The organism is Streptomyces fungicidicus (assembly GCF_003665435.1).
Taxonomy (GTDB): Bacteria; Actinomycetota; Actinomycetes; order Streptomycetales; family Streptomycetaceae; genus Streptomyces; species Streptomyces fungicidicus.
In genome coordinates, this window is record NZ_CP023407.1 from 5,977,418 (window position 1) to 6,380,000 (window position 402,583).

339 protein-coding genes, 5 tRNA genes, 1 rRNA gene, 3 pseudogenes and 1 riboswitch (2 of these 349 cut by a window edge) are annotated in these 402,583 nt (G+C 72.3%); of the genes and pseudogenes, 241 read left to right on the forward strand and 107 right to left on the reverse strand.

Annotation, left to right across the window (positions count from 1 at the left end; translation table 11 throughout):
- A protein-coding gene (locus CNQ36_RS27030; RefSeq protein WP_228313092.1) for a bacteriocin immunity protein crosses the window boundary here: on the reverse strand, positions 1-552 show its 5' portion. The gene continues 351 nt to the left of window position 1, outside the view; the window shows 552 of its 903 coding nt (coding positions 1-552); it begins with the start codon at positions 550-552; its stop codon lies off the left edge, out of view.
- A 428-nt stretch (positions 553-980) separates the two neighbouring features.
- Between CNQ36_RS27030 and CNQ36_RS35945 the strand changes: the two are divergent.
- The 5 genes and pseudogenes from CNQ36_RS35945 to CNQ36_RS27055 form a co-directional block, all read left to right on the forward strand.
- Positions 981-1,199 (forward strand): annotated as a pseudogene (locus tag CNQ36_RS35945) (IS110 family transposase); the annotation flags it as partial.
- Between the two features lie 13 nt (positions 1,200-1,212).
- Positions 1,213-2,511 (forward strand): bifunctional 3-oxoadipate enol-lactonase/4-carboxymuconolactone decarboxylase PcaDC, encoded by a 1,299-nt coding sequence (gene pcaDC / locus CNQ36_RS27040; protein WP_121547900.1) that lies wholly within the window; start codon positions 1,213-1,215, stop codon positions 2,509-2,511.
- Between the two features lie 70 nt (positions 2,512-2,581).
- Positions 2,582-3,217 (forward strand): MBL fold metallo-hydrolase, encoded by a 636-nt coding sequence (locus CNQ36_RS27045; RefSeq protein WP_121547901.1) that lies wholly within the window; start codon positions 2,582-2,584, stop codon positions 3,215-3,217.
- Positions 3,218-3,268: 51 nt separating this feature from the next.
- The gene (locus tag CNQ36_RS27050) at positions 3,269-4,048 is read left to right on the forward strand and encodes an exodeoxyribonuclease III (RefSeq protein ID WP_121547902.1); all 780 of its coding nucleotides are present in this window, start codon (positions 3,269-3,271) and stop codon (positions 4,046-4,048) included.
- Positions 4,049-4,120: 72 nt separating this feature from the next.
- The gene (locus tag CNQ36_RS27055; RefSeq protein WP_004922950.1) at positions 4,121-4,528 is read left to right on the forward strand and encodes a DUF6278 family protein; all 408 of its coding nucleotides are present in this window, start codon (positions 4,121-4,123) and stop codon (positions 4,526-4,528) included.
- 278 nt (positions 4,529-4,806) lie between these two features.
- Here CNQ36_RS27055 and CNQ36_RS27060 read toward each other — a convergent pair whose 3' ends face one another.
- On the reverse strand, positions 4,807-5,562 hold the full coding sequence (locus tag CNQ36_RS27060; RefSeq protein WP_121547903.1) for a hypothetical protein: 756 nt from the start codon (positions 5,560-5,562) through the stop codon (positions 4,807-4,809).
- A 152-nt stretch (positions 5,563-5,714) separates the two neighbouring features.
- Between CNQ36_RS27060 and ggt the strand changes: the two genes are divergently transcribed.
- Positions 5,715-7,526, forward strand: a complete 1,812-nt coding sequence (gene ggt, locus CNQ36_RS27065; RefSeq protein ID WP_121547904.1) for a gamma-glutamyltransferase — start codon at positions 5,715-5,717, stop codon at positions 7,524-7,526.
- A 46-nt stretch (positions 7,527-7,572) separates the two neighbouring features.
- On the opposite strand, the gene CNQ36_RS27070 is transcribed toward ggt, so the two are convergent.
- Complete coding sequence (locus tag CNQ36_RS27070; RefSeq protein ID WP_121547905.1) at positions 7,573-10,101, reverse strand: ATP-dependent Clp protease ATP-binding subunit; 2,529 nt, start codon at positions 10,099-10,101, stop codon at positions 7,573-7,575.
- Positions 10,102-10,295: 194 nt separating this feature from the next.
- On the reverse strand, positions 10,296-11,066 hold the full coding sequence (gene map, locus CNQ36_RS27075; protein WP_121547906.1) for a type I methionyl aminopeptidase: 771 nt from the start codon (positions 11,064-11,066) through the stop codon (positions 10,296-10,298).
- 32 nt (positions 11,067-11,098) lie between these two features.
- Here map and CNQ36_RS27080 point away from each other — a divergent pair, with 32 nt between their 5' ends.
- From CNQ36_RS27080 to CNQ36_RS27110, 7 genes are all read left to right on the forward strand, one after another.
- Positions 11,099-11,377, forward strand: a complete 279-nt coding sequence (locus CNQ36_RS27080; RefSeq protein WP_121547907.1) for a helix-turn-helix domain-containing protein — start codon at positions 11,099-11,101, stop codon at positions 11,375-11,377.
- An 89-nt stretch (positions 11,378-11,466) separates the two neighbouring features.
- On the forward strand, positions 11,467-12,804 hold the full coding sequence (locus tag CNQ36_RS27085) for a hypothetical protein (RefSeq protein ID WP_121547908.1): 1,338 nt from the start codon (positions 11,467-11,469) through the stop codon (positions 12,802-12,804).
- 167 nt (positions 12,805-12,971) lie between these two features.
- Positions 12,972-13,814 (forward strand): nitrilase-related carbon-nitrogen hydrolase, encoded by an 843-nt coding sequence (locus tag CNQ36_RS27090; RefSeq protein WP_004922934.1) that lies wholly within the window; start codon positions 12,972-12,974, stop codon positions 13,812-13,814.
- Positions 13,811-15,097 carry an aspartate aminotransferase family protein gene (locus CNQ36_RS27095; RefSeq protein WP_121547909.1) on the forward strand — a complete coding sequence of 429 codons (1,287 nt, stop codon included), beginning with the start codon at positions 13,811-13,813 and terminating at the stop codon, positions 15,095-15,097. The genes CNQ36_RS27090 and CNQ36_RS27095 overlap by 4 nt, the downstream gene beginning before the upstream one ends.
- 34 nt (positions 15,098-15,131) lie before the next feature.
- Positions 15,132-16,535: a dihydropyrimidinase gene (gene hydA / locus CNQ36_RS27100; protein WP_121547910.1), complete on the forward strand. Its 1,404-nt coding sequence runs from the start codon at positions 15,132-15,134 to the stop codon at positions 16,533-16,535.
- Between the two features lie 11 nt (positions 16,536-16,546).
- The gene (locus tag CNQ36_RS27105; RefSeq protein ID WP_121547911.1) at positions 16,547-17,548 is read left to right on the forward strand and encodes a TIGR03842 family LLM class F420-dependent oxidoreductase; all 1,002 of its coding nucleotides are present in this window, start codon (positions 16,547-16,549) and stop codon (positions 17,546-17,548) included.
- 30 nt (positions 17,549-17,578) lie between these two features.
- Positions 17,579-19,126: an NCS1 family nucleobase:cation symporter-1 gene (locus tag CNQ36_RS27110; RefSeq protein ID WP_121547912.1), complete on the forward strand. Its 1,548-nt coding sequence runs from the start codon at positions 17,579-17,581 to the stop codon at positions 19,124-19,126.
- Here CNQ36_RS27110 and CNQ36_RS27115 read toward each other — a convergent pair.
- The 7 genes from CNQ36_RS27115 to CNQ36_RS27145 all read right to left on the reverse strand — a co-directional run bounded on the left by CNQ36_RS27115 (position 19,123) and on the right by CNQ36_RS27145 (position 27,885).
- Positions 19,123-19,971 (reverse strand): CAP domain-containing protein, encoded by an 849-nt coding sequence (locus CNQ36_RS27115; protein ID WP_121547913.1) that lies wholly within the window; start codon positions 19,969-19,971, stop codon positions 19,123-19,125. The two genes, CNQ36_RS27110 and CNQ36_RS27115, sit on opposite strands and share 4 nt — an antisense overlap.
- Positions 19,972-20,318: 347 nt before the next feature.
- On the reverse strand, positions 20,319-20,984 hold the full coding sequence (locus CNQ36_RS27120; RefSeq protein ID WP_040905710.1) for a hypothetical protein: 666 nt from the start codon (positions 20,982-20,984) through the stop codon (positions 20,319-20,321).
- Positions 20,985-21,166: 182 nt separating this feature from the next.
- The gene (locus CNQ36_RS27125; protein WP_040905709.1) at positions 21,167-22,231 is read right to left on the reverse strand and encodes a lipoate-protein ligase LplAB; all 1,065 of its coding nucleotides are present in this window, start codon (positions 22,229-22,231) and stop codon (positions 21,167-21,169) included.
- An 81-nt stretch (positions 22,232-22,312) separates the two neighbouring features.
- Positions 22,313-23,338, reverse strand: coding sequence for an oligopeptide/dipeptide ABC transporter ATP-binding protein (locus CNQ36_RS27130; protein WP_121547914.1), 1,026 nt, complete (start codon positions 23,336-23,338; stop codon positions 22,313-22,315).
- Complete coding sequence (locus CNQ36_RS27135; protein WP_121547915.1) at positions 23,335-25,305, reverse strand: dipeptide/oligopeptide/nickel ABC transporter permease/ATP-binding protein; 1,971 nt, start codon at positions 25,303-25,305, stop codon at positions 23,335-23,337. The genes CNQ36_RS27130 and CNQ36_RS27135 overlap by 4 nt, the downstream gene beginning before the upstream one ends.
- Positions 25,305-26,255 carry an ABC transporter permease gene (locus CNQ36_RS27140; RefSeq protein WP_121547916.1) on the reverse strand — a complete coding sequence of 317 codons (951 nt, stop codon included), beginning with the start codon at positions 26,253-26,255 and terminating at the stop codon, positions 25,305-25,307. Before CNQ36_RS27140 ends, CNQ36_RS27135 begins: the two co-directional genes overlap by 1 nt.
- 76 nt (positions 26,256-26,331) lie before the next feature.
- Positions 26,332-27,885 (reverse strand): ABC transporter substrate-binding protein, encoded by a 1,554-nt coding sequence (locus tag CNQ36_RS27145; protein ID WP_121548612.1) that lies wholly within the window; start codon positions 27,883-27,885, stop codon positions 26,332-26,334.
- Between the two features lie 202 nt (positions 27,886-28,087).
- Between CNQ36_RS27145 and CNQ36_RS27150 the strand changes: the two genes are divergently transcribed.
- The 11 genes from CNQ36_RS27150 to CNQ36_RS27200 all read left to right on the forward strand — a co-directional run bounded on the left by CNQ36_RS27150 (position 28,088) and on the right by CNQ36_RS27200 (position 43,600).
- On the forward strand, positions 28,088-28,840 hold the full coding sequence (locus tag CNQ36_RS27150) for a FadR/GntR family transcriptional regulator (protein ID WP_004922913.1): 753 nt from the start codon (positions 28,088-28,090) through the stop codon (positions 28,838-28,840).
- Positions 28,841-29,059: 219 nt separating this feature from the next.
- Positions 29,060-30,082 carry an acetylxylan esterase gene (locus tag CNQ36_RS27155; RefSeq protein WP_121547917.1) on the forward strand — a complete coding sequence of 341 codons (1,023 nt, stop codon included), beginning with the start codon at positions 29,060-29,062 and terminating at the stop codon, positions 30,080-30,082.
- A 25-nt stretch (positions 30,083-30,107) separates the two neighbouring features.
- Positions 30,108-31,592 (forward strand): exo-alpha-sialidase, encoded by a 1,485-nt coding sequence (locus CNQ36_RS27160; RefSeq protein WP_121547918.1) that lies wholly within the window; start codon positions 30,108-30,110, stop codon positions 31,590-31,592.
- A gap of 73 nt (positions 31,593-31,665) precedes the next feature.
- Complete coding sequence (locus tag CNQ36_RS27165; RefSeq protein ID WP_121547919.1) at positions 31,666-32,625, forward strand: dihydrodipicolinate synthase family protein; 960 nt, start codon at positions 31,666-31,668, stop codon at positions 32,623-32,625.
- A complete protein-coding gene (locus CNQ36_RS27170) occupies positions 32,622-33,584 on the forward strand; it encodes an ROK family protein (RefSeq protein WP_121547920.1) in 963 nt (320 codons plus the stop codon). The genes CNQ36_RS27165 and CNQ36_RS27170 overlap by 4 nt, the downstream gene beginning before the upstream one ends.
- Positions 33,581-34,255, forward strand: a complete 675-nt coding sequence (locus CNQ36_RS27175) for an N-acetylmannosamine-6-phosphate 2-epimerase (RefSeq protein WP_121547921.1) — start codon at positions 33,581-33,583, stop codon at positions 34,253-34,255. The genes CNQ36_RS27170 and CNQ36_RS27175 overlap by 4 nt, the downstream gene beginning before the upstream one ends.
- 335 nt (positions 34,256-34,590) lie before the next feature.
- The gene (locus CNQ36_RS27180; RefSeq protein WP_121547922.1) at positions 34,591-36,420 is read left to right on the forward strand and encodes a gamma-glutamyltransferase family protein; all 1,830 of its coding nucleotides are present in this window, start codon (positions 34,591-34,593) and stop codon (positions 36,418-36,420) included.
- 100 nt (positions 36,421-36,520) lie between these two features.
- A complete protein-coding gene (locus CNQ36_RS27185; protein ID WP_004922903.1) occupies positions 36,521-37,366 on the forward strand; it encodes an inositol monophosphatase family protein in 846 nt (281 codons plus the stop codon).
- Positions 37,367-37,464: 98 nt separating this feature from the next.
- Positions 37,465-38,874: a phytoene desaturase family protein gene (locus tag CNQ36_RS27190; protein ID WP_121548613.1), complete on the forward strand. Its 1,410-nt coding sequence runs from the start codon at positions 37,465-37,467 to the stop codon at positions 38,872-38,874.
- On the forward strand, positions 38,871-39,401 hold the full coding sequence (locus tag CNQ36_RS27195; protein WP_121547923.1) for an O-acetyl-ADP-ribose deacetylase: 531 nt from the start codon (positions 38,871-38,873) through the stop codon (positions 39,399-39,401). The genes CNQ36_RS27190 and CNQ36_RS27195 overlap by 4 nt, the downstream gene beginning before the upstream one ends.
- Positions 39,402-39,673: 272 nt before the next feature.
- Positions 39,674-43,600, forward strand: a complete 3,927-nt coding sequence (locus CNQ36_RS27200; RefSeq protein WP_121547924.1) for a glycoside hydrolase family 2 TIM barrel-domain containing protein — start codon at positions 39,674-39,676, stop codon at positions 43,598-43,600.
- A gap of 33 nt (positions 43,601-43,633) precedes the next feature.
- On the opposite strand, the gene CNQ36_RS27205 is transcribed toward CNQ36_RS27200, so the two are convergent.
- The gene (locus CNQ36_RS27205; RefSeq protein WP_004922897.1) at positions 43,634-43,993 is read right to left on the reverse strand and encodes an ArsR/SmtB family transcription factor; all 360 of its coding nucleotides are present in this window, start codon (positions 43,991-43,993) and stop codon (positions 43,634-43,636) included.
- A 35-nt stretch (positions 43,994-44,028) separates the two neighbouring features.
- Between CNQ36_RS27205 and CNQ36_RS27210 the strand changes: the two genes are divergently transcribed.
- From CNQ36_RS27210 to CNQ36_RS27220, 3 genes are read left to right on the forward strand one after another with little or no spacing between them, the layout of a single operon-like run.
- Positions 44,029-45,981, forward strand: coding sequence for a heavy metal translocating P-type ATPase (locus tag CNQ36_RS27210; RefSeq protein ID WP_206278518.1), 1,953 nt, complete (start codon positions 44,029-44,031; stop codon positions 45,979-45,981).
- Positions 45,982-46,037: 56 nt separating this feature from the next.
- Complete coding sequence (locus CNQ36_RS27215) at positions 46,038-47,570, forward strand: AlkA N-terminal domain-containing protein (protein WP_276315079.1); 1,533 nt, start codon at positions 46,038-46,040, stop codon at positions 47,568-47,570.
- A gap of 3 nt (positions 47,571-47,573) precedes the next feature.
- Entirely contained in the window at positions 47,574-48,056 is a 483-nt protein-coding gene (locus CNQ36_RS27220) for a methylated-DNA--[protein]-cysteine S-methyltransferase (RefSeq protein ID WP_004922891.1), read from the forward strand.
- Here CNQ36_RS27220 and CNQ36_RS27225 read toward each other — a convergent pair.
- A complete protein-coding gene (locus CNQ36_RS27225) occupies positions 48,053-48,778 on the reverse strand; it encodes an SIR2 family NAD-dependent protein deacylase (RefSeq protein ID WP_121547926.1) in 726 nt (241 codons plus the stop codon). The two genes, CNQ36_RS27220 and CNQ36_RS27225, sit on opposite strands and share 4 nt — an antisense overlap.
- Before the next feature lie 82 nt (positions 48,779-48,860).
- A complete protein-coding gene (locus CNQ36_RS27230) occupies positions 48,861-49,943 on the reverse strand; it encodes an ADP-ribosylglycohydrolase family protein (protein ID WP_387910041.1) in 1,083 nt (360 codons plus the stop codon).
- A gap of 132 nt (positions 49,944-50,075) precedes the next feature.
- On the opposite strand from CNQ36_RS27230, the gene CNQ36_RS27235 reads away from it, so the two are divergent.
- Both CNQ36_RS27235 and CNQ36_RS27240 read left to right on the forward strand, forming a co-directional pair.
- Positions 50,076-51,251: a glycerate kinase gene (locus tag CNQ36_RS27235; protein WP_163013376.1), complete on the forward strand. Its 1,176-nt coding sequence runs from the start codon at positions 50,076-50,078 to the stop codon at positions 51,249-51,251.
- Positions 51,252-51,414: 163 nt separating this feature from the next.
- Positions 51,415-54,924, forward strand: a complete 3,510-nt coding sequence (locus CNQ36_RS27240) for an ATP-binding protein (RefSeq protein ID WP_121547928.1) — start codon at positions 51,415-51,417, stop codon at positions 54,922-54,924.
- 74 nt (positions 54,925-54,998) lie between these two features.
- Here CNQ36_RS27240 and pssA read toward each other — a convergent pair whose 3' ends face one another.
- The 9 genes from pssA to CNQ36_RS27285 form a co-directional block, all read right to left on the reverse strand.
- Entirely contained in the window at positions 54,999-55,817 is an 819-nt protein-coding gene (gene pssA / locus CNQ36_RS27245; RefSeq protein WP_040908366.1) for a CDP-diacylglycerol--serine O-phosphatidyltransferase, read from the reverse strand.
- A gap of 22 nt (positions 55,818-55,839) precedes the next feature.
- A complete protein-coding gene (locus CNQ36_RS27250) occupies positions 55,840-56,496 on the reverse strand; it encodes a phosphatidylserine decarboxylase (RefSeq protein ID WP_004922881.1) in 657 nt (218 codons plus the stop codon).
- Between the two features lie 170 nt (positions 56,497-56,666).
- Complete coding sequence (locus CNQ36_RS27255) at positions 56,667-57,872, reverse strand: acyl-CoA dehydrogenase family protein (RefSeq protein WP_004922879.1); 1,206 nt, start codon at positions 57,870-57,872, stop codon at positions 56,667-56,669.
- Positions 57,873-57,874: 2 nt separating this feature from the next.
- Complete coding sequence (locus tag CNQ36_RS27260; RefSeq protein ID WP_121547929.1) at positions 57,875-58,381, reverse strand: MaoC family dehydratase; 507 nt, start codon at positions 58,379-58,381, stop codon at positions 57,875-57,877.
- Between the two features lie 15 nt (positions 58,382-58,396).
- A complete protein-coding gene (locus CNQ36_RS27265; RefSeq protein ID WP_004922875.1) occupies positions 58,397-59,359 on the reverse strand; it encodes an HpcH/HpaI aldolase/citrate lyase family protein in 963 nt (320 codons plus the stop codon).
- Entirely contained in the window at positions 59,356-61,383 is a 2,028-nt protein-coding gene (locus CNQ36_RS27270; RefSeq protein ID WP_121547930.1) for a protein meaA, read from the reverse strand. The genes CNQ36_RS27265 and CNQ36_RS27270 overlap by 4 nt, the downstream gene beginning before the upstream one ends.
- Before the next feature lie 10 nt (positions 61,384-61,393).
- Complete coding sequence (ccrA, locus tag CNQ36_RS27275) at positions 61,394-62,737, reverse strand: crotonyl-CoA carboxylase/reductase (protein ID WP_004922869.1); 1,344 nt, start codon at positions 62,735-62,737, stop codon at positions 61,394-61,396.
- 381 nt (positions 62,738-63,118) lie between these two features.
- Positions 63,119-63,931, reverse strand: coding sequence for a TetR family transcriptional regulator (locus CNQ36_RS27280; RefSeq protein ID WP_004922867.1), 813 nt, complete (start codon positions 63,929-63,931; stop codon positions 63,119-63,121).
- Positions 63,932-64,094: 163 nt separating this feature from the next.
- Positions 64,095-65,900, reverse strand: coding sequence for a 3-hydroxyacyl-CoA dehydrogenase family protein (locus tag CNQ36_RS27285; RefSeq protein ID WP_121547931.1), 1,806 nt, complete (start codon positions 65,898-65,900; stop codon positions 64,095-64,097).
- A 354-nt stretch (positions 65,901-66,254) separates the two neighbouring features.
- Here CNQ36_RS27285 and CNQ36_RS27290 point away from each other — a divergent pair, with 354 nt between their 5' ends.
- Positions 66,255-66,863, forward strand: coding sequence for an adenylosuccinate lyase (locus tag CNQ36_RS27290; protein ID WP_121547932.1), 609 nt, complete (start codon positions 66,255-66,257; stop codon positions 66,861-66,863).
- 19 nt (positions 66,864-66,882) lie between these two features.
- Here the strand turns inward: CNQ36_RS27290 and CNQ36_RS27295 are convergent, their stop codons facing one another.
- From CNQ36_RS27295 to CNQ36_RS27305, 3 genes are all read right to left on the reverse strand, one after another.
- Positions 66,883-67,386 (reverse strand): GNAT family N-acetyltransferase, encoded by a 504-nt coding sequence (locus CNQ36_RS27295; protein WP_206278583.1) that lies wholly within the window; start codon positions 67,384-67,386, stop codon positions 66,883-66,885.
- Between the two features lie 146 nt (positions 67,387-67,532).
- Positions 67,533-69,113, reverse strand: coding sequence for an alpha/beta hydrolase (locus CNQ36_RS27300; protein WP_121547933.1), 1,581 nt, complete (start codon positions 69,111-69,113; stop codon positions 67,533-67,535).
- Positions 69,114-69,253: 140 nt separating this feature from the next.
- Positions 69,254-70,309: an Rv2578c family radical SAM protein gene (locus CNQ36_RS27305; protein ID WP_121547934.1), complete on the reverse strand. Its 1,056-nt coding sequence runs from the start codon at positions 70,307-70,309 to the stop codon at positions 69,254-69,256.
- Positions 70,310-70,468: 159 nt separating this feature from the next.
- Here CNQ36_RS27305 and CNQ36_RS27310 point away from each other — a divergent pair, with 159 nt between their 5' ends.
- From CNQ36_RS27310 to CNQ36_RS27355, 10 genes are all read left to right on the forward strand, one after another.
- A complete protein-coding gene (locus CNQ36_RS27310) occupies positions 70,469-70,912 on the forward strand; it encodes an SRPBCC family protein (RefSeq protein ID WP_121547935.1) in 444 nt (147 codons plus the stop codon).
- A gap of 158 nt (positions 70,913-71,070) precedes the next feature.
- Complete coding sequence (locus CNQ36_RS27315; RefSeq protein WP_121547936.1) at positions 71,071-73,470, forward strand: MFS transporter; 2,400 nt, start codon at positions 71,071-71,073, stop codon at positions 73,468-73,470.
- Between the two features lie 144 nt (positions 73,471-73,614).
- The gene (locus CNQ36_RS27320) at positions 73,615-76,083 is read left to right on the forward strand and encodes a SpoIIE family protein phosphatase (RefSeq protein ID WP_121547937.1); all 2,469 of its coding nucleotides are present in this window, start codon (positions 73,615-73,617) and stop codon (positions 76,081-76,083) included.
- A 148-nt stretch (positions 76,084-76,231) separates the two neighbouring features.
- Complete coding sequence (locus tag CNQ36_RS27325) at positions 76,232-76,957, forward strand: class I SAM-dependent methyltransferase (protein ID WP_121547938.1); 726 nt, start codon at positions 76,232-76,234, stop codon at positions 76,955-76,957.
- Between the two features lie 148 nt (positions 76,958-77,105).
- Positions 77,106-77,939 carry a M55 family metallopeptidase gene (locus CNQ36_RS27330; RefSeq protein ID WP_121547939.1) on the forward strand — a complete coding sequence of 278 codons (834 nt, stop codon included), beginning with the start codon at positions 77,106-77,108 and terminating at the stop codon, positions 77,937-77,939.
- Positions 77,932-79,236, forward strand: coding sequence for a M20/M25/M40 family metallo-hydrolase (locus tag CNQ36_RS27335; protein ID WP_004922848.1), 1,305 nt, complete (start codon positions 77,932-77,934; stop codon positions 79,234-79,236). The genes CNQ36_RS27330 and CNQ36_RS27335 overlap by 8 nt, the downstream gene beginning before the upstream one ends.
- A 16-nt stretch (positions 79,237-79,252) precedes the next feature.
- Entirely contained in the window at positions 79,253-81,205 is a 1,953-nt protein-coding gene (locus tag CNQ36_RS27340; RefSeq protein ID WP_163013377.1) for a prolyl oligopeptidase family serine peptidase, read from the forward strand.
- Positions 81,202-82,134, forward strand: a complete 933-nt coding sequence (locus CNQ36_RS27345) for a S66 peptidase family protein (protein WP_121547941.1) — start codon at positions 81,202-81,204, stop codon at positions 82,132-82,134. Before CNQ36_RS27340 ends, CNQ36_RS27345 begins: the two co-directional genes overlap by 4 nt.
- A gap of 44 nt (positions 82,135-82,178) precedes the next feature.
- Positions 82,179-82,739, forward strand: coding sequence for a GNAT family N-acetyltransferase (locus tag CNQ36_RS27350; RefSeq protein WP_121547942.1), 561 nt, complete (start codon positions 82,179-82,181; stop codon positions 82,737-82,739).
- Positions 82,740-82,779: 40 nt separating this feature from the next.
- The gene (locus CNQ36_RS27355; protein WP_121547943.1) at positions 82,780-84,735 is read left to right on the forward strand and encodes a DUF5107 domain-containing protein; all 1,956 of its coding nucleotides are present in this window, start codon (positions 82,780-82,782) and stop codon (positions 84,733-84,735) included.
- 9 nt (positions 84,736-84,744) lie between these two features.
- Here the strand turns inward: CNQ36_RS27355 and CNQ36_RS27360 are convergent, their stop codons facing one another.
- Positions 84,745-85,092 carry a VOC family protein gene (locus CNQ36_RS27360; protein ID WP_004922839.1) on the reverse strand — a complete coding sequence of 116 codons (348 nt, stop codon included), beginning with the start codon at positions 85,090-85,092 and terminating at the stop codon, positions 84,745-84,747.
- Positions 85,093-85,134: 42 nt separating this feature from the next.
- On the opposite strand from CNQ36_RS27360, the gene CNQ36_RS27365 reads away from it, so the two are divergent.
- Complete coding sequence (locus tag CNQ36_RS27365) at positions 85,135-85,548, forward strand: phage holin family protein (protein WP_121547944.1); 414 nt, start codon at positions 85,135-85,137, stop codon at positions 85,546-85,548.
- A 28-nt stretch (positions 85,549-85,576) separates the two neighbouring features.
- Here CNQ36_RS27365 and CNQ36_RS27370 read toward each other — a convergent pair whose 3' ends face one another.
- Positions 85,577-86,539, reverse strand: a complete 963-nt coding sequence (locus tag CNQ36_RS27370; protein WP_121547945.1) for a TIGR03557 family F420-dependent LLM class oxidoreductase — start codon at positions 86,537-86,539, stop codon at positions 85,577-85,579.
- Positions 86,540-86,682: 143 nt separating this feature from the next.
- Here CNQ36_RS27370 and CNQ36_RS27375 point away from each other — a divergent pair, with 143 nt between their 5' ends.
- The 13 genes from CNQ36_RS27375 to CNQ36_RS27435 all read left to right on the forward strand — a co-directional run bounded on the left by CNQ36_RS27375 (position 86,683) and on the right by CNQ36_RS27435 (position 96,402).
- Positions 86,683-88,212 (forward strand): NAD(P)/FAD-dependent oxidoreductase, encoded by a 1,530-nt coding sequence (locus CNQ36_RS27375; protein WP_121547946.1) that lies wholly within the window; start codon positions 86,683-86,685, stop codon positions 88,210-88,212.
- Complete coding sequence (locus CNQ36_RS27380) at positions 88,209-90,056, forward strand: transketolase (RefSeq protein ID WP_121547947.1); 1,848 nt, start codon at positions 88,209-88,211, stop codon at positions 90,054-90,056. The genes CNQ36_RS27375 and CNQ36_RS27380 overlap by 4 nt, the downstream gene beginning before the upstream one ends.
- Entirely contained in the window at positions 90,053-90,979 is a 927-nt protein-coding gene (gene ligD / locus CNQ36_RS27385) for a non-homologous end-joining DNA ligase (RefSeq protein WP_121547948.1), read from the forward strand. The genes CNQ36_RS27380 and ligD overlap by 4 nt, the downstream gene beginning before the upstream one ends.
- 124 nt (positions 90,980-91,103) lie before the next feature.
- Complete coding sequence (locus tag CNQ36_RS27390; protein WP_004922830.1) at positions 91,104-91,478, forward strand: gas vesicle protein GvpO; 375 nt, start codon at positions 91,104-91,106, stop codon at positions 91,476-91,478.
- A 52-nt stretch (positions 91,479-91,530) separates the two neighbouring features.
- A complete protein-coding gene (locus tag CNQ36_RS27395) occupies positions 91,531-91,965 on the forward strand; it encodes a gas vesicle structural protein GvpA (RefSeq protein ID WP_121547949.1) in 435 nt (144 codons plus the stop codon).
- A complete protein-coding gene (locus CNQ36_RS27400; protein ID WP_121547950.1) occupies positions 91,962-92,735 on the forward strand; it encodes a GvpL/GvpF family gas vesicle protein in 774 nt (257 codons plus the stop codon). Before CNQ36_RS27395 ends, CNQ36_RS27400 begins: the two co-directional genes overlap by 4 nt.
- A gap of 4 nt (positions 92,736-92,739) precedes the next feature.
- Complete coding sequence (locus CNQ36_RS27405) at positions 92,740-93,003, forward strand: gas vesicle protein GvpG (RefSeq protein WP_004922822.1); 264 nt, start codon at positions 92,740-92,742, stop codon at positions 93,001-93,003.
- Positions 93,000-93,593: a DNA primase gene (locus CNQ36_RS27410; RefSeq protein ID WP_121547951.1), complete on the forward strand. Its 594-nt coding sequence runs from the start codon at positions 93,000-93,002 to the stop codon at positions 93,591-93,593. The genes CNQ36_RS27405 and CNQ36_RS27410 overlap by 4 nt, the downstream gene beginning before the upstream one ends.
- The gene (locus tag CNQ36_RS27415; RefSeq protein WP_121547952.1) at positions 93,593-94,783 is read left to right on the forward strand and encodes an SRPBCC family protein; all 1,191 of its coding nucleotides are present in this window, start codon (positions 93,593-93,595) and stop codon (positions 94,781-94,783) included. Before CNQ36_RS27410 ends, CNQ36_RS27415 begins: the two co-directional genes overlap by 1 nt.
- Positions 94,783-95,118, forward strand: coding sequence for a gas vesicle protein (locus CNQ36_RS27420; protein ID WP_004922816.1), 336 nt, complete (start codon positions 94,783-94,785; stop codon positions 95,116-95,118). Before CNQ36_RS27415 ends, CNQ36_RS27420 begins: the two co-directional genes overlap by 1 nt.
- The gene (locus tag CNQ36_RS27425; protein ID WP_004922814.1) at positions 95,115-95,894 is read left to right on the forward strand and encodes a GvpL/GvpF family gas vesicle protein; all 780 of its coding nucleotides are present in this window, start codon (positions 95,115-95,117) and stop codon (positions 95,892-95,894) included. The genes CNQ36_RS27420 and CNQ36_RS27425 overlap by 4 nt, the downstream gene beginning before the upstream one ends.
- Entirely contained in the window at positions 95,891-96,079 is a 189-nt protein-coding gene (locus CNQ36_RS27430) for a gas vesicle protein (RefSeq protein WP_004922811.1), read from the forward strand. The genes CNQ36_RS27425 and CNQ36_RS27430 overlap by 4 nt, the downstream gene beginning before the upstream one ends.
- A complete protein-coding gene (locus tag CNQ36_RS27435) occupies positions 96,076-96,402 on the forward strand; it encodes a gas vesicle protein K (RefSeq protein WP_004922809.1) in 327 nt (108 codons plus the stop codon). The genes CNQ36_RS27430 and CNQ36_RS27435 overlap by 4 nt, the downstream gene beginning before the upstream one ends.
- 81 nt (positions 96,403-96,483) lie before the next feature.
- On the opposite strand, the gene CNQ36_RS27440 is transcribed toward CNQ36_RS27435, so the two are convergent.
- Positions 96,484-97,305, reverse strand: coding sequence for a methyltransferase domain-containing protein (locus tag CNQ36_RS27440; RefSeq protein ID WP_121547953.1), 822 nt, complete (start codon positions 97,303-97,305; stop codon positions 96,484-96,486).
- 142 nt (positions 97,306-97,447) lie between these two features.
- Between CNQ36_RS27440 and CNQ36_RS27445 the strand changes: the two genes are divergently transcribed.
- Positions 97,448-99,067 carry an ABC-F family ATP-binding cassette domain-containing protein gene (locus tag CNQ36_RS27445; protein WP_004922804.1) on the forward strand — a complete coding sequence of 540 codons (1,620 nt, stop codon included), beginning with the start codon at positions 97,448-97,450 and terminating at the stop codon, positions 99,065-99,067.
- A 21-nt stretch (positions 99,068-99,088) separates the two neighbouring features.
- On the opposite strand, the gene CNQ36_RS27450 is transcribed toward CNQ36_RS27445, so the two are convergent.
- Complete coding sequence (locus tag CNQ36_RS27450) at positions 99,089-100,201, reverse strand: baeRF2 domain-containing protein (protein ID WP_121547954.1); 1,113 nt, start codon at positions 100,199-100,201, stop codon at positions 99,089-99,091.
- Between the two features lie 62 nt (positions 100,202-100,263).
- Between CNQ36_RS27450 and CNQ36_RS27455 the strand changes: the two genes are divergently transcribed.
- Positions 100,264-100,551, forward strand: a complete 288-nt coding sequence (locus CNQ36_RS27455) for a DUF6158 family protein (protein WP_004922799.1) — start codon at positions 100,264-100,266, stop codon at positions 100,549-100,551.
- Positions 100,552-100,597: 46 nt separating this feature from the next.
- On the opposite strand, the gene CNQ36_RS27460 is transcribed toward CNQ36_RS27455, so the two are convergent.
- From CNQ36_RS27460 to CNQ36_RS27470, 3 genes are read right to left on the reverse strand one after another with little or no spacing between them, the layout of a single operon-like run.
- The gene (locus CNQ36_RS27460; RefSeq protein ID WP_121547955.1) at positions 100,598-101,152 is read right to left on the reverse strand and encodes a type 1 glutamine amidotransferase domain-containing protein; all 555 of its coding nucleotides are present in this window, start codon (positions 101,150-101,152) and stop codon (positions 100,598-100,600) included.
- Between the two features lie 21 nt (positions 101,153-101,173).
- Positions 101,174-101,599: a CBS domain-containing protein gene (locus CNQ36_RS27465; protein ID WP_121547956.1), complete on the reverse strand. Its 426-nt coding sequence runs from the start codon at positions 101,597-101,599 to the stop codon at positions 101,174-101,176.
- 29 nt (positions 101,600-101,628) lie between these two features.
- Entirely contained in the window at positions 101,629-102,021 is a 393-nt protein-coding gene (locus tag CNQ36_RS27470; RefSeq protein ID WP_040905690.1) for a DUF2795 domain-containing protein, read from the reverse strand.
- A gap of 160 nt (positions 102,022-102,181) precedes the next feature.
- Between CNQ36_RS27470 and CNQ36_RS35620 the strand changes: the two genes are divergently transcribed.
- The 5 genes from CNQ36_RS35620 to CNQ36_RS27490 all read left to right on the forward strand — a co-directional run bounded on the left by CNQ36_RS35620 (position 102,182) and on the right by CNQ36_RS27490 (position 106,620).
- Entirely contained in the window at positions 102,182-102,304 is a 123-nt protein-coding gene (locus tag CNQ36_RS35620) for a hypothetical protein (RefSeq protein WP_260868230.1), read from the forward strand.
- Positions 102,305-102,499: 195 nt separating this feature from the next.
- Positions 102,500-103,297, forward strand: a complete 798-nt coding sequence (locus tag CNQ36_RS27475) for an RNA polymerase sigma factor SigF (RefSeq protein WP_121547957.1) — start codon at positions 102,500-102,502, stop codon at positions 103,295-103,297.
- Positions 103,298-103,448: 151 nt separating this feature from the next.
- On the forward strand, positions 103,449-104,213 hold the full coding sequence (locus CNQ36_RS27480; RefSeq protein ID WP_121547958.1) for a hypothetical protein: 765 nt from the start codon (positions 103,449-103,451) through the stop codon (positions 104,211-104,213).
- Positions 104,214-104,329: 116 nt separating this feature from the next.
- Positions 104,330-105,571: an aminotransferase class I/II-fold pyridoxal phosphate-dependent enzyme gene (locus CNQ36_RS27485; RefSeq protein ID WP_121547959.1), complete on the forward strand. Its 1,242-nt coding sequence runs from the start codon at positions 104,330-104,332 to the stop codon at positions 105,569-105,571.
- On the forward strand, positions 105,568-106,620 hold the full coding sequence (locus CNQ36_RS27490) for an MBL fold metallo-hydrolase (protein ID WP_121547960.1): 1,053 nt from the start codon (positions 105,568-105,570) through the stop codon (positions 106,618-106,620). The genes CNQ36_RS27485 and CNQ36_RS27490 overlap by 4 nt, the downstream gene beginning before the upstream one ends.
- Before the next feature lie 9 nt (positions 106,621-106,629).
- Here CNQ36_RS27490 and CNQ36_RS27495 read toward each other — a convergent pair whose 3' ends face one another.
- Both CNQ36_RS27495 and CNQ36_RS27500 read right to left on the reverse strand, forming a co-directional pair.
- Positions 106,630-107,247 carry a DedA family protein gene (locus CNQ36_RS27495; protein ID WP_121548617.1) on the reverse strand — a complete coding sequence of 206 codons (618 nt, stop codon included), beginning with the start codon at positions 107,245-107,247 and terminating at the stop codon, positions 106,630-106,632.
- A 53-nt stretch (positions 107,248-107,300) separates the two neighbouring features.
- On the reverse strand, positions 107,301-108,074 hold the full coding sequence (locus tag CNQ36_RS27500) for an MBL fold metallo-hydrolase (protein WP_121547961.1): 774 nt from the start codon (positions 108,072-108,074) through the stop codon (positions 107,301-107,303).
- Positions 108,075-108,157: 83 nt separating this feature from the next.
- Here CNQ36_RS27500 and CNQ36_RS27505 point away from each other — a divergent pair, with 83 nt between their 5' ends.
- The 7 genes from CNQ36_RS27505 to dnaK all read left to right on the forward strand — a co-directional run bounded on the left by CNQ36_RS27505 (position 108,158) and on the right by dnaK (position 117,064).
- Positions 108,158-108,559 carry a hypothetical protein gene (locus CNQ36_RS27505; protein ID WP_121547962.1) on the forward strand — a complete coding sequence of 134 codons (402 nt, stop codon included), beginning with the start codon at positions 108,158-108,160 and terminating at the stop codon, positions 108,557-108,559.
- 100 nt (positions 108,560-108,659) lie between these two features.
- The gene (locus CNQ36_RS27510) at positions 108,660-110,744 is read left to right on the forward strand and encodes a phage holin family protein (RefSeq protein ID WP_121547963.1); all 2,085 of its coding nucleotides are present in this window, start codon (positions 108,660-108,662) and stop codon (positions 110,742-110,744) included.
- Between the two features lie 150 nt (positions 110,745-110,894).
- The gene (locus CNQ36_RS27515) at positions 110,895-111,956 is read left to right on the forward strand and encodes an ATP-binding protein (RefSeq protein WP_121547964.1); all 1,062 of its coding nucleotides are present in this window, start codon (positions 110,895-110,897) and stop codon (positions 111,954-111,956) included.
- Entirely contained in the window at positions 111,953-113,758 is a 1,806-nt protein-coding gene (locus CNQ36_RS27520) for a vWA domain-containing protein (protein ID WP_121547965.1), read from the forward strand. Before CNQ36_RS27515 ends, CNQ36_RS27520 begins: the two co-directional genes overlap by 4 nt.
- Before the next feature lie 97 nt (positions 113,759-113,855).
- Positions 113,856-114,284 carry an OsmC family protein gene (locus tag CNQ36_RS27525; RefSeq protein ID WP_121547966.1) on the forward strand — a complete coding sequence of 143 codons (429 nt, stop codon included), beginning with the start codon at positions 113,856-113,858 and terminating at the stop codon, positions 114,282-114,284.
- Between the two features lie 84 nt (positions 114,285-114,368).
- Entirely contained in the window at positions 114,369-115,100 is a 732-nt protein-coding gene (locus tag CNQ36_RS27530) for a glycerophosphodiester phosphodiesterase family protein (protein WP_121547967.1), read from the forward strand.
- An 86-nt stretch (positions 115,101-115,186) separates the two neighbouring features.
- Positions 115,187-117,064 (forward strand): molecular chaperone DnaK, encoded by a 1,878-nt coding sequence (dnaK, locus tag CNQ36_RS27535; protein WP_121547968.1) that lies wholly within the window; start codon positions 115,187-115,189, stop codon positions 117,062-117,064.
- A 21-nt stretch (positions 117,065-117,085) separates the two neighbouring features.
- Here the strand turns inward: dnaK and CNQ36_RS27540 are convergent, their stop codons facing one another.
- The gene (locus tag CNQ36_RS27540) at positions 117,086-117,949 is read right to left on the reverse strand and encodes a helix-turn-helix domain-containing protein (RefSeq protein ID WP_121547969.1); all 864 of its coding nucleotides are present in this window, start codon (positions 117,947-117,949) and stop codon (positions 117,086-117,088) included.
- A 228-nt stretch (positions 117,950-118,177) separates the two neighbouring features.
- On the opposite strand from CNQ36_RS27540, the gene CNQ36_RS27545 reads away from it, so the two are divergent.
- On the forward strand, positions 118,178-118,603 hold the full coding sequence (locus CNQ36_RS27545; RefSeq protein WP_121547970.1) for a hypothetical protein: 426 nt from the start codon (positions 118,178-118,180) through the stop codon (positions 118,601-118,603).
- On the opposite strand, the gene CNQ36_RS27550 is transcribed toward CNQ36_RS27545, so the two are convergent.
- Positions 118,585-119,406, reverse strand: a complete 822-nt coding sequence (locus CNQ36_RS27550) for a helix-turn-helix domain-containing protein (RefSeq protein WP_121547971.1) — start codon at positions 119,404-119,406, stop codon at positions 118,585-118,587. The two genes, CNQ36_RS27545 and CNQ36_RS27550, sit on opposite strands and share 19 nt — an antisense overlap.
- A 126-nt stretch (positions 119,407-119,532) precedes the next feature.
- Here CNQ36_RS27550 and CNQ36_RS27555 point away from each other — a divergent pair, with 126 nt between their 5' ends.
- From CNQ36_RS27555 to CNQ36_RS27565, 3 genes are read left to right on the forward strand one after another with little or no spacing between them, the layout of a single operon-like run.
- Positions 119,533-119,838, forward strand: a complete 306-nt coding sequence (locus CNQ36_RS27555; RefSeq protein ID WP_004922774.1) for a 4a-hydroxytetrahydrobiopterin dehydratase — start codon at positions 119,533-119,535, stop codon at positions 119,836-119,838.
- A 5-nt stretch (positions 119,839-119,843) separates the two neighbouring features.
- Positions 119,844-120,599 (forward strand): class I SAM-dependent methyltransferase, encoded by a 756-nt coding sequence (locus CNQ36_RS27560; RefSeq protein ID WP_121547972.1) that lies wholly within the window; start codon positions 119,844-119,846, stop codon positions 120,597-120,599.
- Between the two features lie 56 nt (positions 120,600-120,655).
- Positions 120,656-122,527, forward strand: a complete 1,872-nt coding sequence (locus CNQ36_RS27565) for a rhamnogalacturonan lyase (protein WP_121547973.1) — start codon at positions 120,656-120,658, stop codon at positions 122,525-122,527.
- Between the two features lie 73 nt (positions 122,528-122,600).
- On the opposite strand, the gene CNQ36_RS27570 is transcribed toward CNQ36_RS27565, so the two are convergent.
- The 3 genes from CNQ36_RS27570 to CNQ36_RS27580 form a co-directional block, all read right to left on the reverse strand.
- The gene (locus CNQ36_RS27570; RefSeq protein ID WP_040905668.1) at positions 122,601-123,428 is read right to left on the reverse strand and encodes a hypothetical protein; all 828 of its coding nucleotides are present in this window, start codon (positions 123,426-123,428) and stop codon (positions 122,601-122,603) included.
- A 53-nt stretch (positions 123,429-123,481) separates the two neighbouring features.
- The gene (locus CNQ36_RS27575) at positions 123,482-126,145 is read right to left on the reverse strand and encodes a cellulose binding domain-containing protein (RefSeq protein ID WP_121547974.1); all 2,664 of its coding nucleotides are present in this window, start codon (positions 126,143-126,145) and stop codon (positions 123,482-123,484) included.
- A 250-nt stretch (positions 126,146-126,395) separates the two neighbouring features.
- Positions 126,396-129,311 (reverse strand): glycoside hydrolase family 48 protein, encoded by a 2,916-nt coding sequence (locus CNQ36_RS27580; protein WP_121547975.1) that lies wholly within the window; start codon positions 129,309-129,311, stop codon positions 126,396-126,398.
- Between the two features lie 493 nt (positions 129,312-129,804).
- Between CNQ36_RS27580 and CNQ36_RS27585 the strand changes: the two genes are divergently transcribed.
- From CNQ36_RS27585 to CNQ36_RS27595, 3 genes are all read left to right on the forward strand, one after another.
- A complete protein-coding gene (locus CNQ36_RS27585) occupies positions 129,805-131,523 on the forward strand; it encodes a glycoside hydrolase family 6 protein (protein ID WP_121547976.1) in 1,719 nt (572 codons plus the stop codon).
- 167 nt (positions 131,524-131,690) lie between these two features.
- Positions 131,691-132,596: a class I SAM-dependent methyltransferase gene (locus CNQ36_RS27590; RefSeq protein ID WP_121547977.1), complete on the forward strand. Its 906-nt coding sequence runs from the start codon at positions 131,691-131,693 to the stop codon at positions 132,594-132,596.
- Between the two features lie 68 nt (positions 132,597-132,664).
- The gene (locus tag CNQ36_RS27595; RefSeq protein WP_004922768.1) at positions 132,665-133,366 is read left to right on the forward strand and encodes an SDR family oxidoreductase; all 702 of its coding nucleotides are present in this window, start codon (positions 132,665-132,667) and stop codon (positions 133,364-133,366) included.
- Positions 133,367-133,429: 63 nt separating this feature from the next.
- Here CNQ36_RS27595 and CNQ36_RS27600 read toward each other — a convergent pair whose 3' ends face one another.
- From CNQ36_RS27600 to CNQ36_RS27610, 3 genes are all read right to left on the reverse strand, one after another.
- Positions 133,430-134,218 (reverse strand): aldo/keto reductase, encoded by a 789-nt coding sequence (locus CNQ36_RS27600; RefSeq protein ID WP_121548618.1) that lies wholly within the window; start codon positions 134,216-134,218, stop codon positions 133,430-133,432.
- A gap of 125 nt (positions 134,219-134,343) precedes the next feature.
- The gene (locus CNQ36_RS27605; RefSeq protein ID WP_121547978.1) at positions 134,344-136,170 is read right to left on the reverse strand and encodes an AMP-dependent synthetase/ligase; all 1,827 of its coding nucleotides are present in this window, start codon (positions 136,168-136,170) and stop codon (positions 134,344-134,346) included.
- Positions 136,171-136,470: 300 nt separating this feature from the next.
- On the reverse strand, positions 136,471-137,340 hold the full coding sequence (locus CNQ36_RS27610) for a LysR substrate-binding domain-containing protein (RefSeq protein WP_121547979.1): 870 nt from the start codon (positions 137,338-137,340) through the stop codon (positions 136,471-136,473).
- A gap of 154 nt (positions 137,341-137,494) precedes the next feature.
- Between CNQ36_RS27610 and CNQ36_RS27615 the strand changes: the two genes are divergently transcribed.
- On the forward strand, positions 137,495-138,499 hold the full coding sequence (locus CNQ36_RS27615; RefSeq protein WP_206278585.1) for a bile acid:sodium symporter family protein: 1,005 nt from the start codon (positions 137,495-137,497) through the stop codon (positions 138,497-138,499).
- Positions 138,500-138,632: 133 nt separating this feature from the next.
- On the opposite strand, the gene fdhD is transcribed toward CNQ36_RS27615, so the two are convergent.
- The 5 genes from fdhD to CNQ36_RS27640 are packed head-to-tail and all read right to left on the reverse strand — an operon-like array spanning position 138,633 to position 145,163.
- A complete protein-coding gene (gene fdhD, locus CNQ36_RS27620) occupies positions 138,633-139,481 on the reverse strand; it encodes a formate dehydrogenase accessory sulfurtransferase FdhD (protein ID WP_121547980.1) in 849 nt (282 codons plus the stop codon).
- A gap of 16 nt (positions 139,482-139,497) precedes the next feature.
- Positions 139,498-140,358, reverse strand: a complete 861-nt coding sequence (locus CNQ36_RS27625) for a 2Fe-2S iron-sulfur cluster-binding protein (RefSeq protein ID WP_121547981.1) — start codon at positions 140,356-140,358, stop codon at positions 139,498-139,500.
- On the reverse strand, positions 140,355-142,286 hold the full coding sequence (locus tag CNQ36_RS27630; protein ID WP_121547982.1) for an NADH-ubiquinone oxidoreductase-F iron-sulfur binding region domain-containing protein: 1,932 nt from the start codon (positions 142,284-142,286) through the stop codon (positions 140,355-140,357). Before CNQ36_RS27630 ends, CNQ36_RS27625 begins: the two co-directional genes overlap by 4 nt.
- Entirely contained in the window at positions 142,267-144,195 is a 1,929-nt protein-coding gene (locus tag CNQ36_RS27635) for a molybdopterin oxidoreductase family protein (protein WP_121547983.1), read from the reverse strand. The genes CNQ36_RS27630 and CNQ36_RS27635 overlap by 20 nt, the downstream gene beginning before the upstream one ends.
- Complete coding sequence (locus CNQ36_RS27640) at positions 144,192-145,163, reverse strand: 2-dehydropantoate 2-reductase (RefSeq protein WP_121547984.1); 972 nt, start codon at positions 145,161-145,163, stop codon at positions 144,192-144,194. The genes CNQ36_RS27635 and CNQ36_RS27640 overlap by 4 nt, the downstream gene beginning before the upstream one ends.
- Positions 145,164-145,370: 207 nt before the next feature.
- On the opposite strand from CNQ36_RS27640, the gene CNQ36_RS27645 reads away from it, so the two are divergent.
- The 19 genes from CNQ36_RS27645 (at position 145,371) to CNQ36_RS27730 (ending at position 169,505) form a co-directional block, all read left to right on the forward strand.
- Positions 145,371-146,711, forward strand: a complete 1,341-nt coding sequence (locus tag CNQ36_RS27645) for an OFA family MFS transporter (RefSeq protein ID WP_121547985.1) — start codon at positions 145,371-145,373, stop codon at positions 146,709-146,711.
- Positions 146,680-146,820 carry an MFS transporter small subunit gene (locus CNQ36_RS34840; protein ID WP_163013379.1) on the forward strand — a complete coding sequence of 47 codons (141 nt, stop codon included), beginning with the start codon at positions 146,680-146,682 and terminating at the stop codon, positions 146,818-146,820. The genes CNQ36_RS27645 and CNQ36_RS34840 overlap by 32 nt, the downstream gene beginning before the upstream one ends.
- 169 nt (positions 146,821-146,989) lie before the next feature.
- On the forward strand, positions 146,990-147,955 hold the full coding sequence (locus CNQ36_RS27650) for a beta-ketoacyl-ACP synthase III (RefSeq protein ID WP_004922755.1): 966 nt from the start codon (positions 146,990-146,992) through the stop codon (positions 147,953-147,955).
- Between the two features lie 158 nt (positions 147,956-148,113).
- Positions 148,114-148,791 carry a GntR family transcriptional regulator gene (locus CNQ36_RS27655; protein WP_004922754.1) on the forward strand — a complete coding sequence of 226 codons (678 nt, stop codon included), beginning with the start codon at positions 148,114-148,116 and terminating at the stop codon, positions 148,789-148,791.
- Between the two features lie 219 nt (positions 148,792-149,010).
- Positions 149,011-150,192 carry an ROK family protein gene (locus CNQ36_RS27660; RefSeq protein WP_040905660.1) on the forward strand — a complete coding sequence of 394 codons (1,182 nt, stop codon included), beginning with the start codon at positions 149,011-149,013 and terminating at the stop codon, positions 150,190-150,192.
- Positions 150,193-150,378: 186 nt separating this feature from the next.
- A complete protein-coding gene (locus CNQ36_RS27665; protein ID WP_121547986.1) occupies positions 150,379-151,896 on the forward strand; it encodes a sugar ABC transporter ATP-binding protein in 1,518 nt (505 codons plus the stop codon).
- A complete protein-coding gene (locus CNQ36_RS27670) occupies positions 151,893-152,912 on the forward strand; it encodes an ABC transporter permease (protein WP_004922749.1) in 1,020 nt (339 codons plus the stop codon). The genes CNQ36_RS27665 and CNQ36_RS27670 overlap by 4 nt, the downstream gene beginning before the upstream one ends.
- Positions 152,913-152,929: 17 nt before the next feature.
- Positions 152,930-153,970 carry a substrate-binding domain-containing protein gene (locus CNQ36_RS27675; RefSeq protein WP_121547987.1) on the forward strand — a complete coding sequence of 347 codons (1,041 nt, stop codon included), beginning with the start codon at positions 152,930-152,932 and terminating at the stop codon, positions 153,968-153,970.
- An 80-nt stretch (positions 153,971-154,050) separates the two neighbouring features.
- On the forward strand, positions 154,051-155,259 hold the full coding sequence (locus CNQ36_RS27680) for a Gfo/Idh/MocA family protein (protein ID WP_163013380.1): 1,209 nt from the start codon (positions 154,051-154,053) through the stop codon (positions 155,257-155,259).
- Positions 155,260-155,274: 15 nt separating this feature from the next.
- The gene (locus CNQ36_RS27685) at positions 155,275-156,273 is read left to right on the forward strand and encodes a sugar phosphate isomerase/epimerase family protein (protein WP_004922743.1); all 999 of its coding nucleotides are present in this window, start codon (positions 155,275-155,277) and stop codon (positions 156,271-156,273) included.
- A 271-nt stretch (positions 156,274-156,544) separates the two neighbouring features.
- A complete protein-coding gene (locus tag CNQ36_RS27690) occupies positions 156,545-160,258 on the forward strand; it encodes a ThuA domain-containing protein (protein ID WP_121547989.1) in 3,714 nt (1,237 codons plus the stop codon).
- 134 nt (positions 160,259-160,392) lie between these two features.
- On the forward strand, positions 160,393-161,580 hold the full coding sequence (locus CNQ36_RS27695; RefSeq protein WP_121547990.1) for an inositol-3-phosphate synthase: 1,188 nt from the start codon (positions 160,393-160,395) through the stop codon (positions 161,578-161,580).
- A gap of 212 nt (positions 161,581-161,792) precedes the next feature.
- Positions 161,793-162,989 carry an SCO3242 family prenyltransferase gene (locus CNQ36_RS27700; protein WP_398489964.1) on the forward strand — a complete coding sequence of 399 codons (1,197 nt, stop codon included), beginning with the start codon at positions 161,793-161,795 and terminating at the stop codon, positions 162,987-162,989.
- Positions 162,986-164,065: a sugar phosphate isomerase/epimerase family protein gene (locus CNQ36_RS27705; RefSeq protein ID WP_121547992.1), complete on the forward strand. Its 1,080-nt coding sequence runs from the start codon at positions 162,986-162,988 to the stop codon at positions 164,063-164,065. The genes CNQ36_RS27700 and CNQ36_RS27705 overlap by 4 nt, the downstream gene beginning before the upstream one ends.
- Positions 164,062-164,802 (forward strand): EboA domain-containing protein, encoded by a 741-nt coding sequence (locus CNQ36_RS27710; protein WP_121547993.1) that lies wholly within the window; start codon positions 164,062-164,064, stop codon positions 164,800-164,802. The genes CNQ36_RS27705 and CNQ36_RS27710 overlap by 4 nt, the downstream gene beginning before the upstream one ends.
- Positions 164,802-165,650, forward strand: a complete 849-nt coding sequence (locus CNQ36_RS27715) for a TatD family hydrolase (RefSeq protein ID WP_121547994.1) — start codon at positions 164,802-164,804, stop codon at positions 165,648-165,650. Before CNQ36_RS27710 ends, CNQ36_RS27715 begins: the two co-directional genes overlap by 1 nt.
- Positions 165,651-165,653: 3 nt before the next feature.
- Entirely contained in the window at positions 165,654-166,823 is a 1,170-nt protein-coding gene (eboE, locus tag CNQ36_RS27720; RefSeq protein ID WP_121547995.1) for a metabolite traffic protein EboE, read from the forward strand.
- Positions 166,820-168,199 carry an alkaline phosphatase family protein gene (locus tag CNQ36_RS27725; RefSeq protein WP_121547996.1) on the forward strand — a complete coding sequence of 460 codons (1,380 nt, stop codon included), beginning with the start codon at positions 166,820-166,822 and terminating at the stop codon, positions 168,197-168,199. Before eboE ends, CNQ36_RS27725 begins: the two co-directional genes overlap by 4 nt.
- Positions 168,200-168,314: 115 nt before the next feature.
- Positions 168,315-169,505 carry a sugar phosphate isomerase/epimerase family protein gene (locus CNQ36_RS27730; protein ID WP_121547997.1) on the forward strand — a complete coding sequence of 397 codons (1,191 nt, stop codon included), beginning with the start codon at positions 168,315-168,317 and terminating at the stop codon, positions 169,503-169,505.
- 81 nt (positions 169,506-169,586) lie between these two features.
- Here CNQ36_RS27730 and CNQ36_RS27735 read toward each other — a convergent pair whose 3' ends face one another.
- From CNQ36_RS27735 to CNQ36_RS27750, 4 genes are all read right to left on the reverse strand, one after another.
- Positions 169,587-170,966, reverse strand: coding sequence for an OFA family MFS transporter (locus CNQ36_RS27735; protein ID WP_163013381.1), 1,380 nt, complete (start codon positions 170,964-170,966; stop codon positions 169,587-169,589).
- Positions 170,967-171,088: 122 nt separating this feature from the next.
- Complete coding sequence (locus tag CNQ36_RS27740; protein WP_121548620.1) at positions 171,089-173,233, reverse strand: acetate--CoA ligase family protein; 2,145 nt, start codon at positions 173,231-173,233, stop codon at positions 171,089-171,091.
- 4 nt (positions 173,234-173,237) lie between these two features.
- Positions 173,238-174,470, reverse strand: a complete 1,233-nt coding sequence (gene frc, locus CNQ36_RS27745; protein WP_121548621.1) for a formyl-CoA transferase — start codon at positions 174,468-174,470, stop codon at positions 173,238-173,240.
- A gap of 10 nt (positions 174,471-174,480) precedes the next feature.
- Positions 174,481-176,163, reverse strand: a complete 1,683-nt coding sequence (locus CNQ36_RS27750) for a thiamine pyrophosphate-binding protein (protein ID WP_121547999.1) — start codon at positions 176,161-176,163, stop codon at positions 174,481-174,483.
- 191 nt (positions 176,164-176,354) lie between these two features.
- Between CNQ36_RS27750 and sucC the strand changes: the two genes are divergently transcribed.
- The 12 genes and pseudogenes from sucC (at position 176,355) to gatB (ending at position 190,316) form a co-directional block, all read left to right on the forward strand.
- A complete protein-coding gene (gene sucC / locus CNQ36_RS27755) occupies positions 176,355-177,485 on the forward strand; it encodes an ADP-forming succinate--CoA ligase subunit beta (RefSeq protein WP_121548000.1) in 1,131 nt (376 codons plus the stop codon).
- An 11-nt stretch (positions 177,486-177,496) separates the two neighbouring features.
- The gene (sucD, locus tag CNQ36_RS27760) at positions 177,497-178,381 is read left to right on the forward strand and encodes a succinate--CoA ligase subunit alpha (protein WP_121548001.1); all 885 of its coding nucleotides are present in this window, start codon (positions 177,497-177,499) and stop codon (positions 178,379-178,381) included.
- 64 nt (positions 178,382-178,445) lie between these two features.
- Positions 178,446-179,264 (forward strand): annotated as a pseudogene (locus CNQ36_RS27765) (aldehyde dehydrogenase family protein); the annotation flags it as partial.
- Positions 179,265-179,337: 73 nt separating this feature from the next.
- Positions 179,338-179,877, forward strand: coding sequence for an LOG family protein (locus CNQ36_RS27770; RefSeq protein WP_004925124.1), 540 nt, complete (start codon positions 179,338-179,340; stop codon positions 179,875-179,877).
- An 18-nt stretch (positions 179,878-179,895) separates the two neighbouring features.
- A complete protein-coding gene (locus tag CNQ36_RS27775) occupies positions 179,896-180,594 on the forward strand; it encodes an SDR family oxidoreductase (RefSeq protein WP_004925121.1) in 699 nt (232 codons plus the stop codon).
- A gap of 136 nt (positions 180,595-180,730) precedes the next feature.
- The gene (locus CNQ36_RS27780; protein ID WP_121548002.1) at positions 180,731-181,738 is read left to right on the forward strand and encodes a methionine synthase; all 1,008 of its coding nucleotides are present in this window, start codon (positions 180,731-180,733) and stop codon (positions 181,736-181,738) included.
- A 14-nt stretch (positions 181,739-181,752) separates the two neighbouring features.
- Entirely contained in the window at positions 181,753-183,948 is a 2,196-nt protein-coding gene (ligA, locus tag CNQ36_RS27785) for an NAD-dependent DNA ligase LigA (RefSeq protein ID WP_121548003.1), read from the forward strand.
- Positions 183,949-184,208: 260 nt separating this feature from the next.
- Complete coding sequence (locus CNQ36_RS27790) at positions 184,209-186,461, forward strand: putative bifunctional diguanylate cyclase/phosphodiesterase (protein WP_121548004.1); 2,253 nt, start codon at positions 184,209-184,211, stop codon at positions 186,459-186,461.
- Between the two features lie 293 nt (positions 186,462-186,754).
- A complete protein-coding gene (gene gatC / locus CNQ36_RS27795) occupies positions 186,755-187,051 on the forward strand; it encodes an Asp-tRNA(Asn)/Glu-tRNA(Gln) amidotransferase subunit GatC (protein ID WP_004925108.1) in 297 nt (98 codons plus the stop codon).
- Positions 187,052-187,056: 5 nt separating this feature from the next.
- A complete protein-coding gene (gene gatA, locus CNQ36_RS27800) occupies positions 187,057-188,553 on the forward strand; it encodes an Asp-tRNA(Asn)/Glu-tRNA(Gln) amidotransferase subunit GatA (RefSeq protein WP_121548005.1) in 1,497 nt (498 codons plus the stop codon).
- The gene (locus CNQ36_RS27805; protein WP_019329755.1) at positions 188,550-188,789 is read left to right on the forward strand and encodes a hypothetical protein; all 240 of its coding nucleotides are present in this window, start codon (positions 188,550-188,552) and stop codon (positions 188,787-188,789) included. The genes gatA and CNQ36_RS27805 overlap by 4 nt, the downstream gene beginning before the upstream one ends.
- A 15-nt stretch (positions 188,790-188,804) precedes the next feature.
- Positions 188,805-190,316, forward strand: a complete 1,512-nt coding sequence (gene gatB, locus CNQ36_RS27810; RefSeq protein WP_121548006.1) for an Asp-tRNA(Asn)/Glu-tRNA(Gln) amidotransferase subunit GatB — start codon at positions 188,805-188,807, stop codon at positions 190,314-190,316.
- Between the two features lie 66 nt (positions 190,317-190,382).
- On the opposite strand, the gene CNQ36_RS27815 is transcribed toward gatB, so the two are convergent.
- Positions 190,383-191,186, reverse strand: a complete 804-nt coding sequence (locus CNQ36_RS27815) for an SAM-dependent methyltransferase (protein ID WP_121548007.1) — start codon at positions 191,184-191,186, stop codon at positions 190,383-190,385.
- A gap of 189 nt (positions 191,187-191,375) precedes the next feature.
- Here CNQ36_RS27815 and CNQ36_RS27820 point away from each other — a divergent pair, with 189 nt between their 5' ends.
- The 6 genes from CNQ36_RS27820 to CNQ36_RS27850 all read left to right on the forward strand — a co-directional run bounded on the left by CNQ36_RS27820 (position 191,376) and on the right by CNQ36_RS27850 (position 199,112).
- On the forward strand, positions 191,376-191,699 hold the full coding sequence (locus CNQ36_RS27820) for a hypothetical protein (protein WP_121548008.1): 324 nt from the start codon (positions 191,376-191,378) through the stop codon (positions 191,697-191,699).
- A 170-nt stretch (positions 191,700-191,869) separates the two neighbouring features.
- The gene (locus CNQ36_RS27825; RefSeq protein ID WP_121548009.1) at positions 191,870-194,116 is read left to right on the forward strand and encodes an MMPL family transporter; all 2,247 of its coding nucleotides are present in this window, start codon (positions 191,870-191,872) and stop codon (positions 194,114-194,116) included.
- Complete coding sequence (locus CNQ36_RS27830) at positions 194,094-194,654, forward strand: GNAT family N-acetyltransferase (protein ID WP_121548010.1); 561 nt, start codon at positions 194,094-194,096, stop codon at positions 194,652-194,654. The genes CNQ36_RS27825 and CNQ36_RS27830 overlap by 23 nt, the downstream gene beginning before the upstream one ends.
- 35 nt (positions 194,655-194,689) lie before the next feature.
- Positions 194,690-195,265 (forward strand): hypothetical protein, encoded by a 576-nt coding sequence (locus CNQ36_RS27835; RefSeq protein ID WP_121548011.1) that lies wholly within the window; start codon positions 194,690-194,692, stop codon positions 195,263-195,265.
- 546 nt (positions 195,266-195,811) lie between these two features.
- On the forward strand, positions 195,812-198,874 hold the full coding sequence (locus CNQ36_RS27845) for a helix-turn-helix transcriptional regulator (protein WP_163013382.1): 3,063 nt from the start codon (positions 195,812-195,814) through the stop codon (positions 198,872-198,874).
- 28 nt (positions 198,875-198,902) lie between these two features.
- The gene (locus tag CNQ36_RS27850) at positions 198,903-199,112 is read left to right on the forward strand and encodes a DUF6191 domain-containing protein (protein ID WP_004925078.1); all 210 of its coding nucleotides are present in this window, start codon (positions 198,903-198,905) and stop codon (positions 199,110-199,112) included.
- Here the strand turns inward: CNQ36_RS27850 and CNQ36_RS27855 are convergent.
- Together CNQ36_RS27855 and CNQ36_RS27860 are read right to left on the reverse strand one after the other, a co-directional pair.
- Positions 199,109-200,272 (reverse strand): PQQ-dependent sugar dehydrogenase, encoded by a 1,164-nt coding sequence (locus tag CNQ36_RS27855; RefSeq protein ID WP_228313094.1) that lies wholly within the window; start codon positions 200,270-200,272, stop codon positions 199,109-199,111. The two genes, CNQ36_RS27850 and CNQ36_RS27855, sit on opposite strands and share 4 nt — an antisense overlap.
- A 98-nt stretch (positions 200,273-200,370) precedes the next feature.
- Positions 200,371-201,369, reverse strand: coding sequence for an aldo/keto reductase (locus tag CNQ36_RS27860; protein WP_121548015.1), 999 nt, complete (start codon positions 201,367-201,369; stop codon positions 200,371-200,373).
- 75 nt (positions 201,370-201,444) lie between these two features.
- Between CNQ36_RS27860 and CNQ36_RS27865 the strand changes: the two genes are divergently transcribed.
- From CNQ36_RS27865 to serA, 6 genes are all read left to right on the forward strand, one after another.
- Positions 201,445-202,398, forward strand: coding sequence for a 2-hydroxyacid dehydrogenase (locus CNQ36_RS27865; RefSeq protein WP_004925071.1), 954 nt, complete (start codon positions 201,445-201,447; stop codon positions 202,396-202,398).
- 412 nt (positions 202,399-202,810) lie between these two features.
- Complete coding sequence (locus CNQ36_RS27870) at positions 202,811-205,807, forward strand: putative bifunctional diguanylate cyclase/phosphodiesterase (RefSeq protein ID WP_163013383.1); 2,997 nt, start codon at positions 202,811-202,813, stop codon at positions 205,805-205,807.
- 230 nt (positions 205,808-206,037) lie between these two features.
- Complete coding sequence (locus CNQ36_RS27875; RefSeq protein ID WP_176118367.1) at positions 206,038-207,888, forward strand: acetolactate synthase large subunit; 1,851 nt, start codon at positions 206,038-206,040, stop codon at positions 207,886-207,888.
- Positions 207,889-207,909: 21 nt separating this feature from the next.
- Positions 207,910-208,434: an acetolactate synthase small subunit gene (gene ilvN, locus CNQ36_RS27880; protein ID WP_004925060.1), complete on the forward strand. Its 525-nt coding sequence runs from the start codon at positions 207,910-207,912 to the stop codon at positions 208,432-208,434.
- Between the two features lie 117 nt (positions 208,435-208,551).
- Positions 208,552-209,550, forward strand: a complete 999-nt coding sequence (ilvC, locus tag CNQ36_RS27885; RefSeq protein ID WP_004925056.1) for a ketol-acid reductoisomerase — start codon at positions 208,552-208,554, stop codon at positions 209,548-209,550.
- Positions 209,551-209,824: 274 nt separating this feature from the next.
- Entirely contained in the window at positions 209,825-211,414 is a 1,590-nt protein-coding gene (gene serA, locus CNQ36_RS27890) for a phosphoglycerate dehydrogenase (protein WP_004925052.1), read from the forward strand.
- 33 nt (positions 211,415-211,447) lie between these two features.
- Here serA and CNQ36_RS27895 read toward each other — a convergent pair whose 3' ends face one another.
- Positions 211,448-212,995 (reverse strand): MFS transporter, encoded by a 1,548-nt coding sequence (locus tag CNQ36_RS27895; RefSeq protein WP_206278520.1) that lies wholly within the window; start codon positions 212,993-212,995, stop codon positions 211,448-211,450.
- Between the two features lie 84 nt (positions 212,996-213,079).
- Between CNQ36_RS27895 and CNQ36_RS27900 the strand changes: the two genes are divergently transcribed.
- Positions 213,080-213,670 (forward strand): TetR/AcrR family transcriptional regulator, encoded by a 591-nt coding sequence (locus CNQ36_RS27900; protein ID WP_004925047.1) that lies wholly within the window; start codon positions 213,080-213,082, stop codon positions 213,668-213,670.
- Here CNQ36_RS27900 and CNQ36_RS27905 read toward each other — a convergent pair.
- Positions 213,651-214,886: a PucR family transcriptional regulator gene (locus tag CNQ36_RS27905; RefSeq protein WP_206278521.1), complete on the reverse strand. Its 1,236-nt coding sequence runs from the start codon at positions 214,884-214,886 to the stop codon at positions 213,651-213,653. The genes CNQ36_RS27900 and CNQ36_RS27905 overlap by 20 nt on opposite strands.
- Positions 214,887-215,024: 138 nt before the next feature.
- Here CNQ36_RS27905 and CNQ36_RS27910 point away from each other — a divergent pair, with 138 nt between their 5' ends.
- From CNQ36_RS27910 to CNQ36_RS27940, 7 genes are all read left to right on the forward strand, one after another.
- The gene (locus CNQ36_RS27910; RefSeq protein ID WP_004925043.1) at positions 215,025-215,951 is read left to right on the forward strand and encodes a proline dehydrogenase family protein; all 927 of its coding nucleotides are present in this window, start codon (positions 215,025-215,027) and stop codon (positions 215,949-215,951) included.
- Positions 215,952-215,986: 35 nt separating this feature from the next.
- Complete coding sequence (pruA, locus tag CNQ36_RS27915) at positions 215,987-217,618, forward strand: L-glutamate gamma-semialdehyde dehydrogenase (protein ID WP_004925039.1); 1,632 nt, start codon at positions 215,987-215,989, stop codon at positions 217,616-217,618.
- A gap of 300 nt (positions 217,619-217,918) precedes the next feature.
- Complete coding sequence (locus tag CNQ36_RS35625) at positions 217,919-218,050, forward strand: hypothetical protein (RefSeq protein WP_086014670.1); 132 nt, start codon at positions 217,919-217,921, stop codon at positions 218,048-218,050.
- Between the two features lie 67 nt (positions 218,051-218,117).
- Positions 218,118-219,161 (forward strand): 3-isopropylmalate dehydrogenase, encoded by a 1,044-nt coding sequence (locus tag CNQ36_RS27925; RefSeq protein ID WP_121548020.1) that lies wholly within the window; start codon positions 218,118-218,120, stop codon positions 219,159-219,161.
- Positions 219,162-219,409: 248 nt separating this feature from the next.
- Positions 219,410-220,498: a branched-chain amino acid aminotransferase gene (locus CNQ36_RS27930; RefSeq protein WP_121548021.1), complete on the forward strand. Its 1,089-nt coding sequence runs from the start codon at positions 219,410-219,412 to the stop codon at positions 220,496-220,498.
- Between the two features lie 349 nt (positions 220,499-220,847).
- Complete coding sequence (gene cimA, locus CNQ36_RS27935; protein ID WP_004925020.1) at positions 220,848-222,452, forward strand: citramalate synthase; 1,605 nt, start codon at positions 220,848-220,850, stop codon at positions 222,450-222,452.
- Positions 222,453-222,547: 95 nt separating this feature from the next.
- Positions 222,548-223,897: a hypothetical protein gene (locus CNQ36_RS27940; RefSeq protein ID WP_121548022.1), complete on the forward strand. Its 1,350-nt coding sequence runs from the start codon at positions 222,548-222,550 to the stop codon at positions 223,895-223,897.
- Between the two features lie 120 nt (positions 223,898-224,017).
- Here CNQ36_RS27940 and CNQ36_RS27945 read toward each other — a convergent pair whose 3' ends face one another.
- Positions 224,018-224,623 carry a YceI family protein gene (locus CNQ36_RS27945; RefSeq protein ID WP_121548023.1) on the reverse strand — a complete coding sequence of 202 codons (606 nt, stop codon included), beginning with the start codon at positions 224,621-224,623 and terminating at the stop codon, positions 224,018-224,020.
- 184 nt (positions 224,624-224,807) lie between these two features.
- The gene (gene hpnR, locus CNQ36_RS27950; RefSeq protein WP_121548622.1) at positions 224,808-226,307 is read right to left on the reverse strand and encodes a hopanoid C-3 methylase HpnR; all 1,500 of its coding nucleotides are present in this window, start codon (positions 226,305-226,307) and stop codon (positions 224,808-224,810) included.
- A gap of 296 nt (positions 226,308-226,603) precedes the next feature.
- Here hpnR and CNQ36_RS27955 point away from each other — a divergent pair, with 296 nt between their 5' ends.
- The 3 genes from CNQ36_RS27955 (at position 226,604) to CNQ36_RS27965 (ending at position 229,620) form a co-directional block, all read left to right on the forward strand.
- On the forward strand, positions 226,604-227,458 hold the full coding sequence (locus CNQ36_RS27955) for an SDR family NAD(P)-dependent oxidoreductase (RefSeq protein WP_121548024.1): 855 nt from the start codon (positions 226,604-226,606) through the stop codon (positions 227,456-227,458).
- Between the two features lie 354 nt (positions 227,459-227,812).
- Positions 227,813-229,396 carry an acyl-CoA carboxylase subunit beta gene (locus tag CNQ36_RS27960; RefSeq protein ID WP_121548025.1) on the forward strand — a complete coding sequence of 528 codons (1,584 nt, stop codon included), beginning with the start codon at positions 227,813-227,815 and terminating at the stop codon, positions 229,394-229,396.
- Positions 229,397-229,431: 35 nt separating this feature from the next.
- On the forward strand, positions 229,432-229,620 hold the full coding sequence (locus CNQ36_RS27965; RefSeq protein WP_040906073.1) for an acyl-CoA carboxylase subunit epsilon: 189 nt from the start codon (positions 229,432-229,434) through the stop codon (positions 229,618-229,620).
- Between the two features lie 338 nt (positions 229,621-229,958).
- Here CNQ36_RS27965 and CNQ36_RS27970 read toward each other — a convergent pair whose 3' ends face one another.
- From CNQ36_RS27970 to CNQ36_RS28005, 8 genes are all read right to left on the reverse strand, one after another.
- Positions 229,959-230,540, reverse strand: coding sequence for a GTP-binding protein (locus tag CNQ36_RS27970; protein WP_030216560.1), 582 nt, complete (start codon positions 230,538-230,540; stop codon positions 229,959-229,961).
- A complete protein-coding gene (locus CNQ36_RS27975; protein WP_004925001.1) occupies positions 230,521-231,093 on the reverse strand; it encodes a DUF742 domain-containing protein in 573 nt (190 codons plus the stop codon). Before CNQ36_RS27975 ends, CNQ36_RS27970 begins: the two co-directional genes overlap by 20 nt.
- Positions 231,094-231,187: 94 nt before the next feature.
- Positions 231,188-231,601 (reverse strand): roadblock/LC7 domain-containing protein, encoded by a 414-nt coding sequence (locus tag CNQ36_RS27980; protein ID WP_004983065.1) that lies wholly within the window; start codon positions 231,599-231,601, stop codon positions 231,188-231,190.
- Positions 231,602-231,611: 10 nt separating this feature from the next.
- Positions 231,612-234,875: a nitrate- and nitrite sensing domain-containing protein gene (locus tag CNQ36_RS27985; protein ID WP_121548026.1), complete on the reverse strand. Its 3,264-nt coding sequence runs from the start codon at positions 234,873-234,875 to the stop codon at positions 231,612-231,614.
- 375 nt (positions 234,876-235,250) lie between these two features.
- The gene (locus CNQ36_RS27990; RefSeq protein WP_121548027.1) at positions 235,251-235,841 is read right to left on the reverse strand and encodes a GTP-binding protein; all 591 of its coding nucleotides are present in this window, start codon (positions 235,839-235,841) and stop codon (positions 235,251-235,253) included.
- Positions 235,822-236,217 (reverse strand): DUF742 domain-containing protein, encoded by a 396-nt coding sequence (locus CNQ36_RS27995; RefSeq protein ID WP_004924977.1) that lies wholly within the window; start codon positions 236,215-236,217, stop codon positions 235,822-235,824. Before CNQ36_RS27995 ends, CNQ36_RS27990 begins: the two co-directional genes overlap by 20 nt.
- A 111-nt stretch (positions 236,218-236,328) precedes the next feature.
- Positions 236,329-236,742: a roadblock/LC7 domain-containing protein gene (locus CNQ36_RS28000; protein ID WP_003993189.1), complete on the reverse strand. Its 414-nt coding sequence runs from the start codon at positions 236,740-236,742 to the stop codon at positions 236,329-236,331.
- 9 nt (positions 236,743-236,751) lie between these two features.
- The gene (locus CNQ36_RS28005; RefSeq protein WP_121548028.1) at positions 236,752-240,558 is read right to left on the reverse strand and encodes a sensor histidine kinase; all 3,807 of its coding nucleotides are present in this window, start codon (positions 240,556-240,558) and stop codon (positions 236,752-236,754) included.
- Between the two features lie 605 nt (positions 240,559-241,163).
- On the opposite strand from CNQ36_RS28005, the gene CNQ36_RS28010 reads away from it, so the two are divergent.
- From CNQ36_RS28010 to CNQ36_RS28050, 9 genes are all read left to right on the forward strand, one after another.
- Positions 241,164-241,352 (forward strand): hypothetical protein, encoded by a 189-nt coding sequence (locus CNQ36_RS28010; protein WP_040906070.1) that lies wholly within the window; start codon positions 241,164-241,166, stop codon positions 241,350-241,352.
- 160 nt (positions 241,353-241,512) lie between these two features.
- The gene (locus tag CNQ36_RS28015; protein WP_121548029.1) at positions 241,513-242,298 is read left to right on the forward strand and encodes a fumarylacetoacetate hydrolase family protein; all 786 of its coding nucleotides are present in this window, start codon (positions 241,513-241,515) and stop codon (positions 242,296-242,298) included.
- Positions 242,291-243,775 carry a glutamate--tRNA ligase gene (gene gltX / locus CNQ36_RS28020; protein WP_121548030.1) on the forward strand — a complete coding sequence of 495 codons (1,485 nt, stop codon included), beginning with the start codon at positions 242,291-242,293 and terminating at the stop codon, positions 243,773-243,775. The genes CNQ36_RS28015 and gltX overlap by 8 nt, the downstream gene beginning before the upstream one ends.
- A gap of 73 nt (positions 243,776-243,848) precedes the next feature.
- Complete coding sequence (locus CNQ36_RS28025) at positions 243,849-244,580, forward strand: HAD family hydrolase (protein WP_121548031.1); 732 nt, start codon at positions 243,849-243,851, stop codon at positions 244,578-244,580.
- Positions 244,581-244,671: 91 nt separating this feature from the next.
- Positions 244,672-244,743, forward strand: a tRNA-Gln gene (locus CNQ36_RS28030).
- A 38-nt stretch (positions 244,744-244,781) separates the two neighbouring features.
- A tRNA-Glu gene (locus tag CNQ36_RS28035) sits at positions 244,782-244,854 on the forward strand.
- A gap of 29 nt (positions 244,855-244,883) precedes the next feature.
- A tRNA-Glu gene (locus CNQ36_RS28040) sits at positions 244,884-244,956 on the forward strand.
- 21 nt (positions 244,957-244,977) lie between these two features.
- Positions 244,978-245,049, forward strand: a tRNA-Gln gene (locus CNQ36_RS28045).
- 27 nt (positions 245,050-245,076) lie between these two features.
- Positions 245,077-245,149: transfer RNA gene (locus tag CNQ36_RS28050), tRNA-Glu, on the forward strand.
- Positions 245,150-245,190: 41 nt separating this feature from the next.
- Here CNQ36_RS28050 and CNQ36_RS28055 read toward each other — a convergent pair.
- Positions 245,191-245,835 (reverse strand): MerR family transcriptional regulator, encoded by a 645-nt coding sequence (locus CNQ36_RS28055; RefSeq protein WP_004924949.1) that lies wholly within the window; start codon positions 245,833-245,835, stop codon positions 245,191-245,193.
- A 90-nt stretch (positions 245,836-245,925) separates the two neighbouring features.
- Between CNQ36_RS28055 and CNQ36_RS28060 the strand changes: the two genes are divergently transcribed.
- Positions 245,926-246,459 (forward strand): DUF4188 domain-containing protein, encoded by a 534-nt coding sequence (locus CNQ36_RS28060; protein WP_121548032.1) that lies wholly within the window; start codon positions 245,926-245,928, stop codon positions 246,457-246,459.
- Between the two features lie 67 nt (positions 246,460-246,526).
- On the opposite strand, the gene ndgR is transcribed toward CNQ36_RS28060, so the two are convergent.
- A complete protein-coding gene (ndgR, locus tag CNQ36_RS28065; RefSeq protein ID WP_004924944.1) occupies positions 246,527-247,240 on the reverse strand; it encodes an IclR family transcriptional regulator NdgR in 714 nt (237 codons plus the stop codon).
- Positions 247,241-247,435: 195 nt separating this feature from the next.
- On the opposite strand from ndgR, the gene leuC reads away from it, so the two are divergent.
- From leuC to CNQ36_RS28085, 4 genes are all read left to right on the forward strand, one after another.
- The gene (gene leuC, locus CNQ36_RS28070; RefSeq protein WP_121548033.1) at positions 247,436-248,863 is read left to right on the forward strand and encodes a 3-isopropylmalate dehydratase large subunit; all 1,428 of its coding nucleotides are present in this window, start codon (positions 247,436-247,438) and stop codon (positions 248,861-248,863) included.
- 6 nt (positions 248,864-248,869) lie between these two features.
- Positions 248,870-249,463 (forward strand): 3-isopropylmalate dehydratase small subunit, encoded by a 594-nt coding sequence (leuD, locus tag CNQ36_RS28075; RefSeq protein WP_121548034.1) that lies wholly within the window; start codon positions 248,870-248,872, stop codon positions 249,461-249,463.
- 290 nt (positions 249,464-249,753) lie between these two features.
- Positions 249,754-249,984 (forward strand): SCO5555 family protein, encoded by a 231-nt coding sequence (locus CNQ36_RS28080; RefSeq protein ID WP_004924936.1) that lies wholly within the window; start codon positions 249,754-249,756, stop codon positions 249,982-249,984.
- A gap of 136 nt (positions 249,985-250,120) precedes the next feature.
- The gene (locus tag CNQ36_RS28085; RefSeq protein WP_004924933.1) at positions 250,121-250,762 is read left to right on the forward strand and encodes an HU family DNA-binding protein; all 642 of its coding nucleotides are present in this window, start codon (positions 250,121-250,123) and stop codon (positions 250,760-250,762) included.
- Positions 250,763-250,870: 108 nt separating this feature from the next.
- Here CNQ36_RS28085 and CNQ36_RS28090 read toward each other — a convergent pair whose 3' ends face one another.
- On the reverse strand, positions 250,871-251,074 hold the full coding sequence (locus tag CNQ36_RS28090; RefSeq protein ID WP_040906068.1) for a hypothetical protein: 204 nt from the start codon (positions 251,072-251,074) through the stop codon (positions 250,871-250,873).
- 9 nt (positions 251,075-251,083) lie between these two features.
- On the reverse strand, positions 251,084-251,722 hold the full coding sequence (gene cofC, locus CNQ36_RS28095) for a 2-phospho-L-lactate guanylyltransferase (protein ID WP_121548035.1): 639 nt from the start codon (positions 251,720-251,722) through the stop codon (positions 251,084-251,086).
- Positions 251,723-251,894: 172 nt separating this feature from the next.
- Here cofC and CNQ36_RS28100 point away from each other — a divergent pair, with 172 nt between their 5' ends.
- The 3 genes from CNQ36_RS28100 to CNQ36_RS28110 all read left to right on the forward strand — a co-directional run bounded on the left by CNQ36_RS28100 (position 251,895) and on the right by CNQ36_RS28110 (position 254,939).
- Complete coding sequence (locus CNQ36_RS28100) at positions 251,895-252,692, forward strand: lysophospholipid acyltransferase family protein (RefSeq protein WP_004924928.1); 798 nt, start codon at positions 251,895-251,897, stop codon at positions 252,690-252,692.
- Positions 252,689-253,699, forward strand: coding sequence for an NAD(P)H-dependent glycerol-3-phosphate dehydrogenase (locus CNQ36_RS28105; protein ID WP_004924925.1), 1,011 nt, complete (start codon positions 252,689-252,691; stop codon positions 253,697-253,699). Before CNQ36_RS28100 ends, CNQ36_RS28105 begins: the two co-directional genes overlap by 4 nt.
- 82 nt (positions 253,700-253,781) lie before the next feature.
- Entirely contained in the window at positions 253,782-254,939 is a 1,158-nt protein-coding gene (locus CNQ36_RS28110) for a D-alanine--D-alanine ligase family protein (RefSeq protein WP_121548036.1), read from the forward strand.
- A gap of 25 nt (positions 254,940-254,964) precedes the next feature.
- Here the strand turns inward: CNQ36_RS28110 and CNQ36_RS28115 are convergent, their stop codons facing one another.
- Entirely contained in the window at positions 254,965-255,465 is a 501-nt protein-coding gene (locus CNQ36_RS28115) for a DUF3515 domain-containing protein (RefSeq protein ID WP_004924916.1), read from the reverse strand.
- A 20-nt stretch (positions 255,466-255,485) separates the two neighbouring features.
- Positions 255,486-255,719 carry an Lrp/AsnC family transcriptional regulator gene (locus CNQ36_RS28120; protein WP_004924914.1) on the reverse strand — a complete coding sequence of 78 codons (234 nt, stop codon included), beginning with the start codon at positions 255,717-255,719 and terminating at the stop codon, positions 255,486-255,488.
- A 206-nt stretch (positions 255,720-255,925) separates the two neighbouring features.
- Between CNQ36_RS28120 and CNQ36_RS28125 the strand changes: the two genes are divergently transcribed.
- Both CNQ36_RS28125 and thiD read left to right on the forward strand, forming a co-directional pair.
- A complete protein-coding gene (locus tag CNQ36_RS28125; RefSeq protein WP_004924910.1) occupies positions 255,926-256,891 on the forward strand; it encodes a thiamine-phosphate kinase in 966 nt (321 codons plus the stop codon).
- Complete coding sequence (gene thiD / locus CNQ36_RS28130; RefSeq protein WP_121548037.1) at positions 256,888-257,676, forward strand: bifunctional hydroxymethylpyrimidine kinase/phosphomethylpyrimidine kinase; 789 nt, start codon at positions 256,888-256,890, stop codon at positions 257,674-257,676. Before CNQ36_RS28125 ends, thiD begins: the two co-directional genes overlap by 4 nt.
- Before the next feature lie 112 nt (positions 257,677-257,788).
- On the opposite strand, the gene rpmB is transcribed toward thiD, so the two are convergent.
- Complete coding sequence (gene rpmB, locus CNQ36_RS28135) at positions 257,789-257,974, reverse strand: 50S ribosomal protein L28 (protein WP_004924906.1); 186 nt, start codon at positions 257,972-257,974, stop codon at positions 257,789-257,791.
- Positions 257,975-258,242: 268 nt separating this feature from the next.
- Between rpmB and CNQ36_RS28140 the strand changes: the two genes are divergently transcribed.
- From CNQ36_RS28140 to mutM, 9 genes are all read left to right on the forward strand, one after another.
- Positions 258,243-259,976: a DAK2 domain-containing protein gene (locus tag CNQ36_RS28140; RefSeq protein ID WP_121548038.1), complete on the forward strand. Its 1,734-nt coding sequence runs from the start codon at positions 258,243-258,245 to the stop codon at positions 259,974-259,976.
- Between the two features lie 66 nt (positions 259,977-260,042).
- Positions 260,043-262,250: an ATP-dependent DNA helicase RecG gene (recG, locus tag CNQ36_RS28145; RefSeq protein WP_121548039.1), complete on the forward strand. Its 2,208-nt coding sequence runs from the start codon at positions 260,043-260,045 to the stop codon at positions 262,248-262,250.
- A 47-nt stretch (positions 262,251-262,297) separates the two neighbouring features.
- On the forward strand, positions 262,298-262,885 hold the full coding sequence (gene rsmD, locus CNQ36_RS28150) for a 16S rRNA (guanine(966)-N(2))-methyltransferase RsmD (RefSeq protein ID WP_121548040.1): 588 nt from the start codon (positions 262,298-262,300) through the stop codon (positions 262,883-262,885).
- Positions 262,886-262,911: 26 nt separating this feature from the next.
- Positions 262,912-263,391, forward strand: coding sequence for a pantetheine-phosphate adenylyltransferase (gene coaD, locus CNQ36_RS28155; protein ID WP_121548041.1), 480 nt, complete (start codon positions 262,912-262,914; stop codon positions 263,389-263,391).
- A 118-nt stretch (positions 263,392-263,509) separates the two neighbouring features.
- Positions 263,510-264,610: an ATP synthase F0 subunit B gene (locus tag CNQ36_RS28160; protein WP_121548042.1), complete on the forward strand. Its 1,101-nt coding sequence runs from the start codon at positions 263,510-263,512 to the stop codon at positions 264,608-264,610.
- Positions 264,611-264,737: 127 nt separating this feature from the next.
- Complete coding sequence (locus tag CNQ36_RS28165) at positions 264,738-265,382, forward strand: YceD family protein (RefSeq protein ID WP_004924898.1); 645 nt, start codon at positions 264,738-264,740, stop codon at positions 265,380-265,382.
- Positions 265,383-265,384: 2 nt separating this feature from the next.
- On the forward strand, positions 265,385-265,558 hold the full coding sequence (gene rpmF, locus CNQ36_RS28170; protein WP_003951102.1) for a 50S ribosomal protein L32: 174 nt from the start codon (positions 265,385-265,387) through the stop codon (positions 265,556-265,558).
- Between the two features lie 19 nt (positions 265,559-265,577).
- Positions 265,578-266,396 (forward strand): ribonuclease III, encoded by an 819-nt coding sequence (gene rnc / locus CNQ36_RS28175; protein ID WP_004924877.1) that lies wholly within the window; start codon positions 265,578-265,580, stop codon positions 266,394-266,396.
- 79 nt (positions 266,397-266,475) lie between these two features.
- Positions 266,476-267,336 carry a bifunctional DNA-formamidopyrimidine glycosylase/DNA-(apurinic or apyrimidinic site) lyase gene (mutM, locus tag CNQ36_RS28180; protein ID WP_121548043.1) on the forward strand — a complete coding sequence of 287 codons (861 nt, stop codon included), beginning with the start codon at positions 266,476-266,478 and terminating at the stop codon, positions 267,334-267,336.
- Here the strand turns inward: mutM and CNQ36_RS28185 are convergent.
- Both CNQ36_RS28185 and CNQ36_RS28190 read right to left on the reverse strand, forming a co-directional pair.
- On the reverse strand, positions 267,309-267,707 hold the full coding sequence (locus CNQ36_RS28185) for a winged helix-turn-helix transcriptional regulator (RefSeq protein ID WP_004924875.1): 399 nt from the start codon (positions 267,705-267,707) through the stop codon (positions 267,309-267,311). The two genes, mutM and CNQ36_RS28185, sit on opposite strands and share 28 nt — an antisense overlap.
- Before the next feature lie 53 nt (positions 267,708-267,760).
- Positions 267,761-268,972 carry a CAP domain-containing protein gene (locus CNQ36_RS28190; RefSeq protein WP_121548044.1) on the reverse strand — a complete coding sequence of 404 codons (1,212 nt, stop codon included), beginning with the start codon at positions 268,970-268,972 and terminating at the stop codon, positions 267,761-267,763.
- A gap of 176 nt (positions 268,973-269,148) precedes the next feature.
- On the opposite strand from CNQ36_RS28190, the gene CNQ36_RS28195 reads away from it, so the two are divergent.
- The 5 genes from CNQ36_RS28195 to ftsY all read left to right on the forward strand — a co-directional run bounded on the left by CNQ36_RS28195 (position 269,149) and on the right by ftsY (position 276,871).
- Positions 269,149-269,430, forward strand: a complete 282-nt coding sequence (locus tag CNQ36_RS28195; protein ID WP_004924872.1) for an acylphosphatase — start codon at positions 269,149-269,151, stop codon at positions 269,428-269,430.
- A 377-nt stretch (positions 269,431-269,807) separates the two neighbouring features.
- Positions 269,808-270,011, forward strand: coding sequence for a hypothetical protein (locus CNQ36_RS28205; protein ID WP_004924871.1), 204 nt, complete (start codon positions 269,808-269,810; stop codon positions 270,009-270,011).
- A gap of 276 nt (positions 270,012-270,287) precedes the next feature.
- Positions 270,288-273,860, forward strand: coding sequence for a chromosome segregation protein SMC (gene smc, locus CNQ36_RS28215; protein ID WP_121548045.1), 3,573 nt, complete (start codon positions 270,288-270,290; stop codon positions 273,858-273,860).
- Positions 273,861-274,053: 193 nt separating this feature from the next.
- Positions 274,054-275,472, forward strand: coding sequence for a sugar porter family MFS transporter (locus CNQ36_RS28220; protein WP_004924868.1), 1,419 nt, complete (start codon positions 274,054-274,056; stop codon positions 275,470-275,472).
- A 196-nt stretch (positions 275,473-275,668) separates the two neighbouring features.
- On the forward strand, positions 275,669-276,871 hold the full coding sequence (gene ftsY / locus CNQ36_RS28225) for a signal recognition particle-docking protein FtsY (protein WP_121548046.1): 1,203 nt from the start codon (positions 275,669-275,671) through the stop codon (positions 276,869-276,871).
- 98 nt (positions 276,872-276,969) lie between these two features.
- Here ftsY and CNQ36_RS28230 read toward each other — a convergent pair whose 3' ends face one another.
- Entirely contained in the window at positions 276,970-277,635 is a 666-nt protein-coding gene (locus CNQ36_RS28230; protein ID WP_121548047.1) for a bifunctional DNA primase/polymerase, read from the reverse strand.
- 446 nt (positions 277,636-278,081) lie between these two features.
- Between CNQ36_RS28230 and nsdA the strand changes: the two genes are divergently transcribed.
- The 5 genes from nsdA (at position 278,082) to ffh (ending at position 285,707) form a co-directional block, all read left to right on the forward strand.
- Positions 278,082-279,578, forward strand: coding sequence for a transcriptional repressor NsdA (nsdA, locus tag CNQ36_RS28235; RefSeq protein WP_121548048.1), 1,497 nt, complete (start codon positions 278,082-278,084; stop codon positions 279,576-279,578).
- Positions 279,579-279,926: 348 nt separating this feature from the next.
- Entirely contained in the window at positions 279,927-281,267 is a 1,341-nt protein-coding gene (locus CNQ36_RS28240; RefSeq protein WP_121548049.1) for an ammonium transporter, read from the forward strand.
- Positions 281,264-281,602, forward strand: coding sequence for a P-II family nitrogen regulator (locus tag CNQ36_RS28245; protein WP_004924863.1), 339 nt, complete (start codon positions 281,264-281,266; stop codon positions 281,600-281,602). The genes CNQ36_RS28240 and CNQ36_RS28245 overlap by 4 nt, the downstream gene beginning before the upstream one ends.
- 29 nt (positions 281,603-281,631) lie before the next feature.
- A complete protein-coding gene (locus CNQ36_RS28250; protein WP_121548050.1) occupies positions 281,632-284,073 on the forward strand; it encodes a [protein-PII] uridylyltransferase in 2,442 nt (813 codons plus the stop codon).
- A gap of 83 nt (positions 284,074-284,156) precedes the next feature.
- Complete coding sequence (gene ffh / locus CNQ36_RS28255) at positions 284,157-285,707, forward strand: signal recognition particle protein (RefSeq protein ID WP_040906061.1); 1,551 nt, start codon at positions 284,157-284,159, stop codon at positions 285,705-285,707.
- Between the two features lie 84 nt (positions 285,708-285,791).
- Here ffh and CNQ36_RS28260 read toward each other — a convergent pair whose 3' ends face one another.
- The gene (locus CNQ36_RS28260; protein ID WP_121548051.1) at positions 285,792-286,649 is read right to left on the reverse strand and encodes a methyltransferase domain-containing protein; all 858 of its coding nucleotides are present in this window, start codon (positions 286,647-286,649) and stop codon (positions 285,792-285,794) included.
- 509 nt (positions 286,650-287,158) lie between these two features.
- Here CNQ36_RS28260 and CNQ36_RS28265 point away from each other — a divergent pair.
- From CNQ36_RS28265 to CNQ36_RS28345, 17 genes and pseudogenes are all read left to right on the forward strand, one after another.
- Complete coding sequence (locus tag CNQ36_RS28265; RefSeq protein WP_004924857.1) at positions 287,159-287,758, forward strand: hypothetical protein; 600 nt, start codon at positions 287,159-287,161, stop codon at positions 287,756-287,758.
- Positions 287,759-288,056: 298 nt separating this feature from the next.
- The gene (rpsP, locus tag CNQ36_RS28270) at positions 288,057-288,476 is read left to right on the forward strand and encodes a 30S ribosomal protein S16 (RefSeq protein ID WP_004924855.1); all 420 of its coding nucleotides are present in this window, start codon (positions 288,057-288,059) and stop codon (positions 288,474-288,476) included.
- Positions 288,477-288,478: 2 nt separating this feature from the next.
- Positions 288,479-288,718: an RNA-binding protein gene (locus CNQ36_RS28275; RefSeq protein WP_004924853.1), complete on the forward strand. Its 240-nt coding sequence runs from the start codon at positions 288,479-288,481 to the stop codon at positions 288,716-288,718.
- A gap of 97 nt (positions 288,719-288,815) precedes the next feature.
- A complete protein-coding gene (gene rimM / locus CNQ36_RS28280) occupies positions 288,816-289,391 on the forward strand; it encodes a ribosome maturation factor RimM (protein ID WP_121548052.1) in 576 nt (191 codons plus the stop codon).
- Complete coding sequence (gene trmD, locus CNQ36_RS28285) at positions 289,391-290,224, forward strand: tRNA (guanosine(37)-N1)-methyltransferase TrmD (protein ID WP_121548053.1); 834 nt, start codon at positions 289,391-289,393, stop codon at positions 290,222-290,224. The genes rimM and trmD overlap by 1 nt, the downstream gene beginning before the upstream one ends.
- 135 nt (positions 290,225-290,359) lie before the next feature.
- Positions 290,360-290,710, forward strand: a complete 351-nt coding sequence (gene rplS / locus CNQ36_RS28290) for a 50S ribosomal protein L19 (RefSeq protein ID WP_004924850.1) — start codon at positions 290,360-290,362, stop codon at positions 290,708-290,710.
- 45 nt (positions 290,711-290,755) lie between these two features.
- Positions 290,756-291,487: a signal peptidase I gene (lepB, locus tag CNQ36_RS28295; RefSeq protein WP_121548054.1), complete on the forward strand. Its 732-nt coding sequence runs from the start codon at positions 290,756-290,758 to the stop codon at positions 291,485-291,487.
- Positions 291,480-292,568, forward strand: a pseudogene (gene lepB, locus CNQ36_RS28300) (signal peptidase I); the annotation flags it as partial. The gene lepB (CNQ36_RS28295) and the pseudogene lepB (CNQ36_RS28300), both read left to right, overlap by 8 nt.
- Positions 292,459-293,442, forward strand: a complete 984-nt coding sequence (gene lepB, locus CNQ36_RS28305) for a signal peptidase I (RefSeq protein WP_228313095.1) — start codon at positions 292,459-292,461, stop codon at positions 293,440-293,442. The pseudogene lepB (CNQ36_RS28300) and the gene lepB (CNQ36_RS28305), both read left to right, overlap by 110 nt.
- 74 nt (positions 293,443-293,516) lie before the next feature.
- Complete coding sequence (gene lepB, locus CNQ36_RS28310; protein WP_121548055.1) at positions 293,517-294,293, forward strand: signal peptidase I; 777 nt, start codon at positions 293,517-293,519, stop codon at positions 294,291-294,293.
- Complete coding sequence (locus tag CNQ36_RS28315; RefSeq protein ID WP_121548056.1) at positions 294,283-294,810, forward strand: NUDIX hydrolase; 528 nt, start codon at positions 294,283-294,285, stop codon at positions 294,808-294,810. The genes lepB (CNQ36_RS28310) and CNQ36_RS28315 overlap by 11 nt, the downstream gene beginning before the upstream one ends.
- A 53-nt stretch (positions 294,811-294,863) precedes the next feature.
- On the forward strand, positions 294,864-295,172 hold the full coding sequence (locus tag CNQ36_RS28320) for a DUF2469 domain-containing protein (RefSeq protein WP_004924843.1): 309 nt from the start codon (positions 294,864-294,866) through the stop codon (positions 295,170-295,172).
- Positions 295,173-295,319: 147 nt separating this feature from the next.
- Positions 295,320-295,721, forward strand: coding sequence for a YraN family protein (locus CNQ36_RS28325; RefSeq protein ID WP_121548624.1), 402 nt, complete (start codon positions 295,320-295,322; stop codon positions 295,719-295,721).
- A gap of 1 nt (position 295,722) precedes the next feature.
- A complete protein-coding gene (locus CNQ36_RS28330) occupies positions 295,723-297,339 on the forward strand; it encodes a YifB family Mg chelatase-like AAA ATPase (protein WP_121548057.1) in 1,617 nt (538 codons plus the stop codon).
- Positions 297,336-298,496, forward strand: coding sequence for a DNA-processing protein DprA (dprA, locus tag CNQ36_RS28335; protein WP_121548058.1), 1,161 nt, complete (start codon positions 297,336-297,338; stop codon positions 298,494-298,496). Before CNQ36_RS28330 ends, dprA begins: the two co-directional genes overlap by 4 nt.
- 281 nt (positions 298,497-298,777) lie before the next feature.
- Positions 298,778-299,620: an RNA polymerase sigma factor WhiG gene (gene whiG / locus CNQ36_RS28340; RefSeq protein WP_004924840.1), complete on the forward strand. Its 843-nt coding sequence runs from the start codon at positions 298,778-298,780 to the stop codon at positions 299,618-299,620.
- 112 nt (positions 299,621-299,732) lie between these two features.
- Positions 299,733-300,290: a TetR/AcrR family transcriptional regulator gene (locus tag CNQ36_RS28345; protein ID WP_121548059.1), complete on the forward strand. Its 558-nt coding sequence runs from the start codon at positions 299,733-299,735 to the stop codon at positions 300,288-300,290.
- Positions 300,291-300,389: 99 nt separating this feature from the next.
- Here the strand turns inward: CNQ36_RS28345 and CNQ36_RS28350 are convergent, their stop codons facing one another.
- On the reverse strand, positions 300,390-301,010 hold the full coding sequence (locus CNQ36_RS28350; protein WP_121548060.1) for a M23 family metallopeptidase: 621 nt from the start codon (positions 301,008-301,010) through the stop codon (positions 300,390-300,392).
- Between the two features lie 262 nt (positions 301,011-301,272).
- On the opposite strand from CNQ36_RS28350, the gene rpsB reads away from it, so the two are divergent.
- The 11 genes from rpsB to CNQ36_RS28400 all read left to right on the forward strand — a co-directional run bounded on the left by rpsB (position 301,273) and on the right by CNQ36_RS28400 (position 312,266).
- Positions 301,273-302,211, forward strand: a complete 939-nt coding sequence (gene rpsB / locus CNQ36_RS28355; protein WP_121548061.1) for a 30S ribosomal protein S2 — start codon at positions 301,273-301,275, stop codon at positions 302,209-302,211.
- 156 nt (positions 302,212-302,367) lie between these two features.
- The gene (gene tsf, locus CNQ36_RS28360) at positions 302,368-303,204 is read left to right on the forward strand and encodes a translation elongation factor Ts (protein WP_121548062.1); all 837 of its coding nucleotides are present in this window, start codon (positions 302,368-302,370) and stop codon (positions 303,202-303,204) included.
- 190 nt (positions 303,205-303,394) lie between these two features.
- A complete protein-coding gene (pyrH, locus tag CNQ36_RS28365; protein WP_004924835.1) occupies positions 303,395-304,150 on the forward strand; it encodes a UMP kinase in 756 nt (251 codons plus the stop codon).
- Positions 304,151-304,270: 120 nt separating this feature from the next.
- Entirely contained in the window at positions 304,271-304,828 is a 558-nt protein-coding gene (gene frr, locus CNQ36_RS28370) for a ribosome recycling factor (protein ID WP_004924833.1), read from the forward strand.
- A complete protein-coding gene (locus CNQ36_RS28375; protein WP_004924832.1) occupies positions 304,828-305,955 on the forward strand; it encodes a phosphatidate cytidylyltransferase in 1,128 nt (375 codons plus the stop codon). The genes frr and CNQ36_RS28375 overlap by 1 nt, the downstream gene beginning before the upstream one ends.
- Before the next feature lie 97 nt (positions 305,956-306,052).
- A complete protein-coding gene (locus CNQ36_RS34850; protein WP_158686578.1) occupies positions 306,053-306,229 on the forward strand; it encodes a hypothetical protein in 177 nt (58 codons plus the stop codon).
- A gap of 138 nt (positions 306,230-306,367) precedes the next feature.
- Positions 306,368-307,474, forward strand: a complete 1,107-nt coding sequence (gene rlmN / locus CNQ36_RS28380) for a dual-specificity RNA methyltransferase RlmN (protein WP_121548063.1) — start codon at positions 306,368-306,370, stop codon at positions 307,472-307,474.
- Positions 307,475-307,498: 24 nt separating this feature from the next.
- A riboswitch (TPP riboswitch) is annotated at positions 307,499-307,604 on the forward strand.
- 81 nt (positions 307,605-307,685) lie between these two features.
- Positions 307,686-308,774, forward strand: coding sequence for a thiamine ABC transporter substrate-binding protein (locus tag CNQ36_RS28385; protein WP_121548064.1), 1,089 nt, complete (start codon positions 307,686-307,688; stop codon positions 308,772-308,774).
- The gene (locus CNQ36_RS28390) at positions 308,750-310,423 is read left to right on the forward strand and encodes an ABC transporter permease (protein ID WP_121548065.1); all 1,674 of its coding nucleotides are present in this window, start codon (positions 308,750-308,752) and stop codon (positions 310,421-310,423) included. The genes CNQ36_RS28385 and CNQ36_RS28390 overlap by 25 nt, the downstream gene beginning before the upstream one ends.
- The gene (locus CNQ36_RS28395) at positions 310,424-311,458 is read left to right on the forward strand and encodes an ABC transporter ATP-binding protein (protein WP_121548066.1); all 1,035 of its coding nucleotides are present in this window, start codon (positions 310,424-310,426) and stop codon (positions 311,456-311,458) included. It abuts the gene before it with no gap.
- 10 nt (positions 311,459-311,468) lie between these two features.
- Positions 311,469-312,266 carry a maleylpyruvate isomerase family mycothiol-dependent enzyme gene (locus CNQ36_RS28400; RefSeq protein WP_121548625.1) on the forward strand — a complete coding sequence of 266 codons (798 nt, stop codon included), beginning with the start codon at positions 311,469-311,471 and terminating at the stop codon, positions 312,264-312,266.
- Between the two features lie 65 nt (positions 312,267-312,331).
- Here the strand turns inward: CNQ36_RS28400 and CNQ36_RS28405 are convergent, their stop codons facing one another.
- From CNQ36_RS28405 to CNQ36_RS28435, 7 genes are all read right to left on the reverse strand, one after another.
- Positions 312,332-313,033 carry an LAETG motif-containing sortase-dependent surface protein gene (locus CNQ36_RS28405; RefSeq protein WP_121548067.1) on the reverse strand — a complete coding sequence of 234 codons (702 nt, stop codon included), beginning with the start codon at positions 313,031-313,033 and terminating at the stop codon, positions 312,332-312,334.
- 148 nt (positions 313,034-313,181) lie between these two features.
- Positions 313,182-314,303, reverse strand: coding sequence for an LOG family protein (locus CNQ36_RS28410; RefSeq protein WP_121548068.1), 1,122 nt, complete (start codon positions 314,301-314,303; stop codon positions 313,182-313,184).
- Positions 314,304-314,353: 50 nt separating this feature from the next.
- On the reverse strand, positions 314,354-314,761 hold the full coding sequence (locus tag CNQ36_RS28415) for a VOC family protein (protein WP_004924815.1): 408 nt from the start codon (positions 314,759-314,761) through the stop codon (positions 314,354-314,356).
- A gap of 120 nt (positions 314,762-314,881) precedes the next feature.
- Positions 314,882-316,210, reverse strand: a complete 1,329-nt coding sequence (locus CNQ36_RS28420; RefSeq protein WP_121548069.1) for a hypothetical protein — start codon at positions 316,208-316,210, stop codon at positions 314,882-314,884.
- On the reverse strand, positions 316,192-316,938 hold the full coding sequence (locus tag CNQ36_RS28425) for an ABC transporter ATP-binding protein (RefSeq protein ID WP_040906053.1): 747 nt from the start codon (positions 316,936-316,938) through the stop codon (positions 316,192-316,194). The genes CNQ36_RS28420 and CNQ36_RS28425 overlap by 19 nt, the downstream gene beginning before the upstream one ends.
- 217 nt (positions 316,939-317,155) lie before the next feature.
- Positions 317,156-318,520, reverse strand: coding sequence for an aspartate aminotransferase family protein (locus tag CNQ36_RS28430; RefSeq protein WP_040906052.1), 1,365 nt, complete (start codon positions 318,518-318,520; stop codon positions 317,156-317,158).
- Positions 318,521-318,522: 2 nt separating this feature from the next.
- On the reverse strand, positions 318,523-319,041 hold the full coding sequence (locus CNQ36_RS28435; RefSeq protein WP_004924809.1) for an Lrp/AsnC family transcriptional regulator: 519 nt from the start codon (positions 319,039-319,041) through the stop codon (positions 318,523-318,525).
- Between the two features lie 196 nt (positions 319,042-319,237).
- Here CNQ36_RS28435 and CNQ36_RS28440 point away from each other — a divergent pair, with 196 nt between their 5' ends.
- Positions 319,238-320,677 carry a gamma-aminobutyraldehyde dehydrogenase gene (locus tag CNQ36_RS28440; protein WP_121548070.1) on the forward strand — a complete coding sequence of 480 codons (1,440 nt, stop codon included), beginning with the start codon at positions 319,238-319,240 and terminating at the stop codon, positions 320,675-320,677.
- A gap of 106 nt (positions 320,678-320,783) precedes the next feature.
- Positions 320,784-321,305 carry a hypothetical protein gene (locus CNQ36_RS28445; RefSeq protein ID WP_004924806.1) on the forward strand — a complete coding sequence of 174 codons (522 nt, stop codon included), beginning with the start codon at positions 320,784-320,786 and terminating at the stop codon, positions 321,303-321,305.
- 13 nt (positions 321,306-321,318) lie between these two features.
- Here the strand turns inward: CNQ36_RS28445 and CNQ36_RS28450 are convergent, their stop codons facing one another.
- A complete protein-coding gene (locus tag CNQ36_RS28450) occupies positions 321,319-322,014 on the reverse strand; it encodes a glycerophosphodiester phosphodiesterase (RefSeq protein WP_121548071.1) in 696 nt (231 codons plus the stop codon).
- An 18-nt stretch (positions 322,015-322,032) separates the two neighbouring features.
- Positions 322,033-323,094, reverse strand: coding sequence for an adenosine deaminase (locus CNQ36_RS28455; protein ID WP_121548072.1), 1,062 nt, complete (start codon positions 323,092-323,094; stop codon positions 322,033-322,035).
- Positions 323,095-323,261: 167 nt separating this feature from the next.
- Here CNQ36_RS28455 and CNQ36_RS28460 point away from each other — a divergent pair, with 167 nt between their 5' ends.
- A complete protein-coding gene (locus CNQ36_RS28460) occupies positions 323,262-323,942 on the forward strand; it encodes a DUF4190 domain-containing protein (RefSeq protein WP_121548073.1) in 681 nt (226 codons plus the stop codon).
- Positions 323,943-324,019: 77 nt separating this feature from the next.
- Positions 324,020-324,481, forward strand: coding sequence for a DUF4190 domain-containing protein (locus tag CNQ36_RS28465; RefSeq protein ID WP_004924801.1), 462 nt, complete (start codon positions 324,020-324,022; stop codon positions 324,479-324,481).
- An 80-nt stretch (positions 324,482-324,561) separates the two neighbouring features.
- Here CNQ36_RS28465 and CNQ36_RS28470 read toward each other — a convergent pair whose 3' ends face one another.
- On the reverse strand, positions 324,562-325,158 hold the full coding sequence (locus CNQ36_RS28470; protein ID WP_121548626.1) for an NADAR family protein: 597 nt from the start codon (positions 325,156-325,158) through the stop codon (positions 324,562-324,564).
- Between the two features lie 196 nt (positions 325,159-325,354).
- On the opposite strand from CNQ36_RS28470, the gene CNQ36_RS28475 reads away from it, so the two are divergent.
- From CNQ36_RS28475 to CNQ36_RS28500, 6 genes are read left to right on the forward strand one after another with little or no spacing between them, the layout of a single operon-like run.
- The gene (locus CNQ36_RS28475; protein ID WP_121548074.1) at positions 325,355-326,890 is read left to right on the forward strand and encodes a gamma-aminobutyraldehyde dehydrogenase; all 1,536 of its coding nucleotides are present in this window, start codon (positions 325,355-325,357) and stop codon (positions 326,888-326,890) included.
- A gap of 52 nt (positions 326,891-326,942) precedes the next feature.
- The gene (locus tag CNQ36_RS28480) at positions 326,943-328,190 is read left to right on the forward strand and encodes a polyamine ABC transporter substrate-binding protein (protein WP_004924797.1); all 1,248 of its coding nucleotides are present in this window, start codon (positions 326,943-326,945) and stop codon (positions 328,188-328,190) included.
- A gap of 4 nt (positions 328,191-328,194) precedes the next feature.
- Positions 328,195-329,388 (forward strand): ABC transporter ATP-binding protein, encoded by a 1,194-nt coding sequence (locus CNQ36_RS28485; RefSeq protein ID WP_121548075.1) that lies wholly within the window; start codon positions 328,195-328,197, stop codon positions 329,386-329,388.
- Positions 329,388-330,311 (forward strand): ABC transporter permease, encoded by a 924-nt coding sequence (locus tag CNQ36_RS28490; RefSeq protein WP_121548076.1) that lies wholly within the window; start codon positions 329,388-329,390, stop codon positions 330,309-330,311. The genes CNQ36_RS28485 and CNQ36_RS28490 overlap by 1 nt, the downstream gene beginning before the upstream one ends.
- Complete coding sequence (locus CNQ36_RS28495) at positions 330,312-331,112, forward strand: ABC transporter permease (RefSeq protein ID WP_121548077.1); 801 nt, start codon at positions 330,312-330,314, stop codon at positions 331,110-331,112.
- Between the two features lie 36 nt (positions 331,113-331,148).
- Positions 331,149-332,567 (forward strand): NAD(P)/FAD-dependent oxidoreductase, encoded by a 1,419-nt coding sequence (locus tag CNQ36_RS28500; RefSeq protein ID WP_121548078.1) that lies wholly within the window; start codon positions 331,149-331,151, stop codon positions 332,565-332,567.
- Between the two features lie 26 nt (positions 332,568-332,593).
- Here the strand turns inward: CNQ36_RS28500 and CNQ36_RS28505 are convergent, their stop codons facing one another.
- A complete protein-coding gene (locus CNQ36_RS28505; RefSeq protein ID WP_121548079.1) occupies positions 332,594-333,247 on the reverse strand; it encodes a phosphatase PAP2 family protein in 654 nt (217 codons plus the stop codon).
- Between the two features lie 419 nt (positions 333,248-333,666).
- Positions 333,667-335,001 (reverse strand): 4-aminobutyrate--2-oxoglutarate transaminase, encoded by a 1,335-nt coding sequence (gene gabT / locus CNQ36_RS28510; RefSeq protein ID WP_121548080.1) that lies wholly within the window; start codon positions 334,999-335,001, stop codon positions 333,667-333,669.
- Positions 335,002-335,297: 296 nt separating this feature from the next.
- On the opposite strand from gabT, the gene CNQ36_RS28515 reads away from it, so the two are divergent.
- The 3 genes from CNQ36_RS28515 (at position 335,298) to CNQ36_RS28525 (ending at position 340,982) form a co-directional block, all read left to right on the forward strand.
- Positions 335,298-337,712, forward strand: coding sequence for an ATP/GTP-binding protein (locus CNQ36_RS28515; RefSeq protein ID WP_121548081.1), 2,415 nt, complete (start codon positions 335,298-335,300; stop codon positions 337,710-337,712).
- A gap of 127 nt (positions 337,713-337,839) precedes the next feature.
- A complete protein-coding gene (locus CNQ36_RS28520; RefSeq protein WP_121548082.1) occupies positions 337,840-339,396 on the forward strand; it encodes a PucR family transcriptional regulator in 1,557 nt (518 codons plus the stop codon).
- Between the two features lie 140 nt (positions 339,397-339,536).
- Positions 339,537-340,982 carry an aldehyde dehydrogenase family protein gene (locus CNQ36_RS28525; RefSeq protein WP_121548083.1) on the forward strand — a complete coding sequence of 482 codons (1,446 nt, stop codon included), beginning with the start codon at positions 339,537-339,539 and terminating at the stop codon, positions 340,980-340,982.
- A 72-nt stretch (positions 340,983-341,054) separates the two neighbouring features.
- Here the strand turns inward: CNQ36_RS28525 and CNQ36_RS28530 are convergent, their stop codons facing one another.
- Positions 341,055-343,895, reverse strand: a complete 2,841-nt coding sequence (locus tag CNQ36_RS28530; RefSeq protein ID WP_121548084.1) for a glycoside hydrolase family 3 protein — start codon at positions 343,893-343,895, stop codon at positions 341,055-341,057.
- Positions 343,896-344,253: 358 nt separating this feature from the next.
- On the opposite strand from CNQ36_RS28530, the gene CNQ36_RS28540 reads away from it, so the two are divergent.
- The 6 genes from CNQ36_RS28540 to CNQ36_RS28565 all read left to right on the forward strand — a co-directional run bounded on the left by CNQ36_RS28540 (position 344,254) and on the right by CNQ36_RS28565 (position 352,988).
- Complete coding sequence (locus CNQ36_RS28540; RefSeq protein WP_121548085.1) at positions 344,254-345,948, forward strand: extracellular solute-binding protein; 1,695 nt, start codon at positions 344,254-344,256, stop codon at positions 345,946-345,948.
- 27 nt (positions 345,949-345,975) lie between these two features.
- Positions 345,976-347,013, forward strand: a complete 1,038-nt coding sequence (locus tag CNQ36_RS28545; protein ID WP_121548086.1) for an ABC transporter permease — start codon at positions 345,976-345,978, stop codon at positions 347,011-347,013.
- Complete coding sequence (locus CNQ36_RS28550; protein ID WP_121548087.1) at positions 347,010-347,945, forward strand: carbohydrate ABC transporter permease; 936 nt, start codon at positions 347,010-347,012, stop codon at positions 347,943-347,945. The genes CNQ36_RS28545 and CNQ36_RS28550 overlap by 4 nt, the downstream gene beginning before the upstream one ends.
- Before the next feature lie 116 nt (positions 347,946-348,061).
- On the forward strand, positions 348,062-350,032 hold the full coding sequence (locus tag CNQ36_RS28555) for a beta-galactosidase (protein ID WP_121548088.1): 1,971 nt from the start codon (positions 348,062-348,064) through the stop codon (positions 350,030-350,032).
- Positions 350,029-352,239, forward strand: a complete 2,211-nt coding sequence (locus CNQ36_RS28560; RefSeq protein ID WP_121548089.1) for a glycosyl hydrolase family 95 catalytic domain-containing protein — start codon at positions 350,029-350,031, stop codon at positions 352,237-352,239. Before CNQ36_RS28555 ends, CNQ36_RS28560 begins: the two co-directional genes overlap by 4 nt.
- A 35-nt stretch (positions 352,240-352,274) precedes the next feature.
- On the forward strand, positions 352,275-352,988 hold the full coding sequence (locus tag CNQ36_RS28565) for a glycoside hydrolase family 12 protein (protein WP_004924766.1): 714 nt from the start codon (positions 352,275-352,277) through the stop codon (positions 352,986-352,988).
- 67 nt (positions 352,989-353,055) lie between these two features.
- Here the strand turns inward: CNQ36_RS28565 and CNQ36_RS28570 are convergent, their stop codons facing one another.
- The 3 genes from CNQ36_RS28570 to CNQ36_RS28580 form a co-directional block, all read right to left on the reverse strand.
- Entirely contained in the window at positions 353,056-354,066 is a 1,011-nt protein-coding gene (locus tag CNQ36_RS28570; RefSeq protein WP_121548090.1) for a LacI family DNA-binding transcriptional regulator, read from the reverse strand.
- A gap of 177 nt (positions 354,067-354,243) precedes the next feature.
- Positions 354,244-354,879 (reverse strand): response regulator, encoded by a 636-nt coding sequence (locus CNQ36_RS28575; protein WP_121548091.1) that lies wholly within the window; start codon positions 354,877-354,879, stop codon positions 354,244-354,246.
- Positions 354,876-356,132: a sensor histidine kinase gene (locus tag CNQ36_RS28580; RefSeq protein WP_121548092.1), complete on the reverse strand. Its 1,257-nt coding sequence runs from the start codon at positions 356,130-356,132 to the stop codon at positions 354,876-354,878. The genes CNQ36_RS28575 and CNQ36_RS28580 overlap by 4 nt, the downstream gene beginning before the upstream one ends.
- A gap of 169 nt (positions 356,133-356,301) precedes the next feature.
- Here CNQ36_RS28580 and CNQ36_RS28585 point away from each other — a divergent pair, with 169 nt between their 5' ends.
- From CNQ36_RS28585 to CNQ36_RS28625, 9 genes are all read left to right on the forward strand, one after another.
- Positions 356,302-357,393, forward strand: a complete 1,092-nt coding sequence (locus CNQ36_RS28585; protein WP_121548093.1) for an ABC transporter permease — start codon at positions 356,302-356,304, stop codon at positions 357,391-357,393.
- Positions 357,390-358,073: an ABC transporter ATP-binding protein gene (locus CNQ36_RS28590; protein ID WP_121548094.1), complete on the forward strand. Its 684-nt coding sequence runs from the start codon at positions 357,390-357,392 to the stop codon at positions 358,071-358,073. The genes CNQ36_RS28585 and CNQ36_RS28590 overlap by 4 nt, the downstream gene beginning before the upstream one ends.
- Before the next feature lie 128 nt (positions 358,074-358,201).
- Positions 358,202-360,142: an acyl-CoA dehydrogenase family protein gene (locus tag CNQ36_RS28595; RefSeq protein WP_040906045.1), complete on the forward strand. Its 1,941-nt coding sequence runs from the start codon at positions 358,202-358,204 to the stop codon at positions 360,140-360,142.
- Between the two features lie 125 nt (positions 360,143-360,267).
- Positions 360,268-361,530, forward strand: a complete 1,263-nt coding sequence (dxr, locus tag CNQ36_RS28600) for a 1-deoxy-D-xylulose-5-phosphate reductoisomerase (protein ID WP_004924758.1) — start codon at positions 360,268-360,270, stop codon at positions 361,528-361,530.
- Positions 361,531-361,538: 8 nt separating this feature from the next.
- Positions 361,539-362,831, forward strand: a complete 1,293-nt coding sequence (locus tag CNQ36_RS28605) for a M50 family metallopeptidase (protein WP_004924757.1) — start codon at positions 361,539-361,541, stop codon at positions 362,829-362,831.
- Between the two features lie 208 nt (positions 362,832-363,039).
- Positions 363,040-364,197 carry a flavodoxin-dependent (E)-4-hydroxy-3-methylbut-2-enyl-diphosphate synthase gene (gene ispG / locus CNQ36_RS28610; RefSeq protein WP_121548095.1) on the forward strand — a complete coding sequence of 386 codons (1,158 nt, stop codon included), beginning with the start codon at positions 363,040-363,042 and terminating at the stop codon, positions 364,195-364,197.
- A gap of 134 nt (positions 364,198-364,331) precedes the next feature.
- Positions 364,332-365,180 carry a GNAT family N-acetyltransferase gene (locus tag CNQ36_RS28615; RefSeq protein WP_163013385.1) on the forward strand — a complete coding sequence of 283 codons (849 nt, stop codon included), beginning with the start codon at positions 364,332-364,334 and terminating at the stop codon, positions 365,178-365,180.
- 27 nt (positions 365,181-365,207) lie between these two features.
- Positions 365,208-365,783 carry a GNAT family N-acetyltransferase gene (locus tag CNQ36_RS28620; protein ID WP_121548097.1) on the forward strand — a complete coding sequence of 192 codons (576 nt, stop codon included), beginning with the start codon at positions 365,208-365,210 and terminating at the stop codon, positions 365,781-365,783.
- Positions 365,784-365,855: 72 nt separating this feature from the next.
- Positions 365,856-367,556: a proline--tRNA ligase gene (locus tag CNQ36_RS28625; RefSeq protein WP_004924751.1), complete on the forward strand. Its 1,701-nt coding sequence runs from the start codon at positions 365,856-365,858 to the stop codon at positions 367,554-367,556.
- Positions 367,557-367,768: 212 nt separating this feature from the next.
- Here CNQ36_RS28625 and CNQ36_RS28630 read toward each other — a convergent pair whose 3' ends face one another.
- From CNQ36_RS28630 to CNQ36_RS28640, 3 genes are read right to left on the reverse strand one after another with little or no spacing between them, the layout of a single operon-like run.
- The gene (locus tag CNQ36_RS28630) at positions 367,769-368,695 is read right to left on the reverse strand and encodes an aminoglycoside phosphotransferase family protein (protein WP_121548098.1); all 927 of its coding nucleotides are present in this window, start codon (positions 368,693-368,695) and stop codon (positions 367,769-367,771) included.
- Between the two features lie 45 nt (positions 368,696-368,740).
- Complete coding sequence (locus CNQ36_RS28635) at positions 368,741-369,220, reverse strand: ferritin-like domain-containing protein (RefSeq protein ID WP_121548099.1); 480 nt, start codon at positions 369,218-369,220, stop codon at positions 368,741-368,743.
- Positions 369,217-369,774, reverse strand: coding sequence for a hypothetical protein (locus tag CNQ36_RS28640; protein ID WP_121548100.1), 558 nt, complete (start codon positions 369,772-369,774; stop codon positions 369,217-369,219). Before CNQ36_RS28640 ends, CNQ36_RS28635 begins: the two co-directional genes overlap by 4 nt.
- Before the next feature lie 206 nt (positions 369,775-369,980).
- Between CNQ36_RS28640 and rimP the strand changes: the two genes are divergently transcribed.
- The 9 genes from rimP (at position 369,981) to CNQ36_RS28685 (ending at position 381,988) form a co-directional block, all read left to right on the forward strand.
- Positions 369,981-370,502: a ribosome maturation factor RimP gene (gene rimP / locus CNQ36_RS28645; RefSeq protein WP_121548101.1), complete on the forward strand. Its 522-nt coding sequence runs from the start codon at positions 369,981-369,983 to the stop codon at positions 370,500-370,502.
- 2 nt (positions 370,503-370,504) lie between these two features.
- The gene (gene nusA, locus CNQ36_RS28650; protein WP_004924747.1) at positions 370,505-371,503 is read left to right on the forward strand and encodes a transcription termination factor NusA; all 999 of its coding nucleotides are present in this window, start codon (positions 370,505-370,507) and stop codon (positions 371,501-371,503) included.
- Positions 371,504-371,605: 102 nt separating this feature from the next.
- The gene (locus tag CNQ36_RS28655) at positions 371,606-371,887 is read left to right on the forward strand and encodes a YlxR family protein (protein ID WP_004924746.1); all 282 of its coding nucleotides are present in this window, start codon (positions 371,606-371,608) and stop codon (positions 371,885-371,887) included.
- Positions 371,888-372,071: 184 nt separating this feature from the next.
- Positions 372,072-375,155, forward strand: a complete 3,084-nt coding sequence (gene infB / locus CNQ36_RS28660) for a translation initiation factor IF-2 (protein ID WP_121548102.1) — start codon at positions 372,072-372,074, stop codon at positions 375,153-375,155.
- 192 nt (positions 375,156-375,347) lie between these two features.
- A complete protein-coding gene (locus CNQ36_RS28665; RefSeq protein WP_004924743.1) occupies positions 375,348-375,641 on the forward strand; it encodes a DUF503 domain-containing protein in 294 nt (97 codons plus the stop codon).
- 49 nt (positions 375,642-375,690) lie between these two features.
- Positions 375,691-376,140, forward strand: a complete 450-nt coding sequence (gene rbfA, locus CNQ36_RS28670) for a 30S ribosome-binding factor RbfA (protein ID WP_004924742.1) — start codon at positions 375,691-375,693, stop codon at positions 376,138-376,140.
- Positions 376,137-377,042 (forward strand): tRNA pseudouridine(55) synthase TruB, encoded by a 906-nt coding sequence (gene truB / locus CNQ36_RS28675; RefSeq protein ID WP_121548103.1) that lies wholly within the window; start codon positions 376,137-376,139, stop codon positions 377,040-377,042. Before rbfA ends, truB begins: the two co-directional genes overlap by 4 nt.
- 248 nt (positions 377,043-377,290) lie before the next feature.
- Positions 377,291-380,893: a trypsin-like peptidase domain-containing protein gene (locus tag CNQ36_RS28680; RefSeq protein WP_410177125.1), complete on the forward strand. Its 3,603-nt coding sequence runs from the start codon at positions 377,291-377,293 to the stop codon at positions 380,891-380,893.
- Positions 380,894-381,034: 141 nt separating this feature from the next.
- Positions 381,035-381,988 (forward strand): bifunctional riboflavin kinase/FAD synthetase, encoded by a 954-nt coding sequence (locus CNQ36_RS28685; RefSeq protein WP_121548104.1) that lies wholly within the window; start codon positions 381,035-381,037, stop codon positions 381,986-381,988.
- Positions 381,989-381,996: 8 nt separating this feature from the next.
- Here the strand turns inward: CNQ36_RS28685 and CNQ36_RS28690 are convergent, their stop codons facing one another.
- From CNQ36_RS28690 to CNQ36_RS28720, 7 genes are all read right to left on the reverse strand, one after another.
- A complete protein-coding gene (locus CNQ36_RS28690; protein WP_121548105.1) occupies positions 381,997-382,980 on the reverse strand; it encodes an ABC transporter ATP-binding protein in 984 nt (327 codons plus the stop codon).
- Positions 382,977-384,206, reverse strand: a complete 1,230-nt coding sequence (locus CNQ36_RS28695; protein WP_121548106.1) for an ABC transporter ATP-binding protein — start codon at positions 384,204-384,206, stop codon at positions 382,977-382,979. Before CNQ36_RS28695 ends, CNQ36_RS28690 begins: the two co-directional genes overlap by 4 nt.
- Positions 384,203-385,117: an ABC transporter permease gene (locus CNQ36_RS28700; RefSeq protein WP_121548107.1), complete on the reverse strand. Its 915-nt coding sequence runs from the start codon at positions 385,115-385,117 to the stop codon at positions 384,203-384,205. Before CNQ36_RS28700 ends, CNQ36_RS28695 begins: the two co-directional genes overlap by 4 nt.
- Entirely contained in the window at positions 385,114-386,133 is a 1,020-nt protein-coding gene (locus CNQ36_RS28705) for an ABC transporter permease (protein ID WP_121548108.1), read from the reverse strand. Before CNQ36_RS28705 ends, CNQ36_RS28700 begins: the two co-directional genes overlap by 4 nt.
- A gap of 18 nt (positions 386,134-386,151) precedes the next feature.
- Positions 386,152-388,014 (reverse strand): ABC transporter substrate-binding protein, encoded by a 1,863-nt coding sequence (locus CNQ36_RS28710; RefSeq protein ID WP_121548109.1) that lies wholly within the window; start codon positions 388,012-388,014, stop codon positions 386,152-386,154.
- Positions 388,015-388,290: 276 nt separating this feature from the next.
- Positions 388,291-391,560 (reverse strand): SCO5717 family growth-regulating ATPase, encoded by a 3,270-nt coding sequence (locus CNQ36_RS28715; RefSeq protein WP_121548110.1) that lies wholly within the window; start codon positions 391,558-391,560, stop codon positions 388,291-388,293.
- 371 nt (positions 391,561-391,931) lie between these two features.
- Positions 391,932-392,231, reverse strand: a complete 300-nt coding sequence (locus tag CNQ36_RS28720) for a DUF397 domain-containing protein (RefSeq protein WP_004924728.1) — start codon at positions 392,229-392,231, stop codon at positions 391,932-391,934.
- A 267-nt stretch (positions 392,232-392,498) separates the two neighbouring features.
- On the opposite strand from CNQ36_RS28720, the gene rpsO reads away from it, so the two are divergent.
- From rpsO to CNQ36_RS28745, 5 genes are all read left to right on the forward strand, one after another.
- Positions 392,499-392,786, forward strand: coding sequence for a 30S ribosomal protein S15 (gene rpsO / locus CNQ36_RS28725; protein WP_004924725.1), 288 nt, complete (start codon positions 392,499-392,501; stop codon positions 392,784-392,786).
- Between the two features lie 289 nt (positions 392,787-393,075).
- Positions 393,076-395,319 carry a polyribonucleotide nucleotidyltransferase gene (locus CNQ36_RS28730; protein ID WP_004924723.1) on the forward strand — a complete coding sequence of 748 codons (2,244 nt, stop codon included), beginning with the start codon at positions 393,076-393,078 and terminating at the stop codon, positions 395,317-395,319.
- A complete protein-coding gene (locus tag CNQ36_RS28735) occupies positions 395,316-396,695 on the forward strand; it encodes a M16 family metallopeptidase (protein ID WP_121548111.1) in 1,380 nt (459 codons plus the stop codon). Before CNQ36_RS28730 ends, CNQ36_RS28735 begins: the two co-directional genes overlap by 4 nt.
- Before the next feature lie 26 nt (positions 396,696-396,721).
- Positions 396,722-397,474, forward strand: coding sequence for a 4-hydroxy-tetrahydrodipicolinate reductase (dapB, locus tag CNQ36_RS28740; RefSeq protein WP_004924719.1), 753 nt, complete (start codon positions 396,722-396,724; stop codon positions 397,472-397,474).
- Between the two features lie 14 nt (positions 397,475-397,488).
- Positions 397,489-397,932, forward strand: coding sequence for a tetratricopeptide repeat protein (locus CNQ36_RS28745; protein ID WP_121548112.1), 444 nt, complete (start codon positions 397,489-397,491; stop codon positions 397,930-397,932).
- Between the two features lie 34 nt (positions 397,933-397,966).
- On the opposite strand, the gene CNQ36_RS28750 is transcribed toward CNQ36_RS28745, so the two are convergent.
- Positions 397,967-398,524: a hypothetical protein gene (locus tag CNQ36_RS28750; protein WP_004924716.1), complete on the reverse strand. Its 558-nt coding sequence runs from the start codon at positions 398,522-398,524 to the stop codon at positions 397,967-397,969.
- Positions 398,525-398,633: 109 nt separating this feature from the next.
- Positions 398,634-398,873, reverse strand: a complete 240-nt coding sequence (locus tag CNQ36_RS28755) for a hypothetical protein (RefSeq protein ID WP_040906039.1) — start codon at positions 398,871-398,873, stop codon at positions 398,634-398,636.
- Positions 398,874-399,232: 359 nt separating this feature from the next.
- On the opposite strand from CNQ36_RS28755, the gene dapA reads away from it, so the two are divergent.
- The 3 genes from dapA to CNQ36_RS28775 all read left to right on the forward strand — a co-directional run.
- On the forward strand, positions 399,233-400,135 hold the full coding sequence (gene dapA / locus CNQ36_RS28760; protein WP_121548113.1) for a 4-hydroxy-tetrahydrodipicolinate synthase: 903 nt from the start codon (positions 399,233-399,235) through the stop codon (positions 400,133-400,135).
- A 153-nt stretch (positions 400,136-400,288) separates the two neighbouring features.
- Positions 400,289-401,974: a ribonuclease J gene (locus CNQ36_RS28765; RefSeq protein WP_121548114.1), complete on the forward strand. Its 1,686-nt coding sequence runs from the start codon at positions 400,289-400,291 to the stop codon at positions 401,972-401,974.
- Positions 401,975-402,476: 502 nt separating this feature from the next.
- Positions 402,477-402,583 (forward strand): 16S ribosomal RNA (locus CNQ36_RS28775) (it continues 1,419 nt past the right edge of the window).

The following is a 402,583-nucleotide window of genomic DNA, read 5'->3' on the forward strand; positions in this document are numbered from 1 at the left end:
GGTGGTGCCGCCCGGACTCGATGTCCCGTCGGCGCTGTTGAGGAAGACCCAGGTGTAGTACTCCTTGCCGTCCTCGAGCGTTCCGCCCAGCGCGCTGCCGGCCCACCAGAAACACTGGTCCGTGGGATAGGAGTTGCTCGCCCACCAGTCGTAGCACCAGGCCCCGGTGTCCGGGGTGTCGCCGCTGGGATCGTCCGTGGACTTCTTGATCTCCTGCTGCACGACGGGGGAGCCGCCCGCGTCCAGGACGTACAGCCACATTCCGGTATACGAATCTCCCCGCTTGGGCAACTTCACCTGCCCGCCGATCGACAGCATCCCCGGATACGCGGTGGCCCAGGACGACACCCACGTCGGGTTCTCGGCCGCCGCCGCGAGAGGCTGCAAAGCCACCTTCGACTCGGCGGCGGGCCCACGCTCGACGAGGTTTGTGTCCGGTCGGCTGTGGGCCTTCCCCTTGGACATCCGCCCCGGCGCGTTCATGTAGTCGCGCATCGGCGACCGTTCGTGCCGGTCCTCGTCGACCTGCTTGCGGCGCTCGGCCAGCGTCATGGCCTTGGGGGGCTTGGGCAGGTCGGCGGCTGTCCGGGCCTGCGCGTGTGTGATGGCCGCGGTGACCGCGGAGTGGGGACGGTCCACGGGCGACGCCCAGGAGGGGGCGACCCCCGCTAGTGCCAGCAGAGCCAGGGCCAGAACGACCGTGACAAGTCTTCGCGCTTGTGTGCGCACAGTGCATCACCCGTGGGTCAGGAGTGAAGAGAGGTCGCGGTGATGCATGATCAGAAAGATCTCGAACTAATGTGCCGTGGAAAGCGGGGCCGAAACGCGACGGAGTCCCCACTCGCCCTGGCCATGAGATTGCAGGCTGAGCGGACGAAGGGCTCCGCTTGGCCGCGAGATTTGGCGCGAAGGTGATCCAGAGCGCGAGGTGGCGCGGGTAAACGGATCATTGACGGTGAGCCAAGGAAGGGCAGCGGGCCGGCGGTGACCGCCGGGCCGACGCCGCCCTGCGCCGCATCGTGTTCACTCGCCCACGCGTCGATCCCCGCACCCAGGCGTACCACGAACGCCGCACCCAGGAGGGCCGGACCCGGCGCGAGATCATCCGATGCCTCGAGCGATACGCAGCCCGCGAGGTCTGCGGCCTGGTGGGCCGGATTCCCGCACCCCTGCGTTATAGGGACGACCGTGAGACGTGAGAGGGTCTGGGGCGTGAGTGAGACACCGCCGAACACCCTGCAATACCGCTTTGACGGGCCAGAAGACGCTCCGGTTCTGATCCTGGGGCCCTCACTGGGCACCACATGGCACATGTGGGACCGGCAAGTGCCCGAGCTGACGAAGCAGTGGCGGGTCTTCCGCTTCGACCTCCCCGGGCACGGCGGAGCGCCCGCCCACCCCGCGGGCTCGGTCGCCGATCTCACCACGCGGCTGCTCGTCACCCTCGAGGGCCTCGGCGTGCACCGCTTCGGCTACGCGGGCTGCGCGCTGGGCGGCGCCGTCGGGATCGAGCTGGCCCTGCGCCACCCCGAGCGTCTCGCGTCCCTCGCGCTGATCGCGGCCTCGCCACGCTTCGGTACGGCGGACGAGTTCCGCCAGCGCGGGGTGATCGTCCGGACGAACGGGCTCGACCCGATCGCCCGCTCCGCGCCGGAGCGCTGGTTCACCGGCGGCTTCGCCGCCGCCCAGCCCGCGATCACCGAGTGGGCCGTGCAGATGGTGCGCACCACCGACCCCGGCTGCTACATCGCCGCCTGCGAGGCGCTCGCCTCGTTCGACGCGCGGGCGGGACTCGGCAGCGTCGGCGCGCCCACCCTGGTGCTGGTCGGCTCCGACGACCAGGTCACCGGCCCCGCCGAGGCCCGCACCCTGGTTGCCGGAATCCCCGACGCGCGGCTCGCCGTCGTACCGGGCGCCTCCCACCTCGTGCCGGTGGAGCAGCCGGCCGCCGTCACCGACCTGCTGGTGCGGCACTTCTCCACCGCCTGGCAGCCCGCCTTCGAGACCGCCACCGGCCAGACCGCCCTGCCCGCGGCCGCCCTGAACCCGGTGCCGGCCCCCGCCCCGCCGCAGCCGGTGCCCGTCGCCGAGATCGCCCCGCCCGCCGTACCGCAGGTGACGCACGGCAGACCCGATCGCTACGACACCGGGATCAAGGTCCGCCGGGAGGTGCTGGGCGACGCGCACGTCGACCGGACGCTGGCCGGGGCCGACGAGTTCTCCGGCGACTTCCAGGAGCTCGTCACCCGCTACGCCTGGGGCGAGGTGTGGGACCGGCCCGGCCTCGACCGGCGCACCCGAAGCTGCGTCACCCTCACCGCCCTCGTCGCCGGCGGCCACCTGGAGGAGCTCGCCGTCCACACCCGGGCCGCCCTGCGCAACGGGCTCACCCCGGCCGAGATCAAGGAGGTGCTGCTCCAGGCGGCCGTCTACTGCGGCGTGCCGGCGGCGAACAGCGCGTTCCGGGTGGCCCAGCGGATCGTCCGCGAGGAGACCACACCCCAGGAGTGAGCATCCGGGTCCGCCCCCGCGGACCGGCCGCGGCACGCGGCCGGGAACGGTGCGGGGGCAGGATGGAACCATGAAGCTCACGAAGAAGTCGCACGCCTGCGTCCGCCTGGAGAAGGACGGCCGCGTCCTCGTCGTCGACCCCGGAGGGTTCAGCGAGGAGGACGCCGCCGTCGGGGCGGACGCCGTGCTGGTCACGCACGAGCACCCCGACCACTTCGACGAGGGCCGGCTACGGGCCGCCCTGGAGGCCCGCCCGTCCGCCGAGATCTGGACCCTGAGGTCGGTCGCCGGGCAGCTCTCGGCGGCGTTCCCGGGCCGTGTGCACACCGTCGGCCACGGCGACACCTTCACCGCCGCCGGCTTCGACGTCCAGGTGCACGGCGAACTGCACGCGGTGATCCACCCGGACATCCCGCGCGTCACCAACGTCGGCTACCTCGTCGACGGCGGGAAGCTCTTCCACCCCGGCGACGCGCTCACCGTGCCCGGCGGGCCGGTCGAGACGCTGATGCTGCCCGTCATGGCCCCCTGGAACAAGATCTCCGAAGTGATCGACTACGTCCGTGAGGTGAAGCCCCGGCGCGCCTACGACATCCACGACGCCCTCCTCACCGACCTGGCCCGCCCGCTCTACGACCGCCAGATCGGCGCCCTCGGCGGCGCCGAGCACCTGCGGCTCGCGCCGGGCGGAACCGCCGAGCTGTGAGCGGCAGGCGGCGGACGGGCGTTGTCACAGGCGCCGGGTAGGTTGGGGAACATGCGCATCGCCACCTGGAACGTGAACTCGATCACCGCCCGTCTGCCGCGGCTGCTGGCCTGGCTGGAGAGCAGCGGCACGGACGTGCTGTGCCTCCAGGAGGCCAAGGTCGCCGAGGACCAGTTCCCGGCGGAGCAGCTGCGGGAACTGGGCTACGAGTCGGCGGTGCACGCCACCGGCCGGTGGAACGGGGTGGCGGTGCTCTCCCGCGTCGGCCTGTCCGACGTCGTCAAGGGCCTGCCCGGCGACCCCGGTTACGACGGCTCCGTCGAGCCCCGCGCGATCGCCGCGACCTGCGGCCCGGTCCGCGTCTGGTCGGTCTACGTGCCGAACGGCCGTGAGGTGGAGCACCCGCACTACGCGTACAAGCTCCAGTGGTTCGAGGCGCTGACGGCGGCCGTGTCCGGCGACGCGGCGGGCGGCCGCCCCTTCGCCGTGCTGGGCGACTACAACGTGGCGCCGACCGACGACGACGTCTACGACCGGTCCGCCTTCGAGGGCTCCACCCACGTCACCCCCGCCGAGCGCGCCGCCCTCGCCTCCCTGCGCGAGGCCGGCCTGTCCGACGTCGTGCCGCGCCCCCTCAAGTACGAGCACCCGTACACCTACTGGGACTACCGCCAGCTCTGCTTCCCCAAGAACCGCGGCATGCGCATCGACCTGGTGTACGGCAACGCGCCGTTCGCGAAGGCGGTCACCGACTCCTACGTCGACCGCGAGGAGCGCAAGGGCAAGGGCGCCTCGGACCACGCGCCGGTCGTGGTGGACCTCGACGTGTGACACCTCCCGGGCCGGGAGTCCGACCCCGCGCGCCTGTGGTGCGCGACACGGTGGGAATGACAGGCTGGAGGGATGAACATCCCCTTCCTGGGCAACCGCCGCCCGAAGGCGGGAGTTCCCGGCCCCGAGGGCATCGCGGAACTCCTCGCCGAGTGCGAACTCCTGCGCTCCCAGGCGAACCGGGCGGGTGTCCTGCTCGACGACTCCCCGGCCTCGCTGGAGGCGCTGGACCAACTGGTGCCGGGCTGGCGGGACGACGAGGAGGCCTCCACCTGGCTGGGCAACGACGCCGGGCTCTACCTCGGCACCGTCATCGTGCGCACCGTGCCGGGGGCCGCGTGGGAGATCCGCGCCGACGGCCAGCCGGTCGTACGGCTCACCTCCGGGCGGGAGTTCGACGTCGTGGACGCGGGACAGGAGTGGGCGGCGAGCGGCGTCCCCGAGCTGTCGCAGCTGTACGCGGAGGTCGCCGAGGCGTGACGGCCGCGCGCCGGTGCACGGCAGCCCTGGACCCGCCCGCCCGGACCTCGTCTAGGATGGTCCCTCCGTCCCGGTGGGGGAGGGGCTTCGCGTCAGGGGCGGGGACGCCACCGCCGGGAAGGGACCCACCGCCCCCGGGCGGTGGATCACATTGGCCGGTCCCGTCCGGCGGCAGCCGCAGATCACTGCTCGCGCGGCGGAACGGACCCGCATGCCGGGCCGGTTCCACCGGTGAGGAGGAGGTCAGCTGCGCGCCGGACGGGTGGTGCCTGACACAGTCAGTCCGCCCGGTGACCACCGCGCGGCGCGGCAGCCGGCAGCGCGGTCTGCGCCGCCCTGGTCACGTCCGCCACCAGTTCCGTCACATCGGGGCCGTACGCCTGCGAGTTGATCACCTTCAGCAGCAGGACGAACGAGTGGGAGCCGTGTTTGCGGGCCAGCCGCTCGTGGTTGCGGGCGAGATAGCGGGTGGCGGCCTGGTTGGTGATCGCGCGCTGGCCGCAGAACAGGAACACCGGCCGGGTGTCCCGCCGTTCACCGGCGGTCAGCCGGGCCAGCAGCACGTACTCGGTCACGCCCGGTTCCATGCGGTAGCGCTCGGAGCCTATCTGGAAGGCGCCCCGGTCCGGCCCCGGCTCCGGATCGACGTTGACCCGCACCCCCGGCAGCATGGCCGCCATGTGGGCCACCATCCGCCGGTTCGAGCCCGGCCCGCCCACACAGAACTCCGTCCGCTCGCCGAAGCCCTGGTGGGCCGCGTCCTGGGTGACCACCTGGACATGCGCCCCGCAGTCCTTGACCAGGGCGGAGAGTTCGAGCAACGCGAACACGTCGAAGCGGTGCACCGCCGGTTCCGCCGTCGCCGGGTCGCGGTTGACGACGAGCAGTGACTCGGAGTTCTCGGGCAGTCCGAAGAACGTCTGCTTGCGCCGGAGTTTCCGCTTCCACAAGTAGGTGCGGGCGAGCCAGCCCAGCGCGGCACTGATGCCGGCGGCCACCACGCCCAGAACGAGGTTGCGCACGTCGTCACTCATGGGCGCGCATGCTAGCGGGCCGACGCAAACCCGTGTTCGAACCCCCGGGGTGGGACCGCTCCGTGACGCGGCCACGGCACGCCCGGCGGCGTCCCTGACGCGGGCATGGCGACGAACTAAGCTGCGCGAACGGCTCTTCACCGGAGGTGCGGATGCGTCGCCCTGTCGTACGGAAGCTCGCGGTCCTGGCGGTCGGTGCCGCCGTGCTGTCGGTGGGGGCGGCCGCGCCGCCCGACCGGCACGACCCGCCCGACCGGAACACCCCCAAGGTCCCGGTGGCCGTCGGCCACGGCGGCGCGGTCTCCAGCGTCGACGCCGACGCCTCCGCCGCCGGGATCGAGGTGCTGAGGAACGGCGGCAACGCCGTCGACGCGGCCGTCGCCACGGCCGCCGCGCTCGGCGTCACCGAGCCCTACTCGGCCGGCGTCGGCGGAGGCGGCTACTTCGTCTACTACGACGCCCGTTCCCGGACCGTGCACACCCTCGACGGCCGCGAGACGGCCCCGCTGACCGCCGATTCCGGACTCTTCCTGGAGAACGGCGAGCCGATCCCGTTCGCCGAAGCCGTCAGCAGCGGTCTCGCCGTCGGCACTCCCGGCACACCGGCCACCTGGCAGCGCGCGCTCGACGCCTGGGGCAGGCGCGGTCTGGGAACGGTCCTGAAGCCCGCCGAGCGCCTCGCCCGCGACGGCTTCACCGTGGACGACACCTTCCGGACGCAGACCGCCGCCAACGAGACCCGCTTCCGTCATTTCCCCGACACGGCCGAGCTGTTCCTCCCGGGCGGTGAGCTCCCGGCCGTCGGCTCCACCTTCCGCAACCCCGATCTGGCGCGCACCTACGCGGAGTTGCGCCGCAAGGGCGTGGACGCCCTGTACCGGGGCGACATCGGCCGGGACATCGTGAACACGGTGAACGAGCCGCCCGTCGACCCCGGTTCCGGCTGGAACGCCCGCCCCGGCGAACTGACCGCCCGGGACCTCGCCGCCTACCGCGCCCTGTCCCGGCCGCCCACGAGGACCTCGTACCGCGGCCTTGACGTGTACTCCATCGCGCCGTCCTCCTCCGGCGGCACCACCGTCGGCGAGGCGCTCAACATCCTCGAGAACACCGACCTCTCCGACGCGAGCGACACCCGGTACCTGCACCGCTTCATCGAGGCGAGCCGTATCGCGTTCGCCGACCGGGGGCGCTGGGTCGGCGACCCCGCCTTCGAGGACGTACCGGCGAAGGAACTGCTCTCCCAGCGGTTCGCCGACTCGCGCGCCTGCCTCATCAGGGACGACGCCGTCCTGACCAGCCCCCTCGCCCCCGGCGACCCCCGCGACCCGAAGCCCTGCGCCGCGAGGGGCGGCGAGGCCGCGCCGACGACGTACGAGGGGGAGAACACCACCCACCTCACCACCGCCGACAAGTGGGGCAACGTCGTCGCCTACACCCTGACCATCGAGCAGACCGGCGGCAGCGGCATCACCGTGCCCGGCCGCGGGTTCCTGCTGAACAACGAGCTGACGGACTTCTCCTTCGCCCCCGCGAACCCGGCGGTGCACGACCCGAACCTGCCGGGTCCCGGCAAGCGGCCCCGGTCGTCCATCTCGCCGACGATCGTGCTCGACCGGCAGGACCGGCCGGTGGTGGCGCTCGGCTCGCCCGGCGGCTCCACCATCATCACCACCGTGCTGGGGACCCTCACCGGCTTCCTCGACCGCGGACTGCCGCTGGCCGACGCGATCGCCGCGCCCCGCGCCAGCCAGCGCAACACGGCGCAGACGGACCTCGAACCCGGCCTCTACGACAGCGAGGTGCGGCAGCGTCTCGAAGCCCTCGGCCATGTGTTCCGGGAGAACCCGGAGATCGGCGCGACCACGGGCGTGCAGCGGCTGCCGGACGGCAGGTGGCTCGCCGCGGCCGAGAAGGTCCGCAGGGGCGGCGGCTCGGCGATGGTTGTCCGCCCGGCCCGCTGAGCACACGGCGGGGGCGCCCCGGACCGGGGCGCCCCCGCCGCCCGGCCTACAGCTCGGGAGCCGGCGACTCCTGCGTACGGAAGGTGAGGCGGCCGTCCGCCGCGTCCACCGTCACCCGGCCGCCCTCGCGGACCCGGCCGTCCAGCAGCAGCCTGGAGAGCTGGTTGTCGACCTCCCGCTGGATGGTGCGGCGCAGCGGCCGCGCGCCGTACTCGGGCTGGTGGCCGCGCTCGGCCAGCCAGTCCACGGCCGCGTCGGTGAAGTCGACCCCGATGCCCTGGCCCTTCAGACCGCGCCGGGTGCTCTCGAGCAGCAGGTCGGTGATCCGCCGCAGCTCGTCCGCGGTCAGCTGGCGGAACACCACGATCTCGTCGATCCGGTTGAGGAACTCGGGCCGGAAGTGCTCCCGCAGCGGCCGCAGGATCTGCTCGCGCCGCGCCTCCTCGTCGGCGTCCGCGCCGCCGGACGCGAAGCCCAGGGTCGCGCCGCGCCGGGTGATCGCCTCGGAGCCGAGGTTGCTGGTCATCACGATCACGGTGTTGGTGAAGTCCACCGTGCGGCCCTGCGAGTCGGTCAGCCGGCCGTCGTCGAGGACCTGCAGCAGGATGTTGAAGACGTCCGGATGGGCCTTCTCCACCTCGTCGAGGAGCAGCAGCGAGTACGGGTGCCGGCGCACCACCTCGGTCAGCTGCCCGGCCTCCTCGTGACCCACGTAGCCGGGCGGGGCGCCCACCAGGCGGCTCACCGTGTGCCGCTCCTGGTACTCGCTCATGTCGAGGCGCACCATCCGCTCCTCGCTGCCGAACAGCGCCTCGGCGAGGGCCCGCGCCAGCTCCGTCTTGCCGACGCCGGTGGGGCCGAGGAACAGGAAGCTGCCGATCGGCCGGTCGGGGCTGGACAGACCGGCGCGGGAGCGCATCACGGCGTCCGAGACGACCCGTACGGCCTCGTCCTGGCCGACGACCCGCTGGTGCAGATGCTGCTCCAGGCCGAGCAGCCGGTCCTTCTCCTCCTCGGTGAGGCGGCTGACCGGGATGCCCGTCTGCCGGGCGACCACCTCGGCGATCGCCTCGGCGTCCACCGACAGGCTCTGCCCCTCGTCGACCTCGTCCGCGCCGCCGGCCTCCGCGATCCGGGACTTCAGCTCCACGATGCGGTCCCGCAGCCGGGTGGCCTGCTCGTACTGCTCGTCGGCGACCGCCTGGTCCTTGTCGCAGGTCAGCTGGTCCACCTCGCGCTCCATCGCGCGTACGTCCGTGCCCTTGGTCCGGGACCGCAGCCGCACCCGCGCACCGGCCTGGTCGATCAGGTCGATCGCCTTGTCCGGCAGCCGGCGGTCGCTCAGATAGCGGTCGGACAGCTCCACGGCCGCCACCAGCGCCTCGTCCGTGTAGCGGACCTGGTGGTGCGCCTCGTACCGGTCCCGCAGTCCCCGCAGGATCTCGATCGCGTCGGCGGGCGTCGGCTCGGGCACCATGATCGGCTGGAAGCGGCGGGCCAGCGCGGCGTCCTTCTCGATCCTGCGGTACTCCTCCAGGGTCGTCGCCCCCACGATGTGCAGCTCGCCGCGGGCCAGGGCCGGCTTGAGGATGTTGCCGGCGTCCATCGAGCCGCCCTCGCCCCCGCCCCCGGCGCCGACGACGGTGTGCAGCTCGTCGATGAAGATGACCAGCTGGTCGGAGTGGGTGCGGATCTCCTCGACGATGTGGTTCATGCGCTCCTCGAAGTCGCCCCGGTAGCGGGTTCCGGCGACCACGGCGGTCAGGTCCAGGGCGACCACGCGCCGGCCGAGGAGGATGTCGGGCACGTCCCCCTCGGCGATCCGCTGGGCCAGCCCCTCGACGACGGCGGTCTTGCCGACGCCGGCGTCGCCGATCAGCACGGGGTTGTTCTTGCCGCGCCTGGAGAGCACCTCGACGGTCTGCTCGATCTCGTCGTCGCGGCCGATCACCGGGTCGACACGGCCCTCGCGGGCCAGTTCGGTCAGGTCGCGGCCGTACTTGTCCAGGGTGGGCGTGCCCGTCGGGGGGCGGTGCCGCTCGGTGCGGGGCTGCTGGGCCTCGGCGGCCTCGGGCGGGGGCGTGGGGGCGTACCGGGCCGCGTTGAGGATGTGCCCGGCGGCCGAGTCGGGGTTGGCGGCGAGGGCGCTGAGCACATGCTCGGGGCCGATGTAGCCGGCCCCGGACGCCCGCGCCATCTCGTGCGCGTCCAGCAGGGCGCGCTTGACGGCGGGCGTCAGGGACAGGGAGGTCGGCGGCGGGACGTCGCCCGGGCCGTGCTGGACGGGCCCCGACCGGTCGTCGATCTGCGACGCCAGCGAGTCGGGGTCCGCGCCGGCCCGGCTGAGCAGACCGCGGGTCGGCTCGGCGGAGAGGGCGGCGCGCAGCAGGTGCTGGGTGTCCAGGTCGCGGCTGCCGTGCTCGGCGGCGTACTGAGCCGCGCCGCGCACCAGTTCGCGGGCGGGCTGGCTGAGGAGCCTGCCGATGTCGATCTGGCGGGGGCGTTGTCCGCCGAAGAACCGGGACAGGAATTCCGCGAAGGGGTCACCCTCCGGGCCGACGAAACCACTCGTCATCGTGATCCGTTCCTTCGCTGGGTCGACGTGCCGGGGCCGGGTAACCCGGTCGGGGCTCGCTCATGCCCACGATGACACGATCCGTTGGGGCGGGCATGTCCAGGCCTGGCGCTCGCGGGGTGCCTCCCCGAGAGGGGGTACCCCCAGCGCCCGCCCGTGCCGCCCCAGCGGCACGACTGCCCTCGGGAACGGGGTCAGTGGCGGGAGGTGAGGATTCGGGGGGTGGTTTCCGTGATGGCGACCGTGTGTTCCACGTGGGCCGCCCGGGTGCCGTCGGTGGTGCGCAGGGTCCAGCCGTCCGGCGCGGTGCGGTAGGTGTCCGTGCCGCCGCCGATGAGCATGGGCTCGATCGCGAGGACCATGCCGCGCCTCAGCGGAATGCCCCGCCCCGGCCGGCCCTCGTTCGGCACGGGCGGGTCCTCGTGCATACGGCGGCCGATGCCGTGGCCGCCGTAGTCCTCCATGATCCCGTAACCCGCCGTGCGGCACACCGTGCCGATCGCGTGGGCGATGTCGCCCATCCGGTTGCCGACGACGGCCGCTTCGATGCCCGCCGCGAGCGCCCGCTCGGCCGTCTCGATCAGCCGTACGTCGGCCGGGCGCGGGGTGCCCACCGTGAAGCTGATCGCCGAGTCCCCGGCCCAGCCGCCCAGCTGGGCGCCGCAGTCGATCGAGACGAGGTCGCCGTCGCGCAGCCGGTAGCCGTCCGGGATGCCGTGCACGATCGCGTCGTTGACGGACGCGCAGATCACCGCCGGGAACGGGGTCGGCGCGAAGGTCGGGCGGTAGCCCAGAAAGGGCGAGGTCGCGCCCGCCGCACGCAGCACCTCCCGGGCCACCTCGTCCAGCTCCACCAGGGAAACGCCCACGTCGGCGGCTTTCCGTACGGCCGTCAGCGCGCTCGCGACGACCTGGCCCGCCTCGTACATGGCATCAACGGAGGTGTCGGTCTTCAGCTCCATCATGCCAATTACTATACCGGTATTAGAATGGTGCCATGGTGCGCACCCCCTTGACCCCCGAAGAGCGCGAACGCGGCGAGCGGCTCGGCCGGCTGCTGCGGCAGGCGCGCGGCGGCCGCAGCATGACCGAGGTCGCGGCGGACGCCGGCATCTCCGCGGAGACCCTCCGCAAGATCGAGACCGGGCGGGCCCCGACGCCCGCGTTCTTCACGGTGGCCGCGCTGGCCGGCGTGCTCGGTCTGTCGATGGACGACGTGGCGGGGCGCTGCACCCCGGCCGCGCCCGTTGCCCCCGCCCCCTCGGTCGCCGCCTGAGCCCCGCCGGAAAACTCTCCGTAGCGCCGCCGTAACACGACAGGTGTTACCTACGGAGCTGAGTCCTCCGGAACGGGCGGGAGTTGGCTATGGTGGCGGAGCAACTCCCGGACGAAATCCGGGAGTTCAGGGATTACCTGCGAGGTCTGCTGGCGCGGCTGGACCCCCGTGGCGGCTGGTGCGCGGTGTTCTGGCAGCGGGACGCCGACGGCATGCGGGCCTGCCTCGACGGACGGGAACCGCCGCCCTGGGACGTGCTGGAGGCCCTGCTCCAGGACCTCGCCGCCCTGTACGGTCCCGAAGCCGCCGGGGCCGAGACCGCGCACGCCCGCTCCCTGCACACCGCCGCGCTGGCCGCGTACGACGCCCGGCCCGGCGCCCGGGAGACGCTGACCGGCCGGCTCGGCGTCATGCTCCGCGAGCAGGAGTACGCGGCGGAGTGCCGCGCGCGGCTGAGCCGCCGGCTCGCCTCCGCCACCACCCGTGAGCAGGCGGACGCCCTCCGCCTCGACCTCGCCCGGGTCCACGACGACCACCGGCGCGCCACGGCCCGCTGTGCGGAGATCACCGCCCGCTTGGAAGCCCTCGACCACGCGCCGCGGTGGCACGGCGGACCGTCGCCCGCGTACGACCGGGGCGGCGCGGAGCAGGGTTCTCCCGGAGAGGTCCCCGCGCCCACGGGGCCCGTCCCCGAGCAGCGCAGACGCCGGCGGGGCGGCGCCCGTTTCGCCGGGGCGGCGGACGAGGAGACGGGACCCGTCGCCGTACCCCCCGCGGCCGTACCGGGCCCGCCCGCCCCCGGAACCGCCCCCCGCCGCATCCCGCGCGGGGCACGGTTCGCCGGGGCCGCCGAGCAGGAGGCGCCTGCGCCCGGTACTGAGCCGTCCGCTGACGCGGTGGACCGGCGCGAGGCCGGCCGGTTCGTCGCGGCCCTGGCCAGGCTGCGGCGCGAGGGCCGCGGCGGGGAGGCACACGCGCTGCTGATCGAGACCGCGTACGGGCCGGCCGCCCGGTTTCCGTTGCTCGGGGACGAGATGCGGCGGGCCGGACTGGACGCCGACTGGGCGACCCTGCTCTGGGAGGCCGCCGGCTCACTGCCCGCCGAACGGCTGGCCGCCACCGCCGAAGCGCTCACCGGGGCGGGCCGCGGCGAGGACGGGCGGCGGTTCCTGCGGCAGGGCGTCGTACGGCCCGCCGAGGAGATCGGGCGGGCCGTGCTCGCCCTGGACGCCCAGGCGCGGCACCGCGAACTGCGGGCGCTGCTGGACGCCTGCGTCCGCGTGCGCACGCCCGAGCAGGCGGCCCGCGCCGCCGCTCCGGACCCGCGACGGCTCGTCCCCCTGCTCCTCGCCGCCGCCCGTGACGTCTCCGACGAGCGGCACTGGGATCTCCTGCACGCCCTCCGGGTCGCCGGGTTCGCCGCCTGACCGGCGCCGGCGGGCACGGACGGATCACCCACAGGAGTGTGAAACACGATCGACTCAGCGGGTTCACGACGATGGTCTTGGCAAGGCCGTCCGAGGGGCTTACGTTCGTCCCTCTACCGCCTCTCTACGGGCGTAGAGGCTCTGACGTCGCGTCGAAGGAGCAGCTCATGGCCAACGTCGTACGTGCCGCTCTGGTCCAGGCCACCTGGACCGGTGACACCGAATCCATGCTGGCGAAACACGAGGAGCACGCCCGCGAGGCGGCCCGGCAGGGCGCGAAGGTCATCGGGTTCCAGGAGGTGTTCAACGCCCCCTACTTCTGCCAGGTCCAGGACCCCGAGCACTACCGCTGGGCCGAGCCCGTGCCCGACGGGCCGACCGTCCGCCGGATGCGGGAACTGGCCCGCGAGACCGGCATGGTGATCGTCGTGCCGGTGTTCGAGATCGAGCAGGCGGGCCACTACTACAACACCGCCGCCGTGATCGACGCCGACGGCACCGTCCTCGGCAAGTACCGCAAGCACCACATCCCGCAGGTCAAGGGATTCTGGGAGAAGTTCTACTTCCGCCCCGGCAACGCCGGCTGGCCCGTCTTCGACACCGCCGTCGGCAGAATCGGCGTCTACATCTGCTACGACCGGCACTTCCCCGAAGGCTGGCGGCAACTCGGTCTCAACGGGGCCCAGTTGGTCTACAACCCGTCCGCCACGCACCGCGGGCTCTCGTCCTACCTGTGGCGGCTGGAGCAGCCGGCGGCGGCCGTCGCGAACGAGTACTTCATCGCCGCGATCAACCGCGTGGGCGTGGAGGAGTACGGCGACAACGACTTCTACGGGACCTCGTACTTCGTCGACCCGCGCGGTCAGTTCGTCGGCGACGTCGCCAGCGACAGCAAGGAGGAACTCGTGGTCCGCGACCTGGACTTCGGCCTCATCGACGAGGTGCGGCAGCAGTGGGCGTTCTACCGCGACCGCCGCCCCGACGCCTACGAGGGGCTGGTGCGGCCGTGACCGACGACCTGCTGGGCCGCCACCGCTCCGTGCTTCCCGACTGGCTGGCCCTCTACTACGAGGAGCCCCTGGAGATCACCCACGGCGAGGGCCGCCACGTCTGGGACTCCCACGGCAACCGGTACCTCGACTTCTTCGGCGGCATCCTCACCACCATGACCGCCCACGCCCTGCCCGAGGTCACCAAGGCGGTGAGCGAGCAGGCCGGGCGGATCGTCCACTCCTCCACCCTCTACCTGAACCGGCAGATGGTGGAACTCGCTGAGCGCATCGCCCAGTTGAGCGACATCCCGGACGCCCGGGTGTTCTTCACCACCTCCGGCACCGAGGCCAACGACACCGCCCTGCTGCTCGCCACCGCCTACCGGCGCAGCAACACGGTCCTGGCGATGCGCAACAGCTACCACGGCCGCTCCTTCAGCTCGGTGGGCATCACCGGCAACCGCGGCTGGTCCCCGACCTCGCTCTCCCCGCTCCAGACGCTGTACGTCCACGGCGGGGTGCGCACCCGGGGCCCGTTCGCCGAGCTCGACGACTACGACTTCGTCGCGGCCTGCGTGGACGACCTCAAGGACATCCTCGGCCACACCCGTCCGCCCGCCGCGCTGATCGCCGAGCCGATCCAGGGCGTCGGCGGGTTCACCTCGCCGCCCGACGGGCTGTACGCGGCCTTCCGCGAGGTACTGCACGAGCGGGACATCCTGTGGATCTCCGACGAGGTGCAGACCGGCTGGGGCCGCACCGGCGAGCACTTCTGGGGATGGCAGGCCCACGGCCGCGGCGGACCGCCGGACATGCTGACCTTCGCCAAGGGCATCGGCAACGGCATGTCCATCGGCGGGGTCGTCGCCCGCGCCGAGATCATGAACTGCCTGGACGCCAACAGCATCTCCACGTTCGGCGGCACCCAGATCACCATGGCGGCGGGCCTGGCCAACCTCAACTACCTGCTGGAGCACGACCTCCAGGGCAACGCCCGCCGGGTCGGCGGAATGCTCATCGAGCGGCTGCGGGCCGCCGCGGCCGGGGTTCCCGCGGTACGGGAGGTGCGCGGGCGCGGCCTGATGATCGGCATCGAGCTGACGAAGCCCGGCACCGACGAGGCCGATCCGGCCGCGGCCTCCGCCGTCCTGGAGGCGGCCCGCGAGGGCGGTCTGCTCATCGGCAAGGGCGGCGGCCACGACACCAGCGCCCTGCGCATCGCCCCGCCGCTGTCCCTCAACGTCGCCGAGGCCGAGGAGGGCGCCGCGATCCTCGAACGCGCCCTGAGGAGCACGTCGTAGCACCGGCTCGCACCGCTCGCAGAGAGGGAGCACCATGAGCAGCCGTACCGTCATCCGTGGTGGCCTGGTCATCACCGCCTCCGACGAGATCCACGCGGACGTCCTGATCGAGGACGGCCGCATCGCCGCCCTCGCCGCCTCCGCAAGCCCGGCCGCCGGCGCCTTCACCGCCGACCGGACCATCGACGCCACCGGCAAGTACGTCATCCCGGGCGGGGTCGACGCGCACACCCACATGGAGCTGCCGTTCGGCGGCACCTTCGCCTCCGACACCTTCGAGACCGGCACCCGGGCCGCCGCCTGGGGCGGTACGACCACCATCGTCGACTTCGCGGTGCAGAGCGTCGGACAGTCCCTGCGCCAGGGCCTGGACGCCTGGCACGCCAAGGCCGAGGGCAACTGCGCCATCGACTACGCCTTCCACATGATCGTCTCGGACGTCAACGCCGGGACGCTGAAGGAGATGGACCTCCTGGTGGAGGAGGGGGTCACGTCGTTCAAGCAGTTCATGGCGTACCCCGGGGTCTTCTACTCGGACGACGGCCAGATCCTGCGCGCCATGCAGCGCTCCGCCGAGAACGGCGGGCTGATCATGATGCACGCGGAGAACGGCATCGCCATCGACGTGCTCGTCGAACAGGCGCTGGCCCGCGGCGAGACCGACCCGCGCCACCACGGCGAGGTGCGCAAGGCGCTGCTGGAGGCCGAGGCCACCCACCGCGCCATCCGGCTCGCCCAGGTCGCCGGCGCCCCGCTGTACGTCGTGCACGTCTCCGCGACCGAGGCGGTCGCCGAACTGGCCCGGGCCCGCGACGAGGGGCTGAACGTCTTCGGGGAGACCTGCCCGCAGTACCTGTTCCTGTCCACCGACAACCTCGCCGAGCCGGACTTCGAGGGCGCCAAGTACGTGTGCAGCACCCCGCTCAGGCCGAGGGAGCACCAGGCCGCGCTCTGGCGGGGGCTGCGCACCAACGACCTCCAGGTGGTCTCCACCGACCACTGCCCGTTCTGCTTCACGGGCCAGAAGGAGCTCGGCCGGGGCGACTTCTCCAAGATCCCCAACGGGCTCCCGGGCGTCGAGAACCGCATGGACCTGCTCCACCAGGCCGTCCTCGACGGACACATCTCCCGCCGCCGCTGGATCGAGATCGCCTGCGCCACCCCGGCCCGGATGTTCGGCCTGTACCCCAAGAAGGGCACCCTCGCGCCCGGCGCCGACGCCGACGTGGTGATCTACGACCCGCACGCCGAGCAGGTGCTGTCCGCCGGCACCCACCACATGAACGTCGACTACTCGGCCTACGAGGGCAAGCGGGTCACCGGCCGCGTCGAGACCGTCCTCTCGCGCGGAGTGCCCGTCGTCACCGGGCGGGAGTACACCGGGCACGCCGGGCACGGCGTCTACACCCCGCGGTCCACCTGTCAGTACCTCACCTAGGAGACCCGCGCATGGACTTCGGACTCGTCCTGCAGACCGATCCGCCGGCCTCGCGGGTCGTCGGCCTGATGAAGCGCGCGGAGCGCAACGGCTTCACCCACGGCTGGACCTTCGACTCCGCCGTGCTGTGGCAGGAGCCCTTCGTCGTCTACAGCCAGATCCTGGCCGCCACCACGACCCTGAAGGTCGGCCCGATGGTCACCAACCCGGGCACCCGCACCTGGGAGGTCACCGCCTCCACCTTCGCCACCCTCAACGACATGTTCGGCAACCGCACCGTCTGCGGCATCGGCCGCGGCGACTCCGCGATGCGCGTCGCCGGACGCAGACCCAACACCCTGGCCCGCCTGGGCGAGGCGATCGACGCGATCCGCGACCTGGCCGAGGGACGCGAGGCCGAGGTCGACGGACAGCCGCTGAGGATCCCGTGGGTGAAGGACGGCAGGCTGCCCGTCTGGATGGCGGCGTACGGGCCGAAGGCGCTCGCCCTCACCGGACGGAAGGCCGACGGCTTCATCCTCCAGCTCGCCGACCCCTATCTGACCGAGTGGATGGTGAAGGCCGTCCGCGCCGCCGCGGCGGAGGCGGGACGCGACCCGGCCTCCGTCACCGTCTGCGTCGCCGCCCCCGCCTACGTCGGCGACGACCTGGCGCACGCCCGTGAGCAGTGCCGCTGGTTTGGCGGCATGGTCGGCAACCACGTCGCCGACCTCGTCTCCCGCTACGGCGAGCACTCCGGCCTGGTCCCCGAGGCGCTGACGTCGTACATCAAGGGACGGCACGGCTACGACTACAGCCACCACGGACGGGCCGGCAACCCGTCCACGGACTTCGTCCGGGACGAGATCGTGGACCGGTTCTGCCTGCTCGGCCCGCCCGAGGCGCACATCGAGAAACTGCGGGCGCTGCGGGATCTGGGAGTGGACCAGTTCGCCGTCTACGACATGCACGACGCGCAGGAGACGACGATCGACGCGTACGGCGCGGAGATCATCCCGGCACTCAGCCGCTGACCGGTATCCCTCGCCGAAGGGGGCACGCCCATGACCGCGACCGTCCCGCCCGCACCGTCCGACCGGCCCATACCCGACCCGGCGGGACGCGTCGAGCTCCCGCCGGGCGTCACCCCCGCCGACCCGCGCTTCGTCAACGACGACCTGCTGCCCGTCCCGCTGGCCCGGCGCCGCTGGACGACGTACAACTTCGCCGCCCTGTGGGTGGGGATGGCGCACAACATCCCGTCGTGGATGCTCGCCTCCGGGCTCGTCGCGCTGGGCATGGACTGGAAGCAGGCCGTGATCACCATCGCGCTGGCCAACGTCATCGTGCTGGCGCCGATGCTGCTCACCGGCCACGCCGGCCCCAAGTACGGCATCCCGTTCCCGGTGCTGGCCCGGGCCTCGTTCGGGCTGCGCGGCGCCAACCTGCCGGCGCTGATCCGGGCCGGGGTGGCGTGCGCCTGGTTCGGCATCCAGACCTGGATCGGCGGCCAGGGCATCTTCGTGCTGCTCGGCAAGCTGTTCGGCGGCTGGGCCGAGGCGTCGGAGATCGGCGGCCGGCCGTGGACGCTGTGGGTGTGCTTCGTGCTGTTCTGGGCGCTCGAACTGGCCATCATCTACCGGGGCATGGAGACCCTGCGCCGGTTCGAGAACTGGGCGGCGCCGTTCGTCATCGTCGGCGCGCTGGTGCTGCTGGCCTGGATCGCGAACAAGGCCGGCGGTCTCGGCCCGCTGCTCGACCAGCCCTCGCGGCTGGGCTGGGGCGACGACTTCTGGCCGGTCTTCTTCCCGTCCCTGATGGGCATGATCGCCTTCTGGTCGACCCTGAGCCTGAACATCCCCGACTTCACCCGCTTCGGCGCGGGCCAGCGCGCCCAGGTGTGGGGCCAGACGCTCGGACTGCCCACCACCATGACCCTGTTCGCCCTGCTGTCGGTGTTCGTCACCTCCGGCTCGCAGGCGGTGTACGGGGCCCCGCTCTGGGACCCCGTGGCACTCGCCGCGAAGACCGACAACGTCTTCGGCCTGCTCTTCGCCCTGGTGACGGTGCTCGTCGCCACCATCTCGGTGAACATCGCGGCGAACGTGGTGTCACCGGCGTACGACCTGGCGAACCTGGCGCCGCGCCGCATCGGTTTCCGCACCGGCGCCCTGATCACCGGGGTCGTCGGCGTGGTGATCATGCCGTGGAAGCTCACCGAGACCCCCGAGCTGTACATCTTCACCTGGCTCGGCCTGGTCGGCGGGCTGCTGGGCACGGTCGCCGGCATCCTCATCGCCGACTACTGGCTGGTCCGCCGCACCGCACTGGACCTGCCCGGTCTGTACACCCCGGGCGGGCCCTACTGGTACGCCTCCGGCTGGAACCCGCGCGCCGTCGCCGCCTTCCTGACCGGCGGGGTGCTCGCGGTGGGCGGGTCCCACTCGGCCCCCGGGAAGGGTCCCTTCCCCGAGGACGGGCTGATCCCCTTCCTGAAGCCCCTCGCGGACTACGGCTGGGCGGTCGGGCTGGCGGCGTCGCTGCTGGTGTACCTCGCGCTGATGGCGGGCCACCGGCGCACGACGCCCCAGGGCCTGTCCGACGGGCCCTAGCGGGCCGTGCCGAAGTCCTGGGTCCAGTAGGAGCCGGGCTGGGCGAGGCCCACGCCGATCTCCTTGAACGCGCAGTTGAGGATGTTCTCCTTGTGGCCCGGGCTGGCCATCCAGCCGGCCATCACCTGCCCGGGGGTGGAGTAGCCGTAGGCGACGTTCTCGCCGTAGGTGCTCCAGCTGTAGCCGGCCCGGGTGATGCGGTCCCCGGGGGAGGAGCCGTCGGAGCCGGTGTGCGACATGCTGCCGCTCGCGGCCATGTCCTCGCTGTGGTCCTGCGCGGCCCCGGTCAGCGTGGAGTTCACCTTCACCGGGGAGCAACCGACCTTGGCGCGCTCGGCGTTGACGAGGTCCACCACTTCGGCGACGGCGCCGGACGCCTGGGCGCCGTCCGTCGCGGAGGGGCTCGACGCGGTGGGCGCCGGCTTCGACGCGGTGGCGGAGGGCTTCGGGGCGGCCGTCGGGGACCCGGGAGCCGCCGTGGTGGGCTTCGGGGCGGCCTTGGTGGGCTTCGCAGCCGGGGCGGCGGACCGGGTGGCCGGGGCCGTGGAGGCCGCCTTCTTCGGCTTGTGCGACGGCTTGGCGGGCTTCGAGGGGCTCGCGGAGGCGGCCGGCGTGTCCGACGGCGCCCGTGTGGGCTCGCCGTGCTGCTGACTGCTCCACCGGCTGTACCAGTCGGGCCCGTCCCACCTGTCCCCGGCCGCGACCGGGCTGCCCTGGTCCTGCCGCTGACCCTCGCCCGGCCAGTCCGTACAGGCCATGGCGACCGAGGGTATGCCTATGACTCCTGTGGCGACCGCCGCGACGACCGTCCGCCGGTACTGCTTCTGATGACGATGCTTTCCCATGCGTGACCTCACCCCTGCTGTCCGGAGGCTGGTCATTCTTGGGACGGTCCGGCGCCGGGCGCAAAGGGCCCGAGTACTACTGCGCCTCGTAGGCGCCGAGGGGCCTTGCGGCACGCCGGAGAGCGTGCCGCCCCGCCCGGGGCGGGCTCGCCGGGGCGGCTGCCGCCGCGTCAGAAACCCTCATGTGCCGCGCAGGCGGAGGCCCCCGGCATTCCGCCGGGAGACCCCTCGCCCCGCCCCTTCCTACATTCACGGCAAGACGGACAAGTCCCCCATGTCGCCGGAGCGGTTTCTACTAAGTGACCCGCACAGATCGTCCGGAGCCTGTGACAGATGTCACGGAACCATCAATTCCGGTTCTTCTCCAGGGCCGCCACCGCCTCCTTGGCGGCCTTGATGGCGCCCTTGTTGATCTCGTCCGTACCGGGCGCCTTCTTCGACTCGAAGTCGCTGCCGTTGTACGTCACGACCACCAGCGCGTTGGAGGCGCGGGCCACCACCACGCCCTCCCGGGTCTGCTGCTTGTCCTCGGTGGAGAGGTTCACCACGGAGTACCCCGCGTCACCGAGTCCGGGGACCGCGCCGCCGCCGCTGCGGTCCTCCACCCGCCCCTGGTACGACCGTTCCGCCGCCTCCTCCGACTCCAGGACCTCGAAGGACACGTCGAGCCAGCGGTACTCGTAGCCCTTGAGCGCGTTCCAGGAACAGGTGCGGCGCAGCTCGGAGTCGGTGGACCGGATCTCCTTGCCGTCCGCCTTGGCGCCCGGCACGAGGGACTTGACGGTCTTCGCGGTCACGCTGTCGCACGGCGCGGGCGCGGCGGTGTACGTCTTCGGCGCCTGCGTCTGGGACGGGGCGGAGGCGGACTGCGTCTCCGTCTTCCCGGTCGGCTTCTTCTCGGCGGCCTCCGGCTCGGCCATCGGACCGGACGACAGCGCCCAGCCGGCCGCGGCGAGGACGATCACCGGCGACAGGCGCGCGGTCAGGGCGATCGGGAGAGGAAAGGAACGCACGGCGCACTCTTCGTGGGGGACGGTGCGGAGGGGGGTCCGCACTGCGGACGGGACGCCAGTCTCACACGCATCCCTGTGGTGCGGAAGGGCCAACTCGCTCCGTGCAGGCGCGGTGACGGGGACGTACCGCGGACGCCGCCGTCTTGCCGCAATTTCCCGTGCGAAGAGGTGATTTGTGAGCGTCAGGGGACGCGGGCGGTCCACTCCGGCACGGTGAACTTCGTCCGGGCCCGTTCCTCGGCGAGGGCCAGCTCACCGTCCGTCACCTTGCCGTCCGCCAGTCCGTACCGGGAGCGGAACGAGTCGATCATCCGGTCGATGACGGCCTCGCGCGGCAGTCCGGTCTGCCGCCGCAGCGGGTCCACCCGCTTCTTCGCGCTCCGAGTGCCCTTGTCGGACATCTTCTCCCGTCCGATCCGCAGCACGTCCAGCATCTTGTCGGCGTCGATGTCGTACGCCATGGTCACGTGGTGCAGCACCGCGCCGGGGCCGCCGTCCGGGCCCACGATCCGCTTCTGCGCCGCGCCCGCGATCTTGCCCTGGTCGGTGGCGATGTCGTTCAGCGGCTGGTACCAGGCCCTGATGCCCATCTCACCGAGCGCGCCGAGCACCCAGTCGTCGAGGTAGGCGTAGCTGTCCTGGAACGACAGCCCCTGCACCAGCGCCTCCGGCACCGACAGCGAGTACGTGATGGTGTTGCCCGGTTCCACGAACATGGCGCCGCCGCCGGAGATCCGGCGCACCACCTCGATGCCGTGCCGCCGGGCGCCCTCCGGGTCGACCTCGTTGCGCAGCGACTGGAAGCTCCCGATGATGACCGCCGGGGCGCCCCACTCCCACACGCGCAGCGTCGGCGGACGCCGGCCCGCGGCGACCTCCGCGGTCAGCACCTCGTCCAGCGCCATGTGCAGCGCGGGCGGCTGCGGGCCCTCGTGGATCAGCTGCCAGTCGTAGTCGGTCCAGTCGGTGGCGTGCGCGAGCGCGCGGCGCACCGCGATGCCGACGCCCTCCGGGGTGAGCCCGTACATCACCGTGCCCGCGGGCAGCGCCGCGTCGATCCGGGCGGCCAGACCCGCGGCGTCGGTGTCGGCGGGGGCGCCGTCCAGGGCGCCGTTCACGGCGTCGAGCGCCTCGTCCGGTTCGAGGAAGAAGTCGCCCGCCACGCGCGCGCGGCGCAGCACGCCGTCCTCCACGTCCACGTCCACGACGACCAGCTTGCCGCCGGGAACCTTGTACTCACCGTGCACGGCTCCGCCTTTCCTCATGCCCTCGGCACCAACGCCGGCGGGGGCGGGGATGTTCCCCGCCCCCGCCGGCGCGGCACGGGATCAGACGGCGCCGGCGGCCGACACCACGGCGGCCTCGCCGCCCGGCTGCGGATGCACACAGTGCCAGCGGTGGCCGTCCGCGCCGCCGTCGGCGGCCGGGAAGGCGACGGCGCACGCGTCGTCCGCCTTCCAGCAGCGGGTGCGGAACGGGCAGCCCGAGGGCGGGTTCGTCGCCGACGGCACCGGGCCGTGCAGCACGATGCGCTCGGGCCGCTCCAGCAGGCTCGGCGTCGCCGAGAGCAGCGCCTCGGTGTAGGGGTGCCGGGAGTCGCCGGTGACCTGCGCCGCCCGGCCCTCCTCGACGACACGGCCGAGGTACAGCACGGCGATGCGGTCGGAGAGATGGCGCACCGTCTGCACGTCGTGCGAGATGAACACCATGGCGAGGCCGAGACGGTCGCGCAGATCCACCAGGAGGTTGAGGATCTGCGCGCGCACCGAGACGTCCAGGGCGCTGGTGGGCTCGTCGGCGACGATCAGCTCCGGCTCCAGGGCCAGCGCGCGGGCGATGGCCACGCGCTGCCGCTGGCCGCCGGAGAGCTGGCCGGGGAGCGCCTCCAGCGTGTGGCCGGGCAGCCCGACCAGGTCCAGGAGTTCCTCGACGCGCCGCTCGCGCCCCTCCCGGGTGCCCCGGCCGTGCACGTCGAGCGGGTCGCGCAGGATCCGGCGCACCGGCAGCCGGGGGTTGAGCGCGGTGGACGGGTCCTGGAAGATCACGCCGACGGAGGCGCCGAACCCGGTACGGCGCTGCGCCGCGGGCATCTCCCACAGCTCCTGGCCCTTGAAGTACACCTGGCCCTCCGTCGGGCGCTGCAGTCCGGTGACCACCCGGGCCAGCGTCGACTTGCCGCAGCCGGACTCGCCGACCAGGCCGAGGATCTCGCCGGGCCGGACCTCCAGGGAGGCGTCGGTCAGGGCGTGCACGGCGTCCCGGCGCAGGATGCCGCCGCTGCGCGCCCTGTGCCGTACGTGGACGCGGTCGAGCCGGACGAGCGGTTCCATCGTGGTGTCCTCCGGGGCGGTCATCGGGCGGCCTCCAGCGACTTGGCCGACGGGTGCGCGGGCGCCGGGTGGTGGCAGGCGAACAGGTGGTCCTCCGCGGCGCCGCGGTCGGTGGCGGGCGGCGGGGTGGTGGCGCACACCCCGGTGGCGGCGGCGCAGCGCGAGACGAAGCGGCAGCCCGGGCCGAACGCTCTGGGCGCGGGCACGACGCCCCGGATCTGGTGCAGCCGCTCCGCGCCCGCCTCCAGCGAGACGACGGAGCCGAGCAGGCCCCGGCTGTAGTGGTGCGCCGGGTCCGTCAGCAGGGCGCGGGTGGCGCCCGCCTCGGCGACCTGACCCGCGTACATCACCGCGACCCGGTGGGCGAGATCGCCGACCAGGGCCAGGTCGTGCGAGACGAGGACCATCGCGAAGCCGAGCTCGTCGCGCAGCTGGACGAGGAGTTCGACGACCTGTGCCTGCACGGTCACGTCGAGCGCGGTCGTCGGCTCGTCGGCGATCAGCAGCCGGGGGCTGCGGGAGAGCGCCATGGCGATCAGCACGCGCTGGCGCTGGCCGCCGGAGAGCTCGTGCGGGTAGCTGCGCAGGGTGCGCTCGGGGGAGAGGCCGACCAGTTCGAGCAGTTCGGCGGGGGTGCGGGTGCCGCCGCGCGAGGTGAGCCGCTTGAGCTGGGTGCCGATCAGCACGGACGGGTTCAGCGACGACATGGCGTCCTGGTAGACCATGGCGATCTCCGGGCCCATGAGCGCACGGCGCTCCTTCGGCGACAGCTTCAGCAGGTCGCGGCCCCGGTAGAGGATCTCGCCCTCGGCCTCGGCGTTGCGGGCCAGCAGACCCATGATCGCGAGGCTGGTGATGGACTTGCCGCAGCCCGACTCGCCGACCAGGCCGAGGGTCTCGCCCTCGCGGACGGTGAAGGAGATGCCGTCGACGACGCGGGTGTCGCCGTAGCGGTCGGGGAAGCGGATCGCCAGGTCGCGCACGACCAGCAGGTCGGCGGCGTCGTCGGGCAGGGGCTTCACGGAGGGCTCGGTGGTCTCCAGCCGGGCGGCGAGTCCGGCCAGCGCGGCGTCCACCTCGGCCCGGTCCGCGGCCGGCGCGGCGGCGGTCTTCTCGTCGGAGTCGTCGCCACCCGTGCGGCTCCTGTCCGGGGAGGCGGCGGCGTCCGTCATGCCCTCCGACAGGACGTTCAGCGCGAGCACCGTGATCAGCAGGCACAGACCCGGGAAGAGGGTCGCCCACCAGCCGCCCGAGAGCAGGATCTGCCGGCCGTACGCCAGCACGCTGCCCCAGCTGGGGTCGGGGTCCTGCACACCGGCGCCGATGAACGACAGGCTCGCCTCGAAGATGATCGAGTCGGCCACCATGACGGTCGCGAACACCAGAACCGGCGCCGCGCAGTTGACGGCGACGTGGCGGGCCACGATGTAGTGGCGACGGGCGCCGATGACCTGTTCCGCGGCGACGTAGTCCTCGCCGTACTGCTCCAGCACGTTGGCCCGTACGACGCGGGCCAGCGACGGGGAGTAGACGAAGGCGATGGTGAAGATGATGACCGGGACGCTGGGCCCGAACACGGCGACCAGGACCGCGGCCAGGGCGATCGGCGGGAACGACATGACGACGTCGAGCGTGCGCATCACCGACTCGTCGGCGAGCTTGCGCGAGGTGGCCGCGAGGGCGCCCAGGACGGAGCCGATGGCGAGCGCGAGGAGCGTCGCGCCGAAGCCGATGACGAGGGAGTAGCGGGCGCCGTGCACGACCCGCGCGAACACGTCGCGGCCCGCCCGGTCGGTGCCGAACCAGTGGTCGGCGCCCGGCGGCTGGGCCGGAAGGCCGGTGGCGAGCGGGTCCTGGGTGAGCAGCGGCGCGAGGACCGCGCCCAGGACGACGACGAGAAGGATCCCGAACGCGATCCGGGAGGGCACGGGCAGGCGACGCAGGCGGGTGCCGGGCCGGAGCCGCTCGGCGAGGGAGCGTGGAGCGAACATCACACCGTCCTGATGCGCGGGTTGACGAGCAGGTAGAGCAGGTCGACGACGACGTTGACCACGAGGAAGGCGACGGCGATCGTGAGCACGGTGCCCTGGACCAGACCGACGTCGCCGCCGTTGACGCCTTCGAGGATCAGCTTGCCCATGCCGGGCAGGTCGAAGATCGCCTCGATGACCACGGCGCCGCTGAGCATGTAGCCGACCTTGACGCCGAGCACGGTCAGCGGGGTGATCAGGGAGTTGCGCAGCACCGACCGGATGATCATGAAGGGCGGCAGACCGCTGCCGCGAGCGGTGCGCACGTAGTCGCGGTCGAGTTCGGCGACCATCGAGGTGCGGATCAGCCGGGCCAGTGAGGAGGCGACCGGCAGGGCGAGTGCGACGGCCGGCAGCGCCAGGCTCTGCAGCCAGCCGGAGAAGGAGTCGGCCGGGTTGACGTAGCCGCCGGTCGGCAGGATCGGCATGTTCAGCGCGAACTGCTGGATGAGCAGGACACCGAGCCAGAACGAGGGCAGCGCGATGCCGATCATCGACAGCACCCGGAAGACCTGGTCGGGCCAGCGGTCGCGGTGGACGGCGCTGGTGACGCCGAAGACCAGGGCCAGCACGATGGCCAGCGAGAGGCCGAGGAGCGTCAGCTGGAGGGTGAGCGGGAAGGCCGTGGCGATCCGGTCGACCACCGGCTGGCTGGGCGCCACGGTGACACCGAGGTCTCCCCGAAGGAGATCTCCGAGGAAGGCGAAGTACCGGACGGGCAGCGGGTCGTTCAGACCGTTCTCCTCGGCGAACGCGGCACGCGCCTCCGGACTCGCGCTGTCGCCGAGGGCGTTGTACGCGGGGTCGGCGGGCGAGAACTGCAGGACGACGAAGACCAGCAGTGCGATGCCGAGGATCATCACCGGCATCATCGCGACGCGGCGCAGCGCGAGCCGGAGAAAAGCAACCATCGTGAGGTTCCTAGCGATTGGGGCGGGGGCCGCCGCCCGGGCAGGCGCGGCGGCCCGTCGGCGTGGGCGTGCGGGGTCAGCCGCGGCCGACGTCGAGGAAGGACAGCCCGGTGGTGGGCAGCGGCTCGAACCCGGGCAGCGATCCGTCGCGCCAGGCGGTGGGCAGCTTGCGGTGCAGCACCGGGTACAGGGCGGCCTCGTCGGCGACCGTGTCGGTCACCTGGCCCCACAGTTCCCCGCGCTTGGCCTCGTCGGCCTCCGCCGCGGCCTTGTCCAGCAGCGACTTCACCTTCTTGTAGGCGGCGCTGTCCGCCCAGCCGTAGCGGTTCTCCGGCCAGAAGCCGTAGTAGAACCAGCGCAGCAGCAGGTCGGCGTCGTTGCCGAAGACGGAGGGGTCGCCCGGCGCGGCGAGCGCCTGGAAGTCACCCTTGTCGATCTTGGCGTACTGGGCGGCGGACTGCTGGATGTCGAGCTTGGCGTCGACGCCTACCGCGGCCCAGCTCTCCTTGATCAGCGGCGCGATGTCCTTGACCCAGCCGTTGTCGGTGAGCAGCAGCGTGAAGGAGAGCTTGCCCACGCCCGCCTCGGCGAGCAGCTTCTTGGCCTTGGCCGGGTCGTGGCCGTAGACGGTGGCGGCCTTCCGGTAGTCGGGGTGCGTGGCCGGCACGTATCCGGTGGCGGGCTCGGCGTTGCCCAGCAGGGCGGTGGAGATGATCTTCTCGGTGTCGAGGGCGTAGTGCAGGGCCTGGCGCACCCGCTTGTCGGCGAAGCGCTTGTCCTTGGCGTTGAACATCAGGAAGAGCAGGCCGAAGGACTGGACCGACTCCACCTTGTCCTTGCCCGTGATGCCCTGGACGTCGATGTAGGGCACGTCCTCGATGGCCTGCACCCGGCCGGACTTGAGCGCGCTGACCCGGGCGGACGGGTCGGAGATCAGACGCCAGACCATCTTCTTGGCCTTGGCGGGGTGCGGGCCGTTGTACTTGTCGTACGCCGCCATGACGATCTTGTCCTCGCGGACCGCCGACACGAAGCGGTACGGGCCCGAGCCCACCGGCTTGGCGTCGAAGGCCTTGGCGTCGGCGCCGGCGATCTTCTTCGGCACGATCCGCACCACGGATATGCGCGAGGGGAAGAGCGCGAAGGCGTACTTCAGCTTGAACTCGACCGTCGTCTCGTCGACGGCCTTCACCTGGTCGATGAAGGGAACGAACTGCGCCATCAGCGAGGCGTTCTTCGGGTCGAGGACCCGCTCGAAGCTGAACACCACGTCCTCGGCGGTGACCGCGGAGCCGTCGTGGAAGGTGGCGCCCTTGCGGAGGGTGGCCCGGTAGGTGGTCGCGTTGATCTTCTTCGGCATCTCGGTGGCCAGCGTCGGCCGGGCGATGAGCGTGACCGGGTCGAGGTCCACCAGACCCTCGAAGATGTGCATGTTGGCGGCGTAGGGGGTCGCGCCGGAGGTGATCATGGGGTCGAAGCCCGTGGAGAGCGGGTACGAGAGGCCGGCTTCGATGGTGTCGGTGCTGCCGCCGGAACCGCCGGAGTCGTCACCGGTGCTGCCCGGCCCGCCGCAGGCGGACAGGCCCGCGGTGATCGCGGTCGCCACACCGATGGCGCTGGTGTATCTCATGAAGGTGCGGCGGTCGACGCCGGTTGCGCTGCGCGGGGACAAGGAACCCTCCTGGCGGGGAGTCAATGGCGGGCGAGGAAGCGGAATGGCTGATTCAGTGCGACGGCTGGCGAGAACTTATCGCGTCGCGCAGCATCAGACGTCTGATGTCTGATGCTTGATAGCGTGGGAACGTAGTCGGGCAAAGGAGAGGGGTCAAGAGGTGGCGGTGGGACAAAGGGCGATTCGGGGTGCCGTACCGGAGCCCAAGGCGACGCGACAACCGTTGCGACAGGAGGTCGTGGACGGGATCAAGTCGTACATTCTGCGCAACCAGCTGCGCCCCGGCGACCCGCTGCCGACGGAGCCCGCCCTGTGCGAGGCGCTCGGCGCCAGCCGCTCCAGCGTGCGGGAGGCGATCAGGATCCTGACCGCCCTCGACATCGTCGAGGTGCGGCACGGGCACGGCACCTACGTCGGCCGGCTGAGCCTGTCCGCCCTGGTGGAGAGTCTGGCCTTCCGGGGCCTGCTCAGCCCGGACGACGACTTCCAGGTGCTGTCCGACCTGATCGAGGTGCGCGAGCTGTTCGAGCGCGGCATGGCGGAACGGCTCGTGCGGTCCCTCAGTGGCACGCAGATCGACCGGCTCGCGGCGCTCGTCGACGAGATGCGCAGGGCGGGCTCGGGGGAGGGGCACGGCTTCGTCGAGGCCGACCGCGCCTTCCACACTCTGCTCGTCGCCCCGCTGGGCAACGACCTGATCGGCCAGCTCTCCATGGCGTTCTGGGACGTCTACGTGATCGTCGCGCCGCACCTGGACGTCTTCACGCACGAGCACGAGGCGGCCACCATCGCCAACCACCAGCGCATCGTGGACGCCGTGCGGGACCGGAACCCCGCCGAGTTCGCGGCCGCGCTGACCGAGCACTACGCCCCCGTGCGCAAGCGGATCACGGAGGCGCGCGCCCGGCGCTGACCTGCTCCTTCCTCCGGCGGAGGCGGCCCCGGCGCGGGGCCGCCTCCGCCGTGTCGTACCGGTGGCGGGCCGGTCGGGAGAAGGGGGCCGGCCGGTGCGGCGGGGCACTTGACGACCGTCTTCCGGATCTCTAGGGTCCCAGGACAGCAGACATCAGACGTCTGCTCATTCACCCTCGCGCTGCGCCGCGCGCACGCCTCACCCACCGGGGCCCTCTCCATGCCACTGACGGACCTCACCCTCGCCGAGTGCCTCGCGCTCCGGCCCGACCTCGACGAGCCCGCCGACCTCGACGCGTTCTGGGACCGGACCCTGCGGGCGGCCCGGGCGGCCGGCGGCACCGCCGCCTTCACCCCCGTGGACACCGGCCTGACCCAGGTGACGACCTATGACGTGACCGTGCCCGGCTTCGCGGGCGAGCCCGTACGCGGCTGGCTGCACCTGCCCGCCGGGGCCGGGGGTCCGCTCGGCTGCGTCGTGGAGTTCCTCGGCTACGGGCGCGGACGCGGCCTGCCGCACGAGCAGCTGCTCTGGGCGAACGCCGGCTACGCCCACTTCCTCATGGACACCCGGGGCCAGGGCTGGTCCACGGCCGGCGGCGACACCCCCGACACGGTCTCCCTGAACGGCGACGTCCCCGGCTTCCTCACCCGCGGCGTGGACAGCCCGGACGACCACTACTACCGGCGCGTGTACACCGACGCCGTGCGCTTCGTCGACGCCGCCCTCGCCCACCCGAGGGTCGACCCGGACCGGGTCGTCGTGACCGGACACAGCCAGGGCGGCGGCATCTCGCTCGCGGTCGCGGGCCTCGTCCCGGGCCTGGCGGGCGTCATGCCCGACACCCCGTTCCTGTGCGACATCCGGCGCGGCGCGCTGATCGCCGGCGCGCCCCCCTACACCGAGATCGCGGAGTACCTGAGCCTGTACCGCGACCGCGCCGGGACCGTCCTCACCACCCTGTCCTACGTCGACGCGGCCCTGCTGGCCTCCCGCGCCACGGCCCCGTCACTCTTCTCCATCGCCATGATGGACGACATCTGCCCGCCCTCCACCTGCTTCGCCGCCTACCACCGCTACGGCGGCGCCAAGGACCTGCGGGTCTACGAGTTCAACGGCCACGAGGGCGGCGGCGCCCACCACCGGCGCGAGCAACTCACCTGGGTCCGGGAGCGGTTCACCACGCCCCACCTCATCGCCGACCCCGGCCCCTCCACCCTGCACGATCCCCAACTCGCCTGACCGCACACCGAGAAGAGGCCCGTTCATGCAGCGTAGAGTCACCCCGGCCACCGTCACCGCGGCCGCCGCCCTGGCCCTCCTGGCCGCCGGCATCCCCGCCGCGCACACCGCCGAGAGGCAGGCCGCCCCCACCCCCGGCATCCTCACCTCGCAGGACATCGCCACCGCCGGCACCGGATCCCCGTACTACCGCATCCCCGCGCTGACCCGCACCACCAAGGGCACGCTGCTCGCCGCGTACGACGCCCGCCCCACCCTCGGCGACCTGCCCGGCAACCTGGGCGTGGTGCTGCGCCGCAGCACCGACGGCGGCACCACCTGGCAGGCCCAGCAGGTGGTCCGCAAGGAGGCCGCCCCCAAGGGCTTCGGCGACCCCAGCCTCCTCGTCGACCGGGAGACCGGCCGTGTCTTCGTCTTCTACGCCGCCTCCGTGAACCAGGGCTTCTTCGGCTCCGCGACCGGAAACGACGAGAGCGACCCCGACGTCCTGCAGGCTGACTACAGCTACTCCGACGACGACGGCCTGACCTGGAAGCACGAGCGGATCACCGCGGAGATCAAGAACCCCGCCTGGGCCGGGATGTTCGCGGCCTCCGGCGAGGGCATCCAGCTCCGGCACGGCGCCCACAGGGGCCGGCTGATCCAGCAGTACGCGATCCGCGACGACGGCGCCAACTACGCGGTCAGCGCCTACAGCGACGACCACGGCGCCACCTGGAGGATGGGCACCCCCGTCGGCCCCGGCGGCGACGAGAACAAGACCGTCGAACTGTCCGACGGACGGGTGATGCTCAACAACCGCTCCGCCCCGTACCGCACGGTCGCGTACTCCACCGACGGCGGCGTCACCTACACGCCGTTCCAGCAGGACAAGGAGCTGCCCGACCCCGCCAACAACGGCTCCGTCATGCGCTTCGCCCCGGACGTGCCCGCCACGCACCCGCGGGCGGGGTGGCTGATGTTCAGCAACACCGCGACCACCAACAGCCGCAGCAACCTCACCGTCCGGCTCTCCTGCGACAACGGACAGAACTGGCCCGTCCGCAAGACGGCCGAATCCGGCTCGGCCGCCTACTCCACGCTCACCCCGCTCGGCAGCGGCACCATCGGCGACGACCGGGTGGGCATGCTCTGGGAGCGCGCCGACTACCGGCACATCACCTATTCCTCCTTCGACCTGCAGTGGCTCGGCGGGGTCTGCGCGCCCGTCACCGTCACCCCGCCCGCCTCCCTGCCCGCCGGGAAGACCACCGAGGTCACCGTCCGCGTCGTAAGCCAGAACGACAAGGCCCTGCCCGCCGGGTCGGTCTCCCTCCGCCTGCCGTCCGGCTGGAGCGCGCCGTCCGTCACCGTGCCCGCGCTCGATCCCGGCCAGGGCGCCAACATGAGGATCCCGGTCACCGTCCCCGCGAACGCCACCGCGGGCGCCGTGCCGACGACCGCCACCTACCTCGTGCGCGGCACCCAGCGGTCCTACGGTGACGGCACGCTCACTGTGACCGCGCCCTAGCGTCCCGGGGCCGCCCGTACGCCCCCGGCGGGCGGGCGGCCCGTTCCACCATCCGCACAGCCCAGGAGTCACCATGTCCTCGTCCCAGCCCCTCCGCGGCGTCGTGCCGCCCGTCTGCACCCCCCTGGATGCGTCGGGCGAGGTCGACACCGTCTCGCTCACCCGGCACGTGGAGCACCTCGTGAGCGGGGGAGTGCACGGGCTGTTCGCCCTGGGCTCCAGCAGCGAGGTCGCCTTCCTCACCGACCGGCAGCGGGAGGCGGTGCTGCGGACCGTCGTCGAGGCCGGCGCGGGCCGCGTCCCCGTACTCGCCGGAGTCATCGACATGACCACCCCCCGGGTGCTCGTCCACGCGGAGGCCGCCCTCGACGCCGGGGCCGACGCCCTGGTCGCGACCGCGCCCTTCTACGCCCGCACCCACCCCGCCGAGATCGCCCGCCACTTCCGCACCCTGCGCTCCCGCGTCGACCTGCCCCTGTACGCGTACGACCTCCCGGTCTCCGTGCACAGCAAGCTCTCCACCGCCCTGGTGCGCGAACTCGCCGAGGACGGCACGCTCGCCGGCCTCAAGGACAGCAGCGGGGACGAGGGCGGCCTGCGCCGGCTCGTCGTCGAACTCGGCGGACGCCACGGACGCGCGGACGGCCCCGCGCCCTCCTTCAGCATCCTCACCGGCTCCGAACTCACCGTGGACGCGGCCCTGCTGGCCGGCGCCGACGGAGTCGTCCCCGGCCTCGGCAACGTGGACCCGGCCGGATACGTGCGCCTCCACGACGCCGTGCGCGGTGGTGACTTCGACCGCGCGGTGAAGGAACAGGAGCGGCTGGTCGAGCTGTTCGGCATGGTCGACGCCGGACCCGAGAGCGAGATGGGCCGCAACTCCTCCGCCATCGGCGCCTTCAAGCACGCGCTGCGGCTGCTCGGGGTGTTCGCCCACGGCACCACCGCCGCCCCGCAGATCCAGCTGGGCGACGCGTCGGTCGCCCTCGTCGAGGAGCGGCTGCGCGGCGCCGGCCTGCTGCCGGTCCGATGACGGCACGGCATCCGGACGACGCCCCGGTGATCGGCCTCGACCTGGGCGGCACGAAGATCGCCGCCGCCCTGGTCGCGGCCGGCGGCGCCGTCCTGGCCCGGCACTCCCTGCCCACCCCGGCGACGGCGGGCGCCGAGGCCGTGCTCGACGCGCTCGCCGACGCCGCCCGCGCGGTGTGGGCGCCGGGCGTCACGGCGATCGGCGTCGCCGCCGCCGGAGTGATCGACCCCGGCACCGGGACCGTCACCAGCGCGACCGACACGATCCGCGGCTGGGCCGGCACCGCCCTGGCCGCCGGCCTCGCCGCCCGCGCCGGCCTCCCGGTCGCCTGCGACAACGACGTACGCGCGGCGGCGGCGACGGAACTGCCCGGCCCGCACGGGGACGGACCCGGGATCACGATGATCTACGCCGCGGTCGGCACCGGCGTGGGCGGCGCCGTGGCCGTCGACGGGCGCATGCTGCACGGGGCGGCCGGGATCGCCGGGCACCTCGGGCACCTGCCGAGCCCGGAGGCCGGCCGACTGCCCTGCACCTGCGGCGCCACCGGCCACCTCGAGGCGATCGCCGCGGGCCCCGCCATCACCGCCCACTACACGCGGATGAGCGGAACCCCGGCAGACCGCCTGGAGACGGTGGCCGCCCGCGCCGCCGGGGGCGAGCCGCACGCCACCGCGGCCATCGTGCTCGGCGCCGAGGCCACCGGACGCGCCCTGGGCGGCCTCGCCAACACGCTCGGCGCCGACCGCGTGGTCGTCGGCGGCGGGGTGCCCCGCATCGGCGCCCTGTACCTGGACGCCCTGCACACGGCGTTCACCGCCGAACTCATGCCGCCTCTGAGGAAGCTGCGTCCCGTACCACCGCGCGGCGGACCCGACGCCGCGGTTCTCGGCGCGGCCGCGCTGACCCGCACCCTGCCCCTGCACCACCCCGCGAGCACCACCGGAGCCCCCCGATGACCCTGCCCCTGGCCGACGCCCTGAAGGGCCGACTGATCGTGTCCTGCCAGGCCCCGCCCGGCGACCCGATGCGGCACACCGACACCCTGGTCCGGATGACCCTGGCCGCGCGGGCCGGCGGCGCGGCGGCCGTACGGGTCAACGACCCCGAGGTCGTCGCGGCCACCGTGGCGGCCGCAGGCCTTCCGGTGATCGGCCTGTGGAAGGACGGCGACAGCGGCGTCTTCATCACCCCGACCGTGCGCCACGCCCTCGCCCTGGTGGACGCCGGGGCCGCGGTCGTCGCGGCCGACGCCACCGCCCGGCCGCGCCCCGACGGCAGCACCTTCGCCGAACTCGTCGCGGCGGTCCACGCGGCGGGGGCGCTCGTCATGGCCGACGTGTCGACCCTCGCGGAAGGCCGTGAAGCCGCCGCTCAGGGCGCCGACTTCGTGGGGACGACCCTCTCCGGCTACGTGCCCGGCTCTCCCGTCCAGACCGCCCCGGACCTCGCCCTCGTCACCGATCTGGCCGGCGCGATCTCCGTTCCGGTGATCGCCGAGGGCCGCATCGCGACCCCCGGGCAGGCCGCCGGCGCGCTGGCGGCCGGCGCGCACAGCGTCGTGGTGGGCACCGCCATCACGGCCCCGACCGCCCTGACCGCGACGTTCGTGGCCGGCCTCGCCCGCTGACCCCCTCGTCCCGTCACGAGGGGGCGTAGACGCCCATCTCGTGGAGGGAGTAGCCCCCAGGCGTCGTCGCCGCAGGCGTCCGGGTATGGGGTCCAGACCTCTTCACGGCCTGACTTCACTCCGGCCGACGAACGCGTGGTTCCTGACGGTGATCCGAGGGCCGCCCGCGAGGCTCGGCCTCTCCCCTCGGTGCGGAACACGGCCGCCGTGCCCGGTGACGAGGGTGGCGTCGTCCGGCGGCGCGCCCTTACCCTGCGTGCAGCCGTGGCCTGCGTCGGCAGTCCGACCCGGGGGGCGGTGGGAACGGCTGAGGAAACGAACACCGAGGGCAGGTAATGCACTTCACGACTCGTCCCACCCTCCAGGGCACGTTCGGCATGGTGTCCTCCACCCACTGGCTGGCCTCGCAGTCGGCGATGGCCGTCCTGGAGGACGGCGGCAACGCCTACGACGCCGCCGTGGCAGGCGCCTTCGTGCTGCACGTAGTGGAGCCGCACCTCAACGGCCCGGCCGGCGAGGTGCCGATCCTGCTCGCACCGGCCGGCGGGGAGGTACGGGTGCTGTGCGGGCAGGGCGTCGCCCCCGCCGGGGCGACCACCGCCCACTACAAGGCGCTCGGCCTGGACCTCGTCCCCGGCACCGGACCCCTCGCCGCAGCCGTCCCCGGCGCCTTCGACGCCTGGATGCTCCTGCTGCGCGACCACGGCACCAAGTCCCTCGCCGACGTCCTGAAGTACGCCATCGGCTACGCCGAGGACGGGCACCCGCCGGTCGAGCGCGTCGGCGAGACCGTCGAGACCGTGCGCGAGCTGTTCGAGACGGAGTGGACCTCCTCGGCCGAGGTGTACCTGCCCGGCGGCCGGGCCCCGCGCCCGGGCGAGCGGCTGCGCAACCCCGCCCTCGCCGCCACCTGGAAGCGGCTGCTCGCCGAGACCGCCGGCGCGGGCGGCCGGGAGGCCCGGATCGACGCCGCCCGGGAGGTGTGGCGGACCGGATTCATCGCCGAGGCACTGGTCCGCCAGGCCGCGCGCCCCACCCTGGACACCAGCGGCGAGCGCCACACCGGCACGCTGACCGCCGCCGACCTCGCCGGCTGGTCCGCCACCTACGAGACGCCGGTGACGTACGACTGGAACGGCTGGACCGTGTGCAAGGCCGGCCCCTGGAGCCAGGGCCCGGTCCTGCTCCAGCAGCTCGCCCTGCTCCCGCCGGAACTGCCCCGCTACGGCTCCGCCGACTACGTGCACCTGCTGATCGAGGGCTGCAAGCTCGCCATGGCCGACCGCGAGGCCTGGTACGGGGACGCGGCCGAGGTGCCGCTCGACGACCTGCTCTCGGCCGAGTACAACACCGAGCGGCGGACCAGGGTCGGCCCCCGCGCCTCCCTCGACCTGCGGCCCGGCAGTCCGGGCGGCCGCACCCCGCGGCTGAGCGCCCACGCCCGCGAGGCGGCCACCGAGCCGCCCGGCTTCAGCCCGATGGGCGTCGGCGAGCCGACCGTCGCCAAGAGCCCGGCCTCCCCCGTGCCCGGCGAACCGGACGTCTCCGCCGACGGCGGGACCCGCGGCGACACCTGCCACCTGGACGTCGTCGACCGCTGGGGCAACATGGTCGCGGCCACCCCCAGCGGCGGCTGGCTCCAGTCCAACCCCGTCGTCCCCGAACTCGGCTTCCCGCTGGGCACCCGGCTGCAGATGACCTGGCTGGACGAGGGCCTTCCCAACACCCTCACCCCCGGCCGCCGCCCCCGGACCACCCTCACGCCGTCCCTGGCGCTGCGCGACGGGGTGCCCGTCATGGCGTTCGGCACGCCCGGCGGCGACCAGCAGGACCAGTGGCAGCTGCACTTCTTCCTCGCGGTCGCCCTGCGCGCCGAGGTCCGCGGCGGACTCGACCTCCAGGGCGCCGTCGACGCCCCCAACTGGCACAACGACAGCTTCCCCGGCTCCTTCTTCCCGCGCGGGATGCGCCCCGGCAGCGTCACCGTCGAGTCCCGCACCGACCCCGGAGTGGTGCGGGAGCTGCGCAGGCGCGGCCACCAGGTGATCGTCGGCGACGCCTGGTCGGAGGGACGGCTCTGCGCCGTCGCCCGCGACCCGCGCACCGGCATCCTCTCCGCCGCCGCGAACCCGCGCGGCATGCAGGGCTACGCGGTGGGCCGCTGAGCCCACAACGCCGCGGGCGCGCACCCCATCTTCATCCCGATTCCACCAGGAGTGCACCGGACGGGCGGGGAATGTCAGTGACGCGTGCTCTCATAGGGGCATGATCGAGACAAACGAAACCATCGACGAGTTTCTCGCCCGGCGCGCCCTCGACGTGGAGGAGCACATCCGCAAGGCCGCCGCGCAGGAGATCGTGCCGCGCTGGCGCCGGCTCGCCGAGCACGAGGTGGACCGCAAGAGCGGCCCGCACGACCTGGTGACCGACGCCGACCGCGACGCCGAGCTGTACCTCACGGAGGCGCTGGCCGCCCTGCTGCCCGGCTCCGTCGTGGTGGGCGAGGAGGCGGTGCACGCCAACCCCGCGTCGTACGAGGCGATACGGGGCGACGCACCCGTGTGGATCATCGACCCCGTCGACGGGACCCGCCAGTTCGTGCGCGGCGAAAGCGGCTTCTGCACCCTGGTCGCCCTCGCACAGGGCGGAGTGCTGCACGCCTCCTGGACCTACGCGCCCGTCCTCGAGCAGTTCGCCACCGCCGTCCGGGGCCGGGGCGCCCACCTCGACGGTGAGCGGCTGCGCGCGGGCTCCCCGGAACCGGGCCGCGACCTGCGCGTGGCCACCTCCCACCCGGACTTCACCACGGACGAGCAGAAGCGCGGACTGCTCGGCCTGTGGACGGACGGCGTGGCCCCCCGCCCCTGCGGCTCGGCCGGACTGGAGTACCTGGCCCTCGCCCGCGGCGAGTCCGACGCGACCGCCTTCAGCTGGGAGGCGGCCTGGGACCACGCGGCCGGGCTGCTCCTCGTGGAGGAGGCGGGCGGCGCCCACCTCACCCGCGCGGGCGTGCCCTTCGACATCAGGGGAGGCAACACCCTGCCCTTCACCGCGGCCCGCGACGAGGCCACGGCCCGGCGGGTGGCGGACCTGCTGGCGGCGGGAGCCTGATGCCGCAACCGGAACGGGCCCGGGAGAAGGCCGGCGCCCCGGCATATCCTGATCCTCCAGTGCCCGTCGGCTGACGAAGGAGTCCGAAGGTGCCGTCGATGCTCGATGCGGTCGTGGTGGGAGCGGGGCCGAACGGGCTGACCGCTGCCGTGGAGCTGGCCCGGCGCGGCTTCTCGGTGGCGCTGTTCGAGGCGAAGGACACCGTCGGCGGGGGCGCCCGCACCGAGGAACTCACCCTGCCCGGCTTCCGGCACGACCCGTGCTCGGCCGCCCACCCCCTGGCCGTCAACTCGCCCGCGTTCCGCGCCCTCCCGCTGGACCGCTACGGACTGGAGTGGCTGCACCCGGAGCTCCCGATGGCACACCCCTTCTGGGACGGCACGGCTGCCGTGCTGTCCCGGTCGGTGGCGGAGACCGCGGCCTCCTTCGGACCGCGCGACGCCGGCGCCTACCGCCGGCTCGTCGAACCCTTCCTGCCCAAGTGGGACACCCTGGTCAGGGACTTCATGTCCCTGCCGCTGACCGCGCTGCCCCGCGACCCCGTCACCCTCGCCCGCTTCGGCCTGCGCGGCCTGCCCCCGTCGACCTGGCTCACCCGGCGCTTCCGCGACGAGCGGGCCCGCACCCTGTTCGCCGGGCTCGTCGCCCACGTCATGGCCCCGCTCGGCGGCTTCGCCACCGGCGCCGTCGGCCTGGTCTTCGCCCTCGCCGCGCACGCCCGCGGCTGGCCGGTCGCCCGCGGCGGCTCCCAGGCCATCTCCGACGCCCTCGCCGCGTATCTGGAGGACCTCGGCGGCAGCGTCCACACCGACTACGAGGTCAAGCGTCTCGACGACCTGCCGCCGGCCCGGGCGTACGTCTTCGACACCTCGCCCACCGCCCTGGCCCGCATCGCGGGCTTCGGCAGCCACTACGCGAACTACCGCTACGGGCCTGGTGTCTTCAAGATTGACTACGCCCTGGACGGTCCCGTCCCGTGGACCGCGCCCCAGGCCCGTACCGCCGGAACCGTACAGATCGGCGCGGACAGCGGGGAGATCGCCGCCGCGCTGCGCGCCGCCTCGCGTGAGGGCCGCGCGCCCGACGCGCCGTTCCTCATCACCGTGCAGCCCGGCGTCGCCGACCCCACCCGGGCCCCGGCGGGCAAGCACGTCTTCTGGGCCTACGGCCATGTGCCGAACGGCTGGACCGGCGACCTCACCGACGCGATAGAACGCCAACTGGAGCGCTACGCCCCCGGTTTCCGCGACCGCGTCCTGGCCCGCGCCACCGCGGGGCCGCCCGAACTCGCCGCCCGCAACGCCAACTACGTCGGCGGCGACATCGCCTCCGGCGCGGTCTCCGGACTCCAGCTGCTGCTGCGCCCGAAGCTCTCCCTCTTCCCCTACGCGACCCCGCACCCCGCCGTCTTCATCTGCTCGTCCGCCACCCCGCCGGGCCCCGGTGTGCACGGCATGTCGGGACACAACGCGGCGCGGGCCGTCTGGCGAAGGCTGCGACAGACATGACGGCCACTCCCGCCCTCACCCTCGTCCGGGGCGACATCACCCGCCAGAGCGCCGACGCGATCGTCAACGCCGCCAACTCCTCCCTGCTCGGCGGCGGAGGCGTCGACGGCGCCATCCACCGCCGGGGCGGCCCGGAGATCCTCGCGGAGTGCCGCGCGCTGCGCGCCGCCCGGTACGGCAAGGGCCTGCCCACCGGCCGGGCGGTCGCCACCACCGCGGGCCGTCTCGACGCCCGCTGGGTGATCCACACCGTCGGCCCCGTGTACCAGGCCTCCGGAGGCGACCCCGAACTGCTCGCCTCCTGCTACCGGGAGTCGCTCCGCGTGGCCGACGAACTGGGCGCCCGCACGGTCGCGTTCCCGGCGATCTCCACCGGGGTGTACCGGTGGCCGATGGACGACGCGGCCCGCATCGCGGTCGAGACGGTGCGCGGCACGCCGACCGACGTCGAGAAGGTGACGTTCGTCCTCTTCGACGACCGGGCCTACGAGGCGTTCGCCGCGAGAATCGGCACCCCCCGCCCGTGACCGCGAGGCGGTGAAGCACCCCCGCCGGCCGCCTGCCGGGGCCCGCCGCCCGGATCCCGTACCCACCACTGAACCATCAGGACCGCACAGAGTCCGACGAGATCATTGCTTCGGTTGTGTGCGAGTCCTAGGGTGTGGGCTGGCTCAGTAGTTGCTCCGTCACCAGCAGTCGCGATTCCTCCCGCCGTCACTCCCCGTCCGGCGGCCGTCGGGGGAATCGGACGTGCCCTCAGTCCGTGCAGCGCTCTGTCGTACCGAGGAAGGCCACGGTCATGCCGCACCCCCACCCGCACCCGTCTCCCGCCGGCCGGTCCCCCCGCACCGGACGGCCGGTCGTCAGCCGCCGCCGTCTCCTGGAGTCCGGCGCCGCCGTGCTCGGCGCCCTCGCCCTGTCCGCGTCGCCCGGCGCCGCGCACGCCGCCGGCCGGCGCGCGCCGGCCGGCGAGCCCCCGGAGTGGAACGACTTCGGTGTCTTCCGGCTCGGCACCGAGCCCCCGCACACCACCCTCATGCCGTACGCGGACGTGCGCCAGGCCCTCGCGGCCGACCGCACCCGCTCGCCCTACCGGCAGAGCCTGGACGGCACCTGGAAGTTCGCCTACGCCGACCGACCCGAGGACCGGGACGCCGACTTCCACCGCACCGACACCGACGACAGCGGCTGGGACACCATCCCGGTCCCGTCCGTCTGGCAGCTGCACGGCCACGACTTCCCGATCTACCTGAACATCACCTACCCGTACTGGGGCCCCAACGGCCGCGGCGAGGAGCCGCAGCCGCCCGCCGCCCCCACCCGCTACAACCCGGTCGGCCAGTACCGGCGCACCTTCACCGTGCCGCGCGACTGGAAGGGCCGCCGCACCTTCCTCCACTTCGAGGGCGTCAAGTCCGCCCACTACGTGTGGATCAACGGCGAACTCGCCGGCTACGACGAGGACTCCTGCACGCCCTCCGAGTACGACATCACCCGCCTGCTCAGGCCCGGCACCAACCAGATCGCCGTGGAGGTCTACCGCTACGCCGACGGCGACTGGCTGGAGGACCAGGACATGATCCGGCTGAGCGGCATCTTCCGCTCGGTGTACCTCTACTCCACCCCGTCCGTGCGCCTGCGCGACTTCAAGCTGGACACCCCGCTCGACGACACCTACCGGCGGGCCGAGCTGGCGGTGACCGCGAGCGTGCGGGCGTACGGCGGCGAGGAGAGCGGGCGCTACACCGTCGAGACCCAGCTGTACGACGACCGCGGTCACGCCGTCTGGCCCCGCCCGCTGCGGGGGACCGCCGACCTCGGCACGGCGGGCGCCGGCGAGGACGTCACCGTACGGGCCGCGAGGGCCGTGCCGGAGCCCCGGCTGTGGTCGGCCGAGCACCCGAACCTCTACACGGCCGTCCTCAGGCTCCGCGACCCGGCCGGCGAGGTCGTCGAGACCCTCTCCCACCGCGTGGGCCTGCGCGAGTTCGCGCTCGTGGACGGCCTGATGCGGATCAACGGCAGACCCGTCTCCTTCCGCGGCACCAACCGCCACGAGATGCACCCCTCCCGCGGCACCGCCCTGACCCGCGAGGACCTGGTCGAGGACATCGGGATCATCAAGCGGATGAACATCAACTCCGTCCGCACCTCGCACTACCCGAACAACCCGCTGTGGTACGAACTCGCCGACGAGTACGGCCTCTACCTCGTGGACGAGACCAACCTCGAGACTCACGGCATCCGTTCGGACTACCCCGGCGACCACCCGGAGTGGACGGCGGCCTGCGTCGCCCGGGCACAGAACATGGTGCACCGCGACAAGAACCACCCCTCGGTGGTCATCTGGTCGCTCGGCAACGAGGCGGGCGGCGGCTCCACGTTCACCGCCATGCACGACTGGATCCGCTCCTGCGACCCCACGCGTGTCATCCAGTACGAGGGCGACGACCGGCCGGGGATCAGCGACATCCGCTCGAAGATGTACGAGAGCCCGGCACGGGTCGAGCAGCGCGCCGGGGACACCGCCGACACCCGCCCGTACGTCATGATCGAGTACTCCCACGCGATGGGGAACTCCAACGGCAACTTCAAGAAGTACTGGGACGTCGTCCGCCGCCACGACGTCCTCCAGGGCGGCTGGATCTGGGACTTCGTCGACCAGTCCCTGTACACGCCCGTCCCCGCCCGCACCCTGCTCACCGAGTCGGGGCCGGCCGGACTGCGCGGGGAGATCCTCGCCACCCGCGGCACCCTCGACCGCGGCAAGGGCCTGTCCGGCCTCACGGTCTTCGAGCGCGACGACAGCCTCGACCTCACCGGATCGCTCACCCTGGAGGCCTGGATCACCCCCGCGTACACGGGCTACCACCAGCCCGTCATCGCCAAGGGCGACACCCAGTACGCGCTCAAGCAGACCAACAGGAACCTGGAGTTCTTCATCCACTCCGGGGGCCAGTGGATCACCGCGAGCTGGCCGCTGCCGGACGACTGGACCGGCCGCGAGCACCACGTCGCGGGCGTCTTCGACGCGGGCGCCGGCACGCTGACCCTGTACGTCGACGGCACGGTGCGGGCCACCCGCACCACCGACCGGCGGCCCACCGGCAACACCGCCGCCCTCTCCCTCGCCGGCGACGCCGACAACCAGACCCGCGAGTTCAGCGGCACCGTCCGCCGCGCCCGCGTCTACGCCCGCCCCCTCGGCGCCGCCGAACTGGCCTCGGACTCCCGCGCGCCGGGCGACGAGGGCGTGCGGTTCTGGTTCGACGCCGCCACCGCCGGGGCCGAGCGGAAGCGGCCGGACGAGCGGACGTTCCTCGCCTACGGCGGCGACTGGGGCGACAACCCCAACGACGGTGCCTTCGTCGCGGACGGCATCGTCACGGCCGACCGCGGCCACACCGGCAAGGCCGCCGAGGTCAAGCGCGTCTACCAGGCCGTCAACGCCGTCCGCGCCTCCGGCGCCGGTGCCGCTGTCGGCGCCGTCACCCTGACCAACGAGTACCTGTTCACCAACCTCCGGGAGTTCGACGGCCGTTGGGAGCTGGTCGCCGACGGCGAGGTGGTGGGGCGGGGACGGCTGTCCCGGGAGCAGCTGGACGTGCCGCCGCTGTCCCGGAAGACCGTCACGGTGCCCGTGCGCCTGCCCGGGAACCCGAAGCCGGGCACCGAGTACTTCCTCCAGCTCTCCTTCACCACCAAGGAGTCCACCCGGTGGGCCGGGGCCGGCTTCGAGGTGGCCCGGCAGCAGCTCCCGCTCGACGCCGGCGGCCCGGCCGTGACCCCCGTACCGCTGTCCCGCGTCCCGGCCCTGCGCCACGAGGAGCGCGACGGGGAAGTCGAAGTCACCGGAAGGGACTTCACGGTCACCGTCGACAGGGGCAGCGGCACCATCACCTCCTACGAGGCGAAGGGCGTCCGCCTGATCACCTCGGGGCCGGTGCCCAACTTCTGGCGGGCGCCCACCGACAACGACCACGGCAACGGCCAGCACACCCGCAACCAGACCTGGCGCGACGCCGGCGCCCGCCGTGAGGTCACCGACGTCACCGTGCGGGCCCTCGGCGACCGTGCCGTCGAGATCGAGGTCCGCGGCACCCTGCCCACCACGACACGGTCCGCGTACACCACCACCTACACGGTGTTCGGCAACGCCGAGATCAAGGTCCGCAGCACCCTGCACCCGGGCGCGCCGGACCTGCCGTACATCCCGGAGGTCGGCACACTGCTGTTCCTGCCGCGCCGCCTGGACCGCCTGCACTACTACGGCCGGGGCCCCGAGGAGAACCACTGGGACCGCAACACCGGCACCGACGTGGGCCGTTACTCGTCGACCGTGGCCCGCCAGTGGACCCCGTACATCCGGCCGCAGGAGAACGGCAACAAGACCGACGTCCGCTGGGCCGCGCTGACCGACGCCGACGGGCGCGGCCTGCTGGTGTCGGGCGAACCCCTGCTGGAGATCAACGCCTCGCACTTCACCCCGGAGGACCTGTCGGCCGGAGTCCGGCACGACTACCAGCTGACCCCGCGGGACGCGGTGGTCCTGCGGGTCAACCACCGGCAGATGGGCGTCGGCGGCGACAACAGCTGGGGCGCGCACACCCACGACGAGTTCAAGCTCCCCGCCGGCCGCGACTACGCGTACACCTACCGGCTGCGCCCGCTCACCGACGTGGACGAGGCGACGGCGCTCTCCCGCCGGCCCACCGCGGGGGAGTGACCCGGGAAGTGGGCGAGCGGCGCCGGCGGGACCTCACCCGGCGGCGTCGCTGAGCCCCAGCCGCAGATGCTCCACGTGGTAGACGGCCTGGTCGAGCAGCTCGGCGACATGGTGGTCGTGCAGCGCGTACACGACGGAACGGCCCCGGCGCTCCCCGACCACCAGGCCGAGATTGCGCAGCAGCCGCAGCTGGTGCGAGCAGGCCGACTGCTCCATGCCCACCTCCGCCGCCAGCTCCGTGGCGGGCAGCGGGCCTTCGCGCAGCCGGGCGAGGATCAGCAGCCGGGAGGGCGTGGACAGGGCCTGGAGCGTGGTGGCGACCTTCGCGACGTTGTCCGCGTCCAGCCGCACACGCGCGGCGTCGTCCTGCGGGATGACGGCTCCATGACCCATGGCGGACATCCTACCCATCGCATATGAACGCATGAATGAGTCTTCATGCGTTCCTGTATGGTGGCCGGGTGTCCGTGACTCTCGCTCCCGCACCCGGCCGGTCCCTCGACGCCCCGGCGCGGCGCCGCCGCACCCGTGTCCTCGCCCTCCCGGAAGCCCGGTGGGCGCTCGCCGCGCTCATGGCCTTCCTCGCGGGGCTCGCCGCCGACCTGGGCGGCGCGCCACCCTGGGCCGGCGGGATCCTGTACGCCGTCGCCTATGTGTGCGGCGGCTGGGAACCGGCCCTCGAAGGGCTGCGCGCGCTGCGCGGGCGGACCCTCGACGTCGACCTGCTGATGATCGTCGCCGCACTGGGCGCCGCCGCGATCGGACAGGTGCTCGACGGCGCCCTGCTCATCGTCATCTTCGCCACCTCCGGAGCCCTGGAGGCCCTGGCCACCGCCCGCACCGCCGACTCCGTACGCGGACTGCTCGACCTCGCGCCCACCACCGCGACCCGTGTCACCGACGGCGGCGAGGAGACCGTGCCCACCGCCGCGCTCGCCGTCGGCGACGTCGTCCTGGTCCGCCCCGGTGAGCGCATCGGCGCCGACGGCACCGTCCTGGACGGGGTCAGCGAGGCCGACCAGGCCACCATCACCGGCGAGCCCCTGCCGGTCGTCAAGGGCCCCGGCGACGACGTCTTCGCCGGCACCCTCAACGGCACCGGAGCCCTGCGCGTCCGGGTCGGCCGCGACCCGGGCGACTCGGTGATCGCCCGCATCGTCGCCCTGGTCGAGGACGCCTCCCGCACCAAGGCGCCGACCCAGCTGTTCATCGAGAAGATCGAACAGCGGTACGCCGTCGGCGTCGTCGTCGCCACCCTCGCGGTGTTCGGCGTCCCGCTCGCCTTCGGCGCGCACCTCACCGACGCCCTGCTCCGGGCGATGACCTTCATGATCGTCGCCTCGCCGTGCGCGGTCGTCCTCGCCACCATGCCGCCCCTGCTGTCCGCCATCGCCAACGCCGGCCGGCACGGCGTCCTGGTCAAGTCCGCGGTCGCCATGGAACGCCTCGGCGAGATCGACGCCGCCGCCCTCGACAAGACCGGCACCCTCACCGAGGGCGCCCCCGAGGTCACCGCCGTACGCCCGCTGCCCGGCTCCGGCCTCGACGAGGACGCCCTGCTCGCCCTGGCCGCCTCGGCCGAACACCCCAGCGAGCACCCGCTGGCCCGCGCCGTGGTGAGCGCCGCCCGCGCCCGCGGCCTGGCCCTCGCCCCCGCCACGGACTTCACCGCCGCACCCGGCCGGGGCATCACCGCCACCGTGCGGGGAGCGACGGTGACCGTGGGCCGCGCCGACCCGGCGGAAGCGGAGCACGGCGAGACCGTCGTCCGCGTCACCCGCGACGGCACCCCCGTCGGCACCCTCGCCCTCACCGACCGCCTCCGGTCCGGCGCCCCGGCAGCCACCGCCGCCCTGACGGCCCTCAACGGCACCGCCCCCGTCCTGCTGACCGGCGACAACGCGCACGCCGCCGCCCGCGTCGCCGCCGCCACCGGCCTCACGGACGTCCGCGCGGGCCTGCTCCCCGAGGACAAGGTGAACGCCGTACGGGACCTGCGGGCCGCCGGCCGCAAGGTGCTGTTCGTCGGCGACGGCGTCAACGACGCGCCCGCCCTCGCCGCCGCCCACGCCGGCATCGCGATGGGCCGCGCGGGCTCCGACCTGGCCCTGGAGACCGCGGACGCGGTCGTGGTGCGCGACGAACTCGCCGCCGTCCCCGCGGTCGTACGGCTGTCCCGCACCGCCCGCCGGCTCGTGACGCAGAACCTCGTCATCGCGGGCACGGCCATCACCGCCCTCGTCCTGTGGGACCTCCTCGGCCACCTCCCGCTCCCGCTCGGCGTCGCCGGCCACGAGGGCTCCACCGTGCTGGTCGGTCTGAACGGGCTGCGGCTGCTGCGCGAGTCGGCATGGCGATCCGGGCAGCCGCAGGACACGTGAGGTCGATGTCGGATTCCCGCCAGACCGGACCGCCGCCGGTGCCCGATCCTTGAGACATGCAGAAGGGGATGCACACCGACACCGAGCGCTGCGTGCGCGCCGTGCGGTCCAAGGACGCGCGGTTCGACGGCTGGTTCTTCACCGCCGTCCTCACCACCGGAATCTACTGCCGGCCCAGCTGCCCCGTCGTCCCGCCCAAGCCGGCGAACATGGTCTTCCACCCGAGCGCGGCGGCCTGCCAGCAGGCCGGGTTCCGGGCCTGCAAACGGTGCCGGCCCGACACCAGCCCCGGCTCACCGGAGTGGAACCACCGCGCCGACCTGGTGGCCCGCGCCATGCGGCTGATCGCCGACGGCGTCGTGGACCGCGAGGGCGTGCCCGGGCTCGCCGCCCGGCTCGGCTACAGCACCCGGCAGATCGAACGCCAGCTGCTCGCCGAGCTGGGCGCCGGCCCCCTCGCGCTCGCCCGCGCCCAGCGCGCCCAGACCGCCCGGCTGCTCATCGAGACGACCCGGCTGCCGATGGCGGAGATCGCCTTCGCGGCCGGCTTCGCCTCCGTCCGCACCTTCAACGACACCGTCCGCGAGGTCTTCGCGCTCTCCCCGAGCGACCTGCGCACCCGGGCGCCGCGGGACGCCTCCCACGCCACCCCCGGCGCGCTCTCCCTCCGCCTGCCGTTCCGCGCCCCGCTCAACCCCGACAACCTCTTCGGCCACCTCGCCGCCACCGCCGTACCCGGCGTGGAGGAGTGGCTCCCCCACAGCCCCAACGGCGTGGGAGGTACCCCCAGCGGCGCCTACCGGCGCACCCTGCGGCTGCCGTACGGGCACGGCATCGTCGCCCTCACCCCGCGCCCCGACCACATCGCCTGCCGTCTCACCCTCGGCGACCCCCGCGACCTCACCGTCGCCATCAGCCGCTGCCGCCGCCTGCTCGACCTCGACGCCGACCCGGTCGCCGTCGACGGCCAGCTGCGCGCGGACCCGGTCCTCGCGCCCCTGGTCGACAAGGCGCCCGGCCGCCGCGTGCCCCGCACCGTCGACGAGGCCGAGTTCGCCGTCCGGGCCGTCCTCGGCCAGCAGGTCTCCACCGCCGCCGCCCGCACCCACGCCGCCCGCCTGGTCACCGCGCACGGCACGCCCCTCGACGACCCCGAGGGCGGCCTCACCCACCTCTTCCCGTCCCCCGAGGCACTGGCCGCCGTCGACCCCGAGACCCTGGCCCTGCCCCGCACCCGCCGCACCACCTTCACCACCCTGGTGAGCCGGCTCGCCGGGGGCGAACTCCACCTGGGGGCCGACAGCGACTGGCCCGGGACCCGCGCCCGGCTCCTCGCCCTCCCCGGCTTCGGCCCCTGGACGGCCGACGTCATCGCCATGCGCGCCCTCGGCGACCCCGACGCCTTCCTCCCCACCGACCTCGGCATCCGCCGCGCCGCCCGCGAACTGGGCCTGCCCTCCACCCCGGCCGCCCTCACCGCGCGCGCGGCCGGCTGGCGGCCCTGGCGGGCGTACGCGGTCCAGTACCTGTGGGCGACGGACAGCCACCCGATCAACTTCCTTCCGGCGCAAGCGACCAAGGAACCGTGACCGATGAAGCAGCACACCGTGACCGACAGCCCCTACGGCCCGCTGACGCTCGTCGCCGACGACGGCGTCCTGTGCGGCCTCTACATGACCGGGCAGCGCCACCGCCCGCCCGAGGAGACCTTCGGCACCCCCGACGACACCCCGTTCGCCGGGGCGACGGAGCAGCTGGCGGCCTACTTCGCGGGCGAGCTGAAGGAGTTCACCCTCGAACTGCGCCTGCACGGCACCCCGTTCCAGCGCCGTGTCTGGGACGAGCTGACCCGCATCCCCTACGGCGAGACCCGCACCTACGGCCAACTCGCCGACGCCCTCGGCAACTCCGGGGCCTCCCGCGCCGTCGGCCTCGCCAACGGCCGCAACCCGGTCGGCATCATCGTCCCCTGCCACCGCGTCATCGGCGCGAGCGGCTCCCTGACCGGCTACGGCGGCGGCCTGGAGCGCAAGCAGCGCCTGCTGGACCTCGAACGCGGAACCGCCCTGTTCTAGACGGCGATCCGGCGCAGCAGCGCGGGCAGCGCGGTGCCGATCGGCTCGCGGATCACCTCGTCGGCGAGGCCGTCGTACGGCGTCGGCTCCGCGTTGACGACGATCAGCCGGGCACCGTGGCCTGCGGCCACCTCCGCGAGCCCGGCGGCGGGGTGGACCTGGAGGCTGGTGCCCACGGCGACGAAGACGGTGCAGGCCTTGCTGATCGCCGCCGCCTCCCCGAGCACCACCGGGTCGAGCCGCTCGCCGAACATCACCGTGGCCGGCTTGAGGACGCCGCCGCAGTCCCGGCACGGCGGATCGTCCTCACCGGCCTCGACCCGGGCGAGGGCGTCCTCCATCGGCCCGCGCGCGTGGCACCCGGTGCACACCACGCGCCGTACGGTGCCGTGCAGTTCGAGCACCTTGCGGTCCGGCATCCCGGCGAGCTGGTGCAGCCCGTCCACGTTCTGCGTGAGCACCCGCACCGGCACCCCGGAGCGCTCCAGCTCGGTCACGGCGCGGTGCGCGGCGTTCGGCTCGACGGCGTGCGCGAAGGTCTCGCGCCGCATCCGCCAGGAACGGCGGCGGATCTCGGGATCGCCCATGTAGTACTCGTAGGTCACGAGCTTCTCGGCCTCGGGGTCACGGCGCCACAGTCCGTTCGGCCCCCGGTAGTCAGGGATGCCGGAGTCGGTGCTGACGCCGGCACCGCTGAGAAGGGCGACGAGGGGCTTGCTCATGCGGCCGAGAGTAGGCCGCCGGGCGCCGCTCCGGCGAGCGGATATCGCCCCCGCGGCCGCTCGGCGCACCCGGCGCCCGTCCTCACGCCTCCGTCCGCGCCAGTCGCAGTGTGCGCTCCGCCAGCTCGCTGATCCGTACCCCGTCGAAGCCGAAGACGGCGCTGCGGACCGTGTCCTCGAGGGGGTCCTTCCACTGGGCCGGGACGGCCGCGGCGCCGCACAGGACACCCGCCACCGAGCCCGCCGTCGCGCCGTTGGAGTCGGTGTCCAGGCCGCCGCGCACGGTCAGGGCGATGGTGCGGCTGAAGTCGCCGGCGCCGTACAGCAGGCCCGCGGTGAGCACGGCCGCGTTGGGGACCGTGTGGATCCAGCCGAGGCCCGCCGTCTCCTCCGCGAGCGTGGTGAGCGTGTCCTCCCAGGCCAGTCCGGCGTCGTGCAGGGACGCCACCCGGCGTACCGTGCGGGCGAGACGGCTGCCCGCCGGGATCACCGTCAGCGCCTCGTCGACCGCGTGCCGCACCGCGGGCGCGGTGAACGCCGCCGAGATCAGGGCCGCCGCCCACATCGCGCCGTACACCCCGTTGCCCGTGTGCGACAGCACCGCGTCCCGGCGGGCCAGCGAGGCGGCGCGGCGCGGGGCGCCCGGGGAGGTCCAGCCGTGGATGTCGGCGCGGATGAGGGCGCCGATCCACTCCTGGTACGGATTGTCGTAGGTGGCCGTGAGCGGCGGCCTGAGACCGTTCGCGAGATTCCGGTAGGCCACCCGTTCCGCGGTGAAGGTCTGCAGGTACGGCAGCCGCGTCAGCCACAGGTCGCCCACCTGTTCGGTGGTGAAGGCGAAGCCGTGGGTCTCCAGCAGGACCAGGCCGAGGATCGCGTAGTCGACGTCGTCGTCCCGGCAGCTGCCGTGCACGCGGCCCCGGACGCAGGTCCGCCACTCGGGGCGCAGGGCGAGGCCCTCGCTCTCGGTCGGCGGCTCCGGGAGGTAGTCGGTGAGCGGGAGGGCGCCGGTCCGGCGCAGGTAGCGGTCGATGCGTTCGCGCGTCCACACCTCGCCCTGCTCCACCGGTTTCCCGAGCATGTTGCCGGCGATCCGGCCCAGCCAGCCTCCGAGGACGCGGTCGGCGAGCCCCGGCTGCGGTTCCACAGCGGTCATGGCGGTCATGGGTCCGGTCTACCCGGTTCCGGGCCGTTTCACGGGCTGGGCAGGCCATGGCGGCCACCGGGCCCGCCGGTTAGGGTCACAGCGGCGCGACTGGCCTCCACTACGCGTGCGGGGCCCGGAGAACGAGGGGACATGCAAGTGGCGGACGCTGCAGGGAGCGGCACTCGTACGGCACGGTCGGCACGGCGGGTGCTCGTCGCCGCGGACAAGTTCAAGGGGTCGCTGACGGCCGTCGAGGTCGCCGAGCGGGTGACGGCCGGGCTGCGCCGGGTCGTACCGGAGCTGGAGGTCGAGGCGCTGCCGGTGGCCGACGGCGGCGACGGCACCGTGGCCGCGGCGGTCGCGGCCGGTTTCGCGCGCCGGGAGGTCCGGGTGGCCGGCCCGCTGGGGGACGAGGTGACCGCGGCGTACGCGCTGCGCGGTGACACCGCCGTGGTGGAGATGGCGGAGGCGAGCGGGCTGCAGCGGCTTCCGGCCGGGGTGTTCGCGCCGCTCACGGCGTCGACGTACGGGGCGGGGGAGCTGCTGCGGGCCGCGCTGGACGCGGGTGCGCGGAGCATCGTGTTCGGGGTGGGCGGGAGCGCCACCACCGACGGCGGTGCGGGCATGCTGTCGGCGCTGGGCGCGCGGTTCGTGACGGCGGCCGGCGAACCGGTGACGCCGGGGGGCGGAGGACTCGCCGAGCTGGCGTCCGCCGATCTGTCCGGGCTGGATCCGCGGCTGGCGTCGGTGGAGTTCGTGCTCGCCAGCGACGTCGACAATCCGCTGACCGGGCCCAAGGGGGCGCCGGCGGTGTACGGCCCGCAGAAGGGCGCCTCGCCGGAGGACGTGGAGACGCTGGACACGGCGCTCACGCACTTCGTGAAGGTGCTGGAGGGGGCGGTGGGGGAGAAGGCCGCCGCCTGCGCCGCCTCGCCGGGGGCGGGGGCCGCGGGAGGCATCGGCTTCGGCGCGCTGCTCCTCGGCGCCGGTTTCCGTCCCGGCATCGAGGTGATGCTGGACGTGCTGGGGTTCGCGCCGGCCCTGGAGCGGGCGGACCTGGTGATCACCGGTGAGGGGTCGCTGGACGAGCAGACGCTGCACGGCAAGGCTCCCGCGGGTGTCGCCGCGGCGGCGCGGGCGGCGGGCCGGGAGGTCGTCGCGGTGTGCGGGCGGCTCGCACTGCCGCCGGAGGTGCTGGGACGTGCGGGCATCCGGCGGGCGTACGCCCTGACGGACCTGGAGCCCGACGTCGCGAAGTGCATCGCGGACGCGGGCCCCGTGCTGGAACGCACGGCGGAACGCATCGCCCGCGACTTCCTGGCCTGACGCGGCGAGGCTCCCTTCCGCGCCCCTTCCCGTCCCGCACCCCGGTGGCGGCACGGGAAGGGGCGGCGGCGCCCGATACGGCGCGCCCGCCGCCGTGTTGCGGTCCTTACCGGCAGTGGTTCCATGGAAATGAAGGCGTACACCCCGAAAGGGGACGGACTTCATGCCCACCAAGGTCATCCGCAATCCCGGGGGAAGGGAACGACCGCGCGACGCCCCCTGGTACACGCTCTACCCACGACGGTGGTGGTCCCGGAGCGCAGGGGCCGTGGACCGGCGCTGGCGCACGTTCAGGACCGACCGGGAGGCGCGCAAGCGCATCCTCCCGAACCGCAGATGGCACCCCCGAGGGGTCTCCCGCGGCCGCCTGCTCCGCGCCTACGCCTTCCTCGGGACGCTCCTGCTGCTCACCTATGTGGGGCTGAAGCTCTACGACGATGCGAACGGGAAACGCAAGGTGCTCGGCGGAGCGCTCGACTCCGACTGGTTCAAGACCGTCTACTCCCTCGTGGGCCCTCTGCTGACGGGCTCTCTGCTCCTCGCGATCTTCCTCCTCTTCTGGTACCGCAGGATCAGGAAACCCCTCGTCGGCACGGCGCGCGACAGGCCGCACGAACTGGTCCCCACCGCCGGGACGCTGGTCGACCGGATCGTCGGACGGCACGAACTGGCCCAGGTGATGGCCCAGACCCTCCGCGACAGAAAGACGCGCAAGCCCTATCTGCTCGTCGGCGGTGTGGGCGTCGGCAAGACGGCCGTCCTGGTGGAGCTCACGCGGATGCTGGCGCAACAGTCCGCCGTTCCCGTGCCGATACGCCTGCGGGACATGGACGGCGACGGTGAACTCGACTTCGAGAAGATGGCACGGCGCCGCTTCGCGGAACTGGCCGACGCGGGAGTGTCCGCCGGCCACGTCGACAAGGCCTGGCGGCAGCTCCGGCTCGACGACAAGGCCGTGGTGATCGCCGACGGGCTGGAGGAAGCCCTGATCGACGAGCAGCACCGGGAGGACCGCGACAACATCATCCGCCGGGCCATAGACCGGGCGGACCGTCAGCGGCTGCCGCTGGTCATCGCCTCCCGGCCGCACACCCCGCTCGAGGGAACCCGCGCCGCGATCGCCGACCTGGAGCCGCTGAGCGAGGAGGCGGCCCTGGAGTACCTGGTGCGGGAACCCGGCGAGACCGACGAACGCCGGCTGGACTGGGTGGTGGAGACCGCCGAGGTCACGGACTCGCCGATCTACCTGCGGATCGCCCGCCTGCTGCAACAGCGCGGGCTGCTGGAACACCTGACGCTGCGCGAGGAACCCGGCCGCCTCAACACGCGCAGCAACGACTGCTCCACGATCCGGCTGTGGCTGCTCGACACCTACCGCCAGGCGATGGAGGACGGCCGCATCTTCGACAAGCTGGTGATGGACCGCAGGGAGCGCCAGGAGACCGTGTGGGTGGCCTCCGCCCTGGCCTGCCTGGGGCTGCTGCAGGACAGCCTCGAGGTGACGTTCGACGACTTCGTCGGCGCCTACATGAAGGACCTCCGCAGCCGCGGACAGCCGACGGAGCCGTCGGCCGACAACCAGCAGGAAGCGGTTCGTCTGGCCGCCTCCCCGGCGCAGCGGGAGGCGATCTGGTCCGTGCTGAGCAGGAACGTCGACGAGTCGCCGTCCTGGACCGACCCCCTCGCCTACCCCAACGAGTGCTACACCGAGCTGGCCCGGTACGCCGCCAACGCACAGCTCCTCGGACTGGTCAGGGGCTACGAGAACAAGGTCCGCTTCCCGCACAGCATCGTCCAGGCATATCTGGGCTACCGCCTGCTCAGCGAGGTGGACGGCCACCGGCTCCCCGCCGTCGTCGAACCCGCCCTGCACAGCCCGGGCCCGTCCCGCGAACTGCTCATCGCCCTGGTGCTGCTGTCACGTCACCGGGCGTCGGCGCCCGCCACCGGGGCGGCCCCGCGGCCGAAACTGGCCGAGCTGCTCAGCAGGGCGGCGGCGAAGCGGCACGACGCCAAGTACTTCGACCTGTACGGCGCGGCCCTGGAGATCGACAGCGTCGACCCGGAGCCGATGCAGAACACCCTGGCCCGGAACCTCGACGAACAGTGGGAGGGCCTGCTCATCAGGGGCGAACAGCGGACGGTGCAGAACGCCAAACTGGGGCTGGTGCGGCGCTTCGGCGCCGCTCTGCGCGAACGGGAGCGCCACAGCAGGGGCCGCCGCCCGCCGCCCGCCGGGCAGGCGCCCGCACGGCTGTCCCTTCCCTACGACCGCCTCTTCAGCATCGGCACGCACGAGCCCGCCCATCCGGTGCGGATCGCGATCGTGCACCAGATGGCCTCCGGTGGCGACGCGGCCTTCCATGCCCTGCGGCAGCTGTTCCCCCTCGGCATCGACCCCGTGGAGCAGTACCTGGAGAGAACGCGCAGCGCCAAGGAGAGGTTCGACCGTGACTACAACGCCTGGCTCGGGGAGGCGGACGCGAACCCGGCCGGGGGCTCGGCGCAGGCGGCGGAGCGGCAGCAGAAGCAGGACCGGTTCGTACGGGAGTACGAGCGCAGGCGCACCACGGTGTGGCGTCACTTCGCCCTGCGCGCCTGGCTCCTCCCCATGGTCGTCGGCTCCGTCTCCGACAAGTACCGCGACGAGGCCCAGGAGCGGCTGAACCTCTGGCTGCGGCACCTGTGCGGACCCGGCGAGCCCGACCTGCCCCTGTCCCTGGAGAACGCCCTGGCCCAGGGGTTCAAGAACGCGGCCAACCGCAGGAGGCGGCACCCGGCCGCCTGCGAGGAGACCCGGGCCCAGCTGGTGACGGAGGCGGAGCGGATGCTCACCCGCAGCCGCTACTGGTACGCGCAGCTGAGCCTGCTGCACGCCCTGTGCCTCTGGGAACTTCCCGACACCGTCGGACGCCCCGCCGGACCCGGCGCATCCCCCGATCCCCTGCAGGCGGTCACCCGCTGGCTCTCGATGGCGGGGAGCGCGGCCGGCGCCGCGTCCGCAGACGAAGGCGAACGGCAGGCCCGCGGGCCCCTCCACCCCTTCGTGGCCGAAGCCGGCGACCTGGTTACCCTGGCTCTGGAGACGGGGCACCCGGAGCAGTTCCTCTGGATCGACGAGCACAGCGCCATCGACAACGTGGGGTCCACCCCGGCCGACCCGGAGCGCTACCGCAAGCACAATCTGTGGATCGCCCCGTCGGCGGGCTGGAGCAGCCTGCACCCCCGGGCGCAGCGGCTGCTCGCCGACGTTCTGGTCATGCTCAACCTCACCGAACGCGACGGGAGCCCCGACGACATCGAGGGACGGCTGAACCGCGCGAACCGGGCCACCCTCCCGCCCTGCGTCACCGAGGACCGCGGCCCGCTCCACCCCGAACGCAGCGTGGGGCGGGCCGACGGGAGCCAGGCCGGCTCCACCTGCCTGCCGACCTGCACGTTCCGGTTGTGCCCCTATCCGCCCAAGGCCGGCAAGGAGCGGACGGAGATCGAGGAGCCGTTCTGCCGGCAGCAGCAGGCTCTCCTGCACAGCCGCTCCCGCTGGCACTCCCAGGCCTTCACCCGGCACACCGCGCCCTGGGTGAGCACGCCCGTCAGGGAGCTGCACGCCTTCTGGGAGGAGATGGCCGACCGCAACCGCAAGACACCCGGCGGCGACGAGGAGATCTTCTGACCCGCCCGCCGGGCCGCGGACACAGCAGTGGGCCCCGGACCGGAGGTCCGGGGCCCACACGCACTGCGGCGGCGCTACGGCAGCTGCGCCGCCCGCGCCTCACGACGGTTGTCGCGGAAGTTGTTCACCCGGCGGGCCGTGGCGAACAGCGGGATCACCGCCCCCATCACCAGCTGCAGCGCACAGCCCGTCTGCAGCAGCAGCTGACCGCTCGGCGCGTCGAACGCCCACGCCGCCAGCAGGCCCATCGACAGCACGATCCACGACAGCATCGCCACCGCCAGGCGGCCCCGCGGCTTCGGGTACTCCACCCGGCTTACCATCAGCCAGGCCGTGCCGATGATCGCCAGCAGCGTCGCCACGAACGGCAGCTCCAGCAGCACGATCGAGACGACGGTCAGCGCGCCGAACGGCGACGGCATGCCCTGGAAGGTGCCGTCCTTCACCGTGACGCAGGAGAACCGCGCCAGCCTCAGCACCACCGCCAGCAGCACCACGATCGCCCCGACCGCGGCCACTCTCTGGTGCGCGTCGTCCGCGACCATGCCGTAGACCAGGACGAAGTACGCCGGCGCCAGGCCGAAACTGATCAGGTCGGACAGGTTGTCCAGCTCCGCGCCCATCGGCGAGGAGCGCAGCTTGCGCGCCACCAGGCCGTCGAACAGGTCGAAGACCGCCGCGCACAGCATCAGGATGACGGCCGTGGCCGCGCTGTGGCGGGCCATGCCCGTCTCCTGGCTGCCCTGGAGGTGCGGGATCAGGATGCCGGTGGTGGTGAAGTACACCGCCATGAAGCCGCAGGTCGCGTTGCCCAGGGTGAGCGTGTCCGCTATCGACAGGCGGAGCGAGAGGGGCATCTCCTCCTCGTCGTCCGCGTCGTCGGCCTCCGGCACCCAGCCGGCCTGTGTGTCGGGATCAGCCACGGTCAATTCGAGTCACCCCAGCCACGGTCTTCTGACCGACCTCCACGGCCACCTCCACACCCTCGGGCAGGTAGAGGTCGACACGCGAGCCGAACCGGATCAGACCGACGCGCTCGCCCTGCTCGACCTTGGTGCCCTCGGGCACGTAGGGCACGATGCGGCGGGCCACGGCGCCGGCGATCTGGATCATCTCGATGTCGCCGAGCTCGGTGTCGAAGTGCCACACGACGCGCTCGTTGTTCTCGCTCTCCTTGTTGAAGGCGGGAACGAAGCCACCGGGGATGTGCTCGACCGACGTCACCGTGCCGGACAGCGGGGCCCGGTTCACGTGGACGTTGAGCGGGCTCATGAAGATCGCGACGCGGGTGCGCCCGTCCTTCCACGGCATGATGCTCTGCACCACACCGTCGGCGGGCGAGATGACCCTGCCCTGTGCGATCTCGCGCTCGGGGTCGCGGAAGAACCACAGCATCCCCGCCGCCAGTGCGGTGGCGGGGACGGCGACGGCCTTGGCGGCACCCGAGCGGCGGGAGCGGAGCAGACTGACGGCTGCGGTGGCGACGGTCGGCAGAAGCCACGGCGATGCTCCGCGCGCGAGGCGTACGCCGGCGAGGCTGTCGCGGTGTGCAGAGGTTTGGCTGTGGGGCATGGATGACCTTCGTAGCGGATGATGCCGCGCACTTGCGGGGGACGGCGGCTTTCCGGCGATCGTAGCGGCTTCCGGCCGCAACTGGGTAAGCCAGGCAGCCGAGTCGGCGGCTGAAGAGTGCATACGGGGTGTGATCCTCTTCTCCAAGAAAACACCCCGTATCCGGACATCTAGCCCTGGAATCGATACTCTTCGAGCAGTCGGCGGCCGATGATCATTTTCTGGATCTCGGCGGTGCCTTCACCGATCAGCAGCATCGGCGCCTCACGGTAGAGGCGCTCGATCTCGTACTCCTTGGAGAAGCCGTAGCCGCCGTGGATCCGGAAGGCGTCCTCCACGACCTCCTTGCAGTATTCGGACGCGAGGTACTTCGCCATCCCTGCTTCGAGGTCGTTTCGTTCTCCGGAGTCCTTTTTGCGCGCTGCGTTCACCATCATCGCATGCGCGGCCTCCACCTTGGTAGCCATCTCCGCCAGCTTGAACTGGATGGCCTGGTGCTGGGCGATCGGCTTGCCGAAAGTGTGACGCTGCTGGGCGTACTGGACGCCGAGCTCGAAGGCACGCTGAGCGACGCCGCAGCCACGCGCCGCCACGTTGACACGGCCCACCTCGACACCGTCCATCATTTGGTAAAAACCTCGGCCGGTGACCCCGCCGAGCACCCGGTCGGCGGGAATCCGCAGGCCGTCCATGATGAGCTCGGTCGTGTCGACGCCCTTGTAGCCCATCTTGTCGATCTTGCCGGGGACGGTGAGGCCGGGGCGGACCTCCCCGAAGCCCGGCTCCTTCTCCACCAGGAAGGTGGTCATCGACTTGTGCGGGGCCGTGCCGTCCGGGTGACCCTCGTCACTCCGGACCAGAACGGCCACCAGCGACGACGTGCCGCCGTTCGTCAGCCACATCTTCTGGCCGTTCAGGACGTACTCCTCGCCGTCCTTCACCGCCTTGGAGGTGATGGCCGACACGTCGGAGCCGAGGCCCGGCTCCGACATCGAGAAGGCGCCGCGGATGTCGCCGGCCGCCATCCGCGGCAGGAAGTGGTCCTTCTGCTCCTGCGTGCCGTGCTGCTTGAGCATGTACGCCACGATGAAGTGGGTGTTGATGATGCCGGACACCGACATCCAGCCGCGGGCGATCTCCTCCACGCACAGCGCGTAGGTGAGGAGGGACTCGCCCAGCCCCCCGTACTCCTCGGGAATCATCAGGCCGAACAGCCCGAGTTCCTTCAGGCCGTCGACGATCTGCTGCGGGTACTCGTCGCGGTGCTCCAGCCCGGTGGCGACGGGGATGATCTCCTTGTCCACGAAGTCGCGGACGGTGGAGAGGATCTCCTGCTGAACGTCGGTCAGACCGGCGGTCTGGGCGAGGCGGCTCATCTCTACTTCTCCTCGAGCTCCGGGCGGCCGGGCTGCTCGCCGCCGCGCTCCTTGATGTACGTCCCGGTCGGCACCATCACCTTGCGGCGGAACACGCAGACCAGCGTGCCGTCCTGCTTGTAGCCCTTGGTCTCGACGTACACGATCCCGCGGTCGTTCTTCGACTTCGACGGCCACTTGTCGAGCACGGTCGTCTGGCCGTAGACCGTGTCACCGTGGAAGGTCGGCGCCACGTGCCTCAGCGACTCGATCTCCAGGTTGGCGATCGCCTTGCCGGAGACGTCCGGCACCGACATGCCGAGCAGCAGCGAGTAGACGTAGTTCCCGACCACCACGTTCCTGCCGAAGTCCGTCGTCTTCTCGGCGTAGTTCGCGTCCATGTGGAGCGGGTGGTGGTTCATGGTGAGGAGACAGAACAGGTGGTCGTCGTACTCGGTGACCGTCTTCCCCGGCCAGTGCTTGTACGTCGCGCCGACCTCGAACTCCTCGTAGGTGCGTCCGAACTGCATCGCGCTCAAAGCTCCTCAGTTGTCGGGGGTCTCGAACTTCGACGTGCGCCGCATGCCGGCGGCGCGTCCCTTGCCCGAGATGACCAGGGCCATCTTGCGGCTGGCCTCGTCGATCATCTCGTCGCCGAGCATCGCCGAGCCCTTCTTGCCGCCCGCCTCGGACGTGTAGTAGTCGTACGCGTCCAGGATCAGCTCGGCGTGGTCGTAGTCCTCCTGCGACGGCGAGAAGATCTCGTTGGACGCCTCGACCTGGCCCGGGTGCAGCACCCACTTGCCGTCGAAGCCGAGGGCCGCGGCGCGCCGCGCGACCTCGCGGTAGCCGTCCACGTTGCGGATCTGCAGGTAGGGGCCGTCGATCGCCTGGAGGTCGTTGGCGCGGGCGGCCATCAGGATCTTCATCAGGATGTAGTGGTAGGCGTCCGCCGGGTAGCCGGGCGGCTGCTCGCCGACGACCAGCGACTTCATGTTGATGGAGGCCATGAAGTCGGCCGGGCCGAAGATGATGGTCTCGACGCGCGGGGAGGCCTGCGCGATCTCGTTGACGTTGTTCAGACCCCGGGCGTTCTCGATCTGCGCCTCGATGCCGATCCGGCCGACCTCGAAGCCCATCGTCTTCTCGATCTGGGTCAGCAGCAGGTCCAGGGCGACGACCTGCTGGGCGTCCTGGACCTTGGGCAGCATGATGCAGTCCAGGTTCGGGCCGGCGCCCTCGACGACCGTCACGACGTCCCGGTACGTCCACTCCGTCGTCCAGTCGTTGACGCGCACGACGCGGGTCTTGCCGGTCCAGTCGCCCTCGTTGAGGAACTTCACGATGGTGTGCCGCGCCTCGGGCTTGGCGAGCGGCGCGCACGCGTCCTCCAGGTCGAGGAAGACCTGGTCCGCCGGGAGGCCCTGCGCCTTCTCCAGGAAGCGCGGGTTGCTTCCCGGTACCGCCAGACAGGAGCGGCGGGGGCGAAGGCGATTGACGTTCGTCATGCGGGGACCTCCAGGGGGTCGAGCTTGTTCGCGTTGCGGATCTCGTCGACGATGCGGCCGATGATCCCGGTGATGTCGAAGTCCTTCGGGGTGAAGACCGCGGCCACTCCGGCGGCCCGCAGTTCTTCGGCGTCACCGCTGGGGATGATGCCACCGGCGATCACCGGTATATCCGTGGCACCGGCCACACGGAGCCGTTCGAGCACGTCCGGCACCAGCTGGGCGTGCGAGCCGGACAGGATGGACAGGCCCACCGCGTGCACGTCCTCCGCGAGGGCGGCGTCCACTATCTGCTCGGGGGTGAGCCGGATGCCCTGGTAGACCACCTCGAACCCGGCGTCGCGGGCCCGCACGGCGATCTGCTCGGCGCCGTTGGAGTGTCCGTCCAGGCCCGGCTTGCCGACCAGGAAGCGCAGCTTGCCGACGCCCAGGTCCTTGGCCGTCAGTTCCACCTTCCGGCGCACCCCGGAGAGCGCCGAGCCCTCCTCCGCGGCGACCGCGACCGGCGCCGACGACACCCCGGTGGGCGCCCGGAACTCGCCGAACACCTCGCGCAGCGCGCCGGCCCACTCGCCGGTCGTGACACCGGCGCGGGCGCACTCCAGGGTGGCCTCCATCAGGTTGTCGGTGCCGCGCGCCGCCTCCTTCAGCTTCTCCAGCGCCTTGCAGGGGCGCGGGTGGTTGAAGGGCGGCTGGTAGCGGGTGTCGCGCCAGTGCCGCAGCGCCCCGACGACGCGGGCCTCCACCGCCGGGTCGACCGTCTGGATCGCGGTGTCCAGATCGGCGGTCAGCGGGTTCGGCTCGGTGCCCTCGAAGGCGTTGACACCGATGATCCTCTCCTCGCCGGACTCGATCCGGGCCCGGCGCTCGGCGTGCGAGGAGACCAGCTGCGACTTGAGGTAGCCGGACTCGACGGCGGCCATCGCGCCGCCCATCTCCTGGATCCGGTCGATCTCCGCGAGCGAGTCCTCGACCAGCTGCTCCACCTTCGCCTCGATCACCTTCGAGCCCTCGAAGATGTCGTCGTACTCCAGCAGATCGCTCTCGTACGCCAGCACCTGCTGGATGCGCAGGGACCACTGCTGGTCCCAGGGGCGGGGCAGGCCCAGGGCCTCGTTCCAGGCCGGCAGCTGCACGGCACGCGCGCGGGCGTCCTTGGAGAGGGTGACGGCCAGCATCTCCAGGACGATCCGCTGGACGTTGTTCTCCGGCTGCGCCTCGGTCAGGCCGAGGGAGTTCACCTGGACGCCGTAGCGGAAGCGCCGGTGCCTGGGGTCCTCGATGCCGTACCGCTCGCGGGTGATCCGGTCCCAGATGCGGCCGAACGCCCGCATCTTGCACATCTCCTCGACGAACCGCACGCCCGCGTTCACGAAGAAGGAGATGCGGCCGACCACGTCGCCCATGCGCTCCTGCGGCACCTGTCCGCCGTCGCGCACCGCGTCGAGCACGGCGATGGCGGTGGACATCGCGTACGCGATCTCCTGCACCGGCGTGGCCCCGGCCTCCTGCAGGTGGTAGCTGCAGATGTTGATCGGGTTCCACTTCGGGAGGTGGGAGACCGTGTACGCGATCATGTCCGTCGTGAGGCGGAGCGAGGGGCCCGGCGGGAAGACGTGCGTCCCCCGGGACAGGTACTCCTTCACGATGTCGTTCTGGGTCGTGCCCTGGAGGCGTGCGACGTCCGCGCCCTGCTCCTCGGCGACGACCTGGTAGAGCGCCAGCAGCCACATGGCGGTGGCGTTGATCGTCATCGAGGTGTTCATCTGCTCCAGGGGGATGTCCTGGAACAGCCGGCGCATGTCACCGAGGTGGGCGACCGGCACCCCGACCCGGCCGACCTCGCCGCGGGCGAGGACGTGGTCGGAGTCGTAGCCGGTCTGGGTCGGCAGGTCGAAGGCGACCGACAGACCCGTCTGTCCCTTGGCGAGGTTGCGCCGGTACAGCTCGTTGGACGCCTCGGCCGTGGAGTGGCCGGCGTAGGTCCGCATGAGCCACGGACGGTCCTTCTGACGCTCTGTCATCGAACTGCCCTCAGATGTTCCGGAAGCGGTTGATGGCGTCGATGTGCCGGGCGCGCTTCTCGTGGTCGCGCACGCCCAGGCCCTCCTCGGGCGCCAGGCACAGCACGCCGACCTTGCCCTGGTGCAGGTTGCGGTGCACGTCGTACGCCGCCTGGCCGGTGTCCTCCAGGGCGTACGTCCGGGAGAGGGTCGGGTGGATCTTCCCCTTGGAGATGAGGCGGTTGGCCTCCCAGGCCTCGCGGTAGTTGGCGAAGTGGGAGCCGATGATGCGCTTCAGGGACATCCACAGGTAGCGGTTGTCGTACTCGTGCATGTAGCCCGAGGTCGAGGCGCAGGTGGTGATGGTGCCGCCCTTGCGGGTGACGAAGACGGAGGCGCCGAAGGTCTCCCGGCCGGGGTGCTCGAAGACGATGTCGATGTCCTCGCCGCCAGTGAACTCGCGGATGCGCTTGCCGAAGCGCTTCCACTCCTTGGGGTCCTGGGTGTTCTCGTCCTTCCAGAACTTGTAGCCCTCGGCGTTGCGGTCGATGATCGCCTCGGCGCCCATCGACCGGCAGATGTCCGCCTTCTGGTCGCTGGAGACGACGCAGATCGGGTTGGCGCCGCCGGCCAGCGCGAACTGGGTGGCGTAGGAGCCGAGTCCGCCGCTCGCGCCCCAGATGAGCACGTTGTCGCCCTGCTTCATGCCGGCGCCGTTGCGGGACACCAGCTGCCGGTAGGCGGTGGAGTTGACGAGGCCGGGGGCCGCCGCCTCCTCCCACGACAGGTGGTCCGGCTTCGGCATCAGCTGGTTGGACTTCACCAGCGCGATCTCCGCCAGGCCGCCGAAGTTGGTCTCGAAGCCCCAGATGCGCTGCTCGGGGTCGAGCATGGTGTCGTTGTGGCCGTCGCTGGACTCCAGCTCGACGGAGAGGCAGTGGGCGACGACCTCGTCGCCGGGCCGCCAGGCGTTGACGCCGGGGCCGGTGCGCAGCACCACGCCCGCGAGGTCGGAGCCGATGATGTGGTACGGCAGGTCGTGGCGCTTGGTGAGCTCGCTGAGCCGGCCGTAGCGCTCCAGGAAGCCGAACGTGGAGAGCGGCTCGAAGATCGACGTCCACACCGAGTTGTAGTTGACCGAGGAGGCCATGACGGCCACCAGGGCCTCGCCCGGGCCGAGCTCGGGCAGCGGCACGTCGTCGAGGTGGATCGACTTGCGGGGGTCCTTGTCGCGGGTCTCGAGGCCCGCGAACATCTCCGTCTCGTCCTTGTGCACGGTGATCGCGCGGTACGACTCGGGGAGCTGCAGGGCGGCGAAGTCCTCCGACGTGGAGTCGGGCGACTGGATCGCGGCCAGGATGTCCTTGACGGTCACGGTGTTGCCTCCGGCGATGAGCGTCCTGAGGGAGGGGCGCTGAGGGTTACGTCGGTGTGCTGCTGAGGGTCGGGGGTTGCCGTCGGTTCGGCGGTGGTGCTGCGGCGGCGCTTGGTGTGCGCGGGAGGTTGCCTGTGACGCAGGCGTCCGGACGTGCGGGCGGTGGGCCCGCCGGGACTCGCCCGGACTCCTTCAACGTATGGCACGCCGTGTCGGCCCGCAAGGCACTGAGTGCCAGAACCTGGGCTCAGGTGAAATCTTTACCCATCAGATGAGCGATGATCGATCGAACGGGGTCCCGGAGGCGTGCGAAAAGGGGCCCTGACATGGCAAAACGGCCACCCGGTGGGGTGGCCGTCGTCACAGCGGTGAGGGGTCTGTTCAGCGCTCCTTGAGCGCCTGCTCGATGGTCCGCATCACTTCGTCCAGCGGGGCGTCGGTGCGGGCGACCGTCACCAGCACCTCGCCGTGCGAGGACGCCGAGACGGCGGGCGGCTGCGGCGGCACCGTGCGCCGGCCCGCCATGATGCCGCTGCCGAAGGTCTTGCGGACGATCGCGAAGGCGTGGTCCAGCTGCGTCTCGACGTCGCCCTGGCCGTCCGCCCGCAGCCAGCGCCGCAGTACGTGGTTGTGGGCGGTGACCACGGCGGACGCGGCGACCTCCGCCAGCAGCGGGTCGTCGTTGGCGTCGTCGTCGTGCGCGTGCTCGTCGAAGTGGCCGAGCAGATAGCGGGTGAAGAGGCGCTCGTAGCGGGCCACCGACGCGATCTCCGCCTCGCGCAGGGTGGGCACCTCACGCGTCAGCCGGTAGCGGGCGACCGAGATCTCCGGCCGCGCCGCGTACATCTTCATGACCTCCTTGATGCCACGGCACACCGTGTCGAGCGGATGCTCGTGCGCGGGGGCGGCGTTGAGCACCGCCTCGGCGCGGACCAGGGTGTCGTCGTGGTCGGGGAAGATCGCCTCCTCCTTGGAGCGGAAGTGGCGGAAGAAGGTGCGGCGGGCGACCCCGGCGGCGGCCGCGATCTCGTCGACGGTGGTGGCCTCGTACCCCTTGGTCGCGAACAGCTCCATCGCGGCGGCCGCCAGTTCCCTGCGCATCTTGAGCCGCTGGGCGGCGGCGCGAGAGCCTGCGGCGCTTTCCGGCGGCTCGGTCGTGGCTGGCGTACGTGCGGACTTGGCGGGCTGCGACATGCCCTGAACGTACTGCATGTGCGCAGCTCGGCGCGCATGACCGGGGGCTCCCCCGCCCTCGGCGGGCGGGGGAGGGCCGCTGGGGGCCGGAGGCGGGAACCGGTCGGGATCGAGCAGCCCGCCCCATTCCGCGCCGTTCGTGAACCAGTCGCCGGGGCGCGGCTCAGCGCTTGGCATATTCGCGGAAGCCGCGGCCCGTCTTGCGGCCGAGGCAGCCCGCGGCCACCAGGTGCTCCAGCAGCGGCGCCGGCGCGAGACCGGGGTCGCGGAACTCGCGGTGCAGCACCTTCTCGATGGCGAGCGAGACGTCCAGTCCGACGACGTCGAGCAGTTCGAACGGGCCCATCGGGTAACCGCCGCCCAGCTTCATCGCGGCGTCGATGTCGTCGAGGGACGCGTAGTGCTCCTCCACCATCTTGATCGCGTTGTTGAGGTACGGGAACAGCAGCGCGTTCACGATGAACCCGGCCCGGTCGCCGCAGTCCACGGCGTGCTTGCGGATCGTGCCGCACACCTCACGCACGGTGGCGTGCACGTCGTCGGCGGTCAGCACCGTGCGCACGACCTCGACCAGCTTCATGGCCGGCGCCGGGTTGAAGAAGTGCATGCCGATCACGTCCTGCGGGCGCGAGGTGGCGCGGGCGCAGGCGACGACCGGGAGCGACGAGGTGGTGGTGGCGAGGACCGCGCCCGGCTTGCAGACCTTGTCCAGCGCCGCGAACAGCTGCCGCTTGACCTCCAGGTCCTCGGCGACCGCCTCGACCGCGAGGTCGACGTCGGCGAAGTCGTCGTAGGTGCCCGTCGGGCGGACCCGCTCCAGGGTCTGCGCGGCGGCCTCCGCGGTCATCCGGCCCTTGTCGACCGAGCGCGCCAGGTTCTTCCCGATCCGGGCCCTGGCACTCCGTGCCTTCTCCTCGCTGCGGGCGGCCAGGACCACCTCGTAGCCCGCCTTCGCGAACACCTCGGCGATACCGGAGGCCATGGTGCCGGAGCCGGCGACACCCACCGAGCGCACCGTACGCCCGGCGGTGGGGGAGCCGCCCTCCAGCGGGGTCAGGGCGTCCCGCACGACGGTGCCGCTGCCCGGCGCCTCGTACGTGTAGAAACCGCGCCCCGCCTTGCGGCCCGTCAGACCGGCCTCGCTGAGCTGCTTGAGCACCGGGGCCGGGGCGTGCAGCCGGTCGCGGGACTCGGCGTACATGGCCTCCAGGACCGTGCGCGCGGTGTCCACGCCGATCAGGTCGAGCAGTGCCAGCGGGCCCATCGGCAGGCCGCAGCCCAGCCTCATCGCGGCGTCGATGTCCTCGCGGGAGGCGTAGTTGGCCTCGTACATCGCGGCGGCCTGGTTGAGGTAGCCGAACAGCAGCCCGTCGGCGACGAATCCGGGCCGGTCGCCGACGGCGACGGGCTCCTTGCCCAGGTCCAGGGCGAGATTGGTGACCGCGGTGACGGCCGCGGGCGCGGTCAGCACGCAGGACACGATCTCCACCAGTCTCATCGCCGGGGCGGGGTTGAAGAAGTGCATGCCCAGCACCCGCTCGGGGCGGGCGGAGTCGGCGGCGAGCCGGGTGACGGACAGGGCGTTGGTCCCGGTCGCCAGGACGGTCTCCGGCCGGACTATCCCGTCCAGTTCACGGAAGATCTGCTGCTTGATCTCGTACGACTCCGGCGCCACCTCGATCACCAGGTCGGCGCCGGCCGCCGCGCCCAGGTCGGTGGAGGTGGTGACCCGGGCGAGCAGCTCCGCCCGCTGCGGCCCGGTCAGCCGGCCGCGCTCCACGGCGCGGGCGGTCGAGGCCTCGAGGGCGGTGACGCACTTGGCGGTCTGCGCCTCGCTGATGTCGATGCCGATCACGTCGCGGCCGGCGCCGGCCAGGACCTCGGCGATGCCGGTGCCCATCGTGCCGAGGCCGACCACGGCGACGGTCCGCAGCGGGGACAGAGAGGTGTCGGAGAGGGGAGTGGCCATCGCGGGACTCCAGGAATGAGGGTGACGACGGGAAACACGCCCGGGTGCGCCGAAGGGCGCACCGGGTGCGTGCGGGATGCGGGTGTGGACCGGGCTGCGAGCGCACACGCCCGGCTGCCGCCGGCGAAGCGGCGGCGGATCCGACCGGCCCTGTCCCGGGGCCGAGCCGTACTGCGGTACACGGAGTACCGAACCGACTGCGACTCACGGCTGCCGCGTCACCAGACCGCCATGAGGAGGGTCGCGAGTGGGTAACTCGCTCGTCTGAGCTTAACTCCCGGGTAACGAGCGCGCCAGCCCCCGGCTTTGTGATGTAGGTCCCGCGCTGCCCCGCGCACCCCTAACCTCGGGGACATGGACGAAGAGTTGCGATCGCTCACGGAGCGCTTACGGGGGGAGTCGGGTGGAGGGGCCGTGTACGAGCGGCTGTTGGGCACGGACGAGCCCGACAGCCTGGCCGCCGTCCTCACCGCCCCCGGACAGCCGCTGTGGGCACGGGAACTGGCCGCGTTCCGGCTCGGACTGGCGGGGGACCGGCGGGCCTTCGAGGCGCTGGTGCTGCTGCTCAACCACCGTGACCCGCCGCGCTGCGCCTCCGCCGCCCACGCCCTCGCCCGGCTCGGCGACCCGCGCACCGCCCGCGCCGCCGCCGCCCTCGCCACGAACGAACTCCGCGTGGCCTACGCCCTGCACCCGGTCCGCCTGCTGACCGAACTGCGCGCCCCCGAGGCGGTCCCCGCCCTGATCACCACCCTGCGCCGGCGGCTGCGCCCCCACGACCCCTACCGCCGGGTCGCCCTCGCCTGCGTGGAGGGGCTGGGCGCACTCGGCGACCCGCGCGCCGAGCCCGTCCTCACCGAAGCCCTCGCCCACCCCGCGCTGGCCGAGGCGGCCGTGCACGCCCTGGCCCGGATTCCCCGCCAGGGCCGCCCTCGGGGACCCCGGATACCCCGGCCGCGCTAGCGCGGGCCGCGGCGGTCCGTCAGCCGGTGAGCCGCTTCGCGTACCGCACCTCGGGCACCGCCACCCCGCCCACCTCGAACGGCTCCTCGGCGCCGTCCGCGCCGAAACCGGCGCGCTCGTAGAAGCGGCGGGCGCGGGCGTTGTCCTTGAGGACCCACAGATACATGCGCGGGTGGCCGGCGTCGGCGCAGCGGCGGACCGCCTCCGTGAGCAGCGCCCGTCCCACGCCCCGGCCGATGCGCTCGGGCGGCAGGTACAGCGCGTACAGCTCGGCCTCCCGGGTGCGTACACCGCCGTCCCGGTACGGGCCGAAGGCCGCCCAGCCGGTGAGCTCCCCGTCCCCGGTCTCCGCCACCAGGTTCACCACGCCGCCGTCGCCCCGCAGCAGCCGCGCCCGATGCCGCTCGGCGTCCGCCGCGATGTCGAGGCCGTCGAGGTACGGCTGCGGCACGAGCCCCCGGTAGGCGTGCCGCCAGCCCCGTACGCGGATCTCGGCGACGCGGTCGCAGTCGGCCGCGGTCATCGCGCGCAGCAGCGGCCCGCTCACGCGCCCACCACCGCGGGGCAACCGCACGCCGTCGTCGGGGGCGGGGATCCCGGCCGGTTCGCTCATGGCCCCATCATGGACCACGGGTGCGACAGCCCCGTCCCCGACGGCGCGTCAGGCGCTCAGCCGCGGAAGCCGAGCAGGCCGTGCAGGGTCGAACCGCGTGCTGTCGACGGAGCCGCCTTCGACTTCAGCGGCTTCGGGTCGGGCAGCGCGGCGCACACCGCGTCCGCGTCGCCGCTGCCCCCGCGCGGCACGGTCCCGTCGGCCAGATAGGCCGCCAGATGCCGGTCCAGACAGGCGTTCCCGCTCAGCGTGATGCCGTGGTTGCCGCCGCCCGACTCCACCACCAGGCTGGAGTGCGCCAGCAGCCGGTGGACGGTGACACCGCCCTGGTAGGGGGTGGCCGCGTCGTGCGTCGCCTGGAACAGCAGCGCCGACGGCAGCCTGCTGTTGCGGATGCGCTCCGGCCGCAGCGACTCGGCCGGCCAGAACGCGCACGGCGCGTTGTACCAGGCGTTGTTCCAGGTCATGAAGGGCGCCCGCTCGTAGGCCTCCCAGTTGTCCTTGCGCCACTGCCGCCAGTCACGCGGCCAGGGGGCGTCCCGGCACTCCACCGCCGTGTAGACGCTGAAGCCGTTGTGCCCGGCGGCGTCGGTCGCGCCGAACCCGTCGTACGCGTCGACCAGCGGCTCGTCGTCGCCGTCCTTCACGAACGCCGAGAACGCCTCCGCGAGATAGGGCCAGTACCCGTTGTAGTAGCCGCCGGGGAGGTAGGTGTCCTCCAGCTCGGCGGCGCCCACCTTCCCGCCGGCCGGGTCCTTCTTCAGGGCGGCGCGCATCGCGTACCACTCGGCCTCGATCTTCTCCGGGTCGGTGCCCAGCCCGTAGGCCCGGTCGTGCTTGGCGACCCACGTCATGAACGCCCGGTGGCGGTCGTTGAAGGCGTAGTCCTGGTCGAGGTTGGAGTCGTACCAGACCTGCGTGGGGTCGACCACGGAGTCCAGGACCAGGCGCCGCACCCGCTCCGGGAACAGCTTGGCGTACACCGTGCCCAGGTAGGTGCCGTAGGAGTAGCCGAAGTAGTTGATCTTCTTCGCGCCGAGCGCCCGGCGGATGACGTCCATGTCGCGCACCGCGCTCGCGGTGTCGATGTGCGGCAGCAGATCCGCGTACTTGCGGCCGCAGGCCGCGGCGAAGGACTGCACGCGCGTCAGGTTGGCCCGCTCCACCTCGGGCGAGGTGGGCACCGAGTCCGGGCGCACCGGCGCGAAGTGGTCCGGCGCGCAGTCCAGCGCCGGCTCGCTCGCGCCCACCCCGCGCGGGTCGAAGCCGATGACGTCGTACTGGGCGGCGACCTTCTCCGGCAGCGACGACGCGATGAAACCGGCGAGCGTCAGCCCGCTGCCGCCGGGGCCGCCCGGGTTCACCAGCAGCGGGCCCTGGTACTTCTTCGCGGTGTGCGGGACGCGGGACAGCGCGAGCGTGATCTTCCGCCCTGCGGGGTCGGCGTGGTCCAGCGGCACCTTGACGGACGCGCACTGAAGGGTCGGGTAGTCCTCGGTGCCGCACTTCTTCCACGCCGGCTTCGCGGCGCGGGACGTTCCGGCGGCGTGCGGGACGCCGGCCTCGGCGGGCGCGGCCGTGAGGCTTCCGGCCAGGACGACGGCGGCACCGCACAGCACGGCTGCGCGTTTTCTCATGATGGGGGTCCTCCCAGGACCGGAGTGCTGCGGACCGCGGGCTTCACGGCTCACGCGGCATAGTCCCGGAGAGGGGCCCTGCCTGAACGCGTTCGGTCGGTTCTTGACCCAATTGGGCCGCTGACTCCGCTCGAACGCGCCTACAGAAGCGTCAGTTGGGTCGGCTCGGCCGGCTCGGCAGGTGAGCTCCCGACGGGTTCGGCGGGCTCCGCGGCGCGGATCCGCCGGGGCATCCCGGGGCCGGCCGGGCCGATGCCGTACTCCCGCGCCAGTTCGTGCACCTGCCGGGTGACCCGGCGCTGGTACCACTTCGGGGCGTAGGCGCCGTCCGCGTAGAGGCGCAGATAACGGTCGACCAGGTGCGGGTGGTGCCGCGCGAGCCAGGACATGAACCACTCGCGCGCACCGGGCCGCAGATGCAGCACCAGGGGTGTGACGGAGGTGGCGCCCGAGGCCGCGATGGCCCGCACCGCCGCCCGCAGTTGCTCCGGCCGGTCGCTCAGGAAGGGGATCACCGGCGCCATCAGCACCCCGCAGCCGATGCCGTGCCCGGCGAACGTCCGCACCACCTCGAGCCGCCGCTCCGGGGCCGGGGTGCCCGGCTCCACCGTCCGCCAGAGTTCCTCGTCGGTGAAGCCCACCGAGACGGAGACGCCCACGTCGGTCACCTCGGTGGCCTGCCTCAGCAGCGGGAGGTCCCGCAGGATCAGCGTGCCCTTGGTGAGGATCGAGAACGGGTTGGCGTGGTCGCGCAGCGCGGCCAGGATGCCCGGCATCAGCCGGTAGCGGCCCTCCGCGCGCTGGTAGCAGTCGACGTTGGTGCCCATCGCTATGTGCTCGCCCCGCCAGCTCCGAGAGGCCAGCCGGTGGCGCAGCAGCTCGGGCGCGTTCGTCTTGACCACGATCTGGCTGTCGAAGCCGAGCCCGGTGTCGAGGTCCAGATAGCCGTGGGTCTTGCGGGCGAAGCAGTACACGCACGCGTGCGAGCAGCCCCGGTACGGGTTCACCGTCCACTCGAACGGCATGCGGGAGGCCCCGGGCACCCGGTTGACGATCGAGCGGGCCCGGATCTCGTGGAAGGTGATGCCGCGGAACTCCGGCGTGTCGAAGGTACGGGTGGTGACCGCCTCCGCGCCGAACAGCGCGGCGTCGGCCCGGCTGTGTTCGGAGTCCGGTGAGAGGTTCTCCCAGCGCATGACGCCTCCTCGGTATCGCTGTCGCACAGAATAGAACATGTGTTCCCTTGATCGTGCGAGCGACATCCCCGGTCACAACCGGAACCCCGATTTGGGTGGCCGGGCCCGGGGGTGGTTGGCTTGCCCCGACCCTGGTAACCCATGCCCTGGAGGAAAGCGATGGCGCAGGTCGAGGCCACTACGGAGCGGATCGTCGCGGCGGACGCGGAGACGGTGTTCGACGCCCTCGCCGACTACAGCGGCACCCGTCAGAAGGTGCTGCCCGAGCAGTACAGCGAGTACGAGGTGCGCGAGGGCGGCGACGGCGAGGGCACCCTCGTGCACTGGAAGCTCCAGGCCACCAGCAAGCGGGTCCGCGACTGCCTGCTCGAGGTCACCGAGCCGACCGACGGCGAGCTGGTCGAGAAGGACCGCAACTCCTCCATGGTCACCACCTGGCGGGTCACCCCGGCCGGCGAGGGCCGCTCCCGGGTCGTCGTGACCACCGTCTGGAACGGCGCCGGCGGCATCGGCGGCTTCTTCGAGAAGACCTTCGCCCCCAAGGGCCTCGCCCGCATCTACGACGCGCTGCTGGTCCGGCTCGCCGCGGAGGTCGAGAAGTAAGTAGGGCGCCAACACCCCGTCACCGGTGCGGAGTTGGCTCCTCACCGGTTCGGGTGATCTCGATACGGCCCGTCTCTGCGCCGTAACTCACCACGCTTGCTCGTAGTTGTCGCTTTTACGCGGGAAATGTCCGGCGGTGCGACGAGGGGAGCGGGCACATGGGCGGGATCACTCTGACGCAGGACGAGCCGGTCACGGCACCGCCGGCCGGGGGCCCGCCGCCCCCGGAACCGGTCGTGGAGCAGGGCCTGGACCCGCGCCGGGTCCGGCTCGTCTTCCTCGCGCTGATGCTGGCGCTGCTGCTCGCCGCCCTGGAGCAGATGATCGTCGCCACCGCGCTCCCGAAGATCGTCGGCGAGCTGCACGGACTGGACAAGATGTCCTGGGCGATCACCGCCTACCTGCTCACCGCCACCGTCGGACTGCCGGTCTACGGCAAGCTCGGCGACCTGCTCGGCCGCAAGGGCGTCTTCCAGTTCGCGATCCTGGTCTTCGTCGTCGGCTCCGCGCTGGCGGGCCGGGCCTCGACCATGGACCAGCTGATCGCCTTCCGCGCGGTGCAGGGCGTCGGCGCGGGCGGACTGATGATCGGCGTCCAGGCGATCATGGCGGACATCGTGCCCGCGCGGCAGCGCGGCCGCTTCATGGGACTCATCGGCGCCGCCTTCGGCCTCGCCTCCGTCGCCGGACCGCTGCTCGGCGGCTACTTCACCGACCATCTCTCCTGGCGCTGGTGCTTCTACGTCAACGTCCCCTTCGGCATCGTCACGATGGCCGTCGTCGCCCTGGTCCTGAAGCTGCCCAAGCCGGCCGCCCGGCCCCGCTTCGACGTCCTCGGCACCCTGCTGCTGGCCGCCGCGTCCACCTGCCTGGTGCTGCTGACCAGCTGGGGCGGCACCGAGTACGCCTGGGACTCCGAAGTGGTGCTCGGACTCGGCGCGGGCGCCGCCGCGGCCGCCGTCCTCTTCCTCGTCGTCGAGCGCTTCGCCGCCGAACCCCTCATCCCGCTGCGGCTGTTCCGGGACTCCGTCTTCAACGTCACCGGACTTGTCGGCCTGGTGACCGGCGTCGCCCTGTTCGGCGCCGCCAGCTATCTGCCGACCTATCTGCAGATGGTCGACGGGGCCTCCGCCACCGAGTCCGGACTGCTGATGCTGCCCATGATGGGCGGCATCGTCGTCGCCTCGATCGTCTCCGGGCAGCTCATCAGCCGCACCGGCCGCTACCGGCGCCACCCCCTCGTCGGCACCGCGCTGTCCGTCGCCGGCATGTGGCTGCTGTCCCGGCTGGAGACCGGCACGCCCCGGCTGCACTACAGCATCTGGATGGCCGTCCTCGGCACCGGCATCGGCATGGTGATGCCGGTGCTGATCCTCGCCGTGCAGAACTCCGTGCGCCCCGCCGACCTCGGCACCGCCACCAGCGCCAACAACTACTTCCGGCAGATCGGCGGCAGCGTCGGCGCCGCCGTCTTCGGCACCCTCTTCGCCGGGCGGCTCACCGACGCGCTCGAGGAACGCCTCCCCGCGCACGCGGGGGCCGTGCCAGAGGCCGAGTCGATCACCCCCGAGCTGGTGCACGCGCTGCCGCCCGAGCTGCGCGACGCCTACGTCCAGGCCTACGCCGACGCCATGCCGCGCGTCTTCCTCTACCTCGTGCCGGTGCTCGTCCTCGGCCTGCTCATCGCCTTCTTCCTCAAGGAGAAACCACTGGTGTCCCACCACGCCCCCACCGCCGAACCGGCCCAGGAAACACCGCACTTCACGGCACAGGTGCCGCAGTCCCGTGCGCCGCACACCGGCGGCATCCCCGTCTGCGGGACCGTGCAGCACCCCGACGGCACCGCCGTGCCGCGCGCGGCGCTCACCCTCATCGACGTCTCCGGACAGCAGACCGGACGGGGCGCCAGCGGCCCGGACGGGCGGTACGCGCTGGCCACGCCCGGCCCGGGATCGTACGTCCTGATCGCCGCCGCGGGCGGTCACCAGCCGCAGGCGGTCTCGGTCACCGTCGGCGAGCGGCCCGTCGAACTCGACGTCGTCCTCGGCGGCGCGGGCCGCCTGGCCGGCAGCGTCGTCACCGCCGACGGCACCCCGGTGCGGGACGCCGCCGTCACCCTCACCAACGTCCACGGGGAGGTCGTCGCGAGCACCCGCAGCGGCCGGGAGGGCGGCTATGTCATCAGCGAGCTGGTGGCCGGTGAGTACACCCTCGCCGCGAGCGCCCCCGCCTTCCGCCCGGCGGCCCTCCCCGTCACCGTCCAGGCCGCCCGCGAGACCCGCCAGGACGTCGAGCTGGCCGGCGGCGCCGTACTGCGCGGCACCGTGCGGGCGGGCGGCGGGCGGCCGGTCGAGGAGGCGCGGGTGACCCTGCTGGACGCCGCGGGCAACGTCGTCGACACCCTCACCACCGGACCCGACGGCACCTTCCGGTTCGTCGACCTGTCCTCCGGCGAGTACACCGTCATCGCCGCCGGCTATCCGCCGGTCGCGACGGTGCTCCAGGTGGCCGGCGGAGGCCGCACGGAACGCGACCTCCAGCTGGGGCACGAGGACTGAAACGGTCACTCGCCCGGGCGAACGCGCGCCGGTGCGAGACCCGGCGGGCAATTCCCGTATTGCCGCACATCGCCGCCGACCGTGGCCGTACGGTGGTGACGGCGGTACAGATCTTGCACAGCCGGGGGAGAGAGGGCCTGGGCCATGGAACGTGGCACCGAGCGGGATGCACCTCCGGATCGCCGCGCGGGGGACGGCGCGGCGGCCGGCCCCGGCGGCCGCATCCCGCTGGCCGTCGTCGTGGTCGACCGCGACGGGCTCGTCTCCCACTGGAGCACCGGCGCGCGCCGGCTGTTCTCCGTCACCAAGGAGGACGCGCTCGGCCGCCCGGCGGTCGACCTGCTGCCGGTGGGCGGCGCCCTGCCCGAGGACGAGGAGGACTCCCCGTACGGGGAGTACGCCGCCCACGACGGGCTCGGGCCGGGCCTCGGCGCCTCACTCGGCGGAGGTCTGTCCTACCCGGCGGCCGGCCGGGCCCGTCTGGCCGCGGCCGGGGACGGCCGGGTCGACGTGCTGTGGTGGGCCTATCCGCTGGTGGGCCCGGGACGGGAGCGGCTGCTGGTGCTGGCCGCCGACGCGGACGGCCCGCACACGGCCGGCGCCGGGACCTCCGCCCGCGTCGCGCCCGGCTTCGCGCTGCACACCGACTTCCCCGGCGCCGAGGACCTGGCCCGCCGGCTCCCCGAGATCCTCCCCAGCATGAGCGTCGGCGACAGCGCCCGCATCGTCGGTCAGATACTGGAACTCGGCTATCCGATACTGGAGTTCAGCCAGAACGACCGGGTGCCCGTCACTCCCGACTGGGGCGTGCCGCGGCGCGCCGGGCGGCGCGAGCGCCGGGAGCGGGCCGCGCGGGCCCTGGCGGCCGGCGAACCGGTGCCCGAGGACCTGCGGGACGAGAGCGAGGACCTGGAGTACGCCGCCGTCCGGGAGCGCCTGGAGTTCCTCAACGAGGTCAGCGGCCGGATCGGCACCTCCCTCGACCTGGCCCGCACCATCGTCGAGGTCAGCAAGGCCGTCGTGCCCCGCTTCACCGACGTCGCCGGCACCTATCTGCGCGAACAGGTCGTGGCCGGCGAGGGATTCGACGAGGGCGTGCCGGACACCACCACCATGTGGCACCGGGTCGCCCTGGAGCACACCGACGAACCCGGCCGCTGGGACGACGTGGTGCCGGTCGGCGAGGCCATGCCCTTTCCGGCGCACACCCCGTTCTTCCAGTGCATGACCACCGGCGAACCCGTCCTGGTGCCGCGGATCAGCGAGGAGGCCGGCCACGCCATCGCCTCACAGTTCGACAAGCGCGACATCCGGCCGCTGATCACCGGCCGGTCCATGCTGGTCGTCCCGCTCAAGGCGCGCCACGTCGTCCTCGGCTTCATGATCCTGCTGCGTCATCCGGAGCGGCAGGTCTTCAACGACATGGACCGCGTCACCGGAGCCGAACTCGCCGCCCGCGCGGGCCTCGTGCTCGACAACGCCCGCATGTACACCCACCAGGAGAACGTCGCCGAGACCCTCCAGGACAGCATGCTGCCGCGGATCCCGCCGCGCATGGCGGGCTGCGACATCGCCACCCGCTATCTGCCGGGCACCCTGCTGGGCCGGGTCGGCGGCGACTGGTTCGACGCGGTGAAGCTGCCCGGCGCCCGCACCGCCTTCGTCGTCGGCGACGTCATGGGACACGGCCTCAACTCGGCAGCGATGATGGGCCAGTTGCGCACCGCCGTGCGGACCATGGCCGCGCTGGACCTGCCGCCCGCCCAACTCCTGCGAAACCTAGACGACTTGGCCCAACGGCTCGGCGACACCTATCTCGCGACCTGTCTGTACGCCGTCTTCGACCCCATCGCGGGTGAACTGCACCTCGCCAACGCCGGACACATCCCGCCCGTCCTGGTGCGCGCCGAGGACGGGCGCAGCGAACTGCTCGACCTGCCCACGGGCGCGCCCGTCGGGGTCGGCGGGGTGCCCTTCGAGGCGGTGCGGGTGCCCGTGCGGCCCGGCGACCGGCTGGTGATGTGCACCGACGGGCTGGTCGAGGTGCGCGGCGAGGACATCGGCGCAGGGCTCGCCGCGCTGTGCGAGTCCGCCGCGCACCCGGCCGCGTCCATGGACGACGCCTGCGACACCATCATCCGGGCCCTGGCCGCGACCTTCCCGGAGGCCGGGCCCGGCGGCCGCAAGGACGACGTGGCCCTGCTGATGGCGCGCCTCGGCGGCATCGCGCCCGACGACGTCGCCGAATGGCGGATCGCGCCGGGCCCTTCCGAGGTCGGCCGGGCCCGCGCGGTGGTGCGCGAGCAACTGCACGACTGGGGACTGCCGAAGCTCGCGGACGGCGCCGAGCTGATGGTGAGCGAACTCGTCACCAACGCCGTACGGCACGCGCACGCCCGCCCGGTCGCCCTGCGGCTGGTGCGCGGCGACACACTGCTGTGCGAGGTGGAGGACGACGACCACGAACTGCCGACGCTGATCGACGCGCGGCCGACGGACGAGTCCGGGCGGGGACTGCGCGTGGTCTCCACGCTCGCCCGCCAGTGGGGCGCCAACCGGACGGCGGCCGGCAAGAGCGTGTGGTTCGAACTGACGCTGCCACGCCGCCGCTGAGCGACCGCGCCGGTGGTACGGCGGCGCGTCGCGGGTCGAACGCGGCGTGAAGGAACGCGCCGCGCGCTTGTCCGCGCGCCCCCGGCGCGATACACCGTACTGGCCCGTCGCACGGGGCGGGCCGGCGTCGCACCCTGGGGAGTTGGGCATGAGCGTGACCAGTCGGTACCGGGAGGCCTGGGAGAGCTTCTGGCGCGAGGCGCCGGTCGAGCGGGGAGCGGTGTTCTGGGACGCGGAGCCCGCCCTCGCCGTGGCCCGCCATCTCGCCCTGTTCGAACCGCATCTGACCGACCCCGAGCTGCCCCTGGTGGACCTCGGCTGCGGCAACGGCACCCAGACCCGCTTCCTCGCCGCCCGCTTCCCGCGCGTCCTCGGCGCCGACCTGTCGGCCGCCGCGCTGGACCTGGCCCGCGGCGCCGACCCGGCCGGACGGGCCGCCTACCGGGAACTGGACGCCGTGGAGAAGGCCGAGTCGCAGGCCCTGCACGCCGAACTCGGCGACGCCAACGTGTACATGCGCGGTGTGCTGCACCAGTGCGAGGCCGACGACCGGCAGGCGCTGGTGGACGGCATCGCCACGGTGGTCGGCGAGCGCGGCCGCGCCTTCCTCGTCGAGCCCTCCGAGGCGGCGCGGGAGGTCTTGCGGGGCCTCGCGACCGGCCCGGCGGGACCGCCGCCCAAGCTCGCGCCGGTCCTGCGGCACGGCATAGCCCCCGGCGAGGTCGCCGACGCGGAGGTGCCCGAGTTCCTGACGGCGGCCGGACTGACCGTGCTGGCGAGCGGCACCCTGCCGCTGACCACCACGGAGTACGGCCCCGACGGCACCCGCATCGAACTGCCGTCCACCTGGCACGTGACGGGACGCGCCGCGTAGGGGCCGGCGCCGGCCGTGGACGACAGGGGCCGGACCGCCGGCGTCCGGGGCGTCGTTCCGCATGCCGGCGACCGGTGCCAGTGGTGTGGACCTGTGACTGGGGGATGGCCCCTGGCCAGCATATTCGGCGCCATGTAGCGTCATACGCATGAAGATCCTCATCAGCGCCGACATGGAGGGCGCAACCGGTGTCACCTGGCCGGCCGACGTGCTGCCGGGCCATCCCCAGTGGGAGCGGTGCCGGTCCATGTTCACCTCGGACGTCAACGCCGCCGTCCAGGGCTTCTTCGACGGCGGTGCCGACGAGGTGCTGATCAACGAGGCCCACTGGACGATGCGCAACCTGCTGCTGGAGCGGCTGGACGAGCGGGCCGAGATGCTCACCGGCCGGCACAAGGCCCTGTCCATGGTCGAGGGCGTGCAGCACGGCGACGTCGACGGCATCGCCTTCATCGGTTACCACGCCGGCGCCGGCATGGAGGGCGTCCTCGCGCACACCTTCCTCGCCAACTCCATCACCGGGGTGTGGGTCGACGACGTACGGGCCAGCGAGGGCCTGCTGAACGCCCACGTGGTCGCCGAGTACGGGGTCCCGGTGGTCCTGGTCACCGGTGACGACGTGGCCTGCGAGGACGCGCTCGGTTACGCGCCCGAGGCGCTGAAGGTCGCCGTCAAGGACCATGTGTCCCGGTATGCGGCGGTGTGCCGCACGCCGGCCCGGACCGCGGCCGACATCCGCGCGGCGGCCAAGCAGGCGGCCGCGCTGGCGGTGCGCCGGGAGCCGGTGGACGCCGGGCCGTTCACCGTCGCGGTGGAGTTCGACGCCGAGCACCTGGCGATGGCCGCCACCGTCGTGCCGGGCGTGGCACGGACCGGCGAGCGGAGGATCGCGTACACCAGCGCGACCATGTACGAGGGAATCCGCACCTTCAAGGCGGTCACCACGATCGCCTCGAACGCGGTGGAGGAGCAGTATGGCTGACGAGCGGGCCCTGGACGAGGTCGTGACGTTCACGTCCGACCTGATCAGGTTCGACACGACCAACCGGGGCGGCGGCGACTGCCAGGAGCGGCCCGCCGCCGAGTACGCCGCCGCGCGGCTCGCCGAGGCGGGACTGGAACCCGTCCTCCTCGAGCGCACCCCGGGACGCACCAACGTCGTCGCGCGACTGGAGGGCACCGACCCGTCCGCGGACGCGCTGCTCGTCCACGGGCACCTGGACGTCGTGCCGGCCGAGGCCGCCGACTGGAGCGTGCACCCGTTCTCCGGCGAGGTCCGCGACGGGGTCGTCTGGGGGCGCGGCGCCGTCGACATGAAGAACATGGACGCGATGATCCTCGCCGTGGTGCGGGCCTGGGCCCGTGAGGGCGTCCGGCCCCGCCGCGACGTGGTGATCGCGTTCACCGCCGACGAGGAGGCCAGCGCCGAGGACGGCTCCGGATTCCTCGCCGACCGGCACGCCGACCTGTTCGAGGGCTGTACCGAGGGCATCAGCGAGTCCGGCGCGTTCACCTTCCATGACGGCTCGGGACGGCAGATCTACCCGATCGCCGCCGGCGAGCGCGGCACCGCCTGGCTGAAGCTCACCGCGCGCGGCCGGGCCGGGCACGGCTCCAAGGTCAACCGGGAGAACGCGGTGACCCGCCTGGCCGCCGCCATCACCCGGATCGGCGAGCACCAGTGGCCGCTGCGGCTCACCCCGACGGTACGGGCCGCGCTCGGCGAGCTCGCCGCCCTGTACGGCATCGAGCCCGACCTGTCCGACGTGGACGCCCTGCTCGACAAGCTCGGCACGGCGGGCAAGCTGGTCGAGGCCACCGTCCGCAACAGCGCCAACCCGACCATGCTGGACGCCGGCTACAAGGTCAACGTGATCCCCGGCGAGGCCGTGGCGCACGTCGACGGCCGGTACCTGTCGGGCGCCGAGGACGAGTTCCGGGCGACCATGGACCGGCTCACCGGACCGGACGTCGACTGGGAGTTCGCGCACCACGAGGTGGCCCTCCAGGCGCCGGTGGACTCGCCGACCTTCGCCCTGATGCGGGCCGCCGTCGAGGAGTTCGCGCCCGAGGGGCACGTGGTGCCGTACTGCATGTCCGGCGGCACCGACGCCAAGCAGTTCTCCCGGCTCGGCATCACCGGCTACGGATTCGCGCCGCTGAAGCTGCCGGAGGGCTTCGACTACCAGGCCCTGTTCCACGGGGTCGACGAGCGTGTCCCGGTCGAGGCGCTGCACTTCGGCGTCCGGGTCCTCGACCGGTTCCTGCGGACGGCCTGAGCGAGTGGGGGAGACAGTGCAGACCCTGGCGTACGGCGAGTGGCCCTCGCCCGTCGACGCGGCCACGGCCGCGGCCCACGACGGCAGCCCCGAGTTCGCGGGCTTCGTCGGGGACGAGGTGTGGTGGACCGAGCCCCGGCCCGCCGAGGCGGGCCGGCGCACCCTGGTCCGGCGGCACGCCGACGGCACGGAGGAGTCCGTGCTGCCCGCGCCGTGGAACGTGCGCACCCGGGTCATCGAGTACGGCGGCCGGCCCTGGGCCGGGACCGTGCGCGACGGCGGCCCGCTGGTGGTGTTCGTGAACTTCGCCGACCAGCGCCTGTACCGGTACGGGCCCGGCGGCGAGCCCCGCCCGCTCACCCCCGTCTCCCCGGTCGGGCAGGGGCTGCGCTGGGCCGAACCGGTGCTGCTGCCGGAGCGCGGCGAGGTGTGGTGCGTCCTGGAGGAGTTCACCGGCGAAGGGCCCAGCGACGTGCGCCGCGTGCTGGCCGCCGTACCGCTGGACGGCTCCGCCGCCGACGACCGGGCCGCCGTGCGGGAGCTGAGCGACGGACGGCACCGGTTCGTCACCGGACCGCGCCTCTCGCCCGACGGGCTGCGGGCCGCCTGGATCGGCTGGGACCACCCGCGCATGCCGTGGGACGGCACCGAGCTGCTCGTCGCCGACGTCTCGGCCGACGGCACCCTGCGCGACGCCCGCACGGTGGCCGGCGGGCCCGAGGAGTCCGTCCCCCAGGCCGACTGGACCCACGACGGCCGGCTGCTGTACGCCAGCGACCGCAGCGGCTGGTGGAACCTCTACCGCGACGGGGAGCCCCTCTGCCCGCGCGAGGAGGAGTTCGGCGGGCCGCTGTGGAAGCTGGGCCACCGCTGGTTCGCCCCGCTGGACGGCGGACTCGTCGCCGTCCTGCACGGCCGGGGCGCGCCCGCGCTCGGCGTCCTCGACCCCGAGACCGGCGAGGTGGTGGACGCCGCCGGCCCCTGGACCGAGTTCACGCCCACCCTCGCGGCGCTCGGCGAGCGGGTCGTCGCCGTGGGGGCGGGAACACGCAGCGGTCACGAGGTGGTGGAACTGGACACCCGCACGGGCCGCGCCCGGGTGATCGGCGCCCGCCACGAGGACGCCGTGGACCCGGCGTACTACCCCGAGCCCCAGGTCCGCACCTTCACCGGGCCGGGCGGCCGGGAGATCCACGCGCAGGTCTACCCGCCGCACCACCCCGGATGCGAGGGCCCGGCCGGCGAGCGCCCCCCGTACGTCATCTGGGCGCACGGCGGACCCACCGGCCGGGTGCCGCTCGTACTGGACCTGGAGATCGCCTACTTCACCTCGCGCGGCATCGGCGTCGCCGAGGTCAACTACGGCGGCTCCACCGGATACGGGCGGGAGTACCGCAACCGGCTGCGCGGGGAGTGGGGGGTGGTCGACGTCGAGGACTGCGCCGCCGTCGCGCTGGCCCTCGCCGACGAGGGCACCGCGGACCGCGCGAGGCTCGCCGTGCGCGGCGGCAGCGCCGGCGGCTGGACCACGGCCGCCTCGCTGACCACGACCGACGTCTACGCCTGCGGCACCATCATCTACCCGGTGCTCGATCTGGCCGGCTGGGGCACGGGGGAGACCCACGACTTCGAGTCCCAGTACCTGGAGACCCTGATCGGCCCGCGCGCCGAGGTCCCCGGGAAGTACGCCGAACGCTCGCCCGTCACCCACGCCGACCGGCTCACCGCGCCCTTCCTGCTGCTCCAGGGGCTGGACGACCCGATCTGCCCGCCGGTGCAGTGCGAGCGGTTCCTGGCCCGGCTGGCCGGCCGGAGCGTGCCGCACGCCTACATCACCTTCGAGGGCGAGGGGCACGGCTTCCGCCGGGCGGAGACCATGGTCCGCGCACTGGAGGCGGAACTCTCCCTGTACGCCCAGGTGTTCGGCATGAAGACACCGGGCGTCCCGACGCTGGAGCTGGGCGGATGAACCAGGTCGTGCCCCTGCGACGGCCGGCCCGGCTGGCACCCGGCGCCCGGGTCGCCGTCCTCGCGCCCAGCGGCCCGGTGCCCGAGGAGCGGCTCCAGGCCGGACTCGACGTGCTGCGCGGCTGGGACCTCGACCCGGTGGCCGCCCCCCATGTCCTGGACCGGCACGGCGAGTTCGGCTACCTCGCCGGCAGCGACGCCGACCGGGCCGCCGACCTCCAGTCCGCCTGGTGCGACCCCGCCGTCGACGCGGTGATCTGCGCCCGCGGCGGCTACGGCGTCCAGCGCATGGTCGATCTGCTCGACTGGGACGCCATGCGGGCCGCAGGGCCCAAGGTGTTCGTCGGGTTCAGCGACATCACCGCGCTGCACGAGGCGTTCGCGGTCCGGCTCGGCCTCGTCACCCTGCACGGGCCGATGGCCGCCGGCCTCGACTTCCTGAAGAGCGCCCGGGCGCAGGAGCACCTCAGGGCCACGCTGCTCGCTCCCGAGACGGTCCGCACCATCGCCTCCGACGGCACCGCGCTCGTCCCGGGCCGGGCCCGCGGCGTCACCCTCGGCGGCTGCCTCGCGCTGCTCGCCGGCGACCTCGGCACCCCGCACGCCCGGCCCTCCGCGCGCGGCGGACTGCTGTGCCTGGAGGACGTGGGGGAGGAGACCTACCGGCTCGACCGCTGGCTGACCCAGTTGCTGCGGTCCGGCTGGCTGGACGGCGTCAGCGGGCTGCTGCTCGGGTCCTGGGCCGAGTGCGGGCCGTACGAAGGGGTGCGGGCGCTGCTCGCCGACCGGCTCGGCGGCCTCGGGGTGCCGGTGGCCGAGCAGTTCGGGTTCGGCCACTGCGACGACGCGCTGACCGTCCCCTTCGGCGTGGCCGCTGAACTCGACGCCGGCGCGGGCACGCTGACGCTCGACGAACCGGCACTGGGCTGAGCCGCCGCGAGCGGGGGCGCCCGGGTCCGTCGTAGGGTGACGGGGTGCCGCACACCGCATCCCGTTACCTCGCCGAGGGCCTCCGCGTGGGGCTGCGCCACTTCACCCACGGGGACGCCGCCGAGTTCACCGCCCGCGCCAGGGAGAGCAAGGACCTCCACCACCCCTGGCTGTTCCCGCCGGACAGCCGGTCCGCGTACGCGGCGTACGCGGACCGGCTGATCGGGGACCCCGCCAAGGCCGGGTTCCTGGTCTGCGAGAAGGACGCGGACGGCGCCCTCGCCGGGTTCATCAACATCAACAACATCGTCGAGGGCGGCTTCCTGTGCGGCGCCCTGGGCTACGGGGCCTTCGCGCACGCGGCGGGCCGCGGACTGATGCGCGAGGGCCTGGACCTGGTGGTGCGGCACGCCTTCGGGCCGATGCGGCTGCACCGGCTGGAGATCAACGTGCAGCCGGGCAACGCCGCCTCCATCGCCCTGGCCCGCTCCTGCGGGTTCCGCCTGGAGGGCTTCTCGCCGAAGATGCTCTTCATCGACGGGGCCTGGCGCGACCACGAACGCTGGGCGCTCACCAGCGACATGCCGGGTCGCCGCGGAACCTGACGCGCGGCAACCCTGTTCAGCGGGGCCCGGGGCGGCTTCCATGGAGATCGTGACGACGATCCGACGTGAGGTACTGACGCTGCCCGCCGCACACCTGGGCCCCGACAACCCGTTGCCCGCACTGCGGCCCCTCGACGAGATGCACCGCGTCGAGGACCGCGACAAGGAGGACCTGCCGCGCGACATGGCGCGGCAGATCGGCTACGAGCCGCTGCGCAGCCTGCTGCCCGTCCGCGTGCGCGACGGCTACGACCGCCGCCGCGAACCCCGCCCGGTCGACGCCCTCGTGATCGAGAACGACCGGCTGCGCGCCACCGTGCTGCCCGCCCTGGGCGGCCGGATCGCCTCCCTCGTCCACAAGCCCGCCGGCCGCGAACTCCTCTACCGCAACCCGGTGTTCCAGCCCGCCAACTTCGCCCTCAACGGCGCCTGGTTCTCCGGCGGCATCGAATGGAACATCGGCGCCACCGGCCACACCACCCTGTCCTGCTCACCCGTCCACGCGGCCCGCGTCCCCGCCCCCGACGGCGGGGAGATGCTGCGTCTGTGGGAGTGGGAGCGGCTGCGCGACCTGCCCTTCCAGGTCGACCTGTGGCTCCCGGACGGCTCGGACTTCCTGTACGTCGGCGTCCGGATCCGCAACCCGCACGAGAGTCCGGTGCCGGCCTACTGGTGGTCCAACATCGCCGTCCCCGAGGAGTGCCGGGTCCTCGCCCCCGCCGAGGAGGCCTACCACTTCGGCTACGAGCAGAGACTGAGCCGGGTGCCCGTGCCCGTGCACGACGGAGTCGACCGGACGTATCCGCCGAACAGCACCTACGCGGCCGACTACTTCTACGAGGTGCCCGAGCACCGCAGGCGCTGGATCGCCGCCCTGGACACCGGCGGCGAGGGCCTGGTGCAGACCTCGACCGACGTGCTGCGCGGCCGGAAGCTGTTCGTGTGGGGCCGCGGGCCCGGCGGCCGCAGCTGGCAGTGCTGGCTCACCGAGCCCGGCACCGGCGGCTACTGCGAGATCCAGGCCGGACTCGCCCGCACCCAGCTGGAACACGTCCGGCTGGACGCCGGGAGCGAGGTGTCCTGGCTGGAGGCGTACGGGCCGTTCGCCGCGCCGCCCGAGGGGGAGTGGACCGGCGTACTGGCGGAGGCGGAGTCCCGGCTCGAGGCGGTCCTGCCGCGCGCCGCCGTCGAGGCGGCCCACGCGGCCTGGGAGCCGTGCGCCGACACGGAACCCGGCGAGCGGCTCGCCACCGGTTCCGGCTGGGGCGCGCTGGAGGTGCTGCGCTCCGGCTGGAAGCTGCCCGGCACGCCCTTCGACGAGTCCACCCTGGGCGAGGAGCAGCGACCGTGGCTGCACCTGCTGCGCGCCGGTTCCTTCCCGGGGCCGCCCACGGCCCGGCCGCCCGGCGGGACCCTCGTCGCCCGGCACTGGCGGGACATGCTGGAGACGGCCCCCGCCACCCCGCTCACCGAGTACCACCTGGGCGTCGCCCAGTGGCACGCCGGCGACCGGGCGCAGGCCGTGCGCAGCTGGGAGCGGGGACTGCGGCACGCCCCCGCGGCCTGGCCGGCGCTGCGCTGTCTCGCGGTCGCCGACCAGGAGGACCGTCACCCCGAGCGGGCCGCCGAACGCTACGCGCGGGCCTTCGACGACCTCTGCCGGGAGCGCGGCGGGGACGCGGCGTGGACCGCCGTCACCGCCGCGCTCGGCCGGGAGGCGGTGGACGCCCTGCTCACCGCGGGGCGCACCCGGGACGCCCGGTCCGTGTGGGAGCGGCTGGATCCCGCGACCCGGGCCCGGGGGCGGTTCCGGCTGGTCCAGGCGGGGCTGCTGCTCGCCGAAGGACGGCGCGAGGAGGCCCGCGCCGTGTTCGACGAGGGCTTCGAGGTCGCCGACCTGCGGGAGGGCGACGAGGCCGTCGGACGGCTGTGGGCCGCGCTCACCGGCGAGCCGCTGCCCGCCCGGTACGACTTCCGGATGCGTCCCACGCCGTGACCGCCCGGCTCAGGAGGGGCGGTCCACGTACTCGTAGACCGCCCCGTCAGGGTGCCGGGCGAGCAGATTGCGGCCCGCCGGGGAGGGCAGCGGGCCCGCGAGGATGTCCGCGCCCATCTCCGCGAGCACCTGGCGGGTCTCCTCGACGTCCTTCACCGCGATCGTCGCCGCGACCTTGCGCAGCACGTCCAGTTCGGTGGCGGGACCGCTCATCAGCAGGAAGCAGCCCACCGCCGCGACCTGGACGCCGCCCCGCTCGAACCGGAGGGCGCTGCCGCCCGCCAGCCGTTCATAGAAGGGGATGGCGGACTCGATGTCGTCGACGCAGACACGCAGTGTGGCACCCAGAATCTCCATACGGGCGAGCCTAGTTGAGCGGGCGTCGGGTACCCGGACGCCATGCAGCGCTTGGAGCACCTGGAACATCTGGACAAGCACCTGGTCGACGAACTGGCGCAGGTGGCCCGCGAGACCGTGCGCGACGAACTGCGCGAACAGGCGCGGGCACAGCGCCGCAGGGCGGCCCTGTACGCCGGATCGGGCGCCGCCGCCCTCTACGCGGGCGCGGCCGTGTCGCTGGCCGCCGGCCTCGCCCTCGCCCTGGTCCTGCCGGGCTGGGCGGCCGCGCTGATCACGGCCGTGATCCTGGGCGTGCTGGCGCTGGTCCTGCGCGGCGCGGCCCGGCCCGCCCCGGCGGGCAAGGTGCCCCCGGGGGCCGGCGCCGCCGTCCCGCCGGTGCCGTCGGCGCCGCCCACGGCCGGCGTCGTGCCGCCGCGCCCGGAGTCCGACCCCGCGCCCGGCCGCCGGGACTGACCGGCCGGGCGCGCCGCCGCGCCCGGCGTCAGCCCGCCTGTCGGAGCTGCGGCAGCACCTTGGTGCGGTAGAGGTCGAAGAAGCCCCGCAGATCGGGGCCGATCTGGCTGACGTAGACGCGGTCGAAACCCGCGTCGGCGAACTGCCGGAGCTCCGCGACGTGCTCGTCCACGTCGTCGCCGCACACCCGGCCCCCGCGCACCATGTCCTCGGTGACCAGGGTCTGGGCCTGCTCGAAGTGCTTCGGCGAGGGGAGCACCTGGCCCAGCTCGCCGGGCAGTTGCTCGTTCGCCCAGAGCCGGTGCACGGTGCGCACGCAGGCGTCGCGGTCGGTGCCGTAGCAGACCTTGGTGCCGCCGCTGACCGGTTTTCCGCCGCCCCCGCCCTTGCGGTACTGCTCCACCATCGGGGCCTCGGGCATCATCGTGATGTAGCCGTCGCCGACCCGGGCCGCCAGTTTGGTCGCCGCGGGTCCGAAGCCGGAGATGTCGATCGGGACCGGCTCGTCGGGCACGGTGTACAGGCGCGCGTTCTCCACGGTGTAGTGCGCGCCGTGGTGGTTGACCTCCTCGCCGGAGAACAGCCGGCGCATCACCTGGATCGCCTCCTCCAGCATCTCGAGGCGCACGTGCGCGGGTGGCCAGGCGTCCCCGAGGATGTGCTCGTTCAGCGCCTCGCCCGTGCCCACGCCGAGCCGGAACTCCCCGGGCGACATCACCGCGGCGGTGGCCGCCGCCTGCGCCACCACCGCCGGGTGCGTCCGCACGGTCGGGCAGGTCACCGCCGTGCCCACCGGCAGGGACACCGCCTCGGACAGCGCGCCGATCACCGACCACACGAAGGGGCTCTGCCCCTGTTCGCCGTTCCACGGGTGGTAGTGGTCCGAGATCCACAGGGCCTCGAACCCGGCCTGCTCGGCCATCCTCGCCTGCTCGATCAGCTCGGCGGGACGGTACTGCTCGCACGAGAGGAAATAGCCGTACTGGGGCATGGGGGGCGCCTCCGCGACATGGGTGGTCCGGGTCCCGGCCCGGGTTACCCGGGGGGCCGGGCGGAAACCGGCGGACGTTTGGCGGCCCCGGGCAGGGGGACGCGGATGTCTCCCGACGTACGCGACCGCGCCGGAGGCGAACCGTGAGTCGACCCCGCACAGTGATCGTCGGTGCCGGCTTCGCCGGGTACCGCACGGCCCAGACCCTGTCCCGGCTCGCCCGGGGCCGGGCCGATATCGTCCTGCTCAACCCGACCGACTACTTCCTGTACCTGCCCCTGCTGCCCCAGGTCGCCGCCGGCATCCTGGAACCGCGCCGGGTGACCGTCTCCCTCTCCGACACGCTGCCGCAGGTGAAGCTGGTGCTGGGGGAGTCCGACCGCATCGACCTCGACGCCCGGCAGGTGCACTACACCGGCCCCGAGGGCGAGGGCGGCACACTCGACTACGACCGGCTGGTGCTCGCGGCCGGCAGTGTCAACAAGCTGCTGCCGATCCCCGGTGTCGCCGAGCACGCCCACGGCTTCCGCGGCCTGCCCGAGGCCCTGTACCTGCGCGACCACGTGACCCGGCAGGTGGAACTCGCCGCCGCCACCGACGACCCCGGGCGCTGCGCCGCCCGCTGCACCTTCGTCGTGGTGGGCGCCGGCTACACCGGCACCGAAGTCGCCGCGCACGGGCAGCTGTTCACCGACTCCCAGGTCCGCAGGCACCCGATGCGGACCGGGATGCGCCCACGCTGGATGCTGCTGGACATCGCCGACCGGGTCCTGCCCGAGCTGGACGAGAGGCTCTCCCGCACGGCCGACACGGTGCTGCGCGAACGCGGCGTGGACGTGCGGATGGGCACCTCCGTGAAGGAGGCCACCCCTGAGGGAGTGCTGCTGACCGACGGGGAGTTCGTCGACACGCACACCCTGGTGTGGTGCGTGGGCGTACGCCCCGACCCGCTCGCCGAGTCGCTCGGGCTGCCGATGGAACGCGGCCGGCTGCTCGTCGACCCGCACCTCCAGGTGCCGGGCCGTCCCGAGGTGTTCGCCTGCGGTGACGCGGCCGCGGTGCCCGATCTGGAGAAGCCGGGGTCGTACACGCCGATGACCGCGCAGCACGCCTGGCGGCAGGGCAGGGTGTGCGCGCACAACATCGCCGCGTCGTTCGGCGACGGGGAGCGGCGCGCCTACCGCCACAAGGACATGGGGTTCGTGGTGGACCTCGGCGGGGTCAAGGCCGCCGCCAACCCGCTTGGGGTGAATCTGTCCGGGGTCGCCGCGGGAGCGGTCACCCGCGGCTACCACCTCGCGGCGATGCCGGGCAACCGGGTGCGGGTCGCCGCCGACTGGCTGCTCGACGCCGTACTGCCGCGCCAGGCGGTCCAGTTGGGGCTCGTACGGTCCTGGTCGGTGCCCCTGGACACGGCGTCCCCGGAACTGGCACGGGTGCCGGGTGCCGCCCCGGCGGAGAGCCGGCGGGGCGAGGAGGCCGCGCGGAGCCGGCCCGGCGGGGAGCCGGCGAAGAACCAGCCGGGCGGCGAGCCGGCGAAGAACCAGCCCGGGGGAGAGGCCGCCAGGAGCGGGCCCGTCGTCGCGCCGCCGCCCGATCAGCCGCCGCCCGGTCCGGATGTCGCGCCCGGACCCGTCAGGCGCACCGACCGCTCTACCGAAGGAGACTCATGAACACCGGTGAACTCGTGGAGCTGGGACAGCAGTTGCGGGTGGACAGTGTCCGCGCCGCGGACGCCGCGGGCTCCGGGCACCCCACGTCCTCGATGTCCGCGGCGGACCTGGCGGCCGTGCTGTTCGCCCGCCACTTCCGCTACGACTTCGAGCGTCCCGACCACCCCGGCAACGACCGCTTCGTCCTCTCCAAGGGCCACGCCTCGCCCCTGATGTACGCCCTCTTCAAGGCGGTCGGCGCCATCGACGACGAGGAACTGCTGACCTTCCGCAAGAACGGCAGCCGCCTCGAGGGCCACCCCACCCCGCGCCGGCTGCCCTGGGTCGAGACGGCCACCGGCTCGCTCGGCCAGGGGCTCCCCGTCGGCGTCGGCATCGCGCTGGCCGGCAAGCGGCTGGACCACGCCGACTACCGCATATGGGTGCTGTGCGGTGACAGCGAACTGGCCGAGGGCTCGGTGTGGGAGGCCGCCGAGCAGGCGGCGTACGAGAATCTGGACAACCTCACGCTGATCGTGGACGTCAACCGGCTCGGGCAGCGCGGACCCACCCGGCACGGCCACGACCTGGACGCCTACGCCCGCCGCTTCCAGGCCTTCGGCTGGCACACCGTCGAGGTGGACGGCCATGACGTGGACGCCGTCGACCGCGCCTACGGCGAGGCGCTGTCCACCCGGGGCCAGCCCAGCGCGATCATCGCCCGCACCCTGAAGGGCAAGGGCGTCGAGGCGGTCCAGGACCGGGAGGGCCTGCACGGCAAACCGCTGCCCGACGCCGAGGAGGCGATCGCCGAGCTCGGCGGCCGCCGCGACCTGCGCATCCGGGGCGAGCGGCCGTCCGCCGCCGCGGCACCGCCCGCCGGGCACACCGGCCGGCTCGAGCTGCCCCGCTGGGACAAGGGCGAGGAGGTGGCCACCCGCGACGCCTTCGGCGAGGCGCTGGCCGCCCTGGGCGCCGCGCGCGACGACGTCGTCGCCCTCGACGGCGAGGTCGGCGACTCCACCCGCGCGGAGGCCTTCGCCAAGGCCCACCCCGAGCGCTACTTCGAGTGCTACATCGCCGAGCAGCAGATGGTCGCCACGGCCGTCGGCATGGCCTCGCGCGGCCGGCTGCCGTACGCGGCGACCTTCGCGGCCTTCCTCACCCGCGCCCACGACTTCATCCGCATGGCGTCGGTCAGCGGTTCCGGGATCAACCTCGTCGGCTCGCACGCGGGCGTCGCGATCGGCCAGGACGGGCCCAGCCAGATGGGCCTGGAGGACCTGGCGATGATGCGGTCGGTGCACGGCTCGACCGTGCTGTACCCGTGCGACGCCAACCAGACCGCGCGGCTGGTCGCCGCCATGGCCGGCCTGGACGGCATCCGCTATCTGCGCACCTCGCGCGGGGTGGGCCCGGTGATCTACGGCCCCGACGAGGAGTTCCCGGTCGGCGGCAGCAAGGTGCTGCGCTCCTCCGGCCGGGACCGGCTCACCCTGGTCGCGGCGGGCGTCACCGTGCCGGAGGCCCTGGCCGCCGCCGAGGCCCTGGAAGGGGAGGGCATCGCCGTGCGGGTGATCGACCTGTACTCGGTCAAGCCGGTCGACCGTGAGACCCTGCGCGTGGCCGGCGAGGAGACCGGCTGTCTGGTGACCGTTGAGGACCACCATCCGGAGGGCGGCCTCGGGGACGCGGTCGCGGAGGCCTTCGCCGACGGGCGCCCCGTACCGCGCCTGGTGCGGCTCGGCGTGCGCGACACTCCGGGTTCCGCCTCCCCGGACGAGCAACTGAGCGCCGCCGGCATCGACGCCGAGTCGATCGCGGCGGCCGGCCGGCTGCTGGTGGCGGAGGCGATCGTGCCGTGAGCGACGACGGCGCGCGCACCGTGCGGGCCGGCCGCCGCTCGGTGGAGATCCGCCGACCGGGCAAGGTCCTCTTCGCCGGCGGCCGGGACGCCGCCCAGTACACCAAGGGCGACCTCGTGGACTACCACCGGGCCGTCGCCCCGTTCATGCTGCCGCACCTGCGGGGCCGCCCGCTGATGCTGGACCGCCGCCCGGACGGAGTCGGCGGCCCGGCGTTCATGCAGAAGAACACCCCGGACGGCTATCCGGACTGGATCACCCGCGCCGAGGTCGGCAAGGAGGGCGGCACCGTCACGCACACCGTGTGCGACGACACCGCCACCCTCCTCTACCTGGTCGACCAGGCGAGCATCACCCTGCACCGCTGGCAGTCCCGCACCGCCCGGATCGACCGGCCGGACCGTCTCGTGTTCGACCTCGATCCGGCCGGCGACGACTTCGAGACCGTACGGGAGGCGGCGCGGCTGCTGCGGGGACTGCTCGACGAGCTGGAACTGCCCTCGGCGCCGATGACCACCGGCTCCCGGGGCCTGCACGTGATCGTGCCGCTGAGCGCGACACAGGACTTCGACGAGGTACGCGCCTTCGCCCACGACGTCGCCGGGACCCTGGCCGCCGCCCACCCCGGCCGGCTCACCACCGCCGCCCGCAAGAAGGACCGCGGCGGCCGGCTCTACCTCGACGTGCAGCGCAACGCCTACGCACAGACCGCGGTCGCCCCCTACACCGTCCGCGCCCTGCCCGGCGCGCCTGTCGCCGTCCCCGTCTCCTGGGAGCAACTGGACGATCCGGGGCTGCACGCCCGCCGCTGGACCGTCGAGGACGCCGTCGCACAGGCCCGCACCGACCCGTGGGCCGGGCTGCCGCGGCGGGGACGCGCCCTGGGACCGGCACGCCGCCGGCTGGCGGGGCTGAGGGGCTGAAGGGGCCGAAGGGACGGACGGTGCCGGGCCGCGCCGACCGGCCGCTGTTCCCGGCTGCGCCAATCGGGTGAGCGTCCGGAGGTTTGGCGCACACACTTGCGGCCACACGGAGGGAGAGGTGGCCATGACGAACACGGAAGACACCGAAGAGTCACAGGCTTCACAGAAAGCCCGTAGCTCCCAGAAATCACGCAAGGAAGCGGACAACAGCACAAGCAGCAAGCGGCGGCCGAGCCCGATGGAGGTGCTGCGCCAGGCGCGCGGACAGCTCGCGGAACTCACCGGCATGGAAGCCGAGTCCGTGTCGTCCTTCGAGCAGACGGAGGACGGCTGGGCGCTCGAGGTCGAGGTCCTCGAGCTCGAGCGCGTACCGGACACGATGAGCCTGATGGCGAGCTACCAGGTGGAGCTGGACTCGGAAGGGCAGCTCACCGGGTACCGCCGGGTCCGCCGCTACGAGCGGGGACGCGCCGAAGCGCGCAGGTCCGGCGGCCGCTAGGCCGCCCGCACGTACCCACACCGACACCCACAGACAAGGAGGACTGTCCGGCATGACAGTCGTACCGGCACAACAGACCGGCGGCGGGGGCGGCAGCAGCGGCCTCTACGACGTGCTCGAGCTTGTTCTCGACAGGGGGCTCGTCATCGACGCATTCGTGCGCGTGTCCCTGGTCGGCATCGAGATTCTCAAGATCGACGTGCGTGTGGTCGTCGCGAGCGTCGACACCTATCTCCGTTTCGCCGAGGCCTGCAACCGCCTCGACCTGGAGTCCGGACCCAACAAGAGCCCGGGCCTGCCCGAGATCGTCGGCGAGGTCACCGAGTCCGGCGCCCGCGGCAAGTCCAAGGGCGCCCTCTCCGGCGCCGCCGAGACCATCTCCGACGCCTTCAAGCAGGCGCGTGAGGGCGACTCCGAGCGTGAGGGCGAGTCCCGCCCGCGGGCCCGCAAGAGCACCGCCGCCCGCCGGAAGGAGGAGCAGGAGTGAGCACCTACGTCTACGGCATCACGGCGGCGTCGCACCCGTCGCTGCCCGAGGGCATGGGCGGCGTCGGCGATCCGTCGCGCCCGGTGCGCATCCTGCGGGAGGGCGAACTGGCGGCCGTCGTCAGCGACGCCCCCGACGGGCTGCGCCCCAAGCGCAGGGAGCTGCTCGCCCACCAGAACGTGCTCAGCGAGATCGGCGCGGCCGGCTGCGTGCTGCCCATGCGGTTCGGCAGCGTCGCCCCCGACGACGACGCCGTCACCGGAGTCCTCGCCGAGCGGGCCGAGCACTACCGGGAGCGGCTGCACGCGCTGGACGACCGGGTCGAGTACAACGTCAAGGCCAACCACGTGGAGGATGCGGTACTCCATCACGTGATGGCCGGCAACCCGGAGATCCGAGCCCTCGCAGAGTCCAACCGGCAGTCCGGCGGCGGCAGTTACGAGGACAAGATCCGCCTCGGTGAGATGGTCGCCGAGGCGGTCAAGGCCAAGGAGGCCGAGGACGGCCCCGCGCTGGAGAGCGCGCTGGAAGGGGTCGCCGACTCCGTGAACGTGGGCCCCGAGTCCACGGGCTGGATCGCCAACGTCTCCTACCTGGTGAAGCGCGAGACGGCGGAGGACTTCCTGGCAGCGGTGGAGCGGGTCCGCAAGGACATGCCCCACCTCGAGGTCCGTCTGAACGGTCCGCTCCCCCCGTACAGCTTCGTCGAGCCCGGACCGGCCGAGCCGGCGGGCACCGCGGCAGGTGGGGCGGACACCGAAGCGGGGTGACGTCATGGGCCTGATCTCGGAGGTACTGCTGCTGCCGTTCGCACCGGTGCGCGGCGGCGGCTGGGCCATCCGGCAGGTGTTGCAGGAAGCAGAACGCATCTACTACGACCCTGCGACCATCCGCGCCGAGCTGGCGCGCCTGGAGGAACTGCTGGAGGCGGGAGAGATCACCGAGGAGGAGTTCGACCGGCAGGAGGACGAACTCCTCGACCGGCTGGAGACCGCGACGCGCACAGGCGCGGGTAGTGGGGACGGGACGGCACGATGAATCGAACAGGACTGGGCCTCGCGATAGGGGCCGGATATCTCCTCGGACGGACGAAGAAGCTCAAGATGGCGGTCGCCGTCGGCGGACTGGTGGCGGGCAAGAAGCTGAACCTCAGCCCGCGCATGGTCACCGAGCTGGTGTCCCGGCAGCTGGCCGACAACCCGCAGTTCAAGCAGCTGGGCGATCAGCTCCGCGGCGAGCTGCGCGGTGTCGGCACGGCCGCCTCCGGCGCGCTGGTCGAGCGGCAGCTCGGCTCGCTCGCCGACCGGCTGCACGGCCGCACCGCCGAGATGCGCGGCCAACTGAACGGCGACGGCCCGCAGGAGCAGGCGGCTGACGAGGACCTCGACGCGGAACCGTCGGACGAGGACCACGAGCCGGACGGCGGGCACGAGGACGACCGCGAGGAAGAGCAGGCCCGCGAGCGGACGCCGAAGAAGGCCGCGGCCAAGAAGGCCCCGGCGAAGAAGGCGCCGCCGGCCAAGAAGGCCGCCGCGAAGAAGGCGGCGCCCGCCAAGAAGACGGCCGCGAAGAAGACCGCGGCGGCCCGCGGTGCCCGTCCCCGCACGCCGAAGGGAGGCGGTGAGTGATGACCGAGACACTCGGAAAGGCCACTTCTGCCGCGCGGGACGGCGCGGACGGGGCGGCGAAGGGCCCGCTCGCCGACATCGCGCACAGCGAGGCCGCCGATCGGCTCAAGGCGGAGGTGCAGGACTACCTCGCGGCCCAGGCGACGCGTCTGCTGAGCGGCCTCGGCCAGAAACTCGGCGAGACCACGAACAAGCTCAACGACATCGCCGACGGCAACAGCCCGGGCTTCGCCAAGCTCGCCCTCGACGGCGGCCGCAAGCTGGCCGAGGGCAAGAGCCCGCTGCGCAGCGCGGTCGAACTCGGGGCCTCGCGAGCCAAGGACAACGTGATGGACAAGCTGAAGGGTCTGGGCGGAGGCGGCGGCAAGAGCAAGCGCAAGCGCTCGTCCGGCAACAAGCCCACCGTCATCATCGAGCACATCGACGTCGGAGTGCCGCTGCGCACGGCCTACGACCAGTGGACCCAGTACCAGGACTTCAGCACCTTCGCCAAGGGCGTCAAGAGCGCCAACAAGTCCGACGACACGACGTCGGACTGGCAGGCGAAGATCTGGTGGTCGAACCGCAGCTGGAAGGCGAAGACCACCGAGCAGGTCCCCGACGACCGCATCGCCTGGTCCTCGGAGGGCGCCAAGGGCACGACGAAGGGGGTCGTCTCCTTCCACAGCCTCGGCGACAACCTCACCCGGGTGCTGCTGGTCATCGAGTACTACCCGTCGGGCTTCTTCGAGAAGACCGGCAACATCTGGCGGGCCCAGGGCCGCCGCGCCCGGCTCGACCTGAAGCACTTCGTCCGCTTCATCACCATCAAGGGCGAGGCCGAGGACAGCTGGCGGGGCGAGATCCGCGACGGCGAGGTGGTCCGCAGCCACGAGGACGCCGTCGCCGAGGAGGAGAACGAGGAGCCCGAGGGCGAGAACGGCGAGGAGCCGGAGGGCGAGAACGGCGAGGAGCCGGAGGGCGAGCACGGCGAGGAGCCCGAGGGCGAGTACGACGAGGAGCCGGAGGGCGAGTACGAGGAGGAGTCCGGCGGGGAGGCCGACGAGGAGTACGAACCGGAGGCCGAGGAGGAGGAGTACGAGGAGGAGCCCGAGGAGGAGCCCGAGGACTCGTACGAGGAGGACGAGTATCCGGAGGAAGAGTCCGAGGGTGAGTACGAGGACGAGCAGTCCGAGAGCCGGAGCCGCTGATGACCACCCCCAGCCGGCTCCCCGATCCGTACGGCGGGGGCGGCGGCGCCAACCTCGCGGACATCCTGGAGAGGGTGCTCGACAAGGGCGTCGTGATCGCGGGTGACATCCGCATCAACCTGCTGGACATAGAACTGCTCACCATCAAGCTGCGCCTGGTCGTCGCGTCCGTCGACAAGGCCAAGGAGATGGGGATCGACTGGTGGGAGTCCGACCCGGCCCTGTCCTCGCGTGCCCGCCGTGACGAACTGGCGAGGGAGAACGCCGAACTGCGCGAGCGGCTGGCCCGGCTGGAGGAACTGGAACCCCGGCGTGCACAGGAGGAGAGTCCGTGACAGGACTGCGGTACGTCTACGCGGTCTGCCGTCCCTTCGGCACGCCGCTCCAGGCGCAGCTGACCGGGGTGGGAGGCGATCCGCCCCGGCTGATGCCCCACCACGACCTGGTGGCCGTGGTGAGCCACGTCCCCGAGGGGGAGTTCGGAGAGGAACCGCTGCGCGCGAATCTGGAGGACCTGGACTGGCTGACCGCCGTCGCCCGCGCCCACCAGGGCGTGATCGACGCGCTCACCACCGTCACGACCCCGCTGCCGCTGCGGCTGGGCACCGTGTTCCGCGACGACAGCGGCGTACGCACCATGATCGAGGCACGTGAGGAGAGCTTCACGCGCACCCTGGACCGGCTGGAGGGCCGGGTCGAGTGGGGTGTGAAGGTCTACGTGGAGTCGGAGCGCGAGCCGGAGACGCCCGCCGAGCCCGCTGCGAAGCCGGCGTCCGGCCGTGACTACCTGCGGCGGCGGCGCATGGCGACGAAGTCGCAGGACGACCTGTGGCAGCGGGCCGAGACGTTCGCGACCCAGCTGCACGAGTCCCTCTCCGGTTCCGCGGAGGACTCCCGGCTGCACGCGCCGCAGAATCCGGCGCTCTCCGGCGCCGCGGGGCGCAACGTGCTCAACGCCGCCTATCTGGTTCCGCGGGCGGGGTCCGAGGAGTTCGTGGAGAAGGTGGAGACGACGAAGGACGGGATCCCCGGGATCCGGGTCGAACTCACCGGCCCGTGGGCGGCCTACTCGTTCGCCGGTGAGGAAACCGCCGAGAAGGAGGGGTCGTGACCGTCGTCGAACGCCGCGAGATAGCCCTGGTGGACCTGCTCGACCGGCTCCTGGCCGGCGGGGTCGTCATCAAGGGCGACATCACGCTGCGCATCGCGGACGTCGACCTGGTCCGTATCGACCTCAACGCGCTGATCAGCTCGGTGAACGCGAAGGTCCCCTCGCCCTTCGAGGACTCGCCGTGACGGGCGGCCCCGATCACGACGCGCACCAGGTCGAGCCGCACGCCGACCGGCGCAAGCGGCTCGACCTGGAGCCGGACACGGTCGAACGCGATCTGATCAAACTGGTGCTCACCGTCGTGGAACTGCTGCGCCAGCTCATGGAACGCCAGGCGCTGCGCCGTTTCGACGAGGGCGACCTGACGGAGGAGCAGGAGGAGCGGGTCGGGCTCACCCTGATGCTGCTCGAGGACCGCATGGCGGAACTGCGGGACCGCTACGGGCTGCGTCCCGAGGACCTGAACCTGGACCTCGGACCGCTCGGACCGCTGCTTCCCCGGGACTGAATCCCCCGGGACCGACGGACGGAGGAGTTCCCCGGGACCGGGTCCCGGGGAACTCCTCCGTCCACGTCACCCCGGCGTGTTTCACGCTTCCTTGCGGCAGAGGACTTCCCCGTGCAGTACCGCGAACCAGCCGTCGTCCCGCGCGCCCCACTCCCGCCAGGCCTCCGCCACCGCGCGCAGCCGCTCACGGGTGGCGTGCCCGCCGTCGACCGCCCGCTCGGCGTAGGCCGAGGCGACCGTGCGGTCCGCCCACAGGCCGCTCCACCACGCCCGCTCCCCGGGAGTGGAGAAGGTCCAGGTGGCCGAGGTGGCGGTGACGTCGGTGAAGCCGGCGGCGAGCGCCCACGACCTCAGCCGCCGTCCCGCGTCCGGCTCGCCCCCGTTGGCCCGCGCCACCCGCCGGTAGAGGCCGAGCCAGTCGTCCATGCCCGGCGACGGGGGATACCAGGTCATCGCCGCGTAGTCCGAGTCCCGGACGGCGACGAACCCGCCCGGCCGCGTCACCCTCCGCATCTCCCGCAGCGCCCGTACGGGGTCTCCCACGTGCTGGAGCACCTGATGGGCGTGGACGACGCAGAACGTGTCGTCCGGGAAGTCCAGCGCGTGCACGTCCCCGACCGTGAAGTCGGTGTTGGCCAGGCCCCGTTCGGCGGCCACCGCACGGGCCCGCTCCAGGATGCCCGGCTCCCGGTCGAGCCCCGTGACGTGACCGGCCGGGACCAGGCCCGCCAGGTCGGCGGTGATGGTGCCGGGCCCGCACCCGACGTCCAGGATCCGCATGTGGGGCTTCAGGACCCCGAGGAGGTACGCCGCCGAGTTCTCGGCGGTCCGCCAGCTGTGCGACCGCAGCACCGACTCGTGGTGGCCGTGCGTGTAGACGGCGGTCTCCCGCGCTTCCGGCATGCCGAACCCACCCCTTCCGCTCTCGTAGGATGCCGCTCACGCTACGCCCGACGGCCGAATGGTGAGACCCATGTCTCACACTCTGGAACGCCGTCGGAAACCCGTTTGCCGCCCGCGCCGGTGCCCCCGCACAATCCCCTCCATGGGTCACCTGGAAGCCGCGCACCTCGAGTACTACCTCCCCGACGGGAGGGCGCTGCTGGGCGACGCCTCCTTCCGGGTGGGTGAGGGCGCCGTGGTGGCCCTCGTCGGACCCAACGGCGCGGGCAAGACCACCCTGCTCCGCCTCCTCGCCGGCGAGCTGAAACCGCACGGCGGCTCGGTGACCGTCACCGGCGGGCTCGGCGTCATGCGCCAGTTCGTCGGCTCCGTACGGGACGAGACGACCGTGCGCGACCTGCTGGTGTCCGTGGCGCAGCCGAGGATCCGCGAGGCCGCCCGTGCCGTGGACGCCGCCGAGCACGCGATCATGACGGTCGACGACGAGGCCGCCCAGCTGGCGTACGCGCAGGCACTCGCCGACTGGGCCGAGGCACGCGGGTACGAGGCCGAGACGCTGTGGGACATCTGCACCACGGCCGCGCTGGGCGTGCCGTACGAGAAGGCGCAGTGGCGCGAGGTCCGCACCCTCTCCGGAGGCGAACAGAAGCGCCTGGTGCTGGAGGCGCTGCTGCGCGGCACCGACGAGGTCCTGCTGCTCGACGAGCCGGACAACTACCTCGACGTCCCCGGCAAGCGCTGGCTGGAGGAACGCCTCGCGGAGACCCGCAAGACCGTCCTCTTCGTCTCCCACGACCGCGAACTCCTCGCCCGCGCCGCACAGAAGATCGTCTCCCTGGAGCCGGGCCCCGCGGGCGCCGACGCCTGGGTGCACGGCGGCGGCTTCGCCACCTTCCACCAGGCCCGGCAGGAGCGCTTCGCCCGCTTCGAGGAGCTGCGCCGGCGCTGGGACGAGAAGCACGCCCAGCTGAAGAAGCTGGTCCTGACGCTGCGCCAGGCAGCCGAGAACAGCCCCGACATGGCGTCCCGCTACCGCGCGGCCCAGACCAGGCTGCGCAAGTTCGAGGAGGCCGGACCGCCGCCCGAGCCCCCGCGCGAGCAGGACATCCGGATGCGCCTCAAGGGCGGCCGCACCGGCGTCCGCGCCGTCACCTGCGAGCAGCTCGAACTCACCGGTCTGATGCACCCCTTCGACCTGGAGGTCTTCTACGGCGAACGGGTCGCCGTCCTCGGCTCCAACGGGTCCGGCAAATCGCACTTCCTGCGCCTGCTGGCCGGGGACGGCGTGGCGCACACCGGGAACTGGAAGCTCGGCGCCCGGGTGCTGCCCGGACACTTCGCGCAGACCCACGCCCACCCGGAGCTGCGGGGCCGCAGCCTCCTGGACATCCTGTGGACCGAGTACTCCCAGGACCGGGGCGCCGCCATGTCGCGCCTGCGCCGCTACGAGCTGACCCAGCAGGCCGAGCAGACCTTCGACCGCCTCTCCGGCGGCCAGCAGGCCCGCTTCCAGATCCTGCTCCTGGAACTGCAGGGCGTCACGGCCCTGCTCCTCGACGAGCCGACCGACAACCTCGACCTGGAATCGGCCGAAGCCCTCCAGGAAGGCCTGGAGGGCTTCGAGGGCACGGTCCTCGCCGTCACCCACGACCGCTGGTTCGCCCGCTCCTTCGACCGCTTCCTGGTCTTCGGCAGCGACGGAAGGGTCCGGGAGACACCCGAACCGGTGTGGGACGAACGCCGGGTCCAGCGCGCGCGCTGAGGCGACCTGCGGGCCGGCGGGTCACTTCCAGCGCAGCAGCGCGCCCAGTCCGCCGACCGGCGCGTCCTCCCGTGTCTCCGCCACCAGGGAGACCGCCAGCGCGGGCGCGTCCGTCGCGACCGCGGACCGGATCAGCGCGTCGTCCGCCCGCGCCGCCCACGAGTTCTGCTCACCGAGGACCTTGAGATCCGTGCGCCGCACCGCGAGCTGGTCAGGATCCTCACCGATCCACACCTCGCGGTGCGCGTCCGCCGCGCCCGGCCGGATCAGCAGCTGGTCGATCCGGTGCTCGCGCGCCGCCTCGACCAGCGCAGGAACGCCCTCCACGGCGCCCGTGCGGCCCTCGTCGTCGGGGCTCCGGGCGGCGAGGAACCGCTCCAGCTCCTCCTCGGCCCGTTCCCGGACGTGCTCGGCGCGGATCCGCTCCACGTCCTCGTCGAGCAGCCGGCTGCCGGCCCCGCGGGAAGCCTCCACCACCAGGTCGTGCAGCCGCTGCGGCAGCCGTTCGCGCACCGACCGCTGCTCGCGGTCGTCACCGACCAGGATCAGCAGGTCGGCGTCCGTCTCCTCCTGGCAGACGGCGAGCGCGTCGGCGATCTCCGCCGCGTTGTGGTCCCAGGTGTTCTCCACCCGGAGCTGGAAGTGGCGCTCCGACCAGTCGACGGTGCCGGTCCGGTGCACGGGCCACTGGCGCCCGGTGACACCGCCGGCGTCGTCCCGGCCGAGGGCGCTGCGCAGTTCGAAGTCGGCGCCCTTGCGGTCGACGTAGGCGACGACGCACACCGGGTCCTCCCCGGCCAGCTCCAGCAGCGGCGCGACCCTCGGCAGCGGCGCCCACTCGGCCCAGTCGCGCTGCGGGGACCTGGCCAGCGGCGGGTCGAGAACCACCTCGCCGTCCCGGGCGAACAGGGCGCGGCCGTGCGGCTCGCTGGAGTGCCGCAGCTCCTCCAGCGCGCGGCGCACCGCCTGGCAGGTCTTCTCGTCCGCCCCCTGCCCGGCCAGGTCCCGGGCCATCGCGCGGGCCGTCAGCTGACGCTCCTGAGGGGTGTGCTCCGTGTGCCGGGAGGTGTCGACGTAGACGGAGGCCCAGGGGCCGGGACGTTCGTAGAGTGGATGCAGGAAAGCGAGTTCCATGGCTCCCTCCCGGTTGCCGTACGGGGTAGTGCTCGTGCCGGCGGGGCGGGTACCCGGACCGCATGAACGCACACGACGAGCGGGGCACCACGATGACCGGAGTCGAGCCGAACCGTCTGGGCGACCAGCAGCTCATGAAGGAGCTGGAGACCATCCACCGCACGCGCCACGACACGCTGCTGTACGGCTCCAACGACGCGCTGCGGGTCCACAACGAGCGGATGGCGCAGCTGGAGGGCGAGTACCTGCGCCGCAACCCGCGTCGTCCGGTGGCCCCGGGCCGCACGCGCGAAGGTGCCCGCGAGCGGGGTGCCGCGGACACCGCGACACCCACCACTCCGGGCACCTGACCCTCCGGCCGGACGCCGGCCGGACTCCGGCCGGTGAACGGCCTCCTCAGGTCTGCCGCTGGGCCGTCTCCGTCCGGAACACCTCCAGCCAGGCCTCCGAGAAGGCCTTCAGATCGTCCGGCTTGCGGCTGGTCACCAGCTTGTTGGGACCGTGGTCGCAGATCTTCACCTGCTCGTCGACCCAGGTGCCGCCCGCGTTGCGGATGTCCGTCCGCAGACTGGGCCAGCTGGTCAGCACCCGGCCCCGGACGACGTCGGCCTCGACGAGGGTCCACGACGCGTGGCAGATCGCGGCGACCGGCCGGCCCTGCTCGAAGAAGTCCTTCACGAAGGCCACGGCCTTGTCGTCGGTGCGCAGGAGGTCCGGGTTGGCCACTCCGCCGGGCAGCACCAGCCCGTCGAAGGAGTCCGCCGACGTCTCGCCGACGACCTCCTGGACGGGGAAGGTGTCCGCCTTGTCGAGGTGGTTGAACGCCTGGATCTTCCCCGGGCTCGTCGACACGAGCACGGGCTCGTGCCCGGCGTCCGCGGCCGCCTGCCACGGCTCGGTCAGTTCCACCTGCTCGACGCCCTCGGGCGCGGTCAGGAATGCGATGCGCATGATGTCTCTACGTCCTTTCGTTCAGCTGTTCTCGTCCGGCTCGGCGCGGCTGATGCCGGCCAGCGCCGAGCCGGGATCCCGCGCCTCGGCCAGATCGCCCAGACTCACCAGGCCGACGGGCAGACCGCCCTCGACGACGGGGATCCGGCGTATCGCGTGCTCGCGCATCAGGGCGACGGCGGAGGACACCGGGTCGTCCAGGGCGAGCGTCAGCGGGTTCGGGGTGCACACGTCCCCGGCGCTCAGCCCGAGCGGGTCCGCAGCCACGGCGACCGCCCGGACCGTGATGTCGCGGTCGGTGAGCACCCCGACGATCCGCTGTCCGTCGGCCACCACCACGTCGCCGATGTTCTGGGTGCGCATCAGCTGCGCCGCCTCGACGACCGAGGCGTCCGGACGCACGGCGACCACGCCGGGGGTCATCACGTCCTTGACGAATCCGTCCATGACCGGGCCTCCCTTCGATCCGGGGCCGGTCAAGCCGTCTCCGTCTCACGGGCCCTGGTGAGCGCCTCGGCCAGTTCCTGCACGTTGTGGTAGCGGGCCTGACGCGGCAGCCGCTCCAGCGCCTCGATGAGCGCGTCGGGCGCGTGCCGCCGGTCGAGGGCCCGCATCAGCTCGCGCGGGCCCGCGGGGAACGCCCCGCGGCTCAGGGTCCTGGCCAGCTCCAGCCGCACCGACTCCAGGGAGGTCGGGCCCCGGCTCGGCGTCACCGGGCCGTGCGCGACCTCGGGGTCGTCGTCGGCGAACGGCTCCGGGTCGTGCCACTCCTCGGTACGGGTGGGACGCCCGGACCGCAGCAGGCCCTGCAGTTCGTGTTTCATCTCGTCGTCGCGGTGGACGCTGAGCCGGTCGCTGCCTCGCTGCATGTCTCCCTCCACATCCTTCGGGGTGCCGACCGCGTACCCGAGGAGCGGAGGGCGACACGGGGGTTCGCGTTCCGGATCGTCCCGGCCCCGGGGTTTGGCCGTCGCGGGGCGGGAGACCCGGTTCGCCCACCCCCCACGTGCCTCCTGGAAAGGACCGGCCATGGTGGTGCTCGCCGTGCTCGTCCCCCCGCTCATGCTCGGCGTGATCCTCATGCTGGGCCGCTACGAGGAGTTCCTGCTGCCACCCGCACGGCCCGAGGGCGACACCGCGGACCCGGCGTGACCCGGGGCGTCCGCGGAATTCCCGGCCGGGGTGTTTCGGGGTGTGAGCCGGGGGCAGGCGCACAGAAAGTGCTTCGGACAGGAGGCACGCCCGTGGCAGCGGCATCAGCCGCCCCGGGCGCACCTGTCCCCCCACCAGTGCGCTCGCCACGGTGACCGTCCGCCCCCCATCCCCCCGAGGGAGTTGCGACGCACCATGACGACCCGAGCGACCGCCAGGCACCACCCGCACGACGACGCCCCCGACACCGCGGCCGCCTTCCGCAGGCTCACCGCGCTGCCCGCCTGCCCCGAGCGCGAAGCGCTCCGCGACGAGATCGTGGAGGCCTGGCTGCCCATGGCCGACCGTCTCGCCGGACGGTTCCGCAGCCGCGGCGAGAGCTTCGACGACCTGCGCCAGGTCGCCGCGCTCGGCCTGGTCAAGGCCGTCGACCGGTACGACTCCGAGCTCGGCAACGCCTTCGAGAGCTACGCCGTGCCGACCATCACCGGCGAGATCAAGCGCCACTTCCGCGACCACATGTGGACCCTGCACGTCCCGCGCCGGGTCCAGGAGCTGCGCAACCGGGTCAGGTACGCCTCCCAGGACCTTTCCGGGACCACACCCGGCCGCCGGCCGACCGTGACCGAGATCGCCGAGCACGCCCATCTGAGCGAGGAGGACGTCCGCACCGGGCAGGAGGCGCTGGAGAGCTTCAGCGCGCTGTCCCTGGACGCCGAACTGCCGGGCAGCGACGACGGCTACTCGCTCGGTGACGCCCTCGGCGCCCCCGATCCGGCGCTGGACACCGTCGTCGACCGCGAGGCCGTCAAGGAACGGCTGGCGGAACTGCCGGAGCGGGAGCGGGCCATCCTGTACATGCGCTTCTTCGACGACAGGACCCAGAGCAGTATCGCCGAGGAACTCGGCATCTCGCAGATGCACGTCTCCCGCCTGATCAGCCGCTGCTGCGGCCGGGTGCGGGAACAGGTCATGCGGGACCAGGAGGAGTAGGACCCGTCGCGGCGCGCCCTTCACCCGGCCGGGGGTGCCCGTTCCCGCCAATGGTGTCCGGCGGCGGGCGGTGCGGCGGTGAAGGGGCTGTGATGGCGGTGGGGCGCGACCGGAACGCGCGCTCCCGTCGTCGCTCGAAGGAGCCCGCACCATGCGCCGCACCGCCCGTGCCCTGTCCCTCGCCGCCGCCACCGGTGCCGTCCTCGCGGCGCTCGCACCGGCCGCGTGCGCGGGCACCGTCCCGGACGGCAGGGCGTCCTGGCCCACCGCGTCCCCCTCGCCCTGCCCGGAACCGGGGCACGAGTGGGAGGGGCACACCCCGCAGGGCACCGGTCCCGGTGCCGCCCGGCCCGATGCCGCGCTCGAACCCGCCGATCCCGAGGCGCTCGTCCCGGACAGCGGAACCCTGGACGAGTCCGGCACCGACCTCGACGACGACCTCGGCACCGGCCTCGACGACGACCTCGGCACCGGCCTCGACGACGACCTCGGTACCGGCCTCGACGACGACCTCGGTACCGGGGCGGGGATTCCCGCCCCGGACGCGAGCACACTCGGCGAACCGGAAGCCCTCGAACCGGAAAACCCCGACCCGGGGGCCGTCGCGCCCGCGCCCGGGGCCATGGGGCACCGGGCCGGGGAACCGAAGCCCACCGAGCCGAGGCCCACCCCGCCGAAGCCCAGGCCCACCGAGCCCAAGCCCAGGCCCACCCCGCCGAAGCCCGTCCCGTCGAAGAGCGCCACCCCCTGCCCCCGCCCGCCGGCCCCCGTGCCGCAGGGCGTCCACGCCGGTGCGGGCGGCGCCTTCACCGACTCCGTGCCGGCCCTGGCCGCCGGCGGACTGCTGATCGCGGGCGCCTTCGGCGCCGCCGCGCACCGGCTGTACCGGGACCGGACCACCCGCGCGGACGGCTGAGGAGCGCCACCCATGGTCCGCCGCAGGCTGGGTACTGGCTGGACCGGGGGACGGGTCCCCGGGGCACGAGCGGCGCCGGGGCAGGGCAGCGGACCAGGGACTGCGCGGAGGCAGGCATGCGGCGGACGGATCCGGTAGGTCACGGCCCCGTCCGGTTCGGGCCGCCGTTCCCCGGGGACGGGCTGCCCGTCCTGCCCGAGCTGTCCGCGGTGCTCGCCGCGGCCGCCTCACGGGGCGGCGCCGAGCCGGTCGGCGGCGGCCCCGCCCTGCTGGACGCGGCATGCGGCTACGGCGACCGGCGCGGACTGCCCGCCGCCCCCGACCGGGTGGCCGTCGCCCCCGGCGCCCCCGCCCTGCTGGTCGCCCTGACCGCCGCCCTCGGCGGCGACGTCCTGGTGCCCCGGCCCTGCGCGGCCTGGTGGGCGCCCTACGCCCGGCTGCTCGGCAGACCCGCCTTCTCCGTCCCGGCCCCGGCCGACAGCGGCGGGGTCCCCGACCCGTACGCCCTGCTGGAGACCGTGCGCCGGCTGCGCGCCGAGGGCGGCGACCCGCGCCTCCTGGTGCTCTCCGTCGCCGACGACCCCACCGCCACCGTCGCCCCGCCCGAGCTGCTGCACGAGACCCTGGAGGCGGCCGTCGGCGAGGGGCTGCACCTGGTCAGCGACGAGACCTGGCGCGACACCCTGCACGACCCGCACGACACCGTGCTGCTCAGCCCCGCCGAGATGCTGCCCGACCGGGTCACCGTCGTCACCGACCTGGCCGGCGCCCTGCTCCCGCCGGGCTGGCCCGCGGCCCTGGCCCGTTTCCCGGCGGGCGGGGACGGCGACGCGCTCCACGCGCGCGTGCTCGACGTGCTCACCGCGCTCGACGCGCGGGTCGCCGCCCCCGTGGCCGCCGCCGCGGGCTACGCGCTGTCCGAGCCCGAGCCGGTCACCGCGCGCGTCGCCGCCGCCGTACGCCTGCACGGGCGCGTGGCCGCCGCCGCGCACCGGGCCGTCGTCGCCGCGGGCGCCCTCTCCCGGCCCCCGCGCTGTGGCCGGCACCTCTACGCCGACCTCACGCCCCTGGCCCCCGCGCTCACCGCGCGCGGTGTCGGCGACGCCCAGGAACTGGAGGACTTCCTCACCGGACGGCTCGGCATGCCCGCACCGGGCGGCCATCGCTTCGGGGACGACCTCGAGGCCCCGCGCGTACGGCTGTCCACCGCACCCCTGCTGGGCGGCGCACCGGGCGCGGAAGTCCTCGACGCGCCCGATCCCCTGGAACTGCCGCGGGTGCGCGCCGCGTTGGCCCGGCTGGGCTCGGTCTTCGACGATCTCCGTGACGACGCCCGGCGATGGGAGTCCCCCCGATGACGCAGCCCCCCGAGCCGACCACCACGACGGCCGCACCCGGCTCCCGCCCCTCCGGCCCCTCCGCCCCGGCCCCCGCGCACCCGCCGCTCGCCGAGCCCCGCCCGCTCGCCGAACGCCGGGTGTGGCCCCGCGCCTTCCACGACCGGCTGACGTCCCCGCTGCCCGGGCTGAAGGCACTGGCCCGGTTCGCCCGCGAGGGAGCCGTACGGCCCGCCCCGGGGGGCCTCGCCGACGTCCCCCGGCTGCCGTACGCCCCCGGCCCGCTGCCCCGGGCGGACTCCCGCACGGTCGCCGTCACCTGGGCGGGGCACGCCAGCTGGGTCCTGCGGATAGGCGGGCTGACCGTGCTCACCGACCCGGTCTGGTCCCGCCGCATCCTCGGCACGCCCGCCAGACTCACCCCCGTCGGCGTCGCCTGGGAGGACCTGCCGCGCGTGGACGCCGTCGTGATCAGCCACAACCACTACGACCACCTCGACGCCCCCACCCTGCGCCGGCTCCCGCGCGACACCCCGCTGTTCGTGCCGGCCGGGCTCGCCCTCTGGTTCCACCGCCGCAGATTCACCCGGGTCACCGAGCTCGACTGGTGGGAGGCCGCCGAACTGGACGGCGTGCGCTTCGACTTCGTACCGGCCCACCACTGGTCCAAGCGCACCCTCACCGACACCTGCCGCTCCCTGTGGGGCGGCTGGGTGCTCACCGCCCCCGACGGACGGCGCGTCCACTTCGCCGGCGACACCGGGTACGGCCACTGGTTCACCCGCATCGGCCGCCGCTACCCGGGCATCGACCTCACCCTGCTGCCCATCGGCGCCTACGACCCCCGATGGTGGCTGGCGGACGTCCACTGCGACCCGGAGGAGGCGGTGCGCGCGGCCCAGGACCTCGGCGCGCGGCACATGGCCCCCATGCACTGGGGCACCTTCGTCCTCTCCGCGGAACCCGTCCTGGAGCCCCTCACCCGCGTCCGCGCCGCCTGGGAGCGGACCGGGCTGCCCCGCGAGAACCTGTGGGACCTGCCGGTGGGGGGCTCACGCGTCCTGGAGTGAGCGGCGGCTTCAGCCCGCCGCCGTGCCCCGCATCCGCCGCCACAGGCCGGGGGCCACGCTGATGAGCACGGTCAGCGCGACCGCCGCGAGCACGCCCTCCCACGGCTCCGCGAACAGCGAACCGCCGAGGACGCCGATCAGCTGGTAGGTCGCCGCCCACGCCAGACAGGCCGGCAGATCGCCCCGCGCGAAGCGGCGGACCGGCCACTTCGCGAGCAGACAGGCCAGCATCACCGGCAGCCGCCCGGCCGGGATCAGCCGGGACAGCACCAGCACCGTCACCCCGTGGTCGGCGAGCTTGCCCTGCGCCTGCTCCAGCCGGTCCTCGGGGGCGCGCTCGCGGATCGCCTCCAGCCAGCGGGAGCCGTTCTTCGACTTCATCCCGCGCCGCCCCAGCCAGTACAGCGCCATGTCCCCGAGGAACGCCGCCAGCGACGCCGTCACGAACACCAGCGCCATCGAGAACGGCGCCGCCCGGTGGAAGGCGACCACGGCCGCCGAACTGACCAGCGCGCCCGTCGGCACCACCGGCACCAGCGCCCCGATCAGCACCAGCAGGAACAGCGACGGATACCCGATGGCCTGCTGGGTGGAGTCGGGCGCCACGGCCGGCACGGCCGCCAGCAGCGCCACCGACGACAGCGACGCACCGGCCGCCTGCCCCAGGGCGGCGGGGAGGATCACCGCGCGACCCCCAGGCGCACACTCTCCCCGTGCCCCAGCCGGTGCACCGCCACGCCGGGCGCGTGCCGGGCCGCCAGCCGTTCGAACTCATGGCCGGGCGCGTGGAACTCGTGCGGGCGCACGGCGTCCATGCCGATCGGCCAGTACGTGCCGTAGTGCACCGGCACCGCGCTGGGCGCCCCCAGCCGGGCCAGCGCCTCGGCCGCGCGCCCCGCGTCCAGATGCCCCTCGCCGAGGTACGGGCCCCAGCCGCCCACCGGCAGCAGCGCCACGTCGACCGGCCCGACCTCCTCGGCCATCCCCTCGAACAGCCCGGTGTCCCCCGCGAAGTACGTCCGTGCCTCACCCTCCAGGACATAGCCGAGGGCGGGGGAGCGGTGCGGCCCCACCGGCAGCCGCCGCCCGTCGTGCCGCGCGGGCACGGCTCGTACGGCCAGGCCGCCGACCTTCGTGACATCGCCGGGCGCCATCTCGCTCACGCCGAGATGGGTGAGCCGGCGCAGCCCCGGCACCGCGCGCAGCGCGCCCCGGGGCACGAGCAGGCGGGTGCCCGGGGCGAGCCGCGCCAGCGTGGGCAGGTGCAGGTGGTCGGCGTGCAGGTGGGAGACGAGGGCCACGTCGGCCTGCCAGGCGTCGGCCGCCGGCACCCCGCCGCGCCGGCGCCGCAGATGCGCGAGCCGGCGCGCGAACAGCGGGTCGGTGAGCACGCGCGTGCGCGAGTCCTCGACCGTGCAGGTGGCGTGACCCCACCACGTGACCTCCACCGGCACTTCCCCGCTCCCTTCGTGCGACTCCCCGAAGCCTACGTGCAGGAGTAGGGTCGGCGGCGAAAACCGGGGGTGAGGGGGACGCCATGGGGCCGGTGCGGGTGACCGCGATAGCGAGTCTGACGCCGCTCGAGGAACTGGACAGCGAACCCTTCCTGGTGGACTCCCGCGGCCAGCACGCCATGTGCGCCCGCTGGGCCGCCGAACACGGCTACGTGGTGGCCAGGGAACTCCTCGTACGGGGCCTGCGGCCCGATCACTGCGTGCTGTGGGACGGGGTGCGGCCCGGCGCCGACCTGTTCGTGGCGCCCAGCACGCGGGTACTGGAACGCGCGCTGGCGTCGCTCGAGGAGTTCACCGCGGAGTGCGCCCGGCGCGGGGTGCGCGTGGAGACCGTGGGCCGCGCCGAACCGTCGTACGACGCGGCGATGAAGGCCCGTGTGCACCGGCGGCTGTCGATGCCGACCGCCGGCTACGACGGACTCTGAGATTCCGCGTCCCCGGCGCGCCCGGGGACGAAACGCCTGCTCCGGCCGTTGTGGCAGGGTGGACGGTGGACAGGGACCGGGACCGGTCAGGACGTGAGGTGTGCGGGGCGTGGGTGGCGGGCGGTGGCGACGGATCGCCAGTCAGACGGGGCGCAGCGTCGCCGTATGGGTGGTCTCCACGCTCACCATGCTGGTGCTCGCCGGCATCCTGCCGGACTTCCGGCTGCGCTCGGCCGACGGGGACAGCGCCACCGACATCGCGGTCACCGCAGCGCTCGGCGCCGGCGCCTTCGGCCTGCTCTCCGCCCTGGTCTGGCCGCTGCTGGTACGACTGCTGCTGCTCGTGCCGGCGCTCGTCCTCGGGCTGCTGGTGTTCTTCCTCAACGGCGCGCTGCTGTGGGTGGCCCTGCAGGTCAACCCCGTGGAACGCGGCGCGGCCGCACCGGAGACGGCGGTCGTGGTCGCCGCGGTGATGTCCGCCGTCGCCTCCGCCACGGGCGCCGCGCTCGCCGTCCGCGACGACGACGCCTACCGCCGCCGCCTCTACCGCCTCGCCCACCGCAGACGGCGTTCCGCCGAGCCCTGCCCCACCACCCCCGGCACCGTCTTCATGCAGCTCGACGGGGTCGGCCACGACGTCCTGCGGGACGCCGTCGGCAAGGGGCTCATGCCCACCGTCGCCCGCTGGCTCGGCACCGGCAACGGCGGCGACCACCCCTCCCACCGGCTCACGCCCTGGCGCACCGACTGGTCCAGCCAGACCGGCGCCAGCCAGCTGGGCATCCTGCACGGCAGCAACCACGACGTCCCCGCCTTCCGCTGGTACGAGAAGGCCCGCCGCGAGGTGATGGTCTGCAACCGGCCCACCAGCGCCGCCGAGCTCCAGGCCCGCGCCATCGAGTACTCCGGCCACGCCGGACTGCTCGCCGCCGACGGCGCCAGCCGCGGCAACCTCTTCGGCGGCGGCGCCGACGAGCAGGCCCTGGTGCTGTCCATCACCACCCGCCGCCGCGGTCCGGCGGCCCGCTCCCGGGCCGGCTACTTCGCCTACTTCTCCGACCCGGCCAACGCCGTGCGCACCGCGCTGTCCTTCGTCGCCGAGGTGTGCCGGGAGACCGGCCAGTCCACCCGGGCCCGGTTCCGCGGGCAGCGCCCGCGCGTCTCGCGGGGCGGGCTCTACCCCTTCGTGCGGGCCTTCGCGACCGTCGTCGAACGGGACGTCGTGGTCGCCGCGGTGATGGGCGACCTGCTGTCCGGCCGCACCGCCGTCTACGCCGACCTCGTGGCCTACGACGAGGTGGCCCACCACTCCGGGCCGTCGAGCCGCGACACCGACAAGGTCCTCCAGCGCCTCGACCGGGCCCTCGCCCTGATCGAGAACGTCGCCGAGCACGCCCCCCGCCCGTACCGGATCGTGGTCCTCTCCGACCACGGGCAGAGCCCCGGCGAGACCTTCCGCGCCCGCTACGGCCTCACCCTCGGCGACCTGGTGCGGGCCGGCTGCGGACTGCCCGTGCCGCGCCGCGCCCGGAGCACCCACAGCGGCGCCGAGGCACGCGCGGCGGTCCGGGCGGCGCTGCGCCGGCCCGTCGAGGAGGGCGCCGAGCACTACCGCCCCTCCCGCGGCTCCGAACCGGTCGTGCTCGCCTCCGGCAACCTGGGCCTCGTCTCCTTCCCCGACGTGCCGCACCGGATGACCAGGGAGGAGATCGACGCCCGCCACCCCGCGCTGCTGCCGACCCTTGCCAACCACCCCGGCATAGGCTTCCTCCTCGTCCGCAGCGAACGTCACGGCGGTGTCGTGCTCGGCGCGTACGGCGCGGAGATCCCGCTGGACGAGCTCGACGACAACCCCGGACCGCTGGCCGCCTTCGGGCCCGGCGCCGCCGACGCCGTACGCCGCACCCACACCTTCCCGCACACCGCCGACATCATGGTCAACTCCTTCCACGACCCCGCCGACGGCGAGGTCCTCGCCTTCGAGGAGCAGATCGGCTCCCACGGCGGACTGGGCGGCGCCCAGTCCCGCCCCTTCCTGCTCTCCCCGCTCGCCCTGTCCGCACCGGTCGCCGACGGGGCGGAGCTCGCGGGCGCGGAGCGGATACACCAGGTGCTGCGCCGCTGGCTGACCGAGTCCGACGAAGCGGACGTACCGGCGGAGCCGGACCGGGAGCGGGCGGCCTGAGCCGGGGCCGCCGCAGGCCCCTGCGGGGGTGAGCGAGTGTTCAGTGAATATTCGCGTGACGACCGCGACCATCAATTGAGAACCTCGACGGCGAGTAACCACATCCGCGAGAGCGGCGCCGGTTTAGGCGCAAAGAGGGGAGTTTGCCGCGTGCAGGCAGCCGTCACCGTCACCCCCGCCCGCATCCCGGAGCTGCTGCTCGGTCTCGCCACCGTGCGGCCGGTGTTCCTCTGGGGCGCCCCCGGCATCGGTAAGTCCTCCCTGGTCAGGGAGTTCGCCGAGTCGCTGGGACTGGAGTGCGTGAGCCTGCTGGGCACCCAGCTCGCCCCCGAGGACCTCATCGGCGTCCCGCAGATCCGCGACGGCCGCTCGGTGTTCTGCCCGCCGGAGGCGATCGCCCGCGACGAGCCGTACTGCCTCTTCCTGGACGAGCTCAACGCCGCCACCCCGGACGTGCAGAAGGCGTTCTACTCGCTGATCCTGGACCGCCGCATCGGCGACTACGAGCTGCCCAAGGGCTCGATCGTGATAGGCGCCGGGAACCGCGCCACCGACAACGCGCTGGCCCGCCCCATCGCCTCCGCGCTCGTCAACCGCCTCACCCACGTACACCTGGAGGCCTCCGCGAAGGACTGGCTGGTCTGGGCGGCGAACAACGGCATCCACCCGTGGATCACCGACCACCTCACCGACCGCCCCGACCACCTGTGGTCCAAGCCGCCGAAGACCGAGGAGCCGTTCTCCACGCCCCGCTCCTGGCACATGCTCTCCGACGCGCTGCACTCCTTCGGCCGCGACCTCGGCGAGGACACCCTGAAGGTCCTCGCGCACGGCACCCTCACCCCCGCGCACGCGGTCGCCTTCTGCGGCTACGTCAAGATCGTGCGCAGCCGCTTCGGCATCGACGCCGTCATCAAGGGCGAGGCCCGCTGGCCGCACCGCGTCGAGGACCGCGACCTGCTCTACTACCTCGCCGAGTCCTTCCGCGGACGCCTGGTCAAGGAACTCCCGGCGAGCAAGGAGCACATGTCGGCGAACGGCCGCCAGACCGCGTACCGCGCCAAGTCGCTGCTGGTGCAGCTCGCCGAGATATCCGTGGAGGTCGCCCAGACCGTCATCGCCTCCGACGACGACGGCAACCCGGTCCTGCCGTCCTGGTTCCTGGTCGAGGCGGCCCGGGACATGCCCCGGCTGGTGGAGGCCCGGCGGTGAGCCGCGCCCGGACGAAGACGAAGGGGGAGAAGCACCGGGACGCCGCGGGGGTGGCGTTCGCCGAGGGGATGAGGCTGCTCCGGCTCAACCCCGCGCTGGCCGCCGTCGAGTTCAGCGTCTGCCGCCAGGAGGACTGCGCGCTCGCGCCCGCGAGCGGCCTGGTGCGGGCCACCTCCGACGCGGTCCTGCACGCCCACCCGGACCGGATGGCCGACCCCAAGGCCTGGGCGTGGGCCCTCGCGCACGCCGTGCTCCACCTCGGCTTCGGCCATGTCCCGGCCGCCAAGGGCGTGCGTGAGCAGCCGGACCGCTGCGAGCTCGCCGCCCGCTGCGTGGTCGTCAACCGGTTCCTGCTGGGCTTCCCCGTCGGCCGGACCCCCGACGACCTGCCGGCCTCCTACCCCGACGGCGACGAGGAGGCGCTGGCCGCGCGGTGGCGGCGGGACGGGATCCCCGCCGTGTACGAGCGCTGCGGCACGGCGGGCGACGAGGCGGATCTGCTGCTGGTGGAGTGGCACGGCTGGAACGGGCGGCCACCGGACCACCAGCTGGCGTTCGCCACCGCCCTGACCCGCACCGTGTCCGCGGCGATGGACATGGCGGGCGGCCGCCGCGACAGCCTGGACGGCGAGCCCGCGGCGCGCCGCCCGTGGGAGCGGGCGCTGAGCTGGTTCGTCTCCTCCTACCCCCTGCTCGGCGGCATCGCGGCCGGCATCACCCTCGTCGCCGACGCCGAACTCGCCCGCGCCCACGGGATCTCCGTCGCCGCCGTCGACGCCGGGGCCGGCGAGATCTACGTCAACCCGCTGCGCCGGTTCGACGACGAGAAGTGGCGGTTCGTCCTCGCGCACGAGATGCTGCACGCCGCCCTGCGCCACGGCGACCGCGCCGGCGGACGCGACCCGTACCTGTTCAACGTCGCCTGCGACTTCGTCGTCAACGGCTGGCTGGTGGAGATGCGGGTCGGCGCCATGCCCGAGGGCCTGCTGTACGATAAGGAGCTCGCCGGACTGTCCGCCGAGGAGGTCTACGACCGCATCGCCGGCGACCTGCGCCGCGCACGGCGGCTGGCCACCCTGCGCGGCAAGGGTGTCGGTGACGTCCTCGGCGGCCCCCTCGGCCCGCCCCGCGACTGCGTCGATCTCGACGGCTTCTACCGCCGCGGTCTCGCCCAGGGCCTCGACCTGCACCAGCGGCAGGAACGCGGCTACCTGCCAGGCGGCCTGGTCGAGGAGATCCGCGCGCTCAGCCATCCGCCGCTGCCCTGGGACGCCCGGCTGGCCCGCTGGTTCGACGAGTTCGTGCCCCGCCCCGAACCCCTCCGGTCGTACGCGCGTCCCTCCCGGCGCCAGGCGTCCACCCCGGACATCCCCCGCGCGGGGCGCCACTTCCCGCCCGAGGAGGTCGCCCGCTGCACCTTCGGCGTCGTCCTGGACACCTCCGGCTCCATGAACCGCGTCCTGCTCGGCAAGGCCCTCGGCGCCATCGCCTCCTACGCCGGCGCCCGCGACGTGCCGGCCGCCCGTGTGGTGTTCTGCGACGCGGCGCCGCACGACGCCGGATACCTGCCGGTCACCGAGATCGCCGGAAGGGTACGGGTGCGCGGCCGCGGCGGCACCGTCCTGCAGCCCGGCATCGATCTGCTGCACCGCGCCGGCGACTTCCCGCCCGGCGCCCCGGTCCTCGTCATCACCGACGGCTGGTGCGACGTGCTGCGGGTCCGGCGCGAGCACGCCTATCTGATCCCGCGGGGAGCGCGGCTGCCGTTCAGCCCGAGAGGCCCCGTCTTCCGGGTGAGTTGAGCCGTGATGTGATCGGATGGGGGAGGCGCCCGGTGATCCGGGCACCCGGACCGAGCACCGCCGGACTTACAGCCGGACATTTCCGAAAGGACGCGACATGGCAGCCACCCGCTCCGCACACACCGTTTGGGAAGGCAGTCTCTTCAAGGGCAGCGGGGTCGTCGCCTTCGACTCCTCCGGCGCCATCGCCGAGCAGCCGGTCACCTGGGCCTCGCGCGCCGAGGACGCCAACGGGAAGACCAGCCCGGAGGAGCTGATCGCCGCCGCGCACTCCAGCTGCTTCTCCATGGCCCTCTCCAACGGTCTCGACAAGGCCGGCACCCCGCCGACCAGGCTGACCACCTCCGCCGACGTCACCTTCGTGCCCGGTCAGGGCATCACCGGCATCCACATCACCGTCGAGGGCGCCGTCCCCGGCCTGGACGAGGCCGGCTTCGTCGCCGCCGCCGAGGACGCCAAGGTGAACTGCCCGGTCAGCCAGGCGCTGAAGGGCACCGACATCACCCTGACGGCGAAGCTCGCCTGACCCGCGCGGCGCGCCGGGCCACCACCGCGGGCCGCCCCCCTTCAGGGGCGGCCCGCGGCACGTCCCCCTCCGGGAGCGACCACCATGACGCCACGCCCCGCCGTCTCCGCCCACCGGGGCGGCTCCGAGCACGCCGCCCCGGCTACCCGTGAGGCGTACCAGGACGCGCTCGCGTCCGGCGCCGAGTACGCCGAGTTCGACGTCCGCCGCACGGCCGACGGGGTCTTCGTCGTCCACCACGACGCCCGGGTACGGCACACCGGGCCGCCCCTGTCCACGCTCACCCACGCCGAGCTGAACGACCGCGCCGGATACCGCGTGCCCGTCGTGGACGAGGTCATGGAGCTGGTCGCCGGGAAGCTCGTCGCCCATCTGGACCTCAAGGAGACCGGCCACGAGCGGGAGCTGATCGACCGCGCGGTCGCCCTGCTCGGCGAGGACGGATTCGTCGCCACCACCCTCGAGGACCGCTCCGTCGCCGCCATCACCGCCGCCCGTCCGCGCGTGCGCACCGCCCTCTCGCTGGGCCGGGACGGCGGGGAGATCGCCCGGGGCCGGCTGGTGCGCACCCGGATCGGGGAGCTGCTGCCGCTGCGCCGGGTCCGCGCCTGCGGCGCCCACGGGGTCGCCGCGCACTGGCGCCTGGCCCGCGCCGGGGTGCTGCGCGAGGCGGCACGCAACAGACTGTTCACCATGGTGTGGACCGTGAACGAGGACGCGGCGCTGGCCGGCTTCCTCACCGATCCCCGCGTCGACGTGCTGGTCACCGACCGGCCCCGGCGCGCGGTCGAGCTGCGGGCCCGCATCCGTCATTGACGACCACCCGCTCACACTATTGACAACGCACCGCTCAAGTTTTGTGCTGGAAGTCCGGAGAGGTGCCCTGGCGGAAGGGGACAGCGATGGGACGTGCGGTCGGAATCGACCTGGGAACCACGAACTCGGTGGTGGCCGTGCTGGAGGGCGGTGAGCCCACCGTCATCGCCAACGCGGAGGGCGGCCGCACCACCCCCTCGGTGGTCGCCTTCGCCAAGAACGGCGACGTGCTGGTCGGCGAGGTCGCCAAGCGGCAGGCGGTGACGAACGTCGAACGCACCGCCCGCTCGGTCAAGCGGTACATGGGCGACGCCCAGTGGCGGTTCCCCGGGCAGGGCTCCGTCGACGGCACCCGCTACACGGCGCAGGAGCTGTCCGCCCGGGTGCTGCAGAAGCTGCGGCGGGACGCCGAGTCCTACCTCGGCGAGGACGTCACCGACGCGGTGATCACCGTGCCGGCGTACTTCGACGACACCCAGCGGCAGGCCACCAAGGAGGCCGGGGAGATTGCCGGCCTGAAGGTGCTCAGGATCATCAACGAGCCCACCGCCGCGGCCCTGGCGTACGGCCTGGACAAGGAGAACGACCAGACGGTCCTCGTCTTCGACCTGGGCGGCGGCACCTTCGACGTGTCGCTGCTCGACATCGGCGAGGGCGTCATCGAGGTGAAGGCCACCAACGGCGACACCCACCTCGGCGGCGACGACTGGGACCAGCGGGTCGTGGAGTATCTCGCCAAGCGCTTCAAGGGGCAGTACGGCGTCGACCTGGCGCAGGACAAGATGGCGGTGCAGCGGCTGCGCGAGGCAGCCGAGAAGGCGAAGATCGAACTGTCGTCCTCGTCGGAGACCACCATCAACCTGCCCTACATCACGGCCTCCGCCGAAGGGCCGCTGCACCTGGACGAGAAGCTCACCCGCGCCCAGTTCCAGGAACTCACCGAGGATCTGCTGGAGCGCTGCAAGAAGCCCTTCCACCAGGCCGTCAAGGACGCCGGTGTGGAGCTCTCCGCGGTCGACCACGTGATCCTCGTCGGCGGCTCCACCCGGATGCCCGCCGTCACCGAACTGGTCCGCGAACTCACCGGCAAGGACCCGCACAAGGGCGTCAACCCCGACGAGGTCGTGGCCCTCGGCGCCGCCCTCCAGGCGGGCGTCATCCGCGGCGACGTCAAGGACGTGCTGCTGCTCGACGTCACCCCGCTGTCCCTGGGCATCGAGACCAAGGGCGGCATCATGACCAAGCTCATCGAGCGCAACACCACGATCCCCACCCGGCGTTCGGAGATCTTCACCACCGCCACCGACAACCAGCCGTCGGTCGGCATCCAGGTCTACCAGGGCGAACGCGAGATCGCCGCCTACAACAAGAAGCTCGGCGTCTTCGACCTCACCGGCCTGCCGCCGGCCCCGCGCGGCATCCCGCAGATCGAGGTGGCCTTCGACATCGACGCCAACGGCATCATGCACGTCTCCGCCAAGGACCTCGCCACCGGCCGGGAGCAGAAGATGACCGTCACCGGCGGCTCGGCGCTCCCCAAGGACGACATCGACCGCATGATGCGCGAGGCCGAGCAACACGCCGAGGAGGACCGCAAGCGCCGCGAGACCGCCGAGACCCGCAACCAGGCCGAGCAACTCGTCTACCAGACCGAGCGGTTCCTCCGGGACAACAGCGACAGGGTGCCCGGTGAGACCACGGCCGAGGTCGAGTCGGCCGTCGCGGACGTGAAGCGGCTGCTGGAGCAGCAGCCCGCCGACGGCGCCGAACTGCGCACCGCCGTCGAGAAACTGGCCTCCGTCAGCCAGAAGATGGGTCAGGCGATGTACGCGCAGGCCCAGCAGACCCCGGACGCGGGCGCCGAACAGCACACCTCGACGCGGGAGGAGGAGGACGGCGTCGTCGACGCGGAGATCGTCGACGACGACAAGGACACCGGCAGGCGGCAGGACGGCGCGGCCTGACCGGGCGCGCCGGCCGCCCGCTCAGTAGTGCTCGCGGCACTCCCGCAGCAGCTTCTCGGTGCGCTGGGTGGAGGCCGCCCGCGCCGTCATGTGGTCCAGGACCTCCAGGTGCGCCGACACCTCCTTGCGGGAGTCCAGGTACAGGGCGCCGGTCAGGTACTCGGTGAACACCATGTCCGGCAGTTCCGGCTCGGCGAACCGGAACAGCGAGAACGGCGCGTACGTCCCGGGGTGCGGCCCGTCCGCGAACTCGGCGATCTGCAGCGTGACCCGGTCGCGGGCGGAGTACTCGAGCAGCTTGTCGAGCTGCTCGCGCATCACCCGGCCGTCGATGCTCACCGGCCGCCGCAGCACCGTCTCCTCCATCAGCACCCACAGGTGCGGCGGGTCCGGGCGCTCCAGCAGCCGCTGGCGCTCCATGCGCAGCGACACATGCCGCTCGACCGCCTCGAGTCCCGCGCTGCCGATGGTCCCGGCCTTCAGCACGGCACGCGCGTAGTCCTCGGTCTGCAGCAGCCCCGGCACGAAGTGCGGCTCGTAGGAGCGGATGATCCGGGCGGCGCCCTCCAGGCTCACGTACATGCTGAACCACTCGGGCAGCACGTCGTGGTACCGCTGCCACCAGCCCGGCCGGTTGGCCTCCTCCGCGAGGTCGACGAACGCGTCGGACTCGCCCTCGGGCACCCCGTACGCGGTCAGCAGCAGCTGGACGTAGGGGATCTTCAGGGCGACCTCGGCCGTCTCCATCCGCCGCACCGTCGCGGGCGCCACCCGCAGGATCCGGGCGGCCTCCTCACGCGAGAGCTCCGCCGCCTCCCTCAGCTCCTGAAGCCGCCTTCCCAGGACCACCTGGCCCACGGTCGGTGCGGCCCGCCGCTCACTCACGCCACGCCTCCCCAACGCGCCCGGGCACGCGCTCAGTCTGTCATGTTCCTCCGACACTCTCATGAGCCACGGGAAACCGCCCTGTTTCACTGGTCCCGGCCGCATTACCCGACAGGTAATCGACCCGGCCGCGCCCCCGCGGGATCGTGGACGCACCGGGTTCCGGGCCGGCGCACTCCGGCCCGGGACCCGGCCCCCGCAACCGACCCCCACGGAGGGTGATTCATCATGTCCGCGACCCAGCTTGCCGCGCTCGCCCGGACCGTCGAGCCGCAGGGGATGCTGCGCCGCTTCCTGGCCCTGGACGCCGTGGTCACCGGCGTCAACGCGCTCGCCTATCTCGCCCTCTCCGGCCCGCTCGGCCGGTTCCTCGGCGCCGGTTCCGGCCTGCTGCTGGGGCTCGGCGCGTTCCTCGCCGTGTACGCGGCCGGAGTGGGCCTGCTGGCCGCCCGGCCGCACCCGCCGGCGTCCGGCGTACGGATCGTCGTGGAGGCCAACCTCGCCTGGACGGCGGTGAGCCTCGCCGCCCTGGCGCTGTGGCTCACCCCGACCACGGGGGGCGCGGTGTGGACGGTCCTCCAGGCGCTCACCGTGGCCGGCTTCGCGCTGCTCCAGCACATGGCCCTGAGGGAGCGTCAGCTGAGCCAGGACTGAAGGTACTTGGCCGTCGCCGGGTCGGCCGGGAGCAGCGTCTCCACGGCCAGCTCGGCGACGGTCACGTCCATGGGGGTGTTGAACGTGGAGATCGACGACACGAACGACAGCGTCCGTCCCTCGTGCTCGACCACCATCGGCAGCGCGAAGTACGCCACCGGCTCGGCCGGTTCCTCCGGTGAGCCGGCGGTGTCCGGCACCGGGAACGCCGCCACCTCCTCGTACAGCGCCCGCAGCGGCTCGGACCGGTGCAGGGCGATCTGCCGCCGCATCTGTTCCAGCAGATGCCCGCGCCACTCCCGCAGGTTCCGGATGCGCGGCGCCAGCCCCCGGGGGTGCAGGGTGAGCCGCACCGCGTTCAGCGGCGGCGTCAGCAGCGACTCCGGCATCCCGTCGAACAGCATCATCACCCCCCGGTTGGCCGCCACGACGTCGTACCTCGCGTCCACCACCAGCGCCGGATAGGGTTCGAAGCCGCTGATCAGCCGTTCGATGCCCTCGCGCACCACCTCCAGCGCCGGGTCGTCCAGCGGCGTCTCCGGGTAGTGGGGCGCGTAACCGGCCGCCAGCAGCAGCGCGTTGCGCTCCCGCACGGGGACGTCCAGATGCTCCGCGAGCCGCAGCACCATCTCCTCGCTGGGCCGGGAGCGGCCGGTCTCGACGAAGCTGATGTGCCGGGCGGAGGAACCGGCCCGCAGGGCCAGCTCCAGCTGGCTCACCCGCCGCTGCTCCCGCCAGGCGCGCAGCAGCGGGCCCACGCCCTCGGTGCGGGAAGCGGTACCGGAGGTGACAGTGGTGGTCATGCCAGGACGGTAGTCGAGAAGCGGCCGAACCGGGGAGCCGCCCGCGCCCGGCCAGGGCCCCGGGAGGTCTTCTGTGGCAGCCTGGGAGTCCGGCACCAGTCCCGAACCGGCGAAGGAGCGCAGCCCATGTCCGTCGAACCGCTGTCGCAGAAGGAGATCGAGGACCGGCTGGCCGGGCTGCCGGGCTGGTCGCTCGACGAGGGCCGGCTCACCCGCTCCTACCGGCTCGGCTCGCACTTCGCGGCGACGGCGATGGTCGTGCACATCGCCCAGGTGCAGGAGGAGCTCGGCCACCACTCCGACCTCACCCTCGGCTACGACACCGTCGGGCTGTCGGTGCACACGCACAGCGCGGGCGGCGCCGTCACGGAGAAGGACGTCGAGCTCGCCCGCAGGGTGGAGGACCTGGCGCCCGGCCACGGTGCACACTGAGGCGCGTGCTGGACTACGACGAGGAAGCGGAACGGTACGACACGCTGCGGGGCGGTGAACCCCGTGCGCGGGCCGCCGCCGACGCCGTGCTGGGCCTCGTGCCCGCCGGTGCGCGCGTGCTGCTGGACGTCGCCTGCGGCACCGGCATCGTCACCCGGCGGCTGCCCGCCGCCCGGCCCGGTCTGCGGGTGACGGGGGCCGATCTCTCCGCGTCGATGACCCGGATGGCCGCGGCCCGTCTGCCGGGCGCCGTGGTCCGCGCGGACAGCCGCCGGCTGCCCTTCGGCGACGCCCGGTTCGACGCCGTGGTCAGCGTCTGGCTGCTGCACCTGATGTCCGGCCCCGCGGACGTGACGGCGGTCGTCGGCGAGTGCGCCCGCGTCCTGCGGCCCGGCGGGGTCTACGTCACCACCGTCCACAAGGGCGCCTCGCACAACGTCGGCAGCGACATCGACGCCGTGCTCGCCGCCCGCCCGCCCAGTCCGGTGCCCGACGCGCCCGACGCCGTCGGGGCCTGCGCGGCGGGGCACGGCCTGCTGCCCGCGGGGGAGGCCCGCTTCCGGGGCCACGGCCAGGGCCGCAGCCCCCGCCGCGCCATCGCGGACCTGCGGCGCGGCTGGTTCGTCACGCTGACTCCCGGAGAACCGCTCGCGGAGGAGTTCGCCACCCGGCTGGCCGACCTCCCGGACCAGGACCGGCCGCGTCCCGACCCCGAGTTCGCCCTCCGGGCGTACCGGAAGCCGGCGGGCGGCAACCCCTGAGGCACCGGCGGCGACCAAGGGGCGGAAGCCATCCGTCCTCGCAGGAGGTCCCTCCCGTGACCCACCCCCACAGGCACCGCCGGCGCCGCGTCGTCCTCCCCGCGGCGCTCGCCGCGGCGGCGCTGGCCGCCGCCGGTCTCACCGCGCTGTCGCAGACGCCCGCCGAGGCCGCCACCGCACGGCAGGTCGAGAAGCTCGACCGCGGCGTCGTCAGCGTGTACACCGGCAGCGGCAACCTGGTCAGCTGGCGCTGGCTCGGCACCGACCCGGACGGCGTCGCCTTCAACGTCTACCGGGCCGGCACCAAGGTCAACTCCACCCCCCTCACCGGCACCACGACCTTCTTCCACTCCGGCGCGCCCTCCCACGCCGACTACACCGTCCGCGCGGTGGTGAACGGCGCCGAGCAGGGCGACTCGGTCCACGCGATCCAGTTCCGGACCGGCTACAAGGACGTGCCGATCAGCCCGCCGTCCGGCGGCACCACCCCCGACGGCGTCTCCTACACCTACGAGGCCAACGACGCCTCCGTCGGCGACCTCGACGGGGACGGCGCCCTCGACATCGTGCTCAAGTGGCAGCCGACCAACGCCAAGGACAACTCCCAGTCCGGGTACACCGGCAACACGGTCGTCGACGGGATCCGGCTCGACGGCACCCGGCTGTGGCGCGTCGACCTGGGCCGCAACATCCGTTCCGGCGCCCACTACACCCAGTTCCAGGTGTACGACTACGACGGCGACGGCAAGGCCGAGGTCGCCATGAAGACCGCCGACGGCACGAAGGACGGCACCGGCGCGGTCATCGGCAGCTCGTCGGCCGACCACCGCAACTCCAGCGGGTACGTCCTCACCGGCCCTGAATACCTGACGATGTTCAACGGGCAGACCGGCAGGGCGATGGGCACCGTCGACTACGTCCCGGCCCGCGGCACGGTCTCCTCCTGGGGCGACTCCTACGGCAACCGCGTCGACCGCTTCCTCGCCGGCACCGCCTACCTGGACGGCGCCCGCCCCTCCCTGATCATGGCGCGCGGCTACTACACCCGCACGGTCGTCGCGGCCTGGGACTGGCGGGGCGGCGCCTTCACCCGCCGCTGGACCTTCGACACCAACTCCTCCACCAACAGCGAAAAGGGGTACGACGGACAGGGCTCCCACAGCCTCTCCGTCGGGGACGTCGACAACGACGGCCGGGACGAGATCGTCTACGGGGCGATGGCCGTCGACGACAACGGCAACGGCCTGTGGACGACCAGGACCGGCCACGGCGACGCCCAGCACCTCGGCGACCTCGACGCGTCGACCTCCGGCCTGGAGTACTACAAGGTCTCCGAGTCCACCGGCCAGCCGGCCGCCCTGTACGTCAACCCGGCGAACGGCGCGGTCCGCTGGAAGCTCGGCGCCTGCTGTGACAACGGCCGCGGCGTCGCGGGGGACATCTGGTCGGGCAACTCCGGCCCCGAGATGTGGTCGTCCTCCGACGGCAGCATCCGCGACGAGGGCGGCGGCACCAAGGGACGCAAGCCCTCCTCCACCAACTTCCTCTCCTGGTGGGACGGCGACCCGGTCCGCGAGCTCCTCGACGGCACGCACATCGACAAGTACGGCACGTCCTCCGACACCCGCCTGCTGACCGGCTCGGGCGTGGCGTCCAACAACGGCACCAAGGCGACGCCGGTGCTGTCCGGCGACATCCTGGGCGACTGGCGCGAGGAGGTGGTCTGGCGCACCGGCGACAACACGGCCCTGCGCATCTACTCCACGCCCCACGACACGGACCGCCGCATCACCACCCTCCTCCACGACACGCTCTACCGCACCGCCCTCGCCTTCCAGAACACGGCCTACAACCAGCCGCCGCACACCGGCTTCTTCATCGGCGCCGGCATGCCCACCCCGCCGAGGCCCTCGGTCTACACCCCCTGAACGGCCGGCGGGCCGACCGGGCGCGGTGCGGGGGGTCGGGCTGTCGCCCCCCGCACCGCGCCCACCCGGCCGGTCAGGACTCCTCCGGCTCGCCCACCCCGTCCTCCCAACTCACACCGAGGGTGACGGCCAGGCGGTCCAGCGCCTCACGGGTGCGGCCGAAGGCGGTGAGCTCCCGGTCGCCCAGCCCCGTGTCACGGCAGACCAGTACGTCCGGGCCGCCGAAGTACACCGAGCGCGAGCCCAGTTCACGCCAGGGCAGCAGGCCGGTGGGGCGCAGCCGGGTGCGCAGCAGCTCGTCCGTCGCGGGGGACACCTCGTAGAGGCCGGCGGTCCAGCCGAAGGAGGCGGGCAGCCGGTTCACGGCGAGGTGCAGGACGAACTCGGAGAGCGAGTGGCTCTGCGGCTGCCAGCCGTCGCCGCCCTCGTCGTCCTGGGCGGCGACCAGTACGGCCGGATCGGGCAGGGCGCTGTGCGCCGCCGGGTAACCCCACTCGTTGCAGTACTGGTACTCGGCCATGAAGACGCACATCCGGAGGTCCTCGTCCGGTCCGGTGTGGGGGTTGTCGCGCGGCAGTCCGCCGGAGGCGCCGTACCCGGTCGGGTCGGGGCGGACCGTGGGCGGCAGGTCCGCGTGGGTCCAGTACAGCCCCGGCCGGTCGGCGAAGGAGTTGTACGGAAGCTCCCACCACTGCGTCAGGGCCGCCGGCACCGGCAGCGACGGATCCACTCCCTCGAGCTGCTCCTCGTCGGGTTCGTCGTCCGCGGCCCGGGTGCGGCCGCTGGGCCGGTACCCCCACTCGTGCTGGAACTCCCGCAGCAACTCCCAGCGGGCGGCGGTGCCCTGCCGCCGTGCCGACGCGAGGCGGTCGGCGAACAGCGCGTAGTCGATCTCCGTCATGGGCCGATGGTACGGAGGGCGCGCCCCGCCGCGGGAGCGCGCCCTCCGGGCGGTCAGCGCACGGCGCAGGTCCTGTCACCCAGCGCGAACGCCGCCGGTCTGGCGTTCGCGCCTGTCCGGCTGCCGGTGAAGCCGAAGGCGGCCGAGGAGCCCGGCGTCACCGTGCCGTTCCAGTCGGTGTTGCGGACCGTCACCGCCGGACCCGTCTGGGTGTGGGACGCGTTCCAGAGCTGGGTGACCTTCTGGCCGTCGGTGAAGGACCAGTTCAGGGTCCAGCCGTTCCAGGGGGTCGAGCCCGTGTTGGTCAGCCGGACGTCGGCCTGGAACCCGTCGGGCCACTCGTTGGTGATCCGGTACGTCACCTCGCAGGCACCGGACGGGCCGGGGTCGGGGCCGGGACCCGGATCCGTGCCGCCGCCGGTGTCCGAGGTGTCGCCGTAGACGATGCCGCGGCCGTTCGTCGCCACGTAGACCCGGCCGTAGACCCGCGGGTCGCCCGTGATGGCCGCGCCCGTCCAGCCCCACTGGTGGGCGTCGTCGTTGACCCGGGTCCAGGTCGCGCCCTTGTCCGTGGAGCGGAAGATGCCGCGCACGCCGCCGATCTCCGCGCTGGTGAAGAGGGTCTGGTACGAGGCGCCCGGCGCCGCCTTGCCGAAGCCGACGGTGTCCGCCTCGCCGACGTTCGCCAGCTTGGTGAAGGTCGCGCCCGCGTCCGTGGAGTGCCACAGGCCGTACGGCCCGTCGCTCGACCCGCCCGCCAGCCAGACGTCGCCCCGCGCACCCGGCAGCGCCTTGAAGCGCACGCTGTCGCCGCTGGGCAGTCCCGTGGCCGGCGAGGCCGTGAACGTCGCGCCGCCGTCCGTACTGACGTAGAACTTGCCGGACTTGAAGCCGTAGAACGTCTTCGGGTCCACCCGGTCGGACTCCACGACCGCGCCGGACGGGATGCCGGCCGACGCCGACCAGGACGTGCCGAACCCGGTCGCGTGGTGCACGCCCGCGCCCTGCGGGCTCCACACGAAGCGGCTGCCGTCGGCCGCCGCCGCGACCGTGCCGCCGCCGCTCACCCCCGAAGGGTCCGTCCCCGCGAACCAGTTGGCGCCGTTGTCGGTGGAGAACGCGATGTGCGGACCGGAGTCCAGGTTGCCCGCCCGCACCACCGTGTCCGGGTTCGACTCGGCGAAGTCCAGACTTGTCGTCGACGTGAAGTTCGGCTGGGTGAACATCATCGACGGCACCTTCGTCAGATCCGTGTGCCGGAAGCCGCCGATGTCGCCGAGCGCGCTGAGCAGCGGGGCGCCCGACGGGGGAGAGGCGAGGTCGTTGACGGCCGTCTCCTCCAGCCCGCGCACCATGGGGGTGATGGTGAACTTCGACCCGGAGTCCCATCTCGTCAGGTTCTCCGTGCCGTAGATCGTCGCGCCCGTCCCGTACATCATCCGGTCCGGGTCGAACGGGTCGATCTCCAGGGCCTCCGTCATCCAGCCCAGCTTCGGGGTCTGTTCGGGCGGCGAGGGGTTCGCTCCCCAGGTCAGCCACGGGGACGAGGAGACGTCCATCGTGTAGCGGTTCTCGCGGTCCGGGTACGAGGTGTAGCTCCACGCCTGGGTCCAGGAGCCGCCGCTGTCCCTGGAGCGGAAGATCTGGGTGTCCGGCCACCAGGAGCTGTACGCCGTCGCCATCACCGTGCCGGGGTTCTGCCCGTCCACGGTCAGGCCGCTGAAGCCGTAGTAGGTGTCGGCCTCCGCCACCGGACTGATGTCCGTCCAGGTACCGGTCGCCGTCGCGTACCGGTACAGCCGTCCCTTGCCGCCGTCGTAGGGGCCGCCCGTGTCGCTGTACGCCAGGTACAGGTAGCCGTTATCGGCGTCGAGGACGCCCTTGTGCGCCAGGTATCCGGTGGGCTGCCCGGCGATCCGCTGCCAGGTCGCGCCCGCGTCCGTCGACCGGTAGACGGCGTTCTCCTTGTCGGCCACCCCGACGTAGACGGTCTTCGTCGCCGTCCCCGCGGTGCCCGTCGACTCGTCGAAGGTGACCCAGACGATGCCCTGGTTGTCGGACGCGTACCCGGACGTGTCACTCGGGTCCTGCCGGTAGTTCCCGGGGTTGGGGAAGGCCTTCACCTGGGACCAGGTGGCGCCCGCGTCGGTCGACCGCCAGAGCCCGTGGCCGCTGGGCGCGCCCAGGTAGAGCACGTCGTTGTCGTGGGGGTCGACCGCCAGCCGTTCGCCCATGCCCCGGCCCGGCATGTTCCCGCCCAGCTTGAACGGCAGGTCCGCCTTCTTCCAGCTCGCGCCCCGGTCGGTGGAGCGCAGCACCGCGCCGTTGCCCGGGTCCCAGTCGTTGGTGTACGTGCCGACCGCCGCGTACACCCGGTCGGGGTCCGCGGAGTCGGAGGCGAGGCTCACCACGCCCGTGTGACCCCAGTCGTCCCAGCCGACCGAGTCCAGCAGCGGGGTCCAGGTCTTCGTGGACTGCTGCCAGCGGTAGGCCCCGCCGATGTCGGTGCGCGCGTAGGCGAGGTTCTTCTCGCTGCGGTTGAAGACGATGCCGGGCACGAAGCCGCCGCCGTCGACGCGGGCGTTCTTCCAGGTGTAGGTGTCGGCGGCGAGGGCGGTGGCCGGCTCCGGCGCGCCGGCGGCCAGGGCGGGCGGGCCGCCCGCGAGCAGACCGGCCGCCAGGGCGAGCACGGCCGTGAGGATGCGGGTTCTTCGCACGGGGTTCCTTCCTCTTGGGGGGAGGGGGAGCGGGGAGAGCGTGCGAGGACCGGGCGGCCCTTGGCGTGGGTGGGGGCCGCCCGGTCGGACGGTCCCGTCGTCCTGTGACGGGACCTGGCGCGGAGCCATCAAGCGCTCAGGAGAAGGAAGCGGTGCTCCAGCGCCCCACAGGGGCGCGAGGAACTGCGCGACCAGCCACGCACGGCCGGCAGCCAAAGAACCGCCCAACCCGCGGAGCGCTTCGCGGGGGCTATTCGAGAAGCTCCGCGTACGAGCCCATGGCCAGGGCGATGTCGGCCTGGGCCCAGAACCGGTGGTACGTGAAGGTGGGCGCGGCGCCGCCCGCCAGATAGGACTCGATCTTCGACCACGCCGGGTCGTCCTGGTAGAAGGAGCGGATCGACTCGAACGTCGACGACGAGTTGACCGCGTCGCCGTTGGGCATGGTGCCGCTCCAGCCGTTCGGCACGTAGACCGGGTCGTCGAAGCGGTTGTAGTCGGCGCGGGTCTCCGGGACGGCGATGCCGAGCGCGTCCTGGTTGTTCGCCCACATGCCGTCGAGCAGCGCCTTGGCGGTCGACGCCGCCTCCGTGTCACCGGAGCGGTCGGCGTAGTACGTCAGCGTCTTGGCGTACGCGGCGGCCACACCGACGTCGTTGGTGTAGTCGGCGACGGAGACGTGCAGTCCGCTGTTGGCGCCGGGCGAGGACGCGTTCCAGGTGTCCGGCTTGCCGGACCACTGCAGCGTCGACGGGATCCGGAAGGAGCCGTCGGGGTTGACCGTGGTCTCCGACAGTGCCCAGTCGACCCACTTGTCGAGGACCGACTTGGCGAGCGCGTTGCCGGTCTGCTGGTACAGCTCGGCGACCCGCTCCATCGACCACGCCTGGAAGCCGAACCACTGGTTGGACGGCGGGTCGTGGTAGACCGGCTTCTCGTCGTAGTGCATGCCGTAGAAGGTCGGCGTACCGGACGGCGGGGTCGTGTACCGGCCCGCCCAGCTGTTGGTCGCACCGCCCGCGATGCCACCCTCGTCGGCCTGCAGCCAGCGGTAGAACTCCAGCTGCCGCTGCATCGACTTCGCCCAGTCGTCCGCGCCCGTCGCCGACTTCGGCTTCAGCGGCGCGTAGTTGCTCAGCGCGTACGCGGCCAGCGGGTTCTGGTAGCCGCCGTGCGCGTGGCTGGAGCCGATGCGCCAGGCCCAGCCCGCCGAGGTGTCGGTGGCACCGCCCCAGGCGTAGTACCAGGACAGCAGGTAGTGCGAGGCGTCCTTGCCGGTGCCGGCCGGGCAGGACGGACTGGTGCAGTTGCCGATCTTCTTGAAGTACTTGTCGTACATGGCGTAGCGCAGATAGTCACCCATCTTCGCGGCCTTGGCGACGGTCGCGGAGACGGCGGCTCCCTTGCCCTGGTCCTTGGCCCACAGGTCCGCCCAGTACGCGGCCTGCACGGCGCGCGCGTCGGCGTCCGGGGCGTTGGTGAACTTCCACTGCTTGGCGTAGGACGCGTCCTTGGTGAACAGGTCCAGGTAGCCGTTGGTGCCGCCGTACTTGAAGGCGTCGCAGGTGGGCTGCGGGACGGTCTCCCACACCGACTCCTGCGGGCCGCGCTGGAAGGTGTTGATGTAGGACGGTCCGGTGTCGGACGGGCCCGCCTCGCACTTGCCGGGCGAGTTGCCGTAGCCGTACACGTTGTCGACGTCCTGGATCCAGTGCATGCCGTAGACGTCGTCGGTGCCGTACGCGGACTTCAGCTCGGACGCGATCGGGTCGGGTCCGACCGAGACACCCGAGTCGAGCTGCGACGGGTACTCGTTCGGGGTGTCGTGCTCGGGCGCGTACGTCGCCGGCTTCGAGGCGTTGTAGAAGGAGTTCGTCGGCTGGTCGGCGTGGGTCGGGATCATGAACTTCTCCATGATGTCCCAGGCCCCGTTGAACTTCGACCAGTCACCGGTCACCTTGCCGTACATCGCCTGCAGCCACAGCAGGTAGCTGTACGCCTCCGAGGTGGTCTCGTGGCCGTGGTCCGGCGCCTCGACGATCAGCGTCTCGACCGAGTGGTACGGGATGCCCTCCGGCGAGAAGTAGCCGTTCGCCGGATTGGTGATCTTCCCGTACAGCTCCAGGAAACGCGCGTCGTAGGTCTTCTCCGCGCCCAGCTGCGTCACGGTGACCGCCGCCTTGGCGTGACCCGGCGCGGAGGACTCGAAGACCGCCGTGCCGCTGCCCGACGTGTCGGCCGCGATCGTCACCTTCTGCGCGGTGTTCCAGTTCGAGGACGTGAAGGTGAGCGACGCGCCGCCGGAGACCGACAGTCCCGAGTTGCCGCTCGCCCGTGCCGTCGTGACGGTCACGTTCGCGCTGGGCTGCTTGGACAGCTTCACCTCGTACGTGCCCGACTCGCCCTGCTGAACGCCGAGTTGGGACGGAGTGGCCACCACGGCGGGACCCGAGGCGACCGTGATGCCGACCGGTGTCGAGGAGGCGGAGGCCCCCATGCTGTCGTACGCCTTCGCCACCAGTGAATGACTGCCCACGGTCAAACCAGCGACCGAGAGCGTGAAGGGAGCGCTGCTGTCGGAGCCCAGCAGTTCGGTGTCGTCGTAGAACTCCACCTTGGTGACGGTGGCCTGGTCGGCCGCCGCGGCGGTGGCGGCCAGCGGGACCGTCTCGCCCTGGGTGTAGACGGCGCCGGCGGCCGGGCTGGTCAGCACGGCGATCGGCGGCTGATGGGCGCCGGCGCAGGTGGTGCCGTTGATCGCGAAAGACGTGGGAGCGGCGTTGCTGCCGCTGTAGGTGAACTGGCCGCCGGTCGTGACGGCGGCGCCGGCGGCGATCCTGCCGTTGTACCCGGCGTCCTTCACGGTCACGGTCCTGCCGGACTGCGACCAGGTGCCGTTCCAGCCGTTCGAGAGCTTCTGATTGCCCGCGTAGTCGTACGTCAGGGTCCAGCCGTCGATGGCGTCCGCACCGCGGTTGGTGAGGGTCAGCTCCGCGGTGAATCCGGAGCCCCAGTCGTTCGTCCTGTAGTCGACGCTGCACTGAACGGCCGCCGCCTGAGCGGGAGTCGAGCCGGTCGACAGCATCGTCAGGGGGAGTGCGAGGGCCGCCGCGGCGGCCGTCAGTAACCGGCGGACGCCGCTGCGTCTCCTGGGTGGGGGATGCATGGTGCTGGTTCCTCCTGCGACTCGGACATGTCAAGCCTTGAACCAGTGGGAGCGCTCCCATAGTGAGGATGGGGTGCGGAGCGGTCAAGCCTTGTGCCGAATCGAAAACATTCGACGGTCCGAGCCGGGTGAAAGTGAGCGGCCCCTCTGTTCTTTGCCGTCACTTGGCGCTAGCTTCATGTGCACCAGTGGGAGCGGTTCCACCAGTCGACGCGTCCGCCACGACGCGTCCGAGCTGCAAGGAGTCGCTCATGCGCCACCCCCCGCGTTCAGTACTTTTAGCCACCCCCGTGCATGTGTGGAGCACCTGACGCGGGGTCGCTCGTTCCCGTGGGATCCATGTGCCGTCCGTGCTGCCCGGAAGCTCCCGGCCGGCGTCACAGGCCTGTCCCGGCATGTCCCGGACGGCACTCCCACCCGTAAGGCACCAGGCCGCGCGGTCGTCCGCGTGTGCCCGAGAAGGACAGCCCCCTACGGATAGGAAACCCGCACCATGAGTCGCACCAGAACCGCGCTTCTCGCCGCCATGGCGCTGGTCGCCGGCGCCACCGGGACGGCGATCGCCGCCGTCCCCGGCGACGCCGGCGCGGCCGCCGTCCCCTGCACCGTGGACTACAAGGTGCAGAACCAGTGGGACACCGGCTTCACCGCCTCCGTGACGATCACCAACAACAGCGCCGCCAAGTCGTCGTGGTCGCTGAAGTGGTCCTACGCCGGGAACCAGAAGGTCACCAGTGGCTGGAACGCCAAGGTGAGCCAGTCCGGCGCCAACGTCACCGCCGCCAACGAGTCCTACAACGGCGCCCTCGCCACCGGGGGTTCCGCCTCCTTCGGCTTCCAGGGCACCTACAGCGGCAGCAACGCCGTCCCCGCCACCTTCACCCTCGACGGTGTGACCTGCAACGTCGACTCCGGCGGTCCCACCGACCCGACGGACCCGACCGACCCGCCGGCCGGCAACCGGGTGAACAACCCCTACACCGGCGCCAAGGTGTACGTGAACCCCGAGTGGTCCGAGAAGGCCGCCGCCGAGGCGGGCGGCAGCCGCATCGCGAACCAGCCGACGGGCGTCTGGCTGGACCGCACCGCCGCCATCAACGGCGTCAACGGCGGGATGAGCCTGCGCGACCACCTCGACGAGGCGCTGCGGCAGAAGGGTTCCGGCGAACTCGTCATCCAGCTGGTCATCTACAACCTGCCCGGCCGTGACTGCGCCGCCCTCGCCTCCAACGGCGAGCTCGGCCCGACGGAGATCGACAAGTACAAGACGCAGTACATCGACCCGATCAAGGCCATCCTCGGCGACTCGAAGTACGCCTCGCTGCGGATCGTCACCACGGTCGAGATCGACTCCCTGCCCAACCTGGTCACCAACGTGACGCCGCGGGCCACCGCCACGCCCAACTGCGACGTGATGAAGGCCAACGGCAACTACGTGAAGGGCGTCGGCTACGCCCTGAACAAGCTCGGTGACGTGCCCAACGTCTACAACTACGTGGACGCGGGCCACCACGGCTGGCTGGGCTGGGACGACAACTTCGGCGCCTCCGCCGACATGTTCAAGCAGGCCGCGACCGCCGAGGGCGCGACCGTCGCCGACGTGCACGGCTTCATCGCCAACACGGCCAACTACAGCGCCCTGAAGGAGGACAACTTCTCCATCAGCGACAACGTGGCCGGCAAGTCGGTGCGCGAGTCCAAGTGGGTCGACTGGAACCGCTACACCGACGAGCTGTCGTACGCCCAGGCGCTGCGCAACCAGCTGGTCTCGATCGGCTTCGACTCGGGCATCGGCATGCTGATCGACACCTCCCGCAACGGCTGGGGCGGTGCGAACCGGCCCACCGGTCCGGGCGCCACGACCAATGTGGACACCTATGTGGACGGTGGCCGGTACGACCGCCGCATCCACCTCGGCAACTGGTGCAACCAGTCGGGAGCCGGGCTCGGTGAGCGGCCGCAGGCCTCCCCGGCGGCCGGGATCGACGCCTACGTGTGGATGAAGCCCCCGGGTGAGTCCGACGGATCGAGCAAGGCCATCGACAACGACGAGGGCAAGGGCTTCGACCGGATGTGCGACCCCACGTACACCGGCAACCCGCGGAACAACAACCACATGTCGGGTGCGCTGCCCGACGCCCCCGTCTCCGGGCACTGGTTCTCCGCCCAGTTCCAGGAGCTCATGAAGAACGCCTACCCGCCGCTGTCGTGACGGGCTGACCAGTGTGGTCCGCCGGGGCCGGGCCGGCCGGGTCCGGCCCCGGCGGACCGCCGCGCGCCTCCGGGGCGCGGCACCGTTTTGCGGGAGCGGCAACGTGGTTTGCTCGTGCCCGGTGCGTCGTCGCACCCTGGCGGCATCCGAGCGGGAGGCTGACCACCATGGCGCACGACCACGACCACGAGCACGACCACAAGCACGGCCACGCGCACAAGCACGGCCACGACGACATCGACTGGGCCGAGATGGCCCCCCTGCTCGAATCGCAGGCCGAACTTTTCACGCCCCTGTACGAGCGGGCCCTCAGCTGGCTGGCGAAGGAGGTGACGGAACCGGGACTGATCGTGGACGCGGGCAGCGGGCCCGGCGTCATCGCGTGTCTGTTCGCCGAGACCTTCCCCGGCGCGCGGGTCGTCGCCGTCGACGCCTCCGGACCGCTGCTGGAGCGGGCCAGGGACCGGGCCGGACGCCAGGGCGCCGCCGACCGCTTCGACACCGTCACCGGTGAACTCCCCGGCGTGCTCGGCGAACTGGACTACCCGGCCGACCTGCTCTGGGCCAGCCGCAGCATCCACCACCTCGGGGACCAGGCCGCCGCGCTGGCCGCCTGCGCGGAGCGGCTGGCGCCCGGCGGCACGCTGGCCGTGCTGGAGGGCGGGCTGCCTCCCCGTTACCTGCCCCGCGACATCGGCTTCGGCCGGCCCGGACTGCAGGCGCGGATCGACGTGGTGGAGCAGGAGCGGTTCAGCCGGATGCGCGCCGAACTGCCCGGCTCGGTGGCCACCGTCGAGGACTGGCCCGCCCTGCTGACCTCGGCCGGCCTGCACCACCCCCGTTCGCGCACCTTCCTCCTCGACCTCCCCGCCCCCGCCACGGACCGCGCCCGCGCCTATGTGGCCGACACCCTCGCCCGCACCCGCGAGATGTTCGCCGAGGACCTGGACGCCGGCGACCTCGCCGCCCTCGACCGCCTTCTCGACCCCGGCGACGCCGCGAGCGTGCACCACCGCCCGGACGTGTTCCTCCTCGCGGGGCACACCGTCCACGCGGCGGTGCGGCCCGTGTGACGACTTGACTTCGAGAGCTCTCCAAGTGATGGACTCCCCGGCACGCAACGACACACAGGGGGTTTTCCATGACCGACTCTCCGGTCACGCTCATCACCGGCGGCGGCAGCGGTATCGGCGCCGCCGTCGCCCGCAGGCTGCTGGACGCCGGACAGCGGGTGGCCGTCACCGGACGGGGCGAGGAGCGGCTGCGCCGGTTCGCCAAGGAGTGCGGGGAACCGGACGGCCTGCTGACCCTCCCCGGGAACGCGGCCGAGTACGACGACGTGCGCTCGGCGGTCGGCACCGTGCTGACGGAGTTCGGACGGCTGGACACCGTCGTCGCCAACGCGGGCTTCGCCACCGCCGACTCGGTGGCCGAGGGCGACCCCGCCGGGTGGACCGACATGGTGCTCACCAACGTCCTCGGGCCCGCCCTGCTGATCAGGGCCTCCATCGACGCGCTGAAGGAGACCCGCGGACGGATCGTCCTGGTCGGCAGCGTCGCCGGGTTCGTCCCCACGCCGGGCAACCTCTACGGCGCCACCAAGTGGGCGGTGACCGGGCTCGCCGAGAACACCCGCAGGCAGGTCACCGAGTGGGGCGTCGGCGTGACCCTGGTCGCGCCCGGCCGTGTGGAGACCCCGTTCTGGGACGCCCACGGCAGCCTCCCGCCCGGCCATCTGCTCACCGCCGGCCAGATCGCCGACTCCGTCGTGTGGGCCATGGCGCAGCCGGCCGGGGTCGACGTCAACACCGTGGTCGTACGGCCCCTGGGCCAGCCCAACTGACCGCCTCCGCCCGGACGCGCGACGGCCTCCCCCGCGGTGGGGGAGGCCGTCGCGCGTGCGCGGTCAGCTGTTGACGTCGGCCGGGTCCGAACCGATCCGGCGGTCCTCGTTCAGCGCGCTGATCGCGGCCAGGTCCTCGGTGTCCAGGCTGAACCCGAAGACGTCGATGTTCTCCTCGATCCGGGACGGCGTCACCGACTTCGGGATGACGACGTTGCCGAGCTGCAGGTGCCAGCGCAGCACCACCTGGGCCGGGGTCCGGCCGTGCTTCTGCGCGATGGCCACCACCGCCGGGATCTCCAGGATGCCCTTGCCGGAACCGAGCGGTGACCACGCCTCCGTGGTGATGCCGTGCTCCGCGTGGTACTCACGCGCGGCGTTCTGCTGCAGATGCGGGTGCAGCTCGATCTGGTTGACCGCCGGGACGACCGACGTCTCGCCGAGCAGGTGCTCCAGGTGCTCCGGGGAGAAGTTGGACACGCCGATGGCGCGGGTCCTGCCGTCGGCGAGCAGCTTCTCGAACGCCTTGTACGTGTCGACGTACCGGCCCCTGGCGGGCATCGGCCAGTGGATCAGGTAGAGGTCCACGTACTCGAGACCGAGCTTGGACAGGGACGTGTCGAAGGCGCGCAGGGTGGAGTCGTACCCCTGGTCGCTGTTCCAGAGCTTGGTGGTGACGAAGAGGTCCTCGCGCGGGACGTCCGACCTCGCGATGGCCTTGCCCGTGCCCTCCTCGTTGCCGTAGATCGCCGCGGTGTCGATGCTGCGGTAGCCGGCCTCCAGAGCCGTCGTCACGGCCGTCTCGGCCTCCGCGTCCGGAACCTGCCAGACGCCGAAGCCCAGCTGGGGCATCTCGACGCCGTTGTTCAGGATGATCGGGGGGACCTTGCTCACGAGCTCTCGATCCTTCGGTTGTGGACAGGTGTTACCCCCATCGTCAACGATCACGGCCCGTGGCGCATTCCTGACCGCGGAATTCATGCCCGGTAGAGCGCCTCGACCTCGTCCCCGTAGGCCCTCTCGATGGCCCTGCGCTTCAGCTTCAGCGACGGTGTGAGCAGCCCGTGCTCCTCGGTGAACGGCTGCGCCAGTATCCGGAACGTGCGGATCGACTCGGCCTGCGACACCAGGGTGTTGGCCGCGACCACCGCGCGCCGCACCTCCGTCTCCAGATCCGCGTCGCGCACCAGCTCGGCCGCTGACAGCCGCGGCTTGCCGCGCATCGCCAGCCAGTGCTCGACCGCCTCCTGGTCGAGGGTGACCAGCGCGGCGACGTACGGACGGTCGTTGCCGACGACGATGCACTGGTTGACCAGCGGATGGTCCCGCACCCGCTCCTCCAGCACGCCCGGCGAGACGCTCTTGCCGCCGGAGGTCACCAGGATCTCCTTCTTGCGCCCGGTGATGGTGAGGTAGCCGTCCTCGTCGAGGGAGCCCAGGTCGCCGGTGGCGAGCCAGCCGTCCCGCAGCGTCTCGTCGGTGGCCTTCGGGTTGTTGAGGTAGCCCTGGAAGAGGTTGTCGCCGCGCAGCCAGATCTCGCCGTCGTCCGCGATGTGCACGGTGACTCCGGGGATCGCCCGGCCGACGGTGCCGTAGCGGGTGCGCTCGGGCGGGTTGGCGGTGGCCGCCGCGGTGGACTCGGTCAGGCCGTAGCCCTCGTAGATCTGCACGCCCGCGCCCGCGAAGAACAGCCCCAGCCGGCGGTCCATCGCCGAACCGCCCGACATCGCGTTGCGGATCCGTCCGCCCATCGCGGCCCGGACCTTGCCGTAGACCAGCTTGTCGAAGAGCTGGTGCTGCACGCGCAGGGCCGCGGAAGGGCCCGGCCCGATGCCCCAGGCCTTCGCCTCCACCGCCTCCGCGTACTTCACCGCCACGTCGACGGCCTTCTCGAACGGACCGGCCCTCCCCTCCTTCTCGGCCTTGCGCCGGGCCGCGTTGAACACCTTCTCGAAGATGTACGGCACGGCCAGGATGAAGGTCGGCCGGAAGGCCGCCAGGTCGGGCAGCAGCGCCGCGGCGTGGAGCTGCGGCTGGTGGCCGAAGCGGACCCGGCCGCGGATCGCCGCGACCTCCACCATCCGCCCGAAGACGTGCGCGAGCGGCAGGAACAGCAGCGTCGCCGCCTCGTCGCCCCGGCGGGAGTGGAACACCGGCTCCCAGCGCTCGATGACGGTGTCCGCCTCGTACATGAAGTTGCCGTGCGTCAGGACGCAGCCCTTGGGACGGCCGGTGGTGCCCGAGGTGTAGATGACCGTCGCCACCGAGTCGGGCGTGACCGCCTGCCGGTGCCGGTGCACCACCTCGTCGTCGAGGTGCGCGCCCGCGTCGTACAGCTCCTGCACCGCGCCCGCGTCGAGCTGCCACAGCCGGCGCATCCGCGGCAGCCGGTCGATGACCGTGGCGATCGTCATCGCGTGGTCCTCGTGCTCCACGACCGCGGCCGTCACCTCCGCGTCGTGCAGCATCCAGAAGCACTGCTCGGCGGAGGACGTGGGGTACACGGGCACGACCTGCGCGCCGACCGTCCACAGCGCGAAGTCGAAGAGCGTCCACTCGTACCGGGTGCGGGACATGATCGCTACCCGGTCGCCGAACCGGACACCGCCCGCGAGCAGGCCCTTGGCGAGGGCGAGCACCTCGTCGCGGAACCCGGCGCTGGTCACGTCCCGCCAGCGCCCCGAGTCGTCCTTGCGGCCCAGCGCGACGTACGACGGGTCCTCCTCGGCATTCCGGAAGACCACGTCGGCCAGACCGCCCACCGGAGGCGGCAACGCGGAAGGAGGGTTGGTGAACTCGCGCAATCCCGCTCCCCGCTCCCTGGCGCCCGGACTGGATGCGGCGACGCCCTCGTCCCGCACGGCGCGGTGAAAGCTACCCCACGGAAACCGGGGGCGGGAGGGGGAGGAGCGGCGTGTGAAGGGGCCGTCCGCGCTGGTCAGTGAGGGAAAAAGCGCCCACGGGGGGAGGGTTCGGGCACATTCCTGACGGTCGAGTAAGTTTCGGTGCCCTGATCTCCACCGAATCTGTACGACCGCATGACCGGCCCTTGGGGTGGGCGGAGCGGTCCCCCACCAGATGCAGCGCGCGCGGACGCCGATCCGTCACCCTCCGCCGCGGTGCAGCCGGTCGCCGCCCGCGAGGATCGCCGCCGCCAGCGCGTCCGCCGCGCCCTGCGCGGAGGGCCTGCGCCGCCCGTGCACCAGCACGAAGTCCACCTCGCCCGGCTCCGGCAGCCCCGCCCGCTCCGGCATCCGCACCAGCCCCGGCGGGATCAGCCCGCGCGAGTGCACCATCACCCCGAGCCCGGCGCGGGCCGCCGCGAGCAGGCCGTTGAGGCTGCCGCTGGTGCACACGATGCGCCACTGGCGGCCCTCCCGCTCCAGGGCGCGCAGGGCGAGGTCCCGGGTGATGCCCGGCGGCGGGTACACGATCAGGGGCACCGGACGGCCGGGGTCCGGGCGCAGTCCCGGCGCGCCGATCCACACCAGCTCGTCGTGCCAGACCAGCTCGCCCCGCGGATCCTCCGGCCGCCGCTTCGCCAGCACCAGGTCCAGCCGGCCCGCCGCCAGCCGCTCGTGCAGGATGCCCGACAGCTCGACCGTCAGCTCCAGATCGACCTCCGGATGCTCCTGGCGGAACCGCTTCAGGATCTCCGGCAGCCGGGTCAGCACGAAGTCCTCCGACGCGCCGAACCGCAGCCGTCCGCGCGGCCGGGTGCCGGTGAAGAACTGCGTCGCCTGCTCGTGCACGTCCAGGATCCGCCGGGCGAAGCCGAGCATCGCCTCACCGTCCTCGGTCAGCTCCACCGAGTGGGTGTCCCGGGTGAACAGCTGCCGCCCGGCGGCGCCCTCCAGCCGCCGTACGTGCTGGCTCACCGTCGACTGGCGCAGCCCGAGCCGCCGCGCGGCCTGCGTGAAGCTCAGCGTCTGCGCCACCGACAGGAAGGTGCGCAGGTGAGTGGGGTCGTACATGCCGCCAGGGTAGCCCCGGCCATCGCGGATCGTGATGACAGTGAGAGCGGTGTGCGGGATTCCCGATCACGGAAGAGGGGAGCAGGATGGGGAGGGGACGACCATGAGTACGAGCAAGTGGAGCACCGTGAAACGCCTGCACCGGCCGCGCTGGATGCCGATCGACCCGTACATCGCGCTGCTGCTCGGGACCGTGGGCCTCGCGGCGCTGCTCCCCGCGCGTGGGACGGGCGCGGACATCGCCTCCGGCGCCTCCACGGCCGCGATCGCCTTCCTGTTCTTCCTCTACGGCGCCCGGCTCTCCACCCGCGAGGCCCTGGACGGGCTGAAGCACTGGCGGCTCCACGGCACCGTGCTGGCCTGCACCTTCGTCGTCTTCCCGCTGCTGGGTCTGGCCGCCCGCGGATTCGTCCCGGTGTTCCTGACCGACCCGCTCTACCAGGGACTGCTCTTCCTCACCCTGGTCCCCTCCACCATCCAGTCGTCGATCGCGTTCACCTCCATCGCCCGCGGCAACGTGCCCGCCGCGATCTGCGCCGGCTCGTTCTCCTCGCTGGTCGGCATCGTCGCCACCCCGCTGCTCGCGGCGGCGCTGCTGGGCGACAGCGGGGGCGGGTTCTCCGCGGGGTCGCTCGTGAAGATCGTGTTCCAGCTGCTGGTGCCGTTCGTCGCCGGGCAGCTGCTGCGCCGCTGGATCGGCTCCTTCGTCGCCCGCCACCGCAAGGTGCTGGGGCTGGTCGACCGGGGCTCGATCCTGCTCGTCGTCTACACCGCGTTCAGCGAGGGCATGGTGCAGGGCATCTGGCACCAGGTGAGCCCGGCCCGGCTCGGCGGACTGCTCGCCGTCGAGGCCCTGCTGCTCGCGGTGATGCTGCTGCTGACCTGGTACGGCGCCAAGGCGCTGCGGTTCGGCCGGGCGGACCGGATCGCCATCCAGTTCGCCGGCTCGAAGAAGTCGCTGGCCGCCGGTCTGCCCATGGCGAGCGTGCTGTTCGGGGCGCACGCCGCGCTGGCCGTGCTGCCGCTGATGCTGTTCCACCAGATGCAGCTGATGGTGTGCGCGGTGATCGCCAAGCGCCGCTCGCACGACCCGGAAGCCGAACCCGCGGCGGACCGGGCCGGACGGTCACCGGCCGGGGCCGGCACCCGTCCCGGCTGAGCGCCTCCAGGCGCCCGCCGGCGCACGTCATGGCCGGACGGCGGCGCCCGGCGAGGTCCGAGGCGGGGCCCCGCGGCGCAGGGGGCGCTCCCCGCCGGCGGGGCCCCCGCCGCCGTGCAGCGGGGGAGACCGGTCAGCCCCGGGCGGCCGCGGCCCGCAGGGCGATGCGGTCCTCACCCGCGTACACGTTCATGGAGCTGCCCCGCAGGAAGCCCAGCAGCGTCAGGCCCGTCTCCGCCGCCAGGTCCACCGCCAGCGACGACGGCGCCGAGACCGCGGCCAGCATCGGGATGCCGGCCATGACCGCCTTCTGCGCCAGTTCGAACGAGGCCCGGCCGGAGACCATCAGGATGGTCCGGGACAGCGGCAGGCGCCCGTCCTGCAGGGCACGGCCGACCAGTTTGTCGACCGCGTTGTGCCGTCCCACGTCCTCCCGTACGTCCAGCAGCTCGCCGTCCTCGTCGAACAGGGCCGCCGCGTGCAGGCCGCCGGTGCGGTCGAAGACCCGCTGGGAGGCGCGCAGCCGGTCGGGCAGGCCCGCCAGCAGTTCGGGGCCCACGCGCAGCGGCGGGGTGTCGGCGATCGGATGGCGGGTCGTGGTGCGCACGGCGTCCAGGCTGGCCTTGCCGCACAGACCGCAGGAGGAGGTGGTGTAGACGTTGCGCTCGAGCGTGATGTCGGGGATCACCACGCCGTCGGCCGTCTTCACGTCGACCACGTTGTAGGTGTTCGTCCCGTCGGCGGTCGCCCCGGCGCAGTAGACGATGTTCCGCAGGTCGGCGTCGGTCGCGAGCACTCCCTCGCTGACCAGGAAGCCCGCCGCCAGCGCGAAGTCGTCGCCCGGTGTGCGCATGGTGATGGCGAGGGGCCTGCCGTTCAGCCTGATCTCCAGGGGTTCCTCGGCGACGAGCGTGTCGGGGCGGCTGGAGACCGCTCCGTCCCGGATGCGGAGCACCTTGCGTCGTTCCGTGACTCGTCCCATGTTCCCTCAGTCCCGATCAGTCCCGGTTCTGTACGTGCTGGTACCCGAAGCGGCCCTTGATGCACAGATTGCCGTGGGTCACCGGATTGTCGTGCGGCGAGGTGACCTTCACGATCTCATTGTCCTGCACATGGAGGGTGAGGTTGCAGCCCACACCGCAGTACGCGCACACGGTCGTCGTCTCCGACTGCCGCGACTCGTCCCAGGTACCCGCCGCCCGCATGTCGAACTCCGACTTGAACGACAGGGCCCCCGTGGGACAGACCTCGATGCAGTTGCCGCAGTACACGCACGCCGAGTCGGTCAGCGGGGCGTCGTGCTCGACCGCGATCCGGGCGTCGAAACCGCGGCCCGCGACCGAGATGGCGAAGGTGTTCTGCCACTGGTCTCCGCAGGCGTCCACGCACTTGTAGCAGAGGATGCACTTGCCGTAGTCCCGGACGTACAGGTCGTTGTCGACCCTCGGCTCCTCGTCGACGCGGGCCGCGTCCGGGCCGAAGCGGTCCGGTTTCGCCTCGTACTCCTTGAGCCATCCGGCGACCCGGGGAGTCGTCGACAGGTCGACGGAGGACGCGAGGAGTTCCAGGACCACCTTGCGGCTGTGCCGGGCCCGCTCGGTGCCGGTGCGCACCTCCATGCCGGGCTCGGCCCTGCGGGAGCAGGCGGGGACCAGGGTGCGGGAGCCCTCGACCTCCACCACGCAGACCCGGCACGCGTTCTTCGGGGTGAGGGTGTCGCCCTCGCAGAGCGTCGGGACGTCCTTGCCCGCGGCCCGGCAGGCGTCCAGGATCGTCGACCCCTCGGGCGCCCGGACCGGCTCTCCGTCCAGGGTGAACTCCAGCAGACGGCGCGGGATCCCCAGCGGTGTCACGGTCATTCGTACGCTCCCAGACGGTCGATGGCGGATTCCACGGCGTTCCACGCGGTCTGGCCCAGACCGCAGATCGAGGCGTCCCGCATGGTGCGGCCGACCTCGCGCAGCAGGGCGATGTCGTCGGCGGCGCCGTCGCCGGTGCGGTCGGCGATCCGGTGCAGCGCCTCCTGCTGGCGTACGGTGCCGACCCGGCAGGGGACGCACTGGCCGCACGACTCGTCGCGGAAGAACTCGGCGATGCGCAGCAGGAGGCGGGGGAGCGGCACCGTGTCGTCGAAGGCCATGACCACTCCGGAGCCGAGGGTGGTGCCCGCCTCCCGGGTGCCTTCGAAGGTGAGGGGGATGTCCAGTTCGTCGGGGCGTACGAAGCCGCCGGCCGCGCCGCCGAGGAGGACCGCCCTGAGGTTGTCCCGTACGCCGGCGAGCCGCAGGAGTTCGCCCAGGGTGGCGCCGAACGGGAGCTCGTAGACGCCGGGGCGGGCCACGCTGCCGGAGACGCAGAACAGCTTGGGGCCGGTGGACTTCCCGGTGCCGATCGCCGCGTAGGCCTGGGCGCCCATGGTGAGGACGGGCAGGACGTTGACCAGGGTCTCCACGTTGTTCTCGGCCGTCGGCCTGCCGAACAGGCCCTTCTCCACCGGGAAGGGCGGCTTGGAGCGGGGCTCGCCCCGGTGGCCCTCGATGGAGTTGAAGAGCGCGGTCTCCTCGCCGCAGATGTACGCGCCCGCGCCGCGCCGGATCTCGATGTCGAAGGCGTAGCCCTGGCCGAGGACGTCGTCGCCGAGGAGGCCGCGGGCGCGGGCCTGGCCGATGGCGTGCTCCATGCGGCGCAGCGCCCGGGGGTACTCGCCGCGGAGGTAGAGGTAGCCGCGGTGCGCGCCGGTCGCGTAGGCCGCGATGGTCATCGCCTCGACCAGGGCGTACGGGTCGCCCTCCATGAGCACACGGTCCTTGAAGGTGCCCGGTTCCGATTCGTCGGCGTTGCAGACGAGGTAGTGCGGGTGGTCCGGCTGGGAGGCCGTGGCCTGCCACTTGCGGCCGGTGGGGAAGGCGGCGCCGCCGCGGCCGGTGAGGCCGGAGTCGGTGACCTCGCGGATGACGCCCGCGGGGCCGAGGGCGAAGGCGCGGCGGAGGGCCGTGTAGCCGCCGTGGGCCCGGTAGTCGTCGAGGTCGGCGGGGTCGGCCGTGCCGACGCGGCGAAGGAGGGTGAGGGCGGGGTCCCCGGCCTGGGGGACGGCGGTGGCGGGCGGGGGTTCGGGGGGTGCGGTCTCGGGGGCGGTGGCTGCTCGAACCGCCGTGTCGGGGGTGGCCGGGGCGCATACGGCTGTGGACCTTTGTGTTGTCCGCCCCCGCCGCCCCTTCCCGTTCCCCTCCCCCGGGGGCTGCGCCCCCGGACCCCCCTGCGGCCCTGGACGGGCCTCGTCCTCGAACGCCGGACGGGCTGTTTCACCGGCCCGGATTGCCAAGGCCGCCGGTGCCCTTTCGCACAGACCCAGGCAGGCGCTGCGTTCCACCTGGACGCCGGACCCCGGGGCCAGGCGGGACTCGACGTCCGCGCACAGCCCGGCCGCTCCCGCCGCCGTGCAGGCCAGGTCCGTGCACACGTGCAGAACCGTCGCCGGGCGGGGGCGGACGGAGAACATCGCGTAGAAGGTGGCGACGCCGTACGCCTCGGCCGGGGGGACCGTGAGGCGGCGGCACAGGTAGTCCAGGGCGCCCTCGCTGATCCAGCCGACCCGGTCGTTGACCGCGTGCAGCCCGGGAAGCAGCAGGTCGCGGCGGTTGCGGGCCTCGCGGCCTCCCCGGGCCCATCTGAGGTCCGCGTCGGAGCGGTCGGCGCCCTCCCAGGACGACTCCGGGGGACCGAGCAGGGCGTCGACGGCCGCGCGTTCCTCGTCCGTCGGCTTGCTGTCACCGAAGCGCAGGTCCACTGGCACTCACCTTCTCGATCCGGATCGCCGACGCCTTGAACTCCGCCGTCCCCGCGATCGGGCAGTTCGCCTCGATCGTCAGCCGGTTGGTGTCCACCTCGTCGGGAAAGTGGAAGGTCATGAACGCGAGCCCCGGACGGAGTCCCGTGTCCACCCACACCGGGGCCAGCACCGAACCGCGCCGCGAGGTCACCCGCACCCGCTCGCCGACCACGACGCCGTACCGCTCGGCGTCCTCCGGGCACAGCTCCACGTACTCGCCGCGCCGCAGGGGGGAGGCGTAACCGCCGCTCTGCACGCCGGTGTTGTAGGAGTCGAGCCGTCGGCCCGTGGTCAGCCGGATCGGGTACTGCTCGTCGGTGAGGTCGACCGGCGGGTCGTGCCGGACGATCCCGAACGGCGCCGGTCTGCCGCGCCGTTCCGGGTCCGTCTCCCACAGCCTGCCGTGCAGGTAGGGCGGTTCCAGCGTGTCCGTGTGGGGGCAGGGCCACTGGATGCCCTGGTGTTCCGCCAGGCGCTCGTAGGTCATCCCGTAGTGGTCGGGGGAGACCGAGCGCAGTTCGTTCCAGACCGCCTCGGCGTCCGGGTACTTCCAGTCGTGGCCGAGCCGGGCGGCCAGTTCGCAGAGGATGTCGATGTCCTCGCGGGCCTCGCCCGGCGGCGTCACCGCCCTGCGGACCCGCTGCACCCGCCGCTCGCTGTTGGTGGTGGTCCCCTCGGTCTCCGCCCAGCCGGCGGTGGCCGGCAGGACCACGTCGGCCAGCTCGGCGGTCTTGGTCAGGAAGATGTCCTGGACCACCAGGAAGTCCAGCTCCCTGAGCCGGCGCACCGCCTGTTCGCCGTCCGCCTCCGACTGGGCCGGGTTCTCCCCGATGCAGTAGACGGCGCGCAGCGAGCCGTCCTCCATCGCCTCGAACATCTCCGTCAGGTTCAGCCCGTAGTGCGGCTGGATGACGGTGTCCCAGGCGGACTCGAACTTCAGCCGGACGCCGCCGTCGAGGATGTCCTGGAAGCCGGGCAGGCGGTTGGGGATCGCGCCCATGTCGCCGCCGCCCTGCACGTTGTTCTGGCCGCGCAGCGGCTGCAGCCCCGAGGCGTAGCGGCCGACATGGCCGGTGAGCAGGGAGAGGTTGATCAGGGCGCGGACGTTGTCGGTGCCGTTGTGGTGCTCGGTGATGCCGAGCGTCCAGCAGAGCTGGGCGCGCTCGGCGCGGGCGTAGGCGTGCGCCAGTTCGCGGACGGCGGCGGCCGGCACGCCCGTCACCTTCTCCGCGAGGGACAGCGTCCACGGCTCGACGAGTGCCCGGTACTCCTCGAAGCCGGTGGTCGCCCGCAGTACGAACGCCTCGTTGACCAGGCCCGAGTGGATGATCTCGCGGCCGATCGCGTGGGCCATCGGGATGTCGGTGCCCACGTTCAGCCCGAGCCAGCTCTCCGCCCACTCGGCGGTGGAGGTCCGGCGCGGGTCGACCGCGTACATCCGGGCGCCGTTGTGGACGCCCCTCAGCACGTGCTGGAAGAAGATCGGGTGCGCGAAGCGGGCGTTGGAGCCCCACATCACGATGACGTCGGTGTGCTCGATCTCCTCGTACGACGAGGTGCCGCCGCCCGAGCCGAACGCGGCCGACAGACCGGCGACGGACGGGGCGTGACAGGTGCGGTTGCAGGAGTCGACGTTGTTGGTGCCCATCACCACCCGGGCGAACTTCTGCGCCACGTAGTTCATCTCGTTGGTCGCGCGGGCGCAGGAGAACATCCCGAACGCGCCGCGCGCCGCCGCCAGGCCCCGGGCGGTCCGGTCCAGGGCCTCCTCCCAGGTAGCCCGGCGCAACGGCGCGTCGCGCGCGTCGCGGACCAGGGGGTGGGTGAGGCGGGTGTAGGTCTTCGGGCTCCGGTCGCGTTTCCTCATGCCGCGCTCCTCAGTGCGAGCAGGTCCGACAGGGCGTGCACGGTGCGCAGGGTGGGCACCGGGACACCGGTGATCTCCGCCAGTTCGACGACTGCCGCGAGCAGGACGTCGAGTTCGAGCGGCTTGCCGCGCTCCAGGTCCTGGAGCGTGGAGGTGCGGTGGTCGCCGACCTTCTCGGCGCCCGCGAGCCGGCGCTCGATGGAGACGCCGACGTCGCAGCCGAGGGCGCCGGCGACCGTCAGCGTCTCGGTCATCATCGTCTCGATGACCTGGCGGGTGCCGCCGTGCAGGCACATCTGCCGCATGGTGGCGCGCACGAGGGCGCTGATCGGGTTGAAGGAGATGTTGCCCAGCAGCTTCAGCCAGATGTCGTTGCGCAGGTCCGGCTCGACCGGGCACTTCAGCCCGCCGGCCCGCATCGCCTCGCTGAGCGCCAGACAGCGCGCGGAGACACCGCGGCCGGGCTCGCCGATCGAGAACCGGGTGCCTTCCACATGCCGTACGACGCCCGGCTCCTGGAGTTCGGTGGCCGCGTAGACGACGCAGCCGACGGCCCGTTCGGGCGCGAGCACCGCACTGACCGCGCCGTCCGGGTCCACGCTCTCCAGGCGGCGGCCGTCATAGGGGCCGCCGTGCCGGTGGAAGTACCACCAGGGGATGCCGTTCTGGGCGGCCACGACCGCCGTGGTGCCGTGCAGCAGCGGCTCGATCAGCGGCCCGCACGCCGCGTACGAGTTGGCCTTCAGACCCAGGAACACGTAGTCCACCGGGCCGACTTCGGCCGGGTCGTCGGTGGCGTGGGGACGCGCGGTGAAGTCGCCGCGCGGGCTGCGCACCCGTACTCCGTACTGCCTCATGGCCGCCAGATGCGGTCCACGGGCGATGAGATGCACGTCGGCGCCCGCGCGGTGGAGCGCGGCACCGACGTAGGCGCCGATCGCCCCGGCGCCGAGGACTGCGACTTTCATGGCGGGGGGAGCTCCGTCCGGTCGAGGGATACCGAGGAACTGCTGGGAGCCGCCGCATCCGGGTCGGCTCGGTGTGCTCGGCCGACTTGGTCGACGAAATATTGTCTACAGTATGGAGGGATCCCCAGCAAGGCTTTGTGCAGCACCGGTGGTTGTCTGTTGAACCGTCTTCTCAAGGGCCCCATCCGTCCCTACGGTTGGGGACTCATGAGTCCCCCCGTCGCACCGCCGGGCTGGAGCCGCTGGCTCGTGCCCCCCGCCGCCCTCTCCGTCCACCTCTCCATCGGCCAGGCGTACGCCTGGAGCGTGTTCAAGCCCCCGCTGGAGTCCGCGCTCGGCCTGAGCGGCACCCAGAGCGCGCTGCCGTTCCAGCTCGGCATCGTCATGCTCGGCCTGTCGGCCGCGTTCGGCGGCACCCTCGTCGAACGGCGGGGACCCCGCTGGGCGATGACCGTCGCCCTGGTCTGCTTCTCCTCCGGCTTCCTGCTCTCGGCGCTGGGCGCGGCCACCGAGCAGTACTGGCTGATCGTCTTCGGCTACGGCTTCGTCGGCGGCATCGGCCTCGGCATCGGGTACATCTCGCCCGTCTCGACGCTCATCAAGTGGTTCCCGGACCGGCCCGGCATGGCCACCGGCATCGCCATCATGGGCTTCGGCGGCGGCGCGCTGATCGCCTCGCCGTGGTCGGCGCAGATGCTCGAGTCCTTCGGTTCCGACAACGTTGGCATCGCGCTCGCGTTCCTCGTGCACGGACTGACGTACGCCGTGTTCATGCTGCTCGGCGTGGTGCTGGTGCGGGTCCCGCGCGGCACCCGCCCGGCGGCCGGCGGGACCGCCGCGCTCGACGGGCCGCAGGTCTCGGCCCGTTCCGCCGTGCGCACCCCGCAGTTCTGGCTGCTGTGGATCGTGCTCACCATGAACGTCACCGCGGGCATCGGCATCCTGGAGAAGGCCGCCCCGATGATCACCGACTTCTTCGCCGACACCTCCACGCCGGTGTCGGCGACCGCCGCCGCCGGATTCGTCGCCCTGCTGTCGGCGGCCAACATGGCCGGACGCATCGGCTGGTCCACCACCTCCGACCTCATCGGCCGGAAGAACATCTACCGGGTCTACCTGGGCGTCGGGGCGCTGATGTACGCGCTCATCGCGCTGCTCGGCGACTCCTCCAAACCGCTGTTCGTGCTGTGCGCGCTGGTGATCCTCTCCTTCTACGGCGGAGGATTCGCCACCGTCCCGGCGTATCTGAAGGACCTCTTCGGCACCTACCAGGTCGGCGCGATCCACGGTCGGCTGCTCACCGCCTGGTCCACGGCCGGCGTGCTCGGCCCGCTGATCGTGAACTGGGTCGCCGACCGGCAGGAGGAGGCGGGCCGGCACGGCTCCGACCTGTACGGGGTGTCGCTGATCGTCATGATCGGGCTGCTCGTCGTCGGCTTCGTCGCCAACGAGCTGGTCCGGCCCGTCCACCCCCGTCACCACGAACCGGGACCCGGCACATCGAAGGAGGACGCCGATGAGCGGCGAGAACAGCCCAAGTCCGTCTGACCCCGGCCGCCGGGGGCTGATCGCCTTCTCCTGGCTGTGGGTGGGAGTGCCGCTCGCCTACGGGCTGTACGAGCTCGTACGGAAGGCGACGCAGTTGTTCACCGGGTGATCCGAACGAGAGGCCCTAGGCGTCCCGGGCGGTCCGCAGGGCCCGCCCGGCGCCTGACGGAATTCGACAATCCGCACCCACGTTTCCTGTCGCTTCACCTGCCCTCGTACCGGTGAGTCACTGATCAGACTGGTGCATCCCGCATCCGACCACCGAGGGGGACCCACCCATGATCGGCTCGCGCATCGTCGCCGTCGGCCACTACCAGCCCGCCCGGGTGCTCACCAACGAGGACCTGGCGGGCATGGTCGACACCAGCGACGAGTGGATCACGAGCCGGGTGGGCATCCGCACCCGCCACATCGCCGGCCCCGACGAACCGGTCGACGAGCTGGCCGCGCACGCCGCCGCCAAGGCGCTGGCGGCGGCCGGCCGGACACCCGCCGAGATCGACCTGGTGCTGGTCGCCACGTCCACCGCCATCGACCGGTCGCCCAACATGGCCGCCCGGGTCGCGGCGCGCCTCGGCATGCCCGGGCCCGCCGTGATGGACATCAACGTGGTGTGCGCCGGGTTCACCCACGCCCTCGCCACCGCCGACCACGCCGTACGGGCCGGCGGCGCGAGCCGGGTGCTGGTCATCGGCGCCGACAAGATGACCGACGTGACCGACTGGACCGACCGCACCACCTGCGTCCTGGTCGGCGACGGGGCGGGCGCCGCCGTGGTGGAGGCCTGCGACCCGGTGACCGCGGGCGACGGGGACGCGCCGGCGGGGATCGGCCCGGTGCTGTGGGGCTCGGTGCCCGGGATGGGGCACGCGGTGCGGATCGAGGGGACACCGCCGCGGTTCGCCCAGGAGGGGCAGAGCGTCTACCGCTGGGCGGCCACCCAGCTGCCGGTGGTGGCCCGTCAGGCCTGCGAGAAGGCGGGGCTGGCGCCCGCGGACCTGGCCGCGGTGGTGCTGCACCAGGCCAACCTGCGCATCATCGAGCCGCTGGCGCGGCGGCTGGGCGCCGTCAACGCCGTCGTCGCCCGCGACGTCACCGAGTCCGGCAACACCTCGGCCGCGAGCATCCCCCTCGCCTTCTCCAAGCTCGTCGAACAGGGCGCGGTGTCGACCGGTGACCCGGTGCTGCTGTTCGGCTTCGGCGGGAACCTGTCGTACGCGGGGCAGGTCGTGCGCTGCCCGTGAACGCCGCCGGGCCGTCCACCGCAGGGGTGTGACGAGGCCGACTCCCCGGTTCCCTGGTATTCGTGCGCCGTAGACTGTAGACGAAAGACAATCACTACTGGCGCGCGGTGCACCGGCGTACACGGCGGTGCGCGCAGTCGCCGAGGAGGGGGACCGCGATGTTGCCGACCGGACTGCCCCAGGGTGCCGTGCCCAGGCTCGAACGGCCCGGCCCGCTGCGCGACCGGGTCTACGAGGCACTGCTCGAACTCATCACCACCCGCGCCCTGCGGCCGGGGCAGCACCTCGTGGAGAGCGAGCTCGCCGGCCATCTGGGCGTCTCCCGCCAGCCGGTGCGGGAGGCGCTGCAGCGGCTCAACACCGAGGGCTGGGTCGATCTGCGGCCCGCGCAGGGCGCGTTCGTGCACGAGCCGACGGAGGAGGAGGCCGACCAGCTCCTCACCGTGCGCACGCTGCTGGAGGCGGAGGCGGCCCGGCTGGCCGCGGGCAACGCCGACGCCGCGGGAGTCGAGGCACTGGAGAAGATCCTGGCCGAGGGGCTCGCGGCGGTCGACGCGGACGACGTGGACGCCGCCGTCGTCCTCAACGCCCGCTTCCACGCCAAGGTCATGGAGCTGGCCGGCAACGCGGTGCTCGCCGAACTCGCCGCCCAGGTCGACCGGAGGGTGCGCTGGTACTACACGCCCGTGGCCCGGCAGCGCGGCGGGCAGTCCTGGGTCGAGCACCGGGAGCTGATCGCGGCCATCGCGGCCCACGACGGGCAACTGGCCACCCGGCTGATGCGCGAACACACCGAGCACACCCGGCGTTCGTACCACGCGCGCGTGACGTCCTGACCGGACCGGACCGCCCGCTTTCACCCCTTCTCCACCCATTCGCCGGGCACCGCGCGGGCTTCTTTGTCCTGTGAGTGGAAAAAGTAGGGGCCAATTCCTGCGCGACTTCTTCCCACCTCCGGCAGGCGCTGCTACTTTCCCATTCGAAAGCACGCCACACACGTGGCCGGAATCCGGCGCGCACAGGCCGGCAGAGGCGGGGAGGGGCTCGTGAGACGCATGACAGCGCGACCCGCGAACGCCCATCAGGCGCGACTGCTCAGGCTGTTGCGTGATGGAGGACCCAACTCCCGTGCCCAGCTGGGCGACCAGGTCGACCTCTCCCGGTCGAAGCTGGCCGTGGAGGTGGACCGGCTGCTGGAGACGGAACTCGTCGTGGCCGACGGACTCGCCGCCTCGCGCGGCGGCCGGCGCTCCCACAACATCCGTCTCAACCCGCATCTGAGGTTCCTCGGCGTCGACATCGGCGCGACCTCGGTCGACGTCGCCGTCACCAACGCCGAGCTGGAGATCCTCGGGCACATCAACCAGCCCATGGACGTACGCGAGGGGCCGGTCGCGGTCTTCGAGCAGGTGCTGTCCATGGCGGCGAAGCTGAGGGCCTCGGGGCTCGCGGAGGGGTTCGACGGCGCCGGCATCGGCGTCCCGGGCCCCGTCCGCTTCCCCGAGGGCATCCCGGTGGCTCCGCCGATCATGCCCGGCTGGGACGGCTTCCCCGTGCGGGAGGCGCTCAGCCAGGACCTCGGCTGCCCGGTCATGGTCGACAACGACGTGAACCTGATGGCCATGGGGGAGCAGCACGCGGGCGTCGCCCGCACCGTCGCCGACTTCCTCTGCGTCAAGATCGGTACCGGCATCGGCTGCGGCATCGTCGTCGGCGGAGAGGTCTACCGCGGCACGACGGGCAGCGCGGGCGACATCGGGCACATCCAGGCCGTGCCCGACGGCCGTCCGTGCGCCTGCGGCAACCGGGGCTGCCTGGAGGCGCACTTCTCCGGCGCGGCCCTCGCCAGGGACGCGACGGAGGCCGCCGAGCAGCGGCTCTCCACCGAACTCGCGAACCGGCTGGAGGCACACGGCACGCTCAGCGCCGTCGACGTCTCCGCCGCCGCGGCGGCCGGTGACGCCACCGCCCTCGACCTGATCCGTGAGGGCGGCAACCACACCGGCCAGGTCATCGCCGGCCTGGTCAGCTTCTTCAACCCCGGCCTGGTGGTGATCGGCGGCGGGGTGACCGGCCTCGGCCACACCCTGCTCGCCGCCATCCGCACCCAGGTCTACCGCGGCTCGCTGCCCCTCGCCACGGGCAACCTGCCCATCGTGCTCGGGGAGTTGGGACCCACCGCCGGAGTCATCGGCGCGGCCCGGCTCATCAGCGACCACCTGTTCTCACCCGCGTAAGCAGCTCCACCGCGTTCCACCGCACCTGCTCCACCGCGCGTCCGCACCACCGTCCGTGCCCCGTCACCGGAACAGCCCACCCGCTCCAGGCATCGCCACCGCCCTGCTCCGCCCTGCCTGAAAACGCTTGCCCCGCGAGGGGAACGCCCTGACACCGGCCCCGCACGCCCGCCGAGGGGAATCCGCATGGCACCACAACCACCGCTGCTCAGCATGTCCGGCATCACCAAGTCGTTCCCCGGAGTCCGGGCCCTGGACGGCGTCGACCTGGACGTCCAGGCCGGCGAGGTGCACTGCCTGCTCGGCCAGAACGGCGCAGGCAAGTCCACCCTGATCAAGGTGCTGGCCGGCGCCCACCAGCCCGACACCGGCACCATCCGCTGGCGCGGCGAGGACGTCACCCTGCGCTCGCCGATCGCCGCCATGCGCCTCGGCATCGCCACCATCTACCAGGAACTCGACCTGGTGGAGCACCTGTCGGTCGCCGAGAACGTCCACCTGGGCCACGAGCCGACCGCCGCCGGCTTCGTCGTCCGCAAGGGCACGGCCAAGGCGTCGACGGCCCGGCTGCTCGAACGGCTCGGACACCCCGAGATCGACCCCGCCCGGCTGGTCGGTGAACTCTCCGCGGCGCACCAGCAGATCGTGTCCATGGCCCGGGCGCTCTCCCACGACGTACGGCTCATCGTGATGGACGAGCCGTCCGCCGCCCTCGACCCGGACGAGGTCGACAACCTCTTCCGCATCGTCGGCGACCTCACCGCCGACGGGGTAGCCGTCGTCTACATCTCGCACCGCCTGGAGGAGATCCGGCGCATCGGCGACCGGGTGACCGTGCTGAAGGACGGACGGGCCGTGGCCGGCGGACTGCCCGCGAAGTCGACGCCCACCCATGAGGTGGTCGCGCTGATGACGGGACGCAACGTCGAGTACGTCTTCCCGCAGCGGCCCGCCACCGCCCCCGCGGGCGAACCGGTGCTGACCGTCGAAGGGCTGTCGCGCGCCGGGGAGTTCGCCCCGCTCGACCTTGAGGTGCGCCCCGGGGAGATCGTCGGACTCGCCGGACTGGTCGGCTCGGGACGCTCCGAGATCCTGGAGACCGTCTACGGCGCCCGCAAGCCCGACACCGGCCGGGTCCTCGTCGACGGGCGTCCCCTGAAGCCGGGCAGCGTACGGGCCGCCGTGCGCGCCGGACTCGGCCTCGCCCCCGAGGAACGCAAGGCGCAGGCCCTGCTCATGCTGGAGTCCGTCACCCGCAACGTGTCGGTCTCCTCCATGTCCCGCTTCGCCAGGGCCGGCTGGATCGACCGCGGCGCCGAACTGGGGGCGGCGCGCGCGGCGGTCCGCGAACTGTCCCTGCGGCCCGACAACCCGGACGTGCCCGTGCGTACCCTGTCCGGCGGCAACCAGCAGAAGGCCGTGCTCGCGCGCTGGCTGCTGCGCGGCTGCCGGGTGCTGCTCCTGGACGAACCCACCCGCGGCGTCGACGTCGGCGCCCGCGCCGAACTGTACGCGGTCGTCCGCCGGCTGGCGGACGAAGGCCTCGCGGTGCTGCTGGTCTCCAGCGAGGTGCCCGAGGTGCTCGGCCTCGCCGACCGCGTCCTGGTGCTGCGCGAGGGGAGCGTCGTCCACACCGCGCCCGCCCGCGAACTCGACGAACACCGTGTACTCGACCTGGTCATGGAAGGAAGCCCGGCGTCATGACGCAGCCCGTCTCCCCGCCGCGGGACAGCACCGACAAGGTGCCGTCGGCCGCCGAAACGCCCGCCTGGCGCGCCGTGTTGTTCCGCGCCGACGTCCGCACGCTGTCACTGCTCGGCGTGCTCGCCGCACTGATCCTCATCGGCGGCATCACCAAACCGGACCAGTTCCTGGACACCCGCAACCTGCAGCTCGTCCTCACCCAGGCCTCCGTCATCGGGGTCGTCACCGTCGGCATGACCTTCGTCATCATCTCCGGCGGCATCGACCTGTCGGTCGGCGCGATCGTCGCCCTCGCCTCGGTGTGGGCCACCACCGTCGCCACCCAGGAGTACGGCTTCGGCGGCATCCTCCTCACCGCCGTCCTCGTCGGACTGGGCTGCGGGCTGGTCAACGGGGTGCTCATCGCGTACGGCGGGATGGTCCCGTTCATCGCCACCCTCGCCATGCTCGCCTCCGCCCGCGGTCTCGCCCTGCAGATCACCGACGGGCGGACGCAGATCGTCACCGTCGACGGCGTCCTCGACCTCGGTGAGCGCGACTCCTACGTGCTCGGCATCCCGCCGCTGGTCCTGGTGTTCGCCGCGGTCACCGTCATCGGCTGGCTGGTCCTCAACCGGACCACCTTCGGCCGCCGCAGCGTCGCCGTCGGCGGCAACGCGGAGGCCGCCCGGCTCGCCGGCATCGACGTACGCCGCCAGCGGCTCTACCTCTACCTGCTGTCCGGGCTGTGCTGCGGCATCGCCGCCTTCCTGCTGATCGTCCTGGCCGGCTCCGGCCAGAACACCAACGGCAACCTCTACGAACTCGACGCCATCGCCGCCGCGATCATCGGCGGCACGCTCCTCACCGGAGGCCGCGGCACCATCGTCGGCTCCGTCCTCGGCGTCCTGATCTTCACCACGATCACCAACATCTTCGCCCTGAACAACCTGCAGAGCGACGTCCAGCAGATCGCCAAGGGCGCGATCATCGTCGCCGCCGTGCTGGTCCAGCGCCGTACCGCGAGCACGACCTGAAGAAGGGGTTCACCGCCATGCCAGAGTTCACCAGCCGCAGAGGTCTGCTCTTCGGAGCGGCCGCCGTGTCCGCCGGCGCCCTCGTCACCGGTTGCACCAGCAACGAGTCGAGCGACGACAAGCCGGCCGCCAACGACCAGCCCGCCGCCGACGACAAGCCCGGCAAGCCGGTCACCATCGGCTTCGCCGGACCGCAGGCCGACCACGGCTGGCTCAACGCCATCAACGACAACGCCAAGAAGCGGGCGGAGAAGTACTCCGACGTCACCCTGGAGATCACCGAGGGCTCCAACGACACCGCCCAGCAGATCGGCCAGATCGAGACCCTCATCAACAAGAAGGTCGACGTCCTGGTCATCCTCCCCGCCGACGGCAAGGCGCTCACCCAGGTCGGCCTGAAGGCGATGCGGGCCGGCATCCCCGTGGTCAACCTCGACCGGATCTTCAACACCCCGCAGGCGTACCGCTGCTGGGTCGGCGGCGACAACTACGGCATGGGCCTCAACGCCGGCCACTACATCGGCGAGAAGCTCAAGGACAAGCCGAACGCCAAGGTCGTCGAACTGGCCGGACTGGACAACCTGGAGCTGACCAAGCAGCGCAGCCAGGGCTTCGACGACGCGCTGAAGAACTACCCCAACATCAAGAAGGTGGCCCGCCAGGCCGCCGAGTTCACCGTCGAGTCCGGCCAGGCCAAGACGGCCCAGCTGCTCCAGGCGCAGTCGCAGATCGACGCGCTGTGGAACCACGACGACGACCAGGGCGTGGGCGCGCTGCGCGCCATCGAGCAGGCCGGGCGCGACGAGTTCCTGATGGTGGGCGGAGCGGGCGCGCTCTCCGCCTTCCAGGCCATCAAGGCCGACAACGGTGTCCTGAAGGCCACCGTCCTGTACCCGCCGACCATGGCGGCATCCGCGATCGACCTCGCCCGCGCCCTCGGCCAGGGCAAGGGCGTCGGCGGCCTCGCCGAGTTCGAGATCCCCTCGTCGGTGACCTGCTACTCGGCCGTCGTCGACAAGGACAACGTGGACCAGTACATGTCCACCGGCTTCAAGTGAGGAGCCCCGCCCCACGGGCCTGACCAGCCCCCCGGGCGGGGTCCACCCCCGCCCGCCACGACGACGAGGAGGACATCCGAATGGCACAGCCGCAAGCGTCCGAAGGGGCTCCGACGGGGAAGCCACCGCTGCGCATCGGCATGGTGGGCTACGCCTTCATGGGCGCCGCCCACTCCCAGGGCTGGCGCACCGCGGGCCGCGTCTTCGACCTGCCGCTGAGCCCCGAACTGGCCGTGATCTGCGGCCGGGACGCCGACGCCGTGCGCGCGGCGGCCGGCCGGTACGGCTGGGCGGAGACCGAGACCGACTGGCGCGCCCTGGTCGAACGGGACGACGTCGACCTCGTCGACATCTGCACCCCCGGCGACAGCCACGCCGAGATCGCGCTCGCCGCGCTCGCCGCGGGCAAGCACGTGCTGTGCGAGAAGCCCCTCGCCAACACCGTGGAGGAGGCCGAGGCGATGGCCCGTGCCGCCGAAGCGGCGGCGGCGCACGGCCGGCTGGCGATGGTCGGCTTCAACTACCGCCGGGTCCCCGCGACCGCGCTGGCCCGGCGCATGGTGGGGGAGGGCCGGATCGGGCGGCTGCGGCACGTGCGGGTCGCGTACCTGCAGGACTGGCTGGTGGACCCGGAGTTCCCGCTGACCTGGCGGCTGCGCCGCGAGCAGGCCGGCTCCGGTTCGCTCGGCGACCTCGGCGCGCACATCGTCGACCTGGCGCAGTACCTGGCCGGGGAACGGCTCGCGGGCGTCTCCGCGATCACCGAGACGTTCGTACGGGAGCGGCCGCTGCCCTCCGCGCCCAGCAGCGGCCTGGCCGCCGTCTCGACGGCCGGGACCGGACAGGTCACCGTCGACGACGCCGCCCTGTTCACCGGGCGGTTCACCTCCGGCGCCCTCGCCTCCTTCGAGGCCACCCGGTACGCCACCGGACGCAAGAACGCCCTGCGCATCGAGCTCAACGGCGAGCGCGGCTCGCTCGCCTTCGACCTGGAGCGGCTCAACGAGCTGGAGTACCACGACGGCACCGAGCCCGGCACCCACGCCGGCTTCCGCCGGATCCTGGTCACCGAACCCGACCATCCCTACCTCGAGGGCTGGTGGCCGCCCGGCCACGGCCTCGGCTACGAGCACACCTTCGTCCACCAGGCCCGCGACCTGGTGCACGCGGTGGCCGAGGGACGGGGCCCCGAACCCTCCTTCGCCGACGGACTCCAGGTGCAGCGCGTCCTGGCCGCGGTGGAGGAGAGCGCCGAGAAGAACTCCGTCTACACACCGATCGCCGCCTGAGAGGGACGGATACGGATGCCGCGCAACTTCACCCTGTTCACCGGCCAGTGGGCGGACCTGCCGCTGGAGGAGGTCTGCCGACTCGCCCGCGACTTCGGCTACGACGGCCTCGAACTCGCATGCTGGGGCGACCACTTCGAGGTGGACAAAGCCCTGGCCGACCCGTCCTACGTGGCCGGCCGCCACCAGCTCCTGGAGAAGTACGGCCTCAAGTGCTGGGCGATCTCCAACCACCTGGTCGGTCAGGCGGTCTGCGACGCCATCATCGACGAACGCCACCGGGCCATCCTGCCCGACCGCATCTGGGGCGACGGCGAGGCCGAGGGCGTACGGCAGCGGGCCGCCGCCGAGATCAAGGACACCGCGCGCGCCGCGGCCCTGCTCGGCGTCGACACCGTCATCGGCTTCACCGGCTCCGCCATCTGGCACCTGGTCGCCATGTTCCCGCCCGCCCCCGAGGCGATGATCGAGCGCGGCTACGAGGACTTCGCCGAGCGGTGGAACCCCATCCTCGACGTCTTCGACGCCGAGGGCGTGCGGTTCGCCCACGAGGTGCACCCCAGCGAGATCGCCTACGACTACTGGACGACCGTACGCGCCCTGGAGGCGGTCGGCCGCCGGCCGGCCTTCGGCCTCAACTTCGACCCCTCCCACTTCGTCTGGCAGGACCTGGACCCGGTCGGCTTCCTGTGGGACTTCCGCGACCGGATCTACCACGTCGACTGCAAGGAGGCCCGCAGGCGCCTCGACGGCCGCAACGGCCGCCTCGGCTCCCACCTGCCGTGGGGCGACCCGCGGCGCGGCTGGGACTTCGTCTCCGCCGGCCACGGCGACGTCCCCTGGGAGGACGTCTTCCGCATGCTGCGCTCCATCGACTACGGGGGCCCCGTCTCCGTCGAGTGGGAGGACGCCGGCATGGACCGGCTCCAGGGCGCCCCCGAGGCCCTCACCCGCCTCAAGGCGTTCGACTTCGAGCCGCCCAGCGCGTCCTTCGACGCCGCGTTCAACAGCTGAACCGCAGCACCCGGCGGCAGGCCGGGAACGGGGACCGGCGCAGCCGCCGGTCCCCGGGTCCCACCTGCCCGTATCCCGCTTTGTCCTGAGTTGGGAAAAAGTTCAACCGGTCCCGCTCCAAGGGGTGTTCGCCCCGGAAGAACGCGGTTACCGTCCCTGAAGTGTTCAGGACACCCACGCCTCCGGGGTGACGGCGCACCCCGGCGCCCGCACGCACCGCACGTCTCCGCACCCGATCCGTACGGCACCACCCCGTTCCCGGAGGGACTTCGTGCACAGAAGCAAACTCACGTCCACCACCCCCACGAGGCGTCCCAGACTTCGCACCCCGCTCGCCCTGCTCACCGGCCTGCTGCTGGCCGTGGGCACCCCGGCCACCGTCGCCGGCGCCCACCCCGGCCATCCGGAGCACGACGAACCGGCCGCCGCCGAAGGGCAGTTCCAGCAGGTACCGCTCGCCAAGGGCGAGCCCGAGATGGGCGAGCCGATGTCGCTCGCTGTGCTCCCGGACCGCAGCGTCCTGCACACCTCGCGCGACGGCACACTGCGCCTCACCGACCAGGGCGGCGTCACCAAGGTCGCCGGCAGGCTCGACGTCTACAGCCACGACGAGGAGGGCCTGCAGGGCGTCGGCGTCGACCCGGACTTCGAGAACAACCGGGCGATCTACCTCTACTACGCCCCGCCGCTCGACACCCCCGCGGGCGACGCCCCGGAGACCGGCACCGCCGAGGACTTCGCGAAGTTCGACGGCGTCAACCGCCTCTCCCGGTTCGTCCTCAACGCCAACGGCACGCTGGACACCGCCAGCGAGAAGAAGGTCCTGGACGTCGCGGCCTCCCGCGGCACCTGCTGCCACGTCGGCGGCGACATCGACTTCGACGCCGAGGGCAACCTCTACCTGTCCACCGGCGACGACACCAACCCCTTCTCCTCCGACGGCTACACGCCGATCGACGACCGGCCGAACCGCAACCCGGCCTTCGACGCCCGCCGCAGCTCCGGCAACACCAACGACCTGCGCGGCAAGATCCTGCGCGTCAAGGTCGCCGAGGACGGCTCCTACACCGTCCCGGAGGGCAACCTCTTCGCCCCGGGCACCGAGAAGACCCGCCCCGAGATCTACGCGATGGGCTTCCGCAACCCGTTCCGGATGAGCGTCGACGAAGAGACCGGCACCGTGTACGTCGGTGACTACGGCCCCGACGCCGGAGCCGCCGACCCGAACCGTGGTCCGGCGGGACAGGTCGAGTTCGCCAAGGTGACCGAGGCCGCCAACTTCGGCTGGCCGTTCTGCACCGGCGACAACGACGCCTACACCGACTACGACTTCGCCACCGGCGCCTCCGGCGAGAAGTTCGACTGCGCCGCCCCGAAGAACACCTCCCCGCACAACACCGGTCTCGTCGACCTGCCGCCCGCGCAGGCCGCCTGGATCCCCTACGACGGCGGCTCCGTGCCCGAGTTCGGCTCCGGCTCCGAGTCCCCGATGGCCGGCCCGGTCTACCGCTACGACCCCGACCTCGACTCCTCGGTGAAGTTCCCCGAGGCGTACGACGGCGACTTCTTCGCGGGTGAGTTCGGCCGCCGCTGGATCAAGCGCATCGAGCAGAACGGCGACGGCACGGTCGCGAAGATCAACGACTTCCCGTGGACCGGCACCCAGATCATGGACATGGACTTCGGCCCCGACGGCGCGCTCTACGTCCTCGACTACGGTGTCTCCTGGTTCCAGGGCGACGAGAACTCCGCGCTGTACCGGATCGAGAACGCCGAGGACGGCTTCTCCCCGATCGCCGAGGTCGGCGCGGACAAGACCTCCGGCGCCGCCGGACTGAAGGTCAAGTTCATCGCCACCGCCAAGGACGCCGACTCCCCGGACCTCACCTACGGCTGGGACTTCGGCGACGGCACCAAGGGCGAGGGACTCACCCCCACCCACACGTACAAGAAGGTCGGCACCTACACCGCGACCTTCACCGCGAAGGACCCCGAGGGCAACACCGGCAACGCCAGCGTCCGGATCGTCGTCGGTAACACCGAGCCCAAGGTGAAAATCGACGTCCCCGGCAACGGCAGCCTCGCCGCCTTCGGCGAGCCCGTCCCGTTCAAGGTGACCGTCACCGACCCCGAGGAGAAGATCGACTGCTCCAGGGTCAAGGTCGCCTACAGCCTCGGCCACGACTCCCACGCCCACGAACTGACCAGTGAGACGGGCTGCGAGGGCACCCTCAAGCCGCCCGCCGGCGACGGCGGTCACGACCCCAACGCCAACATCTACGGTGTCGTCGGCGCCAGTTACACCGACGGCGGGGCGAACGGCCAGGAGGCACTGACCGGCACCGCCCGCACCGTGCTCCAGCCGCTGCACCGCCAGGCCGAGCACTTCTCCGCCCAGCAGGGCGTGTCAGTGATCGACAAGACCGGCGCCAACGGCGGCAAGACCGTCGGCGACATCAACGACGGCGACTGGATCTCCTTCAGCCCCTACAGGTTCGACGGGCAGAAGAAGATGACCGTCCGCGCCTCCTCCGGCGGCGCCGGCGGCTTCATCGAGCTGCGCACCGGCTCGCCCGAGGGCAAGCTGCACGGCTCGGCGTACATCCCGCCGACCGGCGGCTGGGAGACGTTCCAGGACGTCGACGTGCCGCTGCGGTCGCTGCCGAAGGGCAGCACGGAGATCTACCTGGTCTTCCGGGGCGGCGACGGCGCGCTGTACGACGTGGACGACTTCGAGTTCTCCAAGGAGCCGTTCAAGGCCGGCAAGAAGGTCCTGGTCTTCTCCAAGACGGCCGGCTTCCGCCACGACTCCATCCCGCAGGGCGTCGCCGCGCTGAAGGAACTCGGCGCCCCGGCCGGCATCTCGGTCACCGCGTCCGAGGAGGCCGGACAGTTCACCACGGCCAACCTCGCCAAGTACGACGCGGTGGCCTTTCTCTCCACCACCGGTGACGTCCTCAACGCCGACCAGCAGAAGGCGTTCGAGAACTACGTCAAGAACGGCGGCGGCTACATGGGAATCCACGCCGCCGCCGACACCGAGTACGACTGGGAGTTCTACGGCGGCCTCGTCGGCGCCTACTTCGACTCGCACCCGGCCATCCAGAAGGCCACCGTGCGCGTCCACGACCACGACCACCCCTCCACCGCGCACCTGGACGACGCCTGGGAGCGCACCGACGAGTGGTACAACTACCGCACCAACCCGCGTGAGCAGGCCAAGGTCCTCGCCACCCTCGACGAGACCACGTACCAGGGCGGCTCCATGAAGGGCGACCACCCGATCGCCTGGTGCCAGAGCTACGGCGGCGGCCGCTCCTTCTACACCGGCGGAGGCCACACCAAGGAGTCGTACGCCGACGAGGCCTTCCGCACCCATCTGCTCGGCGGCCTGCAGTACGCCACCGGCCAGGTGAAGGCGGACTGCAAGCCGGCCAAGGGCTACCGGGACATCTTCAACGGCAAGACCCTGGACGGCTGGAAGCAGGCCGGCCCCGGCAAGTTCAACGTCAAGGACGGCACCCTGGAGTCCGAGGGCGGCATGGGCCTGCTCTGGTACCAGGCCAAGGAGCTGAAGTCGTACTCCCTCAAGCTCGACTGGAAGATGCGGGGCGACGACAACTCCGGAGTCTTCGTCGGCTTCCCGGCCTCCGACGACCCCTGGTCCGCGGTGAACAAGGGCTACGAGATCCAGATCGACGCCACGGACGCGGCCGACCGCACCACGGGCTCCGTCTACTCGTTCAAGTCAGCCAACATCAAGGCCCGTGACCAGGTGCTGCGTCCGCCCGGCCAGTGGAACTCCTACGAGATCAAGGTCAAGGGCGAACGCCTCCAGGTGTTCCTCAACGGAGTCAAGATCAACGACTTCACCAACAAGGACCCCGAGCGGAGCCTGACCGACGGCTACATCGGCCTGCAGAACCACGGCGCCGGCGACCAGGTCTCCTTCCGGAACATCCAGCTGAAGGAACTGCCCTCCTAAGGGCCACCCGAACGGCGGCGGGCGGAGGACGCCGGACCTCCGCCCGCCGCCCCGCCGGGCCCCCGGGCCCGGCACCCCGCTCGTCCCCCCTCCCGGCGCTCGCACCAGGTTCGCGTACGACAAGGAGGCTGCCCATGTCCGCCGAACCGTCCCTCCCCACCCCCTCCCCGGCCCCCCGCCACGGCGTCTGGTTCATCGGTGCGCGCGGATCCGTCGCCACGACCGCGATCGCCGGCTGCGCCGCCGTCGCCGCCGGACTCCACCCGCCGACCGGCATGGTCACCGAGACCGATCCCTTCACCTCGTGCGGTCTGCCGTCGTTGTCGTCGCTCGTCTTCGGCGGCCACGACACCGTCGACTGCCCGCTCCCCAAACGCGCCGAACACCTCGCCGCCGGCGGCGTCCTGCCGCACGGCCTCCCCTCCGCCGTGCACGCCGAACTCGTCGCCGCCGACCGGGAGATCAGGCCCGGCGGCCCCCTGCCCGGTGACACGGACGGTGACACGGACGGCGGCCCGGTCCGCGGCGACGACGACTGGATCGACGTGTTCGCCGCCGACATCCGCGACTTCGTCGCCCGCCAGGGCCTCGCGGGCGCCGTGGTGGTGAACGTCGCCTCCACCGAACCCGCCCCCGCCGACGGCTCGCTGCCGCCCAGCTCCCTCTACGCGGCGGCCGCCCTGCGCGCCGGCTGCCCCTACGTCAACTTCACCCCCTCCACCGGCCTGCACCACCCCGCGCTGGCCGCGCTCGCCGAGTCCTCGGGCCTGCCGTACGCGGGCCGTGACGGCAAGACCGGGCAGACCCTGCTGCGTTCCGTGCTCGGCCCGATGTTCCTGCAGCGCGCCCTCGCCGTGCGCGCCTGGTCCGGCACCAACCTGCTGGGCGGCGGCGACGGCGCGGCCCTGGCCGACCCGGCCGCCGCGGCGGCGAAGAACGCCGGCAAGGAACGCGTCCTCGCCGACACCCTCGGGGCCGCGCCCGAGGGCGAGGTCCACATCGACGACGTGCCCGCGCTGGGCGACTGGAAGACCGCCTGGGACCACATCGCCTTCGACGGCTTCCTCGGCTCCCGGATGATCCTGCAGACCATCTGGCAGGGCTGCGACTCGGCGCTCGCCGCCCCGCTCGTCCTCGACCTGGCCCGGCTGGCCGTCCGCGCCCGGGAGAAGGGCCTGACCGGTCCGCTGGGCGAACTGGGCTTCTACTTCAAGGACCCGGTCGGGGACGGTCCGTCGTCACTGGCCGAGCAGTACACGGAGCTGAAACGCTTCGCCGGCCGCCTGCGGGACGACGCCGAGACACACGAGGCACACCGATGAGCCCCGCGACCCCGGGCGCGCAGGACGGGCCCGCGCCGGGCGGGCCCGCGCGGAACCCGGCCGTGCGCGGTACGCCCGGGCCGTCCGCGCACATGCGGGCCGTGCGCGCATCGGCCGAGGGCTCGCGGGACAGGCCCGCGCCGGGCGATCCGAAGCAGGGGGAGCTCGCGCAGGACATGTCCGTGCAGGGTAGGCCTGGACCGTCGGCGCACATGCGGGCCGCGCGCACCTCGGCCGAGGGCTCGCGGGACAGGCCCGCACCCGGCGACCCGGAGCAGGCTGGACCCGTACAGGACGTGCCCGCGCAGGGCGTGCCCGTGCGCGGTGGGTGGGCGGCGGGTGGGGCGGCTCAGGGCGTGTCCGGGCGGGGGGCACCCGTGCGGGGTGGGCCCGCACCGGCGGACGGGCCGCTCCCCGGAGGGGGCGCACCGTCCCGTGGCGGCGCCGCCTCCCGTACCGTCCGGCCCCGCGCGGTCGCCTGGGCCGAGTTGCTGCGGGTGCCCGCGCTGTTCACCGTTCCCGGCGACGCACTGGCGGGTGCGGCGGCGGCCGGGGCGCGTCCAGGCCCCCGGACCCTCCTCGCCATCGGCTCCTCCCTCTGCCTGTACGAGGCCGGTATGGCCCTGAACGACTGGGCCGACCGCGCCGAGGACGCCGTGGAGCGCCCGCACCGCCCGCTGCCGTCCGGCCGCATCCGCCCGGCCGCCGCCCTCGCCGCCGCCGGTGCCCTCACCGGCGCCGGCCTGGCGCTCGCGGCCGGCGCGGGACGTCCCGCCCTCGCGGTGGCCGCGCCCCTGGCGGCCACCGTCTGGGCCTACGACCTCGCCCTGAAGCACACGCCCGCCGGTCCCGTGGCCATGGCCGCCGCCCGCGGACTCGACCTGCTCCTGGGCGCGGCGGCCACCGGCGGAGGCACCCGCGCGGCGCTCCCGTCCGCCGCGCTGCTGGGCACGCACACCCTCGCGGTCACGGCCGTCTCCCGCCGGGAGACCACCGGCGGCTCGGCCCTGGCCCCGCTGGCGGCCCTCGCGACGACGGGGGCGCTGACCGGTCTGGTGACCCGCCGCCGCACCCGACTCCCGGCAGGCCGGCGGGCAGCAGCCGCCCCCGGCCTGCCGGGCCCCGCCCCCGCCGGGCGGCCGCCCGTAACCTCCGGCGCCCTCGCCACCGCCCTGGGCGCCGCCTACGCCGCCACGGCAGCCCGCCCCTACCTCCACGCCACGCTCAACCCGTCACCCCCGCTCACCCAGCGCGCGGTCGGCGGCGGCATCCGCGCCACGATCCCGCTCCAGGCCGCGCTCGCCGCCCGTTCCGGCGCGGCCGCCACGGCCCTCCTGGTCGCGGCCCTCGCCCCGGCCGGACGGATGTTCGCGAGGCGGGCCGGCATGAGGAAGGTGAGCATCACATGACGCGGACCCCGGACCAGGGCGCGAGCGGCGACGGCACCGCCGATCCCGCGCGCCCGGAGACGAGCGTGGACGGACGGACCCCGGCCCAGGACACGAGCCGGGACCTGACCGGCGGCCGGGTCCGCCCGGCGCGCCGGAACCCGGGCGCCGACCCGGACCGCGAGCAGAGCCGGAGCGCCGGCGCCTCCCTCCGCTTCGGCTACGGCACCAACGGTCTCGCCGACCTCCGGCTCGACGACGCCCTCGCCCTCCTCGCCGACCTCGGCTACGACGGAGTCGGGCTCACCCTCGACCACATGCACCTCGACCCGCTCGCCCCGGACCTCGCCGCCCGCACCCGCCGGGTCGCGCACCGGCTGGACGCGCTCGGGCTCGGCGTCACCGTGGAGACCGGCGCCCGCTATGTGCTCGACCCCCGCCGCAAGCACGGCCCGTCCCTGCTGGACGCCGACCCGGACGACCGCGCCCGCCGTGCCGGCCTCCTCGTACAGGCGATCCGTGTCGCCGCCGACCTCGGCGCGCACGCCGTGCACTGCTTCAGCGGCGTCGTCCCCGACGGCACCGACGAGGACACCGCCTGGAAACGCCTCGCCGAGACGCTCACCCCGGTCCTCGACGCCGCCACCGCCGCCGGCATCCCCCTCGCGGTCGAACCCGAACCCGGCCACCTGCTCGCCACCCTCGCCGACTTCCACCACCTGCGCCGCACGCTCGGCGACCCCGAGCCCCTCGGCCTCACCCTGGACATCGGCCACTGCCAGTGCCTCGAACCCCTCCCTCCCGCCGACTGCGTACGCGACGCCGCCCCCTGGCTGCGCCACGTCCAGATCGAGGACATGCGCCGAGGCGTCCACGAACACCTCCCCTTCGGAGACGGCGAGATCGACTTCCCGCCCGTCCTCGCGGCCCTAGGCGCCACCGGCTACCAGGGCCTGACGGTCGTCGAACTGCCCCGCCACTCCCACGCGGGCCCCCACTTCGCCGCCCGCTCCCTGCCGTTCCTCCACCGCGCCGCCGCCTCCGCCGCACCGCACGGCGATCCCTCCGCAACCCCCGAAGGGAGCAGAACCCCATGACCCGCCCCCGCGCCACCCCGGAGGCAGACACCACCGGCGACCGGGCGACCCCCGGTGACGGCACCACCCCCGCGCTGATCCCGCCCGGCGAACTGCGCCGCCTCCTCTCCGCGCGGCTGGGCGGAGCCGCCCGCGCCTGGCTCGACCAGGCCCTCGACGAGGCCGCCGCCCACCCCGGCACCCACGGCCCCATCTCCGTGTGGGAACTGCGCCTGGCCGAGGCCGGCCGGCGCTGCGGCCCGGCCCACGCCGACGCCGCCCGCGTCCTCATCCTGCACGCGGCGCACGCCGACGCCGACGCCCTGACCCGCGTCTACTTCCAGGGCACCGCCGACGAACGCCGCGCCGTCCTGCACGCCCTGCCGCACCTCGTGCCCGGCCGCCCCGACGCCCTCCCGCTCGTCGAGGACGCCCTGCGCACCAACGACACCCGGCTCGTCGCCGCCGCCCTCGGCCCCTACGCCGCCCGGCACCTGGACGCCCACGCCTGGCGGCACGCGGTGCTGAAGTGCCTGTTCACCGGGGTCGCCCTCGACCAGGTGTCGGACCTGGCCCGGCGCGCCCGGGGCGACGGCGAACTCGCCCGGATGCTCGGCGACTACGCCGCGGAGCGCACCGCCGCCGGCCGCCCCGTCCCGGCGGACCTGCACCGCGTCCTGGCCCTCACCGAGTCCGCCCCGTCCGCCCCCGCCGCCCCGCCGCGCGGCCCGGACGACCCCCACGGCAAGGAGTCCTGATGCGCATCTTCGACCCCCACATCCACATGACGTCGCGCACCACCGACGACTACGAGGCCATGTACGCCGCGGGCGTCCGCGCCGTCGTCGAACCCGCCTTCTGGCTCGGCCAGCCCCGCACCTCCCCGGCCTCCTTCCTGGACTACTTCGACTCCCTCCTCGGCTGGGAACCCTTCCGCGCCGCCCAGTACGGCATCGCCCACCACTGCACGCTCGCCCTCAACCCCAAGGAGGCCAACGACCCCCGCTGCACCCCCGTCCTCGACGCGCTGCCCCGGTATCTCGTCAAGGACAACGTGGTGGCCGTCGGCGAGATCGGCTACGACTCCATGACCCCCGCCGAGGACACCGCGCTCGCCGCCCAGCTGCAGCTCGCCGCCGATCACGGCCTGCCCGCGATGGTGCACACCCCGCACCGCGACAAGCTCGCCGGCCTGCGCCGCACCCTCGACGTCGTCCGCGAGTCCGCCCTGCCCGCCGACCGGGTCCTGGTCGACCACCTCAACGAGACCACCGTCGAGGAGGCCAAGGACAGCGGCGCCTGGCTCGGCTTCTCCGTCTATCCCGACACCAAGATGGACGAGACCAGGATGGTCGCCCTGCTGCGTGAGTACGGCCCGGAGCGGGTCCTCGTGAACTCCGCGGCCGACTGGGGCAGAAGCGATCCGCTCAAGACCCGCAAGGTCGGCGACCTGATGCTCGCCGAGGGCTTCACGGAGGACGACGTGGACCGGGTGCTGTGGCGCAACCCCGTCGCCTTCTACGGGCTCAGCGGGCGGCTGGAACTCGACGTCACCCCGTCCGGCGCCACCCACGAGGGCAACTCCATCCTGCGCGGCGGGGCGTGAGCGATGCGCTTCCGCCACCCCGACGGCTCCACCGTCCACCTCGCCTACTGCACCAACGTCCACCCCGCCGAGACCCTCGACGGCGTCCTCGCCCAGCTCCGCGACCACTGCGAGCCGGTCCGCCGCCGCCTCGGCCGGGACAGGCTCGGCATCGGCCTGTGGCTCGCCAAGGACGCCGCCCACGCCCTGGTCACCGACCCGTCCGCGCTGCGCGGACTGCGCTGCGAACTCGACCGGCGCGGCCTCGAGGTCGTCACCCTCAACGGCTTCCCCTACGAGGGCTTCGGCGCGGAGGAGGTCAAGTACCGCGTCTACACACCGGACTGGGCCGACCCCGAGCGCCTGGAACACACCACCTCCCTGGCCCGCGTCCTCGCCGGGCTGCTCCCCGACGACGTCACCGACGGCAGCATCTCCACCCTGCCCCTCGCCTGGCGCACCGCCTGCGACGAGCGGCGCGCGGAGACCGCACGCACCGCCCTGCGCACCCTCGCCGAACGCCTTGACGCCCTCCAGGAACTGACCGGACGCTCCATCCGCGTCGCCCTGGAACCGGAACCCGGCTGCGTCGTCGAGACCACCCGGGACGCCATCGCCCCGCTCACCGCGATCGCCCACGACCGCGTCGGCATCTGCGTCGACACCTGCCACCTCGCCACGTCCTTCGAGGACCCGCACACCGCCCTGGACGACCTCACCCGGGCCGGGGTGCCCGTGGTCAAGTCCCAGCTCTCCGCCGCCCTGCACGCCGAACAACCCCACCTCCCCGAGGTCCGCGAGGCCCTGGCCGCGTTCGCCGAACCCCGCTTCCTGCACCAGACCCGCACGTCCACCGCCGCGGGACTGCGCGGCACCGACGACCTCGACGAGGCGCTGTCCGGCGACGCCCTGCCCGACGCCGGCCCCTGGCGCGCCCACTTCCACGTCCCGCTGCACGCGGCCCCCGCCGCGCCCCTCACCTCCACCCTGCCCGTCCTGAAGTCCGTCCTGACCCGGCTCGTCGGCGGCCCGCACCCGCTCACCCGCCACCTCGAGGTCGAGACCTACACCTGGCAGGCGCTCCCGCCCGAGCTGCGCCCCCGCGGCCGCACCCAGCTCGCCGACGGCATCGCCGCCGAACTCACCCTGGCCCGCGACCTGCTGACGGACCTCGGCCTGAAGGAACTCCCATGAGCGACCCCACCCCCCTTCTCGTCCTGGACGTCGTGGGCCTCACCCCCCGTCTCCTCGACCACATGCCGCACCTCAAGAGGCTCGGCCAGTCCGGCTCCCGCGCCCCGCTCGGCACCGTGCTGCCCGCCGTCACCTGCGCCGCCCAGTCCACCTTCCTCACCGGCACCATGCCCTCGGAGCACGGCATCGTGGGCAACGGCTGGTACTTCCGCGAACTCGGCGACGTACTGCTGTGGCGGCAGCACAACGGTCTCGTCGCCGGCGACAAGATCTGGGACGCCGCCCGCCGCGCCCACCCCGGCTACACCGTCGCCAACATCTGCTGGTGGTACGCCATGGGCGCCGACACCGACATCACCGTCACCCCCCGGCCGGTCTACTACGCTGACGGCCGCAAGGAACCCGACTGCTACACCCGGCCGCCGGCACTGCACGACGAACTCACCCAGGAACTCGGCACCTTCCCCCTCTTCCACTTCTGGGGCCCCGGCGCCGACCTGGTCTCCAGCCAGTGGATCATCGACGCCACCCGCCACATCATGCGCACCCGGCACCCGGACCTGACGCTCTGCTACCTCCCGCACCTCGACTACGACCTGCAGCGCTACGGCCCCGACGACCCGCGCTCCCTCCGGGCGGCCGCCGACCTCGACGCCGCCCTGGCCCCGCTCCTCGACGACGCCCGCGCCGAGGGCCGTACCGTCGTCGCCCTGTCCGAGTACGGCATCACCCGCGTGAACCGGCCCGTGGACATCAACCGCGCCCTGCGCCGCGCGGGCCTCCTCGAGGTGCACACCCAGGACGGCATGGAATACCTCGACCCGATGGCCTCCCGCGCCTTCGCGGTCGCCGACCACCAGCTCGCCCACGTCTACGTGCGCCGCCCCGAGGACCTCGACGCCACCCGCGCCGCCCTCGACGGACTGCCCGGCATCGACGTGCTCCTCGACGACGAGGGCAAGAAGAGCCACCACCTCGACCATCCCCGCGCCGGCGAACTCGTCGCCGTCGCGGAACCCGACGCCTGGTTCACCTACTACTACTGGCTCGACGACGACCGCGCTCCCGACTTCGCGCAGCTCGTCGAGATCCACCGCAAACCCGGCTACGACCCGGTCGAACTCTTCATGGACCCCCTCGACCCTTACGTCAAGGTCAAGGCGGCCACCGCACTGGCGCGCAAGAAGCTCGGCATGCGCTACCGCATGGCCGTCGTGCCCCTGGACGCCTCACCTATCAGGGGCAGCCACGGCCGCCTCCCCGCGAGCGACGACGACGGTCCGCTCCTCATCTGCTCCACCCCCCGCGCCGTCGGAGACCGCGTCGCGGCCACCGACGTGAAACAACTCCTGCTCCGGCTGGCCGGACTCGGCTGACGCACCACTCGGCGCGGCCCCACGAATCCGACTACCGAGAGTGAAACACACGGCACTGACAACGGCCGGTCCCGGCGGGACCGGAACCGGCCACGACCGAGAAGGCAGGCCACCCGTGACCCTGAACCCCGACCTCTCCCGCACCGAGGACACCACCGGCGGCGGCCCCGACGAGGGACTGCGCCGCACCCTCGGCGTGGACCGGCGCCGCTTCCTCAGCACCTGCACCGCCGTCGCCGCCGGGGCCGTCGCGGCCCCCGTCTTCGCCGCCGCCCCCGCCCTGGCCCAGGACCGCGGCAGAGACCACGGCCACGACCGCGGCGGACAGGTGCTCGTCCCGCCGCACAAGCGCGGCATCATCCTCTACACCGTCCGTGACGCCACCGCCCGCGACCCGCTCGCCAGCGACCTGCCCTCCGGCTTCCGCGAGGTGTTCAAGCAGCTGGCCCGCCACGGCTACCGCCAGGTGGAGTTCGCCGGCTACCGCCAGCACGCCAACGCGCCGGGCGGCGACAACCTGGAGACCGTGCAGGGAGCCAGGCTGCTGCGCTCCTGGCTCGACGAGCACGGCCTGCGCGCTCAGGGCAACCACGGCTTCATCCCGCCCTCCTGGCCGCTCACCACGGCGGACCTGGACACCTTCAAGAAGCATCTCGAGATCGCCAACATCCTCGGTATGGACCACATGGGCACCGGCGGCGACCCCACCGGCAGCTCCTACCGCGCCGACTGGGACGTGGCCGCCGACAAGTGGAACGCCCTGGGCGCCATCGCCCGCCGCGAGGGCATCAAGCTGTACACCCACAACCACGACAGCGCCTACGGCTTCCTCCTCGACGGAGGCCCGCTGGACGACCAGGGCCGGCCCACCCGCAGCTCCGGGATCCGGAAGCTGGAGTACTTCCTGAAGGTCACCGACCCGAAGCTCGTCTGGCTGGAGATGGACATCTTCTGGGCGCACGTCGCCCAGTACAAGTTCCACACGTACACCGCCCACGACGGCGCCAGCCGGAAGAGCGTCTTCGACCCGGCGGGCCTGGTCGCCCGCAACAACAAGCGCTACCCGCTGTTCCACGCCAAGGACGGCGTGGTCAGCACGACCAACGGCATGGGCTACGACATGGTGCCCTTCGGCACCGGCGTCATCGACTACACGACGTTCTTCTCGAGGGTCGGCCAGCGCAACTACCGCAACCCGATGGTCGAGGACGACAACTCGCCGAGCGCCACCGACCCCGCGCAGTCGCTGCGCGAGGCCAAGATCAGCTACGACAACATGGCGGCCCTGCGCAAGCGGCGCGGCTGACCCGGAACACGGACCGGGCGGCCCCTCCCATGCCGCGGGAGGGGCCGCCCGGTCCGTGCGGCGGGGGAGGGCTTCGCCGGATCATCCCTCGCCGAGCGGGCGGGGGTTGGGCGTGACGCGCCTGTCCCGGTCACGTCCCGGTGGCCGCAGGAACAGCGCCACGATCCCGGCGAAGATCGAGATGCAGCCCGCCAGGGTGAAGGCGCCGTTGTAGCCCCAGGCGCCGACGACCACGGCCCCCATGCCCGCGCCCAGCCCGGAGACGAGCTTGGAGCTGTACACCATCCCGTAGTTGGTGGCGTTGTTGTTCTCGCCGAAGTAGTCCGCCGTCAGCGCCGCGAACATCGGGAAGATGGCCCCGCCGCCGAAGCCGGAGACGGCGGAGAAGAACAGGAACAGCGGCAGGTTCCCGATCTCGGCCGACCAGATGATGCCGAACTGGGCGAGGCCCAGGATCGCGCACACGTGGAGCAGGCACTGCTTGCGGCCGTAGAGGTCGGAGAGCCAGCCGATGACCCCGCGTCCGGTGCCGTTGACGATCGCCTTCAGCGACATCGCGGTGGCCACGACGCCCGCCGCGAAACCCGCCTCCTCACCGATGTCCACCTGGAAGGCGATGCCGAAGATGTTGACGCCCGAGGTACAGGCGAGACAGAACCACATCAGCGCCACCCGGCCGGTCCGCCAGGCCTCCATCGGGGAGTACTGCTTGGTGGCCGGGGGGTTCTTCTCCAGCGAACGCCGTGCCCGGGGGTCGTCCGGCGGGTTCAGCGGGTCGACGGAGGCCGGCCACCAGTTCTTCGGCGGGTCCCGGAAGTAGAAGCCGGCGAGAGCCACCGTGGCGGCGAGGAACACACCCGCCGAGACCAGCACCCAGCGGAAGTTGGAGCCGTCCATGTAGCCGTGGAAGATGAAGACGAACGGCACCGAGCCGTAGGCGAAACCGCCGTTGACGAAGCCCGTCTTGCCTCCCCGGCGCTCCGGGTACCACTTGCCGACCATGTTGACGCAGGTCGCGTACACCATGCCGGCGCCCATGCCGCTGAACACGCCGAAGCCGATGAAGGCGACCGCGACGTTCGGCGCGTACGCCAGGGACAGATAGCCGAGCAGTGTGCCGACCGAGCCCAGCATCATCGCCCAGCGCGCGGGGAGTCTGCCGTTCTCCCGCAGCCGCCCCGCCGGGAAGGCGACCGCGGCCTGGCAGAAGATCCAGGCGGTCATCATCCAGTAGATGCTGCCGCTGGACCAGTTGTGGGCCTCGTGCAGCGTGCTCTCGGCGGACGCGAACGCGTACTCGGCGGAGGAGATGCCCATCATGCCGATCCAGGGCAGGATCACCATCCACTTGCGTTTGCGCCCCATGATGTCGATGTCGGACTCGCCCACGCGGTAGACGCGTCCGTTCCTGTCGGTCACCTCCCGGTGGATGGCGACCCGTGTGACATCGGTGGTTGTCATGTCGTTTGCACCCCTTGCGTCGAAAGTTCTGGCCAGCGCCCCCTGTCCAATGCCTTTCGTGTGCGCTCGGGACCCGGGGCCGGCCGACGCGCACCGCCGGCCGGCCCCCCGGTTCGCTCACCTCATGAACCGCCCCCCAGCACCCCGGCCGCGCGCGCCCAGCGGTACTTCGCGCCGAGCACGGCCACCGGCCTCTCGGTGGTGTACGGGTACGCCACGACACCGCGCTCGAAGAGGTACTGGCACGCCTCCTCGACCTCCACGTCCCCGGCGAGCGAGGCCACCACGGGCTTGGAGATCCCGCGTTCCCGGAACTCCGCCACCACCCGTGCGGTGAGCTCGGCGAACACCATGGGAGGAGTGACGATGGTGTGCCAGTAGCCGAGCACCAGCGCGTGGATGCGCGGGTCCTCCAGGCCCAGCCGGATCGTCGCCTCGTACGTCGACGGCGGCTCCCCGCCGGTGATGTCCACGGGGTTGCCCGCGGCCCCGAACGGCGGGATGAACTCCCGGAACGCCGCGTCCAGATCGGGCGGGATCTCCATCAGCGACAGCCCGTTGTCGGTCACCGCGTCCGACAGCAGCACCCCGCTGCCGCCGGCCCCGGTGATGATCACGACGTTGTCGCCCCGCGGAGCGGGCAGCACGGGCAACGCGCGCGCGTACTCCAGCATGTCGTGCAGACCGGGTGCCCGGATGACGCCCGCCTGCCGCAGGATGTCGTCGTACACGGCGTCGTCGCCCGCCAGCGCCCCGGTGTGCGAGCCCGCGGCCTTCGCGCCCGCCGCCGTACGCCCGGCCTTCAGCACCACGACCGGCTTTTTGGGCACGGTCGCCCGTGCCGCCTCGACGAAGGCGCGCCCGTCCTTGAGGTCCTCCAGGTGCATCGCGATGCACTCGGTGTGCGGGTCCTCCCCGAACCAGGTCAGCAGGTCGTCCTCGTCCAGGTCCGACTTGTTGCCGAGCCCGACGATCGCCGACACACCCGTCTTCGTGGTGCGCGCGAAGCCCAGGATGGCCATCCCGATGCCGCCCGACTGACTGGTCAGCGCGACCGGTCCCTTGACGTCGTACGGCGTGCAGAACGTGGCGCACAGGTCCTGCCAGGTCGAGTAGTAGCCGTAGATGTTGGGCCCGAGCAGCCGCACGCCGTGCCGCTCGGCGATCGCCACGATCTCCTCCTGGAGCCCGTGCTCGCCGGTCTCCGCGAACCCGGAGGGGATCAGCACGGCGTTCGGGATCCTCTTGCGTCCCACCTCTTCGAGTGCCGAGGCCACGAACCTGGCGGGGATCGCGAAGACCGCCACATCCACCTCACCGGGAACGTCGGTGACACTCTTGTACGCCTTGCGGCCCAAGATGTCATCGGCCCGCGGGTTCACCGGGTGGATCTCCCCGGCGAAACCGCCGTCGACGAGGTTGCGCATCACCGAGTTGCCGATCTTGCCGGACTCGTTGGACGCGCCGATCACCGCCACCGAACGCGGCTGCATCAGCCGGCGCATCGAGGCGAGGATCTCCTCGCGCGAGTAGCGCCGCCGCTCCTTCGGCGTGCCGGTGGAGAGGATCACGCGGATGTCGGCGGCGACCGCGCCGTCCGCCGTGGCGATCACCGGGTTGAGGTCCACCTCGGCGATCTCCGGGAAGTCGGTGACGAGTGCGGAGACCCGGCGGATCTGCTCGGCCACCGCCCACCGGTCCACGCCCGCCCGGCCCCGCACGCCGCGCAGGACCTCCGCCGACCGGATGGAGTCCAGCATCGACAGCGCCTCGTCGGCCTCCACCGGCGCCAGCCGGAAGGTGACGTCCTTGAGCACCTCGACGAGCACCCCGCCGAGCCCGAACGCCACGACCTTCCCGAACGTCGGGTCGGTGACCGCGCCGACGATGACCTCCTGCCCCTCCGGCAGCAACTCCTGCACCTGCACGCCGTCGATCCGGGCGTCCGGGGCGTACGCGCGCGCGTTCCCGACGATGCGGCAGAACGCCGCCCGTACCTCCGCGGCGCCCTCCACTCCGACGACCACACCGCCGGCGTCGGTCTTGTGCAGGATGTCCGGCGACACGATCTTCATCACCACCGGCCCGCCGAACCGCGCCGCGCACGCCACGGCCTCGTCGACGTCCGTCGCCAGTTCCTCACCGGGTACGGAGATCCCGTACGCGTCGGCGATCACCTTGCCCTCGGGCGCGGTGAGCGCGGTGCGCCCCTCGGCGCGCACCGAGTCCAGCAGCGCACGCACCCGCGGCGCCCGGTCCTCTGCCATCACGTCAGATCACTCCGTTCGACTTGAGCAGGCGCAGCTCCTCGTCACCGAGGCCGAGTTCGCCGACGTACACCTCTTCGTTGTGCTCGCCCAGCAGCGGGGAACTGCGCACGTCCACGGGGGAGTCGGAGAGCTTCAGCGGGCTGCCGACGGTGACGAACTCGCCGCGCTCGGGGTGCGGGACGGTGACCACCATCCCGTTGTCGGCCAGCGAGCGGTCCTCGATGATCTCCTTGGTCGAAAGGATCGGCCCGCAGGGGATGTTGTGGGCGTTCAGCCGCTCCAGCACCTCCCACTTGGGCAGGGTCGAGGACCACTCCTCGATCAGCTGGAACATCTTGTTCAGCTGGGGCAGCCGCGCCTCCGGCGTCGCCCACTCGGGGTCCTCGGCCAGCTCCGGCCGGCCGATCAGCTCGCTCAGCGGCTTCCAGCCGACGGGCTGCACGATGACGTACACGTAGTCGTTGGGCCCGCCCGGCGCGCACTTGACCGCCCAGCCGGGCTGCCCGCCGCCGGAGGCGTTCCCGGAGCGGGGGACCTCGTCGCCGAAGTCCTCGTTGGGGTATTCGGCGAGCGGACCGTGGGCCAGCCTTTGTTGGTCGCGCAGCTTCACCCGGCAGAGGTTGAGCACCGCGTGCTGCATGGCCACGTTCACCCGCTGCCCGCGCCCGGTGCGCTCCCGCTGCAGCAGGGCGGCGAGGATGCCGGCCACCGCGTGCACACCCGTGCCCGAGTCCCCGATCTGGGCGCCCGTCGCCAGCGGCGGCCCGTCCTCGAAGCCGGTGGTCGACATCGACCCGCCCATGGCCTGCGCGACGACCTCGTACGCCTTGAACCCGGTGTACGGGCCGTCCCCGAAGCCCTTGATGGAGGCGTAGACGATTCGCGGGTTGATCTCCCGGACGCGGTCCCAGGTGAAGCCCATCCGGTCGATGGCGCCCGGCCCGAAGTTCTCGACCATGACGTCCGAGCGCCGGATCAGCTCGGTGAGGATCTCCTTGCCGCGCTCGGTCTTGGTGTTCAGGGTGATGCTCCGCTTGTTGCAGTTCAGCATCGTGAAGTAGAGGGAGTCGACGTCCGGCAGGTCGCGCAGCTGCTTGCGCGTGATGTCGCCGGTGGGCGCCTCCAGTTTGACGACGTCCGCGCCGAGCCAGGCCAGCAGTTGCGTCGCGGAGGGCCCGGACTGGACGTGCGTCATGTCCAGGACGCGGATGCCCTCAAGTGCCTTGGGGGTCATGGCGTGCACCTCACTTGTACATGGTCTGGTTCATGGTTCCGGGGGCGTACGCGTCGGGGTCCACCCAGACGTTGACCAGCGACGGCTTGCCGGACTCGCGCGCCCGGCGCAGCGCGGGGCCGATGTCGGCGGGGTCGCGGACCTCCTCGCCGTGGCCGCCCAGCATCCGCGCGAACTCGTCGTAGCGGACGTCGCCGAGGGTGTTGCCGACCCGCTCGCGTTCCTTGCCGTACTTGGCGGCCTGCCCGTAACGGATCTGGTTCATCGAGGAGTTGTTGCCGACGATGCCGACGAAGGGCAGGTCGTAGCGGACCAGGGTCTCGAAGTCCCAGCCGGTGAGGGAGAAGGCGCCGTCGCCGAAGAGCGCGACGACCTCCTTGTCGGGCCGGGCCTGCTTGGCGGCGAGCACGAACGGCACGCCGACGCCGAGGGTGCCCAGCGGTCCCGGATCCATCCAGTGGCCGGGCGACTTTGGCTGCACGACCTGCCCGGAGAAGGTGACGATGTCGCCGCCGTCCCCGATGTAGACCGAGTCCTCGGTGAGGAAGTCGTTGATCTCGCTGACCAGCCGGTAGGGGTGGATGGGGGAGGCGTCCGACCGCAGCTGCGGCAGCCGCTTGTCCAGGGCGGTCTGCTCGGCGGCGCGCAGCTCGTCCAGCCACTCCTTGCGCCGGGACGCGCCGCCGTTCACCCGTCCGGAGGCCGCCTCGGTCACCGACCTCAGCACCAGTCCCGCGTCGCCCACGACGCCGAGGTCGATGTCGCGGTTCTTGCCGACCGTGCGGTAGTCGAGGTCGATCTGCACGACGGTGGCGTCGGGGGAGAGGCGCTTGCCGTAGCCCATGCGGAAGTCGAAGGGCGTACCGACGATCACGATGACGTCGGCGTGGGAGAAGGCGTACCGGCGGGACAGCTGGAAGTGGTGCGGGTCGCCGGGCGGGAGCGTGCCGCGCCCCGCTCCGTTCATGTACGCGGGGATGTTGAGCGTGCGCACCAGCTCGACGGCGGCCTCGGTGCCCCGCGTCGTCCACACCTGACTGCCGAGCAGGATGGCCGGCCTCTCGGCGTGCACCAGCAGGTCCGCCAGCTTCTCGATCGCCTCGGGGTCGCCGGCCGAGCGGGTCGAGGCCCGGTAGGCGCCCTCCCGCGGCACGCGCGCCTTCGACGCCGGCACCTTGGCGTCCAGCACGTCGCGCGGGATCTCCAGGAAGGAGGGTCCGGGAGCGCCGTGGTAGCACTCGCGGAAGGCCATCGACACCATGTCCGCCGCGCGCGCCGTGTCGGGCACGGTCGCCGCGAACTTGGTGATGGGGCTCATCATGTCGACGTGCGGCAGGTCCTGCAGGGACCCCATCTTGTGCTGGGTGCGGGCTCCCTGACCGCCGATCAGCAGCATCGGGGACTCCGCGCGGAAGGCGTTGGCGACTCCGGTGACGGCGTCGGTGGTCCCCGGACCGGCGGTGACGACGGCGCAGCCGGGCTTGCCGGTGAGCCGCGCGTAACCGTCGGCGGCGTGCGCGGCCACCTGTTCGTGCCGTACGTCGACCACCTCGATGCCCTCGTCGACGCAGCCGTCGTAGATGTCGATGATGTGGCCGCCGCACAGCGTGTAGATGCGGTCGATGCCCTCGGCCTTGAGTGCCTTGGCGACGAGATGACCGCCGGAGATGACGTCCTGGGTGTCGTCGGGCATGGCGAAGTCCTTGTCCCTTCCTAGGGGGCGGGGAACGCTCTCGCGGTACATTGCATACAGTCGACGAATACTGTATGAAGCTTGTTATCCCTCATCCGATGAGAGGTGTCCAGGGGGTGCGCGGCACTTTTCGGCCGCCCTTCCCCGGCCCCTCTCCGGACCCTCCGGCGACTTCGCAGACAGGAGCCGAGATGGACCTGTACGAACACCAGGCAAGGGAACTCTTCGCAGAACACGGCATCGTGGTGCCCCGGGCCGAGGTCACCGGCTCGCCCAAGGAGGCCCGCGACATCGCCCGCCGGCTCGGCGGCCGCGTGGTCGTCAAGGCGCAGGTCAAGACCGGCGGACGCGGCAAGGCGGGCGGCGTCAAGCTCGCCGCCGACCCGGCCGCCGCCGAACTCACGGCACGTCAGATCCTCGGCATGGACATCAAGGGACACACCGTCGGCACGGTGATGCTGGCCCAGCCCGTCGACATCGCCGAGGAGTTCTACGTCTCCTACGTCCTCGACCGGACGGCCGGCCGCTTCCTCGCCATCGCCTCCGCCGAGGGCGGCATGGACATCGAGGAGGTCGCCGCCACCCGCCCCGAGGCGGTGGCGCGCGTCCCCGTCGACCCGGCCGAGGGCGTCACCCCGGCGACGGCGGCCCGCATCGCCGAGGCCGCCGGACTGCCGGCGCGGACCGTCGACGTGCTGGTGCGGCTCTGGGAGGTCCTCGTCCGCGAGGACGCCCTGCTCGTCGAGGTCAACCCGCTGGTCCGCACCCGCGACGGGCGGATCATGGCGCTCGACGGCAAGGCCACCCTCGACGACAACGCCCGGTTCCGCCAGGAACGCTGGGGGGACCAGGACGACACCCACACCGACCCGCTGGAGGCCGCCGCGGCCGCCAAGGGCCTCAACTACGTCAAGCTCGACGGCGAGGTCGGCATCATCGGCAACGGCGCCGGACTCGTCATGTCCACCCTCGACGTGGTGGCCGGCTGCGGAGCCCGCCCCGCCAACTTCCTAGACATCGGCGGCGGAGCCTCCGCGCAGGTCATGGCGGACGGACTGTCGGTCATCCTCTCCGACCCGTCCGTGAAATCCGTCTTCGTCAACGTCTTCGGCGGCATCACCGCCTGCGACGCGGTCGCCGACGGCATCGTCCGCGCCCTGGACACCGTACGGCTGACCAAGCCGCTCGTCGTCCGCCTCGACGGCAACAACGCGGCCCGCGGCCGGGCCGTCCTCGACGCGCACGCGCACCCGCTCGTCGAACAGGTCACCACCATGGACGGCGCCGCCGCCCGGGCCGCCCGTCTCGCCACCACACCCTGAGGAGAGCGGACATGGCGATCCACCTCACCAAGGAGAGCAAGGTCCTCGTCCAGGGCATGACCGGCGGCGAGGGCATGAAGCACACCCGGCGGATGCTCGCCGCCGGCACCGACGTCGTCGGCGGCGTCAACCCGCGCAAGGCGGGCCGCAGCGTCGCCTTCGACGAGCGGGCGGTGCCCGTCTTCGGCTCGGTCGCCGAGGGCATGGACGCGACGGGCGCCGACGTCACCGTCGTCTTCGTGCCACCCGCCTTCGCAAGGGCCGCCGTCACCGAGGCCGCCGACGCCGGCATCGCCCTGGCGGTCGTCATCACCGAGGGCATCCCCGTCCACGACTCCGTCGCCTTCCTCGCCCACGCCCGCCGCAGGGGCACCCGCGTCATCGGCCCCAACTGCCCCGGTCTGATCACCCCCGGCCAGTCCAACGCGGGCATCATCCCCGCCGACATCGCCAAGCCCGGCCGGATCGGCCTGGTCTCCAAGTCCGGCACGCTCACCTACCAGCTCATGTACGAGCTGCGGGACACCGGCTTCTCCACCTGCGTCGGCATCGGCGGGGACCCCGTCGTCGGCACCACCCACATCGACTGCCTGGCCGCCTTCCAGGACGACCCCGACACCGACCTGATCGTCCTCATCGGCGAGATCGGCGGCGACGCCGAGGAGCGCGCGGCGGCGTACATCCGCGACCACGTCACCAAGCCCGTCGTCGGCTACATCGCGGGCTTCACCGCCCCCGAGGGCCGTACCATGGGCCACGCGGGCGCGATCGTCTCCGGTTCGTCCGGCACGGCGCGGGCGAAGCAGGAAGCACTGGAGGCGGCCGGCGTCAGGGTCGGCCACACGCCCACGGAGACGGCCCAGCAGGTGCTCGCCGTCCTGAACGACGGCCGCTGAGGTCACCGGCCCCTAAGAGGGCCACCCTTTCTCTCGACCGTGCACCGAGAGCGGAGCCCACCGCATGCCACCCACCCTCACCCTCAAATCCGGCACGTCCTGGACCGACGCCTGGCAGCGCTGCCTCACCGCCGCCCCCGAAGCCTTCCGGGACGACCGCGTCCTCAACCTCTGGAACGCCGCCTGGCAGCCCGACGGCCGGCCCCTGCCCGCCGTCAGCCCCGTCGACGGCACTCCCGTCGCCGGCCCGCCACGCCTGGACCGGGCCACCGCCCGGCAGGCCGTGCGCGCCGCGCTCGACCAGCACCGGGCCTGGCGGCACGTCCCGCTGCCCGAGCGCCGGGCCCGCGTCGCGGCCACCCTCGACGCCCTCACCGAGCACCGCGAACTGCTCGCGCTGCTGCTCGTCTGGGAGATCGGCAAGCCATGGCGGCTCGCCCAGGCGGACGTCGACCGGGCAATCGACGGCGTGCGCTGGTACGTCGACGGCATCGACGGGATGCTCGCCGGCCGGGCCCCGCTCGACGGGCCCGTCTCCAACATCGCCAGCTGGAACTACCCGATGAGCGTGCTCGCGCACGCGCTGCTGGTGCAGGCCCTGGCGGGCAACGCGGTCATCGCCAAGACCCCCACCGACGGCGGCGTCGCCTGCCTCACGCTGGCCGCGGCGCTCGCCGCCCGCGAGGGGATTCCCGTCACCCTCGTCAGCGGCGGCGGAGGCGAGCTGTCCGAGGCGCTGGTGCGGGCGCCCGAGATCGGCTGCGTCTCCTTCGTCGGCGGCCGGGACACCGGCGCGGCGGTCGCCACGGCCGTCGCCGACCTGGGCAAGCGGCACATCCTCGAACAGGAGGGACTCAACACCTGGGGCATCTGGAACCACTCTGGGAGGAGCTGCCGCACCGGCAGTCCAAGCTGCGGCTGACCGCGATGTCCGACCGGGCCCGTACTGTGGGGCCGTGAACATCTGTGTGTTTCTCTCCGCCGCCGACCTCGACGCACGCTACACAGGGCCCGCGCGGGACTTCGCGCGGCTGCTCGGCAAGGGCGGGCACACGCTCGTGTGGGGCGGCTCGGACACCGGCCTGATGAAGGTCGTCGCCGACGGCGTGCACGAGGCGGGCGGCCGGCTCTGCGGCGTCTCCGTGGAGTTCCTCGCGGCGAAGGCCCGTACCGGCGTCGACGAGATGGTGGTCGCCAAGGACCTCGCCGAGCGCAAGCGGCTGCTGCTGGAGAAGGCCGACGCGGTGGTCGTCATGGTCGGCGGCACCGGCACCCTCGACGAGGCGACCGACATCCTGGAGCTGAAGAAGCACGGGCACACCGAGAAGCCGGTGGTCCTGCTCAACACCGAGGGCTTCTACGACGGCCTCAAGGAGCAGTTCCGCCGCATGGAGGACGAGGGCTTCCTGCCCCGCCCGCTCACCGACCTGGTGTTCTTCGCCGAGGAGCCGGTCGGCGCGATGGCGTACCTCGAGGAGAGCCTGGGCACGGAGTGACCGCGCGATGATGCGAGCATGGCGGGCATGGCTACACATGTGATCACCGGAGCGGGCTCCGGCATCGGCGCGGCGGTCGCCCGCCGCCTGCACGCGCGCGGCGACGAACTCGTGCTGCACGCGCGCGACGCGGGCCGGGCCAAGGAACTCGCGGCCGGGTTCCCCGGCGCCCGCACCCTCGTCGGGGACCTCGCGGACCCGGACCGGCTCTCCTGGGCCTTCTCCCACCAGTCCCTCCCGGAGCAGGTGGACTCCCTCCTGCACATCGCCGGCGTGGTCGACCTCGGCCCGGTCGGCGAGCTGACCCCGAAGACCTGGCGGCACCAGCTCAACGTCAACCTCGTCGCCCCCGCCGAGCTGACCCGGCACTTCCTGCCCCAGCTCCGGGCGAGCCGGGGCCACGTGATCTTCGTCAACTCCGGCGCCGGTCTGAACGCCCACGCCGAATGGTCCGCGTACGCGGCCTCCAAGCACGGCCTCAAGGCCCTCGCCGACTCCCTGCGCCACGAGGAGCACGCCGCCGGCGTCCGCGTCACCTCGGTCTACCCCGGCCGCACCGCCAGCCCCATGCAGGCCAAGGTCCACCAGCAGGAGGGCAAGGAGTACGACGCCACCCGCTGGATCGACCCCGAGTCGGTCGCCACGACCATCGTGACGGCCCTGGACCTCCCGGCGGACGCGGAGATCAACGACCTGACGATCCGACCGGGGCGGTGACCACCAGCCCGTCCGGCGTTTGAGGACGAGGCCCGTTCAGGGCCGAAGGGGGGTCCGGGGGCGCAGCCCCCGGGGAGGGACGGGAAGGGGCGGCGGGGGCGAAACTCCCCGGCCGCCACCTGCGTACGCTTCTCGCGTGAGCGAAAACATCCAGACCGGCTTCGGACCCGCCACCGGCGTGGGCTCCCTCCCGGGCGGCGACGCCCGAGAGGCCGCCAAGACCGTCACCGGGAGCTTCGAGGACTTCCCGCACCTCCCCGAGCTCCCCGCCCGCGGCCCCGGCGCCGACATGATCGGCCGCACCGCCGGAATGCTCGTCGAGCTGTACGCCCGCGTCGAGCCCAGCGGCTGGCGCCTCGGCGACCACCCGGGCCGCGACACCAAGCGCGCCCGCTCCTGGCTGGGCGAGGACCTCGACGCGCTGGAGGAGTTCACCCAGGACTACCAGGGGCCCCTGAAGGTCCAGGCGGTCGGCCCGTGGACACTCGCCGCGGCCCTGGAGCTGCGCAACGGCGAGGCCGCCCTGTCCGACCCCGGCGCCTGCCGCGACCTCGCCGCCTCCCTCGCCGAGGGACTGCGCCTGCACCTCGCCGAGGTGCGGCGACGGGTCCCCGGCGCCCGGCTCGTGCTGCAGCTGGACGAGCCCTCCCTCACCTCCGTGCTCCGCGGACAGGTGCGGACCGCCAGCGGCTACCGCACCCACCGCGCGGTGGACCGGCAGGTCGTCGAGGCCACGCTGCGGGACCTGGTCGGGACGCACGACGGCGGGCCCGTGGTGGTCCACTCCTGCGCACCGGACGTCCCGTTCGCCCTGTTGCGCCGGGCCGGCGCGGCGGCGATCTCCTTCGACTTCTCGCTCCTCACCGAACGTGACGACGACGCGATCGGTGAGGCGGTGGAGAACGGCACCCGGCTGTTCGCCGGTGTCGTCCCCGGCACGGACGGACCGTTGTCGGACCCTGCCGGTAGCGTCATGGGTGTCAGGACGCTCTGGCGCAGGCTGGGACTGCGGCCGGGACTCCTCCCCGAGGCGGTCACGGTCACCCCGGCGTGCGGACTCGCGGGGGCTTCCCCGCAGTACGCGCGCTCGGCCTATGCACACTGCGTCCGGGCGGCGAGATCCCTCGCGGACAACCCAGAGTGACGGGAGGACACACGGTGGCCGGCGACAAGCAAGCGGAGACGACGAGCGTGCCAGCCGAGGCGCGGGAGAAGCACGCCAAGCTCGCTGAGCGGATCGAGGAGCACCGCTTCCGGTACTACGTGAACGACGCCCCCGTCATCAGCGACGCCGACTTCGACCGGCTGCTGCGCGAACTGGAGGCGCTGGAGGAGGAGCACCCTGAGCTGCGCACCCCGGACTCCCCGACCCAGAAGGTCGCCGGGGCGTACGAGACGGAGTTCACCTCCGTCGAGCACCGCTCGCGGATGCTCTCCCTCGACAACACGTTCAACGACGACGACCTCGCCGCCTGGGTGGAGCGCATCCACCGGGAACTGGGCACGCAGAAATACCACTTCCTGTGCGAGCTCAAGGTCGACGGACTCGCCGTCAACCTCACCTACGAGCGGGGCCGGCTGGTCCGCGCGGCGACCCGCGGCGACGGCCGCACCGGTGAGGACATCACGCCCAACGTGCGCACCATCGCCGAGATCCCGGACCGGCTGACGGGCGACGAGGTGCCCGACGTCGTGGAGATCCGCGGCGAGGTCTACTTCCCGATGGAGAAGTTCCAGGAGCTGAACGCCCGGCTGGTCGAGGCCGGCGACAAGCCCTTCGCCAACCCGCGCAACGCGGCGGCCGGTTCGCTGCGCCAGAAGGACCCCCGGGTCACCGCCACCCGCCCGCTGCACATGGTGGTCCACGGCATCGGCGTCCTGGAGGGCTACCGCGGCATGACCCGCCTCTCCCAGGGCTACGACCTCCTCAGGACCTGGGGCCTGCCGACCTCCCCGCACAACAGGGTGGTCGACGACCTGGAGGGCGTACGGGAGTTCATCGCGTACTACGGCGAGAACCGGCACTCCGTGGCGCACGAGATCGACGGGGTCGTCGTCAAGCTCGACGAGATCCCGCTCCAGGGCCGTCTCGGCTCCACCTCACGCGCCCCCCGCTGGGCCATCGCGTACAAGTACGCGCCCGAGGAGGTCAACACCAGGCTGGTGAACATCCGCGTGGGGGTGGGCCGTACGGGCAGGGTCACGCCGTACGCGCAGGTCGAACCGGTGACGGTGGCGGGGTCCGAGGTCGAGTTCGCCACCCTGCACAACCAGGACGTGGTCAAGGCCAAGGGCGTCCTCATCGGGGACACGGTGGTGCTGCGCAAGGCCGGTGACGTGATCCCCGAGATCCTCGGGCCCGTCGCCGACCTGCGGGACGGCAGCGAGCGCGAGTTCGTGATGCCGGCCGAGTGCCCCGAGTGCGGTACGCCGCTCAGGCCGATGAAGGAGGGCGACGTCGACCTGCGCTGCCCCAACGCCCGTACCTGCCCGGCTCAGTTGCGGGAGCGGCTGTTCTACCTCGCCGGGCGCAAGGCGCTGGACATCGAGCACTTCGGCTACGTCGCCGCGGCCGCGCTGACCAGGCCGCTGGAGCCGGAGGAGCCGCCGCTGCGGGACGAGGGCGACCTGTTCGACCTCACCGTCGACCAGCTGCTGCCCATCAAGGCGTACGTCCTGGACCAGGACAGCGGTCTGCCCAAGCGGGACCCGAAGACCGGCGAGGAGAAGATCGCCACCGTCTTCGCCAACCAGGAGGGCGAGCCGAGGAAGAACGCGGTCGCGATGCTGGCGAACATCGCGGCGGCCAAGGAGCGTCCGCTGGCCCGCGTGCTGACCAGTCTGTCGATCCGCCACGTCGGTCCGGTCGCCGCGGAGGCGCTGGCCCGTGAGTTCCGCTCCATCGACCGCATCGAGCAGGCCACCGAGGAGGAGCTGGCGGCGACCGAGGGCGTCGGCGGCATCATCGCCGCCTCGCTCAAGCAGTGGTTCGCCGAGGACTGGCACCGCGAGATCATCCGCAAGTGGAAGACGGCCGGTGTCCGTATGGAAGACGAGAGGTCCGGGGAGGACGAGGGCCCGCGTCCGCTGGAAGGGCTCACCGTGGTGGTGACCGGAACCCTGGAGAACTTCACCCGCGACGGCGCGAAAGAGGCACTGCAGAGCCAGGGCGCGAAGGTGACCGGATCCGTGTCCAAGAAGACGGCGTTCGTCGTCGTGGGCGACAATCCCGGGTCAAAATATGACAAGGCGATGCAGTTGAAGGTGCCGGTCCTGAACGAGGACGGCTTCAACGTCCTTCTGGAGCAGGGTCCGGAGGCCGCGGCGGACGTCGCGCTTTCGGCCGAGGAGTAGCGGTTGAAGGCCACCCGTTCGGCGCATATCAGATGCATACGGGTGGCTGGGGCGCATTCGGGCAACCGTCGGCGACCGGTGCCCGTACAAGCCCTCTGCGGCCTACTGTTGAGATGTGCGCCTGCCGTGCCCAGCTGCGGCCGGCGCAACCCCGTACTCGTGAGGGGTCGGGGGTAAGGGCTTTCCACCGCGGAGCCGCTGAGGGACGTCGGGCATCGGGCCGCGTTGCGTGGGCACCGCCGGCTGGGAGAGGGACGGGAATGGAACCGACCGAGAGCGCCGCCCCGGGCTCACGGCTGCGCCTGCGCCGCATGGCGGTCGTCCGGCGGCGCGCGCGTGGGAACGGGCGGCCCGCGGGGCGACCGGACGCGCAGGCGCGCACCGGTGCGGGCGCCGCGGACGCGCGCGGGGCCGGACACCCGTCCGCCGGACGCGGCCCCGGACTGCCCGAGGCACTGTCCGGGTCGGACGCCGAACGGCACCCGTCCTGGCCCGCGTTGCCCACGGCGGTCGTCGCGGCGGCCGGCTTCGTGCTGGGCGCGGGCTTCCTGCGGGCGTTCACCGGAGGGCACGCGCTCTTCCCGTCCGGCGCCGTCGGCTGGTCCCTGGCGGTGCTGACCGGAATCATCGTCGGGCACCTCGTGATGCTGGGCCGCTCCCGGTGGTGGGGCGGCACCGGCTCGGGCGCCGCCCTCACCCTCGCCGTGCTGCTGCTCTACGGCTGGCTCCCGGCCGGGATGGTCAGCCTCACCGTCGTCGTGCTGGTCGGCATGGCCCGCCGGGGCCGCTGGCGGCAGGGCGTGCTGCACGGCGCGGTGGACCTGCTCGGCATCGGCGCCGGGGCGCTGGTGCTGGCCGCGTTCGGCTGCGTGCCCTCCGTGGAGGCGCCGTCGACCCCGGACACCTGGACGCTGTACACCGCTCCCGGGGTGGTGCTGGTCGCCGCCACGTATCTCGTGGTCACCCGGACCCTGCTGTGGTACCTGCACACGCCGCGCGCGGGACTGCCCACGGTGGCCCGCACCGCCCTGGCCCGGCAGGGCCTGGTGGCCGTCGCCCTGCTCGGCATAGCGCCCCTGGTGTGCGTCGTCGCGGACGCCAAGCCGGTGCTGCTGCCGCTGTTCTCCATTCCGCTGATCGCCCTCGACTCCACGCTGTGGATAGCCCGCGCGCGGGCGGAGGAGCAGTTGCGCGACCCGCTGACCGGGCTGCCCAACCGGCAGTGGCTGCAGGAACGCATCTGGACCGCACTGGACGACGCCGAGCGGATCGGCGCCCGCGCGGCGCTCATGCTGATCGACCTGGACCGGTTCCGGTCGGTCAACGACACCCTCGGTCATCTCGCCGGTGACCGGCTGCTGCTGCAGATCGCCGACCGGCTCAGGCTCGCCCTGCCGCGCGGGGCGGAGGCCGCGAGACTCGGCGGCGACGAGTTCGCCGTTTTACTGCCCGTCGCCGACTCCACGACCTCCGCGACCCGTGTCGCCCGCGGCCTGGTCGCCGCCCTCAGCTCCCCGCTCGACCTCGACGGGCTCACGCTCGTCCTGGAGGCGAGTGCGGGAGTCGCCGTCTTCCCCGACCACGCGGACGACGCGGAGGGGCTGCTGCGCCGGGCGGACGTGGCGATGTATCAGGCCAAGCGGGACCGTACGGGAGTCGAGGCGTACGAGTCCAAGCGCGACTCCAACACCCCCGACCGGCTGGGGCTGCTGGGCGATCTGCGGCGGGCCCTGGACGCGCGGGAGGTCGAGCTGCACTACCAGCCGAAGGTGCGCTTCGACGGGCAGGTCGCGGGGCTCGAGGCGCTGGTGCGGTGGGTGCACCCGGAGCGCGGGAAGGTGCCGCCGGACGAGTTCATAGCGATAGCCGAGTCGTCCGGGCTGATGCCCCATCTCACCGAGTACGTGCTGGAGACGGCGCTGGGGCAGGTCGCGCGGTGGCGCGCCCAGGGGCTGTTCGTGCCGGTCGCCGTGAACGTGTCGCCGCGTGACGTCCACACGCCCGGGTTCGCGGGTTCCGTGGCGGCGCGGCTGGCCCGGCACGGGGTGCCGGCCGGCGCGCTGCAGCTGGAGATCACCGAGCATGTGCTGCTCGAGGACCCGCAGCGCGCGGCGGACACGCTGAACGCGCTGACCGGGCACGGCGTGAAGATGTCGCTGGACGACTTCGGCACGGGGTACTCGTCGCTGGTGCACCTGCGGCGGCTGCCGGTCAGCGAGCTGAAGATCGACCGGTCGTTCGTGGCCCGGCTGGCCGTGGACGCCGAGGACGCGGAGATCGTGCGGTGCACCGTCGATCTGGCGCACTCGCTGGGCCTGCTCGTCGTCGCGGAGGGGGTCGAGGACGACGAGACGTGGGAGCGGCTGCGGGACCTGCGCTGCGACGCGGTGCAGGGCTGGCTGGTCGCCGCCGCGATGCCGCCCGAGGAGATGACGGCCTGGCTGCTGGCCCGCGGTTCCCGCGGCTGGGTCCGGGCCGCCGCCGCCCTCCCCGCCGCGGCCACCGACGAATAACCCGACCGCCCCCGCCCCCACCGACGCGCACGCCCCACACCGGACGCCGGCGCCGCGCACCCCTGGCGTGCGGCGAGCGAGCCGGCGGGAGTCCGCGATGCCGCGGCCGTCGTGCTGATCTGCGCCGGTCTGCTCTTCGCGGTCTGAGCGCGGTTCCGCCGTTCCCGGCGGCTCCGCCGGCGGCCCGGGGGAAACCGTTTAACGGCCACGGGGTCCGGCCCCATAGGATTGGGTCAAACCGACTTGCCCAAGCCGATTCACCCCAACCGCAACTCACCCCAGAGGATCGCTGCATGCCTGGCATCACGCGCGAGGAGGTCGCCCACCTCGCCCGGCTGGCGCGTCTGGAGCTGAAGCCCGAAGAGCTCGACCACTTCGCAGGCCAGCTCGACGACATCATCGGCGCGGTAGCCCGCGTCAGCGAGGTCGCCGACCAAGACGTACCGCCGACCTCGCACCCGCTCCCGCTGACGAACGTCATGCGGCCGGACGAGGTCCGTCCCTCGCTCACCCCCGAGCAGGCGCTCTCCGGCGCCCCGGCCCAGGAGCAGCAGCGTTTCAAGGTGCCGCAGATCCTGGGGGAGGAGTAACCGCCATGAGCGATCAGATCATCAGGCTCACCGCCGCCGAGACCGCGGCGAAGATCGCCTCCGGCGAGCTCACCGCCGTCGAGGTCACCGAGGCGCACCTGGCCCGGATCGAGGCCGTCGACGAGAAGGTCCACGCCTTCCTGCACGTCGACCGCGAGGGCGCCCTGGCGCAGGCGCGCGCCGTCGACGAGAAGCGGGCCCGGGGCGAGAAGCTCGGCCCGCTGGCCGGCGTGCCGCTGGCGCTGAAGGACATCTTCACCACCGAGGGCATCCCGACCACCGTCGGTTCCAAGATCCTCGAGGGCTGGATCCCGCCGTACGACGCGACGCTCACCAAGCGGCTCAAGGCCGCCGACGTCGTCATCCTCGGCAAGACCAACATGGACGAGTTCGCCATGGGGTCCAGCACCGAGAACAGCGCCTACGGCCCGACCGGCAACCCCTGGGACCTGACCAGGATCCCCGGCGGCTCGGGCGGCGGTTCGTCCGCCGCGCTCGCCTCCTTCCAGGCGCCGCTCGCCATCGGCACCGACACCGGCGGCTCCATCCGCCAGCCGGCCGCCGTCACCGGCACCGTCGGCGTGAAGCCGACGTACGGCTCGGTGTCGCGCTACGGCATGGTGGCGTTCTCCTCCTCCCTCGACCAGGGCGGCCCCTGCGCCCGTACGGTCCTGGACGCGGCCCTGCTGCACGAGGTGATCGCCGGGCACGACCCGATGGACTCCACCTCCATCGACGCCCCGGTCCCCGCAGTCGTCGAGGCCGCCCGCAACGGCTCGGTGACCGGCATGCGCGTCGGTGTCGTCAAGCAGTTCCGCGGCGAGGGCTACCAGTCCGGCGTCATCCAGCGGTTCGACGAGTCCGTCGCGCTGCTGAAGGAGCTGGGCGCCGAGATCGTCGAGCTGGACTGCCCGTCCTTCGACCTCGCGCTGTCGGCGTACTACCTGATCGCGCCGTCCGAGTGCTCCTCCAACCTCGCCCGCTTCGACGGCCTGCGCTACGGGCTGCGGACCGGCGACGACGGCTCGCACTCCGCCGAGGAGGTCACCTCGCTGACCCGTGAGGCCGGCTTCGGCCCCGAGGTCAAGCGGCGCATCATGCTCGGCACGTACGCCCTGTCGAGCGGTTACTACGACGCGTACTACGGCAGCGCCCAGAAGGTCCGCACCCTCATCAAGCAGGAGTTCGAGCGGGCCTTCGAGCAGGTCGACGTGATCGTCTCCCCGACGACCCCGACCACCGCCTTCCCGATCGGCGAGCGCGCCGACGACCCGATGGCGATGTACCTGGCCGACCTGTGCACCATCCCCACCAACCTGGCGGGCAACGCGGCCATGTCGCTGCCCTGCGGCCTCGCCCCCGAGGACAACCTGCCGGTGGGTCTGCAGATCATCGCCCCCGCCATGAAGGACGACCGGCTCTACAAGGTCGGAGCGGCCGTCGAGGCCGCCTTCGTGGAAAAGTGGGGCCACCCGCTGATCGAGGAGGCACCGTCACTGTGAGCGCACTGTCCAAGGCCAAGGGCTTCAAGAAGTCCAAGTCCGGTCTGTACGTCTCCATGGCCACCTCGGCGTTCGGCGCCGTCGGGGTCTACAAGCAGATCAAGAAGGCGCGTGGCGACAACGACACGCTGCGGCTGCTCGACGCCGTCGTGACCGGAGCCGCGGTCGTCACCAACCTCGCCATCCTCTACCGCGAGCTGAAGCGCCTCGGCGACGACGACGTCCTGCTGGGCTGAGAGGGAAGTTACACCGTGACCATCACGACCGACCTGGTGTCGTACGAGGACGCGCTGGCGTCGTACGACCCCGTCATGGGCCTCGAGGTCCATGTCGAACTCGGCACCCGGACCAAGATGTTCTGCGGCTGTTCGACCGCACTGGGCGCCGACCCCAACACCCAGACCTGTCCCGTCTGCCTCGGCATGCCCGGCGCGCTCCCGGTCGTCAACGCGACCGGCGTCGAGTCCGCGATCAGGATCGGCCTCGCGCTGAACTGCGAGATCGCCGAGTGGTGCCGCTTCGCCCGGAAGAACTACTTCTATCCGGACATGCCGAAGAACTTCCAGACCTCCCAGTACGACGAGCCGATCGCCTTCGACGGCTACCTCGACGTGCAGCTGGAGGACGGCGAGACCTTCCGCGTGGAGATCGAGCGCGCCCACATGGAGGAGGACACCGGCAAGTCCACGCACGTGGGCGGCGCCACCGGCCGTATCCACGGCGCGTCCCACTCCCTGCTGGACTACAACCGCGCCGGCATCCCGCTCATCGAGATCGTCACCAAGCCCATCGTGGGCGCCGGTGAGCGTGCTCCCGAGGTCGCGCGGGCGTACGTCCGTGAGCTGCGTGAGCTCATCCGGGCGCTCGGCGTGTCCGAGGCCCGCATGGAGATGGGCCAGATGCGCTGCGACGTCAACCTGTCGCTGATGCCGAAGGGCGCCGACAAGTTCGGCACCCGCTCCGAGACGAAGAACGTGAACTCGCTGCGGTCCGTCGAGCGGGCGGCGCGCTTCGAGATCCAGCGGCACGCGGCCGTCCTCGGCGGCGGCGGCACGATCGTCCAGGAGACCCGGCACTTCCACGAGGACACCGGGTCCACGACCTCGGGCCGCGTGAAGGAGGAGGCCGAGGACTACCGGTACTTCCCGGAGCCCGACCTGGTGCCCGTCGCCCCGGCCCGCGAGTGGGTGGAGGAGATCCGCGGCACGCTGCCCGAGCTGCCGCTGGTGCGCCGCAGCCGGCTCCGCGAGGAGTGGGGGATCTCCGGCACCGACATGCAGGCCATCCTCAACGCCGGCGCGCTGGACCCGATCGTCGCCACCATCGACGCCGGGGCCGACGCGGCCTCCGCCCGCAAGTGGTGGATGGGCGAGCTGGCCCGCAGCGCCAACGAGTCCGGCAAGGCGCTCGACGAGCTGGCGATCACGCCGGTCCAGGTCGCCCGGCTCACCGAGCTGGTGAACGCCGGCGACCTGAACGACAAGCTGGCCCGCCAGGTCATCGAGGGGGTCCTCGCCGGTGAGGGCACCCCCGACGAGGTGGTCGACAAGCGCGGCCTGAAGGTCGTCTCCGACGAGGGCGCCCTGGGCACCGCCGTCGACGAGGCCATCGCCGGCAACCCGGGCATCGCGGACAAGATCCGCGGTGGCAAGGTGGCCGCGGCCGGCGCCCTGGTCGGCGCCGTCATGAAGGCCACGCGCGGGCAGGCGGACGCGGCCCGGGTGAAGGAACTGATCCTGGAGCGGCTGGGCGTCGAGGGCTGACCGTCACCGACCGTGAGAGGGGGCGCGCCGGGTCCGGCGCGCCCCCTCTTTCCTGCGGTCACGCGGTCAGGGGCGGCGGCCCACCACGCGTGCGAAGCCCAGCGTGCGGCCGCGGTCGGCGCGGAGCATCTTCGCGCTCTCCCCGCTCATCCGCACATGGAGCTCCTCCGTGCTGTGCTCGGCGACGACGTCGCACCAGAGCAGCCACTCCCGCCAGCCGTCCTCCAGCCAGTCGGCCGTCCCGACCTCGACGGCCCCGCTGCGGGTCCAGTGGCGGCGCCACCAGCCGGGGGTGTGGAAGCACCAGAACGCGGGGTCCCAGTAGGGCTTCAGATGCTCCGGCGGCTCGCTGCCCTCGATCTCCTCGGTCAGCGAGGGGACGACGACGCCGATCCGTCCGCCGGGCTTCAGCAGCCGCGTCAGCGTCGGCAGGTACAGATCGTCGGTGCCGAAGTACTGGTACGCGTCGACGGAGACGATCGCGTCGAAGCTCTCCTCCCCGAAGGGCAGGTCGTGCGCCTCCGCGTGGACCGGCAGCACCCGGTCGGCGACGCCCGCCTCGGCGACGCGGCGCGCGTTGTCGTCCGGCCTGATCCACAGGTCGGCCGCGGTGACCTGGACGTCGTACTCCTTGGCCAGGAAGACCGACGTCATGGCGCGTCCGCAGCCCAGGTCGAGCACCCGGGCGCCGGGGCGCAGGGTGTCGAGGCCGAGGGCGGGGGCGAGCCACTCCAGCAGCCACAGCGCGTGCGGGCCCATCTGGTTGTCGACGGCCCAGCGGGCGTCGTAGGCGGCGCTGCGGGGGTAGCGGGGCAGGGTGATGCGGCCGGTCAGGTCGTCATGCGGGGTGTTCGGTGTGATGTCCGACATCGGTGAACGGGCTCCTTGAGGCCGTGAAGAGGGAAGAAGGGGTCGCGTCGGAGACCGGACGGACAAGCATCAAAGCACCTGCTTCGGACGGCGGCGGCTGCCGCGGGACGTCGGACCGATGGACGTTAGCAGCCCGCCTCCACCCCCGGCATCCGGATTTCCCGGACCGGCGCGCTACGCTCCCGCGCCATGAGTGGACGCACCGATTCCGACGAGCCGCCCCCGGAGGTCCGGGCGGACGACGCCGAAGCGGATGACGAGGCCCCGCCGCCGGCGCGGCGGGCCCGCTGGACCTCCGCCGGCGCCGGAACCGTGCTCGCCCTCACGGGTCTGGCCGCCGCGCTGCTCCGGCTCGCCGATTCCGCTCCGGCCCTCGTCCCGGTCGCCTACGCGTGCGGTGCCGCCGTCTGCGCCCTCGCCGCGGTCCTCGGCTCCCGCGGACGGACCCGCAGGGCGCTGTGGCTGCTGATCGCGGGGCTCATGGTCATGGCGCTGGGGGACCACTTCGACTGAGCGGCGCCGCCGTCCGCGGCGATGTGAATAAGCACACGAAAGCGACAAACGATCATTCTTGCCTGCAAGAGTGGGCGGTGCATTGCTCATGCGTTCTTTGCGGGCTGTTCGGTTCACGCTCGACTGTTCCCGGTCAAAGATCCACACCGAGTCATCACGGGAGCACATTCGTGGCAGCCCTCGCACGCTGGTGTGTCCAACGCCGTCTGATCACCGTCCTGCTCTGGTTCCTCGCCCTCGGCGGGGTCTCCGCGGGCGCCTTCGCCGCCGGCTCCGCCTACTCCAACGACTACAAGGTGCCCGGCACCGAGTCGGGGCGGGCCACCCAGCTGCTGAAGGAGGGCTTCCCGGATCTCGGCGGCGACAGCGACACCGTGGTCTGGCACACCCCGTCCGGCAGCGTGCGGGACCCCGGCGTCGAGCAGACCATGACCCGCACCCTGGACCGGATCGACGAACTGCCCGGCGTGACCGCCGTGAGCGGCCCGTACGACGGCCAGGGCGCCGGCCGGATCAGCGCTGACGGCCACACCGCGTACGCCACCGTCACCTTCGCCGACCAGTCCAAGGACATCGACGCGGGCGAGGCCGCCACCGTGGTGAAGACGGCCAAGGCCGCGGAAACCGACGGACTGAGCGTCGAGCTGAGCGGCAGCGCCGTCGAACTCAGCGAGTCCGCCGGCGGGCACACGGCCGAGATCGTCGGTGTGCTGGTCGCCGCCCTCGTGCTGTTCCTCGCCTTCGGCTCCCTCGCCGCCTCCCTGCTGCCCATCGCCACCGCCCTGGTCAGCGTCGGCACCGCCTACGCCGGGATCGTGCTGCTCGGGCACGTCATGACCGTCGCCGACTTCGCTCCCATGCTCGGCATGCTGATCGGGCTCGGCGTCGGCATCGACTACGCGCTGTTCATCGTGACCCGGCACCGCCGCGGGCTGAAACGCGGGCTCACCGTCACCGAGGCGGCCACCAACGCCGTCGCCACCACCGGACGGGCCGTCGTCTTCGCGGGTGCGACCGTGTGCATAGCCCTGCTGGGCATGCTGATCCTCCGGCTGAACTTCCTCAACGGCGTCGCCATCGCCGCCTCGCTCACCGTCGTACTGACCGTCGCCGCCTCCGTCACCCTGCTGCCGGCCCTGCTGTCGTTCATCGGCATGCGCGCGCTGAGCCGCCGGGAGCGGCGCCGGCTGGCGGAGCACGGGCCCGAGCCCGAGGTACCGACCGGGTTCGCCGCCCGCTGGTCGGCGTTCGTGGAGCGCCACCCCAAGCTGCTCGGCGCCGTCGCGCTCGTCGTCATGGCCGTGCTCGCGCTGCCCACCCTCTCGCTGCACCTGGGCACCTCCGACCAGGGCAACGACCCCAAGGGCTCCACCACCCGCCAGGCCTACGACCTCCTCGCCGACGGCTTCGGCCCCGGCGTGAACGGCCCGCTCACCCTCGTCACCGGCGTCGACGGCGCCGAGGACCGGCTCGCCCTGGACAACCTCGACACCACGCTGCGCCAGACGGAGGGCGTCGCGTCCGTCTCCCCGGTGACCTACGGCCACGGCGGCGACACCGCGTACCTCACCGTCATACCCGAGTCGTCCCCGCAGTCGAAGCAGACCAGCGACCTGGTCGACCGGCTCCGCGACGACGTGCTGCCGCGGGCCGAGTCGGGCACCGCGCTCGATCTGCAGGTCGGCGGCGTGACGGCCGGCTACGACGACTTCGCCGACGTCATCGTCGACAAGCTGCCCCTCTTCGTCGGCGTGGTGATCGGCCTCGGCTGTCTGCTGCTCCTGCTTGCCTTCCGCTCGATCGCCATCCCCCTCAAGGCCGCCGCGATGAACGTGGCCGCCGTCGCCGCCGCCTTCGGCGTCGTCGTCGCGATCTTCCAGTGGGGCTGGGGCAGCGAACTGCTCGGGCTCGGCAGCGCGGGCCCCATCGAACCCTTCCTGCCCGTGATCATGGTGTCGGTCCTCTTCGGCCTCTCCATGGACTACCAGGTCTTCCTGGTGAGCCGGATGTACGAGGAGTGGCTGGAGACCGGCGACAACCGGCGGGCCGTCCGCGTCGGCCTCGCGGAGACCGGCCGGGTGATCAACTCCGCCGCCGTGATCATGATCTCGGTCTTCCTGGCCTTCGTCCTCAGCGGCGACCGGGTGATCGCCATGTTCGGCATCGCGCTCGCCGCGGCCGTCGCCCTGGACGCCTTCGTGCTGCGCACCCTGCTGGTCCCCGCCCTCATGCACCTCCTCGGCGGCGCCAACTGGTGGCTGCCCCGCTCGCTGGACCGGATCCTGCCCCGGATCAGCATCGAACCGCCCGAGGCCCGGGCCACCCATGAGAGGCTGGCCGCCGCCACGGACGCCGGAGTGGCGGACATGCTGGCCGAGGAGGAACGACAGCGGGATGTACGCGATACGACTGGGTGACGACGGAGCCGAGCTGCGCCCCCTGGAGCCATGGCACGCCGAGGAGTTCCTCGCGCATCTGGACCGGGGCCGGGAGTTCATCAACCAGTACATTCCCTTCGGCTCCAAGGCCACCGACCTCGCCGGCGCCCGTGAGGTGCTCCAGCGGTACGCGGGCTGGCGCGCCGAGGACACCGCCTCGCTGCACGGGCTGTGGCTGGACGGCATGCTCGTCGGCGGTGTGCTCACCCTCCACTTCGACGCCGGCAACGGCACCTGCGAGGTCGGCTGCTGGCTGGAGCCCGCCGCGACCGGGCGGGGGCTCGTCACCCGCGCGATGCGGGTGCTCATCGACTGGGCGGTCGAGCAGCGCGGCATCCACCGGGTCGAATGGGTCGCTGCGGCGGGCAACGTGCCGAGCGTCAACACCGCCCGCCGGCTCGGCATGACCCGGGACGGCGTCCGCCGCGCCGCCCACCTCCACCACGGCGTGCGGCACGACCTGGAGGTGTGGTCGGTGCTGGCCCCGGAGTGGCGGGCCGCGCACAACGATCATTAAGCGGACTCTCAGACAGCGTCCGTACGGTGCGGGGCATGGGAACCAAGACAGTGGACGAGACCGGAGCCGGGACCGAGCACGACGAGACGGCAGTGGACGCCACTGAACCGGACGGCGCCACGGACGAGGCGCAGGACCAGGACGCACCCGGGACCGACGCCGACGCGTCCGCGGCCGACGGGTCCGCGGCCGTCGAGGACGAGGAGCGGGGCCCGTCCGGTGTCGGACAGGGCGCCGCCGCCGTCGTCTCCGCGGCGCTCGGCCTCGTCTCGCTCACCGGCAGCTGGCTGGGCACGGTCGCCGCCGCGCGGGAGACCCTCGTGGGCCAGCTGGAGACGGCCGCGGACGCCGGTGTCGCCACCCAGGTCAAGGAGATCTACGGCGACGCCTGGAACACCAGCGCGGTGTGGGGCGGCATGTTCGCGCTGACCGCGCTGATCGTGGGCGTGGCGGTGCTGGCGAGGCCCGCGTTCGGGACGCCCGGGCGGACGGTGCAGGCGCCCTGGATCAAGTCGGTCGCCTGGGCCGGCGTCTCGCTCGGTGTGATCGGACTGCTGCTGGCGGTCCTCAAGTACACCGACGTACTCCTGGGCCTGCCCGCCACCGGCTGAGCCCGGTCTAAGTACCTTCTAAGGCCCCGGGCCGGCGACAAGATACGGAACCCTCCCGATGTGGCGGATCCCCCTGGGAGACGAAGGTGGAGGCATCGCAGAAAGCGGTGACCGACACCGACTCCTCCAGGGGGACCGCACCATGTTCGAGTACGCACTCCACCGGCTCCGCCACGACGACCTCGTCCGCCGCGCCGAACAGGACCGCCTGGCCCGGGAGGTGCTACGCCTCCGCCGAGCCGCCCGCCACCAACCCCCCACCAACCCCGAACCCCCTGACCCCCAAACCAACTTCACCCGAGCCGCCTGACCCCCACCTTTTCCGCCAACCGCGCCGCCCCCCGCTCTCCGCTCTCCGCGGGCAGTCGTGCCGCAGGGCGATGGGGGTACCTCCCGCTCGAGCGAAGTCGAGAGTGGGGGAGGGTGGGCGCGACGGCACCCCGCAAGCGCCGGGCTGCGCAACCCCACCCCCGGCCCACCCCCCACCGGGCACCTGAAACACCCCGGGGCGAAAAAACCGGTGACCCCATGTCGGAAGGGCATGCAATGCTCACTGACGTGGAGACCAAGTCCGTCAGTCCCGTGTTCGTGGGCCGCAGCACAGAGCTCGCCACACTCCGCACCGCCCTCACCCGAGCCACCACCGACCCCCAGGCACTCCTGATCGGCGGCGAGGCCGGCGTCGGCAAGACCCGCCTGGTGGAGGAGTTCGCCGCCGCGGCCCGCCGCCGCGGCGCCGTCGTCGCGCCGGGCGGCTGCGTGGAGATCGGCGCCGACGGACTCCCCTTCGCCCCCTTCTCCACCGCCCTGCGCCGGCTCCGCCGCGAACTGCCCGACCAGTTCGCCGCCGCCGCCTCCGGCCAGGAGGAGGAACTCGCCCGCCTGCTGCCCGAACTCGGCGCCGCCGCCGCCCGCGAGGCCCGCCGCGACGAACAGGGCATGGCCCGCCTCTTCGAGCTCACCGCCCGCCTGCTGGAACGCGTCGCCGCCGAACAGACCGTCGTCCTGGTCCTGGAGGACCTGCACTGGGCGGACGCCTCCACCCGCCACCTGCTCGCCTATCTGTTCCGCACCCTGCGCACCGGCCGCCTCGTCGTCCTCGCCACCTACCGCTCCGACGACATCCACCGCCGCCACCCGCTGCGCCCCCTGCTCGCCGAACTCGACCGGCTCCGCACCGTCCAGCGCGTCGAACTCGGCCGCTTCAACCGCGAGGAGGTCCACCGGCAGATCGCCGGCATCCTCGCCCGCGAACCCGAGCCCGACCGCGTCGACGACATCTTCGAACGCTCCGACGGCAACGCCTTCTTCGTCGAGGAACTCGCCGTCGCCGCCGACGAGGGCTGCTGCACCGGCCTCACCGACTCCCTGCGCGATCTCCTCCTGGTCCGCGTCGAGGGCCTGCCGGAGAGCGCCCAGCGGGTCGCCCGGATCGTTGCCGAGGGCGGCTCCACCGTCGAGGACCGGCTGCTCGCCGCCGTCGCCCGGCTCAGCGAGGACGACCTCATCGAGGCCCTGCGCGCCGGCGTCAACGCCAGCATCCTCGCCCCCGCACCGGACCGCGACGGCTACCGCTTCCGCCACTCCCTGGTCCGCGAGGCCGTCAGCGACGACCTGCTGCCCGGCGAACGCTCCCGTCTCAACCGCCGCTACGCCGAGGCACTGGAGGCCGACCCCACCCTCATCCCCGCCGACGAGCGGGTGACCCGCCTGGCCAGCTACTGGTACCACGCACATGACGCCGCCAAGGCCCTGCCCGCCGTGCTCGACGCCTCCGTCGAGGCCCGCCGGCGCCACGCGTACTCCGAGCAACTGCGGCTGCTGGAGCGGGCGATGGAACTGTGGGACGTCGTCCCCGAGACCGTACGCGCCACCCTGCGCCCCGTGGACTACGCCGAGGTCTACCCTCCCTGCGGCTGCACCCCCGAACAGGCGCCGCTGCGCTACCTCGACCTGATGGCCGAGGCCGCCGTCGCCGGCCGGCTCTGCGGCGAACGCGAACGCTCCATGAAGATCACCAAGCGGGCGCTGCGCCTCCTCGACGAGGAGCCCGACCCGCTGCGCGCCGCCTGGTTCTGGGTGCAGCGCTCCCGGCTCACCCAGTCCCTCGCCCGCGGCGACGGCTGGGCCGAACTCGGCACCGCCCAGGAGCTGGTGCGCGGCCTGCCCCCCTCCGAGGTGCACGCCGAGGTGCTCGCCTCCGCCGCCAGCTGGTCGATGCTCCACGAACCCGGCCCGGAGGCCATGGCCGCGGCCGAACGCGCCGTCGAGTACGCCCGCATGGTCGGCTGCCACGACATCGAGCTCAACGCCCGGCTCACCCTCGGCGGACTCATGGTCGACGCGGGCGACATCGACACCGGACTCGCCGAGATGTACGACGTCAAGGAGCGGGCGACCGAACTGGGCGTGGACATGGTGGTGGGCCGGGCCCATGTGAACCTGCCGTCCGTCCTCGAAGGCGTCGGCCGCTCCGAGGAGGCCGCGGGACTCCTGCGGGACGGCGTCGACGTCACCCGCAGGCTGGGGCTGCTGGACTCCGAGGGCTGGGTGTGGGGCAACCTCGCCGAGTCCCTGCACTCCCTCGGCCGCTGGGACGAGGCCGCCCGGGCCGCGCACCACGCCCAGCGGAGCGAGCACAGCGCCAAGCCCCGGGCCGGCGGCTCGATGCGCCTGGCGTACCTCGCGTACGACCGCGGGGACATGGCCGAGGCGGCACGCCGTCTCGCCGAAGCCCGCACTTTCTTCGGCACCCACGACCCGATGCCGCAGTACGCCCTGCCGATGAGATGGGTCGCCGTCGGTGTGGCCGCCGCCGAGGGCCGCCTCCCCGACGCCCGGGCCGAACTGCTGACCGCCCTGGACACCGGACTTCCGCCCGGCACCCAGCGCTACGGCTGGCCCCTGCTGCTGGCCGCCACGACCGCCGAGGCGGACGCCCTCGGGGACCCGGCGACCGACCCCGGCCGCCCGGAGGTCCTCGAACGGATCCGCAAGGCGGCCAAGACCCTGGCGGCCGGCGTCCCCGTGTGGCGCGCGTACGACCTGTGGCTGCGCGCCGAACTGCTGCGCGCCGAGGGGAGGTCCGCGCCGGACGAATGGTCCGCGGCCGTCGCCGCGGTCGAGGCGCTGGAGCGGCCCTACGACCTCGCGCGCGTCCGTTTCCGGCTGGCCGAGGCGCTGCTGGCGTCCGGCGCCGGGGACGACGAGCGGGCCCGTGCCACGGAGCTGCTGCGGCTGGTGACCGCCGTCGCCGACCACCTCGGCGCCGCGCCGCTCGCCCGGTCCGCCGCGGCGCTGGCGCAGCGCGCCCGCCTCGCCCTGATCCCGGCCACCCGGGAACCGGCAGCCGCCTGCGCCGACCCGGCCGACGCGCTCGGCCTCACCAGCCGGGAGCGCGACGTCCTGCGTCTGGTGGCCGCCGGCCACACCAACCGCCGTATCGCCGAGGAACTGTTCATCTCCCCGAAGACGGCCAGCGTCCATGTCTCCAACATCCTCGCCAAGCTGGGAGTCTCCGGCCGCGGGGAGGCCGCGGCGGTGGCCCACCGGGTCGGCCTCGTCCCGGCGGAGGCCGGAAACCGGCTCGGGGCGGGACAATCGAGGTGAGACGCCTGCGGCCCTGGAAAGGGGAGCGATGTTCAACGCCTTCGAGGAACTGTTCGCCCCCGGACGCAAACACACCCATGACGAGCAGAAACGCCTGGCCCTGACCCGGGAGGACGTCGGAGACGCCGACCCCGGACGCGGGCCCATAGACCTCGCGTCCGGAAAGGTCACCGTCCGCCGGCCGGCACCCGCCGGGGAGGAACCCGACGAGGCCGAGGAGGACCCGCGCGCCGGCTAGCTCACCTCCAGCTCCAGGATCCGGTCGTCCCCCTTCTTCGGGTTGCCGCGCCCGTCCGTGTTGCTGGTGACCAGCCACAGCTTGTCACCGCCCGCGGCGGCCACCGTGCGCAGCCGCCCGTACTCGCCCTCCAGGAACGCCTGCGGATCCGCCGACGCCTCCGTGCCCTTCAGCGGGACGCGCCACAGCCGCTCGCCGCGCAGTCCCGCCATCCAGATCGAGCCCTCGGCGTACGCGATGCCGCTGGGGGAGGCCTCGTCCGTGCTCCACTGCTCGACCGGATTCTTGAAGGCGCTGTCGTCCGACCTGCCCTCCGCCTCCGGCCAGCCGTAGTTGGCACCCGGCTCGATCGCGTTCAGCTCGTCCCAGGTGTTCTGGCCGAACTCCGAGGCGAACAGCCGCTGCTTGCCGTCCCAGGCCAGCCCCTGCACATTGCGGTGGCCGTACGAGTACACCGCGGAGCCGGGGAACGGGTTGCCCGGAGCCGGTTCGCCGTCCGGCGTCAGCCGCAGGATCTTGCCGCCCAGGGACTCCTTGTCCTGGGAGAGCCCCGTGTCGCCGCTCTCGCCCGTCCCCGCGTACAGCATCCTGTCGGGGCCGAAGGCGATCCGGCCGCCATTGTGGATCATGCCCTTGGGGATGCCCCGGAAGACCGTGTCCGGCGCGCCCAGCTGCTGCCCGGCCGGCTTCCGCTCGTCGTAGATCATGCGGACGACGCGGTTGTCGGAGGCCGAGGTGAAGTAGGCGTAGATCATGTGGTCCGAGGCGTACTCGGGGGAGAGGACGATGCCGAGCAGGCCGCCCTCGCCGGCCGGTGACACCCCGGGCACCTCGCCCAGCTCGGTCTTTCTGCCGGTCTTCCCGTCGACGCGGGTGATCGTGGCCTCGTCCCGCGAGGAGACCAGCAGGTCGCCGTCCGTGAGCGGGGCCAGCCCCCAGGGACTGTTCAGGCCGGTGGCCACCGTGCGGACCACCTTCACCGAGCCCTTCGCGGGCGGCGTCTGCTCCGCGGCCCCCGTCGGCGGCGAACTCGCCGCCGTGCCGCTGGGGGAGGCGCTGGTGTCCCCGCCGCCGGCTGTTCCTCCGTCGCCGGAGGAACAGCCGGCGGTCAGCAGGAGCGCGGCGGCGGCCAGTACGGCCGTCACGGCTCGTCGTTGCACGATCTTGATCCCTTCGACGGCGGTGGGTCCTACCTGTCATACACCGCTCGCGCCGCCAGGGTTCCCGGTCCCGCGTCCCCGAACCGCGGCCGGCGGGCTCAGTCCCACGACCCCTGGGCCGCGGGCAGCCGCGCGAGCTCCTCGAGATCGTGTTCCGTCAGGCGCAGGTCCACCGCGGCGGCGTTCTCCGACACCCACCGCTCCCGCTTGGCGCCGGGGACCGGGATCACCTGCCGGCCACGGCTCAGCACCCAGGCCAGGGCCACCTGCGCCGGGGTGACGTGCTCACCGTGCCGGCGGGCCACCCGGCGCAGCCCGACCACGAGCGGCTGGTTCGCCGCCATCATCTCGGCCGTGAAGCGGGGGTGCCGGGCACGCAGGTCGTCCGCCTCGAAGCCCCCTCCGGGCGTCAGCGTCCCGGACAGGAAGCCGTTGCCCAGCGGCATCGCCGCGAGGAAGCCGACACCCCGGGACTCGCACCACGGCAGCAGCGTCTCCAGCGCCTCCGGCGACCACACCGACAGCTCCGCCTCCACCGCGCTCACCGGGAAGACCTGCTGCACCCGCTCCAGCTGCCGGACCGTCGCGTCGTGCAGCCGCGCCCCCGGACGCCGGGCCGAGCGCGCACCCACCGCGCACAGCCCCAACGCCCGTACCTTTCCCGCCTGTACCAGCTCCGCCATCGCACCCCAGGTCTCCTCCACCGGGACCTCCGGGTCGGCGCGGTGCAACTGGTAGAGGTCGATCACGTCCGTCTGCAGCCGGCGCAGCGAGGCGTCGCAGGCCCTTCTCACGTACCCGGGGCGCCCGTTGGCCACGATGTGCTGGTCGCCCACGAGCAGCCCGACCTTCGTGGAGACGAAGGCCTCGGAGCGCCGCTCCTTCAACACCCGCCCCAGCAGCAGTTCGTTGGTGAACGGGCCGTACATGTCGGCGGTGTCGAGGAGTGTCGAGCCCAGATCCAGCGCCCGGTGCACCGCCCTGAGCGACTCCTCGCCGCGCTGCCGGGACGTGCTGTACGCCCAGCTCATCGGCATGCACCCGAGTCCGACGGCCCCCACCGCGAGCGCCCCCGCGCCGATCGTCCTGCGCTCCACCTGGTCGTGACCCTCCCTCTCCGGCCCCCCAACCTAACCTCTGGCGTCCCGGGCCTCTGAACTAGCCTCCGGACCATGACTGCTGCTGACGTATGGCTTCCCATTCCGCCGGACGAGATCGAGGGGCTCCCCGAAGGGCCGCGCTACCGCTTCTGGGACGGTGCCGAGGAATTCCCCGCCGACCCGGCCGACTGCGCCTTCTACGTCGTGCCCTACATGCGGCCCGCCGGGATCGGTGTGCGGCCGCTGCCGCTGATGCGCTCCGTCCGTGTCGTGCAGACCCTGTCGGCCGGCACCGACCACGTGGAGCCGGGTCTGAAGCACCTGCCCCCGGGCGTGAGCCTGTGCAACGCGCGCGGTGTGCACGAGGCCAGCACCGCCGAACTCACGCTCGCGCTGATCCTGGCGTCGCTGCGAGGCATCCCCGACTTCGTGCGGGCCCAGGACAAGGGGGAGTGGCGCGGCGGCTTCCGGCCCGCGCTCGCCGACAAGAACGTGCTCATCGTCGGCTACGGATCGATCGGGGCGGCCATCGAGGACCGGCTCGCTCCGTTCGAGCTCGCGCGGGTGGCGCGCGTCGCGCGCTCCGCACGCACCACGGAGCGCGGGCCGGTGCACCCGCTCACCGATCTGCCCGCCCTGCTCCCGGAGGCGGACGTGGTCGTCCTCTCCACCCCGCTGACCGAGACCACCCGGCACCTCGTGGACGCCGGTTTCCTGGCCCGGATGAAGGACGGCGCCCTGCTGGTGAACGTCGCCCGCGGCGGTGTCGTGGACACCAAGGCGCTGCTCACCGAGCTGGAGAGCGGCCGGGTCACCGCCGCCCTCGACGTGACGGACCCCGAACCGCTGCCGTCGGACCACCCCCTGTGGCGGGCGCCCGGCGTCCTCATCAGTCCGCACGTCGGCGGACCGACCTCCGCCTTCCGCCCCCGCGCCGAGCGGCTGCTCGTCAATCAGTTGCGCCGGTACCTGAACCACGAGGAGCTCGGGAACGTGATCCTGGTGACGGGAGCGGAAGCCTCGTAGTCCGCTTCGAGTACCGCCCGCGATCTCCCGGGCGCGGTGCGTACGCATACGTCGTTGTTCGTTACGGAGCGTAGAGAACCTATGTCCCTGAGTGACGACACTGGTGTATCGTCCCGACAGGGGCCGCGCCGCTGACCAACGGCGCGGGGGCAGGAAACTGCGGACAGTGAGGGGGGCGACGGACGATGCACGGCCCATGGACGAGCGATCCGACGCGGCGGAGCCGCCGGCGACGACCGTGGCGCGCTGCCGCGCGCGGCCGCGGTCACCACGGCGGCCACCACATCCGGCACCGCGGCCATCACGACGGTCCCGGCCGCCACCGCCACCGGCACCGCGGCCGGGGAAGGCACGCCCCCCTGGCGCACCGGGGGCCGAGGGACCCGGGAGCGGAGCGGGCCGGGAGGTACCGGTGAGCGCGCCGACCCCCGTCTCCACCCTCGACGGAGCGCTGCGGCAGCAGCCCGCGCCGACGGTGCTGCTGCCCGGCGCGGTGGCCCCCGGCCGCCGGCCCGGCCCGGTCGCCCAACTGGTGCTGGCCCTGGTCTGCGCGGCCTACGCCGTCGGCGCCGCGTTCGACTGGGGCTCGGAGCGACTGGCGCTGATCATGGGCGACTTCGGACTCAGCGCCGCCGCCGGCGTCGCCGCCGTCTCCTGTTTCGTCTACGCACGCAGTCCCCTCACCCGGTTCCGGCCCGCCTGGCTGCTCTTCGGCCTCTCCTCGGCCATGGCCTCCCTGGGCAACCTGGTCTGGGGGTGGTACGAGGTCGTCCTCGGGCTTCCCGTGCCCAACCCCAGTTACGCGGACCTGTTCTTCCTGTGCTTCGCGCCGCCCGCCATCGTGGGACTGCTGGTGCTCGCCAAACGGCCGGCGAACAGGGCCGGCTGGGTCTGCCTCGCCCTGGACGCCTGGCTGATCGGCGGCTCCCTGCTCACCCTCGCGTGGAGCCTCGCGCTCGCGCAGGCCGCGCGGGCCGAGGGCCCGGGCGTCGCGCACACCGCGCTGTCACTGGCGTACCCGCTGCTCGACATCGCCCTGGTCAGCATGGTGCTCGCGCTGCACTTCCGGCGCTCGGCGGTGAACCGGTCCGCGGTCAACACCGCGATCGGCGCGCTCGCGCTGACCGTGATGTGCGACGCCCTCTTCACCTCCCCGCTGCTGCACAGCAGTTACCGCTCGGGCCAGCTGCTGGACGCGGGCTGGTTCGCCGGTTCCCTGCTCCTGGCGTACGCGCCCTGGACCGCGCCCCGTGACGGCCGGCCCGAGCGGGAGGGCCATACCCGCGTGGTCCGCGAGCACCTGCCCGGACGGCGCGTCCCGCCGGATCCCCGGCACGGTCCGGCGCCGGCCGGCGGAGAGGGCCGCTACCCGGTCTCCCGGCCCCTCACCGGTTCCCTCGCCGCGCTCACGCCCTACCTGGCGGCGGCCGTGTGCACCCTGGGAATCCTCTACAACGTCCTCAGCGGCCGCAGCGTCGACCGGGTCGTGCTGCTCACCGGGGGCACCGTGGTCCTCGCGCTCGTGGTGCGCCAGGGGATCATGCTGCTCGACAACATCACCCTCACCCAGGAACTGGCCCAGAAGGAGAACCACTTCCGCTCCCTGGTGCAGGGCTCGAGCGACGTCATCATGATCGCCGCGCCCAGCGGCATCCTCCGCTACGTCTCCCCGGCCGCCGCCGGGGTGTACGGCCGGCCCGCGGAGGAACTGGTGGGGACGGAGCTGGCCGGTCTCATCCACCCGGAGGACCTGGGCCGCGTCGTGCACGAGGTGCGCCGCTTCCTCGCCGCCAGCCCGGTCGAGGAGCCCACGACCCGCATCGAGTGCCGCTTCCGCTCCGGGGACGGGGGAGGCTGGCTCAACGTCGAGTCGACCGTCAACCGGCACCACGGCGGCCTGATCTTCAACAGCCGGGACGTGACCGAGAGGGTGCGGCTCCAGGCGCAGCTCCAGCACAACGCGGAACACGACCCGCTCACCGACCTGCCCAACCGCGCCCTGTTCACCCGGCGCGTCCAGCAGGCCCTTTCCGGCCGCCGCGCCTCGGACCGCGGGGCCGCCCTGCGGGGCACGGCCGTGCTCTTCATCGACCTCGACGGCTTCAAGGGCGTCAACGACACGATCGGGCACCAGGCAGGGGACGAACTGCTCGTCCAGGCCGCCCGCCGGCTCCAGGACGCCGTCCGCAAGGGGGACACCGCGTCCCGGCTGGGCGGCGACGAGTTCGCGGCCCTGATCACCGGGGACGGGGTCCGTGACCGGGACGCCCGCGAGCGGCACATCCTGGAGCTCGCCAACCGTCTCAGAGCCACCCTCTCCCAGCCCTACCTCATCGACGGCAACGATGTCCGGGTCAACGCCTCCATCGGCGTCGCCTTCGCCGAACCCGGGCTCGGCGCCGGTGAGCTGCTGCGCAACGCCGACCTCGCCATGTACCGGGCCAAGGCGGCCGGCAAGGGCCGCGTGGAGCTGTACAAGCCGCAGATGCAGCAGGACGTGGTGCGCAGGGCGGAGCTCGCCACCCGGCTGCGCGCGGCGCTGCACCACGGCGAGTTCGCCCTGCTGCACCAGCCGGTGGTGTGCCTGGCGGACGGCCGGATCACCTCTGTCTGCGCCCAGGCCCGCTGGCGCTCCTCGCAGGGGGTGCTCTTCACCCCCGAGGAGTTCCTGCGTGTGGCCGAGGGCGGGGAGAAGACCGCCGAGCTGGGCCGCTGGGTGCTGGAGGAGGCCGTCGAGCAGGCCGCCGAACGGCACGCGACCGGTCTGCCGGTGCCCGTGGCCGTCCGGCTGAGCGCGCACCGGCTGCTGGACCGGTCACTGCCGCTGGGCTCGGTCGAGGCCCTGCTTACCCGGCACGGGCTGCCGTCCGGGTCGCTGGTCGTCGAGCTGGCCGACACCGATCCCCGGGTGTCGCTCGACGAGCTGGAGCGCCGGCTGGCCGTGCTCAAGCGGCTCGGTGTCCGGATCGCGCTCGACGGCTTCGGCAGCGGACCCGCGGCGATCACCGCGCTGAGACGGCTCCCCGTCGACGTGCTGAAGCTCGACCGCAGCCTGGTGGACGGCGTGGTGGAGTCCGCGCGGCTGCACAAGATCACCAGCGGGCTGCTGCGGATCGCCTCCGACCTCGGGATGCAGTCCGTGGCCGGCGGAGTGGACCTCCCCGAGCAGGTCGCGGTGCTGCGCGCGATGGGCTGCACGCACGGGCAGGGCAAGGCCTTCTCCGGAGCGCTGGACGAGTACCGGCTGCGCAGGGCGCTGGCCGCCGGGCACTACCCGGTGCCCTCGAGCCCGGCCGAACCGGTGTTCGTCGGCGGAGGGTCCGGGGTGTACTCCACCGGGGTGACCGCCGTGCTCCAGGCCGGTACGGCCCTGCGCTCACATAATGAGACTCCCGTCCCACCCACTTGACACTGGGTGCACGCCGGGTGGAGGGTCAGTGCCATGCGCACCCGAATTCTCGTACTTGGAAAGCGCGTCGGCTGACGCTGAGCCTCCACCGCTCAGCGACCACCACCCGGCGCGCTCCCCTCGCTTGCCTTATGGCACGAGGGGTTTTTTGTTGCACAGGCACCTGCCGAGCAGCACGCCCAACCCGTACAAACTTCGCAAAAACCCTCAGCATCGAGAAGAGAATGCCGATGACCGAGCAGGCCACCGGGGCCCATCATCCGCAGCCGCGGCCCCGATCCGGAGGACAGTCCGCCCCCGTCGAGCACGTCACGGGCGCACAGTCCCTCATCCGCTCTCTCGAGGAGGTCGGCGCCGACACGGTATTCGGCATTCCCGGCGGTGCGATCCTTCCCGCCTACGACCCGCTGATGGACTCGACCCGGGTGCGCCACGTCCTGGTCCGTCACGAGCAGGGCGCCGGCCACGCGGCCACCGGTTACGCGCAGGCCACCGGCAGGGTGGGCGTCTGCATGGCGACCTCGGGCCCCGGCGCCACCAACCTGGTCACCCCGATCGCCGACGCGCACATGGACTCCGTGCCCATGGTCGCGATCACCGGTCAGGTCGCCTCCAAGGCGATCGGCACGGACGCCTTCCAGGAGGCGGACATCGTCGGCATCACCATGCCGATCACCAAGCACAACTTCCTGGTCACCAAGGCCGAGGACATCCCGCGGGTGATCGCCCAGGCGTTCCACATCGCCTCCACCGGCCGCCCCGGCCCGGTGCTGGTCGACATCGCCAAGGACGCCCTCCAGGCGAAGACCACCTTCTCCTGGCCGCCCACCATGGACCTGCCCGGCTACCGGCCCGTCACCAAGCCGCACGCCAAGCAGATCCGTGAGGCCGCCAAGCTGATCACCGCCGCGAGGCGGCCGGTCCTCTACGTCGGCGGCGGCGTCATCAAGGCGCGCGCCACCGCCGAGCTGAAGGTCCTCGCGGAACTCACCGGAGCTCCCGTCACCACCACCCTGATGGGACTCGGCGCATTCCCCGACAGCCACGAGCTGCACGTGGGGATGCCGGGCATGCACGGTGCGGTCACCGCCGTCACCGCGCTGCAGAAGGCCGACCTGATCGTCGCCCTCGGAGCCCGTTTCGACGACCGCGTCACCGGCAAGCTGGACAGCTTCGCCCCGTACGCCAAGATCGTCCACGCCGACATCGACCCGGCGGAGATCGGCAAGAACCGCGCCGCCGACGTGCCGATCGTCGGTGACGCCCGCGAGGTCCTCGCCGACATCGTCCAGGCCGTCCAGAAGGAGCACGCCGAGGGCCACCGGGGCGACTACACCGCCTGGTGGAAGGACCTGAACCGCTGGCGCGAGACCTACCCGCTCGGCTACGACCAGCCCGCCGACGGCTCGCTCTCCCCGCAGCAGGTCATCGAGCGCATCGGACAGCTGGCGCCGGAGGGCACGGTCTTCGCCGCGGGCGTCGGCCAGCACCAGATGTGGGCCGCGCACTTCATCGCCTACGACAAGCCCGCCACCTGGCTGAACTCCGGCGGCGCCGGAACCATGGGCTACGCGGTCCCGGCCGCCATGGGAGCCAAGGCCGGCGTCCCCGACCGCGCCGTCTGGGCGATCGACGGCGACGGCTGCTTCCAGATGACCAACCAGGAACTCACGACCTGCGCCCTGAACAACATCCCGATCAAGGTCGCCATCATCAACAACGGCGCCCTCGGGATGGTCCGCCAGTGGCAGACCCTGTTCTACAACCAGCGGTACTCCAACACCGTGCTGCACTCCGGCCCCGGAGCCGGGACCGGTGAGAAGAGCGCGGGGACGAGGGTCCCCGACTTCGTGAAGCTGTCGGAGGCCATGGGCTGCCACGCCATCCGCTGCGAGGACCCCGCCGACCTCGACAAGGTCATCGAGGAGGCCAACTCCATCAACGACCGCCCGGTCGTCGTGGACTTCATCGTCCACGAGGACGCGATGGTGTGGCCGATGGTCGCCGCCGGCACCTCCAACGACGAGATCATGGCCGCCCGGGACGTCCGCCCCGACTTCGGCGACAACGAAGACGACTGAGAGCCGTAAAGGAAGCAGAACATGTCCAAGCACACGCTCTCCGTCCTGGTGGAGAACACCCCCGGCATCCTGGCCCGGATCGCCGCCCTGTTCTCCCGCCGCGGCTTCAACATCGACTCCCTCGCCGTCGGCGTCACCGAGCACGCCGACATCTCCCGCATCACCATCGTGGTGAGCGTCGAGGAGTTCCCGCTGGAGCAGGTCACCAAGCAGCTCAACAAGCTCGTCAACGTGCTGAAGATCGTCGAGCTCGAACCCGGGCAGGCGGTCCAGCGCGAACTCGTTCTGGTGAAGGTGCGCGCCGACAACGAGACGCGTTCCCAGATCGTCGAGATCGTCCAGCTGTTCCGGGCCAAGACCGTGGACGTCTCCCCGGAGGCCGTGACCATCGAGGCCACCGGCAGCAGCGACAAGCTGTCCGCGATGCTCAAGATGCTGGAGCCGTTCGGCATCAAGGAGCTCGTCCAGTCCGGCACGATCGCCATCGGGCGCGGCGCCCGTTCCATCACGGACCGGTCGCTGCGCGCCCTGGACCGGTCGGCGTAGGACACGGAGGGGGCGGCCGGGGACGACCCGGCCGCCCGTATTCCGAGACCGAGAAACTTCCCTTCCCCTCACCGGCATACGGTGGGACGCAACACCTGCACACAAGGAGAGAACCCAGTGGCCGAGCTGTTCTACGACGCCGACGCCGACCTGTCCATCATCCAGGGCCGCAAGGTCGCGGTCATCGGTTACGGCAGCCAGGGCCACGCCCACGCCCTGTCGCTCCGTGACTCGGGTGTCGACGTCCGCGTCGGTCTGCACGAGGGCTCCAAGTCCAAGGCCAAGGCCGAGGAGCAGGGCCTGCGCGTGGTGAGCCCGTCCGAGGCCGCCGCCGAGGCCGACGTCATCATGATCCTGGTCCCGGACCCGATCCAGGCCCAGGTCTACGAGGAGCACATCAAGGACAACCTGAAGGACGGCGACGCCCTGTTCTTCGGCCACGGCCTGAACATCCGCTACGGCTTCATCAAGCCCCCGGCCGGCGTGGACGTCTGCATGGTCGCCCCGAAGGGCCCGGGCCACCTGGTGCGCCGTCAGTACGAGGAGGGCCGCGGCGTCCCCTGCATCGCGGCCGTCGAGCAGGACTCCACGGGCAACGGCTTCGCGCTGGCCCTGTCGTACGCCAAGGGCATCGGCGGCACCCGCGCCGGCGTCATCAAGACGACCTTCACCGAGGAGACCGAGACCGACCTCTTCGGTGAGCAGGCCGTCCTCTGCGGTGGCACCGCGGCGCTGGTCAAGGCCGGCTTCGAGACGCTGACCGAGGCGGGCTACCAGCCGGAGATCGCCTACTTCGAGTGCCTGCACGAGCTGAAGCTGATCGTGGACCTCATGTACGAGGGCGGCCTGGAGAAGATGCGCTGGTCGATCTCCGAGACCGCCGAGTGGGGCGACTACGTCACCGGTCCGCGGATCATCACCGACGCCACCAAGGCCGAGATGAAGAAGGTTCTCGCCGAGATCCAGGACGGCACGTTCGCCAAGAACTGGATGGACGAGTACCACGGCGGTCTGAAGAAGTACAACGAGTACAAGAAGCAGGACTCCGAGCACCTGCTGGAGACCACCGGCAAGGAGCTGCGCAAGCTCATGAGCTGGGTCGACGAGGAGGCGTGAGCCCCGTGCCCCGCGACGGCGCCGCCCGTGACGGGCGCCGTCGCGGGGCTCCGCCCGGACCCCGCCGGAGGCGTCGCCTCCGGCGGCCGGCCCCGTACGGCCACTTCCGGGTGATCATTCCGCAGAGGCGCAAGACGACCCGCCACGCGCCACTAGACTGCTGCCCAACAAACGCGTCAGGCCCACAGTGTCGTGCGTCTTCCACGCGGCTAGCACTTCTTCACCGCCTGCGGCCGTCGGGACGGCCGTCCGCATTGGACTTGTGAGGACTCACGTGAGCTCGAAACCCGTCGTACTCATCGCTGAAGAGCTGTCGCCCGCCACCGTCGACGCCCTCGGCCCGGACTTCGAGATCCGGCACTGCAACGGCGCGGACCGCGCCGAGCTGCTCCCGGCCATCGCCGAGGTGGACGCGATCCTGGTCCGCTCGGCCACCAAGGTCGACGCCGAGGCGATCGCCGCCGCGAAGAAGCTCAAGGTCGTCGCCCGCGCCGGCGTCGGCCTCGACAACGTCGACGTCTCCGCCGCCACCAAGGCCGGCGTGATGGTCGTCAACGCCCCCACCTCGAACATCGTGACCGCCGCCGAACTCGCCTGCGGTCTGATCGTCGCCACCGCGCGCAACATCCCGCAGGCCAACGCCGCGCTGAAGAACGGCGAGTGGAAGCGGAGCAAGTACACGGGCGTCGAACTCGCCGAGAAGACCCTCGGCGTCGTGGGCCTGGGCCGCATCGGCGCCCTCGTCGCGCAGCGCATGTCCGCCTTCGGCATGAAGGTCGTCGCCTACGACCCCTATGTACAGCCCGCGCGGGCCGCGCAGATGGGCGTCAAGGTGCTGTCGCTGGACGAGCTGCTCGAGGTCTCCGACTTCATCACCGTCCACCTGCCGAAGACCCCCGAGACCCTCGGTCTGATCGGCGACGAGGCGCTGCGCAAGGTGAAGCCGGGCGTGCGCGTCATCAACGCCGCGCGCGGCGGCATCGTCGACGAGGAGGCGCTGTACTCGGCGCTCAAGGAGGGCCGCGTCGCCGGCGCCGGGCTCGACGTGTACGCGAAGGAGCCCTGCACCGACTCCCCGCTCTTCGAGTTCGACCAGGTCGTCTGCACCCCGCACCTCGGCGCCTCCACCGACGAGGCCCAGGAGAAGGCCGGTATCGCCGTCGCCCGCTCGGTCCGTCTCGCCCTCGCCGGTGAGCTGGTCCCGGACGCGGTGAACGTGCAGGGCGGAGTCATCGCCGAGGACGTCAAGCCGGGCCTGCCGCTCGCCGAGCGCCTCGGCCGGATCTTCACCGCGCTCGCCGGCGAGGTCGCGGTGCGCCTCGACGTCGAGGTGTACGGCGAGATCACCCAGCACGACGTGAAGGTGCTGGAGCTCTCCGCGCTCAAGGGCGTGTTCGAGGACGTCGTCGCCGAGACGGTGTCCTACGTGAACGCCCCGCTGTTCGCCCAGGAGCGCGGTGTCGAGGTCCGGCTGACCACCAGCTCGGAGTCGGCCGACCACCGCAACGTCGTCACCGTGCGCGGCACGCTGTCCGGCGGCGAGGAGATCTCGGTCTCCGGCACGCTGGCCGGCCCCAAGCACGTCCAGAAGATCGTCGCGATCGGCGAGTACGACGTGGACCTCGCGCTCGCCGACCACATGGTCGTGCTGCGCTACGAGGACCGTCCGGGCGTCGTCGGCACCGTGGGCCGCGTCCTCGGTGAGGCGGGCATCAACATCGCCGGCATGCAGGTCGCCCGTGCGACCGTCGGTGGCGAGGCGCTCGCCGTGCTGACGGTCGACGACACGGTGTCCGCCGGGGTGATCGGTGAGCTCGCCGAGGAGATCGGGGCGACGTCGGCGCGCTCGGTCAACCTGGTCTGAGAGTGCCGGGGGCGCCGCCCCCGGACTCCGGTCTCACACGCCGGACGGGCTGAGCGCGTCAGCCCGTCCGGCGTTTTCCGTGGGCGCCTCCGGACGGATCCTGATGTGCCGCAGGCCCATCGCGGCCAGTCCGCCCGCCCCGAGCAGCACCACCGCCCCCGCGACCGCGGCGCCCTGCATCCCGCTGGTGAACGCCTCCCGTGCCGCAGCCGCCAGGGCGTCTCCCGCGCGCCCCGGCAGTTCGGCGGCGACGGTCAGCGCACCGCCCAGGGTCTCCCGGGCCGCCGCGGGCGCCGCGTCCGGCATCTGGTGGCGGTAGACGGCCGTGCCGATGGAGCCGAGGGCGGCCATGCCCAGGGCGCCGCCGAACTCCGTGCCGGTCTCAAGGAGGGAGGACGCCGAGCCCGCCTGCTCGACCGGCGCCGAGCTCAGCGCCAGGTCGGTCAGCAGGGACATCACGATCACGATGCCCGAGGCCATCACCCCGCACGCGGCCAGCACCGGCCACAGCGAGTCCGTACCGGCCAGGGCCAGCAGTCCGTAGCCGCACGCCGCGATGACGAAGCCGGCCGTCACCACGTAGGCGCGCTCGGCGCCCCGCTGGACCAGCAGGGCGGCGGCCGGGGCGGCGGCGCCTATGAGCACCGAGGGCAGCAGGCTCCACAGCGCGGCCTCCAGCGCGCTCTTGCCGAGCACGGACTGCAGGTACTGGGTGGTGAAGAAGGCCGAGCCCATCATCCCGAACGCCGAAACGGTGTTGAGGACGAGCGCCGGGCTGAAGCCGTGCCCGCGGAAGAGGGCGGGCGGGATCATCGGCGAGGCCGTGGTGCGCTGCCGGTGCACGAACAGCGCCGCGAACAGCAGACCGACGGTGATCGCCATGACGTACCTGACGTTCCACCCCTCGGAGGGCAGTTCCTTCAGGCCGTAGACCACGGGCAGGACGGCCGCCATCGACAGCGGGACGCTCAGCAGGTCGAAGCGGCCGGGGGAGGGGTTCTTCGACTCGGGGAGCAGTACCGGGCCGAGTACCAGCAGCAGGACCATCGCGGGCAGGTTCACCAGGAAGACCGAGCCCCACCAGAAGTGCTCGACGAGGACGCCGCTCATCACCGAGCCGAGCGCGATACCGGCCGTCATCACGCCGGACCACAGGCCGATCGCCTTGGCCCGCTGGGCGGGGTCGGTGAACATCGTGCGGACCAGCGCCATCGTCGACGGCATCAGCGTCGCGCCGCCGACACCGAGGACCGCGCGGGCCGCGATCAGGGTCTCGGCGCTGTGGGCGTAGGCCGCCAGCAGCGAGGCGGCGCCGAAGGCGGCCGCGCCGACGAGGAGCAGCCTGCGGCGGCCGACGCGGTCGCCCACCGCGCCCATCGTCATCAGCAGGCCGGCCAGCACGAAGCCGTAGATGTCGAAGATCCACAGCTGCTGGGTGCCGCTCGGTTCCAGGTCCGCGCTGATCTCGGGGATCGCGAAGTAGAGCACCGAGACGTCCATCGAGACCAGCAGCAGCGGAAGCATCAGCACGCTCAGCGCGGTCCATTCCCGACGGCCGGCGCGGGGTGGGTTCATTGTCATGCCGGAGACTGTACGCACGTCTTATACGGTTGTCTAGAACGCTTGTATAATACGAGCGTATGGACGGGCGGGTAGGGTGACGTCATGGGACACCGTGAGGATCTGCTGGAGGGCGCCAAGCGCTGCCTGCTCGCCAAGGGCTTCGTGCGCACGACGGCGCGGGACATCGTCAGGGAGTCGGGGACCAACCTGGCGTCCATCGGCTACCACTACGGCTCCAAGGACGCGCTGCTCGCACAGGCCTACGTCTCGCTGATCGAGGGGATGGGCGGCGCGTTCGAAGGGGGCGGGAACGTCGACGAGGCCGCCCCCGGCTCACTGGAGCGGTTCGAGCGGGTCTGGTCGAACATCATCGCCACCATGCGGGATCCGGGCACGGTGTGGCGCCTCAGCATGGAGGTCCTCGCCCTCGGCGACCGGCTTCCCGAGGTGCGCGACCACCTGGCGAAGGCGCAGCGCGAGGCCGGCCGCGGACTGGTCCCGCTGCTGATGGGCGGCCGCGAGGAGGACGTGTCCGACGAGACCGCGGACACCCTCGGCGCGTTCTACGTGACCCTGATGACCGGCCTCATCGCCCAGTGGACCTTCGACCCGGCGTCCGCGCCCGACGGCGAGCGGCTCGCCGCCGGACTGCGCCGGGTCGTCGAGGCCGCGGCTACAGACGCGAGCCCTTGAGCGCCATGTGCAGCAGCAGCCGGTCCTCGCCGTCGTCCAGGTCGAGGCCGGTGAGCTGCTCGATCCGGGACAGACGGTAGTAGAGCGTCTGGCGGTGGATGCCCAGCTCGGCGGCCGTGCGGCCGGCCTGGCCCGCGCGGTCCAGATAGACCTCGGCGGTACGGGCCAGTTCCGCCTGCGCGGGGGCGAGCAGCGGGCCGGCGACCGGGTCGTGGGCGGCCTCCGGGGGCAGTGCGGTGAGCAGGCGGAAGGGGCCGATCGACGCCCACTGGGCGACCGGTCCCAGCCGGGGTTCGGCCAGCGCCGCCCGCGCCGACGCCGACGCCTCCCGCCAGGCCGCGCCCAGCTCGGCGAGGCCCGCGCGGGGCGCCGCGATCCCCGCGGCCACCGCGGAGCCGCCCCGGCTCTTGGGGCGGCTCGAACCCGCCCGCTCCAGCAGCCGCGAGGCCGCCGCCGTCGCCGGGGCCAGCACGTCGGGGGAGCGCAGTCGCAGCAGCAGGGCGAGGGAGAGGCCCGTGGCGCCCCGGGGGAGGGTGCACAGCGCCGTAGCCCCCGGCACCGTGCGGACGGTGGGGGCGTCGTCGGGGTCGGCGGAGGGCCAGGGGGCGACGCAGACCATCGTGTGCGGGCCGTCGGCGCGGTTGCCCAGGGCGGTGCGCAGCTCCGCGACCGCCATCTCCCGCTGCCAGTCCCGCTCCGCGGTCAGCACCGCCCGCAGCTCCCGGGTGAGGTCCGCGCCGTGCTGGGCCTCGTCGGCGAGCAGCGCGCCGATCCGGGCCGTCACCCGCATGGCCGCGTCCAGCTGCCGCTCGGACGGACCCGGGTCGTAGTCCAGCAGCCACACATAGCCGAGGACGACACCCCGGTGGCGTACCGGCAGACAGATCCGGCCCCGGTGGACACCCGCCTCGGGGGTGCGCGGGATGCGGACCGGGCCGGTCGCCCGGGTGATGCCGAAGCTCTCGAACCAGGCCCGCACGGCGGACGTCGAACGGCGGGTCAGGATCGAGCGGGTGCGCACCGGGTCCAGCACGGACGGATCGAGGTCGCCCTCGCTGTCGTACGCCCCGAAGGCGATCAGCTCGAAATCCCGGTTCTCCAGGGTCGCCGGAGCGCCGAGCAGCTCCGAGATCTCGTCCACCAGCTCCTGGTAGTCATCCCTGTGTTCCGACGTCACCCGGGCATTCTGCCGCAAAGTCCCGGAGCCTTCATACATCTGTCTGAGATCTGCGGCACGGATGCGTGACAGCTGTCGATGGCCCAGGATCGGCGTCATCCTTAGGTTTCACGGTGGTTCTCCGTGCCGTACCCGAATGGTCGGGTGACGGCCTCATGCAGCTTGTGGAGGTGCCCCGTGCTGGGTCCCGTGATTCTCGCCGCGTCGCGCAGCGACCGGATGCGACGCCTGGTCTCGGCGGCCCCGGTGACCAAACAGGTCGTCGACCGGTTCATCCCCGGGGAGACCGTCGACCAGGTCCTGCCCATCATCCGGGAGCTCACCGGCAACGGCCTGGAGCTGACCATGGACGTGGTCGGCGAGGACATCACCACCCCCGAGCAGGCGGCGGCCGCCCGCGACGCGTACCTCGAGCTGATCGACCGCCTGAAGCCGCTGGAGCTCGGCGCCCGCGCCGAGATGTCGGTGAAGCTCTCCCTGTTCGGGCAGGCGCTGGCCGGCGGCCACGAGCTGGCGCTCGCCAACGTCCGTCCGGTCGTCGAGGCGGCGGCCGCGATCGGCACCACGGTGACGCTGGACGCCGAGGACCACACCACCCTCGACTCGATGTTCGCCATCCACGAGGAGCTGCGGAAGGACTTCCCGCAGACGGGCTGCGTCATCCAGGCCTACCTCTTCCGCACCGAGGAGGACGCGCGCCGCCTCGCCGCGGCCGGCAGTCGCGTACGGTTGGTGAAGGGCGCCTACAAGGAGCCCGCCGAGGTCGCCTACCAGCAGAAGCACGAGATCGACAAGGCGTATGTGCGCATCCTGCGGACGCTGATGGAGGGCGAGGGCTACCCGATGATCGGGTCCCACGACCCGCGCCTGATCTCCATCGCCCAGGAACTGGCCCGCACGGCCGGGCGCAAGCTCGACGAGTACGAGTTCCAGATGCTCTACGGCATCCGCGGCGACGAGCACCTGCGACTGGCCGCCGAGGGCCACCGCATGCGCGTCTACACGGCCTACGGCACCGACTGGTACGGCTACTTCATGCGGCGTCTCGCGGAGAAGCCGGCCAACCTCCGGTTCTTCGCCCGCAGCATGATCACCAAGGGCTGACACCACACCGCTCACGACAAGGAGTTACGCCACCCATGGACGCTGTGACCCAGGTCCCCACCCCCGTCAACGAACCGGTGCACGGCTACGCCCCCGGTACGCCCGAGCGCGCCCGGCTGGAGGCCAAGCTCAAGGAGCTGGCCGACAACCCGGTCGACCTGCCCTGCACCATCGGCGGTGAGAAGCGGATGGGCGGCGGCGAGCGCTTCGACGTCGTGCAGCCGCACAACCACAAGGCCCGCCTGGGCACCTACGCCAACGCCACCCAGCAGGACGCCCAGGACGCCATCGACGCGGCCCTCGCCGCCGCGCCCGCCTGGCGCGCGATGTCCTTCGACGACCGCGCCGCGATCATCCTGCGCGCCGCCGAGCTGCTGGCCGGCCCCTGGCGCGAGACCATCGCCGCCTCCACGATGCTGGGCCAGTCCAAGACCGCCCAGCAGGCCGAGATCGACAGCCCCTGCGAGCTGGTCGACTTCTGGCGCTTCAACGTCCACTACGCGCGCGGCATCCTCGCCGAGCAGCCCCCGGCCAACTCGCCGGGCGTGTGGAACCGCATGGACCACCGTCCGCTCGAGGGCTTCGTCTACGCGATCACGCCGTTCAACTTCAGCGCCATCGCAGCCAACCTGCCCACCGCGCCGGCCCTCATGGGCAACGTGGTGGTCTGGAAGCCGTCCCCCACCCAGACCCACGCCGCCGTGCTGCTGATGCGTCTGCTGGAGGAGGCCGGTCTGCCCAAGGGCGTCATCAACCTGGTCACCGGCGACGGCATCGAGGTCTCCAAGGTCGCCCTGGAGCACCGGGACCTGGCCGGCATCCACTTCACCGGCTCGACCAGGACCTTCCAGCACCTGTGGAAGACGGTCGGCAACAACATCGAGAAGTACCGCACCTACCCGCGCCTGGTCGGCGAGACCGGCGGCAAGGACTTCCTCGTCGCCCACCCGAGCGCCGACCGCGCCGTGCTCAAGACCGCCCTGACCCGCGGCGCCTTCGAGTACCAGGGCCAGAAGTGCAGCGCCACCTCGCGCGCGTACATCCCGGCGTCGATCTGGAACGACGGCTTCAAGGAGGAGTTCGCCGCCGAGGTCGACTACATCACCATGGGGGACGTCACCGACCTGTCGAACTTCGTCGGCGCCGTCATCGACGAGCGGTCCTTCGCCAAGAACAAGGCCGCCATCGACCGCGCCAAGGAGGACCCGGCCTGCACCATCGTCGCGGGCGGCTCCTACGACGACTCGGTCGGCTACTTCGTCCGCCCGACGGTGATCGAGTGCACCGACCCGGAGAACGAGGTCTTCCGCACCGAGTACTTCGGCCCGATCCTCGCCGTGCACGTCTACGAGGACGAGAACTACGACGAGATGCTGACCCAGATGGAGTCGGTGTCCGACTACGCCCTCACCGGCTCGGTCGTCTCCAACGACCGCGCCGCGGCGGCGTACACGATGGAGAAGCTGCGCTACGCGGCCGGCAACTTCTACATCAACGACAAGTCGACCGGCGCCGTCGTCGGCCAGCAGCCCTTCGGCGGCGGCCGTGCCTCCGGCACCAACGACAAGGCCGGCGCCCCGCAGAACCTGATGCGCTGGACCCTGACCCGCGCCATCAAGGAGACGCTGGTCCCGCCGACCGACTACGGCTACCCGCACATGGGCTGACGCCCACCCGACCCCGGACGGGCCAGGTCACCCCCCGACCTGGCCCGTCCGGCGTTTCCGCAGGCGGGAGCGGTGTGACCGGGTCCACCGTCTCAGATAGTAGGAAGTCCGAGTAACTGTGCAGACAGAACCAGCCCGGCTCCCTTAGCTTTGTAGGAGCCGAACGAATCGCTCGATCAAGCGAACGGCGGTAGTGAGCCGGGCCCGGCGCAGGCAACCCCTGCGGCCCGTCGCTCCCCGCCCCCCGGCGTCGTGTCATCCCTTTCCGCACTCCGCGTATGCCGAAGGAGCCGATGCCCCATGGCCGAGACGACCGTCCGCCGCCGCGTCCGCCACGCCTCCCGCACCACCGAATCCGACCGCAAGAACGCCGCCGCGGCGCTCCAGCGCGCCCTCGACCGCCGGGACAACGGCGGCTCCACCGGCCACTGACACTCCCACGGCGTCCGTATGCCGGACGCCGTATGTCATCCCGTGGGACGGGGGGTAGGGTGCCGACATGTCTCGCAGCCTCAATCTCGCAGTGATCCCCGGTGACGGCATCGGCCAGGAGGTCGTGGCCGAAGGCCTGAAGGTCCTCTCCGCCGTCCTCCCGCAGGATGTGAAGCTGGAGACCAAGGAGTACGACTTCGGCGCCAGGCGCTACCACGCCACCGGTGAGACCCTCACCGACGCCGACCTCGACGAGCTGAAGCGGCACGACGCCATCCTGCTCGGCGCCATCGGCGACCCGTCGGTCCCCTCCGGCATCCTCGAGCGCGGCTTCCTGCTCAAGCTCCGCTTCGCCTTCGACCACCACGTCAACCTGCGGCCGAGCAAGCTGCTGCCCGGCGTGGCCACCCCGCTCGCCGGCGAGCCGCAGATCGACTTCGTGGTGGTCCGCGAGGGCACCGAGGGCCCGTACACCGGCAACGGCGGCACCATCCGCAAGGGCACGCCGCACGAGGTCGCCACGGAGGTCTCCGTGAACACGGCCTTCGGCGTCGAGCGCGTGGTCCGCGACGCCTTCGCCCGCGCCCAGGCCCGCCCCCGCAAGAAGCTCACCCTGGTCCACAAGAACAACGTGCTGACCTTCGCGGGCCACCTGTGGACGAACGTCTTCAACAAGGTGGCCGAGGAGTACCCCGAGGTCACCACCGACTACATCCACGTCGACGCCGCGACGATCTACCTCGTCACCGACCCGGCCCGCTTCGACGTCATCGTCACCGACAACCTCTTCGGCGACATCATCACCGACCTCGCCGCGGCCGTCTCCGGCGGCATCGGCGTCGCGGCCTCCGGCAACATCAACCCGGGCCGCGAGTTCCCGTCCATGTTCGAGCCGGTGCACGGCTCGGCCCCGGACATCGCGGGCCAGGGCAAGGCCGACCCCAGCGCCACCGTGCTGTCCGTCGCCCTCCTGCTGCGCCACCTCGGCCACGACGCCGAGGCGACCCGCATCGAGGACGCCGTCTCCGCCGACCTCGCCGAGCGTGTCGGACTGCCCGCCCGCAGCACCTCGGAGATCGGCGACGCGCTCGCCGCACGAGTAGCCGGCTGACCCGGCGCCTCCTCTCCCAGAGAACAGCCGCCGGGTCGCTTCAGCGCCCGGCGGCTTCCTCATGTCCCCGCCGGGTGCCACCATCGACCACCGGGCCGCAATCACCCTGTTTCGTCCGCCGTCGCCTCCGGGCGATAATCGAACGCGGAGCCGCGGAATGAGGGAATGCTCGGACATCCTGGTACTGGCCACCGGCCGTACGGGCGTGTGCGCGGCCCGTCACTACAACCGGTGAAGGACAACCACTCATGACGACGCCCACGATCGAGCTCAAGCCCTCCGCCCACCCGCTCCCGCACGCGGAGCGGGAGGCGATCCTGGCCAACCCCGGGTTCGGCCGCCACTTCACCGACCACATGGTGACGATCAAGTGGACCGAGGGCCGCGGCTGGCACGACGGCCAGCTCGTCCCGTACGCGCCGATCTCCCTCGACCCGGCGACCACCGTCCTGCACTACGCGCAGGAGATCTTCGAGGGCCTGAAGGCCTACCGCCGGCCCGACGGGTCCGTCGCCACCTTCCGTCCCGAGAAGAACGCCGAGCGCTTCCAGCGCTCCGCCAGGCGCCTGGCGATGCCCGAGCTGCCGGTCGAGACCTTCATCGAGGCGTGCGACGTCCTGGTCGCCCAGGACAAGGCGTGGGTGCCGGCGCACGGCGGCGAGGAGTCCCTCTACCTGCGCCCGTTCATGATCGCGACCGAGGTGGGGCTGGGCGTGAAGCCCGCCAACGAGTACCTGTTCCTGGTCATCGCCTCCCCGGCCGGCGCCTACTTCCCCGGCGGAGTGAAGCCGGTCTCCATCTGGGTCTCCGAGGACCGCGTCCGCGCCGTCCCCGGCGGCATGGGCGACGCCAAGACCGGCGGCAACTACGCGGCCTCCCTGCTCGCCCAGGCCGAGGCCGCCGCCAAGGGCTGCGACCAGGTCTGCTACCTCGACGCCGTCGAGCACCAGTGGGTCGAGGAACTGGGCGGCATGAACCTGTACTTCGTCTACGGCGACAAGATCGTCACGCCTGCCCTCAGCGGCTCCATCCTGGAGGGCGTCACCCGTGACTCCCTGCTGGGCGTCGCCCGAGACCTCGGCTACGAGGCCGTGGAGGAGCGCGTCTCCGTCGAGCAGTGGCAGCGCGACTCGGAGAACGGCAGCCTCACCGAGGTCTTCGCCTGCGGCACGGCCGCGGTCATCACCCCGGTCGGCACGGTGAAGCGGGCCGGCGGCGAGTGGCAGCAGGGCGGCGGCGAGCCCGGCGAGGTCACCGTCCGGCTGCGCCAGGCCCTCCTCGACATCCAGCGCGGCAAGGCCGAGGACAAGCACGGCTGGATGCACCCGCTGGGCTGACCGGCGCACTCCGGCGCGGCGGCCCCCGCGTACGCCGTCCGCGCCGGACACCCGCCGCCCGCATCCTGAGACGGATCGTGAGCGCGGGGGCGGCCTGTGCCAGACTTCCTCCGTGCTCTCGTTCGCCACGATTATTGGCAGCAGGCGCGCCGGTCCGCAGTGACCGCACGTACGACACCGTACGGGCGGACACCGTCGTCCTCGACCCGCGCGCAGACCTCTCGCACCCGCGAGAGGTTTTTCTGTTTCCTGGCCCAACCGCAGCCGGGGGACGGGCGTGAGGGACCATGGGAGAACGGTGGAACCGGTCATTCCGGTAGACCGAGATCAACTCAGGAGCCTTCAGACCATGACCGCAACCAGCGAGCCCGACGACTCGTTCCACGTCTTCGACACCACCCTGCGCGACGGCGCGCAGCGTGAGGGCATCAACCTCACCGTCGCCGACAAGCTCGCCATCGCACGGCACCTGGACGAGTTCGGCGTGGGCTTCATCGAGGGTGGCTGGCCCGGCGCGAACCCGCGGGACACCGAGTTCTTCGCCCGCGCCCAGCAGGAGATCGACTTCCGGCACGCCCAGCTGGTCGCCTTCGGCGCCACCCGCCGCGCCGGCACCACCGCGGACCAGGACCCCCAGGTCAGGGCGCTCCTCGACTCCGGGGCGCAGGTGATCACGCTGGTCGCGAAGTCCCACGACCGCCATGTCGAGCTCGCCCTGCGCACCACCCTCGACGAGAACCTGGAGATGGTCCGCGACACGGTCTCCTTCCTGAAGGGGCGGGGCCGCCGGGTCTTCGTCGACTGCGAGCACTTCTTCGACGGCTACCGCGCCAACGCCGAGTACGCGAAGGCCGTCGTCCGCGCCGCCTCCGGGGCCGGCGCCGACGTCGTCGTGCTGTGCGACACCAACGGCGGCATGCTCCCCGCGCAGATCCAGGCCGTGGTCGCCACCGTGCTCGCCGACACCGGCGCCCGGCTCGGCATCCACGCCCAGGACGACACCGGCTGCGCGGTCGCCAACACCCTCGCCGCCGTCGACGCGGGCGCCACCCACGTCCAGTGCACCGCCAACGGCTACGGCGAGCGGGTCGGCAACGCCAACCTGTTCCCGGTGGTGGCCGCCCTGGAGCTGAAGTACGGCAAGCAGGTCCTGCCCGAGGGCCGGCTGCGCGAGATGACCCGCATCTCGCACGCCATCGCCGAGGTCGTCAACCTCACCCCGTCCACGCACCAGCCCTACGTCGGCGTCTCCGCCTTCGCGCACAAGGCCGGACTGCACGCCTCCGCGATCAAGGTCGACCCGGACCTGTACCAGCACATCGACCCCGAGCAGGTCGGCAACACCATGCGGATGCTCGTCTCCGACATGGCCGGACGCGCCTCCATCGAGCTCAAGGGCAAGGAGCTCGGCATCGACCTCGGCGGCGACCGCGAACTGGTCGGCCGGGTGGTCGAGCGGGTCAAGGAGCGCGAGCTCGAGGGCTACACGTACGAGGCGGCCGACGCGTCCTTCGAACTGCTGCTCCGCGCCGAGGCCGAGGGCAGGGCGCTGAAGTACTTCGACGTCGAGTCCTGGCGCGCGATCGCCGAGGACCGCCCCGACGGCACCCACGCCAACGAGGCGACGGTGAAGCTGTGGGCCAAGGGCGAGCGCATCGTCGCCACCGCAGAGGGCAACGGCCCGGTCAACGCCCTGGACCGCGCCCTGCGCGTGGCCCTGGAGAAGATCTACCCGCAGCTCGCCAAGCTGGAGCTGGTCGACTACAAGGTCCGCATCCTCGAGGGCAAGCACGGCACCCACTCCACCACCCGGGTCCTGATCTCCACCTCCGACGGCGCGGGGGAGTGGTCGACGGTGGGCGTCGCGGAGAACGTCATCGCCGCGTCCTGGCAGGCGCTCGAGGACGCCTACGCCTACGGTCTGCTGCGGGCCGGCGTGGAGCCCGCGGCGTAGGGACGGCATCCCGCGGTTCCGGCGGGGGGCGGCGCCGGGCGCCCCCCGCCGCTCCCGGTGCCCGTTTCCGGCCCGGGTCGGGTAGCTTCGAAGATATGAAGGTCGCGAGGACGCGTACTTTCGTACGCCTGCTGATCGTGCCGGTGGCCGCCGCGCTGGCGGTCCTGACGGCCGGTGCGCCCGGGGCGCAGGCGGCCACGGACGTCTCGGAGGTCGCCCGCCAGCTGCGGGAGAGTCCCGTCTACGTCGATCCCGGGGCCCAGGACATCCTGGCGAAGTCCGACGCCCAGGCCCTCGCCGACAAGATCGAGGCAGCGGACAAACCGGTCTTCGTGACGGTCCTCCCGGCGGACTATCCCACTCAAAACCTCTTCCAGAACCTGCGCACCGAGACCGGTGTCACCGGCCTCTACGGCATCCGCCTGGGCGACCGGTTCGACGCGCGCGCCGACAGCAGCGTGCTGAGCCGGCAGGGCGTGCGGAACCTGGTCACGTCCGTGCAGGGCGCCGGCGACGCCAAGGCCCAGCTGAACGACTTCGTGGACAGCGCGCTGCGCAACACCGGCGGCACCGCGCCCGGCTCCTGGAGCGACGGCGCGTCCTCCGGTGTCCCCGTCGGCGGGCTGATCACCGTCGGGGCGGTGCTGGTGGCCGGCGGTGCGGGCGGGTACGCCCTGGTCCGGCGCAACCGGCGGCGCCACGAGGAGGAGCGGCGGGTCGCGCTGGAGAAGCTGCGCGTGGTGGTCGACGAGGACATCACCGCGTTCGGCGAGGAACTCGACCGCCTCGACTTCCACCCCGGCGAGCCCGGCGCGGACGACGCGATGCGGGCGGACTACGAGCACGCCCTGGACGCCTACGAGCAGTCCAAGTCGTTCATGGCCGCAGCGCGCAAACCGGAGGACGTCCGGGCCGTCACCGAGTCCGTGGAGGAAGGCCGCTTCGCCCTCGCCTCCCTCGCCGCCCGCCGGGAGGGACGGCCGGTGCCGGAGCGCCGTCCGCCCTGCTTCTTCGACCCCCGGCACGGCCCCTCGGTGGCCGACGCCGTCTGGACGCCGCCGGGCGGTGCCGAGCGTGAGGTACCGGTGTGCGCGGCGGACCGCGCCCGACTGGCCGACGGCCGCGATCCCGCCGTCCGCGAGGTCGACACGGAGTACGGGCGCCGCCCCTACTGGGACGCCGGGCCCGCCTACGGGCCCTGGGCGGGCGGCTACTTCGGCGGCGGTCTGCTGCCCGGCCTGCTGGTCGGCACCATGCTCGGCGGCATGATGGCCGGACCCGCCTACGCGGCCGACTACGGCGCCGGCTACGGCGACTTCGGCGGCTACCAGGGCGGCGACGTCTCCGGCGCGGACTTCAACGGCGGCGACTTCGGCGGCGATTTCGGCGGAGGCTTCGGAGGCGGGGACTTCGGCGGGGGCGGGGACTTCGGCGGCGGCTTCTGACCATCGGTTCTCCCCGGCGCGCCGGGCGCTCGGGTCCGGAAACGCCGAGCGCCCGCCCTCCCGCACGGGGGAGTCGGGGGGCGGGCGCGCTCGGGGGCGCCGGGCAGGGCCGGCGGCGGATCAGGCGTTGCGGATCGCCGAGATGTCGAAGTTCAGCTTGATCTTGTCGGAGACCAGGACGCCGCCCGTCTCCAGGGCCGCGTTCCAGGTCAGGCCCCACTCGGAGCGCAGGATCTCCGCCTTGCCCTCGAAGCCGACGCGCTGGTTGCCGAAGGGGTCGGTCGCGGCGCCGTTGAACTCCAGGTCGATGCTGAGCTGCTTGGTGGTGCCCAGGATCGTCAGGTCACCCGTGATCCGGTAGTCGTCGCCGCCGAGGGCCTCCGCCTTGGTGGTGCGGAAGGTCATCGCCGGGAACTCGTCCGTCTTGAAGAAGTCGGCGCTCTTCAGGTGGCCGTCGCGGTCGGCGTTGCCCGTCTCGATGCTGTCCATCACCACGTCGATGGTGGCCGTGGACTTCGAGGGGTCGCCGCCGTCGAGGTGCAGCGTGCCGGTGAAGTCCTGGAAGGTGCCCTTGACGTTGGTGACCATGGCGTGCCGGGCGACGAAGCCGAGCGTGGTGTGCGCGGGGTCGATCGTGTAGTCGCCGGTCAGGGCGGCCAGGTCCGGGTTCACCGCGGCGGCGGTGGTGGCGGCGGTCTCGTTGCTCTTGCGGCCGAAGATACCCATGATGTTCCTCCTGGAGATCACGTTGAAGATTCAACTAACTCAACGGGACCCACCGTAGACCTATTCCCTTCAAGTTTCAACATCTTCGGTGGGTCTGTCGCGATGGAGCCGGTGGAACGGGTGAAAAGTGCCGGTCGCGCCGGCCCGGCACGGCGGACGGCCGCCGTGGTTCCCGGAACCCAGGCTAGTCCGGCAGCCCTCCGGTCGGCGCGCCCTTCGTCGCATCCCGGGTGTGGACGTACAGCCTGCGTCGGTCGCCGACGTCGAGGCGCTGGGGGAGCGGCAGCTCGTAACGGACCGCGCGGGCGTGGTCGGCCAGTTGCCGGCGCGGGTTGTAGACCTGGTTGAACTTCCACAGCATCCGGGCGAAGTTCGTCTGCCCGTGCAGCAGGTTGCGGCCGAGCACCCGCGCCGCGCCGAACGCCGTGCGCAGTCCGAGATGCTTGCGGTTGATGACCGCCTGGGTGCGCACCAGCTCCTCGTAGAACCGCTCCAGCGGCAGCGTCGTCGGCACCACCGCGTGCTGGATGTCGAAGAGGCGGTAGTCGCGGGTGGTGAGCCGGCGCGACTCGGTGTGCCAGATCTCCGTACCCGGATAGGGCGTCATCACCGTGAAGTGCACGATCTCCGGCACGGCCAGCGCGAACTCCCGCACCACGCGGAAGCGTTCCTCGTCCCAGGCCGGGTCCACGATGAGGTTGATCGCGACCTGGATGCCGAGCCGTCGGGCCGTCTCCAGCGCCTTCAGGTTCTCGTCCGGGCTCACCCGCTTGCGGTACAGGTCGAGACCCTCGGCGTCGATCGCCTCCATGCCGAGGAACATGTAGCGCAGCCCCAGCCGCGCCCACCGCTCGAACACCTCCGGATGGCGCAGCAGGACGTCGGCGCGGGTCTCCAGGTAGTACCGCTTGCGGATGCCGCGCCGCTCCACCTCGTCCGCGATGGCGTTCCCGTGCTCCGGCCGGATGAAGGCCACGTCGTCCACGATGAACACGTTCGGCTCGCGGATCCTCGCCAGGTCCTCCGCCGCCGCCTCGGGGGAGGCCTTGCGGTAACTGCGGCCGTAGAACGTCCACGCCGAGCAGAACGAGCAGTCCCAGGGACAGCCCCGGGTGAACTCGACGGAGGCGCACGGATCGAGTTCGCCGATGAAGTAGCGGCGCCGGTTGCGCATCAGATCGCGCGCCGGGAGCGGTGCGTCGATGCTGTGCAGCATCAGCGGCGCGGGACCGCGTCCGGCAGCCGTGACGACCCCCGGGACGCCCTCCACCCCGCCGTCGCGCACCGCCTCCAGCAGCGGCCCGACGGCCGTTTCGCCCTCCCCGCGGACCACCGCGTCCACCGCGCCCGCCGCCTGGTCGATGACCTCCTCGGCGACGAAGGAGACGCTGTGCCCGCCGAAGAACACGAAGCAGCCGGGCACCTCCCGCTTCACCCGCGCGGCCAGCGCGATCGCCTCGGGGATGTTCGCCAGGTAGTTCAGGGAGACGCCGAGCGCCTCCGGGCGGAAGGACCGCACCTCGTCGCGCAGCCGGTTGACGCCGAGCACCTGGAGGTCGACGACCCGCACCTCGTGACCGGCCGCCCGGGCGGCGCCGGCCACCCGTTCCAGGCCCAGCGGTTCGAGCCGCAGGAAGATCTCGGAGTACATCAGGGCGCTGGGATGGACGAGCAGCAGACGCATGGTGACCTCGTCACGGGGGCCGGAGGGACCGGGCACGGAAGGGTGTCTCCTTCGTATCCCGGCGGGCGGAGCCGCGTAGCGGCCGTACGCCCGTCTGGCGGCATCCCGCGGCACGCACGGGTGGTCCCGCGGCGCGGCGCGCCGGGCCCCGGCAGCCGCGTCGCCGCCCGACGAGCGGGGCACGGCGGGTGCGGTGCGGGGGCCGGGCGGCAGGGTCCAGCGCTGGCGCGGTGCACCGGAGTGGGGGTGTCCTGGATGACGAGGACCCGCAGCGACAGCGCATGGGAGACCGACTCGTGACCACCACCGGCTCCGGTTCCACCTACGACCCCCCGGCGGACCCCGCCCACGGTGCCGCCCCCGCCCCCACCCCGGCGGCGGCGCGCGGACACGGGCCGCCGCGCACGGACCGGCGCGTCGTCCTCGTCACCGGCGCGTCCTCGGGCATCGGCGCGGCCACCGCGCGGCGCTTCGCCGCCGGCGGCTGGCATCTGCTGCTCAGCGGCCGGGACCGGCGCCGCCTGGAGGAGACGGCGTCCGGCACCTCGGCGGTCCTGCTGCCCGCCGACCTCGCCGCGCCGGAGGGGGCGAAGATGCTGGCCGAGGCCGCGCTGCGGAAGGCCGGACGGATCGACGTGCTGGTCGCCGGGGCCGGCATCGGCTGGGCCGGGCCGTTCCTGGGCATGCCGCACACCGACATCGACCGGGTGCTGTTCCTGGACCTCAACGCCGCACTGCACCTGGTGCGGGAGGTGCTGCCGTCGATGGTGGCGGCGGGCCGCGGCCGGGTGGTGCTGGTCGGCTCGGTGGCCGGCTCCGTGGGCGTACGGGAGGAGGCGGTGTACTCCGCCGCCAAGGCGGGACTCGCCGCGTTCGCCGAGGCGCTCCGGCAGGAACTGCGCGGTACGGGGGTGGGGGTGACGCTCGTCGTGCCCGGTCCCGTCGAGACCGGCTTCTTCGCCCGCCGCGGCCGCCCCTACCACCGCTCCCACCCGCGCCCCACCTCGCCCGGCCGCGTCGCGGGCGCGGTCTGGGACGCCGTCTCCCACGGCCGCGACGACACCTACGTCCCCGCCTGGCTCACCCTCCCGGCCCGGGTACGCGCCCTCACCCCCGGCCTCTTCCGCCGGCTCCTGAACCGCTTCGGCTGACCCCGCGGCCACCGGCGTCCGCCCCAGCGGTCCGACCCGAACGGGTGAACCGGCGGCGACTCTCCGGGATCACCCCGCTCCGGGGTGTGCCGGGAGCTCCGGAGCCCGTAGGAATAGCGGCCACCGGACGCCCGCCGCAGCCGAGAATCACTCCGTGGGCGGCAGGCTCCTGCCATGAATGTGAGGTGACTCTCAGATGACGTCTTTGTGTGACCTCTACAAGCACGACGGCCCCTGAGCAGTCGGAACGGCTGCGAGTCGCCCTGGTTCTGTTCGGTGGTACCAGGAAAACACCCCGAGGACTGTGAGGAGTCGACGGCTCGCATTTGCGGTGGAGCTTCGTAAGGTCACTACATGACCGTTTTGGATGAGGCGCCGGGTGAGCCGACCGACGCGCGCGGACGCGTGGCCGAACTGCACGAGATCCGTGCCCAGGCACTGGCGGGCCCGAGCGAGAAGGCCACCAAGGCGCAGCACGCCAAGGGCAAGCTGACCGCGCGGGAGCGCATCGAACTGCTGCTGGACCCGGGATCCTTCCGCGAGGTCGAGCAGCTGCGGCGGCACCGGGCCACCGGCTTCGGTCTGGAGGAGAAGAAGCCGTTCACCGACGGTGTCATCACCGGCTGGGGCACCGTCGAGGGCCGTACGGTCTTCGTCTACGCCCACGACTTCCGGATCTTCGGCGGCGCGCTGGGCGAGGCCCACGCCACCAAGATCCACAAGATCATGGACATGGCCATCGCGGCCGGAGCGCCCCTGGTGTCGCTGAACGACGGCGCCGGCGCCCGCATCCAGGAGGGCGTCTCCGCCCTCGCCGGCTACGGCGGCATCTTCCAGCGCAACACCAAGGCGTCCGGTGTCATCCCGCAGATCAGCGTGATGCTCGGCCCGTGCGCGGGCGGCGCGGCCTACAGCCCCGCCCTGACCGACTTCGTGTTCATGGTCCGCGACACCTCGCAGATGTTCATCACCGGCCCGGACGTCGTCAAGGCGGTCACCGGCGAGGAGATCACCCAGAACGGCCTGGGCGGCGCCGACGTGCACGCCGAGACCTCCGGCGTCTGCCACTTCGCCTACGACGACGAGGAGACGTGCATCCACGAGGTGCGCTACCTCCTCTCCCTCCTGCCGCAGAACAACCGCGAGAACCCGCCCCGCGTGGAGTGCTCCGACGACGCGGACCGCCGCGGCGACGTCCTGCTGGACCTGGTTCCGGCCGACGGCAACCGGCCCTACGACATGGCCAAGGTCATCGAGGAGATCGTCGACGACGGCGAGTACCTGGAGGTCCACGAGCGCTGGGCGCGCAACATCATCTGCGCGCTGGCCCGGATGGACGGCCAGGTCGTCGGCATCGTCGCCAACCAGCCGCAGTCGCTGGCGGGCGTGCTGGACATCGAGGCGTCCGAGAAGGCCGCCCGCTTCGTCCAGATGTGCGACGCGTTCAACATCCCGATCCTCACCTTCCTGGACGTCCCCGGCTTCCTCCCGGGCGTCGACCAGGAGCACGGCGGCATCATCCGGCACGGAGCGAAGCTGCTGTACGCGTACTGCAACGCCACGGTGCCGCGGATCTCGCTGATCCTGCGCAAGGCGTACGGCGGCGCGTACATCGTGATGGACTCGCAGTCCATCGGCGCGGACCTCACCTACGCCTGGCCGACCAACGAGATCGCCGTGATGGGCGCCGACGGCGCGGCCAACGTCATCTTCCGCCGCCAGATCGCCGAGGCCGAGGACCCCGAGGCCATGCGGGCCCGCATGGTCAAGGAGTACAAGTCCGAGCTGATGCACCCGTACTACGCGGCCGAGCGCGGTCTGGTCGACGACGTCATCGACCCCGCCGAGACGCGTGAGGTGCTGATCCGGTCCCTGGCGATGCTGCAGACCAAGCACGCCGATCTGCCGTCCCGTAAGCACGGCAACCCGCCGCAGTAACCCGGCGGACATCTCTCCCAGGGAGACTGAGAGCCATGAGCACACCTGACATCCGCGTCGAGAAGGGGCACGCCGAGCCGGAGGAGGTCGCCGCGATCACGGCGATCCTGCTGGCCCGGGCGGCCGCGCAGCCGTCGGCTCCGGCGCACCGGGGCCGGCCGCGGGCCGGCTGGCGCCGCCTGGAACGCGAGCCGGGCTTCCGAGCCCCCCACAGCTGGCGCTGACCCCAAAAGGGCCCCTCCTTCGGGAGGGGCCCTTTCCCATCCCCCGGAGCTTCAGTGCCCCGGGGGATGTCGCGCTGCCCGGCGCCGACGAGGCGCCGCCTGCGCCCACCCGTGCCGCCCCAGCGGCACATCCGCCCGCAGCCACCACCAACCCCCTCAGGGGCGCGGGGAACTGCGCGACAAGCCACGAACCACCCGCACCCGGCAGACGGCGGTATGCCTCGAGGGGCGCGGGGAACTGCGCGACCAGCCACGAACCACCCGCACCCGGCATGCGACAGCCCCCGGCGGCCTGGTGGCCGCGGGGGGCTGGGCGGGTGGCGGGCGTCAGCCCCCGCCTAGCGAAGGCGCGCCATCAGCGCATGCTCCACGAGAGTGATCAGCGCCGACTTCGCATCGGCCCGATGCCGCGCGTCCGTCGTGATGATCGGAGTGTCGGGCCCGATCTGCAGCGCCTCCCGCACCTCGTCCGGCTGGTACGGCTGCTGCCCGTCGAAGCCGTTGAGGGCGATCACGAAGGGAAGCCCCGAGTTCTCGAAGTAGTCGACCGCCGGGAAGCAGTCGGCGAGACGACGCGTGTCCACCAGGACGATCGCGCCGATGGCGCCGCGCACCAGGTCGTCCCACATGAACCAGAACCGGTCCTGCCCGGGCGTACCGAAGAGGTACAGGATCAGGTCCTGGTCCAGGGTGATACGGCCGAAGTCCATGGCGACCGTCGTGGTCGTCTTGTCCCCGGTGTGGGTGAGGTCGTCGATGCCCGCGGAAGCAGACGTCATGACGGCCTCGGTGCGCAGCGGGTTGATCTCCGAGACGGCGCCGACGAACGTGGTCTTGCCCACGCCGAAACCGCCCGCCACCACGATCTTCGCGGACGTGGTGGAGCGGGAAGGCCCTCCGCTAGAGCTTGCGAAGTCCACTGAGCACCCTTTCGAGCAGTGTCACGTCTGGCTGGCCGCCGGCGTTCTCGTCGCCGCCGGGCTGATGGATGGCGACCAGGCCCGCCTCCGCCAAGTCGGCGACGAGGATCCTGGCCACGCCGAGAGGGATCGTCAGCAGGGCCGAGACCTCGGCCACCGACTTGATCTCCCGGCAGAGGTTGCAGATCCGCTGATGCTCGGGCAACTGGCCCTGCATCTGGTGCGGCTGCGCGGTGGTGTGCACCAGCGCCTCGATGGCGAGCTGGTACCTGGGCCTGGTGCGGCCGCCCGTCATGGCGTACGGGCGCACCAGGGGATTGTTCGACGCCCCGGCGGGCGCCGGCTCGGGCGTGCGGCGCTGCGGCTCGACCGGCTGGATGCGCGGAGCATACGGCTGGTCGTACGGCGAAGGGCCGGGGCCCTGCGGTACGTACGGCTGCCGGTGCTGTGGCGCGGAGGGGTAGCCGTACCGGTTCTGGGACCCGTCGTTGTGGTCCTGGGCAGGACCGTACGACCAGTTGCCCGCGGATGAACCGTCTGGGGGTGTTGCCACTTTCTCCTCCTCCGACTGTGCCTGGCGCCCATCACTGTGGAGCCGCGTCCCGAAACCTTACGGCCCCGGGACGCCAAAACGCACCGTCCGTCCTTTAGTTGAGAAGGCTCCCTTGGAGCTCCGCACGAAGGTCCGGGGTCAGGACCGTACCGGCCCGGTCGACCAGAAGGGCCATCTCGTACCCAATGAGGCCGATGTCCGCTTCCGGGTGTGCGAGAACGGCGAGCGACGAACCGTCGGAAATGGACATGATGAACAGGAATCCCCGCTCCATCTCCACAACCGTCTGGTTCACGCTGCCGCCCTCGAAGATCCGGGAGGCGCCTGCCGTCAGAGACGTCAGACCGGAGGCGACGGCCGCGAGCTGGTCGGCGCGGTCGCGCGGGAAGCCTTCGGACATCGCCAGAAGGAGTCCGTCGGCGGAGACCACCACCGTGTGGGACACCCCCGGGGTGTTGTCCACGAAGTTGGTGATCAACCAGTTCAGGTTCTGTGCCGCCTGGCTCATCGGGCTCACACTAACGCTCCTGGTTGTAGGTGCTGTCAGAACCGAAGCCCTGACCGTTCGTTTCACTGCCCGCGCTGCGGCCCCGTTGGACACCGCGTCGCAGGTTGCTCAGCCTGCCCCGGACGTCTTCCGGGGCGCGGGAGACCTGGGGGCCTCCCTGGGGGGTGGTTTCGGCGGCTCCCTGGACCAGGTTGGCCTTGGGGACCCGTCGCGGCAGCCCGGAGGAAGTAACTCCGCCTGCCTTGGGCTTACGGAGCGACGAGGCCTGCTGCCAGCGTTCGTCGTTCGCCGAGCGCCAGCTGTCGCCGTCGTTCTCCTGGGGGGAGGCCGGCGGCTCCTGGTTCACGCTCCGCGCGCCGCCCGTGCCGTTCGCGCCGCCGCCGCCGGTGGATCCGCGGCGGGGAAGCCCGGCGTCGGTCAGCTCGTGGGCGTCGGAGGGAACCGGTCCCGGACGGTCGAAGCCTACGCTGTCCTGCTCAGGTGCGTCAGCGGCCTGGGTAAGTTCCGGCTCGGGGGCCTGAGCGGGGTACTGGTCCGGGTAGCCGTTCCGGTAGCCGTCCTGCTGCGGCCAGTCGTCGTCCTGGCGCCGCTCGGTGAAGGGCGTGAAGGAGCCGGTGGCGCCGGCGGCCGCGTGACCGTCCCGCGCCGGGTCGGCGTAGGACTGCTCCGGGTAGCCGCCGTTGGACGAGAAGGCGTCGTTCTGCGGGACCTGGCCGTTCGGCGCGTAGTACCCCTCGCCGTACGCCTGCTGCTGGGGCTCCGCGTACGGCGTCTGCTGCCCGTTGTCGTACGCCTGCTGGTCGTAACCGGCGGACTGCTGCCCCTGGTAGCCGCCGTCGAAGCCCTGCCCGTTGTCGTACCCCTGCGGGGCGGCGAACTCGTCCGGGAAGGCGGGCGCCTCGGGATTCTCCTGGGCGTTCGCGGCGGTCAGCTCGGGCTGTGCCTGGGACTCCAGGGCGGCCCGGCGCTCCTCGCGCATCAGGGAACGCCCGACGGGGTCCAGGTCCCGGATGTCGTCCGGGACCTCCGTGTAGCGGCTGTCGTCGAAGCCCAGCTCCGCGGCAGTGCGCAGGGGCTGCTGCTGACGGCTGAAGTCCTCGCCGCCGAAGTTCTGCTCCGGGATGATCTGGGAGACCGTGAACTCGTCGCGCTGCGCATGCTGTTCGCCGCCACCACCGTGGGTGATCGCGTCCGGCAGCATGACCAGCGAGGTGGTGCCTGCCTGCTCGCCCGACGGGCGCAGCTGGACCCGGATGCCGTGCCGGTCGGACAGCCGGCCGACCACGAACAGGCCCATGCGCTGGGAGATCGCGGCGTCCACGGTCGGCGGGTTGGCCAGCTTGTGGTTGATGTCCGCGAAGTCCTCGGCGGTGAGGCCGATGCCCTTGTCGTGGATCTCGATCATCACGCGGCCGTCGGGGAGACGGGTCGCGGTGACGCGGACCTTGGTCTGCGGGGAGGAGAACGTGGTGGCGTTCTCCAGGAGCTCGGCGAGCAGGTGCACGAGGTCGGTCACCGCGCGGCCGTGGATCTCGGCCTCCGGGACGCCGGACAGCTCGATGCGCTCGTACTGCTCCACCTCGGAGGAGGCGGCGCGCAGCACGTCGACCAGCGGGACCGGCTGGTCCCAGCGGCGGCCGGGCTCCTCGCCGGCGAGGACCAGGAGGTTCTCGCCGTTGCGGCGCATACGGGTCGCGAGGTGGTCCAGGCGGAAGAGGTTCTCCAGCTGGTCCGGGTCGGCCTCGTTGTTCTCCAGGTCGGTGATCAGGGTCAGCTGGCCCTCGATCAGCGACTGGTTGCGGCGCGACAGGTTGGTGAAGATCGCGTTGATGTTGCCCCGCAGCAGGGCCTGCTCGGCGGCGAGCCGGACGGCCTCGCGGTGGACCTGGTCGAAGGCGCGGGCCACCTCGCCGATCTCGTCCGTGGAGGTGATCGGGATCGGCGCGACCCTGGTGTCGACCCGGCCCGGGTCGGTACGGGAGAGCTGGTCGACCAGCATCGGCAGGCGCTGCTCGGCGATGCCGAACGCGGCGTTGCGCAGCTGGCGCATGGAGCGGCTCATCTGGCGGGCCACCATGCCGGCCAGGATGAACGCGGCGAGCAGGGCGACGACGACGACGGCGCCGGTGACGAAGGCGTCGCGCCGGGCGTCGTCGGCTATCTGGGAGGCCTCGTTCACCGCGGTGTCGGTCAGATCCGACTCGATCTCGCGGTAGCCGTCGTACTTGAGGGTGTTCACGGCCCACCAGTTGGCGGGGGTGATGCCCTGGCCGGCCAGATCGGCGCGGGCGGCGGCGTCCGTGGAGGGAAGACGGCCCAGCTCCGAGATCATCGTCTCCGGCTTGGCGGGCGGCGGGACGTAGTCCGGGTCCTGCTGCTTGGCCTCCTTGGCCATGGCGGCGCCCTCGGCCTCGATCCGCTGCGCGGTCTGCTCCAGCTTGGCCGTGTCGGCGTCGGTGCCGGCGCCCTTGTACTCCTCGATGGCGATGCCCTCGAGGTAGGCGTAGGAGGTGAGCGCCACCCGCTGGCTGGCGAGCTGGCTGTCGGTGGGTCCGGGCTTCACCAGCAGGTGCATGCCGATGGACCGCTGCAGCGACAGCGCGGCCTTGGTGAGGGAGATCGCGTAGACCGAACGTCCGTAGCTGGTGATGTTGCCGGTGCCCAGGCCGAGCTCGTTGGCGAACTCCATCAGGGGGTGGGCGACGGCGACGTAGCCCTCCTCGGTCTGCACACCCTTGAGCTTGCTGGTGTACGCGCCGGCGCGCAGCGCGGTCAGCTGCGGCTCGGTCTCGCGGAACAGCCGCAGCCGGCGCTCCAGGCCGGGCTTGCCGGGCATGCTCTGCGCGGCCTCGTCGAAGGCGTCGGCGGCCTTGTCGGTCGCGGCGCGGGCCTTCGTGACGTCGGGGTCGCTCTTGCCCTTGCCCTGAAGGAGCGGGACCGCGGTGACGTCCCGCTCGTTGTAGAGGGCGTTGGCGTAGGTGAGGGAGGCCTGGACCAGGCGCGCGGTGTTCTCCGCGTCCTCCGCCTCGTTCCAGGTGTCGATCGAGCTCTTCACCTGGAAGCCGCCCATGACCAGGCCGACCAGCACGGGGATGAGCAGGATGGCGTTCAGTCTGGTCGTCACCCGCCAGTTGCGCGGGGACAGGCGGCCTCCGCTCGGGGCGGGCGCGGCCGTCGGTTCTGGACCGGGCACGGGGGCGGGCGCCGCTGTGCGCGGCGGCGGCGTGAAGTTGCCCCGGGCCGACGGCTCGGGACTGTTCTTGCTTCGCCTCACTCGACCAACAACCTCTCGGCGGTCGGCACCAACGTTGTGCCGCTGTGTCTCAGAGCCCGGTGTGCCATCGACGAGTGAGTACGTCTTTGACTATTGGGCAGTTCAGGCATTCCAGCATGCCGACCAACCCTCTTCCAAACAGTGGAAGACGGGGAATCCGGGTGACGTAAGTCCCAGATAAAACGGTCATAAAGAACGAGCACCGGCAAAAGGCGAGCCGTTCGAACGCGCAGTGGTACCGCGCGAACGCGTCGCGTGTCGACCTCCCCCGGATCCTCTGCCGAAACGTTATGAACACCGGGGCCGGCGGTGTCGAAGGACACAGCCGGCTCCGGTACATCTGCGACAACTACCGTATGTCGCTTCTTTTTTGATCTACCTGAGACGCGCCATAAGGGCATGTTCGACCAGGGTGATCAGCGCACTCTTGGCATCCGCGCGGTGCCGTGCGTCGGTGGTGATGATCGGGGTGTCGGGCCCGATCTGCAGTGCCTCGCGCACCTCTTCCGGCTGGTAGGGCTGCTGTCCGTCGAAGCCGTTGAGGGCGACCACGAAGGGCAGTCCGCTGTTCTCGAAGTAGTCCACCGCCGGGAAGCAGTCGGCGAGGCGGCGGGTGTCCACGAGGACCACCGCGCCGATGGCGCCGCGCACCAGGTCGTCCCACATGAACCAGAACCGGTCCTGCCCGGGCGTACCGAAGAGGTACAGGATCAGGTCCTGGTCCAGGGTGATACGGCCGAAGTCCATGGCCACCGTGGTGGTGGTCTTGTCCCCGGTGTGGGTGAGGTCGTCGATACCCGCGCTGGCGGAGGTCATCACGGCCTCGGTGCGCAGCGGGTTGATCTCCGAGACGGCGCCGACGAACGTGGTCTTGCCCACGCCGAAGCCGCCCGCCACCACGATCTTCGCGGACGTGGTGGCACGGTTTTCGGAGACCGCCCCGCCGCTAGAGCTTGCGAAGTCCACTGAGCACCCTTTCGAGCAGTGTCACATCGGGGGCGCCGGTCGTCTCGTCGCCGCCCGGCTGGTGCACGGCGACGAGTCCCGCCTCCGCCAAGTCGGCCACCAGGATCCGGGCAACACCCAGCGGCATGTTGAGCAGCGCCGAGACCTCGGCGACCGACTTCACCTCACGGCACAGATGGCAGATGCGCTGGTGCTCCGGGAGGAGCCCCATCAGCGCTGCCGGGTCGGCCGTCGTACTGATCAGTGCCTCGATGGCCAGCTGATAACGCGGCCTGGTCCGGCCACCGGTCATCGCGTAGGGACGCACCAGTGGCTGGTCGCCCTCGTCCTCGTACGGTTCCGCGTACGGATCATGAGAGGCGGTGGGCGGGGTCATGGGTCCTCCGGGCGGGACAGCAAGTCGGTCAGTCAAGCCGTCTGACGGGGCCGGTGGGGGGAGTGTGGCGGCCGGACGGTGATTTGGTGAGACGGGTGGTGCCGGGGCCGATCAGTGGAGCAGACTTCCCTGTAGCTCGGCGCGCAGGTCCGGCGTGAGTACCGCCCCCGCGCGGTCCACCAGGAGCGCCATCTCGTAGCCCACCAGGCCGATGTCGCACTCCGGGTGCGCCAGAACGGCCAGGGACGAGCCGTCCGAGACGGACATGAGGAAGAGGAAACCTCGCTCCATCTCCACGACCGTCTGGGCCACGCTGCCGCCCTCGAAGATCCGGGAGGCGCCGGCCGTCAGGGAGGTCAGTCCCGAGGCGACGGCCGCGAGCTGGTCCGCGCGGTCGCGCGGGAACCCCTCGGACATGGCCAGCAGAAGACCGTCGGCGGACACGACGACGGTGTGGGACACCCCGGGGGTGTTGTCCACGAAGTTGGTGATCAACCAGTTGAGGTTCTGTGCCGCCTGGCTCATCGGGCTCAACTAACGCTCCTGCTGGTGAGTGGGGTTCGGGAAGCTGCCGGTCTGGGTGGTACCGGCCTGACGACCCTGTGCGATACCCCGACGGAGATTGGTCAGCCGGCCGCGCACGTCATCGGGGGCGCGCGAGACCTGAGGACCGCTCTGGTGCTGTTGCTGCTGAGCCGTACCCGGGACGAGGTTCGCCTTGGGTACCCGGCGCGGCAGGCCGGAGGTGGTGACGCCACCCGCGGCCGGCTGCCGGACGCGTTCGGCCTGCCGGACGAGCTCGTCGTTGGGCGAGCTGCGCCAGGCGGTGGAAGCGGACCGCTGCGGACCGGTGGGGCCCTGCGGCTGCTGGGACTGCGGGGACTGAGGCTGCTGTTGTGGCTGCTGGGGTGCCGGAGCCGAGCCGTTGCCCTGCTCCGGTGCGCCGCCGGCGCCGCCACCGCGGAACCAGTTGGTCTCCAGCGTGTCGTACAGCGGCGTACGGCCGTCACCGGGACCGGAGGCCGGAGGCAGGGCCCAGGCGTCGGACGCCGGGCGCTCGTCGGGCCGCCGCGCGGCACCGCCGTTGACCTGCTCCGGGTGGACCGGCCGCGCTTGCGGGGCGGGCGGACGCGGGGCGGGGAAACCGCCGCCCTGCGTGCCGTTCGCCTGCGGAAGCTCGAACTGGCCGGTGGCCGCCGGGTCCCCGGCGTTCGGACGCTCCGGCAGGGAGTGCCGGCCCGTGGAGCCGTTGTCCTGCCCAGGCATCTGGAACTGACCGGTGGAGCCGTTGTCGTAGCCCTGCGGAGCGGGGAACTGGCCCGTCGCGGCGGGATTCTGCGCGTTCGGCCGGCCCTGCGGGGCGCCGAAGATGTCGCCGCGGACGAACTGCCCCGGGTCCTGGGAGCCGTTCGCGCCGGGCTGGGCGTACTGGCCCGTGTGCTGCGGGAACTGGCCGGTGTTCTGCGGGACGTCCGCACCGGGAGCGCCGTAGCCGGGAGCGCCGGGGTTGTGACGCTCGTCGAACCGGGGGATCTCCGCCGTCGCGCCGGGGCCCTGCCGGTCGTCGAACCGGGGCATGGCCGACGTCCGGGCGGTGTCCGGCTCCTCGTGACCGCGCGGGGTGTCCAGCGAGGCGCGCGGCACCGGCGGCTGGGCGTTCTCGTCGCTCCAGCTCGGCACCCGCGGCTGCTCACCGCCGGGCAGTTCCGGACGCGCGCCACCGCGCGGCGGGAGCTGCGGACGACGGCCGCGCTCGGTGTTGCCGCCACCGCGCTGCGGCGGGACCTGACCGCGGGCGCCGCCGAAGGCGTCCCGGTCCTGCTGCCCGCCCTGGGCCGGCGACTGCATCCCCTGCGGGGCGCCGGGCGCCTGGCCGCCGAAACCGGCCCCGGCCGGGGCGGCCGGACGGCCCTGCGGAGACGCCGTGGGGGCGCCCCGGTCGAACAGCGAGGGCGCGGCGTTGCCCGGCTGGCCCTGCGGCGTGCGCGGTCCGTCGGGCCGGCCGGAGCCGTCCCGTCCGGGCAGCGCGGCCCGCGGTCCCTGGCCGGCACCGAGCCGGCCGCCGGAGGGAGCGCTGCCGAGCGCACCGCCACCGGGCTGACCGGCACCGGCGGCACGGCGCGCGGCCGCGGCGCCCGCGGCGGCCTGCGCGGCGGCGGGGCCACCGCCGCCCGCGCCCGGCTGACCCGGCTTGCCCTGCGGCTTCTTGCCGCCCTGGGCGACGTCGACGGGGAGCATGACCAGCGCGGTCGTACCACCGGAGTCGGACGGGCGGAGCTGGATGCGGATGCCGTGGCGCTGCGACAGCCGGCCGACCACGAACAGACCCATGCGGCGGGAGACGGAGACGTCCACGGTGGGCGGCGAGGCGAGCCGCTCGTTGATCGCCGCCAGGTCCTCGGGCGACAGACCGATACCGGTGTCGTGGATCTCGATCAGGACGCGGCCGTCGGGCAGCGCGTGACCGGTGACCTTGACCTTGGTCTGCGGGGAGGAGAACGAGGTCGCGTTCTCCAGCAGCTCGGCGAGCAGGTGCACGAGGTCGTTGACGACCCGGCCGGCCACTTCGGTGCTCGGCACCGACGCCAGCTCGATGCGCTCGTACTGCTCCACCTCGGACGCGGCGGCGCGGAGCACGTCGACCAGCGGGACCGGGCGGGTCCACCGGCGGCCGGGCTCCTCACCCGCGAGGACGAGGAGGTTCTCACCGTTACGGCGCATACGCGTGGCGAGGTGGTCGAGCTTGAACAGCGAGGAGAGCTGGTCCGGGTCGGCCTCGCGGGACTCCAGCTCGGAGATCAGCGACAGCTGGCGCTGGATCAGACCCTGGGAGCGGCGCGAGAGGTTGGTGAACATCGCGTTGACGTTGCCCCGCAGCAGGGCCTGCTCGGCGGCGAGGCGGACCGCCTCGCGGTGCACGTCGTCGAAGGCCGCGGCCACGCGGCCGATCTCGTCCCGGGAGTGCACACCGACCGACTCCACGGACGTGTCGACGTCCTGCGGGTCGGACTCGGACAGCTGCTTGACCAGGTCCGGCAGACGTTCCTGGGCGACCTTGGTGGCGGTCTCCTCCAGCCGGCGCAGCGAGCGGATCATGGAGCGGGCCACGACGAAGGCGCCGACCAGCGAGACGCCGAGCACGATCAGGATGACGACACCGGAGACGATCGCGTCGCGCTCGGTGGCGCTGCGCAGCTCGCGGGCCTTCTGTTCCATCTCCTCGAGCAGCGTGAGCTCGATGTTCTTCATCTGCTGGATCTTGGTGGAGCTGTCGTCCAGCCAGTCGCGGTAGGACCGCTTGCCGACCGAGGCGAGGCCGAACTCCGAGGCCAGGGCGCGCCCGGCGTACTCGTCGGTGGCCTTGATCGTGCTGTTGCCCTCCTCGATCGGCAGCAGCAGTTCGCTCGCGGTGACGTCGCCGTAGATGCTCTTGAAGCTGCGGAGCTCCGACTTCTGGCTGGCCAGCGCCGACTCGGCGTAGAGCCGGTCGTTCTCGGAGAGGTCGCCCTTGGAGGTGTTGCTGGCCGGCAGCGCCGCGGCGAGCACCGCACGCTGGATCGACGCGTACTCCTTGGCGGAGGAGAAGGACGCCAGCGCACGGGTGCGCTGGATCATGTCGGGGTTGCTGGTCGCCTCGGCCATGTCCTGGGACAGGTCGATCAGGTTCACGATCAGGCGGTGGTAGCCCTCGACGGTCTGCGTGGAGTTGCGCTCCGACTTGAAGGCCGTGTTGCGGATCTTCTCGAGCTCGCCCAGGTCGCCGGCGAGCTGGACGAGGTTGTCGCGGACGCCCTTGAGGTTGCCGTCCTTGCTCGCCTCGTCGATCTCCTCGGAGCTGTCGATGAAGACGTTGCGCGCCCGGTCGGTCTTCTCCCGGAAGCCCTTGACCGAGAAGTCGGTGGCCTTGCCGCCGTGCGCCAGCGGGCCGGCCGACTGGTCGCGCTCCTCCTGGAGCGCGGCGGCCAGTTCGGTGGCCTGCTTGGTCATGTCCGTCAGCAGCTTCATGTTGTCGAGCTGCTGGATGTCGTCCATCGACTGGTTGATGCGCAGGGCGCCCAGCGAGGTGGCCGCGACCACCGGGAGCGCGAGCAGCGAGACCAGACGGGTCGAGATCCGCCAGTTCCGCAGGGCTATTCGCGGTCCCGGGCCGGTCGGGCCCTTCGGAGCGGCGGGCGCCGGGGCCGCCGGGCCCCCGGTCGTGGCGCCGCCGGCGTTCCCGGAAGAGGCCGGGCCCTGGTTCTGGGCGTGCTGGGGCGAGGAGCCGACGGCCTTGGGGCCAGTCCCGCCGTGCGGCTCCGGCTCCGCCGAAGCGCTGCCATCCCTCTTGAAACGTCCCTGCACTAGCGTCGCAACCTCTGAACCAGGCACCTCTCCGCGTGAACGGCGAGGCACGGTGTCGGCGTCATAGGGGCGCCCTGAATACGCCCCCGTGGTGGTCGTGAGTGACCGGCGCTGGTTCCCCCTTCTCGCCCGCCACGCGGCGCGACTGTGCGCCCCCTGTGCACCGGCTCGATCCTGCGGCGGTCCGTGGAATTCCAGCACAGTGCAGGATCTCCAACAAGGCCCGAGGCCCTACCCGTGAGATACGTGACACGGCGTGAGTGACCTATCACCAGCGGTAGAAAGTGATCCAGTCGATATCGGGCATATGGCCCCGAGTCGGCTCGACCGTCAGGGTGTCCCAGTCGCCATGATCGGGAGCGGAATGGTGCCTTCAGGGGGAGAATGTCCGATTCCGACTCACCCGGATCCAGTCCGGAATGGCTGGTTTGTCCGCCGGTCAGTGAGCAAACTCACACGGAGATCAACGCCTCCGGCCGCGGTCGGCGGGGAATTGCATGTTTAGCCTGACGCTTTACAGGGATGGCAAAACCGACAACCCGCGCCTCCACCGGGGTCCTCGACCCCCTCCGGGCGCCCGCCGACAGGACAGGGTCAAGTAAACAGTGAAGACGACGACGATGTTCCACAAGATCGCCAACCCGCGGCGCACGACGCTGGCCCACCTCGACGGCGCCGGTGAACTGCAGACGCCGGCCCAGCAGGAGCACGCCGTCGAACTCCCCGCCCAGACCGCCAATCCCAGGCGCACCATCCTCATGGAGATCCCGGTCGCGGCCGACGCCGCGAAGTGACACCGGTCCGTACGCGAAACGGCCGCGCGGCGTTCAACGACGAGGGGCGCCCCCACGGAGACGGGGGCGCCCCTCGCCGTCATTGCGCGAGGCCGCGACCCCCTGCGCGTTAGCCTGGAGCGTCAGACTTCAGCCGATCGGTCAAGGGGACGAGCATCCCGTGCGCATCGCCAGATTCTCCATCGACGGGAACGTCGCCTTCGGCGCGGTCGAGGGTGAGAAGCAGGACGAACTCGTCCTGGACATCATCAAGGGCATCCCGTTCGCGGACTTCGAGCTCTCCGGCACCAAGGTCCCGCTGAGCAAGGTCAGGCTGCTGCCCCCGGTGCTGCCCAACAAGGTCGTCGCCTTCGGCCGCAACTACGCGGACCACGCGAAGGAGATGGGCAACGAGGTGCCCGACGCCCCCTTCGCCTTCTTCAAGCCCGCCACCTCGGTGATCGGCCCCGGCGACGAGATCCAGTACCCCTCCTTCTCCCAGGAGGTGCACCACGAGGCCGAGCTGGCCGTCGTGATCGGCCGGCTGTGCCGCGAGGTCCCGCGCGACCGCGTCAAGGACGTGATCTTCGGCTACACCTGCGCCAACGACATCACCGCGCGGGACGTCCAGAAGCGCGAGAAGCAGTGGGCGCGGGCCAAGGGCTTCGACACCTCCTGCCCGCTCGGCCCCTGGGTGGAGACGGACCTGGACATCGCCGCGGCGAACGACCTGACGATCCAGCTCACGGTCAACGGCGCGCAGCGCCAGCTCGGACGCACCAGCGAGATGACCCACCCCATCGAGGACCTGATCGTCAACATCTCCGAGGCCATGACCCTGCTCCCGGGCGACGTCATCCTCACGGGCACCCCGGCTGGGGTCGGCCCCCTCAACGTCGGCGACGAGGTCGCCGTCACCATCGAAGGCATCGGCACTCTCACCAACAAGGTTGTCAAGCGTGGCTAGCGCATCCGGCTCCCCCGTACGCGTCCGTTTCTGTCCGTCGCCCACCGGTAACCCCCACGTGGGCCTGGTCCGCACCGCCCTGTTCAACTGGGCGTTCGCCAAGCACCACCAGGGCACCCTGGTCTTCCGCATCGAGGACACCGACGCGGCCCGCGACTCCGAGGAGTCCTACGCCCAGCTGCTCGACTCGATGCGCTGGCTCGGCTTCGACTGGGACGAGGGCCCCGAGGTCGGCGGCCCCCACGCCCCGTACCGCCAGTCGCAGCGCATGGACCTCTACAGGGACGTCGCCGCGAAGCTCCTGGACGCCGGCCACGCCTACCACTGCTACTGCTCCCAGGAGGAGCTGGACAGCCGCCGCGAGGCCGCCCGCGCCGCCGGGAAGCCGTCCGGCTACGACGGCCACTGCCGCGAGCTCACCGGCGCGCAGGTCGAGGAGTACAAGGCCCAGGGCCGCGAGCCGATCGTCCGCTTCCGGATGCCCGACGAGACGATCACCTTCACCGACCTGGTCCGCGGCGAACTGACCTTCACCCCGGAGAACGTCCCGGACTACGGCATCGTCCGCGCCAACGGCGCCCCGCTGTACACGCTGGTCAACCCGGTCGACGACGCCCTGATGGAGATCACCCACGTCCTGCGCGGCGAGGACCTGCTCTCCTCCACCCCGCGCCAGGTCGCCCTGTACAAGGCGCTGACCGAGCTGGGCATCGCGAAGCGGACCCCGGCCTTCGGCCACCTGCCGTACGTGATGGGCGAGGGCAACAAGAAGCTCTCCAAGCGCGACCCGCAGGCATCGCTCAACCTCTACCGCGAGCGCGGCTTCCTCCCCGAGGGCCTGCTCAACTACCTCTCGCTGCTCGGCTGGTCACTCTCCGCCGACCAGGACGTCTTCACCATCGACGAGATGGTCGCCGCCTTCGACATCGCCGACGTGCAGCCGAACCCGGCCCGCTTCGACCTGAAGAAGTGCGAGGCGATCAACGGCGACCACATCCGCATGCTCGATGTGAAGGACTTCACGGAGCGCTGCGCGCCCTGGCTCAAGGCGCCCGTCGCGCCCTGGGCCCCGGAGGCCTTCGACGAGGCCAAGTGGCAGGCCATCGCCCCGCACGCGCAGACCCGCCTCAAGGTCCTCTCCGAGATCACGGACAACGTCGACTTCCTGTTCCTCCCGGAGCCGGTCTTCGACGAGGCTTCCTGGACCAAGGCGATGAAGGAGGGCAGCGACGCCCTGCTGCGCACCGCCCGGGAGAAGCTGGACGCGGCCGACTGGACGTCCGCCGAGTCCCTGAAGGAGGCCGTCCTGGCCGCCGGCGAGGCGCACGGCCTCAAGCTCGGCAAGGCCCAGGCCCCGGTCCGCGTCGCCGTCACCGGCCGCACGGTCGGCCTACCGCTCTTCGAGTCCCTGGAGGTCCTGGGCAAGGAGCAGACGCTGGCCAGGATCGACGCGGCGCTGGAGCGGCTCGCCGCCTAGCACCGGCAGTGAGGGGCGGCGTCCGGAACCATCCGGGCGCCGCCCCTCCGCGTTCCCGGGTACCGTCGGTGGCATGGCGATCCTGGCCGTCCTCTGGGACGTGGACGACACACTCTTCGACTACACCTCGGCCGACCGCGAGGGGATGCGGGCGCATCTGCTGGCGGAGGGGTTGACGGCGGGATACGGCTCCGTGGAGGAGGCGCTGGAGCGCTGGCGGGAGGTCACCGAGCAGCAGTGGGCGCGGTTCGCCGCGCGGGAGGTCGACTTCGAGACGCAGCGCCGCGACCGCACCCGTGCCTTCCTGGACCGGCCGGAGCTGACGGACGCCGAGGCCGACGACTGGTTCCAGCGCTACGTCACGCACTACGAGTCCGCCTGGTCCCTCTTCCCGGACGTCCTGCCCGTCCTGGACGCCCTCGCGGCCAGTCACCGCCACGCGGTGCTCTCCAACTCCAGTCTCCACGTCCAGGACCGCAAGCTGCGCGTGCTCGGGGTCCACGACCGCTTCGAGGCCATCCTGTGCGCCGCCGAACTGGGCGTCTCCAAGCCCGAGGCCGGCGCGTTCCTCGCGGCCTGCGAGGCGCTGGCGCTGCCCCCGGACCAGGTGGCGTACGTCGGGGACCACCCGGAGATCGACGGCCGGGGCGCCGCGGAGGCGGGGCTGTCGTCGGTCTGGATCGACCGCGGGAAGAGCTGGGTGGCGGTCGAGCCGCCCGTGGGACCGCGCCGCATCGCCTCCCTCGCCGAACTCCCCGCGATACTCGCCGATACTCGTTTTGGAGCCCCGTCGTCCTTCGGGTAATGTTCTTCCTGCGCCGCGGGGAGCGGGCCGGAAGGCCGGAGTCCCGAAGCGTCGCACTAGAACAAGAACCCCTCAGGGGCTTGCGTTCCAGTGGCCTATGGTGTAATTGGCAGCACGACTGATTCTGGTTCAGTTAGTCTTGGTTCGAGTCCAGGTAGGCCAGCTCGCAGAGCTCATCTGCACCGCGGATCACATCCGCAAGCCCCCGTTGTGTAGCGGCCTAGCACGCTGCCCTCTCAAGGCAGTAGCGCCGGTTCGAATCCGGTCGGGGGTACTGGTTCCGATCATCTCGGAACTGCTAGGGCCCCCGTTGTGTAGCGGCCTAGCACGCCGCCCTCTCAAGGCGGTAGCGCCGGTTCGAATCCGGTCGGGGGTACTGACTGGTCTAAACCATCATTGGTCTATGGTGTAATTGGCAGCACGACTGATTCTGGTTCAGTTAGTCTTGGTTCGAGTCCAGGTAGACCAGCAGGATCTGCGGAAACGTATGATCCACGCCCCCGTTGTGTAGCGGCCTAGCACGCCGCCCTCTCAAGGCGGTAGCGCCGGTTCGAATCCGGTCGGGGGTACACACGGCGAAGCCCTCCACCCCGGTGGAGGGCTTTCGCGTTCACTCGATCCCGTACCGCCGGGCCGACTCCTCCTCCTGCGCCAGCCGGCGCAGCGCCCGCAGCACCGGTTCGAAGAGCACCGCGGAAGCGACCGCCATCTCCACCTGTTCCGTGCGTGAGTCGTACGTCTCCATGTGGTCGAGCTGCCTGCGTGCCACCTGCAGCATCAACTCTCCGTAGGGCTTCAGCAGTTCGGCGTCCCAGGAGTAGCCGAGCCGGTGCAGCGCCGCCACCGCCGCCACCAGTGAACGGTGCACCGGGGAGAGCGGGGCGAGTTCCCGGGACGTCTCCCAGCCCAGCGACACCAGCAACCGGTCCACCTCCGCCCGCGCGGTGGCCACGGACGGATCGTCCTCGTCCGGCTCGGGGTCCTGGGGCAGCGCCCACAGGGCCGCGCCCAGGCGGATCGTGCGGCCCAGCGAGTCGTCGTCGACATGGCCCAGCACCTCGCGCGCCGTCGCCACCGGGATGCCCCCCACCTGGATCAGGGCACGCACCAGCCGCAGCCGCCGCAGATGCTCCTCGCCGTACTCCGCGGTCGTCGCGTTGACCCGGTGGCCCGGCGGCAACAGTCCCTCTCGCAGGTAGTACTTGATCGTCGCGGTGGACACACCACTGCGCTCGCTCAACTCGGCCAGCCGCACGTCTTGCGCCTCTCATGGGATAGCGGCACTATCCAAGGGTCGGTGTGGTCCAGCGCCGCTCGCCAAGCCTACGGATCGGGGGGAAGTGTCATGTCGCGCAGGTTCTCCGTCGCCGAACGCACGACCGCGGCAGCCGAGGGGGATGTCGTCGTCCTGTTGATCGGCATGCGGATCAACCGCTTCTGGGCGGTGCACCACTGGCTGCCCGTCCTCCTGGCGATGGTGCGCATGCTGCGGGAGCTGGGCCGGCAGCCGGAGCGCGGACTGCTCGGCCACGTACTGCTCACCGCCTCCCCGCGGACCTACTACGTCGTCCAGTACTGGGAGTCCAAGGAGAAGCTGTACGCCTACGCGCACGCCCCCGACGCCTCCCACCACGCCGCGTGGGCCTTCATCAACCGCAAGGAGCGGGCGGGCAAGGTACGCGGACACGTGGGCCTGTGGCACGAGACGTACCTGGTGCCCGAGGGTTCGTACGAAGCGATCTACGCGGACATGCCGGCGTTCGGCCTCGCGGCGGCGCACGGACAGGTGCCGCTGGAGCGGCGCGGACGGCGCGCCAAGGACCGGCTGGCCCACCGGTCGGGGAAGGTGCCGTCGCGGGCGGCCGGCGACGGGTCCTGAGACGCGGAAAGGGCCCGCCGCGGCGTTGAGGCGGGCCCGGATCCCACGGGAGGGTACGGAAAGGGGTTCAGGAGCGGCGCAGCGCCTCGGAGAGGCGGCCGGCGGCGTCGATGACGGCCTGGGCGTGCATACGGCCCGGGTGGCGGGTCAGCCGCTCGATGGGGCCGGAGACCGAGACGGCGGCCACCACGCGGTTCGACGGGCCGCGCACGGGCGCGGAGACGGAGGCCACACCCGGCTCCCGCTCGCCGATCGACTGCGCCCAGCCGCGGCGTCGCACGCCCGACAGGGCCGTCGCCGTGAAACGGGCGCCCTGCAGACCGCGGTGCAGCCGCTCCGGCTCCTCCCAGGCCATGAGGATCTGCGCCGAGGAGCCGGCCTTCATCGTGAGCGTGGAACCCACCGGAACCGTGTCCCGCAGACCCGAGAGCCGCTCCGCCGCGGCGACGCAGATCCGCATGTCGCCCTGGCGGCGGTAGAGCTGGGCGCTCTCACCGGTCACGTCGCGGAGGTGGGTGAGCACCGGGCCGGCCGTGGCGAGCAGCCGGTCCTCGCCCGCCGCCGCGGCCAGTTCGGCCAGGCGCGGGCCGAGAATGAAACGGCCCTGCATGTCGCGCGCCACCATGCGGTGGTGTTCCAGCGCCACGGCCAGGCGGTGGGCCGTGGGTCGTGCCAGTCCGGTCGCCCCGACCAACCCCGCGAGGGTGGCCGGGCCGGACTCCAGAGCGCTCAGGACGAGGGCCGCCTTGTCCAGAACGCCGACGCCGCTACTGTTGTCCATGCAACGATACTTGCGTCTCACTCTGTGAAACGCAAGTTCAATTTTCCGTGGAACCCGCCACTCTGGAAGCACGGAAGCAACGCGGCCCGTGGACCACCGGGCCTGGCGGCGGACGCCCGGAAGCAGGGGTGCGGGCACCGTCTCCTCACCGATCTAGTTGGACCGGCGCACCACTTGCCGGCCGGAGGGACAGCGATGGGTAGGACACTCGCGGAGAAGGTCTGGGACGACCACGTCGTCCGGCGCGCCGAGGGCGAGCCCGACCTCCTCTTCATCGATCTGCACCTGCTGCACGAGGTGACCAGCCCGCAGGCCTTCGACGGCCTCCGCAAGAACGGCCGCCCGGTGCGCCGGCAGGACCTCACCATCGCCACCGAGGACCACAACACCCCGACGCTGGACATCGACAAGCCCATCGCCGACCCGGTCTCCCGGGTCCAGCTGGAGACGCTGCGCAAGAACTGCGCCGACTTCGGCGTCCGGCTGCACCCGCTGGGCGACGTCGAGCAGGGCGTCGTGCACGTCGTCGGCCCCCAGCTGGGTCTGACCCAGCCCGGCATGACCGTGGTCTGCGGCGACTCGCACACCTCCACGCACGGCGCCTTCGGCGGGCTGGCCTTCGGCATCGGCACCTCCCAGGTGGAGCACGTGCTGGCCACCCAGACGCTGCCGATGGCCCGCCCGAAGACCATGGCGATCACGGTCAACGGCGAGCTGCCCGACGGGGTCACGGCCAAGGACCTGATCCTCGCGATCATCGCGAAGATCGGCACCGGCGGCGGCCAGGGCTATGTCCTGGAGTACCGCGGCGAGGCCATCGAGAAGCTCTCGATGGAGGCCCGGATGACCATCTGCAACATGTCGATCGAGGCCGGCGCCCGCGCGGGCATGATCGCCCCCGACGAGACCACCTTCGCCTACCTCGAGGGCCGTCCGCACGCCCCGGAGGGCGAGGACTGGGACGCGGCCGTCGCGTACTGGAAGACGCTCAGGTCCGACGCGGACGCCGAGTTCGACGCCGAGGTGGTCATCGAGGCCGCCGAGCTGTCGCCGTTCGTCACCTGGGGCACCAACCCGGGCCAGGGCGCGCCGCTTTCGGCGTCCGTCCCCGACCCGGCCTCGTACGAAGACGCCTCGGAGCGCTTCGCCGCCGAAAAGGCCCTGGAGTACATGGGGTTGGAGGCCGGCCAGACGCTGCGCTCGATCAGCGTGGACACCGTCTTCGTAGGTTCCTGCACCAACGGCCGCATCGAGGACCTGCGCGCCGCCGCGGACGTGATCAAGGGCCGTAAAGTCGCCGACGGCGTACGGATGCTGGTCGTGCCGGGCTCGGCGCGGGTGGGCCTCGAAGCCGTCTCCGAGGGCCTGGACGTGGTCTTCAAGGAGGCGGGCGCCGAGTGGCGGCACGCGGGCTGCTCGATGTGCCTGGGCATGAACCCAGACCAGCTCGCCCCCGGTGAGCGCTCCGCCTCCACCTCCAACCGCAACTTCGAGGGCCGGCAGGGCAAGGGCGGCCGGACCCACCTGGTGTCCCCGCAGGTCGCCGCCGCCACCGCCGTCCTCGGTCATCTGGCCTCCCCGGCCGACCTCGCCGCCGACGCCCGTACGCCCGCTGGAGTCTGATCAGTCATGGAAGCATTCACCACCCACACCGGCCGGGCCGTCCCGCTGCGCCGCAGCAACGTCGACACCGACCAGATCATCCCCGCCCACTGGCTCAAGAAGGTGACCCGGGACGGCTTCGAGGACGGGCTGTTCGAGGCCTGGCGCAAGGACGGGTCCTTCATCCTCAACCAGCCCGAGCGGCAGGGGGCCAGCGTGCTGGTCGCCGGCCCCGACTTCGGCACCGGATCCTCCCGCGAGCACGCCGTCTGGGCGCTGCAGAACTACGGCTTCAAGGCCGTGATCTCCGCCCGCTTCGCCGACATCTTCCGCGGCAACTCGCTGAAGAACGGCCTGCTGACGGTCGTCCTCGACCAGAAGATCGTGGACGCGCTGTGGGAGCTCACCGAAGCCGACCCCACGGCGGAGATCACCGTCGACCTCCAGGCCCGCGAGGTGCGCGCCGAGGGCATCACCGCCGCCTTCGACCTCGACGAGAACTCCCGCTGGCGGCTGCTGAACGGGCTCGACGACATCTCCATCACGCTGCAGAGCGAGGCGGACATCGCCGCGTACGAGGCGAAGCGCCCGTCGTTCAAGCCGAGGACGCTCACGGCCTGACCCCCCTCGCGGTCGGCGCCCCGGGCCGAAGTCCTCGCCCGAGGTCGACTTTCGGCCACCGGATCACCCCTCCCGTACCCCCGGTCTCCCCGATCGGGGGTACGCGCATGTCTGCACCCGTTCGGCCCCGCGCGTCCCCTTGAGGGCGATCAACTCGGCGCGTTAAGAAGGTGGTTGTTGGGGTACACGTGTCACGTGCCGGTGATCGGCACGTGTGCCCGGACGGCCGTCCGAGGCGGTAGTTGCCCCCTGCGCAGGCGACAACTCGCCCCAGATGGCACAATCTGTGCATGGAACGCGACGGCCAACTCGAGCTCTATGCGGCGGTCGCGGACCGGCTCAAAGAAGCGCACGCAGCTGTGCGCGCACTGCAAGTCCCGGAGGGCGTACGGATGGCGCTGACCCGGAAGCTGCTGGTCATTACGGCCGCGGCCAAGCACGATCTCGCCGGTGCGGCAAGGCGTCTGGAGCGGTTCATCGAGGACCTCGACGAGGGGCGATTCCCCGAAGAGGAACGCTGAACCAGTCGAGACAGCCGAGTTCGTTGCGGCACAAGGGTGATTAGCCCGTTTCGTGTTTGATTTGCGGTATATATCTGCCTAACGTGCGAAAAAGCTTGAACACTTTCGTTCCGGCGATGTCTCCGAAGGGGAAGACGTGAACAAGGCGCAGCTCGTAGAAGCGATTGCCGACAAGGTGGGCGGCCGCCAGCAGGCCGCCGAGGCCGTCGACCACGTACTGGACGCCATCGTCCGCGCGGTCGTCGCAGGTGAGAGGGTCTCGGTCACCGGCTTCGGTTCGTTCGAGAAGGTCGACCGCCCGGCGCGCTACGCCCGTAACCCCCAGACGGGCGAGCGGGTTCGGGTGAAGAAGACCTCCGTTCCGCGCTTCCGCGCGGGCCAGGGCTTCAAGGACCTGGTGAGCGGCTCGAAGAAGCTGCCGCGCGGCGGCGAGGTCTCGGTCAAGAAGGCGCCCAAGGGCAGCCTGACCGGTGGTGCTTCGGCGACCGTGAAGAAGGCCGCCGCGAAGAAGACCACGGCCAAGAAGGCCGCCGCCGCGAAGAAGACGGCCGCCAAGAAGGCCCCGGCGAAGAAGGCCACCACGAAGACCGCGGCGGCGAAGAAGACCACCGCGAAGAAGGCGCCCGCCAAGACCGCGGCGACGGCGAAGACCACCGCCGCGAAGAAGACGGCCGCCAAGAAGGCGCCGGCGAAGAAGGCGACGGCCAAGAAGGCGCCCGCGAAGAAGTCGACGGCGCGCAAGACCACCGCCAAGAAGACCACCGCCCGCAAGAAGTAGCGGGTTCGTCTCGTCCTCTCCTCGGGCAAGCCGTTCACACGCGCACGGGCCGGACTCCTCCGGGAGTCCGGCCCGCGGTGTGTCCGGGACGGCCCGCGGCCGGACCGGTCAGAACGTGTGGAGCGTCACCAGCGTGATCCGCCGGGCCTCGCCCTCGCCCTCCGTCTCGACCCGCACCCGCTGCCCGGGACGCAGCAGCCGCAGACCCCCCGCGTCGAACGCCGGGGCGTCGAAGGGCACCGGAGTGCCGTCGTCCAGGAGCACCTGGCCGCTGCGGCTGTCGGGGTCGTAGGTGTACGCGGTCGCCTGCATGTCGGCAGCCTACTGCTCGGTGGTCAGCACCCGCGCGGCGACCGCGGCCGTGTGGGGGCCCACTCCCAGCGCCAGCGCCGCCCGGAGGTCGTCGCCGGTGTCCACGTCCTGCCGTACCGAGTCCACCGCGTCCAGGAGCAGTTCCCCGGCGCCGGACGCCCGGTGCCGGGCACGGGAATCGGGGCCGAAGGACGGCCGCAGTTCCCGGCCGCGGCCCGCCGCCAGCAAAGTCGTGCCGATCCCGGCGGCGTCGGCGAGGAACGCCCGCGGGAACGCGGCGGCCGCTCGGAGGACGCGGGCCAGCTCCGGCGGGCGGAGCGCCGGCAGATCGGCGTTGAGGGCGGCCACGCCGGCCGCGTGGCGACGGGTGCCCGCCACCGTCGCCCCATGGGCGAGGGCCGCGTTGAGGCCGGCGCGGGGAGCGTCGGGGACGATCCCCGCGCCCAGCGCGCCCAGCTCACGCGCGGCCAGCGCGTCGTTGGTGACGACCACCACATCCCGTACCGCCGGACACTCCAGCGCCGCCGCCACCGTGTCCTGGGCGAAGGCGAGCGCCAGCCCCGGGCGCAGGCCGTCGTCCGCGGTGTCCGAGAGCCTGCTCTTGGCCTGGGCCAGCGGCTTCAGGGGTACCACCAAGGTCCACTGCACGAGTGTTGCGTCCCTCTCTTGTCGCGGCCATTGTCACCCGGAGCACGGGGGACCAGGGGGGTCGGGGCGTACGGTGTTCTCGACACACCGGCGGCCGGGGGCCACACTTGTGCGGCCCGGCTGGCCTCCGGGTCCGGGCCGGGCCCGTCATTCGGAAGAGGAAGGTGTACTTGTGCCGCGCCGCAGAATCGGCTTCTGGTACCGCTTCGCCGCGGTGATCTGCAAACCGCCGCTGGTGGTTCTGCTCAAGCGGGACTGGCAGGGAATGGAGAACATTCCGGCCGATGGTGGATTTATCACCGCGGTGAACCACAATTCGCACGTCGATCCCTTCGCCTACGCGCACTTTCAGTACAACACCGGACGCGTTCCGCGATTCCTGGCGAAGAGCGGCCTTTTCAACAAGGGATTCATCGGCGCCGCGATGCGCGGGACCGGGCAGATCCCCGTCTACCGCGAGAGCTCGGACGCGCTCAGCGCCTTCCGGGCGGCCATCGACGCCGTGGAGCGCGGCGAATGCGTCGCCTTCTACCCCGAGGGCACCCTCACCCGCGACCCGGACGGCTGGCCCATGACCGGCAAGACCGGTGCCGCGCGCGTCGCCCTGCAGACCAGGTGCCCCGTGATCCCCGTCGCCCAGTGGGGCGCCAACGAACTGCTGCCGCCGTACGCGAAGAAGCCCAGCATCCTGCCGCGCAAGACCCACCGGGTGCTGGCCGGGCCGCCGGTGGACCTCGACCGCTTCTACGACCGGGAGATGACCCCGGAACTGCTCAAGGAGGCGACCGAGGCCATCATGGCCGCCGTCACCCGCCAGCTGGAGCAGATCCGCGGCGAGAAGGCGCCCCAGACGCCCTACGACCCGCGCCGTGAGCGGGTCGAGCAGCGCCGCAGGACGCACACGCAGAAGCGGGAGGAGCGGGCGCGCAGCGCCAGGCCCACCGCGCGGGAAGAAGGGCTGGGCACGTGAGCGAGCCGGTCAAGGCGGCCGTCTTCGGCACCGGATCGTGGGGGACGGCCTTCGGCATGGTCCTCGCCGACGCCGGCTGCGACGTCGTTCTGTGGGGGCGGCGCCCCGAACTCGCCGAGGCGGTCAACTCCACCCGCACCAACCCCGACTACCTGCCCGGCGTCGAGCTCCCGGAGAACCTGCGGGCCACCGCGGACGCCGCCGAGGCCGCGCGGGGCGCCGACTTCACCGTCCTCGCCGTCCCCTCCCAGACCTTGCGCGGCAACCTCGCCGACTGGGTGCCGCTGCTCGCGCCCCGCACGGTCCTGGTGTCGCTGATGAAGGGCGTCGAACTCGGCTCCGCGATGCGGATGAGCGAAGTGATCGACGACGTCGCCAAGGTGGGCGCCGACCGCATCGCCGTGGTCACCGGCCCCAACCTGGCCCGGGAGATCGCCGCCCGGATGCCCGCCGCCGCCGTGGTGGCCTGCACCGACGAGGGCGTCGCCCAGAAGCTCCAGACCGCCTGCCACACGCCGTACTTCCGGCCGTACACCAACACCGACGTCATCGGCTGCGAGCTGGGCGGCGCCGTGAAGAACGTGATCGGGCTGGCCGTCGGCATCGCGGACGGCATGGGACTCGGCGACAACGCCAAGGGCTCGCTGATCACCCGCGGCCTCGCCGAGACCACCCGGCTCGGCGTCGCGCTCGGCGCCGACCCGCTGACCTTCTCCGGGCTCGCGGGCCTGGGCGACCTGGTGGCCACCTGCTCCTCGCCGCTGTCGCGCAACCACACCTTCGGCACCAACCTCGGCAAGGGGCTGACCCTGCAGGAGACCATCGCGGTCACCAAGCAGACCGCCGAGGGCGTCAAGTCCTGCGAGTCGGTGCTGGATCTGGCCCGCCGGCACGGCGTCGACATGCCGCTCACCGAGACGGTCGTCGGCATCGTGCACGAGGGCAAGCCTCCGGTGGTCGCCGTCAAGGAGCTGATGTCGCGCAGCGCGAAGCCCGAACGACGCTGAGCGACGGCCCCCTCCGTTCGGCCCACGCACGGCGTTGCGGGCGCTGTGTCCCGGCCCTACGGGCGGGTACGCTCATCGCGATATGAGCACCGAGAACCTCCCCCAGAGCCCCGAGCAGCCGTCCCGCAAGCCGCGTGTGGCCGTCGTGTTCGGCGGGCGCAGCTCCGAACACGGGATCTCCGTGGTCACCGCCGGCGCCGTCCTCAAGGCCATCGACCGGACCAGGTACGACGTCCTGCCGATCGGCATCACCCAGGACGGCCGGTGGGCGCTCACCGCCGACGAACCGGAACGCATGGCGATCAGCGACCGCCGTACGCCCAGCGTCGACCAGCTCGCCGAGTCGACTGAGGGCGGTGTGGTGCTCCCCGTCGACCCCGCCAACCGCGAAGTCGTCTACAGCGAGCCGGGTTCGGTGCCCAAGGCGCTCGGCGAGGTCGACGTGGTCTTCCCGGTGCTGCACGGTCCCTACGGCGAGGACGGCACCCTCCAGGGACTCCTGGAGCTCTCCGGCGTCCCCTACGTGGGCTCGGGCGTGCTCGCCTCGGCCGTCGGCCAGGACAAGGAGTACATGAAGCGGGTGTTCACCTCGTTCGGGCTGAAGGTCGGTCCGTACCTGGTGATCCGGCCGCGCGAGTGGGAGCGGGACGAGTCCGCCGCCCGCAGGAAGATCGTCGACTTCGCCGGCGAGCACGGCTGGCCGCTGTTCGTGAAGCCCGCCCGCGCGGGGTCGTCGATCGGCATCACCAAGGTCGACGACCTGTCCGCCCTGGACGAGGCGATCGCCGAGGCCCGGCGCCACGACCCGAAGATCCTGGTGGAGGCGGCGCTGCGCGGCCGCGAGATCGAGTGCGGCGTGCTGGAGTTCGAGGACGGCCCGCGCGCGTCGCTGCCTGCCGAGATCCCGCCGCCCGACGCGCACGCGTACTACGACTTCGAGGCCAAGTACATCGACTCCACGCCCGGCATCGTGCCCGCGCCGCTGACCGACGAGGAGACGGCCGAGGTACGCCGGCTCGCGGTGGAGGCGTTCGACGCGGCCTCCTGCGAGGGGCTCGTGCGCGCGGACTTCTTCCTCACCGAGGACGGCGAGTTCGTGATCAACGAGATCAACACCATGCCCGGCTTCACGCCCATCTCGATGTACCCGCAGATGTGGCAGGCCACCGGCGTGAGCTACCCGGAGCTGGTGGACCTGCTGGTGCGGGCCGCGCTGCGGAGGCCGACCGGGCTGCGCTGAGCCGCGGAGGGCGACCGGAAGGCGATCAGGAGGCGATCCCCTCGGGGATCGCCTTCTTCACGGCGGGGGCGAGGTCGATCAGCACGCCCGTGCTGTCCCGTCCGTCGGTCACCGCGACTTCCACGTACGCCTCCCGGTTGGCGGTGGTGAAGCGGTACGCGTCGCCGTCCTGCTTCTCCATCAGCCAGTCGACGCCGTTGACGCCGCCCGGTACCGCGTCGGCGTCGTGGCCGTTGGCCACCTTGGGATCGGTCATCTTCGGCGGCCGTTCGACCCCGCACCGCAGTATGATCGCCACGCCGCCCCAGCCCGCGGTCAGTTCGGACGCGGGTTCGGGATCGTCGCGACTCTCACCGTCCACCTTCGCCGGCAGGGCCTTGTCCAGGTTCTGGCACAGCTCGGTGACCTTCGCGTCCGGGCCTGGAACCGCCGTGGACGCGCTGTCGTCTGCTGAGGAGCAGCCCGCGGCGGTGATCAGTACCGCGAGCGCGGACAGGACGGCGTGCCGGCGACGGAAAGAGTTCACCGGCACAGGGTAGACGGGGGCTACAGATGGACGACCGGGCAGGTCAGGGTACGGGTGATGCCGTCCACTTGCTGGACTTTGGCGACCACCATCCGGCCCAGGTCGTCGACGGTGTCGGCCCGGGCGCGCACGATCACGTCATAGGGTCCGGTCACGTCCTCGGCCTGGACGACTCCAGGGATCTTGCCGATCAGATCGGCGACGGTCGACGCCTTGCCGACCTCTGTCTGGATCAGGATGTACGCCTGTACCACGGAACCTCCAGGGCGGCCACGAGGATCATGTGGGGAAAAGGAACGCCACGGTATCGCGTCGCCGCGCCCCGCGGGGAGACCTGCGGGGACCGGGCCTTGCGCGCCGGGGTACAGACACGAGAGAAGTTGACGGTCACTTCGACCGTAGCGAGGACTCGAACGACTCGCGACCGGGCACGGACAGGGATAGAAGGGTCGAAAGGGAAATGAAGGGCACTGTTGGTGAGCTCGGGGAGTTCGGGCTCATCAGGGAGCTCACCTCCCGTCTCACCACCACCCCGGCGGTCCGGGTCGGCCCCGGCGACGACGCCGCGGTGGTCTCCGCGCCCGACCGCAGGGTCGTGGCCAGCACCGACATCCTGCTGGAGGGCCGGCACTTCCGCCGGGACTGGTCCACGGCCTACGACGTCGGCCGCAAGGCCGCGGCGCAGAACCTCGCCGACATCGCCGCCATGGGCGCCGTGCCGACCGCGCTGCTGCTCGGTCTCGTCGTCCCGGCCGAACTGCCGGTGACCTGGCCCAGCGAACTGATGGACGGCCTGCGCGACGAGTGCCAGGTCGCGGGCGCCGCGGTCGTCGGCGGCGACGTCGTCCGCGGGGACACGATCGCGGTGTCGATCACCGCGCTCGGCGACCTGCGCAACCAGGAGCCCGTGACCCGGGGCGGGGCACAGCCCGGTGACCTGGTCGCGGTGACCGGCTGGCTGGGCTGGTCCGCGGCTGGGCACGCGGTGCTCTCCCGCGGTTTCCGCTCGCCGCGCGCCTTCGTCGAGGCGCACCGCCGCCCGGAACCGCCCTACCACGCTGGACCGGCCGCCGCCGGGCTGGGCGCGACCGCGATGTGCGACGTGAGCGACGGGCTGATCGCCGACCTCGGGCACATCGCCGAGGCCAGCAAGGTCCGCATCGACATCCGCTCCGGAGCCGTCGACATCCCCTCGCAGATGAACGACATCGGCCAGGCCGTCGGCGTCGACCCGATGCAGTGGGTGCTGACCGGGGGTGAGGACCACGCCATCGTGGCGACGTTCCCGCCGGACGTGAAGCTGCCCGCCCGCTGGAAGGTGATCGGCGAGGTGCTCAACCCGTCGGCGCTGCCCCAGGTGACGGTCGACGGGGCGCCCTGGACGACCCAGGGCGGCTGGGACCACTTCGGGGACATCGAATCGTGAGCGCGCCGCCCCGGGTCCTCACCGTCGCCGGCTCCGACTCCGGTGGCGGCGCCGGCATCCAGGCCGATCTGAAGACGATGCTGGCGCTCGGCGTGCACGGCATGAGCGTGCTCACCGCGGTGACCGCGCAGAACTCCCTGGGCGTACAGGGCGCCTGGGAGCTGCCCGTGGACGCGGTGCGGGCCCAGTACCGCAGCGTCGTCGACGACATCGGGGTGCAGGCGGTCAAGACCGGCATGCTCGCCTCCGCCGAACTCGTGGAGACGGTCGCCGACTTGATCGCCGGCACGGACGCGCCGGCGGTGGTCGACCCGGTCGGGGTCTCCAAGCACGGGGACCCGCTGCTGGCGGCCTCCGCGCTGGACTCCGTACGGACGAGGCTGCTGCCGGTGGCCACCGTGGCCACACCGAACCTGGACGAGGTGGCGCGGCTGACGGATGTGAGGGTCGCGTCGGAGCCCGACATGCGCCGGGCCGCGGAGGCGGTGCTGGCGTTCGGACCGCGCTGGGTGGTGATCAAGGGCGGCCATCTGCCCGGCGACGCCGTGGACCTGCTTACCGACGGGTCCGAGGAGCACTGGCTCCGGGCGCCGAGGCACGACAACCGTCACACCCACGGCACGGGCTGCACCCTGGCCTCGGCGATCGCCTCGGAACTGGCGAAGGGCCGCTCCGTGCCGGATGCGGTGAAGGCCGCGAAGGCCTACGTCACCGGAGCGATAGCGGAAGGCTTCGCCCTGGGCGCGGGGATAGGCCCGGTGAACCACGCCTGGAACCTCGACTGAGGCCGGGCTGCGCTACGGAGCAGGAAGCCCTGCAAAGCAAGAAGCCGGCCCACCACGAGGTGGACCGGCTGTTGCGGCGAAACCGGTTGCGGCCGCGCGCTCAGCGAAAGCGTCAGCGCGAGACCTTGCCGGCCTTGATGCACGAGGTGCAGGCGTTCACGCGCTTCGGCGTCCCGCCGACCACGGTACGCACGCGCTGGATGTTCGGGTTCCAGCGACGGGGCGTACGGCGGTGCGAGTGCGAGATGTTGTTGCCGAAGCCCGGCCCCTTGCCGCAGACGTCGCAGTTGGCAGCCACGGGTCACTCCAAAGACTTCAGATGCACTTACGGTTGATCCCGGCGTGCCGGGATCGGGATCACCGGGCTCCAGGAGCCGGTGCTGTCCGAGTGGCGTTGCCAGGGGGAGAGGCCCGATCGGATCGGGCAACCGGAGCAGCATACAACGGCTGCGCCCGTAGAACGAAACTACCACGGCAGCTCAGAGGCCCGCTCCCGGCCCTCTTCCGGCCGGCGGCGTCCCACGGTCTACGCTGCCTGCCACAACCGGCAGCTCAGGGAGGCGCAGGTGGCGCAGGTGCCGCAGACATTCTTCGATGCTCTCGCGGTGCGTACCTGGTGCGGTCTCGCGCTCGATGCGCTGGGACGCTCCCGTGAGGAGATCGACGCGATCAACGTCTATCCGGTGGCGGACGGGGACACCGGCACGAATCTCTATCTGACCGTCGAGTCGGCCGCCGCGGCGGTGGAGGCGGTGTTCACGGGACACCGGGCCGGCGGGAACCGGGAGCCGACGCTGGCGGACGCGGTACGGGCGATGGCGCACGGCGCGCTGATCGGCGCCCGCGGGAACTCCGGGACGATCCTGGCGCAGCTGCTGCGCGGCATGGCCCAGGTGCTGACCGGGGACGGCGCCCCCGCCCACGCCGACGGGGACGGGCTGCGGCTCGCCCTGCGGCACGCGGCCGACTCCGCCCGGCAGGCGGTGGCGCACCCCGTCGAGGGCACGGTCCTCACCGTCGCGTCGGCGGCCGCCGACGCCGCCGACGATGCCGGCGGCGACTGCGCGGCGGTGACTCGTGCGGCCTACGAGGGCGCCCGCGCCGCTCTCGCCGAGACTCCGGCCCGCCTCGCCGTCCTGCGGCGCGCCGGTGTGGTGGACGCCGGCGGCAGGGGGCTGGTGGCGGTGCTGGCGGCGCTGGTGGAGACGTTCACGGGGGAGGCGCCGCGCGGCCTCCCGGCGGTGGGGGGACCGTGGAGCGGCTCCGTGCGCGCCGCCGGCCCGGGACTCCACGCGCGCGTGGAACACGTGGACGCGCCGGCGGACGACGGCGCCGCCGAGTGCGCCGACCACGGCGGCGCACCGGAACCCGGGGGCCCCGCCTTCGAGGTGATCTATCTGCTGGAGGCCGGGGACGAGGCGGTGGCACGGCTGCGGGACCGGCTCGACGGACTCGGCGACTCGCTCGTGGTGGTCGGCGGGGACGGGCTGTGGAACGTCCATGTGCACGTCGACGACGCGGGCGCCGCCGTGGAGGCCGGCGTCGAGGCCGGACGGCCGTACCGGATCCGGATCACCCATTTCGGCGCGGGGGACGTCCACACCACCGGCGCCGAACCGCCGGCGCCCGGGGAACGCGCCCAGCGGGCCGTGGTGGCCGTGGTCCCCGGCGAGGGCCTGGCGGGCCTGTACGCCGAGGCCGGGGCGACCACCGTGCTCGCCCGGCCGGGGGAGCCGCCGGCCAGCGGCGAACTCGTCCAGGCCCTGCGGCGCGCGCACGCGCGCGAGGTGGTGCTGCTGCCCAACGACGCCGACCTGCGGCACACCGCCGCCGCGGCGGCGGAGCAGGCCCGCGCCGAGGGCATCCGGGTGGCCCTCATCCCGACCCGCTCCGCGGTCCAGGGCATCGCGGCGCTCGCCGTGCACGAACCGGAGCGCCGCTTCGACGAGGACGTGGTGGCGATGACGTCGGCGGCGGGCGCCACCCGCTACGCCGAGGTCACCGTCGCCGAGCGCCAGTCCTGGACCATGGCGGGCATCTGCCAGGCCGGGGACGTCCTCGGCCTGGTCGACGGCGACGTGGCCGTGATCGGCCAGGACGTCACGGCCACCGCCGAGGCCGTACTGGACCGGATGCTCTCGGCCGGCGGCGAACTGGTCACCCTGGTCCTGGGCGACGAGGCCCCCGAGACCGTCGCCGCCCGTCTGGAGACCCGGGTCCGCGAGGGCTACCTCGCGGTCGACACAGTGACCTACCACGGCGGCAGACAGGGCGCCCTGCTGCTCATCGGGGTGGAGTGACCCCTGCGGGACATCCGCGGGAAGCCGGGCCCCGGTGACCGCGGGTTGTCAGTGCGGTGGTGTGCAATGGATCTCGTGCCCGCACTCGAAGAACCACTGAAGAAAGTGCTCGGCCTCGCCACCGCGAAGGTGATGGCCGAGCATCTCGGCCTGCACACCGTCGGCGACCTCCTGCACCACTACCCCCGCAGGTACGAGGAGCGCGGCCAGCTCACCCACCTCGCCGACCTGCCCATGGACGAGCACGTCACGGTGGTCGCCCAGGTCGCCGACGCCCGGCTGCACACCTTCGCCTCCGCCAAGGCCCCGCGCGGCAAGGGCCAGCGCCTGGAGGTGACGATCACGGACGGCAGCGGCCGGCTGCAGCTGGTCTTCTTCGGCGCCGGGGTCCACAAACCGCACAAGGAACTCCTGCCGGGCACCCGCGCGATGTTCGCCGGCAAGGTCTCCGTCTTCAACCGCCGCGTCCAGCTCGCCCACCCCGCCTACGAACTGCTGCGGGGTGACGCCGAGGAGACGGTGGAGACCTGGGCCGGCGCCCTCATCCCGATCTACCCCGCCACCGCCAAACTGGAGTCCTGGAAGATCGGCAAGGCGCTCCAGACGGTGCTGCCCAGCGCCCAGGAGGCCGTCGACCCGCTCCCGGAGTCGCTCCGCGCGGGCCGCGGCCTGGTCGGACTCCCCGAGGCACTCCTCAAGATCCACCGCCCGCACACCAAGGCGGACGTCGAGGACGCCCGCGCGCGTCTCAAGTGGGACGAGGCCTTCGTCCTCCAGGTCGCCCTCGCCCGCCGCCGCCACGCCGACGCGCAGCTCCCCGCCGTCGCCCGCCGCCCGAAGCCGGACGGCCTCCTCACCGCCTTCGACGACCGTCTCCCCTTCACCCTCACCGAGGGCCAGCGGAAGGTCTCCGCCGAGATCTTCACCGACCTCGCCACCGAACACCCCATGCACCGCCTGCTCCAGGGCGAGGTGGGCTCCGGCAAGACGATGGTCGCCCTGCGCGCCATGCTCGCCGTGGTCGACGCGGGCGGGCAGGCGGCGATGCTCGCGCCCACCGAAGTGCTCGCCCAGCAGCACCACCGGTCGGTCACCGAGATGATGGGGGAGCTTGCCGAGGGAGGGATGCTCGGGGGAGCGGAGACCGCCACCAAGGTGGTGCTGCTCACCGGGTCCATGGGAGCGGCCGCGCGGCGCCACGCGCTGCTGGACCTGGCCACCGGCGAGGCCGGCCTCGTCATCGGCACCCACGCGCTGATCGAGGACAAGGTGAAGTTCCACGACCTGGGCCTGGTCGTCGTCGACGAACAGCACCGCTTCGGCGTGGAGCAGCGCGACGCCCTGCGCGGCAAGGGCAAACAGCCGCCCCACCTGCTGGTCATGACCGCCACCCCCATCCCGCGCACGGTCGCGATGACGGTCTTCGGCGACCTGGAGACCTCCGTCCTCGACCAGCTCCCGGCCGGCCGCTCGCCCATCGCCAGCCATGTCGTCCCGGCCGCCGACAAACCGCACTTCCTCGCCCGCGCCTGGGAGCGGGTCCGCGAGGAGGTCGAGGGCGGGCACCAGGCGTACGTGGTCTGCCCGCGCATCGGCGACGAGGAGGACGACCCGAAGAAGGCCGGCAGGAAGAAGTCCCCCGAGGACGAGGCGGAGCGGCGGCCCCCGCTCGCCGTCCTGGACATCGCGGAGCAGCTCGCGGCAGGGCCCCTGCGAGGGCTGCGGGTCGAGGTCCTGCACGGGCGTATGCAGCCCGACGACAAGGACGCCGTGATGCGGCGCTTCGCCGCCGGCGAGGCGGACGTCCTGGTCGCCACGACCGTCATCGAGGTCGGGGTCAACGTCCCGAACGCCACCGCGATGGTGATCATGGACGCCGACCGCTTCGGCGTCTCCCAGCTCCACCAGCTGCGCGGCCGGGTCGGCCGTGGCTCGGCGCCGGGCCTGTGCCTGCTGGTCACCGAGATGCCGGAGGCGAGCCCGGCCCGGCAGCGGCTCACCGCCGTCGCCTCCACCCTCGACGGCTTCGAGCTCTCCCGCATCGACCTGGAGCAGCGCCGCGAGGGCGACGTCCTCGGTCAGGCCCAGTCCGGCACCCGGTCCAGCCTGCGCATGCTCGCCGTCATCGACGACGAGGAGATCATCGCCGAGGCCCGCGAGGAGGCCGCGGCTATCGTCGCCGCCGACCCCGAGCTGACCGGCCTCCCCGGCCTGCGGACGGCTCTGGAGGCGCTTCTGGACGAGGAGCGTGAGCAGTACCTGGAGAAGGGCTGACAGACTGGGACGGCCACAGACCAGTCACCCACCGAAGGACCGAGGACATGACTCGCGTGATCGCCGGCGCGGCCGGCGGACGCCGCCTGGCCGTGCCGCCGGGACAGGGGACCCGTCCCACCTCCGACCGCGCGCGCGAGGGCCTCTTCTCCACCTGGCAGTCCCTGCTCGGCGGCCCGCTGGACGGCGAACGCGTCCTCGACCTGTACGCCGGTTCCGGAGCCGTCGGCCTGGAGGCCCTGTCCCGCGGCGCCGGACACGTCCTGCTGGTGGAGGCCGACGCCCGCGCGGTCCGCACGGTCCGTGAGAACGTCACGTCGCTCGGACTCCCCGGCGCGGAGGTGCGATCCGGCAAAGCGGAGCAGATCGCCCGTACCGCACCCCCGCCGGAGCCGTACGACCTCGTCTTCCTCGACCCGCCCTACGCCGTCCCGGACGGCGATCTTCGCGAGATCCTGCTCACACTCCGCGTCGGGGGGTGGCTCGCCGGGGAAGCCCTCGTCACCGTGGAGCGAAGCACCCGAGGAGGGGAATTCGGCTGGCCGCCCGGCTTCGAGGCGATCCGGGCCCGCCGATACGGCGAGGGAACGTTTTGGTACGGTCGCGCCGCCTCTACGTGCGAAGACGCACGATGACCGGACCGGAGAGCGAGGGATCACACGTGCGTCGCGCCGTATGCCCCGGGTCGTTCGACCCGATCACCAACGGACACCTCGACATCATCGCCCGGGCCTCCCGGCTGTACGACGAGGTCTACGTCGCGGTGATGATCAACCAGTCCAAGAAGGGGCTGTTCGAGATCGAGGAGCGGATCGACCTGATCCGCCGGGTCACCGCCGAGTACGGCAACGTCCGCGTCGAGGCCTTCCACGGCCTGCTCGTCGACTTCTGCAAGCAGCGCGACATCCCCGCCATCGTCAAGGGCCTGCGCGCGGTCAGCGACTTCGACTACGAGCTGCAGATGGCCCAGATGAACAACGGCCTCTCGGGCGTGGAGACCCTCTTCGTCCCCACCAACCCCACCTACAGCTTCCTGTCCTCCTCGCTCGTCAAGGAGGTCGCGACCTGGGGCGGCGACGTCGCCCACCTGGTGCCGCCGGAGGTCCTGACGGCCCTCACCGAGCGGCTGCGCAAGGACTGACGCCCGCGGGGGCGTCCCGGGGTCCGGCGGACCGTCAACAGGTGTCCACCGGACGCCCCGTGGCCGTACAGTCGTCCCGTCCGTCTCCAACACAGCTGTAGAGAGTGGCGAGCACACGGTGGACGTGCAGAAGAAGCTGGATGAGATCGTCGCCTCGGTCTCCGGCGCCCGGTCGATGCCCATGTCGGCCTCGTGCGTGGTCAACCGCGCAGAACTGCTGTCGATGCTCGAAGAGGTGCGCGCGGCACTGCCCGACTCCCTCGCCCAGGCCGAGGAACTGATCGGCGGCCGGGAGCAGATGGTCGAGCAGGCCCGCCAGGAGGCCGAGCGGATCATCGAGAGCGCCCACGCCCAGCGCGGCTCCCTGGTCTCCGACACCGAGGTCGCCCGCCGCTCCCAGTCCGAGGCCGACCGGATCCTCGGGGAGGCCCGCAAGGAGGCCGAGGAGATCCGGGCGGAGGCCGACGACTACGTCGACTCCAAGCTCGCCAACTTCGAGGTCGTCCTCACCAAGACGCTGGGCTCGGTCGGCCGCGGCCGGGAGAAGCTGCTCGGCACCGGCCCCGGCGTCGACGAGCAGGGCTACGAGGACGAGGACGCCCCCGAGCGCAGCCACGACCCGGAGACCCTGCGCCGCACCGCCGACGAGTACGTCGACGTCAAGCTCGGCGCCTTCGAGGCCGTCCTCGCCAAGACCCTGGAGGCGGTCGGGCGGGGCCGCCAGAAGCTGCACGGCCGGATCGCCACCGACGACCTCGGGGCCCTGGCCGACGACCCGACGACCGTCCAGCACTCCAGCGACGCCGACTACCTGGCCGACCTCGCGGCCCTCGCCGAGCAGGACGCCCCGGCCGGGCGGCCCGAGCCGCAGCGGCAGTCCTACGCCCAGCCGGAGCCCGCCTACTCGCCCGCCTCCGGCTACGCCCCTGCGGGAGGTGTCCCCGTCCAGCAGCAGCCGGACCAGGACCCCTACGCCGGCTACCAGCAGCAGTACGGCGGCCGGCAGGACGCCTACGCCGGCTACCAGCAGGCCGACCCGTACGCCGGGTACCAGGGCTACGACGCCCAGGCGCAGGCGTACGACCCCAACCAGGCGCAGCAGACCGGACACGACCAGCAGGCGCAGCAGGGCTACGCGCTGGACGAGACCAGCCTCTTCGACACCAGCATGATCACGCCCGAACAGCTGCGTGCCTACGAGCGCGAGCGGGGTCTGTAGGGGCCGATTGGGCCGAGAGCGGATGGTCCAGTATCCTGGCTCTTCGGTCGCGCTACGTCCGCGATCAAAGCTGCCCGGGAACATCGCACGGCAGCGGTACCTCTGAGCTCGAAGACCGAAAGCAGGAATGGCCCTGAACGCCCGCCTCGACCACCGGAACCCCCTCGTGTTCGATACGCACGAGCTGGGGCGGCGGCCCGGTGCGCTGCAGCGCCTGACCCGCACGGTTGACGCTCCCAAGGACTTCGGGATCAAGGACGTCATCGGAGTGCCGGAAGGCGCCCCGGTGGAGCTGGAGCTCCGGCTCGAGTCGGTCATGGAAGGTGTGCTCGTCACAGGCACCGCCCGTGCGAAGGCCGAGGGGGAGTGCGTAAGGTGTCTGGAGCCGCTGGAGCAGGAGCTCGCAGCGGACTTCCAGGAGCTGTTCTCGTACCCTGACGCCGACGACCGGGGCCGCGTGACCGCGGAACCGGGCGACGACGCCGAGGACGACGAGGACAGGCTTTTCCTCGAGGACGGCCTGTTCGACCTCGAACCCGTGCTGCGTGATGCGGTGGTGCTCGCACTGCCGATGCAGCCGGTGTGCCGGGAAGACTGCCCGGGTCTGTGCGCCGAATGCGGAGCACGGCTCGCGGACGACCCGGACCACCACCACGACGCCGTCGACATCCGTTGGGCGGCACTGCAGGGACTCGCCGGCACCATGAAGGACGGCGAGAAGGACGAGATGAGCGGCGCCGAACCTGGCGTCGACGAGAAGCAGGAGAAGTAGCCGTGGCTGTTCCGAAGCGGAAGATGTCGCGCAGCAACACGCGCCACCGCCGGTCGCAGTGGAAGGCTGCGGTCCCCACCCTGGTTGCGTGCGAGCGCTGCCACGAGCCCAAGCAGCAGCACATCGCGTGCCCGTCTTGCGGCACCTACAACAAGCGCCAGGTCCTCGAGGTCTGAGCGGCTGGTGAGAGGCACTGTGTCGACGCCGAAGAAGAACTCAGCGGACAACCAGGCCTCGTCCCACACGCTTCTGGAAGGGCGGCTCGGCTACCGGCTCGAGTCCGCCCTTCTGGTGCGTGCGCTGACCCACCGTTCCTACGCGTACGAGAACGGCGGTCTGCCGACGAACGAGCGGCTGGAGTTCCTCGGGGACTCCGTGCTCGGCCTCGTCGTCACGGACACGCTGTACCGCACCCACCCCGACCTGCCCGAGGGCCAGCTGGCCAAGTTGCGGGCCGCGGTGGTCAACTCGCGTGCGCTGGCGGAAGTGGGCCGTGGGCTGGAACTGGGCTCCTTCATCCGGCTGGGCCGTGGTGAAGAGGGCACGGGAGGCCGGGACAAGGCGTCCATCCTCGCCGACACCCTGGAAGCGGTGATCGGCGCGGTCTATCTCGACCAGGGCCTGGACTCGGCGGCGGAGCTGGTGCACCGCCTGTTCGACCCCCTGATCGAGAAGTCCTCGAACCTCGGAGCCGGCCTGGACTGGAAGACCAGTCTCCAGGAGCTCACCGCGACCGAAGGACTCGGAGTCCCCGAGTACCTGGTCACGGAGACCGGCCCCGACCACGAGAAGACCTTCACTGCTGCCGCCCGCGTCGGAGGCGTCTCGTACGGCACCGGCACCGGCCGCAGCAAGAAGGAGGCGGAGCAGCAGGCCGCCGAGTCCGCGTGGCGGTCCATCCGGGCCGCGGCGGACGAGCGGTCCAAGGCGGCGGCGGAGGCCGAGGAGGCCGTCCGGGCCGCCGAAGCGGATGCCTCCGGACAGAGCGCCGACGCCCCGTCGGCCTCCGCCTGACGCACAGCACGACCCGAGCGCCCGCCCCGGTCCGGGGCGGGCGCTCGGTGCTCGTCCACTGTTTTCCTGGAGGGACCCCATGCCCGAGCTGCCCGAGGTCGAGGTCGTACGGCGCGGACTCGAGCGGTGGGTCGCCCACCGGACCGTCGCCGACGCCGAGGTGCTGCACGCCCGCGCGGTGCGCCGCCATCTCGCCGGCGCCGACGACTTCTCGCACCGGCTGAAGGGTCACCGCGTCGGTGTCCCCCGCCGCCGCGGCAAGTACCTGTGGCTGCCCCTGGAGGACACCGACCAGTCGGTCCTGGCCCACCTCGGCATGAGCGGCCAACTGCTGGTGCAGCCGCACGCCGCGCCGGACGAGAAGCACCTGCGGGTCCGCGTCCGCTTCACCGACTCCCTCGACACCGAACTCCGCTTCGTCGACCAGCGCACCTTCGGCGGACTGTCGCTGCACGACAACACCCCCGACGGCCTGCCCGACGTGATCGCGCACATCGCGCGGGACCCCCTCGACCCGCTCTTCGACGAGGAGGCGTTCCACCGCGCCCTGCGGAGCAGGCGGACCACCATCAAGCGGGCGCTGCTCGACCAGTCACTGATCAGCGGCGTCGGCAACATCTACGCCGACGAGGCGCTGTGGCGGGCCCGCATCCACTACGAGCGTCCGACGGCGGGCTTCACCCGCCCGCGCACGCTGCTCCTGCTGGGCCATGTCCGGGACGTCATGAACGCGGCCCTCTCGCAGGGCGGCACCAGCTTCGACAGCCTCTACGTCAACGTCAACGGTGAGTCCGGCTACTTCGACCGGTCCCTGGACGCGTACGGCCGCGAGGGCCTGCCCTGCCGCCGCTGCGGTACGCCGATGCGCCGGCAGGCGTGGATGAACCGGTCCAGCTACTACTGCCCCAGGTGTCAGCGGGCGCCGCGCGTCTCGTCGTAGCGTTCCCGGGCCCGGAGCACGGTGTCCATGCTGCCCTCGACGCACTGGATGAGGGAGAGCAGGAGCCGGGCGACCTCGTGGCCCAGCGGGGTGAGTTCGTAGTCGACGCGGGGCGGGTTGGTCGGCTGGGCCTCGCGGTGCACCAGGCCGTCGCGCTCCAGCGCGTGCAGCGTCTGGGAGAGCATCTTCTCGCTCACCCCGTCGACCCGGCGGCGCAGTTCGTTGAACCGGAGCGAGCCCTCGTGGAGCGCGCCCAGGGTCAGTCCGCCCCAGCGCCCGGTCACATGCTCCAGCGTGCCGCGGGACGGACAGGTCTTGGCGAACACGTTGAACGGAAGCTCCTGCTCCTCCGGGCGCCGCGCGGTCGTCATGAATCAAGCGTACTCCAGACCAGCGCTGCCCAGCAGAACGCGCTAACCAGGAGTCAGTACCCGAAGTTCTGGGTCCACCAGGGGCCGCCCGAGCCCATGTGGACGCCCACGCCGAGGGTCTTGAAGTCGCAGTTCAGTATGTTCGCCTTGTGGCCGGGGCTGTCCATCCAGGCCTCCATGACGGCCGCGGCGTCGGCCTGGCCCCGGGCGATGTTCTCGCCGCCCAGGTTGCTGATGCCGGCTGCCTGGGCCCTGTCCCACGGGGTGTCGCCGTCGGGGTTTGTGTGGTCGAAGAAGCCCCGGTCGGCCATGTCGTCGCTGAACGCCGTGGCCAGGCCGGTCAGCTCGCCGCTGGTGGTGACCGGGCTGCAGCCCGCCTTGGCCCGCTCCACGTTGACCAGCCGGAGCACCTCGGCGCCCGCGACGGTCTCGGCGGACGAGGGCGCCGGCTTGCCCGTCGTCTTCTCCGGCTCGGGCGTCGCCTTGCGGGACGGCGTCTTCTCCGCGGTCTTCTCCGTGCCCTTCCCCGGGTTCGCCGAGGGCTTCTCCTTCTCGGGGGTCTTCTTCTCCGGGGTCTTCGTCGGCGCGGCCGACGTCGACGCGGACGGCTCGGGAGAGACGGAGCGCTCGGCGTCACGGCTGGCCGGGGTGCCGGCGTCACGGCCCGGGCTCTCCAGGCTGCCGGACGCGCCGCCCTGCTCGGTGGGGGAGTTGGTCGGCGCGTTCTGGGCCTGCACGCTGTCGCCGGGGCTCCGGTCGCCGCCCAGCCTGTAGTTCTCCAGACCCGGCACCGCGCCCGTCGCCACCGCCACCGTGCCGAGGGCCACCGCGGCGGAGACGCCGAGCAGGCCGGTACGGACCGGGGCCGCGGCCTTCTTCTTCCGGCGCCGGTGCCCGCTCTGCCGGGGCCCGTCCTCGTCGGGGAAGGGACCGTCGGCGGCGAAGGCGTGGCCGATCCGGTCCCGGCCGGCCGGGAAGCCGTCGCTCGCGAAGCCGCCGTCCGGGAAGCCGCCGCGGCCGAAGCCGCCGCCACCGGCGGGGGCCGGGGCTCCGTCTTCCGTCGCGTAGAGGTAGGCCGCGCTCCGCGCGTACGTCTCCGCGTAGGCCTCCGGGTTCAGATACGGCGCGGTGCCCATCGTGGGCGGGCCGTCCCCGTGGTCGCCCCCGCGGCGGGGGCCGCCGTCGTAGGGACCGTCGGCCTGCGTGACCCCGGTGGCGCGGCCCGTGGCGGCGCGGCCGGCGGCGGAGCGTCGGTGGCGTCCCATGTCCTGGCCTTCCTCGTCCTCGCGGTCGACTCGTCCTCGCGACCAGCCCGAAACTCAACGATCACGAAACTCACACGAACGAGTGAGTTTCATATGAGATTTATGGGTGGGGACGCTACCGCATGGCGCAAGGGGCGGGTGTGCCTCCGGTGACTTTGTCCGGTTAGGTTGCAGTCATGAGCGAGGATGTGCGACTGGTCGCCTGGGTACGGGGGCGAGTCCAAGGTGTGGGTTTCCGCTGGTTCACGCGCGCCAAGGCGCTGGAGATCGGCGGGCTGAGTGGCTTTGCTCTCAATCTGGGCGACGGTCGGGTCCAGGTCGTCGCCGAGGGCGCCCGCGAGCGCTGCGAGGGGCTGCTCGACTGGCTCCAGGCCGGCGACACGCCCGGAAGCGTGGACGGAGTCACCGAGATCTGGGACACACCTCGCGGCGGCTACGAGGGCTTCGCCATCCGCTGATTCCGCCCGCTCCGACGCTCCCGGACGCCGCGCGGCGGGCGCGCGCGGCACGCTCGCCGACGAGAAAGTCCTGGTGATTGACGAGAAGGGCTTGCCGTGGGCCGCTCCGGAGGCCAAGATGATCGCCACGTCCCGAGGACCCGTGAGAGAAGCGCCGCCGCCGTTCGCCGGCCGTGCGCACCCGGTTGTCCGCCAATACGGGGCGTGATCGTGTTGACCCTCAAACTTTTTGGTGAGACGCTGAAAGCCCCGCGCACCTCAGCTGTTTGGCATGGCTGAACGGCAGTACAACTCCAGGCCTGTCAAGCATCGCGGGTGCGAATCCCTCACGACCCACACCGCATCGGTCGGTCACTCATTGTGGAGGACCATCCATCATGGCAAAGGCGCTTCTCGGTTACGTCGGCGGCTCCGACCCTCGACTCCTCGCCGAGATGCGACGGCTCCAGCAGCGCGTGCAGGACCTGGAATCCGAGCTCGTACGGATCCAGGCGGAGAACGACGAGCTGGCGGCTGCCGCTTCTCACGACAGGATCATGGAGAGCGTTGACGCACACCAGGCGGAGCCTGCGCTCACCTGATCACTGCACCGCTCCACTCACAGCACCAGCAGTGATCGGGCCTGCCCGTCATCACCGCCAAGCAGTCAGAACTGCAAGGGACGCCTCCGGCGTCCCTTCTTTCTTTCCCGCCTCCGCGTCCTTCCCCCGGTCGTCCGCACCCCCGCGCACGACCCTCCGGACTCGCTGCCCCGCGCATCCTTTCACCCTCTTCAACGTCTGGTGTGCCCTGCGCGTTCACCCGCGAAACCGCACGTTCATGGAGCGAGACCTGCCCGGCGGGTAGAGTCCGGCGGCGTGCACCTCAAGGCCCTGACCCTCCGCGGCTTCAAATCGTTCGCGTCCGCGACCACGCTCCGGTTCGAACCGGGAATCACCTGCGTCGTGGGTCCCAACGGATCGGGCAAGTCCAACGTCGTGGACGCGCTCAGCTGGGTCATGGGCGAGCAGGGCGCGAAGTCGCTGCGCGGCGGCAAGATGGAGGACGTCATCTTCGCCGGCACCACCGGCCGACCCCCGCTGGGCCGCGCCGAGGTGTCCCTGACCATCGACAACTCCGACGGTGCCCTCCCCATCGAGTACGCCGAGGTCACCATCACGCGGATCATGTTCCGCAACGGCGGCAGCGAGTACCAGATCAACGGCGACACCTGTCGTCTCCTCGACATCCAGGAACTGCTCTCCGACTCCGGCATCGGCCGCGAGATGCACGTCATCGTCGGCCAGGGCCGGCTCGACTCCGTACTGCACGCCGACCCGCTGGGCCGCCGCGCCTTCATCGAGGAGGCGGCCGGCGTCCTCAAGCACCGCAAGCGCAAGGAGAAGGCGCTGCGGAAACTGGACGCGATGCAGGCCAACCTCGCGCGCGTGCAGGACCTCACCGACGAACTGCGCCGCCAGCTCAAGCCGCTCGGCCGGCAGGCCGCCGTCGCACGGCGGGCCGCCGTCATCCAGGCGGACCTGCGCGACGCCCGGCTGCGGCTGCTCGCCGACGACCTCGTACGGCTGCGCGAGGCGCTGCGGGCCGAGATCGCCGACGAGGCCGCGCTCAAGGAGCGCAAGGAAGCTGCCGAGGCCGAGCTGGGAAAGGCCCTCCGCCGGGAGGCCGACCTGGAGGACGAGGTACGCAGGCTCACCCCGCGGCTGCAGAACGCCCAGCAGACCTGGTACGAGCTCTCCCAGCTCGCCGAGCGGGTCCGCGGCACCGTCTCACTGGCCGACGCGCGAGTGAAGAGCGCGACCTCCGCGCCGCCCGAGGAGCGGCGTGGCCGGGACCCGGAGGACATGGAGCGCGAGGCCGCCCGGATCCGCGAGCAGGAGGCGGAACTGGAGGCCGCCCTGGAGGCGGCCGAACGAGCCCTGGAGGACACGGTCGCCCACCGCGCGGAGCTGGAGGGCGAACTCGCGCGGGAGGAACGGCGGCTGAAGGACGCCGCGCGGGCCATCGCCGACCGGCGCGAAGGGCTCGCCCGGCTCAAGGGACAGGCGGGCGCCGCCCGTTCACGGGCCGCCGCCGCCCAGGCCGAGATCGAGCGGCTGGCCGCCGCCCGGGACGAGGCGCAGGAGCGGGCCGTCGCCGCGCAGGAGGAGTACGAGGAGCTCAAGGCCGAGGTCGACGGCCTCGACGCGGGCGACGCCGAGCTCGCCGTACGGCACGAGGACGCCAAACGGCAGCTTGCCGAGGCGGACGCCGCCCTCACCGCCGCCCGCGAGGCGGTCACCGCGGCCGAGCGCGAGCGCGCCGCGACCCGGGCCCGCCACGAGGCGCTGGCGCTCGGCCTGCGCCGCAAGGACGGCACCGGCGCCCTGCTCGGCGCGAAGGACGGACTCACCGGACTGCTGGGCCCGGCCGCCGAACTGCTCACGGTGACCCCCGGCTACGAGGCGCCGCTGGCGACCGCCTTCGGCGCGGCGGCGGACGCCCTCGCCGCCACCTCCCCGTCCGCCGCGGCCGACGCCATCCGCCTGCTGCGCAAACAGGACGCCGGCCGCGCCACCCTCCTGCTGGCCGGGATCCCCGCCGCACCGCCCGCCGCCGACCCGGAAGAGGCGAACGGCACGGCCGCACCCGCCCTGCCCGCCGAGCGTCTGGTGAGCGGACCCCCCGAGCTGATGCCGGCCGTGCGACGGCTGCTGCACGGCGTCGTCGTCGTCGACACCCTGGAGGACGCCGAGGAACTCGTCCACGCCCACCCCCGTCTCACCGCGGTCACCGCCGAGGGCGACCTGCTCGGCGCCCATCTCGCGCAGGGCGGCTCGGCGGGCGCCCCCAGCCTGCTGGAGGTGCAGGCGTCCGTGGACGAGGCCGCCGCCGAGCTGGAGGAGCTGGCCGTGCGGTGCGAGGAGCTGGCCGAGGCGCAGCAGGCGGCGGCCGGACGGCGCCGGGACTGTGCCGCCCTAGTCGAGGAGCTCGGGGAGCGGCGCCGGGCCGCCGACCGGGAGAAGTCCTCCGTCGCCCAGCAGCTCGGCCGGCTCGCGGGCCAGGCGCGCGGCGCCGCCGGGGAGGCCGAGCGGGCCGGCGCCGCCGCGGCCCGGGCGCAGGACGCCCTCGACGCGGCGCTCGCCGACGCCGGGGAACTCGCCGAACGGCTCGCCGTCGCCGAGGAGGCGCCGTTCGAGGAGGAGCCCGACACCGCCGTACGCGACCGGCTCGCCGCCGACGGGGCCAACGCCCGCCAGACCGAGATGGAGGCCCGGCTCCAGGCCCGTACCCACGAGGAGCGGGTCAAGGGGCTGGCCGGACGGGCCGACTCCCTGGACCGCGCGGCCCGCACCGAACGCGAGGCACGCGCGCGTGCCGAACAGCGGCGGGCCCGGCTGCGCCACGAGGCGGAGGTCGCCGCCGCCGTGGCGTCCGGCGCCCGGCAGCTCCTCGCGCACGTCGAGGTCTCCCTGGCCCGTGCCGGCGAGGAGCGCACCGCCGCCGAGGCCGCCAAGGCCCGCCGGGAGCAGGAGCTCGCCCGCGCCCGCACCGAGGGACGCGACCTCAAGGCGGATCTCGACAAGCTGACGGATTCAGTTCACCGGGGTGAGGTACTCGGCGCCGAGAAGCGGCTGCGGATGGAGCAGCTGGAGACCAAGGCGCTGGAGGAACTCGGTGTGGAACCTGCCGGGCTGGTGTCGGAGTACGGTCCGCACCAGCCGGTGCCTCCCTCGCCCCCCGCCGAGGGCGAGGAGCTGCCGGAGGACCCGGAGCACCCGCGCAACAGGCCCCGCCCCTTCGTGCGGGCCGAGCAGGAGAAGCGCCTGAAGGCGGCTGAGCGTGCCTACCAGCAGCTCGGCAAGGTCAACCCGCTCGCCCTGGAGGAGTTCGCGGCGCTGGAGGAACGCCACCAGTTCCTCGGCGAGCAGCTGGAGGACCTGAAGAAGACCCGCGCGGACCTGCTCCAGGTCGTCAAGGAGGTCGACGAGCGCGTCGAGCAGGTCTTCACCGAGGCCTACCGGGACACCGCCCGCGAGTTCGAGGGCGTCTTCTCCCGGCTGTTCCCCGGCGGTGAGGGACGGCTGGTGCTGACCGACCCCGACGACATGCTCACCACGGGCGTGGACGTCGAGGCGCGTCCGCCCGGCAAGAAGGTGAAGCGGCTGTCGCTGCTGTCCGGCGGCGAGCGGTCGCTGACCGCCGTGGCGATGCTCGTGTCGATCTTCAAGGCGCGGCCCAGCCCGTTCTACGTCATGGACGAGGTCGAGGCCGCCCTCGACGACACCAACCTCCAGCGGCTGATCCGGATCATGCAGGAGCTGCAGGAGGTCTCGCAGCTGATCGTGATCACGCACCAGAAGCGCACCATGGAGGTCGCCGACGCGCTGTACGGCGTCTCCATGCAGGGCGACGGCGTGTCCAAGGTCATCAGCCAGCGTCTGCGGTAAAGCCTCACACAATCTTCAAGTACTGAACGATCTGCACCTTGACGCGTCTCCAAACTCACAGCATTACGGCTATTGACTTCAAGAATTGAAGACATAGTCTCTGCAATGTTGTTTTTACCTTCAGGTACCTTCCGCTGGACCTCGAAGGGCTGACCCCCATCCGGCGATGTTGCCGGTGGCCCGAGGAGTACACGTGACCAGCACACCGCAGGCACAGAAGTCAGGAGCCGGGACGGCTCACCCCGAACATCTCGGGCACGTCATCTTCATCGCGGCCGCGGCCGCGATGGGCGGTTTCCTCTTCGGCTACGACAGCTCCGTGATCAACGGCGCCGTCGAGGCCATCCGTGACCGCTACGACATCGGCTCCGCCGCGCTCGCGCAGGTCATCGCCATCGCCCTGATCGGCTGCGCCATCGGCGCCGCGACCGCCGGCCGGATAGCCGACCGCATCGGCCGCATCCGGTGCATGCAGATCGCCGCTGCCCTGTTCACCGTCAGCGCCGTCGGCTCCGCGCTGCCCTTCGCGCTGTGGGACCTCGCCTTCTGGCGGGTCGTGGGCGGCTTCGCCATCGGCATGGCCTCCGTCATCGGCCCGGCCTACATCGCCGAGGTCGCCCCGCCCGCCTACCGCGGCCGGCTCGGCTCCTTCCAGCAGGCCGCGATCGTGGTCGGCATCGCCGTGTCCCAGCTGGTCAACTGGGGCATCCTGAACGCCGCCGACGGCGACCAGCGCGGTGAGCTGATGGGCCTGGAGGCCTGGCAGGTCATGCTCGGCGTCATGGTCGTCCCCGCCGTCCTCTACGGCCTGCTCTCCTTCGCCATCCCCGAGTCCCCCCGCTACCTGATCTCCGTCGGCAAGCGCGAGCGCGCCCGGCAGATCCTCGAAGAGGTCGAGGGCACGGAGACCGACCTGGACGCCCGCGTCACCGAGATCGAGTCGGCGATGCACCGCGAGGAGAAGTCCGCCTTCAAGGACCTGCTCGGCGGCAGCTTCTTCTTCAAGCCGATCGTCTGGATCGGCATCGGCCTGTCGGTGTTCCAGCAGTTCGTCGGCATCAACGTCGCGTTCTACTACTCCTCGACCCTGTGGCAGTCGGTCGGCGTCGACCCGACGGACTCGTTCTTCTACTCCTTCACCACGTCGATCATCAACATCGTCGGCACCGTCATCGCGATGATCTTCGTCGACCGCATCGGCCGCAGGCCGCTCGCGATCATCGGCTCCGTCGGCATGGTGATCGGCCTCGCGCTGGAGGCCTGGGCGTTCTCCTTCGACCTCGTCGACGGGCAGCTGCCCGCCACCCAGGGCTGGGTCGCCCTGATCGCCGCCCATGTCTTCGTCCTCTTCTTCGCCCTCTCGTGGGGTGTCGTCGTCTGGGTCATGCTCGGCGAGATGTTCCCCAACCGGATCCGCGCCGCCGCCCTCGGCGTCGCCGCCGCCGCGCAGTGGATCGCCAACTGGGCCATCACCGCGAGCTTCCCCTCGCTGGCCGACTGGAACCTGTCGGTCACCTACGTGATCTACACGGTCTTCGCCGCGCTCTCCATCCCGTTCGTCCTGAAGTTCGTGAAGGAGACCAAGGGCAAGTCGCTCGAGGAGATGGGCTGAGCGAGGGCCCTCCGAACCCGGGGAGAGGGGTGCGAGTCCCCGCCGCCCTTCTCCCCGTGTCCGCACCGCCGCCCCGGTCCGGGTCCGCCCGTACCGGGGCGGCGGTGCGTCCCGTGCCGGGGACCGGAGGCCGCGCGGCACGGCACGGGCCGGCATCGGCCCGGCCCGGGGACCCATGGCCGATACTGGGGCTGTTATGGACATCGTCATCCTTGCTGTAGTCATCGCCGTGGTCGTGCTCGGCGCGCTCGGCGGGCTCATCGTCGGCAGCCGGCGCAAGAAGCAGCTGCCCCCGCCACCGCCCGCCGCGCCCGACATCACCGCCCCTCCGGCCGAGCCGCACGTCGGCGAAGAGGCCGAGACGCCGCGGGAGGAACCGCGGCGCACCATCGAGGAGGTTGATCTTCCGGCGGGCGCCGGTCCCGTCGTCATCGAGGAACCGCCCGCCGCCGAGGCTCCCGAGATCGAGATCCCGGAGCCCACCGCCGGCCGGCTGGTCCGGCTGCGCGCCCGTCTCTCCCGCTCGCAGAACGCCCTGGGCAAGGGCCTGCTCACCCTGCTGTCCCGCGAGCACCTCGACGAGGACACCTGGGAGGAGGTCGAGGACACCCTGCTCACCGCCGACGTCGGTGTGCAGCCCACCCAGGAGCTGGTCGACCGGCTGCGCGAGCGCGTGAAGGTGCTCGGCACCCGCACCCCCGCGGAACTGCGCGTACTGCTCCGTGAGGAGCTGATCACGCTGGTCGGTCCCGAGATGGACCGCACCGTGCACACCGAGAACGCGGCCGGCGGCCCCGGCGTCGTGATGGTCGTCGGCGTCAACGGCACCGGCAAGACCACCACCACCGGCAAGCTCGCCCGCGTCCTGGTGGCCGACGGCAACACCGTCGTGCTCGGCGCGGCCGACACGTTCCGCGCCGCCGCCGCCGACCAGCTGCAGACCTGGGGCGAGCGGGTCGGCGCCCACACCGTGCGCGGTCCGGAGGCCGGTGACCCCGCCTCCGTCGCGTTCGACGCGGTGAAGGAGGGCAAGGAGATGGCCGCCGACGCGGTGCTCATCGACACCGCGGGCCGGTTGCACACCAAGACCGGGCTCATGGACGAGCTCGGCAAGGTCAAGCGGGTCGTGGAGAAGCAGGCCCCGCTGGACGAGGTGCTGCTCGTGCTCGACGCCACCACCGGCCAGAACGGTCTGGTGCAGGCCCGGGTCTTCGCCGAGGTCGTCGACATCACCGGCATCGTGCTCACCAAGCTGGACGGCACCGCCAAGGGCGGCATCGTGGTCGCCGTGCAGCGCGAGCTGGGCGTGCCGGTCAAGCTGATCGGGCTCGGCGAGGGCCCGGACGACCTGGCGCCGTTCGAGCCGGAGGCCTTCGTGGACGCGCTCATCGGGGAGTGACCCCCGGCGCCCGGGAACGACCCGGCAGACGCGAGGAAGCGCCCGCCCCCGCCAGGGGGACGGGCGCTTCGCCGTGTACGGAGTCCGTGCGGTGAGGGCTATGCGCCGGAGCGGTGCGCCACGTACGCGAGGGTGCCCAGCAGCAGGCGGGCCTCGGGCGGCCGTGCGGCCGAGTCCAGGGCGGGGGAGCGCAGCCAGCGCACCGGGCCGAGGCCGCCCCGGTCGGACGGCGGCGCCGTGATGTGCGCGCCCGGTCCGAGGCCGCGCAGGTCCAGCGCTCCGGGGTCGTCCCAGCCCATCCGGTAGAGCAGGTCGGGCAGCGCGGTGGCGGCGCCGGGGGCGACGAGGAACTGGGCCCGGCCGTCCGGGGTGGCGGCTACCGGGCCGACCGGCAGGCCCATGCGCTCCAGCCGGGCCAGCGCGTGACGGCCGGCGGATTCGGCGACCTCGATCACGTCGAACGCCCGCCCGACCGGCAGCATCATCGAGGCCCCCGGGAACGCCGACCAGACCTCGGTCACCTCGTCCAGCGGGGTCCCGGCGCGGATCACCGGGGCCAGGTCCAGCGGATGGGCGCCCGGCGCCCGGCAGCGGGCGCGGCCGCAGGAGCAGTCGCCGGCGGCGGCCCGGACGCCCGGCACCACGTCCCACCCCCAGAGCCCGGTGTACTCCGCCACGGCGGTCCCGTCCGACGGGCGGATCCTGCGCCGCGAGCCGGACCGGATGTCGCGGATGCCCCGGCTGATGCCGATCGTGAAGCCCATGCCCCCTCCAACGGGTCCGGCGTACCGGTGGTTACGTAGCGAACGCGGTCTGTGACTCTCTGTTTCGGGCTTCCCGGTGTCGCTCCGCCGAACCGGCGCTCCGAAGCGCGCGGGGTGGTGCGTCCCGAGGCGTGCGCCCCTGGGTGCATCGCTGCTTCCACTTTTGGCTGTGCAGTGTCAAGTGAATCGCGGGATGGCAACCGTGAGTTCATTCGAAGGGGTGGCGAATGGTGGCGATTGCGGTTCCGCCATGGTGAGACGGGTGATCGTAGGGTTACGTTGTGTGCACGGCTTCTTGGGGCACATGCACTCGTGGGTATGCCGGAGGCAACTCGGCTTTCCGTTCCAAGGGTGACAACCCTCGGACGGACGGCCCCGACGACCGGCATTCTGATAGGGCTTGGCGCACTCGGCGACAAGTGGTCTTCAGGGATGGGGGCGTTCCAGTGAGCGGCAATGGTGGTGGCGGGGCGACCCCTGCGAGTGCGGAGAAGCGCCCGAACGAGCTGCTCGCTTCGTGGTTCGTCCGCAGTGGCTGGTCCAAGGGCGAGCTCGCCCGGCAAGTCAACCGCCGGGCACGCCAGTTGGGCGCCAACCACATCTCCACCGACACCTCGCGGGTGCGCCGCTGGCTGGACGGCGAGAACCCCCGGGAGCCGATCCCCAGAATCCTGTCCGAACTCTTCTCCGAGCGCTTCGGCGTCGTCGTCTCCGTGGAGGACCTGGGACTGCGCAGCACCCGCCCGGCCCCCTCCGCGACCGGCGTCGACCTCCCCTGGACCGGCCCGCAGACCGTCGCCCTGCTAAGTGAGTTCTCGCGCAGCGACCTGATGCTGGCGCGGCGCGGCTTCCTCGGGAGCTCGCTGGCCCTCTCCGCGGGCCCGTCCCTCATCGAGCCCATGCAGCGCTGGCTCGTCCCCACCCCGTCCGCCCCGCTGACCAGGCCCGAGGCCGAGCCGGCGTCCTCCTCGGCGCGCGCCCGCGGCCGGCTGTCCAAGCCGGAGCTGGACCTGCTGGAAGCCACCACCGTGATGTTCCGGCAGTGGGACGCCCAGTGCGGCGGCGGACTGCGCCGCAAGGCCGTCGTCGGGCAGCTGCACGAGGTGACCGACCTGCTCCAGGAGCCCCAGCCCGAGGCCACCACCCGACGGCTCTTCAAGGTCGCCGCCGAGCTCGCCGAGCTCGCCGGCTGGATGTCGTACGACGTCGGGCTCCAGCCCACCGCGCAGAAGTACTTCGTGCTCGCCCTGCACTCCGCCAAGGAGGCCGGCGACCGTCCGCTCGGCTCGTACGTGCTGTCCAGCATGAGCCGGCAGATGATCCACCTCGGCCGGCCCGAGGACGCCCTGGAGCTGATCCACCTCGCGCAGTACGGCAGCCGGGACTGCGCGAGCCCGCGCACCCAGTCCATGCTGTATGCGATGGAGGCCCGGGCCTACGCCAACATGGGCCAGCCCGGCCGCTGCAAGCGGGCCGTGCGGATGGCCGAGGACACCTTCGCCGAGGCCGGCGAGTGGGACGAGCCGGACCCCGACTGGATCCGCTTCTTCTCCGAGGCCGAGCTGTACGCGGAGAACTCCCACTCCTACCGCGACCTCGCCTACGTCGCCGGCCGCAGCCCCACCTACGCGTCGCTCGCCGAGCCTCTGATGCGGCGCGCCGTGCAGCTCTTCGGCCAGGAGGGCGGAGAGCACCAGCGCTCCTACGCCCTCAACCTGATCGGCATGGCCACGGTCCACCTCCTCCAGCGCGAGCCCGAGCAGAGCGCCGTTCTCGCCACCGACGCCATCAAGGCGGCCAAGAAGGTCCGTTCCGAGCGCGTCAACACTCGTATCCGAAAGACCGTCGACACGGCCGTACGCGACTTCGGGGACCTCGCCGAAGTCGTCGCGCTCACCGAGCGGCTCGCCATCGAGCTGCCCGAGGGCGCGGACGCGGTCTGACCCACCCGAGGTACCGCAAGGCCCCGGCCGCGGCCGGCCCTCCCGAACTGCCCGACTCGGCTCCCCCATGCCAGGTCATTCGGAGGCCGGTCGCGGCCGGTCGTGTGTCTCCCCGGCCACGGCTCACCGCCGTACCCCGAAGGTTGCGCCACGATAACGATCGCCGCGCCCCGGATCCGGCAGTTCATCGACCCGTAACACGCCCGGTGCCTTCGTCACGGCGGCGAAACAGCGAGGGGCTTCCACCGAAACGGCGCTGCGCGACTCTCGTGGCGCATAACCGGCCCACCCCTCAATCCGCCCAAGGCTTCGCCCGCACGGGGCCGTACCAACGACGAGGAGACGCCGATGGCACCAGCCATCACCCTGGCCGCAGACGCGCCCACGCTGTCCGCCGCCAACACAGGGTTCATGCTCATCTGTTCCGCCCTGGTGATGCTCATGACCCCGGGCCTGGCCTTCTTCTACGGAGGCATGGTCCGCGTCAAGAGCACCCTCAACATGCTGATGATGAGCTTCATCAGCCTCGGCATCGTCACCGTCCTGTGGGTGCTGTACGGCTTCTCCATGGCGTTCGGCACCGACTCCGGCAGCGTCATCGGCTGGAACTCCGACTGGGTCGGGCTGAGCAACATCGGACTGACGGAACTGTGGGACGGCTACACCATCCCGGTCTTCGTCTTCCTGGTCTTCCAGCTGATGTTCGCCGTCCTCACGCCCGCGCTGATCAGCGGCGCCCTCGCGGACCGGGTGAAGTTCACCGCCTGGGCCCTGTTCATCGCGCTGTGGGCCACGGTCGTCTACTTCCCGGTCGCCCACTGGGTCTGGGGCTCCGGCGGCTGGGCCTTCGAGCTCGGCGTCATCGACTTCGCCGGCGGTACGGCCGTCCACATCAACGCGGGCGCCGCGGCGCTCGGCGTGATCCTGGTGATCGGCAAGCGCGTCGGCTTCAAGAAGGACCCGATGCGCCCGCACAGCCTCCCGCTGGTCATGCTCGGCGCGGCCCTGCTGTGGTTCGGCTGGTTCGGCTTCAACGCCGGCTCCTGGCTCGGCAACGACGACGGCGTCGGCGCGCTGATGTTCGTCAACACCCAGGTCGCCACCGCCGCCGCGGTCCTCGGCTGGCTCGCCTACGAGAAGATCCGCCACGGCGCGTTCACCACGCTCGGCGCCGCCTCCGGCGCGGTCTCCGGCCTGGTCGCGATCACCCCGGCGGGCGGCGCGGTCTCCCCGCTCGGCGCGATCGCCGTCGGCGCCGTCGCGGGTGTGCTGTGCGCCATGGCCGTCGGCCTGAAGTACCGGTTCAACTACGACGACTCCCTCGACGTCGTCGGCGTCCACCTCGTCGGCGGCATCCTCGGCTCTCTCCTCATCGGCTTCTTCGCCACCGGCAAGGGCCAGTCCGACGTCGAGGGCCTCTTCTACGGCGGCGGCCTGGACCAGTTCTGGAAGCAGTGCGCCGGTGTCTTCGGCGTCCTCGCCTACTCCCTGGTCGTCTCCGCGGTGCTCGCCCTCCTCCTCGACAAGACCATCGGTATGCGAGTCTCCGAGGACGACGAGGTGGCCGGCATCGACCAGGCCGAGCACGCCGAGACCGCATACGACTTCAGCGGCGCCGGCGGTGGCGCGGCCCGCACCGCCGCCGGTGCTCCCGTCGCCCCGGCCGAGAGCAAGAAGGTGGACGCATGAAGCTCATCACCGCCGTCGTGAAGCCGCACCGGCTCGACGAGATCAAGGAGGCCCTGCAGGCCTTCGGCGTGCACGGTCTGACCGTCACCGAGGCCAGCGGATACGGCCGCCAGCGCGGCCACACCGAGGTCTACCGCGGCGCCGAGTACACCGTGGACCTGGTGCCCAAGATCCGCATCGAGGTGCTGGTCGAGGACGACGACGCCGAACAGCTGATCGACGTCGTGGTCAAGGCGGCCCGCACCGGCAAGATCGGCGACGGCAAGGTCTGGTCGGTACCCGTCGAGACGGCCGTACGGGTGCGGACCGGCGAGCGCGGCCCGGACGCGCTCTGACCACGGGCGAACGGAACAGGAGTCGCTGGGTGACGGGGACGGACATGCGCAACGAGGCAGAGGACTCGGGACCCAGCGGCTACGCGGCGGCCCGGCTGCACCTTCTCACCGAGGAGGCGCGGTCCGGGCCGCCGCGCCGTGCCGCCCTGGCGGACCTCACCGACGACTGGCTCGCCGGGCTCTTCGCGGCCGGCGCCGGGGGGGCGCGCGGGGTGTCCCTGGTCGCCGTGGGCGGCTACGGACGCGCGGAGCTCTCCCCACGCAGCGACCTCGACCTGCTCCTGCTGCACGACGGCGGCGACCCCGAGGCGGTCGCCGCGCTCGCCGACCGCCTCTGGTACCCCGTCTGGGACCTGGGCCTCGACCTCGACCACTCCGTGCGCACCCCGGCCGAGGCCCGCAGGACCGCGGGCCAGGACCTCAAGGTGCAGCTCGGACTGCTGGACGCCCGGCACCTGGCCGGCGACCTCGGCCTCACCACGTCACTGCGCACGACGGTGCTCGCCGACTGGCGCAACCAGGCGCCGAAGCGGCTCCCCGCCCTGCGCGAGCTGTGCGAGGAACGCGCTGAACGCCAGGGCGAGCTGCAGTACCTCCTGGAACCCGACCTGAAGGAGGCCCACGGCGGACTGCGCGACGCCACCGCGCTGCGCGCCGTCGCCGCCTCCTGGCTGGCCGACGCCCCGCGCGAGGGCCTCGCCGACGCCCGCAGACGCCTCCTAGACGTGCGGGACGCCCTGCATCTGACCACGGGGCGTGCCACCGACCGGCTCGCCCTGCAGGAGCAGGACCAGGTCGCGGCCGAGCTGGGCATGCTCGACGCGGACGTGCTGCTGCGCCAGGTCTACGAGGCCGCGCGCGTCATCGCCTACGCCGGCGACGTCACCTGGCGCGAGGTGGGACGCGTACTGCGCTCGCGCGCCGTACGGCCCCGGCTGCGCGCCATGCTGGGCGGCGGGAAACCGGCCCCCGAGCGCTCCCCGCTGGCCGAAGGGGTCGTGGAGCAGGACGGCGAGGTGGTGCTCGCCCGCGCCGCGCGCCCCGAACGCGACCCCGTGCTCCCGCTGCGCGCCGCGGCCGCCGCCGCCCAGGCGGGGCTCCCGCTCTCCCTGCACGCCGCACGGCGCATGGCGGCCACCGCGCGCCCCCTGTCCACGCCGTGGCCCGCCGAGGCGCGGGAGCAGCTGGTCACCCTGCTGGGCTCCGGCCGGCCCACGGTCCAGGTCTGGGAGGCGCTGGAGGCCGAGGGCCTGGTCAACAGCCTGCTCCCGGACTGGGAACGGGTCCGCTGCCGCCCCCAGCGCAACGCCGTGCATCTGTGGACCGTGGACCGGCACCTCATCGAGACCGCCGTCCGCGCCTCCGCGTTCACCCGGCGCGTGCACCGGCCCGACCTGCTGCTGGTCGCCGCGCTGCTGCACGACATCGGCAAGGGCTGGCCCGGCGACCACTCGGTGGCCGGCGAGGTCATCGCCAGGGACGTGGCCGCCCGCATCGGCTTCGACCGGCACGACGTCACGGTGATCGCCACCCTCGTACGCCACCACCTGCTGCTCGTCGAGACCGCCACCCGGCGCGACCTGGACGACCCGGCCACCGTGCGCGCGGTCGCCGACGCCGTCGGCACCCAGGGCACCCTCGAACTGCTGCACGCCCTCACCGAGGCCGACGCCCTCGCCACCGGCCCGGCCGCCTGGTCCTCGTGGCGCGCCTCGCTCGTCGCCGACCTGGCCGAACGGGTCCGTGCCGTGCTGTCCGGAGACGCCCCTGAGGGTCCCGAGGAGGCCACGCCCACCGCGGAACAGGAGCGCCTCGCGATCGAGGCCGTCGCCACCGGCGCGCCGGTGCTCTCCCTGCGGGCCCGGACCGAACCGTCCGCCGCGCCCTCCGACGACCCCGAGCCGTTGGGCGTGGAACTGCGCATCGCCGTCCCCGACCAGGAGGGCGTGCTGCCCGCGGTGGCCGGGGTGCTCGCCATGCACCGGCTGACCGTACGGACCGCCGAGCTGCGCGCGGTGGACCTCCCGGACGGTGTGGACGGCTCCGTGCTGCTGCTGGACTGGCGGGTCGCCGCCGAATACGGCTCCCTGCCCCAGGCCGCCCGGCTCCGCGCCGACCTGGTGCGCGCCCTCGACGGCAGCCTCGACATCGCCGCCCGCCTCGGTGAGCGGGACGCCGCCTACCCCCGGCGCCGGGGCGTGGTCGCGCCGCCGCCGCGGGTGACGGTCGCCCCGGCCGCCTCCCGGCACGCCACGGTGATCGAGGTCCGCGCGCAGGACGCGCCCGGCCTGCTGTTCCGTATCGGACGGGCCCTCGAGGACGCGGGCGTGCGGGTGCGGAGCGCGCACGTCAGCACGCTGGGCGCGAACGCCGTGGACGCCTTCTACGTCACCCAGGAGCAGGGGGTGCCGCTGCCGGGTGAGGAGGCGGTGGCGGTGGCCCGGAAGCTGGAGGAGACACTGCGTGGGTGAGGACACTCCGGTGTCCTGCCGCGCCGGGATACCCTGGAGGGCGATTCCCCAGCCTGTCTCCGACTCCGAGGACCGACGCCGCCGTGTTCGATACTCTCTCCGACCGCCTCAGCGCGACTTTCAAAAACCTCCGCGGAAAAGGCCGGCTGAGCGAAGCGGACATCGACGCCACGGCGCGTGAGATCCGCATCGCTCTGCTGGAAGCGGACGTGGCCCTGCCGGTCGTCCGCACGTTCATCAAGAACGTCAAGGAACGCGCGCTCGGCGCCGAGGTCTCCAAGGCGCTCAACCCCGCGCAGCAGGTCATCAAGGTCGTCAACGACGAACTGATCACCATCCTCGGCGGTGAGACCCGCCGGCTGCGCTTCGCCAAGCAGCCGCCCACCGTGATCATGCTCGCCGGTCTGCAGGGTGCCGGTAAGACCACCCTCGCCGGCAAGCTCGGCCGCTGGCTCAAGGAGCAGGGCCACTCGCCGGTGCTGGTCGCCGCCGACCTCCAGCGCCCGAACGCCGTCAACCAGCTGAGCGTCGTCGCCGAGCGCGCGGGCGTGGCCGTCTACGCACCCGAGCCGGGCAACGGCGTGGGCGACCCGGTGAAGGTCGCCAAGGACTCCATCGAGTTCGCGCGGACCAAGGTCCACGACATCGTGATCGTGGACACCGCCGGCCGCCTGGGCATCGACCAGGAGATGATGCAGCAGGCCGCGGACATCCGTGACGCCGTCTCCCCGGACGAGATCCTGTTCGTCGTCGACGCGATGATCGGTCAGGACGCGGTCAACACCGCCGAGGCCTTCCGCGACGGCGTCGGCTTCGACGGCGTGGTGCTCTCCAAGCTCGACGGTGACGCGCGCGGTGGCGCGGCCCTGTCGATCCGGCAGATCACCGGCAAGCCGATCATGTTCGCGTCCAACGGTGAGAAGCTCGACGACTTCGACGCCTTCCACCCGGACCGGATGGCCTCCCGCATCCTCGACATGGGTGACCTGCTCACCCTGATCGAGCAGGCGGAGAAGACGTTCAGCCAGGAAGAGGCCGAGAAAATGGCCTCCAAGCTGGCGTCGAAGAAGGGCCAGGACTTCACCCTGGACGACTTCCTGGCCCAGATGGAGCAGGTCCGGAAGATGGGCAGCATCTCGAAGCTGCTCGGCATGCTCCCGGGCATGGGCCAGATCAAGGACCAGATCAACAACCTCGACGAGCGGGACGTCGACCGCACCGCCGCGATCATCAAGTCCATGACCCCGGCCGAGCGCCAGGAGCCGACGATCATCAACGGCTCGCGCCGTGCCCGTATCGCCAAGGGTTCCGGTGTCGAGGTCAGCGCGGTGAAGGGCCTGGTCGAGCGGTTCTTCGAGGCCCGGAAGATGATGTCCCGCATGGCCCAGGGCGGCGGCATGCCGGGGATGCCCGGGATGCCGGGCATGGGCGGCGGCCCGGGCCGGCAGAAGAAGAAGCAGAAGCAGGCCAAGGGCAAGCAGCGCTCCGGCAACCCGATGAAGCGCAGGCAGCAGGAGCAGGAGGAGGCCGCGCGCCGCGCCGCCGCGGCGGAGGGCGGCAACGCCTTCGGGCTGCCGCAGCAGGGCGGCAAGGACTTCGAACTGCCCGACGAGTTCAAGAAGTTCATGGGCTGAGACCCCGCCGCTGTCCCGCTGGGGCGTCCCTCGTCAGGGGGCGCCCCAGCGGCGTTTCTCAGCGGCGTGTCCGAGTGGCGCGTCTCAGGGAACGCGCGCGACGAGGTAGCGGAACACGTTCGGCATCCACACGGTGCCGTCCCGCCGCTGGTGCGGATGCAGGGCCTCCGCCAGTTCCTTGTCCACCTGCACCTGGTCCGTGGCCGCGACCGCCGGGTCGAACAGCCCGGTCGACTCCAGGCCCCGTACCGCGCTGTCCACGTCGGCGTAGCCGAACGGGCACGCCACCCGCCCGGAGCCGTCCGGCCTCAGCCCCGCCCGCGCGGCGACCCGCTCCAGGTCGTCGCGGTCCGTGGGACGCCAGGCGCCCGCGCCGCGCAGCGGCTCCGCCAGCTTGGCGGCCACCCGGAGCACGGACGCCGTGGCGCACCGCTCCGGCGGGCCCCAGCCGGCCAGCACCACGGCCGCCCCGCGCCCGGCGAGCGGCACCGCGTCGGCGAGCAGCTCACCCAGCCCCTCCGCGTCGCCCGCGCGACAGCCGATCGGCTCGAACGCGGTCACCACGGTGTACGCGGGCGCGTCCGCGCGGGCGGCGTCCGCGGGGGAGCCGCGCACGATCCGGGTGTCCGCCGTCCCCGGGCGCGTGTCCCGCCCGTCGGGCAGCAGCCGCTCCCGGGCCAGGTCCAGCCGCTCGGCGGACGTGTCGACGCCGGTGACCGCGGCGCCGCGCGAGACCGCCATCAGCAGGGCCAGCCCGGAACCGCAGCCGAGGCCCAGCAGCCGTGTCGCGGGACCGACGTCCAGCCGCGCGTAGACCGCCTCGTAGAGCGGTACGAGCATGCGTTCCTGGATCTCGGACCAGTCACGCGCGCGTGCGCGCGGGTCCACTCGGGGGACGGCCCCCGCGCGAGGCAGGTGCTGCCGCACGAGCGTAGGTGTCATAGGTCAGCGCCCCAATCAGCCGACAGTTGCCGCAGTGCCTGAATCCCTGGCCCCCGTGCAGTGCGCCCGCACACCCCCCGTATGCCAGGAAACTCCGCACTCGACGTGTCGTCCAGTGGAATGCGACGGCGGCTTGGTACTCGCTCGTGCCAGTGGCAAGAATTCACCTCCCAGTAATGCCGGGTGCGGGGCGGTGCGCGGCGGCGGGGGAGGACCCGGTAACGTCACGTCCGTGGCGGGCCCGCGCGGCGGGACGCCCTGTTCCCCCGAGAGCGGCCGAAAGGCTCCTTGCGCTTCCGCGGACCTCGCCCGCACCGGCGCGCGCAGACCGCTTACGCGCGGGGCGTACGTCAGCCTACGCACCACCTTGAGGTGAGCTGCGAGGCTTCTCCGCAGATCAGCGCACCCGTACTCGTCAGTACGCATCAGCCGCAACTGACGGGTACGTGCAAATTATTTGAGATGCCCCGGAATCGGAACACAGAGGCACCCGGGCTCGTTGTCATTACGTGAGCACGACACAGACACCACCTGTTCTCGCCGCAGAGCTGGCACAGGCGTGGGCCGACATTCAGCGGTACCACCCCGAGCTGCCCGATCTTGCCGCGCCCGAGTCCCTGATCGGGGAGTCGTCGTCCGCGTGCGGGCACGAACTCTCCTTCGAACGGCTGCTTCACGAAGCAGTCCACGGCGTCGCCGCCGCGCGCGGCGTACGCGACACATCCCGCGCCGGCCGCTACCACAACCGCCGATTCCTGGCGATCGCCGAGGAGCTGGGCCTGGACCACCCCGAGGAGCCGCATCCCAGCAGCGGCTTCTCGCTGGTCACGCTCACCCCCGAGGCGAAGCGCCGCTACCGTCCCACGACGGAACGCCTGCAGCGCGCGCTGAAGGCCCACACCGCGGCGACCGCGGGCGACACCGCCCGCAGCTTCCGCGGCCCGGCCGCACGCCACGGCTCCTCCGGTGGCGGCGTCCGGGTCAAGGCCGTCTGCGACTGCGGCCGCAACGTCCGCGTCGTCCCGTCGGTCCTGGCCCAGGCCCCCATCGTCTGCGGCGGCTGCGGCAAGCCCTTCCAGATCCCGGAGGTAGTGGCCACGGCAAGCTGACCCCCGGCATCTCGTGGATGCCGGGGCCGGCTGTGATCCGTCCCCCAGCGGCACCTCGTGGCACCGAGTCGCGCCCGTGCGCGACTCGGTGCCGGGTGCCGCTCGGCCGTGCCCACGTGCCACACCCCGCGGAACCGCCGGGCCCGCGGGGTGTGGCACAATGGCTAGCTGTACTCGACAGTCGCACAGGACCCCTCTCTCCTCCGGCTGACGCGTCCATCGGGCACTCGGGTACCGCAACCCCACGCGGCAATTTCCGCCGTGCCCAACCACGTCAAATCCAGGAGAACCCACTCCCGTGGCAGTCAAGATCAAGCTGAAGCGTCTGGGCAAGATCCGTTCGCCTCACTACCGCATCGTCGTCGCCGACTCCCGTACCCGCCGTGACGGCCGGGCCATCGAGGAGATCGGCAAGTACCACCCGACGTACAACCCGTCGGTGATGGAGGTCGACGCCGAGCGCGTGGCGTACTGGCTCGGTGTCGGCGCGCAGCCGACCGAGCCCGTGCTCGCCATCCTGAAGAAGACCGGCGACTGGCAGAAGTTCAAGGGCGAGCCCGCCCCGGCTCCGCTGCTGCAGCCGGCCGAGAAGTCGGCCCGTCCGTCCTTCGAGGCGCTCGGCGGCGACGACGAGGGCAAGGGTGAGGCGATCACCCAGAAGAAGAAGGCTGAGAAGAAGGACGAGGCCGCCGCTGAGTCCGCTTCGACCGAGGCCTGAGCATGCTCGAGGAGGCTCTCGAGCACCTCGTGAAGGGCATCGTCGACAACCCTGACGATGTGCAGGTCGCCTCGCGCAATCTGCGCCGCGGGCGCGTGCTCGAGGTCCGGGTCCACCCGGACGACCTCGGCAAGGTGATCGGCCGCAACGGCCGTACCGCCCGCGCGTTGCGCACCGTCGTGGGCGCCATCGGCGGCCGCGGTATCCGCGTCGACCTCGTCGACGTGGACCACGTCCGCTGACGTTTCACCGCAACCGGCTCGGGCCGGGGAGGGCCCTACGGGTCGTCCCCGGCCCGTAGTCGTGGATGTCGCAGATCGATCAGGAGAAGCAAGCACCGTGCAGCTGGTAGTCGCTCGCATCGGCCGCGCCCACGGCATCAAGGGCGAGGTCACCGTGGAGGTCCGCACCGACGAGCCGGAGCTCAGGCTCGGGCCCGGTGCCGTCCTGACCACCGATCCGGCCTCCGCCGGGCCGCTCACCATCGAGACCGGCCGGGTCCACAGCGGCCGCCTGCTGCTGCGCTTCGAGGGCGTGCGCGACCGCAACGGGGCCGAGGCCCTGCGCAACACCCTCCTCATCGCCGACGTCGACCCCGACGAGCGGCCCGAGGACGAGGACGAGTACTACGACCACCAGCTGATCGACCTCGACGTCGTCACGAAGGACGGCGAGGAGGTCGGCCGGATCACCGAGATCTCGCACCTGCCCACCCAGGACCTCTTCGTGGTGGAGCGCCCCGACGGCAGCGAGGTGTACGTGCCGTTCGTCGAGGAGATCGTCACCGAGATCGACCTGGAGGAGCAGCGGGCCGTCATCGACCCGCCGCCGGGTCTGATCGACGACCGGGCGGAGACCGCCTCCGCACGGGACACCGCCGAGGACGAGCGCGGTGCCGCAGGGGACGAGGCCTGATGCGGCTCGACGTCGTCACGATCTTCCCCGAGTACCTGGAACCGCTGAACGTCTCCCTCGTCGGCAAGGCCCGCGCGCGCGGACAGCTGAACGTGCACGTGCACGACCTGCGCTCCTGGACCCACGACCGTCACCACACCGTCGACGACACCCCGTACGGCGGCGGCCCCGGCATGGTCATGAAGACCGAGCCGTGGGGGGACGCGCTGGACTCGGTCCTCGCGGACGGCTACGAGACCGGCTCCGGCGCACCGGCCCTGATCGTCCCCACCCCCAGCGGCCGTCCCTTCACCCAGGAACTGGCGGTCCATCTCTCCGCACGCCCCTGGCTGATCTTCACCCCGGCCCGCTACGAGGGCATCGACCGCCGTGTGATCGACGAGTACGCCACCCGGATGCCCGTGTACGAGGTGTCCATCGGCGACTACGTCCTGGCCGGCGGCGAGGCGGCCGTCCTCGTCGTCACCGAGGCCGTCGCCCGGCTGCTGCCCGGCGTCCTCGGCAACGCCGAGTCGCACCGCGACGACTCCTTCGCGCCCGGCGTCATGGCCAACCTGCTGGAAGGCCCCGTCTACACCAAGCCGCCGCGGTGGCGCGACCGGGAGATCCCGGACGTGCTGCTCAGCGGCCACCACGGGAAGATCGCCCGCTGGCGGCGCGACGAGGCGCTGCGGCGCACCACCGCCAGCCGGCCCGACCTGATCGAGCGCTGCGATCCCGGGGCCTTCGACAAGAAGGACCGCGAGATGCTGTCCATCCTGGGCTGGGAGCCCGACCCGGACGGGAAGCCGTACGGTCGATTTTGGCGCAGGACCGACGGCGTGGAAGAATAGGCCGCTGTTGTGTGCCGGTCCGGTGTGCGCCCCTGCCACAGGGGGAGAAGACGCCCGACCCGACCCGCACGGCTCTGAATCCGCACCTCTAGTTCCCGTTGATGACCTGTGGCATCAGCGAAGAAAGCAGACGAAATGTCTCACCTGCTCGACTCCGTCGACTCCGCGTCGCTGCGCAGCGACGTCCCCGCCTTCCGCCCCGGCGACACCGTCAACGTCCACGTGCGCGTCATCGAGGGCAACCGCTCCCGTGTGCAGCAGTTCAAGGGCGTGGTGATCCGTCGCCAGGGCGCCGGCGTGCGCGAGACCTTCACGGTCCGCAAGGTCTCCTTCTCCGTCGGCGTCGAGCGCACCTTCCCGGTGCACACCCCGATCGTGGAGAAGATCGAGCTCGTCACCAGGGGTGACGTCCGCCGCGCCAAGCTGTACTACCTGCGCGAGCTGCGCGGCAAGGCCGCGAAGATCAAGGAGAAGCGCGAGAACTGAGCGCTTTACCGGCGTCATATCGGGGCCGGATAACATCTGGCCCCGATGGACACCGAAGCACAGCCGACGGAGCGCGACCGCTCCCTCCCCCCGGCGGAACCCGAGAACACCTCGGGTTCCGCGGGTCCGGAGGGACGGTCGCGTTCCGCGTTGAAGCCACGCGTCACGCGGTGGCTCCCGGGCGGGCGCATTATTCTGACCCTGCTGCTCTGCCTTCTGTTCCTGCTGGCCCTGAACACGTTCGTGGCGCGGCCGTTCCAGATCCCCAGCGGATCGATGGAACAGGGATTGAGGGTCGGGGACCGCGTGCTCGTAAATAAGTTGGCGTACCCCTTCGGCGACGGGCCGCGCCGCGGCGACGTGATTGTGTTCGACGGCACCGGGTATTTCGGTGAGGCCGATTACATCAAGCGGGTCGTCGGGGTGGGCGGAGACCACGTGGTCTGCTGTGACGGGGAGGGGAGGATCCGGGTGAACGGCCGGTCGGTCGACGAGTCGGGCTTCCTGTTCCCCGGCGACAGCCCCTCCACGGTGAGGTTCGACGTCGTCGTGCCCGACGGACGCCTCTTCGTGCTCGGTGACCACCGCGGCGCCTCCAGCGACTCCCGCGACCACCTCGGCTCGCCCGGCGGCGGCATGATCCCCGTCGACCACGTCATCGGCCGCGCCGACGGGATCGTGTGGCCCTTCGGCCACGCCACCCGGCTGCACCGGCCCGACGCCTACGCGCGCGTGCCCGCCCCCGGGAAGGACACGGCGGAGGGCGGCCATGGGTAACCGCGGCAAACCGCGCGGCGTGCCGGACGACAGCGCGGAGAACCTGCTGCCCACCGGCTCCCGGCGCGCGGCCGTCCCGGCCCCCGGACGCAGCCGGGCCGAGCGGCGCAAGCTCCAGCGCAAGGTCAAGCGGCGCCGCAGGCGCAGCGCCGTCAAGGAGATCCCGCTCCTGGTGGGCGTCGCCGTGGTGATCGCGCTGGTGCTGAAGACGTTCCTGGTCCAGGCGTTCGTCATCCCGTCCGGCTCCATGGAGCAGACGATCCGGATCGGCGACCGGGTGCTGGTCGACAAGCTCACCCCGTGGTTCGGCTCCAGGCCGGAACGCGGTGACGTCGTGGTGTTCAAGGACCCCGGCGGCTGGCTCCAGGACGAGGGGACCGCGCCGAAGAAGGACGACCCCGTCGGGATCAAGCAGGTCAAGGAAGGGCTCACCTTCATCGGTCTGCTGCCGTCGGAGAACGACAAGGACCTCATCAAGCGGGTCGTCGGCGTCGGGGGCGACCGGGTCCAGTGCTGCGACAAGCAGGGCCGGGTCACCGTCAACGGCGTGCCGCTCGAGGAGGACTACCTCTACCCGGGCAACGCCCCGTCGCTGACCCCGTTCGACATCACCGTCCCCGAGGGGCGGCTGTGGGTGATGGGTGATCACCGGGCGAACTCCGCCGACTCCCGTTCCCACCAGGACACCGACTACGGCGGCACGGTCTCCGAGGACGAGGTGGTGGGCCGGGCCATGGTCATCGCCTGGCCGCTCGGCCACTGGAGCACGCTGGAGGAACCGACGGCGTACGCGTCCGTGTCGGACTCGGCGCCCGGGTCGACCGCTGCCGCCCCGCTGTCGCATAGGGTTGCCCCGGACGGTCCCAATGAGATGGTCCAGCTCCCGACCCCTGCGGAACTCCCGCTCGTTATGGGAGTAGTGGGCCTGCGTCGGGCATGGCGCGGGCGGCGGCAGAGAGTGAGGAGTTGGCGTGGGGGATGCGGCGGTTGGCGCACGGTCCGGGCGCGAGGGCGAGGAGCACCGCGGGCGTCCCGCGGAGACGGCCCCTCCCGCGGCGGACGAGACCGCGACCCCCGGGAAGCACTCCCCGGAGAGCGGCGGGGACGGACCCTCGGACGGTCAGCCCCCCACGGCGCGCGGAGGACCGGGTGGCGGCGGCGCCCCTGAGGCGAAGCAGCCCCGCTCCTTCTGGAAGGAACTGCCGATCCTGATCGGCATCGCCCTGGTGCTGGCGCTGCTGATCAAGACGTTCCTGGTGCAGGCGTTCTCGATCCCCTCCGACTCGATGCAGAACACCCTCCAGCAGGGTGACCGGGTGCTGGTCGACAAGCTCACCCCCTGGTTCGGCTCCGAGCCCGAGCGCGGCGAGGTCGTCGTCTTCCACGACCCCGACAACTGGCTGGCCGGGGAGCCGACGCCCAACCCGAACCCGCTGCAGAAGGTCCTCAGCTGGATCGGCCTGATGCCGTCCGCGGAGGAGAAGGACCTGATCAAGCGGGTCATCGGCGTCGGCGGCGACACGGTCGAGTGCAATGGCACCGGCCCGCTGAAGGTCAACGGCAAGACGCTGACCGAGTCGTACGTCTACCCCGGCAACACCCCGTGCAGCCAGGACGACCAGGGCGGCCAGTTCAAGGTCAAGGTGCCCGAGGGCCACATCTGGGTCATGGGCGACCACCGGCAGAACAGCCGGGACTCGCGGTACAACCAGGGCGACAAGAACCACGGCATGGTCCCGGTGGACAAGGTCGTCGGCCGTGCCGTCGTCATCGCCTGGCCGATCAACCGCTGGACCAACCTGCCCGTGCCTGACACCTTCGACCAGCCCGGTCTGTCCGCCGGGTCGCCGTCCGCCGCCGTGCTGACGGCGGCGCCCCAGGGACTCGCGCTCGCCGGCGCGGTGCCGCTGGTGCTCTGGCGGCGTCGGCGGTCCGGTGACGGCGGGGGCAGCTGACGGGGGAGGCTGCCGGCCCAGCGGGCCGCCGGGAGGGCTGACCCGGTCCGGTACTGCCGGGTAGGGTGCCGCCCATGAGTGGTCAGAGCACGACACGTACGGTCCCCGGCAGCAGCGGCCCGGGCGGCGCCCGGGCGGGCGGCCGGACCGGTCAGCGGCTGTCCGGACTGGCCGTGGCCCTGGGCATGGTGCTGTTCCTCGGCGGGTTCGCCTGGGGCGCGGTGCTGTACCTGCCGTACACCGTGCCCACCACGTCCATGGCGCCGACCATCGGTGCCGGTGACCGGGTGCTGGCCCAGCGCATCGACGGGGACGAGGTCCGCCGCGGCGACGTCGTCGTCTTCAAGGACGCGACCTGGTCGAACGTCCCCATGGTGAAGCGTGTGGTCGCCGTCGGCGGCGACACGGTCTCCTGCTGCCAGGACGGCAAGCTGGAGGTCAACGGCAAGGAGATCGACGAGCCCTATCTGCCCGAGGGCTCGGCGGCCGAGTTCGGCAACATCCCCGAGGTGGTCGTGCCGAAGGGGCGCCTCTTCCTGCTCGGTGACGAGCGCTCCGGATCGCTGGACTCCACCGCCCATCTGAGCGACGCCGCCAGCGGCACCGTCTCGCGCGGAGCGGTCCAGGCCCGGGTCGACGCCGTGGTCTGGCCGATGAACGGCATGCTGGAGGAGCCCGCCGGCTTCGAGGAGCTCGGCGCCCTCTCCTCGCCCGGCCCGCTCAGGACGGTCGCCGGGCTGGTGGTCGCCGGTGCCGTGCTCATCCTCGGTGGGGCCGCCTACGGTCCCCTCGCCAAGCGGGCGGGCGCGTTCCGGTCCCGTGCGAACGCCGGGACCGCCGGTGCCCGCTGAGCCCGTGCCGGCGGTGGAGGACTCCTACGAGGGCGGGCTGCGCAGGGTCGCCCGGGTCGTCCTGCTCGACCCGCGGGACCGCATCCTCCTGCTGCACGGCCACGAGCCGGACGACCCGGCGGACGACTGGTGGTTCACGCCCGGCGGCGGCGTGGAGGGCGACGAGACCCGGGAACAGGCCGCGCTGCGGGAACTCGTCGAGGAGACCGGCATCACCGAGGTCGAGCTCGGGCCCGTGCTGTGGCGGCGAAGGTGCTCCTTCCCGTTCGCCGGGCGCCGCTGGGACCAGGACGAGTGGTACTACCTCGCCCGCACCACCCAGACCGCGACCGCGGCCACGGCCCTGACCGAGCTGGAGCGCCGCAGCGTCGCCGGAGCGCGCTGGTGGACGTGTCCGGAACTCGCCGGGGCGCATGAGACGGTGTACCCGACCAGACTCGCCGGGCTGCTGCGCACACTGCTCGACGAAGGTCCCCCGGCCGCGCCCGTGATCCTGGACACCGAAATCGTCCGGTGACCCCCGGGACTGGCGCACAATGGTGGGATCGCACGGCTGAAGGGGAACATGCCATGAGCGCCGAGGACCTCGAGAAGTACGAGACCGAGATGGAGCTGAAGCTCTACCGGGAGTACCGCGATGTCGTCGGTCTGTTCAAATTCGTGATCGAAACCGAGCGGCGCTTCTATCTCACCAACGACTACGAGATGCAGGTGCACTCGGTCCAGGGTGAAGTGTTCTTCGAGGTGACGATGGCGGACGCCTGGGTGTGGGACATGTACCGGCCGGCCCGCTTCGTGAAGCAGGTGCGGGTGCTGACGTTCAAGGACGTGAACATCGAGGAGCTCAACAAGAGCGATCTCGAGCTGCCGGGCGGCTGAGACCGGGGCTGGGTCCGGGCGGCTGGGTGCGGTGCGGGCGGCGGGGTGCGGGCCTCCGGACGGGTGGCCGGTTCCCTCGGGTGAGTGAGGGAGTTGTCCACAGCCGCCGAGTTCCGCACCAAGATCCACTCGGGTGCGGCGGGATGCGTGACGGTGGGCGCCGGAGGTGGTGCCGACATGAACGCACAACGGGCACGCGGCGCGCTGGGCAGGTACGGCGAGACACTGGCCGCACGGCGGCTGACCGAGGCCGGCATGACGGTGCTGCAGCGCAACTGGCGCTGCGGCAGGACCGGCGAGATCGACATCGTCGCCAGGGACGGGGACGCCCTGGTCGTCTGCGAGGTGAAGACCCGCAGGGCGGGAGCCTTCCAGCACCCCATGGAGGCGGTCACGCCCGCCAAGGCGGACCGGCTGCGGGGGCTGGCGCAACACTGGCTCCAGGAACACGGCGGAGCACCGCCCGGCGGGGTCCGCATCGACCTGGTCGGGGTGCTCCTGCCGTCCCGCGGCGCACCCGTCGTCGAGCACGTCCGCGGGGTGGCCTGACATGGGATTCGCCCGTACGTGCGCGGTCACGCTGGTGGGCGTCGAGGGCGTCGTCGTGGAGGTCCAGGCCGACCTGGAGCCCGGGGTGGCGGCCTTCACGCTGGTGGGACTGCCGGACAAGAGCCTGACGGAGAGCCGGGACCGGGTCAGGGCCGCGGTGGTCAACTCCGGCGGCGAGTGGCCGCAGAAGAAGCTCACCGTGGGACTCAGCCCGGCGTCGGTGCCGAAGGCGGGCAGCGGGTTCGACATCGCGGTCGCCTGCGCGGTGCTCGGCGCCGCCGAGCGCATCGATCCGCGGGTGCTCGCCGACCTCGTCATGATCGGCGAACTGGGGCTGGACGGCAGGGTGCGGCCGGTGCGCGGCATCCTCCCGGCGGTACTGGCCGCGGCGGACGCGGGATACGAGCAGGTGGTGGTGCCGGAGTGCTCCGCCGCCGAGGCCTCACTGGTACCGGGCGTGTCCGTGCTGGGCATCCGCAGCCTGCGCCAGCTGATCGCCGTGCTCACCGACGAGCCCGTGCCCGAGGAGACCGAGGAGCCCCCGGGCCCCGAGCCGCTGCTGGCCGGACTGCGCGCCCCCGGCACCGGGGCGGACATCGGTATCCACGCCGTAGGGGCGCAGGACCACGGCCACGACCTCGCGGACGTCGTGGGCCAGCGGTCGGCGCGGACGGCGGTGGAGGTGGCCGCGGCGGGCGGACACCATCTCTTCCTCGAAGGCCCGCCCGGCGCCGGCAAAACCATGCTCGCGGAGCGCCTGCCGTCGATCCTGCCGCCGCTGGACCGGCAGGCCTCGCTCGAGGTGACGGCCGTGCACTCGGTGGCCGGACTGCTGCCCCCGGGCAAGCCCCTGATCGACACGGCCCCCTACTGCGCCCCGCACCACTCGGCCACCATGCAGGCACTCGTCGGCGGCGGCCCCGGTACGGCCCGGCCGGGAGCGGTCTCCCTCTCGCACCGCGGCGTGCTCTTCCTGGACGAGACCCCGGAGTTCAGCAGCCGGGCCCTGGACGCGCTGCGCCAGCCGCTGGAGGCCGGGCATGTGGTCATCGCGCGCAGCGCGGGCGTGGTGCGCTTCCCGGCGCGCTTCCTGATGGTGCTCGCCGCCAACCCGTGCCCCTGCGGACGCTTCTCGCAGACGAACGACCGGTGCGACTGCCCGCCCTCCGCGATCCGCCGCTACCAGGCCAGGCTGTCCGGGCCCCTGCTCGACCGGGTCGACCTGCGGGTCGAGGTGGACCGCGTCACGCGCACCGAACTGACGGCGGCCGGCGTCCCGGGCGAGACCACCGCCACCGTCGCCGACCGCGTGCGGGCGGCCCGGGACCGCGCGGCGACGCGGCTCACCGGCACCCCGTGGCGCAGCAACAGCGAGATCCCCGGACGGGAGCTGCGCAGCCGCTGGCGCGCCGCCCTCGGCGCCATGGACGACGCCGAGCGGAGCCTGGAGCGGGGTGTGCTCACCGCGCGGGGCCTCGACCGGGTGCTGCGGGTCGCCTGGACCGTCGCCGACCTGGCAGGCCACGACCGGCCCGACGCCACCGACGTCGCCCTCGCCCTGCAACTGCGCACCGGCGTACCGCGCGGCGTGCCCATGGCCATCGGGGCGGCGGTATGAGCGCCGCCGGCGGAACCGACGACGAGGTGCTCGGCCGGATCTTCCTCACCCGGGTCCTCGAACCGGGAGACGAGACCGGCGGACGGTGGGTGCGGGAACTGGGCTGGGCCGCGGTGGTCCGACGCCTGCGGGAACGGGGCGAGCCGCTGCCGGGGGTGAGCGCGAAGCGGTGGGCCGGGCTGCTCGCCAGGGCCGGGCGGGCCGAACCCCGCGGTGATCTCGCCGTCGCACGGGACACGGGGGTGCGGTTCGTCTGCCCGGGCACCGTGGAGTGGCCGGGGCAGCTCGACGACCTGGGCGACGCCCGGCCCCTCGGGCTGTGGGTGCGCGGTGGCGCGGACCTGCGGATGTGGGCGCTGCGCTCGGTCGCCGTCGTCGGCGCCCGCGCCTGCACCGAGTACGGCGCGCACATGGCCGCCACCCTCTCCGCCGGCCTCGCCGAAAGCGGCTGGGTCGTGGTCTCCGGCGGCGCCTACGGGGTCGACGGCGCCGCCCACCGCGGCGCCCTCGGCTCGGGCGGCGCCACCGTCGCCGTACTCGCCTGCGGAGTCGACCGGCCCTACCCGCGCGGGCACACCGGCCTGATCGGCAGGATCGCGGAACAGGGTCTGGTGGTCGGCGAGTTGCCGCCCGGCGAGCATCCGACGCCGAGCCGGTTCGTCCTCCGCAACCGGGTGATCGCCGCCCTCACCCGGGGCACCGTCGTCATCGAGGCCGCCCACCGCAGCGGCTCCCTGGTGACGGCCCGCGCGGCCCGGCGTCTGGGACGCCACACGATGGGTGTGCCCGGACCCGCCACCAGCGCGCTCTCCGCCGGGGTGCACGAACTGCTGCGCCAGGACGCGGTCCTTGTCACCGACGCCGCCGAGGTCGTCGAACTCGTCGGCGACATGGGCGAACTCGCGCCGGAGCGCAGAGGGCCGGTGCTGCCCCGGGACCTCCTCGACCCGGCCGGACAGCAGGTGCTCGCCGCGCTGCCGGCCCGCGGAACCGCCCGCCCGGAGGAGGTCGCGCTCGCCGCGCAGACCACCCCGGACGACGCGGTCGCGAGACTGTACGAACTGCGAGCACTTGGTTACGTCGAACGACACGACGACGGCTGGAAGTTGACGCGCCAGGCGATGATCTCGGTGCGGGACGGTTCCACGCATCGCTGACACAGCGTGTTCGGCCGTCCGGGGGAACCCCGACACCCCACGGAATTACGTCAGTTGGGCTACTCCTTCCCTCACACAGAGCAACCGTCGTGACCCGGCGGGACGGCGCCCGGAACGAATCCGCGCACCCTCCCGCCTCGCCTCTTCGCACACCGCGACGCCGCAGTCACGCTACGCTCACGAGGATCCCGACACGGACAGGCAAGGACAGGCACCTCGACATCGGACAGACGGCGCACCCAGGCAGCACCAGTCCACGGCAGAACGGCACAAGGCGACGAATGCCCCAGCACACCTCCGGGTCCGACCGGGCGGCCATCCCCCCAGCCGCCCGCGACGGTGGCAGCGTGCGGCCGCCCGCTCCCTCGACGCTCGACGAGCTGTGGCGGTCGTACAAGGCGACGGGGGACGAAAGGCTGCGGGAACAGCTGATCCTGCACTACTCGCCCCTGGTGAAGTACGTCGCCGGCCGGGTCAGTGTGGGGCTGCCGCCCAACGTCGACCAGGGGGACTTCGTCTCCTCCGGTGTCTTCGGGCTGATCGACGCGATCGAGAAGTTCGACGTCGACCGCGAGATCAAGTTCGAGACCTATGCGATCACCCGCATCCGGGGCGCGATGATCGACGAGCTGCGGGCGCTGGACTGGATCCCGCGCTCCGTGCGGCAGAAGGCGCGGAACGTGGAGCGCGCCTACGCCACGCTCGAGGCGCGGCTGCGGCGCACACCGTCGGAGAGCGAGGTCGCCGGCGAGCTGGGGATCGCCGTGGACGAGCTGCACGCGGTTTTCAGCCAGTTGTCCCTCGCGAACGTCGTCGCCCTGGAGGAACTGCTGCACGTCGGGGGTGAGAGCGGCGACCGGCTCAGCCTGATGGACACGCTGGAGGACACCGCCGCCGACGACCCCGTGGAGGTGGCCGAGGACCGGGAGCTGCGCAGGTTCCTGGCACGGGCCATCAACACCCTCCCGGAGCGCGAGAAGACCGTGGTCACGCTGTACTACTACGAGGGGCTCACCCTCGCCGAGATCGGCAACGTACTGGGCGTGACGGAGAGCAGGGTCAGCCAGATCCACACCAAGTCGGTGCTCCAGCTGCGCGCGAAGCTGGCCGGTTTCGGCCGCTGAGCCCCACTGAGCCCGGCGGCGGCCGGGCGGCGGCCGGGCGGGCCCATCCTCTGGCCGCGAGGGGCGGGGCGTCCGTAAAGTGGAGGACGTGCCAAGGATTCGAGCGGCCTCCGTGGCCGAGCACCGGTCGATGCAGCGAGCCGCCCTGCTGGACGCGGCACGCTCCCTGCTGTCCGAGGGCGGTACGGAGGCGCTGACCTTCCCGGCCCTCGCCGAGCGCACCGGTCTCGCGCGTTCCTCCGTGTACGAGTACTTCCGCTCGCGGGCCGCCGTCGTCGAGGAGCTGTGCGAGGTCGACTTCCCCGTCTGGGCGGCGGAGGTGGAGGTGGCCATGGCCGCCGCCCGCGAGCCCGAGGGCAAGATCGAGGCGTACGTCCGCAAGCAGCTGGAACTGGTCGGGGACCGCCGGCACCGGGCCGTGGTCGCCATCTCCGCGAGCGAGCTCGACGCCGGCGCACGGGAGAAGATCCGCGCGGCCCACGGCGGACTCGTCGCGATGATCGTCGAGGCCCTTGCCGACCTGGGCCACACCGAGCCCCGCCTCGCGGCGATGCTGCTCCAGGGAGTGGTCGACGCGGCCGTACGCCGTATCGAGCTCGGTGCGGCGGAACACCCCGACGCCATCACGGAAGCGGCCGTCTCGATGGCCCTCCGAGGCGTACGGGGTTGACGGTGCCACCCACCGACGGAACCCAGGGCGCGGCCCTGCGGCCGGTTCCCAGCACCGGGCCCGGCACCCCGCACTGGCCACTGAGGGCGGTGCCGGGTTTCAGTTCGGTACCGGTACGCCGAGTACCGGCAGCAGTCTTGGCGGGGGGCCGCGCAGCAGCCACGGGGGGAGCAGGGTGAGCGGGTCGAGGTAGGAGTCGGCCCGCAGCAGGCCCCAGTGGACGCAGGGGGCCGCGCAGTGGAAGCCCGTCGCGGCCACCGTGCCGACCGGCTCGCCCGCAGTCACCTCGTCGCCCTCCGCCACCGACGCGTCGACCGGCTCGTAGGTGGTGCGCAGCGGGGGATCTCCCGTGCCGTCGAGCTCCACCGAGACCACACCCCTTCCGGCCACCCGTCCGGCGAACGAGACCCTGCCCGCGGCCACCGCCCGTACCGGCGTCCCCGGAGCCGCCGCCAGGTCCACGCCCCGATGCCCGCGCCCGTACACCGTCGCCGGCGGCTCCCAGCCGCGCAGCACCCGCGGCCGTACCCCCACCGGCCAGGCCCGGCCGACCGCCGGTGTGCCCGCGTCCCCGGCCACCGGGGCCACCGCCGCAGGCCCCGCCGGGCCCGACGGCGGCGGGGCGAGCAGCGCCGCCGGGGTCAGGACCACCGGAAGGACCAGTCGGGCACACGCTCTCGTGAATGCACTCGTTCGTATGTCGGAGAGCCTTCCGGACATCCGCGATCACGGCCCGGACCTGTGGACCGGCGTCCGGTTGTGGACGACGGCGTCACCCGGCACCCCGCCGGGTCCCGTACACTTCTGGTGGCGACCCGGGCCACCGGGTCGACTTCGCACGCCCCGACATCGGGACCGGTCACGACCGGAACCCCGAGGTCAGCGCCCCTCGGTCCTCTGTGGCAACGGCGCGTTGCGGGCGTCAGGCGCGAAAGCCGTCCGGCTTCCGCGGCATAACCGAGAAATTCAAGGAGATACGGCCATGGCCGTCGTCACGATGCGGGAGCTGCTGGAGAGCGGCGTCCACTTCGGTCACCAGACCCGTCGTTGGAACCCGAAGATGAAGCGCTTCATCTTCACGGAGCGCAACGGCATCTACATCATCGACCTGCTCCAGTCGCTGTCGTACATCGACCGCGCCTACGAGTTCGTCAAGGAGACCGTGGCCCACGGCGGCACGGTCATGTTCGTCGGCACGAAGAAGCAGGCGCAGGAGGCCATCGCGGAGCAGGCCACCCGCGTCGGCATGCCCTTCGTCAACCAGCGCTGGCTGGGCGGCATGCTCACCAACTTCTCGACCGTCTACAAGCGTCTGCAGCGCCTCAAGGAGCTCGAGCAGATCGACTTCGAGGACGTGGCCGCCTCCGGCCTCACCAAGAAGGAGCTGCTGGTCCTCTCCCGCGAGAAGGCCAAGCTGGAGAAGACCCTCGGCGGTATCCGCGAGATGCAGAAGGTGCCCAGCGCCGTCTGGATCGTGGACACCAAGAAGGAGCACATCGCGGTCGGTGAGGCCCGGAAGCTCAACATCCCGGTCGTCGCCATCCTCGACACCAACTGCGACCCCGACGAGGTCGACTACAAGATCCCGGGCAACGACGACGCGATCCGCTCCGTCACCCTGCTCACCCGTGTGATCGCCGACGCCGTCGCCGAGGGCCTGATGTCCCGCTCCGGTGCCGCCGAGGCCGGCAAGGGCGAGAAGGCCGCGGGCGAGCCGCTGGCCGAGTGGGAGCGCGACCTGCTCGCGGGCGAGAAGAAGGCCGAGGAGGCCGCTCCGGCCGCCGCCGAGGCCGAGAAGCCGGCTGAGGCCGAGAAGCCGGCCGAGGCCCCCGCCGCCGAGGCCGCGCCCGAGGCCGAGGCCGCGCCCGAGGCCGAAGCCGCGCCCGAGGCTGCCCCGGCCGCCGAGGCCGAGCAGGCCTGACCGCCCCGTCAGAGCCGATGACGGCGGGAGCGGTGACATGACATCCGCTCCCGCCGTTCACCCGTAGGTCAGCGGCGAGTCGGGCACCCGCCCCTCGTGCAGGTCCCGACCCGCGGATCTCCGAACCTCCAGACTTCGAGAAAGATTCACAGACTCATGGCGAACTACACCGCCGCCGACGTCAAGAAGCTCCGGGAGCTCACCGGCGCCGGCATGATGGACTGCAAGAAGGCGCTGGACGAGGCCGAGGGCAACGTCGACAAGGCCGTCGAGGCGCTCCGCATCAAGGGCCAGAAGGGCGTCGCCAAGCGCGAGGGCCGCTCCGCCGAGAACGGCGCCGTGGTCTCGATCATCGCCGGCGACAACGCCTCCGGCGTCCTCGTCGAGCTGAAGTGCGAGACGGACTTCGTCGCCAAGGGCGAGAAGTTCCAGGCCGTGGCCACCGCCATCGCCGAGCACGTCGCCAAGACCTCCCCGGCCGACATCGAGGCCCTGCTCGCCTCCGAGATCGAGGCCGGCAAGACCGTCCAGGCCTTCGTGGACGAGGCCAACGCCAACCTCGGCGAGAAGATCGTCCTGGACCGCTTCGCCCAGTTCGCCGACGGCTACGTGACGGCGTACATGCACCGCACGATGCCCGACCTGCCCCCGCAGATCGGTGTGCTCGTCGAGCTGGACAAGCCGAACGCGGAGATCGCCAAGGGCGTCGCCCAGCACATCGCCGCCTTCGCGCCGAAGTACCTCTCCAAGGAGGACGTGCCGGCCGAGGTCGTCGAGTCCGAGCGCCGCGTCGCCGAGGAGACCACCCGCGCCGAGGGCAAGCCCGAGGCCGCCCTGCCGAAGATCGTCGAGGGTCGCCTCAACGGCTTCTTCAAGGACGCCACCCTGCTCGGCCAGCCCTACGCGCTGGACAACAAGAAGTCCGTCCAGAAGGTCCTGGACGAGGCCGGTGTCACCCTGAAGCGCTTCACGCGCATCAAGGTCGGCATCTGAGTCCGTACCGCGACGGGCGCGCGACCCCGATAGGGTCGACAGCAGCCGTTCGGCTACGCGTCCACGCACGCGCGCGTGCCGGACGACAGCAGATCTGACGAGGAGGCCATTGCCGCATGGGATGCGAAGCACACCCCACCGGCAATGGCCTTCTTCGCATGTGCAACACGTGAAAGAGGCGGGATCCCCGATGACCAAGGCTGAGAAGAGCGACGACGGCAAAGTGCGCGGCCGGTTTCTGCTGAAGCTGTCCGGAGAGGCCTTCTCCGGTGGCGGCGGCCTCGGCGTCGACCCCGATGTGGTGCACGCCATCGCGCGTGAGATCGCGGCAGTCGTACGGGACGGCGCGGAGATCGCGATCGTCATCGGCGGCGGCAACTTCTTCCGCGGCGCCGAACTCCAGGTGCGCGGCATGGACCGCGCCCGCTCCGACTACATGGGCATGCTCGGCACCGTGATGAACTGCCTCGCCCTCCAGGACTTCCTGGAGAAGGAGGGCGTCGACTGCCGGGTGCAGACGGCCATCACCATGGGGCAGGTCGCCGAGCCCTACATCCCGCTGCGCGCCGTGCGCCACCTGGAGAAGGGCCGCGTGGTCATCTTCGGCGCCGGTATGGGCATGCCGTACTTCTCCACCGACACCACCGCCGCCCAGCGCGCCCTGGAGATCGACGCCGAGGCGCTGCTCATGGGCAAGAACGGCGTGGACGGCGTCTACGACTCCGACCCGAAGACCAACCCGGACGCCGTGAAGTTCGACGCGCTCGGCTACGGCGAGGTCATCACCCGGGACCTGAAGGTCGCCGACGCCACGGCCGTCACCCTCTGCCGTGACAACAGCCTCCCGATCGTCGTCTTCGAGCTGCTGAAGGAGGGCAATATCGCCCGCGCCGTCAAGGGTGAGAAGATCGGCACGCTGGTGGGGGACCAAGCCGGCCGCAACTGACCGGGGGATGGACAATGTCCTGCCGGTCGGGAACCGTGCAGGAAGAAGACGCGACGCAGCCGGCCGTCGCCCCGACGGGGAACCACGGCCGGGCCTACTCAAGACACGCAGGAGCAAGTGGTGATCGAAGAGACCCTCCTCGAAGCCGAGGAGAAGATGGAGAAGGCCGTCGTGGTCGCCAAGGAGGACTTCGCCGCGATCCGCACCGGCCGTGCGCACCCGGCGATGTTCAACAAGATCGTGGCTGACTACTACGGCGCGCCGACGCCGATCAACCAGCTGGCCTCGTTCTCCGTGCCCGAGCCGCGCATGGCCGTGGTGACGCCGTTCGACAAGAGCGCGCTGCGCAACATCGAGCAGGCCATCCGCGACTCCGACCTGGGCGTCAACCCGAGCAACGACGGCAACATCATCCGGGTGGTGTTCCCCGAGCTCACCGAGGAGCGCCGTCGCGACTACATCAAGGTCGCCAAGGCCAAGGCCGAGGACGCCAAGGTCTCGATCCGCTCCGTGCGCCGCAAGGCCAAGGACGCCATCGACAAGATGATCAAGGATGGCGAGGTCGGCGAGGACGAGGGCCGCCGTGCGGAGAAGGAGCTCGACGACACCACCGCGAAGTACGTCGCCCAGGTGGACGAGCTCCTGAAGCACAAGGAAGCGGAACTGCTCGAAGTCTGATGAACGACTCTTCCTGGGGGACGCCGCAGACCGGGTACTGGGGGCCGCCGTCCGACCACGCGCCCGGCCGGGCGGCCGCTCCGGCGGGGCACGCGTACGATGCGCACAACGCGCCGCAGACGCGTCCCATGCCCATCGTGCCCGACGTACCCGAACACGGCGGAAACCAGGATGCGGACCGGGGGACCGCTCTGCTGAGCGGCCCCCTGTTCCGAGACGAGCCGACGCGGGCCCGCCCCCTCCCGGGGGAGGTGCCGCAGAATCCGGAGCCCATGCCCGACGCGCCGCAGCCGGCCCCCGCACCGCAGAAGAAGACCGCGGGGCGCGATCTCGGCGCGGCGATAGGCGTCGGCGTCGGACTCGGCGCGGTGATCGTCGCCTCGCTCTTCGTCGTCAAGGCGGTCTTCGTCGGCGTGGTCGCCCTCGCCGTGGTGGTCGGCCTGTGGGAGCTGACGTCGCGGCTGCAGGAGCGCAAGGGCATCAAGGCGCCCCTGGTCCCGCTCGCGCTGGGCGGTGCGGCCATGGTCGCCGCCGGGTACGCATGGGAGACCGAGGGCGCGTGGATCGCCATGGCGCTCACCACGCTGGCCGTGCTCGTCTGGCGCATGACGGCGTCCCCCGAGAACTATCTGAGGGACGTCACGGCCGGCGTCTTCGCGGTGTTCTACGTCCCGTTCCTGGCGACGTTCGTCGCGATGATGCTCACCGCCGACGACGGCGCCTGGCGCGTCCTCACCTTCCTGCTGCTGACGGTGGTCAGCGACACGGGCGCGTACGCGGTCGGCTGGCGCTTCGGCACGCACAAGCTCGCGCCGCGCATCAGCCCCGGCAAGACCCGCGAGGGCCTGCTGGGCGCGGTGGCCTTCGCGATGGTCGCCGGCGCGCTGTGCATGCAGTTCCTGATCGACGACGGCGTCTGGTGGCAGGGCCTGCTGCTGGGCCTCGCGGTCGCGGCCAGCGCCACGCTCGGCGACCTCGGCGAGTCCATGATCAAACGCGATCTGGGCATCAAGGACATGGGCACACTGCTCCCGGGCCACGGCGGCATCATGGACCGCCTGGACTCACTGCTGCCCACGGCGCCCGTGGTGTGGCTGCTGCTGGTGCTGTTCGTCGGGTCGGGATGACCGGCACTCGCCTCCCGAACTGCCTCCGCCCGCTCCGGGCGGAGGCAGTTCGTCTTCACGGCGACGGGTGATCCAAAACGTCCAGGAGAGTGCCGCCATGGCGCGTGCGCGGCGGGGAGACGACGGCAGATATCACGGTGACCTGCCCTGTGCGTACTGCGGTGCGCTGCTCGACCAGAAGGGCCGGCGCAGGGTCCGCCGCTACTGCGGCCCGGGGCACCGCAGCAAGAAGTACTTCGGCACGGTCGTCGGGCTGATCACCGCCCTGTTCTGACCCGCGGGGACGACCCGCGCTGACCCGTGACACCGGGCCGTCGCCGGGCCGCCGGACCTGCGCAGGCGTAGCGCACGTCACGCCCCTCGACGAGGGCGGGCCGGTCCACCCGAGTCGATCTGCGACACTGGTACAGCCATGCCTAAGCCCGGAGAACTCACCTTTGTCGCGCCGCGCGGAGCCAAGAAGCCGCCGCGGCACCTTGCCGACCTCACGCCCGCCGAGCGCAAGGAGGCGGTCGTCGCGGCCGGTGAGAAGCCGTTTCGCGCCAAGCAGCTGTCGCAGCACTACTTCGCGCGGTACGCGCACGACCCGGAGCTGTGGACGGACATCCCCGCCGGCTCCCGCGGCAAGCTCCAGGAGGCGCTGCTTCCGGAGCTGATGACGGTCGTGCGTCATCTGTCGACCGATCAGGGCACCACCCGCAAGACGCTGTGGAAGCTGTTCGACGGGACGCTCGTCGAGTCGGTGCTCATGCGGTATCCGGACCGGGTGACGATGTGCATCAGCTCGCAGGCCGGATGCGGCATGAACTGCCCGTTCTGCGCCACCGGGCAGGCCGGGCTGGACCGGAACCTGTCGACGGCCGAGATCGTGCACCAGATCGTCGACGGGATGCGGGCGCTCCGGGACGGCGAGGTGCCCGGCGGCCCCGCGCGGCTCAGCAACATCGTGTTCATGGGCATGGGGGAGCCGCTCGCCAACTACAACCGGGTCGTGGGCGCCATCCGGCGGCTCACCGACCCCGAGCCCGACGGGCTCGGGCTGTCCCAGCGCGGGATCACCGTGTCCACGGTCGGGCTCGTGCCGGCCATCCACCGGTTCTCCGACGAGGGCTTCAAGTGCCGGCTCGCCATCTCGCTGCACGCCCCCGACGACGAGCTGCGCGACACCCTCGTCCCCGTGAACACGCGGTGGAAGGTGCGCGAGGTGCTCGACGCGGGCTTCGAGTACGCGGCCAGGTCCGGGCGGCGCCTGTCCATCGAGTACGCGCTCATCCGGGACATCAACGACCAGGCCTGGCGCGGTGACCGGCTCGGCCGGATGCTCAAGGGCCGGCCCGTGCACGTCAACCTCATCCCGCTCAACCCCACGCCCGGCTCCAAGTGGACCGCCTCCCGGCCCGAGGACGAGAAGGCGTTCGTGGAGGCGATCGCCGCGCACGGTGTGCCGGTGACGATCCGGGACACCCGTGGCCAGGAGATCGACGGGGCGTGCGGCCAGCTCGCCGCGAGCGAACGGTAAGGTGACCCGAGTAAGCACATCTTCATATTCCGACAGGGGAGCGCCACAGCGCTGAGAGTGCGGCACCGGCCGCAGACCCTCCGAACCTGGCCCAGGTCATTCTGGGTAGGGAGATCGGTCATCACTCGAGCTGTTTGCGCCCTGCCCGGGGCCCCGTCCAGGGGTTTCGGGCAGGGCCGCGTCTCTTCCTGGTCACTCCAGGAGGAATCAAGTGGGCATCACCAAGAAGGTCACGGTCCTGGCCGTCGGGCTGGGGCTGGTCACGCTGTCCGCGTGCGGGTCGTCCGGCGACGGCGACGCGGGCGGCGACGGCGGCGGGTCCAGGACGGTGACCCTCGTCAGCCACAACTCGTGGGCCGTGTCCAAGGACGTGGTCGCCGCCTTCGAGAAGCAGTCCGGCTACCAGCTCAAGGTCCTTGAGGACGGCGACGCCGGGCAGGCCGTCAACAAGGCGATCCTGACCAAGGACAACCCCCAGGGCGACGTCTTCTTCGGCGTCGACAACACCCTGCTGTCCCGCGCGCTCGACAACGGGCTGTTCCAGCCGTACGAGGCGAAGGGCTCCGACCTGGTCCTCGACGAGTACCGCGCGGACCAGGACAAGCACCGGGTCACCCCCGTCGACAGCGGTGACGTCTGCGTCAACTACGACAAGGCGTGGTTCGACGAGCACGGCCTGACCCCGCCGAAGTCCCTCGACGACCTGGTCCAGCCCGAGTACAAGGACCTCCTTGTCACGGAGAACGCCTCCACCTCCTCGCCGGGCCTGGGCTTCCTCCTCGGCACCGCCGCGAAGTACGGCGACGAGGGATGGCAGGACTACTGGAAGAAGCTCAAGGCCAACGGCGTGAAGGTGGTCGACGGCTGGGAGCAGGCCTACAACGAGGAGTTCTCCGGCTCGGCCGGCGGCAAGAAGGCCAAGGCGGACCGGCCGCTGGTGGTGTCCTACGCCTCGTCGCCGCCCGCCGAGGTCATCTACGCGGACCCGAAGCCGGCGACCGCGCCGACCGGCGTCGCCGAGGGCACCTGCTTCCGCCAGGTCGAGTACGCGGGGCTGCTGAGCAACGCCGCGAACCCGGAGGGCGGCAAGGCCCTGCTCGACTTCCTGCTCACCAAGCGGTTCCAGGACGACATGCCGCTCAACATGTTCGTGTATCCGGTGCGCGAGGACGCCCAGGTGCCCGAGGAGTTCACGAAGTTCGGGCCGCAGGCGAAGAGTCCGCAGACCATGGACCCGGCGAGGATCGCCGACAACCGTGACCAGTGGGTCAAGGCATGGACCTCGCTCGTACTGAAGTGAGCCGGGCCGCGGCGAGGCGGCGCGGGAACGCGGCGCGGCTCGGCCTGATGGCCGTGCCCGTCGCGTTCTTCGCCGTCTTCTTCGCCTATCCCGTCACCGCGATCGTCGCCCGGGGGCTGAAGGCCGACGGGACCTGGCACCTCGGGCGGATCGGGGACGTGCTCGCGCAGTCCGACGTCCGGCATGTCCTGTGGTTCACCACCTGGCAGGCCGCCGTCTCCACCGCCCTCACCCTGCTGATCGCCCTGCCCGGCGCGTATGTCTTCGCCCGCTTCGAGTTTCCCGGCAAGCAGGTGCTGCGGGCCGCGGTCACCGTGCCGTTCGTGCTGCCGACGGTCGTCGTCGGTACGGCGTTCATGGCGCTCGTCGGACGCGGCGGACTCCTCGACGACCTGTGGGGCGTACGGCTGGACACCACGGTGTGGGCCATCCTGCTCGCGCACGTCTTCTTCAACTACGCCGTCGTCGTCCGCACGGTGGGCGGACTGTGGTCGCAGCTCGACCCGCGTCAGGAGGAGGCCGCGCGGATGCTCGGGGCGTCACGGTTCGCGGCCTGGCGGACCGTCACGCTGCCCGCGCTGGCACCCGCCGTGGCCGCCGCCGCGCTGATGGTCTTCCTGTTCACCTTCACCTCCTTCGGCGTGGTGCAGATCCTCGGCGGGCCCGCCTTCTCCACCCTCGAAGTGGAGATCTACCGCCAGACCTCAGAGATCTTCGACCTCTCCACGGCCGCCGTCCTTACGATGATCCAGTTCGTCGCCGTCGGCGCGATCCTCGCCCTGCACGCCTGGACCGTACGGCGGCGGGAGACCGCGCTGCGGCTGGTGGACGCCTCGGTGACCGCGCGCCGGCCGCGCGGCGCGGGGCAGTGGACGCTGCTCGGCGCAGTCGTCGCCACCGTCGCCGTCCTGCTCCTGCTCCCGCTCGGGGTGCTGGTTCAGCGGTCCTTCGGCACCGCCGGCCTCGGCTACTACCGGGCGCTGGCCGAGGACGACGGGGGAGTGTTCCTCGCCGCGCCGATCGAGGCGGTCGGCAACTCGCTGCGGTACGCCGTCGCCGCCACCGTCATCGCCGTGCTGATCGGCGGTCTCGCCGCCGTCGCGCTGACCCGGCGGGACGCGGGGCGGCTGGTGCGCGGCTTCGACGCGCTGCTGATGCTGCCGCTCGGGGTGTCCGCGGTGACGGTCGGCTTCGGATTCCTGATCGCCCTGGACGAGCCGCCGCTGGATCTGCGCGCCTCCTGGATCCTGGTCCCGCTCGCACAGGCACTGGTCGGCGTGCCCTTCGTCGTACGGACCATGCTGCCCGTGCTGCGGGCCGTGGACGCACGGCTGCGGGAGGCGGCGGCGGTGCTCGGGGCGTCGCCGTGGCGGGCGTGGCGGGAGGTGGACCTGCCGATGGTGCGGCGGGCGCTGCTGGTCGCGGCCGGGTTCGCCTTCGCGGTGTCGCTCGGGGAGTTCGGGGCGACGGTGTTCATCGCGCGGCCGGAGAACCCGACGCTGCCGGTGGCCGTGGCGCGGCTGCTGGGGCGGCCCGGGGACCTCAACTACGGCCAGGCGATGGCCCTGTCGACGATTCTGATGATCGTGTGCGCGGTGGCGCTGCTGGTGCTCGAGCGGCTGCGGACCGACCGGACCGGGGAGTTCTAGATGCTGCTGAGCCTGGAAGCCGCGACCGTCCGCTTCGGCGGGCGGGCGGTGCTGGACGCCGTCGGCCTGGGGGTCGCCGAGCACGAGATCGTGTGTGTGCTCGGGCCCAGCGGCAGCGGCAAGTCGACGCTGCTGCGGGCGGTCGCCGGGCTGCAGCCCCTCGACTCCGGGCGGATCCGGCTCGACGGACAGGACCAGTCGGGCGTGCCCGCGCACCGGCGCGGGGTCGGGCTGATGTTCCAGGACCACCAGCTCTTCCCGCAACGGGACGTGGGCGGCAACGTGGCCTTCGGACTGCGCATGCACGGCGCCTCCCGCGGCGAACAGTCCGATCGCGTGCGGGAGTTGCTGGAACTCGTGGGACTGCCGGGGGCCGCCGGACGGGCCGTCTCGGCGCTGTCCGGCGGTGAACAGCAGCGCGTGGCGCTCGCCCGCGCCCTCGCGCCCCGTCCCCGGCTGCTGATGCTCGACGAGCCGCTCGGCCAGCTCGACCGGTCGCTGCGGGAACGTCTGGTCGTCGAACTGCGGGAGCTGTTCGGCAGGCTGGGCACGACCGTGCTCGCCGTGACGCACGACCAGGGCGAGGCGTTCGCGCTGGCCGACCGGGTGGTGGTGATGCGGGACGGGCGGATCGCCCAGTCCGGCACGCCGCTCGAGGTGTGGCAGCGTCCGGCCGACGCCTTCGTGGCACGTTTCCTCGGCTTCGAGAACGTCGTCGAGGCGACGGTCGCGGACGGGGTCGCCGTGACCCCCTGGGGCAAGGTGCCGGTACCGGAGGGAGCCCCGCAGGGCACCCGGACGCTGCTCGTCCGGCCCGGTGGCGTCCGCCTGGTCCCGGCCGACGAGGGCCTGCGCTGCACGGTGGCCGCACGCACCTTCCGCGGCACCCATGTCGCCGTCCGCCTCCAGCCGGAGGACGGCCCCCGTCTGGAGGCGGCCTGCGCGCTCAGGGCCGCGCCGGAGGTCGGGGACGAGGTCGGCGTGGAGTTCGACGTGGCGGAAACCGCCGTGCTGGGAGCGGGCGCCGCTGCATAGGGTGAGCGGCATGACACCACTCACGCATGACCGCTACTGCGAGGAGATCGCAGACCAGATAGGGAAGTTGCGGACGGTCGTGACGTCCGGCGCCGATCTCTCCGGCACCGTGCCCACCACTCCCGACTGGTCCCTCGAGCAGCTCGTACGGCATGTCGGCGGGGCCCTGCGCTGGGTGGAACGGATCGTGGCGACCGGGGCCCGGGAGGAGATCCCGGAGGACCGGGTGCCCGGGTTCGCGGGACCCGCGGAACGTGGCGACGCCGACGCGCTGGACGCGTGGCTGGCGGAGTCCGGCGAACTGGTCGTCGGCGCGCTGCGCCGGGCCGGTCCCGACGCGGAGGTGTGGAGCTGGGCCGGTATCCACAACACCGGGTTCTGGGCCCGGCGCGTGACGCACGAGGTGACCGTTCACCGCGCGGACGCCACCCTGGCCGCCGGACTGCCCTACGAGGTCGCGCCCGACGCCGCCGCCGACGCGATCGACGAGTGGCTGGAGATCGTGGAGTGGGCGCAGCGGACGCTGCCGGACGACACGGTGCACGGTCTGCGCGGGCCCCGGCGCACCCTCCATCTGCACGCCACCGACGCCGGTCCCGGGATCGACGCGGAATGGCTGATCGAGCTGGACGAGGACGGCGTCTCCTGGCGCCGGGGCCACGAGAAGGCCACCGTCGCCCTGCGCGGTCCGCTCACCTCCGTGCTGCTCGCCTTCTACCGCCGGCTGCCGCTCGACGCCCCCGGGCTCGAGGTGCTCGGCGACCGGAAGCTGCTGGAACTCTGGCTGGAGCGGGCGACGTTCGGGTGAGCCGCCGGTGACGGAAGTGGCCCGCCCCCGGGAAGGGGACGGGCCACCGCGGTGTCCGTGAGGCGTCAGCGGGCGCTGTTCGCCCCGCGGCGGCGCATGCCGAAGAAGACCGCGCCACCGCCGACCACGACCAGGGCGGCCGCGACGCCGGCGATCAGGCCGGTGTTGGAGTTGGCGCCGGTCTCGGCGAGGTTCGAGTCACCGGCCGGGGACGGCGCGTTGCTCGCGGTGTCCGCCGGAGGGGTGCTCTCGCTCTCCGGGGCCGACGGGGTCGGCGTGCCGGGCTCCTCGGACGGGGTCGAGGAGGACTCCGAGGGGGTCGGAGTGGGCTCCTCCGGAGCCGGGGGCTCCTCGTCCTTCTTGCAGGCCGTGCCCGGGGTGGTGAGGTTGGGCTCGATGTCCTCGTCGACGTAGGGCTTCGCGTCGACGTGGACGCGGTACACGGCGTTCGGCTTCCAGTCCTCCTCGAAGGTGATGGTGGTGCCCTTGGCCGAGCCCTTGACCACCTGCTCGCCGACCTTCTTGATGTCGGCGCCGTTGTTCTGCAGGAACACGGTGATGGTGGCGGGGACGCCGGCCGGGTCCACGTCGGTGACGCTGATGACGCCCTTGTCACCGACGCACTTGGCCTCGGCCGAGAACTCGTCGATGTTGCAGGCCGCCGCGTTGCCGGCGACGCCGATCGCGAGGGCGGCGGACGCGGAGACGACACCGAGGGCGCGCACGGAGCGCGAGACGGTGCGGCGGGATACGGACAGAACTGCCACGTTTGTCCTTTACGGGAAAGCGCAAATGCGGGGGGTTGAGGGAGTGTTGACGGAGCATCAGCACTCCCATGTAGCTCCCAGGTCTATAAGCGCCACATAAGTAGTGTCAACGCATATGCCTATAGCAGTCCCGGGCTTTGCCTTCTTATTAACCACCCAGACGTTTCAAGGCCTCCGGGGCGTCCTCGATCCGGTCAACCAGGGCGATTCGGGCCTCCATCGAGCGCTCCCGGGCGAGCGACCGCAGCAGCGGCCAGGCCGGCAGCCGCTCCGTCCAGTGGGCCCTGTCCACCAGCACCATGGGCGTGGGCTCGCCGCGCGACTCGTAGTAGTTCGGCGTCGCGTTGTCGAACACCTCCTGCACGGTGCCGGCGGCGCCCGGCAGGAAGACCACACCCGCGTTGCAGCGGGCCAGCAGCCCGTCCTCGCGGGTGGCGTTGGCGAAGTACTTCGCGATGTGCGAGGCGAAGGCGTTCGGCGGTTCGTGGCCGTAGAACCAGGTGGGGATGCCGAGCGAGTGGTTGCCCTTCGGCCAGCGGGTGCGCACCTCGAAGGCGGCGCGGGCCCAGTCGGTGATCGACGGGGTGAACGAGGGTGCCCCGGCTAGGAGTTCGCAGGCGTCGTCCAGCATCGACCCGTCGTACGGGGCCGCGTAGGCGCCGAGGTTCGCCGCCTCCATCGCGCCCGGACCGCCGCCCGTCGCCACGGTGAACCCGGCGTGGGTGAGCGCCCGCCCGAGCCGGGCGGCGCCCCGGAACTCCTCGGTGCCGCGGGCCATCGCGTGACCGCCCATCACCCCCACGACCCGTGCTCCGCGGAGCAGTTCGTCGAGGGCGTCCGACATGGAGTCGTCGTGGACCGCGCGCAGCATGGAGGCGAGGATGTCGCCGTCCGACCTGGTCCGCTGGAACCAGGCGTAGGCCAGCGCGTCCGGTGTCGCCTCGTAGCCCTTGTCGAGCGAGGCGAACAGGTCGCCGGGCGTGTAGAGATGCCCCCGGTAGGGGTCGAAGGGAAGGCCCGGGACGGGCGGGAGGACCAGGGCGCCCCCGGCGCGGACCTTCTCCGCCGCGTCCGGACGCATACGGCAGCCGAGGAAGACGGCTCCCGAGGTGTCGGTGGTGAGCAACTCCCGGGTCCGGTCGGTCAGATCGACGGCCTGGACACGGAATCCGGAGAGCGTGCCGCGGGACGAGACGATCGCGTCGAACTCCTCGAGTGTCTCTATCTCGCGGTCCCCGTGATGGGCGGCATGGGCGGGACTCGTCTGCACCCGCCCATGCTAGGCCCTGCCGTCGAACTCCCGTCCGGCCCTTGTCGTCCTCAGCCCTGCACCGCCGCCGGGTCCATCCACGTGACCTCCCAGGTGTGGCCGTCGAGGTCGTCGAAGGCGCGGCCGTACATGAAGCCGTGGTCCTGGGTCTCGCCGGAGATCGTTCCGCCCGCGGCGACGGCCTTCTCGACCAGCTCGTCGACCTTCTCGCGGCTCTCGGCGCTCAGCGCGATCAGCACCTCGCTGCTCTTCGTGGCGTCCACGATCTCCTTCTTCGTGAACTGCGCGTACTTCTCCCGGGTCAGCATCATCGCGATGATCGTGTCGCTGATCACGACCGAGGCGGCGGTCTCGTCGCTGAACTGCGGGTTGATCGTGTAGCCGAGCGCGGTGAAGAACCTCTTCGTGGCGTCGAGGTCGTTGACGGGCAGGTTCACGAAGATCATCTGCTGGTACATGGGGTGCTTCTCCCGTTCGGTTCCGTAGCGTTCGAGAGGTTGGACCGGGGAGCCGCCCGGAACTCATCGGCCCGCGGGGACATTTTTCGGACCGGTTCCCCGGACCGCCGGTGCGGGCGCTCAGCCGGCCAGCGGCCAGGCCGAGAGCTGGGCGACCACCAGGGTGAGCGGCCCGAAGAGGGCGAGCAGCGCGCCCGCGCGCAGCGCGGCGGCCCGGCGCAGAGTCCCGGTGGCCGCCCCGAGGCGCCGCAGAGCGGCGGTGGTGCCGGCGTGGGCCTGTCTGGCCTCGACCGCGGCCGTCAGCAGGGTCGCCACCGTGCACCCGGCCACCAGCAGCACGCCGAGCGCGACGAGCGGTCCCGCGGAGGTGTCCTCGCGGTCGTGCAGCGAGGCCATGGCGTACGCGGCCGACATCACCGCGCAGACCACGCCCAGCGGGCGCCCGATGCGCGTGGCCTCGGTCATCAGGACCCGCCCGGCCAGCAGGCGCAGGGCACCCGGCCGCACCGCCTGGAGCAGCCTGCCGCACAGATGGGTGAGGCCGGGGCCGGCCAGGGCGAGCCCCACGGCGGTGAGCGCCAGACCGAGCAGCGCGGAGGGCCGGTCACCCGGCGTGCCCCCGCCGCCGGCACGGCTCGCGAAGGCCTCCACGGCCAGCCCCACTGCCAGCACCGCGATGCCCCACGGCAGCCCGGACGGCGGCGTGAGCGGGACGGCGGGCGGCGCGTCGGGCGCGGCGTCGGCGGGTGTCCCGGGAGCGCCTTCGGCGGACCCGTCGGGCGCCGGTTCCGGCGCCGGGCCGGGCGTCCGCCGTCCGCGTGCGGCGGCGCCCAGCTGCTTGCCGAACCGTCCGTACGCCCCGAAGGTCTCCCGGACCGCCGTGCGCCGGTAGGCGCCGAAGCGTCCGTACGCCGGCACCGCCCGGGCGGCGCCCGCCACCGGCTCGCGCGGCCGCAGCGCCACCGCCACCGCGGCCGACGCGCTCAGCGGCACCAGGGCCAGCAGGGTCAGGGCGGCCGGCAGCGGCAGCGGCTGCCCGGGGGAGAGGAAGTCCGTTCCGGCGCCGTCGAAGGGCATACCGGTGAGGTCGCCGCGCAGATGCAGGAAGACCAGCAGCGCCAGCACCGAGCCCAGCAGGCAGGAGAGCGCCGTGGTGGCAGCCGAGACCGCCATCAGACGGGCCGGGCCGAGCCCGATCGCCGACAGCCCCGGCCGGGGCCGGGTGCCCGGATCGGTACGGGCGACCCCGACCGCGAAGTACACGGTGGCCGCCAGCGGCACCCCGCACCAGGCCAGCCGGAGCGCGGACGCGGACGGGTCCGGGTGGCCCAGGGCGTGTCCGAGGGCGCTCAGCAGCAGAAAGCCCGTGCCCGCCGACGCGGTCGCGACCAGGACGCGGCGCAGTTGCACGGCGGGGTGGGCGGCCCGGGTCAGACGGAGAGCGAGCACGTCGCCCGGCCTTCCGTCTCGGCCGTCGCGGAGACCGGCGGGAGATGGACGGTGCGCACCCGCCGCCCGTCGAGCAGCGACACCGTGCGGTCGGCGAGGGCCGCGGTCTGCGGGTCGTGTGTCGCGAGGACCACCGTGATGCCGTGCGAGCGGGCCGCGGTGATGAGCGTGCGCAGCACATGGGCGCGGTCGGCACGGTGCAGTGGCGCGGTCGGTTCGTCGGCGAACAGCAGCGAGGGCGCCGGGGCGAGGGCGCGGGCGATGCAGACCCGCTGCCGCTCCGCGTGCGTCAGCTCCGCCGGATGACTGCGGGCCCGCTCGCCGATGTCGAGGCGCTCCAGCCACTCCAGCGCGACCGTCCTGGCGCGGCCGCGGCCGGCGCCGCGCAGCATCAGGGGCAGGGCGGCGTTCTCCCAGACGGTCAGCTCGGGCACCAGCACCGGTTCCGGATCGACCCAGCCGAAGCGGTCCCGGCGCAGCCGCTCCCGGGCCACGGGGCTCATGGTGTGCACGGGGACGCTGTTGAACCAGACCTCGCCCGCCGCGGGCAGCAGGCCGGCCAGACAGCGCAGCAGAGTCGTCTTGCCGCTGCCGCGCGGACCGCCGACGGCGAGGATCTCGCTCTCCCGGACACCGAGCGAGACCCCGCTCAGCCCGGGTGAGCCGTCGTCGTACCGGTACTGCAGGGATCGTGCCCAGAGCACGTCGTTGTCCGGTGGGGCCACCATGGCGTACACCTCGGTTCGGATCGGAAATGCCGTGCGCGGTTCGGGTAAGTCCCCCATCCGGGGGAACGAAGGCAGGGCCGATCGGTCACAGGAACGCTAGGCAGGCGACGGTGGGTGGCCGGACAGCACGCGGCCCCGGGGGCCCGTTTCTCACTCGAACGGGCGGCCCCGGGGCCGGTGTTGATCATCCAGAAGGAAGATCGGACACTCTTGTGGCCTACAGCTTGGTCCAGGCCTCGGAGAGGGTCCCGCGCAGGATCTGCTCGATCTCGTCGAAGGTCTCCTGGTTGGAGATCAGCGGCGGGGCGAGCTGGACGACCGGGTCGCCGCGGTCGTCGGCACGGCAGTACAGGCCGTTCTCGAACAGCTTCTTGGACAGGAAGCCGTACAGCACCCGCTCGGTCTCGTCGGCGTCGAAGGACTCCTTGGTGTTCTTGTCCTTGACCAGCTCGATGCCGTAGAAGAAGCCGTTGCCGCGGACGTCGCCGACGATCGGCAGGTCGTGCAGCTTCTCCAGGGTGGCGCGGAAGGCGGCCTCGTTGTCGAGCACGTGCTGGTTGAGGCCCTCGCGCTCGAACAGGTCGAGGTTGGCGACGCCGACCGCCGCCGACACCGGGTGGCCGCCGAAGGTGTAGCCGTGCAGGAAGGTGTTGTCGCCCTTGTAGAACGGCTCGGCGAGGCGGTCGGAGACGATGCACGCGCCGATCGGGGAGTAGCCCGAGGTCATGCCCTTGGCGCAGGTGATCATGTCCGGTACGTAGCCGAACTTGTCGCAGGCGAAGGTCGTGCCGAGCCGGCCGAAGGCGCAGATGACCTCGTCCGAGACGAGCAGCACGTCGTACTGGTCGCAGATCTCGCGCACCCGCTGGAAGTAGCCGGGCGGGGGCGGGAAGCAGCCGCCGGCGTTCTGCACCGGCTCCAGGAAGACCGCCGCGACGGTGTCCGGGCCCTCGAACAGGATCTGCTGCTCGATCTGGTCGGCGGCCCAGCGGCCGAACGCCTCCGGGTCGTCGCCGTGGATCGGCGCCCGGTAGATGTTGGTGTTGGGCACCTTGTGCGCACCCGGCACGAGCGGCTCGAACGGCGCCTTCAGGGCCGGCAGTCCGGTGATCGACAGGGCGCCCTGCGGGGTGCCGTGGTAGGCCACCGCGCGGGATATGACCTTGTACTTGGTCGGCTTGCCGACGAGCTTGAAGTACTGCTTGGCGAGCTTCCAGGCGGTCTCCACCGCCTCGCCGCCGCCGGTGGTGAAGAAGACCTTGTTGAGGTCGCCCGGGGCCTCGTGCGCGAGCCGCTCCGCCAGCTCCACGGCCTTGGGGTGGGCGTAGGACCACACCGGGAAGAAGGCCAGCTCCTGCGCCTGCTTGGACGCCGTCTCCGCGAGTTCCGTACGGCCGTGGCCCGCCTGCACCACGAACAGGCCCGCGAGGCCGTCGAGGTAGCGCTTGCCCCGGTCGTCGTAGATGTGGGTGCCCTCGCCCCGGACGATGGTGGGGACGGGGGAGTTCTCGTACGAGGACATGCGGGTGAAGTGCATCCACAGGTGGTCGTACGCGGACTTGCTGAGGTCGTCGGTGCTCACGGTTATCGGGTTCCCCACATGTAGGTCTGCTTCTTGAGCCTGAGGTAGACGAAACTCTCGGTGGAGCGCACCCCGGGGACGGCCCGGATGCGTCCGTTGATGACCTCCAGGAGGTGGTCGTCGTCCTCGCAGACGATCTCGACCATGAGGTCGAAGGACCCCGCCGTCATCACCACGTACTCGCACTCGTCCATGGCGGCCAGCGCGTCGGCCACGGACTCCACGTCGCCCTCGACGTTGACCCCGACCATCGCCTGCCGGCGGAACCCCACGGTGAGCGGGTCCGTGACGGCGACGATCTGCATCACGCCCTGGTCGAGCAGCTTCTGCACCCGCTGGCGCACGGCCGCCTCCGACAGGCCCACGGCCTTGCCGATGGCCGCGTACGGCCGGCGGCCGTCCTCCTGGAGCTGCTCGATGATGGCGAGGGAGACGGCGTCCGGATGGGGACCGCCGCCGTTCTTGGACTCGCGGGAGTCCCTGGGGTCTGCGCTTCGACTGGCCACGGGGCCACTCTGCACGACGTATCGACAGTTTTGCAAGGCTCGATCGATGAAATTCGTTGTCTGCGGCACCTCTGCTTGCGGATTTCGCAGGGTCGGGGCGGGCGGGGGTGTTGAAAACGTCAGCCGTCGGTCTAGGGTGGGTGTCTCAGAGGCTGGACACTTCGACACCCCACACCTCGGACACCCACAAGGAACACCAGGAGGGCCTGCAGTGAGCACCGAGCTGCGTCGTCTGCGCAACTACATCGGCGGTGAGTTCCGGGACGCCGCCGACGGCCGGACCACCGAGGTGGTCAACCCCGCGACGGGCGAGGCGTACGCGACCGCTCCGCTGTCCGGACAGGCGGATGTGGACGCCGCGATGGCGGCCGCCGCCGAGGCGTTCCCCGGCTGGCGCGACACCACCCCGGCCGAGCGGCAGAAGGCCCTGCTGAAGATCGCGGACGCCTTCGAGGAGCGGGCCGAGGAACTCATCGCCGCCGAGGTGGAGAACACGGGCAAGCCCATCGGGCTGACCCGCACCGAGGAGATCCCGCCGATGGTGGACCAGATCCGCTTCTTCGCAGGTGCGGCGCGGATGCTGGAGGGCCGGTCGGCCGGCGAGTACATGGAGGGCCTGACCTCCATCGTGCGCCGTGAGCCGGTCGGCGTCTGCGCGCAGGTCGCGCCGTGGAACTACCCGATGATGATGGCCGTGTGGAAGTTCGCCCCGGCGATCGCCGCGGGCAACACGGTCGTCCTGAAGCCCTCGGACACCACCCCCGCCTCCACGGTGCTGCTCGCCGAGATCCTCGGCTCGGTGCTCCCCAAGGGCGTCTTCAACGTCATCTGCGGCGACCGCGACACCGGCCGCCTGATGGTCGAGCACCCGACCCCGGCGATGGCGTCCATCACCGGTTCGGTGCGCGCCGGCATGTCGGTCGCCGAGTCCGCGTCCAAGGACCTCAAGCGGGTCCACCTGGAACTGGGCGGCAAGGCCCCGGTCGTGGTCTTCGAGGACACCGACATCGCCAAGGCCGTGGAGGACATCTCCGTCGCGGGCTTCTTCAACGCCGGCCAGGACTGCACGGCCGCCACGCGGGTCCTCGTGCACGAGTCCATCCACGACGAGTTCGTCTCCGCGCTCGCCGAGGCCGCCGCCGGCACCAGGACCGGCATGCCGGACGACGAGGACGTGCTCTTCGGCCCGCTGAACAACCCCAACCAGCTCAAGCAGGTCGAGGGCTTCATCGAGCGGCTGCCGGCCCACGCGCGCGTGGTGGCGGGCGGCAAGCGCGTCGGCGAGAAGGGCTTCTTCTACGCCCCGACCGTCGTCTCGGGCCTCAACCAGGACGACGAGATCGTCCAGAAGGAGGTCTTCGGCCCGGTCATCACCGTCCAGTCCTTCACGGACGAGGACCAGGCCGTCGAGTACGCCAACGGCGTCGAGTACGCCCTGGCCTCGTCGGTGTGGACCAAGGACCACTCCCGCGCGATGCGCATGTCCAAGAAGCTCGACTTCGGCTGTGTGTGGATCAACACGCACATCCCGCTGGTCGCGGAGATGCCGCACGGCGGCTTCAAGAAGTCCGGCTACGGCAAGGACCTCTCGGCGTACGGCTTCGACGACTACACGCGGATCAAGCACGTGATGACGTCGCTCGACGGCTGAGTGCCAAGGCGTCGGCCCCGGACGGTGGACCACCGTCCGGGGCCGACGTGTTCCCGGACCGGAACCCATTTTTGAACATGTTCAATACGAGGCGTACGCTGCTGCCATGAGCGACAGAGCCGCCCTGCTCAAGGGCATCCGCGCCTGGCTGGTGTTCTTCGTCGTGTGCCTGGTGCTCAGCGGCGCCACGGCCTTCCCTCTGGTGCACGAACTGCGCTGGACCGAGGACCTGCTCCGGTCCCTGTCGGCGCCGGAGCACCTCCCCGGCCTCATGGACTGGATCGTGCGGGTCCGCCAGGGACTCGACAGCGCCGACGCCGAGTACCCGTTCCTCCTCTACGGCACCGACTGGCTCGCCTTCGCCCACCTCGTGATCGCGGTCGCCTTCTACGGCCCCTACCGCGACCCGGTCCGCAACGTCTGGGTCGTCGAGTTCGGCATGATCGCCTGCGCCGGCATCATCCCGCTCGCCCTCGTCTGCGGCCCGCTCCGCGGCATCCCCTTCTGGTGGAGCGTCATCGACATGGCGTTCGGGGTGTTCGGCGTCATCCCGCTGTACGCCGTACGGAAGAAGATCAAGAGGCTGGAGGCGCTCACGCCGAACCCGGTCCCGGCACCGGCTGTCTGAGGGGCGGCCGCCCTCAGGGCTCCCGGCTCGTGGCGCGCAGCGCGTGCAGGAGGTCGACGCGGTTGGTGGTGATGGAGTCGGCGCCCAGGGCCAGCAGACGGCGCAGCGAGCGGCGGGTGTCCGGGGTCCAGACGGAGAGCAGGTGGCCGCCGCGGTGGACGCGGTCGGCGAGGTCCCGGTCCACCAGGCCGAAGCGGTAGTTGAGCCAGCGCGGGCGGACCGCCTCCAGCAGGCCGGCCCTCGGCGGGGCCAGAGACGTCCAGGTGAGGGCGATCTCCGCGGCCGGGTCCGCCGCGCGCACGGCCAGCATCGCCTGCGCGCCCGCGCAGTAGTGGACCCGCTCCTGGGCACCCTGTCCGCGTACCGCGTCCACCACCCGGCGCACCGCGCGGACGTCCGGGCCGCCGGGCAGGTCGATCATCACCCGGCTGCCCTCCGTCGCCGCCAGCGCGTCGGAGAGCGAGGGCACGCCGCCGTCGGTGACCCCGCGCACCTCCTCCCAGGACAGCGCCGCCAGCGGACGGTCGTGCTCCCAGAGCCGCTTCAGCGTGGCGTCGTGCAGCAGCACCGGGACGCCGTCCCGGGTGAGGCGTACGTCGATCTCGACCGCGTCCGCGCCGCGCCGGAGGGCGGAGCGCAGCGAGGCGAGCGTGTTCTCACGGACGCGGTACGGGTCGCCGCGGTGCGCCACGGCGGTCACGTTCTGCATGGCGGCCCTTCGGGGTGGTCAGGAGGCGAGCCAGGACGCGGTGTGGGCGTCGATCTCGGACACCAGCCGCGCCTTGCCCGCCGGGTCCAGGAACGAGGCCTCGACCGCGTTCCTCGCCAGGTCGGCCAGCCCCCGCTCGTCGAGGTCCAGCAGCCGGGCGGCGACCGCGTACTCGTTGTTGAGGTCGGTGCCGAACATCGGCGGGTCGTCGGAGTTGACGGTCACCAGGACGCCGGCCTCCACGAACCGCTTCATCGGGTGCTCGTCGAGCGTGGCGACCGCGCGGGTGGCGATGTTGGAGGTGGGGCACACCTCCAGCGGGATGCGCCGCTCGGCCAGGTGCCGGAGCAGTTCCGGGTCGCGGGCGGAGCTGGTGCCGTGCCCGATGCGCTCGGCGCCCAGTTCGTTCAGCGCGTCCCAGACCGTCTGCGGGCCGGTGGTCTCGCCGGCGTGCGGCACGGAGTGCAGCCCGGCGGCGATCGCGCGGTCGAAGAACGGCTTGAACTGCGGGCGCGGGACGCCGATCTCCGGTCCGCCGAGACCGAAGGAGACCAGCCCCTCCGGGCGCAGCCGGTCGTCGGTGGCGAGCCGCGCGGTCTCCTCGGCGGACTCCAGCCCGGCCTCGCCGGGGATGTCGAAGCACCAGCGCAGCACGGTGCCGAACTCGGCCTCCGCCGCCTTGCGGGCGTCCTCGATCGCGGCCATGAAGGCGCCCTCGTCGATGCCGCGCCGGGTGGAGGAGAACGGGGTGATGGTCAGCTCGGCGTACCGCACCTGCTGGCGGGCCAGTTCGCGCGCCACCTCGTAGGTGAGCAGCCGGACGTCCTCGGGGGTGCGGATGAGGTCGACGACGGACAGGTACACCTCGATGAAGTGGGCGAAGTCCGTGAAGGTGAAGTAGTCGGCCAGGGCCTCGGGGTCGGTGGGCACCTTGGAGTCGGGGTGGCGCGCGGCCAGCTCCGAGACGATGCGGGGGGAGGCGGACCCGACGTGGTGCACGTGCAGCTCGGCCTTGGGCAGTCCGGCGATGAACGCCCGCAGATCGCGTGAGACGCGCGGCTCGACGAGATGGTCGGTCAAGGGTTCCTCCCCGGAACGGCGCCCCGGGCCGCACGGGCGGCGGGGCGCGGGTGATCGGCTGATCGGTGACTCGGGGTCATCGTAGGCGGTGGGCGGGGGTCGAGGGCCCGGCCGGTGCGGCGGACCCGTAGCATGACCGGACGATCGAGGCCAGGGGGGACTGCCAGATGACGGACGCGACGCAGCCGGGCGGGGACAGCGCGAGCGCGGACGACCCCTGGGCGGCCCCGGAGCGCAGGACCTCGCTGGACAAGGGCGCCGCCTCCGGCACGGGGAGACCGTCCGTGCACGACCAGCCCACCGTCACCTCGATGCCGGGCGCCGGTTTCGCCCCGCCCGCCGGAGGTACTCCGCCGGGCGGCACCGCACCGGGCGGCCCCGGGCCGTTCGACGCCATGGGCTCCGCGGTGCCCCCGCCGCCCGTCGCGCCCACCGGCCCCGGTGCCCCCGGCGGCTACGGCTACCCCGGCTACCCGACGGGCGGCTACGGCTGGCCCGGCATGCCGATGCAGCGGCAGAACGGCATGGGCGTCGCGGCCATGGTGCTCGGCATTCTGGCCTGCTGCCTGTTCTGCCTCTACGGCGTGGTCTCCGTCGTCCTCGGCATCCTCGCGATCGTCTTCGGCATCAAGGGCCGGCAGAAGGCCGAGCAGGGCCTGGCCGACAACCACGGACAGGCCCAGGCGGGCCTGATCATGGGCATCATCGGCCTCGTCCTGGGCGTCGCCGTGATCGTCCTGATAGCGATCGGCGTCACCGCCGCCATCAACAGCGTCCCGGACGACTGGGAGGACGAGGGCTCCTACGGCGCCCACCGCCCGGTGGCCACCGCTCCCGCCCTGCGCTGACCTTCCCGAAGGCGTCCTGAGGGGCGGACGGGATCACTATGATTGCCGGGTCAGTAAACGGAGGGGAGAGCGTTTTCATGTCCGGCACCAATCCCGCACCCGGTGGATTCGGGCCGCCGTCCCAGCCCCCGCAGCAGCCGGGGGGTCCCGGCTACGGCTACCCGCAGTCCGGCCCGTCCTACGGGTACCCCGGGGGCCCCGCGCCGCAGGGCATGCCCCCCGCGCCCTACCCCCCGTCGCCCGGCTACGCGATGCCCGTGCAGCCGAGCAACGGAATGGGCACCACCGGTCTGGTCCTGGGCATCATCGGCGTGGTCTGCAGCCTCACGTTCTTCCTGTGGTTCTTCGGCGTGGTCCTGGGCATCCTGGCGATCATCTTCGGCGCCATCGGCCGCGGGAAGGCGACCCGCGGCGAGGCCACCAACAAGGGCGCGGCGACCGCCGGCCTCGTCTGCGGCATCGTGGCCACGGTGATCCTGCCGCTGCTCGGCATCGCGCTCTTCGCCAGCGTCATGGGAGGGATCGGCGCCGCCTCCTGATCCAGGCCGCCGTATCTCCGAGGGCCGGTCCGACGGGACCGGCCCTCCGCCGTCCGCGAAGGCGCCCGCCCGGCCGGTGCTCAGCCCGCGCGCAGCCGGGCGCGGGCCTCCATCAGCGCGAACCCCAGCAGGTTCGGCCCCCGCCACCGCTCCGGGTCCGCCGCCCCCTCGTCGTGCGCCGCGGGGCCGATGCCCCACACCCGGTCCACCGGGCTCGCCTCGACCAGGACGCGGTCCCCGGTGCCCAGCAGGAACGCCCGCAGGTCGTCGTGCGCCGCGAACTTGTGCACGCTGCCCTCGACGACGACGCCGAACCGCTCCCGGCGCCATATCGCCTCGTCGAAGCCCCGCACCAGCCGCCCCGCCTTCTTCGCCTGAGCGGGATGCTCCGCGGCCAGCACCCGCCGCTCGCCCTCCGGGTCCGCGAACAGCCTGGCCTTGGCCGCCATCATCCAGTGCTCGGCGGTCGCGTACTCCACGCCGTCCACCGTGAACGGCGACGGCCACCACTGGCTCAGACAGCTCGCCCCGACCCGGCCGTCGGGCAGCGGCCGGTGCCCCCAGAAGTGGAGGTACCTGACCCTCGCCCCGGCCCGCAGCGCCTCGGTCAGCGCCTCCCTGGAACCGATCGTCCCCGTCGTCCCGCTCACCGCCACCCCCGTGATCTCTCCCTGCACGCCGAGTCTGCCACCCACCACTGACACTCCGTCCTGCCTTTTCCGTGGCTACTCGACACCTGGTCGACAGATTCCGTCGCGTAACCAAAAGGCAACAACGGAATCACTTGTTGGAGTCCCATTGCTCTGTCAGGATCGGCACTCAAATCGAGCTGGAGCCACGCCGCCCCCTCTCGGGGACACGGAGGAGAGCGACATGCACAACCCGGGCAACGCCACCCCGGAACGATTTCCCGCCCAGGACCGCTTCGCCCAGGGCGCGCAGTTCATCGCGGGACGCGTGACCAAGGGCTCCTCGGGCCGCACCCACGCGGTCGTCGACCCGGCCACCGGCGCGGAGGTGTACACCTACGAACTCGCCGGCGCCGACGACGTCGACGCGGCCGTGGCCGCCGCGCGGGAGGCGTTCCCCGCCTGGGCCGGCGCCACCCCCGGGGAGCGCTCGGACGCCCTGCACCGGTTCGCCGCCGTCGTCGCCGACCGCGCGGAGGAGTTCGCCCGCGCGGAGTTGCTGCAGTGCGGCAAGCCGCTGAAGCTGACCCGTGAGTTCGACGTCCCCGGCACGATCGACAACATCGCCTACTTCGCCGGCGCCGCCCGCAGCCTGCAGGGCCAGTCGGCCGGCGAGTACTCCGGCGACCACACCTCGTACGTCCGCCGCGAACCCATCGGCGTCGTCGGCTCCGTCGCCCCCTGGAACTACCCCCTGCAGATGGCCGCCTGGAAGATCCTCCCGGCCATCGCCGCGGGCAACACCATCGTCCTCAAGCCCGCCGAACTCACCCCGCTGACCTCGCTCCTCTTCGCGCAGGCCGCCACCGACGCCGGAATCCCGGACGGTGTCGTCAACATCGTCACCGGCACCGGCAAGGAGGCAGGCGAGCACCTGGTCGGCCACCCCGACGTGGCCATGACCTCCTTCACCGGCTCCACCGCAGTCGGCAAGCGGGTCGCCGAGATCGCCACCGCCGGCGTCAAGCGCCTCCACCTCGAACTCGGCGGCAAGGCGCCCTTCGTCGTCTTCGACGACGCCGACCTCGACGCCGCCGTCAACGGCGCGGTCGCGGGCGCGCTGATCAACACCGGGCAGGACTGCACGGCCGCCACCCGCGCCTATGTGCAACGCCCCCTCTACGAGGACTTCGTCGAGCGCACCGCCGCCCTGATGGAGACCGTCCGGCTCGGCGACCCCTTCGCCCCCGGTACCGACCTCGGCCCGCTGATCTCGCACGCCCAGCGCGACCGGGTGGCCGGCTTCGTCGACCGGGCGCGTGCCTACGCACGCGTGGTGACCGGCGGTGACGCGCCCCTGGGCGAGCTGGGGAACGGCGCGTACTATCGCCCCACGCTCATCGCCGACGCGGCGCAGGACAGCGAGGTCGTGCGGTCGGAGATCTTCGGTCCGGTGCTGGTCGTCCTGCCCTTCGACACCGACGACGAGGGCATCGCGCTGGCCAACGACACCCCGTACGGGCTCGCCGCCTCCGCCTGGAGCCGGGACGTGTACCGGACGGGCCGGGCCACCAGGGAGATCAAGGCGGGGTGTGTGTGGATCAACGACCACATCCCGATCATCAGCGAGATGCCGCACGGCGGTTACCGGGCGTCCGGCTTCGGCAAGGACATGTCCGCGTACTCCTTCGAGGAGTACACGCAGATCAAGCACGTCATGTTCGACAACACGGCGGTGGTCCGCAAGGACTGGCACCGCACCGTCTTCGGGGACCGATAGCAGCCCGGCCGCCCGACCCGCGGCCACACTCTCCCGAAAGGGCACCACGCGCATGGAGCAGTACGAGCCCGATCGCCTCTCCCCGGCCCAGGTGGCCGCCATGCGGCGCAGCTTCCGAAGCGGGCGGGCGGCCCTGACCCGCCGTTCCCTGCTGCGCGCCTCCGCGGGCGGCGCGCTCGCGGTGGGCGGCGGCGGGGCGCTGAGCGGCTGCGGCATCCCCGCGGCCGGAAACACCCAGGGCGGCGTCTCGGCGGAGGACCACTCCAAGGCGGAGAAGTCCGTGAACTTCTCCAACTGGACCGAGTACATGGACGTCGACGACAGCGGGCGCAACCACCCCACGCTGGACGCGTTCACGCGACGCACCGGCGTCAAGGTCAAGTACACCGAGGACATCAACGACAACAGCGAGTTCTTCGGCAAGGTCAAGCCGCAGCTCGCCGCGGGCCAGGACACCGGCCGCGACATCATCGTCCTCACCGACTGGCTGGCCGCCCGGCTGATCCGCCTCGGCTGGGTCCAGAAACTGGACCCGGCCAACCTGCCGAACGCGTTCACCAACCTCTCGGCCCAGTTCCGCAACCCCGACTGGGACCCGGGCCGCGCCTACTCGTACCCCTGGCAGGGCATCTCGACCGTCCTCGCCTACAACAAGAAGGCGCTGGACGGCGTCGAGGTGAGGACCCTCTCCGACCTGCTGGACAACCCCAGGCTCAAGGGCCGCGTCGGTCTGCTCACGGAGATGCGCGACACCGTCGGCATGGCGCTCCTCGACATGGACAAGGACCCGGCGAAGTTCTCCGCCGACGACTACGACGCGGCGATCGCCCGCCTGCAGAAGGCCGTCGACCGGAGCCAGATCCGCCGCTTCACCGGCAACGACTACACCGCCGACCTCACCAAGGGCGACCTCGCCGCCTGTCTGGCCTGGGCCGGGGACGTGGTCCAGCTCAAGGCGGACAACCCGGACATCGAGTTCGTGATCCCGGACAGCGGCTACATGACGTCCAGCGACAACATGCTGATCCCCAACAAGGCCCGGCACAAGACGAACGCCGAGCGGCTGATCGACTACTACTTCGAGCCGCAGCCGGCCGCCGAACTCGCCGCCTACATCAACTTCGTCTGTCCCGTCGACGGCGTGAAGGACCACCTCGCGCGGATCGACGAGGACGCGGCGAACAACCCGCTGATCCTCCCCGACAAGGCCATGCAGGCCAAGTCCCGTGCCTTCCGCTCCCTGAGCTCCAAGGAAGAGACGGCATTCGAAGAGAAGTTCGCGAAGCTCACTGGGGCGTGACGAGATGAAGACCACCAAAGACACCACCACGGCCGGCAACGGCGGCGGGGACGTCCGCCTCACCGGGATCAGCAAGACGTACGGCTCCTTCACCGCCGTGCACCCGCTCGACCTGACCGTCCCGCAGGGCTCCTTCTTCGCCCTGCTCGGCGCGTCCGGCTGCGGCAAGACCACCACCCTGCGGATGATCGCCGGCCTGGAGGAGCCCACCGCGGGCACCGTTCACCTCGGCGACCAGGACGTCACCGCGCTGCCGCCCTACAAGCGGCCGGTGAACACGGTCTTCCAGTCCTATGCCCTCTTCCCGCACCTCGACATCTTCGAGAACGTCGCCTTCGGTCTGCGCCGGCGCGGCATCAGGAGCGTGAAGAAGCAGGTCGAGGAGATGCTGGAACTGGTCCAGCTCGGCGAGCAGGCGCGCAAGAAGCCGCACCAGCTCTCCGGCGGCCAGCAGCAGCGCGTCGCCGTGGCCCGCGCGCTCATCAACCACCCCCGGGTGCTCCTCCTCGACGAACCGCTCGGCGCCCTCGACCTGAAGCTGCGCCGCCAGATGCAGCTGGAGCTCAAGCGCATCCAGACCGAGGTCGGCATCACCTTCGTGCACGTCACGCACGACCAGGAGGAGGCCATGACCATGGCCGACACGGTCGCCGTGATGAACGCCGGCCGGGTCGAGCAGCTCGGCCCGCCCACCGAGCTCTACGAGAACCCGCGCACCACCTTCGTCGCCAACTTCCTCGGCACCTCCAACTTCATCGAGGCCGAGGTCGACACCAGGTCCGGCGGCGAGATCGTCCTCAAGGCGGGCGGCGGCAAGCTGGTGCTGCCCGAGGCCCGCAACAGCGCGCCCACGACGACCGGCGGCAAGGTGCTGGTCGGCGTACGCCCGGAGAAGATCTCCCTCACCCACGCCGACGACGCCGGCGGGATACCCGACGGCCGCAACCGCATCACCGGCCGGATCGCCGACTCCAGCTTCATCGGCGTCTCCACGCAGTTCGTCGTCGACAGCCCCGTCTGCACCGACTTCGAGGTCTACGTCCAGAACATCGACCGCGACGCCCGGCTGGTGCCCGGCGCCGAGGTCGTCCTGCACTGGAACCCGGCGCACACCTTCGGCCTGGACGCCGCCCAGTCCCTGCTCGCCGGGACAGTGAACTCCGCGGACGTCGAGACGGTCGAGGAAGAGGTCGCCTGATGGCCACGGCCACCGAGGCGCCACCCCTGGCGCCCGCCTCGGAGAAGGAGCCACCCCGCAGGCGGGGCCGCTGGACGCCGTACTGGCTGCTGCTGCCCGGCCTGCTCTGGCTGGTGGTGTTCTTCGCGCTGCCGGTGATCTACCAGGCCTCCACGTCCGTGCAGACGGGCTCCCTGGAGGAGGGCTACAAGGTCACCTGGCACTTCGCCACCTACTGGGACGCGCTGTCCGAGTACTGGCCGCAGTTCGTCCGCTCGGTGCTCTACGCCGCCTCCGCGACCGTGCTGTGCCTGCTGCTCGGCTACCCGCTGGCGTACCTCATCGCCTTCCGGGCGGGACGCTGGCGGAACCTGATCATGATCCTGGTGATCGCGCCGTTCTTCACCAGCTTCCTCATCCGCACCCTCGCCTGGAAGACGATCCTCGCCGACAGCGGCCCGGTGGTCGACGTCCTGAACACCCTGCACGTCCTGGACGTCACGGCATGGCTCGGCTGGACCGCCGGCGACCGGGTGCTCGCCACCCCGCTCGCGGTGGTGTGCGGTCTGACGTACAACTTCCTGCCGTTCATGATCCTGCCGCTCTACACCTCGCTGGAGCGCATCGACCCCCGGCTGCACGAGGCGGCGAACGACCTCTACGCCAAGCCGTCGACCACCTTCCGCCGGGTCACCTTCCCGCTGTCGATGCCGGGCGTGGTCTCCGGCACGCTGCTGACCTTCATCCCGGCGTCCGGCGACTACATCAACTCGGACCTGCTCGGCTCCACCGAGACCCGCATGGCCGGCAACGTGATCCAGTCGCAGTTCCTGCGGATCCTCGACTATCCGACGGCCGCCGCGCTCTCCTTCATCCTCATGGCCGCGATCCTCGTCATGGTCACCCTCTACATCCGCAAGTCCGGGACGGAGGATCTGGTCTAGATGACCCTCGTCAACTGGCTCAAGCGCCATCTCGTCGTCATCGCGGGGCTGCTGACCCTCGGATATCTGCTCCTTCCGAACGTCGTCGTCACCGTGTTCTCCTTCAACAACCCCAAGGGGCGCTTCAACTACGAATGGCAGGAGTTCTCCACGGAGGCGTGGCGGGACCCCTGCGGCGTCTCCGGACTGTGCGGTTCGCTCACCCTCAGCCTCCAGATCGCGCTCTGGGCGACGCTCGGCGCCACCCTGCTCGGCACGATGATCGCCTTCGCGCTGGTCCGCTACCGCTTCCGCGCCCGCGGCGCGGTGAACTCGCTGATCTTCCTGCCGATGGCGATGCCCGAGGTGGTGATGGCGGCCTCGCTGCTCACCCTGTTCCTCAACATGGGCGCCCAGCTGGGCTTCTGGACGATCCTGATCGCCCACATCATGTTCTGCCTCAGCTTCGTCGTGGTCGCCGTGAAGGCGCGCGTGATGTCGATGGACCCCCGTCTGGAGCAGGCCGCGCAGGACCTGTACGCCGGTCCCGTCCAGACGTTCCTCCGGGTCACCCTGCCGATCGCCGCCCCCGGCATCGCGGCGGGCGCGCTGCTCGCCTTCGCGCTCTCCTTCGACGACTTCATCATCACCAACTTCAACGCCGGTTCGACCGTCACCTTCCCGATGTTCGTCTGGGGCTCCGCACAGCGCGGAACTCCCGTACAGATCAACGTCATCGGCACGGCCATGTTCGTCGTCGCCGTCCTCCTGGTGCTGGTCTCCATGGCCGTCGGCAACCGCCGCGGCCGGCAGAAGGCATAGAAAAACAGCCGCAGTCCCCTGTAGGGAGTTGAAATCATGGCCCCGAGCGCCATGAGCCGTTGGACGAAATCCCTCTCCGAGGCCCGGCCGGTCTCCTACTGGCTGGACGACCCCGGCAGGCCCGGGCCCGAGCCGGCGCTCACCGGCGCCGAGACCTGCGACCTGCTGGTCGTGGGCGGCGGATACAGCGGACTGTGGACCGCGCTGATCGCCAAGGAACGCGACCCCACGCGGGACGTCGTCCTGGTGGAGGGCCGCGAGGTGGGCTGGGCCGCCTCCGGCCGCAACGGCGGATTCTGCGCCGCCTCCCTCACCCACGGCCTGCCCAACGGACTTGCCCGCTGGCCGGACGAGATCCACACCCTGGAGCGGCTCGGCGCCCGCAATCTCGACGCCATCGAGGAGACGGTCGCCCGCCACTCCATCGACTGCGACTTCGAGCGCACCGGCGAGATCGACGTCGCCACCGAGCCGTACCAGGCCCGGGAACTCGAGAAGTGGTACGAGGAGATCCGGGTCAGGGGCCTGGCCGACGGCATCGAGTACCTGGACACCGGCGCCGTGCGGGAGCAGGTGGACTCCCCGACCTTCGAGGCCGGCCTCTTCGACCGCAGGGGCGTGGCAATGCTGCACCCCGCCAAGCTGGCCTGGGGCCTGAAGCGGGCCTGCCTCGACCTCGGCGTGCGCGTCCACGAGAACACCCCCGCCCTCACCCTGAGGCCGTACGGCGCCGGAATGGCCGTCCGCACCCCGTACGGGGCGATCCGCGCCCGCACCGTGGCGCTCGGCACCAACATCTTCCCCAGCCTGGTCAGACGGGTCCGCTCCTACACCGTCCCGGTGTACGACTACGCCCTGATGACCGAGCCGCTCACCGACGGGCAGCTCGCGTCGGTCGGCTGGAAGAACCGGCAGGGACTGGGGGACAGCGCCAACCAGTTCCACTACTTCCGGCTCTCCGCCGACAACCGGATCCTGTGGGGCGGCTACGACGCGGTCTATCCGTACGGCGGCCGGGTGCGCGCCGAGTACGACGACCGGCCGGAGACCTACGCCAAGCTCGCCGGGCACTTCTTCACCTGCTTCCCGCAACTGGAGGGCGTCCGCTTCACCCACGCCTGGGGCGGCGCGATCGACACCTGCTCCCGCTTCTCGGCGTTCTTCGGCACGGCACACGCCGGGAAGGTGGCGTACGCGGCGGGCTACACCGGGCTCGGCGTCGGCGCCACCCGCTTCGGCGCCGAGGTGATGCTGGACCTGCTGGCGGGGGAGCGGACCGAGCGCACGGAGCTGGAGATGGTGCGCCGGAAGCCGCTGCCGTTCCCGCCGGAGCCGTTCGCCTGGACCGGCATCACCCTCACCAAGTGGTCGCTGGCCAGGGCGGACGCGCAGGCCGGCCGGCGCAACCTGTGGCTGCGGACGATGGACAGGCTGGGCCTCGGCTTCGACAGCTGAGCCGGCCGGGCGGGGCCGCCGGGCGGTCAGCCGTTAGCGCCACCGGTGGCGGTCCCGGAGCCGTCGGGCACCCCGGCGGAGCTCCGGCGGCCGACCCGGCGGGCCGGCAGCCACACCCCGGTCAGCAGCACCGCGCCGAGGCACCAGCTGGCCGCCACGTCCAGCGGCCAGTGGTAGCCCCGGCGCACCAGCCCGAACGAGACGCCCAGCACCAGGACGCCGCAGAGCACGATCAGCCCGCGGCGCACGGCCGGCGACCGCAGCAGCGGTAGGAGCAGCAGCGTCGCCGCGCCGTACGCCACCACGGCGGTGGCGGTGTGGCCGGAGGGGTAGTAGCCGACCGCCGGGGGCACGGCCGGGGTGCCCGGACGGTCGGTCCACTCCTTCAGCGGCGCCACCACCGCGGGTACCAGGACCATCGCCGCGGCCCCGGCGGCGGGCGGCAGCCACCAGCGGTCCACGCCTGTGGCGCGTCCGCGCAGGGCGGCGTACGCCAGCGCGATCACCAGGACCGGCACGGCCACCTCGACGTTGCCGAGGTCGGCGAGCAGCTCGGAGGCGCGGTCGGGGTGGACCAGGGCCCGGCTCAGCCGCTCGTCGGCGCCCACCAGGGGACCGCCGGCGACGACCTGCCAGGTGATCAGTGCGAAGAGGAGGACGGGCGGTCCGAGCAGCAGCATGCTGCACAGCTTCGCAGGCGGGGGGCCGGCACATGCCGAAGGGCCAGTGCAAGGGGGGGTAGCACTGGCCCTTCTGAGAACGGCTTGCCGTGTGAGGTGCCCGGACGGCCGTCCTGACCGGAACGCCGCACGCCCCGGGGGGTTTGGGGCGGGCGACCGTCCGATCGTGAGGAGACCCGAAGCCTTCAGGCCCCGGTTCGTGTGCGCGAGGGCACGGCCAGGTCGAAGCTGGGGAGGCCTCGGCCCGATCCGCCCACAGTCCCCTGTGAGCGGGGTGTATCTCTCATCCGGGAAGAAACCTACGGCAGGGGGTGGCCCCGCGACAGGGCCAACGGGCTCCTGTCATCCACCTCGCACACCTTCTTCACACGGCCTCTGCGCCCGCCCCTTCCGGGCGGCTCACCTGCCTCGATGGAGGCTCAGATGCGCGCGAACGCCTGCTCGATGATGTCGAGTCCCTCGTGGAGCAGGTCCTCGCCGATCACCAGCGGCGGCAGGAAGCGCAGCACGTTGCCGTAGGTGCCACAGGTCAGGACCAGCAGGCCCTCCTGGTGACAGGCCTTGGCCAGCGCCGCGGTCGCCTCCGGGTTCGGCTCCTTGGTGTCGCGGTCCTTCACCAGCTCGATGGCGATCATCGCGCCCCGGCCGCGGACGTCGCCGACGATGTCGTGCTTCTCGGCGATCGCGGTCAGCCGGGCCTTCATGACGCCCTCGATCGCCTTGGCCCTGGCGTTGAGGTCCAGCTCCTTCATCGTCTCGATCGCGCCCAGCGCGCCCGCGCAGGCCACCGGGTTGCCGCCGTAGGTGCCGCCCAGGCCGCCGGAGTGGGCGGCGTCCATGATCTCCGCGCGGCCGGTGACGGCGGCCAGCGGCAGACCGCCCGCGATGCCCTTGGCGGTGGTGATCAGGTCCGGGACGATGCCCTCGTCCTCGCAGGCGAACCACTGGCCGGTGCGGCAGAAGCCGGACTGGATCTCGTCGGCGACGAAGACGATGCCGTTGTCCTTGGCGAACTCGCTGATCGCGGGCAGGAAGCCCTTGGCCGGCTCGATGAAGCCGCCCTCGCCGAGCACCGGCTCGATGATGATCGCGGCCACGTTCTCGGCGCCGACCTGCTTGGAGATCTGGTCGATGGCCTGCGCGGCGGCCTCCGGACCGGCGTTCTCCGGGCCGGTCGGCCAGCGGTAGCCGTAGGCGACCGGGACGCGGTACACCTCGGGCGCGAACGGGCCGAAGCCGTGCTTGTACGGCATGTTCTTCGCGGTCAGCGCCATCGTCAGGTTGGTGCGGCCGTGGTAACCGTGGTCGAACACGACGACCGCCTGCCGCTTGGTGTACGCACGGGCGATCTTGACGGCGTTCTCGACGGCCTCGGCGCCGCTGTTGAACAGCGCCGACTTCTTGGCGTGGTCGCCCGGCGTCAGCTCGGCGAGCGCCTCGGCGACAGCCACGTAACCCTCGTAGGGCGTGACCATGAAACAGGTGTGGGTGAAGTCGGCGAGCTGGGCGGAGGCGCGGCGCACGACCGCCTCGGCGGAGGCGCCGACGGAGGTCACGGCGATGCCCGAGCCGAAGTCGATCAGCCGGTTGCCGTCGACGTCCTCGATGATGCCGCCGCCCGCGCGGGCGGTGAACACGGGCAGTACGGAGCCCACGCCCTGCGCGACCGCCGCGGTGCGGCGGGCCTGCAGTTCCTGCGACTTCGGGCCGGGGATGGCGGTGACGACGCGGCGCTCCTGCGGAAGTGCGGTCATGCGGGGCTCCTGGGGGGTGTTTCGGACACGTGCGTTCTTTTCTCGCAGGCTAGGGCGGCCGGCGGGGGCTGGGCATGCTCCATGTGGGCGTTGTCCGGGTGCTCGGGTTGTCCGTGATGGACATAGCGGGGCGGGGCCCGGCCACCGTCCCGCGGGAGACCGCCCGGGGCGGCGGGGCGCCGGGGGAGGCGCGACTGCCCGCGGCCTCGCGCCGTGTAAGCGGTGGACTCCGCCTGTCGGGGCGTTAGATTGGCTCGCTGACGGTGGATGGAGCGGCTGCTCAGGGGGCAAGGGCGATGAACAGCGACGGTACCCAGGACGCGCGGGGCACGCACGCCGACCCCGTACCGCGGCCGGCCGGACCCCCGGACGTACCGACGACGCCTCCCCGGCCCGGCCACGCCCCGGGCGTGCCCCCCGTGCCCGGCCGTGCTCCCCGCCCCTCGTCCACCGCGGAATGGCTCGACGCGGACCGGCCCGCCGCCCGCCCCGGGATCTGGCGGTACGGCTACCAGCTGCCGAAGCCGGCCCCGGAACGGCTCGCGCCGGTGACGGTCGCCGGGATGCTCGTCCCGCTCGCCCTCGCGGCACTGGTCTGGTCGCTCTGGCAGCGCGGCATCACCTCGTACCAGATGGCGCCCCTGCGGCTGTTCACCCCGGAGGAGTGGTGGTGGGGCGGCACGGTCGCCTCGCCCAGGGTGTTCGAGGGGCGGGAGGTGCCGGCCCCGGGGGCGGAGGCCCTGGTGGTCTACGAAGGCGTCTCCTTCGCCGTGCTGGCCGTCGCGGTGGCCGTGCTCGGCAGCTGGCGGGCCATCGTCCGCCACTACGTGGTTCGCAGGCCGCAGCCCGCCCGCGCCCTGGTCGCCGCCGTCCTCGCGCTGGTCGCCCTCAGCTTCGTCTTCCCCGCAGCGTTCCCCGTCGTCGGATGGTCTCCGGTGCCGGTCGTCGATCCGCTGCTCTCCCTGACGGTGCTGATCACGGACAGCTACGACCTGATGGCGTCCTCCTTCTACACGAACACGCTGTACGCCGTCGTCACGCTGCTCGTGGTGTGGCCGTTCGCCCGGCTCGGCGGCTGGCTGCCGTACGCGAAGGAGCTGCTCGCCGCACGCGGCGGGAGCGCCGCCGCCGGTACCGCCGTGCCCGAACGCCCCCGCTCCCAGTGGCCCGGACTGCGCGACGCGGGCCAGCACGAGGCGGCCGACCTGCTCACCGCCGAGGTCGCCGGCGGCCGTATGAACGACGTCGACTGCACCCGTGTCGAGCACGCCTTCGCCGTCGCCCGGCGCGGCGGCGCACCGGCCGCCTTCCGCGACACCGTCCTGCGGGAGGCGGGCGCGGCCTGGACGCACCCGTCCGGCGCCCGGGACCTGCCGCGCCGCAGGGCCCGCCACGACCTGCTCGCCGGGCAGGTGCGGATCGGCGGCTGGGCGGCGGCCGAACGCGCCCCGGGGGCCTACCACGGCGCCGGGGCGGCCCTCGGGCCTGATGTGCTCGGCACCTCGCTGCTCGCCGTCGGACCCTCCGGATCCGGCAAGACCCGCACCCTCGTCGAGCCCGTGACGGAGTCCCTCGCGCTGCAGGCGCTCACCGGGCGCTGCGCCGTGGTCGCGGTCTCCGCCGCCGGGAGCCCGCTCGGCGCGGACGACGCCTTCGACGTGATCGTGCGCATAGGGGATCCGTCCTCGGTGCACGACCTCGACCCGTACGCCGAGTCCGACGACCCGGACGAGGCGGCCGCGATCCTCGCCGAGGCGCTGGCCGGCGACCTCGACACGGCCGGCGCGCGGGGCGCGGCGACCACGCTGGCGCAACTGCTCGCCCCGTTCCGGGCGGTGCACGGCCGCTTTCCCACCCTGCCGGAGCTGCGCGAGCTGCTGGAGGGCGAGGAAGGGGCGCTCACCGCACTGCGGGAGGCGCTGAGCGCGAGCGGGGACGACGTCATGCGCCGGGAACTCGACGCGCGCGCCCGGCAGACGGGCACGCCGGGCGACCCCGGCCGGACCCTCGCCGACCGGCTGGCCCTGCTCAACCGGCCGGTGTTCGCCGACTTCTTCGGCGGCGGCGGCCCCGGCCGGCCGTTCTCCCTGCGCGCGGTCGCCCACCACCCCCTGCGGGTGCGGATCGACCTGCCCGAGCGCGGCCACGAGGAGGCCGGACGGCTGATCACCCGGCTGGTCCTCGCCCAGTTCCTCGCCGTAGTCCGGGAGAGCCGGCGCGCGCACTTCGCCTGCCTGGTCCTGGACGACGCGACCGGCACGGTCACCGCGGAGTCGGTCCGGCGCATCCAGCGGCTGCGCTCGCAGAACGCGGGCGTGCTGCTGGCCCTGCGCACCGTCGCCGACGTCCCCGAGGCGCTGCACGGCCCGCTCTACGGAGCGGTGGGCTGCCGCATGGCGTTCTCCGGTGTCACCACCTGGGACGGCAACCGGTTCGCGCAGACCTGGGGCACCGAGTGGGTGGAGACGACGGAGGTCGCCAAGCACACGGTCTTCGCCGACCAGCCGATGACCCGCGCCCTGCACGCGCTGCGCAAGCTGGTGACGGGCCGGGCGGTGACGACGGACGCGGTGACGGTGCGGCAGGTCGAGCGGGAGCGCTGGTCCGCCTCCGAGCTGGCGCACTCGGTGCCGGCCGGGCACGCCGTGCTGTCGCTGACCGACGTCAAGGGCGAGCACGCGCCGCCGCTGCTGGTGGACCTGAGGGAGTGAGCGGTCCGGCCGGGACGGCCGGGCACCGTACAGTGAGGCAGAATCGACACAGGCCGTTCATACGCGGCGGCCAAAAGATCACCGAGTCCTCACCCGCCCGACGCAGACCCGGAGGGTCAAGGCCCCCATGCCCCCGACGCTCGCCTCGCTCGTCCACCACTCCGCGCTGAAACTGGCCGTGCGCGCGGGCGCGGACCGCCTCGACGTGCCGGTCCGCTGGGCGCACGCCAGTGAGCTCGCCGACCCCGTCCCCTACATGGAGGGCGGGGAACTCCTGCTGATCACCGCGCTGAAGCTGGACGCGGAGGATCCGGCGGCGATGCGCCGCTACGTGAAGCGGCTGGTGGGGGCGGGAGTCGTCGGCCTGGGCTTCGCCGTGGGCGTGCACTACGACGACATCCCCGACGCCCTCGTCGACGCGGCCCGCGAGGAGGGACTGCCGCTGCTGGAGGTGCCGCGCCGCACCCCGTTCCTCGCGATCAGCAAGGCCGTGTCCGCCGCGATCGCCGCCGACCAGTACCGCGCGGTGACCGCGGGCTTCGCGGCACAGCGGGAACTGACCAGGCAGGCGCTGACGGAGGGTCCGCAGGGGCTGCTCGCCGCGCTGGCCGCCCAGGTCGACGGGTGGGCCGCGCTGTACGACGCCTCGGGCGCCGTCGTGGCGGCGGCACCGGACTGGGCGGGCCGGCGGGCCGCGCGGTTCACCCCGGACGTGACCCGGCTGCGAGAGCGTCCGGCGCCCGCCTCCTCGGTCGTGGCCGGCCCGGAGCACGAGGACCGGGTCGAACTCCACTCCCTCGGCACCGGCCGGCGCCCCCGCGCGGCGCTCGCCGTCGGCACGGCCGCCGCCCCCGGCACCGCCGAGCGGTACGCCGTCCACTCGGCCATCGCCCTGCTCACCCTCACCACCGAACGCTCCCGCCCCCTGCACGCCGCCGAACAGCGCATCGGCGCCGCCGTGCTGCACATGCTGCTCGCCGGGGAGCCGGACCACGCCCGCGCGGTCGCCGGGGACCTGTACGGCGGGCTCCTCGACGCGCCGTTCCGGATCATCGTGGCGGCCGGCGGCGAGGCGAACGGCGACGCCCTCGGCGGGCTGTCCGAGGTGGCCGAGTCGGCGGCGGCCCGCGCCGGCGAGGCGGTGCTGGTCGTTCCGGAGGGGGAGCGGCTGGTCGTGCTGGCCGCCGACGGGGGCGCCGCCGTGGCCGCCTGCTGCGACCACGCCGCCGGATGGGAGGCGGCCCGCAAGGCGGACGACGGCGAACTGGTCGTCGGACTGTCCGCGCCGGCCGGTCCGATCGCCGCGTCGGCCGCCTACAAGCAGGCCGAACAGGCGCTCTCGGTGGCCAGGCGGCGCGGGCGGGCGCTGGTGGAGCACGAGCACATGGCCGCCGGATCGGTGCTGCCGCTGCTCGCCGACGACGCGGTGCGGGCGTTCGCCGACGGGCTGCTGCGCGCCCTGCACGAACACGACGCCACCGGCCGCGGCGACCTCGTCGCCTCCCTGCGCGCCTGGCTCTCCCGGCACGGCCAGTGGGACGCGGCCGCGGCCGACCTGGGCGTCCACCGCCACACCCTGCGCTACCGCATGCGCCGGGTCGAGGAGATCCTCGGCCGCTCCCTCGACGACCCCGACACCCGCATGGAACTGTGGCTGGCCCTGAAAACAACGTCCCCGGACTGACCCCGCCAAACCGTCGAACCCCCGCCACCCACCACTACGCCCCGGACAAGCCCCCCGTGCCCGCCCCGCCCCTACCGTGGACCCCACACCCCATGGATCACCATGGACCAACCTCCAACGCGGAAGGGCCCGGGCTCCCCATGACTTCCACCACCGCCTTCTGGCTCGCCGGCCGCCAGGCCACCGGCGAGACGACCTTCGACGTCACCTCCCCCTGGGACGGCCGCGCCGTCGGCACGGTGAGCGTGCCCACCGACGCCCAGATCGAGGACGCCGTCTCCGCCGCCCACGCCGTCCGCGAGGACTTCGCCGCCACCCCCGCGCACGTCCGCGCCGCCGCCCTGGACCACGTCAGCCGCCGTCTCGTCGAGCGCACCGAGGAGATCGCCCGCCTGATCTCCGCCGAGAACGGCAAGCCGGTCAAGTGGGCCCGCGGCGAGGTCGGCCGCGCCGTCTCCGTGTTCCGTTTCGCCGCCGAGGAGGCCCGCCGCTTCAACGGCGGCGAGGCCCAGCGCCTCGACACCGACGCGGGCGGCCAGGGCCGGCTGGCCTTCACCCGCCGCTTCCCGAAGGGCGTCGTCCTCGGCATCGCGCCGTTCAACTTCCCGCTGAACCTGTGCGCCCACAAGATCGCCCCCGCGATCGCCGCCGGCGCGCCCATCATCCTGAAGCCGGCGCCCGCCACGCCGCTGTCCGGCCTGATCCTCGGTGAGCTGCTCGCCGAGACCGAGCTGCCCGCCGGTGCGTGGAGCATCCTCCCGGTCCCCAACGACCGGATGCCCGCTCTGGTGCAGGACGAGCGGCTGCCGGTGATCTCCTTCACGGGCTCCGAGACCGTCGGCTACGCGATCATGGACTCGGTGCCGCGCAAGCACTGCACCCTGGAGCTCGGCGGCAACGGCGCGGCCGTCGTCCTCGCCGACTTCGCGAGCGACGAGGACCTCGACCGGGCCGCGCAGCGCATCGCGACCTTCTCCAACTACCAGGGCGGCCAGTCCTGCATCTCCGTGCAGCGGGTGATCGCCGACGCCTCCGTGTACGACCGGCTGCTGCCGCGCATCGTCGCCGCCGTCGAGGCACAGGTCACCGGAGACCCCAACGACGACGCCACCGACGTCGGCCCGCTGGTCAGCGAGGCCGCCGCGCAGCGCGTGGAGAGCTGGGTGGACGAGGCCGTCGGCGCGGGTGCGAAGCTGCTCACCGGCGGCAAGCGCGACGGCGCCTCCTACGCGCCGACCGTGCTCACCGACGTACCGGCCGAGGCGACGATCTCCTGCGAGGAGGTCTTCGGACCGGTGCTGACCGTGCGGAAGGTGGACGGCGAGGCCGAGGCCTTCGCCGCCGTCAACGACTCCAAGTACGGCCTGCAGGCGGGTGTGTTCACCCATGACCTGGGGACCGCCTTCCGGGCCCACCGCGCTCTGGAGGTCGGCGGTGTCGTCATCGGCGACGTGCCCTCCTACCGCGCCGACCAGATGCCCTACGGCGGCGCCAAGCAGTCCGGTGTGGGCCGCGAGGGCGTGAAGTTCGCGATGGACGACTACACCTACGAGCGCGTGATGGTCCTGACCGGCCTCGCCCTCTAGCTCCACCGGAAGGGGCCCGGCACCGATGCCCTCGGTGCCGGGCCCCTCGTCGTGCCGGCCGCGTCCGGACCCTCAACCGGAGAAGCCGACCCGCGCGAGCCGCAGTGGGCCGCGCAGCCGGACCCGCACGTCGTGCACGCCGTCGACGGCGGCGCAGGACGCGCGGAGCGTGATGTGGTCGTACGGTCCCGGGGTGGGCGCCTGCGGCGACAGCGCGGCGAGCACCGGCCCGCCGTCGAGCGCGACCTCGACGGTGCCCCCGCCGGACACCTCGACCGTCACCTCCGTTACCCCGTCGCCGAAGTCGCAGTCGCGGAAGAGGAGTTCGCCGTCCTTCCCGGCCACGGGGGTGACCGCGTCGCCCTCCGCCCTGGTCCGGTCGACGATCTCGACGCCGCTCTGCTCGTCGAAGCCGGCGGCGTCCAGCCCGCGGGCGAGGACGGCGCGCGGGACGGCGGGCTCTCCGTCCAGCGTGACCGTGGCCCGTGCGCGCACGTCCTCGCTCGAGGCCCCGGCCAGCAGTTCGTACGCCCCCGGCTCCACGCGCCACCGGTCCACGGCGACGTCCCAGAACGCGAACGCGGACAGCGGCAGCACGAAGGACAGCTCGGACGTCTCCCCGGGCGCCAGCGTCACCCGCCGGTGGGCCAGCAGTTCGCGGCGCGGACGCGGGACCGACGGGTCCACGGCCCGGGCGTAGAGCTGGGGCACCTCGTCGGCGGTGATGTCACCGGTGTTGGTGACGGTGAACGACACCCGCACCTCCGAGCCGGTCACGTCGGCCGTCAACTCCCCGTAGGAGAAGGCCGCGTACGACAGTCCGTGCCCGAACGGGAACAGCGGGGCGCCCTCGAAGTAGAGGTAGGTCTGCCGGCCGCCGATCACGTCGTAGTCGAGGAGGTCCGGCAGGTCGGCGTCGCCGGCGTACCAGGTCTGCGGCAGCCGCCCGGCGGGGGAGACGTCACCGGCGAGCACGCGGGCCAGCGCGGTGCCCGCGGCCTGGCCGCCGTGCGCGGTCCAGAGCACCGCGGGAAGGTCCGCCGTGTCCACCGCGTACGGATAGGCGGAGACCAGCGCCAGCACCGTGTTCGGGTTGGCGGCGCGGGCCGCGCGCAGCAGGCGCTCCTGCTGGGCGGGCAGCCGGAGCGTCGTACGGTCCTCGGTCTCCCGGCCGTTGATGTGCGGATCGTTGCCCGCGACCACCACGACCACGTCGGCCCCGGCGGCGGCGCGGCCGACCGCGTCCTCGCCGCGTTCGGCGACGACCAGCTCGAAGACCTCGGGATCCTCCTCGGCAACCTTCACTCCGTCGGCGGCGACCTGCACATGGCGTCCTGTTCCCACATGCCTGAGGAGGTGACCGTCCCCGTGCGGTTCGAGCCGGAACGTCTCCTGCACGATCCAGCCGCCCGGCTGGTCGGCGGAGGCGCGGACGTAGCCGTCCTCGGCGACCGAGAGGTAGCGGCCGTCGGGCGCGCGCAGCGTGAGCACGCCGTCGCCCCAGTCGGCCAGGGCGAGTTCGGTGCCGCCCGGCCCGGCGGTCAGCGGCGGCAGATCGGTGCGGCCCGCGAGCAGCGCCGGGTCGAGCGCGCCCTCGGCGCCCCGTGCCGCCTCCGGGGCGTCGGGGGCCGGCGGCACGTGCAGGAACGCACCGGCGGAGGTCTTCAGCAGCACCCGGTCCACGCCCTCCGCGAACTCGACGCGCTCGGCGCCGAAACGTTCGTAGAGGCCCTCCAGCGGGGTGGAGCGGTGGATGAGGCTGCCGCTGTACCAGTCCAGCTTGCACTCGTCGGCGAGCAGTCCGACGACCGCGACGCGGCTGTCCGGGGCGAGCGGCAGGGGGCCGTCGTTCTTGAGCAGGACGACCGCCTGCTCGGCGGCCTCCAGGGCGAGCGCCCGGTGTTCCGGGGTGTCGAAGGGCTGCTCCCCGGCGTACGGGTCCGCGCCCGGGTCGAACTCGCCGAGCCGGAAACGCACCGAGAGCTGGCGGCGGACCGCCGTGTCGATGTCGTCCTCCGTGAGCAGGCCCCGCTGCAGGGCGCCCGCCACACGTCCGATGATCTTCGTGCTGTCGGTGCCGTGGTCGGTGAAGCTGTCGACGCCCGCCCGCAGGGCCGCCGCGGTGGCCTCCTCGTGCGTGTCGAAGTAGTGCTCGGAGTCGACCAGGTTGGACGGCGCGCCGGCGTCCGAGCAGACCAGCAGGTCCTGGTCCGTCCAGGCGCGCAACTGCGTGCGCAGATAGGGCGACACGTGGTTCGGGCGCCCGTTGACCAGGTTGTACGCCGGCATCACCCCGGCCACCGCGCCCGCCTCCACCGTGTCCCGGAAGGCGCGCAGGTCGTACTCGTGCAGCACGCGGGGGCGCACGGAGCTGGAGGTGGTGTCGCGCTCCGTCTCGTTGTTGTGCGCCAGCCAGTGCTTGAGGACGGGGGCGGTGCGCCAGTACAGCCCGTGGTCGCCGCGCAGGCCGCGGGTGTAGGCGGTGGCGATGGCCGAGGTGAGCTTCGGGTCCTCCGAGTAGCCCTCCTCGTTGCGGCCCCACAGCGGGTGGCGCAGCAGGTTGACGGTCGGCGCCCAGACGTTGAGGCCGACCCGCTCGTCGCGGGCGCGCATCGCCCGGGCCTCCCGGGACACCGCTTCTCCCACCCGGCGGACCAGCTCCTCGTTCCAGGTGGCGCCGAGGCCGACGGCCTGCGGGAAGACCGTGGCCGGGCCCATCCAGGCGACACCGTGCAGGGCCTCCTGGCCGGTGCGGAAGGCGGCGACGCCCAGACGCTCGACGGACGGCCCGAACTGGTGCAGGAATCCGATCTTCTCGTCGAGGGTCAGCCGCGACAGAAGATCGTCGATGCGCTTCGCGAACGGCTGGTCCGTGTCGCGGAAAAGCGGTGCGGGCGGCGTGTGTGCGGTCACGTGAAGTTCCCCTCGGGGTGGAGCGGCGAGGCGCTTTCGAAGCGCTTCGATGCTCATTCGGGGTGGGGGTGGGTGTCAAGGGATCCGTGGGCAACAGATCGGACGCCTCGCCGACGGTGCATGGGCGGTATGACCGCACTTCTCTCGCTCAGACATCCGAGGAATCTTGGATGCGACTCTTGTGTGCCCCTGGGTGTTCACTTAACCTCGCAGCAACATCGAAGCGCTTCGACTGCGAGGCCCGCCATTCCGGCGCACCTTCCGCCGAACCACCGCTTCGGCTCAGCCAGTTCCACTGAAGACACCGCAGCCGACGGCCACCGCCGGGTGTCCTGGTGCGCCATGAAGGGTTGACGCAATGACGCCGAACGCCGCCTCCCACTCCTCCGGGCCCAGCCGGAGAAGCTTCCTCGCCTCCACGGCGGTCGCCACCGCAGCGGTGGCGGGGGGAATGCCGCTGCTCGCCGCGTGCGGCGGATCCGACGGAGGCTCGCGCGACGGCACCACCTCGGGCAAGGACGCCAAGAAGCTCCTGCCGGCGTACGTGGCCAGCAACGTGGTCACCCCCGACATCCCCAGCAAGAACGGCTCCGCGGTCGGCTTCACCGGCAAGCTCGACCTGGCGGGCCTGAAGACGTCGGTGCCGAAGAAGCTCGGCAAGGGCAACAAGGTCACCGTCATGTCGCCGTTCTGGGGTTCCCCGCCCAAGGACGGCAACGCCTACTACACGTCGATGAACGACCTCATCGGCGTCGACGTGGTCTGGCAGAACCAGGACGGCAACACCTACGACCAGAAGCTCGGCGCGGTCCTCGCCTCCAGCGAGGTCCCCGACGTGGTGGTCGTGCCCGGCTGGAACATGACGGGCAAGATCCCCAGCGCCATCATCGGCAAGTTCGCCGACCTCGGCCCCTACCTGTCCGGCGACGCGGTCAAGGACTACCCGAACCTCGCGGCGATCCCCACCGACGCCTGGCAGCGCTCCATCTTCGGCGGCAAGCTGCGCGGCCTGCCCATGCCCTCCTCGTACGTCACCGGCATCGTGCCGCTCTACCGCCAGGACATATTCGAGAAGGAGGGCTACGAGGTCCCGCGCTCCTGCGACGAGTTCATGGCCCTCGCCAAGGACGCCACCAACGCCAGGGCCAAGCGCTGGGCCTGCCTGGACATGAAGTGGACCGCCTTCAACGCCTTCGGCGTGCTCTCCGGCAACGAGAAGTCGCTCGGCTGGAACGAGGTGGACGGCAAGCTGGTCTACCGCATCGAGACCGAGGAGTACCTCGAGGCCCTGGAGTGGACCCGCAAGCTGTTCGCCGCCGGCGTCGTCCACCCCGACGCCAAGCTGGGCAAGAGCAACGCCACCGACCCCGGGCCCAAGTTCGCCGCCGGTGAGTTCCTCATCTACAACCAGGACTCCTCGCAGTGGTGGAGCCGCACCGCCGAACAGGCCACCCAGAACCCCGACTTCAAGATCTGGGGTATGGACATCTTCGGCCACGACGGCGGCGCCCCGACACTGTGGGCGCAGAACCCGGCCGGCATCTTCGCCTTCATCAACAAGAAGGCCTCCGAGGCCGTCGTCCGGGACGTGCTGGCGGTCGCCAACGTCACCGCCGCGCCGTACGGAACCAAGGAGTACATGGCCACCAACTACGGCGTGGAGGGCACCCACTACACCGTCAAGGACGGTGTGCCCACCAAGACCGACCAGGGCAACATCGACGTGATGAACGCCTATGTGATGGTGGCCAGCCCCGCCGCGACCATCGCCCACCCCGACTTCCCCGAGGTCGCCAAGGGCCAGGTCGAGTGGCAGCAGCGGATGGGCGCCGTCACCAGGAAGCCCGCCTTCTACGGCATGCAGATCACCGAACCGGCCCGCTACACCAACCTCTCCAACGACTTCGAGCAGCTGGAGGACGACGTCGTCCGCGGCCGCAAGAAGATCAGCGACGTGCAGCAGGCCGTGTCCGACTGGAAGAGCAAGGGCGGCGACAAGCTGCGCGACTGGTACCGCGAGATCCTCGACGAGAACGGCTCGGCGGCCGGCTGACCAGGTACCGAGGCAAGGAGAACCGCCGTGTCCCACAGCACGGTGCCTCGGACCGGAACCGAGGCCGAAGAAGTCAACGAGAACGCCCCGGCGGCGCACGGCGGCGCCCCCGGGGCTCCGAAGGAGCCGCCGGCCGCGAAGCAGGGCCTGCGGGTGAGGTTCCGGCGCGACCGCGTGCTGCTGCTGATGACGCTGCCCGCCGTGCTGCTGGTGCTGCTCTTCAACTACGTGCCGATCCTCGGCAACGTCGTCGCGTTCCAGGAGTACGACCCCTACATCAGCGACAACGGGATCGTCTCCATCCTGCACAGCCCCTGGGTCGGCCTGGAGAACTTCCAGCGGATCTTCGAGGACTCGGCGTTCTGGAACGCCGTGCAGAACACGCTGCTGCTGTTCGTCCTGCAGCTGGTGCTGTACTTCCCGATCCCGATCCTGCTCGCGCTGCTCATCAACAGCGTGGTCAGGCCCCGGGTGCGGGCGATCTCGCAGGCCGTCCTCTACCTGCCGCACTTCTTCTCGTGGGTGCTGGTCATCGCCGTCTTCCAGCAGCTCTTCGGCGGCGCGGGGCTGCTGTCCCAGCTGCTGCGCGACCACGGGTACGACGGGCTCAGCCTGATGACCGACCCGGACACCTTCAAGTTCCTGGTCACCGCGCAGAGCGTGTGGAAGGACGCCGGCTGGGGGATCATCGTCTTCCTCGCCGCGCTGGCCTCGGTCAGCCCCGACCTGTACGAGGCCGCCGCGATGGACGGCGCGAACCGCTGGCGCCGCATGTGGCACGTCACGCTGCCCGCGCTGCGCCCGGTGATCGCCCTGCTGCTGGTGCTGCGCGTCGGTGACGCCCTGACGGTCGGCTTCGAACAGATCCTGCTGCAACGCGACGCCGTCGGACCGGGAGCCGCGGAGGTCCTCGACACCTTCGTGTGGTGGAACGGCGTGCGCAACCAGGACTTCGGCTACGCGGCCGCCGCGGGGCTCGTCAAGGGCGTCATCAGTCTCGGCCTGGTCCTGATGGCCAACAAGGTGGCCCATCTCATGGGCGAGCAGGGGGTGTACAAGAAGTGACCGCCGTCATCGACAAGCCCGCGCGCACGCCCGGCCGCTGGGCGGCCCCGCCCCGGCCGGTGTGGGAGGAGAAGCCCACCCGGGCCGGGCTCGCGGGCAAGGGGCTGGTCCTGCTCCTCGCCTGCCTGGCCATCCTGTTCCCGCTGTGGATCGTCGTGGTCACCAGCCTGTCCACGCGCAAGGCCATCGACGAGGCCGGCGGGCTGGTGATGATCCCGACCGACATCACCTTCGTCGCCTACCAGGAGCTGCTCAGCGGCGGCCAGGTCACCCGGGCCGCGCTCGTCAGCATCGGCATCACCCTCGTCGGCACCGTGTTCTCGATGACGGTGTCGGTGCTGTGCGCCTACGGACTGTCCCGCACCGGCTCCCTCGGCCACCGCTGGATCCTCATGGTGCTGCTGGCCACGATGTTCTTCAGCGCCGGCCTCATCCCCACCTACCTGCTGGTGCAGTCCCTGGGCCTGACGGACAGCTACCTCGCGCTGATCCTGCCCAGCGCGATCAGCGTCTTCAACATCCTGGTGCTGCGCGGCTTCTTCATGGGCATCTCGCAGGAGCTGATCGACAGCGCCCGCATCGACGGCGCCGGCGACCTGCGGATCCTGTGGCAGATCGTGCTGCCGCTGTCCCGTGCGGTGGTCGCGGTGATCACGCTGTTCTACGCCGTCGGCTACTGGAGCGCCTGGTTCAACGCCTCGCTGTACCTGAACGACCAGGACATGCTCCCGCTGCAGAACGTCATGATCCAGCTGGTGCAGAAGCAGGAGGCGCCGGTCGGCCTGGGCCAGGCGATCAAAACCGGTGAGCTGTCCGGTCTGGCCGTGCAGATGGCCGTCATGGTGATGGCGCTGTTGCCGGTGGCCGTGCTGTCGCCCTTCGTCCAGAAGCACTTCAAGAAGGGCATGCTCACCGGCGCCGTCAAGGGCTAGCGCCCTGAGTCGCGGGGGAGGCCGCGTGGTTCGCCGGCCGCGGTCCGTCGTGGCTGGTCGCGCAGCTCCCCGCGCCCCTTGAGGTTTCTCCGCTCGCCCCTCGATGAGAGGTTCCCTTGCCCAGGCTCAGTGATGTGACCCGTGGTCGTCTTCTCTACGGCGGCGACTACAACCCCGAGCAGTGGCCCGAGGAGGTCTGGCACGAGGACGTCCGCCTGATGAAGGAGGCCGGCGTCAACTCCGTCACCCTCGGGGTGTTCTCGTGGTCGAAGCTCGAACCCCGTCCGGGAGAGCGGGACTTCGGCTGGCTGGACCGGCTGATGGACCTGATGCACGACAACGGCGTCGGCGTCGTCCTCGCCACCCCGACCGCCTCCCCGCCGCCCTGGATGGGCCACCTCCACCCCGACACCCTGCCCCGCGACGCGGACGGCCGGACCGAGTGGTGGGGCGGCCGGCAGCACTTCTCCCACTCCAGCGCCACCTACCGCCGTTACGCCGCCGCCCTCACCGAGGACCTGGCGGCCCGGTACGCCGGCCACCCGGCCCTCACCCTGTGGCACATCAACAACGAGTACTGCACCTACGACTGGGGAGACGAGGCCGCCGACCGCTTCCGGGCCTGGCTGCGCCACCGCTACGGCTCGCTGGACGCCCTCAACACCGCCTGGGGATCCGCCTTCTGGAGCCAGGGCTACGGCGACTGGGCCGAGGTGCTGCCGCCCCGCCACGCGCACTACCTGAAGAACCCCACCCAGGTGCTCGACTTCAAGCGCTTCACCTCCGACATGCTCCTGGAGTGCTACACCGCCGAACGTGACATCGTCCGCCGGCACACCCCGCACCTCCCGGTCACCACCAACTTCATGCCGCTGTGGGCGGGCCAGGACGCCTGGCGCTGGTCCGAGGAGGAGGACGTCGTCTCCGTCGACCTCTACCCCGACCCGCGCGACCCCGACGGCCCGCAGGCCGGCGCCCTGGTCCAGGACATGACCCGCTCCCAGGCGCGCGGCCCCTGGATGCTGATGGAGCAGGCCGCCGGACCGGTCAACTGGCGCCGGGTGAACCACCCCAAGCCGCGCGGCCTCAACCGCCTGTGGTCCCTCCAGGCCGTCGCCCGGGGCGCCGACGCCGTCTGCTACTTCCAGTGGCGCCAGTCCCGGCAGGGCGCGGAGAAGTTCCACTCCGGGATGGTCGGCCACGCCGGCGAGCGGGGACGCACGTACCAGGAGATCAAGGAGCTCGGCGCGGACCTGGCGCGGATCGCCCCGCACGTGGCGGGCGGCCAGGTCACCGCCGACGTCGCCGTGCTGCACGACTGGCACTCCTGGTGGGCCGGCGACCAGGAGGCCCGGCCCTCCCGCGAGGTCGACTATCCGGAGGTGCTGGGCGCCTGGCACCGCGCGCTCTGGGGGGCCGGCCTCACCACCGACTTCGCCCACCCCGGCCACGACCTGACCGGCTACCGGCTCGTCGTCGTCCCCCAGCTCTATCTGCTCACCGACCGGGCCGTCGACAACCTCCTCGAGTACGTACGCGGCGGCGGCACCCTCGTCTGCGGCTTCCTGACCGGCGTCGCCGACCAGGACGACCGGGTACGTCCCGGCGGCATGGACGCCCGGCTGCGCGAGCTGTTCGGCATCCGCACCCTGCACGAGTGGTGGCCCCTGGAGCCGGGGGAGACCGCCGAGTGCGGGGGAGGCCTGCGCGGCACCCTGTGGTCCGAGGAACTGGAACCGGACGGCACCGCCGACGAGACCGTCCCCTACCGGGGCGGGGAACTCGACGGACTGCCCGCCGTGCTCCGCAAGGGCCGCGCCTGGTACGTCTCCACGCTCCCCGAACCGGAGGCGCTGCGCGCGCTGCTGGGCCGCGCCGCCGCCGGCGCCGGCGTCCGGCCGGTACTCGACGGGCTCCCGGACGGGGTCGAGGCGGTCCGGCGCGGCGAGCTGCTGTTCCTGCTCAACCACGGCCGCGAGCCGGTGACCGCGGAGGTCCCGGGGACGCACCACGACCTGCTGACGGAGACGACCGTGACCGACCGCGTCACCCTGGGCCGCTACGGCGTGGCGGTGCTGAAGCCATGAGCACGGAGCCCGTCCACGGAACCTGGGAGCCACGGCCCGCCGCCCGCTGGGAGGACGCCTTCCTGACCGGCAACGGCCACCACGGCGCCCTCGTGTCCGGCGACCCGGACGACGACCGCACCGTCGTCACGCACCACACCCTCGTCCGTCCCGGCGAGGGCGACGACGGGCACCGGCTGCCACCCCGGCTGGCGGACCGGCTCCCGCTCCTCCAGGACCGTCTGCTGTCCGGCGACCGGGAAGCCGCGGAGGGCTTCACCGACGGCCGCCCGCTGCGGTGGGTGCGGGCCTTCCACCCCGCCTTCCAGGTCCGCCTGCGCCGCCCGGACGGCGTCCCGGACCCGGAGGGGTACCGCCGCACCCTCGACTTCACCACCGGCGTCGCGCAGGCCGCGGGCGCCGGCTGGACCAGCAGGGTCTTCGTCTCCCGCGCCGACGACGTGATCGTCCAGCACGTCACCGGACCGGGGCTCACCCTCGACGTCTCCCTGGACCACCGGCTCCCCGGCACCCCGACCGGTCTGGGCGTCGGCCACGGCGCCGTCCTCACCCCGGAGGGTGCGCTGCTGAGCCTGCGCGCCCGCTACCCCGGCAGCGACCTCGCCTGCACCGGCGTCACCCTGGTCGCCGTCACCGGCGGCCGCACCGCGCTCGCCCCGCCGGGCGTGCACGTCGAGGGCGCCCGGTCCGTGCTGCTGCTCACCCGGGTGCGACGGCACACCGGGGAGGCGGACGTGGTCGCCGAGGGCCGCGCCCTGCGCGAACTGCTCGGCGAGGACCCGCCCTCGTACGACGCTCTCCTCGACCGCCATCTCCCCCTGCACCGCACCGCCTACCGGCGCGTCACCCTCGACCTGGCCGCCGATCCCGGCGAACGCCTGCTGGCAGGCTCGGAGTTGCTCGCCCGGCCGCGCAGCGCCGCCCTGCTCGAACGGCTCTTCGCGGCCGGCCGCTACCATCTGCTGTCCTCCAGCGGCCTCTTCCCGCCCCGGCTCACCGGGCTGTGGACCGGTGACTGGGACACCGCATGGTCCGGCGCCTTCACCAACGACGCCAACCTCAACCTGCAGACCGCCTCAGCGGCCGCCGCGGCCCTCCCCGAGGTCACCGAGGCGCTGGCCTCCCTGATCCAGCGGCAGTTGCCCGACTGGCGGGACAACGCCCGCGCCGTCTTCGGCACCCGGGGAGTCGTCGCGCCCGCCCACAGCGACGGGGAGTCGGGGCACTCGTACCACTTCAGCCGCGAGTACCCGCTGCACCTGTGGACCGCCGGCGCCGACTGGCTGCTCAAGCCGCTCGTCGACCACGACGAGATCCACGGCGCACGCGACCCGCGCACCGCCGCCGCCCTCGCCGAAGTCGCGCTCTTCTACGAGGACTTCCTCACCCGCACCGACAGCGAGGGCCGGCTGGTCGTCGTCCCCTCCTACTCGCCCGAGAACCGACCCGCCAACGCGAGCTGGGGCACCGTCGACGCGGCCATGGACCTCTCCGCCGCCCGCCACGCCCTGCTCACCGCCGCCGCCTACCACCCGGAGCACGCCGACCGCTGGCGCGCCCTCGCCGACCGGCTGCCCCCGCACCGGATCAACGGCGACGGCGCGCTCGCCGAGTGGGCCCGGCCCGGCCTGGAGGACTCCTACGACCACCGCCACCTCAGCCACCTCTACGGCGTCTGGCCGCTGGACGAGATCACCCCCTACGACACCCCGGAGCTGGCCGCCGCCGCCCGTCGCGCCCTGGAACTGCGCGGCGCCGAGAACGACTCCGCGCACGGCCATCTGCACCACGCGCTGATCGCGGCCCGCCTGCGGGACGGCGAACGGGTCGCCCACGCGCTCGGCCAGGTCCTCGACGGCGACTTCTTCCACGCCTCCCTGATGAGCGCGCACTACCCCCACCGCCACGTCTACAACGCCGACGCCGCCCACACGCTGCCCGCCGTGATGATCGAGGCGCTCGTGCAGTCCACCCCCGACCGGCTGGTCCTGCTGCCGGCGCCCCTCCCCGCGTACCCGAGCGGCCGGCTGCACGGCATCCGCACCCGTTTCGGCGCGACGCTCGACCTCACCTGGTCCCCGGACGGCGCCACCGCCGTCCTCCGGCCCACCCGGACCCACCGCATCGACCTGTGGACTTCCGCCGGCGCCGAGCCGCTCGACCTGGTCGCCGGAGAAGACCGCGTCCTCACGCCGAAGGCGCGGTGACCGCCGCAATTCCCCCCACCCATGGAAGGAACACCATGGCAACAAGCACCTTGCGCAGGATCACCAAGGTCCTGCTGGCGCCCGCCCTCGCGCTCGGCGCGACGGTCGGACTGGCCTCCGCCCCCGCGCACGCCGCCGTCTGGAGCTCCTGCGACCAGTGGGGCAACACCGGCCTCAACGGCTACACCCTCTACAACAACATCTGGGGCTCCGGCGCCGGCGCCCAGTGCGTCTGGGCCAACTCCGGAACCAACTGGGGCGTGTGGGCCGACCACCCCAACACCGGCGGCATCAAGTCCTACCCGAACGCCAAGAAGGTGATCAACAAGCCGATCACCTCCCTCGCCTCGCTCACCAGCAGCTACAACGTCACCGTCCCGTCCTCGGGCGCGTACAACACCTCGTACGACATCTGGGACACGGACTACGACTACGAGATCATGCTCTGGGTCAACCACAACGGCGCCGTGGGCCCGCTCGGCACCTCCCAGGGCACGGTGAGCCTCGGCGGCCACACCTGGAACGTCTACAAGGGGAACAACGGCGCCAACGAGGTGTTCTCGTTCCTGCGCACCTCGGACTCGAACTCCGGCACCGTCAACATCCTCCCGGTCCTCAAGTGGATCAAGGACACCAAGGGCTGGATGGGCAACGAGACCATCGGCGACGTCCAGTTCGGCTACGAGATCACCTCGTCCGCCGGCGGACTGGACTTCCGCACCAACAACCTGACGGTGTCGGGCGGTTAGCCGAGGACACACCCGAGCCGCCCGCACCGGTGCCCGGTGCGGGCGGCCTCGTGCCGTACGGCGTGCGTCACTGCACCGGGGCCGGTCCCGAACTGGCCCGGACCGTCAGCTCGGGCGCGAGCAGGACGACCTCGTCGCCGCCCCGTCCCTCGAGCTTGGCCACCAGCTGCTCCACGGCGTGCCGGCCCATCTCCTGGGCGGGGATGGCGACCGACGTCAGCCGGACCGAGGCCTGCACGGCGACCTGCTCCGGGCAGACACCGACCACCGAGACGTCCTCCGGCACGGCCCGGCCCTGCTGCCGCAGCAGGGCGAGCAGCGGTTCCACCGCCGACTCGTTCTGCACCACGAAGCCCGTGGTGCCGGGCCGTTCGTCGAGGATCCGGGCGAGGGTCACGGCCATCGCGTCGTACCCGCCCTCGCACGGCCGGTGCAGCAGCCGCAGCCCCACCTCCCGCGCCCGGCCGCGCAGCCCGTCCAGGGTCCGCTCGGCGAAGCCGGTGTGGCGCTCGTAGACCGCCGGGGCCTCGCCGACGACGGCGATGTCGCGGTGCCCCCGCTCGGCGAGGTGCTCCACGCACAGCGCGCCGGTGGCCTTGAAGTCGAGGTCGACGCAGGTGAGCCCCGCGGTGTCGGCAGGCAGCCCGATCAGCACCGCGGGCCGGTCGGTCTCCCTCAGCAACGGCAGCCGCTCGTCGTCGAGTTCGACGTCCATGAGGATCATGCCGTCGGCGAGTCCGCTGCCCGCCACGCGGCGCACCGCGTCCGGTCCCTCCTCGCCGGTGAGCAGCAGCACGTCGTACCCGTGGGTGCGGGCCGTGGTGGCCACCGCGATGGCGATCTCCATCATCACCGGCACGTACATGTCCGTGCGCAGCGGCATCATCAGCGCGATGATGTTGGACCTGCTGCTGGCCAGGGCGCGGGCCCCGGCGTTCGGGTGGTACCCGAGCTCGCGGATGCTCCGCTCCACCCGCTGCCGGGTGTTCACCGAGATGGACCGCTTGCCGCTGAGGACATAGCTCACCGTGCTCGCGGAGACTCCGGCGTGCTGGGCGACCTCGGCGAGGGTGACCATCCGGTTCTCCAAGCTGTTGTGAAGCGCTTCGACGGTGCGCCAGAACGAATAGGGGTGGGTGAGGGTGGTTCGACAGTAGCCGCAGAGAAGGACGGGTGTCCATAGGCTGTCGAAGCGCTTCGACACCCTTCTTCGGGGCCTGGCGAGGGGAGGAACCGGCACCGGACGAATTGTCCCTCAGCGGCGGATGACGCCGAGCTCCAGGGCGGCGGCGACCGCGGCGGTGCGCGAGTCGACGCCGAGTTTGGCGTAGACGTGCGCCAGGTGGGACTTGACCGTGGCCCGGGTGAGCTGCAGCCGTGCGCTGATGCCCTGGTTGGACAGTCCCTCGGCGACCAGCGAGAGCACCTCCGTCTCGCGCCGGGTCAGCGCGGCGTGCGGTGCGCGCAGTCGGTTCATCAGCCGGTCGGCGACCGCCGGCGCGAGGGTGGTGCGTCCCGCGGCGGCGGTGCGCACGGCGGCGGCCAGTTCCTCGGGCGGGGCGTCCTTGAGCAGGTACCCGGTGGCCCCGGCCTCGATCGCCGGGAGGGTGTCGGCGTCGGTGTCGTAGGTGGTGACGACCAGCACGCGGGGCGCGCCGGGACGGGCGGTGATGGCGGCGGTGGCCTGCGATCCGTTCATGCCGCGGCCGAACTGCAGGTCCATCAGGACGACGTCGGACCCGCCGGCAGCGGCCAGCTCCACGGCCTCCTCGGCGGTGGCGGCCTCGGCGACGATGGCGAAGTCCGGCTCGGTCTCCAGCACCGCGCGCAGCCCCGCCCGCACCACCGGGTGGTCGTCGGCGATCAGGATGCGGATCGGGAGGCCGCTCACCGGTGTGCCTCGTTCCCGTCCGGGGCGCCGCGGCGCGGTCCGGGAGCGGCGGGGCGCTGTTCCCGGGCGTCTTCCCGCGCGTCGGAGGGGAACCACGCCGACACGGCGGTGCCGCGGCCCGGGGACGACTCCACGGCCAGGGTGCCGCCGAGCGAACGGGCCCGCGCCCGCATCGCGGCGATGCCGAACCCGCCGGCGGCCGGATCCGGCGCCGGAAGCCGCCCGGGGTCAAAACCGGCGCCGTCGTCGACGACGTCGAGCCGCACGCCGTCCTCCAGGTGGGCCAGGGTGACCTCGCCGGTGGCGGCCCCGGAGTGGCGGACGGTGTTGGACAGCGCGGACTGGGCGACGCGCAGCAGGGCCACCTCGAGGGCGGTCGGCAGGGCGCGGGGCGTGCCGGTGCGGCGGAAGGTCACGGCGACGCGGTGCTGGGCGCCGGTGGTGGCGCACAGCCGTTCCAGGGCGCCGGCCAGTGTGGTTCCGTCCAGCGCGGGCGGGGTGAGGGCGGCGACGAACCGGCGGGCCTCCGCGAGGTTGTCGACGGCCGCCCGCCGGGCCTGGACGACATGGGCGCCGGCCGCCTCTGGCCGGCCGGGCAGGGCGCGCTCGGCGGCGCGCAGCAGCAGCTGGATGCTGGACAGCCCCTGGGCGAGGGTGTCGTGGATCTCACGGGCCAGCCGCTCACGCTCGGCCAGGACGCCCGCGGTGTGCTGGGCGGCGGCCAGATCGGCGCGGGTGACGGTGAGCTCCTCGATCAGCCGGCGGCGCCGTTCGCTCTCCCGGTACAGGGCCTGGTACCCCCACACCACCGCGACGGCGACGGCCGCCCCGAGCGCGGGCCCGATGGCCACGGCGGGGGAGAACTCCCCGCGGTGCGCGGCGAACGCCGTGATCGCGGCGACGGCCGTGGCGGCGACCGCGAGCAGCCCGCCGCGCCGGGACAGCAGGTGCAGCTGGAGGAAGTACAGCGGGAACGCCAGCCACACCCCGTCCGGCGTCAGCGCCAGCAACAGCAGCCACACCGCGCCCAGCGCCGCGAGCCAGCACGCGGCGGCCCGGCGGGAGGCGGACACGGCCGGGGTGAGCGGTCCCACCGCGTAGACCCCCGCCAGCGCGGCGCCCGCACCGGTCACCGCGCCCGTGTCCGGCGCGTGCTCGGCCGACGCCCTGACGAGGGCCAGCGCGAGCAGGCCCGCGACGAGCAGGTGCAGAGACCGGGTGAGAGCCCGGCTGGTGGGAGTGAGGCCGTTCATCACCCACCAGCCTACGGAAAACCGTCCCTACCGGGCATCGATCAAAAGGTGGAGACGCGGACCGGTCCTTCGATTCGCAAAGCCCGCTCCCGGGGGCGATGCCCCCGCCCGGTGCCGGGCGCGACGGTGGGGGCACACCGTTTCACCGATCGAAGGGACAGGCCGGGGCATGTTCGTCGCCTGGAGGGACCTCACGTTCGCCAAGGGGCGCTTCGCCCTGATGGGCGCCGTCGTCGTGCTGATCACCCTGCTGGTCGGCCTCCTCTCGGGGCTGACCGCCGGGCTCGCCCGGCAGAACGTCTCCGCCGTCACCGGGCTGCCCGCCGACCGGCTCGCCTTCGCCGCCCCCGCCGGCGGCCAGGACCTCTCGTACGCCGACTCCGTCGTCACCGAGGCGCAGTGGCGGCACTGGGCGCGGGTTCCCGGAGTGACCCGCGCCGAGCCGCTCGGCATCACCACCACCCGGGCGAACGCCGGTGACCGCAGCGCCGGCGTCTCCGTCTTCGGCGTCCTGCCGGGCTCCCCGCTGGCCCCCGCCGGGGAGCGGGTGGAGGACGGCACGGTGGTGCTGTCGACCGCCGCGGCCGGGGAACTCGGCGTCGGCGAGGGCGACGCCGTCACCCTCGCCGGACGCGAGCTCACCGTCGCCGCGGCCCGCGGGGACGCCTCCTTCAGCCACACACCCGTCGTCTGGGCCTCCCTGGACACCTGGAGCGCCCTCGCCCCGCCCGCCGGCGCCCGCGACGGCGGTCCCACCGCGACCGTCATCGCCCTCGACACCGAGCGGGGCGCCGACCTCGCGGCCGGCGACCGGGCCGTCGGCACCAGGACCGTCACCAAGGACGACTCCCTGTCCGCGATCGGCTCCTACACCTCCGAGAACGGCTCCCTGCAGCTGATGCGCGGCTTCCTGTTCGCCATCTCCGCCCTGGTTGTCGGCGCCTTCTTCACCGTGTGGACCATCCAGCGCGGCGGCGACATCGCCGTCCTGAAGGCGCTGGGCGCCCCCACGCGCCGCCTGCTGGCGGACGCCCTCGGCCAGGCGCTGGTCCTGCTGACGGGCGGAACCCTGGCGGGCACCGCCGTCGCCGCCGCGGCCGGCGCCGCCCTCAGCGGCTCCGACATCCCCTTCGCCCTGACCCCCGCGACCGTACTGGTCCCCGCCGCCGTGACGATCGCCCTCGGCGCGCTCGGGGCCGCCCTCTCCGTCCGCCGCATCACCTCCGTGGACCCGCTGACCGCCCTGGGGAGCGCCCGATGAGCCTCGAACTGACCGACATCACCCTCACCTACCCCGACGGCGACACCCGTCTGACCGCCCTCGACCACGTCAGCCTGGACGTCCCCCGGGGCAGCGTCACGGCCGTGGTCGGGCCGTCCGGCTCCGGCAAGTCCAGCCTGCTCGCCGTCGCCGCCACCCTCGTCACCCCCGACTCCGGCACCGTCGCCGTCGACGGCACGCCGACCACCGGGCTGAGCCGGGGCGAGCTCGCCGCACTGCGCCGGCGCAGCATCGGCATCGTCTTCCAGCAGCCCAACCTGCTTCCCTCCCTCACCGCCGCCGAACAGCTCCAGGTCATGGCCGGGATCGACGGCCGCTCACCCGGCAGGGCGCGCGGCCGGGCCCTGGAACTGCTCGACGCCGTCGGCCTCGCCGACCAGGCCGGCCGCCGCCCGCACCAGCTGTCCGGCGGCCAGCGCCAGCGGGTGAACATCGCCCGCGCCCTGATGAACGACCCCACCGTCCTGCTGGTCGACGAACCCACCAGCGCCCTCGACCAGGAGCGCGGCGCCGCCGTGATGGACCTGCTGACCGGGCTCACCCACCGGCGGGCCACCGCCACCGTCCTGGTCACGCACGACCGTGCCCTGCTCACCGCCGTCGACCGGGTCGCGGAGGTCCACGACGGCCGTCTGGTCCTGTCCGCGCCCGCCCGCTGAGGCGGCGGGCTTATAGGCCGAACGGCCGCACGAAGGGTGGCGGGGCGACCGCGCATCGGGTACATACGAACGGGTAGCACCAGTCAGTAATGTAATGACACGATCCCATTCGCGGCGAGGTGAGCCTCATGTCCGCAGTACCCGAGTCTCCGTCCCGGCCCACGGTCACCGAACGTGAGGCCCGCGAGGTCGCGGAGGCAGCCAGGGAGCAGGACTGGCGCAAGCCCAGCTTCGCCAAGGAACTGTTCCTCGGCCGCTTCCGGCTCGACCTGATCCACCCCCACCCCCTTCCCGACGACGAGCACGTCCAGCGCGGGGAGGAGTTCCTCGCCAAGCTCCGCGACTTCTGCGAGACGAAGATCGACGGAGCCCGGATCGAGCGCGACGCGCTGATCCCCGACGAGGTGATCACCGGGCTCAAGGAGCTCGGCGCCTTCGGCATGAAGATCGACACCAAGTACGGCGGCCTGGGCCTCACCCAGGTGTACTACAACAAGGCCCTCGCCCTGGTCGGCTCCGCCAACCCGGCGATCGGCGCGCTGCTCTCCGCCCACCAGTCGATCGGCGTCCCGCAGCCGCTGAAGATCTTCGGCACGAAGGAGCAGAAGGAGACCTTCCTGCCGCGCTGCGCCCGCACCGACATCTCCGCCTTCCTGCTCACCGAGCCGGACGTCGGCTCGGACCCGGCCCGGCTTGCCACCACCGCCGTCCCCGAGGGCGACGACTACGTCCTCGACGGGGTGAAGCTGTGGACCACCAACGGGGTCGTCGCCGACCTCCTCGTGGTCATGGCGAGGGTGCCGAAGTCCGAGGGCCACCGGGGCGGCATCACCGCGTTCGTGGTCGAGGCGGCCTCCGAGGGCGTCACCGTCGAGAACCGCAACGCCTTCATGGGCCTGCGCGGCCTGGAGAACGGCGTCACCCGCTTCCACCGGGTCCGCGTCCCCGCCTCCCACCGCATCGGCGAGGAGGGCCAGGGCCTCAAGATCGCCCTCACCACCCTCAACACCGGCCGCCTGTCGCTTCCCGCGATGTGCGTCGGCTCCGGCAAGTGGTGCCTGAAGATCGCCCGCGAGTGGTCGGCGGCCCGCGAGCAGTGGGGCAAGCCGGTGGCGCTGCACGAGGCCGTCGGCTCCAAGATCGCTTTCATCGCCGCCACCACCTTCGCCCTCGAAGCCGTGGTCGACCTGTCCTCGCAGATGGCCGACGAGAACCGCAACGACATCCGCATCGAGGCCGCCCTCGCCAAGCTGTACGGCTCCGAGATGGCCTGGCTGATGGCCGACGAACTGGTCCAGATCCGCGGCGGACGCGGCTTCGAGACCGCCGCGTCCCTCAGCGCCCGCGGCGAACGGGCCGTACCGGCCGAGCAGATGCTGCGCGACCTGCGCATCAACCGCATCTTCGAGGGCTCCACCGAGATCATGCACCTGCTCATCGCCCGTGAGGCCGTCGACGCCCACCTCTCGGTCGCGGGCGATCTCATCGACCCCCGGAAGTCACTGGGCGACAAGGCCAGGGCGGGCGCCAACGCGGGCGTCTTCTACGCCAGATGGCTGCCGAAACTCGTCGCCGGACCGGGACAGCTGCCCGGCTCCTACGGCGAGTTCAAGCACGGCATCGACCTGTCCCCGCACCTGCGCTACGTCGAGCGCACCTCCCGCAAGCTGGCCCGCTCCACCTTCTACGCCATGTCCCGCTGGCAGGGGAAGATGGAGACCAAACAGGGCTTCCTGGGACGGATCGTCGACATCGGCGCCGAACTGTTCGCGATGAGCGCCGCCTGCGTCCGCGCGGAACTCCTGCGCGGCCGCGGCGAGAACGGCCGCGAGGCCTACCAGCTCGCCGACGTCTTCTGCCGCCAGGCCCGCGTCCGCGTCGAGGAGCTCTTCGGCCGGCTGTGGAACAACACCGACGACATCGACCGCAAGGTCGTCAAGGGCGTCCTCGCCGGCACGTACGAGTGGCTGGAGCAGGGCGTCATCGACCCCTCGGACGACGGCCCCTGGATCGCCGACGCCACCCCGGGCCCGTCCCGGCGTGACAACGCGCACCGGCCGATCCGCTGATCCGCGCGGACGGGAGGGGCCGGCCCGCGGAACCGGCCCCTCCCGCACCGGCGCCGCGCACGACACACCCCCGGGCCGCCGGGGCGGGGCCCCGGCGGTGCGCGCGACCCGACACAATGGGGTCCATGACCGACGCTCCAGCTCCCCTCGCCGACCCGCACCTGGTGTACGACCCCGTCGCGGGAGACGGCCCGAAGGACGTGGTGATCCTCGGCTCCACCGGGTCGATCGGCACCCAGGCCATCGACCTCGTGCTGCGCAACCCCGACCGCTTCCGGGTCACCGCCCTGTCCGCCAACGGCGGCCGGGTCGCCCTCCTCGCCGAGCAGGCCCGCCTGCTCCGGGTGCGCACGGTCGCCGTCGCCCGCGAGGACGTCGTACCGGCGCTGCGCGAGGCGCTGTCCGCGCAGTACGGGCCGGGGGAGCCGCTGCCCGAGATCCTGGCCGGGAAGGACGCGGCCACCCGGCTCGCCGCCTCCGACTGCCACACCGTCCTCAACGGCATCACCGGGTCCATCGGGCTCGCCCCGACCCTCGCCGCACTGGAGGCGGGCCGCACCCTCGCGCTCGCCAACAAGGAGTCGCTGATCGTCGGCGGCCCGCTGGTCAGGGCGCTGGCCGCGCCGGGTCAGATCATCCCGGTCGACTCCGAGCACGCCGCCCTCTTCCAGGCGCTGGCCGCCGGCACCCGGGCCGATGTGCGCAAGCTCGTCGTCACCGCCTCCGGCGGCCCCTTCCGCGGCCGCACCAGGGAACAGCTGGCGGACGTCACCGTCGAGGACGCCCTCGCCCACCCCACCTGGGCCATGGGCCCGGTCATCACGATCAACTCCGCGACCCTCGTCAACAAGGGTCTGGAGGTCATCGAGGCGCACCTGCTCTACGACATTCCCTTCGACCGCATTGAGGTCGTCGTGCACCCGCAGTCGTATGTCCACTCGATGGTTGAGTTCACGGACGGATCGACACTGGCGCAGGCGACGCCCCCCGACATGCGCGGGCCCATCGCCATCGGCCTCGGCTGGCCCGAACGGATTCCCGACGCCGCCCCGGTCTTCGACTGGAGCAAGGCGTCCACCTGGGAGTTCTTCCCCCTCGACAACGAGGCGTTCCCCTCGGTGAACCTCGCCCGGCACGTCGGCGAGCTCGCGGGAACCGCCCCGGCGGTGTTCAATGCCGCGAACGAGGAGTGCGTGGAGGCGTTCCGCGCCGGCGCGCTGCCCTTCAACGGGATCATGGAGACCGTCACCCGGGTGGTCGAGGAACACGGCACCCCGGCGACGGGAACCCCGCTGACCGTGTCGGACGTCCTCGAAGCGGAGACCTGGGCGCGCAAGCGGGCCCGGGAACTGACAGTCCGGACGGCGAGCGCGGAGGCGCGTGCATGACGACCCTGATGTTCATCCTCGGCATAGTCGTCTTCGCGGCCGGCCTGCTCTTCTCGATCGCCTGGCACGAACTGGGCCACCTGTCCACCGCCAAGCTGTTCGGCATCCGCGTGCCCCAGTACATGGTCGGCTTCGGACCGACCCTCTGGTCGCGGAACAGGGGCGAGACCGAGTACGGCGTCAAGGCGATCCCGTTCGGCGGCTACATCCGCATGATCGGCATGTTCCCGCCGGGCCCCGACGGCCGGCTGGAGGCCCGCTCCACCTCGCCGTGGCGGGGCATGATCGAGGACGCCCGCTCCGCCGCCTTCGAGGAGCTCAAGCCCGGCGACGACAAGCGGCTCTTCTACACGCGCAAGCCGTGGAAACGGGTCGTCGTGATGTTCGCCGGCCCGTTCATGAACCTGATCCTCGCGGTCGTCCTGTTCCTGACCGTGCTGATGGGCTTCGGCATCCAGCAGCAGACCACCACGGTCAGCTCGGTCTCCCCCTGCGTCATCTCGCAGAGCGAGAACCGCGACAAGTGCAAGGCCGCGGACCCCGAGTCCCCGGCCGAGGCGGCCGGCATGAAGGCCGGCGACCGGATCGTCGCCTTCGGCGGCGTCCGCACCGAGGACTGGGGCACGCTCTCCGACCTGATCCGCGACAGCGCAGGCAAGAGCGTGCCGATCGTCGTCGAGCGCGACGGCCGTGAGGTGACCCTCCAGGCGAAGATCGCCACCAACCTGGTCGCCAAGAAGGACGGCAACGGCGCCTACGTCGAGGACGAGTACGTCAAGGCCGGCTTCCTCGGCTTCAGCGCGGCCACCGGAGTGGTCAAACAGGACTTCGGCGACTCCGTGACCTGGATGACCGACCGGGTCGGCGACGCCGTCGACTCCCTCGCCGCACTGCCCTCCAAGGTCCCCGCCCTGTGGGACGCGGCCTTCGGCGACGGCCCCCGCGAACCCGACTCGCCGATGGGCGTCGTCGGCGCGGCCCGGGTCGGCGGCGAGATCGCCACCCTCGACATCCCCGCCTCGCAGCAGCTCGCCATGTTCGTGATGCTGCTCGCCGGCTTCAACCTCTCCCTGTTCCTGTTCAACATGCTCCCGCTGCTGCCGCTCGACGGCGGGCACATCGCGGGCGCCCTCTGGGAGTCGCTGCGCCGCAACCTCGCCAGGGTGCTGCGCCGTCCCGACCCCGGCCCGTTCGACGTGGCGAAACTGATGCCGGTGGCGTACGTGGTCGCCGGGGTCTTCGTCTGCTTCACGATCCTCGTCCTGATCGCGGACGTGGTGAACCCGATACGGATCTCGTAGTGCCCCTCGCCCCGGCCCCGGCCGGGGCCCGCGGACGACACCTTCCGTTCACGGCGGCCCGGAACCCTGTGGTTCCGGGCCGTCGCCCTTCGAGCGGGTTTACCGGCGCGATGTGCCCCGGCGTCGGCCATTGCCGTAATCTCGGAGCGCGGAGCCCGCTGCTCACGGGGAGCCGGACCTAGATCCACGACTTGGGGTTGCACAGCAGATGACTGCGATTTCTCTCGGCATGCCGTCCGTTCCGACCAAGCTCGCCGAGCGCCGGAAGACCCGGCAGATCCAGGTCGGGTCAGTGGCGGTGGGCGGGGACGCCCCCGTGTCCGTGCAGTCGATGACGACCACGCGTACGTCCGACATCGGGGCGACCCTCCAGCAGATCGCCGAGCTGACCGCCTCCGGGTGCCAGATCGTCCGGGTCGCCTGTCCCACCCAGGACGACGCCGACGCGCTCGCGACCATCGCCCGCAAGTCGCAGATCCCGGTGATCGCCGACATCCACTTCCAGCCCAAGTACGTCTTCGCCGCGATCGAGGCCGGCTGCGCGGCGGTCCGCGTGAACCCGGGCAACATCAAGCAGTTCGACGACAAGGTCAAGGAGATCGCCAAGGCGGCCAAGGACCACGGCACCCCGATCCGCATCGGCGTGAACGCCGGGTCCCTGGACCGGCGCCTGCTCCAGAAGTACGGCAAGGCGACCCCCGAGGCGCTGGCCGAGTCCGCCCTGTGGGAGGCGTCGCTCTTCGAGGAGCACGACTTCCGGGACATCAAGATCTCCGTCAAGCACAACGACCCGGTCGTGATGGTCGAGGCCTACCGCCAGCTCGCCGCCCAGTGCGACTACCCGCTGCACCTCGGCGTCACCGAGGCGGGCCCCGCCTTCCAGGGCACCATCAAGTCCGCCGTCGCCTTCGGGGCGCTGCTTTCGCAGGGCATCGGCGACACCATCCGGGTGTCGCTGTCCGCCCCGCCGGTCGAGGAGATCAAGGTCGGCATCCAGATCCTGGAGTCGCTGAACCTGCGTCAGCGCGGCCTGGAGATCGTCTCCTGCCCGTCCTGCGGCCGCGCCCAGGTCGACGTCTACAAGCTCGCCGAGGAGGTCACGGCCGGCCTGGAGGGCATGGAGGTCCCGCTGCGCGTCGCCGTCATGGGCTGCGTCGTCAACGGCCCCGGCGAGGCCCGCGAGGCCGACCTCGGCGTCGCCTCCGGCAACGGCAAGGGGCAGATCTTCGTGAAGGGCGAGGTCATCAAGACCGTCCCCGAGTCGAAGATCGTGGAGACGCTGATCGAGGAGGCGATGAAGATCGCCGAGCAGATGGAGAAGGACGGCGTGACGTCCGGCGAACCGCAGATCTCGGTGGCCGGCTGACGGACCGTCCGGAGGCCCGGGCGGAGCCGCCCGGGCCGCGGAGGAGGCCAAGCCGGGGTCCGGGGGCGGCGGCCCCCGGGATCCGCGGGTACAGTGCGGAAACCAGCAGACCCCCTTGTGTGAAGGCCCCGCACTTGTTGACGCAGACCACTTCCCGGGTCCTCGAACCGAGCGACCTGGACGCCGCCCTCGCGATACTCGACCGCGAGCCGGTCTCGAACGCCTTCGTGAAGGCCCGCGTCCAGATCGCGGGCCTCGACCCGTGGCGGCTCGGCGGCGAGATGTGGGGCTGGTACGAGGGGGGCGTCCTGACGTCCCTCTGCTACGCCGGCGCCAACCTGGTGCCCATCTGCGCCACCCCACGGGCCGTCCGCGCCTTCGCCGACCGCGCCCGCCGGGCGGGCCGCCGCTGCTCCTCCGTCGTCGGCCCGGCCGAGCCCACCGCCGCGCTCTGGCGGCTGCTCGAACCCCAGTGGGGCCCGGCCCGCGAGGTCCGCACCCACCAGCCCCTCATGGTCACCGACCGCGTGTCCGACGTCATAGCCCCGGACCCCCGCGTCCGCCGCGTCCGCAAGGACGAACTGCAGACGATCATGCCGGCGTGCGTGGCCATGTTCACCGAGGAGGTCGGCGTCTCCCCGCTGGCCGGCGACGGCGGCCTGCTCTACCAGGCCCGGGTCGCCGAGCTCGTCGGCGCCGGCCGCTCCTTCGCCCGCTTCGACGCCGACGGCAAGGTCGTCTTCAAGGCCGAGATCGGCGCCGCCACCGACCGGGCCTGCCAGATCCAGGGCGTCTGGGTGGCCCCCGAGCACCGGGGCAGGGGCATCGCCGCCCCCGGCATGGCCGCCGTCCTGCGCTACGCCCTGACGGACATCGCCCCCGTGGCCAGCCTCTACGTCAACGACTTCAACACGCCCGCCCGCAGGACGTACAAGAGGGTCGGCTTCCAGGAGGTCGGCGCCTTCATGAGCGTGCTGTTCTGAGCGGACGCGCCCTGTAGTCTCCCCGGCATGCTGCGCTTTCCCGGTCACGGCCGCCACCAGCCCGACGACATCGTGATCGGCCCCCTCGACCTGCCCGGCCACGTCGACGAGGCGCTGGCGGTGCAGGCCGTGGCGTTCGGGCTCGGCCCCGACGAGGTGGCCGTACGCCGGCAGATCGTGCTGCGCCACATGACCTTCCCCGGCGCCCGGGCCTTCGGCGCCACCGTCAAGGGCCGCCTCGTCGGCTTCGTCTACGGCATGCCCAACGACCGCGCCCACTGGTGGTCCACCGTCGTCGAGCCCTATCTGCGCGCCCGGGGCCACGACGACTGGCTCGACGACTCCTTCGTCATCACCGAGCTGCACGTCCACCCCCGGTACCAGAAGCACGGCATCGGCCGCGCCCTGATCACCACCATCACCGACGGCGCCGACCAGCCCCGCTCGATCCTCTCCGCGATCGACGTCGACAGCCCCGCCCGCCACCTCTACCGCTCGCTCGGCTACCAGGACCTCGCCCGCCAGGTGAACTTCCCCAGCGCCGCCAAGCCCTACGCCGTCATGGGCGCCCCGCTGCCCCTGCTTCGCGCGGACAGCCGATAACCGATTTCCGCCGCCCCGTCCCGCCCGGCTAACCTCCTGTCATCACCCAGACGCAGCAGGAGTACGTAAACCATGGCGAACGCACCGGTCCAGCGCATGTCCCAGTTGATGGCGAAGACGCTGCGCGACGACCCGGCGGACGCCGAGGTCCTCAGCCACAAGCTGCTGGTCCGCGCGGGCTATGTCCGCCGTACCGCCGCCGGCATCTGGACGTGGCTGCCCCTCGGCAAGAAGGTCCTGGCCAACGTCGAGCGCATCGTCCGCGAGGAGATGGACGCCATCGGCGCCCAGGAGGTCCTGCTCCCCGCCCTGCTGCCGCGTGAGCCCTACGAGGCGACCGGCCGCTGGGACGAGTACGGCCCCGAGCTGTTCCGCCTCCAGGACCGCAAGGGCGGCGACTACCTCCTCGGCCCCACCCACGAGGAGATCTTCACGCTGATGGTGAAGGACCAGGCGTCCTCCTACAAGGACCTGCCGGTGATCCTCTACCAGATCCAGAGCAAGTACCGGGACGAGGCCCGCCCCCGGGCCGGCATCCTGCGCGGCCGCGAGTTCCTGATGAAGGACTCCTACTCCTTCGACCTTGAGGACGAGGGGCTGGCGAAGTCGTACGCCCTGCACCGCGCGGCCTACCAGAAGGTCTTCGAGCGCCTCGGCCTGGACTACCGCATCTGCGCGGCCACCGCCGGCGCCATGGGCGGCTCCAAGTCCGAGGAGTTCCTCGCCCCCGCCGAGGCCGGCGAGGACACCTTCGCGGACTGCCCGAACTGCGACTTCGCCGCCAACACCGAGGCGATCTCCTACGAGCTGAAGCCGGTCGACGCCACCGCTGTCCCGGCCGCCGAGGACATCCCCACCCCCGACACCCCGACCATCGAGACCCTCGCCGCTTCGCTCGGCGTGCCGGCCTCGGCCACGCTGAAGAACCTGCTGGTCAAGGTCGACGGCGAGATCGTCGCGGTGGGCGTCCCCGGTGACCGTGAGGTCGACATGGGCAAGGTCGAGGCGCACTTCGCCCCGGCCACCGTGGAGATGGTCACCGAGGCGGACTTCGCCACCCGTCCCGACCTGGTGCGCGGCTACGTCGGCCCGCAGGGCCTGGACAAGGTGACGTACATCGCCGACCCGCGCGTGGCGCCGGGCACCGCCTGGATCACGGGCGCCAACAAGGCCGGCACGCACACGAAGAACGTGGTCGCCGGCCGGGACTTCGAGGCCGACGCGTACGTCGACGTGGTCGTGGTGCAGGAAGGCGACCCCTGCCCGAAGTGCGGCACGGGACTGCGCCTGGACCGCGCCATCGAGATCGGCCACATCTTCCAGCTGGGCCGCAAGTACGCCGACGCCCTCAAGCTCGACGTCCTCGGCCAGAACGGCAAGCCGGTCCGCGTCACCATGGGCTCCTACGGCATCGGCGTCTCCCGCGCGGTGGCGGCGCTCGCCGAGCAGACCGCCGACGACAAGGGGCTGTGCTGGCCCGCGGAGGTCGCCCCGGCCGACGTCCACGTGGTCGCCGCGGGCAAGGCGCTGCAGACGGAGCTCGCGCTCGAGGTCTCCGAGAAGCTGTCCGCCGCCGGTCTGCGGGTCCTGGTCGACGACCGTCCGGGAGTCTCCCCGGGTGTGAAGTTCACCGACTCGGAGCTGATCGGCGTCCCGCAGATCCTGGTCGCGGGCCGCCGCGCCGCGGAGGGCGTCGTCGAGCTCAAGGACCGCCGCACGGGCGAGCGCGAGGAGCTGACCATCGAAGAAGCCCTCACCCGCCTCACCCCCTGACCGCCTGGGCCCACCACCACAGGTGGTGGGCCCCGCCGCAGCTGCGGGCACCCCCGCCGCAGCTGCGGGCAGTCGTGCCGCATGGGCGGTGGGGGCACCTCCCGCTCGAGCGAAGCCGAGAGTGGGGGAGGGTGGGCGCAGCGGCACCCGGCAGGCGCCGGCTCGCTCCGCCTTCCCCGCCCGGCGTCAACGCGCTGCCCAGCAAGACACCCTCAGAGCCAGCCGGCGAACTCCAGCAGGAGTTCCGCGTCCCGCTCCCGCCCCACACGCCGCGCCCGCACCCCCGACTCCACCGCCCGGAACAGCGTCCACCCGGCCAGCCGCTCCCGGTCGACCTCCAGCGACTCCGCGAGCCGCTTCACCCGCCGCCGCGTAGTCGTGGCCCCCGCCGGCTGGGCGATCAGATCCTCCACCCGATCTCGCACCAGCCGCGCGAGATCGAACGCCTGCTCCCCGACCACCGGGTCCGGCCCCACCGCCAGCCACGGCATCCGCTCCCCGCTCAGCACCTTGCTCTGCCGGAACGTGCCGTGCAGCAGACGCCGCTCGGGCGGCGCCGCCACCAGTTCCTCCCGGGCCGCCAGCGCCGCCTCCACCAGCGGCGCCACCTCCGGGTCGGCGTCCGCGCTCGCACGCATCGCCCGCGCCTGCCGCCCCGTCCGCTCGGCCACCGTCTCGAAGTCGTGCCCGTCCGGCGGGTCCACCCACAGCCGGCGCAGCGTCCCCGCCGCCTCCAGCAACGCCTTCGCCTCCGGCAACGACCGCACCGAGACATCCGGATGCAGCCGTTCCAGCAGCAGCACGCCCTCGGTTCCGGCCCCGGCCCCAGTCCCGGAGGAAGCCGGCGGCTCCAGCAACTGGACCGCTCCCCGCCCGTCCCAGTGGGCCAGCGCCGCCCGCTCGCTCTCCGGGCGCGCCCGGCGCGGCGCCAGCTTCAGCACCGCGGGCGTCCCGTCGGCCGTCCGCACCAGCACCACCAGGCTGCTGCGCCCGCCCGGCACCTGCACCCGCTCCACGGTCAACTCGCGCCGTGCGACGGCCTCCTGCGCCGCCTCCGGCAGCCTCTCCAGCCAGTCGTCACCCTCGGGGGCCGTCTCACCGAGCGCCCTCACCAGACGCTGCGGCGGTGCGAAAACCATGCGCGAGTCGTTCCCTTCCTGCTCCCAGCGGTGCCTGCCGCCCTGTCACGTCGTCGGCGCCGGGCTCCCCGAAGCCGGACCGCCCCGCTCGGCGAGCCCAGGGAAGGCTACGCTCCGGCTGCTCCAGCGCACCGACCGCACCGCCGCCTCCCGCATCGCGTCGGCCGCCTCCCGGCGCCGTTCGCCCGTGCCGGCACGCACCAGGTCGCCGTACACCCCGGCCACCCGGTCCTCCAGCTCCGCCGCCAGCCGGACCGCCGCCGCAGCGTCAGGCACCTGGAACGGCAGCGCGTACCCCGCGGCGGCCGCCACCGGCTCGCCGCCCACGTCCTTCACCGCGCGCACCAGCGCGTCCCTGCGCGCCCGGTGCGCGTCGTACGCCGTACGCGCCTCGGGGCGCCGGTCCTTGCCGATCCGCCCGCCGACGACCCCGTAGCCGTACACCGCGGCGTGCTCCGCGGCCAGCGCCGCCTGCAGGGCCCGCAGTTCCCGGTCCTTCGCCTCGCGCGCCTCACTCACCGTCATGCCTCCGTCAGCAGATACACATGCGCCGCGCCGGCCGCCGCGACCGAGGCCAGCAGCCGCGCCAGCTCACCCGGCGCGTCCAGCAGCGCCTTCACGCGCCGGTCGGCGATCTCCCGCTCTGCGGCCGCCAGTTCGGCGAGGGCGTCCTTCGGCTTCGCGGGCACCGCGGCCGGGGAGGCGCTCGGGCCCGCCTTCCCGGAACCCGGCGTCCCGGAAGCGGAAGCGGAAGCGGAAGCGGAGGGCGACGGCGAGGAATCCGCCGTGCCCCCGAACGCCTCCGCATGCCGCACGACCTCCGCGCGCAGCGGCCGCAGCCGCTCCGCCAGCTTCGGGTGCGCGGCCACGACGGCGTCGTACCGCGCGACCAGCTCCCCGCTGTCCCGGGCCGCACGCGCGCGGGCCCGGTCGGCGGCCGAAGGGCGGCTGCCGCCGCCGGCCCCGGAGTCCCCGGGCCCTGCGGAACAGCCCGCCACCAGAAGGGCCGCGGGGGCGACGGCGAGCAGACTCCTTCTGCGCGGCCCCGAACGGGCGCGCGGAGACGGGGGGAACGACACGGCACACGTCCTCGGGGGGTTCGTACGAACGCAGCGACGAAAAGGGAGGGCCGGGGCCCGTGATCACGGTACCCGTGAGCCCGCCCGGTGGCGCTCAGCGGCACCCTGTGTGACCGGTGGACAGCAACACCCTCCGCGACCGGATACCCTTTGACCAGACACGCGCACCGTCCCACAACAGCACACGCGGCCGAGGAGTCACCCGGATGAGCACCACCCAGAGCGAGAGGCTTCGAGCACTTCTGGAACCGCTCGTCAGCTCCCAGGGCCTGGATCTCGAAGAGATCGCCGTGGACTCGGTCGGCCGCAAGCGTGTGCTGCGCGTCGTCGTCGACTCCGACACCGGAGCGGACCTGGACCGGATCGCCGATGTGAGCCGCGCGCTCTCGGCGAAGCTCGACGAGACCGACGCGATGGGCAGCGCGGAGTACACCCTCGAGGTCGGAACCCCGGGCGCGGAGCGCCTCCTGACCGAGCACCGGCACTACGTGCGCGCCACCGGCCGCCTGGTGCGGTTCCAGCTGGCCGAGGGCGGCGAACTGGACGCGAGGATCCTGCGGGCCGACGACGAGGGACTCGACCTCGAGGTGCCCGGAGTGAAGGGCCGCAAGGCCACCGCGCGCAGACTCGCCTTCGACGACATCACCAGGGCGCGCGTCCAGGTCGAGTTCAACCGCAAGGACGACGCGTCCGACAAGAAGAACGACGAGAAGGAAGAGGAGGCGTAATCGTGGACATCGACATGAGTGCTCTTCGGCTCTTGGTACGGGAGAAGGAGATCTCCCTCGAACTGCTGGTCGAGGCGATCGAATCGGCCCTCCTCATCGCCTACCACCGCACCGAGGGAAGCCGCCGGCACGCGCGCGTGGAGCTCAACCGGGAGACCGGACATGTGACCGTGTGGGCGAAGGAGGACCCCGAGGACCTCGAGGAGGGCCAGGAGGCCCGCGAGTTCGACGACACCCCGTCCGGCTTCGGCCGTATCGCCGCCACCACGGCCAAGCAGGTCATCCTGCAGCGCCTGCGCGACGCCGAGGACGACGCGACGCTCGGCGAGTACGCCGGCCGCGAGGGCGACATCGTCACCGGCGTGGTCCAGCAGGGCCGCGACCCGAAGAACGTGCTGGTCGACATCGGCAAGCTGGAGGCCATCCTGCCGGTGCAGGAGCAGGTCCCCGGCGAGACCTACCCGCACGGCATGCGGCTGCGGTCGTACGTCGTCCGGGTGGCCAAGGGCGTCCGCGGCCCGTCCGTGACGCTGTCGCGCACGCACCCCAACCTGGTGAAGAAGCTGTTCGCCCTCGAGGTGCCGGAGATCGCCGACGGCTCCGTGGAGATCTCCGCGATCGCCCGTGAGGCCGGTCACCGCACGAAGATCGCCGTCCGTTCCACCCGGTCGGGCCTGAACGCCAAGGGAGCCTGCATCGGCCCCATGGGAGGCCGGGTGCGCAACGTGATGGGTGAACTGAACGGCGAGAAGATCGACATCGTCGACTGGTCCGACGACCCGGCCGAGATGGTGGCGAACGCCCTGTCGCCGGCCCGGGTCTCCCGGGTGGACATCGTCGACATGGCCGCCCGGTCCGCCCGGGTGACCGTGCCGGACTACCAGCTGTCCCTGGCGATCGGCAAGGAGGGGCAGAACGCCCGCCTCGCCGCCCGTCTGACCGGCTGGCGTATCGACATCCGGCCGGACACCGAGCAGTCCGGGGACCAGGCCGGGGAATAGATCCAAGCCGCGCGTCGCTGAGATCACGACAGCTTCACGCGCGGCGAGTGTTCGATTCTTGCCCCCAGGGGGTGAGGTCGGTCCGGGGAGGTAGACTGAGGAGTGTCTGGCCGGACACGTGCTGGCGTATGCCCTGAGCGCACTTGCGTGGGGTGCCGGGAGCGAGCGGTCAAGAGCGAGCTGCTGCGGATCGTGGTGATCGAGGACGCGTGCGTCCCTGATCCTCGCGGTACGCTTCCCGGCCGGGGTGCGTACGTACACCCCGCCCCGGTCTGTCTCGACCAGGCAGTGCGCCGCAGGGCGTTCCCGCGGGCGCTCCGCGTCCCGGGACCGCTCGACGTAAAGGCGTTGCGCCACTACGTCGAGCAGGCACAAGGTTGCTGAGCAGCGGCTTTTCGCCGACTGGACAGGCAACACGGTAAGAACGCCGCGCGGAACCCGCCGCGCGGCCTGGTACCTCGCGAGTCGAAAGCAGGTCGAGATTGCGATGAGCACTCGATGAGTACGCGATGAGTACGCCCATGAACTAGCGACGGTCCGGACGCAACCCGGACCTCAGAGGAGCGAAGTGGCTAAGGTCCGGGTCTACGAACTCGCCAAGGAGTTCGGCGTGGAGAGCAAGGTCGTCATGGCCAAGCTCCAGGAACTCGGTGAATTCGTCCGTTCGGCGTCTTCGACCATCGAAGCGCCCGTTGTACGCAAGCTGACAGACGCCTTCCAGCAGGGCGGGGGCAACGGCAAGTCCGCCGCGAAGCCCGGTGCGCCCCGGAAGGCCGCACCCAGGCCCGCCGCGCCGTCCCCGGCGCAGGCAGGCGGCCCCTCGCGCGCCGCGAAGGCTGGAGGGGAGCGTCCCGCTGCCCCGAAGCCGCCGGCCGCACCCAAGCCCGCCGCGGCGCAGCCGCCGGCGGCACCGTCGGCTCCCGCGCCGGCGGCCTCCGGTCCGCGTCCGACGCCGGGCCCGCGCCCCGCGCCGCGTCCGGCTCCGGCGGCCCCGGAGTTCCAGGCCCCGCCCGCGGCGGCGGCACCGGCTCCGGCCGGTCCGAAGCCCGGTGGCGCCCGTCCCGGCGCGCCCAAGCCCGGCGGTCGTCCCGCCGGTCAGGGCCAGGGTCAGGGTCAGGGCGGCCAGGGCCGTCCGGCCGGTCAGGGTCAGCGTCCCGGTGGCGGCGCTCCGCGTCCGGGCGCCCGCCCGGCCGGTCCGCGTCCCGGTAACAATCCCTTCACCTCCGGTGGCTCCACCGGCATGGCCCGTCCGCAGGCTCCGCGCCCGCAGGGCCAGCGTCCCGGTCCGGGTGGTCCCGGCGGTGCCGGTCCCCGTCCGCAGGCCCCCGGTGGCCAGGGCGGCGGTCCGCGTCCGCAGGCTCCGGGCGGGCAGCGCCCGACCCCGGGCTCGATGCCGCGTCCGCAGGGCGGTCCCCGTCCCGGCGGCGGCGGCCCCGGCGGTCCGCGTCCCAACCCCGGCATGATGCCGCAGCGTCCCGCTGCGGGTCCGCGTCCCGGCGGTGGCCCCGGCGGCCGCGGTCCGGGCGGCGCGGGTCGTCCCGGCGGCGGTGCCGGTCGTCCCGGCGGCGGCGGCTTCGCCGGCCGTCCGGGTGGCGGCGGCGGTGCCGGTCGTCCCGGTGGCGGCGGCGGCTTCGCCGGCCGTCCCGGCGGTGGCGGCGGCTTCGGTGGCGGCGGTGGCCGTCCCGGCTTCGGCGGCCGTCCCGGCGGTCCCGGTGGCCGCGGTGGCACGCAGGGCGCCTTCGGCCGTCCCGGCGGTCCCGCGCGTCGCGGTCGCAAGTCGAAGCGGCAGAGGCGCCAGGAGTACGAGGCCATGCAGGCCCCGTCGGTCGGCGGCGTGATGCTGCCTCGCGGCAACGGCGAAGCCATTCGCCTGTCGCGCGGTGCCTCGCTCACCGACTTCGCGGAGAAGATCAACGCCAACCCGGCGTCGCTCGTCGCGGTCATGATGAACCTCGGCGAGATGGTCACCGCGACCCAGTCCGTCTCCGACGAGACGCTCCAGCTCCTCGCCGGCGAGATGAACTACACCGTTCAGATCGTCAGCCCGGAGGAGGAGGACCGCGAGCTGCTCGAGTCCTTCGACCTGGAGTTCGGCGAGGACGAGGGCGACGAGGAGGACCTGGTGGTCCGTCCGCCGGTCGTCACCGTCATGGGTCACGTCGACCACGGCAAGACCCGCCTCCTCGACGCCATCCGCAAGACGAACGTCATCGCGGGCGAGGCCGGCGGCATCACCCAGCACATCGGTGCCTACCAGGTCGCGACCGAGGTCAACGAAGAAGAGCGCAAGATCACCTTCATCGACACCCCGGGTCACGAGGCGTTCACCGCCATGCGTGCCCGTGGTGCGCGCTCGACCGACATCGCGATCCTGGTCGTCGCGGCCAACGACGGCGTCATGCCGCAGACGGTCGAGGCGCTCAACCACGCCAAGGCGGCCGAGGTCCCGATCGTCGTCGCGGTCAACAAGATCGACGTCGAGGGCGCGGACCCGACCAAGGTGCGCGGTCAGCTGACCGAGTACGGCCTGGTGGCCGAGGAGTACGGCGGCGACACCATGTTCGTCGACATCTCCGCCAAGCAGGGTCTGCACATCGACAGCCTCCTCGAGGCCGTCATCCTCACCGCGGACGCCTCGCTCGACCTGCGTGCCAACCCCACGCAGGACGCGCAGGGCATCTCGATCGAGTCCCGGCTCGACCGCGGCCGCGGTGCCGTGGCGACCGTCCTCGTCCAGCGAGGCACCCTGCGGGTCGGCGACACGATGGTGGTGGGCGACGCCTACGGCCGCGTGCGCGCCATGCTCGACGACAACGGCAACAACGTCGCCGAGGCCGGCCCGTCGACGCCGGTCCAGGTCCTGGGCCTGACCAACGTCCCGGGTGCGGGCGACAACTTCATCGTCGTGGACGAGGACCGTACGGCCCGTCAGATCGCCGAGAAGCGCGCCGCCCGTGAGCGCAACGCCGCGTTCGCCAAGCGCACGCGCCGCGTGTCGCTGGAGGACCTGGACAAGGTGCTCAAGGCCGGCGAGGTCCAGCAGCTGAACCTGATCATCAAGGGTGACGCTTCCGGTTCGGTCGAGGCCCTCGAGTCCTCGCTGCTCCAGCTGGACGTCGGCGAAGAGGTCGACATCCGCGTCCTGCACCGCGGCGTCGGTGCGGTCACGGAGTCCGACATCGACCTGGCGATGGGCTCGGACGCCATCGTGATCGGCTTCAACGTCCGCGCGGCCGGCCGCGCGGCGCAGATGGCCGAGCGCGAGGGCGTGGACGTCCGCTACTACTCGGTCATCTACCAGGCGATCGAGGAGATCGAGGCGGCCCTCAAGGGCATGCTCAAGCCGGAGTACGAAGAGGTCGAGCTCGGCACGGCGGAGATCCGCGAGGTCTTCCGCTCGTCCAAGCTGGGCAACATCGCGGGTGTGCTCATCCGCTCCGGCGAGGTCAAGCGCAACACCAAGGCGCGCCTCCTGCGCGACGGCAAGGTCATCGCGGAGAACCTCAACATCGTGGGTCTGCGTCGCTTCAAGGACGACGTCACCGAGATCCGGGAAGGCTTCGAGGGCGGTATCAACCTCGGAAACTTCAACGACATCAAGGTCGACGACGTCATCGCGACGTACGAGATGCGCGAGAAGCCGCGGGTGTAACACCCCTCGGCGTGTGCCGGCCGGCGGGACCGCGGTCCCGCCGGCCGGCTCGTGTGTGCGGGGGCGGCGGCGTCCCGGCGGGCGCAATATCCGTCGATCGCCGCACCCCCTTCGTTGTACGGTTCTGGTGTCCCTGCCCACCACGGAGGGCGGGGCACCGATCCCGTACCGGCGGGTGAACCGGCTGCACACATGTATGTGGGGACACTGTCCTTCGACCTCCTCCTCGGCGACGTACGGTCGCTGAAGGAGAAGCGCTCCGTCGTCCGCCCGATCGTCGCCGAGCTCCAGCGCAAGTACGCGGTGAGCGCGGCCGAGGTGGACCACATGAACCTCCATCGCAGGGCGGTCATCGCACTGGCGATGGTTTCCGGCGACGCGGGGCACCTGAGTGACGTACTGGACCGGTGCGAGCGGCTGGTCGCCGGGCGCCCGGAGGTGGAGCTGCTGTCCGTCAGGCGGCGCTTCCACGGCGAAGACGACTGACGACCAGAGCTTTCGAGAACACAGACAGGAAAGAACGGGAGACGGACCAGTGGCCGACAACGCGCGGGCGAAAAGGCTGGCGGACCTCATCCGAGAGGTGGTGGCCCAGAAGCTGCAGCGCGGGATCAAGGACCCGCGGCTCGGCACGCACGTCACCATCACGGACACCCGGGTCACGGGCGACCTCAGGGAGGCGACCGTCTTCTACACGGTGTACGGGGACGACGAGGAGCGGAAGGCCGCCGCGGCCGGGCTGGAGAGCGCCAAGGGCATCCTGCGCTCCGAGGTGGGACGTGCGGCGGGCGTGAAGTTCACGCCGACCCTGACCTTCGTCATGGACGCCCTGCCGGACACGGCGCGCAACATCGAGGACCTCCTCGACCGGGCGCGCCAGTCCGACGAGAAGGTGCGCGAGGCGTCAGCGGGCGCCAAGTACGCCGGCGAGGCCGACCCGTACCGCAAGCCGGACGACGACGAGACGGACGACACCGCCGAATGACGCAGAAGCACACCACGCCCGACGGCCTTGTCATCGTCGACAAGCCGTCGGGCTTCACTTCGCACGACGTGGTCGCCAAGATGCGCGGCATCGCCCGCACCCGGCGCGTCGGCCACGCCGGCACACTCGACCCGATGGCGACGGGCGTCCTGGTCCTCGGCGTCGAGCGGGCCACCAAGCTCCTCGGCCACCTCGCGCTGACGGAGAAGGAGTACCTGGGCACCGTCCGGCTCGGGCAGAACACCCTCACCGACGACGCCGAGGGGGAGATCATCTCCTCCGCCGACGCCTCCGGGATCACCCGCGAGGCCGTCGACGCCGGTGTCGCCAAGCTGACCGGCGACATCATGCAGGTGCCGTCGAAGGTCAGCGCCATCAAGATCAACGGGGTGCGCTCGTACAAGCGCGCCCGTGAGGGCGAGGAGTTCGAGATCCCCGCCCGCCCGGTCACCGTCTCCTCCTTCGCCGTGTACGACGTCCGGGCCGCGGTCGCCGAGGACGGCACCCCCGTGCTCGACCTGGTGGTGTCGGTCGTCTGCTCCTCCGGCACGTACATCCGCGCCCTCGCCCGCGACCTGGGCGCCGACCTGGGTGTCGGGGGCCACCTCACCGCGCTGCGCAGGACCCGCGTCGGCCCGTACAAGCTGGACTCCGCGCGGACGCTGGACCAGCTGCAGCAGGACCTGAAGGTGATGCCGGTCGCCGAGGCCGCCGCCGCAGCGTTCCCGCGCTGGGACGTCGAGGAGCGGCGGGCCAGGCTGCTCGTCAACGGGGTGCGGCTGGAGATGCCCGAGGAGTACGCCGGCTCCGGAGCGGTGGCCGTCTTCGGGCCCGGGGGCAGGTTGCTGGCTCTCGTGGAGGAGCAGCGGGGCAAGGCCAAGAGCCTGGCCGTCTTCGCCTGACGGACCGTGGGGCTCCGCCCGCGGAGCGGCGCCACGGGGATGGACATGCCGCCGCTCCACGGTCCCCCTCGGTTCCCCCACCCCTAGGGTGTATCCATCCACCCCCGCCTGTTCACCCGTAAGTGCGGGCGCTCGGAGTGAAGCGGGGGAGTGGAAGGGGGCGCGTTCGAAGGACGATCTGGCCCCGCTGATCATTCCGGCCCTAATGTCGCGGACAAGGGCACGGACGCACAGCGGGAGGCGAGACGATGCCGTCCCAAGATGAACCCCGTCATACGCGGGAGACCCCCAGTGACCTCGCGGGGCTCCCCGGCGGCCCGGCCGCCGACGTCCTGGTCCGGGTGCACGACCTGGCCGGCAGGCCGCGCGGTACCGGCTTCATGGCCGACCACCACGGGACGGTGCTCACCAGTCACGAGGCGGTCGACGGACTGCCCCGGCTCGTGCTGAGCGCCGGGGACCGCCACTGTGTGGTGACGGCCGACGCGGTGACCCCGCTGCCCGCGCTGGACCTGGCCCTCGTCCGCACCGAGGGCCTCGGCGTCGCACCGCTGCCGGTCACCGCGCGACGCGCGATCCGGCCCGGCGCCTATGTGCGGATCGCCGCCGGAGGCTGGCGTGAGGCGCGCGTGCTGGGCACCGGCGCCGTGACCTACACCGCCACCGACCGCCCCCACCTCCTCGGCCAAGCGCTGGAACTGGCGGTCGGCACCGCGGGCCGGGACGCGCTGCGCCTGGGCGGCGGAGCCGCCGGGGGCCCGGTGCTCGACGCCGTCACCGGCGCCGTGCTCGGCGTCCTCGGCACCGCGCTCCGCTCGGACAGCCGCGACGAGGGCTTCGCCGTACCGCTGCCCCCACCGGGTCCGGCCGCGGGGCCGCTCGCCGGGCTGCTCGCCGGCAACGCGGCGACGGTCCCGGCCTACGGCGCCGACCTCAACCTCGCCGGGGTGCGGGAACTCACGGCCGCCCCGGTGCTCCGGGCCGGGCCGACCGACGCCGTCGAGCCCGTCGAACGGCCCGCCGTCCTCGCCGAGTTCGCCGCGTTCGAGCGGGGCGGTGCCGCCGTGCTGGGCCTGGTCGGACCGCCCGGCAGCGGTCGTACGACGGAGCTCGCGGCGCTCGCCGCCCGCCGCCGTCGGGCCGGCCGGCCCACGCTGTGGCTGCGCGGCGCCGAACTGCGCGAGGACGACGGCTCGGTCGCGGACGCGGTCCGCCGCACCCTGGAACGGGCCGCCGTCGACGTCGCGGCCTCCCGCCTCCCGTTCCCGGCCACCCCCGACGACCTCGGTGACCTGTGCCCGGAGCGACTCGCCGGGCTCGCCCGCGCGGCCGGCCACCCCCTGCTGGTGCTCCTCGACGGCCCCGAGGAGATGCCGCCCGTACCGGACCACCGCTTCGCCGAGTGGACCGCCGGGACCGCGCGGTGGCTCCGGGCGACGGGGGCCCGGCTGGTCGTGGCGTGCCGCGCGGAGCACTGGGAGGCGGCCGGGGTGCTCTTCCCGGCGGAACTGCTGCACGCGGGCGCCGACCGCCCCGACGGGTCACCCGCCCGTGTGTTCCTCGGAGATCTCACGGCGGAGGAAGCCCGCGAGGCCCGCGCCCGCCACGGCATCCCCGAGGGCGCCGTGGCCGGGGCCGACGCCCGCCACCCCCTGACCCTGCGGATGCTCTCGGAGCTCCCGGCCGCTCCCGCCGACACCCCCGTGGACCGCGACGAGGTGTTCGCGGCCCATCTGGACCTGAAGTGCCTGCGCGTCGCCGAACGCCTCGCCGCGGGGAACGGGGTCCGCGGCACCGCCGTGCGCCGGCTGGCCGCCAAGGTCGCCGGACAGGTGCACGAGGCCGCCCGGCGCGGCCTCGGCGCCGGGCACGGCGAGCTGGACCCGGAGACGTTCGACGCGGTGTTCCCGTGGGGGCCCGCCCCCGGACGGCTCGGCGGCGGCACCGGCTGGGCCCCGGCCGTCCTCGCCGAGGGCCTCCTCGTCCCCGCCGGGACGGCCGGCTACCGCTTCGCGGACGAGGAGCTCGCCGACTGGCTCCAGGGCACCCACCTCGATGTGGACGACGCGCTGCGCGCCCTGGTCCACGCCCCCCGTCCCGCCGCTCCGCCCGCCCTAGATGCGGCCGCCGAGGACAGCCCGCCGCCCAGCCGCCGCGTGCTGCCCGCTGCCGCCTGCGACCCGTGGACCGTCGCCGGACCCGACCCCTGGGCCGTCGCCGGCACCGACGCTCCGGCCGCCCGCGACGGCCTGCTCCCGGCGGTGTCCGTCCACCGGACCGACGCCGCCGTCATCCCGGTCCCGCACCACCGCGCCGGTGTCGTCGTCGAAGCCCTGCTGTTCCTCGCGCGGCGGCACGGGAGCCGCCGGCTCACCTCCCGGCTCACGGACCTGGTGCACGCCCTCGACGCGGACCTCGACTCCTGGTGGGCCGCCCACCTGCTCACCGGGACCCTGGCACGCGTGCCCGACGCGACTCCGTACACGGAGGTGCTGCGGCTGCTGGCCGACCGTGTCGTGGCCTGGCGGGAGCAGCGGCGGACCGTGCCCTCCGTTCTGGGTCCGGCCTTCTGGACCGCCCTGCGGCTGCCGGCGGAAACGCGCTGCGCCCTGCTGCGCCGGCTCGTCCACGCCGACGGTCCCCCGTGCGAGAGCGGGCCCCGCTTCCTCGACGCCGCCGCGCACCTGCTGACCGCCGACCCCGCCGCCGTACTGCCTTGTCTGATCCGCTGGTTCGAGGACGACCGGCCGCTGCCCGCCACCCCGCACGCGACCGTCGCGACCGCCGCGCAGGCGCTGCTGCACACCCACCGGCGCGCGGCCCCGGACCTGCTGACCGAGGCGCTCGCCGACAGCGGGCACCGCCGCGCCGACCAGCTGCTCACCGTGCTGACCGAGGAGGAGCCCGCGACGATGTGCCGGGCCGTCGACCGGTGGGCGAAGGACGGACGGCCCGCGCGCCGGGCCGCCGCCGTCACCTACGGACTGCGGGCCGCGCCGCACGCGCGCGACGCCGCCGACCGCACCCTGCTGAGATACGCGGCGCTCGCCGTGCTGGTCCGCTCCGCCGACCGTGAGCTGCACGGCGGCGCGCTCGCCCTCCTGGTCCGCGACCCCGACAGCAGGGACCGCCACCTCCGGCGGGCCCTGGACCGCTTCGCTGCCGGAGACCCGCTGCTCCCGCCGAGCGCGCTGACCGGCGCGCTGGAGACCCACCCGGAGCCCGTCCTCGACGCCTTCCGGGCCAGGCTGGGGGACGCGGACGCGAGCGAGTCGCTCCGGGCCCTCGCCGACGCCGTCACCCCCGCCCTGGCCCCCCGGGTGGCCGCACTCGTGCGGGAGGCGGTGGAGCGGCGGCCGGAGCTGGCGGGGCACGTCGCCGCCTACGCCGACGGACGACTCGACCAGGGCCCCGCCGCCCGCGCCGTACAGCGCACACTCCTCACCGTCCTGCTCGACGGCGGCCCGCGTCCCCTCCGCCTGGCCCTCGCCGGTGTCCTCGCCGCCCCCGGGACCCCGGCCTCCCGACCCCTGCGCCGCGAACTGCTGGAGACCCTGCTCGGCGGCGAGTCCGACCCCTGCGTCCTGGAGGCGGTGCTGCGCACCGCCGTCCGGAACACCGGCCCCGAGCCGCGCGTCCTCGTCCACCGCACCGGTCTGCTCCTCGTCCGCACCCCGGAGGGAGCCGCCCGCTTCGACGGCTGCCTGGCCGACCTGGCCCGCCATGTCCCGGGCTTCGCGGCGACGGTGGCCGGCTGGCTGGCGGACGCCCCGCGCGAGTGGGCCGCGCTCGTGGGACCCGCCGCCCGGCGCGTGATCGAGGAGCCCGCGGGAGCGGTCGTCCCCGCCTGACCTGGGCCGGCAGGTGCGGCCCGTCACACAGCACCCATGCCGATGCGGGCCCCCGGCATGGGGCATGGCACCCTTAGAGTCGCGCAGAGAAGTCCACGGACCCGGGTTCGTTCGACAAGGTTTCGACAAGGAGCAGGCACAGTGCAGCGCTGGCGTGGCTTGGAGGACATCCCCCAGGACTGGGGGCGCAGCGTCGTCACCATCGGCTCCTACGACGGAGTCCACCGTGGCCACCAGCTGATCATCCGGCATGCCGTGGACCGCGCCCGTGCCCTCGGCGTCCCCGCCGTCGTCGTCACCTTCGACCCCCACCCCAGCGAGGTCGTCCGCCCCGGCAGCCACCCCCCGCTCCTCGCCCCGCACCACCGGCGCGCCGAACTCATGGCGGACCTGGGCGTCGACGCGGTCCTGATCCTGCCCTTCACCAGCGAGTTCTCGAAGCTGTCCGCCGCCGAATTCGTGGTCAAGGTCCTGGTCGACAAGCTGCACGCCAGGGCGGTCGTCGAGGGCCCGAACTTCCGCTTCGGCCACCGGGCGGCGGGCAACGTGGAGTTCCTCACCGAGCAGGGCGGGATCTACGACTTCGACGTCGAGGTCGTCGACCTGTACGTCAGCGGCGCGGCGGGCGGCGGCGAGCCGTTCTCCTCGACGCTCACCCGCCGCCTGGTCGCCGAGGGCGAGGTCGAGGGCGCCGCCGAGATCCTGGGCCGCCCGCACCGGGTGGAGGGCGTCGTCGTCCGGGGCGCCCAGCGCGGCCGCGACCTGGGCTTCCCCACGGCCAACGTGGAGACGCTCCCGCACACCGCGATCCCCGCCGACGGCGTCTACGCCGGCTGGCTGCACGCGCAGGGCGAGGCCATGCCGGCCGCGATCTCCGTCGGCACCAACCCCCAGTTCGACGGCACCGAGCGCACGGTCGAGGCGTACGCCATCGACCGTGTCGGCCTCGACCTGTACGGCCTCCATGTCGCCGTCGACTTCCTGTCCTTCGTCCGCGGTCAGGCGAGGTTCGACACGCTCGAGGCGCTGCTGGAGCAGATGGCCGAGGACGTCAAGCGCTGCAAGGAGCTCGTCGCCGCGGCAGAGAAGCCGTAGCCGGCGGGTCAGCCCTTCACGGCGTGCGCCCAGTGGCACGCCACCTGCGGCGCCCCGCTCCCGTCGAGGATCTCCGGGTCCCGGCCCCGGCACGCCTGGGCCACCCCCGCACGGTCCGCGTCCCCGCCCGCCAGGATGTGGCAGCGGGCGTGGAACCGGCAGCCGGAGGGGACGCGGGACGGGTCCGGGGGCTCGCCCGCGAGGATCACCGGTTCGCCCGGGGCCTCGGGGAGCACCGACAGCAGTGCCTGGGTGTAGGGGTGCCGGGGCGCCGTCAGGACCCGCTCCACCGCCCCGGCCTCCACGATCCGGCCCAGGTACATCACGGCGACCCGGTCGGCGATGTTCCAGGCCAGCCCCAGGTCGTGCGTGACGACCAGCGCGGACAGGCCCAGTTCGGCGCGCAGCCGCAGCAGCAGGGCCAGGATCTCCCCGCGTACCGACGCGTCGAGGGAGGCCACCGGTTCGTCGGCGACGAGGAGTTCGGGCTCCAGCACCAGTGCGCCCGCGATCACCACGCGCTGCCGCTGACCGCCGGACAGCTCGTGCGGATGGCGCAGGAAGAAGCGTTCCGGCGGACGCAGCCCGGCCCGTGACAGCGCCTCGGCGACGGCGGCCCGCTCGTCACCGCCGTGCCCGTGGACACGCAGCCCCTCGGCCACCGCGTCGTACACCGTGTGGCGGGGGTTGAGCGAGCCGCTCGGGTCCTGCAGCACCAGCTGCACCCGCCTGCGGTACGCCTTGAGGGACCGCCCGGAGTACCGCAGCGGCCGCCCGTCGAAGACCACCCGCCCCGCGGTCGGCTCGACCAGGCCCAGCAGGGCGCGGGCCAGCGTCGTCTTGCCGCATCCCGACTCGCCGACCAGCGCGACGATCTCACCGCGCCGGATGTCCAGATCGACCCCGTCCACGGCCCGTGCGACGGGAGCGCCGCGCCGGCCGGGGAAATCGACGCGGACACCTTGGACGCTGAGCAGAGCAGAAGCACTCATGGCCTACGGAACCCCTCTTCCACTCCACCACCCGTGCCACCGGCCTCCGCGCCCGGCCCGTCGGCCCCTGCGTGCCGTCGAGGGCCCGGGCCCTCGGCCGTCGCGCCCGGCTGCGGGCCCGGTTCGCCGGGCGTGGCGCCCGCTCCGGGCATCGGCCCGCGGGTCGAGGTGGGCTGCGGCGGAGAGCCGGGACCCTCGGCCGGCGTGCTCCGTGGGGAGCCGGGACTGTCACCCGTGGTGGGCGGTGGGTGCCCCGGTTCGCCGGGGTCCGAGGGCTCCGGGGTGACCCGTACGCAGGCCGCGTGCCGGTGCGGGCCCGCGGGCCGGAGGGCCTGGTCCTGCACGGCGCAGGAGTCCAGCACCACCGGGCACCGCGGATGGAACGCGCAGCCCGACGGCAGCGCCGACGGGTCCGGCGGGTCGCCCGGCAGGCCGCGCGGCGCGAAGCGCGACGCCGGGTCGCCGATCCGCGGGAACGCGGCCGACAGCGCCCGGGCGTACGGATGCTGGGCGGCCTCGTACACCTGCCGCGCCGGGCCCTCCTCCACCACCCGGCCCGCGTACATCACCGCCAGCCGGTCGCAGGTGCCCGCGAGGACCGCCAGATCGTGGCTGATCATGATCAGGCCCACGTCCTGGTCCGTGACGAGCCGTTCGATCAGCCGCAGGATCTGCGCCTGGATCATCACGTCGAGCGCGGTCGTCGGCTCGTCGGCGACGATCAGCCGGGGACCGCAAGCCAGCGCCATGGCGATCATGACGCGCTGCCGCTGCCCGCCCGACAACTCGTGCGGGTACGCCGACCCCCGGGCGGCCGGGAGACCGACCTGCTCCAGCAGTTCCCCGGTCCTCCGCCGCGCCCCGGCCGGGGTGGCCCTGCGGTGCAGCAGCACCGGCTCGGCGATCTGGTCGCCCACGCGCCGCACGGGGTTGAGCGAGTGCATCGCCCCCTGGAACACGATGGACGCCCCGGCCCAGCGGACCGCCCGTACCCGGCCCCACTTCATGGCCAGTACGTCCTCGCCGTCCAGCAGGATCTCCCCGCCGACCCGGGTGCCCGCCGGCAGCAGCCGCAGCAGCGCCAGCGCCAGCGTGGACTTGCCGCAGCCCGACTCCCCGGCGACGCCCAGCTTGCGGCCGGCGTCCAGCCGCAGGTCCACCCCGCGTACCGCGTTCGCCCCGCCCGGGTACGTCACCGTCAGCCCCCTGACGTCCAGCAGAGTCAACGGGACACCCCCAGCCTGGGATCGAGGACGGACTCCACGGCCCGTCCGCACAGCGTGAAGGAGAGCGCCACCACCGCGATGGCGACGCCCGGCGGCACCAGGTACCACCAGTGCCCGGCGCTCACCGCACCCGCCTCCCGGGCGTCCTGCAGCAGCCCGCCCCACGACACCACCGTCGGATCACCGAGCCCCAGGAAGGCCAGCGTCGCCTCCGCGAGGATCGCCGAGGAGATGATCAGCGTCGTCTGCGCCAGCACCAGCGGCGTCACATTGGGCAGCACGTGCCGGGACATGATGTGCCAGTGCCCGCCGCCGAGCGCCCGCGCGCGCTCGATGTAGGGCCTGGCCTCCACGGCCAGCGTCTGGGCCCGCACCAGCCGGGCCGTCGTCGGCCAGGTCGTCACCCCGATCGCCACGACGATCGTGAGCAGCGAGCGGGACATCACCGTGGCCAGCGCGATCGCCAGCACCAGCGTCGGCATCACCAGGAACCAGTCGGTGATCCGCATCAGCACCGTCGCGTACCAGCCCCCGAAGTGCCCCGCCGTCACCCCGATCACCGTGCCGATCGTCACCGACAGCACCGCCGCGAGCAGTCCCACCAGCAGCGACACCCGTGCTCCCCAGATCACCAGCCCGAGCAGATTCCGTCCGAACCGGTCCGCGCCGAGGGGGAGTCGGGCGCCGGGGCCCTCCAGCGGACTGCCCGGCGCGTCGGTCACGTCGGCCACCTCGGCCCCGACGAGCAGCGGAGCGGCCAGCGCGAGCAGAGCGAACAGCGCCAGCGTGGCGAGGCCGAGGAGTCCCGCCCGGTGGGCGCGGTACCGCCGCCAGAAGCGCGCGGCAGAGGCCCGGCGCCGCCGCCAAACCAGGGCGCGAGGGCGCACGCCCGGCGTCCTCCCGGCCGTCATCGCCCCACCCGGGGGTCGAACAGCGGATAGATCAGGTCGGCGAGCGTGTTCATCAGGATCACCGCGGCGGCGAACACGAGGAACAGCCCCTGCACCAGCGGCAGATCGGGCACGGTCAAGGCCTGGTAGAACAGTCCGCCCAGGCCCGGCCAGGAGAAGACCGTCTCCACCAGGATCACACCGGCCACCGTCCGTCCGAGGTTGATGAAGATCAGCGTCACCGTCGGCAGCAGCGCGTTGGGCAAGGCGTGCCGGCGCCGCACCAGGTCGTCGCGCAGCCCCTTGGCCCGTGCGGTCGTCAGATAGTCGCTGCCCATCTCGTCCAGCAGCGCCGAGCGTGTCACCAGCAGGGTCTGCCCGTACTCCACGGCCACCAGCGTCACCACGGGAAGCACCAGATGGTGCGCCACGTCCACGGCGTACGCGAGGCCCTCCTTCCCGCCCGACTCCATGCCCCCGGTCGGGAACAGCCCCGGCAGCGGGCCGATCCCGACCGACAGCGTGACGATCAGCAGCAGTCCCAGCCAGAAGGACGGCAGCGAGTAAAGGACCAGCGCCAGCCCCGTGTTGAGCCGGTCCCCGAGCCTCCCGTGCCGCCACGCCGACCGGGTGCCGAGGAGGATCCCGAGCACCGTGTAGATGACGAAGGCGGTCCCGGTCAGCAGCAGCGTGTTCGGCAACGCCTCCGTGATCTTGTCGACCACCGGCGCGTTGAACTGGTACGACGTCCCCAGATCGCCGGTGAGCGCCTTGCCGCAGTAGTCCGTGAACTGCTGCCACAACGGCAGATCGAGCCCGAACTCCTGCCGATACGTCGCGAGTTGCCCGGCCGACACGGGGCGTCCGCCGGTCATGAACCTCACCGGGTCCCCGGGGATCATCCGGAAGAGGAAGAAGCCGGTGACGAGGACGGCGAGGAGTGAGACGGCCGCACCGGCCACCTTGCCCGCCACATGACGCGGGTAGGCGGTGGTGAGACGGCCGCCGACCGATGCGGAGGTCGCGTCAGCGGTCATGAGCGCCGTTCGCCCCGTCTACTCGCGGTCCTCGGCCGTGGCCCGCCGCCGCACCGCCACCAACGCCCCCAGTCCCGCGAGCACCACGACACCCGCGACGATCCCGATGATCACGCCCGTCGACGACGCGTCGCCGCCCGTGTCGGCCGAGTCGGCCGGCACCGCCGACCACCAGCTCCAGTAGCCGTCCTGCCCGTAGATGTTGCCCGCCTCGGCGGGCATGGTGGTGATCGACGCGATCTGGTCCGTGCGGTACGCCTCGACCGCGTTCGGGTACGCCATGACGTTCATGTACCCGAGGTCGTACAGCCGCGACTCCATCTGCCGGACGATGTCCGCCCGTTCACCCGCGTCGTACTCGGCGAGCTGCCGCGCGTACAGCTCGTCGTACGTCCTGTCGCAGATGAAGTTGTCGGTCGCGCCGGTCTCCTCCGGGGTGGCCGGGAGCGCCGCGCAGGTGTGGATGGACAGCACGAAGTCGGGGTCCGGGTTGACCGACCAGCCGTCGAAGGCGAGGTCGTACTCGCCGGCGAGCCAGGGATCGGTCACGTTGTCCAGGCAGTTGAGCGTGACGCCGATGCCGAGGTCGCCCCACCACTCCTCGAGGTACTGGCCGATCGCCTTGTCGTTCGGGTCGGTGGCGTGGCACAGCACCCGGTAGTCGATCGGCTCGCCGTCCTTGCCGACGCGTCTGCCGTCACCGTTCTTCCGGTAGCCGGCCCGGTCGAGCAGCCGCGCCGCCTCCGCCGGGTCGTACGCCAGCTCCTGGCCGTCCGACGGTTCCCAGAAGTACTGCGAGAAGCGCGGCGGGATGTATCCGGCGCCCTCCACGGCGTGCCCCTGGAACACCTTGTCGATGATCGTCTTCCGGTCCACCGCCATGAACAGCGCGTTGCGCACCCGCCGGTCGAGCAGCGAGGGGTGTCCGTCCCCGATCTTCTCGCCGTTCCTGGCCCTGGCGCCCGGGTTGGTGGCGAGGGCGTAGAAGCGGCGGCCCGGGGCGTCGTTGACGCGGATGTTCTTCTCGCGCTTCAGCGAGGCGGCCTGCGCGGGCGTGAGGGACGGCGACCCGGCGACGAACGACACCTCACCCTTGCGCAGCGCCGACACTGCCGCGTCCTGGTCCTTGTAGTAGCGGAAGACCAGTTCGTCGAACTTGGGCGACCCGCGCCAGAAGTCCTTGTTGGCCTTCAGCCGCACATAGCTGTCCGCCTTGTAGTCGGTGAGCACGAACGGCCCGTTGCCGACCACGGGGAAGTCCTTGTCGTTGTTGAACTTCGTGTAGTCGCCGACCTTCTCCCACACGTGCCTGGGCACGATCGGCACGTCCAGCGCGGTCATCGTGGCCTGCGGCTTCTTCAGCTTGATGACCAGCCGGGTCGGGCTCGGCGCGGTGACCTTCTCGAAGTTGGCGACGAAGCTGCCGTTGGCGGTGGCGGCGCCCGGATCGGTCATCATCGTGCGGAACGTCCAGGCCGCGTCCTCGGCCGTGGCCCGCTTCCCGTCCGACCAGGTGGAGTCGGAGCGGATGGTGTACGTCCAGGTCAGCTTGTCCGGCGAGGACTCCCACTTGGTGGCCAGCCCCGGGACTACGTGGTTGTCCTCGGCGTCGTAGTTCGTCAGGTACTCGTAGGTGAGCCGGTGGATGCTCGTGCTGAGCAGCCGCACCGCCAGGAACGGGCTGAGCGAGTCGACGCTCTGCGCCACCGCCACCGTCAGCACCTTCGTGCCGCCGTCGGCCGCCCGCGCCTGCTGCGGCGCCGGGCCGAGCGGGGTGGCGAGTCCGGCGCAGAGGGTGAGCGCGACGGCTCCGGCTGCCATGAGGAACCGGGTGCGGCCCGGGCTGCGGTGATGACCGCCGTACTGATCGTTCGTTTCCATGGTCGCTGACCTCGCGTCATCGCTCGCACGGGAAGGACGGGCTGATCAGATGAGTGATGAGAGTGTCTATCAGCGACAACTGCGAGCGTCAACGGCGCGCGCACCCCGTGTGGCCTGCGGAAACATCGATGTCACAGACGCTCTCCCACCCAATGGTCCAGACCGCTGAAGCGTCCCTGGCCAGCGGCTGGCGGCGGATCACGCGGGCGCGGACAGCGGCAGGGGCGGGCCTCCCGTCAACCGGGAGACCCGCCCCTGCCGCGTCGCGGCCGGCCCCTACTGCTGCGGGGGCGGCTGCTGCCCGGGCTGCGCCGGGTAGGGCTGAGCCGGATGGGCCTGCCCCGGAACCTGCGGGTACGGGTGGCCGGGCGGGACCGGCGGCTGCCCCGGCTGCGCGTACGGCTGTCCGGGCTGCGGCTGCTGCGGGTACGCACCCTGCTGCGGATACGGTCCCGGCTGACCCGGCACGGGCTGACCCGGAACGGGCTGGCCCGGCAGCGGCGGGGCGGCGACCGGCGGCGGGTTGCCGTCGGAGGTCCACAGACCGTGCGACTGCTGGTGCCGGACGAAGTCCTCGGCGACCATCGCCGCGAGGTTGAAGTACGCCTCCCGCACCTTGGGCCGCATCATGTCGAGGTCGACCTCCGCACCGGCGGCGAGGTGCTCGTCGAAGGGCACGACCAGCACCCCCCTGCACCGGGTCTGGAAGTGCGACACGATGTCGTCGACCTTGATCATCTTGCCGGTCTCGCGCACCCCGGAGATCACGGTGAGCGACCGCGACACCAGGTCCGCGTACCCGTGCGCGGACAGCCAGTCCAGCGTCGTACTCGCGCTGCTGGCCCCGTCCACCGACGGCGTGGAGATGATGATGAGCTGGTCGGCGAGGTCCAGCACCCCGCGCATCGCGCTGTAGAGCAGGCCCGTACCGGAGTCGGTGAGGATGATCGGGTACTGCTTGCCGAGCACGTCGATCGCGCGCCGGTAGTCCTCGTCGTTGAACGTCGTGGACACGGCCGGGTCGACGTCGTTGGCGATGATCTCCAGACCGGAGGACGCCTGCGAGGTGAACCGCCGGATGTCCATGTACGAGTTGAGGTACGGGATCGCCTGGACGAGATCGCGGATGGTGGCCCCGGTCTCACGCCGCACCCGGCGGCCGAGCGTGCCGGCGTCCGGGTTGGCGTCGATCGCGAGGATCTTGTCCTGCCGCTCGGTGGCGAGGGTGGAACCGAGCGCGGTGGTCGTGGTCGTCTTGCCGACACCGCCCTTGAGGCTGATGACGGCGATCCGGTAGCACGACAGCACCGGCGTGCGGATCAGCTCCAGCTTCCGCTGCCGCTCCGCCTCCTCCTTCTTCCCGCCCAGCTTGAAACGCGATCCGCCGGACGCGGGGCGGCTGCTCTTCGGCTTCTGCCTCCTGCTGTTGAGCAGCCGGTCCGAGGAGAGCTCCACCGCCGCGGTGTAACCGAGGGGCGCGGCACCGGGGTTGGTCGGCTGCCGCTGGTCGTGCTGGATGGGCTGCGGCCAGGCGGCCCCGGCCCGCGGGTCGACGGGCGGCTGCGGCGGCTGCCCGCCCTGCGGCGGCACATCGGGGTTCTGCGGCTGGGGCTGCTGCGGGAAGCCGTAACCACCTGGCTGTGCCGGGGGAGTCGGGCCCGCACCGGGCGGAAAACCGTACCCGGCCGGTGCGTTGGGCGGGTTCCCCGGCTGGGGCTGTGCGGGCGGCTGCGCCGCTGCGGCACCGGCCTGCGGGAAGCCGTACCCCGCCTGCGGAGCGGAGGGGGTCTCGGGCTGGGGCTGTGCGGCGGGCGCGGCCCCGGGCTGCGCGGGCACCTGCGGGCCCGCCGGACCGCCACCGGCCTGCGGGAACCCGTAACCCGCCTGCGGAGCGGGCGGCTGTGCCGCACCGGGCTGACCGGGCGGGTTCCCGGGCTGGGGCTGCGCGGGCGGCTGCGGGAAGCCGTACCCGGCCTGCGGCTGGGGAGCAGGCGAGGGCGCCTGCGGCGCCGTGCCGGACTGGGGGAACCCGTATCCGGCCGGTGCGTTGGGCGGGTTCCCCGGCTGGGGCTGTGCGGGTGTCTGCGGTGCCGTCGTGCCGGGCTGAGGGAAGCCGTATCCCGCCTGCGGAGCGGGCGGCTGTGCCACACCAGGCTGAGCGGGCTGGGGCTGTGCGGGTGTCTGCGGTGCCGCAGCGCCGGGCTGCGGGAAGCCGTATCCGGCGGGCTGGGCCGGGGTGGCCGGCTGGTTCCAGGCGGCGGGCGCGGGCTGCGGCGCCTGCGGCTGGAACGGCGGCTGCTGGGCTGGTACGACAGGCTGGTCCTGCGCCGACGCGGGCTGAGGCTGCTGACCGGGCGTGCCCGCCTCCGCGGGCCACTGGCCCGCCGCAGCGGGGTACGCCGGCGGCACCGGGGGCGCGGCCGGCGGCGGGGGAGTCCAGGAGGGCGGGGCGTCGGGCGCTGCCGGGACGGCATCCTCGGGGGTCTCGGCGGGCGCCGCCTCGGGCACCGCGTCGTTCACCGGCTCGGCGTCCGCGGGGTCGTCGGCCGCCGGTGCGTCCTCGGCGGGCACCGGGTCCGCGGGCTCTGCCTCCGGCTCCGCCGGCGCGGCGTCGTCCGCCACCTCGGTCACCGAGGGCTCGGCGTCGTCGCCGCTCGCGTCCTCGACGGACTCGGAGTCCTCACCCTCGTCCGCCGCCGCGGCAGCCTCCTCGGCGTCGGCGTCGGCGTCGATGTCGGGGGAGCCCGTGGAATCCACCGACTCGTCGGCGACCTCCGAGGAGTCCTCGTCCGCGTCGGTGCCGTCCGCGACGTCGGACGGCTCCTCCCGGGCTTCCCCGGCCTCCGCGCTCGACGCGGCCGCGGCCTCCGCCTCGCGCTCCGCGATCTCCCGCTTCACCGCGGCGGCGGAGAAGCGGATCGTGGCGCCGCTCTCCAGATCACCGGTGTCGCCGCGCTCCTCCTCGGCCGCAGGCTTCTCCTCGGCCGCGGGCTCCTCCCCGGCGACGGGCGCCGACCACTGCGACGGGAACCCGCCGACCGGAATGTTCGGCACGCCCGAGGGCGAAGCCGAAGCGGAATCCGCGGACTGCTCCTCCGCTGCCGGCCGTTGCGGCTCGAACCCGCTCCCCTCCGGAAGCCTGGGCACGGCCACCGGCCCCCCGGCAGGAGGCGCGGGCGGCACAGGCGGCGCGGGTGGAGCGGGCGGCGTGAACGGCGCGGGCGCGGGCGGAACCGGAAGGGACGACGGCCCCGTCGCCCCCACCGCGTGCGGGGGCGGAGCGAGCCCCGGCAACGGCGGCACGGGCCCGCCGGACGAAGGGGCGGGGGCAGGCGAGGCGCCGGAAGCACCCGGGGAATCCGGGGCGTCCGGGGAAGAGGACGGCGCCTCCGGCTCCGCACTCCCCGAAGCGTTCTGCGTGTACCAGGCAGGCGGCGCGTAGTCGATGGTGAACTCGCCCGTCGTCTCGATGGCGGACTCCGCATCGGGCCGGCCCTCGCCGGGTGTCGCCCAGCCCCCGCGCGTCCCGTCCCGGTCGCTGCTCACAGTTCCTCCTGGTTGGTCGAGCACCCTCGTGCGTGCTGGGGGCGACCATGTGCCCTCCCCGTAGGACGCCGATGCCCGGTTCACGGGTTCTGGCGTCGCGCCGGGTACCAGCCTAATCACCAGGAGCCCCGCCCCGTCAGCCCCGCCCACCCCTCGGCACGGGCCGTCCGGCCCCGCACACCGCGGCCAAGACCCGTCAGGAATTCACTACTTAAGAGGGCAAAATCGCTCAACACCCGTGCAACGGTCAACAGCCGTGCCACGCAATCCATCACACGCGGGACACCGTCAACCCGCCCCGCCCGTACGCCCGTTGGCGCACACACCAACGGGCGGCACGCACACGTGCCGCCCGTTGCCGTATCTCCACATCACGGGGAGGCCGCGGCGGGCCCTCCGTCGCCGGGCGCCGGCTCCAGGTCGAATTCGCCGTCTCGCGCGCCCAGCACGAAGGCCCGCCACTCCGCCTCCGTGTACCGCAGCACCGTGCCCGGGTCGAGGGACGACCGCATCGCCACGGCGCCGTCGGGCAGGTACGCGATCTCGACCCGCTCCTCGTGCTCCTCGGTGCCGGGTGCGCCGTGCCACTCCACGCCGGAGATGTCGAGGGCGTAGAGCTCGTTCTTCTCCCGCTCCTTGCGTGCCTTGATCTCGTCAGCCGTCTCCGCCATGCCCCAGCGACCCCTTCCCCACGTACGAACGGTCCGAGCGCTCACCCTAGTGGCCCGGCGCCTCCGCCCCGGCCGGTTCCCGGACCGGGGGAAAAGGGGCCGCTACGGGCTGGTACCCTGTGTGACGGACGTTTGTGTACGCGCCCCCGGAGCGAGATCTCGCCCTGGAGGCCGCGCCCAGCGGATCCCCGCCTTCCGAGTCAAGGAAGCTCCCCCGAGACGTAGACCGGGGGCACTCGGTGGCCACTCACAGTATGAGGAGTACGCGTGTCGCTCGACGCCGCAGTGAAGAAGCAGATCATCTCCGAGTTCGGTACCAAGGAGGGTGACACCGGCTCCCCCGAGGTCCAGGTCGCTCTGCTGTCCCGTCGGATCTCCGACCTGACGGAGCACCTGAAGACCCACAAGCACGACCACCACTCCCGTCGTGGTCTGCTGATCCTGGTCGGTCAGCGCCGCCGGCTGCTGCAGTACCTCGCCAAGAAGGACATCCAGCGCTTCCGTGCGCTGGTCGACCGCCTCGGCATCCGCCGCGGTGCGGCGGGCGCCAAGTAAGACGCCGTGAGGGGAGCGGTTCCCGGGAAAACGGGACCGCTCCCTTTGCTGTACGTGCGGACTGTCACCACACCTTTGTAGTGTGGTAGCACAACGCAATAGGTACGAACGACGCACGAGGAGAAGCGCACCTCGCCGCCGCCGGTCCTCGGTAGTGGCCCCCGGGAGAGACAGCCCCGGGAGCTTCGATCGAAGACCGGCCCGCACCAGTGGAGCGCTTCTCCGTCCCCGTCCCCCCGCCACACGGGCGAGGAGGGACGAAAGACGACAAGTAACGGAGAATTCGCTAGTGGAGAACGAGACCCACTACGCCGAAGCCGTCATCGACAACGGCTCCTTCGGCACCCGCACCATCCGCTTCGAGACGGGCCGCCTGGCCCGCCAGGCCGCCGGCTCCGCCGTGGCCTACCTGGACGACGACACCATGGTGCTGTCGGCCACCAGCGCCTCGAAGAACCCCAAGGACCAGCTCGACTTCTTCCCCCTCACGGTGGACGTCGAGGAGCGGATGTACGCGGCCGGCAAGATCCCCGGCTCCTTCTTCCGCCGGGAAGGCCGGCCCTCCGAGGACGCGATCCTCACCTGCCGCCTCATCGACCGCCCGCTGCGCCCGTCCTTCAAGAAGGGCCTGCGCAACGAGATCCAGGTCGTCGCCACGATCATGGCGCTCAACCCCGACCACCTGTACGACGTCGTGGCGATCAACGCCGCCTCCGCGTCCACGCAGCTGGCCGGCCTGCCCTTCTCCGGCCCGATCGGCGGCGTCCGCGTCGCGCTGATCAACGGCCAGTGGGTGGCGTTCCCGACGCACACCGAGCTCGAGGACGCCGTCTTCGACATGGTCGTCGCGGGCCGCGTCCTGGAGGACGGCGACGTCGCGATCATGATGGTCGAGGCCGAGGCCACCGAGAAGACCGTCAAGCTGGTCGAGGGCGGCGCCGAGGCGCCGACCGAGGAGGTCGTCGCCGCCGGTCTCGAGGCCGCGAAGCCCTTCATCAAGGTGCTCTGCCGCGCCCAGGCCGACCTCGCCGCCAAGGCCGCCAAGCCCACCGGCGAGTTCCCGATCTTCCTGGACTACCAGGACGACGTCCTCGAGGCGCTGGCCGGCGCCGTCAAGCCGGAGCTCGCCTCCGCGCTGACCATCGCCGGCAAGCAGGAGCGCGAGGCCGAGCTGGACCGCGTCAAGGCCCTCGCCGCCGAGAAGCTCCTGCCGGAGTTCGAGGGCCGCGAGAAGGAGATCTCCGCCGCGTACCGCTCGCTGACCAAGTCCCTGGTCCGTGAGCGCGTCATCAAGGAGAAGAAGCGCATCGACGGCCGCGGTGTCACCGACATCCGCACCCTGGCCGCCGAGGTCGAGGCCATCCCGCGGGTGCACGGCTCCGCGCTGTTCGAGCGTGGCGAGACCCAGATCCTGGGCGTCACCACCCTCAACATGCTCCGCATGGAGCAGCAGCTGGACACCCTCTCCCCGGTGACCCGCAAGCGCTACATGCACAACTACAACTTCCCGCCCTACTCCGTCGGCGAGACCGGCCGCGTGGGCTCCCCCAAGCGCCGCGAGATCGGCCACGGCGCCCTCGCCGAGCGCGCCATCGTGCCGGTGCTGCCGACGCGCGAGGAGTTCCCCTACGCGATCCGTCAGGTGTCCGAGGCCCTCGGCTCCAACGGCTCGACGTCCATGGGCTCGGTCTGCGCCTCCACCATGTCGCTGCTGAACGCCGGTGTGCCGCTCAAGGCCCCGGTCGCCGGTATCGCCATGGGTCTGATCTCCCAGGAGATCAACGGCGAGACGCACTACGTCGCCCTCACCGACATCCTCGGTGCGGAGGACGCCTTCGGCGACATGGACTTCAAGGTCGCCGGCACCAAGGAGTTCGTCACCGCCCTCCAGCTCGACACCAAGCTGGACGGCATCCCGGCCTCCGTCCTGGCCGCCGCCCTCAAGCAGGCCCGTGACGCCCGCCTCCACATCCTCGACGTGATGATGGAAGCGATCGACACGCCGGACGAGATGTCCCCGAACGCGCCGCGGATCATCACCGTGAAGATCCCGGTCGACAAGATCGGTGAGGTCATCGGCCCCAAGGGCAAGATGATCAACCAGATCCAGGAGGACACCGGCGCCGAGATCACCATCGAGGACGACGGCACCATCTACATCGGTGCCGCCGACGGCCCGGCCGCCGAGGCCGCTCGCACCACGATCAACGGCATCGCCAACCCGACGATGCCCGAGGTCGGCGAGCGCTACCTGGGCACGGTCGTGAAGACGACCACCTTCGGCGCGTTCGTCTCCCTGCTGCCCGGCAAGGACGGTCTGCTGCACATCTCGCAGATCCGCAAGCTGGCCGGCGGCAAGCGCGTGGAGAACGTCGAGGACGTCCTCGGCGTGGGCCACAAGGTCCAGGTCGAGATCGCCGAGATCGACTCCCGCGGCAAGCTCTCCCTGATCCCCGTGATCGAGGGCGAAGAGGGCGACGACGCCGCATCCGCCGGCGGCTCCGCCGCGGGGAAGGACGACACCGCCAAGTGACGTCTCGTAGCGCCAAGGCGACGGCCCGCCCCTCCTCGGAGGGGCGGGCCGTCGCCCGTACCCAAACCCTGATCAAGGGCGAGAACGGCATCGGCACGGTCCGCAAGACCACCCTCCCCGGCGGCCTGCGCATCGTCACCGAGACGCTGCCCTCGGTCCGCTCGGCGACCTTCGGCATCTGGGCCCACGTCGGCTCCCGCGACGAGACCCCGGCCCTGGGCGGCGCCACGCACTACCTGGAGCACCTGCTCTTCAAGGGCACCTCCCGCCGGTCCGCCCTGGACATCTCCTCCGCCCTCGACGCCGTCGGCGGCGAGATGAACGCGTTCACGGCCAAGGAGTACACGTGCTACTACGCGCGCGTGCTCGACACCGACCTGCCGCTCGCCATCGACGTGGTGTGCGACATGCTCACCGGCTCCGTGATCCGTGAGGAGGACGTCGACGTCGAACGCGGCGCCATCCTCGAAGAGATCGCGATGACCGAGGACGACCCGGGCGACTGCGTGCACGACCTGTTCGCGCACACCATGTTCGGCGACAACCCCCTCGGCCGCCCCGTCCTCGGCACCGTCGACACCGTCAACGCCCTCACCGCCGACCGCATCCGCCGCTTCTACAAGAAGCACTACGACCCGACCCACCTCGTGGTCGCCTGCGCCGGCAACATCGACCACAACAAGGTCGTACGCCAGGTCCGCGCCGCCTTCGAGAAGGCCGGCGCCTTCAAGAACCTCGGCGTCGAGCCGGTCGCCCCGCGCGGCGGCCGGCGCGCGCTGCGCACCGCCGGCCGGGTCGAGCTCGTCGGGCGCAGGACGGAGCAGGCGCACGTCATCCTCGGCACGCCGGGCCTGTCCCGCACCGACGAGCGGCGCTGGGCCCTCGGCGTGCTGAACACCGCCCTCGGCGGCGGCATGTCGTCCCGGCTCTTCCAGGAGGTCCGGGAGAAGCGCGGACTGGCCTACAGCGTGTACTCGTACACCTCCGGCTTCGCCGACTGCGGCCTGTTCGGCGTGTACGCGGGCTGCAGGCCCTCCCAGGTGCACGACGTGCTGAAGATCTGCCGCGACGAACTCGACCAGGTCGCCGAGCACGGACTGCCCGACGACGAGATCGAGCGCGCCATCGGCCAGCTGAGGGGTTCCACCGTCCTCGGCCTGGAGGACACCGGCGCGCTGATGAACCGTATCGGCAAGAGCGAGCTGTGCTGGGGCGAGCAGATGTCGGTCGACGACATGCTGACCCGGATAGCCTCGGTCACCCCGGACGACGTCCGCTCGGTCGCCCGCGACGTCCTGGGACGGCGGCCCTCCCTGTCGGTCATCGGCCCGATCAAGGACAAGCAGGCGGCCCGGCTCCACGACGCCGTCGCCTGACCCCTCCCGGTAAGGAAACAAGGAACATGAGCAAGCTGCGCGTGGCGGTCCTCGGCGCCAAGGGCCGGATCGGTTCCGAGGCGGTACGGGCGGTCGAGGCCGCCGACGACATGGAGCTGGTGGCCGCCCTCGGCCGGGGCGACAAGCTGGAGACCCTCGCCGAGAACGGCGCCCAGGTCGCCGTGGAGCTGACCACCCCCGCCTCGGTCATGGGCAACCTCGACTTCTGCGTGCGCCACGGCATCCACGCGGTGGTCGGCACCACGGGCTGGACCGAGGACCGCCTCGCGCAGCTGACGGGCTGGCTCGACCAGTTCCCGGAGACGGGCGTGCTGATCGCCCCGAACTTCTCCATCGGCGCCGTGCTCACCATGAAGTTCGCGCAGATCGCCGCCCCGTACTTCGAGTCCGTAGAGGTCGTCGAACTGCACCACCCGAACAAGGTGGACGCCCCCAGCGGCACCGCCACGCGCACCGCCCAGCTCATCGCGGAGGCCCGCCGCAGGGCCGGCAGCGCACCCGCCCCGGACGCCACCACCACCGCCCTCGACGGCGCCCGCGGCGCCGATGTCGACGGCGTCCCGGTGCACGCCGTCCGGCTGCGCGGACTCCTCGCCCACCAGGAGGTGCTCCTCGGGGCCGAGGGCGAGACCCTCACCGTCCGCCACGACTCCCTGCACCACAGCAGCTTCATGCCGGGCATCCTGCTCGGCGCCCGCCGCGTGGTGACCACTCCCGGCCTGACCTTCGGCCTGGAACACTTCCTCGACCTGAACTGAGCCGGACCGACCCCATGCGCGCGAAGATCTCCTACGCCCTCACGGCCGCCGTCCTGGTCGTCTACTTCGTCCTGGTCGGCAGCCGCGGCGTGCTGCTCATCGAGGCCGGCACGCCCCTCACCGTCACCTTCGGTGTCGCGGTGCTGATCCTGCCGGTCATCGGTGTGTGGTTCCTCTGGAAGAACACCGAGTTCGTCCGCAGCGCCAACCGGCTGGCCGCCCTGCTCGACGCCGAGGGGGGCCTCCCCGTCGACGAGCTGAAGCGCCTGCCCAGCGGCCGGATCGACCGGGACTCCGCCGACGAGGTCTTCGCCCGCCGCAGGGCCGAGACGGAGGACGCCCCCGACGACTGGCGCAGCTGGTTCCGGCTCGCCGTCGCCTACCACGACGCCCGCGACACCCCGCGGGCCCGCAAGGCGATGCAGCGGGCGATCGCCCTGCACAGGACCGCTCAGTGAGCACGCGGCGGCCCTGCCGGGCGTGACGGCACGCTCAGTGGCGCCCGTACTCCTCGGCCCAGACCTCCACCGAGTCGGCCGCGCGGTCGAAGGCCGCCGGGTCCCGGTGCAGGAAGTCCGCGTTGTGCGAGGTCAGCAGCGGCTGCTGGGCGCCCGCCGAGCGTCCCTGCCGGACCAGCAGCAGCGCCTGCCCCTGCACGGTCCGGGGCAGCCCCAGCCAGCGCACCGGCTGCTGCGCCGTGCGCACGGAGGCGATCTGCTCCCAGGAGGTCGTCCGCGTGGTCAGGAAAGTCACGTGCCGCAGTCCCCGGGCGCTCACCCACACGCCCATGCGCAGCAGCCGCAGCGCGCCCGCGACGACGACCAGCGCGATGGCGAAGACCGTTCCGGCGGATGACAGCGTTGCCGTCGCCGCGATGATCACCGCGGCGAACAGCACGAACGCGGCGAGCAGCAGCAGGAGCGCCGCCACCCCGACCCGCCAGGGACCCGGCCGGTACGGGCGCCGCCAGCGGTCCCGGTCGTCGTACGGCAGGGCGGCATCGTCCGCCGTGTCGAAAGCGCGGTCGGCCGTCAGGAAGGGCAGGGGCACGACGGGTCCTCACTCGATCCATGCGTGGTCAGTGCCCGGTGAGGCTATCGATCCGTGCCCCCTGTCACCACCCTCGGGGGCCCGGATGGCCCCGCGCCCCCGGGGCGGCTCAGCGCCCCTCGGTCGCCTGCGACTGCTGTGTCCCCGGCGCCGAGGAATCGGCGGACAACGCCGGCATCCCGATGACCAAGGCGCCCACCAGGCCCCCGGCGAGGGTGAGCCCCAGCAGCCAGCGCCCGGCCATCTGGCCGGCGGAGGCGCGCTCACGGGGCGGTGGGGCGACATTGCTGCGGAACCTGTCGGCCTCGGCGACAAAGGCGAACGGCACGGGTTCGCTCCGTCCGGACATCAGAGGTACGTCTCCCCTCGGGATCGAACGAGTCACTGTCACCAGTACAGACGAACGAGTGGCCCGGAAGGTGCCCCCTTTCACCGCGTTCGCAGAAGTTCGCAGCCGTATGTGACCGGACGCCACCGAACGTCCCCCCGTCCAGCGGCAGGCGCAGGTCGCGGCCGCACGGACGCGTGTGCGGATCAGTCGGGCGCGGTGTCCGTATTGCGGCATTTCGTGAAGTTCATCTAGCCTGATCGAACGGGTCCGGTACTGCCTGAACCCCCGAGCAGGCAGTGCCGGGCTCGCCGTCCGTCACACCCCGTCGCCTCCCCCAAGGGAAGACCCCGGCCTGAGCAACGAGTAGCGTGTAACCCATGGCTCCGACCTCCACTCCGCAGACCCCCTTCGGGCGGGTCCTCACCGCCATGGTCACGCCCTTCACGGCGGACGGCGCACTCGACCTCGACGGCGCACGGCGGCTCGCCACCCACCTGGTGGACGCAGGCAACGACGGCCTGATCCTCAACGGCACCACCGGCGAGTCCCCCACCACCACCGACGCGGAGAAAGCGGACCTCGTACGGGCCATCGTGGAGGCCGTCGGCGACCGCGCCCACGTCGTGGCCGGAGTCGGCACCAACGACACCCGCCACAGCATCGAACTGGCCCGCGCCGCGGAGCGCGCCGGAGCGCACGGCCTCCTGGTCGTCACCCCGTACTACAACAAGCCCCCGCAGGAGGGCCTCTACCGGCACTTCACGGCCGTCGCCGACGCCGCCGGACTGCCGGTCATGCTCTACGACATCCCCGGCCGCAGCGGCGTCCCGATCAGCACCGAGACGATCGTCCGCCTCGCCGAGCACCCGCGGATCGTCGCGAACAAGGACGCCAAGGGCGACCTCGGCCGGGCCGGCTGGGCCATCGCGCGCTCCGGCCTCGCCTGGTACTCCGGCGACGACATGCTGAACCTGCCGCTGCTCTCGATCGGAGCGGTCGGCTTCGTCTCGGTCGTCGGCCACCTCGTCACCCCCGAGCTGCGCGCCCTGGTCGAGGCGTACACCTCCGGCGACGTCCAGAAGGCCACCGAGATCCACCAGAAGCTGCTCCCCGTGTACACGGGCATGTTCCGCACCCAGGGCGTGATGACCGCCAAGGCGGCGCTCTCCCTCCTGGGACTGCCCGCCGGCCCGCTGCGCGCCCCCATGGCCGAGTGCACGCCGGAAGAGATCGAGCAGCTCAAGATCGATCTTGCTGCCGGCGGGGTACAACTCCAGTAACCAGACTTCGCGCGTTCGATCGCGCAGACGTACTTCACAACTGAATACGCGGGCCACCGGTGCCCGCACCCCACTACGACAACTGCTTCTGCACGAACGTCATGCGCGCCACGTGCCCCACCGGTACGTGGCGTGTGTGGTGAGGAGAGTCTTTTGAGTCATCCGCATCCTGAACTCCGTCCGCCCTCCCGGCTTCCCAAGGGCGGCCTGCGCGTCACTCCGCTCGGCGGTCTCGGCGAGATCGGCCGCAACATGACGGTCTTCGAGTACGGGGGCCGCCTGCTGATCGTCGACTGCGGCGTGCTCTTCCCCGAGGCGGAGCAGCCCGGAATCGACCTGATCCTGCCGGACTTCACGTCCATCCGGGACCGTCTCGACGACATCGAGGGCATCGTCCTCACCCACGGCCACGAGGACCACATCGGCGGCGTCCCCTTCCTCCTCCGCGAGAAGCCGGACATCCCGCTGATCGGCTCCAAGCTGACCCTCGCCCTCATCGAGGCGAAGCTCCAGGAGCACCGCATCCGTCCGTACACCCTCGAGGTGGCGGAAGGACAGCGCGAGCGCGTCGGACCCTTCGACTGCGAGTTCATCGCCGTCAACCACTCGATCCCCGACGCCCTCGCCGTGGCCATCCGCACCCCGGCCGGCATGGTCGTCCACACCGGCGACTTCAAGATGGACCAGCTCCCGCTGGACAACCGCCTCACGGACCTGCACGCGTTCGCCAGGCTCAGCGAGGAAGGCATCGACCTTCTGCTGTCCGACTCCACGAACGCCGAGGTCCCGGGCTTCGTCCCGCCCGAGCGCGACATCTCCAACGTGCTGCGCCAGGTCTTCGCCGGTGCCCGCAAGCGGATCATCGTGGCCAGCTTCGCCAGCCACGTCCACCGCATCCAGCAGATCCTGGACGCGGCGCACGAGTACGGCCGCCGGGTCGCCTTCGTCGGCCGCTCCATGGTCCGCAACATGGGCATCGCCCGCGACCTCGGCTACCTCAAGGTCCCGCCGGGGCTGGTCGTGGACGTCAAGACCCTCGACGACCTGCCGGACAGCGAGGTCGTCCTGGTCTGCACGGGCTCCCAGGGCGAACCGATGGCCGCCCTGTCCCGGATGGCCAACCGCGACCACCAGATCCGCATCGTCGACGGCGACACCGTGATCCTGGCGTCCTCGCTGATCCCCGGCAACGAGAACGCGGTCTACCGCGTGATCAACGGCCTGACCCGCTGGGGAGCCAACGTCGTCCACAAGGGCAACGCCAAGGTCCACGTCTCGGGCCACGCCTCGGCCGGCGAGCTGCTGTACTTCTACAACATCTGCCGCCCGAAGAACCTGATGCCGGTGCACGGCGAGTGGCGCCATCTGCGCGCCAACGCCGAACTGGGCGCCCTGACCGGCGTCCCGCACGACCGCATCGTCATCGCCGAGGACGGCGTGGTCGTCGACCTCATCGAGGGCAAGGCCAAGATCTCCGGCAAGGTCCAGGCTGGATACGTCTACGTCGACGGCCTCTCCGTCGGTGACGTCGGCGAGCCGGCCCTGAAGGACCGCAAGATCCTCGGCGACGAGGGCATCATCTCGGTCTTCGTGGTCATCGACTCGTCCACCGGCAAGATCACGGGCGGTCCCCATGTCCAGGCCCGCGGCTCCGGTATCGAGGACTCCGCCTTCGGCGAGGTGATCCCGAAGATCACGGAGACGCTGGAGCGCTCGGCCCAGGACGGCGTCGTCGAACCCCACCAGATGCAGCAGCTCGTCCGCCGCACCCTGGGCAAGTGGGTCTCCGACACCTACCGTCGCCGGCCGATGATCCTTCCCGTGGTGGTGGAGGTCTGACGGTCCGACGGCCCGTCAGCCACGGGTGAACTGGGAGCGGGGCGCCTCGATTTGCATCGAGGCGCCCCGCTCCAGTACGTTTGCAACTCCTCCCGACCGGGCACCCGACCACCTCGTGCGTCGGAACCGTCGCTCGGAGGGGGAGGAAAAACCGACTGAGAATCTCTGATAAAGTCGGAACCGCCGGAAAGGGAAACGCGAAAGCGGGAACCTGGAAAGCACCGAGGAAATCGGGTCGAGAAAAGATCTGATAGAGTCGGAAACGCAAGACCGAAGGGAAGCGCCCGGAGGAAAGCCCGAGAGGGTGAGTACAAAGGAAGCGTCCGTTCCTTGAGAACTCAACAGCGTGCCAAAAGTCAACGCCAGATATGTTGATACCCCGTCCATCCGGTTCGGATGGTCGAGGTTCCTTTGAAAAAACACAGCGAGGACGCTGTGAACCGCCGGACTATTCCTCCGGTGGTTCCGCTCTCGTGTGCGTGCACCGGATTACCGGTAAACATTCACGGAGAGTTTGATCCTGGCTCAGGACGAACGCTGGCGGCGTGCTTAACACATGCAAGTCGAACGATGAACCACTTCGGTGGGGATTAGTGGCGAACGGGTGAG

Bases quoted from the DNA above. Each gene is read 5' to 3' on its own strand.
- CNQ36_RS27045 (WP_121547901.1), top strand. From the start codon at position 2,582: ATGAAGCTCACGAAGAAGTCGCACGCCTGCGTCCGCCTGGAGAAGGAC.
- CNQ36_RS27050 (WP_121547902.1), top strand. From the start codon at position 3,269: ATGCGCATCGCCACCTGGAACGTGAACTCGATCACCGCCCGTCTGCCG.
- CNQ36_RS27055 (WP_004922950.1), top strand. From the start codon at position 4,121: ATGAACATCCCCTTCCTGGGCAACCGCCGCCCGAAGGCGGGAGTTCCC.
- CNQ36_RS27060 (WP_121547903.1), bottom strand. From the start codon at position 5,562: ATGAGTGACGACGTGCGCAACCTCGTTCTGGGCGTGGTGGCCGCCGGC.
- ggt (WP_121547904.1), top strand. From the start codon at position 5,715: ATGCGTCGCCCTGTCGTACGGAAGCTCGCGGTCCTGGCGGTCGGTGCC.
- CNQ36_RS27070 (WP_121547905.1), bottom strand. From the start codon at position 10,101: ATGACGAGTGGTTTCGTCGGCCCGGAGGGTGACCCCTTCGCGGAATTC.
- map (WP_121547906.1), bottom strand. From the start codon at position 11,066: ATGATGGAGCTGAAGACCGACACCTCCGTTGATGCCATGTACGAGGCG.
- CNQ36_RS27080 (WP_121547907.1), top strand. From the start codon at position 11,099: ATGGTGCGCACCCCCTTGACCCCCGAAGAGCGCGAACGCGGCGAGCGG.
- CNQ36_RS27085 (WP_121547908.1), top strand. From the start codon at position 11,467: ATGGTGGCGGAGCAACTCCCGGACGAAATCCGGGAGTTCAGGGATTAC.
- CNQ36_RS27090 (WP_004922934.1), top strand. From the start codon at position 12,972: ATGGCCAACGTCGTACGTGCCGCTCTGGTCCAGGCCACCTGGACCGGT.
- hydA (WP_121547910.1), top strand. From the start codon at position 15,132: ATGAGCAGCCGTACCGTCATCCGTGGTGGCCTGGTCATCACCGCCTCC.
- CNQ36_RS27105 (WP_121547911.1), top strand. From the start codon at position 16,547: ATGGACTTCGGACTCGTCCTGCAGACCGATCCGCCGGCCTCGCGGGTC.
- CNQ36_RS27110 (WP_121547912.1), top strand. From the start codon at position 17,579: ATGACCGCGACCGTCCCGCCCGCACCGTCCGACCGGCCCATACCCGAC.
- CNQ36_RS27115 (WP_121547913.1), bottom strand. From the start codon at position 19,971: ATGGGAAAGCATCGTCATCAGAAGCAGTACCGGCGGACGGTCGTCGCG.
- CNQ36_RS27130 (WP_121547914.1), bottom strand. From the start codon at position 23,338: ATGACCGCCCCGGAGGACACCACGATGGAACCGCTCGTCCGGCTCGAC.
- CNQ36_RS27135 (WP_121547915.1), bottom strand. From the start codon at position 25,305: ATGTTCGCTCCACGCTCCCTCGCCGAGCGGCTCCGGCCCGGCACCCGC.
- CNQ36_RS27140 (WP_121547916.1), bottom strand. From the start codon at position 26,255: ATGGTTGCTTTTCTCCGGCTCGCGCTGCGCCGCGTCGCGATGATGCCG.
- CNQ36_RS27145 (WP_121548612.1), bottom strand. From the start codon at position 27,885: ATGAGATACACCAGCGCCATCGGTGTGGCGACCGCGATCACCGCGGGC.
- CNQ36_RS27155 (WP_121547917.1), top strand. From the start codon at position 29,060: ATGCCACTGACGGACCTCACCCTCGCCGAGTGCCTCGCGCTCCGGCCC.
- CNQ36_RS27160 (WP_121547918.1), top strand. From the start codon at position 30,108: ATGCAGCGTAGAGTCACCCCGGCCACCGTCACCGCGGCCGCCGCCCTG.
- CNQ36_RS27165 (WP_121547919.1), top strand. From the start codon at position 31,666: ATGTCCTCGTCCCAGCCCCTCCGCGGCGTCGTGCCGCCCGTCTGCACC.
- CNQ36_RS27170 (WP_121547920.1), top strand. From the start codon at position 32,622: ATGACGGCACGGCATCCGGACGACGCCCCGGTGATCGGCCTCGACCTG.
- CNQ36_RS27175 (WP_121547921.1), top strand. From the start codon at position 33,581: ATGACCCTGCCCCTGGCCGACGCCCTGAAGGGCCGACTGATCGTGTCC.
- CNQ36_RS27180 (WP_121547922.1), top strand. From the start codon at position 34,591: ATGCACTTCACGACTCGTCCCACCCTCCAGGGCACGTTCGGCATGGTG.
- CNQ36_RS27185 (WP_004922903.1), top strand. From the start codon at position 36,521: ATGATCGAGACAAACGAAACCATCGACGAGTTTCTCGCCCGGCGCGCC.
- CNQ36_RS27190 (WP_121548613.1), top strand. From the start codon at position 37,465: ATGCTCGATGCGGTCGTGGTGGGAGCGGGGCCGAACGGGCTGACCGCT.
- CNQ36_RS27195 (WP_121547923.1), top strand. From the start codon at position 38,871: ATGACGGCCACTCCCGCCCTCACCCTCGTCCGGGGCGACATCACCCGC.
- CNQ36_RS27200 (WP_121547924.1), top strand. From the start codon at position 39,674: ATGCCGCACCCCCACCCGCACCCGTCTCCCGCCGGCCGGTCCCCCCGC.
- CNQ36_RS27205 (WP_004922897.1), bottom strand. From the start codon at position 43,993: ATGGGTCATGGAGCCGTCATCCCGCAGGACGACGCCGCGCGTGTGCGG.
- CNQ36_RS27210 (WP_206278518.1), top strand. From the start codon at position 44,029: ATGAGTCTTCATGCGTTCCTGTATGGTGGCCGGGTGTCCGTGACTCTC.
- CNQ36_RS27215 (WP_276315079.1), top strand. From the start codon at position 46,038: ATGCAGAAGGGGATGCACACCGACACCGAGCGCTGCGTGCGCGCCGTG.
- CNQ36_RS27220 (WP_004922891.1), top strand. From the start codon at position 47,574: ATGAAGCAGCACACCGTGACCGACAGCCCCTACGGCCCGCTGACGCTC.
- CNQ36_RS27225 (WP_121547926.1), bottom strand. From the start codon at position 48,778: ATGAGCAAGCCCCTCGTCGCCCTTCTCAGCGGTGCCGGCGTCAGCACC.
- CNQ36_RS27230 (WP_387910041.1), bottom strand. From the start codon at position 49,943: ATGACCGCCATGACCGCTGTGGAACCGCAGCCGGGGCTCGCCGACCGC.
- CNQ36_RS27235 (WP_163013376.1), top strand. From the start codon at position 50,076: ATGCAAGTGGCGGACGCTGCAGGGAGCGGCACTCGTACGGCACGGTCG.
- CNQ36_RS27240 (WP_121547928.1), top strand. From the start codon at position 51,415: ATGCCCACCAAGGTCATCCGCAATCCCGGGGGAAGGGAACGACCGCGC.
- CNQ36_RS27250 (WP_004922881.1), bottom strand. From the start codon at position 56,496: ATGCCCCACAGCCAAACCTCTGCACACCGCGACAGCCTCGCCGGCGTA.
- CNQ36_RS27255 (WP_004922879.1), bottom strand. From the start codon at position 57,872: ATGAGCCGCCTCGCCCAGACCGCCGGTCTGACCGACGTTCAGCAGGAG.
- CNQ36_RS27260 (WP_121547929.1), bottom strand. From the start codon at position 58,381: ATGCAGTTCGGACGCACCTACGAGGAGTTCGAGGTCGGCGCGACGTAC.
- CNQ36_RS27265 (WP_004922875.1), bottom strand. From the start codon at position 59,359: ATGACGAACGTCAATCGCCTTCGCCCCCGCCGCTCCTGTCTGGCGGTA.
- CNQ36_RS27270 (WP_121547930.1), bottom strand. From the start codon at position 61,383: ATGACAGAGCGTCAGAAGGACCGTCCGTGGCTCATGCGGACCTACGCC.
- CNQ36_RS27280 (WP_004922867.1), bottom strand. From the start codon at position 63,931: ATGTCGCAGCCCGCCAAGTCCGCACGTACGCCAGCCACGACCGAGCCG.
- CNQ36_RS27285 (WP_121547931.1), bottom strand. From the start codon at position 65,900: ATGGCCACTCCCCTCTCCGACACCTCTCTGTCCCCGCTGCGGACCGTC.
- CNQ36_RS27290 (WP_121547932.1), top strand. From the start codon at position 66,255: ATGGACGAAGAGTTGCGATCGCTCACGGAGCGCTTACGGGGGGAGTCG.
- CNQ36_RS27295 (WP_206278583.1), bottom strand. From the start codon at position 67,386: ATGACCGCGGCCGACTGCGACCGCGTCGCCGAGATCCGCGTACGGGGC.
- CNQ36_RS27300 (WP_121547933.1), bottom strand. From the start codon at position 69,113: ATGAGAAAACGCGCAGCCGTGCTGTGCGGTGCCGCCGTCGTCCTGGCC.
- CNQ36_RS27305 (WP_121547934.1), bottom strand. From the start codon at position 70,309: ATGCGCTGGGAGAACCTCTCACCGGACTCCGAACACAGCCGGGCCGAC.
- CNQ36_RS27310 (WP_121547935.1), top strand. From the start codon at position 70,469: ATGGCGCAGGTCGAGGCCACTACGGAGCGGATCGTCGCGGCGGACGCG.
- CNQ36_RS27315 (WP_121547936.1), top strand. From the start codon at position 71,071: ATGGGCGGGATCACTCTGACGCAGGACGAGCCGGTCACGGCACCGCCG.
- CNQ36_RS27320 (WP_121547937.1), top strand. From the start codon at position 73,615: ATGGAACGTGGCACCGAGCGGGATGCACCTCCGGATCGCCGCGCGGGG.
- CNQ36_RS27325 (WP_121547938.1), top strand. From the start codon at position 76,232: ATGAGCGTGACCAGTCGGTACCGGGAGGCCTGGGAGAGCTTCTGGCGC.
- CNQ36_RS27330 (WP_121547939.1), top strand. From the start codon at position 77,106: ATGAAGATCCTCATCAGCGCCGACATGGAGGGCGCAACCGGTGTCACC.
- CNQ36_RS27335 (WP_004922848.1), top strand. From the start codon at position 77,932: ATGGCTGACGAGCGGGCCCTGGACGAGGTCGTGACGTTCACGTCCGAC.
- CNQ36_RS27345 (WP_121547941.1), top strand. From the start codon at position 81,202: ATGAACCAGGTCGTGCCCCTGCGACGGCCGGCCCGGCTGGCACCCGGC.
- CNQ36_RS27355 (WP_121547943.1), top strand. From the start codon at position 82,780: ATGGAGATCGTGACGACGATCCGACGTGAGGTACTGACGCTGCCCGCC.
- CNQ36_RS27360 (WP_004922839.1), bottom strand. From the start codon at position 85,092: ATGGAGATTCTGGGTGCCACACTGCGTGTCTGCGTCGACGACATCGAG.
- CNQ36_RS27365 (WP_121547944.1), top strand. From the start codon at position 85,135: ATGCAGCGCTTGGAGCACCTGGAACATCTGGACAAGCACCTGGTCGAC.
- CNQ36_RS27370 (WP_121547945.1), bottom strand. From the start codon at position 86,539: ATGCCCCAGTACGGCTATTTCCTCTCGTGCGAGCAGTACCGTCCCGCC.
- CNQ36_RS27380 (WP_121547947.1), top strand. From the start codon at position 88,209: ATGAACACCGGTGAACTCGTGGAGCTGGGACAGCAGTTGCGGGTGGAC.
- CNQ36_RS27390 (WP_004922830.1), top strand. From the start codon at position 91,104: ATGACGAACACGGAAGACACCGAAGAGTCACAGGCTTCACAGAAAGCC.
- CNQ36_RS27395 (WP_121547949.1), top strand. From the start codon at position 91,531: ATGACAGTCGTACCGGCACAACAGACCGGCGGCGGGGGCGGCAGCAGC.
- CNQ36_RS27405 (WP_004922822.1), top strand. From the start codon at position 92,740: ATGGGCCTGATCTCGGAGGTACTGCTGCTGCCGTTCGCACCGGTGCGC.
- CNQ36_RS27410 (WP_121547951.1), top strand. From the start codon at position 93,000: ATGAATCGAACAGGACTGGGCCTCGCGATAGGGGCCGGATATCTCCTC.
- CNQ36_RS27415 (WP_121547952.1), top strand. From the start codon at position 93,593: ATGACCGAGACACTCGGAAAGGCCACTTCTGCCGCGCGGGACGGCGCG.
- CNQ36_RS27420 (WP_004922816.1), top strand. From the start codon at position 94,783: ATGACCACCCCCAGCCGGCTCCCCGATCCGTACGGCGGGGGCGGCGGC.
- CNQ36_RS27440 (WP_121547953.1), bottom strand. From the start codon at position 97,305: ATGCCGGAAGCGCGGGAGACCGCCGTCTACACGCACGGCCACCACGAG.
- CNQ36_RS27445 (WP_004922804.1), top strand. From the start codon at position 97,448: ATGGGTCACCTGGAAGCCGCGCACCTCGAGTACTACCTCCCCGACGGG.
- CNQ36_RS27450 (WP_121547954.1), bottom strand. From the start codon at position 100,201: ATGGAACTCGCTTTCCTGCATCCACTCTACGAACGTCCCGGCCCCTGG.
- CNQ36_RS27455 (WP_004922799.1), top strand. From the start codon at position 100,264: ATGAACGCACACGACGAGCGGGGCACCACGATGACCGGAGTCGAGCCG.
- CNQ36_RS27460 (WP_121547955.1), bottom strand. From the start codon at position 101,152: ATGCGCATCGCATTCCTGACCGCGCCCGAGGGCGTCGAGCAGGTGGAA.
- CNQ36_RS27465 (WP_121547956.1), bottom strand. From the start codon at position 101,599: ATGGACGGATTCGTCAAGGACGTGATGACCCCCGGCGTGGTCGCCGTG.
- CNQ36_RS27470 (WP_040905690.1), bottom strand. From the start codon at position 102,021: ATGCAGCGAGGCAGCGACCGGCTCAGCGTCCACCGCGACGACGAGATG.
- CNQ36_RS35620 (WP_260868230.1), top strand. From the start codon at position 102,182: ATGGTGGTGCTCGCCGTGCTCGTCCCCCCGCTCATGCTCGGCGTGATC.
- CNQ36_RS27475 (WP_121547957.1), top strand. From the start codon at position 102,500: ATGACGACCCGAGCGACCGCCAGGCACCACCCGCACGACGACGCCCCC.
- CNQ36_RS27480 (WP_121547958.1), top strand. From the start codon at position 103,449: ATGCGCCGCACCGCCCGTGCCCTGTCCCTCGCCGCCGCCACCGGTGCC.
- CNQ36_RS27485 (WP_121547959.1), top strand. From the start codon at position 104,330: ATGCGGCGGACGGATCCGGTAGGTCACGGCCCCGTCCGGTTCGGGCCG.
- CNQ36_RS27490 (WP_121547960.1), top strand. From the start codon at position 105,568: ATGACGCAGCCCCCCGAGCCGACCACCACGACGGCCGCACCCGGCTCC.
- CNQ36_RS27505 (WP_121547962.1), top strand. From the start codon at position 108,158: ATGGGGCCGGTGCGGGTGACCGCGATAGCGAGTCTGACGCCGCTCGAG.
- CNQ36_RS27525 (WP_121547966.1), top strand. From the start codon at position 113,856: ATGGCAGCCACCCGCTCCGCACACACCGTTTGGGAAGGCAGTCTCTTC.
- CNQ36_RS27530 (WP_121547967.1), top strand. From the start codon at position 114,369: ATGACGCCACGCCCCGCCGTCTCCGCCCACCGGGGCGGCTCCGAGCAC.
- dnaK (WP_121547968.1), top strand. From the start codon at position 115,187: ATGGGACGTGCGGTCGGAATCGACCTGGGAACCACGAACTCGGTGGTG.
- CNQ36_RS27545 (WP_121547970.1), top strand. From the start codon at position 118,178: ATGTCCGCGACCCAGCTTGCCGCGCTCGCCCGGACCGTCGAGCCGCAG.
- CNQ36_RS27550 (WP_121547971.1), bottom strand. From the start codon at position 119,406: ATGACCACCACTGTCACCTCCGGTACCGCTTCCCGCACCGAGGGCGTG.
- CNQ36_RS27555 (WP_004922774.1), top strand. From the start codon at position 119,533: ATGTCCGTCGAACCGCTGTCGCAGAAGGAGATCGAGGACCGGCTGGCC.
- CNQ36_RS27570 (WP_040905668.1), bottom strand. From the start codon at position 123,428: ATGACGGAGATCGACTACGCGCTGTTCGCCGACCGCCTCGCGTCGGCA.
- CNQ36_RS27580 (WP_121547975.1), bottom strand. From the start codon at position 129,311: ATGCATCCCCCACCCAGGAGACGCAGCGGCGTCCGCCGGTTACTGACG.
- CNQ36_RS27585 (WP_121547976.1), top strand. From the start codon at position 129,805: ATGAGTCGCACCAGAACCGCGCTTCTCGCCGCCATGGCGCTGGTCGCC.
- CNQ36_RS27590 (WP_121547977.1), top strand. From the start codon at position 131,691: ATGGCGCACGACCACGACCACGAGCACGACCACAAGCACGGCCACGCG.
- CNQ36_RS27595 (WP_004922768.1), top strand. From the start codon at position 132,665: ATGACCGACTCTCCGGTCACGCTCATCACCGGCGGCGGCAGCGGTATC.
- CNQ36_RS27600 (WP_121548618.1), bottom strand. From the start codon at position 134,218: ATGCCCCAGCTGGGCTTCGGCGTCTGGCAGGTTCCGGACGCGGAGGCC.
- CNQ36_RS27610 (WP_121547979.1), bottom strand. From the start codon at position 137,340: ATGTACGACCCCACTCACCTGCGCACCTTCCTGTCGGTGGCGCAGACG.
- CNQ36_RS27615 (WP_206278585.1), top strand. From the start codon at position 137,495: ATGCCGATCGACCCGTACATCGCGCTGCTGCTCGGGACCGTGGGCCTC.
- fdhD (WP_121547980.1), bottom strand. From the start codon at position 139,481: ATGGGACGAGTCACGGAACGACGCAAGGTGCTCCGCATCCGGGACGGA.
- CNQ36_RS27625 (WP_121547981.1), bottom strand. From the start codon at position 140,358: ATGACCGTGACACCGCTGGGGATCCCGCGCCGTCTGCTGGAGTTCACC.
- CNQ36_RS27635 (WP_121547983.1), bottom strand. From the start codon at position 144,195: ATGAGGAAACGCGACCGGAGCCCGAAGACCTACACCCGCCTCACCCAC.
- CNQ36_RS27640 (WP_121547984.1), bottom strand. From the start codon at position 145,163: ATGAAAGTCGCAGTCCTCGGCGCCGGGGCGATCGGCGCCTACGTCGGT.
- CNQ36_RS27645 (WP_121547985.1), top strand. From the start codon at position 145,371: ATGAGTCCCCCCGTCGCACCGCCGGGCTGGAGCCGCTGGCTCGTGCCC.
- CNQ36_RS34840 (WP_163013379.1), top strand. From the start codon at position 146,680: ATGAGCGGCGAGAACAGCCCAAGTCCGTCTGACCCCGGCCGCCGGGGG.
- CNQ36_RS27650 (WP_004922755.1), top strand. From the start codon at position 146,990: ATGATCGGCTCGCGCATCGTCGCCGTCGGCCACTACCAGCCCGCCCGG.
- CNQ36_RS27655 (WP_004922754.1), top strand. From the start codon at position 148,114: ATGTTGCCGACCGGACTGCCCCAGGGTGCCGTGCCCAGGCTCGAACGG.
- CNQ36_RS27660 (WP_040905660.1), top strand. From the start codon at position 149,011: ATGACAGCGCGACCCGCGAACGCCCATCAGGCGCGACTGCTCAGGCTG.
- CNQ36_RS27665 (WP_121547986.1), top strand. From the start codon at position 150,379: ATGGCACCACAACCACCGCTGCTCAGCATGTCCGGCATCACCAAGTCG.
- CNQ36_RS27670 (WP_004922749.1), top strand. From the start codon at position 151,893: ATGACGCAGCCCGTCTCCCCGCCGCGGGACAGCACCGACAAGGTGCCG.
- CNQ36_RS27675 (WP_121547987.1), top strand. From the start codon at position 152,930: ATGCCAGAGTTCACCAGCCGCAGAGGTCTGCTCTTCGGAGCGGCCGCC.
- CNQ36_RS27680 (WP_163013380.1), top strand. From the start codon at position 154,051: ATGGCACAGCCGCAAGCGTCCGAAGGGGCTCCGACGGGGAAGCCACCG.
- CNQ36_RS27685 (WP_004922743.1), top strand. From the start codon at position 155,275: ATGCCGCGCAACTTCACCCTGTTCACCGGCCAGTGGGCGGACCTGCCG.
- CNQ36_RS27695 (WP_121547990.1), top strand. From the start codon at position 160,393: ATGTCCGCCGAACCGTCCCTCCCCACCCCCTCCCCGGCCCCCCGCCAC.
- CNQ36_RS27700 (WP_398489964.1), top strand. From the start codon at position 161,793: ATGCGGGCCGCGCGCACCTCGGCCGAGGGCTCGCGGGACAGGCCCGCA.
- CNQ36_RS27705 (WP_121547992.1), top strand. From the start codon at position 162,986: ATGACGCGGACCCCGGACCAGGGCGCGAGCGGCGACGGCACCGCCGAT.
- CNQ36_RS27710 (WP_121547993.1), top strand. From the start codon at position 164,062: ATGACCCGCCCCCGCGCCACCCCGGAGGCAGACACCACCGGCGACCGG.
- CNQ36_RS27715 (WP_121547994.1), top strand. From the start codon at position 164,802: ATGCGCATCTTCGACCCCCACATCCACATGACGTCGCGCACCACCGAC.
- eboE (WP_121547995.1), top strand. From the start codon at position 165,654: ATGCGCTTCCGCCACCCCGACGGCTCCACCGTCCACCTCGCCTACTGC.
- CNQ36_RS27725 (WP_121547996.1), top strand. From the start codon at position 166,820: ATGAGCGACCCCACCCCCCTTCTCGTCCTGGACGTCGTGGGCCTCACC.
- CNQ36_RS27735 (WP_163013381.1), bottom strand. From the start codon at position 170,966: ATGACAACCACCGATGTCACACGGGTCGCCATCCACCGGGAGGTGACC.
- CNQ36_RS27740 (WP_121548620.1), bottom strand. From the start codon at position 173,233: ATGGCAGAGGACCGGGCGCCGCGGGTGCGTGCGCTGCTGGACTCGGTG.
- frc (WP_121548621.1), bottom strand. From the start codon at position 174,470: ATGACCCCCAAGGCACTTGAGGGCATCCGCGTCCTGGACATGACGCAC.
- CNQ36_RS27750 (WP_121547999.1), bottom strand. From the start codon at position 176,163: ATGCCCGACGACACCCAGGACGTCATCTCCGGCGGTCATCTCGTCGCC.
- sucC (WP_121548000.1), top strand. From the start codon at position 176,355: ATGGACCTGTACGAACACCAGGCAAGGGAACTCTTCGCAGAACACGGC.
- sucD (WP_121548001.1), top strand. From the start codon at position 177,497: ATGGCGATCCACCTCACCAAGGAGAGCAAGGTCCTCGTCCAGGGCATG.
- CNQ36_RS27775 (WP_004925121.1), top strand. From the start codon at position 179,896: ATGGCGGGCATGGCTACACATGTGATCACCGGAGCGGGCTCCGGCATC.
- CNQ36_RS27790 (WP_121548004.1), top strand. From the start codon at position 184,209: ATGGAACCGACCGAGAGCGCCGCCCCGGGCTCACGGCTGCGCCTGCGC.
- gatC (WP_004925108.1), top strand. From the start codon at position 186,755: ATGCCTGGCATCACGCGCGAGGAGGTCGCCCACCTCGCCCGGCTGGCG.
- gatA (WP_121548005.1), top strand. From the start codon at position 187,057: ATGAGCGATCAGATCATCAGGCTCACCGCCGCCGAGACCGCGGCGAAG.
- CNQ36_RS27815 (WP_121548007.1), bottom strand. From the start codon at position 191,186: ATGTCGGACATCACACCGAACACCCCGCATGACGACCTGACCGGCCGC.
- CNQ36_RS27820 (WP_121548008.1), top strand. From the start codon at position 191,376: ATGAGTGGACGCACCGATTCCGACGAGCCGCCCCCGGAGGTCCGGGCG.
- CNQ36_RS27830 (WP_121548010.1), top strand. From the start codon at position 194,094: ATGTACGCGATACGACTGGGTGACGACGGAGCCGAGCTGCGCCCCCTG.
- CNQ36_RS27835 (WP_121548011.1), top strand. From the start codon at position 194,690: ATGGGAACCAAGACAGTGGACGAGACCGGAGCCGGGACCGAGCACGAC.
- CNQ36_RS27845 (WP_163013382.1), top strand. From the start codon at position 195,812: ATGCTCACTGACGTGGAGACCAAGTCCGTCAGTCCCGTGTTCGTGGGC.
- CNQ36_RS27850 (WP_004925078.1), top strand. From the start codon at position 198,903: ATGTTCAACGCCTTCGAGGAACTGTTCGCCCCCGGACGCAAACACACC.
- CNQ36_RS27865 (WP_004925071.1), top strand. From the start codon at position 201,445: ATGACTGCTGCTGACGTATGGCTTCCCATTCCGCCGGACGAGATCGAG.
- CNQ36_RS27875 (WP_176118367.1), top strand. From the start codon at position 206,038: ATGACCGAGCAGGCCACCGGGGCCCATCATCCGCAGCCGCGGCCCCGA.
- ilvN (WP_004925060.1), top strand. From the start codon at position 207,910: ATGTCCAAGCACACGCTCTCCGTCCTGGTGGAGAACACCCCCGGCATC.
- CNQ36_RS27895 (WP_206278520.1), bottom strand. From the start codon at position 212,995: ATGACAATGAACCCACCCCGCGCCGGCCGTCGGGAATGGACCGCGCTG.
- CNQ36_RS27900 (WP_004925047.1), top strand. From the start codon at position 213,080: ATGGGACACCGTGAGGATCTGCTGGAGGGCGCCAAGCGCTGCCTGCTC.
- CNQ36_RS27905 (WP_206278521.1), bottom strand. From the start codon at position 214,886: ATGTATGAAGGCTCCGGGACTTTGCGGCAGAATGCCCGGGTGACGTCG.
- pruA (WP_004925039.1), top strand. From the start codon at position 215,987: ATGGACGCTGTGACCCAGGTCCCCACCCCCGTCAACGAACCGGTGCAC.
- CNQ36_RS35625 (WP_086014670.1), top strand. From the start codon at position 217,919: ATGGCCGAGACGACCGTCCGCCGCCGCGTCCGCCACGCCTCCCGCACC.
- CNQ36_RS27925 (WP_121548020.1), top strand. From the start codon at position 218,118: ATGTCTCGCAGCCTCAATCTCGCAGTGATCCCCGGTGACGGCATCGGC.
- CNQ36_RS27930 (WP_121548021.1), top strand. From the start codon at position 219,410: ATGACGACGCCCACGATCGAGCTCAAGCCCTCCGCCCACCCGCTCCCG.
- cimA (WP_004925020.1), top strand. From the start codon at position 220,848: ATGACCGCAACCAGCGAGCCCGACGACTCGTTCCACGTCTTCGACACC.
- CNQ36_RS27940 (WP_121548022.1), top strand. From the start codon at position 222,548: ATGAAGGTCGCGAGGACGCGTACTTTCGTACGCCTGCTGATCGTGCCG.
- CNQ36_RS27945 (WP_121548023.1), bottom strand. From the start codon at position 224,623: ATGGGTATCTTCGGCCGCAAGAGCAACGAGACCGCCGCCACCACCGCC.
- hpnR (WP_121548622.1), bottom strand. From the start codon at position 226,307: ATGCGTCTGCTGCTCGTCCATCCCAGCGCCCTGATGTACTCCGAGATC.
- CNQ36_RS27960 (WP_121548025.1), top strand. From the start codon at position 227,813: ATGACCGTTTTGGATGAGGCGCCGGGTGAGCCGACCGACGCGCGCGGA.
- CNQ36_RS27965 (WP_040906073.1), top strand. From the start codon at position 229,432: ATGAGCACACCTGACATCCGCGTCGAGAAGGGGCACGCCGAGCCGGAG.
- CNQ36_RS27980 (WP_004983065.1), bottom strand. From the start codon at position 231,601: ATGAGCCAGGCGGCACAGAACCTGAACTGGTTGATCACCAACTTCGTG.
- CNQ36_RS27995 (WP_004924977.1), bottom strand. From the start codon at position 236,217: ATGACCCCGCCCACCGCCTCTCATGATCCGTACGCGGAACCGTACGAG.
- CNQ36_RS28000 (WP_003993189.1), bottom strand. From the start codon at position 236,742: ATGAGCCAGGCGGCACAGAACCTCAACTGGTTGATCACCAACTTCGTG.
- CNQ36_RS28025 (WP_121548031.1), top strand. From the start codon at position 243,849: ATGGCGATCCTGGCCGTCCTCTGGGACGTGGACGACACACTCTTCGAC.
- CNQ36_RS28060 (WP_121548032.1), top strand. From the start codon at position 245,926: ATGTCGCGCAGGTTCTCCGTCGCCGAACGCACGACCGCGGCAGCCGAG.
- ndgR (WP_004924944.1), bottom strand. From the start codon at position 247,240: ATGGACAACAGTAGCGGCGTCGGCGTTCTGGACAAGGCGGCCCTCGTC.
- leuC (WP_121548033.1), top strand. From the start codon at position 247,436: ATGGGTAGGACACTCGCGGAGAAGGTCTGGGACGACCACGTCGTCCGG.
- leuD (WP_121548034.1), top strand. From the start codon at position 248,870: ATGGAAGCATTCACCACCCACACCGGCCGGGCCGTCCCGCTGCGCCGC.
- CNQ36_RS28080 (WP_004924936.1), top strand. From the start codon at position 249,754: ATGGAACGCGACGGCCAACTCGAGCTCTATGCGGCGGTCGCGGACCGG.
- CNQ36_RS28090 (WP_040906068.1), bottom strand. From the start codon at position 251,074: ATGCAGGCGACCGCGTACACCTACGACCCCGACAGCCGCAGCGGCCAG.
- CNQ36_RS28110 (WP_121548036.1), top strand. From the start codon at position 253,782: ATGAGCACCGAGAACCTCCCCCAGAGCCCCGAGCAGCCGTCCCGCAAG.
- CNQ36_RS28125 (WP_004924910.1), top strand. From the start codon at position 255,926: ATGAAGGGCACTGTTGGTGAGCTCGGGGAGTTCGGGCTCATCAGGGAG.
- recG (WP_121548039.1), top strand. From the start codon at position 260,043: ATGGATCTCGTGCCCGCACTCGAAGAACCACTGAAGAAAGTGCTCGGC.
- rsmD (WP_121548040.1), top strand. From the start codon at position 262,298: ATGACTCGCGTGATCGCCGGCGCGGCCGGCGGACGCCGCCTGGCCGTG.
- CNQ36_RS28165 (WP_004924898.1), top strand. From the start codon at position 264,738: ATGGCCCTGAACGCCCGCCTCGACCACCGGAACCCCCTCGTGTTCGAT.
- mutM (WP_121548043.1), top strand. From the start codon at position 266,476: ATGCCCGAGCTGCCCGAGGTCGAGGTCGTACGGCGCGGACTCGAGCGG.
- CNQ36_RS28185 (WP_004924875.1), bottom strand. From the start codon at position 267,707: ATGACGACCGCGCGGCGCCCGGAGGAGCAGGAGCTTCCGTTCAACGTG.
- CNQ36_RS28190 (WP_121548044.1), bottom strand. From the start codon at position 268,972: ATGGGACGCCACCGACGCTCCGCCGCCGGCCGCGCCGCCACGGGCCGC.
- CNQ36_RS28195 (WP_004924872.1), top strand. From the start codon at position 269,149: ATGAGCGAGGATGTGCGACTGGTCGCCTGGGTACGGGGGCGAGTCCAA.
- CNQ36_RS28205 (WP_004924871.1), top strand. From the start codon at position 269,808: ATGGCAAAGGCGCTTCTCGGTTACGTCGGCGGCTCCGACCCTCGACTC.
- ftsY (WP_121548046.1), top strand. From the start codon at position 275,669: ATGGACATCGTCATCCTTGCTGTAGTCATCGCCGTGGTCGTGCTCGGC.
- CNQ36_RS28230 (WP_121548047.1), bottom strand. From the start codon at position 277,635: ATGGGCTTCACGATCGGCATCAGCCGGGGCATCCGCGACATCCGGTCC.
- CNQ36_RS28240 (WP_121548049.1), top strand. From the start codon at position 279,927: ATGGCACCAGCCATCACCCTGGCCGCAGACGCGCCCACGCTGTCCGCC.
- CNQ36_RS28245 (WP_004924863.1), top strand. From the start codon at position 281,264: ATGAAGCTCATCACCGCCGTCGTGAAGCCGCACCGGCTCGACGAGATC.
- CNQ36_RS28260 (WP_121548051.1), bottom strand. From the start codon at position 286,649: ATGACACCTACGCTCGTGCGGCAGCACCTGCCTCGCGCGGGGGCCGTC.
- CNQ36_RS28275 (WP_004924853.1), top strand. From the start codon at position 288,479: ATGCTCGAGGAGGCTCTCGAGCACCTCGTGAAGGGCATCGTCGACAAC.
- trmD (WP_121548053.1), top strand. From the start codon at position 289,391: ATGCGGCTCGACGTCGTCACGATCTTCCCCGAGTACCTGGAACCGCTG.
- rplS (WP_004924850.1), top strand. From the start codon at position 290,360: ATGTCTCACCTGCTCGACTCCGTCGACTCCGCGTCGCTGCGCAGCGAC.
- lepB (WP_121548054.1), top strand. From the start codon at position 290,756: ATGGACACCGAAGCACAGCCGACGGAGCGCGACCGCTCCCTCCCCCCG.
- lepB (WP_121548055.1), top strand. From the start codon at position 293,517: ATGAGTGGTCAGAGCACGACACGTACGGTCCCCGGCAGCAGCGGCCCG.
- CNQ36_RS28320 (WP_004924843.1), top strand. From the start codon at position 294,864: ATGAGCGCCGAGGACCTCGAGAAGTACGAGACCGAGATGGAGCTGAAG.
- CNQ36_RS28330 (WP_121548057.1), top strand. From the start codon at position 295,723: ATGGGATTCGCCCGTACGTGCGCGGTCACGCTGGTGGGCGTCGAGGGC.
- dprA (WP_121548058.1), top strand. From the start codon at position 297,336: ATGAGCGCCGCCGGCGGAACCGACGACGAGGTGCTCGGCCGGATCTTC.
- whiG (WP_004924840.1), top strand. From the start codon at position 298,778: ATGCCCCAGCACACCTCCGGGTCCGACCGGGCGGCCATCCCCCCAGCC.
- CNQ36_RS28350 (WP_121548060.1), bottom strand. From the start codon at position 301,010: ATGTCCGGAAGGCTCTCCGACATACGAACGAGTGCATTCACGAGAGCG.
- rpsB (WP_121548061.1), top strand. From the start codon at position 301,273: ATGGCCGTCGTCACGATGCGGGAGCTGCTGGAGAGCGGCGTCCACTTC.
- tsf (WP_121548062.1), top strand. From the start codon at position 302,368: ATGGCGAACTACACCGCCGCCGACGTCAAGAAGCTCCGGGAGCTCACC.
- pyrH (WP_004924835.1), top strand. From the start codon at position 303,395: ATGACCAAGGCTGAGAAGAGCGACGACGGCAAAGTGCGCGGCCGGTTT.
- CNQ36_RS28375 (WP_004924832.1), top strand. From the start codon at position 304,828: ATGAACGACTCTTCCTGGGGGACGCCGCAGACCGGGTACTGGGGGCCG.
- CNQ36_RS34850 (WP_158686578.1), top strand. From the start codon at position 306,053: ATGGCGCGTGCGCGGCGGGGAGACGACGGCAGATATCACGGTGACCTG.
- rlmN (WP_121548063.1), top strand. From the start codon at position 306,368: ATGCCTAAGCCCGGAGAACTCACCTTTGTCGCGCCGCGCGGAGCCAAG.
- CNQ36_RS28390 (WP_121548065.1), top strand. From the start codon at position 308,750: ATGGACCTCGCTCGTACTGAAGTGAGCCGGGCCGCGGCGAGGCGGCGC.
- CNQ36_RS28395 (WP_121548066.1), top strand. From the start codon at position 310,424: ATGCTGCTGAGCCTGGAAGCCGCGACCGTCCGCTTCGGCGGGCGGGCG.
- CNQ36_RS28400 (WP_121548625.1), top strand. From the start codon at position 311,469: ATGACACCACTCACGCATGACCGCTACTGCGAGGAGATCGCAGACCAG.
- CNQ36_RS28415 (WP_004924815.1), bottom strand. From the start codon at position 314,761: ATGTACCAGCAGATGATCTTCGTGAACCTGCCCGTCAACGACCTCGAC.
- CNQ36_RS28425 (WP_040906053.1), bottom strand. From the start codon at position 316,938: ATGGTGGCCCCACCGGACAACGACGTGCTCTGGGCACGATCCCTGCAG.
- CNQ36_RS28445 (WP_004924806.1), top strand. From the start codon at position 320,784: ATGAGCGACAGAGCCGCCCTGCTCAAGGGCATCCGCGCCTGGCTGGTG.
- CNQ36_RS28450 (WP_121548071.1), bottom strand. From the start codon at position 322,014: ATGCAGAACGTGACCGCCGTGGCGCACCGCGGCGACCCGTACCGCGTC.
- CNQ36_RS28460 (WP_121548073.1), top strand. From the start codon at position 323,262: ATGACGGACGCGACGCAGCCGGGCGGGGACAGCGCGAGCGCGGACGAC.
- CNQ36_RS28465 (WP_004924801.1), top strand. From the start codon at position 324,020: ATGTCCGGCACCAATCCCGCACCCGGTGGATTCGGGCCGCCGTCCCAG.
- CNQ36_RS28475 (WP_121548074.1), top strand. From the start codon at position 325,355: ATGCACAACCCGGGCAACGCCACCCCGGAACGATTTCCCGCCCAGGAC.
- CNQ36_RS28480 (WP_004924797.1), top strand. From the start codon at position 326,943: ATGGAGCAGTACGAGCCCGATCGCCTCTCCCCGGCCCAGGTGGCCGCC.
- CNQ36_RS28485 (WP_121548075.1), top strand. From the start codon at position 328,195: ATGAAGACCACCAAAGACACCACCACGGCCGGCAACGGCGGCGGGGAC.
- CNQ36_RS28490 (WP_121548076.1), top strand. From the start codon at position 329,388: ATGGCCACGGCCACCGAGGCGCCACCCCTGGCGCCCGCCTCGGAGAAG.
- CNQ36_RS28495 (WP_121548077.1), top strand. From the start codon at position 330,312: ATGACCCTCGTCAACTGGCTCAAGCGCCATCTCGTCGTCATCGCGGGG.
- CNQ36_RS28500 (WP_121548078.1), top strand. From the start codon at position 331,149: ATGGCCCCGAGCGCCATGAGCCGTTGGACGAAATCCCTCTCCGAGGCC.
- CNQ36_RS28505 (WP_121548079.1), bottom strand. From the start codon at position 333,247: ATGCTGCTGCTCGGACCGCCCGTCCTCCTCTTCGCACTGATCACCTGG.
- gabT (WP_121548080.1), bottom strand. From the start codon at position 335,001: ATGACCGCACTTCCGCAGGAGCGCCGCGTCGTCACCGCCATCCCCGGC.
- CNQ36_RS28515 (WP_121548081.1), top strand. From the start codon at position 335,298: ATGAACAGCGACGGTACCCAGGACGCGCGGGGCACGCACGCCGACCCC.
- CNQ36_RS28520 (WP_121548082.1), top strand. From the start codon at position 337,840: ATGCCCCCGACGCTCGCCTCGCTCGTCCACCACTCCGCGCTGAAACTG.
- CNQ36_RS28525 (WP_121548083.1), top strand. From the start codon at position 339,537: ATGACTTCCACCACCGCCTTCTGGCTCGCCGGCCGCCAGGCCACCGGC.
- CNQ36_RS28540 (WP_121548085.1), top strand. From the start codon at position 344,254: ATGACGCCGAACGCCGCCTCCCACTCCTCCGGGCCCAGCCGGAGAAGC.
- CNQ36_RS28560 (WP_121548089.1), top strand. From the start codon at position 350,029: ATGAGCACGGAGCCCGTCCACGGAACCTGGGAGCCACGGCCCGCCGCC.
- CNQ36_RS28565 (WP_004924766.1), top strand. From the start codon at position 352,275: ATGGCAACAAGCACCTTGCGCAGGATCACCAAGGTCCTGCTGGCGCCC.
- CNQ36_RS28570 (WP_121548090.1), bottom strand. From the start codon at position 354,066: ATGGTCACCCTCGCCGAGGTCGCCCAGCACGCCGGAGTCTCCGCGAGC.
- CNQ36_RS28580 (WP_121548092.1), bottom strand. From the start codon at position 356,132: ATGAACGGCCTCACTCCCACCAGCCGGGCTCTCACCCGGTCTCTGCAC.
- CNQ36_RS28585 (WP_121548093.1), top strand. From the start codon at position 356,302: ATGTTCGTCGCCTGGAGGGACCTCACGTTCGCCAAGGGGCGCTTCGCC.
- CNQ36_RS28590 (WP_121548094.1), top strand. From the start codon at position 357,390: ATGAGCCTCGAACTGACCGACATCACCCTCACCTACCCCGACGGCGAC.
- CNQ36_RS28595 (WP_040906045.1), top strand. From the start codon at position 358,202: ATGTCCGCAGTACCCGAGTCTCCGTCCCGGCCCACGGTCACCGAACGT.
- dxr (WP_004924758.1), top strand. From the start codon at position 360,268: ATGACCGACGCTCCAGCTCCCCTCGCCGACCCGCACCTGGTGTACGAC.
- CNQ36_RS28605 (WP_004924757.1), top strand. From the start codon at position 361,539: ATGTTCATCCTCGGCATAGTCGTCTTCGCGGCCGGCCTGCTCTTCTCG.
- ispG (WP_121548095.1), top strand. From the start codon at position 363,040: ATGACTGCGATTTCTCTCGGCATGCCGTCCGTTCCGACCAAGCTCGCC.
- CNQ36_RS28620 (WP_121548097.1), top strand. From the start codon at position 365,208: ATGCTGCGCTTTCCCGGTCACGGCCGCCACCAGCCCGACGACATCGTG.
- CNQ36_RS28625 (WP_004924751.1), top strand. From the start codon at position 365,856: ATGGCGAACGCACCGGTCCAGCGCATGTCCCAGTTGATGGCGAAGACG.
- CNQ36_RS28630 (WP_121548098.1), bottom strand. From the start codon at position 368,695: ATGGTTTTCGCACCGCCGCAGCGTCTGGTGAGGGCGCTCGGTGAGACG.
- CNQ36_RS28635 (WP_121548099.1), bottom strand. From the start codon at position 369,220: ATGACGGTGAGTGAGGCGCGCGAGGCGAAGGACCGGGAACTGCGGGCC.
- rimP (WP_121548101.1), top strand. From the start codon at position 369,981: ATGAGCACCACCCAGAGCGAGAGGCTTCGAGCACTTCTGGAACCGCTC.
- CNQ36_RS28665 (WP_004924743.1), top strand. From the start codon at position 375,348: ATGTATGTGGGGACACTGTCCTTCGACCTCCTCCTCGGCGACGTACGG.
- truB (WP_121548103.1), top strand. From the start codon at position 376,137: ATGACGCAGAAGCACACCACGCCCGACGGCCTTGTCATCGTCGACAAG.
- CNQ36_RS28680 (WP_410177125.1), top strand. From the start codon at position 377,291: ATGCCGTCCCAAGATGAACCCCGTCATACGCGGGAGACCCCCAGTGAC.
- CNQ36_RS28690 (WP_121548105.1), bottom strand. From the start codon at position 382,980: ATGAGTGCTTCTGCTCTGCTCAGCGTCCAAGGTGTCCGCGTCGATTTC.
- CNQ36_RS28700 (WP_121548107.1), bottom strand. From the start codon at position 385,117: ATGACGGCCGGGAGGACGCCGGGCGTGCGCCCTCGCGCCCTGGTTTGG.
- CNQ36_RS28705 (WP_121548108.1), bottom strand. From the start codon at position 386,133: ATGACCGCTGACGCGACCTCCGCATCGGTCGGCGGCCGTCTCACCACC.
- CNQ36_RS28710 (WP_121548109.1), bottom strand. From the start codon at position 388,014: ATGGAAACGAACGATCAGTACGGCGGTCATCACCGCAGCCCGGGCCGC.
- CNQ36_RS28720 (WP_004924728.1), bottom strand. From the start codon at position 392,231: ATGGCGGAGACGGCTGACGAGATCAAGGCACGCAAGGAGCGGGAGAAG.
- dapB (WP_004924719.1), top strand. From the start codon at position 396,722: ATGAGCAAGCTGCGCGTGGCGGTCCTCGGCGCCAAGGGCCGGATCGGT.
- CNQ36_RS28745 (WP_121548112.1), top strand. From the start codon at position 397,489: ATGCGCGCGAAGATCTCCTACGCCCTCACGGCCGCCGTCCTGGTCGTC.
- CNQ36_RS28755 (WP_040906039.1), bottom strand. From the start codon at position 398,873: ATGTCCGGACGGAGCGAACCCGTGCCGTTCGCCTTTGTCGCCGAGGCC.
- dapA (WP_121548113.1), top strand. From the start codon at position 399,233: ATGGCTCCGACCTCCACTCCGCAGACCCCCTTCGGGCGGGTCCTCACC.